We start from the raw sequence: 458,021 nt of genomic DNA, 5'->3' as shown, positions 1-458,021 counted from the left end.
GGAACACGGCCTGACCCTTGGCGCCAAACTGGTGTGGATGCCGACCTTCTCCTCGGCCAACCACATCGCCCATCACCAACAGGATAAGAAGTTCGTCGAGAAATTCCCGCAGACCACCCAGCGCATGCTGCAACCGATCCCGCTGACCGTGCTCGACGACAACGACCAACTCAAAGACGAGGTCAAGGCCATCCTTGACCTGATCGCCGCCCAGGATGTGGTGCTCTCCGCCGGTCACCTGAACATCCGCGAGATCTGGCCACTGTTCGAGGAAGCGCGCCGGCGTGGGGTCAAGCGCCTGCTGGTCAACCATCCGACCTATGTAGTGGACGCGACCCTGGACGACATGCGCCAACTGGCCCGTGACGGCGTATTCATGGAGCACTCGATGTGCATGTGGGTACCGGGTTCCAAGTTCAAGTTCTACGACGACACCTTCCTGCGGGAGGTGATCGAGGCCGGCACGGTCGACCTGACCATCCTCGGCTCCGACCTCGGCCAGCAAGGCAACCCGGGCATCGCCGACGGCTTTCGCAACGTGATCGGCCAGTTGATCGACCTGGAGTTCAGCGACGCGGACATCCGCAAGATGACCTCAGGCAACGCTGCCCGCTTGATGAATTTGTGAGGGCATTGGCATGACGCGACTGACGACCACCATCGGCCGGCTGACCCTGAAAAACCCGGTCATCTGCGGGGCCGGTGAACAGACCATGACCGCCGACGCTACCCGAGCCGCCCTGGCCAGCGGCGCCGGTGCGGTGGTGGCCAAATCCACCAACGAATCCCCTGCCGCCAAGGAGCAACTGGACAAGACCGACTACGTGCTGCTCGATGCCCAGTGGAACCGCCTGCCCTGGAACTTCCAGCCGCCGGCCGAGGCCAGCCTGTTCGGCCGCTCGGGCCTGGTCCAGCGCGACTTCGAGGAGTGGCTGCAAGAACTGGCGATGCTTGACCGCGAAGCCCGCCTGCAGGATGCCTACGTCATTCCCAGCCTGATTCTCAGCGATCTGGAACAATGCGCCGCATTCGCCCAACGGATCGAGCAGGCCGGCCTGCGCGTCTTGGAACTGAACATCGGCGCGCCCCACGGCGAAGAAGCCGCCAAGGGCGCCATCGTTCTCGAACGCGGCGCCGCCCGCATCGAAGCCATCGTGCGCCGCCTGCGCGAAGCCACCACCCTGCCCCTGTGGATCAAGCTCACCGGGCAAAGTGAAGACGTCGTCGGCCTCGCCCAGGCCGCACGCCGTGGCGGCGCCGACAGCGTGGTGATGATGGGCCGCTTCATGGGCTTTATACCCGACCTGGAAACCGGCCTGCCCCTGCTCGGCACCAGCGCCGCTATCGGCGGCGGCTGGGCACTGCCACTGACCGCCCGCTGGGTGATGCAGGCACGCAAGGCCATGGGCGACGACTACCCGTTGATCGCCACCAACGGCGCACGCAGCGGGCTGGACGTGGCCCGCTTCCTGCTGGCCGGGGCCTGCGCCACGGAAATGACCTCGGCGGTGTTCACCGGTGGTTACGGGGTGTTGAGCGAGGCCATCGAGGAGCTGGAGGCGTACGTGGCCAAACGCGAATCGACAGTCAGTGAGTTGCTGGGCAGCGCGGCGGACAAGGTGCAGACCTATCAGCAGCAGCCGAGCCGCGAGGGCTGGTGGGAGCAGTTCGCCCCAAAGTGCCAAGGGTCTCGCGCTTGAAGCGGTTGGGTCGGGAGATCACTGAGAGTTGGCGGTTGTTGGCGCCTTGAAGAGAGGTTGGCTGGATGGGTGATTCCGTCTAGCCGGCCCGTCCACGTTAATGCCGTACACACCCAAAAACAGGAACTCGGTGCGCTCTCAATACCTTCAGAGCATCAAACAATACTTGTTCGATATTAGACACGTTCAGTCTTACAGGGGACCCTGATCACCATTACAACAATACTTAATGGGTATGATCATGCCAGCCACCTGCCGCAGCTCCGCCAGCGTTTTCCCATCCATCTTCGACACCGTGATGGGATAACGAACATGCACACTTCCTCCTCCTGGGTTGTCCTGTCCATCACCGGTATCTACATGCTCAGCCTCGCGCTGATCAGCTTCAGCGTGCGCCGCCATTCGCGCAGTGCCAACAACTACACCACTGGCGGCGGGCACTTTCCTGCCATCCTGATTGGCTTTCTGATGTTATCGGAATTCATTGGCACGGCCGTCAGCATTGGTACCGCGCAGACCGGTTTCAAGACCGGCATTTCGGCAGCCTGGAACCTGTTTGCCCTGGCACTGGGGTTCGTGTTGTTCGCCTGGTTGCTGGCGCGCAAGTACAAAGATCTGGGTGACAACACCATCTCCGGCGTGCTGTCGCGCAACTACGGGCAACGGACCCGCTTCGCCACCTCGATCATCACCATATTCGCCCTGGAAATCGTCGCGGTTTCGATTTACGCCAGCGGCGGCGCGGTCCTGGCGAGTGTGATGCAGGTGGACCGCACGCTGGCGATCATCATTGTCGGGGTAGTGTCGGTTTTGTACGTGAGCATCGGCGGCATGCGCTCGGTGATCTATACCAACTTTGTGCACGCCAGCCTTAAATACCTCGGCGTCGGCCTGGCGCTGTGGTTCGGTTTGAAACAGGTGGGAGGCATCAGCACGCTGCAAGCCCAGTTACCCGCCAGCATGTTCGACTGGACCGCCATTGGCTGGGGCCAAATTATCGCCTGGATGATCGCCGGTATTGGCTCGATTTTCTCCACCCAATACGTGATTCAAGCGGTCAACACCGTCAGCGACGCGGGCAAGGCGCAACGCGCCTGCTTCTATTGCGCGGTGTTCATGGTTCCGTTCGGGATCGGCGCAGCCTTGATCGGCATGTGCAGCGCCGCCTTGTTTCCTCAGGTGGATTCGTTGCAAGCCTTCCCGCGCCTGATTGCCAGCATGGATCAACTGACCGCGGGCCTGGTAGTCGCAGGTTTGGCCGGGTCGCTGTTCGGCACCATTTCTGCGGTGAGCATGGGTTCGGCCACGCTGTTGCTGCGCGACTTTTACGAGCCGTGGTTCAACCCTGAAAAGAACGATGCCAAGTCCCTGCGTTTTGTTCGCATCGCCACCATCGCCGTGGGCCTGTTACCCATCGCGCTGGCACTGACTTCAGACAAGGTGCTGATGATCGCTTTCCTGGGCAAGGCCTTGCGCGCTTCGCTGGCCGTGCTGGTGCTGATGGTGTTCTACGCGCCGAGGTTCGGCACCGCGACGGCCGCGTTCCTGAGCATCATCGCCTCGCTGGTTGCGACCGTTGGCTGGTTCCTGGCCGGCAACCCATGGGGCATCGACAACGCCTACATCGCCCTCTTCACGCCGCTGGTGATCATGACCATCGGCCACGTGACCCGTCGCGGCCCCGGCCAGGAATCGCTGGGACAGGCAGCGACCGAAGGGATGAAATGATAACGCTCAAACCCTCAAAATGGCTGGCCGCCCTGCTACTGGGCCTGGCCGGTAGCGCCCAGGCGCAATCACCCAGCGCCCTCGAAGAGCAGGCTTACAGCCGTGCGGCAGAAGTGGAAGCCAAACTGATCGAATGGCGCCGCGACATTCATCAACATCCAGAACTGGGCAGCCAGGAGACACGCACCGCCAAGCTGGTGGCCGACCACCTGCGCAAACTCGGCCTCGAGGTGCATACCGGCATCGCACACACCGGCGTGGTCGGCATTCTCACTGGCGGCAAGTCCGGGCCAGTGGTCGCACTGCGCGCCGACATGGATGCCCTACCGGTCAAGGAGCCCGAAGGTTTGCCGTTCGCGTCCAGGGCCCGCGGCAACTATCAAGGCAAGGAAGTGGACGTCATGCATGCCTGCGGCCACGATGCGCACACCGCGATGCTGATGGCCACTGCCGAAGTGCTGGCGGGCATGCGCAATACCCTGCCGGGCAAAGTGATGTTCATCTTCCAGCCTGCCGAAGAAGGCTCAAGCCTGCCCTCCTCCGGCCCAAACGAGCTTTGGGGCGCGCAACGGATGCTGCAGGAAGGTTTGTTTGACACACTCAAACCCGATGCAATCTTCGCGGTACACGTGATGCCAGGTCGATCAGGGGAACTCAGTTGGCGCACAGGCGCGACCACCGCCAGCAGCGATGATCTGAAAATCACCGTCACCGGCAAACAGGGCCATGGCGGCATGCCCTGGAACACAGTCGATCCCATCGTGACGGCGGCCCAAGTCATCACAGGCCTGCAAACCGTCGTCAGCCGACGTACCAATCTGACGCAATCGCCAGCGGTGGTCACCGTGGGCACGATCCAGGGCGGCAGCGCGGCCAACATCATTCCGGAAAAGGTGCAGATGACCGGCACCATTCGCACCTATGACGAGAAGGTCCGGGCGCAGATTGGGCGTGATGTAAAGCTGACGGCAGAGAAGATCGCTGAAAGTGCGGATGCCAAGGCTGATGTGTCGGTGATTGCGGGGTATGGCACCACTGTGAACGACGTAAAGCTCGCGGCGCAGATGGCTCCCGTGCTGGCGCGGGCTGCTTCGGGAAAGGTTGCGACCAGCCCATTGGTGGGTGCGGCGGAGGACTTCTCGTTCTTTGCGCGAGAGGCGCCCGGGCTCTTCATCTTTCTTGGAGTAACCCCTGATGGCCAGGACCCGGCCACCACCGCACCGAACCATAACCCGAATTTTATCGTGGATGAAAAGGCCCTGGTGGTTGGGGCTCGGGCGTTGTCAGGGCTGACTGTCGAGTTTTTGCAGACGTCGGCGGCCGAACCAGGCGCCGGTATTATCTCAAACCGGTAAACCCCGGCCCGTGGAGAGGTTCAAGCGTTCGCCTGGTCGAACGCTTGCCCTTTGACGAGCTCTACCCGTTCATCTCCAAGTTCGACGTTGGAGTGCTCCAGAACACACTCGCTCCGGCGGCGCCGCCCGATGGATCGACACGGAACCGTCAATATGGCTTCTGAACAGTCAGAATCGGTTTCGCTCCAACAGCATGCGCGTCAGCGTGTTGTCACGCACCCAAAAGTGATGGAACAGGCCTGCCGCTGCATGCAGACCGATCAGCCAGTAACCAGCGGTGCCCACCAGTTCATGCCAATACTTGAGCCGCTTGGCGAGGTCTGGGTCGACTCCCACCGGCGCTGGCAGGTGAAACCCAAAATACGGAAAAGGCTTGTCGGCAGCGGCCAGCATCAACCAAGCCAGTATCGGGGTGGCGATCATCAATCCGTACAGCGCCAGATGCGCCAGATGGGAAAGGCCGGTCTGCCACGCGGGTGGTTTCGGGATGATCGGTGGACGAGGCGTCAAGCGGCCCAGTAGCCGTACCCACACCAGAAGGAAGATGCTCAAGCCAAACAGGCCGTGAAACCCCATCAACACGCCTCGCGCTTCGCTGCCCTTGGGCATCCAGCCTTTGATTTCGACGCAAGCGTACACGCCAACAAACAGCGCCAGCATCAACCAATGAAGCATGATCGACAGTTTTCCATAACGATGTGCCGCCGTCTCGTGGTGCATAAGGTGCCTCGTCGTCAACAACTGCCGACCGATTCGGCAGTCTCAATACGGTTCCAGGGCGAACCGACGCCGCTACCCTGCCCTGGCAGTCTTAAGACAATCTGAAGATCGACAGTTCGTTAACATTTTTTCACCTTCAGACTTCGTTAAGAAACGGCTTGGATACTCCCCTCAAACCCATTGAGGGAGGCGCTGCGCCATGCCCGATACAGACTGGAACATTCCCCTGCCCTTGCACTTCGGTCGGGCAGAAACTCAGCGGATGAGTCTGTTCAACGCATTGCCCGGTGATTCACGGCGAGCGCCTTTTGAAGCCTTCATTGAGCACCAGTTTCGCAAAACTCATGGTGCCGATATCCGCCACTTCATGCCCGAGCTGTTCGGGATGCTCAACAGCGCGGGCCAGTTGTGCGCAGTCGCTGGCGTACGACGAGCCCATCGTGAGCCGCTGTTCCTGGAGCGTTATCTGGACGAGCGAATCGAGCCACTGATCAGCGCGGCAGCCGCTCGCGGAGTGGAACGCCGCGAAATCGTCGAAGTCGGCAACCTTTGCGCCAGTGACACGGGCAGCGCACGCCTGAGCATCATCGCCCTGACTTACCTGCTGGGTATGGGCGGCCCGGAATGGGTGACGTTCACCGGCAACATCGGGTTGGTGAACAGCTTCCATCGCCTGGGTCTCAAACCGGTGACACTGTGCGCCGCCGACCCCAAACGCCTCGGCGAGGACCGCCACGACTGGGGGAGCTACTACGAAAGCAAACCCTGGGTGCACGTCGGGAACATTCGCGCCGGGTTCCTGCATTTGCGCGATATCGGACTGTTTAACCGGCTCGGATTGCCGACGCCGATCGAAGGAGCCTTCCATGTCGCTTGAACTGCAACGGTTCCATGAAACCCTGCGCGGCCACGCCGGGCGCAACGACAGCAGCGTGGCGCTGTGGGGCGATACGCTCAAGATCGACTACCCGACGCTGTACGCCGAGTTGCTGTACCGCCAGGAGCGCCTGCGCGATGAGAAGGTGCAGGTCGTTGCTTTGGCGCTGGACAACGGCGTCGAAGCCATGCTCTGGGACCTGGCAATACTGTTCGAAGGGCTGACGTGCGTATGCCTGCCGCCTTTTTTCAGCGCGGCGCAACGTGCCCACTGCCTGGAGCAGAGCCAGGCCGAACGCGTCATCGCCGAGCCGCAACTGGACACCGAAATGCTCACAGCCGGCTATGAAAAACGCGGCGAATTCTGGTGCCACGCTTTTGCCGGTCCCAATAGAATGCCAGTGGGCACCGCCAAACTGACCTTCACCTCCGGCACCACGGGCACGCCCAAAGGTGTGTGCCTGAGCGCCGACAGCCTGCTACGGGTCGCGCGGGAGTTGGAGCAAGCCAGTCTTGCCAACGCGCCACGACGCCATGTGGCACTGCTGCCCCTGGCGATTCTGCTGGAAAACCTGGGCTGCTACGCAGCGCTATATGCCGGTGCAACGCTGAGCTTGCCGAGCCAGGAAACCCTCGGCATTCAGGGCGCCAGTGGCGTCAATGTGCCGCGTATGCTCGGCTACCTGGCCAGCCGCCAACCTGAGAGCCTGATCCTGGTGCCGCAACTGCTGTTACTGCTGGTCAGCGCTGCGGAACAACACGCTTTCAATCCGCGCACCCTGCGCTTTGCTGCCGTGGGTGGCGCACGGGTGGCGGAGGAGCTGCTGCACCGCGCTCAACGGGTGGGGCTTGCGGTGTACGAAGGCTACGGGTTGTCCGAATGTGCCTCGGTGGTTTGCCTCAACCGTCCCGGTGCGCAGCGCCCCGGTAGCGTCGGCAAGCCCCTGCCCCATGTAGCGCTGCGATTGGCGCAGGACGGTGAAGTCATGATCAAGGGTTCGAGATTGCTCGGCTATCTCGGCGAACCTGCGATCACTGACCCGTGGTGGCCGAGCGGCGATCTGGGCGAATTCGATACGGACGGTTTCCTCTACCTCAAGGGACGCAAGAAACACCAGTTCGTCACCAGCTACGGGCGCAACGTCAACCCCGAATGGGTCGAGGCCGAACTGACTCAGCGCCGGCACATTGCCCAAGCTTTCGTCTATGGCGAAGCCCTGCCCCACAACCATGCGCTGCTCTGGCCGCACCGCCCGGATTGCACCGATGCCGAGCTGCAAGCCGCCGTCGATGAAGCCAATGACGTTTTGCCCGATTACGCCCATGTGCATCACTGGACGCGTCTGTCTCAACCTTTCAGTGCCGCCAACGGCCTGCTCACCCCCAACGGCCGTCCACGCCGCGACGCCATCGTCACGGTGTATCACCACCTGTTGACTGAATCCGTCGTATCCGAGGAATCCGCATCATGAGTTTTTTCGACACCCTGCAAGAAGCCACGCAAAAGGAACGCCATGAGCTGTTCAACCTGCCGATCATCGTCGATGCCCTTCAAGGCCAGGTCAGCCTGGAGAGCTATCGGGCGTTCCTGGCACAGGCTTATTACCATGTGCGCCACACCGTGCCCCTGATAATGGCGTGCGGCGCAGCCCTGCCGACGCGCCTGGAGTGGTTGCGTAAAGCGGTCTGCGAATACATCGAAGATGAGTACGGCCATGAACAGTGGGTGCTCGACGACATCGCTGCCTGTGGTGGGGATCGTGACGCCGTGCGCGACGGCCAGCCATCGCCAGCGATAGAGCTGATGATCAGCTTCCTCTACGACCTGATCGCCCGCGGTAATCCGGTGGGCTTGTTCGGCATGGTCAACGTGCTGGAGGGCACCAGCGTCGCCCTGGCTACGCACGCCGCCGCCAGCATTCGCGAGCACCTGGCACTGCCCATCTCGGCCTTCAGCTACCTCAGCTCCCACGGTTCGCTCGACATCGAGCACATGCAGACCTACCGCCACCTGATGAACCAACTCGAAGACCCGCAGGATCAAGCGGCGGTGATTCATGCCTCGAAAATGGTTTACCGGCTCTATACCGAGATGTTCCGCGGCCTGCCCCGCCACGCGGAGGCACAAGATGCAGCTGCATGAGGCCCGCGTGGTGTTGACCGGTGCCAGTGGCGGTATTGGTGTGGCGATCACCGGCGCTCTGTGCGCCGCCGGTGCGCGCGTGCTCGCCGTGGCACGGCATCAGCAGGCGTTGTTGCCACTGCTCAAGCGCTACCCGCAGAACCTGAGTTGGATCGCGGCCGATCTCACTTCGTCCGATGATCAGCGCCAAGTGTTGACGGCTGCCGAGGGCATCGGCGGTATCAACCTGCTGATCAACGCCGCCGGCGTCAATCACTTTGCCATGCTCGAACAACTGGACGACAGCGACATCAACGACATGCTGGCGGTGAACATCAGCGCCCCCATCTGCCTGACCCGACTGCTGTTGCCACTGCTCAAGCGGGCTGACAACGCCATGGTGGTCAATGTCGGCTCCACCTATGGCTCCATCGGCTACCCAGGTTATGCCAGTTATTGCGCCACGAAGTTTGCCCTGCGCGGGTTTTCCGAGGCTTTGCGCCGAGAACTGGCCGATACCCGCGTCAACGTGTTGTACGTCGCGCCCCGCGCCACCCGTACGTCGATGAACAGTGCCGCCGCGCAAGCCTTGAACGATGCGCTGAAGGCCAGCGTCGACGATCCGCAAACCGTGGCAGCGGCAGTCACTCATGCGATTGCCGGTGATCGTCGAGACCTGTACCTGGGCTGGCCGGAGCGGTTTTTCGTGCGCCTCAACAGCCTGCTACCCAATCTGGTGGATCGGGGCTTGCGCAAGCAGTTGCCGCTGATCCGTCGCCTGAGTGAAAAAAACGAGAACGAGACGCCAAAATCATGAAGAAAATGTTCGCATGCCTGCTGCTCGGCGCCCTCAGTCAAAGCGCTCTGGCACTGGACGCCGCCGATCAACAACGCCTGAACAGCATTCAGCAGGGTTGGGCGCGCATTCAGTACGAGACCCCGGAAAGCCAACGCGCTGCTGCCTTTGAGCAACTGGCAGCCCAAGCCTCCAACTTTACAACCGAGCGTCCGGCCGTGGCCGAGGCCTGGATCTGGAAAGGCATCGTCACCAGCAGTTGGGCCGGCGCCCAGGGCGGACTCGGCGCCTTGGGCAAAGCCAAGGACGCCAAGGCCGACCTGGAAAAGTCGCTGACCCTGGACCCAAAAGCCTTGCAAGGTTCGGCCTATACGAGCCTCGGCGCGCTGTACGATCGGGTGCCCGGCTGGCCGATCGGCTTCGGCGACAGCGACAAAGCCGAGCAATTGCTCAGGCAAGCCCTGCACTTCAATCCCGACGGCATCGACAGCCTGTACTTCTGGGGCGATCATCTCTACCGTCAGAAACGCTACGCTGAAGCCAGGGCCGCGCTGCTCAAAGCCCTTCAGGCAGCGCCTCGGCCGGGCCGGGAAAGCGCTGACGCCGGGCGCCGCAAAGAAATCGCCGCTTTGCTGGTGGACGTGAACAAGAAACTCGACTGACAGGAGCCCATGTGCGTTTACTACTGATCGAGGACGATGTCGCGCTCGGTGAAGGCATTCACCAGGCGCTGGGGCGCGAGGGTTACACCGTCGACTGGCTCAAGGATGGCGCCAGCGCATTGCATTCGTTGCTCAGCGAAAGCTTTGACCTGGCGGTGCTCGACCTTGGGCTACCGCGCATGGATGGCCTTGAAGTGCTGCGTCGCCTGCGCAACAGCGGCTCCAACCTTCCGGTGCTGATCCTGACCGCCCGCGATGCCACGGAAGACCGAATCGCCGGGCTCGATGCCGGCGCCGACGATTACCTGATCAAGCCCTTCGACCTGGCCGAGCTCAAGGCGCGCTTGCGGGCCTTGTTACGGCGCAGTGCCGGTCGCGCCCAGGCGTTGATCGAGCACGCGGGCATCAGCCTGAACCCTGGCACCCAACAAGTCAGCTACAGGGGCCAGCCCGTGGCACTGACACCCAAGGAATATCAGTTGTTGCATGAGTTGCTGTCGCCGCCCGGCCGGGTGATGACCCGCGACCAACTGATGCAGTTGCTCTATGGCTGGAGCGAAGAAGCCGAAAGCAACACGCTCGAAGTGCACATCCACCACCTTCGCAAGAAATTCTCCACCGACCTGATCCGCACCATTCGGGGCGTGGGTTATTTGGTGGAGGAGCGCCAATGACCTCGATCCGCCGCCGTACACTGACGCTGATCATCGGTCTGTTGCTTGCCGGCTTGACGGTACTCAGCTTCTTTAACGTGCACGACAGCAATCACGAGATCGCCGAGGTCTACGACGCACAACTGGCCCAGAACGCGCGGTTGCTGCAAGGCGTGATGCGCATGCCGCTGGCCGGTCAGCAACACGCCGACCTGTACCGTGCCTTCAACACTGCTCTGGGTGAAGCGGAGCCGCGAGGCGACGGCCACCCTTACGAACGCAAAATTGCCTTTCAGGTGTGGAACTCCGAAGGTGAAGTGTTGGTACACACTGCCAGCGCGCCTTCGTTCAGATCACCACCCACCTTGCCAGGCTTCAGCGACGTAGTGGACCTGAACAACCGTCATTGGCGCGCCTTCATTCTCGAAGATCAAAACAACGGCATGCGCATCTGGGTCGGAGAGCGCGATGACGTTCGGGCGGATCTGGTTGACCGCATCGTCCGCCACACCTTGGGCCCCAACGTGATTGGCAGCCTGCTGTTGGCGGCCATGGTCTGGCTTGCCATCGGCTGGGGGCTCAAGCCGTTGGCGAACATGGCCGCGACCTTACGCGCAAGACACAGTGGCTCGCTTGAACCGTTGCAGTTGACGCCGCTGCCCAGCGAGCTGGAACCGATGCAAGCCGCACTCAATCGCATGCTCGCTCAAATCCAGGAAGTGCTCGGACGCGAGCGTCGCTTCATCGCCGACGCCGCCCATGAGATGCGTACACCGCTTGCGGTGTTGCGAGTCCACGCCCAAAACCTTCAGGAAGCCGGCTCTGAACAGGAGCGCCGTGAATCGCTGGCGTTCCTGATTGCCGGCGTCGACCGCACGACCCGATTGGTCAACCAACTGTTGACCATGGCCCGCCTTGAGCCCGGCGCTGGAGGTTCCCCGCCCCAACGGGTCGACGTAGCCGAGACAGTGCGCAACAGCTTGGCTCAAATGACCCCGTGGTTACTGAGCAAACACCTGGAACTGGCGTTTGAAGAAAGCGGCCGGCCGGCCTACGCGCTGGTCAGCCCCACTGCGCTCGAAATTGCCCTTGGCAACCTGATGACCAACGCCGCCAATTTCTCGCCAGACAATGGCGTGATCACTGTGAGGTTGAGCCGGACTGAGGGCTTCTGCCATTTGATTGTCGAAGACCAGGGTCCCGGGATCGAAGAAGCGGACCGGGCACGATTGTTCGAACGTTTTTACAGCCGTGGCAATGCGCAAGGGGCAGGACTGGGCTTGACCATCGTCAACACCATCGCGACGCAGTTGGGAGGGAGCATCACGTTGGTCAACCGCCAGGAAGGTGGCTTGCGGGCAACGTTGTCCATCCCGGCCAGTTAACCGGCGATCACGATCGACTTGAGTGGTATGCGCAGAAAGGAAAAACCCGAACGACCTGTGTGAAAACACGCTGACAGCCTTCCGAATGGCAACAGGATCAAGTCGTCTTGACGATTTTTTTCTATTCTATCGGATAGATTCATTTTCTCGCCATCGTAACTCCGTGCATTCGAAAAGGAATGTCCTATGGATTAGGACTCGCAGATACGCAGATCCACCAGCAACAAATTTTCGATCTGGAAGGAATATTACAAGGAGTTTTCAATGCGCTTTTTCACTTCAGCCCCCCTGCGCTTCGTTCTAACGGTTACCGGCCTATGGTTGGTGGTTTTTACCCTTACCCGGTTGGTGTTACTGGCCACTCACCTTTCAGAGGCGGGCAATGCCTATGCTTCGATTTTCGGTATAGGCGCACTGTACGATCTGAGCTTTCTGCTGTTCGCCGCGCTGCCGATGAGCCTCTATGTGTTGCTGTGTCCTCCCGCTTTGTGGCGTAGCCGTGGGCACTACTGGTTTTTGCAAGGCCTCTTGATACTCAGCGTTTTCGTGATGTTATTCACCGCTGTGGCTGAATGGCTGTTCTGGGACGAATTCGGCGTACGCTTCAACTTTATTGCCGTGGATTATCTGGTGTACTCCGACGAGGTGTTGAATAACATTCTGGAGTCTTACCCTATCGGTAAGTTGCTTAGCGGGTTGGCGGTGATCGCCGTTGTAATCTGCATTATTTTGTACAGACCATTAAAGCGTGTGATCAGTGCGCCGTTGCCGGCCTGGCGCGTGCGCTTGCTGAGTGTTGCGGCGTTGTTCGCCTTGACTGCAATTGTTGTGTGCTTCGTTGACCAGGACACTCCCCGGGGAGAAGGCGGAAACACCTATCAGCATGAATTGGCCAGCAATGGCCCCTACCAGTTCTTTGCCGCGTTTCGCAATAACGAGTTGGACTACGAACAGTTCTACGCCACGTTGCCGAATGATGTAGTCGGCAGAATGATCCATCAGGAAATGGCGGAAAGCGACGTGCGGTTCATCGGAAAGGATTCCCTTGATGTACGTCGAGTCGTCACGCAGAAAAAAAAGACCAAGCGACATAATATTATTTTGGTGACCATCGAAAGCTTCAGCGCGAAGTACATGGGCAGCAATGGGAACCCTGACAACCTGACGCCCAATCTCGATCAATTACGTAAGGAAAGTCTTTACTTCAACAACTTCTACGCCACTGGCACCAGAACCGACCGTGGCCTGGAAGCGATTACGTTGTCTGTTCCTCCAACGCCGGGACGCTCTATCGTAAAACGGGTAGGCCGTGAAAGTGGCTTCGCCAGCCTGGGCCAACAGCTCAATCATGTCGGTTACGACAGCGTTTTTGTATACGGTGGACGTGGCTACTTCGACAACATGAATGCGTTCTTCGGGGGGAATGGTTACAAGGTGGTCGATCAAAGCAGTGTCGATGAAGCAGATATCCATTTCAAAAATGCCTGGGGCATGGCAGATGAAGATCTTTACCAATTGACGCTGAAGCTGGCAGACGAGAACTTTTCGCTCAACAAACCGTTCCTGTTGCAACTGATGACCACCTCCAATCACCGTCCATACACTTACCCAGATGGCAGGATTGATATTGCATCCGGTGACGGTCGCGACGGTGCTGTGAAATATACTGACTATGCAATCGGAAAATTCCTGGAAGCAGCCCGAAAGAAAGCCTGGTTCGACAATACTATCTTTGTCTTTGTCGCTGACCACACGGCTGGTAGCGCTGGCAAGGAAGATCTTCCAATTCGTAATTATCAAATTCCATTGTTCATCTACGCCCCTAAGCTCATTCCTGCGCGTGAAGAGGGTCAATTGGCGAGTCAGATAGACTTGGCTCCGACACTGCTAGGGTTGTTGAACCTTAATTACGAATCGACATTTTTCGGTCGTAACTTGCTTCAAGCGTCCACATTGCCCCCCCGTGTCTTGGTCGGTAATTACCAGCACCTTGGTCTGTTCGATGGGAAAGATCTGGCTATTCTTAGCCCCCGATCCTTGTTGCGACGCCACGACGACGCATTGGGCGCGAGCCATGAGGTGACGGTTCAAGTCAACGACCCTCTAATCGCACGAGCGATTACCTACTACCAGGCTGCGAGCTATGACTTCACCCATCGCTTGTTGAACTGGGGCGGCAGCAAAGACACTGCCGGCAATGACATCCCTCTGATCGCTCCCGCTCGCGACTGACTCGGACAATGGTGCCAAGCCTGCATTCAGCAGGCTTGGAACTGCTTGGATAATGCGTAAGGCTCACGTCCAGGGTTGATGGCAGAAATTGTCAGGGATCGCAGGTGCCATGCACCTGAAGCAAATCAGCTCCGACGAACGTCCAGCGAGACACAAACACGTAATCCACTCTGTTTGACCTCATCTGCAAAGCTCAATCCGACACGTGCGCCGATACGGTCGGCTATCGCCGCAACGATGGACAACCCCAGTCCGGAGCCGGCTTCACCTGTGCCCAAATTGCGGTAAAACGGTTCGAATACCAGCGCTCGCTCTTCGGCGCTAATGCCGGGGCCGGAGTCCTTGATCTCGATGAGTACGCCAGAATCGGTCGGTTCGACGCTCAAGTCGACCCGCCCGCCCGTCGAGGTATAGCGAATGGCATTGTCCACCAGGTTCTTGACCAGGATGAACAGGTCCAGCTCGTTGATAACAACCCGCCTATCCTCGACGCTTTCCACTCCAATATCGATACCCTTATCCTCGGCCAATGGCAGCAAATCCTCCAGCACACGACGAAACACGGCGTGTACCGAAACCTCCGTCTCGATTCGTTGCGTGACTGATTGCGCGGCGGCCAGCGCCAACAGCTGCTCGATGAGCATGCGGCTGCGCTCGATGCCCTGAGCCAGGGGCACAAACCTCTGTCGCGCCGCCTCTGACATCGGCATGGAGGACAACCGCTCCGCTTGCAATGACAGCGCCGTCATCGGCGAACGCAATTCATGGGCGGCATCGGCGATAAACCGCCGTTGCGTTTCCATGGTCGACGCGACGCGCTTGAGCAATCGATTGATCGCCACGACAAAAGGACGGATTTCGCTCGGCAGGTGCTGCTCATCGACAGAATGAAGCGCCTGATGGTCGCGTTGATCGATTTCTGTTGATAGCGTTGCAATGGGACGGAACAGTTTGCGCACCAGATCCCCCACCACCAACAGCAACACTGGAAACAGAATGAGAAACGGCAGCAGACTGTGCCAGGCGCTTTCCCGCGCTTCCTTATCGCGCACGTCGGCCTCTTGCGCGACCACGATGCGTTCGCCTGTAGAAAGGGTTCTGACCAGCGCACGAAAGTTTTCGCCGGCGATGTTCAGTGTCGACAACCCATCCGCCAGAGTCACGGGAAATGGCAACGGGATGCTGACATCGTCATTGCCGACTGCTTTGGCGCTATCGGCCAGGTACTGCACGATGATCCTTGATTCCTCGTCGTCATCAACGAGCCTTTCAGCACCGGGATAGCGCAGGGTCATGTGCTGGCGATCGAACAGTACTGCCACCTGGCGCAAGCTTTCGTCCTGCATCTCGTGAACTTCGTCGAGCGCCGACATGAACGCGAACACACCGGCCAGCAAGGCGACGAGGAGAATGGCCAGTGACAGCGCGACGGACAGCTGCGATTGCACCGAGTCGCTTAAACGCCTTTTGAAACCATCCATCCCATCCCCCTGACATTCCTGATGACATGGCTCCCAAGTTTTCGTCGCAGCGCATGGATCAAAAATTCCACCGCGTTACTTTCCACTTCGTTGCCCCAGCCGTAAATCCGGTCTTCCAGCTCACTGCGCGAGAGAATGGCGCCCGGGCGGATCAACAGCGCCTGCAAAAGCGCAAACTCGCGACTGGAGAGTTGGACTTCGCTGACGTCGGCAGTGGAGGCTCGCTTGGAGACAAGGTTCAAGGAGACTTCGCCGTTGTCCAGCAATGATTGCGCGTTACCACCGCGACGGCGCAGTACAGCGCGCATGCGTGCCAGCAACTCAGCGATAGCAAAGGGTTTGAGCATGAAGTCATCAGCACCGGCATCAAGGCCACGCAGACGATCATCCAAACCATCCCGGGCGGTGATAATCAACAGCGGCACAGGGTTGTTGCGTGCGCGAATGGCATCCAGCACATCGAGCCCATCCTTGCCCGGCAGGCCAAGGTCGAGGAGGACCAGGTCATAGGTCTGGGTGTCCAGCGCCGCCAACGCGGTGAGGCCGTTTTTCACCCAGTCGGTGGCGTAACTCGCATCGTTGAGCGCATTTTCGATGGCATCCCCAATCATCAGGTCATCTTCGACCAGCAGAATCCGCATGCACCGCTCCGACAAAAAAGGCGCGACGGTGATCCCCGTCGCGCCTGTATTGAAGCACTTGAACCGGCATTTGTCCGCACCCGGCTCCGACCCGACTTACTGCTGCGGGCTTTTCATCGCATCGAAAGCCTTGAGCAAGTCATCCATGGCCGACTTGCAGTCAGCTTGCTTCGGCGTGCCGGCGCGCAAGGCGTCGAGTGCGTGGTCAATGGCTTTGTCCAGCACATGCCAGTCAGACGCAGCCCGGGGTTTGATGCCCGCTTCGGCAGAGTCCCAGGAGGTTTCCAGGTCCTTGATACGTGTCTTGGCAGCGGGGAGATCGTTTTTTTCCACCAGCGTGCTCACGTCAGCGGCAATCCTGCGGAACTCGCTCAGGTCGCCGAGTTTCGAGCCGGACTGCGCTGGCGCACTCATCGAGCTGGTCGGCGTGCCGGCAGCGGGTTTATCGGCGGGCTTCGAACAACCCGACAGACTGCCGAGCAATACCAGTGACGAGATGATGGCGACATGACGAATAGTCGTTTGAAAGAAGCGCATGTGGATTCCTTGATAGATGTTTGAAGGTTATTGAACGGCGGTTTTACGGTTGCCAACGCTGATCTGTGCAACTGCCACCAACAGCACGATGACGGTCAGGAAGATCGCACTGGTCCACGCTGCACCCATGCCCAGACCACCGTAGGTCTTGGCTTGAGTCAGCAAATCTCCGAGGGAGGCGCCGAATGGACGAGTGAGGATGTAGGCGATCCAGAACGTCAGCACCACGTTGGCGCCCAGACGCCAGGCCAGCAGCGTCGCCGCAATCAACGCGCCGAAAATCACCGCACCCAAGGTGAATCCCAGCCCCAGCGCCTCCGTGGCCAGATCACCGGCGGCGGTGCCCAGGGCAAAGGTGCAGAGCACAGTTGACCAGTAGAAAAGTTCGCGTCGCGGCGTGTTGATCTCGCGAATTGAAAGGTTGTTCTCCCACTTGAACCAAATCAGGAAGTTCAATGAGAGCAGGACTGAGAACACTCCGGTACTGACATACAGACTGATATCGAGCATGTCGGTCATGATGTCGGTGATCTGCGTGCCAACTATGCTCACCAGTACCACGGTCAACCAGTAGATCCACGGTGAATAGACCGTTTTGCGCATTTGCAGCAATAGCGCGCCAGCCAGCAGCAGCGCCATGCCAATGCTGGTCCAGCCGGTGCCGAGCCCTGCGTCTACGGCAAGGAAGTCGGCGCCGGTTTCACCTACGGTGGTCGATAGAATCTTGATTACCCAGAAGGCAAGTGTGACTTCAGGTACTTTGTTGAGCCATCCGGCTCTCGCGGGATTCATGCTGGTCGCCTCTTCTGAACTGCGCTGAATGCGCTTGGAAGAAGATACGGATGGAAACTTAGCCAAGACTGAGGGTGGTGACGTGTTTGCAACGTACCTATTGGGAAGGCGCCTGATGGCGGCCACGGTTCAGAAGATGCTCTGGATCGCAAACTCAGTCACACGTGGTCGCTCGCTCGTCATCCAATACGAGTCGTGCGCCGCCCCTGGGACTGAATCGCGGCCCGCGATCTCCAACCCGACGGTGGAAATGATCACTGCGGCTGCAAGAGGCTCACAGCGAGTGATCATGGAAAGCAGAAACGCAAAAAGGACCCGAAGGTCCTTTTTTGCGATCATTGCAGCCGAAACTGCAATGCTATGTTTGGAGCGGGAAACGAGACTCGAACTCGCGACCCCGACCTTGGCAAGGTCGTGCTCTACCAACTGAGCTATTCCCGCGTCTTGGTGTGGCGCATTTTATAGAATCCAGAAGCCCCGTCAACCCCTTGATTCAAAAAAGTTTTATTTCTTTTCCACATCGATCTTCAGGTGTGGCCAGGCGGCGCGCAGATATTGGACCATGGACCACAAGGTCAGACCGGCGGAGATCATCAGTAAAACGTAGCCGAGCAGCACCCAGAAGGTAAAGTGCGACGGGTTGCCCAGCAGGATCACCAACGCGAGCATTTGCGCGGCGGTTTTCCATTTGCCCAGGTTCGACACGGCGACGTGCGCACGGGCACCGATTTCGGCCATCCATTCGCGCAGGGCCGAGACGACGATTTCGCGACCGATGATGACGGCGGCCGGCAGCGTCAGCCACAGGTTGGCGTGCTCCTGCACCAGCAGCACCAGGGCCACGGCGACCATCAGCTTGTCGGCCACCGGGTCGAGGAACGCGCCGAATGGCGTGCTCTGTTCCAGGCGACGCGCCAGATAGCCGTCCAGCCAGTCGGTGGCGGCAGCGAACGCGAAGACCGAGGCGGAGGCCGCGTAGCTCCATTGGTAAGGCAGGTAGAACAGTAAAATGAAGATCGGGATAAGCAGGACGCGTAGAACGGTAATCAGATTAGGGATATTCATCGGCACAACTGGCTACGAGGTGAGGGGGCATTCTACTCGCTGTGCAGATTTGCATAAATCAACTCTGCGAGCTTTTTACTGATCCCGGGGGCTTTGGCGATTTCTTCGATGCTGGCACGAGACAGCTCCTGCAATCCACCAAAATGTTTTAACAGGTCGCGCCGACGTGTCGGCCCTACCCCGGCGACGCCTTCCAGTGTAGACGTGCGGCGGGTTTTGCCACGACGTGCGCGGTGGCCGGTAATGGCGAACCGGTGGGCCTCGTCACGGATCTGCTGGATAAGATGCAGCGCCGGCGAATCGCCACGCAAGGTGAATTCATGGGCGGCGTCGTTGAGGTACAGGGTTTCGAAGCCGGCCTTGCGCGTGGCGCCCTTGGCCACGCCCAGGAGGATCAGGTCCGGCACCGCCAGTTCATTGAGCACATCGCGGGCCATCGACAGCTGGCCCTTGCCGCCGTCGACCAGGAGGATGTCCGGCAGCTTGCCCTCCCCGTCCTTGAGTTTGCTGAAGCGCCGGGTCAGCGCCTGATGCATCGCGGCGTAGTCATCGCCTGCGGTGACGCCTTCGATGTTGTAACGACGATAATCGGCCTTGATCGGGCCTTCCGGGCCGAACACCACACACGAGGCCACAGTGGCTTCGCCGCTGGAATGGCTGATGTCGTAGCACTCCAGGCGCTGCGGCGGTTCATCCAGGTTCAGCACTTCGGCCAGGGCGTCGAAACGCGCCGCGACGTGTTGACGGTTGGCCAGACGTGCACCCAATGCCTGCTCGGCGTTGGTCACCGCCAACTGCTGCCAGCGTGCCCGCGTGCCACGCACTCGGTGGCTGATAGTCAGCTCCCGACCACGCAGCTCATGAATGGCCTCGATCAGTGCAGGGAAGTCGTCGTGAACCACGTTGACGATCAACTCGCTCGGCAAGTCCCGCTCGGGACTGCTGACGAAGTACTGGCCGAGAAACGCCGCCATGACTTCGGATACGTCCTCTTCGATACCCACTTGCGGGAAGAAGTTCTTGCTGCCCAGTACCCGGCCACCGCGCACACTGATGAGGTGCACGCAGGCGCCGCCCGGATTGACGAAGGCGGCGATCACGTCGACATCGCCGGTGCCGCCTTCCATGCTCTGCTGATCCTGGACCCGGCGCAGCAGGCCGATCTGGTCACGCAGTTCGGCGGCGCGCTCGAATTCGAGGTTGATCGCCGCCTCTTCCATGCCCGCTGACAATTCATCTGTCAGCGCATTGCTGCGCCCTTCCAGGAACATCACCGAGTGGCGCACGTCTTCGGCGTACACCTCAGGTTCCACCAACCCTACGCAGGGCGCCTTGCAACGCTTGATCTGGTATTGCAGGCACGGCCGCGTACGGTTCTTGTAATAGCTGTCCTCGCACTGACGCACAAAAAAGGTCTTTTGCAGCAGGCTCAGGCTCTCACGGATCGCCCCGGCGCTGGGATAGGGGCCGAAGTACTTGCCCTTGGCTTTTTTCGCCCCACGATGAATGCTCAGGCGTGGAAACTGGCCATCGGACAAGAACACGTAGGGGTAGGATTTGTCGTCGCGCAGCAGGATGTTGTAGGGCGGGCGCCATTCCTTGATCAGTGTCTGCTCAAGCAACAGGGCTTCAGTTTCGTTGGACGTAATCGTCGTTTCGACCTGGGCGATGCGCGCCACCAGTGCGGCGGTCTTGGGTGCCAGCCCGGACTTGCGGAAGTAGCTCGACAGGCGATTCTTGAGGTTCTTGGCCTTGCCGACGTAGAGCAGACGCGCCTCGCTGTCGAACATGCGATAAACGCCGGGGCGTCCGCTGACCGTTGACAGGAATGCGCTTGGATCAAAGATTTCGGTCATTTTCAGAGGCTGGCATCAACCATGCCGTGACGAACCGCCAGCAGCGTCAACTCGACATCGCTGCTGATCGAAAGCTTTTCGAAAATTCGGTAACGGTAGGTGTTTACGGTTTTTGGCGACAGGCACAGCTTGTCGGAGATGATCTGGACTTTCTGGCAACCAACAATCATCAGCGCGATCTGGATTTCCCGCTCGGACAAGGCGTCGAACGGCGAATCGTTGGTCGGCTGGAAGGATTTGATCGCCAGTTGCTGGGCGATCTGCGGGCTGATGTAGCGCTGCCCGGCAAATACGAGGCGGATGGCCTGGACCATTTCCGGCAGCCCCGCACCCTTGGTCAGGTAACCGGCGGCTCCGGCCTGCAACAGACGGGTGGGGAACGGGTCTTCCTCGCACACGGTGACGGCCACGACCTTGATGTCGGGATGGCTGCGCAGCAGCTTTCTGGTGGCTTCAAGACCGCCGATACCGGGCATCTTCACGTCCATCAGCACCACATCGGGTTTCAACTCACGTGCCTTGAGCAGGGATTCTTCCCCGGACTCCGCCTGGCCGACCACTTGCAGGCCGTCGATGTCCGCCAGCATTCGCGTAATGCCCGTACGAACGAGATCATGGTCATCGACTACTAGCACCCTAATCAAGCAGACACCTCGTGATTGGTCTTGTTGAGTTGCCGACACCTTAGCAAAAAGCGATTGGCAGACCTAGCGGCAAGCGCCATATAAAAAGTATCAATACATCTTGAAAGGCTTGTCTTATATGTGTTTCAGGCATTCAGGGCGCGAACATCACACTGCATTCTGAGGAAACACTCGTCGGCGCCGACTACCCGCAAGCCCTTTCGCTCGTAAAGCATTCTTGCCGGATTATTCTCGAACACCGTCAAGCGCAACGCCGGGCGACGCTCCTGGCCCGCCAGCGCCAAAACCTGATCGATCGCCCAGGAACCAGCCCCCTGACCGCGAAACCCCTCGACGACATGCAACTCACGGATATACAAGGCCCTGGCGTCCCGGCTCAAGCTGAAAAACCCCAGCCGCACGCCATCGCGCACGATCAAGCGATTGTCCCGCCCCGCCCAGGCCACGTCGAAGGCTTCGTCCTGCCAAAGCAGGTCGTACTGAATGTAATAGCGCAGCATGTTCTGGCAGGTCAGGTCGCGAGCGAAGCCCAGGTCGGCGGGCGTTGCCGGGCGCCATTCAAATCCGGCGGCGAGTGTCGATGCGGTCATGGCGGGTCGCGGGGAAAGTTGATAAGTGCGAAGTGTCACACCCCGGCGATAGAAAACACCATCGGCGATTGATAGCAATTTCTGATTGAATCCGCCTACCGGCCTCTAGTAAGCTCAGGCCATTCATCGGAGACACACCATGTTCAACGCCTTCTCACAGCGTACTACCGCCAGCGCCCCGCGCTCGGTTGCGGCTGCCTGGGCGAACAGTGCTTGTGCTCCGGCAAGCTTTTATTTTGGGTATTGGTTTAGCCACTGGCGCGCCTGATACCCAAACGGCGCCCACTTCAACGGGTCGCCACCAGAGATTTCTCAACCCCCGGTCGGCCTCCCGACCGGGGGTTTTGTTTTTTCAGCGCCTGAATTTTTGAAGCAGCACTTTTTTCACTTACCAGACATTTTGAGGATTCACGACATGAACTACGCCACCTATTACCGTTACGACACCTTTACCGCCTGGCGATTTAGCAGCCTCCGCTCGGGACAGCCTGCCGCCTCCGATCGGTCACCCAATGGTGGCAAGCACACACTCGCAGCCAATCCGGCCAATTGTCGAACACCCCTGTAGGGCCGAGCGCGCGGGAACGAACCCGCCGCTTGCCCAGGAAGCCTGAACATGAACTCGTCCGTCTCTGCTTTGCCGCTGTCCACCCTGAGCCCTGCCAACGAAGCGCTGACCCTGCGCCTGCCCAGCTCATTGCAACTCAAACAGCAGTTGCCCCTGAGCAATGACCTCACCCGCCAGGTCGCCACGCACCGCGACGCCGTACGCGCCATTCTCAACGGTGAAGACTCCCGTTTACTGGTCATCGTGGGACCCTGCTCGATTCACGATCCGCAATCGGCTCTGGAATACGCCGGTAACCTCGCCCGCCTCGCCGACGACGTCAGCGATCAAATGCTTCTGGTCATGCGCGCCTACGTTGAAAAACCGCGCACAACGGTCGGCTGGAAAGGCCTGGCCTACGACCCGCATCTGGACGGCAGCGACGACATGGCCGGCGGCCTCACCCTGTCGCGCGAACTGATGCGTGAAATGCTGCGCCTGGGTCTGCCGGTAGCGACCGAACTGCTGCAACCGATGGCCGCCGGCTACTTCGACGACCTGCTGAGCTGGGTCGCCATCGGGGCTCGCACTACCGAATCGCAGATCCATCGCGAAATGGCCAGCGGCCTGAACATGCCGGTCGGCTTCAAGAACAGCACCGATGGCGGCGTCGGCGTGGCCAGCGATGCGATGCGCTCCGCCGCCCACCCGCACCGTCATTTCGGCGTCGACACCCAGGGCCACCCTGCAATCATCCAGACACCCGGCAATCCCGATACGCACCTGGTTCTGCGCGGCGGCCATCGCGGCCCCAACTACGACCGCGCCAACGTCGCCCAGATCAACAGCGACCTGAGCAAGTTGAAGATCCCGGCGCGAATCATGGTCGACTGCAGCCACGCCAACAGCGGCAAGGACCCACTGCGTCAACCGGCCGTGTTTAACGATGTGCTGGAACAGCGCCTGCAAGGTGACCGGTCACTGATCGGGATGATGATCGAGAGCCACCTGTTCGAGGGCTGCCAGCCGTTGTCGGCGTCGCTCAAATACGGCGTGTCGATCACCGATGGCTGCCTCGGCTGGAGCGGCACGGAAGAACTGTTGCGCAACGCGGCGCAGCGGTTGCGCACGGCACGCGGCTGACAGGCTAATGGCATGGCGGGGGTAGGTCATTGCAGGACTCTGCTCTACCTCCGCCGAAAAGACGTCCAGACAATCCGAAACAGGCTTCCCGAGGCCTCGAATATTCGCCTCCCACCTATTCCGTTTTCACCCTTTTACAGCGGCTTTTTCATACATCGCCCCGATGTCCGTGTGCTTTAGAGTGACGCCCTCGCACACCCACGAACTTCCGCGAAAAGGTACGAACATGCAACGGAATGCAAGCACTCTCCACCCCATCCTGCTGGTTCACGGCTTGTTCGGTTTCGACCGGATCGGCCCTTTTGGACTGTTCCACGACATCAGGCAAGCCTTGCGCAGCGCCGGCGCCAGGGTATTCATTCCACACTTGTCTGCCACTCACACCCACGAGGCACGTGGTGACCAGCTCCTGTCACAGGTCGAACGTGTGCTCGAGGGCACCGGAGCCCAAAAGGTCAACCTGATTGGCCACAGCCAAGGCGCACTCGCGGCACGTTATGCCGCTGCGGTGGCACCGCAGGTCGTCGCATCCGTGACATCGGTCAGCGGACCGAACCACGGTTCGGAGCTGGCCGATTTCCTGCGCAAGGCGCTGACCCCAGGGCGCCTGCCGGAACGCGCAGCCGAAGCGGTGGCGACCCTGTTCGCCGACTTCCTCTCGTTGCTGAGCGGTAACCCGCAGATACCGCAGAACGCTATCGCCGCACTCAATGCACTGACGACCGATGGCGTCCGCGACTTCAATCAAAAATATCCCCAGGGGCTGCCAAAAACCTGGGGTGGCAAGGGTCGCGAGGTGGTCAATGGCGTTCGCTACTACTCCTGGAGCGGCACCCTGCAAGGTGGTGTTGCACAGGAAGGGGCTAATGCTGTCGACTCCTTGCACGGATTCTGCCGGGCCTTTTCACGCTACTTCACCACCGAGGCCGAGCAAAACGATGGCCTGGTCGGGCGCTTCAGCTCCCACCTGGGCAACGTGATCCGCTCCGACTATCCGCTGGATCACCTGGATGTCATCAATCAAGCCGTCCGGCAAGTGCGTCAGGGCGTCGATCCGGTCGAGCTCTTCGTGCGACATGCCGAGCGCCTGCGAAAGGTTGGCCTTTAAGCATCGCCCTGGAACTTTGAGAAGAAATGGGCCACTGAATCCGGTAGGCTCGACACTTTACTGAACAGAGGAGTATTTCCCCATGGCTAAAGCCACTGCCCGTCACATCCTGGTTGCCAGCGAAGACAAGTGCAACGAACTCAAGGCGCAAATCGAGGGCGGCGCCGACTTCGCCGAAATCGCCAAGGCCAACTCCACCTGCCCGTCCAGCCGCCAGGGCGGTGACCTGGGCTCATTCGGTCCAGGCCAGATGGTCAAGGAATTCGATACCGTGGTCTTCAGCGCACCGATCAACGTGGTGCAAGGCCCGGTGAAAACCCAGTTCGGTTACCACCTGCTGGAAGTGACCAGTCGTCAGGACTGATCTCGCTACAGCGCTTGACGCACAACGGCCCGCCTCTGGTGGGCCGTTGTGTTTCGCATGAGCGATACGACTGGCGAGGCACGCGCCGCTAGCGTACAACTTGCGGTTACCGATCACCCAGCTCTAAGGCTGACAATGCGACTGGCTTTCCCTACCTTTTTATTCACCGCCGCGACCCTGCTGTTGGGCGCCGCCGGTGTGAGCGCAGCGCCGCAACACGCCCTGACCGTCTACGGCGAACCCGCGAAATACCCCGCCGGCTTCAGCCATTTCGAGTACACCAATGCGCGCGCCCCCAAGGGCGGGACCATGCGTCGCTCGGCCGTCGAAATCGGCCATTTCGACCATGTGTTGCCTTACATAGACAAAGGCATCGGCGTCACCCAGATCGACGGCTTGCTCTACTCCCCGCTCGCCCAGCGCTCACAGGATGAGCCCTACACCGTCTATGGCCTGGTGGCGCAGAAGATGGAGCGCTCGGACGATGGCTTGTCCTTGCGTTTCTATCTGAATCCCAAGGCGCGGTTTGCCGATGGCAAGCCAATCACCGCCGAAGACGTGCGCTACACCTTCGACCTGTTGATGACTCAAGGCAGCCTGCGCTATCGCACGCAATTCGCCGACGTCAGCGGCGTGGTCGTCGAGTCACCGCTCAAGGTCCGCTTTGACTTCAAGAGCAACGAAAACCGCACCCTGCCCCTGGACCTCGCCACCCTGCCGGTGTTTCCCGAGCACTGGTGGAAAACCCGCGACTTCGCCGGTGGCGGCGGTTACGAGCCGCCACTGGGCAGTGGCCCGTACAAGGTGAGCAAGGTCGATTCCGGGCGCAGCATCACCTTCGAGCGCAACCCCGACTGGTGGGGAAAGGACTTGCCGGTCAGCCGTGGCCTGTACAACTTTGACCATTTCAGCATTGAGTACTTCGGCGACACCGACGTTGCACGCCAAGTCCTGCGCGGTGGCGCCTACGATTACAACCGCGAGTTTTCCGCCACCGGCTATTCCATCGGTTACGACAGCCCCGCCCTCAGCGACGGTCGCCTGCAAAAGGCCCACCTGGCGCAAAGTGCCCCACAATCGGCGCAAGGCTTTGTGTTCAACTTGCAAAATTCTCTCTTCCAGGACCGTCGTGTGCGCCAGGCCCTGGTGTTGCTGTGGGATTTCGAGTGGAGCAACCGGCAGATGATGCGAAACGTCTACATCCGCCAGCAGAGTTTCTTCTCCAATACCGATCTCGCCGCCCGGGCACTGCCGGACGCTGCCGAGCTTGCGATCCTCGAACCCCTGCGCGGCCAGATTCCCGACGAAGTGTTCACTCAAGTCTTCGAGGCGCCCAAGACCGATGGCAGTGGCGTGATCCGCGACAAGCAACTGCAAGCCTTGGCCCTCCTGGAGCAGGCCGGCTGGAAACCCGACGGCGATCAATTGGTGAATGCCGAGGGCAAGCCGCTGAGCTTTACATTCCTGGTCAGCCAGAACGGCATGGACCGCCTGTTGTTGCCCTACAAGCGCACGCTGAAGCAGATCGGCATCGACCTGAACATCCGCCGTATCGACTCGTCGCAATACGTCAACCGGCTCATGTCCCGCGATTACGACATGATCGTCACCGGCTACCCGGTCACCACGTCGCCGGGCAACGAATTGAACAACTACTTCGGTTCGGCTTCCGCCAACGACCCGGGCTCCAACAACTACATGGTGCTCAAGAACCCGGCCGTGGACACCCTCGTCGCTGGACTCGTACGTGCCAGCACGCAGGCAGACATGCTGCGCTATGCCCATGCACTGGACCGCGTGCTGCAATGGAACTACTACTGGATTCCCAACTATTACCCGCCGGGCAGTTCCACCGTGTGGTGGAACCGCTTCGGCATTCCCAGCGTGCAAGCGGCGAATGACGAAGCCATCGAGAGCTGGTGGGAAGTGAGCACCACACCGTTGACCAACCAGCAGATGACCGCCGAACTGATCAAGCGCGGCCAACCCGGAGGGCCGCACTGATGTGGGTTTATATTCTGCGGCGCCTGCTGCTGATCATCCCGACGCTGGTGATCATCCTTCTGGTCAACTTCGTCATCGTCCAGGCAGCGCCGGGCGGCCCGGTCGAACAGGCCATCGCGCACTTGCAGGGCATCGGCGGCGCCAGTGTCGGCGGCGGTTCCAGCGACATGGCCAGCGGCAGCTCGCGAGCCAGTCGCGGCCTCGATCCGCAACTGATCAAGGAAATCGAAAAACAGTACGGCTTCGACAAACCCGCCCCGGAACGCCTGTGGCTGATGCTCAAGAGCTACGCACAACTGGATTTCGGCAAGAGCTTCTTCCGTGGCGCGACGGTGACCGACCTGATCCTGCAAAAAATGCCGGTGACCATCTCCCTTGGGCTCTGGGCCACGCTGATTACCTACCTGGTGTCCATTCCGCTGGGCATCCGCAAGGCCGTGCACCATGGCAGTCATTTCGACATCTGGAGCAGTACCGCGATCATCATCGGCTACGCCATGCCGGCGTTTCTGTTCGCGATGTTCCTGATCGTCGTGTTTGCCGGCGGCACCTCGCTGAACTGGTTCCCGGTGCGAGGGCTGGTCTCGGACAACTTCGAATCGCTGTCCACCGTGGGCAAGATTGCCGACTACTTCTGGCATCTGGTGCTGCCAGTGACGGCCCTGGTGATAGGCGGCTTTGCCACCTTGACCATCCTCACTAAAAACTCGTTCCTCAATGAAATCACCCGCCAGTACGTGGTCACTGCCCGCGCCAAGGGCATGAGCGAACGTCGCGTGCTCTACGGCCATGTATTCCGCAACGCCATGCTGTTGGTGGTGTCGGGCATTCCACAGGCGTTCATCAGCGTGTTTTTCGCCGGCTCCCTGCTGATCGAGGTGATCTTCTCCCTCGATGGCCTGGGACGCATGAGTTACGAAGCGGCGGTGTCCAGGGATTACCCGGTGGTCTTCGGATCGCTGTTCATCTTCACCCTGTTCGGCCTGCTGATAAAACTGGTCGGGGACCTCTGCTACACCCTCGTCGACCCACGCATCGACTTCGCCGCGAGGAACGCCTGATGTTCAAGCTTTCGCCGTTGGCCCGTCGGCGCTTCGACCGTTTCAAGAAAAACCGCCGTGGCTGGTGGTCGCTGTGGTTGTTCGTCGGCCTGTTCCTGCTGACCCTGGGGGGCGAGCTGATCGCCAACGACAAACCGCTGGTGGTCAGTTACCACAACTCCTTGTACTTCCCGGTGTTCAAGCGCTACACCGAACAGGAGTTCGGCGGGCAACTGCCGTTCCAGGCCGATTACCGCAGCGATTACGTGCAGCAACTGATTAAAAAGGACGGCGGCTGGCTGCTGTTCCCACCCATCCCATTCAGCGACGACACTCCCAACTACGACCTGAACAAACCCGCACCCAGCCCGCCATCGAGCGTGAATTGGCTGGGCACCGACGACCAGGCCCGTGATGTCATGGCGCGGGTGATCTTCGGTGCGCGAGTGTCTATCCTGTTCGCGCTGATGCTGACCTTTGTCAGCGCCCTCATCGGCATCGCTGCCGGCGCGCTGCAAGGCTACTACGGCGGCTGGATCGACCTGATCGGCCAGCGCTTGCTGGAAGTCTGGTCGGGTTTGCCGGTGCTGTACCTGCTGATCATCCTCTCGGGGTTCGTCGAGCCGAATTTCTGGTGGTTGCTGGGGATCATGGCGTTGTTTTCCTGGCTGGCGCTGGTGGACGTGGTGCGCGCCGAGTTCCTGCGCGGGCGAAACCTGGAATACGTCAAGGCAGCCCGCGCGCTGGGTCTCACCGACCGCAAGGTGATCGTGCGGCACATCCTGCCCAATGCGATGAACGCGACATTGAGTTATCTGCCGTTTATTCTCACCGGGGCTATCTCGACGCTCACCGCCCTGGACTTCCTCGGTTTCGGCATGCCGGCTGGCAGTGCCTCGCTGGGCGAGTTGATCGGCCAGGGCAAGCAGAACCTGCAAGCACCGTGGCTGGGGCTGACGGCGTTTTTCACTTTGGCGCTGATTCTTTCCCTGTTGGTATTCATAGGCGAGGCGCTGCGTGATGCATTTGATCCCCGCTCCTGAGCTACACCCTGAATCACGATCAGATAGTGAGACTTCGACATGAGTAACCTGATCGAAATCCGCAACCTCAGCGTGGCCTTCAGCGGCCAGACCGTGGTGCGCGACCTTTGCCTGGACATCCGCCCCGGTGAATGCCTGGCGCTGGTCGGCGAGTCAGGCTCCGGCAAATCGGTGACCGCGCACTCGATCCTGCAATTGCTGCCCGAAACCGACACCCAGTCCACCGGCAGCATTCGCTATCGCGGCAAGGAACTGCTCGGTGCCTCGTCGAAGGTGTTGCGCGAACTGCGGGGCAACCGCATCGCGATGATCTTCCAGGAGCCGATGACCTCGCTCAACCCGTTGCACAGCATCGAAAAGCAGATCGGCGAAACCCTGATGCTGCACAAGGGCCTGACCGGCAAGGTCGCACAGGCTCGGATCCTCGAATTGCTGCAGCTGGTGGGCATCCAGAAACCCAAGGAGCGGCTCAAGGCCTATCCGCACCAATTGTCCGGTGGCCAGCGCCAGCGGGTCATGATCGCCATGGCCCTGGCCTGCGAGCCCGAACTGCTGATCGCCGACGAGCCGACCACCGCCCTCGACGTCACGGTGCAGCGCAAGATCCTGATCCTGCTCAAATCCCTGCAACAACGGCTCGGCATGTCGCTGCTGCTGATCAGCCACGACCTTAACCTGGTGCGCAGCATTGCCCAGCGCGTGTGCGTGATGAAGGCCGGGGAAATTGTCGAACAGGCGCCTTGCGAGCAATTGTTCACCGAGCCGCAACACCCCTACAGTTGCGTGCTGCTCAATGCGGAGCCGGAAGGCGAAGCCCTGCCCCGGGACGAGCGCGAGAAGGTACTGGAAGTGGACGACCTGCAAGTCAGGTTCGCCCTCGGCGGCGGGCTGTTTCGCCGCAAGACCTACCTGCATGCGGTGGACGGTATCAGCTTGAATGTGCAGCGCGGCAAGACCCTGGGGATTGTGGGCGAGTCCGGTTCCGGCAAGTCGACCCTGGGCCAGGCGATCCTGCGCCTGCTCGACTCCGAAGGCAGTATTCGCTTCCAGGGCCAAGCGTTGGATGGCCTGACGCAGAAACAGCTACGGCCCTGGCGCAAGAAAATGCAGGTGGTGTTCCAGGACCCATTTGGCAGCCTCAGTCCGCGCATGTCGGTGGCACAGATCATCAGCGAAGGCCTGGAAGTGCACAGTCACTCCAGTGCAAAAGACTGCGACGCTCAGGTCATCCAGGCACTGCGCGAGGTGGGCCTCGACCCGGAGAGTCGCCATCGCTACCCCCACGAGTTCTCCGGCGGCCAGCGCCAGCGCATCGCCATTGCCCGGGCGCTGGTGTTGAAACCGGCGTTGATCCTGCTGGATGAACCGACCTCGGCCCTGGACCGCACCGTGCAAAAACAAGTGGTGGCCCTGCTCCGCCAGCTTCAGGAAAAACACGGCCTGACCTACCTGTTCATCAGCCACGACCTGGCGGTGGTCCGCGCCCTGGCCCACGACATGATCGTGATCAAGGACGGCAAAGTGGTCGAGAGCGGCGCCAGCCACGAGGTGTTCGAATCGCCGCAGCACCCGTACACCAAAGAGCTGTTGGCGGCGGCGCATCAGTTGTGACCGCGTCGCCTGCATCGCGGGCAAGCCCGCTCCGACAGGGCTCCGTGTTTTCATTAACACCGCATTCCCCTGTAGGAGCGGGCTCGCCCGCGATGAGGCCCTAACAGGCAACACACAATCAGGATCCACCCCCATGAACCCCACCGACAGCCTGAAGGACTACCAACGCGTCCGCCTCCTGGCAATCCGCTCGCTGTTCGAAATCATCGAGCAATCCAGCGAAGGCACGGTGATCGTCGACCGCGACGCCAACATCGTCTGGATGAACGAGCGCTATGCCCGGCGCTTTGGCCTGGAGTCGGCCGAGTTCGCCATCGGCAAGGCCTGCGAAAGTGTGATCCCCGGCAGCCTGCTGCGCGAGGTGGTGCGCACGGGTCGGCCGATCCTGCTGGACATGCAGGACACGCCCAAGGAACCGCTGGTGGTCATGCGCCTGCCGATCCACGACGATGCCGGCGTGGTGATCGGCGCCATCGGCTTCGCCCTCTTCGACGAACTGCGCACCCTCTCACCCATGCTCAAACGCTACATGAGCATGCAGGAAGAACTCGCCTCCACCCGCTCGCTGTTGCGGGCGCGGCAGACCAAATACAACTTCGCCCACTTCATCGGCACCAGCGCCGCCAGCCTGGAAGTCAAACGACGCGCCCGACGCAGCGCCAGTGCGGATTCCCCGGTGTTGCTGCTGGGGGAAACCGGCAGCGGCAAGGAATTGCTGGCGCAGGCGATCCACGGCGCCTCGCCACGGGCGCACAAACCGTTCGTCAGCATCAACAGCGCGGCGATCCCCGAAGCGCTGCTGGAAGCCGAATTCTTCGGCACCGCCCCCGGCGCCTTCACCGGCGCCGATCGCAAGGCCCGCGCCGGCAAATTGCAGATCGCCCAGGGCGGCACCCTCTTCCTCGACGAAATCGGCGACATGCCCCTCCCGCTGCAAAGCAAACTGCTGCGAGTGCTACAGGAAAAGGAATTCGAACCGGTCGGCTCCAACGAAGTGATCCAGAGCGATGTGCGGGTCATCGCCGCGACCTCTACTGACCTTGAAGCGGCGATCAAGCGCGGCGAGTTCCGTGCTGACTTGTATTACCGGCTCAATGTGCTGCCGATCCAGGTGCCGCCGCTGCGCGATCGCCTCGACGACCTGCCCGCCCTGAGCGAGGCGATCCTCGAAGAGCTGCGCAGCCAGCACGAATTGAACCCCGAGGCCCTGAAACTGCTGGGGCAGCACGCCTGGCCTGGGAATATTCGCGAACTGCGCAATGTGCTCGAACGGGCAGCGTTGCTCAGTGATGACTTGCAGCTCAACGCGCAGGATATTCGTGGGGCCATTGGTACGTTTGCCCCGGTGCAGCGTGCGGCGCCCGTAGTGGTTGAAGCGTTGGGCCATGAGACGTTCAGCCAGGCGCGAGAGCGGTTTGACAGGCAATTGATCGAGTCTGCCCTGGCGCAATGCGGGGGCAAGGTGGTCGAGGCGGCGGCGCGACTGGGGCTGGGGCGGTCGACGCTGTATAAGAAGATGGTGGCGTTGGGGATGGCTGAGTCTCAATAACGAGGCATTGATCTCCGTTGTTAGACAGATCCAATCGCCGGCAAGCCCGCTCCTACAGTTCATGGGTTCAACGCAAACTCTGTAGGAGCGGGCTTGCCCGCGATGAGTCCTTCCCAGCCAACAAATGTCTCAAATCAGAGACAAAAATCTCTCCAGAACCCAAACAAAACAAATATTTCCTTATATTTCAACATCTTACACACCTGGCACAAATCTAGCTAAAGCCCTTCGCCAACGCCTCACCCCACAAAAATAACAATCCCAGGAGACACACCATGAGTGTGATCATTGCCTTGGCAGCCCTTGCGCTGCTGATGCTTGCTGCCTATCGCGGCTACAGCGTTATCCTCTTTGCCCCCATCGCCGCCCTCGGCGCCGTGCTGCTCACCGACCCTTCCGCCGTCGCGCCCGCCTTTACCGGGGTGTTCATGGAGAAAATGGTCGGTTTCATCAAACTGTACTTCCCCGTGTTCCTGCTCGGTGCCGTGTTCGGCAAGCTGATCGAGCTGTCGGGTTTCTCTCGCTCCATCGTGGCCGCCGCCATTCGCCTGCTCGGCACCCGTCAGGCGATGCTGGTGATCGTGCTGGTGTGCGCCCTGCTGACTTACGGCGGCGTTTCGCTGTTCGTGGTGGTGTTTGCGGTCTATCCGTTCGCGGCCGAGATGTTCCGCCAGAGCAACATCCCCAAGCGCCTGATCCCGGCCACCATCGCCTTGGGTGCGTTCTCGTTCACCATGGACGCCCTGCCCGGCACCCCGCAGATCCAGAACATCATCCCCAGCACCTTCTTCAACACCACCGCCTGGGCAGCGCCGTGGCTGGGGTTGATCGGCACGATTTTCGTGTTCTGTGTCGGCATGCTGTTTTTGCAACGCCAGCGCAACAAGGCCCAGCGCGCGGGTGAAGGTTATGGCACCGAACTGCGCAACGAGCCGGAAACCGCCGCCGACATCAAACTGCCCAACCCGTGGATCGCCCTCTCGCCGCTCCTGGCGGTGGGCGTCATGAACCTGCTGTTCACCCAGTGGATCCCGCAGTGGTACGGCAAGACCCACAGCCTGGCACTGCCGGGCATGGCCGCACCGGTGACCACCGAAATCGCCAAGCTCACGGCGATCTGGGCGGTGCAGGCGGCATTGCTGGTCGGCATTCTCATGGTGCTGGCGTTTGGTTTCCAGGCGATTCGCAGCAAGCTGGCCGAAGGCAGCAAGAGCGCGGTCAGCGGTGCGTTGCTGGCGGCCATGAACACCGCCTCGGAATATGGCTTTGGTGCGGTGATCGCGTCCCTGCCTGGCTTTCTGGTGCTGGCCGACTGGCTCAAGAGCATTCCCAACCCGCTGGTCAATGAAGCGATTACCGTGACCCTGCTGGCCGGTATCACCGGCTCTGCCTCCGGCGGCATGAGCATTGCGCTGGCGGCCATGGCCAACGATTTCATTGCCGCGGCGCATGCGGCCAACATTCCGCTGGAAGTGCTGCATCGGGTGGCCGCGATGGCCAGCGGCGGCATGGACACGCTGCCGCACAACGGCGCGGTGATCACCCTGCTGGCAGTGACTGGCCTGACCCACCGCGAAGCTTACAAAGACATTTTCTGTATTACGCTGATCAAGACCCTGGCGGTCTTTGTGGTGATCGGTGTTTTCTACGCCACTGGCATTGTGTGAGGTAATCATGACCACTCTTACCGGCAAAACCGCACTGGTTACCGGCTCCACCAGCGGCATCGGCCTGGGCATTGCGCTCAGTTTGGCCAAGGCCGGCGCCAACCTGATCCTCAACGGCTTCGGCGACGCCTCGCAGGTCATTGCTGAGGTCTCTCAGTACGGCGGCAAGGTGGGCCATCACCCGGCCGACGTCAGCGATCCGGCGCAAATTGCCGACATGATCGCCTACGCCGAGCGCGAGTTCGGCGGCGTCGACATCCTGGTCAACAACGCGGGCATCCAGCACGTGGCGCCGGTTGAGGATTTCCCCGTGGAGCGCTGGGATTCGATCATCGCCATCAACCTGTCCTCGGTGTTCCACAGTACCCGCCTGAGCCTGCCCGGCATGCGGCACAAGAACTGGGGCCGGGTCATCAACATCGCCTCGGTGCACGGCCAGGTCGGTTCGGTGGGCAAGGCCGCGTACGTGGCCGCCAAGCACGGGGTGATCGGCTTGACCAAGGTGGTCGGCCTGGAAACCGCCACCACCAATGTCACCTGCAACGCGATCTGCCCAGGGTGGGTACTGACGCCGCTGGTGCAGAAGCAGATCGACGACCGCATCGCCGCCGGCACCGACCCGCAAAAGGCACAGCATGACCTGCTGGCGGAAAAGCAGCCGTCCCTGGAATTCGTCACCCCGCCGCAACTGGGCGAACTGGTGTTGTTTTTGTGCAGCGAAGCCGGCAGCCAGGTGCGGGGGGCGGCGTGGAATATCGATGGGGGGTGGTTGGCGCAGTAAAAAGACCACCATCTGACCTGTAGGAGCGAGCTTGCTCCGGGCGGCGTTCCGACGATTGCGGTGTGTCAACTACATCAATATTGACTGACACGACTTCATCGCGAGCAAGCTCGCTCCTACAGGTAATGCCGTGCATACCTATAACAAGAGGCAACCCCATGTCCGAAATACTCTGGCAACCCACCCCCGAGCGCGTTGGCAAGAGCCGCATGGAGGCCTTTCGCCGTTTCGTCCAGCAACGCCACACCCTGCACCTTGACGATTACGCCGCCCTGCACCAATGGTCCATCGACCACCGCAGTGACTTCTGGCAGGCCATCGTCGACTTCTTCGACATCCGTTTTAACACCCAGCCAGACGCCGTGCTGATCGAGCGCGAGCAGATGCCCAGCGCCCAATGGTTTCCCGGCGCCACCCTGAATTTTGCCGAGCACCTGCTGCGCCGCCGTGACGACGCCGTGGCGGTGATCGCCATCGGTGAAAACGGCCAGCGCGAACAGTTGACCTGGGCAGAACTGGCCGAACATGTCGCCGGCCTGCAAAAAAGCCTGAAAGCCGCCGGCGTCGGCCTCGGGGACCGCGTGGCCGCGTGCATGCCCAACACCTGGCAAACCCTGGCCGCCATGCTCGCCACCACCAGCCTGGGCGCGATCTGGTCGTGTTCATCTCCGGACTTCGGCACCCAGGGCGTGATTGACCGTTTCGGCCAGATCGAGCCGAAAGTGCTGATCACCTGCGCCGGCTATCGCTACGCCGGCAAGCACATCGACCAGCGCGCAAAGGTCAACGAAATCCTCGACCGCCTGCCGAGCCTGCAACAACTGGTCGTCGTGCCCTATGCGCTGGCCGACACGCACATCAGCGACTACCACACCCATGCGGACGTCGAGCTGTGGGATGACTTTTACGAGGCCGGTGGCGAGCCGGACTTCGTCGCCGTGCCCTTCGACCATCCGCTGTACATTCTCTATTCCAGCGGCACCACCGGCGTGCCCAAATGCATCATTCACAGCACGGGTGGCGTGCTGCTGCAGCACGTCAAGGAACACGGCCTGCATTGCGACCTGGGGGCCGGTGACCGTCTGTTCTACTACACCACCTGCGGCTGGATGATGTGGAATTGGCTGGTCTCGGCCCTGGCCGTGGACAGCGCTATTGTGCTGTACGACGGCTCGCCGTTCGAGCCCGGCCCTGAGCGCTTGCTCGACCTGATCGACGACGAGCGCATCAGCGTTTTCGGCACCAGCCCGAAATTCCTCGCGACCCTGGAAAGCGCAGGCGTAAAACCTCGGCAGAGCCATGACCTGGGCAGCCTGAAAACCCTGCTCTGTACCGGCTCCGCGCTATCGCCGCAAAGTTACGATTACGTTTACCGCGAACTCAAGACCGATCTGTGCCTGGCCTCGATGTCTGGCGGCACCGACATCATTTCCTGCTTCGTCAACGGCAATCCGTGGCTGCCGGTGCGGCGCGGCGAAATACAGGGCAAGAGCCTGGGCATGGCGGTCGAGGTGTGGAACGACGACGGCCAGGCAGTGGTGGGCGAAAAAGGCGAACTGGTCTGCACCCGGCACTTTCCGGCGATGCCGGTCGGCTTGTGGGACGACGCCAGCGGCGACAAGCTGCGTGCGTCCTATTTCAGCCAGTTCCCCGGCGTCTGGGCCCAGGGCGATTACGCCGAAGAGTTGGCCCACGGCGCGATGATGATTCATGGCCGCTCGGACGCGGTGCTCAACCCCGGCGGTGTGCGCATCGGCACAGCCGAGATCTACCGGCAGGTGGAGAAAGTCCCTCAGGTGCTCGACAGCGTCGCCGTCGGCCAGCAATGGCAAGACGACGTGCGGGTGGTGCTGTTCGTGCGATTGCAGGAAGGCATCGAACTGACCGAGGCCCTGCAACAGCAGATTCGCCAGGTGATTCGCGCCAACACCACACCGCGCCATGTGCCAGCGAAGATCCTGGTCGTCACCGACATTCCGCGCACCATCAGCGGTAAAGTGGTCGAGTTGGCGGTGCGCAATGTGGTGCATGGGCGGCCGGTGAAAAACACCGACGCCCTGGCCAATCCCCAGGCGCTGGAGCAATTTCGCGACAGGCCGGAGCTGCGTGATTGAGCGTTACAGCAATATTTCCGGGCCGCCAGGTTTGACTCACGGCCCGGCCTGACCGAAGCTGGCGACCTGTAACAGTTTGTCAGCCCCGGATTCCTGCATGCCCCAGTCCCGTCGCTACCTGATCATCGGCCTCTGCGCACTGCTCGCCATCGGCATTGCCTGGCTGTTTCTGCGCAGCACTACCCCAGTGGTGCCCGAGGCGATCCGGCGTGGCTACAGCGAAGCGCTGACCCAGGCGCGAAATGGCCAACCGGGCGCGGCGCGAGTGCTTTATCAGCAGTTGGGCAGGCCCGACCTCTCTCCCAAACGCCGGGTCTGGCTGCATGCCGAACTGCCCAACTATCCCAGCTCCGTCGCCTTGAAGCTGGCGGACGCCGACCTGCAACACCCCGCGCCCGAAGTGCGCATTGCCGCCATCAACAGCATCAGCGCACTGGTGCCCAACGGCCAGCGCAGTTTGCTGCTGGGCCCGATGCTCGACGACAGCGAGCAAAGTGTTCGCCTGGCCGCCGTGAACGCGTTGCTCGGGCTGTCGCCAGACGAATTGGGTTTGTACTTCGGCCCCTTGGAACAAGCCATCGACGCCTGGGAGCAGGTGCTGATGCAGGCCCCCGACAGTGCCGACAATCAGTATCAGTTGGCGAGGCTGCACCTGCACAACGGCGAATACAAGGCGGCGCAACAGGCGCTGGACAACACCTTGCGCCTGGCCCCGGACAACCTGCCCGCGCTGGTGATGCAAATCGAGGTGCTCGACAAACAAGGCCAGGGCGAAGCCGCCCGGCTGCTGCTGGCCAAACAACTCAAAGCCCAGCCCGATTCCGCTTACCTTCAACACGCCTTGGGCATGTGGCTATTGCATCACGGCCAGAGCGAGTTCGCCCTGCTCGGCCTGTCCAAGGCTGTGGAGCTGGAACCGGACAACAAGCACTACCGCTACGACCTGGCAACGACGCTGCATGACGAGCAGGAACTGGAAGCGGCGCAAAAGCAATTGCAGGAGATCGTCCAGCGTCACCCGGCCGACCGCAAGGCGCGCGTACTGTTGATCAACTACTGGAAGGAAAGCGGGCAACTGCAGAACGTGCAGATCCTCCAGGCACAACTGGAACAGCTCAATCCGGACGACCCGGCACTGCAACAGGGTCTATAAAAAGACAAGAACCGTGGAACGCTCATCGCGACCAATGGTCAAGTGAAAAGGCAGTCCAACCAGGCCGTTGCGGCCTGTTGCCTCACTACCCGAGCCACCAGAGGGCATTCTTTGTCTACATCTAACGAGTTGATCAATGCAAAAGCGGCTACCGGTATCGAGGGTCTCGATGACATCCTCGCCGGTGGCTTGTCCCGTGGTCATGTATTTCTGCTGGAGGGTGAACCCGGTACCGGCAAAACCACTGTCGCATTGCAATTCCTGCTGGCCGGCGCGCAAGCCGGTGAGCGCTCGTTGTACATCACCCTGTCCGAAACCGAGCGCGAACTGCGCCAGGGCGCCGCTTCACACGGCTGGGAGCTGGATGAGAACATCCATGTCTTCGAACTGACCCCGCCGGAAAGCCTGCTCGATACCGAATCCCAGCAGAGCCTGCTGTATTCCTCGGATCTGGAGCTGGGTGAAACCACCCGGCAGATTTTCGACGCGGTCGAACGCTTCAAGCCGACCCGCGTGGTACTCGATAGCCTCTCGGAAATTCGCTTGCTGGCGCAGAGCTCGTTGCGCTACCGCCGGCAGATTCTGGCGATCAAGCATTACTTCGTGCGTTACGACGCCACGTTGCTGTTGCTGGACGATCTGACCACCGAGTCCCTGGACAAAACCGTGCACAGCGTTGCGCACGGAGTGATTCGCCTGGAAGAACTGACCCCGAACTATGGCGCTGAGCGGCGACGAGTGCGTGTGGTCAAGTACCGTGGTCAAAAGTACCGCGGCGGCTTTCACGACTTCACAATCCTGGAGGATGGCATACACGTCTTCCCGCGCCTGGTCGCGGCTGAACATCGCAGCAGATTTGTTCGCACACAACTCAAAAGCGGTATCAACGAAATGGATGCCTTGCTCGGCGGCGGCATCGAGACGGGGTCCAGCACCCTGATCCTCGGGCCCGCAGGCACCGGCAAATCGCTGATCTCGATGGTCTTTGCCGCAGCCGCCGTGGCCCGCGGCGAGAAAGCCGCGCTGTTCATCTTCGATGAAGAGCTGGGCCTGCTGTTCGAGCGTATGAGAAGCCTGAATATCGACCTCGAAGCCCTGCAAGCCACAGGCAACTTGATGATCGAGCAAGTTGACGCCGCCGAACTCTCTCCCGGCGAGTTGTCTCATCGCGTGCGCCGCTGCGTCGACGACCACCAGATCAAAACCGTGGTCATCGACAGCCTCAATGGTTATCAAGCGGCGATGCCGGAAGAGAATGCGCTGGTGCTGCACATGCACGAGTTGCTGCTGTACCTCAATCGCAGGGGCACAGCGACCTTCATGACTGTCGCCCAGCATGGCCTTGTCGGCGACATGATGGCCCCCGTCGATATCACCTATCTGGCGGACACTGTGATCCTGCTGCGCTACTTCGAAGCGGCGGGCAAGGTGCGCCGCGCCATTTCCGTGATCAAAAAGCGCACGGGCAGCCATGAGTCCAAGATCCGTGAATACCGCATCAGCTCACGAGGCATGACCATTGGCGAGCCGCTGGACGCGTTCCAAGGCGTACTGCGTGGCGTACCGACCTACCTGGGTGCCAAGCAGCCACTGCTCACCGACGAGGCGTCGTAATGGTTCAGCCAGCAACGTCCGAGCGGGCGATCATCCTCGCCCCGCTCGGACGTGACAGCCAGATTGCCCTGATGATGCTCAACGAGGCGGGTTACGCGGGTGTCGTGACTCGCGACCTCGTCGGCCTGTGCGCAGAACTGGAGCATGGCGCCGGTCTGCTGTTGATTTCGTCCGAGGCATTGCTCGGCGCTGACATGGCGCCACTGATCGATCTGATCGATCAGCAACCGGCCTGGTCTGACCTGCCCATCGTGCTAATGACTCACCGGGGCGGGCCGGAACAGGGGCCCGCCTCGCGATTGGGCGTGCAACTGGGCAATGTCACATTTCTCGAGCGGCCCTTTCACCCCGCCACCCTGATCAGCCTAGTGACCACCGCCTTGCGCGGGCGCAGGCGACAATACGAAGCCAGGGACCGGTTGATTGACCTGAGCCAAAGCGAAATGCGCCTGCAGAACATCCTCGAAACCCTGGAACTGCAAGTCGAGGAGCGCACCGCAGAACTTCGCCACAACGAAGAAGCACTGCGCCAGTCGCAGAAAATGGAAGCGGTCGGTCAATTGACCGGCGGCATTGCCCACGACTTCAACAACATGCTGACCGGCATCATTGGCAGCCTGGAGCTGCTGCGCCGGCGCCTGTCCCGGGGGCGTCTCGATGACCTCGATGGCCTGATCGACCTGGGCGTGACCTCGGCCAATCGCGCGGCGGCCCTGACCCATCGGTTGCTGGCCTTTTCCCGGCGCCAGTCGCTGGACTCCAAACCGCTGCAAATGAACGCACTCGTCATCTCCATGGGCGAACTGCTGCAACGCAGCATCGATGAGAGCATTCAACTGGAGATGCACCTGGACCCAGCGTTGTGGGTGGCCGAGGCCGACCGCAACCAACTGGAAAGCGCCCTGCTCAACCTGGTGATCAACGCCCGGGACGCCATGCCCGACGGCGGCAAACTGGTGGTGCGCACCGCCAACCGGCAACTGGGGCGCGATTTCACCGATGCCCACAGCAACCTGGAGCCCGGCGACTATGTCGTGCTCAGCGTCACCGACAACGGCTGCGGCATGCCACAGAGCACGATCAATCGCGCCTTCGATCCGTTTTTTACCACCAAGCCGATTGGCCAGGGCACTGGCTTGGGCCTGTCGATGATCTACGGCTTCAGCAAGCAGTCAGGCGGACACGTGGCCATTGACAGTCAAGAAGGCGAAGGCACGACAGTCAGTTTGTACCTGCCGCGCTTTGGCGGCGACCTGCCGCTGGAGCACCCGACAGACATCGCCCACCCCTTGTTTGCACAGAAAGGCGAGACCGTGCTGATCGTCGAAGACGACCCGGCCGTGCGGGTGCTGGTGAGTACGGTATTGAGTGACCTGGGCTATGGGTTCGTGGAGGCGGCTGACGCCGATAGCGCCCTGCCGATCCTCGATTCTGCGCAGCGCATCGACCTGATGATCAGCGACGTCGGCCTGCCCGGCATGAATGGTCGGCAACTGGCGGAGATCGGTCGACAATACCGACCGGACCTCAAGGTGCTGTTTATCACCGGCTACGCCGAACACGCAGCGGTGCGCGGGGGTTTTCTCGACCCTGGCATGCAGATGATCACCAAACCCTTCACCTTCGACCTGCTGACAGCGAAGGTGCGGGAGATGATCCGGGTCTGAAACCAATCCCCCTGCTTGCGATGGTCGACCAGACACCGCAGGCAGTCAGGCTGCCCGCGTCATCGTTAAAGATTATCGCGACGGTTCGACGCCTCGACAAGCCCGCTCCCACAAAAGATCAAAAGCATCCCGCGATCTCCTGTAGGAGCGAGCTTGCTCGCGATGGTAGACCGGCCACCGCGGGCACTCAGGCTACCCGCGTCATCGTTAACGACCATCGCGGGCAAGCCCGCTCCCACAAAAGATCAAAAGCATCCCGCAATCCCCTGTAGGAGCGAGCTTGCTCGCGATGGTAGACCGGCCACCGCGGGCATTCAGGCTACCCGCGAAAGCGATGTGTCAGACACCGCTCATTGGCATGACACACCGCAGTCGCAGGTAAATCCCTACTCCAACATGTCCTGCATCAGTTCCTGCAGCTCATCCAGGTCAAACGGTTTGGCCAGAATGGGCGCCTTGCGCGTGATCGGGCTGTCGGTCTCGCGGATTTCCTGCGGGTAACCGCTGATGAAAATCACCTTCAGTTCCGGCCGCAGCTTGACCGCCGGCTCGGCGATCTGCACACCGGAGATCCCGCCCGGCAGGCGAAAATCGGTGATCATCATGTCCAGGTGCGGTTTGCTCGCCAGGATCGCGAAGGCCTGCTCGCCGTTTTCGGCCTGCAGCACCCGATAACCCTCCCCCGACAGATAAGCCGACAGCACCATCAGAATCGAGGGGTCATCTTCGACGATCAGTACCACGTCTTGTGCATCTTCACTCATGGGAAGCCTTTGTTCGGTCAATAGCTGCTGATACGACCGTGAGGTCGATCAGAGGTTGCGTTCGTCCGGCTGTTTTCCTACAGCGGCAGACAAACGCGAAACAGGGCGCCTTCGCCAATCCGGCTGTCGACGGTTATGGTGCCGCCATGGGCGGTCACGATCTGTTCTGAAATAAACAACCCCAGGCCCAGCCCGGCGACCGCGTGCTTGGCGGTCACCCGTTCGAACTGCTGGAAAATGCGCTTCTGGTTTTCCTCACCAATGCCGATGCCAAAATCGCGCACTTCCACCCGTGCCTGGTCCTGCTCACTGTACACCTTCACGTCGATCGGGCCCTTGGCACCGTAACGCAAGGCGTTGGTCAGCAGGTTGGAAATCACCTGCTCGATACGAAATTCGTCCCAATTACCCACCACTGGCTGCTCAGCGTCCAGGGAAACCGTGCATTCGGCGGCATCGATCTGCGGCATGAAATTCTGTAACAAGTTGCGAACCAGCACCGAAAGGTCGAAGCGTGACGGTCGTATCGACAGCTTGCCAGTACGTATCCGTGACACATCCAGCATGTCTTCGATCAGGCGGATCAGGCTCTTGATTTGCCGTTCGTCGCGATCAACCATCGCATGCATCTTGTCCAGGGTAAACGCCGCAGCGTTATCCCGGGCCAGGTGCATCTTGCGTAGCTGGGTTTCCAGGATCAGGCCGTTGAGTGGCGTGCGCACTTCGTGGGCAACAATCGACATGAAGTCATCGCGCATGCGGACCGCCTGCTGTAATTCCAACTGCGTGCTCTGCAACTCCTTCAGCAGCGCTTCCTGTTCGCGGCGGCTCTGCTCCAAGGCTTCGACCTGTCGCTGCATGGCCTTGCTCTGGCGGTAGAGCTCGACGAAGACATTGACCTTGCTCTTGACCGCGTGGATATCCAACGGCTTGTGAAGGAAGTCCACCGCCCCGCTTTCGTAGCCCTTGAACGCGTAGTTCAGCTCGCGGCCTGCGGCACTGACGAACACAATCGGGATGTGCTTGGTTTTCTCCGTGCCACGCATCAACTCGGCCAGTTCGAAGCCGTTCATGCCGGGCATCTGTACGTCGAGGATGGCCATCGCGAATTCGTGTTGCAGCAATAACGACAGGGCCTCGTCAGCAGACAGCGCCTTGTACACCACGCGATCTTCGCGCTTGATCAGCGCTTCGAGCGCCAACAGGTTTTCCGGCAGATCGTCGACGATCAGCAGCTTGGTTTGGATATTACTTAACATGCGATTCGTTCCAGCTCGGCAAGCAGACGGCCAATGCCGTGGATGGGGAGAATGTGATCAGGCTGGTGAGTGTCCAGCGCGGCCAGGGGCATGGTCGCGACCTGCGCCTCGTTCGGATCTTGAACGATGGTCAGGCCACCCTGTCGCTTGACCTGCGCCAAGCCCTTCGCGCCATCGCGGTTGGCACCGGTCAGCAGCACCGCCGCCAGGGACGGGCCGTAGGCATCCGCCGCCGACTCGAATAAAAAGTCGATGGCCGGGCGCGAGTAATGCACACGGTCTTCCAGGCTCAGGGAGAAGCTGCGGTCCTGTTCTATCGACAAATGATAGCCGGGCGTCGCGAAATACAGGGTGCCCGCCTCGACGGGACTCTTGTCACCCGCCTCTTCGACACGCATCGCCACGCGGCGGGCGAACACCTCGGCCAACTGGCTGCGGCGCTCGTCCGGCAGGTGCAGGACAACGATGATCGGCAGTGTGAAGCCTTGACGCAAAGGGCCGAGAAGCCCCATCAACGCTTCCACACCACCGGCCGACGCGCCGATCACGATGGCCTCTACCCGAGGTAAATCCGCAGCCTGGCTCATGATTTACGGTAGATCCGTTCTTGTTTCACCAACGGCTCGAATTGGTTGCCGAAGCTGGAAAAGTCCGGGGTTTCCTTGCTGCCCAACACCAGGAATCCCCGATGGCACAAGGATTCATGGAACAGCCCGAAGGCCCGATCCTGTAGTTTTTTATTGAAATAAATCAGTACGTTACGGCATGAAATTAACTGGGTTTCCGAGAACACGCTGTCCGTCGCCAGGCTGTGGTCGGCGAAGGTCACGTTCTCACACAGACTCTTGTCGAAAATCGCGTAGCCATAGGCGGCGGTGTAATAGTCAGCAAACGAGCGCTGGCCACCGGCCTTCTGGTAGTTATGCGTGTAGGCGCGGACATTTTCCATGGAGAAAATCCCCTGTTTGGCCTTCTCCAGCGAGCGCGGATTGATGTCGGTGGCATAGATGATAGTGCGCTCCAGCAAACCTTCCTCGCGCAGCAGGATGGCCATCGAATACACCTCTTCGCCGGTGCTGCACCCCGCGATCCAGATCTTGATCGAGGGGTAGGTCCTGAGCAGCGGCACCACTTCCCGGCGAATGGCCAGGAAGTGCGAAGGGTCGCGGAACATCTCGCTGACCGGGATCGTCAGCAGTTGCAGCAACTGCATGAAAGCCGTGGGATCGTGCAGCACCTTCTCTTGCAGCGCCGAAATGGTCGCGCATTCGAACTGGTTCAGCGCATGCAACACCCGACGCTTGATCGACGCCCCGGAATAGTCACGAAAATCGTAGCTGTATTTGAGGTAAATCGCCTCGATCAACAGCCGCAGCTCGATTTCGCTGTTGTGCTCCATTGAATACGTACGTTCCACTAAATGCGTTCCATCTTCGGTAACCACACGCGAATCAGAGAGAAGAGGCGGTCCAGGTCAATGGGCTTGGCCAGGTAATCGTTGGCGCCCGCCTGCAGGCAGCGCTCCTGATCGTCCTTCATGGCCTTGGCGGTCACTGCGATGATCGGCAGCTTGCGCCAGCGCGGATCCTGGCGGATCAGGCTGGTGGCCTCGAACCCGTCCATCTCCGGCATCATCACGTCCATCAACACCAGATCGATGTCCTCGACTTCGTTGAGTTTCTCGATCGCTTCGCGACCGTTGCGGCCAATGACCACCACGGCGCCCTTGTGCTCCAGCGCGCTGGTCAGGGCGAAGATGTTGCGAACATCGTCGTCCACCAGCAGCACCTTGCGACCCTCGAAGACCTTGTCGCGGCTGCGCGCGGTCTTGAGCATCGTCTGGCGCTCATGGGACAACTTGGATTCGACTTTGTGCAGAAAGAGTGTGACCTCGTCGAGCAGGCGCTCCGGGGAGCGCGCGCCCTTGATGATGATCGAGCGTGAATATTTGCGCAGCTCGGCCTCTTCGTCACGGGTCAGGTTGCGCCCGGTGTAGACGATGACCGGCGGGAAGGAACAGATTTCCTCGGTGGACATGCGCTTGAGCAGGTCATTGCCGAGCATGTCCGGTAACTTCAGGTCGATGATCATGCAGTCGTAAATGTGCGTGCGCAACAGATCCAGCGCGTCCTGGGCCAGGCCCACGGCGGTGATCTCGATGTCATCATCGCCGATCAACCGGGCGATGCTGTCGCGTTGCAGGTCGTCGTCCTCCACCAGCAGCACGCGCTTGACCTTCTGGGTCAGCTTGGCTTCGAGGCGGCCAAACACGTCCTTGAGCTCTTCGCGGGTGGTGGGCTTGACCGCATACCCGATGGCGCCCATGTGCATGGCGGCCTCGACGCGGTCCTCGACCGAAATCACGTGCACCGGAATATGCCGCGTCTCGGCGTTTTCCTTCAGGCGCTGCAACACCGTCAAGCCGGAATGGTCCGGCAGGCGCATGTCGAGCAGGATGGCGTCGGGGATGAAATCGCTTGCCAGCTCGTAACCTTCGTCGGCGCCATGGGCGACCAGGCACTGATAGCCCAGTTCGTGCGCCAGGTCATAGAGGATGTGCGCGAAGTTCGGCTCGTCTTCCACCACCAGAATACAGCGGGTCTTGAAGGGCGCCATGGTGCGGTCGTCCTCAAAACGCGGAATCTGCACCTCGGTAACCCGTGCTGCCGGCAGGGCAGCCGGCGCGCTCGGCATGCTCGCCACCGGTGCAACCCGCAATGGCGTCGCTGGAGCATCTCCCGATTCCACATACTCCTGCGGCAGCACCAGGGTGAAGACACTGCCCTGCCCCGGCGCACTGGTGACACTGATGGAACCGCCCAACAGCGCCGCAAGGTCACGGGAAATCGACAGGCCCAGCCCCGTACCGCCATAACGGCGATTGGTGGTGCCATCGGCCTGACGGAACGCCTCGAAAATGCTCTCCTGCTGATCGGCAGCAATGCCGATCCCGGAATCGCGCACGACAAACGCGATGCCGTCGTGGGGCTGACTGGCAACCGTCAGGCTGACCGAGCCCTGCTCGGTGAACTTCACCGCGTTGGACAACAGGTTCTTGATCACTTGCTCCAGGCGCTGGCGGTCGGTGAAGATCGTCGTCGGCGAGCCCGGCTGGACGTCGATCCGGAACTCCAGTCGCTTGTCTGCCGCCATCGGCTCGAACATGCTGCGCAAACCGTCCACCAGGCGCGCGACGCTGGTGGTTTCCGGGCGCACTTCCAACTTGCCGGCCTCGACCTTGGAAATGTCGAGAATGTCATTGATCAAGTTGAGCAGATCATTGCCGGCCGAATAGATCGACTCCGCGAACTTGACCTGTTCGGCGCTGAGGTTTTCCTGGGGGTTTTCCGCCAGCAGCTTGGCCAGGATCAACGAACTGTTGAGCGGCGTGCGCAGTTCGTGGGACATGTTGGCGAGGAATTCGGACTTGTACTTGCTCGAACGCTGTAGTTCTTCGGCACGCTCTTCCAATTGCGCCTGCGCCTGGTTGAGTTCACTGTTCTTCAGGTCCATGGCGTCGCGCTGGTCGGCCAGGGTCTGCGCCTGTTCGGCGAGCTGTTCGTTGGTCTGCTCAAGCTCAACCTGCTGGGTTTCCAGGTGAGCCTGGGATTCCTTGAGCACCCGCGACTGTTCTTCCAGCTCTTCGTTGGCGGTCTTGAGTTCTTCCTGCTGGACTTGCAACTCTTCATTGAGCTGCTGGGTTTCAGCCAGCACTTCCTGCAAGCGCTGGCGATAGCGCGCCGCCTCGATGGACGTGCCGATATTGCCGGCGATCAGTTCAAGCAATTCAACGTCGCGGTCGTCCAGCGGGCGCAGGAAGCCGAGCTCGATCACGCCGTTGACGCGTTTATCATCGCTCGTCGGCACCACCAACACGCTGTGCGGCAAGCCTTCGCCAAGGCCCGAGCTGACTTTGAAATAATCCTGCGGCACCGAGTCCAGACGAATCAAACGCGCCTGTTGCGCCACCTGGCCGACAATGCCTTCGTCGCTGTAAATGTGCTGTTCCAGGGCTTCCTGCTCACGGGAGAAACCGTACGTCGCGATGCGTTTGAGCCCGCCGTGTTCTTCACGCACGTAAAGCGCCGCGACGGCTGTACCCAGGTATTGCGCACAGAACTGCAGAATGTTGCGACCCAGTAGATTGAGCGACAACTGCCCCAGCACCTGTTCGGCCAGTTCGGTCTGGCCATTGCGCAGCCACGCCTGTTTTTCCAGGCGCTGGGCGCTTGCGTGCTGTGCCGCCAGGTTGGCCGCATAATTTTGCGACAGATTGAGCAGATCGCGCCGACCGATGTACGCCAGCAAGGCGCTGATGGCGAAGATGAACACCAGATAGAGGCTGATGCTCCAGATCGTCGTGCGGCGCACATCGGCATTGCGCGAGGCGCGCAATTGCTGCTCGGTGGCCACGACGTCCTCGAACTGTTTGCGCACCTCGTCGGTCAGGCGTTTGCCGCGACCCGCCTTGACCGCACTGCGATAATCCCCGGAGGAGCGTTGCAGGTCGATCAGGTTCTGGGCGTACGCCCCCCACTCCTTCTGCAGCACCTGGATCTGGTGCAGGCGATCGGTCTGTACCGGGTTGTCCGCGGTCAGTTCCAATAGCGTATCAATGGTCACCGTCAGCCTTGGTTTGGCCGTTTCGTAGGGTTCGAGGAATTTCTCGTCGCCACCCAGCAGAAAGCCGCGCATGCCGGTTTCCTGGTCAACGGTAAGTTTCACCGCTTCATTGGCGTTATTGATCACTCGGTCGGTGTGCTCCACCCACTGAATCACTGACAACAGATAGGTGATCAAGACTACGAAAAATATCGCGCTGAGCGCGCCGACGCCCAAGGGCAGGCTGATATTACGGCTCAGCAGTTTACGAAAGCGTTGTTCATCAACCGAAGACGCTGTGGTCATGGGTGGGCCTTGTCGTCTGTTGGAATATTGGAAAACGGGGATTTTGCCCCAAATGCGCCACATCGATCCATTTTTCTGACGTTTTTGTGCGCAAAATCCTACATTGCACTGCGCCCGCCGGGCAGAGCGCGTTATCCTTGTCCGCGCGTGCGCAGCTATTCTTTTTCCAGGTCCATTGGGAACTAGTAGGGCTTCGTGACTTACTCATGCAAGAGTCCGGCACTTCTTATCGACTGGACACAGTACCTTCAACCTCTGAGAGCCCCTTTATGTCCGCCGAACAATCCACCATCCTGGTCGTCGAAGACGACGACATCGTGCGTATGCTGATCGTAGATGTCCTGGAAGAGCTGGAGTTCAAGGTTTTGGAGGCCGACGGCGGCGAGCAGGCCCTGGCGTTTCTCAACGACAGCTCCCAGGACATCCACCTGATGATGACCGACTTCGGCTTGCCCGGCATGGATGGCCGGGAACTGGCCACTCAGGCACGCATGGCGCGTCCCCTGCTGCCGGTCCTTTTCGCCAGCGGCTACGCCGAGAACATCGATGCGCCCGCCGACATGCATGTCATCGGCAAGCCGTTCTCCATCGACCAACTGCGCGACAAGGTCAAAGGCATTCTTAATCAGGGCTGATGGAGGCCTGTGCCCGTCGGGTAACCACCTCAGTCATTATTTAATGTCGCCCCGGCTCTCCCCCCTCCCGCGCTTCTAGGAATTTCCCGCATGAATCAGCCCCGCGCCACCAGAATCCTGGTCATTGGCTATGTCTGGCCCGAACCCAAGTCTTCGGCGGCGGGCGGCTATGTCATGCAACTGCTCGGGACGTTCCTGCAACAAGGCTGGGACGTGACGTTCAGCAGCCCCGCAGGCGCGGGCGAGCATCAGGAAGACCTGACCGTGCTGGGCATCCGCGAAGTGCCGATCGAATTGAACAACAGCAGTTTTGATGCCTTCGTCAGCGACCTGGCGCCGGACATCGTGCTGTTCGAGCAATTCATGATGGAAGAGCAGTTCGGCTGGCGCGTGGAAAAACACTGCCCCGAGGCGCTGCGCGTATTGGCCACCCAGGACCTGCAAAGCCTTCGCCACGCCCGGCATCAACGGCTCAAGGACCGTCTGAAGGCCAGTGATGATGACAACGACTTCAGCGCCTTGTTTGCCCCGGCGTTGCGCGAAGAATTCGAACTGATGGCCGATACGGACCTGGCCAAGCGGGAAATAGCGGCGCTGTACCGTTGCGACTTGAACCTGATGATCTCCGAAGTGGAAATCGAGCTGTTGGTCGAGCAGTTCAAGGTGCCGCGCAGCCTCCTGCACGGGTGCCCGTTGATGGTCGAACCACCGAGCGCCGCGCCAGCCCCATTTGAAGCGCGGGCGAACTTCCTGAGCATCGGCAACTTTCGCCATGCGCCCAACTGGGATGCGGTGCTGTGGCTGAAAAACACCGTTTGGCCGCTGATCCGCCAGCAGTTGCCCACGGCGCAACTGCATATTTATGGCGCCTACACGCCACCCAAGGCCACCGCGCTGCATAACGCGGCCCAGGGTTTCCACGTGATGAACTGGGCCGAAGATGCCTTGCAGGTGATGAGCGCCGCGCGGGTGTTGCTGGCCCCGCTGCGCTTTGGTGCGGGCATCAAGGGCAAGAACCTCGACGCGATGCTCTGCGGCACGCCTAACGTCACCACGCCGATCGGCGCCGAAGGCATGCACGGCGAGGCCGACTGGCCCGGGGCGATTACCCGAACGGCCCGCGAGTTCGCCGATCAGGCCGTGAAGTTGTACACCGACCAGGCCCTTTGGCAGAGGGCCCAGGCACAGGGATTGTCACTGTTGACCGAGCGTTACCGGCAGTCCGTCCACGGTCCGGCCTTGATCCAAAGGCTGTCCGAGTGCCGGCAACACCTGGCAGACATTCGCCGGGACAATTTCACCGGCAGCATGCTGCGTCATCACCAGCACAAGAGCACCCAGTACATGGCGCAGTGGATCGAGGCGAAGAACCGCAACGTTCAGTAGCAAGGTCGGGATTGGTTTTCTGTTTTTCTGTCCTTATACCTGACACTCACAGATAAACCCCATTCAGCCACAAGGAATGTACGCTGATGAACAAACGCACCTGGATGAGCACCATCCTCGAGGTCGATACCCTCAAACTCACCGACATCGTCTGGCCCTGTGCCCACAATGCCGGCATGGACAAGAAGGCCCCCAACTACGATGTGATCGTCGGCACCTGGACCACGTGCCAGAACGATTCGTTCGCCTTCCAACTGGCGAACGGCATCCGCGCATTCGATTTGCGCCTGGGCTACCGGGAGGACGACAGTCAACCGGTCTTTTACTTTCATCACCGCGGTTTTGAATCCCATCGGCGGCTGGACGAACTGATCGATGCCGTTCTGGCATTCATCGATCGCCATGAGCATGAGTTCATCGTCCTGGACTTCCACGAACTGGGCGACGACCAACCGTTCGACTCGCGCAAACTTGGCGAAACACTGATGAGTCGGCTCGGCTCGCGTTGCGTGCTCGCCATGGACGCCTGGAAAACCATTGGGCAGCTCAAGGCCGACAGTTCGCTTCGACGGATCGTCATGTCGGCGCCACCATTACCCGGTGTCAACGGCTCGCATTTCTGGCCGCGAATCCCGCATAAATGGTTGGACAGCTTATTCACCAGTACCGATGAACTCAGGCGCCACATCGGCACGACCCTGCAAAACCTGTCGAATGAAACCTTCCTGTGGTCGCTCTCGGCCACCGGCTATTCACTGCTGCGCGGGCCTCTGCCGCTGAAGGATGAAATCAACGACTGGTTTAGTACCGCTGGCGACTGGGTGACCCGTTGCAGCCTGATCAATGTCGACTTTTTCGACGAATCGAAGATCGTCCAATACTGCTGGAGCGCCAGCAGCATGAAGGCCGTCGCCCGGCAAGACAGCTGAACCAGGCTGGCATTAAGCGGCACGAAAGAGGCATGATCGGTACGCGAAAATAAAAAAAGCGCCTCGACATGACCCGAACCGCCCGAGTGACCGACCCTTCCTACGAACTGATGGATGACCACAACGGTTTGTCCATCATTTATCGCCAGCATGGCTTCCCCTGCCCGCTGGTGCGCTGGCATTTCCACAAGGAGTACGAACTGCACCTGATCGTTGCCAGCTCCGGCAAGGTGTTCATTGGCGACTACATCGGCAACTTCCATCCTCAAACGCTGTTTCTCACCGGCCCCAACCTGCCTCATAACTGGATCAGCCAGGTGGCCGAAGATGAGGTGGTGCCCAAGCGCGACATGCTGGTCAACTTCACCGACGAACTGTTCGAGAGCGGCCACCAGGTGTTTGCCGAACTCAAGACCCTGGCACCGTTGCTGGAGCGCGCGCAGTACGGCATCGAGTTTCGCGCCAAGCACACCATCCGCCAGGCCATGACCTTGATGCAGCGCATTGCCGATACTCAGGGCGTGACCCGCCTGGGGCATTTTTTCATCCTGCTGGAGCTGCTCGCCAGCTGCGACGATTACCAGTTACTGTCCGGAGCGACCACGCCGCAACTGGCGGACGAACACAACGTCGACCGCACCAACCGCGCGGTGGACTACATCTTCGCCCACTACGCCCGCGAGCTCCCGTTGGAGGAAGTCGCCGAGCACCTGGGCATGAAGCCGACCTACTTCAGCCGCGTGTTCAAACAAGCCACCGGCCGCAATTTCATCGAATTCGTCAATCGGCTGCGCATCAGCAAGTCCTGCGAGTTGCTGGCCGATGGTGATAAGCCAGTGACGGATGTGTGCTTTGAGTCGGGGTTCAACAACATTTCCAACTTCAATCGGCGCTTCCAGCAGCTCAAGGGCATGACCCCATCGCACTATCGGCGGTTGGTGGTGCAGCGCCTGACCGAGCAGAATCTGGGCTGACTCAAGGTTCTCTGTGGGAGCGGGCTTGCCCGCGATGGCGGTGTGTCAGCCAGCATGGGGGGTATCTGATATCCCGCCATCGCGGGCAAGCCCGCTCCTACAGTGGCCAGCTATCCAGTGCAAAAAAGTATCAGTCAACGTGCGATGAACGATTTGTCTCATCGCCCGTTGAAGGCTGTAATCAGCGCACCTCTTCCATCGATGGAAGACACAAAAACAATAACTGTCCTTCTGCGACCCGCCGGGTGCAGAAAAGGAGTGCACGATGCAACCTTCTGTAAAAGCTCTGCTCGCCCTCACCTGCATGACCCTCAGCAGCGTCAGCCTCGGCGCCCAGACGCTGACCATCGCCACCGTCAACAACAGCGACATGATCCGCATGCAAAAGCTCTCGAAGACCTTCGAGGCCGAGCACCCGGACATCAAGCTCAATTGGGTGGTGCTGGAAGAAAACGTCCTGCGCCAGCGCCTGACCACCGACATCGCCACCCAGGGCGGTCAGTTCGACGTGTTGACCATCGGCATGTACGAAGCGGCACTGTGGGGCGCCAAGGGTTGGTTGGAACCGATGAAGGATCTGCCCGCTTCCTACGACCTGGACGACGTGTTCCCTTCCGTGCGCGAAGGCCTTTCAGTGAAGGGTTCGCTGTATGCACTGCCTTTCTACGCCGAGAGCTCGATCACCTATTACCGCACCGATCTGTTCAAGGACGCCGGCCTCACCATGCCCGAGCGGCCGACCTGGACCCAGATCGCCGAATTCGCCGGCAAACTCACCCACAAGGACAAGGAACAGTACGGCATCTGCCTGCGCGGCAAGGCCGGCTGGGGCGAGAACATGGCGCTGATCACCACAGTCGCCAATGCTTATGGCGCACGCTGGTTCGATGAAAAATGGCAGCCGGAATTCAACGGTCCCGAGTGGAAGAACGCGCTGAACTTCTACGTCGACACCATGAAAAAATCCGGCCCGCCGGGTGCGTCGAGCAACGGCTTCAACGAAAACCTCGCGTTGTTCAACAGCGGCAAGTGCGCGATCTGGGTCGACGCCAGCGTCGCCGGCTCGTTCGTCACCGACAAGACCCAGAGCAAGGTCAGCGACCACGTCGGTTTCACCTACGCGCCGCACGAAACCACTGATAAAGGCTCGGCGTGGTTGTACTCCTGGGCCCTGGCAATCCCTACCAGCTCCAAGGCCAAGGACGCCGCCAAAACCTTCAGCGCCTGGGCGACCTCCAAAGAGTACGGCGCGCTGGTGGCGAAAACCGACGGCATCGCCAACGTCCCACCGGGCACCCGCGCCTCGACCTACAGCGACGACTACATGAACGCAGCGCCGTTCGCCAAGGTTACGCTGGAATCGCTCAAGGCCGCAGACCCTGCCCAACCCGGTGCACGCCCGGTGCCTTACATCGGCATCCAGTTGGTGACCATCCCCGAGTTCCAGGCAGTGGGCACCCAGGTGGGCAAGCTGTTCTCGGCAGCGTTGATCGGCCAGAGCACGGTCGACCAGGCCTTGGCCGCGGCCCAGCAAACCACCGAGCGCGAGATGAAGCGCGCGGGTTATCCCAAGTAGCCGCCACACCTCTACCCACCCTGTGGGAGCGGGCTTGCCCGCGATGAGGGTGTGTCAGCCAACAAAGATGTCTCTGACACACCGCCATCGCGGGCAAGCCCGCTCCCACAGTTAGATCTCCTCAGGTCTGTATGACTAGGTGCTAACACCATGAACACCTCAACCGCCAAAGCCCAAATGGACATCCCCCAGCCGGTGCGCAAAAACCGGCTGGCCAACCCCGGCTGGTTTCTGGTCAGCCCCTCGGTGGCGTTGTTGCTGCTGTGGATGATCGTGCCGCTGGGCATGACCGTGTATTTCTCGATGATCCGCTACAACCTGCTCTACCCCGGCGAAAACGAGTTCGTGGGCATCGAGAACTTCACCTACTTCCTCACCGACTCGGGGTTCATGCCCGGCGCCACCAACACCCTGTTGCTGGTGGGCAGCGTGCTGCTGATCAGCGTGGTGCTGGGGGTACTGATCAGCGCCCTGCTCGAAGCCACCGATTTCCTCGGGCGAGGCATTGTGCGGGTGATGCTGATCTCGCCGTTTTTCATCATGCCCACCGTCGGCGCCCTGATCTGGAAAAACCTGATTTTCCACCCGGTGTCGGGGATCCTCGCCTACGTCTGGAAGCTGTTCGGCGCCCAGCCGGTGGACTGGCTGGCGCACTACCCGCTGCTGTCGATCATCATCATTGTCTCGTGGCAATGGCTACCGTTCGCGATCCTGATCCTGATGACCGCCATGCAGTCCCTCGACCAGGAACAGAAAGAAGCCGCACGCCTGGACGGTGCCGGGCCCATCGCGATTTTCTGGCACCTGACCCTGCCGCACCTGGCGCGTCCGATTGCGGTGGTGGTGATGATCGAGACCATCTTCCTGCTGTCGGTGTTCGCCGAGATCTTCACCACCACCAACGGCGGTCCCGGCTATGCCTCGACCAACCTCGCCTACCTGATCTACAACCAGGCGCTGGTGCAGTTCGACGTCGGCATGGCGTCGGCTGGCGGCCTGATCGCCGTGGTCATCGCCAACATCGCGGCCATCGTGCTGGTGCGCATGATCGGCAAAAACCTGACAGACAAAGCCTGAGGCCCGCGCCATGACCCTTCAACAATCCCGTCGCCTGCAAAGTCTGCTGCTGGGCACCCTGGCCTGGGCCATCGCGATCCTGATTTTCTTCCCGATCTTCTGGATGGTGCTGACCAGCTTCAAGACCGAAATCGACGCGTTCGCCACGCCGCCGCAATTCATCTTCACGCCGACGCTGGAGAACTACCTGCACATCAACGAACGCAGCGATTACTTCAGCTTCGCCTGGAACTCGGTGGTGATTTCCTTCAGCGCCACCGCCCTGTGCCTGCTGATCGCGGTGCCGGCGGCCTACTCCATGGCGTTCTACGAAACCCAGCGCACCAAAGGCACGCTGCTGTGGATGCTCTCCACCAAGATGCTGCCGCCGGTGGGCGTACTGATGCCCATTTACCTGCTGGCCAAGAGTTTTGGCCTGCTGGATACGCGCATCGCGCTGATCATCATCTACACGCTGATCAACCTGCCGATCGTGGTCTGGATGGTGTACACCTACTTCAAGGACATCCCCAAGGACATCCTCGAAGCCGCTCGCCTGGACGGCGCCACCCTGGCTCAGGAAATGCTGCGGGTGCTGCTGCCGATCGCCAAGGGCGGCCTGGCCTCCACCGTGCTGCTGTCGCTGATCCTGTGCTGGAACGAGGCCTTCTGGTCGCTGAACCTGACTTCGTCGAAAGCCGCCCCCCTGACCGCCCTGATCGCCTCCTACTCAAGCCCGGAGGGTTTGTTCTGGGCCAAGTTGTCCGCCGTCTCGACCCTGGCTTGCGCGCCGATCCTGATTTTTGGCTGGATCAGCCAGAAGCAATTGGTGCGGGGGCTTTCCTTTGGTGCCGTCAAGTGAATCAACCCCATCCCCTGTAGGAGCGAGCACGCTCGCGATGGTCGCCAACAATGACGCTGGCAGCCTGACACCCCACGGTGCCCTGAAGTCCATCGCGAGCATGCTCGCTCCTACAGAAAAGTCATAATGCATGAGGAGGCCCAACCCCATGGCCAACCTGAAAATCAAAAACCTGCAAAAAGGTTTCGAAGGCTTTTCCATCATCAAGGGCATTGACCTTGAGGTGAACGACAAGGAGTTCGTGGTCTTCGTCGGCCCTTCGGGCTGTGGCAAGTCCACCCTGCTGCGCCTGATCGCCGGCCTGGAAGAGGTCAGCGGCGGCACCATCGAACTCGATGGCCGCGACATCACCGAAGTCAGCCCGGCCAAGCGCGACCTGGCCATGGTGTTCCAGACCTACGCCCTGTACCCGCACATGAGCGTGCGCAAAAACATGTCGTTCGCCCTGGACCTGGCCGGCGTGCCCAAGGCCGAAGTCGAGAAGAAAGTCGCCGAAGCAGCGCGCATCCTCGAACTGGGGCCGATGCTGGAGCGCAAGCCCAAGCAACTGTCGGGCGGTCAGCGCCAGCGCGTGGCGATCGGCCGGGCCATCGTGCGCAACCCGAAGATCTTCCTGTTCGACGAACCGCTGTCCAACCTCGACGCCGCCCTGCGCGTGCAGATGCGCCTCCAGCTGCTGCGCCTGCACAAGGACCTGCAAGCCACCATGATCTACGTGACCCATGACCAGGTGGAAGCCATGACCATGGCCGACAAGGTCGTGGTGCTCAACGGTGGCAGGATCGAGCAGGTGGGTTCGCCACTGGACCTCTATCACCACCCGGCCAACCTGTTCGTCGCAGGTTTTCTGGGCACGCCGAAAATGGGGTTCCTCAAGGGCAAGGTCACGCGCATCGACAGCCAGGGTTGCGAAGTTGCACTGGCCGCCGGCACCCACGTCAGCCTGCCGTTGAGCGGCGCCCATCTGAGCATTGGCGACGAGGTGACCCTGGGCATTCGCCCGGAGCACCTGGAACTGGCCAAACCTGGCGATTGCACCCTGCACGTCACCGCCGACGTCAGCGAACGCCTGGGCAGCGACACCTTCTGCCACGTGCGCACCGCGTCCGGTGAAGCGTTGACCCTGCGCGTACGCGGCGACCTGGCCAGCCGCTACGGCGAAACCCTGCGCCTGCACCTGGACGCCGAGCACTGCCATTTATTCGATGCCAACGGCGTGGCGCTGGCCCGTCCACTGCGCGTCGCCGCCTGATTCCCGAGAATTTGCGATGAAACTCAATACCCAAAACCTGCACAACCTCGCACCTGAAGTGGCCCTGCCGGCGTACAGCCTGAGCGACGTTCGCCAAGGCATCGCCCACATCGGCGTCGGCGGTTTCCATCGTGCCCATCAGGCCTATTACACCGACGCCTTGATGAACACAGGCGTTGACCTGGACTGGGCGATCTGCGGCGTCGGCCTGCGTACCGAAGACCGCCGCGCCCGCGATGACCTCAAGGAACAGGATTACCTGTTCACCCTGTTTGAGCTCGGCGACAGCGACGACACCGAAGTTCGGGTGATCGGCGCGATCCGCAACATGCTGCTGGCTGAAGACGGCGCGCAGGCGCTGATCGACAAACTGGCCAGCCCCGAGATCCGCATCGTCTCGCTGACCATCACCGAAGGCGGCTACTGCATCGACGACAGCAACGGCGAATTCATGGCTCACCTGCCGCAGATCCAGCACGACCTGGCGCACCCGAACGCGCCGACCACCGTGTTCGGCTTCCTCTGCGCCGCCCTGGCCAAACGCCGCGCCAACGGCATCCCGGCGTTCACCCTGATGTCCTGCGATAACCTGCCGCACAACGGCGCCGTTACCCGTAAGGCGCTGCTCGCCTTTGCAGCATTGAGCGATGCCGATCTGCGCGACTGGATTGCCGAGCACGTGAGCTTCCCCAACGCCATGGTCGACCGCATCACACCGATGACCAGCACCGCCCACCGCCTGCAACTGGCTGACAAACACGGCGTTGACGATGCCTGGCCGGTGGTCTGCGAACCCTTCGTGCAGTGGGTGCTGGAAGACAAGTTCGTCAACGGACGCCCCGCCTGGGAACAGGTCGGCGTGCAGTTCACCGATGATGTAACGCCCTACGAAGAAATGAAGATCAAGCTGCTCAACGGCAGCCATCTGGCACTGACCTACCTGGGCTTCCTGAAGGGTTACCGCTTCGTTCACGAGACCATGAACGACCCGCTCTTCGTGCGCTACATGCGCGCATACATGGACCTGGACGTCACCCCACAACTGTCGCCAGTGCCGGGCATCGACCTGGAGGATTACAAGAACACGCTGGTCGAGCGCTTTTCCAATCAGGCGATTGCCGATCAGTTGGAGCGGGTATGCTCGGACGGCTCGTCGAAGTTTCCCAAGTTCACCGTGCCGACCATCAATCGATTGATAGCCGATGGCCGGGAGACCCAACGCGCGGCGCTGGTGGTGGCGGCTTGGGCGTTGTATCTGAAAGGGGTCGATGAGCATGGCGCGACCTACACGATCCCGGACCCACGGGCGGCGTTTTGTCAGGCGCTGGTGGCTGATGATACGTTGATGACCCAGCGGTTGCTGGCGGTCGAAGAAATTTTTGGCACCGCGATCCCGCGTTCGGCAGAGTTTGTGGCGGCGTTCGAGTGGTGCTGCAACAGTTTGCGGGAGGTGGGGGTTTCGGCGACGCTGGAGCGGGTATTGGCTTGAATGCGGCGGTGACTGTGCCGCCGTCATCGCTGTAGGAGCGAGCTTGCTCGCGATAGCGCTAGTAGAGACATCCCATAACTTGAACCTTGACAGGACCCACCCATGCCCACCCAACACCTCTACCTCGGCATCGACTGCGGCACCCAGGGCACCAAGGCCATCATCCTCGACGCCGCCAGTGGCCAGGTCCTGGGTGAAGGCGCTGCCCCGCACACCTTGATCACCGCTGCCAACGGCCGCCGCGAGCAGGACACCGCGCAGTGGATCGACGCCTTCAAGTCAGCCACCCGCCAGGCGCTGGCCGCCGCCAATGTCGACGGCAGGACCATCCAGGGCGTTGGCGTGTCCGGCCAGCAACACGGCCTGGTACTGCTCGACGACCAGGGTCAGGTCCTGCGCCCGGCCAAGCTGTGGTGCGACACCGAGACCACCCCGGAGAACGACCGCCTGCTGGCCTACCTGGGCGGCGAGCAAGGCTCGCTGGAGCGATTGGGCGTGGTCATCGCGCCGGGCTACACGGTGTCCAAGTTGCTATGGACCAAGCAGCACCATCCCGACGTGTTCGCGCGCATCGCCCACATCCTGCTGCCCCACGACTACCTCAATTTTTGGCTCACCGGGCGCAGTTGCGCCGAATATGGCGATGCCTCGGGCACCGGTTATTTCAACGTGCGCACCCGCCAATGGGACGTTGAGCTGTTGCGCGACATCGACCCGGACGGACGCCTGGAGGCGGCGCTGCCCGAGCTGATCGAAGCCCACCAACCGGTCGGCCCGCTGCTGCCGGAGATCGCCGAACAGCTCGGCCTCAACCCGTGGGCAGTGGTGTCCAGCGGTGGCGGCGACAATATGATGGGCGCCATCGGCACGGGTAACATCCAACCGGGCATCATCACCATGAGCCTGGGTTCGTCCGGCACCGTTTACGCCTACGCGGATCAGCCGCAGGTCAGCCCGGACGCCGCCGTGGCGACGTTCTGCTCGTCCAGCGGCGGCTGGCTGCCGTTGATCTGCACCATGAACCTGACCAACGCCACTGGGACGATTCGCGAACTGCTCGACCTCGACATCGCCCAGTTCAACGCCCTGGTGGCGCAAGCGCCCATCGGCGCCGAGGGCGTGAGCATGCTGCCGTTCCTCAACGGCGAACGCGTGCCCGCCCTGCCCCACGCCACCGGCAGCCTTCAAGGCTTGACCATGACCAACCTGACCCGGGCCAACCTGTGCCGCGCGGTGGTCGAAGGCACCACCTTCGGTTTGCGTTACGGGTTGGACCTTTTGCGTGACAATGGCTTGCAAAGCCACAGCATCCGCTTGATTGGCGGCGGCTCGAAAAGCCCGGTGTGGCGGCAGATCGTCGCCGACATCATGAACACACCCGTGATCGGCACCGTCCACGGCGAAGCTGCTGCCCTGGGCGCGGCCATCCAGGCCGCGTGGTGCACGTCGCGGGCAAACGGTCGGGAAGACAGCCTGGCGCAACTGTGCGAGCGTTGCGTGACACTCGACCCGGCCAGCGAAACCTTGCCGATTGCCGCCAACGTCGCGGCCAGCCAGCAGGCCTATGAACGCTATCGACAGCATGTCGCAACCCTTTGAAGAGTGAACAACCATGTATCTGGTGTGTGGCGAAGCGCTGTTTGATTTCTTCAGTGAAGAGGACGCCAGTGGCCTGGCGTCCAACGTAAATTTCAAGGCCATTGCTGGCGGTTCGCCCTTCAACGTCGCGGTTGGCTTGCGCCGGCTGGGCGTGGACTCGGCATTGTTCGCCGGGCTGTCCACGGACTACCTCGGCCGACGGCTGTTCAAGGTGTTGCAGACCGAAGGCGTGCGCACCGATTACCTGCTGGAGTTCGCCGCGCCGACCACCCTGGCCATGGTGGCCGTCGGCGCCAATGGCTCGCCACAATACAGCTTCCGTGGCGAAGGCTGTGCGGACCGGCAGTTGCAGGTCGAACACCTGCCGGACCTCGGCCCTGAAGTGCGCGGCTTGCACGTCGGCTCTTACTCGTTGGTCGTACAGCCGATTGCCGACACCCTGTTGGCGCTGGTGCAACGCGAACGCGGCAAACGCCTGATCAGCCTCGACCCGAACGTGCGGCTCAATCCGCAGCCGGATATCGAACTGTGGCGCTCACGGGTGGCGACGCTGGTGCAACTGGCGGATTTGATCAAAGTCAGCGATGAGGATTTGCACCTGCTTTACCCCGAACAGGACCCGACACAGGTGATCGAGGGCTGGTTGCAGCATCGTTGCCAGGTGGTGTTCCTGACACGCGGCGGTCAGGGGGCGACGGTGTTCAGTCGCCAGCACGGCGCATGGTCCGTGCCGGCCACCCCCGTGAAAATCGCTGACACCGTGGGCGCAGGCGACACCTTCCATGCGGCATTGATCACATGGCTGACCGAACAGCGTTTGGATTCGGTGCAAGGTGTACAGCAACTGACGCGTGAGCAGATCGACGCGATGCTCAAGTTTGCCGTGCAGGCCGCAGCGCTGACCTGCAGCAGGACCGGGCCGGACTTGCCGTATCGGCGGCAGTTGGGGCAATGATCGTTCCTACAGGCTCTAGTGTCATGCACACATCCGTGCCCCGCCACCGCCCCACAGGGTTTGGTGCCATGCACCCATCTGCATTCCAACAACGACTACTGTAGGAGCGAGCATGCTCGCGATGGTGGCCCAGACACCGCGGGCATTCAGACAGCCCACGTCATCGTTAACGACCATCGCGAGCATGCTCGCTCCTACAGGGTTTTGGTGCCATGCACACATCTGCATTCCAACAACGACTACTGTAGGAGCGGGCTTGCCCGCGATGGTGGCGTGTCAGGCACCAAAAATGTTGAATGTGCAGGCCTCATCGCGAGCAAGCTCGCTCCTACAGTTTTTTGGTGCCATGCACATATCTGCATTCCAACAACGACTACTGTAGGAGCGAGCATGCTCGCGATGGTGGCCCAGACACCGCGGGCATTCAGACAGCCCACGTCATCGTTAACGACCATCGCGAGCAAGCTCGCTCCTACAGGTTTTTGGTGCCATGCACACATCTGCATTCCAACAACGACTACTGTAGGAGCGAGCATGCTCGCGATGGTGGCCCAGACACCGCGGGCATTCAGACAGCCCACGTCATCGTTAACGACCATCGCGAGCATGCTCGCTCCTACAGGTTTTTGGTGCCATGCACATATCTGCATTCCAACAACGACTACTGTAGGAGCGGGCTTGCCCGCGATGGTGGCCCAGACACCGCGGGCATTCAGACAGCCCACGTCATCGTTAACGACCATCGCGAGCAAGCTCGCTCCTACAGGTTTTTGGTGCCATGCACATATCTGCATTCCAACAACGACTACTGTAGGAGCGAGCATGCTCGCGATGGTGGCCCAGACACCGCGGGCATTCAGACAGCCCACGTCATCGTTAACGACCATCGCGAGCATGCTCGCTCCTACAGGGTTTTGGTGCCATGAACACATCTGCATTCCAACAACGACTACTGTAGGAGCGAGCATGCTCGCGATGGTGGCCCAGACACCGCGGGCATTCAGACAGCCCACGTCATCGTTAACGACCATCGCGAGCATGCTCGCTCCTACAGGGTTTTGGTGCCATGCACACATCTGCATTCCAACAACGACTACTGTAGGAGCGGGCTTGCCCGCGATGGTGGCCCAGACACCGCGGGCATTCAGACAGCCCACGTCATCGTTAACGACCATCGCGAGCAAGCTCGCTCCCACAGGGTTTTGGTGCCATGCACATATCTGCATTCCAACAACGACTACTGTAGGAGCGGGCTTGCCCGCGATGGCGGCGTGTCAGGCACCAAAAATGTTGGATGTGCCGGCCTCATCGCGAGCAAGCTCGCTCCTACAGGTTTTTGGTGCCATGCACACATCTGCATTCCAACACCCCACCACTGTAGGAGCGAGCATGCTCGCGATGGTGGCCCAGACACCGCGGGCATTCAGACAGCCCACGTCATCGTTAACGACCATCGCGACGGTTCGACGTGCTCGCTCCTACAGGGTGCGGCGGCCTTTCAGCCCTACAAAACCGAAAAGTTGTAGCTGATGATCAACCGGGTCTCATCCACATCCCGGGCAAACTTCTCGTAGTTGGTGCGATAGGTCGCATTACGCAACCGCAGGCTCACATCCTTGAATGTGCCACTCTGCACCACGTATTTCAGCTCGCTGTCGCGTTCCCATTCTTTGCCTTCCTGGTCGCTGCCCAGCACCTTGATGTGATCACCGTTTACATATCGGGTCAGGAAGCTCAAGCCATTGAGGCCAATGGCCTTGAAGTCATAGTCATAACGCAGCTGCCACGAACGCTCCTGGGCGGCGGCGAAGTCGTTGACCTGCACATAGTTGACCAGGTATGGGTTGGTGCCATCCAGGTACGGCATCGAATTGTCGCCGTTCATGCGCTGCCAACCGGCGCTGAAGGTGTGCCCACTGATGGCGTAGGCCAGCATGCCGCTCAAGGCTCGGTTGTCGATGGAACCCGCGCGCTCGGCGCCGCTGTCGGCACTCTTGAGCAGGCGCACATCAGCCTTGAGCACGCCCTCACCCAACGGCTGACTGGCCACCACACCCACAAAATGCTGGCGGTAGATGTCTTCCAGTTCCGCGTAGTGATACTGGGCCGTCAGTTGGTCATTGATCTTGTAGTCAAAACCATACATATCGAAATGATCGGCAGTAACGTTGCACGCGTAGCGCTTGTTCTTGCAGTGCACGCGGATGTCCTGGGCATCGGTGGAATCCCGGGCGGTGTACTTGTCCAGGCGCGCCGCCATGAACGTCAGGTCCTTGATCTCCCTGGAGGTCAGTTGCGCACCGTTGAACATCGTCGGCAGCAGGCGGCCGTCGTTGTACTTGAGCAGCGGCACATCCGGCAACAGCGCGCCGTACTTCAACACGCTCTGGGACACCCGCACCTTGGCGGTCAGACCGAGCTTGGCGTACTGGTCTTCGGACCCACGTGGGTTGTGCCCGGTGGACGGCAGCAAGCCACTGTTGCTGCTGTCAGCGCTGGAATCGAGCTTGATGCCCAGCATGCCCAGCGCATCGATACCAACGCCCACCGTGCCTTCGGTGTAACCCGATTGCAGGTTGAAAATGAAACCCTGTGCCGACTCTTCGCGCTTGGACGCGCCCTGCTCCGTGGACGTGTGCCCATCCCGAAAATCACGATTGAAATACACCGTGCGCGATTCGATTTTCGCCGTGGTGTCGTCGATGAAACCGCTGGCGCGCACCTGGCCGGTAAAACTCGCGCACAGGGCCAGGGCGCCGAAGCCAAATGCCTGGCGCGCGGTAATCATTTGAAAAGGGGGACGCATGAAAAAGCTCCAACTGTGCAGCGTTTGCGCAAGGCGCAGGCCAATAAATAGCTTCATCCCGGACAGGAACTGACCAGGAGAAAAAGACACGCGGGGTGAGGTGCAATGATGGCAGTTGGCTGTTACGGGGTGTAGGCGACTTTAGTCGGACCACGGCGCTCGGAGCTTCCTGCGCCGTGGAACTCGGGTGAAGTTCAGGCGGCAGGCTTCCAGCGCAACAAGCGCTGTTGCGCCACCCGCAACAGGTCGCAGCCATCCTGGGTCAGCAGGTACAGGGCATGGGTGAGGTGCGGAATGTCCTGGCCGTCACCGTTTCTGAACGAGTGGATGTGCAGGGTTTCCAGCAGGTCGCTGGACGCACGGATACGTTGCAGGGCGGCTTCTAGGATGTCTTGTGGATCGGCCTGGGTGTCGATCACCAGGGGCGAGGTTTCGGTGACGGCGCTTTTGATGGCGCGGTAGCGGTCGCATAGAGCATTTATTGTTGTCATTAGGGAGTTACTCAAGTTGTCTAGCGTGGACCTCCGGTACCGTGACCAAACGGAGGGAGGCGGACTGTGTGCTGGTTTGGTCAACCGATAACGCCCTCAACTCGGCTCGCCCTAAGGCGTCCGACACACAGCCGCCATAACGACACAGACGAACAATCCGCACGCAATGATGCCACATGTGAGGGAGCTATCAGGTGACCAAACCTGTTCGCTGATTTTGCAGCGAGTCCAAACAGTAGCCGTCCCTGCCCAGCCTGCGGAAGCAGACAAGGCATCCACCTTTGTAGGACCCGGCTTCGGTTTTCCAGGAATCCTGGCGCAGCGAAAAGCCTGACAAAACCCTCTTACACGACAGGCGGCATTCAGCCGGTTTAACCATCGCTTAACGCTGCGGTCCAACACTTCACTGGACCGCACGCCCTCAGGTTCCTCTGACGCCCAGTGCGGCAGCCTCGACGCCCTTGTCGAGTTGACTTGCGACTGCACGGGAGATCCCTCATGAACAGCACCACCCTGCTGGTTACCCTCACCCTCGCCTGCTCGGCGTTCACCGGCCTGGCACAGGCAAATGACAGCACGACTGCGCAAGCGGTGCCCTACGAATACGACATGCCGCTGCATGTGGCGAAAGTGGTGTCGCTCAGCGAGCCGGACACTCTGGAATGCAAGGTCGTCACGGCGGACATGAAGTACATCGATGCGGCGGGCAAACCCGCAGAGATCACGTACCGCAAGCTCTCGCAAGCGTGTACGGAACAAGGCAACTGATCGGCGAGAAAACGACGACGGGTCTGGTCGCATGGCCAGACCCGGGAAGGATTGAACGCAGGTTATACAGATTGGTATTTCGACAGCGGCGGCTGGGTATCCATTGGCTGCAAGATGCCTGAACGCAGGCCGGCAATCAGGTTATTGATTTCCCGGCAACTGTTGAGAGAAGAGGCGTCAATGCCGCTCACATACAGGTCCACCTGATCGGTTTGCCCGTCGGCAAAAACTTTTACCGACATCAGCATGTTGGGGGACAGCGTGCATTGGCAGCGTTTGGGAAGAAAGCTGCTTTCAATGATGTTGCGAAGTTCCAAGGCAGACAGAAACATGGCGACTCTCTCCTGAGTGTGCAAAAGCCAGATAGGGTTAAGACCGGCTCTATAAAGTCTGGCCGGTTTTTCCATACAGCTATTGCATGAAACATGCCCTGGACTCCCCTGTATGGCTCAGCAACAAATCAATGGGTTAGAAGGCCTGAACTTAAAGGCCATCATGCAATTTGCCGGAATGCCGGATTTCACGCGTGCAAATTGCAACCCTGGAGAGCGTCATGTGGGAGCGAGCAGGCTCGTTCCCACAGGTGCTCGGATAGGAGAGGAAGTCAGACCTCCATCGCCGCGCGCTCCGCCACATGTCGCAAGCTGTCGAAGTTGATGTTGGCGCCTGAGTCGATGGCGATCAGGGTCTCTCCCTTGACACCACGGCGGGCCACGTATTTCTTGATCCCGGCCACGGCCAGCGCGCCGGAGGGCTCGGTGATCGAGCGGGTGTCGTCGTAGATGTTCTTGATGGCCGCGCACAGTTCGTCGTTGCTGACGGTCAACACTTCATCGACGCAGAACTGGCAAACCTCAAAGCCATAGGCACCGATCTGTGCCACGGCCACCCCGTCGGCGAAAGTGCCGACATTGGGCAACACCGTCCGCTCACCCGCCTCCATCGCGGCTTGCAGGCACGCCGAATGCTCCGATTCCACGCCGATGATGCGCACCTGCGGCCTCAAGTATTTGACGTACGCCGCGATACCCGCGATCAAGCCGCCACCGCCCACCGGAACGAAGATCGCGTCCAGGTCCCCCTGGTGCTGGCGCAGGATCTCCATGGCCACGGTTCCCTGGCCGGCAATCACGTCCGGGTCATCGAACGGCGAGACGAAGGTTCGTCCCGTGCGCTCCGCCAACTCCAGCGCGTGGGCCAGGGAAAACGGAAAACTCTCCCCGTGCAACACCGCCTCGGCCCCGCGACTGCGTACGCCGAGCACCTTCAGTTCCGGGGTGGCACACGGCATGACGATGGTTGCATCGATCCCCAACTCCCGCGCCGCCAGCGCCACACCCTGGGCATGATTGCCGGCCGATGCGGTGATCACACCTCGGGCCTTTTGCTCATCGCTCAGTTGCACCAGCTTGTTGTAGGCACCACGGATCTTGAAGGAAAACGTCGGTTGCAAGTCTTCGCGCTTGAGCAAAATCCGATTGCCCAGCGCTTGGGACAACGCCGGTGCGTCCTGCAACGGCGTACGCATCGCCAACTCGTACACCGGCGCGGCGAGGATCTTTTTTACATAGTGCTCAAGCAGGGTTTGCTGGGCAGGCGTGGTGTGCATGGTCGTCTCCTGACATGTTCAAAACCCCGGAGACAGAAAATGAAAACCCGCCTCTAGGGCGGGTTGGGTGCTGCAGTCGTGAGCTAGCCCGCCAAATGAGGAATGGCGGTAATAATGCTTGGCTGGCAGCGCAGTACGGTGGAAGTCATGGGGTGAAACTAGCTGGATACATCCGTTGGTGTCAACCCACCCCTGTAGGAGCGAGCTTGCTCGCGATAGCGGATGCCTGACACACCGCCATCGCGAGCAAGCTCGCTCCTACAGGGGGCCTATCATTTCAGGCCCACGCGGTACAACACCCCGTCGCTGTCATCCGTCAGTACATACAGGTAACCATCCGGCCCCTGGCGCACGTCGCGAATGCGCTGGTTCAGTTCGCCCATCAAACGCTCTTCGTGCACCACCCGATCGCCTTCGAACTGCAACCGAATCAGCTCCTGGGTCGCCAGTGCGCCGATGAACACGTTGTGCTGCCAGGGCTTGAAACGGTCGGCGTCGTAGAAGGCCATGCCGCTCAGGCCCGGGGATTTCTCCCAGACGTGGTGTGGCGCGAGGGTGCCTTCGGCCTTCTTGCCCTTGGCTTCGGGGATCGCCAGCCCGGAATAGTTGATGCCATGGGTCGCCAGCGGCCAACCGTAGTTCTTGCCGCGCTCGATGATATTGAGCTCATCACCGCCCTTGGGGCCGTGTTCGTTTTCCCAGAGCACGCCCGTCCAGGGGTTGAGCGCCATGCCTTGCGGGTTGCGCTGGCCATAGGACCAGATTTCCGGGCGCACACCGGACTGCCCGACAAAGGGGTTGTCGTCCGGCACCCTGCCGTCCGGATAGATGCGCACGATCTTGCCCTGCAGCTTGTCGAGGTCCTGGGCGGTAGGCCGGTCGTTGTTTTCACCCAGGGCGATGAACAGATAGCCGTCGCGGTCGAAGACCAGGCGCGAGCCAAAGTGGTTACCGGTGGACAGCTTGGGCTCCTGGCGAAAGATCACCTTGAAGTTGTTCAACGTCTTCAAATCTTCCGACAACTGTCCGCGCCCGACGGCGGTCCCGGCCGTGCCGCCCTCACCCCCGCCTTCGGCGTAGGACAGGTACACCGTGCGGTCCTGCTTGAAGTCGGGCGAGAGCACCACATCGAGCAAACCGCCCTGGCTGCGGGACCAGACGTCCGGCACGCCGCTGATGGGCGCCGAGAGCTTGCCATCGGCGCTCACCACTCGCAGGTTGCCGGGCTTCTCCGTCACCAGCATGCCGTTCTGGTCCGGCAGGAACGCCAGGGCCCAGGGGTGATCCAGGCCCTTGGCGATCGGCGTGACCTCAAGGGTGCCCTGCTCGCTTTTCAGTTCCTGAGACGTCGCTGCAAACGCGGGTAAAGCCGCGCCGAGCAAGGCGCTGGCACAGAAGGTTGCCAGGAAGGTTTTACGCAACATGCACGATTCCTTTTGTGGTTAACGGGTGTTCGCATCGCGAGACGGCGGGTTGGGTATGAACTTGGGCGGGCTGGCGGGCGCGGTGCGATCCTGGGGGTAGCGGTTGCCGATGCCGCCATTGTCCAGCGTCGGTGGTCGCGGCACCGGCACGGTGTTGGGCCCACGAATCGTCGGCGCGCTCGGTTGCGTGCCTTGCATGCTGTTGGGGTTGGCCCGGCGAATCGGGCTGTTGTAAGGATTGCTGGTGGCACCCGTGGGGCTTTGGGCCTGGGCAACGTTGCTCAGCGCACCACTCAATGCCATCGCGAACAGGCCAAGCACTATCCGGTTCATGAGCTGCCTCTCTACGTGATAAAGCCTTCGATAGCACGCTACGCCCAGGGTTCGCATTTGTTAACCAAAACCTCCCGAACAAGATGTAACACGAAGTTGAGACCCCGGCCGCACCGGCCTGCACGTCACTGAAACTTTTGCGCAGCGGTACGGGTCACCTGATCATCAGACGCGAGGAGACGACCATGGCACGGGCAATCTGGAAAGGCGCAATCAGTTTCGGGCTGGTCCACATCCCGGTGGCGCTGGTCTCGGCGACGTCTTCCCAGGGCGTGGATTTCGACTGGCTCGACAGCCGCAGCATGGACCCGGTGGGCTACAAGCGCGTCAACAAGACGACCGGCAAGGAAGTGACCAAGGAGCACATCGTCAAGGGTGTGCAATACGAAAAGGGTCGCTACGTGGTGCTCAGCGAGGAAGAAATCAAATCGGCACACCCGATGTCGACGCAGACCATCGACATCTTTTCCTTCGTCGACAGCGACCAGATTCCATTGCAGAACATTGATACGCCCTACTACCTCGCCCCTGACAAACGCGGCGGCAAAGTCTACGCCCTGCTACGCGAAACCCTGAGCAAAACCAAAAAAGTCGCCCTCGCCCACGTGGTACTGCATACCCGCCAGCACCTGGCGGCGCTGATGCCCATCGAGTCGGCCATGGTGCTGGTGATGCTGCGCTGGCCCGAAGAGGTGCGCAGCCTCGATACGCTCGAATTGGGCAGTGACGTGACCAAGCCCACGCTGGCCAAGGGTGAGTTGGACATGGCCAAGCGTTTGGTACAGGACATGAGCGGTGACTGGAGCCCCGAAGATTACCGCGACAGTTTCCAGGACAAGATCATGGCGCTGGTGGAGAAAAAGGCCCATGAAGGCAAGATCGAGGACGTCGAGACTGCGACCGGCGAGGAAGAGCGCAAGACGGCGGATGTGATCGACTTGACCGAGTTGCTCAAGCGTAGTTTGGGGGGCAAGGCGGCCAAACCGGCGGCGAAAGCGAAGCCGGCCGCCAAGAAGGCCAGTAAGCAGTGAGCTTCAGGACCTCTTCGCGGCAAGCCCGCTCCTGTAGGAGCGGGCTTGCCCGCGAAGGCGTCATCAGCGACACCCTAAAACTCAGATCAGAACAAACACCGCCAACAACCCCGCAAAAATCGCCCACTTCTCCAGGTAATACAGCTTGCGATTACGCTTCTTGAGCGCCTTGCCCCGCAGCCGCACCTTGTAGATCCGCGCAAATAACCGATTGAGCGCACCGGTGCGATCACCCACATCATTGGGCGCACCCGCCGCCGACATCACATTTCGACTGAACCAGGCATTGAACGCTGTCGCCCAGCGGTATTTCATTGGTCGCTCGATGTCGCAGAACAGGATGATACGGTTCTGGTCAGTGGTGTTTTCTGCGTAGTGAATGTAGGTCTCGTCGAACATCACCGCTTCGCCATCACGCCAGTGATAGCTCTCGCCATCGACGCTGATGTAGCAGCCGGCATCGTTCGGTGTCTCCAGGCCCAGGTGATAACGGTAGGAACCGGCGTAGGGGTCGCGGTGGCGCACCAGCTTGGAGCCCGGCGGCAACTCGGCGAACATCGCCGCCTTGATCGAGCCGATTCCCTGAACCAGTTCAGTGGTGCGCGGGCAGAGTTTCATCGCCGACGGATGACTATCGCCGTACCACTTGAGGTAGAAGCGTTTCCAGCCGGTCTTGAAGAACGAGTTGAAGCCCACGTCGTCGTACTGGTCGGACCGCTTGATCTCGCCCGCGCGCAACAGGTTTTGACCTTCAGCGCGAATTTCCTCCCAGTGGGCCTGCAACGGGCTCAGGTCCGGGAACTCGGCTGGATCGAGGAAAGGTTTGTTGGGTTTTTTCGAGAACAGATAAAGGAAGCAATTGATCGGCGCCAGGAAAGACGAGTGATCACTCAATTGGCGTCCGAGCTTGTGGCGCACGCGCCCACGCAGGTGGACGTAGGCAATCGAGACAACATAAACAGCGGCAATGATAAGTTTCACGGAATCGTCACACATCAAAAGTGAACAGACTGCCTCTGCGCCTGAGGGCGCCAGTCGATGCCGCATTTTAGCCACTATTTGTAACCAATAGTTAACCTACAAATGCGAAATTCTCGCTATTAGTACTGCCAGCCCGACTCTTGGCCCGAACGCCCTATCGTTCAGAGCGCCAGACCAGTACAATCGCCGCCAAACTTTGCGCCCTCTTTGGTTGATGACGGGAATTGACCCCGGCTTCAGCGCACTTCGACTCGGGCCAAGCGCGGTATCGCCGCACCCCTGGCCACTGAATGCTTCGCAGGAAAAACCTTGATTTCTACAGCTAATATCACCATGCAGTTCGGCGCCAAGCCGCTTTTCGAAAACGTTTCGGTCAAGTTCGGCGCGGGCAACCGCTATGGCCTGATCGGTGCGAATGGCTGCGGCAAGTCGACCTTCATGAAAATCCTCGGCGGTGACCTCGACCCGTCCGCAGGCCAGGTCATGCTCGAGCCGAATGTGCGCTTGGGTAAATTGCGCCAGGATCAATTCGCCTACGAGCAATTCAGCGTGATCGACACCGTGATCATGGGTCACGAAGAGCTGTGGAAGGTCAAGGCCGAGCGCGACCGCATCTACTCGCTGCCGGAAATGAGCGAAGAAGACGGCATGGCCGTGGCCGAGCTGGAGACCGAGTTCGCTGAAATGGACGGCTACACCGCCGAATCCCGTGCGGGCGAGCTGTTGCTGGGCCTGGGCATTGGCATCGAACAGCACTTCGGTCCGATGAGCGAAGTCTCGCCGGGCTGGAAACTGCGCGTGTTGCTGGCTCAGGCACTGTTTTCCGATCCGGAAGTGCTGTTGCTCGACGAACCGACCAACCACCTGGACATCAACACCATCCGCTGGCTGGAAAACGTGCTGACCCAGCGCTCCAGCCTGATGATCATCATCTCTCACGACCGTCACTTCCTGAACAGCGTCTGCACGCACATGGCCGACCTGGATTACGGCGAGCTGCGTCTGTTCCCGGGCAACTACGACGAGTACATGACCGTGGCGACCCAGTCCCGCGAGCAATTGCTGTCGGACAACGCCAAGAAGAAAGCGCAGATTTCCGAGCTGCAATCGTTCGTCAGTCGCTTCTCGGCCAACGCCTCGAAAGCCAAACAGGCCACTTCTCGCGCCAAGCAGATCGACAAGATCCAGTTGGCCGAGGTCAAGCCTTCCAGCCGCGTCAGCCCGTTCATCCGCTTTGAACAAACCAAGAAACTGCACCGCCAGGCGGTCATCGTCGAGCACATGGCTAAAGGCTTCGACGGCAAGGAACTGTTCAAGAACTTCAGCTTCACCGTTGAAGCAGGCGAGCGCGTAGCGATCATCGGCCCGAACGGTATCGGCAAGACCACCTTGCTGCGCACCCTGATGGGTGAGTTGACGCCAGACGCCGGTTCCGTGAAGTGGACCGAAAGCGCGGAACTTGGTTACTACGCCCAGGACCACGCCCACGATTTTGAAGAGGACATGAGCCTGTTCGACTGGATGGGTCAGTGGACCCAGGGCGAGCAGGTCATTCGCGGCACTTTGGGCCGCATGCTGTTTTCCAACGACGAGATTCTCAAGTCGGTCAAAGTCATTTCCGGTGGTGAGCAAGGCCGCATGCTGTTCGGCAAGCTGATCCTGCAAAAGCCGAACGTGCTGGTCATGGACGAACCGACCAACCACTTGGACATGGAATCCATCGAGGCGCTGAACCTGGCGCTGGAAAACTACCCGGGCACGCTGATCTTCGTCAGCCATGACCGTGAGTTCGTATCGTCCCTGGCCACGCGCATCATCGAGCTGAGCCCGAATGGCGTGACCGACTTCAGCGGCACCTATGATGATTACCTGCGTAGTCAGGGTGTGGTGTTCTAAAAGCAGCGATTAGCTGCAAGCTACGAGCTGCAAGTTGAAAGCCCTGTCCATGTGACGGGGCTTTTTGCATCTCCCTGGGGGATGCTTTTCCCTGTGGGAGCGGGCTTGCTCGCGAAGGCAGTGGGTCAGGCGAAATTTATTTGGCAAATCCACCGCTATCGCGGGCAAGCCCGCTCCCACAGGGGAATCAATTGCAGGAAATATAGTTAGCCTGCTTTCATTTATTTCCCGCCCGCGCCATGATGCAGTTCTCCCACCGCCGCCCGCGAAAGAGCCCTCATGTCTGCGCAGCAACTGCCACCGCAAAGCTCCATGGCGATCACCCTGCAGATCGTCTCTATCGTTTTCTATACCTTTATCGCCTTCCTTTGCATCGGCCTGCCGATTGCGGTGTTGCCCGGTTATGTCCATGAGCAACTGGGCTTCAGCGCGGTGGTTGCCGGGCTGACCATCGGTTCACAATACCTCGCAACCTTGCTCAGCCGCCCCATGGCCGGGCGCATGTCGGACACAGTGGGGACCAAGCGCGCGATTATTTACGGTTTGAGCGGGATTGTATTGAGTGGTGTCCTGACATTGTTGTCGACGCTGTTGCAGAGTTTTCCCCTGACCAGCCTGCTGATCCTGATCGCCGGCCGCCTGCTGCTGGGGATCGCCCAAGGCCTGATTGGGGTCGGCACCATCAGTTGGTGCATGGGTCAGGTCGGCGCCGAGCACACGGCGCGTTCGATCTCGTGGAACGGCATCGCCTCCTATGGCGCCATCGCCATCGGCGCGCCGCTGGGTGTGGTGATGGTGGCGCAATATGGCTTCGCCAGCCTCGGCATCGCGCTGACGCTCTTGGCCGTGCTCGCGCTGCTGCTGATCCGCAACAAACCCTCGGTGCCGGTGGTGCGCGGCGAACGCCTGCCTTTCTGGGCTGTGTTCGGGCGTATTGCGCCATTCGGTGCGAGCCTGAGCCTGGCGTCGATCGGCTACGGCACCCTGACCACCTTCATTACCTTGTATTACGTCAGCCGTGGCTGGACCGGTGCCGCGTACTGCCTGACCGTGTTCGGCATCTGCTTCATCCTGGCGCGCCTGCTGTTTATTTCCAGCATCAGCCGTTTCGGCGGTTTCACCTCGGCCATTGCCTGCATGACCATTGAAACCGTGGGCCTGGTGCTGCTGTGGCTGGCGCCTTCCACGGGTTTTGCCCTGCTCGGCGCAGCCCTGGCCGGGTTTGGCTTATCGCTGGTGTACCCGGCGCTGGGTGTGGAGGCGATCAAACAGGTGCCGAACTCCAGTCGGGGTGCCGGCCTGAGTGCTTATGCGGTGTTCTTCGACCTCGCGCTGGCGATTGCGGGACCGCTGATGGGCGCGGTGGCATTGAACCTGGGCTACTCGTGGATTTTCTTCAGTGCGGCGATGTTGTCCATCACCGGCCTGGCCTTGACCCTGCTGCTCAAGCGCCACGCCGCGTAAGGCTTACTGATCGGCAGTCTGCATGCCGGCGCGGGTCGGCCTGCCCAGGGTACGGGAGAAAAACCGCCCCGCCTCCGAGATCATGTTGCGGTGAATGTCCTCGCGGTCAACGCCATCGGCATCGGTGCACAGCGCCGGCATGGCTTTGATTTGCTCTTCGTTGCACGGCGCCATGAACACGAAGTGCCCTGCCCCGGCCAGCAACTTGAAGTCCGGCGCAGTCGGCAGCTTACGCGCCAGCGCCGCAGCATTTTTGTCGAACGCCACCAGTTTGTCGCCGTCACCGCTGTACAGCAGCACAGGCACATGCACGTCGGCCAGGGTGTGACGGCCGAACTTGAGGCTGAGCGGCGCCATCAACAACAAAGCGTGAACCCGGGGATCGGCAACCGGTTGCAGGTCATCCCGATCAACGATCAACTCGCCCTGGGTATTGCAGGCATCGTGATCGTCCGGGCGCTCCTGGCAGTAGCGGCGCAGGCGATCCAGGTCCGGAGTGGCCCCGGACAGGATCAACGCCGTCTCGCCGCCTGCCGAGTAACCGATCACACCGACCTGTTCGGCGTTGACGAACGGCGCGAGCATGCGATCACCCAGGGTGGCGGTAATGGCTTCGGAAATCTGGATCGGGCGACCATAGAGGTTGCTCATGGTGCCGAGCCGACTGTGGTCCTTGGAGTTGTCGCCGGGATGAATCACCGCCACTACCACAAAGCCCTTGCGGGCCAGCGATGTCGCCAGGTCATGCAGGGCCAGCGGCGTGCCGGTGTTGCCGTGGGAGAGCATCAGCATGGGAAAACGGCCGATGGCCACGCGAGTGTCTTCGCCCGCCTCCACCGTGTAGCCCTCAAGCTTGCTGACGTGCTCGCGATCACTGGACGGATAAAATGCGATGGCCCGCATCGGCTGCAAGTCCAGCGGGTCGAGAAAGCTCATCTCATGAAAGCCGACGCTCCAGTGAGGGTGCGGCGCAGGCGCGGCGTGCACTGAGTTCAGGCTGCTGAGCAGGCAAATCAGTAACATTGCACAAAGACGCACCATGGGATGCCCCACCTTTTCTGAATTTGGCCACACGCGTTCGGGTATTGCATAACCCGGGCCAGCGCGAAGTATCCAGAAACAAAAAACTCCGTACCTGATACTTGCGCAATCAGAATACAGAGTTTCTTGAGGTGTTGCCCGAGCAGAATGACAGCTTTACGCAAGCCTTACGCAGCGGCGAACAATTGCTCGCTGATCTGTGCGTGAGCGTCGCTCATGGCCTTGGTGCGCACTTCGTCACCGTAGGCCAGGCCATGGGCACGAACGAATTCGATGTCGGTGATGCCAAGGAAACCGAACATGACCTTCAAGTACTCTTCATGGGCCACACCGGTGGCTTGGCCGAGGTGCAAACCGCCGGAGGTCGAGACGATCACGACTTTTTTGTTACCGCACAGGCCTTCAGGGCCGGCTTCGGTGTAGCGAAAGGTCTGGCCGGCAACGGCGATGCGGTCGATCCAGGCTTTCAACTGAGTCGGGATGGTGAAGTTGTACATCGGCGCGGCGACCACCACCGCGTCGGCAGCGAGGAATTCGGCCAGGGTCTGCGCGCTCAGGTCGGCTTCGTGCTGTTGCGCGGCGTCACGCAGTTCGGCCGGGGTGCCGGCGGCAACCAGGGTATTGGCCGAGAAGTGGCTGATGGCGTCGCTGGCCAGGTCGCGGTAAGTCACCACGGCGCTCGGCTCGGCGGTTTGCCAGGCCTTGACCACTTCACCGCTCAGCTGACGGGAAGCCGAGTTGTCACCCAGGATGCTCGAATCGATATGCAGCAGTTTCATGTGGAATCTCCAATTGAGGACCGCTACAGGGCGATCTGATGGAGAGAATCCTACAAGCGAAACCAATGGATGATTAGCTGGCAACAATGCGATAGTTTGTCCTACTGATAGAACAATCGAGTGATAGACATGCAAGACCTCAACGACCTCTTCTATTTTGCCAAGGTGGTTGAAGCGGGGGGATTCGCCGCGGCGGGCCGACTGCTGGGCATTCCAAAATCGCGGCTCTCGCGCAGGATTGCCGAATTGGAAGAGCGCCTGGGCGCGCGTCTGCTGCAACGCACCACCCGCCAACTCAAGCTGACGGCCGTGGGCGAACGCTACCTGCGTCACTGCCAGGCGATGCTGCTGGAAGCCGAAATGGCCGATGAAGCCGTGGCGAGTATGTCCAGCGTACCGCGCGGTCGGCTGCGGGTGTCCAGCCCCGTGGGCCTGGCCCATGAAATGCTGCCGTCGGTGATCAGCCAATTCCTCCACAAGTACCCGCAGGTGCAACTGGAAGTGATGCTGGTCAACCGCCGTGTGGATCTGGTGACCGAAGGGGTCGACGTTGCCCTGCGGGTTCGCGAGCCGGGCGATGAAGATCCGTTGCTCGTGACCCGCCGCCTGCGGCAGGCGCAGATGCTGATGGTGGCCAGCGCGGACTTTCTCCAGGGTCGCCAGATCGATCATCTTGAAGACCTGAAGGGATTGCCTGTGCTCGGTGCGCTTGAGGCCGACCGCCTGGTGCACATCCGCATGCTCGATCAACAGGGTAAAAGTTACGAAATCGCGCTGGAGGCGCGCCTGGGCATCGACGATTTCATTGTGCGCAAGGCCTGCACGCTCGCTGGCCAGGGCTTCACGATGCTACCGATGATGTACTGCGAGACAGAACTGCAAAGTGGCGCACTGGTGCAGCTCTTGCCCGACTGGTCGCTGCCTGGCGGTTGGCTGCAAGCCGTGTACCCGCACCGACGTGGGGTGATGCCCGCCGTGCGGGCCTGGCTCGACCATTTGATCGAGTCCTTCGATGCCTGTGGAGACCGCTTGATATGAAGCCTGGACGTATGAACGAAGAAGACGCCGCACGATTCTGCCTCGCCCTGCCGGGCGCACGGGAGGACTACAAGTGGGGCGGCGTGCGGGTGTTCTCCGTTGCCGGCAACAAGATGTTCGCCCTGCAAAACCTGCGCGGCGAATCCCTGGCCTTCAAAGTCGACAAGGACCTGTTTCTCGGCCATTGCGACCGCCCCGGCATTCATCCCGCGCCTTATCTGGCACGAGCGCAATGGATCATCATGCAGACGCCCTACCCGCTCGGCGCCGGGGAGTTGCAAGCGCTGCTGCAACGCTCCCATCAACTGGTGGTGAGCAAGCTGCCCAAGCGCACTCAGGTCGGGTTGTTGATTTAGTACCGCCGAAGGTCAATAAACCCCTGCTTGTGCAGTTTAGCCAGTGCAATGAAAATCAACGTGCAATAGTTGTCGGCATTGTTCATGTCACTGGCTTTGAGATTAGCCATTGAATACACATCGAAGTCCTTGGCTTCTTGGTCAGCGGTAAAGTGATAGGCAAGGTCATCAGCCTCCACCCACAGATGAGACAGTTCATGCAGCACGATATACAAATAAAATTCGTGGGAAAAACCTGAAACTTTAGGTGTATAGGCTGAATTGGCAATCATGCAGGCTTCATTAATAAGCATGCATAAATCGACACCCATGAACCACAGGAAAGCCAGACCGTATAGATCATCCGAGTTCTTGCCCTCCCCATCAGTCAGCGGCACGAACACTCGATTGCAAGTATTAAAGTCCGTATAAATGACCTCGGAAACGAGCTCCGGATTTTTGATCAACGAATACGTGAGTTCAAGCCTTTCGCGCAGGTAGTCGCGGCTCTCGAACAAGGTGTCAATGGCGGTGATCAACTCTGAATCGGGTAAAGGGCTTACGGTATCGACAGGCTCCAATGCCTGCAGGATCGATTCGATACCGGCAACGACCGCAACATTGACGAATTCGTTGATCATCGAAACCACGTAATTCTCGAGGACAAGACCGGGGGTAATCGCAGATTGGACTTGTTCGAAGTGCAGGACAAACTGCCGCATACGATCTTCAACGACGACCAGATTATCAAGGATGGTTTCGTCGGCGATAAGACTTGAATTCGTACCATCGAGCAGTTTTGATCGCCGCCTGACATACGCGACTTTTTCGGCGGGAGAACTGCCGAGAAATCGGGCCAACTTATACATGGCACATTCGGTAGTCACGGTTTCAAGTCTCATCGCCAACCTCCAGACATTTAAGGTTGGCGAAAACTAGCACGGCGAAAACCGGTGTCAAAACACGCAGTTGTAACCCTATTTGCCAGCAATAACCGTTAACAACATGTTTGCAAGCGAGGCTCGAACACTGACTATGCTTGAGCCCGATCAACGCATGAACGGGCCGACCCAATGCGTCTGCAAGAACAACTGATCGATCCAGAACACCTGGTGAAGCAGCACAATCACCCAAAACAGAATTTGAAACGAAACCTTGCGCGTTTTGTGTCGCAATACCTGCTGGGCGAGCAAGGCGCCAGGCCAGCCGCCGGCAAGTTCCACCGCATGCAGTATGTTTTCAGGGGTGCGCCTGCCCTCAGTGCGGGCCTTGTGCTTGTCGCGCCAGTAAAGGAAAAACGCAAGCACGCTGACGAGCCCATAGGCCGCCAGCGGTATGAACGAAACGCCTTGCACCCAGAAAGAGACAGAGCCAATGAGCGGCAGCGCGCACACCACCGCGAGCACCAGCAGTTTCAGCCGCAGATTTTGCACCGGGCCACCCGACGGGCGTTCGGGCGGACGGCGTGCGCGACTGCCATTCATTACTTGGCCGCCGTCCAGTCGACCCAGCCAAACTGCCAGGTGGCCAGGATCAGCAGGCCAAACGCGATGCGGTACCAGGCAAACACGGCGTAACTGTGGCTGGCAATGAACTTGAGCAGGCCACGCACGGCGATCATCGCGAAGATGAACGCGGTGACGAAGCCCAGGGCGAACACCGGCAGGTCCGCCGGTTCGAACAGATGTCGGTACTTGAACCCCGAATACACCGCCGCCGCCACCATGGTGGGCATGGCCAGGAAAAAGGAGAACTCGGTGGCGGTCTTGCGCGACAGGCCGAACAGCAACCCACCGATGATGGTGGCGCCGGATCGCGAGGTTCCTGGAATCATCGCCAGACACTGGGCGAAGCCGACCTTCAGGGCGTCTTTCCAGGTGATTTCGTCGACCGTTTCAGCGTGCACGGCGTGGTCGCGCTTCTCCGCCCACAACATGATGACCCCGCCCACTACCAATGCCGCCGCGACGGTGATCGGGTTGAACAGGTAATGGTGGATCAGGTCGGAAAAGATCACCCCCAGCACCACGGCCGGCATGAAAGCGACCAGCAGGTTCAGCGTAAAGCGCTGGGCGCCGGGTTGGGTCGGCAGTCCCGTTACCACATCCAGAATCTTGCGGCGAAATTCCCACACCACCGCCAGGATCGCACCCAACTGAATGATGATGTTGAAGGCAATAGCCCGCTCGCCTCCGAAGTTCAACAGGTCGGCCACGATGATCTGGTGTCCGGTACTGGAAATCGGCAAAAACTCCGTCAGCCCTTCCACAACCCCAAGTATCAATGCCTGCAAGGCGGTCCAAAGATCCATCAATCCCCCAAGAAGCGATGCACGACGGCATGCCCCGATCGTATTTATTGCAAAACGTTGATTATGATCAGCGCGACGCAAGGTCGGCGCGCACAGAATCACGACGGAGTCGTAAAAAATCCGTGAAAAATCAACTTCAATTCAGGTTTTTGCGTTCAGGGCCGAAATCCTATCAGACAAGCCCCAATAACGCTGCCACGTTATTGGACTTGGGTCGGATATGCCCGTTCGACGAAGTGTGATGGGATTCTGCCGAATAAAAAAACAATAACACCGGAGTGACAGTGCTATGAACAGCTTGCGCAGTATGTCGATCAGCCGTCGTTTGTGGCTCATCTTGGTCGTAGCCGTCATGATGCTCTTGACGTTGGGTGTGTTGATGCTCAAGCAGATCCACGACGATCTCTATCACGCCAAGGCACAGAAAACCCAACACGTGGTGCAGACGGCCAGCGGCATTCTGACCTATTACCACGGCCTGGAGACCGCCGGCACCCTGACCCGCGAAGCGGCACAGAAGCAGGCATTGAGCGCCGTGCGCGGCCTGCGTTATGACGAGAATGAGTACTTCTGGATCAACGACCTGACGCCGGTGATGATCATGCACCCGGTCAACCAGAAGCTTGACGGCCAGAACCTCTCGGCCATTCGTGATCCGGACGGGTTCGCAGTGTTCAATGAAATGGTAGCCCTGGCCAAGGCCAAGGGCGGTGGTGCGATCGACTATCGCTGGCCAAAACCCGGCGCCAGCGATGCCGTGGAAAAAACCTCCTACGTCAAACTGTTTGAACCCTGGGGTTGGGTGATCGGCTCGGGCGTGTACATCGATGACCTGCAGGCAGAGTTCAAGACCCAGGTGTGGAAAGCCTCCGGTATCGGCCTGGTGATCGCCTTGATCATGGCATTGCTGGTGATCCTGATCGCCCGCAGCATTGTGCGTCCCTTGCAGGAAACCGTGAACGCCATGGCCAATATCGCCAGCGGCGAAAGCGATCTGACCCGTAGCCTCGATACCCATGGCCACGATGAAGTCACGCAACTGGCCCACCATTTCAACGCATTCACCGCCAAACTGCGTGGCGTGATCAGCCAGTTGCAGGTCTCGGCTGGCGCGCTCGGCCAATCGTCCAACGAGCTAGGCAACGATGCCGCCCAGGCGCAGCAGCGCAGCCAGCAACAATCCCAGCAGATGGAGCTGGTGGCCACAGCCATCAACGAAGTGACGTACGGCGTGCAGGATGTCGCCAAGAACGCCGAGCATGCGGCGAGCGAAATGCGCGATGCCGAGTCCCAGGCGCAGCAGGGTCAGGTGAACATCGACAGCAGCCTGGAACAGATCGACAAACTGTCCTCCACCATCGACCAGGCCGTGGAGGTCATCCGTACGCTGGCCACCGAAAGCACCCAGATCGGCAGCGTGCTGGAAGTGATCCGTTCGATTGCCGAACAAACCAACCTGCTGGCACTCAACGCCGCCATCGAGGCCGCGCGAGCCGGTGAGCAGGGACGCGGGTTCGCCGTAGTGGCCGATGAAGTGCGCCTGCTGGCGCAGCGCACGCAAAAATCCACCGCCGAGATCCAGTCGATGATCGAGCGCCTGCAAAGCCATTCCGAGGCGGCGGTCAAAGTCATTGGCGACAGCAGCCGCGCGTCCCAGTTGACCATCGAACAGGCAGGCCTGGCGGGCGCCAGCCTCAACGCCATCGGCCAGGCTTTGCGCAACCTCAACGGCTTGAATACCTCCATTGCCAGCGCCACCCTGCAACAGGCGCACGTGGTCGAGGACATCAACCAGAACGTCACCCAGGCTGCAGGCTTGTCCCACAGCACGGCGCTGGCGGCGGAACAGTCGAGCGTGGCCAGTGTTCGCCTCAAGGACTTGAGCGAACAGTTGAACACCCTGCTCAGACAGTTCCGCGTCTAAACAGTCCCGTCGCAGCGGCCCGCTCCGCGCCGCTGCGACGAGACTGCGCGCTGGCCGGTTCTACTCGGGGGCGCCTGCCGGTACAATCCGCCCCCTCCTCTTTCTCCCCAAGGTTGTTCCATGTCCGGGCTTGAACTGTTCGCCGCCGCCCTCGGCGTGATCGCCGTGTGGCTGACGGTCAGGCAGAACCCGTGGTGCTGGCCCATCGGCCTGGTCATGGTGCTGCTCTACAGCTGGGTCTTCTTCGAGGTGAAGCTGTACTCGGACATGCTGCTTCAAGTGATCTACGCCGGGTTGCAGCTGTATGGCTGGTGGCAATGGACACGGGCGGGCCAGGACCATCGAGGCCGTGATGTCACCCGCCTGGGCACACAAGCCCTGGCCGGGGGCCTGGCGCTCGGCGCTATCGGCAGCCTGCTGTTGGGCGCAGCCATGGCACATTGGACAGACGCCGCCCAGCCATGGCTTGACGCCGCCCTCACCGCCTTCAGCCTGGTGGCACAGGTCTGGATGGCGCAAAAGCGCCTGCAATGCTGGCCCCTGTGGATCGTGCTGGATTGTGTTTTCGTGGGCCTGTTCATCTACAAGGGCATGGTCCTGACTGCTGCGCTATATGGCCTCTTTACCCTCCTGGCCGTTCAAGGCTGGCGCACCTGGCGTAGCGATCCGGTGCTGAATCCATGAAGGTATTAGTGCTCACTGGCCCGGAATCGAGCGGAAAGAGTTGGCTTTCGGGTGAGATTCACGCCAACTTTGGCGGCATATTGGTCGAAGAGTACGTTCGAACCTTTATGGAAAGAAATGCCCGGGAAACCTGCTACGATGACATTGCATCAATAGCACATGGCCAGCTTGCCTGGGAGGACGAAGCACGGGGCCAACGGCCGCCCCTGCTGATTCTCGATACGCACTTGTTGAGCAACATTCTGTGGAGTCGCACCTTGTTTGGCGACTGCCCGGAATGGATCGAGCAAGCCTTGCTGGCGCGGCACTATGACCTGCACTTGCTGCTGAGCCCGGAAAACGTGGAGTGGCATGACGACGGGTTACGGTGCCAGCCGCAATTGACAGAGCGCCAGGCATTTTTCCGGTCGTGCCACCAATGGCTGGACCGGCACCGGCAGCCCTTCCAGGTGTTGCAGGGTGATTGGAGCCAGCGGAAAAACGCTGCATTCGACGCTGTCAGGGACTTGCTCAAGACCTGACCGGCCAAGCCCATCCCAAGAAAAATGTCCATTCCTGAAACACTCGGCAGCGCCACAACCCTTGGAATAGAGAGGTTTCGGCGCTTAAGCCCGAATTTGTTGCATCACTGATACAACCTGCCTCCAACCGCTCTAGTCCGCAATACCGCGCGTATTGACGGGACCTGGACGCGTCTTTGTCTCATCGATGTAACAAATTTTTCCAGCCCTCTCGAACAACTAAATACAACCCTCTGTTTTATAAAGAAAAACAAAATACGGCACAGCTTCTGCTCTCCTCCTCGCATCGCTATTCGGGCCAGCGTTCCAACTACAGAAGGAATTGCCACCGTGGAGAAAGTTGCCGGGACTATTTTCAGCGTTCTGCTCGCTGGATGCGCACTGACATCGCTGGTCAGCCTGCCTGTCCAGGCAGACAACGGCATCATCATTATCAAACGTGACGTGCAGCCTCGCATGGCGACCCGAGCGCCCGTGGCACCCGACCCCAATCCCACGACGGCCAACGCCAACCCTTCCCAGTATGTCCTGCACCAGACCAACGAATTAAGTGACGGTGATTTTGCCGGCGTCGCCAGCGGCGCAGGCATCAGCCAAATGATGAACAACATCGGCAACAACAATCTCGGCGGCAACATCAGCACGCAGAACCAACTGGCCAACCAGGCCGGCGGTCGTGGCACCGGCGCGGGCAACGGCATCGCCAACATGGTCAATTCCAGCGTCCAGCAAGGCATGGGCGCGCTGAAAATCATCACGGGAGACCGTTGAGATGAATCGCACGCTGCTGATGATCGCCATGCTCTGCAGTACATCGACTTTCGCCGGGTCACCAGTGGTGGACACCGCCACTATCGACAACTCGGGTGCCAGTTATTCGGGCAACGTCGGGGTCAACCAGGCCGCCGGCGACCAGCAGCAACAAGCCAATGCCCGGGCTTTCGCCATTGGTCATGATGCCAATGCCACCACGCAGATCCGTCAACGGATCAACACGGTCTACAGCCCCGCAGTCGACGCCAGGGCCAGCATCCAGGGCAACTCTTTCAGCAACGGCAACGGTGCACTGGGCGTGAACCAGAGCGCAGGTGCCGGTACTCAACAAGCCAATGCACTGCGCATCAGCATCGGTGCGCAACCACAAAGTCTCGACGACAGCGTCCTCATGCAACAGAACGTGGCGCTGATCAACAACTCCGGTCCAACTGTCCCTGCATCAGGCTATCGCCAGGTCACCACCAGTGATCAGGCTTTCACCGGTAGCCGTGGGGTGATTCAGTTGAACCAGAGCGCAGGGGTGGGAAACCGAATGGCCAACACCTTCAGCGTACGGATCGCGGACTGATCCGAACAGGTAAAAACAACACTTAACCTAAATAAGTACGGAGAATCACCATGAAACCTTCGATGGCACTCAAGCCTCTGGTTTTCGCAATTGCTGCGCTCATGGCTGTTGCTGTACAAGCTGAACAGGGCGATCGTCGTGGCCACGGTAATGGCCACAACCATACTCCTCCTCCTACGAAAATCCTTGTCTCTGCCACGGCGACGGCGAATGACCGGCAAAGCAGTACCAACAACCGCATCCTCAACGAAGGCACCCAAAACAATGCCGAGATGAGCAGTTCGGCAAGTGGTGCCAGCGGTAACGTGGGTGTCAACGTGGCGGCCGGTAACGGCAACCAACAAGACAACGCGGCTGCCATCGCCAACGCATCCTCGGACTCGAGCCTGGACAACAGCTTCGTATTCGGCAATGCAACGGCTACTGCCCGAGTCAACCAGTACAGCAACAACAACCGCGTCGACAACTACTCCACCACCAACTCCGGGGTGATGAGCGGTTCGGGTAACGGCGGCAGCGGCAACATGGGCATCAACATTGCCGGTGGCGACCTCAACCAACAGAAAAACACTATGGCCATCGCCAACTCCAATTCGCCATTGGGTAGTGCATCGGCCACTGCTTCTGCCGAACAGAGCGGACCTGGCCTGGTTGTGAATAACAAAGCCAATGCCGACCTCGCCGTGGCAACGGTTTCGTTGACCACCACCCTCAGCGGCTCCAAGTCCTTCAACAAAGATGTCAGCGGCAGCGTTGAGAAAAACGCGTCGAGCAACTGGGCAGCCAGTGGCTCCAACGCCTTTGACGCCAGCGGCTCGAAAACCCATGACTCCAGCGGCTCGCAAAGCGCTGATTCCGCCTCCACCAGCGCAGCGTCCATCACTGCCAACCTGACTGCAGGGATTGAAGGATCGCGCTCCGTGACCTGGAACAACGGCAACGGTGATCGCACTCGCAGCGCCAGCGGTAACGCGAACGTGTCGGCTAACCTCGATGCATCCGTCAACACCGAAACCAGTAACACCAGCAACTCTTCGTACGATAACTCGCACGAAACCTCGTTCACCAAGTCGTTCACCTCTTCGTACGACAAATCGGGCGAGACTTCGTCCTCTTCGTCGAAAGATTTTGCGAAGAGCTACAGCGAAAGCAGCGCGTTTGAGCTGAGCAACACCGTGTCCTATCAAGTACTCACTCAAGTGGGCTGGCTTAACCCTGTCACCAACACCGCAACCCTGAGCGGTTCGGTGAATGGCGGCAGCGGCAACCTGGGCGTGAACGTGGCGGCTGGCGTGGGCAACCAACAAAGCAACTCGTTGGCCATCTCCAACCAATCGTTCTAACTGCTGTGACTGGAGGCCCCCGTACGGGGGCCTTTCTCAACGCAACCAGAAGGCGCGACACCATGCGCATTATCGCCTTGGCTGTTTTGCTGTGCGTGACGGGTGTGATCGAGGCGGCTCAAATGCCGCTTTCTGTCTTACCGGGCGGTGCGGTGGTCTACAAGCCGATCCAGAGTATCCGCGAGCGCAAGTTTGTTGACCTGGTGCAACAGAAAACCGACTTCAGTTGTGGCGCAGCCGCACTGGCCACCATTTTGCGCCAGGCTTATTGGCTGGACGTGAGTGAAGATCAGATCATCGAAGGCATGCTGGCCCACGCCGACCAGAACCTGGTGCGCACCCAGGGCTTTTCCATGCTCGACATGAAGAAATACGTGGAAAGCCTCGGCATGCGAGCCCGCGGTTATCGCGTGGCACCGGAGACGCTCAACGACATCAAGATACCCGTCGTGGTGTTGATGGATGTTCGTGGCTACAAGCACTTCGTGGTGTTGCAAAGAGTCAACCGGGGCTGGGTCTACGTCGGAGACCCGGTACTGGGCCACAAACGTTACAAAGTGGATGACTTTGTCAAAGGCTGGAACGGCATCATTTTCGCCGTCATCGGCCAGGGTTATGACAAGGACAACGCACTGCTTGACCCGCCTGTGCCTTTGACCGCCAAGAATCGCATCAATGAATTCGCACCGGTCAAGGACGCAGAGCTCATGGATTTCGGCTTCATTCGAAGTGACTTCTTCTAAGAATAAAGGGGCACGACGCTCCGGGAGCATTCAATGAAAACTCCAACCTGGCTAGCTGTGGTTTGCATGGCCGCTAGCCTGCCGATCCACGCAGAAATATTCAAACCCATCGAACTGAAGGATTCAGAATTGGCGAGCCTTCGCGGCCGCTACGTCATGCCGGGACGGATCGTCAGTTTCGGCATTGTCATGACCAGCGTCTGGCAAAACGCCAACGGCTCGACCATCGGTGCCACCACAACGATGCAAGTGCAACAAAACACCATCAAGCCTCAGTTCTACGTGTCGATGATCAACGACACCGGGACTGGCAACTCAAGTGCGCAAGGCACCGGCAGCGTGACAGGCGGTGGTGGACTGAACAGCACCAACGGCGTCACCCAGGTGGTGCGCGCCGCCGGCGACAACAACACCGCCTACAACGATGTGGGCATCAATGTCACACGGGGTAACCAGGCGACGACGACACAACCACAGGGCGAGGTATTGGCTTCTGGCTCGACACTGTATGGCAGCAACGAAGCGGGAGCGATGAGCGTCTCAGCGACCGGTAATGGAGTGCAACTCAACATCGCGGCCAACCACAACCAGGGCAGCACCATGCAGCGCCTGGCCCAGGGTGGGCTGATGCAGAACACGACGTTGCTGGGTGCTGGCAACCAGGTCCGCAACATCACGTCGCTCAACGTCGTGCTACGGGATAACGTGCCATCAGGCGCGGCGCTGACCGGCAATCTGGACCAGCTCAAAGGCCTTCGCACTATCGGTTTTTGATCTACGCTCAGTCTCATCAGATGCAGTCAGAAGGGACGGCTAAACCCATGCACCGATCTTCAACGTTAAAAGTTGTCGTTTGTCTGAGCAGCCTGGCTCCGGCCACCCTGTTATATGCCGCCCCGGACCCCCAGGTGGAAATCCTAAAACAAGAACTCATGGAGCTGAAGCAACGTTACGAAGCACAACAGAACGCGCTGATGGTCCTTGAGCAGCGCGTTCGCCAAGTCGAAGAAACGCCGGCAGCACCCGCGCCCAAACGCCTGACCAAATCCCCCGCCGACCCGGTCAAGGGCCAGACAGTGGCCAGCGGCGCACCGGGCGCTACCGGCAGTTCGTATGGCCAGTCGCTGCAAGATGATTCGCAACCGGCGCAAAGCGTTTCCAACCTGTACGACGAAGCCAGCGGCTTCTTCGGTGGCGGCAAGTTCAGCGTCGAGACCGGCCTGACTTACACCCACTACGATACCCGTGCGTTGACGCTCAACGGTTTCCTGGCACTGGACTCGATTTTCCTGGGCAACATCAACCTGGACCGGATCAAGGCGGACAACTGGACCCTGGACCTGACCGCTCGCTACAACGTGGCACAGCGTTGGCAGTTCGACATCAACGTACCCGTGGTCTATCGCGAATCGACGTACTCCTCAGGCGGCGCAGGTGGCGCCGGCCCGGTCACGTCAGACGCCACCGTCACCCGCGACCCGGCCATTGGCGATGTGAACGTGGGCGTGGCCTACAAGTTTCTCGATGAAACGGCCGACCTGCCTGACGCGGTCTTCACCCTGCGTGTCAAGGCGCCCACCGGCAAGGACCCTTACGGCATCAAACTGGTGGAAGACCCGAACAACGACAACCTCGCGGTGCCCGAATCCCTGCCTACCGGCAACGGTGTCTGGGCGATTACCCCGGGTATCTCGCTGGTCAAGACCTACGACCCTGCCGTGCTGTTTGGCACCCTGGCCTACACCTACAACGTGCAGGATTCGTTCAGCGACATCAGCCCGCAGGTGGGCTCCAAGGTCAAGGGCGACGTGAAGCTGGGTGACTCCTGGCAAGTCGGCGCCGGTATCGCCTTCGCCCTGAACGAGAAGATGAGCATGTCGTTCTCCTTCACCGACCAGTTTGCCCGCAAGAGCAAGATCAAACCGGATGGCGGGGACTGGCAGTCCATCACCAACAGCGACTACAACTCGGCCAACTTCAACATTGGCATGACGTTGGCCGCGACCGACAACCTCACAATCGTGCCGCAACTGGCCATCGGCTTGACCGAAGATGCGCCGGACTTCTCCTTCAGCCTGAAATTCCCCTATTACTTTTAGGGGCAGCTACAAGCTGCAAGCCGCAAGCCGCAAGCTTGTAGCTTGTAGCTTGTAGCTTGTAGCTTGTAGCTTGTAGCTTGTAGCTCGCAGCCGCCTCATCGAATCTGATGTTTGTGCAACAACCGGTAGAAAGTCGGCCGGGAAATGCCCAGCACCTTGGCGGCAATGCTCAGGTTATCGCTGTGGCGGTTGAGGACATCGCACAAGGCCTGGCGCTCTGCCCGCAGCTTGTAGTCTTCCAGCGTGCTCATGGGCGCGGCGACGCCTGGATGACTGATCAGGCCCAGGTCCCGTGCCTCGATCTGCCGGCCTTCGGCCAACACCAGCCCGCGGCGCACCCGGTTGGCCAGTTCGCGAACATTGCCCGGCCAGTCATGATGTCCCATGGCAATCAACGCATCTTCACTGAAACTACGGGGCCGGCGACCGGTTTCATGGCTGTAGAAGTGTGAAAAGTGATTGGCCAGCATCGCGAGGTCACCATTGCGCTCGCGCAGTGGCGCGGTCACCACCTGCAATACGTTGAGGCGGTAGTACAGATCCTCGCGAAAACGTTGCTTGCCGATCGCAACCTCCAGATCGACGTGGGTCGCTGCCAGGACCCGCACATCCACTGGAATAGGTTGACTGCCCCCTACCCGCTCGATTTGTTTTTCCTGAAGAAAACGCAACAGGCTGGCTTGCAGCTCTGGCGGCAAGTCGCCAATTTCGTCAAGGAACAGCGTACCGCCATTGGCCGCCTCGATCCGCCCGATCTTGCGTTGATGGGCGCCGGTAAACGCGCCCTTCTCGTGACCAAACAGTTCGGACTGGATCAAGTGCTCGGGTATGGCGCCGCAATTGATCGCAATAAAGGGTTTGTTGTGGCGCTGGGATTGACGGTGCAGCGTGCGGGCCACCAGCTCTTTGCCGGTTCCGCTTTCGCCGCGAATCAGGACGGGCGATTCGGTGGGCGCCAGCTTGCTCAGCAGCTTGCGCAGCTCGCGAATGGACTTGCTGTCACCGAGCAGCTCGTGTTCGGGCTGCTCGACGTGAACCGCGCCCTGGCCACGCAGGCGCGCCATGCCAAACGCCCGCCCCAGTGTGACCTGAACCCTGGAGACATCGAACGGCAACGTGTGGAAGTCGAAAAACCATTCACAAACAAAATCCCCGACATTCTGTAGCCGCAACATGTCCTGTTTAAGTACGGCTATCCACTCGGCGCCACTGCGGCTGATCAGTTCCTTGACGGCCTCGGGACTTTCCAGATGAAACGGCTGCAAACGCAGCAGGCCGACGTCGCAGGTTCGGTCGGCGGCATTCTCCAGGCTGCAACTGTCGACGTCCCAACCGATGGAGCGCAAACCTGGCAACAGACGATGACAATCGTCGCACGGGTCCACCACTAATAGACGTCTCGACGCGGGCGCTTCACTCATGACTATTCCTTGGCGCCAAATCAGAGGAATTTTATTAAAAACAGCCATTTGGCAAGCCCGACTGTAACGTTAGCAAGAATTTGACGGGGGCCTGGACCGTCTGTCTAAAGGTTTTCAATCTGCGTTTATAAGCGGCGTAGTCCGTTAGTTCATCTGCGAGCCAAACCTTTCGTTGAGCTTTCAAAAACTGTCGTGCTATTGAGCCAGGACAAAAAAAACGTAATTTCTTTTAATAAAATGTGACCCACATGCTGCCAGCAGGCATCAGTACAAGTAACCAGCCGGACGGTACGCCCAACCGACGGCACATCACTTGATTGGGCATATAGAGAGAAGACCCCATGACAGCCCCGCTCCGTATCAACGAAGCTCTTTTGATTGCCGACCGCGCGTTCAAGCCATTCCAATGCGTGGCCTGGGCTCCACAAGACGGCAACGGTGAACTCAGCCTGACCGTCATCGACCGTACCAACAATCGCATCGGCCGCACGCAGATCCCAAGTAGCGCCTACACCGACCCCGCGCAACTTGAGCATGTTCTGGAAGAAGCCCGCAAAGAGCTGAGCCAGGAAGGTTATGCACTTCAATCGTGGTCGATGCCGCACTAAGTGAGCTGCGGATTACTTTCAAGTAATCCGCCCCCTCCCCCATCGTTAGTTTGTTGGCCTTTCGCGCCAACAACACTTTCGATCGTGTTTCATCCGAACTTTCACACGCCCGTTTGTTTACCTGGCTTATGAGTGGTTCGAAAAGTCATTGTTCTGGCACACAGCGACCCTCCGCCTGTTAGTTCTGTCAGTTGTGCATCGGGCCATTCAGGCGTTGAATGTTTCCCCAGTCGCCAACCCCCGTCCTGGATCCCGACGACTCGCAAGGAGATGCGTGCATGTCAATCCAGACCGCCTTTGCCTTACCCCCGCCGCAGACCAAAGCGGGCGAGCTTGATAAGCGCTTCGCCGGCACCGGCGTCACTCAGGTCTACTTCGCCGACAGCCTCAGCAGCATGACCAACGGCATTGCCATCGATTCAATGGGACGTCTGCTGATCGCGGCCAAGGTCGGCACAACGAGGGGCAGCCGCTTTGGTTTGGCCCGACTGCTGGAAGACGGCTCGGCAGACCTGGAATTCGGTGAACAGGGCAGCATCATCAGCCAGTTCGAACCGGGCTTCGAAGCCATGGCCGGCAACGTTCAGGTGCTCGCCGATGGCCACATTCTGTTGGCTGGCCTGCACTATGAAGACGCCAACCACACGCTCCCGGCCCTGGCGCTGTTCGACCCGAGCGGCAAACCGGTGCAATCCTTTGCCAACAATGGCCGCTGTGTCGTCCGCCTGCCGGGTAATCTTGCCCGGGGCGCACGCGACACCTGGTTGCCACCGGGCGTGCCCGGCGCCGAAGCCTGTGATGCGCAGGTCCAGGCAGACGGCAAGATCCTGTTACTGGCCAATCATCATTTTGAACAGGCCGATCATGTCGGCCTGTTGATTCGCCTCAATGCCGATGGCTCAGCGGACGAGACCTTCAATAGGCGCGGCTTCGTCCTGGTCAGGCACCTGCTGATGAACACCTGGCTCGGCACGCTGATGGTGCAACGCGACGGCCGGATTCTGGTGGGCGGTTCGATCAATTTCCCCGAAGAAGGCTTGCTCGCGCGTTATCACAGCGACGGCACCCTTGATGACCACTTTGCCGTGGATGGTTTCATGAGCTTCATGGCCCAGGGGCGCCGCGTCCAGGTCAGCCAGATCGTCCAGCACGAAAACGGCGACTTGCGCTGCTTTGGCACCAGCCGCGACCCGATGCATTGCCTGGCCCTGAAGCTTCACCCCAATGGCCGACCGGACGTGCACGATAACGACGGTCAACCACGGTTGCTGGCGGTGGGTCGCAACGGCTGTCAGTGGACCGCCGCAAAAGCCCTGGCGGACGGCAGCGTATTAACCGCCGGCGCCACCAACGGAGGGATCGAAGGCGATTTCATGTTGGCGCGGCACCTGCCTGACGGGCAACTCGATGAGCGCTTCGGCGACGGCCTCGGCTGGGTCCGTACCCGCCTGAGCAGAGGCCCGGACACCGCGACTTCGCTGGCCGTGCAGGCCGATGGCAACATTGTCGTGGGGGGCTATTCGCTCGACGGCAACTACCGGGCGATGGTCGCGCGATATCAAGGATAACGACTCCGAACTTTCCTACGCTTGATCTTGCCTTCGGCTTGCGGCAACTTGCGCGCTTCTAAATAAAAGGAGCCGCCAATGTCCGGATCAATGGCCCAGGCGTTCGCGCACAATTTCCTCGGCAACTCGCCTCGCTGGTACAAAGTCACCATCATCGGCTTTCTGCTGCTCAATGCCGTGGTGCTGTGGACCGTCGGCCCGGTGGCGGCCGGTTGGCTATTGGTGCTGGAATTCATCTTCACCCTGGCCATGGCGCTCAAGTGCTACCCGCTGATGCCTGGCGGTCTCTTGCTGGTCGAGGCGCTGCTGCTGAAGATGACTACGCCCCAGGCGCTCTACCTGGAATTGCAGCACAACTTCCCGGTGATCCTGCTGCTGATGTTCATGGTGGCGGGCATTTACTTCATGAAAGACCTGCTGCTGTTCCTGTTTTCGCGCCTGCTGCTCGGGGTCCGTTCCAAGCCGATGCTGGCGCTGATGTTCTGTTTTCTGTCGGCCTTTCTTTCGGCCTTTCTCGATGCCCTCACCGTGACGGCCGTGATCATCAGCGCCGCAGTGGGCTTCTACTCGGTGTATCACCGGGTGGCCTCGGGCAAAGATCCGCGCCAGGACACCGAGTTCAGCGACGACCAACATTTGCCCAAGCTCAGCCTCGATGATCTCGAACAGTTCCGCGCCTTCCTGCGCAGCCTGCTGATGCACGGTGCTGTCGGGACGGCACTGGGCGGTGTGTGCACCCTGGTCGGCGAGCCGCAGAACCTGTTGATCGGCCACGAGATGGGCTGGAATTTCACCGAGTTCTTTCTGAAAATCGCCCCGGTTTCCCTGCCCGTGCTGACGGCGGGCCTGGTGACCTGCGTATTGCTGGAGAAACTGCGCCTGTTCGGCTACGGCACGCTGCTGCCAGACAACGTACGCACCGTGCTGGCCAACTACGCAGGCGAAGACGATGCCGGCCGCACGGCACGCCAGCGCGCGGCGCTGATCGTGCAGGGCGCGGCCGCGCTGATCCTGATCGCCAGCCTGGCCTTTCACATTGCCGAGGTCGGCCTGATCGGCCTGATGGTGATCGTGTTGATCACTGCATTCACTGGCATCACGGACGAACATCGCCTGGGCAGCGCTTTCAAGGACGCCATGCCGTTCACTTCGCTGCTGGTGGTGTTCTTTGCCGTGGTGGCGGTGATTCACGATCAGCAGTTGTTCACGCCGCTGATCCAGTGGGTGCTTGCACTGCCGGCCGATCAGCAACCAGGCATGCTGTTCATTGCCAACGGCTTGCTGTCAGCCATCAGCGACAACGTGTTCGTGGCGACCATCTACATCACCGAAGTCAAACAGGCGTTCGTCTCCGGACATATCAGCCGCGAGCATTTCGACACCCTGGCGATTGCCATCAACACCGGCACCAACCTGCCAAGCGTGGCCACACCCAACGGCCAGGCGGCGTTCCTGTTCCTGCTGACCTCGGCGATCGCCCCGCTGATTCGCCTGTCGTATGGGCGCATGGTGTGGATGGCGTTGCCGTATACGGTGGTGATGGGGGTATTGGGGTGGTATGCGGTGAGTTATTGGTTGTAGACATCCATCAAACATTGGATGCAAACCCTGTGGGAGCGAGTGTCGGTACCTATCCTGGAAGGATATACCGCTCGATCGCCTGCGCTGCGCCGTCTTCGGTGTTGGCCCCGGTCACCACATCCGCCTGGCGCTTGACCGCCTCCTCTGCCTGCCCCATGGCAATCGACAGCCCGGCACGATGGAACATCGCCGGGTCATTGCCGCCGTCGCCCATGGCGGCGGTCTGTGCCAGCGGCACGCCGAGAAATTCGGCCAGGGTCGCCAGCGCGTCGCCCTTGTTGGCCTGCATCGCGGTCACATCCAGGTAGACCGGCTGCGAGCGCGACACTTGCGCCTGGCCCTCGACTTTGGGCAGCAATTGCGCCTCCAGTTCGATCAGCCGCTGCGTGTTGTGGCTGGCGGCGACAATTTTGTCGATGTGTTGCAGGTACGGCTCGAAACTGTCCACGACCACAGGCGCATACCCCAGGCCATGCTGCTCCCTCGGCACCATCGGGCCATTCGGGTCTTTCAGCAGCCAGTCACCGCCGCTGAACACCCAGACCTCGATGTCCGGCAGGTCGGCAAACTGAGTCAGCGCGGTCAGCGCCGCCGTGGCCGGCAGGTAATGCGCGACCAGCAGGCTGCCGTCGGGATGAACGATGGTTCCACCATTGAACGCCGCGGTCGGCAAGTCGACGCCCAGGGCTTCGATCTGCTGCAACATGGCTTTGGGTGGACGCCCGGTGGCCAGGCTGAACAACACGCCGGCCTCGCGCAATGAGCGAACGGCTTCAATGGTGCGCTGGCTCAGGCTGTGATCGGGCAGCAACAGCGTGCCGTCCATGTCACTGAGCAGAAAGCGGATGGGTTGCAACGCCGCGTCACTCATCCCAGGCCGTGCCAGACGCGGCCATCGCGGGTCAGCAGGTCCTCGGCGGCAATCGGCCCGTCTTCACCCGCGGCATAGCCCTGCACGCTCGCGTCCTCTTGCCAGGCGTCGAGGAACGGCTGCACGGCACGCCAACCGTTTTCGATGTTGTCGGCACGCTGGAACAGGGTTTGATCGCCCGTCAGGCAATCGTAGATCAGGGTTTCGTAGCCGGTGGACGGCTGCATTTCGAAGAAATCCTTGTAGGCAAACCCCAGTTCGATGTTGGCCATCTTCAACGCCGGCCCCGGACGCTTCGCCAACAGGTCGAACCACATGCCCTCGTTGGGCTGAATCTGAATCCGCAGGTAGGTCGGTTGCAGCTCATCGACCTCGGTATCGCGGAACTGCGCGTAAGGCGCCGGCTTGAAGCAGATGACAATCTCGGTATCGCGCACGCTCATGCGCTTGCCGGTGCGCAGGTAGAACGGCACGCCCACCCAACGCCAGTTGTCGATCATGACCTTGAGCGCCACGTAAGTTTCGGTGGTGCTGTCGGCAGCTACGTTGTTTTCCTGGCGATAGCCGGGCAACGACTTGCCGTCGACTTCGCCTGCGGTGTACTGGCCGCGTACCGAATTGGCCCGCGCCTCCTCCGTGGACCAGGGCCGAATGGCCCCCACCACCTTGGCTTTCTCACCGCGCACCGCATCGGCGCCAAAGGCAGCCGGTGGCTCCATCGCCACCATCGCCAGCAACTGGAACAGGTGATTGGGCACCATGTCCCGCAGAGCGCCGGTGTGCTCGTAAAAACTGCCACGGGTTTCCACACCGACGGTTTCGGCGGCGGTGATCTGCACGTGGTCGATGTAATGATTGTTCCAGAACGCTTCGAACAGACTGTTGGAGAACCGGCTGATCAGGATGTTCTGCACGGTTTCCTTGCCCAGGTAATGATCGATCCGGTAGATCTGGTTTTCCGTCATCACCTTGAGCAGGCAGGCGTTCAGCCCTTGCGCAGTGGGCAGATCGGAACCGAACGGTTTCTCGATCACCACCCGCCTGAAGGCCTCCGGGGTTTCCACCAGCAAACCGGCGGCCCCCAGGCGGCGCACCACTTCGCTGAAGAAACGCGGCGCGGTGGCCAGGTAGAAGACGGCGTTACCGGTGCCGCTGGCGGCGATTTTCGCCGCCAGCGCCTGATACGTGCTGTCGTCCAGGAAATCGCCCTGCACGTAGCTGATACCCTTGGCCAGCTTGGCCCACAGTAGTGGATCAAGGGCCTGATCACCATTACCGACCTTGCTCGCCACTTCGGCCCGGATGAAATCTTCGAGCTTCTGCGCAAAGGCTTCATCGGTAACGGCGTTGTGGTCAACGCCAACGATCCGCAATCCTTCCCCCAGCAAACCGTCACGACTCAGGTTGTACAGCGCCGGCATCAGCAAGCGCTTGACCAGGTCACCGTGGGCACCGAACAGGAACAACGTGGTCGGCGGTGCAGGTTCTGCCTTGGATTTATTGCGGATCAGTCGGGTCATTTTTTCGAAGTCTCCACGTGGCCACCGAAGCCAAAGCGCTGGGCCGAGAGGATCTTGTCACCGAAGGTGCCTTGCCCGCGCGAACGGTAGCGAGCGAACAGCGAGTTGGACAGCACCGGCACCGGCACGGCTTGTTCCATGGCGGCTTCGATGGTCCATTGACCTTCGCCGCTATCGGCCACGGACCCCGAGAAACCGTCGAGTTTCGGATCGGCCGCGAGGGCATCGGCGGTCAGGTCGAGCAGCCACGAGGACACAACGCTGCCACGACGCCAGACTTCGGCGATGTCGGCCACGTTCAGGTCGAAGCGCTGGTCCTCTGGCAGGTGGGTGCTGGACTTGGTCTTGAGGATGTCAAAACCCTCGGCGAAGGCCTGCATCATGCCGTACTCGATGCCGTTGTGGATCATCTTGACGAAGTGCCCGGCACCCGCAGGGCCAGCGTGGATGTAGCCGCGCTCCGCACGGTCGTCATCGGATTGGCGGTCCTTGGTACGAGGGATGTCGCCCATGCCGGGCGCCAGGGCGGCGAACAACGGGTCCAGGCGTCGCACGGTCTCGGCGTCGCCACCGATCATCATGCAATAGCCTCGCTCGAGGCCCCAGACGCCGCCGGAGGTGCCAACGTCGATGTAGTGCAGGCCTTTCTCCGCCAGGGTCTTGCCCCGACGGATGTCGTCCTTATAGAAGGTGTTGCCGCCATCGATGATGGTATCGCCCGGCTCAAGCAAGGTGCTCAAGGTGTCGATGGTGTCTTCGGTCGGTGCGCCGGCTGGCAGCATCACCCAGACAGCGCGAGGTTTGGAAAGTCCCGCCACCAGCGCCGGCAGGTCGGCCGCGCCTTGCGCGCCCTCGGCCACAAGCGTTTCGATGAAGGCAGTATTGCGGTCAAATACAACGGTGGAGTGCCCGTTGAGCATCAGGCGCCGTGCAATATTGCCGCCCATGCGGCCCAGTCCAATAATCCCGAGTTGCATGTGCTGATGCTCCCTACTACAAATAAAAGTGTGTCAATGGTTATAGCCCAACGCGACTAATGGGGGTTAGTCCAGAGCGTCGGCATGAAGTTTCCGGGCATTGTGCCCGATCTCGATGGATAACGTCGGGAAACGTTCCGGAGACACAGCGACAGTGAAAAATAAAAAAGTTCCATTCCCAGGCAAAAGAAATCAAAATCGGCGCCGATAGTAGAACTGCACCCGATGGCGGGGCAGATCTACAGTTGAGACAGCCATTTGCGAGGTGAGCAATGGGCACAGTACAAACAGCACGGCCAGCACAAACCCTTTACGTCACGATCCGCCGCGATGAATTGCGCCAGTTGAAAGACGAACGCGACCAGTTAAAGCAGGAAGTCGAACAATTGCGCCTGCTGACGCAAGGTCTCCAGGCTCACTCGAAGCCGGTTACCCTGCGCGCCCCTCACGCCTGACCCCTCCCCGCCTCGGAAACAGCCCCTGAGCTGTTTCCGAAATGCCATTACGATTCGCTCACGAAACTTTCACAACCGCTTGTTGATACTTCGGCTCTTTACTGGCCGCGGCATCCGCGCGGCTACCGTTCGTCGGAGATTTTCAGTCCCGACGGTGGCATGTGATTCTGCCTGGAGCGCACGATGGTTTTTTTCAAACGCAGCGAGTCGACTGCGACAGGGTTCGATTGGGCCGGATTTCTCTGGCTGTTCGTGTTCTTCTGGTATTTCTCCGGCATTACCCAACTGCTGATTCAACTGACCGGCACCTCCGGCTTCACGGGTTTTCGCCAAGCCTTCGTGATGAGCGCCGTCTGGCTGGCGCCCATGCTGCTGTTCCCGAAACAGACCCGCGTCATGGCGGCCGTGATTGGTCTGGTGCTGTGGGTCTGCTCCATGGCGAGCCTCGGGTATTTCTTCATTTACCAGCAGGAATTCTCCCAAAGCGTCATCTTCATCATGTTCGAGTCGAACGTGTCTGAAGCGGGCGAGTACATGACCCAGTATTTTGCCTGGTGGATGGTGCCAGCGTTTCTTGCCCATACGCTGTTTGCCTACTTCCTGTGGACCCGCTTGCGGCCGGTGTACCTGCCACGTGGCCGTGCACTGATCGCAGCCACCGCCATCGTCGTGGCCGTCGTCGGCTATCCGCTCGTCAAGCAGACTCTGCGCGCCGGCAGCTTCGCTGAAGGTTTCGAGAAATTCGAGACTCGCATCGAACCCGCCGTGCCATGGCAGATGGCCGTGGCTTATCACCGCTATCTCGATACCCTGGCAGGCATGCAGGACATGTTGAGTAGCGCCAACAAGGTCGCACCACTGCGCAACTTCAAGGACGCGATGGCCAATCAGCCGGCGACGCTGGTGCTGGTGATCGGCGAATCCACCAACCGCCAGCGCATGAGCCTTTACGGCTATCCGCGCGAGACCACGCCGGAACTGGACAAACTCAAGGATCAACTGGCGGTATTCGATAACGTCATTACTCCCCGCCCCTACACCATCGAGGCATTGCAGCAGGTGTTGACCTTCGCCGACGAGGAAAACCCCGAGGCGTACCTGTCGACACCGTCGCTGGTCAACATGATGAAACAGGCGGGTTACAAAACCTTCTGGATCACCAACCAGCAGACCATGACCAAGCGCAACACCATGCTCACCACCTTCTCCGAACAGGCCGACGAGCAGGTGTACCTGAACAACAACCGCAACCAGAACGCCGCCCAGTACGATGGCGACGTGATCGAACCGTTCAACAAGGCCCTGGCTGACGCAGCACCACGCAAGTTGATCGTCGTGCATCTGCTGGGTACGCACATGAGTTATCAGTATCGCTACCCGTCGAGCTTCGACAAGTTCCAGGACCGCAACGGCGTACCGTCGGGCGTGCGTGATGACCAACTGCCAACCTACAACAGCTACGACAACGCAGTGCTGTACAACGACTTCGTGGTCTCGAGCTTGATCAAGGACTATGCCAAGACCGACCCGAATGGCTTTTTGCTGTACCTCTCCGACCACGGCGAAGACGTGTTTGACTCGGCAGGTCACAACACCCTGGGCCGTAACGAAAACAAACCGACAGCGCCGATGTACACCATCCCGTTCATGGCCTGGGCCTCGCCGAAATGGCGTGAAACCCATGACTGGAACTTCACGGGTGACCTGGACCGGCCCTACAGCAGTTCGCACCTGATCCATACCTGGGCCGACCTGGCGGGCTTGAGCTTCGATGAGCTGGACCGCAGCAAGAGCCTGGTCAGTGCCCAGTTCAAGGCGCGCCCGCTGTTGATCGGCGATCCCTATGCGCGTGAGCAGAAGGCCCTGATCGACTTCAGCCTGATCAAGCCCAAGAAGCCGGGACCGGCGGATGTGGTGGCCAAGTAATCCTGTCAGGGGCCGATTCCGGCCCCTTTTTCATGGGCGCCGGTCATCGGTGTGCCAAGCCGCGAATCAAACCCAGCCAACCCGCGAAGTCAAAGTGTCGGATGATCAGACGGCGCAGGTGACCGAGCGGTATAAACAGTGATCCCGTAGGAGCGAGCTTGTCTCCTACAGATACAGGTTCAGATCGGATTTAATTCAGTGGCTTGGTCCAAAACAGCATCCGGCCGTGCGCCGGGTCGAACATGCCCGCAGAGAAACCGAACTTGGTGTAGGACGACTGGGCAACCGCATTGCCTTCCAACACTTCCAGAGTGATCTTGCAGCAGCCACGCTGGCGGGCGATGTCCTCGACCTTTTGCAGCATTTTCTGGCTCAGACCCAAGCCGCGGAATTGCTTCATCACCACGACGTCATGCACGTTGACCAACGAGCGACAGGCAAACGTCGAAAACCCCTCGAAGCAATTGACCAGCCCTGCCGGCTCGCCACCGACAGAGGCCAGTACAGTGAATGCATACGGCCGTTTGGCCAGTTCCTCCGGCAGGTGCTCCAGCACTTCGGTGGGCAGCGAGTGCCCGCCACCCATCGGGTCTTCGGCGTAATGATTCAACACGACGCGCAACGCCTCGGCATGCACAGGGTTGGTGTAACTGGCTTGCAGCACAAGAATTTCAGCGGATTCCATTTCCACCCTCAAAGACACGTTTAACAGCGAGCGCTGACCCTATCGCGGGCGCACAGAGTGACGCAATGGAAATAATGACTTCAATTGTGGGAGCGGGCCTGCTCGCGATGAAACACAAAGAGCGCCTCGGGCTGTCACCCCCCCTGATTATCGTTCAAGACCATCGCGAGCAGGCTCGCTCCCACAGACAAGCAGAGGGCATAACCCCCGACCTTCAATGCCCCCAGATCAACGCTTCGGTCCAGCCCAGTTCGGCAAAATCCGCTGCCCGCAGACCCGACTCGCCGGCGCAGAAGAATTCGTCCAGTTGTGGCGGTGCAACCGAGGTGCCGCTGAGCATGGCGTGCACCTGACCGCGATGATGGATCTGGTGCTCGAACAGGTGCGACAACAGGCGCAGGCGGCTGTCGTGTTGCGGGGTGTCGCGGGCGATGGTCACGATCTTGCCCAGGTCGGCGTCGCGCAGTTGCTCGCAGTAGGCTATCAGCCGGCGATCCACCTGGATCTGTTCGCGCTTGAGATCTGCGGCGTCAGTGAAGGGCTCGTCGGCACTGAAAAATACATGACAGTCCGGGTGCGGCTCATCGGCTCGCAACTCTCGCTCCAGTGCGTCCACATAAAACCAGTCGCAGGTCAGGATGTGATTGAGGGTCGCTCGCAGACTGGGGAAGAAACTGACCCGCGGCGCTGCCAGCTCCTCGGCGCTCAACCGCTGCCACGCCTTGGCCAGTCGATGATTGGCCCACGCATTCTGGTAGGCCATGGTGAGCAAATGATGGGACAAGGGCTGATTCACGTTCGCGCTCCCAGGGTTCAAGCCTCGGCAAAACGTTGCAACTGCATTTCCTGGAGGCGGCTAAGCGTACGGCGGAACGCAAACTCCAGATAGCCCTCGGTGTAGAGCATTTCCATGGGCACTTGTGCTTCGAGGTACAACGGTACTTTGCGGTCGTAGCATTCATCCACCAGTGCGATGAAACGACGGACGCCGTCGTCATGCACCGACAACTGCGGCAGCTCGCGGTCGCCCGCCACCACCCGTTCGGCCCCGTCTTCAGTGCCTCGGGCGATGCGCCCTTCGCGTTTTTTTGCGCTGAGGTTGGGCACGTCACTCAACAGAATAGCCCTGAAGGTATCGCACAGGGCCATGAAATCCATGGCCGCCAGGGGTTGCTCGCAAAGGTCGGCGTAGCGCGTCCAGAGCACGCTATCGCTGGCCCTCACGACGTTCAATGAACGGTAGCCGACCTTGATCGGCTCGGGGCGGACCGACTGGCCGGCGGTCAGGGTCTTGAACACCTCGGCCAAAGCACTCGGCTGACCCGGCTGGGCCACCCAATAGCGCTGCAGGCCGGCGCCGGGATGCAGGCGATGATCTTCACCGCCGTCCACCGCGATCACCTGCATGTGCTGCTTGATCGCCTCGATGGCGGGCGTGAAGCGCTCCCGGTTGAAACCATCGGCGTACAACCCATCCGGCGGCTGATTGGAGGTGCAGACCACCACCACGCCGTGGTCGAACATCACCTGGAACAGGCGCCCGAGGATGATCGCGTCGCCAATGTCATTGACGAACAGCTCATCGAAGCACAGTACGCGCACCTCTTCGCTCAACTCTCGGGCCAGGGCCTTCAGCGGGTCGGCGGTGCCGGTCAGTTGAAACGAACGCTGATGCACCCAACCCATGAAGTGATGGAAATGCTGGCGTCGGGCCGGAACCTGCAGGCTCTGATAAAACTGGTCCATCAGCCAGGTCTTGCCTCGCCCGACCGGCCCCCAGAGGTAAACGCCCGACACTGGCCTGTGATCGCCTGCATGCAGCGCTTCGTAGCACTTTTGCAGCGCCCACACGGCATGTTCCTGGGCCTCGTCCTGGACGAAGCCCTTCTGTTCAACCGCCTGTTGCCAGGCACTTAACGGAGAGTTCACATTCATGCGCGGCAGTATGCCATCGCCCGGCCGTGACTACAGGGAAATATCCAGCCGCGTGATCTTGCCCTGCTCGTCCCCGGATAACGCTTGTCAGTAGCCCTCTGGCGCTTTTCACCGCTTATAAAATTCGACTTGACTCGATACATGAGTAGCATCATCTTAAATACATGTCTTAAAACATCTATGTAGCGTCTCGTCTCAGGAGTCTTCCCATGCATTACAAAGTGTTCGGCCGAAAAACCGGCTTGCGGGTCTCGGAACTGGCGCTGGGTGCCGGCAATTTTGGAACCGGTTGGGGGCATGGCGCCGAGCGCGACGAAGCCACCCGCATTTTTGACGGTTACCTGGAAGCCGGCGGCAACTTCATCGACACCGCCAACGGCTATCAGGGAGGCCAGTCGGAAACCATGCTCGGCGAACTCATTGCCTCTGAGCGCGACCGGCTGGTCATCGCCACCAAGTACACCCTGGGGACTACACCGGCAGCGGGCATTTCCCACACAGGCAACAACCGCAAGAACATGGTTCGCGCCGTGGAAGAAAGCCTGAAACGACTGAAGACCGATCACCTTGATCTGTTCTGGGCGCACATGAGCGATGGCGTGACACCGATGGAAGAGATCCTTCGCGGTTTTGACGATCTGGTGCGCGCCGGCAAGATTCACTACGCCGGGCTGTCGAACTTTCCGGCCTGGCGGATCGCCCGTGCCGACGTGCTGGCCGAGGTGCGTGGCTTTGCACCGATTGCCGCGATTCAGGTGGAATACAGCCTGGTAGAGCGCACCGCCGAACGGGAAATGCTGCCGATGGCCGAGGCCCTGGGGCTGGCCGCCACGCTGTGGTCGCCGCTGGGTGGCGGTTTCCTCACGGGCAAGTACCGCAGCAACGATGGCGACAACCGCGCCAGCAAACTCGGCATGCTGGTGCATGCTGAAAAAAGCGCTCGCGAGACGGCCCTTCTCGATGCCTTGCTTGCCGTGGCCGCTGAAGCTGACGCCAGCCCGACCCACGTGGCCATTGCCTGGTTGCTGGAAAAGGCCCGGCGCTCGACGACCGCGCTGATTCCGATTCTGGGGTCGCGCTCCCGTGAGCAACTGGACGGGACGCTGGGGGCATTGAGCCTGAAACTGAGCGCGCAGCAGGTGGCGCGACTGGAGGCGGTCAGTGCAGTGGATGCCGGCGTGCCCCATGGCACCATCATTGGGTCGGCACCACGGTATTCAGGGGTTGAGACACTGGATCTGCCGGTTATTCCGGTGGCTTGATCCGCCAGTTGAATTGATCGTTCCCACGTCGTGGGAACGATCAGGCACAAGAGGGTTACAGGTCCACCTTGTGTCTGGCGGCATACAGGCACAGCATTTCCATCGCCAATGTCGCTGCCGCCAGTGAGGTAATGTCCGCACTGTCGTAGGCTGGCGCCACCTCTACCAAATCCATGCCCACCAGATTGATCCCGCGTAACCCGCCAAGGATCTCCAGCGCCTGCACCGTGCTCAGGCCGCCGCACACCGGCGTGCCGGTGCCAGGGGCGAAAGCGGGGTCGAGGCAGTCGATGTCGAAGGTCAGGTACACCGGGTGATCGCCGACGCGCGCACGAACGGACTCGACAATCGCGTCCACCCCACGGCGATGCACCTGCCGCGCGTCCAGCACCTGGAAACCCCGATGATCGTCATTGGTGGTGCGCAATCCGATCTGCACCGAGCGGGACGGATCCACCAGCCCTTCGCGCGCGGCATGCCAGAACATGGTGCCATGATCGACGCGCTTGCCCTCCTCGTCCGGCCAGGTATCGCTGTGGGCGTCGAAATGGATCAGTGACAGTGGCCCGTGTTTGCGAGCGTGGGCCTTGAGCAGCGGATAGCTGATGAAGTGATCACCGCCAAAGGTCAGCATCGCGCAACCGGCCTGCAAGATGTGCTCGGCGTGGGCTTCGATAGCCTCCGGTGTCGAGTGCGGCGAACCGTAGTCGAAGTCGCAATCGCCGTAGTCGATCACCGCCAGATGGTCGAACGGATCGAATGCCCACGGCCAGTGCCGTTCCCAGGCAATCCCGGTGGACGCCGCGCGAATGCCCCGTGGTCCGAAACGGGCGCCGGGGCGGTTGCTGGTAGCGGTGTCGAACGGCACGCCGCTGACCGCCACGTCAACCCCGCGCAGGTCGCGGCTGTAGCGACGACGCATGAAACTGGTGATGCCGGCGTAGGTGCTTTCCGCGGCCGTGCCGTAAAGACTGTCACGGGTTATGGCCTGGTCGTTGAGTACTGGGACGTCCATCGGGTGCTCCTTCTGATAATTACTGACGGCTACGGAAAGCGGTCCACAGGCGAGTGCGCTGGCGCAGGTCCTTGAGGCTCATGCTTCGGTCGGCGTACAAGCGTTCGCGCACCTCGGCCAGCGGATAGATGTCCGGGTCGTTGCGCACCGCTTCATCCACCAGCGGGGTCGCTGCCCCGTTGGCCGTGGCGAAAAACAGCGTGTTGGTCAGCGCAGCCACCGACTCGGGGCGCAACATGAACTCGATGAAGGCACGGGCCGCTTCGGGGTGTGGCGCGTCCTTGGGGATCGCCAGGTTGTCCTGCCACACCAACGTGCCTTCCCGGGGAATGCGATAAGCCACCTCAAAGGGCTTATGGGCCTTGCGCGCCTGGTCTGCCGCCATACTCGCATCGCCGTTGTAGGTCAGTGCCACGCAGACGCTGCCGTTGGCCAGGTCGCTGATCTGTCGGCCACTGGCGACATACAGCACATTCGGCTGCAACTGACGCAGCAGCACATCGGCGGCTGACAGATCAGCCTTGTCGGTGCTGTAGGGATCTTTACCAAGGTAGTGCAGCGCCAGGCCGATCACTTCCTGGGGCGAATCGATGATCGCCACGCCGCAGTCTTTCAGCTTGCTGGCATATTCGGGCTTGAACAGCAGATCGAGGCTGTTGAGCGGCACGTCGGGCAAACGTTGTTTCACCGCTTCGACATTCATGCCAAGCCCCAGAGTGCCCCAGGTGTACGGCACGGCATAACGGTTGCCGGGATCAACCACCGCGAGTTTTTCCAACAAGTCGGGATCGAGGTTGGCGTAGCCCTTGAGCTCTTCGTGAGCAATCGGCTTCAACGCGCCCGCCGCCAGGCCTCGCGCCAGCACGCTGGACGACGGCACCACCACGTCATAACCGCTGCCGCCAGTGAGTAGCTTGGTTTCCAGCACTTCCGACGAATCGAAGGTGTCGTAGCGCACCTGGATCCCGGTTTCTTTCTCGAACCGCTCCAAGGTTTCGGGGGCGACGTAATCAGCCCAGCTGTAAAGGTTGACCGTTTTACCCTCGGACGGCGCCTGCGCGTGCGCCGACACGGCCACGGCAAGGAACAGCGCGGGGGCACACCGCTTGAATGAAGGAGCCATGACGCACACCTGAGCAGAGGAAGTGGTTGCAGCATGAAGCGCCTGTTACATTGAAAAAATACCAAGTCAGTTACCCTGACATTATTGCGGAGTACTGTTTGATGCTCGGCCAACTTCATGATGTGGATCTGCAACTGCTGCGCCTGTTCGTCAGCGTGGTCGAATGTGGCGGTTTCAGTGCAGCCCAAGGCGAACTGGGCCTGAGCCAATCGAGCATCAGCCAGCAGATGGCGCGCCTGGAAACCCGTCTCGGCTACCGCTTATGCAGTCGCGGCAAGGGCGGATTCCGGATGACGCCCAAGGGCGAGCAATTGCTGTTGGCCACCCGCGAGCTGTTTCAGTCCATCGAAGTGTTCAGGCATCAGTCCAACGGCGTCGCCGGACGCCTGCTCGGTGAAGTGCGCCTGGGCTTGTCCGAAGCTCTGGACCAGGTTGTGCTGCAACAAGTCGCCGACGCGATCCGGCGCTTTCGCGAGCGCGACGAATCGGTGCGCATCGAACTGATCAGCGCCATGCCGGGAGAAATGGAGCGCCTGCTGTTGCAGCAACGGCTGGACTTGGCTATCGGCTATTTCTCTCAGGTGCAGAGCGCGTTCGACTACCGCGAACTCTTCGTCGAAACCCAGCACCTTTATTGCGCTGCGGGCCACCCGCTGTTCACCGGCGATACCCCGGACGACCTGGTCCTGCAGGCCAGCGACCGCGTCGATCACCCCTACCGCTTCCTGCGCAGCCAGGAGCCGTTTCAGGGCCAACGTTGTTCGGCGCGCTCGGAACAGGTCGAAGGCACCCTCGCCTTCATCCTGTCCGGCAAACATGTCGGCTACCTGCCCAGCCACTTTGCCCGCAATTGGGAGGACAAGGGATTGCTGCGGGCGGTGCGCCGCAATGATTTGAGTTTCGACGTGACGTTCCACCTGGCCCGCCACCGCGCGCAGGTGCCGGGGGACGCGCAGAAGGCGTTCGAGGAGGATTTGTTGGAGGCGTTTGCCTGAAGGAGGATCATTCGTTGCCCTTGCTGCCGGCTGCTGGCATCCTGCGCCTCCCTTTTCCGACCCGGCCGCCTTTCGGCACGCAAACCATCATGATCGCCTCTGAAAAAGCTACCGCCCCGCGCCACAGCGACTTGCTCTACGGCCTCGATGACCGTCCGCACCTGACCGCCACAGTCTTCGCCGCCCTGCAACACGTGCTGGCCAGTTTTGTCGGGATCATCACCCCGACCCTGATCATGGGCAGCGCCCTGGGCCTGCAAAGCGAAATTCCCTACCTGATCAGCATGGCGCTGTTCGTGTCCGGGTTGGGCACGTTTGTCCAGGCGCGGCGCATCGGGCCAATCGGTTCGGGTCTGTTGTGCCTGCAAGGCACCAGCTTCTCGTTCATCAGCGTCATCCTCAGCGCCGGCTTCATGGTCAAGGCTCGGGGCGGCGGCACCGATGAGATTCTGTCGACCATTTTCGGCGTGTGCTTTTTCGCTGCGTTCATCGAAGTGGTGTTGAGCCAGTTCATCGGCAAGCTGCGCATGTTGATCACGCCGGTGGTGACCGGGACCATCATCACCCTGATGGGGCTGTCGCTGATCAAGGTCGCCATGACCGACATTGCCGGCGGCTTCGGTGCGACGGACCTGGGCGCCGCCAGTCATCTGGGCCTGGCAGCCCTGGTATTGGGAACCATCGTGGTGCTCAACCGGGTGGATGTGCCATTCCTGCGCCTGGGCGCCATCGTCATCGCCCTTACCCTCGGCTACTTCGTCGCCTGGCTCATGGGCAGCGTGGATTTCGGCAACATGCCGCAAGTGCCCCTGATGAGCGTGCCCGTGCCGTTCAAGTACGGTTTCAATTTCGACTGGGTGGCCTTTGTGCCCGTGGCGGTGATTTTCCTCGTGTCGCCTCTGGAGGCTGCTGGCGACCTGACAGCCAACTCGATGATCTCGCGCCAGCCGGTCAAGGGCCCGGTGTACATCCGCAGAATCAAGTCAGGCTTGTTGGCAGACGGTCTCAACTCGGCCATGGCGGCCGTGTTCAACAGCATGCCGATGGTCACGTTTGCACAGAACAACGGCGTGATCCAGCTGACCGGCGTCGCCAGTCGCTACGTGGCGCTGTTCATCGCCGGTCTGCTGGTCCTGCTGGGTCTATTCCCGATGATCGGCGCAGTGCTGCAACTGATGCCCAAGCCCGTGCTCGGTGGCGCCGAACTGGTGATGTTCGGCACCGTGGCGGTGGCGGGCGTGAAGATCCTGGCCGAAGCCGGCCTGCATCGGCGCAACATGTTGATCGTGGCGATTTCCATCGGCATGGGCCTGGGTGTGGCGGCGGTGCCGGAGGTGCTGCGCGAACTGCCCAAGGCGCTGCATAACATCTTCGAATCGCCGATCACCGTCGGTGCGTTGTGCGCTATCGTGCTCAATATCTTCCTGCCCGAAGAATTCATCGAGCTGGAAGAGGACGATTTCGACCCGGAAGCCTCGATTCTCCAGGTCATGGAAAACCCGGCCGCCAAGGATGAACCCGCGCTCGCTGAGGTTGTCGCACCTTTGAACCGATAGGCAAGCTCAAGGCCGAGCCCCTGCGGTTCGGCTTTTTCCTTTAGAGAGCATGCCATGCGCCGTGTCCACGCCCTTGTCCTTTGCCTCCTGCTGCTCACCCTGAGCGCCTGTGCCCTGTTGCCCAACCGCGACCCGCTGAACATCAACGTGGTGGGCTTCGAACCGTTGACCAGCCAGGACATGGAAGTGCGTTTCGCGGTAAAGATACGCGTGCAGAATCCCAACGACACCGCCATCGACTACAACGGCGTGGCCCTGGATCTGTCGGTCAATGGTCAGCCGCTGGCGTCCGGGGTCAGCGATCAATCCGGCTCGATTGCGCGATTTTCCGAGACGGTGCTGAGCGTGCCAGTCAGCGTCTCGGCGTTCTCGGTCCTGCGCCAGACCCTGGGCCTGAGCCAGACGCAAACCCTGGACAACCTGCCTTACGTCCTGCGCGGCAAGCTGGCGGGCGGCTTGTTTGGCACCATGCGGTTCAGCGACAGTGGCAAGTTGAGTTTGCCGGGGGCGGCTGCAGGCACCTGGTAACCTGTCGTGCAGAGCCGCTCCCACAGGGGGATGTGTGCAACAGCAATCAATGGATAAATTTCACCCCGGGCTTGGCCCGCTCATCCACCGTCAACTCGAACACATCCGGCCGCGCATAGTGACCCACCACATCGTAGTCATAGCGCGCACGGATCAGTTCGTCAGTGTCAATCTCGGCGGACAGTAATCCACGTTCGCCACGCAGTGGCCCGGCAAGGACGTCGCCCATGGGACCGACGATCACGCTGCCACCGGCAATCAACGGGCGGTCTGCCGGCCAGTTGGCGATGTCCATGCCCAGCGCTTGTGGCGAGTCCTGGACCTGGCAGGCACTGACCACAAAACAACGGCCTTCATGGGCGATATGGCGCATGCTCACCTGCCACATCTCGCGCTCATCCACGGTCGGCGCGCACCACACCTCTACGCCTTTGGCGTACATGGCAGTACGCAGCAGCGGCATCATGTTTTCCCAGCACACCACCGCGCCGAGGCGCCCGACCTGGGTGTCGATCACCGGCAAGGTCGAGCCATCGCCTTTGCCCCAGATCAGCCGCTCGGTCCCGGTGGGCATCAATTTGCGATGCTTGGCAACCAGGCCCGCCTGCGGGTCGAAATACAGCGCGGTGCAATACAGGGTGCTGCCATCCCGTTCGATCACGCCGATCACCAGGTTCGCCCCGGTGCGAGCCGCCAGGCCTGCCAGCGCCTCGGTTTCCGCGCCAGGGACGTCGATGGCGTTGGCGAAATAACGGGCGAAGGCTTCACGCCCTTCCGGCAGTCGATAACCCAGTTGCGTGCCGAAGCCCTCGCCTTTGGGGTAGCCCCCCAGCAGCGCTTCGGGCATCACCACCAGCGCCGCGCCGGCCGCCACGATGGCGTTTTCGTACGAAAGAATCTGCTCCAGGGTTTCAGCCTTGCCCCCGGGCAGAGCGCCGATTTGCAGTGCAGCAACGATAGACTTGGGCATCACGCCTCTCCATTCACATCAGGTGTTGCTCATTCTCGGGCCGCGCGTGATCATGAATAAAGACCGTTTCACTGCTGAATGATATGAACCAGATGAATATCGCCAATCTTGATCTCAATCTGCTCAAAGTATTCGAAGCGCTGCATGAAGAGTCCAGCGCCAGCCGCGCGGCGTTGCGCCTGGGGGTGACGCAATCGGCGGTCAGCGCGGCCTTGCGCCGGCTGCGCGAAGTCTACGGTGATCAATTGTTCGTTCGCACCGGTCGCGGCCTGGCGCCCACGCTCAAGGCCAACCAACTCAAGCCCGTGCTGAGCGAAGCGCTGAGCAAATGCCGTCAAAGCCTGGCAATGGTCGATCCAGCGGCGCATCACTACGATGGCCGTTCGGTGACGGTGGGTCTCTCGGACGATTTCGAAATTGCCTACGGCAGGCGCCTGATCGAGGATATAGCCCGCCGCGCACCGAAGCTGCGCTTGATCTTCCGCCAGACTCACAGCCAGATCGTTGCCCAGGCGTTGATGGAGCGCAGCATCGACCTGGCGATCACTGCGGGCGGGTTTGCGGAGCGTCTGCTCAGTCGCCAGGTATTGGGTGAAGGCGACTATCAGTGCCTGGTCGACCCGGTCAGCCTGGTACAAGGACAGCACCGCCTGAGCCTTGAAGAGTTTGTCGCCCGCGAGCACATTCTGGTGTCCTCGGGCGGTTTCATCGGGATCACCGACGAAGGCCTGGCTGCAGTGGGTTTGAGTCGGCGGGTCTGCGCCTCGACCACGCATTTCGCCGCGCTGCCGCACCTGCTCAAGGGCAGCCAGGCAGTGGCCACCATTCCGGCCCACGCCGCACAAAGCATCGCGGCGCTCACCGGCCTGGCGGTGCTGCCCTGCCCCCTGGCATTACCGCGCTACCCGGTCGAACTGGGCTGGCGTACCAGCACGCAACTGGACCCGGTGGTATTGAAAGTGCGCGAGGCAATTGTCGCCTGCTTCGCCTGAGCGTCAGTGCTACTTGTTGGCCGCCATCAAGCGATTGACTTCACTGCGTACCATGTTGGCAAATTCCGGCGGTGACATGCCGTCCAGTTCGGCGCGGACCCACTCGGCCCACTTGCCCTTGCGCTTGGCCCGCTCGCCGAACAGGCGCCCCGCTTCGCCCTTGGCTTTACCGAGATTGCTCTGCCACAGTTCGAACAGTCGGGATTTCTCGTCCTCGATTTCCGCGCGCTCGGCGAGGGTTTTGTTGGCTAGATTGAAGCTCATGGGGAGTTACCTGTTGCGTAAATGGCTTCATATTACACTGTAGGAAGAAATACCCCGTGCTGGATTTTTGCCGAGTTGAGCCTACACGCAAAATCGCTGCAACTTTTCCCCTCGCGGCAGACTCCATTGTTCACTGCCCATTAACCCTCCAGGAGTAACCCAATGGCCCGTAAATCCGTCGCCCAAGCCGCCGAAGACCAAATCAAGGATCAGGCCTTCAGCGAGCTGCAAGCCTTGATCGAAGAATCGGAAAAACTGCTCAAGAGCAGCGCTTCGCTGGTCGGTGAAGAAGCAGACACCCTGCGCGGGCAAATCGCCCAGAAACTGCAGCAGGCACGCGACTCGGTGACCAGCGTGCGGGACCGTACGCTGCCAGCCGTTGAAGCGACAGAAACCTACATTGGCGGGCATCCCTGGCAGACCGTCGCGATCTCGGCGGGGTTTGGCCTGGTAGTGGGTCTACTGTTGGGCCGTAAATAACAACTGCCCACGCCCTTCCGTAGGAGCGAGCATGCTCGCGATGGTGGCCCAGTCACCGCGGGCATTCAGACAGCCCACGTTATCGTTAACGACCATCGCGAGCATGCTCGCTCCTACAGGGGACCGTTGCAGGTTACAGTCCTGCCAACTCCCGCAACCCGGCCAGCGTCTGCGCGTCCAGCGCGATGCCGTTGGCCATCGATTTCGCCCGCTGGTTATGCCGGCGATCCCCCGGCAAACGCTTGAGACCCACGCCGTGCATCTGCCGGACCAGTTCCTGGCTGCGTTCGGCAAAGCCCTGCCCAGCCGCCTTGCTGGGGTCGATGACGATCAACAGTTGCCCGGTCCAGGGCGTCTTCGCTCCCGGATGGTTCGACCAATCGAACTCGAAGGAAAAATTGCCTCCGGTCAAGGCCGCCGCCAACAGCTCCACCATCATCGATAACGCCGACCCCTTATGCCCGCCAAACGGCAACAGCGCGCCGCCTTCGAGGATCGCCTTGGGGTCTTGGGTCGGCTGGCCCAGGCCGTCCACCCCCATGCCCGGTGGCAGGCGTTCACCCTGGCGTGCGGCAATTTGCACATCGCCGTGGGCAATGGCACTGGTCGCCAGGTCAAACACAATCGGGTCGCCACCGGTCCGTGGCGCAGCGAAGGCAATCGGGTTAGTGCCAAACAGCGGCCGGTCGGCGCCATGGGGCACGACGCAGGTCATGCTGTTGACCACGCTCAACGCTACCAGCCCTTCATACGCGAACGGTTCGACATCCGGCCACAACGCCGCGAAATGGTGCGAGTTACGAATCGCCAGCACCGCTATACCCGCACTGCGGGCCTTCTCCACCAGCAAGGGCCGCGCGGCCGCCAGGGCGGGCTGGGCAAAGCCGCCGCCAGCATCGACCCGCACGAACCCGGACGCCACGTCCTCGACCACAGGCTCGGCCTGGCCATTGACCCAGCCGCTCTTGAGCGTCGACACATACCCGGGGATCCGGAACACACCATGACTGTGCGCGCCGTCGCGCTCGGCGCCGGCACAGTTTTCAGCCAGCACCCGGGCGACGTCGGACGAGGTGCCATGGCGCAGGAAAATCTTCTCAAGCAGTCCCGTCAGCTCGTCGAGGGTCAGGTTTTGAGAGACCGCAGTAGACACTTGTTCGTGGGGCGCAGACATCTGAAGCTCCAGACTAATTATTGGAGGGAACAACAGCGTTGATCGAGTTGCAGATTAATCACGGCAGACCGCCAGCCTGTCAACCTCTGCTCGTAACCTGTGCGCATGACAGACCACGGACGATGCGTTAACTATCTACCGCCAGCGCAATGCCGACGGCTTCTAGTCTCGAACCTCACCCCAACGGCGCACACGGGTGCGCCCTGTACGAGACTCGACAATGTCCCCACCTTCCACGCCATTGTTCTTCCCCCAGGCCCTGCAATCTCCCGGCCAATGGGCTGACCTGGGCAAGGCCCACGGTTTGACGCGCAAGGATCTCCAGTGGCTTGCCCATGTGAAAATGGCCAGCCAAACACTGCGCAGCCAACAAACTCCGTCCATGCTCGCCGAGCGCATCCTGATCAGCACCGGTACGCTGTCGGTTCCCTTGGCCGGCTGCTTCGTCCTGAGCCCGACGCCGGATGACAAGGGCGACATTCTCTATACCCCCTACGGTGGCATGCGAAAGTTCGCCGGTCGCGCGCAACTGTCTGCCCACCTAAAGAAACAACTCGACAGTGCCGGCGAGGACGATGAACTGCTGGCGGTCATGTCCCTGGCCGCGCGCAAGGTCCTGGCGGCAGCCAGCGACATTTCGCTGGGCTTCGAGACCATCGACGGCGAGGTGTTCGCCGATCAACGCGCCCTCATCGAAAGCAGCCAGCGCAGCAACGAGCAGGCGATGTTCGATGAGCTGCAACAACTGCCAAGCCTGACCACGATGCTCGCTACGCTGCTCGACGAGCGCGTGAAACAGGTGTTCCCAGGCCTGGACCAGCGCCGCACCGTGGTCAACTTCTACGCCGAGGCCACCCCCAAACATGCGCCCAACCGTCGCTGGATCAGCGCCCAGTCCTTGAGCGAGGCGTTGCTTTCCTACTGCCGCCACCGGGGCTGGCCGATCGGGCAGCGTCCGGAGTTCCATCACCCATCGAGAAAGCCCCTGGATGCTGATCAGCAAAAGTGGGAAACCCTGGTCACCCAGACAGCCGAGACCCTGACCCGTCAACTGTGCGACCAACTGCAACGGTTCTGGAACGGTGTAAGCGTCGACGGCTCTACCCGTCGTGCCTTTTTCAGCCGGGCCATCCGCGAAAAGGCCCGTGCTCAACTGCTGCTCCAACGCGAGGCGCAGGTCATCACTGCGCAACAGAGCCGCGACTTGCAGCCCCTCATCGAGGAAAACCTCGGTACGGCTTCTGCGCTCACCGTTGAAACCGTTCGCCTGTGGGAATACCAGGCCAACTATGTCGAACTCGCCGGCTCCCTGATGATCAGTCAGGACAGCGCCAACGCGTTCCTCTACACCCCGTCCCAAGGGTTGCTGGTGCTCAAGGACTACAAGCATCTGAAACAGACGCTGAAGGAAAAATCCATCACGGCCGGCCACGATGACGAGCTGTATGACTTGATGAGTCTGGAGGAACGTGCGCGCTTCATCGGTTTCGACCAGGCGCAGGTCTCGGGCGCCCTTGTGACCGGTTCGGTATTCGCCTGCCTCTTCGAAGCGATCATCGACAAGCAACTGGAAAACCTGGAATACGCCTTCCAGGTGTTCCGTCACAGCGATGGCGCGGTGAACATCCTGGCCTTTTTCGACAAGGCACTGGACATCCGCGCCATGCTCGGCGAACACCTGCTGACGCTCGACGCCAAGGGACGCTGGAGCACGCGCCCGGTCCTGTCGGGTCAGCAACCGTCCATGGTACTGGCGGACACAGCGGCAGGCCACGCCAAAACCTATCGGGACGTCGAATTGCCAGTGCGTTCGGAGTTCGCCGAGCAGCCGGTGTCAACGCAGGCCCAACAACGGGCGTATCTGCAAGGCATGAAGGAGCGGCTGGCGCACACCCTGTCCGTCGGTTTGCGAGGCGAGGCTGCACTTCGCGAGCTCAGTGCCAGCCTGCGTAATCTTGACTGGTATCTGGTGGAGACGGTGTTCAACCCTGACCGGCCAGACCGTAAAAGCCGACCCGCCATCCTCGGTTTTTATCCGGATGTGTTTTCGCTGGTGCTTCAATGTTCCGGCGAATACACGCTGTTACCCCTGGCTCAGTGTGCATTGTTGACCGAGCGTGGCGGCCTGGATGTCGAGCACTCGGGTCGCGCCATCCTGTGGACGCCCGCCGCAGGCCTGGAAGTGTTCGAGTCGGTGGGCTTCGCCCGCCAACAACTGAATCGGCGACTGCTGGATCCTGATCAGCGCCTTATCCTGCTAGAAAACCTGACGCCCGACCAACGCCTGCTGCATCGACGCTATTCCCTGCATTCGCTGCAACTGATCAAGGGCAATATTCTGCAGCACCTGATGCAATCGGCCATCGACCTTTTTCTGGCGCGCTGCGAGCACCTGCGTTCATTGAAACTGGACACGGCCAAACAGAACAAGGCCTTTTACGCGCTGACCCAAACGCTCATCGAGACCAACCTGCATCGAGCGAAGTGGATCGCCAACGCCATCGGCCACCAGCAGTCCCAGCCGGCGTGGTTGGGCCTGGCCCCAGTCGAAGAGCAACGGTTGCACATCGAGCTGCTGGAGCAATACCGCCACAGCGTGGCCGACGACAAGGATTACCTGCATCAGGTGCAAACGCTTGAGGACTACGTTCGCCAGACCCTCACGGCATTGCTGGCAGCGCGTTTCCCCGGACAAACGCTGAACCCGGACGAGATCGATATCGCACCCAACCTGGCACTGGCCGGGCCGGCGCAAACCCTGACTGAATACGCCCTCAACCATGTCAACATCGCCCAGGGCACAGGGTTCAGGGTTACCTCCCAGGCCGGGCGTACACTGCCCGAGGGTCTGACGACGGCGGCAGTCACACAATTGCTGCTATCGCTGAAGATTCCCGGCGATTATGCGAAAAACATCACTGAAACGCTTTCGGGCGCTCAATCGTCAATCCGTCAGTTGCGCTTCGCTAAACAATTGCCGTGGCAACTGCTGCACCACGCCCACACCCAGATGCTGCAGCAACACCTCAGTTCCAGCGCCTTCGACCTGATCAGCCAGGTACTGGACATGCCTGACGCCATCGCACGGGCGGCAGTGGCGGGCGCCCATGCAATCGTGCGCCCCCTGGAGCTGATTAAAACTGCCGGCGCCGCAGCGGTTCAGAGCCTGGGCCTGTACCTCATCGGTCCGGGCGCGGGCAAAAGCGGGCCACAGGTGCTGTATGCGCCGTATTTTTCCGGCCCGTTGTTCAGCGAGTTTGCCAATGAAGCGGCGGTAGTCGCCGCGATCAACACGCCCGGCGCGCTGCAGGACCTGGTGCTTCGTCGGCTGCCCGATGCGCAACAGGCATCGTTGCGCAACCTGCTGGCAACCAGCGTGAATGAAACGAGCGAAATCACCCTGGGCAGCACTCCGATCGTGGGCAATGTGCTGAAGCATTGGTTCCATGACAACACCCGGCTGCTCGCGCACCTGCTGGCCAGCCAGTCCCAGCCCGCAGGCCAGTCGGACTGGGACGCCGCCAAGGACCTGTTCAGCTCCGGCATCCACCTGATCGCCGGCTTCCTGCCGGGCAAGCTGGCCTACATGCGATTTTTGTGGAGCGCCTACAAAGACTTCAAGGACTCCGCCGAAGCCCTGCAAAATCGACATTGGCGGCGCGCCCTCAGGTCATTTATCGCCGGTGGCGCGCAGATGGTCACCCTGGGAAAACTGTCGCTGGACGCGCCACCGCTTCCTGAGCAGCCGTCCCCCAGCAACGCGCCCGACGCCACCCCCATCGTCGATCCGCAATGGCCACAGGTCCGACCCACCGCGCCAGCGCGCACCTCGCTGCAGCCTTTCGAGGTCACGGATGTGGCTTTGACGGACCTAAAAAAGAACGACGCCGATGGCACCTATCTTCAGTCCACGACGAAGAACCACTACGCCGCCATCGCCGGCAAAGTCTATCGCGTCGTCAAACCCGGGGCGGTCTGGCAAATCCACCATGAGCAGGGGAACGGACCGTTTCTGGCGCGCACGCCGAGCCAGCAACTGGTGATCGACCTGGACGGGCACAGCGTGCACCCCGGCAAGGCCTTGTCGACGCTGCACAATCGCTACGCCAACGACTATCTGACGCGTCGGGTGTTGAACGTCGAAGCGAGGGGAATGGACGAGATCCGCACCCTGCACCCGGAAAGGCCCGGATGATCGTTCAGGCCATCGACATGGCACGCTTTTACGCCTTCAACAGCATGCATAACCTGGTGCAGCTGCGCAAACTGGCCCCGGGCACACGACTGGAGACCTTCCTCAAAGGCTTTTTCGATGTTCCCGAAGTTGATCTCATGCTGGTCGAGAAGATCAAACACGCCATCCTTCCCAGCTGCAATGCCTTGGTGGACCCCGGCGAGGACCTGCTCAATAGCGAGCGTTTCGTGGTCGGCTCCACCCGCCAGGTGAGCAACGACCTGATCGCCTTCGTGCTCGACAATGACACGCGCAAATACGTGCACTTCACCGAACGATTTTTCGATCAGGGCCTCGACTGGTACAAGTCATGCCTAAGCGAGCCGTTCGACGTCAATGCGCATAGCCAGGCGGCCACGCTGATTCACGAGTTTGGCCATATTTACTCCAAGGCATTGGACATCGCGACGCTGGAAGCGCGACGGCCGTTCAGCGACCTCATTGCTCCCATCACCGGTTATGGCGCTGCGATGAAGCGGTCGCAACAGGACTTTCAGCGAACGGCGCTTTCCCTTGCGACCCCGCGAGACGAACTGTTTGCGCTCTGGAACGGCGCCCTGGGTGGCTGGATTAACCTGGACGCAGTACCGGGGCGCAAGCATGTCGGTCAGGAAGTCCTGAAACTGACCAACAGCAAGACCATGGCTGATGCTCGCAGCGTGTTTTTGAATCGAGTGGACGCAACCTCGCGAATCGACGTCATTTTGCGCAATGCCGACTCGCTTGCGTACCTGATCTGTGAAATGGGCCGCCAACTTGATTCGCCCACCTGACAGCCTGATTAAACGACCCGTTCAACAGCCCGTGCAGGGGCTGTCGGCCGGTGCCTGACTTTCTTACACGCAGCTTATGGATACGGTCTGAAAAGACCGAATCCATGGGCCTGCCGTGAAAATAAACAGCCGTTTGATGGGTAAATGCCATGATGGCTGTTCTCGCCGACTTCCTCTCAAGGTTAGAATGCGGGAAATCAGGATGAGTCAATGACCGACAGCCCTATCTCCCAAGCCGAATACGACGCCATCACCGACGCTGCCGCGCACTGGTGCATGCGTTTGCACGCCTCGGACTGCACCGAAGAGGAACGGCAGGCATTCGCGCAATGGCGCGACGCCCATCCGCTGCATGCTTTTGAGTACGAGGCGATGCTGGAGATCTGGGTGGTGGCCGAAGACTTGCCGCGCATGGACACGCCCCTGCCCGCTGCCGCCCCCGTCATTGCTAGGGCCCAACGTCAACCGCCCGCCTCCTGGCGCTCGCTGGCCGTGGCCGCCGCCGTCTGTGCCCTGGCACTGCCCCTGGCCGCGTACACCGGTTGGAACCTGGGTTGGCTGCCCAATTCCTACGAACATTTCGAAGCGGGCAATGCCACCCGCCAGGTCACCCTGGGCGACGGCACCCAAGTCGAGCTGAACCTTGGCACCGAGCTGACCTACAGCAATTACAAGGATCAGCGCCGTGTCACGCTCAAGAAAGGCGAAGCGTTTTTCAGTGTCAGCCATGACGCCACTCACCCGTTCATCGTCAAGGCGGCAGAAGGCAGGATCCGTGTCACCGGGACCCAATTCAACGTGTGGATGTATCAAGACCAGGTACGAGTGAACCTGATCGAAGGCTCGGTACTGGTCAGCAGCAACGCTGACCTGCCAGGTGACGGCCTGCGCCTGGAGCCCTCGATGCAGGCGCGTTATAAACAAGGCGACTTCACGCCGCAGATCAGCCAGACCTACGCCAATGACAACTCACTGGCCTGGCGCCACGGCAAACTGGTGCTCGATGACCTGGCGCTGAGCGAAGCCCTGCCCCTGATCAACCGTTATCTGAGCAAGCCGTTGATGCTGGCCGACAGCAGCACCGGCACGATCCGCCTCGGCGGTATCTACAACATCAGGGAACTCAACGGTCTGGCAGCCACGTTGCCCAAGGTATTACCGGTCTACCTGACCCGCAACAAGGACGGCAACCCGGTCCTCAATTCCATCCCCCAACAACCCCCAAGAAGCTGAAAAGGCCGCCACATTTCAGTGTTGCGGCCTTCCTCGTGTCACGCTTTCCCTTACTGTTTTGCCACGTTGTCATCCTGCTCGCGGATCGTCTGCGCTTGATACTGCGGGTCGGCGGTAATCTGCTGTTCGGTGAATGGCAGTACGCTCAGTTGCTTCTTCGAAAATGCCAGGGTCTGATCGTTGGCGAATGTTGATGTCGGGTCGCTGGACAGCGAGAATGCCAGCAGCCCCTTGGCTTGCGGGCCGGTGTCGTCGAAGGTGACGATCTGCAGGTAGCTGGTGCCACTGACCACCTCACGTTTACCGTCGCTACGTGGCACGCTCTGGATGGCGTTGTACACGCCCAGTGCGCCCGGACCACCGTGAATCGGCGTCTGCTGGCCGCCACTGCTGACCACCTGGATATCGCCCCAGCGGCTGTCAGCATCAAGGCCCGAGGCCTTGACCTGCTGCGCCGACGTCAACATCGCCTCGCGCAGCGCATTCGCCACTTCAGGTCGATCCAAGGCCAATCCACGCGGAGTGTTTTGTGGATCCGTTGCATCGAACGCCACCCGCCAGACGTCGGGCACCTCCTGCAACGCGGCCATCAGGTTCTGGAAATGCACGAAGCCCAGGCCGCTGTCCAGGTTGGCGTGGCGGTCCCACGTCTCGAGGCTGCTGCACAACGCCTCCAACGTCGGTGCATCGCTGCCCAGCTCCCGCTCACAGAACTGCAACAGATCGGGCATGACCTGCCCGGCTTGATACACCTGGTCATCCATCACCATGTGTTGCAGGTCTACAGGCCCTATCGGGCCACCCTTTTGCAGCGCGGCCAGACGGGCCAGCGCGAAGCGTGAACGCAAGCCCAGTGGCTGGCCGTCCTGGCTGATCAACGGCGAGAAACCGGTGAGCGGTTGCGCCGGGTTGGCCATCCACGCCGAATCGTTGGAATGCTGGACGAAATCCTTGCGCAGCAGTTGTGGCATCTGCTCAGCGGCGTAAATGCCCTTTTGCGCGGCGGCGGGGTCGATGTCCCAGGCGCAGGCGCTGTTGGAACCATCGAGCACAATCATCTGCAAGCCGATCCGTGGATCGCTGCACTGCGCCAATTTGGCCGCATTGACGTTCGGCACCACCGACAGGTTCATGTACAACGTCTGCCCCTGGTCGTCCGCCGCCAGGGTGTTGACCCACGGGATGCCCTGTATCTTGTGCACCGAGGCCTGAAATTGCGGGAGGCTGGTCGCCCGATTCATCGCATACCACTGCTGCAACACGCGATCGTTGTCCAGATTGGCGTCACGCAGGCTGTAGGCGAATTGATCGTTCCAATCGAGCTTTCCAGGCCATTGCACGATCGGGCCGAACCGGGAGCTGTAGACCACGCGCGAAACCGCGCGGATCTGCCCGTCCGGCTGCCTGGCCTGCACCGTGACGGTCTGCTGTTGCATTGGCATGGATTGGCCATCGAGCAGGTAACGGGTCGGATCCTTGGGATCCAGTTGCAGGCGATACAGGGTGAAATGCTTGGACGAATCCACGGTGTGGGTCCAGGCCAGGTGCTGATTGAAGCCGATATTGATCATCGGCAGGCCGGGCAGCGCGGCGCCCATCACGTCCAGTTTGCCGGGAATGGTCAGGTGCATCTGATAGAAGCGCATGCCACCGACCCACGGGAAATGCGGGTTGGCCAACAACATGCCGCGCCCGTTGAACGAGCGCTCACTGCCCACGGCCACCGCGTTGCTGCCACGGTCGAGCGCGAAACGCTGGATACGTCGATCGGCGAGGTGGAACGACGCCGACGCGCCCGCATTGCGGGCGACGGTCTTGGGTGGCATGGCGCCGGCCAGCGCTTCGGCAAACTGCCCGATACCGCCTTCGACCAACAGGCGACGGGTCAGTTTGACCAGGTCCTGGGCGCTGATATCCCGCACCCATTCGCCTTGGCATTGTTGCGGCAGCCCTCGCGCGCGACGCTCTTTCAGCGAACGGTTGTAGCCGGCCACATAACCTTGCATCAGGTCACGGACTTCGCCGGGTTGCGACTGCCAAAAAGCATCGACAGCCTGCGATGTGTTCAGCCAGTTGAAAAACACGTCGCTCACCTGGTTTTCGCGTTCCTCGACCGTGAACTGCTGCGCACCGAAATAGCGTGAACGTTCGCCATTCACCGTGACGACTTCATTGGCCAGCAGGCACAGATTGTCCTGGGCGTAGGCATAACCGATGCCGTAGCCGAGACCGCGTTCGTTGTCCGCGCGAATGTGCGGCACACCAAAACTGGTGCGACGGATGTCGGCCGTTGCCGGGTCCGGCTGGGTGCGCGCGTTTGCCTCGAGGCTCAAGACCACCATCACGGCGGCGAGACTCAATCGGGTGAATGGGCTGGTAATGATCACACGCGCTCCTGATCGAAAAACGAAGGTCGAGCCTGGCGTGCCAACACGCAAAAGGCCTGACTACAGGAACGAAATCGACAGGAAAAATTTACAGCGCCGCAGGTCGATTTTGCAGGACTTCACGGGTTTGCGACGCAGCGCCAACAAAATTTCTACATCGGGTTCTTCATGATTCGAGTGGCTCGTTCGTCCTAATTGATAAGAGCACCCAAACATTCATTCCGGTCCAGGCTCTGAATAGGAGTTTTCGCATGTACAACTCGCAACTGCCAACGGACGGTGGTACCGCGCCCCTGCACACAACCCTGGGGCCACGCCTGTTCGACCCGCGCACGGAAAAAAACGGCAATGAGCGTATTCGCGTGGTGCTCAAGAGCTTTGGGCTGCGCACCAGTCTGATACGCCTGAAGGTGATTGACGCCTTGCTCAACGCAGCCGATCACGACCACACCCTGGGCGTCCGAGGTGTGCACAGCACGCTGGTAGACCTGGACATTCCCCTGTCTTTCCTCAGCGTGCGTGAAGTGTTGAAGCGCCTGTGCAGCGAAGGTGTCATTGTGCTCAACGAGGACAAAAGCTACAGCCTTCACCCAACGGCTGCCGCCATCCTGCACGGCGAGTAATCACGGCGAGGACGTCGCTCAGAGTTTGACCTTGCGACGCATCACGCCGTTGATGACGACCACGATCACCGCCACGCCAATGGCGATGTACTGGAACAGCTTTTCGCTGATGATGCCGGCATTCTGCAAGTACGACAGGCCAAACATGATCGCCAGGACCACCAGGGCGATCAGGAGTGAATACTTCAAACGTTGCGACTGGGTCATTACCTTTCCTCAAAACAGGACATGCAGCGGATACGCCGCTGCAAGCGGGCGTTCATGTTACAGCCTATGAGGACAGGGCAGCATCGCAAAATTTCTGCATGCTTCCTGTAGGAGCGTGCTCGCCCCTACAGGTCGGTTTACGCTTTGGCGGACATGTTTTTATCGGTAGGTGTCGAGCCGTTGCCTTTGCCGTAGGAGGCCAGGTTCTGCAGAACGTAGATGGCCTTCTTGTATTCGGGGATCAAGTAGTTGGCGTACTTGTTGCCCTTCATATTGTTGTTCTGGATGCTGTCCAGTTGGGTGGCAAAATATTCAAGGGCGTTAAAGCTGGCTTCCGGGTCTTTCGGAATGCCGAAGCGATCGAACTTGTCACCGGCGTTGCTCAGGGTCACCGCCGTCACATCGGTGATCAGGCCGTTATCTTTCAGGAAGGTCGTCAGGTTGCCCAGCGACTTGGCTGTCACGTTTTCGGGATCAAAACCCTTGATCTGTTTGTGAAGTTTCAACTTGTCCATCTTCGCTGTATCCAGCGCGTTTGGATTGTTGCCCACCAACGCCAGCATCTGCTTGACCTTGACGCTCTGGGACACAGGTTTGGTGGTGGTGCCGGTGTCCTGAACAAGCAGGCCCGCCTTGGAACTCCATGCGCCGGTATAGCCGATAGTCATGACCAGGATCCTTGAGCGACGATCATAAAAAGTCCTTGTTTAAACAAGTTGGGTGCACGGAGTATCCGGGCCCAGGAAGCGCTACACAAATTACATTTCAAGTTTTTACAATTTTCGTACATTTCAGATACAAACCTGCCAAGCCCCTGTTTGATTGGCCTCTAACACCTTCGGATAATTGGACTAAACCAAGGTTTATTCATTTTCCTGTCATATTTGTTTGATTTGTATCAAGTCGAACACCTTCTAACGCAGCATCACTTCGATACAATTTCTCCCGGTGTCTTCTCCCAAAAAGCTCAGAATGTTGGCCCCGCCACCCGAGACGAGATCTTCCATGCGAACCCCATTGCGTCTGCTCGCCCTGAGCGCCCTGTTTATCTCTTCATTGGTCCAGGCGGCCGAACTGATTCCCATCGAGGTTCACCGCGACGCCAATTGTGGTTGCTGTAAAAAATGGATCAGCCACCTGCAAGACAACGGCTTCAAGGTCGAAGACCACGTCGAAAGCGACATGAGCAGTTTCAAGCGACAACACGGCGTCCCCCCTCGCCTGGCGTCCTGCCACACCGGGTTGATCAACGGCAAATTCGTCGAAGGGCATGTCCCCGCCGATCAAGTGCTGGCCTTGAGCAAGCGAGACGACTTGCTGGGTGTCGCCGCTCCCGGCATGCCCATGGGCTCGCCCGGCATGGAAATGGACGGGATGAGCGACGCCTATCAGGTGATCGGACTGAAAAAAGACGGTTCTGACGTGGTTGAGGCGGATTACCCTGCCCGTTGATGTCCGGTGCCTACCTCGGGCTGTTTTTCGCCGCTTTCGGCGCGGCGACTCTATTGCCGTTGCAGTCCGAGGCGGTGCTGGTGGGGTTGTTGCTGAGCGAGCGTTATTGGCTTTGGGCGTTGCTGGCCGTGGCGACCCTGGGAAACGTTCTGGGCTCGCTGCTCAATTGGTGGCTGGGACGCGGCCTCGAACGCTTTCGCGACCGCCGCTGGTTTCCGGTCAGCCCGGCGCATCTGGAAAAAGCCCGCACCCACTATCAGCGTTACGGTCACTGGTCACTGCTGCTGAGCTGGGTGCCGATCATCGGTGATCCGCTGACGCTTGTCGCCGGGGTGATGCGTGAACCGATCAGCCGTTTTCTGTTGATCGTGACCCTCGCCAAAGGCGCGCGCTACGCCGCGCTGGCCCTCGCAACGATGGGCTGGATGAGTTGAACCATCGCTCGCCGCCATTGCCTGTGTTTAATGTCGCCCTAATCAGGCCGAGCCAGCAACGGCCGATTTCTTCTGGAGTGTTCCCATGCCCCTCGCCCTCTCCCGCTGGCTGCCCGGCCTGCTGCTGACTGCCGCCCTGCCCACCTTCGCCGCCGAAGGTCCAGCCTACGGGCCCGAGCTGCAAGGTTTCCAATACCCTTATACAGTCAAGCATTTTGCCTTTGAGTCCCAAGGCAAATCCCTGCAGATGGGCTACATGGATGTCGCCGCCAATGGCAAGGCCAATGGCCAGAGCGTCGTGCTCATGCACGGCAAGAACTTCTGCGGCGCCACGTGGGAGACCTCGATCAAGGCCCTGAGCGACGCCGGTTACCGCGTGATCGCACCGGACCAGATCGGTTTTTGCACCTCCAGCAAACCGGACCACTACCAGTACAGCTTCCAGCAACTGGCGGCCAACACCCAGCAACTGCTCAAGGCCCTGGGCATCCAGAAAGCCAGCCTGCTGGGGCATTCCACCGGCGGTATGCTCGCCACCCGCTATGCCCTGCAATACCCTGATCAGGTGGAACAACTGGCGCTGGTCAACCCCATTGGCCTGGAAGACTGGAAAGCCCTTGGTGTGCCTTACCGGACCGTGGATCAATGGCATGAGCGCGAGCTGAAGCTCACCGCCGAAGGCATTCGCAACTACGAACGCAAGACTTACTACGACGGTCGCTGGAAACCCGAATTCGATCGCTGGGTCGACATGCTCGCCGGCCTGAATAAAGGCCCGGGACACCAGCAAGTGGCCTGGAACTCGGCGCTGATCTACGACATGATCTTCACCCAGCCGGTGTACTACGAGTTCAAGGACCTGAAGATGCCGACGCTGCTGTTGATCGGCACGTCCGACACCACGGCCATCGGCAGCGACATCGCCTCGCCCGAGGTCAAGGGTAAGCTGGGCCACTACGACGTACTTGGCAAGCAAGTGGCGAAGCTGATCCCGCAGTCCACGCTGGTGGAGTTCCCCGGCATGGGCCATGCGCCACAGATGGAAGAGCCCGCTAAATTTCACGAGGCCCTGCTGGCCTGGCTGGACAAAACCCACCCTGTTCGTTGATGAGGTAAAGCTGATGGCTGTGCAGATTGCAGTGCTCGATGACTGGCAGGACGTGGCGAGCGGCGTTGTGGATTGGTCGGTGCTGGAGCCGATTGGCCAGGTCAGTTTCCTCCATGATTACCCCGCCGACACCGACACATTGGCCCAGCGCCTGGCTGACTTTGCAGTGATCTGTGTGATGCGCGAGCGCACCCGATTCGACGAGGCGTTGCTGCGCCGTCTGCCGAAACTCAAGCTGCTGGTGACTGGCGGCATGCGCAATGCCGCCCTCGACCTGCAAGCTGCAGCCGACTTGGGCATCCAAGTCAGCGGCACGGACAGCTACAAACACGCCGCGCCGGAACTGACGTGGGCGCTGATCATGGCCGCCACCCGCAATCTGGTGCAGGAAGCCAACGCCCTGCGCGCCGGGAAATGGCAACAAGGCCTGGGCGGCGACCTGCACGGCAAGACCCTGGCGATTCTCGGCCTGGGCAGCATCGGTCAGCGGGTCGCACAGTTCGGCCAGGTGTTCGGCATGCGGGTGATCGCCTGGAGCGAAAACCTCACCGCCGAACGCGCGGCGCAGGTGGGCGTGACCTACGTCAGCCAGCAGGAATTGTTCGAACAGGCTGACATCCTGTCCGTGCATCTGGTGCTCAGCGACCGCAGCCGTGGGTTGGTCGATGCCCAGGCGCTGGGCTGGATGAAGCCGACGGCGCTGCTGGTCAACACCGCACGCGGACCGATTGTCGACGAAGCAGCACTGATCAAGGCCTTGCAGAAAAAACGCCTGGCCGGGGCGGCGCTGGATGTGTTCGAGCAGGAGCCCTTGCCCGAGCATCACCCGTTTCGCACGCTGGACAATGTGTTGGCCACCCCCCATGTCGGTTATGTCAGCCAGCAGAACTATCAGCAGTTCTTTTCGCAGATGATCGAGGACATCCAGGCGTGGTCGGCGGGGGCGCCTATCCGCCTCCTGGCCTGACACCGCGTCGGCTTCATCCCGAGCAGGCTCGCACACAGCTACTCCGCGCCCCTCTGTAGGAGCGAGCTTGCTCGCGATGGAGGCAAGAACACCGCGCAGGCGGGCCATCGAATAAAATCTCCCTGTGCGGTGTTCATGGTTCAGAACCCTGATCCGCTGCGGAGACTCCCTGCATGAACGTCCGTCTAGCCGTTTTCACCACCCAGTTGCTGCTCGCCGTCGCCTTGTGCAGCACCCTCGCCCTGGCCAACGGCGATGACAATGAGCCGGCAAAGCCCAATTGCCCCAAAGGCCAGGTCTGGGACAGCAAGTCACAGCGGTGCGTGCTGCAAACCAGCCGCCTCGTTCCGGACGCCGACCGTACCGACTACGCTTATCGCCTGGCCAAGGATGGCCGTTATGGGGAAGCCCTGGCACTGCTCGATACACTTGAAAACCCGAACACCGCCAAGGCCCTGAACTATCGCGGCTATGCCACTCGAAAACTGGGACGCACCGACGAAGGCATCAAATATTACCTACAATCGGTAAAGCTCGATCCACAGTACGCGCAAGTGCGTGAATACCTCGGTGAAGCGTATGTGATCAAGGGGCGGTTGGACCTTGCGCAGCAGCAGTTGCAGCTCATCCAGTCGATCTGCGGCAACACCTGCGAAGAATACCGGGACCTGGCCGAAACCATTCAGGGCGCATCAAAGACTTGAAACAACGGAGGTCGCTATCGCCAGCGATCAGGCAATACGAGCAGAGTTGGGCCAGCACCTGGCGCGTTTATGGCGCTACGGCCTGCTGTTGTCTCGCCAGCGGCATGTCGCCGAGGACCTGGTGCAGGCGACCTGCGTGCGGGCGCTCGAACGTGCCGGGCAGTTTGTTCCGGGTACCCGCATGGATCACTGGCTGATGACCATCCTGCATTCGATCTGGCTCAACGAAGTGCGCTCGCGCCGGGTGCGCCAGGGGCTCGGCCAGGTGGACGTCGATCACGTCCCGGCGTTCGATGGCGAGCACGCTGCCCTGACCCACGTGCTCGCCTCGCAGGTGATCCGGCGCGTCGATGCACTGCCCGAAGCCCAGCGCGAAACCGTGTTTCTGGCCTATGTAGAGGGCTTGTCCTACCGCGAAGTGGCGCAGGTGCTGGATGTCCCCATTGGCACAGTCATGAGCCGCCTGGCCGCCGCCCGGGCAAAACTGGCCGAGTACCCGCCCTTGCAGGCGGTACCGAACCCTTCCACCGGAGAACGTCGATGAACGAACGTGCACGACCATCGGACGAGCAACTGGTGGCGTACCTCGATGATGAGCTCGACACCGACCAGCGCAACCGCGTCGAGGCGGCCATCGCTGAAGACTCGACACTCAACCTGCGCCTGCAATGGCTGGACCGCAGCAGCCTGCCGTTCTGCCAGGCCTATGACGAACTGGCGACTCAGGCGCCGGTGGATCGCCTGCAGGCAATGCTCGACACCTTGCCGGCCCCCGCCCGGCCGCCGGTGAGCAGGCGCTGGTTTCTGGCAGCCGCGGCCAGCCTGGTGCTCGGCGGCGTCCTTGCAGACCGCCTGTACCTGGGTTGGCGCGCCACTCAGGTCAAACACAACTGGCGGGGTCTGGTCGCCGATTACATGTCGATGTATGTGCCGCAGACCCTGGAACACCTGCCCGTCGATGACCTCTCCCATGGTGCGCAACTGCGCACGATCGATGCACGCCTTGGCGTGAACCTGTCGCCCGCGCAACTGGCCCTGCCCAGGGCGCAGCTCAGGCGTGCGCAGATCCTGGAATACGACGGCGTGCCCATCGCCCAGATTACCTACCTGGATCCGGCCCACGGAGCCCTGGCGTTATGCGTCACGCTGTCCAACACCGGCAGTCGCCACTTTGCCCACGAGCGCCGGCATGGCATGAACGTGGTGTATTGGGCAGACATGGAGCACGCCTGGATGCTGATCGGGCGTAACCCGGCACCGGAACTCGAAGAGATGGCCAAACTGTTGAAGAGCCGACTCAATGCGTGAGGGCCGGCCTCGGCGGCAACGGGCCTGCGCCGGTTTTCAGCCGGTGTTGCCATCGTCACTGAACTTGCGCAAGTCCAGGGCCCTGGGGAACTCGCCCGCCCCGTCTTCCATCAGGACCGTGTAACTGACCCGGTCGCCGACGAGGAAATAGTCCTCACCCTGCGCGGTAATGTTGTGCCCGATGCGTACAGCCATCCTGGGGTAGCCGTCCCTGGACATGACGATGGCGAACTGCGTCGACAGGTCATCTACCCTGACATGCCGGATCGCACTGATCGTGCCTTCGGCGTGTCGTTTTATTATCAGTGCTCCTATTTCCACCCTCCTGCCGTACGCAGCTGTGCAAGCCCGACGGCGAAGGGTCATGAAACGCCTAAAAGGTCCTTGTGGCTACTGTCAGGTTTGACAGGTCAGGGAACAATCAGACAGGCGCCGGCAACCACAGGCGGAACCGTGCGCCACCTAACGGCGACGCTTCGACCGTCAAGGTGCCACCCTGCACTTCCAGTGCCCGACGGCTGATCGCAAGCCCAAGTCCAAAGCCGCCCGTCGCCCGGTCACGACTGCGGTCCAGGCGATAGAACGGTTCGAAGATGCGCTCGCGATCATCGTCCGGAATGCCGATGCCGTCATCGTCGACCCAGATTTCACAGCCTTTGGGACACACCTGCACGCCGACCTTGATGTGCTTCTCGCAATAACGCATGGCATTGCGCAGCAGGTTCTGAATCGCCCGAGCGGTCAGGCGCGGGTCGAGAAGGAAGCGTTCGAGCTGCCCGTGCAGCATCACGTCGATGACGATTTGTGGCGATTCCAGCTCCTCGTCGATGCTGCCCAGAATACTGTCGATGAACTCGTCCAGCGCCACCTCGACCCGTTCCAGCAGGCGCACAGGGTTTTGCAGCCGGCTGTAGGACAGCAATTCCAGCACCAGCTCATCCAGCTCGCGGATGTGCGCAATCAAGCCTTGCAAGCGCTCGCGACTGGCGGCTGGCAAGTCGTCGGACAGTGCCAGCGCCAGGCCGAAATCCAGGCGCGTCAAAGGCGTGCGTAATTCGTGGGACACCGCGTTCAACAAATCGCGCTGCTGATTGAGCAAGCTCTCGATGTCGCCGGCCATGGTGTCGAAAACGTTCGCCAGACTGCCGATGTTGGACCTGGCGGCGATCTGCGTGCGCTCGCTCAAGTGGCCTTTGCCGAAGCGCTCCGCCGTTGCCTTGAGGCGTTCAAGGTCATGCCAGTGCGCGCGCAACCACACCAGCAGGCACGCGAGCATGGTCGCGCCGATCAGGACGTTGATGCTCCAGTACAACAGGCTGACGTCCATCGGATCCGGCGGCACGACCATTTGCACCACGCGGTGCGCATTGAGCGGCGCCACCGCCAGCGTGCGCCACCCCCAGTCGCCGACCCGCACCACGTTTTCGCCACGCTGCAAACGCTTCTGCTCGGCCTGGGTCAGGCTGTCGTCGTCGATGGAACTGAGGACGATGTGCAGCGGTTCGAACTGCTTGTCCATCTCCGCCGCCAGCGCCGGCCATTCGGACTCGGGCACGCTCTTGAACTGCCTGACCATCAGCGATTGCAGGCCACGGGAGTAATCGAGGTTGTAGGTGAGAAAGCGTTCCTGGAACACCTTGACCACCACGTCCGGCACCAGATAAATCGCGGCGCTATAGGACACGATTGTCACCAGGTACAAGCGGAAGAGGATTCTGAACATCGTGTCAGCATTCCCACTCGGAACGGCTGAACAGGTAACCCTTGCCCCACACCGTCTTGATCTTGCGCGCCTCGCCGGCGTGGTCGTCGAACTTTCGCCGCAGCTTGGAGATCGCCACGTCCACCGAGCGGTCGGTGCCGTTGAATTCGATGCCGCGCAGGCGTTGCAGGATCTGGTCACGGCTGAGCACTTCGCCGGCATGACGCGCCAGCACCACCAGCAGGTTGTATTCGCCGCTGGACAATTCCACCAGATGCCCGCGCCAGCTCACGGTGCGTTCGGACAGGTCGATGCACAGGTTGCCCATGAGGATGCGGTCGTTGGCGGTCTGCGGTTCACTGAGGCTGCTGCGGCGCAGCAAGGTGCGCACGCGGGCCAGCAACACGCGGGGCTCGCAGGGTTTGGTGACGTAGTCATCGGCGCCCATTTCCAGGCCCAGCACCTGGTCGTGACTGTCGTCGCGAGCGGTGAGCATCAGGATCGGCAGCGTCGCCGAATCGGCGCGCAGCAAGCGGCAGACCTGCAAGCCGTCGAGCCCCGGCAGCATCAGGTCGAGGATCACCAGGTCCGGCGGATCGACGCGCGCCCGCTCGCGCACGTGGTCGCCGCGGCTGATGACGCTGACGCAGTAGCCGTTGCGTTCCAGGTAGCTGGCAATCAGTTCGGAGAGCGCGCTGTCGTCTTCGACCAGGAGAATGTTGGGCATGGGGTGTTTCCAAAGGGGTGCGGGGGTGCCGGGTAAATCGCTATCGCAGGCAAGCCCGCTCCCACAGGTTCGGTGGTGTTCATGTGATTTGTGAACAACACAAAACTCTGTAGGAGCGGGCTTGCCCGCGATGGGGCCAGCCCAGGCACAATCAATTCCAAGCCGTAAAGGATATACGCCCTCACTCGTCCCTGACTAAAACCCTTACACAATTTCACACAGCACCTACAAAGCTTCACCGCTACCCTCGCCAGCTCCCCGTAGGATGCGGGGCTCATTATTGGGGTATTTACATGTCCAAGAACCTGCTTGCCAGGCTGAGCCTGCTGGCCCTGGCGTTGACGCTCAGTGCGTGCGACCGGGCCTCGACCGCCGAGGCAGAGGCGCCACTGGCCAGCGTGCGCATCGAAACCCTCGAAGCCCGGCCACTGTCGATCACCAGCGAACTGAGTGGGCGAATTGCCGCGCCACGCATCGCCGAAGTCCGCGCCCGGGTGGCCGGCGTGGTGTTGCAGCGCGTGTTCCGCGAAGGCAGCGATGTGAAGAAGGGCGACGTGCTGTTTCGCATCGACCCGGCGCCGTTCAAGGCCGATCTGGACAGCGCCGAAGCCGAGCTGCGCAAGGCCGAGGCCAACGCCTTCCAGGCGCGCCTGCAAGAGCAACGCTACGCCCAGTTGATCGAAGACAAGGCCATCAGCGGCCAGGAGTACGACAACGCCCGCGCGGCCGCACGACAAACCGCTGCCGAAGTCGCCGCCAACAAGGCAGCGGTTGAGCGGGCCAAACTCAACCTTGGCTACGCCACCGTCACCGCACCGATTTCCGGGCGCATCGGCCGGGCGCTGGTCACCGAAGGCGCACTGGTGGGGCAGAACGAAACCACGCCACTGGCCCTGATCCAGCAACTGAACCCCATCCATGCCGACCTCACTCAATCGACCCGCGAACTCAACGACCTGCGCCGGGCCTTTCGCTCCGGGCAACTGAAGGAAGTCGGCCAGGGCGAGGCCCGGGCCACGCTGATCCAGGATGACGGCAGTGCGTACCCATTGCCCGGCAAGTTGCTGTTCACCGACATCACCGTCGACCCGGGCACCGGCCAGATCATCCTGCGCAGCGAATTCCCCAACCCGGACCTCGACCTGCTGCCGGGCAGTTTCGTTCGCGTGCGCCTGGAGCAAGCCGTCAACCAGCAGGGCATCAGCGTGCCGCAACGCGCCATCCAGCGTGACAGCGCCGGGATCGCCCAGGTGTTGCTGCTCGATGCCGAACAACGGATTGGCCAGCAACCGATCGAACTCGGCGCCGTGCAGAACGATCGCTGGATCGTCACCGCCGGCCTCAAGCCGGGCGACCGTATCGTCGTCGAAGGGCTGCAACACGCCAAGCCTGGCGACAAGGTGCAGATCGACGACTCCCCTCTTCCACTTGCCCAGGTCACTGGCCAGTAAGCAGGACGCTTTTGTATGCCGCAGTTCTTTATCGATCGCCCGGTGTTCGCCTGGGTGGTTGCCCTGTTCATCCTGCTGGCCGGCGCCCTGGCCATTCCGCAATTGCCCGTGGCGCAGTACCCCGATGTCGCACCGCCACAGGTCGAAATCTACGCCGTGTACCCGGGTGCCTCCGCACAGACCGTGGACGAAAGCGTGGTCAGCCTGATCGAGGAAGAGCTCAACGGCGCTGACCACCTGCTGTATTTCGAGTCCCAGAGCAGCCTCGGCAGCGCCACGATCAAGGCGACGTTCCAGCCCGGCACCCACCCGGAACTGGCTCAGGTCGATGTGCAAAATCGCCTGAAAGTGGTCGAGTCGCGCCTGCCCCAAGCGGTCAACCAGCAAGGCTTGCAGGTGGAAAAAGTGTCCGCCGGCTTCCTGCTGCTGATCACCCTCACCTCCACCGACGGCAAGCTCGACGACGTGGCGCTCAGCGACTACCTGGCGCGCAACGTGATGAACGAAATCAAGCGCCTGGACGGTGTGGGTAAAGCGCAGCTCTATGGTTCCGAACGGGCCATGCGCATCTGGATCGACCCGCAGAAACTGATCGGTTTCAACCTGACGCCTTCGGACGTCAACACCGCCATCGTCGCGCAGAACGCCCAGGTCTCGGCCGGCAGCATCGGCGACCTGCCGACCCGCACCACCCAGGAGATCACCGCGACCATCCTGGTCAAGGGCCAACTGTCCACCCCGGAAGAATTCGCTGACATCGTGCTCAAGGCCAATCCCGACGGCTCCACGGTGCGCATCGGCGACGTTGCACGGGTGGAGATCGGCAGCCAGGATTATCAGTTCGGCACCCGCCTGAACGGCAAGCCCTCCACCGCCGTCGGCGTGCAGTTATCACCCGGCGCCAACGCCCTGAGCACCGCGACCCTCGTACGGGCGAAGATGGACGAGCTGTCGCGTTACTTCCCGGCCAACGTCGAATACAAGATTCCGTACGACACCTCGCCTTTCGTCAAGGTTTCGATCACCAAGGTGGTGTACACCCTGCTCGAAGCAATGGTGCTGGTGTTCGCCGTGATGTTCCTGTTCCTGCAGAACATCCGCTACACGCTGATCCCGACACTTGTGGTGCCGGTGGCGTTGATGGGCACCTTTGCCACCATGCTGGCGCTGGGGTACTCGATCAACGTGCTGACCATGTTCGGGATGGTGCTGGCCATCGGCATCCTGGTGGACGACGCCATTGTCGTGGTGGAGAACGTCGAGCGGATCATGGTCAGCGAAGGCCTGTCGCCCAAGGACGCCACGCGCAAGGCGATGCAGCAGATCACCGGCGCAATCATCGGCATCACCCTGGTCTTGGTGGCGGTGTTCATTCCGATGGCGTTCATGCAGGGTTCGGTCGGGGTGATTTACCGCCAGTTCTCGTTGTCCATGGCCACCTCGATCCTGTTCTCGGCGTTCCTGGCCCTGACCCTGACACCGGCGCTGTGCGCAACTTTGCTCAAGCCGATTGCCAAGGGCGAGCATCACGCCAAGGGCGGGTTCTTCGGTTGGTTCAACCGTCGCTTCGAGCAACTGACCGAGCGTTATCAGGGCTGGGTCGGTCATGCGCTGAAACGCAGCGGCCGTTACCTGTTGATCTACGCGGTGCTGCTGGTGGGCCTGGGCCTGTGTTTCAGTCGCCTGCCCTCGTCCTTCCTGCCAACCGAAGACCAGGGCTACACCATCACCGACATCCAACTGCCACCCGGCGCCAGCCAGAACCGCACGGTGCAGGTGGTGGAGCAGATCGAGGCGCACAACGCCGGCGAACCCGGCGTCGGTGACAGCACGGTGATCCTGGGCTTCAGCTTTTCCGGCAGCGGACAGAATGCCGCGCTGGCCTTTACCACGCTCAAGGACTGGTCGGAACGCGGCCGCGACGATGCCGCCAGTTCGATTGCCGACCGCGCCAACATCGCACTGAGCGGGATCAAGGACGCCATGGCGTTCGCCGTCCTGCCGCCTCCGGTGGACGGCCTGGGCACCTCCAGCGGCTTCGAGTTCCGCCTGCAGGACCGTGGCGGCCTCGGCTATGCGACGTTGATGCAGGCGCGCACTGAGTTGCTGGCCGCCGCCGAGAAAAGCCCGGTCCTGATGAATGTGCGCGAAAGCGCCCTGGCCGAAGCGCCGCAGGTGCAGTTGATCGTCGACCGCAAGCAAGCCAATGCCCTGGGCGTGTCCTTTGCCGATGTCGGCAACGTGCTGTCCACGGCCGTCGGCTCGGCCTACATCAACGACTTCCCCAACCTGGGGCGGATGCAGCGGGTGGTGGTCCAGGCCGAGGGCGATCAACGCAGCCAGGTGGATGACCTGCTGAAAATGCATGTGCGCAACACCGAGGGCAAAATGGTCCCGCTGGCGTCCTTTGTCCAGGCCAGATGGACCCAGGGTCCGGCGCAACTGACCCGCTATAACGGCTACCCGGCCATTGCCATTTCCGGTGAACCCAAACCGGGGCACAGCACCGGTGAAGCCATGGCGGAGATCGAGCGGCTGGTCGCACTGGGGCCGACGGGGCTCGGTCAGGAATGGACCGGGCTGTCGTTGCAGGAACGGTTGTCCGGCAGCCAGGCACCGATCCTGCTCGGGTTGTCGCTGCTGATCGTATTTCTCTGCCTGGCGGCCTTGTACGAGAGCTGGTCGATTCCGACCTCGGTGCTACTGGTGGTGCCGCTCGGCGTCCTCGGCGCGGTACTGGCGGTGACCTTGCGCGGCATGCCCAACGATGTGTTCTTCAAGGTCGGGCTGATCACCATCATCGGCCTGTCGGCGAAGAACGCGATCCTGATCATCGAGTTCGCCAAGAGCCTGTACGACGATGGCCATGACCTGATCGACGCGACCCTGCAAGCGGCCCGCCTGCGCCTGCGCCCCATCGTCATGACTTCGCTGGCGTTCATCCTCGGTGTGGTGCCACTGGCCATCGCCACCGGTGCCAGCTCGGCCAGCCAGCAGGCCATCGGGACCGGGGTGATCGGCGGCATGATCACCGCGACCCTGGCGGTGGTGTTCGTGCCGGTGTTTTTTGTGGTGGTGATGAAGCTGGTGCGGGGTCGTAAACAAAGCTAGCCCAGAGCCTCAATGACCTGTGGGAGCGGGCTTGCCCGCGATGAGGCCGGCACATCCAGCATCAATGGCGACCGGTCCGCCGCCATCGCGGGCAAGCCCGCTCCCACAGAGAGCAGAGCACCTCATTCATCTGGGGTGCTAAGGTATCCACACCTCCCCCACCCCCGAGCCTCCATGCCCTTCCTCGCCCGCACCCACCCTCGCCTGTCCGCCGCTGCCACCTTCGCCGTGGCAGTGGGCATTCTGGCGCCGGTCGATTCGATCATCAGCAAAGTCCTCATTGGCTGGAACGCCGGGGTCTGGACCTATCTGGTCTTGATGTTCTGGCTCGCTACTCGCGCCAGGGCACCGGACGTCAAGCGCATCGCCGAGGTCGAAGACGAGAACGCCGGGCTGGTGCTGTTGCTGGTGTGCATCGCCGCCATCGCCAGCCTGGCCACCATCGCCTTCGAACTGGCCGGCAGCAAGGAGCTGGCCACCGCCCCAAGGCTGCTGCATTATGGTTTTACCGCGCTGACGGTCATCGGTTCATGGCTGCTGATCGGCGTGATCTTCAGCGTGCATTACGCCCGCCTGTTTTACACCTGCACCGGCAAAGGCCCCGCCCTGCGTTTCGCCGAGGGCCTGACCACCCCCAACTACTGGGACTTCCTGTACTTCTCGTTCACCATCAGCGTAGCGGTACAGACCTCCGATGTCGGCGTGGCCACGCGCGAGTTGCGCAAGATCGTGCTGGCGCAGTCGCTGATCGGCTTTCTGTTCAATACGGCGATACTGGGGTTTTCGATCAACATCGCTGCCGGACTGTTCAACTGAACCGCTGCACAAACGTTCTAGGTATCGCGCGCGCCGCTACGGTTAAATAACCCGGCCATCCGCCCCACAGGTGCAGCATGACGACTCACAACTGGATCGACCTGGCCCAGGATGCCGACACCGGTATCGAGACGCTGCGCGCGCATTTCGAGGGGCACGCCTACGATCCGCATTGGCACGACAGCTACCTGGTGGGCGTGACCGAGCAAGGGGTGCAGCAGTTCAATTGTCGAAGGGCCAGGCACCAGAGCACGCCTGGCAAGGTGTTCATGCTCGAACCCGGTGACATCCACGACGGCGAGGCGCCAACGGAAGATGGTTTCACCTACCGCATGCTTTACCTCGATCCGCAGTGGCTGACCCGCGAGATCAGTACGCTGTTCGACAAGGCCCCGGACCACGGCGAGCTGGGTTTCGCCCACACGCTGACCACCGATGCGACGCTGGCCCGGGCCACTGCGCTGGCCTTTGAAACCCTGCACCATGGCGAACTCAAGATCGTGCGCCAGACGGCCCTCGATGGCTTGCTCGAACGCCTCACCACGCACCTGCACTGGCGGGCCCGTTATGGCGACGACCCGCGCCTGCCGCAGGTGGCACACAAGGCCCGGGAGTATCTGCACGCCCATGCCCACGAAGACATCGGCCTCGACCAACTGGCCCTCGCCACCGGTGTCGATCGCTTTCGCCTGACCCGCGCGTTCAAGGCCGCCTTTGGCATCGCCCCCCACGCCTACCTGGTGCAACTGCGCCTGGCCAGCGCCCGGCGCATGTTGGCCCGTGGCGAGCAACCGGCGACGGTGGCGATGACGCTGGGCTTTGCCGACCAGAGCCACCTGGGTCGCTGGTTCGTGCGCGCCTATGGCCTGACTCCGGCGCTGTACCGCAAGCGCTGCTCAAATCTTCCAGACAACTGAACCGTGGGCTTGTGAAGATCGGGTTCATGATCTTCACCGGAGTTGCCCGCGATGTTCGCTTCCTTTCCGACGTTCCTGCCTTTCCTGTTGTTCGCCTTCGTGGCCTCGATCACTCCGGGTCCCACCAACATTCTGGTGCTGAGCAACAGCGCGCGTTATGGTCTGGGCGCAGCACTGCCGATCATCCTGGGTGCCTGCGCCAGTGCCGCGACCATCGTGCTGCTGGTCGGCACCGGCGCTGGTTCGACATTGACCGCCCTGCCGGGGGTGCAAACCGCCATGCAATGGGTCGGCGTGGCCTGGTTGAGCTACCTGGCCTGGCAGATCTTCAATGCTCCCGCGCAGGCGCTGGATGCCCAGGACCCCAAGGGCCGGCTGGGGCTGGTCGGCGCGGCGAGCCTGCAACTGATCAATCCGAAAACCTGGATGATGGCGTTGGCGGTGGTCAGCGTGTTTGCCGGTGCGGGGGATGAACGCCTGAGCCATGTGCTGGTGCTGTCGCTGGCGTTTTTCCTCATTTCCCTCCCCTGCCTCGGGGTCTGGGCGCTGCTGGGGGCGGGATCGGTGCGCTGGTTGCGGTCGCCCGGCGCGGTGCAACGCTTCAACCGCTGCATGGCCTTGTTGCTGCTGGGGTCGGCCTGGCTGAGCGTGTTGGCGTGAGCCCCGCTCGTCGATCCTTGTCAGACAATTTTCCTCTCGGGGTTGACGACTCATCCGATTCTGGCGTTTTATGAAACCGGTTTCAGTGCAACCTCACACCGCACTGAAACCCTATAAATCCAATAACAAGGTTTCAGCCCGTGAACGACTTTTCCGCCGCCCAACGCAGCCGCGTCACCATGCTCGACGTCGCCGAACACGCCAAGGTGTCCAAGGCCAGCGTCTCGCGCTTCATCGGTGACGACCGTGCCCTGCTCTCCGAAGCCACGGCCCAGCGCATCGAGCAGGCGATTGCCGAACTCGGCTACCGGCCGAACCAGATGGCGCGCGGCCTGAAACGCGGGCGTACCCGCCTGATCGGCATGCTGGTGGCCGACATCCGCAACCCCTACTCGATTGCCGTGATGCATGGCGTGGAGACCGCTTGCCGCCAACATGGCTACAGCCTGGTGGTGTGCAACACCGACCGCGATGACGAACAGGAACGCCAGCACCTGGCGCTACTGCGCTCGTACAACATCGAAGGGCTGATCGTGAACACCCTCGGCCACCACCGCGACCAGTTGCACGAACTGCACCGGGAAATGCCCATGGTGCTGGTGGACCGCAAGGTCGAGCACCTGGACAGCGACCTGGTCGGGCTGGATAACCCCGCCGCGGTCGAACTCGCCCTCAGTCATCTTGAAGAACGCGGCTACCGCGATGTGCTGCTGGTGACCGAACCCTACGACGGCACCAGCTCGCGGATCGAGCGAGTCAGCAGTTTCAAGAGCGGCATCGCCAGGCGCACGGCGCTGCGTGGCACGTTGGTCGAGACCGGCAGCGACTTGACTGCCCAGCTGAAAAACTTCCTCGACAACCCCGGCCCCGGCCCGAAAGCGCTGTTTTGCGCCAACGGTGTGGCGGCGCTGGCCAGTACCCAGGCGCTGCGGGATTTGCAGTGCGACCTGTTTGCCGATGTTGGCCTGATTGCCCTCGATGACCTGGATTGGTATCCGCTGGTGGGCAGCGGGATTACGGCACTGGCGCAACCGACGGAACAGATTGGCGCGAGTGCGTTTGAGTGTCTGCTCAAGCGCTTGCGCGGGGATGTTGGGCCGGTAAAGACCCTGGATTTTTCGGCGCGGTTGATGGTTAGAGGGTCGACGCTGGGAAATTTGCGGTGAGGCCTGCTCGCGATAGGGCCCTCAAGACTCCACACCCTTTTTTTGAACAAAAATGAAACCGGTTTCAGAGGTACAAAAACAATGCACAAACCACCCGTTGCCATCAGCCTGTCCAGTTACGGCGCCGACCTCGTGCGTCAACGCGGCCAGGGCAGTTTCATCGAGATCCTCGCGGCTGCCGGTGCCAGCCGCATCGAGTGGCGCGAAGAGTTGCTGACCACCGAAGACCCGCAGCAACTGGCGACCGCCACCCAGGCAAACGGCCTGGAAAGCCTCTATTCCTCGCCCATGGAACTGTGGCTGGCCGGCCAGTCCAAACCCAACCCAGAACTGGTGACCGCCCTGCAACGCGCCCAGGCCTTTGGCGCCAAATGGCTGAAAGTGTCGCTGGGCTATTTCAACGACAACAACGACCTGTCCGCCCTCGCCCGCCTCCTGGCCACCTGCCCGGTGCAGTTGCTGGTGGAAAACGACCAGACCCTGCACGGCGGGCGCATCGAACCCTTCCAGCGTTTTTTCGCAGCGGTCGAGCAACACCAGGTGCCCGTGAAAATGACCTTCGACATCGGCAACTGGCACTGGCAGGACCAGTCCGCCAGCAGCGCCGCACGCCTGCTCGGGCGCGATGTCGGCTACGTGCACTGCAAGGCCGTTTCCCGCCGCGCCGACGGCAAGCTGGTGGCCATGCCGCCCGCCGCGAGCGACCTGCATCTGTGGGAACAACTGCTGCGGCACATGGCCCAAGGCGTGATGCGGGCCGTCGAATATCCGTTGCAAGGCGAAGACCTGGTGCAGCTCACCCGTGCTCACGTCACCGCCCTGAGCAGCCTGGGACAAACCCGCCTGGAGCACGCCCATGTCTGAGATCGATATCCTTTCGTTTGGCGAAACCATGGCCATGTTCGTCGCCGATCACAACGGTGACCTGGCCAGCGTCGATCATTTTCACAAACGCATCGCCGGGGCGGACAGCAACGTCGCCATCGGTCTGTCGCGATTGGGTTTCAAGGTGGCGTGGCTGAGCCGGGTTGGCCGGGATTCCCTCGGTCGGTTCGTGGTCGACACGTTGCAGAAGGAAGGCCTGGATTGCCGCCACGTCGCCGTCGACAGCGACCACCCGACCGGCTTCCAGCTCAAGTCGCGCACCGACGACGGCGACGATCCACGGGTCGAGTACTTCCGCCGTGGTTCGGCGGCCAGTTTTCTGGCACCGCAGTCGATCGTTGCCGAGTTGCTCGGCGCACGGCATCTGCACGCCACCGGCATTGTGCCGGCGCTGTCGGACAGTGCGCGGCAGATGTCGTTCGAACTGATGACGCGCATGCGCGAGGCCGGGCGCAGCGTCTCGTTCGACCCCAACCTGCGCCCCAGCCTGTGGGCCAGCGAACAACAGATGATCACCGAAATCAACCGCCTCGCCGCCCTCGCCCACTGGGTCTTGCCGGGGCTGAGCGAGGGTCGCCTGCTGACCGGTTTCGAGGACCCGGCCGACATCGCCGCGTTTTACCTCGACCAGGGCGCTGAAGCGGTGGCGATCAAGCTCGGGCCCCATGGTGCTTATTACCGCACGCAGATGGATCAGGGTTTTGTCGCCGGCGTGCCAGTACCCACCGTGGTCGACACCGTCGGCGCCGGCGATGGTTTTGCCGTCGGCATGATCAGCGCCCTCCTGGAAAACCACAGCTTCGCCGACGCCGTGAAGCGCGCCAACTGGATTGGCAGCCGGGCGGTGCAGAGTCGGGGGGATATGGAGGGGTTGCCCACTCGGCTGGAGATGACTGCTGAATTTGAGGCCGCCATCGCGGGCAAGCCCGCTCCTACAGGGCAACGCATTCCACGGTGGGAGCGGGCTTGCCCGCGATGAGGCCCGCCCGGTCACCGAAGATTTTAAAGCCGTTACCTGCTGCGACAAAAACAACAAGCTCAGGAGCACCACTGATGAAAACCGCTACCCTCGCCACCCGCCGCTGGTGGTACATCATGCCCATCGTGTTCATCACCTACAGCCTGGCGTACCTGGACCGCGCCAACTACGGCTTTGCCGCCGCCTCCGGCATGGCGGCCGACCTGATGATCACGCCTGGCCTGTCGTCGATGCTCGGCGCCCTGTTTTTCCTCGGCTACTTTTTCTTCCAGGTGCCGGGGGCGATCTACGCGCAGAAACACAGCGTGAAGAAACTGATCTTCGTCAGCCTGATCCTCTGGGGCAGCCTGGCCACCCTGACCGGCATCGTCTCCAACGCCTACTGGCTGATCGTCATCCGCTTCATGCTTGGCGTGGTCGAAGCAGCGGTGATGCCGGCGATGCTGATCTACCTGTGCCACTGGTTCACCCGGGCCGAGCGCTCGCGGGCCAACACCTTCCTGATCCTCGGCAACCCGGTGACCATGCTGTGGATGTCGGTGGTCTCGGGCTACCTGGTGCAGCATTACAGCTGGCGCTGGATGTTCATCATCGAAGGCCTGCCAGCGGTGCTCTGGGCATTCATCTGGTGGCGACTGGCCGATGATCGTCCGTCCCAGGCCAAATGGCTCAACGACCAGGAAAAGCACGACCTGGAGAGCGCCCTCGCGGCGGAACAAGTCGGCATCAAGGCCGTGAAGAACTACGCCGAGGCCTTCCGCTCGCCGAAAGTGATCCTCCTGGCCCTGCAATTTTTCTGCTGGAGCATCGGTGTCTACGGCTTCGTGCTGTGGCTGCCGTCGATCCTCAAGGCCGGCGCGCAGATGGACATGGTCGAGGCCGGCTGGCTGTCGGCGCTGCCATACCTGGCGGCGGTGATCGGCATGCTGCTGGTGTCCTGGGGCTCGGACAAACTGCAAAAACGCAAACGTTTCGTCTGGCCGCCGCTGCTGATTGCCTCGATTGCTTTCTACGGTTCCTACGCGCTGGGCGCCGAACATTTCTGGTGGTCCTACACCCTGCTGGTGATTGCCGGCGCGTGCATGTACGCCCCCTATGGGCCGTTCTTCGCGATCATCCCGGAAATCCTCCCGGCCAACGTCGCCGGTGGCGCCATGGCCCTGATCAACAGCATGGGCGCGCTGGGTTCATTTGGCGGCTCGTACCTGGTCGGCTACCTGAACAGCGCCACTGGCTCACCCGGCGCGTCGTACCTGTTGATGAGCGGCGCCTTGATGGTATCGGTGCTGCTGACCCTTGCCCTCAAGCCTGGCGCCAGCGACCGGGAGCGTCCCACGGTGACCTTGAGCCGCCCAGCCCACCCTTGATTTGAAAGAGACACCGACGATGAAAAAGCAGGTTGTGCTGTACAAGAAACTCTCGCCGATGCTGATGGCTCGCCTGCATGCGCAGACCGACGTCACCCTGATCGACAAGCTCGACGCCGACGGCCTGGCGCAACTGCGCGCCGCCCTGCCCCGTGCCCACGGGCTGCTCGGCGCCAGTCTGAAACTCGACGCCCAACTGCTCGACCTGGCGCCCCACCTGCAGGCCATCGCCAGCGTGTCGGTGGGCGTCGACAACTACGACATCGACTACCTGACCGAGCGGCGCATCCTGCTCAGCAATACGCCGGACGTGCTCACCGAAACCACCGCCGACACCGGCTTCGCCTTGATTCTGGCCAGCGCCCGGCGCGTGGTGGAACTGGCGGCCCTGGTGCGCAACGGCGGCTGGCAACGCAACATCGGCCCGGCGCAGTTCGGCAGCGATGTGCACGGCAAGACGCTGGGCATCATCGGCATGGGGCGCATTGGCGAGGCCGTCGCGCAACGCGGGCATTTCGGCTTTGGCATGCCGGTGATCTACCACAGCCACTCCCCCAAACCAGCAGTGGAACAGCGCTTCGATGCGCAATACCGCAGCCTGCCGCAGCTGTTGCAGGAGGCGGATTTTGTCTGCCTGACCCTGCCGTTGACCGCCGAGACCGAGGGGCTGATCGGTGCCGAGCAATTTGCGTTGATGCGCCCCCAGACCATCTTCATCAACATTTCCCGCGGCAAGGTGGTGGACGAAGCGGCGATGATCGAGGCGCTGCGTTCCGGGCAGATTCGTGCGGCAGGGCTGGACGTGTTCGAGCGCGAGCCGCTGGACCCGGACTCGCCGTTGTTGCAGTTGGACAATGTGGTGGCGACGCCGCACATCGGCTCGGCCACCCACGAGACCCGGGAGGCGATGGCGGCGTGTGCGGTGGACAACTTGCTGGCCGCGCTGGCGGAGGAGCGGCCGAGGAACCTGGTGAATGGGGGGGCTTGGCGGGGCTGATTGCTTGTGGTGATTGTGCGGGCCCCATCGCGGGCAAGCCCGCTCCCACAGTGGCCTGCGGCGTTCACAAGACCTGTAGGAGCGGGCTTGCCCGCGATGGGGCCCGCACACACCCTGAAACCTCAGGCCCGCCGCGCCTCCAGCATGTCGGCGGCACACAGCGCAATCCGCCGACAGGCATCGGCCAGTTGCGCCTGTCCCACCACCAGGCCCAGGCGGATATGCCCCGCCGCGCTCGGCCCGAAGGCCTCGCCAGCCAGCACCGACACGCCATAACCCTCCAGCAACCGCTCGGCGAAGTGCTGGGCGGTGAGCCCGGTTTGCCGCACATCCACCATCACGAACATGCCGCCGTCTGGGCGGACGGCCCGCAGCCCCGGGCAGGCATTGAGGTGGGCGCACACCAGGTCACGGCGCTGGCGATACTCTTCCCGCATCAGCGCCACTTCCGGCAAGTCTTCAATCAGCGCCCTTTGCGCCGCGTTCTGGATGAACTCGGGAATGCCGAACAGCATGCACAACGACAAATGCTCCAGATGATCGGCCAGGCGTTTGGGTCCGATCACCCACCCCACCCGCCAGCCGCTCATGGCGTGGGATTTGGACAGGCTGTTGATGGTCGCCGTGCGCTCGGCCATGCCCGGCAGGCTCGCCGGGCTGATGTGTTCGCCTTCATACAGCAAGTCGCTGTAGACCTCGTCACTGATCAGCCACAGGTCATGGCGCACGCACAGCGCGGCCAGCTCCTGCCAGACCAGCAACGGCAAACTGGCGCCGGAGGGGTTGTTGGGGCTGTTAAGCAACAGGGCACGGGTTCTGGGGGTGATCAGCGCCGCGACTTCGGTCGGATCGACCCGAAAGCCATTTTCCGGGCGCACCGCCACCGGCCGCACCGTCGCGCCAATCGCGCCGAACACCCCTTCGTAGGTCACGTACATGGGTTCGGCGACGATCACTTCGTCGCCAGGGTCCAGCAGACATTGCGCCACCGAATACACCGCACACTGGGCGCCGGGCATGACGACAACCTGTTCGGCACTGACCTCCTGGCCGCTGCGCAGGCGGTGACGACGGGCAATGGTGTTGCGCAACCCTTGAGTGCCACGCACCGGCGGGTAATGCGTATCGCCTGCCAGCAGGCTGTCGATGGCGGCGTGAACGATGGGCCCGGGCGTGTCGAAATCCGGGTCGCCAATCGACAGCAACAACACGTCCACGCCCTGCTCGCGCAACGCCAGCGCGCGATCATGGATCCGCCAGGCCGCCGCGCCGTCACCGGCAATACGTTGGGTCAGGGCTGAGTAGCGCATGGGGTCTCCTTGGGCGCGATTGCTCCTTGGCTCAACCCTATCTGAAATCTGTAAACCCGCCAGTGCGCCGCTGGAAATCGGCGAGCTGACGTAAAAAATCACGGGCGGTCATTTTTTTTCAAGGGCAAAAAACCGGGTTTTCAGCGACTTACACTCGAGGTCCAAGCCACCTGTAATTTGTGACAGGTTCCATCCATTTCCATTCGGGATATAAAGAAACCGAACCTGTCTGCACAGGATTCCGAAAAAGCGTCGCGCGTACCTGCCCTGCCGGGCGGGAGGCAGTTGCGTTGCTCGCAATCATGAAGAAAGTTGGGAGCCCTCCGCCATGTACCGTGTCCATTCAGACTCATACCCCTCAACACCTGCCCAGTCCTCCTATCACACCCGTGCGCCTGAAATGGCCACGGCGATCAACCTGACCAAGCGCGAGCGCGAAATGCTGCAATGGAGCGCGGCGGGCAAGTCGTCCTGGGAAATCGGCCGGATCTGCAACTGCAGCGAGGCCGGGGTGAACTATCACTTTTCCAATATCCGCCGCAAATTCGGCGTGAATTCCCGGGGTTGTGCGGTGGTCAAGGCGTTGGAGTTGGGGTTGATCGAGTTGCCTTGAGGTCAGACATCAAAGATCCTGCGATGAAAAAAATGGCAGCACGACAATTCGCGTGTCGTGCTGCTACAGGTTTCATTGTTCCCACTGGAACTTGCCTTCTTCCTCTATTCTCTGCCTGACCGCTTCATTCGCGTCCACCGTAGCCTCTTTTTTCTTTGCTACCGTCCTACGAACAGGTTGAGTTACCTTTTTGGACGGATCAGCAGCGGGTACCTGACTCGACCGAGTTTGCTTGGCCCTATCCGCGCCCTTCGAAACGGCTACTGGACGTACCCTTGAAGTCTTGACCGGTGCCTCAGCCGTTTCATAAGGTATGTCATACGTTGGGCCGAATGAAACGGGGGCTGGCCTTGTAGTATTAAGCCGGGCGGGCACTGTTTTCGCCGGATTGTAGAATTCCAATCCGGATGCCTTTGCCAGGCCGTCAGTACCATGCTCGCCCCAGTGTTTAAAATTTATCGGCCCTCTAGTACCCGGCGAGCCCAAACCAGCGGCATTCGGATTACTTGAAGATGAGATGGGACCAACTCTGCCCCCCTGCGGCCGCGTGCTAAAAACCTGGGAGGTCCTGCCAGCCTTCGCCCCCTTCGAAGTGTACCTGGCGGGACCAAAAACGGACTTCAGCACCCGCCAAGCGCCCCTCAGAATCGAGAACAGCCCGGGCACATTCCCCGTAGGATCGACATAATTCACCGGGTCACCCAGGCAATACGCATACAGGTTGAACCCCGCCTCGCCATAGGGCCCGTAATCGTCCGGGCTATGGAACTTCATCAGCTTGGGGTTATACACCCGATGACCATTACCCAGTAGATACCAACTGGTCCCCTCCTCCCGAACCTCGCCGTTGAACCCGATAAGTCCATGGGTCGCCGATTCCTCCTCGCGATACCCATAAGCCGAATAAACGCTGGCCACCTGCGCCGTTTCGCTCACACCTGCGAGAACGGTCTGCTTCTGGTCGGTGGTCAGCATCATGACTTTGGGTCGGCACCTACCCGCAGCTCAGCGAGCATGCTTTCATCACCGCGCATGAAGGTGCTGCTGTTGGCACCCTCCAGTTGGTTGGCCAGTTTTCCATCGCTGTAGAAACGCTGCGCCTGGGCCGTGCCGTCGTCCATGCTGGCGAGCTTGTCCAAGGGGTCGTAGGCATGGCTTCGCGACGCTCCGCCAGCGGGCTCACTGACTTTGATCAGGCGGCCGAGGGCGTCATAATCGAGCGTGCGCAAGGCTTCATCCTGGGTCAGGTGCCCATCGTTGTTGTAGGCCAGGACAATCTCTTTCGGGTAGTCCACGTGATTGTTGGTGACCTTGGTCAGTTGCGTCTTGTCCGGGTTGTCATAGGCATAGATCGCCCGATTGGTCCCACCGGCAAAATTGGTCAACACCAGGGTCAGGTTGTCCAGCGCGTTGAAGTTGAACGTCTGCCCAGTGATGGATTTGCCATAAGGGTCCACGGGTAACTCGCTGCCCGTGCAGGTGTAGCTGGTCAGGCGTCCACGCAGGTCGTAACCATAGGTTTCGTCACGCAGCACGCTGGCCCCTTCGGCCAGTGTGCGTTGCGCCAGGCCATCGACGTCGTTGTACTGCTGGTGCATCGTCTGGAGTGTGCCATCGAGGTCGAAGGTGCGCAGGGTTTCCCGGTCGAATTCATCGTAGTCCAGGGTCATGCCGACACGCTGGTTGCTGGCGCTGTCGCGGGTCACGATCGTCTCGTCGCGCCCAAAGCTGTCGTAGGTGAACTGCGCGGTCGTGGTGCCCAGCTCCGTGTGCTCCAAGCGCCCGGCATTGTCATAGCGATAGCTCTGCGTCTGCCCCAGTACATCGGTGTACGCCTCCAGGCGCCCGAGTCGGCTGTAGCGGTAATGCATGGTGTACTCGTTGCCGGCCACCGTGCGTTTTTCGCTCTTCGGCTCGCCGGTGCTGAAGTAATCGCGCTCCAGGGCAATGTCCTGCTCCTTGCAGGCCAGCAGACGGGCGTTTTCCGTGTCGTAGTCGTAGCTCGATTCGCTGAACACGCCGATGTTGCCGGGGCTGGGCATCCGGCGAAAGACAGGGTCCTGACCCAGTCGCGTCTCGTAACGGTATTCGATGACCTTGTTGTCGGGCGTGGTGACGGTTTTCGGCTCGGTTTCCCCCGGATCGTACTCGTAGGTCTGCACACGTCCGCCGGTGATCGTCTTGATCCGTCGGTCCAGGCCGTCGAATTCCTGTTCGCCCAGGACGTTCGCGTCAACCGAGATCAGCACCGGCAGGTCCTCGCGGCTGTGGGCGGCAAACTCACGCTTGACCACGGCGTTGTCCGGCAACGTGTTGCTGATCAGGCGATCAAAGGCGTCATAAGCGTAAAGCGTATCGCGAATCATCGAGCCAAATCCGACCGACTCCTTGTGGGTACGCCCCAGGCCGTCGTACAGGGTCTGCGTCAGGCTGACCCGCTGGCCCGCGTTGTCGAAGCGCTCGATACGCACCGGTTTTTCAAACAGGTTGAACCAGGTTTCGGTCACACCGCCCATCACGGGCGTCGTGTCGCTGCTTTCACGCCAGCTACGCTGGATAGGACCTGCCGAAGCCGTGGTGCCAATCGGGTCGTTCTCCTCAACGTTGCGCACGCCATCAGGGCCGATCACTACGCGCTCCTCGCCCCAATCGTCATACTCGTACTGCGTGCTCAGCTTGAGCGATTGCGCGCCCAGCCAGTCGAACTCGCTCTCTTGCTGCAAGCGGTCGAACGGGTCGTATAACGCCTCGTAGATCTGCCTGGGCGGGCTGCCCGGCACGGGGTTGTCGGCATCGTCGCGCTGCTCATAGATCGCACGATTGAGCCCGTCGAAACGGGTGATGGTGTGCACGCCCTTGACGTCGATCATGGTTTGTTCGGCCTGATCGCCGGTGTTGGCACACAGCGCATACTCATAGTTGCGCGAGGCTTCGAACGCGGTGCCCGGCGCCACGGTTTCGCGGGTCACGCGACGCAGCGAATCGTAGGCGTAGCGGATCTCGACGTTGGTGTCATCGCGGTTGAGCAAAGGCTCACCGTTGAGTAGCGAATGTTCAAGGATGGTGACCTTCTGCACGTTCCTGCCGCCCAGGCCATGGTCAAACCCGGTGAGGGTTTCCCGGGTTTGCAGCACGCTTTCGTTGAGCTCCGGGCCGTTGAGTTTCTGGTAGGCGTAGGCAGTGCTGGTCGCCTTGCCGTTCATCGTCACCGTTTGCGTCTTGATCCGGCCGTGCAGGAAGCGATCACCTGGGTCGTCGAACATCTGGTAGTCGGTGCGTTCCAGTTCGGTGGGTGTGGCCCCATTCATCTGTTCCAGCACTTCGCTTTCGACCATCATCCAGTCGGATATCGGCGCGCCCGCCACCGGTTTCAGTGTGGTGTAGGTGTAACGCGTGCGCAGGGTCGGCGCCTGGCCGTTGGGCGAAGCTGCCGGGGTGATGGTCTTGTCGTTGAGGTGGCGAACGAAGCCAAGTGGGTCTTCAGTGGCGGCCAGCCAGGTGCTGGTTTCCTTCACACCGTTGGCCTGCAGTTGGGTCAGCACGTTGCCGTCTTTGTCATAGGTGTAGCTGACGGTTTCGCTGCGGATCCTGCTCGGGTTGCTGAGCAACGACCAGCGGGTGTGGGTGTCCTTGGGCAACTGGCAATAATTGGGCTGCGCCTGGAATGATGCGCCAGGGGTCAGGAAGTAGACCGTCTCCACGGTGTGCATGTTGTCGTTCTGTGTGGTGATTTCCTTGGTCAACAGGTGAAACTGGTTGAACTCGCGCTCGATGCTGCGCACCGGTTGGTTGTTGACGTGCAGGGTTTCAGTGCTGCCGTAGGCGTAGACGCCGACGTGCTTGTAAAGGTTGTCGCGGCCGTCCTCGGTCCAGGGAAACGCCAGGCCATAGCCTAAAAAATTATGCAGGTTCGCCGAGTAGGTGTAGCGCGTATCGATTTCGGGTTGGCCAAAACCGGGATAGCTGCGATGCCGGGTGACCCTGGGCAGTGGCTTGCGCGTGCTGCTGGCCGGAAACTGATGACCCGCGTCTCCATAGATAAACTCCTCGCGGCCGCCCGTGGGGGTTTCCATCGACGTGACCACCAGATAATCATCCTTGAGCAGGTAGACGAAGCGCCAAGAGGCAAGCTCCTCGGTCGGCAATATGATTTGTTCGACACGCCGGTCGGCACCGATCAGCTTCATCAGGAACGTTGCTACCGGCCCGCCGTCAGGGGCAGATACCGGCAGCAACTGGATCTCGACCTGAAAATCGGTGCGTTCGACCGACAGCAACAGGTTGCCGGCATCGTCCTTGATCGCGGTCAGCATCGGGTGCAGTGCATTGAACTGGCGATATTCCAGTGTCACCTTGCGCCCGTCCGGCCCATAGATTTCTACAGGCATGGCCACTCGACGCTGCGCGCTGCCCATGACTTCGAGAATTTCGACCAAGCCCGTGTTGTGCACCAGGCGAAAGTGCGTACTGTCGATTTCGAAGAGGTGAAAACTGTCGAGTTTCTTCTCCTCCATCTTCATTTCCATGGCCGCCCGGTGGGTGACCTTGAAAGTTTCACCACTGCTGAGCGACACCACCTGGTCGGCGAGCGTGTATTGCGACAGCCGCAGGTTCCAGCCCAACCCCCAACCGCTGTCCTCGGTATTGAGCGGGTTGTAGCTCAGGGCCAGCGGCAAGCCGGGGCCGTTCAGGTCGTTGGTCTTGACGTCGGGCAGGGTCAGGGTCTGGGTGAACTGCCCGGTGCGCGGGTCGACACCGCCCTGGATGAAACTCATGAACGCGAAGGCACCGGAGTGTACGGAAGTCTTGATGGTCATTGTGACGGCCTCGGGTAATGGCAGGCCGCGTCGGTTGAACCGCTGCCCGTCATTTAGTAAGTCAAGTTAAAAACCTGTAGACAAGCGGGTCGTTACGGCACGGGTGAACGAATAATTCTGACGCAACTCAACTTACCCTTGAACGGGACAGTTGTATTCGTTCTCTTGGAGTCCAGTGTAATGCCTCTTCTGACAATATCGCCATTCTGAAAGGTGGCAAGATCGCCGATATAAATCCAATCCGTGCTAATAGGATTAATGTATGTATCCAGCCAGAACCACCATGCCTCGCCCCCACTACACTTTTCCGAACTCAGTTGAAATTCACCCGCTGATGGCACGTCATTTAGCCTGAAATAACTGTACTCATCATTGACACACCCATATTTATCGCTCGTAAAATCTACAGCCGGCTGGGTTATGAACGGCACGCTGCAGGTTTTACCACCCTCGCTTCCTTTTTCTGAAAAAGCGATCGAACCTGTTGCTTGCTTTTCAGTGGGCTGCTGCTCTGCTACTGCGAAGGTACAGACACACATAAACCCGCAGAAAACCGCTATTGAAGCTTTCATTTCAAACTCCTTGAAATCAATCGACACTGGCAATTGCAACGGTATTTGTTTATTTCCAGTTATGTTCTACATCACTCTGTCGTGGGCGGCGTATAGAGCGTGCGCACCAGCCTATTGCGGTGCCCCACAATACTGGGCGGCAAAAAATCGATTTGCATGAAGTGTGGATTACCGCGTTTATCCACCAATTTCAGGACCAACGGACGTGACAACTTAATTCGTTCTGGATTGGTGGGCCGCACATAGTTAACCCTCTTGTCACGATGCAACGTGATGAGCAACTTTCCTACTTCGAAGACATTCTTGACATCGATATCAAGACTGAGCCCTTCAATGACATTCTTGGTGACCTCATCAAATTTTATTTTTCTCGTTGACCCCTGACGCGATTCTTCGAAGTACCAGCCAGTCCAACTGCAATATCTCTCGTAAAGTTGTTCCGACTCCCACCGAACCATCGAGGTATTGGTGAGCCCGTTTACCGGCAGGAATTCCAGCGTTTCGAAGGCTGTCCCGGGCATGCCTGGCCGGCCGACGTATTCAAACTTCCAGTAGTCTTCGGTAATGGGATGAAAGTCAAAATCATCGTCCTCATTTTCGCCCGGGCCCGGCCCTCCCGACCCACCATCAACCCGGGTTCGCGAAACTTTGTAATCGTCGTCGATATAAGTGGGTTGCGGGTTTGGCGTGACATAAATCCTGGAGTTGGGTTGAGAAGCCTGGGTCGAGTCAAACCATTCGTGGCTGAACTCGGCCTGGAACTTGGCGAAAAACGTGCCCGTCAAGTTGGCCCGCTGCCGGGTGTGGATGTAGCGAAACATGGTGTCGGCGGCCTGCGGAACATCGTCCGGGAGAGCCGACCCGGCACCGCGCGGCGGAGCCAGTTCGAAACGGTTGGGGATGTTGCGCGTGCGCCACAGTTGAGGGTCATCGTCAGGCATGCCTTCGAGCGAGTCCGGCAGGGGTTCGACGTTCTGTTTCGAGGAATCGTCCACCAGGCGCATGCTCGCCTGCTCATAGGCATTCAACGGGTACTGCACGTTATTGATCGGGGTGGTCTGTACCGTAATCACCGCTCGCAGCTGCTGATGACCGTTGTTGAACACGCTGCCCATCCGGTTGCCCTCGAGCCCGCCCGGCAGCTCGATGATGAACAGGTCGAGGTCTTCCCAGTGGGGTTCGTCATCCATCTGCGAAAGCAGGATGACGCTGTAACCGCTGGAAAACACCACGCCGTTGAGCACGATCTCGCACTGCACCACGACGCTGCCCGTGGCGCCCTGCGCAGGGGCGGCATAGCGCCCGTCGGCGTCGACCGTGCCGCCGCCGGCAATCACCTTCCAGCGTCGGCGCTGCCCGGGCAACAGGGTGATGTCGTCCTTAAGCTGGACCACTTCGGACGCCTTAAGCCTGGGCACGTAGGACGGTTCCATGCGTACCTGTTGCTGGCCATTGACGATCAGGATGGCGGCCTGGCCTGACTCGCTGCCCGTTGCCTGTGCCTGCTGCACGAGCAGGCTTTTGTTCTTGCCACGGGCGTCGACCGTGAACAGCGCCTGGCTGTCGGTCTGTTTCAACGTGCCGTATTCAGGGGTGAGCAGTTTCCAGGTGACGGGGACCGCATCCAGCGTCAAGGCCTGGAGCGCGACCGGTTGCCCGTCGAAGGCCGACACCGTGGACAGTTGCGGCGAGGTCGTCATGCTGTCGAACAACACGTCCACCAGTGCTGAGGCGGTGCGGGTGACGCCGCCATCGACATACTCGGCGGTCACCACCACGTGCAACCGGTCATGCCCGACCAGAGCACGCGCCGGGGCGGTGTAGGTGCCTGCGGTTACTTTGCCATGTCTTTCCGGCGAATGGCTGGCGAGGCTGACGGCCGTCCAGTTGCTGGTCTGGACCACCTGGCCGTCACCTTTGGTCAGGGTGAACTGCTGGGTGCCACCTGCCTTGATCGCACTGTACGCAGGGCTCAGGGCAATCGACTCGGACGTGGCACTGATCTGGCCGAATACGGCCAGGTCCCGAGGCGTGTGCCGCACAACTTCTTGAAAACGATTGCCTTCGGGAAACAACAGGTTCGTGAGCATCTCCATTTCGTTGCCTTCCATACGCCCGATCAACGGTTCGGCCAGGATCAATACCGCGGGGTACAGGAGATCGCCACCGGCGTTCGCATCACTGGGAATGAAAAATGGGAGGTCCGCATCGAGGGGGAACTTGCCGGGCGTGGTTTGCCCCAGGACGCTGGCCAACAATAAAACATTGCCGTCCCCGTAGTTTTTAGCATCGCGTACGGTCGCCCCAGGGGCCGGTTGGGTCACGATGCGAAACGACTTGGGCGTCAGTTGCTTGTAGCCCTTGAAGTCCACCATGCTGATGTGAAAGGCACTGCGATTGGCCGGCAGGTCGTAGAACTGCTGCTTGAACATATCGCCCAACAGCGTGTTGGTCTGCGCATCGACGCCCACCAGATTGCACAGCACGCCGCCTCCTGCGGACAGGTTTACGGTCACCTTGCCCTGCCGGTCGACCGCCCCCTGCAAAGAGGTGAGGTCGACCTCCACTTCAATGGTTGAGCCCTGACTTTGCAGGATGCTGACATCGGAGAGCAACACTGTGCCGCGACCAGGTTCCTGGCGCGTGGTGACACAACGCCCGGACAGGAAATCCATGGTCAGCACCGCCTTGCCGTCCCGTAGCGATGCGTTCGCAAATGACAGCCTGGGTGCACCGAAGGCAACATCCTTCAGCCGCACGACGTCGTTTTGACCGGCTGCCCGCTTGATCTCCCCACTGAACAACGGCAGGAAGTCCATCGAACCGAATCGGTTGGTGTATTGCTGCTCGAGCAACTGATTGATGCGGCCACGATTGAACACCGCAATGGCCGCCCAGCCCTGGGTTTTCGGACCGGTTTTCATGATTTCCAGCAGCTCAGTCAATGAGTTAGCAGCCATGATCGTACCCTCTGCCTTGATTGAATAAACAAAGCACTGCAAAAGCTTTCACAGGTTATTTGGCCAACGCCTCCAGCACTGCAGTGAAGTCACTCAGGGGCAGCGGCAGAACGATATGGCCTTCGAAGTTGCCCAGCTCACCGCCTTCGATGAGCACGGTAATCAGGGCGAACGGCTCCCTGGCCTGCGGGTCATGGGTATACAACCCCGAATCGTCGATCGTGCCCGGCCCGCCCGTGGGCAGCGACCACTGCCCGTCGACCTGGAAGCCGTTGACCCAGGCCTGCAATTGCACCTGGCCAGGCGGCAGGCCCGGGTCGATGACCGGTTTGATCGTCGCCGCCGGCTCGTGCTGGATCACCAGCATCCACGCCGATTCGCTGTCGTTGGTGGCGCTGTTTTTGACCTCGATCTGATCGATCACATAGGCTTTGCCGGTGACCCTCGGGGCGGCGATGTACGCATGATCACCGTCAGGCAGGTCGCTCTTGACCAGCGTGCCGCTCTCCCCCGATACCGGATCCTTGATGGACCACACCAGGGGTTCGGCGCCGGTATGCCCCGCCGTCAGCTCCACGCGCTCACTGTGGTAACAGGCCTGGAAATGTAGCTGCAGGGAAATTGCACTGGTCTGCACGGTCACCAGCGCCACGCTTCGCTCCCGGCTGTCCGGGTCCGTGGCAATGATCAGCACCTGGTTGAACCGACCTTGCATCGTGTGCGCCGGTGGTGCCTGGTACTCGCCGGTCGGGCTGACGGTGCCGGGGTTGCTGCCGTCTTCGGAGAGGTTCTCCACCGCCCACTGCACCGGCCGCGCAGGCTCGACACCCAGTTGCATTTTCCTGCCCGCGATCACCACCGCGTGTGCCGGCACCACGGAGAACGAAGTCCCCAGGGCATGCACCCGGCCGAACGCCGCGCGGTCGAACGGCATCGCCAGGTGAGTGGGCACGAACGCGCTGTCGCCCGCCACGCGCATGCCGTCGAACAATTGATCGGGCGCGGTGACGTTCAAAAGCTGGGAGAAACGCACCAGCAGCGCACGTTTGAGCGTCTGCAGGACAAAATCGAGAATCTGCACCCGCACGTTGGGGTCGATCGATTCCGGCAAGCCTTCAAGATGGGTGATTTCGTCATCGCCCATGTAGGGCAGCGACAGTTCCGCTTCCATCCCGGCCGCCTCTGACACCTCTTCGTAAAAGCGCAAGGCATGTTCCAGGTGAACGGCAAACCTGGCGGTGTAGGTGGCCCAGACGGTGCCGCCAATGGGTCGATAACTGACGGTCACGGTGATCGGGCACTGCCAGCGTTGCAGGGCATGGTCGTCATGCAACTCGACTGTCAGGGGTGCAGCGCCGTCCATGGCCGAAACGCTGTAGCGAGTCGACTCGAACTGGTAATCGGCGCTCTGGTACGCGGTACCCGGCACCTCCAGTTCACCGCTTTTGGCGACGAGCCCGGTCAGCCTGCCGGTGCTGTCATTGACCCGATCGAAATCGCCACCGTCCAGCAACTGGAACACGGCGTTGGCAAAGGTTGTGCGGTGCATGAAGGCCTGGGACAGCAATGTCGTCGCCGTGAAGGCTTCATCGCCTTGCGCCTCAGGAATCAGGTAGCGATAGCCCGAATCGTTGCCGGGGTAGTCGCCGCTGCTGCCCTCCTCGAGTTTGGCGAACAGCAGCAAAGCGCCGTCTTCGTCGACGGCCTGGGGGGCCGCGTGCGTGGCGGGTGAATCCGGGCGTTTGTGCGCTCGTGCATCAAAACTGTGAGCATGCAGGAACGAGTTGTCCCCCTCGTCGAGCGCCAACACGTTGAAGCGCCGTTGATCGTCGCCGAGTACCTTCAGGCTTTCATGCAATTGCTCCCCGCCCTGGCGTTGTTGCTCCGGCGTCTGAAAGATCTGCAGCAACGGTTCGCGGCCCTCTGCCAGGTCCAGCAACGCTTTGCCCTTGTCGCTGCTCACCGGCAGTTCCATGGTCAGGTGCGGGGCATTGAGCGGATCGAACCTGGCAAGGCGCAGGACCTTTTTCTGCTCGGCGATGGTCTCGACCATCATCAGGCTGGCGTTGACGACCGGCAGGTGCAACTGGGTCCTGTTGACCTGCAAATTCGCGTTGGCGAATGACACCTGGGGCGCGCCCAGCCTTACGCCGGACAGATAGTGCACCACCGGCGTGTCACGGATCGGGATTTCCAGGTCGTGGGTACCCAGGCCGTTGCCTTGGCTGAGGCGCACAATGTGATCGCGCAGCAACACCCGGTTCAATTCATGCCCCTGCAGGGCCACCAGCGCATCCCAGCCGAACGTCCGCGAAGTTTCCCTCATCCATGCCTTCAGTTCTTCCAACGAGTTACCGGCCATGACGATGGCTCCTGTTGAGTAATGAATTAACCGCGCGGCAATGCACAACGCTCATCGCGTTATCCGGCTGAGCACCGCCGGGAACTCATGCAGCGGTAGTGACAGAATCATGAAACCTTCAAACCAGCCCATCATTCCGCTGTCGATCGCTGCGAAAATCAGCACGAAATGCTCAGTAGTCGTGGCCGGCGCGGTATACAGGCCATTGGCATCGATCGTTCCCGGCCCGAGCGCCACACTCCACTCGGCGGGATACGCATCGCCATTGGAAATGGCTTCCAGCTGTACCTCACGGGTACCCAGATCAAAATTGACCACTTTCACGGTCAGTGCGGGCTTTTTCTGCAGCGCCAGCACATGCACCGATTGGGCGGGACCGTTGGCGGTGGTCACCTCGATCTCATCCAGCACAAAGGTCTTCTTGGGCACTACCGGGCCATGCTCATAGGTGTGATCACCGCCGGGCACATCGCTGGGTCGCAGTTGGCCACTCTCACCGGATACGGGGTTCTTGATCTTCCACTGCCGTGCGCCTGTTCCCAGGCTGCCTGCTCGCAGTTCCACCGACTTGCCGACATCGCACGTCTGAATGCGCGGGTTCACATTCAGTTCGTTTTGCACCACGGTCAGTAACGCCACGCTGTACTTGCCATCGTCAGCCGTGGCCGTCACCCGCACGTGCAAGTAACGCTCGTCCAGGACGGGCGCCTGATACAAGCCGGTGTTGCTGATCGTGCCCGGATTGGCCGTTTCCCCTGTGACGTTTTCCACTTTCCATTGCGCGCCTTGTGCAACTGGAACCGTGGACAATTGCAGCGTTGTGCCCTGGCGAAGCAGGCTTTGCATCGGGGAGATTTCAAAGGACGTCTGGATGGGGTTGATGTGCGCAACGTGAAGGATGTCATTGGGTGCAAAAAACTCGGTGCCGCTGATCACTCGGCCGAAATTCAGCCTGATTGTCTGCTGAAGATAATCATTGATCGCACCTTCGGGTTTCACCAATTCGGCAAATGCCACTTTGAGATAACCCAGTAGTGAGGCGTATACACCTTGCCCCATGACAAAGCCCAACAGGATGTTTCGGGTTGGCTCATCCATTTCAGCCGGGTTTTCAACTTCGACAACCTTGCCAAACTGCAACCCCACATCCATGGCGACTTGTTCCAACATTATTTCGCCATCAGTTTCGCGTAGTTCGTACTCAATCCGAAGCTCAATCAGAATCTCTGCATCGAGTACCAGCGGGTAGGAGCCAAGTGGCGTTAAAGTTATTCTCGTCACACTTACTGGCGCCCACTCAATGACGACGTTGTTATCATCAAAGCGCACGGTTAGAGCACCTTCGCCGACACCTGACAGGTGCATCTTGCTAAATATCCAGACGAACAGCGACGGATGCCCGGGGAGAAAAGTCGATCCGCCGCTACTGGGCAACTCCAGACTTCCTGATTTGATAACAGCCGATATGAGTTGCCCGTGATCACTGAAGTTGAAATTGTAACCACCACCGTTGACGAGACGAGTCACTTCATTCAGTAAAGTATCCCCTGCCGCCCGCCGGCGATCGAACAGTACACTGGCCGAGTAATTGACGCCCTGCTTGTGCGCAAGCAGATACCGATAGCCGTCCCCGGGATAGTTACCGCCATGACGAGCCATGGTCCGCACCAGGACCACGATGCAACCCTCACCGAACTCCTGCGAAGAGCGATCCCATGCCGCCGGGCTGATTGCCTGGGTTCGCAATTCAAATGACTGCGGATCCATCAGAACGTTGCTCCCGCGCTTTATCTCACCGAGCGGGTATACCCTCTGCTCATCGGGGAGCTGCTTGAAATAGTCATGAAAAAATTCCCCACCTAACCTCTTCGCATGGTCAGTGTTGGCAAAAGTCAGAAAAAACTGATCGCTGTGTTTCAGATCCAGACGCACTCGCCCTTCAACGGATATTTCCCCTGGCACGTCAGCCAGTAATAACATCAGCGTCAACTCCGGGCTTTGCAGGGGGTCGATCACTTCCACCTTGATAGCATTCCAGCCATCGCCATCCTGGGCCAGGGTAATTTGGTCGCCACCCATTACATTCATGGTCAGTTGGGCTTTGGAGTCATTCAGTCCGGTGTTGGCAAAAGACAGTACTGGAACACTTAACATAAAGTTCTGGATTCGCTCCACGTATTTGCCTTCGACCAATTCCACCTCACCTGAAATCGGCTTGATGAAACTCCCGGCGCCGAATCTATTGATGTACTCCTGACGAATCAGTAAGTTTGACTTCTGCCGATCAAGCGCAAATATCAACCCCCAATCCAACATGCGGGAAGTTTCCTTTAGCCACGTCAGCAAGTTTTCAAGCGAATTATCGGACATGACCATGATCCTTGTTCGTTCAGGTAAAAACAGCCGTCAACGGGCGGAATGGCGGCAAACGTGTTTCAGGCAACCAGTTGCGGATTGATGAACGGAAACTGTTTGTAAATGACGCCATCGTCGAAACTTGTAAAAACTTCGACGCTGAAGTGTTCGTTCAGCTTTAACTTCTGCAGAAAAGCCAATGGCAGTTCGGCAAACAACTGACCGGCGAAATACTCCTCTTCGGTCACGACCTCTGCGTCGCCCACCCGCAAATCGAAGGTTTCCTTGTCATCGCTCGAGGACTTGCCGTCCACGGTTATCCTGACCCGCTGCCCCTTGTCCATGAAGGTCCAGGAATCGAGCCGGAACAGCACCCCGGTGGTGACCTTGGCCAGCGAAATCACATTGTTGGGAGATTTCGGTTCCTCGATCTGCAGGGTGGGCCACTTCGCGGTGGGGAAGTCCTTGACCAGCAGTTCGAATACGTCGGAATTCTTACCAGGCGGGGTAACCTTGTAGAACACGTTGACCCACTGCTCCAGGTTGGCCGGCAGGGCAGAGGCCGGAATCTGAAAACGGTCCTTGTCGCCCGCTGTGTGATCGACGATGACGCTGCCGGTACTGCCACGACCTTCCCAGTGCATCTGCACCGTCATCCCCGGGCTGATTTCAGCATCCGCAGGCAGCTTGACATAGACACCGCCGAGCACATCCTCGGCGTACACACGCCCCCTTCCCTCGCCCTCGGCCGTGGCCTTTTCGACATTCGGCCAGGGCAGTTTGATCGGTTTGCTGAGCGTCACTTTAAGCGGCTGCGAAGTGCCTGCCGTACCGACCCGGGCGTGCTGGTAATGCAGGCTGACCTCAAGACCGACGTTGGCCGCCAGCCACACATGGCCCAGGTGCAACTCGACGATGCCGCTGTCGACCGTCGAACTGTCGATGAGCAGCGAGGCGATGGCCGCACTGTCGCCGTCGGCATACAGCACCACGCTGTCGCCGGGCTGCATGCCTGGCCAGGGCTCGACCACCACGAAAATGCCGTCGGGGAATACGTCCGGGTCCAGGTCACTGCCGTTGAAGTTCTTGATGCCCGGCGCCGGCAGCAAGGTGCTCGGGGGCGCAATGATCTGCACGGTCTGGCTTGCCGAGGTGGTGGGCGTGGTGGGATCGGCGTACTCGATCACGTAGCGCAGATGGGCGAAACCATCGGCGATGGATTGCAGCCGGCCCCGGTCGATCAGCCACTTCTGCGGCTGGCCGATGTCAGCCTCCACCAGGGTGTTGGTGGAGCGGAAGGTTTCCCAGTACATGCCGTCGTCAAAATGCAGGTCCGCTTCCAGGATCACCCGGTCGCCCACCGACATGGCCTTGTAGGGCAATGCCACCACCGTTGCCGGGCCCGTGGGAAACCAGTTGAGGTCGACGTGCAGCTCGTGGGACTGGCGAAAATGCGGCACAGGCAACGCCTGCGCGAACGGCCGTTTGCCCACGTAGAAAAACCGCCGCTTGGACTCCTCGCCGCGCTCGTCCGGCTGGCTGGGGTCATGCAACTTGAACGAGTAGAACACGTAGCCCTGGTCCAGGGCCTGGAGCATGTTGTTGCCGATGCTCACCTGCTTGCCTTCCGGCTCCAGCTCGCCGGGGCCGACTTCGATCAGGGTGGTGAACATGTCCCTCGGGTCGCCATTACTCGCGCAGCCGTACCAGGTAGGCCAGAGGAAGTCGCCCTCCTTGAGGGTCGGGTGATTGATGTAGGTGATCAGGTCGTCGGTGCCCAACTGGTCCAGGTCGATCGTATTGTCGGCGCCGAGTGCGGGCACTTCAGGCGGGGGTAGCGTGGCAGCCATCCTGATGACTCCTTGATGCCGACGGGCGTCGATTGCAGGGACCGGATCACCGAGGCGACCCTTGCGGATGTCACCGTTTTACGCCTCGACGGGCGTTCTGCCCACTATCAGAACTGATAGGTTCGCAGCCGATTTCTTGCTGATATGGTTTGCTGCGAAACCTGTCCGCGTGCAGGGGTCGGCCTGCTTCGGCGGTGCTGCCCACCGTGCTTTTACGCGCACTCGGGTGGGCGTTGGCAAACACCCACACCAAGCGTTCCAGGGCGAAAAAGCCCAGCAGTTTCCTGCACATTCCAAGCTGGAGGTCGATACCCATGGCTGCCCAAACGTCCCTGCACTCCAACGCCAACAATTTCCTGAGTGCCATGCAGGCGGGGGTCAACCCGCGCACCGGCCTGTACAGCATCTCGGTCAACCTCGGGGAGATCATCGCCAACGGCCTGCGTGGGCCGGGTTTCCAGTTGGCGCTTGGGTATAGCCCACTTTCGCTGGTGGACAGCGGTTGGGGCCTGGGTTGGGACATGCAGCTGTCGCAGTACACGTTGTCCAACCAGGTGCTCTCGCTCAGCACCGGGGAATCCTTCAAGGTGACCGGCACCGACGGCAACGGGCAATTGCTGATGAAGGAAAAGAAACTCGACACCTTCCATTTCTACGAGGACACCGCCAACCAGTTTCGCGTCGTGCACAAGTCCGGCATGGTGGAAATTCTTGAAGTCAAAGGCAGCCTGCAAAACCGGGTGGCCGTGCCGACCAGGATTTACTCGCCCGTGGGTAACTTCATTACGCTGGAGTACACGACCTTCGCCGGCGTTCACCAGTTGCTCACGGCGATCAGGGATGAAGCCGGCCTGCTGCTGATGTCGGTCAAGCGCACCGACTTCCAACTGGAGGTGCTGCTACTGCCGCTGGCCGGCCCCGGTGGCACCCCGTGGACGCGGTTTGTCATGGAGCTGGCCACCAACGACCGACGCGTCAGCCGGATCGTGCTGCCGGACGACAGCAAGGCTGCCTGGCGCTTCGACTACCTGCTCAAGGGACAGCACTTGTGCATCACCCAGATTGAGACCCCCGGTGGCAGTCGTGAGCAGATGTTCTATAACGATGCCGGCCATCAATACCCCACGGGAAACAACATGGACCCACTGCCGCGGATCACCGAGCATCGCCTGGACCCGGGCGCCGGGCAGCCGATGGTGCGGGTCGGCTACAGCTACCCCGGCGTGGAGAACTTTCTCGGTGGCGGGCGCACCATCGCCTGGGACCCCTCGGGCCTCGATAATCTCTACACCCTGCGCGGGCGCTACCAGTACACCTGCGTGGAAAAACTGATGATCGCCGGCAGTGCGGTGCGCACCATCGAATACACCTACAATCAGTTCCACTTGCTCACGGAAAAAACCACGACCCAGAACAACCATGTGCAAATCGTCAGGACCGAGTACTTCGTGGATGAAGACAAATCCTTCGCTGCACAGCCCAACTATTTCCAGTTACCCAGACAGGTCACCACGTTGTGGACCTACCAGGACAACGTGGCCCTGCAGCGCAGCGAAACGGCGACCAGTACCTACGACATCCACGGCAACCCACTGACACAGACCCTGCCCAACGGTGTGGTCGAGACCAAAACCTGGCTGCCCCCCTCGGCCAGCGACCCCGAGGGCTTTGTGCGTCACCTGAAAGAGCGCACGGTGACCCCGGCGCCCTCGGCCCCAGGCGATGCGCCAACACTGTGCACCCGCTACACCTACAAGGCCCTGACCCCACTGGGCCCCAGCCCGCTGTCGGACTATCACACCGTCGAGAGTGAAACCCTGCTGCAATTGCACAGTGGCGGCGCTGAAACCGAGTTGCAGCGTATGGTCTACAGCCACATCGATGACCCTGACGATGCGTTCCTCCATGGCCGCGTCTCGCGGGCAACCGTCACCTTGAACGGTATGTCGACCTTCAACGATTACCTGTACGAAAAGCTCGACTCCCCGGAGTTCCAGGTGCCGGTGCTGCAGACCACGCAGACCACCGCCAATGACTTTGACAGCACCAGCAGAAGCTCCCTGCAACAACAATCACTGCTCACCGGCCAGACCCTGTTGAGCCGTTTCGAGGACGTCGAAACCCGCAGTGTCTACGACAATCTTGGCCGCCTTGTCGAGCAGGTCGTTGGCCTGGGCACCCCCTATGAAGCCCGCCGTCGCTACGAGTCGAGCCTCAGCACGGTCATCGGCGAACAGCTCGAACAACGGGTGATCAATGCCCGCGATATCACTGCGCGCAGCGTACTCGACGGCTTTGGCCGGGTGGTGTACGAGGAGCGTGACCATGTCGATCCCGACAACCCGACTTCCACCCGTCAAACCAGTGCGTCGAAGTACAACGAATGGGGGGATATCGTCGAAGCCACGGCGATCGACTGGCTGGACGGTGTCCGACTGGAAGTGACTAGCCGGCAGGAGTACGACGACTGGGGCGAGCCGTTCAAGATCACCGGTCCCGACGGCGTGATCGCCTTCGACGTCGATGACCCGATCGGCACCCAGGAGTCCGATGGGCCGATTGTCCGTAGCTGGTTGCAGAGCCGCGACGGCTTGTTGATCACGGGCCTGAATGAAACCTGGCTCAACCGTTTCGGCAAGCCATCGCGCATCCGCGCCCTGAATGCAGCGGGCGATGAACTGTCGAAGAGGACCTACCAATACGACGGGCTGGGCAACTGCATCGAAGAGACCGACGAAAACAACCTGGTGACCCGCTACAGCTACGATGCCTTTTCGCGCCTGACCCGCACCCTGCTGCCCGACAACACCATCGTCAAGCGCGAGTACGCACCGCACAGTGCGGCGGAACTGGCGGTGACCCTGAGCAGCAGCACCGATGGCGTGCGGTTCACCCAGGTGGGTGAGCGCGAATTCGATGGCCTGGATCGCTTGACCCGCATGACCACGGGCACCCGCACCGAGCGTTACACCTACGAAGGCGGCCGCGAACAGCTACAAAGCCTGATCACACCGGCCAACGACACCATCCGCTACGACTACAACCTGCCGCTCAGCACCGCGCCGATTGCCAGCCAGGCGCCGGACGAAAATGCCAGCTTCTCCTACGACAACACCAGTGCACGCCTGACCCGGGCGAGCAACGAACTGGGTACCCGGGAGTACGACTACAACACCAGCAACCAGTTGACCGAAGAGCGCTGGATCGACACGCAGGGCAAGACCTGGCAGTCGCAGTTTTCCCACTCCATGAACGGTGCCCTGCTCAAGCGCACCGATCTGAAACAGGGCAACGACCCGGGGCTCGATACCGTGCATCATTACGACACCATCGGGCGACTCATCCGTACCGTGCAGGGCGGGCTCGAGGCCGGTTTCAGCTACGATGGGCTGGGTCAACTCAGCGAGATCAGCACCCGGGACCTGAACGCCAGCAGCCAACTGACCACCCGGTTCGAGTACGACGACCAGGGCCAGGAATGCCTGCGTACGATGGTCGTGGACCAGCAGGTACCGCAGACCCAGGAACAGACCTGGCGCGCCGACGGACTACTGGACACCCGCCACTTGAAGCAGGGCGCCGTCAGCCTGCTGGAGGAACGATTCGGGTACGACCTGCGAGGTCGCCTGACCGAGCACTACTGTTCCGGCACCACCCTGCCCCACGATGAACTGGGGCGGGAGTACGTCGAGCAGATCTTCAATTTCAACGAGTTCGACAGCCTGACCCTGATCACCACCCGATTCAGCAACGGCCAGAGCGAACGTGCCTTCTACAGCTACTCCCCCAGTGATCCGTGCCTGCTGCAAAAAATCACCTACAACCCGACCCGCCCCACGGGCGACCCGACATTCAGTTACGACCTCAACGGCAACCAGAGCGTTGACGAGCAGGGCCGCCTGCTGACCTACGACAGCCAGAACCGCCTGGTGAAAGTGGAGGACAGCGCCGGGCAACTGGTCAGCGAGTATCGCTATGACGGCCACTCCCACCTGGTCAACACCGGCGACAGCAACGGTGACGACACCTTGCGCTTCTACAAGGACGAGCAACTGAACGCCATCGTCAAGGATGATCGCCAGACGCAATTGCTTTACCTGGGCGATCAACCCCTCGGCCAGCAGGAAGCCGGCGATCCGACGCAGACCCTGCTGTTGATGACCGGTGCGGGCAACAGCGTCATTGGCGAAAGCCAGCAGCAGGTGCTGCGTACGGCAGTGTACGGCGCCTACGGCGATCAACACAGCGATCAGGCCATGCAAAGCCTGACCGCGTTCAATGGCGAAGTACTGGAAAACGCCATGGGCTGGTACCTGCTCGGGCGCGGCTACCGGGCCTACAACCCGGTGCTCAAACGCTTTCACAGCCCGGACTCGCTGGCCCCGTTCGACGGCGGCGGCATCAACCCCTACTGCTATTGCCTGGGCAATCCGATCGCCCTGCGCGACCCCACCGGGCATCAGGCCATCGGTTTCAGCGGCCGCTTGCGTCGCCCCGACGAAGACGCCGTTACGCCCGTATCAGGCGGTAGTGACGTCATGAGCTGGATCTTCGTGGCGGTGGGCGTCGTCGGCACCGTCGCTGCGGGCGTGGCCACGGTGCTGACCGCGGGCAAGCTCGCGCCGCTGTTCGGCAAGGCCTTGTACTTTACCATCGCCAAGACGGCAGCCCTGGCCGCCTCCACCGTCACGGGTGCTGCCGCCACCGCGTTCAGTGCCGATGCTGCCGCCAACGACAACCCGGACTCCAACACCAAAGCCGGAATCTTTGGGCTCGTTTCGCTCGTGACCGGGATAGCCGCCGTCGGGTTCGGCATGGCGGCTTCGTTTTTCAAGACGGCAGGAGTTGCGGCGAGCGTGGCCGACTCGGCCGCCTCAGTGCGCTCGGCGGGTTCGATCAGTTCGGTGGGGTCGGGTAGCTCAATTGGATCGAGTAGCTCGGTTGCATCGAGTAGCTCGGGCAGCTCAATTGTCGCGGCGAGCAATCGGAACTCAGATGGATGGCAATTTTTACGACGCCTGCGTATACGGAAAGTTGGAAACAACCAACCACCAAGATCCAGGGCTGCAGACCTCATCAACAATAGTCCGCAAACGGCTGGCAGAAGCGCTGCGCGGGTACCACCTGTAGTGGATGATGCAGTCGCTTCCACCAGTGGCACTTCACCGGCGTCGAATGTCGGCGTGAGGCCCCCTGTCAGCCAGGGCGCACTGCGCGGGGTAAAGGCAAACCTGAAAAAAACGGTAGTACCCGACAAACCAGCGCCATCACGAGCTGATGACTTGTGGCAAAAACAAATCATCGCGGCGGCGGCGGCCCTGAATGATGGAAATGTGAGTGCTGCTGTAGACGTGGGTAACAACCTCGTGATGATGCCAAAAAGCTTCAAAATTAATCATACGGGCCCTCTCAGGCAAGCAAACATAGTCAAAGGATGATCCTCTTTAACTCGGCGACATACTTCATTATGTCGCCGATTTTTACCTACCCGACTTGCCCCCTCCAACAATTGCGCACAGCAGCCCCCTCCACTTCACCTTCCCACAAATAAATCCTACAAAACTTACACTACCTCCCTCCTCACACCCTACCTTCACTAACGACTTTTCCCACAACATAAGTCCACATTTCAACGGGTTACCTCACTACCCCTCTCCTACAAACCTCTCTACCATCCCCTCCCGTCATGACACCGCTGCAAAAACAACCTCTGAAAAGTTTGTAAGTAAGTGCATCACCAATACATGCCACTACTTGCACACAACACCCTTTTAAGGATTCATCATGAAGAAGCAACTGATCGCACTTTCCCTGGGTCTTTCCGCGGCACTGGCTGGTACTTCGGCATTTGCCAACAGCGGGGTCATCAACTTCGAAGGTCGCATTACCAGCGCCACCTGCCCGATTGAAATCATCAACCCGGAGGATGGTTCCATCGGCAACCAGGTCAAGATGGGCACCATCGAGGCCAGCCGCTTCACCGCCATCGGCCAGGAATTCAAGGGCAAGAGCTTCGGCCTGCGTGTAACCGCCGGTGCCGGTTGCGGTTTCAACCCGGCCGACAACGTGGCCAAGGTGGTGTTCAACGGCAACGCTGACAGCTCGGGCGATTACTTCGCCGTGACGCCGACCAGCGACGGAGCCAAGAACGTGGTGATCTCCCTGCACGACAACGCCGGCCCGTTGAAGCCTGGCGCGGAGTCCGCGGAGTACGCACTCAATGACACTGGCTCCACCGACATGATCTTCAACGCCTACTACCGCTCCACCGCTGCCACCGTGACAGCCGGTACGGCATCCGCAGACATCCAGTTCGTCGTCGCCATCAACTGATAACCCCTGCCCTCTGGACACGACGCCCGGCGCGTCGTGTTCCAGTGTTTTCGATGCGTGCGGCGAGCCTCGCTGGCCGCACGCATGAAGGAGAACACCCATGCCTGGCAACACCCCGTTACCCGCTGTCTCGCGCTACGCTGCCGGTTTGTGCGTGGCGTTCATGTTGCTCGCTCACATCCCCGCCGCCCAGGCGGCACTGAGCATCGGTGCAACCCGAGTGGTTTTTGGCAGCGACAAGCGCAGCACTTCAGTGATCGTCTCCAACCCCAGCAATCGACCGTTCGCCGTGCAGACCTGGGTCAACACCGCCAGTGATGATGACACCACCGCCGTGCCCTTCATGCCCTCGCCGCCGTTGTTCCGGCTCAACCCGGGCAAGGAGCAACAGGTGCAGATCAACGGCTTGCCCAACGCGCTGCCCGAAGATCGCGAGTCGTTGTTCTATTTCAACGTGCAGGAAATTCCACAGGCCGAGGCTTTGGACGGCAACGTGCTGAACATCGCCCTGCGCACGCGTATCAAGCTGTTCTACCGTCCTGCCCAGTTGAAGGACAACCCCATGGCGCGCCTGAAGGACCTGCAATGGTCGCTCAAGCGGGTGGGTAGCCAGGTGCACCTGGTGGTGAACAACCCGACGCCGTTCCACGTGTCTTTCAACCGCGTCGAAATCAGCGGCAACGGTCAGAAACAGACCGTGCAAAACCCCGCCATGGTTGACCCCATGAACCAGCAGCATTTCGTGCTCGACGCCATCAAGCCCAGCCAGGGCTTGCAGGCAACCTTCTCGGCCATCAACGACTTTGGCGGCTTCAGCACGCCCTTGACCCTGCCGATTCAACTCGCCCCTTAGGGCACTCCCCGCACTCAACCGCCAGGAACACTCATCATGATTTCACTACCCGAGCGCGGGGGTGCGGCCGTGCCTGCGCGCCTGCCTTTTGCCCGGCTGCTGGTTATCGGTGGCAGCGGCCTGATGCTGCTGGAATTCCAATCGGCGCATGGCACAGAGCCCGTGCAATTCCAGAGCGGCTTCATGCGTCAGAGCGCCGCCCATGCCGGTGATGCCGGCTCCCTGGCCCTGCGCGCACTGGGTAACACCCAGGACCTGGGGCCCGGCCGCTATTGGGTCGATGTGCAGATCAACCTGCGCTATTTCGGCCAGCGCGAACTGGACTTTGAATTCGACCCCGGCACGCAACGTCTGTTGCCGTGCCTGTCCGCCGGTTTACTCGAAGAACTGGGCGTGCGACTCGCCAGCGTCGCCGACCCGAGCTTGCTCAACGGCCCGTGCGTGAACCTGTTCAGCCTGATCCCCGGAGCCGAAATCGACTTCGATGGCGGCAAGCTGGTACTGGCCATCTCGATTCCGCAGATCGCCATGCGCCGTGACGTAATCGGTCGCGTCGACCCCGACCTGTGGGACTACGGCATCAACGCCGCTTTCGTCAGTTACCAGGTGGCCGCACAACAGGGCTCCAGCCGCTACGGCGGCAAGAACAACAGTGAAGACCTGTACCTCAACAGCGGCATCAACCTGGGCGCCTGGCGCCTGCGCAGCAACCAGTCGCTACGCCAGAACGAAGACGGCAAGCGTCAATGGACACGCGCCTACACCTATGCGCAACGGGATTTGCCCGGTACTCATGCCAACCTGACACTGGGTGAAACGTTCACCGGCGGCGACGTCTTTCGCAGCGTGCCGATCACCGGTGCACTGGTGGGCTCGGACCTGGGCATGTTGCCCGATGCGATGCAGGGTTATGCGCCGATCATCCGTGGTGTGGCGCAGTCGCGCGCCAAGCTCGAAGTGTTGCAGAACGGTTACCCGATCTACTCGACCTATGTCAGCGCCGGACCCTATGAGATCGACGACCTCAGCACCGTCGGCGGCAGCGGTGAGCTGGAAGTGGTGCTCACCGAGGCAGATGGCCAGGTGCGCCGTTTCAGCCAGCCCTACTCCAGCATCAATAACCTGTTGCGTGAAGGGGTGTGGCGCTACACCGGCGCAGTGGGACGCTACAACCCCACCAGCAAGCTCGAAGACCCGTTGCTGTGGCAAGGCACGCTGGCCATGGGCACGATCTGGAACACCACGTTGTATGGCGGCCTGATGGCCAGCGAGTTCTATCGCGCCGGCTCCCTGGGCGTCGCCCGCGATCTGGGGGAGTTCGGCGCAGTGGCGCTGGATGTCACGCGCTCCGACGCCGACATAGATACCCGCAACATCGGTCAGGTGCAGGGAATGAGCTACGCGGTGAAATACGGCAAATCCTTCGCCACTCGCACCAGCCTGCGTTTTGCCGGTTACCGTTATTCCACCGAAGGCTACCGCGATTTCGAGGAGGCCGTGCGCCAGCGCAAACAAAGTACGCACTACTATGGCAACCGCCGCAGTCGCCTGGAAACGTCCATCTACCAGCACATCGGCTCGCGCAGTTCGCTGAGCCTGACCCTGTCCCACCAGGATTATTGGGGCAGCGACTACGAACAGCGCCAGTTCCAGTTCAACTTCAGTACCCAGCTGCAACACCTGAGCGTCAACCTGTATGCCTCGCAGTCGCTGAGCGATGACCGCAACGGCGGCGACAAGGACCGCCAGTTCGGCCTGAGCCTGTCGATGCCGCTGGATTTCGGCCACACCAGCAACGCGACCTTCGACCTGCAGAACAACGGCAGCCGCTACAGCCAGCGCGCCAGTCTGGGCGGCAACCTCGACGAAAACCGCCTCAATTACCGCGCCAGCCTGAGCAACAACGAGGGTCGCCAACAGGCCGCTTCGCTGTCGGTAGGTTATCAGGCGCCCTTCGGCAGTGTCGGGGCCGGTCTGACCCAGGCCAACGACTTCCGCAGCACCTCGATCAACGCCAGCGGCGCCGTGCTCGTGCACGCCGACGGTATTGCCCTGGGCCCGAACCTGGGCGAAACCAGCGCACTGGTGCAGGTGCCGGACATCGAAGGCGTCGGCATCGTCAACGCCACCGGGGTCAAAACCGATGCCAAGGGTTATGCGCTGATGCCGCATTTGCAGCCTTATCGTCTGAACCCGGTGGTGTTGCAAACCGATCACCTGGGCCCCGAAGTGGAAATCGACAACGGTGCGACCCAGGTCGTGCCGCGCCGCGGCGCGGTGGTCAAGGCGGACTTTGCCGCGCGTGCGGTCAACCGCATGGTCATCACCACGCGCACCACCGAAGGCGTGCCGCTGCCCTTCGGCGCCCAGCTCAGTGCTGCCGACGGCACGGTCATGGGCATTGTCGGCCAGGCCGGCCAGGTCCTGCTGTCCAGTGGCGCAGAACCGCAGACACTGAATGTGCACTGGGGCGAACAGGCCGAGCCGCAGTGCCGCCTGAGCATCGACCCCGCCACCATGGAACAGGCCCAGGGCTACCGTTTGCAGGCACTGACATGCCTGTGACCTGCGCCCAACCAGTTGCCACCCTTGACGCGGTTGCGAGGAAAAAACCGATGAAATCTTCAACACATCGCCTGTTGCAGGGCGCGGCACTGGCCGCCAGCTGCATGGCACCCCTGGCGATGGCCAATTGCACCTGGAATACCGGCGGGCCGGCGACCATGAACTACCAGCGCGATGTCGGCTCGTTGTATGTCCCGCGCGATGCCCGCGTGGGCACGGTCATCGGCAGTGTCGACGTCAACCATGCCACTCCCAACAATGCGGGCCTGATCGCCCGGTGCATGAACGACGGCACGCGCAACCTGGAATTCAACGCGCGTGCGACCACCGGCATTTTCCCGGGGCCGATCGACCCGATCGACGGCGAGGACGTCACCGGCAAGATCCTGCAAACCAACATCCCGGGCGTGGGTGTGCGGGTCAAACTCGCCTACCCGCTCAATGGCCAGGCGGACAATACCTTCCACCCCGTCGGCCCGCCCACGGTGCCCTACGACGCGTTCAACGACCGTATGCTGCTGACGTATATTTCGCTCAACAGCCTGCACAACCGCATCACCCTGGTCAAAACCGGGCCCATCGCACCCGGCCCGCAGGTGCTCGATGGCCGGGAGCTATTCAGTGGCCACATGAGTGACCTGGGCAAGGTGTTCGGCTACGGCCTGACCGGCACCATCATTCCCGCGCAGTGCAGCGTCAGCGCCAACCCGGTGAGTGCCGACCCCGTGCTGCTGGGCGACTGGGACACCAGCGATTTCACCGGGCCAGGCTACACCACCACGGCGGTGCCCTTCAGGATTTCCCTGAGTCAATGCGAGACTGACACCGGTAATGGTTTTGTCGCCACCGCCAACATTCGCCTGGAAGGTATCCTCGGATCGGCGCCCATCGGCCCGCCGGCCAATGGCATTTTCAGCCTGACCACCGATTCCAGCGCCAAGGGCATGGGCATCCAGGTGCTCAAGGGCGATGGCACCCCGGTGGAACTGGCCACCGAGGTCCCGCTGATCGCCATCACGCCAGGCAATACGCAGCTCGATTTCCAGGCCCGCTTCTACCAGACCGACCCACCCAACGCCGTCCACCCGGGCCTGGCCAAGGGGGCGTTGAGTTTCACCCTGACCTACAAATGACCTGTAGGAGCGGGCTTGCCCGCGATGGTCGTCAACGGTGACGCGGGCTGCCTGGATGCCTGCGGTGTTTGGTCTACCATCGCGAGCAAGCTCGCTCCTACAGTAGACCGCGATCCCCTGTAGGAGCGAGCTTGCTCGCGATGGTCGTCAACGGTGACGTGGGCTGTCTGGATGCCTGCGGTGTCTGGGCTATTTTTCGCGAGCAAGCTCGCTCCTACAGACAACCGCGATCCCCTGTAGGAGCGAGCTTGCTCGCGATGGTCGTCAACGGTGACGTGGGCTGTCTGGATGCCTGCGGTGTCTGGGCTATTTTTCGCGAGCAAGCTCGCCCCTACAGGCAACCGCGATCCCCTGTAGGAGCGAGCATGCTCGCGATGGTCGTCAACGGTGACGCAGGCTGTCTGGATGCCTGCGGTGTCGGGGCTATTTTTCGCGAGCATGCTCGCTCCTACAGACAACCGCGATCCCCTGTAGGAGCGAGCATGCTCGCGATGGTCGTCAACGGTGACGCAGGCTGTCTGGATGCCTGCGGTGTCGGGGCTATTTTTCGCGAGCATGCTCGCTCCTACAGACAACCGCGATCCCCTGTGGGAGCGGGCTTGCTCGCGATGGTCGTCAACGGTGACGTGGGCTGTCTGGATGCCTGCGGTGTCTGGGCTATTTTTCGCGAGCAAGCTCGCTCCTACAGACAACCGCGATCCCCTGTAGGAGCGAGCTTGCTCGCGATGGTCGTCAACGGTGACGTGGGCTGTCTGGATGCCTGCGGTGTCTGGGCCATTTTTCGCGAGCATGCTCGCTCCTACAGACGACCGCGATCCCTGTAGAAACGAGCATGCTCGCGATGGTCGTCAACGGTGACGTCGGCTGTCTGGATGCCTGCGGTGTCTGGGCTTCCATCGCGAGCAAGCTCGCTGCTACAGGTTTAGGGTGTGGGGAGTCAAGCGATGAGCAACGGTCGCAACGAATCGAAGCGTTTCCAGGTGCGCTTGCCGTCGAAGCTCACCGTGGCCCGCACTTCAAGGCGCTCATTGAGCTTGAAGCGTTGCAGGTCCGCCTTGGAAATGCGCCCCACGGGAATTTTCGGGGCCACCTCCGGTACCGGACCTTCGACGAGCGCAGGGATCACCACGGTCTGCATGTTGGCGTCGATGCCCCGCACTTCCACGCTGACGAACTGTTCGGTGCTCATGAACGACCAGTTTTCCATGGTGAAGTTGGCAAAATCGGTGACGGCCTTCAGACTCAGGTTTCCGCCCGAATCATCCTCCTCGCACTGGACCGTGGGCAGGCCGCTGATGTCATCCACCTGCAAGTTGTAGGTCTGGGATTTGTGCGGGTTGGCCACACCCGGCTCGTGAACCTCATAGGTCACCGTCAGGCTGCCACCGCTGTGCTGGGCGATTCTGGTTTTGGGGATACTGTACTGACGCGACCCTGGTGCCACCGGGGTTTCGGTGGTGTAGTCCCCCGGCGTACCGGGCTGCGCCCAATACACCACCACCCGCTCGTCGTCATTGATGACCGCCGTTGCTGGCAGCTCCACCGTGGCACCGTTGAGTGCCCGGGTCGGCACCAGCACCCCGCTGGATCCGCTGTTGCTGGCCTCCAGCACTTTCGCCGGAGGCAATACCCGGGGCACGACAGCGGTGTCCACGCTCAGCTCGACATGCACGGCGTAAGGCGTCTTGTTGCCCGCACGGTCCTCGACGCTGTACGACACAAACCGCGCACCGTTGCCGCGCAGGCGAATCAGGTCGCCGTTGGCCACCAGATCCAGGGGGCCGGTGTAGTTCTTGTCGTCCAGTTCGATAACGCCCGCCTGCTGGTAACCCCCGGCACTGTCGCTCCAATACCAGGTGATGCGATCCCACGGCTTGGGAGTCGTGTAGAGGGGGATGCCGGCCTTCACCTGATCGTTGTTCTGCGTGAGGTATTGGGCGGTGAGTTTGTTGGGCGGCAGTACCGCCGGCGGGAACACCAGGGCGTTGGCGGTCGCCAAGGTTGGGGCCAGGGTATCGAGGGTCATGATCAGCGGGTTGGAATCTTCCCAATCGCCGTTGTAGATCGTCGCGCGATACCGCAGCGAATGCTCACCGTCATTGGCGCGCAGCCATTGCTGGGGCAGCAGCACATAACGGTCGGTGTCGGTGATCGGCTGATCCCACGTGCGCACGACGAGCGGGTTGGGGTTGTTGTCCACGAACAGCTCGACCTTCTCTTCGCCCTTGGTGGGGTCCGAATACAACGGCACCGTGAACCAGACCTTAAGGTCGGTGCGGGTCAGGGCTTCGGGCAGCAGGTTGGTTTCGCCGCCGGGTTTGTCGGGCAGCAGCCCGACAACCTCAGGCGGGGGCATGAGCACATCAGTGGACTTGGCCATGAACAGACTCTCCTCGAACGCTCAAAGAAGAGAACCGCCCCACGCCCCCTGCAGGAGCGAGCTTGCTCGCGATGGTAGTCCAGACGACGCGGGGATACAGACAGCTAGCGTTATCGTTGACGACCATCGCGAGCAAGCTCGCTCCTACAAGGTGGGCGTATCACGGCCCTCATTTACCAGGTGTAGCGAAACCCCACATTGGCCCCCCACGGCTGCTCGATCTTGCTGCCGTTGCTGTAGTCGAAGTCTGCATGGAGCGACACCTTGTCGGTCACCGTAATGGCAACACCCGCACCCAGTTCGCCGCGCGAACCGCGCAGGTCGGTGTTGAAGCGGTTGTCGTTGACCGATACATCGGAGTTGTCGGCGAACTCATGCACGTAGGCCGCGCGCACATAGGGTTGTACGGTCTTGCCTTCTGCCCAGCTGTAGTTGCGACCGACCGTGGCACCCACCTTGCCGAGCAGCGAGTTCTCGCGATCACCCTTGGCTTTCAGGCCGTTGTCGAACGTGTAGTCGGCGCCTTCGAACGTGACCGCGGCAAACTGCACCGAAGGCTCGACGAAGTAGTCATCCGCCAGCTTGATGTGCCGGCCGAATTCCGCCGAAGCACCCAGGCCGTTGTTGTTGTAGTCGCCCTTGGTCTTGCGGCCATCGCTGAGTTGCACGTCGGCATCGTTTTGCAGGCGGTTGTACTTGATGACACCGTCGAAGTAGTAACCGCTGACGGCATCCAGCCAGGTGGCGTAAGTACCCAGGTAGTAGCTGTCGATGTCGCCACTGGTGCCACGGCTTAGGTCCAGGTCGGACTTGCTGTAACCGGCCAGCACACCCACCAGCCATTGACCGTCACCCACCGGCAACGGTGCATCGGCACCGAACGACACGCCCTGCTGCACTTGCTTGTAGGCAACGCCGGCGCTTTCGCTGACGTTGTACTTGTTGCCATACGCACGCATCCAGCCACCCGATTTACCGTGATCCAGGCGCACTTCACCCATGCGGCTGCGCAAGGTGCTGAGCTCGCCGTACCAGACCGTGCGCGCAGCGCTGAACAGCGCCATCACCGATTGAGTACCCGGGCTGATAGTGCGGGTGGCGGCATTGAGGTACCAGTCGTTGGCGCCGACCCGAACCAGGTCATAGGAATAGGTGCCCAGGTCCACCGGCCCACCTAGCAGGGAGAACTGCGCGTCACCGGCCGCGATATGCACCACTGCCGTCGAGAAGGCAGCCGTAGGTTCCGTGCCGCTGCTGTCCAGTGCCACGGTGTGCTCGCCGGTGGCAGTGCCGGTGACGGTCAGGGTGTCGATCTGTCCGGTGGTGAAATCGTTGTGCATGTAGAACGTGCCGCTGCCCGACAACTCGCCCACCGTCAGGTTGAAGAACTGCCCGGGGTTGCCAAACTGCACGCCGCCGCCATTGAGGGCCAGGTTCTCCACGGAGCCGTCGCCCACCATGATCCAGCGGGCATCATTGTTGATGGCCAGGTTCTCGACGTTTTCCAGGCGCCCGGTGAGCGTCGCGGCATTGTCCAGCGTCACATCGGCGTGGCTGCCCGCCTCGACCACGACGTCCCCTACCAACTGGCTGTTGTTGACGGCAAAGTTCGCCGAAGCACCATTTTGCACCTGCAACAGCACACCATTGCCACCGGTGAGCGTGGAGCCATTGTTGACCTGGATGTTGACCTTTTCGCTGTTGGGGTTCACCCCAACGACACTGATCGCGGCACCGCTCGTCCCTTGAACGGCCGTTTTGTCGAGGACAATCGAGTTGGCAGCTGGTAGTGCGTTGTCGGCAGACACCTCGATGCCGACGTCAGTGCCGATGATGGTGCTGTTGATCACGCTCAGTTTGCCACCAAAGGAGAGGATGCCCACGCTGTTGGCACCGGTGCCGCTGATCTTGCTGCCTTCAATGGTCACCTCACTGTTGCGGCTCATGGTGACGCCGATCTCGCCACCGCTGATTTCACTGTCGACGACCCGTGCCTGGGACGCGCCACCGGGCAGCTCGGTCAGGATCAAGCCGCTGCGGTTGCTGGTGACCTTGCTCTGGCTGATTGTGGCTGTGCTGTTGGCCAGGCTGATGCCATGCTCGTTGCCCAAAGCCGTGACCGTCGTACCGTTGAGCTGCAGGCTCGACTCGCTGGCGGCAATCTGGTTGGTGCTGGCGCCATTGGCCGTCAACTGTCCGCCCGTACGCAGTACATAGTCGTCCACCGGTGTAGTGCCGTCGATGGTTTGCGAGGCACCGTTTTCAATGATGGTCTGGCCCAGCACCAACGGGCTGGCGAACAGCAGTGGCCCCATGGCAAGCCATTTGAGAATGCGCGCAAGAGGGGTGACGGCAAAGGACGGGCTGGCATGCATGTTTATCGCTCCTGAAAGGTACACACAACGACTGTCTACAAACGCTTCGCACCTTTTCGTACAAGGGCCTGGCGTCAAACGGCGGCGATCCTAAGAATTTTCTTACGCGCGGTCTGTAGGACTAATCCGAAGCTGCTCAGAAACAACCTGTGCATGCCCGATGCGTGGAACGAAGGTCCTGCCTGCCAGCGTCGTGATGGGCGCCAACAGGCAGGGCTCGGGCATTTCGCCCTGTCATGGAGCCGGCGGCCTGGGGATTTCGCAGGAGTCATTGGGCCGCGTGAACGCTGTGCGGTTGACCTTTGGCGGGGAAGCGATCACTTCCGTGCCGTCATCGTGGGAGTACACGATCTTGACCCGTCCCCGGCGAAACGTCGCCGGATTTTCGGTCCAAAGCGGAAAGATGTGGAGGAGGTAGGGTTCGACGAAAAAATCGAAACCACCAAGGGGCGAGTCGGGCTGGCCCAATGTAAATTCCTTGCGAAAGATCGCTGTCGTAATGGGGTCGTCAGCGGCCGTCAAATCGTCGCCCTTCATCGGCGTAAACGTGACGTTGATCTTGTCGCCATCCTTGAGTTCACCTGAAAGGTCGGGGATCGTGACCTGCAATGCACCGTCGTCTCGCAACGCCATGCAACCCGGGTAATCAGGGTTGACCGCACCGTCGATTGAAGGAAAGCTCGCGGGTGGCAGCGTCACGGCAATGGCGTTGACCGCGACTTCCGTGGGCACTGAATGCAGTTCGTTGACCAGACCCGGCCCCGTGACACGGTAATGCACCAGGATCGGGTCGCCGTTGCCGGTCTCCTTGATGTAGGCCCAGGGAATATCGACGTTGTAATCCCCACCGGGAACATGGGTAGGGTCCTGGTCGTCAAAAACGACTCGCGCCTCGGCCACCTGCAACTCGCCCCAGTAGAACGTGATGATCTGATCGTTCTTGGCCTCGGTGTACCATTTGAAGTGGAACACCGCATCTTCGTCCTTGTCGGCGCGGGTCAGCTCATTGGTGCGCGTGCCATCGTGGTTTTTCACGTCGCCCTTGAGCAGGGACGGATGGATCGGGTTGGGCCAATCGACGGGAGGCCATGGGTTCCAGGGAAAGGCCACCTCGAGGTTGGTAGCGAAGCTTTCGGACAAGGGTCCGAACAACCGCCCGCTGCGAACGGCGTGGTAACTGACGAGCACCGGCTTGAGCCCGGTCGTGTTCTGTCCATACTCCTCCAGTATCAAAAGCGGTGGATGCACTGGAATCTCGAAGTTGGGCAGTGGCGCGGAGCCGGGGGAAAAGTCCCTCAGGGTTTTCGAGCCCCAGCTCACACGAATGGCGTCACCTTCCTTGTAATTGGTGTACTTGTCGACCCACACGCTCACGCCCTCCTGGACTTTCTCCATGGTCAGGAGGGGATCAGCTTGGGGGACCCGCGGTTCATTGGTCGGGTTGGGCAAAGGCCCGAAGGTCAGGGCGATTTTTTTATAGTTCGAGAGCTGGCTGGGGTTCTGCGCCTGGTCGACCAATACATAAAGCAGCACTGCTTCGGCATCGCCAAATTCACGAATCTTGTCGGCATCGATCTGCATGACCGTGTCAGCCGTGCCGGGACTGGGGACGGGGGCGTAGTAGATCGGGGTGAGCGTGGTCGGATCGGTCGGAATGTCATCGGCCGCGACCAGGTAAACGGCAACGATGTCCGTGGCCTCCCAATCCGTGTAGCCCGGCAGGGTGACGGCCAGCTTGCCACCGGCCGGCAGGTTGGAATCATCGAGGAAGTCGTCGGCGAATTCCGGGGCATCGGGCGGTGTACGGTCGTAGGGCGGCACGCGGTCAACCAGTACGGTCACTTCCAGGGAATGCGACGGAGGGTCTCCCTGGTAGTTGGTGTGCCTGTACCTCAGGATGCACGTGGCAACATTGGGAAAATCATTCGGATCGATGGTCATGACATACGGAAAGGTTTCCGGAAACTCGGTACCTCCCGCCGGGATCTTGAACTCCACTTCCAGCCCGATATCTTCGAACCTCCCGTTGCCCCTATCCACCTGCAACTGAATCTTGTCCCCGATCCTGGAACCCTCTGGAGGCAGTTCTTTCCACAACGGCACGGCGACGTCCAGCCCCTTGTTGACCTCCGGCCCCTTGAGCAAGCCCGTGGTCTTGTCGGCGTACATGTCGTCTTCGATGATCAGTTCTTTAAGGTCATCGACCAGCTTGGAGCGATACTCGGCACGCATCTTCAGGTAAGACTGATTGCTCAGCGTGCTCGGGGTCATTTGACTTGCCATGTTCCCATCCCTCATCAATTGACAATGTTCGAGCCATGGACGAAGCCATGACCAACCGGTTGGTCAACTGCAGGGCACTGGCATACGCATCAGACACCGTCGAACGCGCCGCAGGGCGAAATGACCCTGGACGGATTAAGCGCTCGAACAAAAAAAAGCGAAACTGTCAGAGTTGACAGGTGGGGATTTGTACAGGGGTGGGATTGGACGGTGTTTAGCCCTGTAGGAGCGAGCTTGCTCGCGATGGGTTCAGGAATACCGCTGGGCTAATGACAGCCAGCGTCATCGTTGACGACCATCGCGAGCAAGCTCGCTCCTACAGGTATTGCGTGTGCATTTGTGGGGGCGCGTAGCCGAATCAAATCACGAACCGCGCCACCATCGCATTCAAGTCCACGGCCAGGCGCGACAGTTCGTGGGTGGCGGCGCTGGTCTGGTTGGCGCCGGCGGCGGACTGGGTGGCCAGGTCGCGGATGTTGACCAGGTTGCGGTCCACCTCGCGGGACACCTGGGCCTGTTCTTCCGAGGCGCTGGCGATCACCAGGTTGCGTTCGTTGATCTGGTGGATCGACTGGGTGATCTGCTCCAAGGCAACGCCGGCAGCGCGGGCCAGTTCCAGCGTGCTTTGGGTACGCTGGTTGCTCTGCTGCATCGAGGACACCGCTTCACCGGTGCCGTTCTGGATACCGGCGACCATCTTCTCGATTTCCTGGGTAGATTGCGCCGTGCGATGGGCCAGTGCGCGCACCTCATCCGCCACCACGGCAAATCCACGCCCGGCTTCACCGGCGCGGGCCGCTTCGATGGCCGCGTTCAACGCCAGCAGGTTGGTCTGTTCAGCGATGGCACGGATCACGTCCAGCACCTTGCCGATGTCCCTGCCCTGCTCCGCCAGGCCTTCGATCATCACCGACGTGTTTTGCACATCGTGAGTCATGGTCTGGATCGCGTCGACGGTTTCCACCACACGGTCACGCCCTTCGCGCGCGGCCTGGGTCGACTGGTTCGACGCCTCGGAAGTCGACACGGCATTGCGCGCCACTTCTTCCACCGCAGCGGTCATTTCGTTTACGGCCGTGGCGGCCTGTTCGATCTCGTCGTTCTGCTGCTGCATGCCGCGCGACGCTTCTTCAGTCACCGCGCTGAGTTCTTCAGCGGCGGCGCCCAGTTGCGTGGCGGAACCGGCGATCTGTTCGATGGTTTTGCGCAGGTTGGCTTGCATCGTGGACAGGGCGCTGAGCAGGCGAGCCGGTTCGTCCTTGCCATCGACTTCGACAGTTTTGGTCAGGTCGCCACCGGCGATGGTTTCAGCGGCTCTCACCGCGCGGGTCAATGGCGTGACGATGCTGCGGGTCAGCAGCCAGGCCAGCAGCACGGTCATGACAGCCGCCAGTACGGCCACCGCGATGATGCCGTTGACGGCACCGCTGTAGTTCTCGGCGGCGGTCACTCCGGCGACCTTGGCAGCCTCGGCGTTGAAGGCTACCAGCTTGTTGAGCTGCTCGCCCATCAGGTCGGTGCCGTCCTTGATCCGCGTGTTGATCAGGGTGCGCAACTCATCGACCTTGTTCTGGCGCGACAGGTCGATCATCTCGCGTTGGGCTTGCATGTAGTTGTCCAGCGTCGTGCTGAACTCCTTGTACAGCGTGGCTTCCCGGGTGCCCATCGGCAATGCCGCGTAATCGGCTTGCGCCTTGCGCACCTTGTCGCTGAGCACGACGATGCGCGAGTCGGCTTCCTGCAAACTGGCCGGTTCGCGATTGACCAGGATGCGGAACGACAGGATGCGCATGCGCAACACGTTCTCGGTGACGGTGCTCAGGTAACCCACGCTCGGCAGTTGGTTGCTGCCCATGTCCACCGACGCCTGGCGGATGACCGACATGCGGTTGACGGCAAACACGCCCAGCACAACCACCAGCAGGGCAATGAAGGCGAACCCAAGGAAGGCGCGCGGTGCGATATTCAGATTACGCAAGGACATAGGACGATACTCGGGGGTGAGTGTGGCTTCGAGCATCCGTGCTTTGCGGGTGGGCACGACAGGTGCGCACCTGATTTATATATCGGCGGGGCTTGAGGTTTTTTGCGGGGGTTTGTGAAATATTTTTTTACGGGCTGAGGTGTGTTTCATCCTTGAAACACTCGAGGCGTCTAGCTCGATACTTGTGGGAGCGAGCCTGCTCGCGATGGCGGAGGGTCAGCTACATGAGCGCTGGTTGACCGGGCCTTATCGCGAGCAAGCTCGCTCCTACAGGGGGTGGGGTGTCAGGATTGGCTGGCCATCCGCCAAACCCGGGCGATGTCGCTTGCCCGTTCCTGCAACAGGCGCGGCGCTTCACTGCACGCCTGTTGCAGGGTCATCGGGCCGCTGGTGAGGGCGAACGCGGCGTCGATGCCGTGTTCGTACAGCGCCTGGTAACCCTCGCCCAGGGTGCCAGCGATCACGATGACAGGCACACCCTGTTGCCGGGCGATGCGGGCGACACCGAACGGGGTTTTGCCACGCAGGGTCTGCGCGTCGAAACGGCCTTCGCCGGTGATCACCAGATCAGCGTCCTGCACCGCCTCGGCCAGGCCCACCAGCTCCGCCACCACCTCAACCCCGGCCTGGAACCGCGCCCCGAGAAACGCCTTGGCGGCAAACCCCAGGCCGCCCGCCGCGCCACTGCCCGGCTCATCGCGCACATCCTTACGCAGCACCTGGGCGCAGTGGTCGGCAAAGTGGCCAAGGGCGCTGTCCAATTGCTCGACCTGCCGGGAAGACGCACCTTTCTGCGGACCGAAAATCGCCGAGGCACCGTGGGGGCCGCACAGCGGATTATCGACGTCGGCGGCGATGTCGAAGCGCACCGTCGCCAGGCGCGAATCGAGTTCGTCCAGGTCGATGCGCGCCAGTTGCGCCAGCGCCAGCCCACCCGGCGCCAGGCTTTGACCCTGGGCGTCCAGCAGCTTCACGCCCAGCGCCTGCATGGCGCCGGCACCGCCGTCGTTGGTGGCGCTGCCGCCAATCGCCAGGATCACCCGTTGCGCCCCGGCATCGAGTGCCGCGCGAATCAGCTCGCCAGTGCCGTAGGTGCTGCTGACGCACGCATCTCGCTGCCCTGGCGCGACCAATTGCAGGCCGCTGGCTTCGGCCATTTCAATGATCGCGGTGTGGCTGTGCGGCAGCCAGCCCCAGGCGGCATCGACCGTGTTGCCCAATGGCCCGCGAACCTTCGTGCGGCGCAACTGACCTTCGCAGGCCGCGAGGATCGATTCGACCGTGCCTTCACCACCGTCTGCCATGGGGCACTTGAGCAACTGCGCATCCGGCCACACCTGGGCCAGGCCAATGGCGATGGCATCGGCGACACCCTGGGCGCTGAGGCTGTCCTTGAACGAATCCGGGGCGATGACGATTTTCATGGGGTATCTCCAGTTTCAATGCCTTTATGTTGAACCGTCCTGCCTCAGCGAGAGGGCGATCCACGTTACCGCAACCAATACCGTTTGCCACGCGGGAAAATTCTGGTATTTGATGGAGGCTTTCCCACTGGCAAAAGGAATTCATCATGAGCTACCGCACCTTGGGTCATTCCGGTTTGCAGGTGTCCACCCTGACCCTGGGCACCATGATGTTTGGCGAGCAGACCAGCACCGAAGATTCCCTGCGGATCATTGAAAAGGCCTGGGACCAGGGCATCAATTTCATCGACACCGCCGACGTCTATACCAACGGCCGCTCCGAGGAAATCGTCGGTGAAGCCATTGCCCCCAACCGCCATCAGTGGGTGCTGGCCACCAAGGTCGGGTTCGGTCCGGCGGACGGCGTGCCGAACCGTTCGGGGCTCAGCCGCAAGCATCTGTTCAATGGGATCGAGGCCAGCCTGACGCGCCTGGGCACCGACTACCTCGACATCTATTACCTGCACCGCGAAGACCACAACACGCCGCTGGAGGTGACGGTGTCGGCCATGGGCGACCTGATCCGACAGGGCAAGGTGCGTTACTGGGGTTTGTCGAACTACCGTGGCTGGCGCATCGCCGAGGTCATTCGCCTGGCCGATCAACTGGGGGTCGACCGCCCCGTCATCAGCCAGCCGTTGTACAACATCGTCAACCGCCAGGCCGAGCCCGAGCAGATCACCGCTGCGCAGCACTACGGCCTGGGCGTGGTGCCGTTCAGCCCGTTGGCCCGTGGCGTACTCAGCGGCAAATACGCCCCGGATGCCAAACCCGACGCCAACAGTCGCGCCGGTCGTGCCGACAAGCGCATCCTGGAAGTCGAGTGGCGCATGGAGTCCCTGCGCATTGCCCAGCAGATCCAGCAATACACCCGGGAGCGTGGCGTGGGCATCGTGGAGTTCGCCATCGCCTGGGTGCTCAACAACAGCGCCGTCACCTCCGCCATTGTCGGGCCGCGTACCGAAGAACAATGGGATGCCTACACCAAGGCGCAGGCGGTGAAGATCACTGCCGAGGATGAGGCGTTCATCGATTCGCTGGTGACGCCGGGGCATGCGTCCACACCGGGGTTCAATGATGTGGGGCATTTTGTTTCCGGGCGTAAGCCGCGATGAGGAGCGGGCCTGCCTGCGATGGCGGTATTTGTCAGACACAACTAGGCTGACTGAGACGTCGCCATCGCGAGCAAGCTCGCTCCTACAGGTGTTGTGGATTTTGATCACGCGGCCAATATTCACAACAAAAACCGCGTATCCTCCGCATTCCGTTCAACGCTCGGCTACGCGAGGACAGTTTGTCTAAAGGTATCGCTCTATCGGTTTCAGCCTCGGTGCTGTTTGCCGTCATGTATTACTACACCTCACTGCTCAGTCCCTTGAATGGTGTGGAGATTTTCGGTTGGCGGATGCTGCTGACCGCGCCCTGCATGACCCTGTTCATCCTGATTTCCGGCGAATGGAAACGTGCCCTGGAGATCGTGCGGCGCGTTGCCGCCAACCCCAGGCTGATTGCCTGCCTGATCGTCTCGTCGGCGCTGCTCGGCGTGCAACTGTGGTTGTTCATGTGGGCGCCGCTCAATGGCTACAGCCTCGACGTCTCGCTGGGCTATTTCCTGCTGCCGCTGGCGATGGTGCTGACCGGGCGAATCGCCTATGGCGAGCGCCTGTCGTACCTGCAAAAGGTCGCGGTTTTTTTCGCCAGCCTGGGTGTGGTCAATGAGTTGTATCAGGTGGGCGGTTTCTCCTGGGCGACGCTGGTGGTGGTGGTCGGCTATCCGCTGTACTTCGTACTGCGCAAATGGATGAAGTCCGACAACCTCGGTGGGCTTTGGCTGGACATGGTCATCATGCTGCCCATCGCGTACGGGTTCGTGCACGGCGGTACGAATGGTTTCGGCGTGTTCGATCAGTATCCGGCGCTGATGGGGCTGATCCCGCTGCTGGGACTGATCAGCGCCTCGGCGCTGGTGGTGTACATCATCGCCAGTCGGCTGCTGCCGTTCAGTCTGTTTGGCCTGCTCAGCTACGTAGAGCCGGTGCTGTTGCTCGGCGTGGCGCTGTTGCTGGGGGAAAGCATCAAGCCCGGGGAATGGCTGACCTACATCCCGATCTGGATGGCGGTGCTGGTGCTGGTGTTCGAGGGGTTCAAGCATTTGGTGCGGCAGCGCAGGCCTTGAGGCTGCGCAACACTCACTATGGGAGCGGGCTTGCCCGCGATAGCGGTGTTACAGCCTCATCTGAGTTGACTGACACTCCGCCATCGCGGGCAAGCCCGCTCCTACAGTTTTATTACTCGGCGTTCAACACGCCACGCCGAACCTGATCCCGCTCGATCGATTCGAACAACGCCTTGAAGTTGCCCTCGCCGAAACCATCATCGCCCTTGCGCTGGATGAATTCGAAGAACACCGGGCCCATCAGGGTTTCCGAGAAGATCTGCAACAGCAGGCGCTTGTCCCCCGCCTCGGAGGAACCGTCGAGCAGAATGCCCCGCGCCTGGAGCTCGCCCACCGGCTCGCCGTGGTTCGGCAAACGGCCTTCGAGCATTTCGTAATAGGTGTCCGGTGGCGCGGTCATGAAGCGCATGCCGATCTTCTTCAGGCGGTCCCAGGTGTCGATCAGGTTATCGGTGAGGAACGCCACGTGCTGGATGCCCTCGCCGTTGAACTGCATCAGGAACTCTTCGATCTGCCCGGCACCCTTGGACGATTCCTCGTTCAAGGGAATGCGGATCATGCCGTCCGGCGCGGTCATCGCCTTGGAGGTCAGGCCGGTGTATTCGCCCTTGATGTCGAAATAGCGGATCTCGCGGAAGTTGAACAGCTTCTCGTAGAAATTCGCCCAGTACGCCATGCGCCCGCGATACACGTTGTGGGTCAGGTGATCGATGATTTTAAGGCCCGCCCCCGCAGGGTTGCGCTCGACACCTTCCAGGAAAACGAAGTCGATGTCGTAGATCGAGCTGCCCTCGCCAAAACGGTCGATCAGGTACAGCGGTGCACCGCCAATGCCCTTGATCGCCGGCAGGTGCAGCTCCATCGGGCCGGTTTCGATGTGGATCGGCTGCGCGCCCAGCTCCAGTGCGCGTTTGTAGGCTTTCTGCGAATCCTTGACGCGAAACGCCATGCCGCACACCGACGGACCGTGCTCGGCTGCGAAGTACGAGGCGACGCTGTGGGGTTCGTTGTTGAGGATCAGGTTGATCGCGCCCTGGCGATACAGGTGCACGTCCTTGGAACGGTGGGTCGCGACCTTGGTGAAGCCCATGATCTCGAAGATCGGCTCCAGGGTGTTGGGGGTTGGCGATGCAAATTCGATGAACTCGAAGCCCATCAGGCCCATTGGGTTTTCGTATAAATCTGCCATGGTTGGCGCCTCATCATGCTTTTCAATTAACGAACGTTATGGCTGAAAATGCTGAGACCGCCGGGTGGCGCGCAGGAGATGCCGCGCACGCTGCGGGCGAGGAAGTCACCATAGATCAATTGAAACCCGAAACTGTTCATCGTCGACCCAAGGCTCTGGCGGGAAAGGCTTCTGCTGCCAGAAGGATTATTATTGTATGCGTAAACCGATTCTACACAGCGTAAATCGGTTTGTCCGCCTGCTGTATCAAAAGCCCTTTTTCAACGCACGTGCAAGGGGTTTGTTGCACAGGAAAACGCCCGCCAGGATCAATCCGGTCAACGAAAATGCCCAGCGCCAACTATCATGGCCTTTGACCGGGCTTTTTGCGCAAAGCGTGTCCGGCAAGCAGCCCACGCCAACGAGACAGACTCCACGCATGCCGCTGATCGTCAAACACCGCCGCACACGCCGCACCCGCCGCCTGGTGACATTGCTCAGCGGCCTGCTGCCGATCGGGCTGGGGGTCGCCATCCTGTACTTGCAGGCCGGACGCACGCTGGAACACAGCACCCGACTCACCGCCGAAGAAGCCATCCGCCAGTTCGACCTGATGCTCGACAACACTGCCCAGGCTGCCCGGGAGCTGGTGCCACTGGCCGGCCAACCCTGCGAAACAGTGAAACTGGCCCTGCGTGAACAGGTCACCCGAAGGCCGTTCGTGCGTTCAACGAATCTGGTTTGGGAAGGCAACCTCTATTGCAGCTCGTTGTTTGGCGACTATCAGGAAAAGGTCAATGCCGACGACTACACACACGGCACCCTGTGGCTGATGAACGGCAACCCGGTCACGCCCGATACGGCGCTTCTGGTGTATCGCCTCAGCGAGGGCAAACAAGGGGCATTGACCACCCTCGATGGGTATCACCTGAGCAACGTGCTACGCCTGATCGGTCGCAACACCCTGCTGATACTGCGCGTCGGGCCACACTGGTTATCCGCCGACGGCAGCGTCCATGAAGGCGCCCTGCCGTCGTTGCCGGTGGCTGAAAACCAGCTCACCTCCCAGCGCTACGGCTTCACGGTCGCCGCCGGTTTTCCCGAAGGCGAGACCTGGCGCTACATGCGCAGCGAATACCCGTCGCTGTTCAGCCTGCTGATCTTTTTTGGCGCCGTGTCCGCGCTGATCGGGCACGCACTGCAAAAGCGAGCATCGTCTCCCAGCCACGAATTGCGCCGGGCGCTGGATGCGCAGGAGTTCGTCCCGTATTTCCAGCCGGTGGTGCACGGCACCACCAAAAGGTGGTCGGGCGCCGAAGTGTTGATGCGCTGGAATCATCCCAAAGAAGGCCTGGTGCGCCCGGACCTGTTCATTCCGTTTGCCGAGCATTGCGGCCTGATCGTGCCGATGACGCGCTCATTGATGCAGCAAACCGCGCAGTTGCTCGGCCCGCTGTCCACTTCATTCGCTGACCCCTTGCACATCGGCATCAACATCACAGCCAGCCACTGCCAGGACCTGCAACTGGTCGAAGATTGCCGGGCGTTTCTCGACGCCTTCGCACCGGGCTCGATTCATCTGGTGCTGGAGCTCACCGAGCGCCAGTTGATCGAGCCCACGCCCGTGACCCTGCAACTGTTTGATCAGCTACGGGCGCTGGGCGTGAAGATCGCCATCGACGACTTCGGCACCGGGCATTGCAGCCTGGGTTACTTGCGCCAGTTCAACGTGGACTTCCTGAAAATCGACCAGAGTTTTGTCGCCATGATCGGCGCCGACGCCCTGTCCCGACACATTCTGGACAGCATCATCGAGCTGTCGGCCAAGCTTGACCTGGGCATCGTCGCCGAGGGCGTGGAAACCCACGAGCAAAGTGATTACCTGAGCGCCCACGGCGTTAACTTCCTGCAAGGTTATCTGTTTGGCCGACCGATGCCTCCGGCAGATTTCATTAACGCATTAACTCACCATTAACTAGCGCTTTTATGCGATGAAACAACCTGACGGCCTGTCCTTTTGAAACAACACGGTCGATCTTGTTACATGAAGAAAAAGTCACGATTTACTCTTCGGCCATTAACTACTACAATTTTTCTTGCCTGCGCTAGATTGGCAGGTGAGCCACTTATCACCGAGTCGCTTCAAGGCCCTTGCTTATAGCTTTGTTTGCGGTTGGTCTCAGCCAAACACACTATTGGAGTAAAGATATTGTCCAGACTCGCTGAATTTCGTGCAGCTGAAAAGGCCCTTCAAGAACAGCTCAAACAGCTGGAATCCCTGAAGAACGACGCCGGGCTCAAGAAAGAAATCGAATTCGAAGAAAAGCTCCAGGGGCTGATGAAAACCTACGGCAAGAGCCTGCGTGACATCATCGCCATTCTCGATCCGAATCCAAAGTCCGGCCTTCAGCAGGCTGCTGCACCCAAAACCCGCCGCGCTCGCGTGGTCAAGGTCTATCAGAACCCACACACTGGCGAACTGATCGAAACCAAGGGTGGCAACCATCGCGGGCTGAAAGCCTGGAAGGAAGAATACGGCGCCTCCACCGTTGATTCCTGGCTGCGCGGCTGATCACTCGTGGTAGGAAAAAGCCCTGCTCGATGCAGGGCTTTTTTATGGATGCTCAACAATTGCAACGATTTGAATCGATCAGTGTTCTAGTTACCGTTCAACTTTGTATTTAATCCCTTTGGGCATCTAAAAATGGCGCAATGCACGATGGTGCAATTGCTCCAATTAAAGTTGCAGGCTGTTACGGGCCGACGCTATTTCGTCCTCGCTGGCCTTATAAGCCTCGGCTTGCCCAGCGTAGGAAAAAACATACGCCTTATCCGCACCCAGCGCTGCCACCAATGTTTGTGAGAGCACATGTCGGCCATTCTGGGTAATGGTGCAGGTGGTTTCCAGCGCCGCTAGCCGGCTCAAGGTTGCCGTATGGATTTTAGTGCAGACGCTTTGATAGCCACCCTGGAAAAAGTCCTTCTGCACCGACTTGCGCATCTCCAGCAACACGCCTTGCAAATTGACCTGATGACCACTTTCCACAGGCGTCGTGGTCAACTCCATCACCATGACGGGCGTGCCACCCTCATCATGTTTCACCGCCCGCTGGCGAGACACCTGAGGCCGGGCGTCGTCCTGAGGCACCGTTTCGATCTCCCAGCCCTTCGGCCAGGTCACCGTGGGCGCATCAGCCTGCGCCTCGGCGATACCCATCAGCAGACCCAATAGAACGAACAGCAGTTTAGGGGATCGGATCATTGCAATGAACACTCGCGGATTGAACCGCAAAGTCTGAGCCCAGGCCATCGCTCAGGCAATAGCAGACGCTTTGGGGTTTGGTGATGCCAGCCCCCTTGCGTATCATTGGCACCATTATTTAGCCCAACTTGTTGACGGAGGGCCCATGAGCCTGCACGAATTGAACACCTTCCCCGGCGTCACCGCCCAACCGGACAGCGCCACCCGCCAGTTCGTCTTCAACCACACCATGCTGCGGGTCAAGGACATCACCAAGTCCCTGGATTTCTACACGCGCATCCTCGGGTTCTCGCTGGTGGAAAAACGTGACTTCCCGGAAGCCGAGTTCAGCCTGTACTTCCTGGCGCTGGTGGACAAGGACCAGATCCCGGCCGACGCCGCCGCGCGCACCGAGTGGATGAAGTCGATCCCCGGCATCCTGGAACTGACCCACAACCACGGCACCGAAAACGACCCGGACTTCGCCTACCACAACGGCAACACCGACCCGCGCGGTTTTGGCCACATCTGCATCTCGGTGCCGGACATCGTCGTCGCGTGCGAGCGTTTCGAAGCCCTGGGCTGCGACTTCCAGAAACGCCTCTCGGATGGCCGCATGAAGAGCCTGGCCTTCATCAAGGACCCGGATGCCTACTGGGTTGAAATCATTCAGCCTGCGCCGCTATAAGTCAGTACCAGGCGCGGTGAAACTATGGGAGCGGGCTTGCTCGCTCCCACAGGTTAAACTTTCACAGGTTGATTGGTGCAAGACACAAAAAACCCCATGATCACTCATGGGGTTTTTTGTTTCAGGGCCTGGCGTTACGCCGGGGCCGAGGTGCGGATCAGGTGGTCGAATGCGCTCAGGGAAGCCTTCGCGCCCTCGCCCACTGCAATCACAATCTGCTTGTACGGCACGGTGGTCACGTCACCGGCGGCGAACACCCCCGGCAGCGAGGTCTCGCCACGGGCGTCTACGATGATCTCGCCGCGAGGCGACAACTCGACAGTGCCCTTGAGCCAGTCGGTGTTGGGCAGCAGGCCGATCTGCACGAAGATGCCTTCAAGGTTGACCGTGTTGAACTCGCCCGAATCGCGGTCCTTGTACACCAGGCCCGTGACCTTCTCGCCGTCACCCTTCACTTCGCTGGTCAGCGCACTGGTGATGACATCGACGTTGGGCAGGCTGAACAGTTTGCGTTGCAACACCGCATCGGCGCGCAGCTTGCTGTCGAACTCCAGCAGTGTGACGTGGCTGACAATACCCGCCAGGTCGATGGCCGCTTCGACGCCGGAGTTGCCGCCGCCAATCACCGCCACACGCTTGCCCTTGAACAGCGGACCGTCGCAGTGCGGGCAGAAGCACACGCCCTTGGCTTTATATTCCTGCTCCCCCGGCACGCCCATTTCACGCCAGCGAGCGCCGGTGGCCAGGATCAGCGCCTTGGTTTTCAGGCTGGCACCGCTTTCGAAGCGCACTTCGTGCAACTCGCCAGGGTTCTTCGCCGGGATCAGCGCGCTGGCCCGTTGCAGGTTCATGATGTCGACGTCGTACTGCTTGACGTGTTCTTCCAGGGCACTCGCCAGTTTCGGCCCTTCGGTCTCCTGCACGGAAATGAAGTTTTCGATGGCCATGGTGTCCAGCACCTGGCCGCCGAAACGTTCCGCTGCAACACCCGTGCGAATGCCTTTACGGGCGGCGTAGATCGCCGCCGAAGCACCGGCTGGGCCACCGCCGACCACCAGCACGTCAAAGGCTTCCTTGGCGCTGATCTTCTCGGCTTGGCGCTCAGCGCCGCTCGTGTCGATCTTGGCGAGGATTTCTTCCAGGCCCATGCGGCCCTGGCCGAACACTTCGCCGTTCAGGTAGATGCTCGGCACGGCCATGACCTTGCGATCGTCGACCTCAGCCTGGAACAGCGCGCCGTCGATGGCGACGTGGCGGATGTTCGGGTTCAGCACCGCCATCAGGTTCAGCGCCTGGACCACATCCGGGCAGTTCTGGCAGGACAGCGAGAAGTAAGTTTCGAAGTTGAACTCGCCTTTAAGCGAACGGATCTGTTCGATCACTTCGGCACTGGCTTTCGATGGGTGGCCGCCGACTTGCAGCAGCGCCAGCACCAGGGAAGTGAATTCGTGGCCCATCGGGAGGCCGGCAAAACGCAGGCTGATGTCCTGGCCTGGGCGATTGATCGAGAACGATGGCTTGCGAGCATCGTTACCGCTGTCGATCAAGGTAATGAGTGTGGAAAGGCTGGCAACGTCTTTCAACAGGTCGAGCATTTCCTGGGATTTCGCACCGTCGTCGAGCGAAGCAACGATCTCGATCGGTTGGGTGACCCGTTCCAGGTACGATTTCAACTGGGCTTTAAGATTGGCGTCCAACATACGGGCGATTTCCTTTATCAAATTCTTTGCATAAAAAAACGCCCGAGCGAATCTCGCCCGGGCGTTTTCATAGGGCGGTGCAGCTTACTGAGTAGGTGCGGTGAACCGCCCTGCGGAGCGTGTCACTGACTTAGATCTTGCCGACCAGGTCCAGGGACGGAGCCAGAGTGGCCTCGCCTTCTTTCCACTTGGCTGGGCAAACCTGGCCTGGGTGAGCAGCGACGTATTGAGCGGCCTTGATTTTGCGCAGCAGCTCGGAAGCGTCACGGCCAACGCCGCCATCGTTCAGCTCAACGATTTTGATCTGGCCTTCAGGGTTGATCACGAAGGTGCCACGGTCAGCCAGGCCAGCTTCTTCGATCAGCACGTCGAAGTTGCGGGAGATGGCGTGGGTTGGGTCGCCGATCATGGTGTACTGGATTTTGCCGATGGCTGGCGAAGTGTTGTGCCAGGCAGCGTGAGCAAAGTGGGTGTCAGTGGAAACGCTGTAGATTTCGACGCCCAGTTTCTGGAATTCGTCGTAGTTGTCAGCCAGGTCTTCCAGTTCGGTTGGGCAAACGAAGGTGAAGTCGGCTGGGTAGAAGAACACGACAGACCACTTGCCTTTCAGGTCAGCGTCCGACACTTTTACGAAGTCGCCGTTTTTGAAGGCGTCAGCTTTGAACGGTTTAACTTGGCTGTTGATGATAGGCATCGATGACTCTCCGTCAGGGGTTGTGAAGTTGATGGAGAGGACTTTACCGGCTCAGGCAGCGATTGGCTCATTGGCAAACCTGATGCTGCTGATCGGTTTTGGCTATTAGCGGATGTTATTAATAGAAGAAATTGGTATCTAGCTGTCGCTGAGGTGACCTGTAGGAGAGAGCTTGCTCCTACAGGGGATTCACATCAGACCGGGGTGCGCATCGTCACGAACTCTTCCGCCGCCGTCGGGTGCACGCCGATGGTGTCGTCGAAGTCGCGCTTGGTGGCGCCGGCCTTCAGGGCGATGGCCAGGCCTTGCACGATCTCGCCGGCGTCAGGGCCGACCATGTGGCAGCCCAGCGCCTTGTCGGTCTTGCCGTCCACCACGAGCTTCATCAGGCTGCGCTCCTGGCAATCGGTCAGGGTCAGTTTCATTGGCCGGAAACGGCTCTCGAAAATCACCACCTCATGCCCGGCCGCGCGGGCCTCTTCTTCGGAGAGGCCAACAGTGCCGATGTTCGGCAGGCTGAACACCGCCGTCGGGATCATCTTGTAATCCACCGGACGATACTGCTCAGGCTTGAACAGGCGGCGCGCCACGGCCATGCCTTCGGCCAGCGCCACAGGGGTGAGCTGGACGCGGCCAATGACGTCGCCCAGGGCCAGGATCGACGGTTCGGCCGTCTGGTACTGCTCGTCGACTTCGACAAAGCCCTTGTCATTGAGCTTGACCCCGGTATTTTCCAGCCCCAGGTTGTCCAGCATCGGACGCCGCCCCGTGGCGTAGAAGACGCAGTCGGCCTCCAGTACGCGTCCGTCCTTGAGCGTCGCCTTGAGGCTGCCGTCGGCGAGCTTTTCGATGCGCTCGATGTCGGCATTGAATTGCAGGTCCATGCCGCGCTTGGTCAGCTCTTCCTGCAAGTGCTTGCGGACCGAGCCGTCGAAGCCGCGCAGGAACAGGTCACCGCGATACAGCAAGGTAGTCTGGGCGCCCAGGCCGTGGAAGATCCCGGCGAACTCGACGGCAATGTAGCCGCCGCCCACGACCAGCACGCGTTTGGGCAGGGTCTTGAGGAAGAACGCCTGGTTGGAGCTGATGGCGTGTTCGTGACCCGGGATCTCCGGGATCTGCGGCCAGCCGCCCGTGGCGATCAGGATGTTTTTCGCGGTGTAACGCTCACCGTTGATCTCGACCGTGTGCGGGTCGACGATGCTGGCGTGGCCTTCATGCAACGTCACGCCGCTGTTGACCAGCAGGTTGCGGTAGATGCCGTTCAGGCGGTTGATCTCGCGGTCCTTGTTGGCGATCAAGGTGGCCCAATCGAAATCGGCCTCGCCCAGGGTCCAGCCGAAACCGGCAGACTGCTCGAAGTCTTCGGCGAAGTGGGCGCCGTAGACCAGCAGTTTTTTCGGCACGCAACCAACGTTGACGCAGGTGCCGCCCAGATAGCGGCTCTCGGCCACGGCCACCCTGGCGCCAAACCCCGCCGCGAACCGCGCCGCGCGCACACCGCCGGAACCGGCGCCAATTACATACAGGTCAAAATCAAAGGCCATTGTCTATCTCCTCGGCAGGCCATCAGCATACCCGCCGCCGTTCGTTGGGCAAGCGCAGAAAAACAAAAAGCCACCCGAAGGTGGCTTTTCAGTACAAGCAAGCGTGGCGTTATCAGTAAGCCTTGCCGGTCTTGTAGAAGTTCTCGAAGCAGAAGTTGGTGGCGTCGATGTAGCCTTCGGCGCCGCCGCAGTCGAAACGCTTGCCCTTGAACTTGTAGGCCATGACGCAGCCGTTCTGGGCTTGTTTCATCAGGGCGTCAGTGATCTGGATTTCACCGCCTTTGCCCGGCTCGGTTTGTTCGATCAGGTCGAAGATGTCCGGGGTCAGGATGTAACGACCGATGATCGCCAGGTTCGATGGCGCGTCTTCCGGTTTTGGCTTCTCGACCATGCTGTGTACACGGTAGATGTCGTCGCGGATCATCTCGCCGGCGATCACGCCGTACTTGTTTGTTTCCTGCGGGTCGACTTCCTGGATCGCGACGATCGAGCAGCGGAATTGCTTGTACAGCTTGACCATCTGGGTCAGGACGCCGTCGCCTTCGAGGTTGACGCACAGGTCGTCCGCCAGCACCACGGCAAACGGTTCGTCACCGATCAGTGGGCGGCCGGTCAGGATCGCGTGACCCAGGCCCTTCATTTCGGTCTGGCGGGTGTAGGAGAACGAGCACTCGTCAAGCAGCTTGCGGATGCCGACCAGGTATTTCTCCTTGTCGGTGCCCTTGATCTGGTTTTCCAGCTCGTAGCTGATGTCGAAGTGGTCTTCCAGGGCGCGCTTGCCGCGACCGGTGACAATGGAGATTTCGGTCAAACCGGCATCCAGTGCCTCTTCGACGCCGTACTGGATCAGTGGCTTGTTTACCACCGGCAGCATTTCCTTGGGCATGGCCTTAGTCGCTGGCAGGAAGCGAGTACCGTAACCGGCTGCTGGGAACAAGCATTTCTTGATCATAAAAGTCCTTGAAAGGGCTGTGTGTACGAGTTTCGGCGCAGTCTAATCAGGCGGCGTGCACCTTACAATGCCCCGCACTGGCTAACCGATGCCAACATAGAGAAATATTCCAGCGGATAGTTCCGCGTAATTGCTGGAGTGCCATTAGGCATAGCAGAAAATCGCGTCGACGCCGGGAATTCGCAGGCGGCGGATGCGGCCTTTTGACGCTATCATGCCGCGATTCAACCAGCCAACGAGGCAGATAGATGTCGGCAGCAAAAAGCGTCAACGGGTTCCTGATCAACAAATCCAGCGATGGCCAGTGGTGGGTCGACAGCGCCAACGGCGAGCGCATTGCCGGGCCATTCCCGAGCGAGAAGATGGCCGTTGAAGTGGCCAGCGTGCTGGAACTGGAGCGCCCGGCACCTGCGCGGCGCAGCAAGGACACCTGACACACCCGTCCCCTGTAGGAGCGAGCATGTCGAGGCGTCGAACCGTCGCGATGGGCGTCAACGATGACGCTGGCTGTCTGGATGCCCGCGGTGCCTGAGCCACCATCGCGACGGTGCGACGATTCGACATGCTCGCTCCTACAGGCATCTCGGGAGATTGAGAAAGACATGGCCTTTGGCTATAACCTTTTGCTCACGGCGCTGTCACAGACTTAGCCCCATTATCCTGACGACGACCCAAACATGAACAAACTGCTACCGTTGATTGCGCTCCTGGCCCTGGGTGGCTGTGCCACCACCGAAACCACTTACCTGGGCAATGGCGAGCAAGGCCTCGCCATCGACTGCTCGGGGGAAGCCAATTCCTGGGCGACGTGTTACGAAAAAGCCGATGCCTCCTGCGCCGGCACCGGCTATCGAATCGTTGGCACCGACGGCACACCGTCTCCCAAAGAAGAGGACAAGACGCTGGGGGTCGACATCGGCAACTACAAGAACCGCAGCGTCGTGGTGGTCTGCAAGTAAGGCGCCCTGCCCTACATGTGGATCTCTGCGAACTTGATGCCCAGCCCACGCACCGTCTCGATCAAGTCATCGAGACGTGCGAAGGATTCGACTTCGTCGTTGTCGTCCACCAGAAAATAACTGCGCCCCGCGCTTTTCTTGAAGAACACAATCCATTGCGCCGGCTCCGCCGGGTTTTGAATCACATGGGTGGCAGAGATTTGACCCTCTGCATGGCGCTCCCGTACCTGCTCTCGCTTCATGCTCGACTCCAGAAATGACAATGCCGCCAAGCGTTGCTGTGGCGGCATCGGTGCTGACGGGCGGTATTCTATCAGCCGGAAATGCAGGCGGTGGCGGCGTTGCGTACATCCATCGGACGCAGGGGCACATTGGAAATGCGTTCGTGCAGCTTGATGCTGCTGCCACCGGAGCGTTCCTCGATATCGAACACTGCGGCAGGGCCCGAGGAAAATTTCTGCGGCACAATCACCCGTACCGCATCCTTGCCTTGCGGCTCGATTTGCAGGGGGCTGCGGCTGCTGGCCAGTTTTTCGCTCAGGCATTGCGCGTACTCATGGGGCTTCTTGCCGGAAATCACGTTCATGGTCGGCAGCGATTCATTGATTTCCTTGACGCTCGCACAACCACTCATCGCCAACGCGCACGGCAAGACCCACACAGCCCATTTCATACAAAACCTCCGACAAAGAGCCTCGGACAGCGCAAACGCTGATTTTCTCCATGGCCCCCTGCTTTTTCGTTCATTGAATTTTCGAAATACTTTGTTTAATTGCCAAAGCGATGCCCGGCGGTCGGATAATAACCCGTCCAGGCTGATAAACTGCGCCAATCACCCTGGCTATCGTTTTGATTTTGTAGAAAAAGCCCTTTTGGAGGCGCCCCCATGAAATTTATCCACCAGCGAGAGCACCTCAACGAGGACGACATCGTCGTCATCCAATGCTCGCAGACGTGCAACATCCGTTTGATGAACGACGCCAATTTCCGCAGTTTCAAGAATGGCGGCCGTCACACCTACCATGGTGGCGCGTTCGACACCTTCCCGGCGCGCATTACCGCACCGAGTACCGGATTCTGGAACATCACCATCGACACTGTCAGCCGCCGGGCAATCAGCGTGACCCGCAAACCGACCCTGACTCACTCGATCAAAATCATCCGTCGTTCCAGCACCAAACTGAGCTGAACGGCACTCGACGCACAGGCACGACCATGGCTCTAACCACTAAATACGTCATCAAGTACAAGCTCAACGGTGAGCGCCGCTTCGAGTTTGCCCAACTGGAAAACGGCACCGAAGCAGAAGCCAAGGCAGCCCTGGATGCCTTGCATGGCGCCGGCGACGATGTCATCAGCGAAATCAGCGTCAGCAAGGCGCTGTAATACTGCGCACCATGAACCCGATCACCTTTGATCTGTTTGCCGATGTTGAGCCCGAACAAGCGCCCCGGCGCGAGCAGATTGGCGAACAGTCCTACGTCTTGCGCGGCTTCGCCCTGCCCTGGCTGGAGCAATTACTGCCAGCGCTGGAAACGGTGCTGGCGGTGGCGCCGTTTCGGCAGATGGTCACCCCCGGCGGTTTCACCATGTCCGCCGCGTTGAGCAGTTGCGGCAACTGGGGCTGGACCACCGACCGCAGCGGTTACCGCTATTCGCACCTGGACCCACGTACCCAGGCCCCTTGGCCCGAGATGCCCGCTGTTTTTTTCGCCCTCGCCCAGGCGGCGGCGCTGGAAGCCGGTTTTGCCGACTTCGTGCCAGATTCCTGCCTGATCAACCGCTATATTCCCGGCGCGAAAATGTCATTGCATCAGGACAAGGACGAAGCGTCCTACGCGGCGCCGATCGTTTCGGTGTCACTCGGGCTGCCGGCGATGTTTCTGTTCGGTGGATTCGAGCGCAGTGAAAAAAGCCAGCGGGTGCCGTTGTTTCATGGCGACATCGTGGTCTGGGGCGGTGTCGACCGCTTGCGTTATCACGGGATTTTGCCGATCAAGCCAGGCGTGCACCCGCGCCTGGGCGAGCAGCGCATCAACTTCACTTTTCGCACTGCTCATTGATCATTCGAGTTTGACCGCAAGACCCGGAGTGCAGCGACCTCGTCGACTGGTTAATCTGACTCAAACGGATCAACGGACTTCACGCCATGACCACCATCGAGAACGATCCCCGCTGGGCCGCCGTCGTCGCCCGCGATCCCCGCGCCGACGGACAGTTTGTGTATGCGGTGAAAACCACAGGGGTGTACTGTCGCCCGAGCAGCCTGGCCCGCTTGCCCAAACCGCAGAACGTCGAGTTCTTCGATTCAGCCGAGCAGGCCCAGGCGGCGGGTTATCGTCCGAGCAAACGTGCGGTGAAGGATCACAGCGACGGCGCCACGCAACATGCAGCGACGGTCGCCGCGGCGTGTCGCCAGATCGAGTCCGCCGAGCACTTGCCGACCCTGGGCGAGTTGGCCGATGCGGCCGGCTTGAGCAGTTTTCACTTCCATCGAGTATTCAAAACCATCACTGGCCTAACCCCCAAGGGCTATGCCACGGCGCACCGCTCACGCAAGGTCCGTCAGCACCTGGCGGGGGCAGGTTCGGTGACCGATGCGCTGTATGACGCCGGCTTCAATTCCAACGGGCGTTTTTATGCGGCGGCGGACCAGGTGCTGGGCATGAAGCCCGGTGACTACCGTGCCGAGGGGCAGAACAACGACATCCGTTTTGCCGTCGGCCAGTGTTCGTTAGGCGCAATATTAGTCGCGCAAAGCTCGCGGGGTGTCTGCGCGATTCTATTGGGCGACGATCCGCACCAGTTGGTCTGCGACCTGCAGGACAGGTTTCGCCGCGCCAACCTGATCGGCGCCGACCCCGAGTTCGAGCAACTGATCGCCAGGGTCGTCGGTTTTATCGAAGCCCCGGCCATCGGCCTGGATTTGCCGCTGGACGTGCGCGGCACGGCGTTTCAAGAGCGGGTCTGGCAAGCCCTGCGTGAAATCCCGGTGGGCAGCACCGCCAGCTACGCCGATATCGCCCAGCGCATCGGCGCGCCGAAGGCCGTGCGCGCCGTGGCCCAGGCCTGCGGCGCGAACAGCATCGCGGTGGCCATCCCCTGCCACCGCGTGGTGCGCAGCGATGGCAATCTGTCGGGCTACCGCTGGGGCGTAGAGCGCAAACGCCTGTTACTGGACCGCGAGTCGCACTGAATCAGCGGTTCACATCCACCACCACCCGCCCACGCAACTGGCCGGCGAGCAACCGCGGTGCGGCTTCGATCACTTCGCTGAGGCCAATTTCGTGACTGATCAGTGGCAGCAATGCGCAGTCCAGATCGCTGGCCAGTCGGTTCCATGCCTCGATACGTCTGGCCTTGGGTTGGGTCACGCTGTTGATCCCGGCCAGGGTCACGCCGCGCAGAATGAACGGCGCCACAGACGCCGGAAAATCCATGCCCTGGGCCAGGCCGCACGCGGCAACTGTGCCGTTGGCCTTGGTGCTGGCACAGGCGTTGGCCAAAGTGTGGCTGCCCACCGAGTCGATCACCGCCGCCCAACGCTCCTTGGCCAGTGGCTTGCCCGGCTCTGACAATGTGGCACGGTCGATGATTTCATTGGCGCCCAGGCGCTTGAGGTAATCGTGTTCCGAGGTGCGCCCGGTGGAGGCGACTACCCGGTATCCGAGCTTGCTGAGCAAGGCAATGGCAAAACTGCCGACTCCACCGTTGGCGCCGGTCACCAGGACTTCGCCCTGTTCAGGGGCTACGCCGTTATGTTCCAGCGCCAGGATACTCAGCATCGCCGTGTAACCGGCGGTGCCAATGGCCATGGCCTGGGCGGGAGAAAACGGGTGTGGCAGCGGGATCAGCCAGTCGCCATTGAGTCGCGCCTTCTGCGCCAGCCCGCCCCAGTGCCCTTCGCCGACACCCCAACCATTGAGTAGGACCTGGTCACCGACCTTGTAGTCCGGATGCCCGCTGCTTTCGACTGTCCCTGCCAGATCGATACCCGGCACCATCGGGAATTTGCGCACCACCGGGCTGCTGCCGGTGATGGCCAGACCGTCCTTGAAATTCAGCGTGCTGTACGCCACCCGCACCGTCACATCGCCCTCGGGCAGTTGATCGTCGTTGATCTGTTGCAGCGAGGCGCGGTAACCGCTGTCGTCCTTGTCGATCAAAATACCTTGGAACATGGCTGTCTCCTGCGCATTTGTCGGGTTGTGATGCAATGGAATAACACATTCGCGCCCGATCCCCACACCCGACTTTCGGCCACCCCCACCCCCTGTAGGAGCGAGCTTGCTCGCGATGGGTCCAGCACATCCAGCATCAAGGCGACTGACACGCCGCCATCGCGAGCAAGCTCGCTCCTACAGGGGGTGGCGTGGTAAAACCCTCCCTGCCCTGTTTTGATGTCGGAGAAACCTGCAAATGAGCCAATGGCCAGACACCCGAATCATTGACCTGCTGGGGATCGAACTGCCGATCATCCAGGCGCCCATGGCCGGTGCAACCACTGTCGCCATGGTGGTCGCGACGAACGAGGCCGGTGGCTTGGGCTCCCTGCCCGCCGCCCTGTTGAGCACCGAGCAACTGCGCGAGGACCTGAAAAGCATTCGCGAGCAATCCAGTCGCCCCATCAACGTCAACTTCTTCTGTCACCAGCCGCCCGCCGGCGATGAACAGCGTGCCCGGGACTGGAAAAATCTGCTGGAACCTTACTACCGCGAACTGGGCGTGGATTTCGACGCACCGACACCCGTGTCCAATCGCGCACCGTTCGATGATGCCACCTGCAAAATCGTTGAAGAACTGCGTCCCGAAGTGGTGAGTTTTCACTTCGGCCTGCCGGAAAAATCCTTGCTCGACCGGGTCAAGGCGACCGGGGCCAAGGTTCTGTCCTCGGCCACCACGGTCGAAGAAGCCATCTGGCTGGAACAGCATGGCTGCGATGCGATCATCGCCATGGGCAACGAGGCCGGCGGCCATCGCGGCATGTTCATCGCCGATGACGTCAGCAGACAGGTCGGTCTCTTCGCGTTGTTGCCACAGATCGTCGACGCAGTGAAGGTCCCGGTGATTGCCGCCGGTGGCATTGCCGATGCACGAGGTGTTGCCGCGGCGTTTGTGCTCGGGGCTTCGGCGGTGCAAGTCGGCACGGCCTATCTGTTCACGCCAGAAGCCAAGGTCAGCGCTTCCCACCACCAGGCGTTGCGCACCGCAAAAGAAAGCGACACCGCACTCACCAACCTGTTCACGGGCCGCCCGGCCCGGGGCATTTTCAATCGAGTGATGCATGAACTCGGCCCCATGAGCGACAAGGCACCGGCTTTCCCCTTGGCCGGTGGTGCCTTGATGCCGCTGCGCGCCAAGGGTGAAGCGCAGTTCGCCAATCTCTGGGCCGGACAGGCGTTCCGGTTGTCCGTCGAGATGACAACGGCCGAGCTGACCCGGCAACTCGCCAAAGAAGGCCTGGCCAAACTGACTCGCGCCTGATGATCCCTCGTAGCAGCCGTCGCTGGCTGCTACGAGGCAATTCGACGCATCCGATGGATTCCGTTTACAGGCATTTCGCTATATAGTTTTTTACATAGCGATTTATCTCTCGAAATAACTGCCTATAACGGAGCTGTTTTTCATGACCATTCGTGTCTCTGCCGCCCTGCTCGCCGTTTTCACCACGGCCTTCGCTCACGCCGACGAAGTCCAGGTCGCCGTCGCGGCCAACTTCACAGCGCCCATCCAGGCCCTCGCTGCCGACTTCGAGAAAGACACCGGGCACAAACTGGTCACTTCCTTCGGCGCCACCGGCCAGTTCTACACGCAGATCAAGAACGGCGCGCCGTTCGAGGTGTTCCTGTCGGCCGACGACACCACCCCGGCCAAACTGGAAAGCGAGGGTGACACGGTCAAGGGTTCGCGCTTCACCTATGCGGTCGGCACCCTGGCGCTGTGGTCGGCCAAGGACGGTTACGTCGATGCCAAGGGCAAGGTCCTGGCCGACAACCAATACAAGCACCTGTCGATTGCCAACCCGAAAACTGCACCTTACGGCCTCGCTGCCACGCAAGTCCTGGCCAAACAAGGCCTGACCGACCAGGTCAAGGACAAGCTCGTCGAAGGCCAGAACATTACCCAGGCTTTCCAGTTCGTCTCCACCGGCAATGCCGAACTGGGCTTTGTCGCCTTGTCGCAGATCTATAAAGACGGCAAAGTCACCAGCGGCTCGGCGTGGATCGTTCCCGCCAGCCTGCACGATCCGATCAAACAAGACGCAGTGATCCTCAACAAGGGCAAGGACAACCCGGCCGCCAAGGCGCTGGTTGACTACCTCAAGGGGCCCAAAGCCGCTGCGGTCATCAAGTCCTACGGCTACGAGCTCTAAATGTCCCTGTCGAGTGCCGATTTTTCCGCAATCTGGCTGACCCTCAAGCTGGCCTCCCTGACCACGGTCATCCTGCTGATTGTCGGCACTCCCGTTGCACTGTGGCTGTCGCGCACCCGTTCCTGGCTGCGCGGTCCGGTCGGCGCCATCGTCGCCCTGCCCCTGGTGCTGCCACCGACGGTGATTGGTTTTTATCTGTTGCTGGCGCTGGGGCCGAACGGCTTTGTCGGCCAGTTAACCCAGTCATTGGGGCTGGGCACCCTGAGTTTCAGTTTTGCAGGCCTGGTCATAGGCTCGGTGCTCTATTCGATGCCGTTTGTGGTGCAGCCTCTGCAAAACGCCTTTTCCGCCATTGGCACCCGCCCGCTGGAAGTGGCCGCGACCTTGCGCGCCAACCCTTGGGACGTGTTCTTCAGCGTCATCCTGCCCCTGGCCCGACCGGGCTTCATCACCGCCGCGATCCTGGGATTTGCCCACACCGTCGGCGAGTTCGGCGTGGTGCTGATGATCGGCGGCAACATTCCCGACAAGACCCGAGTGGTTTCGGTGCAGATCTACGATCACGTCGAAGCCATGGAGTATGCCCAGGCGCATTGGCTGGCCGGAGCCATGCTGGTGTTCTCGTTCGCCGTGTTGCTGGCGCTGTATTCCAGCCGCAAAACCAAAGCCGGCTGGAGCTGATCGATGATTCACACGCGCTTGAAGTTGAAGTATTCAGGCTTCGCCCTGGATGTGGATGTGAAATTGCCGGGGCGCGGCGTCACCGCGCTGTTCGGTCATTCCGGCTCGGGCAAGACCACCTGCCTGCGTTGTATCGCCGGTCTGGAGCGCGCCGAACAGGGGTTTGTCCAGGTCAACGATGAAGTCTGGCAGGACAGCGAAAAGAACCTTTTCGTCCCACCGCACAAGCGTGCCATTGGTTATGTATTCCAGGAGGCCAGTCTGTTCCCGCATCTGTCGGTGCGGGCCAACCTGGAGTTCGGCCTCAAGCGCATCCCGAAGCCGCAGCGCCGGGTAGACCTGACGCATGCCACCCAGTTGCTGGGGATCAGCCATCTGCTCGATCGCCATCCGCAACACCTGTCCGGCGGCGAACGCCAGCGTGTCGGCATCGCCCGCGCCCTGCTGACCAGCCCGCAACTGCTGCTGATGGACGAACCGCTGGCGGCGCTGGATGCGCAACGCAAAAACGAAATACTGCCGTATCTGCAGCGTTTGCACGATGATCTCGACATCCCGGTGCTGTACGTCAGCCATTCCCAGGATGAAGTGGCGCGGCTGGCCGACCATATCGTGCTGCTCAGCGAGGGCAAAGCCTTGGCCAGCGGTCCCATCGGCGACACCCTGGCCCGTCTCGACTTGCCGTTGGCCCAGGGCGATGACGCCGGCGTAGTGATCGAAGGCCAGGTCAGTGCCTATGACCGCGATTATCAACTGCTGACCCTGCAACTGCCCAACAGCGAGCTGAACATTCGTGTAGCCCACACACCGATGGCGGTCGGCCAGGCGCTGCGCGGCAAGGTGCAGGCGCGGGATGTCAGCCTGAGCCTGCATGGCAACGAACCCAGCAGCATCCTCAATCGCCTGCCGGTGACGGTGGTCAGTGAGCTGGGCGCGGAGAATGCCGCTCACGTCCTGATCCGTCTGGACGCCGCTGGCACGCCGCTGCTGGCGCGCATCACCCGTTACTCCCGTGATCAGTTGAATGTGCACCCCGGTCAGCAGCTCTGGGCGCAAATCAAGGCGGTGGCCGTGCTGGCGTAAATTCGCTGGCACGACGGCAACAGGCTGCGGTCAATGGCTGTAACGGCCCCTCTGATTCGCGCCCAAGGATTGTTGCCATGCCCGATTCCACCCTTCCCGACATGCTCCCCCCCGACCTGCATTATGTCGACGATGCCCAGCCCGGACTCACCCGCAGGAAGCTGCGCGGCAAGTTCTGCTATTTCGACGCCGCGGGCCAGCGCATCACCGACCCCGACGAAATCAAACGCATCAACGCCCTGGCCGTTCCGCCGGCCTATACCGATGTGTGGATCTGCGCCGACCCTCGTGGCCACCTGCAAGCCACCGGTCGCGATGCCCGGGGACGCAAGCAGTACCGCTATCACCCACGCTGGCGGGAGGTGCGCGATGCCGACAAGTATTCGCGCTTGCGCGACTTCGGCCTCGCCCTGCCCAAGCTGCGTCGACAACTGGAAGCGCTGCTGGACGCACCGGGCTTCAGTCGCGACAAAGTCATGGCCACGGTCATCACCCTGCTCGATGCGACCTTGATTCGTGTGGGCAATACGCAGTATGCGCGCGACAACCGTTCCTATGGGCTGACCACCCTGCGCAACCGTCACGTCGAGGTCAATGGCTCGGCGATCCGTTTCCAGTTTCGCGGCAAGAGCGGCGTAGAACACCAGATCACGGTGAAGGACCGGCGCCTGGCGCGGATCATCAAGCGCTGCCAGGAAATTCCGGGGCAAAACCTGTTTCAGTACCTGGATGAAAACGGCGAGCGGCACAGCGTCACTTCGTCCGATGTCAACGCCTACCTGCAAAGCCTGACCGGCGCCGACTTTACCGCCAAGGATTACCGTACCTGGGCCGGCAGCGCCCTGGCACTGGCGGTGCTGCGTGAACTGCAGTGGGAGCCGGAGTCGGACGCCAAGCGCCATGTCGTAAACATGGTAAAGGAAGTGGCAAGGCAACTGGGCAACACTCCGGCAGTGTGCCGCAAGTGCTACATCCACCCGGCGGTTCTCGAGGGATTTCTGCTGGGGGCCTTGGCCGCATTGCCGCGACCCAGAACACGCAAGGGCCTGCGCGCCGAAGAAGTCGGATTGGCGATGTACCTTGAGCAGATGATCGAGGCCAACCAACCGACGAACTGACCGCGCATTTTTTGCATGATCACGCAGGGCTTCTATAGTAGACCTGATAGAAATTCAGCTTCGGTGGGGCAATGGAAGACTTTTTCGTCGTCAAGCGCTGCAACAAGATCGTCATCCATGGCCGCCGAGCCGGGGAATCCGAACATCAATCCCCTGAGGCCGCTGTGTGGTACCGCATCGCCGATACTCGCACCAACGGCTTCATCGGTGACGGCTATGAATGCGAGGAAGACGCCCAGCGCATTTGCCGGCAACTCAATGCCCAATCACGCGTGACCGCCCGGCAAGGTTGAAGCCCGGGTCTATACTCAAATGGCTGAGGGACCAGCAACGGCAACAGCTCGCCTGAGGCGGGCTTTTTGATGCCATTTTTGCCAGGTTTCTTGAACGGAGGTTTGCCATGTCCGAAAAAGAGTCCATCACCACCCTGCTGACCTTGCTGGATTCACGCCAGGCCCGCTTGGCGGCGGCTTGCAAGGAAATCGCCGACTGGGTCGATCATCAAGGGGGGCACCCGACCGCCCTCAGGATTCGTGATCGCCTGAACGACATCGAGAAGGACACACCGCTGATTCGCAATACGCTGTCGGCGCTCAAGCCCGTCGATCGGCCACTGCCACGGTTCAGATGACGCAAGAACATTCTTTCTCGGGACGTCTGACGGTGACGCGTGGTTCGCCGACTTCCGTCGTGCCTGACCGTTTGTCGCCAAACACCGCCCAGATCGGGTGTCGGGCTTTTTTTGCCTGGCGGTTTCACGCCGTATTCACATTGGCCTTCGTACAGTCAAATCACTCCTTTTTGAACCCTGACCCGCCCGCATGCGGGTCTTTTTTTGCCCGCTAAAAATGCCTTCTCTCTGAACCGCGAGCATCAACGTCCAAGACGCGTTGGGCATCGCGACGGTGCGACAAGTTGACAGGCAAGAGAACGACGTTCGGCTGGGGCGATAACGGGTTTGCTCGGCTAGGATTGATAACGCATCCAGCCAGCGTCGACCTGTTGTGTGAACACCTGATCAAGGAGGAGCGATGACACGTATTCATGAAGCCGAGAAAACCTATCGCATGTGGTCCAGTCCGATCCTGCTGGAGCTCAAGGAACGCGAACATCAACTGGACCCCAGCGCCCGCCAGGCCTTACAGAATATTCTGGTGGAGAGACGCCTGGTGAACACGGGCAACCCTGCGGGCGTCGAGCGGCGTCAGGAATGGGGCAGCCAGCCATAGCGCAGCCGCCTGCGGCGGCAAAACTTAAGTATGGCAATGCGATACACATGGACGATGGTTCCGTGTCCTGCCTGGGCATAGTGTTCTCGTTCATCCGCCGCAAACGCGGCACCCAGACGAGAACGCTCACCATGACCGACGAAATCCAAGGAACCTCCCGCCGTGCCCTGATGAACGCTGGCCTGACGGTGGCCGCATTGGCAGTGGCCGTGCCTGCCCTGGCAGGTCAGCCGGGTAGGCCCACAGCGCCAGCCAGCCGATCAAACCATCAGGGTTCGGGCTACCTCACACTCAAGGACGGCACCCGTCTGTTCTACAAGGACTGGGGCACCGGCCAACCCATCGTTTTCCATCACGGCTGGCCGCTGTCCGGGGACGACTGGGATAACCAGATGCTGTTCTTCCTGAGCAAAGGCTTTCGCGTGATCGCCCATGACCGCCGTGGTCACGGCCGGTCCAGCCAGACCGCCACCGGCAACGACATGGACACCTACGCCGCCGACTTCGCCGAACTGGCAGCCCACCTCGACCTCAAGGGCGCCGTCCACATCGGTCACTCCACCGGTGGCGGCGAAGCAGCCCGCTACGTCGCACGCCATGGCGGCAATGGTCGCGTCGCCAAGGCCGTGCTGATCGGCGCCGTCCCGCCCATCATGCTGCAAACGGCAAAAAATCCCGGTGGCTTGCCCCTGAAAGTATTCGATGGTTTTCGCGAAGCACTCGCCGCCAACCGCGCGAACTTCTACCGAGACGTCGCGGCCGGCCCTTTCTATGGCTTCAACCGGCCAGGCGCCAAAGTCTCGCAACCGGTGATCGACAACTGGTGGCGCCAGGGTATGAACGGCGGTGCCAAGGCGCAATACGACTGCATCAAGGCCTTCTCCGAAACCGACTTCACCGAAGACCTGAAAATGATCCAAGTGCCCACCCTGGTGCTGCACGGAGAAGACGACCAGATCGTGCCCATCGAAGACTCCGCACGCCTGAGCATCAAACTGCTCAAGCATGGCACGCTGAAAACCTACCCTGGCCTGCCACACGGCATGTGCACGACGCACGCAGAGACGATCAATGCAGATTTGTTGGCGTTTATCACGGGGTGATGGGGGGCTCGCGAATGTGCGAGCTGGAAACGAACAAGGGTTTGCGTCGGCTTTCGCCCGCAAACCCTTGGTTTTGAATGGTGCCCGAAGCCGGAATCGAACCGGCACGCCCTTACGAGCGGGGGATTTTAAGTCCCATGCGTCTACCAGTTTCGCCATTCGGGCGGTAGCGCGGTCAAGCGATCTGAACACTGACACGTGTAGGTCTGTCAGTTCTGACGCTTGTAAAACAGAGGACGAAATATATACATCCCGTCCGGGTGAAGCAAGTTCGCGCAGGCCCTTTTCAAGACTAAATCTTGCTGGGTGGCGCAAATAAAAAAGCTCCGTAAATCATTGATCTACGGAGCTATTTTAAGAGTGGAGGCCGAGGTCGGAATCGAACCGGCGTAGGCGGATTTGCAATCCGCTGCATAACCATTTTGCTACTCGGCCCCAATGCCCCTGATGCAATTGAAACAACATCAAAGGCGTACAAACCTGGAGTAGATTCAAGATCCAACTCCTTGAAAACATTGAGCTTTTTCAGCGATCAGTGCTTTCGATGGCGTGAATTATGGACTGATTTGCCGGGGCTGACAACCCCTTGATTTCAAAAAAAATCTGTCGAAGACTGGAACGCCCGCTGAGGTTTGTGCACTCGCCCGCCAATGACAGGCAAAAAAAATCCCGGGCAGCTGATGGACGCCCGGGATCTAAAAATGCATAAACCGTGGTGGTGAACGCGGGCCGAATGTTACGGTCATTTTCACCATGTAACAAGATATTTTAGTTCACTGCATGGTTAAAAACACCTTTAACCCCTTCAATATCCACATGTTTTCCGGGGACGCTGCGCGACAGGTGGTCCATTTACAGGTACCAGCGGTACTCACGGGCACTGATGTCCTGCAGGAAGGCCAGATGGTCCTGGCGCTTGTTTTCGCAGTAGACCATCAAGAACTCCGCGCCCAGCCCCTCGCGCACAGGCTCATGATTTTGCATGGCGCGCACGGCCTCCAGCATTTCCGTCGGGAAGTCCACGCCACTGCCGCGATCTTCGTTGAGCGGCTTGATCGGCTCCTGCTGTGCCTCCAGCCCATGCTCCATGCCCACGAGGATAGCGGCCAGCACCAGGTACGGGTTGGCATCGGCGCCTGACAGGCGATGTTCGATGCGCAGGTTTTTCGGGTCCGACTCGGGCACGCGTACGCAGGCGTCACGATCTTCAAAGCCCCAACTGGCCCGCGTGGCAATGTTGGTGGTGCCGCTCAGGCGCCGCATGGCGTTGTGGTTCGGCGCGAAGATCGGCATGCAGTGCGGGATCAGTTGCAGGCAGCCTGCGATGGCATGGCGCAACGGTTTCTGGTCATTGGCGGCCAGCAAGTTGTTGCCCGCCTGGTCATACAAGCTCACGTGAACATGCATGCCGCTACCCGGATGCTGCAAATAAGGTTTGGACATGAAGCTGGCGCGGTAGTCGTGCTTCATCGCCACACCACGGGTGCTGCGGCAGAACAGTGCGGCCCAGTCGGCGGCGCGGAGACCATCGTCGAGGTGGCCGAAATTGATTTCGAACTGGCCCGGCCCCAGTTCGGCGGTGATCACCGTGGTGTCGATGCCTTGTGCCCTTGCGGTCTCTACCATGTCATCGAGCACTGGCGCGAAACGCGTCAGCCGTTCGATGTGCATGTTGGGCTGGTCATCGGCGTCATCGGTCGCTGCATCCCGGGCAAACTGTGGCAAACCTTCACGCAACTGGCGATCGAAGAGGTAGAACTCCAGCTCGAAAGCCACTACCGGGAAAATGCCTTTGCGTTCCAACCGCGCCAGCACCTGCGCCAGGACTTCCCGTGGTTCGAATACAATGGGTTTTTCCGTGTCGCTGGAGGTGATCAGCATCTGGCCCACGGGCTGCTTTTCCCAGTCGACGATCTTCAGGGTGCCTGGCACGAGGCGGCGCGGCGCATCCGGGTCACCGTCGTTGAAGCAATAGTCGCCAATCTTGAACAGCCCGCCCTGGGTGCCGAGCAATACACAGTTCTGCGGCAGTTTGAGCGCACTGCCAGCGGCGACCTTTTCGAGCAGGTCGATCGGATAGCGCTTGCCGTAGAAATGCCCCGGGATGTCCAGGGAAATCAGGTCGACGTAGCGCACGTCGGGGTAGCGCTCGCGAAACGCGCGCACTTCAGCAACCAGATCAGAGCAGACAGCGTCCATCGTTGTGTTCCCTTGTTTTTATCAGGTGTAGACCCAGAGCACCCGGGTGAGTTGATCGGAGCGATTGCCGTAGCGGCAATGGGCATGGCTGGCGAGCTGGAAACTGTCCCCGGCCTCAAGCGTGACTGGCTCGGCGTCATCGAGCCAAAGCGTGAGTTGCCCTTCGAGCACGTAACCGCCCTGCTCCGAGCTGTCGTTCATGTGCCGCTCGCCGCTGCTGGCGCCGGGCTCGAGCAGGCTTTCGAGCATCGAGAACGATGCGCGCATTTTCGGCGAGACCAGGATGTCGGTGATCCCGTCGGCGTAGTACAACGTGCGGCGCTCGTCGGGGCGGGTCACCCACGGGAGGGCCATGGGCTTGGGCAAACTGTAGAAATAGGTCGTCGGCACGCCGAGGGTTTCGCTGATCGCGGTCAGGTCCGCCACCGTCGGCCGGGAGAGCCCGCGCTCGACCTGCGAGAGAAAACCCACCGAGCGGCCGATTTTGTCCGCCAGGTCCTTGAGCGTGTACTTTTTGTGCTTGCGCAGGTCCTGGATCAGGATCGCCAGCGCCGAGATTTCTTCTTGCCTGTCCATTCGATAACGTTCCGGAAATGTGCGGTTCAAAGGCTGTCGCGCAAGCGATACCAGGCTTTGCCGATGGCTTCCAGCGGGGCCGCCATGTATTTGCCGCCGGGGAAGCTGCCGTTGACCAGGCCCTGGTACAAGCCCAACTCGTCGGGCTGGCCGAGTATCGCGTCAGACACCGCACGAGCCGCCGCCAATGTCGGCAACACGCCGTGGCCCGAGTAGCCCTGGAGCCAGTAAAGATCGCCGCGCCGGCCGATATCGGGTGTGCGCTTGAGGGTCAGATCGATGTGTCCGCCCCAGGCGAATTCCAGCTCCACGCCCTTGAGCTGGGGGAACACACGCTCCAGGAACGGTCGAGTGGCCGCCGCGATGTCCTTGGGCATGCCGCCCAGGTAGGTACAGCCGCCACCAAACAGCAGGCGGTGATCGGGGGTGCGGCGGAAGTAGTCGAGGACAAACTGGTTGTCGGTGACGCAGGCATTGCTCGGCAGCAGCGCGGTGGCCAGTCCTTGGGAAAGCGGCGCGGTAGCGACCTGATAAGTGCCCACGGGCAACACGCAGCTCGCCAGTTGCGGATCGAGCCGATCCAGATAGGCATTGCAGGCCAGTACCAGCACATCGGCCCGAACACGGCCGCGCTCGGTGGTCACCACGTAGCGCCCGCCTTCTTCGCGATAGCTCAGCGCCTTGCTCTGCTCATGAATGTGCCCGCCCGCGTTTTCGATGGCAGCGGCCAAACCGAGGGCGAGACGCAGCGGATTCAGGTGGCCGCCCTCGGGGTCATACAACCCCGCCTGATAACGCTCACTGGCGACCCATTGCGGCAACTGTTCACGGGGAATGAACTGCAAACCGTCGTGGCCCCACTTGTGGCTGGCCTCATGCTGCCACTCGGTGAGCAAATCGACCCGACGTGGCAGCACCGACGTCCACAGGTGTCCGGCGCGGTAGTCACACTCGAAATCATGCCGCGCCGGCAAGGCGCGCAATTCCCGCGCGGCCCAGCGCATGCCATCCCACAAGCGGCGCGCCCACTCGTAACCCAGCGCAGCTTCCAGTGGCGGCATATCGCACGACCAACCGAGAATCGCCTGACCACCATTACGCCCCGACGCCGCCCACGCCACACGGCTGGCTTCCAGCAAGGTGACACGCTTGCCAGCCAGGGCCAGGCGCAACGCCGTGTGCAAACCACTGAAACCGGCGCCGATGATCAACACTTCGGTGTCGCGCTCACCTTCCAGGGGGGCACGCTCGACCAGGTGATCAGCGCAGGCATGGGCGTAGTAGCTGGGGACGTGCCGGGTGGATTGTTGAAACATGCGGGAGGCTCATGAAATTTTGTTATTTAAATTTCATGAAAATTTATATGATTAATTTCACACGCACAAGCCATTCCTGTAGGAGCGAGCTTGCTCGCGATGGAGGCCAACGATAACGCGGGACACCTGATACCCCGCGTTGCTCTTGAGTCCATCGCGAGCAAGCTCGCTCCTACAGTTTGTGTGTGTAAGGGCTACGGCCGGATCACGCGATCGGGATCAGCGGATCAGCCGCCGCCCAGGCAGCTTCGCGGTTGGCGGCTGGCGGGTAGATCCATACGGTGTTGATCTGGGTTTTCAGCGCCTTGGCCTCCTGCCTCACCAGTTTCACCTGGCGATCCCAGCCCTCGGTGTACACCGCGCCCCAAGCCCCCAGGTCCAGGCATGTCACGTACTTGGGCTGGCTGTAGGCAAATCCGTCCACGCCAAGGATCTGCGCCGCAACGTTATTGCCGGCGTAACGCCCCAGCATGATTGCGTGCTGGCAGGTCATCAGCGCGTAGTTTCCGATCTCGTCGGATGCCGCGTAGGCCACGTCGCCAGTGGCGAAGATGTCGTCCTGGCCGATGACTTTCAGATGGCTGTCCACATGCAGGCGGCCCAGATGATCGCGCTCCGCCGGGATCTGTTCGGTCAAGGCGCTGGCGCGCACGCCAGTGGTCCAGACCACGGTCATGGCGTCGATTCGCTCGCCATCGCTGAGGTTTACACCCTTGGCATCGACAGAATCCACCGAGGCCTTGAGGTGCCATTTCACGCCGGTTGCGATGCTGGCTTCTTCGATCGACAGGGCAATTTCTTCGCCCATGGAGCCACCAATCTTGCTCCCCCGATCGACGATGATCACGTCGATGTCCGCGTTCTCGCCAAGGATGGCTCGCAGGCGTGCGGTCATTTCGGTCGCCGTTTCAATCCCGGTAAAACCGCCACCGGCGACGACGACGGTGTTGCGCGCCTTGCTGTCCGGCAGATGGGCCAGGGATTTAAGGTGATTTTCCAGCCGTACGGCCTGCTCGATTTGATCGACGTCGAAGGCATGCTCTGCCACGCCGCTGGTCGGCGGAATGGCCAAGCGGCTACCCGTGGCCAGAACGAGTTTGTCGTAGCTGCACGACTGTTCGACGCCCGCAGCGTCGATGTAGCCGACCCGTTTGTGGGCAACATCGATGGTCTCGGCAGCACCCTTGATGAACTTCACACCGACACAATCGAGCAGCTCGCCAATCGGTGCGGCCAGTTGATGAGCATTGGGTTCATAGAAGCGCGGACGCACGCGCAGCTCGGCCTGCGGGGCCAGGACGGTGACTTCCACGTTGGTGTGGCCGTGCATGTCGAACAGGCGGGTCGCGCTCAATGCTGTCCACAAACCTCCAAAACCTGCGCCGATTACCAGGATGTGCTGTTTCATTTGTAACTCCGCGAGAAAGCCGATCAATGAATGACTGGAAGGTGGCAGGCTGTCAGCACCCACCGAACAACTACGACTATATTGATCCTAGTTAATCGACGCAATCGGTTTTTGTAGATAGCCACTATCGACGTCGTCCATACCCCTTAAAACAAAGATCTTGAAGCACACCAGAGCACCACGGAAAAGCCTTCCAGATTGCCTGTCAAGATTCAGACTGCTAGAATTTGCGACAACATTAGTCGGAGATTGATATGTCTCTTTACAGCGCGGGCGTTGAGTACGGCATCCATTGCCTGGTTTTTCTGGTGGGCAACTGCGGCGACACCCGTGAGGCGAGCGTGCGCGACCTGGCTGAATTGCAAGGCGTGCCCCTGGACTATCTGGCGAAAATATTCACCAAACTGGCCAAGGCAAAATTGGTGGTGGCCACTGAAGGCGTGCGCGGCGGGTTTAAACTGGCGCGGCCTTCGGACGAGATCAGCGTGCTGGATATCGTCAATGCCATCGATGGGCAAAAGCAGATCTTCGAATGCCGTGAAATTCGCGGACGTTGCGCCTTGTTCGATGGCTGCACGCCCGATTGGGCGGTATCGGGACACTGTGCGATCCATGCGGTCATGCTCACCGCGCAAAAACGCATGGAAGAAGCACTGGCCCAGCAGACCATCCTTGATCTGGCCAGAAGAGTGGGACGCAAGGCCCCGGCGGCGTTCAACGGTCAGGTCGATGAATGGCTCAACGACCGGCGAGACAAAAAAAGCACTGCCGCACTGGTTATACCGACGACCGAAGTCGCAGACTGATCCGTCACAAACAGGTGCGAACGGCCTCGCGCAGTGCACCGGACTTGGCCCAGGGCGGCCCCTGGTACAACGAAACCCGGCTGCCGTCCTTGTTTTTGACGATATCCAGCGTCTCATCCGCACTGATCATGCCGGGCGCGGTGATCCGGTAGCCGTTGGAAATCCCGACTTGCGTTGTCTTGGAGACTTCCTTCTGCCAGGCCGGCAATACGCACGCAGCCAGCTCCTTGGGCGGCTTCTCACTGTATTTGCTGAAGTTAGGCTCACCCGGCACCACCGAGGCCGGCAATGAGCACCCCGCCAACATCCCCACTACGATTCCCGCCACCAGAGTCCGCATCGCGCATCCTTATCCCAAAAAAGAAAATGTAGCTCTTGGACAGGAAGATCGAGGCTAAAATTTCGTAGCGAGCATTTTCGGGAGATCATCATGTGGCTCAATGAATCTGAAAACGAACTGCGGCGGGACTTGCAGGGCATTGCCTCGGACTTGAGGTGGTCGGCGGTGGAGCTGTTGCGCCTGGCGGAACAACTGCGACAGTCGGGTAATGACGTGGATGCGCAGGCCGTTCACAGGTTATGCGATCTGTTTCAGGGAGATGAACAACGGCTGGCAGGGTATGCCGAGGAAGTGAAGGCGAAGGTGATCAGTCGCAATAAGCCTGCCTGACAACTGTAGGAGCGAGCTTGCTCGCGATGCGGTGTGTCAACCGACAAGCATGGAACTGGCCCACCGCTTTCGCGAGCAAGCCCGCCCCCACAGCAAAGCCCTTCAGTGGGCATTGGTTTTTTTGGCACGCGGCCTGTACCCCGGCAAAGACGCCGCAAACGCCAGCGCCTCTTCCCGACTGTCAAAGGCGCCCAGCCGGTCGCCCGGGGTGCAGACCCGCCAAGGGCCGTTGTTCACACTGACTACGTCATAGCCGTTCATGTGCATCTTGTTCAGCATCGGAACGCTCATAAGCCACCTCCTTTCGGTCACGTCTTTGAGCACTGACTCGGCTACCTTACACCCCCTTCCTGCACCAATGCGGACCAGACGTCGTGTGAGGATCCAATATTAGATTGCACTTTTGTTTCAAGCACCCTCTCAAACCCCCTATAAGCCGCGAAGTATTGGCGACGGCTCAAATATTGCATTTTTATGACATAATTGTGGCGCTGAGCTATTAGGCACCCCATGAAAGTACGCGCAACCGTCATTTGCGAGCAGGACCGGCACGTCCTCCTGGTTCGCAAGCCCAAATGTCGTTGGACGCTGCCCGGCGGAAAAGTCGAGCGAGGCGAGACCCACGCGAGCGCGGCCGTGCGTGAATTACAGGAAGAAACCGGCCTGGCCGTCGATGACGTGCTGTACCTGATGCAGCTCGAAGCCGGCAATACTCGACACCACGTGTTCGAGGCGTCGGTGTTGAACCTGGACGAGGCGCGCCCGTTGAATGAGATCTTCGACTGCCAGTGGTATCCGCTGAATGCCGTGCAGAACCTGGACGCCAGCGATGCGACGCTCAGGATCGTCAAGGCGTTTCAACGACGCCTGTAACTCAGCCGAGATCGCCACCCCCGACCGGAAGGGTAACGCCGGTGATATACGACGCCTCGTCACTGGCCAGGAACAGAATCGCGCCCGCCTGCTCATCCAGCGTTCCATAACGCTTCATCAAGCTGCTGTCCAGGGTCTGATCGACGATCTGCTGGTACCAGACTTTTTCCTGCGGGCTCTGCTGGGCGTTGTTACGCGGGATCAGCCTTGGCGGTGCTTCGGTGCCCCCCGGTGCCGTGGCATTGACCCGCACCCCGCGCCCGGCGGTCTCGAATGCCAGGCAGGCGGTCAACGCATTGACCCCACCTTTGGCCGCACCGTAGGGCACGCGATTGACGCTGCGAGTGGCAATCGATGACACGTTGACGATCGCCCCGCTGCCCTGCTCCAGCATGTACGGCAGCGCCGCATGGCAACACCACAGGGTCGGAAACAGTGAGCGACGCACTTCGGCCTCGATCTGCGCTGCCTCGTAGTGCTCGAACGGCTTGGCCCAAATGGTGCCGCCCACATTGTTGACCAGCACATCGAGCCGACCGAACCGCTCGACGGCGGTTTGCATGACTCGGCTGCACTCCTCGTATTGCTCAAGGTCAGCGGTCAGGGCCAACACCTGGCAACTGCCAGACAGTTGCTGCTGCACTTCGAACACCAGCTCGGAGCGATCCACCAGGATCAACCGGGCGCCCTCGGCCGCCATGCGCTCGGCGACCCGGCGACCGATGCCTTGGGCGGCGCCGGTGATCAGGGCGACTTTTTCCTGGAAACGGTTCATGTGTACTCCCACAACGTTCAAATTCGACACAGTCAACTGTGGGAGCGGGCTTGCTCGCAAAAGCGGTGGGTCAGGCAACATCAATGTTGGATGTGCCGGCCTCATCGCGAGCAAGCCCGCTCCCACGGGGGGACAATTCAGTTACGCCGCGCTGGCGGCGAATTTCTCGAAGTAGAAATTCGCTGGCGTGATGCCCTGCTCACCTATGTACTTGCTCACCGCTTCCACCATCGGCGGCGGGCCGCACAGGTAGACGTCGACGTCGCCGTCGTTCAAATGCTGCGGCTCGATGTGCTGGGTGACGTAGCCCTTGAGCGGATGCTGGCTGTCGGGGCTGGCCACGCAGGCGCTGTAGGTGAAGTTGGGGATGCGCGCAGCGAAGGCTTCCAGGCGATCGAGTTCCACCAGGTCGAAATCGTGGGTCACGCCGTAAATCAAATGCAGCGGGTACTCACTGCCCTGCTCGGCAATCTTCTCCAGCATCGCGGTGAACGGCGCCAGCCCGGTGCCGCCGGCGAGCAGCAACAACGGCCTGCGAATGTCGCGCAGGTAAAAACTGCCCAAGGGACCTGCCAGGCGCATGCGGTCGCCGGCCTTGGCCATGCCGGTGAGAAAGCTGCTCATCAGGCCACCCGGCACATTGCGAATCAGGAAGCTCACTTCGCCATCGCGCTGCAAGGAGCTGAATGAATAGGCACGCGTCTGCTCGCTACCGGGAATCCCCAGGTTTACATACTGGCCCGGCAGAAACGCCAGCTTGCTCAACGACTCGTCCTTGATCGACAGCGCGATGGTGCTGTCGGACAACTGGCGAACGGCGCTGATGGTCGCCTCAAAACTGGCCTGACGGGTGCGGCAGACTTCGGAGGATGTCGGCACTCGTACCACACAATCGCTCTGCGCGCGCATCTGGCAGGTCAGGACGAAACCCCGCTCGGCCTCTTCGGCGCTGAGGGCGTCTTCGATGTACTTCTCACCCAGGTCGTACTGGCCGGCTTCGGCAAAACACTTGCAGGTGCCACAGGCGCCGTCGCGGCAATCGAGCGGGATGTTGATGCCCTGGCGGTAGGCGGCATCGGCCACGGTCTCGCCCACATTGGCGTCGATGAAACGGGTGACGCCGTCTTCAAAATTGAATGCGATGGAATGAGTCATGACGTCGCCCTCACAAGTGGTAAACATCGATGACCTGACGAACGTAGTCGTTCTTCAGGATCACTTTCTTGGCCAGGATCAGCGGGTTTTCGCCGCGCATGTCCAGGGTGTAGAAACTGCTGCCGAAGTAGCTGTCGACGGTCTTGTAGCGAAAGCTCAGGGTGTGCCAGTTGCAGCGCACCTTGCACACGCCGTCGGTCTGCTCCAGCAGCTCGATGTTGCTGATATTGTGGGAAGTGCGGGTGTCCGGAACGCTGGCACTGGAACGCTCGGTCTTGATACGGAAAACCCGATCTTCGAGGCCTGTGCGGTTGCCGTACCAGATCAGCGAAATTTCCCGCTGCGGGTCTTCGGTCAGCTCGTCGTTGTCGTCCCAGGACGGCATCCAGAAAGTCGCGTCGGCGGCGTACAGTTCCAGCCATTCGTCCCATTGCCGGTCATCGAGGTAGCGCGCTTCGCGGTAGAGAAAATCGCGCACGGTGTCGTGGGAAATGTTCATTGCACATCCTCCACGGCGATCAACTTCGATTGCTCGACCGCCAAGGCCTTGAGCATGGTTTGCTGCCAGTATTTGTGCTGCAGCACGAACAGACCTTCGTCTTCAGTGCGCACGCCACTGAGCAGTGGATGCAAGTCGATTTCCTTTGCGGCGTCGTCGGCACCTTCGATCCAGTGCTCGGCGCCACGGGACATGTCGTTCCAGGTGGTGACGCTGCCTTGATAGCTGGTCTGGCAGGAGCGGAACTCTTCCAGATCGTCGGGAGTGGCCATGCCGCTGACGTTGAAGAAGTCCTCGTACTGACGGATGCGACTGGCGCGTGCGTGGTCGCTTTCACCCTTGGGCGCGACGCAGTAGATGGTGATTTCCGTGCGGTCCACCGAGATCGGCCGGGCAATGCGAATCTGCGAGCTGAACTGGTCCATCAGGTAGACGTTGGGGTACAGGCACAGGTTGCGCGAGTTCTCGATCATCCAGTCGGCGCGCGCCTGGCCAAAATCCTGCGCCAGTTCATCGCGACGCTCGTACAGTGGGCGATCCTCGGGGTTGGCCCAGCGCGTCCAGAGCAGCATATGGCCCTTGTCGAAGGAGTAGAAACCACCTCCCTGCTTCGCCCAGCTACCGGCGCTCATGGTCGGGTTGCTGTCACCGGCCTCGCGCTGCTTGCGCTGGTTCTGGGTGGCGGCATAGTTCCAGTGCACTGAGCTGACGTGGTAGCCATCGGCGCCGTTTTCGGCGGTGAGTTTCCAGTTGCCTTCGTAGATGTAGCTGGACGAACCGCGCAGCACTTCCAGGCCTTCGGGGGATTGATCGACGATCATGTCGATGATTTTCGCCGACTCGCCCAGATGCTCGACCAACGGCAGTACATCGGCCTTGAGGCTGCCGAACAGGAAACCACGATAGGACTCGAAGCGCGCCACCTTGGTCAGGTCGTGGGAACCGTCGCAGTTGAAACTCGATGGATAACCGGCATTGGCCGGGTCTTTGACTTTAAGCAGCTTGCCGGAGTTGTTGAAGGTCCAGCCATGGAACGGGCAGGTATAGGAACTCTTGTTGCCGGACTTGTGCCGGCACAGGGTCGCACCACGGTGACTGCAGGCGTTGATGAAGGCATTGAGCACACCGTCCTTGTTGCGCGCGATGAAGATCGACTGGCGCCCCATGGTGGTGGTGTAGAAATCGTTGACGTTGGGAATCTGGCTTTCGTGCGCCAGGTACAACCAGTTGCCTTCGAAGATGTGCTGCATCTCCAGGTCGAACAGGCGCGGATCGGTGAACATCTCGCGTTTGCAGCGATAGACGCCTTGTTCAGGATCATCTTCGAGCAAGGCGTGAAGGTATTCAGGTCGCAGGGTCATGGCCACCGCCTCCATTGTTATTGTTCAGGCAGGCTCATGCTAGGACGGGGCAATGGGGTGGACTATCCGCGGGGTGCAGACCTTTATCCGTTTTGTGCAGAAGCCGGGATCAACGGCGCTTGAGGGTGTCGGACGGTAATTCGCCAAACTGTTTACGGTAACTGTCGGCGAAACGGCCCAGGTGCAGGAAACCGTAGTCCATCGCCACTTCGGTGACGCTGCGCACGTGGCAGGTCGGGTCGCTCAGGCAGGCATGGATGCGCTCGAGACGTTTGCGGCGGATGTAGTTTTTGGGCGTGGTGGCGGCATTGCGCTCGAACAGCCCATACAGCGAACGCACGCTCATGTGCGCCTGGCGGGCCAGGTCTTCACTGTCGAGGTCATGCTTGAGATGGCTGGCGATGTAGTCTGCGATGGCGTCGAAGGTGGCCGTCTGTGAACCGATGTCCAGGCGACTGACATTGGTCTGCATCAGGGTGAGCATCTTGCTGACAATGATCTGCGCGTAGTGCTCCTGAACTTTGGGCATCGGCGTACTGGCTTCGGCTTCCTGACAGATCATCGCCAGCAGACCGACAAATCCTTCCAGTTCGTCGAGCTGGTAGCGGTTCTCGAGAAACCGCACGCCCCGCCCCGGATAACGCCAGCGCTGCTCGTCGCACACTGATTCGAGCAGCGGGGTCGGGACCTTGAGGATAAATTTTTCGCAGTCGGCGGAGTACGTCAGGTCCACCGGGTCATCGGGGTTGATCAACAGCAGCTCGCCGGGGGCGAAGTAATGCTCCTGACCGTGCCCACGCCACAGGCAATTGCCCCGCAGCAGCACTTGCAGGTGATAGATGCTCTCCAGGGCACCAGAGGTGACTCGCACACTGGCGCCGTAACTGATGCGGCACAGGTCGAGGCTTGCGAACTTGCGGTGATTGAGACTGGCCAACGGCTGCCCGGTACGCGGCATCAGGATGCAATGATTACCGACATGCTGGTTGACGTAGCCGGACACCGCATACGGGTCGGCATGATCGAACACGGCGCTGCGCTGACTGAGTAGTGGCGCTTGCATCATCGGGTACTCGGGTTGTTATGCGTTAAATCATATACCTGTAGGAGCGAGCATGCTCGCGATGGTCGTCAACGATAACGCGGGGCACCTGATGCCCCGCGGAGTCTTTGCGTCCATCGCGAGCATGCTCGCTCCTACAGGGGTGAGGGCCATCAATCTTCGAGGGCACGCACCCGCTCATGCCGCTGCTGCTCTTGCGGCTGCGCCGAACCCTGCAGGGTGAAATCGAAATCGATCTCGGCAAACCGCCCGCTCACACCGTGGGCCGCCGCGCGGGCCTGGTCGTCGCTGAAGGTGATTTTGGCGATCAGCTCGTCGCGGGTGGCATAGGCAAAATCATCGTGCAGGTATTGGTCGCCGTCGAGGTTGATCTGGGTGGTCAGGTGGCGATGATCCGGCGCCGAGATGAAGAAGTGAATATGCGCCGGGCGCTGGCCATGACGGCCCAGTTGATCGAGCAGTTGCTGGGTCGGACCGTCCGGCGGGCAACCGTAGCCCGACGGCACGATGCTGCGAAAACGATAACGGCCTTCAGCATCGGTGACGATGCGGCGACGCAGGTTGAACTCCGATTGCGTGGTATCGAAGTATGAATAAGTGCCGCCAGTGTTGGCGTGCCACACATCCACCACGGCGCCGGCCAGCGGTTCGCCAGCGGTGTTGAACACCCGCCCCTGCATGAACAGGGTCACGCCCGGATCGACGCCATCATCCAGGCGCGCTTCACCCTGGGACAACGGTGCACCGGCCACGTACAGCGGGCCTTCGATGGTGCGAGGGGTGCCGCCGGCTTTACCGGCCTGCTCGTCTTCGGCGTCCATCAGCATGTCAAGGTAGTGTTCCAGGCCGAGCCCGGCTACTACCAGCCCGGCTTCCTGGCGCGCGCCCAGCACGTTGAGGTAGTTGACGACTTTCCAGAATTCTTCCGGGGTCACCGCCAGGTCTTCGATGATGTTCACCGAATCGCGCAGGATGCGGTGGATCAACGCTTTGACCCGTGGATTGCCGGCGTCATTGAGCAGGCCGCTGGCGTCTTCGAGAAATTTCTGGGCGTGGGCAGTCTGGGAAATCTTGACGTTCATTTGGTGGGTTCCTCATCTTGTAATTATGGTCGAAGCAGGCTGAACAGGCTGGGTTCAGCGATCGTCGTCTCGGATCGAAGAAGGATGGCGGCACAACGCATCGATCTCGATGGCCATGTATGGGAACAGCGGCAATTGCATGAGTAGATCATGCAGCTCCTGGACGCTGTCGACATCGAACACGCTGTAATTGGCGTAATGGCCGGCAATGCGCCACAGGTGGCGCCACTTGCCTTGCTCCTGCAGGCGCTGGGCCAGGGCTTTCTCGTCGGCCTTGAGCCTGGCGGCGGCTTCCGGATTCATGTCGACCGGCAAATTCACGGTCATCTTTACGTGGAACAGCATAATGCTCTCCTCAGACGGGATGAATGGCAGTGGATGTTTTGTCGCGACGGAAAAACGCCAGGCGTTCTTCATCCAGGTTCAATCCCAAACCTGGTGTATTCGGCACGTGCAACTCGAAATCTTGATAAATCAGCGGTTCGCTGAGAATGTCTTCGGTCAGCAGCAGCGGACCGAACAACTCGGTGTCCCACGCCAGTTTGTTCAGGGTGACAAAGGCATGTGCCGACGCCATGGTGCCCAGGCCACCTTCAAGCATGGTGCCGCCGTACAACGCGATACCGGCTGCTTCGGCGATGGCGGCGGTGCGTAGCACGGCACGGGGGCCACCGTTCTTGGCGATCTTCAGGGCAAACACCGAGGCCGCACCTTCGCGGGCCAGGTTGAACGCGTCTTCCACGCACTCAATGGACTCGTCAGCCATGATTGGCGCCGGGCTCATGGCATTCAGGCGTGCCATGCCCGCACGGTTGTTGCGCGATATTGGCTGTTCGATCAGATCGATGCCGTTAGTTCCCAGAACTCGGCAAGCGCGAAGCGCCACTGCTTCGTCCCAGGCCTGGTTGACGTCGACCCGCACGCTGGCGCGGTCGCCCAGGGCTTTCTTGATAGCAATGACGTGGGCCAGGTCGCGATTGACTTCACCCGCACCGATTTTCAGCTTGAAGATGCGATGGCGGCGCAGGTCGAGCATTTTCTCGGCTTCGGCGATGTCTTTTGCGGTGTCACCGCTGGCCAGGGTCCAGGCCACCGGCAACGCGTCGCGCACACGACCACCGAGCAGCTCACTGACCGGCAGGCCCAGGCGTTTGCCCTGGGCGTCGAGCAGCGCGGTTTCGATGCCGGACTTGGCGAAGGTATTGCCCCGGATGCTGCGCTCCAGGCGCAACATCGCCGCGTTCACATTGGCGCTGTCCTGACCAAGCAGCAGCGGCGCGAAGTGTGTGTCGATGTTGGTCTTGATGCTGTCCGGGCTTTCGTTGCCATATGCCAGGCCACCGATGGTGGTGGATTCACCGATGCCTTCGATGCCATCGGCACAGCGTACGCGGATGATCACCAGGGTCTGGTTCTGCATGGTGTGCATGGCCAGCTTGTGCGGGCGGATGGTCGGCAGGTCGACAATAATCGTCTCGATCGACTCAATGGCGGTAGCAAGCATTTCAATACCCGTCAGGTTCTTAAAGTTCTGGAACCGATTCTGGTACGGCTTTTTTCCGGAGGCCAATATAGAATTGGTCTTGCTTGATACCTTTAAGGTATCCATAGACACTTTCACGGAGGTCCCATGGAACTGCGTCACCTGCGGTATTTCCAGGTGCTGGCTCAAACACTGAATTTCACCCGCGCCGCTGAGCTGCTGCACATCGCCCAGCCGCCCTTGAGCCGACAGATCCAGCAACTGGAAGACGAGTTGGGGGTATTGCTGCTCGAGCGGGGGCGCCCCCTGAAGCTGACCGACGCCGGGCGGTTTTTCCACGAACACTCGACGGCGCTGCTCGAACAACTGGGCAAGGTCTGCGATAACACGCGGCGGATCGGCCTGGGCGAAAAAACCTGGCTGGGCATCGGGTTCGCCCCCTCAACCCTTTATGGCTTGCTGCCCGAACTGATCCGCCGCCTGCGCAGCGGGGAGCCGTTGGAGCTGGAGCTGGGGCTGTCGGAGATGACCACCTTGCAACAGGTGCAGGCCCTGAAGGCCGGGCGCATCGACATCGGTTTCGGCCGCATCCGCATCGACGACCCCGCGATCATCCAGACGGTGCTGAGGCAAGACCGCCTGGTGGCTGCCCTGCCCGCCGGGCACCGTCTACTGGCCGGCCCCATCAGCCTGCGGGACCTGGCCAAAGAACCTTTCGTGCTCTACCCCGGCAACCCGCGCCCCAGCTACGCCGATCATGTCATTGCCCTCTTCGAATCCCAGGGCGTGAGCATTCACGTCGCGCAATGGACCAACGAACTGCAAACCGCCATCGGCCTGGTGGGCGCGGGCATCGGCGTGACCCTGGTGCCGGCCTCGGTGCAATTGCTGCACCGCGACGACATCGGCTTCACCCCGCTGCTGGAAGACAACGCGACCTCACCGATCATCCTCAGTCGGCGCGTGGGCGATGTGTCGCCGGGGCTGAATCATTGCCTGCGGATGATCGAGCAATTAAAGCCGCACAGCCTCCCTCAATGACTGTCGCCAACCCAGATCCAATTCCAGATCCCCGGCAATTTGACGGCCTGTGAGCTATCACCAACCGTGCGTGCCATGGCCGCACGCAGCAACTGCGCCTGGTCGTCGTAAAACGGTTTACCGTCGACTTTCACACCGCTCGCCTGGGCGCTGTCCAGGAGGATTTGCAGGTATTCGCGGGCATGTCGGGCGCTGTAGCGGTTGAGATCGTGGAAGGTCACCACCACGGGAATCACCCCCTCGACGGTCGGCAGTTCGCCCAGGGCGATGCGCTCACGCAGCTCGGACATCGAACGCAGAAAATGCGCGCGCCGCCGCAGGCTGGCATTGAACCCCCAGACTTTGCCGTCGTTGGCGCTCAAGTCGGTGAGCAACACGTGCATGCCGTGTCGTTGATAGGCGGCGAACACACGTTTGTCGTAGTTCCAGAACGGGGGGCGCACGAGGGTCGGTGCCGTACCGGTGATGGCGGCGATGTCGGCACTGCCCTTGCTCAACGACTGCTCCAGTTCCTCCGGGCTCAGGGAACGGTGGTTGGTGTGCCAGTGAGTTGCGGTGTGGAAACCAAGGATCTGCCCTTCGACGTGCTCACGGCGCATGACCTCACGTCCGATATCGCTATCGCCGGCCCGCGGCGCACCGGTCTGAACAAAAAAAACCGCCTTGAGGTTCGGTTGCACCGGATTGCTGGCCAGGCTGTCGAGCACGGTCATGGTCGGGTTCCAGAAGCTCGAAGCGCTGGGACCATCGTCGAACGTCAGCAGGAAACGAATCGGGGCCTGCTGGCGCAGGCGTTGTTCGGTCTGCGGCGTCAACTCGATGGGCGCGGCGATGCACCCTGCCAGGCCTGCGGCAATGGCGAGCGCGCCGAATAGATTCAACAGTTGTTTCATGAAGAGCGTCCAGACCGTGGGGCCGCACGGGTGTGCGGGCCGCGGGTTGGATCAGGGTACACGGGCTTTGGTTCCGGTGCCGCGGGCATTGGTTACCGGGTGAGTGCCTGCTCGAACGAGGCATCGATGATCGGCGCCGTTGCCAGCGACGCAGGCAGTGCCTTGACGCTGAACAGGAAGTCCGCCGTACTTTGCAGGTCCTTGGCGGCCTGGGCGTCAACCGGGCCGATGGTCATGTGCGCCTGGCGCAACCAGTGACGCGAGACGTTCTGATCGAGATTGGCTTTTTTCGCCCACAGGTCGGCGTATTCGTCGGTGTGACTGTCGACCCACGCCCGGGCCTTTTTCACGCGCACCAGGAAGTCGGCGATGGCTTCACGCTTGCTGTCGATGGACGGCGTCGATGCAGCGATGGCGCTCAGCCCGGGCATGAGGTTTTTTGCGGTGATAATCGGTCGGGCACCGGAGAACAGAATCTGCTGGGAGATGTAGGGCTCCCACACCGGGAAGGCGTCGATACTGCCCTGCGGCAACGCGGCGGCGGCATCGATTGGCATCAATTTGATGAAGTCGACGTAGTCTTCCGGCAGGTTGGCCTGCTGCAATGCTCGCAAGGTCAGTTGCTGGCTCCAGGCGCCGGGCCAGTAGGCGACTTTCTTGCCCTTGAGATCGGCAATGGTCTTGACCGGTGAATCCTTGGGCACCAGCAACGCGATGGTGTCCGGGTTCTGCCGGGATACGCCGATCAGTTTCACCGGTGCCTGCTTGGCGGCGAGAAACAGGAAACCCGAATCACCGAGAAACCCCACGTCCAGCGCGCCCGTGTTCAACGCTTCGGCCAGCGGCGCGGCTGCCTGGAAGTGTTTCCAGTCGACGGTGTAAGGCGCGCCTTCGAGCACCCCCGATGCCTCAACCGAAGCACGCACGTTGTAGTAGTTCTGATCGCCGATGTGCAGGACGACAGAATCGGCGGCGTGGGCCACAGGCGTAGCAAACAATGCGCTGGTCAACAGACCGCGAACAAAGCGAGACAGGTTCATCGAAGCGTTCCTTGGGAGTGAATGGCATAGACCATAACGCTCTCAATAACAGCTTTTTAAATTCTATTTATGCATAAGCTCATGACCGCCCATCGTCACTGTTTACCCAGCAACAGTGGGTCGACAGAGTGTTTTCCCATCAACAGCGCCCAGACCAGGATGCGGGTGCAAGCCCCTTCAAAACCGGCCCATCGCGGATATGGCACAGAGCCTGCAATATTCCATTCTGATAGGAACACTTCATAAAAACATGCTTTCGGAAATAAGAAAGCTCAACGCCTTGCCGGAGCCAACCCGATGAATTCCACCGCCCGTTTTCCGTTTGTCAGATCCTTGCTGGGCGCCTGCGCCCTGCTTCTCGGCCTGCAACCCGTGGCACAGGCGGCGCAGCCACAGCCTGCCGAAGTGCACCTGGATTACGCCTATTACTCGCCGGTCAGCCTGGCGCTCAAACACCAGGGTTTTCTGGAAAAAGCCCTGCCCCAGACCAAGGTCACCTGGGTGTTGAGCCAGGGCAGCAACCGCTCGCTGGAATACCTCAACAGCGGTGGCGTCGACTTCGCTTCCTCCGCCAGCCTGGCCGCCGTGCTCAGCCGCGCCAATGGCAGCCCGATCAAATCGGTGTACGTCTACAGCCGCGCCGAATGGACGGCCCTGGTCGTACGCAAGGACTCACCCTACAAGACCGTCGCCGACCTCAAAGGCAAGAAAATCGCCGCCACCAAAGGCACCGACCCCTACTTGTTCACCCTGCGCAGCCTGCAGCAGGCTGGCCTGAGCAAGAACGATGTGGAACTGGTGCACCTGCAGCATCCGGATGGCCGCACCGCGCTGGAAAAAGGTGACGTCGACGCTTGGGCCGGCCTCGATCCGCATATGGCCGCCAGCGAAGTCCAGGCCGGTTCCCGCCTGCTGTATCGCAACACCGACTTCAATAGCTACGGCGTCATCAGCGTCACTGAGCGTTATGCGAAAGAACACCCGCAAACCATCCAGACCGTCCTCAAGGCGTACGAACAGGCCCGTGAATGGGCGGTGAAAAACCCTGATGAACTGGCGAAGCTGCTCGCCAGCGAATCCGGCCTGCCGCTGGACGTTGCCAAGCTGCAACTGTCGCGCACGGATCTTGGCAGCCCGCAATTGACCGCCAGGGACGTCATCGCTTCAAAGGCTGCCGCCCCGATCCTGGTGTCCGAGGAACTGGTGCGTCGCGGGGTAAATGTCGACCAGGTCATCGACCAACTGATCGACACGGGCTTCAAGGACACCGTGGCTCGTCAGTAAACAACCGCCTACGGGAGAGCCCGAATCCGCGCCCGTCGCGGATTCGTCGTCACTGGAGAACCCCATGACCAGCAAAAGCAAAACCCTGCCCCTCGAACGACCGGCAACCCGGCGTGCGCCGTTGGCCTTGAGCAATGCCTGGCGTTTGCGTCTCAAGGGCTTAGCCGTGCCTGTCCTGATTCTTCTGCTGCTGGAATTCGTCGTACGGATCGGCTGGCTGCCGTCCTACCAGATGCCCGCTCCCAGCGAGATCGCCCTGACCCTCGGCGACCTCGCCGAAGGCCCTTTGTGGAAGCACATCACCGCCAGCCTGCTGCGCGTGTTGCTCGGTTTCGCCATCGGCGCCAGCCTGGCCCTGGTCTTTGCCGCCTGGGTCGGTTTGAGCCGTGAAGCCGAAGCCTGGCTGGAGCCAACCTTCGCCGGCCTGCGCTCGATTCCGAGCCTGGCCTGGGTACCGCTGTTGCTGCTGTGGCTGGGCATCGACGAGACCTCGAAAATCGTCCTGATCGCCATCGGCGCCTTTTTCCCGGTGTACCTCAACGGCGTCGCGGCAATCCGCAACATCGATCGCAAACTGGTGGAAGTCGGGCAAATGTACGGTTTCAGCCACCTGCGCCTGGTGCGGCGCATTCTGTTTCCCGCCGCCCTGCCCGGCCTGTTCACCGGACTGCGCAGCGGCCTGAGCCTGGCGTGGATGTTCCTGGTGGCCGCGGAATTGATCGCCGCGACCCGCGGCCTGGGTTACCTGCTCAGTGACGGTCGCGAAACCTCACGCCCGGACATCGTGCTGGCGGCCATCATCGTCCTGGCGCTGCTGGGCAAACTCAGCGACGGCCTGCTCGCCGGGCTTGAGAAGCGCTTGCTCACCTGGCGCGACACTTTCAACGGCCAACGTGCAGAGGATTGAGCCATGACCGACCACTTGTTGGACATCCGCGTGGAGCGAAAGACCTTCGCCTCCACCATGGTGCTGCAAAACATCCACCTGCAACTGCAACCCCGGGAAACCGTCAGCCTGCTGGGGCCCAGCGGGTGCGGCAAAAGCACCTTGCTGCGAATCGTCGCCGGGCTGGAACAGGACTTCCACGGTGAACTGCGCAGCAACGCAGGCGAAGTCGCGTTCGTGTTCCAGGAACCCCGTTTGATGCCTTGGCTGACCGTGGCGCAAAACATCGGCTTCAGTGCCGATGGCAACTACGACAAGGCCTGGGTCGGCCAACTGATCGACGAGGTGGGTTTGAGCGGTTTCGCCGAGGCGTTGCCCAAGGCGCTTTCGGGCGGCATGGCGCAACGGGTTGCCATCGCCCGCGGCCTGTATTCGCGACCCGACGTGCTGCTGCTCGATGAGCCGTTCAGCGCCGTGGATGCCTTCACCCGGATGAAATTGCAGGATCTGTTACTGCAACTGGCCGAACGTCACGCCATTGCACTGCTGCTGGTGACCCACGACGTCGATGAAGCGCTGTACCTCAGCGACCGGGTATTGGTCATGGACAACCGCCCCAGCCGCATTCGCCAGGAGGTGGAAGTGCCCCTGACACATCCCCGTGATCGTCGTGACCCGTTGCTGGCGCAACTCAAGGCCTTGTCGTTGACTGAGTTGCAGCGGGCGCACGTGATTTAACCCGTCCGGGCGAGCGGTCAACCTGTCAATTTCGCCGCTGAGAAATTCATATCCAACAGCTGCTTTCAGAAGAGTGTTTCATTGAAGAAACACTCGCAGAGCAACACCGCGCAAACGTTTAACCGCTTGTCAGACAATCCTTTGATCGTAGATACATTCCCAGCAACTACCGATAGCATGCGCGACCATTTCCACTGACAGTCGTCAGATGACCGTAGAGTCAACTAATAAGGAAATCCCTTCTCCATCAAGCCTTGCAGAGAACTGAATGAGCGACGATTTTTCAATGGATCAGGTCGTCGGTCTGGAGTGCGTTTATCGTTCCCAGACCGAACACTACCGACTTGACTGTTTTATCGAACAATACATAAACACCCGAAACCTGCACGCCGTTGCAGAAATCGACAAAACCCTGCGTTTAACGCTCAAACGCTACCCGGGTGGGCACCGGGTGAGGGTCAACGAGTTGAATGCCTGGATCGACAGGATGCTGGGGTATCGGGCGGCGCATCCGGAAGTGGTGCAGCTGGACGACGCGTGATATCTGCTCGGGCTCCTGTGGGAGCGGGCTTGCCCGCTCCCACAGGAGAGAGCTACTCATCACGGTTTCAGAGGCCGCTCTTCATCGCGCTCCGACAGCTGACTACGATCTTCATGTTTCCATGTCACGTTCTTTTTGCGCTCACGCGCAAGCTCTTCCTCGGACGGCTCATCCTCGTCTTCCAGGTCCGGATTTTTGCGTTCAGTTGCCATGTTCACCTCCCTCCCCAGTGATCGGTCATCAAACTTAAGCGTAGATCAGTTTCGATTGCCCTGATTCAGAGCAACCAACGCAGCAAAAAGAAAAACCCCATGCTCAACAGCATGCTCAGCAAGGTGTTGCGCGTGTAGAGCACCAGCCCCACCGCCACCACCGAGCTGAGCAGGTAGGGATTGTCCCATTGCAGGTTCAGTTGTTTGTCGGGCATGAACACGATCGGCCCGCAGATCGCCGTGAGCATGCCGGGCACGGCAAAGCCGAGAAACTGGCGGGCATTGCTGCTCAGACGCAGCGGCAGGCGAGGCTCGAGGAATACGTAGCGGTTGAGGAACACCAGGATTCCCATCCCGAAAATCACGGCCCAGACCATCATGTGCGTGCCCCCTGGAGTTTGTTGCAGACAAAACCCGCCGTCATCCCCGCCAGCCCGGACAGCACCAGCGCCGAACCCCATTGCCAATAGCTGAACAGCACCGAGCAGAACAGCGACACCGCCACGCAAACCACCGTCGGCACGTTGCGCACCACCGGGGTAATCAACGCAATGAAGGTGGCGGCGATGGAGAAGTCCAGCCCCAGGTGTTCCAGCCCTGGAATGCTGCTGCCCAGCACAATGCCGGCCAGCGTGAAGAGGTTCCAGGCGATATAGAACGTCAGGCCCACGCCCAGCGCGTACCAGCGGTCGAACTGTTGTTTGTCGTGTTGGCTGGTCAAGGCAAACAACTCGTCGGTGAGCAAAAAACCCAACCCCACGCGCCAGCGCCCCGGCAGCGGGGCAATGACCGAACGCAGGCTCATGCCGTAGAGCAAATGCTGGGAAGTCAGCAACAGCGTGGTCAACAAAATGGAAAACACCCCGGCCCCGCCCTTGAGCATGCCGATGGCCACCAGTTGCGCCGCGCCGGCAAACACGATGCTCGACAAGCCCTGGCCTTGCAGAGGGGTGAGATTGGCTTCGATGGCCATGGAGCCAGCCAGCAGCCCCCAGGGTGCAGTGGCCAGGGACAGCGGCATGATCGCCACGGCGCCGCGAAGGAAGGCAGCGCGCGGCAGGTGTGAATTGGACATAACGCTCTACAACCGGGGAAAGACACCAGACTGTGACAGTTGCCGTCGCCAATGGCTTGAACAATCTTGCGCATCTGTTCCGTTCATCGGCTACTGGCTTGATTCACTCGCATAGTGGCAACATGACGCCGCCCTTTCCGTGGAGTTCGTCATGAGTGCAATCGACAGCGACGTCTACAAAACACTGCTTGAGTCGACCAAAGCCATTCCGTGGCGCATCGACTGGAAGACCATGACCTTCAGCTACATCGGCCCGCAGATCGAAACGCTGCTGGGCTGGCAACAGGATAGCTGGGTGTCGGTGGATGACTGGGTCGAGCGCATGCACCCGGACGATCGCACCTATGTGGTGGAATTCTGCGTCTCGCAATCACGCGCCGGCGTCGACCATGAGGCCGATTACCGCGCGCTGACCAGCACCGGCGATTACGTGTGGATTCGCGACGTGGTGCATGTGGTGCGCAAGGACGGCGAAGTGGAGGCGCTGGTGGGCTTCATGTTCGACATCAGCGAGCGCAAGAAAACCGAAGAGCACCTGATCCGCCTGCAAAAACAACTGGAGGAATACTCCTTCCAGGACGGCCTGACCGGCATCGCCAACCGCCGGATGTTCGACACCGTGCTGGAGCGCGAATGGGCCAACGCCCAGCGCACCGGGCTGCCGTTGTCGCTGATCATCCTGGATATCGACTACTTCAAGCAGTACAACGACCATTACGGGCACATCAAGGGCGACGAATGCCTTCGCCAGGTGGCCAAGACCCTGTCTCAAGCCGCCAACCGACCCCGGGACTTCATCGCGCGCATCGGCGGCGAAGAGTTCATCTGGCTGCTGCCGGAAACCGATGCCGAATCCGCGAAACGGGTGGCCAACAAATGCCTGCACCTGATTCGCCAGCAACAGATTGCCCATGAGCATTCGGCGGTGTCGTCACTGCTGAGCCTGAGCCTGGGTGTGGGCACTACGACAGCGCCGTTGCAGGCCACCGCGCTGTCCTTCGTCGAGCAGGTCGACAAATTGCTGTACAAGGCCAAGCATCAGGGGAGGATGCGCGCCGAGTTCGCTGATTTCGATACGGCGAAAACCAGCGGGTAGCCAACGTGCTAGTTGGCAATCACACTCATGTTGCGTCCGCTCGCCTTGGCCACGTAAAGCGCTTTGTCCGCGGCATCGATCAAGTTGTCCGGCTGGTCCCCGGAGGCGGGATCGAAGGCCGCCACCCCGAGGCTGATCGTCACCACGCCTTCGGGAGCGTCGTTGTGAGGGATGCCGGCCTGCAACACCGCCTGACGAATTTTCTCCCCCAGCAGAAACGCTCCGACATAGTCGGTCCCGGGCAGGATCACCGCGAACTCTTCCCCGCCGTAACGCGCAGCCAAATCCCATGAAACCTGGGTGTGCCGGGTGATGATCGTGCTGATGCTGCGCAGGCACTCGTCCCCGGCGACGTGACCGTACAGCTCGTTGAACGCTTTGAAATGATCGACATCGATCATCAACACTGCAAAGCCGGATTCAGTACGCCGGGCACGGCCCAGTTCCGAGTGGATGAACAAATCGAACTGACGCCGGTTGGACAGCCCCGTCAGTGCATCCTCCATGGCCAGCACCTTGAGGCCACGGTTGACCTCCAGCAGTTTGTCGCGTGCATCCAGCAAGTCACTCTGCACGCGATTCTGGCGCTTCATCAGGCCGATCAGTCGATAGCCCAAAACGCCCAGAAAACCCAGGCACAGGGCGACGATACCCGCACTGAGCAAGGACGCCTCACGCCACGCTGCCAGGACCTCCGCCTTGTCGACGGCGGTAAATACCACCAGTGGATAGCCGGGCACCCGACGAAACCCCACCACCCTCTCAACGCCATCGACCATCGACTGGACCATGGCGGTGCCCGCATCGCCAGTGGGCAGCAACTGCTTGAACAGCGGTCCGTTGGCAATGCTGGTGCCGACGTCAGACTCCTTGAATGGCCGACGCACGACAATATTGGCATCGGCGGCAATCAGGTTGATCACCCCATTGCGCCCCATGTCGATGCTCTCGTACAGCGACAGGAAGTGATTCAGATAAATGGTGGCCAGGGCCACGCCGGCAAAACTGCCATCGGCGTGATTGATGCGCCGCGAGACAGTCATGATCCAGTCGCCGCTGGAGCGGCTTTTGATCGATGGTCCTATGTGCGGCCCGCGGTCGGGGTGATCGCGATGGAAGATGAAGTATTCACGGTCGGCGTTGTTGGCATCCGGCATCACGGCGCCATTGGAGTTGGCGACCCATCCACCGTTTTCGTCATAGACGAAAAGCCCGTGCAACTGCGGCAGTTCGCTGCGCTGGGCGCTGAGCAGGCGCTGCAGGTGTGCCAATTGCGACGGTTCCAGGCGCTCGTATTCCAGGCGTTCCACCAAGGTGAACAGCAACGTGTCGGCCTGTTTGATCGTGGCCTGCGCCTGGGAGGCCAGGGTCTGCGACAGGTTGGACATTGCCACTTCCTTGTCGCGCAGGTGGTACTGGCGCGAGTTCCAGGCCTCCCAGATCGCGATGGCGCTCATGGACAGGCAAACCGCCACCAGCAGGATCACCACGGACCGCACCTTGAGCCTGACCACGGCGGGCGAAGCGGTCGGTGAACTATCGTCGGCGTAGTCTTCAGTTCCTTGTTCGACGGACGGCTGTCCCATGAGGCTCCCTTTCATCTCGATAAATGGCAATTGATCCTGTTATTGCCAAAAACGTTTACGCTGCGTTGTGTTTTACGGCCTCGAGCCACGCTGGGTTCAGTTGTGTCTGCTGAGTTTCGAGGCCCAGTGCTTCCATTCGTTCCTTGTGCCGGTCCATTTCGCGAATCAGTTGGCTGTGATCACTGGAGTTGCCGTCAAGCTGATGCATCTGGTTCAACCCCAGATGATAGAAGCGCAGCAGCTTCATCGCGCTCGGATCGTCCTTGGCCACCGCCGCCGTCACATGATGCATGACGTTGGTGACACTCATCAGGCTGCGCTTGAGCTGCCAGCCATAGACGGCGGGTGCCATCCAGGCCTGGCTCCAGAATGTGCCGCGCATCAGCGCCACCATCAACAGCACCGCGACGAATACCCCGCCGACATTGAAACGAAAATTGTCGCCGCCAGGTGTGCCGAAGATCGTCACCGCCGCCGTCGACAGCACCATCGCCAGGGCAATGAAAATCAGGGCGATGAAAATCGTGCTGCGGCGCGTGTGGCGGCGATAGGTTTCAGGGTCTTGCGGCTGGATCTGGAACATCAGGACGGGTTTCCTCGAGGCCATGGGCAAAAAGTCTGCGGGGCATTATCGCCTCTGCGACGGATTTAGCTATGCTGGGGCTCCTTTTCATCTTTTCATCGTCCAAGGTCAACGTGGCGATACAACGCAGTTCGTGCCATCTTCTTTTGTGAGTACAGACTATTCGGATGTCAGGCGTCGCCGATGCGTGACATCGTTTTAAGGATCTTTGCATGGCCCAACGACAAGTAATCAATGCCTCGGTCAGCCCGAAAGGCAGCCTTGAAACCCTTTCCCAGCGTGAAGTGCATCAACTGAGCGAAGCCGGTTCCGGCAGCACCTACGCCCTCTTCCGCCAATGCGCCCTGGCCATCCTCAATACCGGCGCCCACGTCGATAACGCCAAGACCATCCTCGAAGCCTACAAGGACTTCGAAATCCGCATTCACCAGCAGGATCGCGGCGTGCGTCTGGAGCTGCTGAATGCCCCGGCCGATGCCTTTGTTGATGGCGAAATGATCGCCAGCACCCGGGAAATGCTGTTCAGCGCCCTGCGTGACATCGTCTACACCGAAAACGAGCTGGATGCCCAGCGCATCGACCTCAGCACGTCCCAGGGCATCAGCGACTACGTGTTCCATCTGTTGCGCAACGCCCGCACCCTGCGTCCCGGCGTCGAGCCGAAAATCGTGGTGTGCTGGGGTGGTCACTCGATCAACACCGAAGAGTACAAATACACCAAGAAGGTCGGCCACGAACTGGGCCTGCGCAGCCTCGACATCTGCACCGGCTGCGGCCCGGGCGTGATGAAAGGCCCGATGAAAGGCGCGACCATCGCTCACGCCAAGCAGCGCATCCACGGCGGTCGCTACCTTGGCCTGACCGAACCCGGGATCATCGCCGCCGAGGCACCGAACCCGATCGTCAACGAGCTGGTGATCCTGCCGGACATCGAAAAGCGCCTCGAAGCCTTTGTGCGTGTCGGCCACGGCATCATCATCTTCCCGGGTGGCGCAGGCACCGCCGAAGAGTTCCTGTACCTGCTGGGCATCCTGATGCACCCGGACAACGAAGGCCTGCCCTTCCCGGTCATCCTCACCGGGCCCAAGCATGCCGCCCCGTACCTGGAGCAACTGGACGCATTCGTAGGCGCGACCCTGGGCGAGGAAGCTAAAAAACACTACGAGATCATCATCGACGACCCGGCCGAAGTGGCGCGGCAGATGACGGCTGGGCTCAAGGCGGTGAAGCAGTTCCGTCGCGAGCGCAATGATGCGTTTCACTTCAACTGGTTGTTGAAGATCGACGAGGGCTTCCAGCGCCCGTTCGATCCGACCCATGAAAACATGGCCAACCTCAATCTCAGCCTCAGCCTGCCACCCCATGAACTGGCCGCCAACCTGCGCCGCGCGTTCTCCGGCATCGTCGCCGGCAACGTCAAGGACAACGGCATCCGCCTGATCGAGGAACACGGGCCGTACCAGATCCGTGGCGACGCGGCGATCATGCAACCGCTGGATCAACTGCTCAAGGCATTCGTGGCCCAACACCGGATGAAGTTGCCGGGCGGCGCGGCGTATGTGCCGTGTTATCGGGTGGTGGCTTGATCAACAACAGGCGTACGCACTCCCTGTAGGAGCGAGCATGCTCGCGATGGTCGTCAACGATAACGCTGGAATACTGATACCCAGCGGTGTAAATCAGTCCATCGCGAGCATGCTCGCTCCTACAGGCTTGCGAACAACGAACAACCAGGGATCGCTTGATGGACCACATAAACCACATCCTGATCGTCGACGATGATCGCGAAATCCGCGAGCTGGTCGGTAATTACCTGAAGAAGAACGGCCTGCGCACCACAGTGGTGGCCGATGGACGGCAGATGCGCAGTTTCCTGGAAGCCAACCAGGTCGACCTGATCGTGCTCGACATCATGCTGCCGGGCGACGATGGCCTGGTGCTGTGCCGAGAATTACGCTCGGGCAAGCACAAGGCGACGCCGATCCTGATGCTCACCGCCCGCAACGATGAAACCGACCGGATCCTCGGCCTGGAAATGGGCGCCGACGACTACCTGACCAAACCCTTCGCCGCCCGCGAACTGCTGGCGCGGATCAACGCGGTGCTGCGCCGTACCCGCATGCTGCCGCCCAATCTGCTGATCACCGAAAGCGGCCGACTACTGGGTTTCGGCCGCTGGCGCCTGGACACCACCGCCCGCCACCTGCTGGACGAAGACGACACCATGGTTGCCTTGAGCGGCGCCGAGTATCGCCTGCTGCGCGTATTCCTCGACCACCCGCAACGGGTGCTCAGTCGCGACCAGTTGCTCAACCTCACCCAGGGCCGCGACGCCGACCTGTTCGACCGCTCCATCGACCTGCTGGTCAGCCGCCTGCGCCAGCGCCTGGTGGACGACTCGCGCGAATCGACCTACATCAAGACGGTGCGTAATGAGGGTTATGTGTTTTCGTATCCGGTGGAGATGTTGAACGAGTGATGAACGCGCTATCCATCGAGCCCTGTAGGAGCGAATTTATTCGCGATGGACGTTAACGATGACGCGGGAAAACTGATACCCAGTGGTGTTCTTACGTCCATCGCGAGCAAGCTCGCTCCTACAGGGGGAGTGGCGAGCAGGAAATCTGCATCAATGCCCTCGATAAAGACTATGCCCTGGCATGCTTTTTCATTTTGAAACCTGCGCCATAAAGTGGACCCATCTTCTCCCCACTCTTCTGGAGCAACATCATGAAAAACATCATCGCACTCGGTCTTGCACTTTCGGTTTTCGGCGCCACTTCGGCCATGGCCGCACCCCACAAGAAACAAATGATTGCAGCGGCTGAAGTCAGCCAACCCGCCACGCTGAATGTGAACACCGTGAAGGTCGATTCGAAAGACACCCAGGCCACCAAGCTCTACGTCGCGGAAAACCGCCCTGAGTTCGGTTCGAAGTATCAGCGCTACTGAGTCACCGCTTTGTTTAACCTGAACCCCGGGGAGATCCGTCTCCTGCGGGGTTTGTTTATTTCAGGCTTCCGCATCCCGCCCCTGCCTGGGGCACCAGGCTGACGTCGACGCGCCGATTGGTCGCACGCCCGGCAGCGCTGTCATTGCTGACCAGCGGTTGCTTGTCGGCCAGGCCCTGCACGACGAAGCAACTATCGGGAATGTCGCCCATGCGCTGCAACCAGCCACGTACGGCCCACGCGCGGGCATGGGACAGCAGGAGTTTGTGTTCAGCGCTCCCGCGATTGTCCGAATGCCCGTCGATCACGATCAACCACCCCGACCGCGCCGTGATGTCGTTCAAGGCATTGATCAGGACTTTATTGCCGTCAGGCTTGAGTTCGGCACTGCCGGCCTCGAACAGTGCCAGGCTTTCCAGGCGCACCGCCTGGGGCACCGGCTGGGGCTTGCGCAAAACGCTGGCAAGGCGCTGCCCCGACTCGCTGCTTGCTCCCCACCAGCCGATCCCACCCACGACGAGCACGACCACCGCGACGCCCAGCCACAAGGCTTTGCGCGGTTTTTTGGCCGGGTTGGCCTCGGGCTGCTTGTTGAATGGCAACAACATCACGGGCATCAGCATGGGGGGCATGGGCTCACGGCGCTGAACGGTGGGCCATTGCACATCCGACGAACGCACTCGCTGCCTCAGTTGCTCGATCTGTTGACGCAATCGCTGCAAGGCACCGGAATCCGAGAGACCCTGTTCTTGCAACTGCCATTGCAACCGTAGCAACTGGTCATCCAACTGTCCGAGGGCGGGTAACAGGCGGACGTTCACCGGCTGAGCGCGCAGGCACAACTGCAATTGGCTGAACAGCCAGCCCAGGACCTCCTGCCGCGCCGACGGCTGCGCTGGCCACAGGCCTACCCCGGCACGGCTCACTCCCTCCAGCAGCGCCAAACCTTGCGCAATACCTTCCAGGCCATAACGGTGGCCACGGGCCAGGGTCAATGCCGCCACCGATTGCAGGTCTGCACCGTTCAAGCGAAACAACGTCAGGCACAACTGCTCTACGGCGGCCCAATCCATGTCGGGACAGGCCGCGTGGTTCAACTTCGCCAACTCATCACACAGCGCCGCAAATTCGACGAACCGCCGTGGATCGCCGCCCACTCTGACGTCCATTTCAAACAGTACCGTCATCCGGTTTTCCCTTCGTTGCGTTGAGTCTTCATTTCAGCCACTGCTGCCGTTTCAGGTGCCTGACCACTGCCTTGCCGTCAGCCGTCAGGCTCGCGCCAAAGCTCAGCCACTGCCCGCCAGCCATTTGAGCGGCCAGGGTGAACTCCAGATGCCCCGGCTGGACCTGAGGCGACAGTTCGACGTCGAGCGCCACCAGGCGGGGCTCGAACTTGAGCAGCGTTTGTTTCATCCCCCGCATCAGGCCGTGAGTCGATGCGGGCAACCCCTGGAGAATCACACTCATGTCTGCAAGGCCGTAATCGGGCAAGTGCGCCAGGGAACCGGCGCGGCTATTGAGGATGCGCTGCAGGTTATCGAGTACCGACATCGTGTGCTGATCGGCCTCGTTGATCCGATACAGGTCCAGCTCGCCGCTGAAATTTTGCAAAAGCGTTTCGTACAACGATGGAGACAAATCGTTCATGGACTACTCCCTGGCCAGTGCTCGCAAGGTCAAGCGGTTATCACCCAGTTCGACGACTTGTGCGCGGTCCGGGTCCAGTTCATCGCGGGTGAGCATCAGGCGCCAGGTATTGAGGGCGATGTCCGGTTCGCGCACCAGCGCCACCACTGAAACGAACCGGGCTTGCGGATCCATCGGCACGCTCAGTTGCGCGCCCTCCCCCGGCTTGATCACCAGCGCACGGGTATCGAGCAGATCGCTGCGCAACAGATTGTCGTCATCGCCCAGCAGGCTTTCATAACTGGCCTTTTCCACGGCCTTGCTGTCACGTAACTGGTACACCCGCACCAGCGTCGGCACGGCCAGGTCGTTCATGTCCAGCGTGTCATTGTTCATGGCGGTCCTGGCACTGATGTCCAGGTGCAGGGTTTTCACCTGCTTGTAGAAGATTGACCGCGCCGTGGCGGCGGTGGCGTCGCTGGCCGATTGCGTCAGCCCACAACCCGCCAGCAGTGCTGTGAGCACGGTGAGCATCAGGGTTTCAGTGACGGTACGTGACATGGTGGACGTCCTTGTGGTCGGGGTTGTTGTACAGGCCCTGATAGCGGCCCAGGTTGATGGTCACGCTGCTAGGCAGCGCGGCTGGCTGACGGCCAGTGCTCAATCCGAGCAAGCCGGTCATGCCCAGCAAGACGGGAGGCCCACCGAGTATCGGCAATGGCAGGCTGCTCACGGGTAAGGTCAGTTGCAGGCAGACGGTGCAGCGCCACCCGAGGTAAACACGCAGCAACACACGAAAGTCTTCGTTCAACTGGCCTTGCGGCAGCCAGCCTTGGGCTTCGTGCGGGTCCTCGGTGAAGAGTTGCAGGCGCATCTGGCTGTTGACGTCATAGCCCACAGCGCCCAGGGGCGTGCCGCGCGAAAGGTTCACCGGGTGCCGCGAATCCAGGCTGGCCGGCTGCGCCAGGGTCACTTGCTGCGGCCAGTGCGCCGTGACCTTCACCTGCGTCTTGGGGGCCAGCAGGCTCACCAGTGCACCGATGCCCTCGGCGTTGCGGGTGGGCAGGCGCATGACGCCGAGCAGCGCCAAAAAGCGCGAAACCGGCGTGGCGATCCGTTGCGCGGTACCGGGAATACCCAGCCCGATCAGTCCCAGCAGGCATTGCGAAGTGGCGTCAACGCCCCCCGCTTCAAAGCTGGCGGGGTAGGAATACTTGCGCCAGATCCGGTAGAACTGGGTAAAGATCCGGTGATTGAAGATGTCGAGAAACGCCTCCAGCGCTTCATGGCCCTCGCGACGCAGGGCAATGTCGTCGACAAAGGCCGTGGGCAATGGCGAATCCACGCCGTACAAGCCCAGCAGGCGCGTGCGCACCGTCGCCGGGCGCGGCGATGGCGCGGTGTCGATCTCGATCGCCTTCAACTCGCCGGCAGGGAAACCCATGCCGGGGTCGGGGCGAAAGCGCACCGGGTCGTCCGCCGGGTGCGTGGTGCTGCCCAACGGCGGGTGGCCGGGCAGTGCCTGCTCCAGCAACTGGCAGAAGCGATACACGCTGGCCTCGGCCACCTGCCCCTCCAATGCCTGGAGCAAGCCGCTGGCATTCAGCCGGGAATACGCTGACTGTGGTTCTCGGTCCATCGCAGGCACTTTCCAGTAGGTTGAAGAATCAGCGTGAGCTGGTTGAACAAGTGAATGTCGGCGTACAAGGCGAAGAAGCGATTGAGCATTTCGCCAAACAGGCTGATGTCACCCTCGCCACAAAATCCGTCGGCCTGGAGCGTGACTTCGATGTCGACGCCCCGCAGCAGGAAGCCTCGTTCGAAGCGTTGCACCAGGTGATGCCGGACATCGACGATGGCCGCCAGGCGCCGCCGGTTCAGTTCGCTGTCGGTCCAGTCGTACAGCGCCAGCGTGCCGCGCAGCACTTCGGCGTTGTCGAGCATCGGCAGGAAGTTCGAACCCAGGTGACTGAGCACGCGCCAGTGGAAACGGTCGCGGTTCGGCGGGTAGCACGGCAAGGTCGGCGCGCACAGGTTGCGCACCCGCAAACCGCTGTCCGCTTGCCCCAGCGTATCGAGCAGCGTGCTTTGCAAGGCTTTGCGCGGCAGCTGGCCGTGGGTGCCGGTCAAGCGCAGCGAAAGGCTTTTGCCGGCGTCCAGGCGATCCAGGTCGAAGCCATCGCCACCCAGGATCAGCCACGTGTCGTGCAGGCCATTGGCGCCGCGCTTGAGACGCGTGTGGAAGTAGCGCTCCGGCGCTTCATCGCGCAGCATGCCGCCCTTGTGGCGGAAACTGCTGAACGGCACATAGTCCTGGCGCTCGCCATGGGTCGACGCCGTGACCTCATCCACCGAATAGATTTCGGTATGCCCGTCCTGCAAGCGCATCGGCCGCAGCAGGCAGTCCGTTTGCAAGGCACGCAGCGCCATCGGGTCGGATTCGAGGGTGAACAGGTTGATCACCGGCACCGCGTGCAGACGAATGTGCTCGGCACTCAGGTTGAATGCCTGCGGCCACGACTCGCGCAGTACCACCTGCAATTCGAACCCAGGCGTGCCCGGTGCAATGTCCAGGTGCTCCAGCCCATGGAGGGTGACGAACATGAATTTTTCGCGAAAGGTGAAGTACTCCAGCAACAGTTGGTAGCCGCTGAAGGCGCTGTCGCCCTTGGGCCACAACCGATCCTCGTCGCTGAACCCCTTGGGCGCGAAATGGCCGCGCAGGGGTTGGCGCTCCGTCTCGCCGGAAAACCGCACGTACAAGGCCTGGGTATTGAGCGTCAGCGCCTGGTGCAGCGCGCAGGCCAACGGCGCATCGCCATTGAGGTACAACGGCAGTTGGCCGAGGTCCACCTGGCTCCAGTCGCTCATGGCCCCACAGGCAAAACCCAGGACCAGCAATGAGCGTCCGTCGGGCTCGTGATCCAGTCGCACCGACTCCAGGGCCAGTGGCTGCAACGTCAGGTCCTGGGTGGTGGTGTAAAGGCAGCGCGTGCGTTGCGGGCCAATGGGCTGCGACAACACCTCCAGCCCCCTGGCGATCGTCTCGCTGCGCTTCATCTGCGCAACATCAGGACTCAGCTCGACAATCGACAGCGAGGGGATGGTGCGCAGGTAATGCGGCCACAACAGGCTGACCAACCCCTCGGTGAGCTCCGGCAGATCATCGTCGAGCTTTTCGCGCAGGCGCCCCATGAGGAACGCGAAACCTTCGAACAATCGCTCGACATAGGGATCGCGGGCACCCGGCTTGTCCAGATTGAGATAGGCCGCACGGTCGGGAAATGCTTCGGCGAATTCCTGGCCGGCTTCGCGCAGGTAGCGCATTTCGGCGTCGAAATAACGCAGTGTCAGGTTGTCCATGATTCAAAAATTCCTGTTAAAGGTTCAGCCGCAGAGGACCGCGGCGCGCACCGGGTCGATGGCCACCAGTGCCGCCAACAGCGGCTCCATGCGCCGGCCCAGGGCGAGCTTGTCCGAGTCGTTGCGCTGGGCCTTGAGGCGCAGCAGTTTGAGCAAGCGGGCCTTGACCTCGAAACACAACAGCGGCTCCCAATCGGCCAGTGCCTGGCGCTCGCCGACTGCATCCAGTTCCCCCAGCAGGTGCAGGGCCAGTTCCTGCTTTGCGCACTGCTCGGCGACCCGCGCCATCAGCAGATGCAGCAACCAGCGTTGCCGCCCGGAGTGGATATCGGGGCGCGCCGCCAACCAGGCCAACGCCTGCTCGACGCCTGCGCTGTCGGCCTGGGCCAGGGCTTCGCCCTCCAGCGCCAGGACCTCGCTGTCACCCTCGGCTACAGCGGTGACGGGGACTGGCAGGCATTGCGGTGATTGATTGCCGCTGACGTGCTGGGCGATCCAGGCGCGGGTGGTGTCATCGGCAAAGGCTGAACCGTCGTTCCAGCACAGGCCTTCGACGCCCGGCAGGCGTTCGATGAACATGCCCAGGTCGCGCTTGACGATATCGACCCAGGCGTCGTGGGGCGCCGCCAGCTTGCTCAGCGCCTGGCAGGCGTACCATTGCAGGTCCAGCCAGAAGTGATTGACCCCCTCGGCAAACATCCGCTCGACCTGATCGAGCAGCTCGCTCCAGCTCTGTTGCAGGTACAGGCGCTTGAGTTGCGCGCGGTATTCGCTGCGTGGCGGTGCCAGGCGAGTCATCGCACTGGCGTCGTGGGGCGGCGCCTGATGCACGGTGTCCCAACGCAAGCTTTTCATCAGCCGATGCGCCGCCAGCCAGCCCTCGGGTTGCTCACGCAAGTACGCGGCGAGCACGCGCGCGCTGTCCAGCAGGTCACGCCCGGACTTGATCGCCAGCCCGGCGGCGGGGGCTTGCGCGCTGCCCGAGTGGCTGGCGCTGTTTTGCGGCACCAGCGCATCCACCCCGCCCGACTGCGCCAGCCGGTTGGCCAGCGCGCCGTACAACCCGCCCAGCTCCGGGCGCTGCTCCTCGGGCCACGCCTGCAATGCGCGGGCAAGCCACGTCAGTGCGGCCACTGTACGTTCCGACTCCTGCTTCACCACTTCAGGGAACAATGACAGGCAACCCAGCACTTTACTGCCCGTCAGCCACTCCAGCGCCTGCTTGCGACTGTTGCCCCGCGTCGGCAGCACGTCGGCCCCGAAGCGCTCGACCAAGGCCGCCAGCAGACTCAAGCCTTCGGCCAGGCCCGCCTCGCCCTCTTTGTGCAAGCGTGCCCAGAGGTAATACGTGGCGACGCGCAGGTCCTTGCAGCGCACGGTCAGCAGGGTTTGTGCCAGTTGGATAACCCGGTCGGTATCGGCGCCAGAGAGTTTGTCGACCTCTTCGCGCATCTGCTGGAAATCGTCGTCGTAGCCGGGGTCTTCGCCCACCGGAGAAGCATCGCTGATGGGTTGCAACCAGGCCTGCCAGGGTTCGGCCAGCGCCGGGCTGCCGGGCAGGATATCGCCCTCGCCGAAACAACGGGCGATCAGGGTACTCAGGCTCATTCGATGCTCCCGTTGCGCGCCATGGCCGCCTCGTTTTCCACCAGGAAAATCTGCCTGGGCAACTTGAAGTCGCGCAGCTTGAGCAGGGCCAACGGCCCGGCGCCCAGCTCGGTGCGCAGGTCCCAGGTCAGGTCCAGGCCGTCCGGTGCACGCAGTTGCAGGCGGTAGTGGCTGGCGCTGTCGTTCAGTGGTGTGACCCGGGCCTTTTCCAGCAGGCGGATCAGGCCCCAGGTGCCTTCGTTGTCGGCGAACAATCGCTCGCTCGCCCGCACACTGGTCCACAGCAGGCGCGTGCCCGGGTGGCTGGTGAAGCCCGGCCAGCCGAAACGCTGCCAGCTCTCCTTCTGGTTGAAATAGTGATGTTTCTCGCCGTTGAGGATGAACATCGTCTGCACCACATCGCGCACCGGTTTGCCGCGCAGCTCGAAACTCATGCCCATGCCGCCGTCGGTATAGAGCACGTCCGCGAGGTGGCTGAGCTGGTTGATCGCCGTGAGAAACTGCGGGTTGAAACGCAAGCCCTGGCTGTGCCGGGAGTCGTCCACCCAGCGACTGCCTTCCTTGCGCAGCACGCCACCGAGTTGCTGCTGCAAAAACTGCTCGATGCGCCCGGAATCGGCGCGCACCATTTGCCCAAGCATCGGCAGCGACGCGTCGTTGGCGGTGTTGGCAAAGGGATAACGACCGGCGAATGACTGCTGCCAGTCGTTGACGATCGCCCGTTGCCACTGGCTGTTGAGACCGGCGGCTGCCGCTTGCAGGACCCGTTGCCAGGCCTGTTCCAGCGGCTGCACGAACAGCGTCTGGCCGACGTTGTCCCACTCCGCGCCCAGGCTCGCTGCCACCAGGCTGGCGTAGGCCTGAGTGTCGGTGAGGTCGATCTGCTGCCCCTGAAACACCGTCTGCGCCAGCGCCTGGGTCATCGCCTGCGGGTTGGCGGCGTTGCTGATCTGTTGCAGCTTCAGGCGCACCCGGGTCACCCGGTTGAGCAAGGCTTGCAGGCTCAGGCGCTCGCTGTCGCCGTCCTTGTCCAGCAGCGCGAGCAAGGGTCCGAAACTGTTCTCCAGCGGGCCGGTGGATTCAGGCAAATCAATGGCCGCGTCCTGACCCATCAGCTTCTGCGCGGACTTCACCAAAGTATCGCCCAGCGCCTGTCCCCGACGGCCGGCCTGTCCTTGCCAGCTCAGCGTGTTCATCAGCGCAATCAACGGCGACTGGCGCACATCACTCATCAGCGTCAGCTGATCGATCACCTCGCCCAGGCTGCCCGCCGGTTGCCCGTGCAGGCTGTTGAGAAAGTCCAGCCAGGCGTCGGCGTAGTCTTCAAAGTAGCGGTCAGTGAGTTGCTGGCGCAGTTGTTCCGGGCTCAGCTCGGCGGCGATTTGCCCGGGCTGGTCGCTGAGCACCCAGTCGATTTCCTCGCGGCGCGCTTCGGCGATGGCGTCGATGGCCTGGCGCACCTGCCCCTCCCAGGCCTGGCGGGTAAACACGCCGGGCACCGTGTGGGGCGTGGCAAACAGCGCGTTTGCATCCGTGCCAGCGACCATCTGTTGCAGGCCCAGGGCCGGGTACTGATTGGCGCTGTCGTCGAGGACTTTTTGGTACAGGCTGGCCTGGGCATTGCGTTGGCCCAACTGTCCGAGCAGCACCTGGCGAGCCTGGGCCACCAGCCGCGCATCCTTCTCGATGCGCCACTGCGGGTGCGCTGCCAATTGCTCGGCGTAGAACCGCCAGAGGTTGGGCGCGACGCCTTGCCAGAGGCCCGGCGACATGTCCGCCCGCTGGGGCAACGCCTCGGTCAATGTACGGGCGAGGAACGCACTGTCGGTTTTCGCAGGCTGCGCCAGCATCAGGTAGGCCTTGAGCTGGGCATGGGCGACCGCAGCGCGCTTGACGCGCTCAGGGCTGTCCGCAGGCAGTTTGATCAGCGCTTGCAGCTGACGCGCCAGCTCAGTCGCGACCGGGTCACGCATCAGCCGGTTGTTGGCCTCTACGTACGACGGCCAGGCAGCGGCGAGCAGACGCTCGTTCTGGTTCAGGCCGAAACGCAGGTACCAGGGCGCGCCGTGTTCGTCGCGAGCGAGCAGTTGGCCGAGTTCGCGGGTCAGTTCGTGCAGGGCGAAGACTTGATCATCCACCGAGCCGCCCTGCTGCAACGTCGTCAGCGCCGTGTTGACCTGGCCGACGTGCACGCGGTTGGCCGCGAACGACAGCAACACACCCGCGCCTGCCAGCAACATCAGGCCGAGTGCCAGGGTCCGCGCAGTGCGCATGACGCCCCAGCCGAGGCGACGTTGTTCGGCGTGGCGATCATCGAGCACCCCGCCCCAGGGCGCGGTGGCGTGCCAGAAGTGGCCGTCGGATTTTTCCGGGGCCGGCAACGGCAGGCTGAACCACAAGCCACGCAGCGGCACACCCCGGGCGAACAATCGCAACGGTGGCGCCAGCGCCTGCCGCCAACGGACGATGCCCTCGCTGCGCAAATCGGCGGACAGACGCAGCAGGAAGTCGTGGCCATTGCACTCATTCATCTGGCCAAGACCGTAGGCCCGCAGGGGCTGGACCAGTTGTTCGAGTTGTTGTTCGAGCGCCTGTGGCGTCAGTGAGGGTGGCAGCAAACAGCCGACCGTTTGCGTTGCGCGTTTATCCTGCGGCCAGTCGGTTGCGCAGACTTGCCACAGGTGCAGCGGCAGTTGCCAGCGGAGTTGGCGGGCCAGCACTTGCAGGTGGCGAACGCCCTGGTCCATCGCTTTCGCGTCGGCGGTTTGCTGCTGGTTCAGTGCCCAGATCACCCCGTCCAACGCACGCCAACGGCTCAGGCCTTGCCAATGCTCGGCCCACACGTCATTCAACAGACCGGTCGGGCTACCGCCCCACAGCAGGATGGTGTCGTGTCCGGCCAACCATTTCTCGGTCTCGAGATGGGGAGCAATGGCGTTGATCTGATCGGGCTCGCCGACCACCAGCAGCAGGCGGGTCTTGAAGCGCCAGAGCGGGCCGTGGGTTTCGTGCAGGTGTTCGAGCAGTTGCTTTGCCGGCAGGCTTTTTCCATCCTCGCCTTCATGCTGCTGGGGCGGGACCTTCCACGAACTGCCGACAAGCTGGCGAATCCCGTTCAGCACGGCATGCCACATAAGCATTGCCATGGAAAACAACAGCACCCAGACCAATAAACCCTTGAGTGTCAGATCAAGCAACGACTGACGAGAAATCGGCTGTGCACCCTTCCACAACCACCAGGCCACCCCCACCGTGACAATGAGCACTCCCAGGATCACGGCGAGCAGGAGTGCGGTCATCCAGGATGAAATCCTGCGCGAATCATTAGTTTGCGACATTGGGCTTTACCACTCCAAGGGCCAGCGTGTGATGGGGATCCTTCGCCATCCAGGCGCAGGGCACCTGATGTTGTTCGACGTACCAGGCCGCCAGGGTCTGCGCGACCATGGCCTGCAAGCCCTGCAGGTCACCGAAGTGGGCGTCTTGCATCTTTTTCTGGGGGGACCAGTCGCAGGCGCCAACATCCTGCGCTGGGGAAAACGACACGCAGACTTGCGCAGGCTTGGGCAGTTCACTTTGTTGCAGTGCGCGCTGGGTCACCGCTGTCAGTGACTCGTCGTCGACGTCGAACCATTCACCTCGCGAGAACAGAACCTCACCTTGCGCGCCGAGTAACCAGAGCACCGAGGCCTCGCCGGCAGGTAGATCACTGCCGCCCCGTGGCGAGCTGGATTGGCAACCCGCACAGAGCACCCGAGCGTCAACCGCCGTCCCCTGCAAGTGGTCAATAATGGAGTGAAGGCTGCGAATGCCTGCCCAGGGCTCAGGCCGTTCGGGTAATTGCACCTGCGGAAAACTCAGCGCCATCTGATCGACAAACGCCTGCCAGGCCGCTTGGCTGCCCTGCCAGTAACAGCGCGTCGGCTGGGGTATGGCGTGCGCAGCGCGCTGCTCCTGCCAGTGCAACACCAGTTGGATCGCCAAGTGACGCTCACGCTCGCTAACTTCATCACCCTGCACTTGCAACAGTCGAATGGCCGGCCCTTTGGGGGTGGCCACCGGCACGAGTGGCTGGTAATTGGCGCTGAACAATCGTTGCGCGTGAAGCCGCGTGGTGCAGGCAGGGCTTACCAGTACCGCTTCGGCCAGCGCGACCGTTTGCCGATGATTCGCCCACCAGGCGTGGCTGACCTGCGCTGACGTTTGCGTATAACAGTGGGCGTTGTGCTGTTTGAGGCGCAGGTACAACACCTGGATGAGCATCAACAACAGCAAGACGAACAACCCAAAACCGGTACCGACCACCACCCAGAGCGGTTCAACCCAGGGACGCAACAGCACGCTGACCACGCCCGCGACAACCAGCACACCCGCGCCGCTGGCCAACCAGCGCGAATAAGCAGGCGGTTTGATCGAGGGGTACGGCATAAACTGCGGCGCGCTGTTCACGACGCCGCCTGCGTATCGGACATGGAGCTGACCAGCGTACAGCCGCACTCGCAGCGATGGCCATGCAGCGCGGCCGGGCGCCCGTCGTAGTCCAGCAAATCACTGCCCTCGGCGATTTTGGTGCGGCCATGCAGGTTGCACATGACAGCATCACCCTTACAGGCGATGGGCTTGCCATGGCATTCGTACCGCCCCTCCAGCACTTCGCCGCCGTACTCCTCCAGCGTGTCTCCCTGACGTACCAGTACTCTCATGGTTGCTCCTTTGAATTGATGAGGCGAGTTACTGTGGACATGACAAAGGCTCCGGCAGATTCAGCGGAGTCTTGATCGGGTATTGCGGGCTGCCGAAGGCGTAGCAGGAGGTGGTGACCGCAAGCTCGTCGCACGGCAGGAAGTGCACGGTGAGGCCGCAGACTTTTTGTCCGGTGTAGTCGGGGATGGGGACGGTTTTGCTGTGTTGGCGCTTATACGAACGATTTTTATCTCGCCAAGCTAGATACTTGGGCCGGTCCGCAAAACCGGGAAACCCTTCGGGATAAGCCACACCAGTTTCCCAATCCACCACTACCGTCATCCCAGACTTCCAATGCGCAGGTGCGACATAACAACAACCTCCCCCGCCACCTTGGTACGGGCCGATGATGTCGAGACCCGAGCGCCCGTCCACACTGAAGCGATTAATAGCCCAGTGGGTATGGTTGATCGCTTCGAGAGTGCTGGCATTAACGTTTGCCGGCGCAGCCATCAGGATGCCGATTGCCCATATCACGTAACGACACTGAATACGCTGGAGCCTGCCCCACATGCTTCGCGCACAATGCCCGGCAACGTGCTCAAACCGTCTCATCGCGAACCTCCCTGACTGGCGCGCCGAAGCTCTGCCAACGTGCGCTGAGCCTCTTTTGCATCTCAGCCAAACCCTCGGCATCCAGGATCGAAGGTGGCGTCGGTCGCGGCTGGGAATGGCGATTGTCGGCTACCATCTCGCCGTTGACTTCCTTGAGCAGCACCAACTCCCGTCGATTGACTTCGCCGAAGAACACCATGCGCTCGCTGAAATACGTGCCCCCTCGCTCACGGCCTTTGGCGTAGAGGAACCAGGCGCGCGAGTCGTGGACCTGATCGTCGAATAAGGCACGCAGTAATCCGCTGGCCTCCTGCGCATTGCGGCTTTCATCGACGTTGTGGCGCGTTTTTTCATCGACGTGGTTGCGTTCGAATTTAGGTGGCGGGAACAGTTGGCTGACGCGCTCCCTGCCCATGGCCTTGATTGCCGCGCGCTCGGCCCGTGCGTGGACCGCATGTTGATTGACCAAAACCCCAGGGAGCAACGCCACGCCTACCAACCAGAGCGCTAACGTCTCGATGTTCTCGATGTTGCGGTAGTCCAGGCTGAACTCCTGGGCGGCTTCACGCAGTTGGGTCTGCGCCATGTCCGGGTCGAAGTCCTTGACGCCGGGCTCCATGGGTTTCTTCTCGGCGCCCGGCACGCGCTCGTTGATCAGCTGTTCTTTTCGGATATTTTTGATGGCGTCCTGTTTTCCTTCTCGCGCGGCCTCAGCTTTTTGCTGCACATAAGGATCGACTTGCGTGTCGCTTGCCTGTTGGTAAAACGCTGTTTGTCTGAGGCTGGAAAAACCGTAACGGTCGATGCGCCAAGCGGTGATCCAGCCGAGCTGGTTGCGCATGGTCTCTTCAAGATTGATAGAGGCTGTTAGGGGTTCGTAATAGTCTGTTTGCTCGGGACTTAATGGATAGCGAACTGAAGGCAGATTTAGTGTTACTTCGCGCCAGGCGTTGAAGCGCTGAATTACCCTAGGAGTAACATCGAACTGCTCCACCAACTCAAATTCCATTGCCCGCCAAAGATCTGTACGTAAATCGATTGGTAGAGATTCTTGAGGCACTTTCAACGGTGCACCATTAACAAATGCATCTGCGTACAAATCATTCAAAGCAATTTGCGAAAGTAAAAGGCCGTCACCTTCGAAGTTATCTTTGCTAAATGCCTTCCCCTGATCTCCCGGCGGATACCCCCCACCCACATCCGAATGCACTCCCGGATATATCACCTCCATTGAATTGAGTGGATACCCACCGCCAGCCCGGCGAATCGACTCCGACGGAAAACACAACCGCTGCTCATGACTGGCCACCAGATGCAGGCAGCGCTTGACCAACCGGTCCGGTATTTCCTGGCTGCTATCGGCCCAGCCCATATGCCCGTCCGCCCTTGGGACGATATCGGCGAGACCCACCGACGCCACGGTGTCCAGCAACCCCAGGTACGCGACACTGACGGGAAGGTTCAGGTCCTTGAACTTCAGCGAGGGCGTCGTGGCACTGCTGTCCAGCAATTGGTTGAGCCAGTTGACGAACGCCCTGGCCGCCGCTGCACCGCGGGAAAAACCATACACATAGAGCTTGAGGCCCAACAGTTTCGGGCGTGCCGGCAAATTGTCTGCCAGCGCTGTGCGTAAGGGCTGTTCAAGGGCTGCCAGCTGTTTGTCAAACACATTGGCTCGATTGGCCTCCCCACCGGACTCCATCCCCGGCGAAGTGCCCATGGCTTTTACAGCACCAAGCAACGCCGAGTTATCCAATTGGGGTAGATCCAGGCAGCGCCTGAGCGCATCGATGATCATCAACAACGCCCAGTTGATGCGTTCCTCGCCATACCACCCGGTAGCCATGCCTAATTGGGTGTAATCCGGGTCACCCACTTCGGCAAACGGTGTGCCGACACCGGGCATGTAATATTTGAAGTACTGGTTATTGCCGGCCCCTGGGATATCGGTCAGCCCCCGTGCCTTGCTGCTGGCGTGCCCGGTGCCGCCCGCATGGCCGGTGCCAATGCTGGCGCGGAACATCCTGGCGATATTGGTTGGATTCGGGGGCGTCGACAGGTAGAGGTCGTTATTGAGGTTATTGCCAGTGCCGTCGAAGCACAGACTGACGTGCAGCGTCTTGCAGCAAGGTGGCAAGACCCTGTGCCCCGCAGCTACGCTGAGGGCATCATGGAAGCCGACTTCCCACTCGGTCTGACGCCGCAGGTTTTGACGAACTTGCCCTTCCCTCCAGGGCAGACGGCCCTGCTCGGGAAAGGCAGGCGGATACCAAACGCTGGCATGATTTACTGCGGACATGATTGCGGCTCCGGCAGGTTCAATGGGGTTTTGATTGGATATTCAGGGCTGCCGTAGGCGTAGCAGGAGGTAGTGACTTGAAGCTCGTCGCAAGGCAGGAAGTGCACTGTGAGGCCGCAGACTTTTTGGTTGGTGTAGTCGGGAACTGCCACTAGTTTGCTGAGTCGACGTTTTTGCGCTTCGATCTGTTTTGTCCATTCAAGAACTTTTGACCAATCCGCAAAGTTTGGATAATCGAAGGAGTAACCTACTCCGGTTTCCCACTCAACACGCACCGTCATCCCCGGTACCCACCGCGAAGGCGCGATGTAACAACACCCTCCACCGCCACCCTGATACGGACCAATAATGTCCAACCCCGAGCGACCATTGACCGCGAATTGATTGATCGCCCAGTGAGTGTGGTTGATCGCTTCGAGGGTTCCCGCCGAGGCTTTTGGGGGAGTCAAAATTGACACCAGAGCCCCGAACAGAACGGCACGATAACCGCCGTTTGAAAATGTCGGCATGGGGTTCATTTCCTTATGTCGTTGGAGGGACTAACCCCGACCCCCGACAACCTGTCGAGGAGATACGTTTCACGCTCAGAGGTGAGCAACAGTCCGCTCTGGAGTGCCTCGAACAGGGCCACGCAGCACGCATCAAATCGCTGCTGGGCACTCCAGTCGCTCGGCAGCGCTTCATGAAGATCTTCCGTCGCTTGCAGGGCGTCGCAGATACAAGCAAACGCTTGCAACTGCACGTCACTGAGTTCGATGTGAGTGAAGTTGTGTGGGCTCGGCGGCCTGTCAGGGTTGCCCATCAACCACCGAGGTTCACCATCGATATCCAGCCAGCTCCAGAACAACGCCGGGCGTAACAACACTTGCTGCTGGTCGACTTGCAGCACATGGCTGAACAGCAATGGAAATATCCGCGGATCGTAGTAGCGCAACAGCCCCAATCGCCCCGCATGGCGGGCTTCCAGGCATTGACCCAGATTTTCGGCCAGCACTTCAAACGGCCAGCAGGACGCCAGCACCAACAATTGCGATCGATTGTTCAGGGCCTGGATCACCCCCTTCAACCATTGCCGCTGAAGCGGCTGCGCAAGATCGACCCGCACCAACAAAGGCGCCAGATCCTCGGCGCCCTCCTCCGGCAGCCCACTGAACAACGAATGCCAGGGCAGTGCCGGCTCGACACTCAGGACACTGGGCAGCAACGGGGCGCCGCCCGCCTGGTCGATGATGATGTCCAGGCAGGTGATGGAGACCTCGGCGCAGGACGAGTCCAGTTGTTCGAGCCAGGTATCACTCATGATCGACGTCATCCCTGGGCCTCCCTGGGTGCAAACCCCTGGGCAGCAGCGCGGGCTTTTTTCAGGCACTCCTTGCAGACTGAGGTGGGAAGTTCCGGCAGAGGAAACGCCTGGCTCGTAGGCGGGTTGTACCGGTGTTTACCCTTCATGCAGATCAATCCTGGCCCGTGCAGCTGAATCTCACCTTGCGGGGTAATACGGATGTAACCACCACCGCTACCCAAGGTGATGCCATTGTTCGCCGTGAGCTGAACATGCCCTTGCACCGACTGCACGGTGATGTCCTGCTGGGCGGTCAGGTTGAGCAGGTTGCCGTGGGACTCGATCTCCAGAGGCCCATTACCCGATACCAGACGCATGCCTTCCTGCCGGGCCAGCATGGACATGCCTTGCTCCGAGTAGATGGATAACCGCTCTTCGGCGCCCAGGTTGATCTCGTCCTGGCTTTGCAAGTGCATCGCCTCACCGCTGCCAAGCAGCAGGCTGGCGGGCGTGACGGCGGCGATACCCTTGGGTGCGCTGAGCAGAATGGCTGGGCCGCTGAGATCTTTCGCAGCCGCGTGAAGGCGTTGCAGGCCCTCAATGGCAGGTTGGCGGCTGCGGTGCGCGTGGGCGATACCCTGACAACTGGATGCTTGCTTTACCGCGCCTTCGACGAGCACGGTGGCCGGCGCCATATTCAGTACGTGACCGCTGGCCTTGCCCTGCGCATCAGCACTGATAAACACCCCCTTACCCGCCCGAACACTGCCCCAATCATCCGTGCGCAGCTCAAACCCTTCGCCGCGCTTTTTCTGCTGCGCATCCACCAGATGCCCCAAATTCAGCTGGCTCTTGCCGCCATACTCGGTGCTCAGCTTGACGTGCTCCTGGCCTCGGCTGTCGTCCATGCGCAGCTTGTTGTTGGCCGGGGTGCGCAGCACGTTGCGCTTGTAATTGCGGGCGTTGAGGGTGACGTGGTCGGGGTGTTCGCTGTCGTGCAGGGCGTGGGCGATGTAGGGGCGGTCGGGGTCGCCCTGTTCGAAGGCGATGGCCACTTCGGTGCCGCAGATCAGCGGCAGGTGCAGGCCGTGGGTGTCGCCGGCGTAGGGCCGGGCCAGGCGCAGCCAGGCGCTTTCGCGGCCGAGTGGCCAGGTGTCGCGGTCGAACAGGAAGTTGACCTTGTAGCGGCCTTCCTTGTCGATTTCGGCATAGCGGTCATGGGCCAGGCCGCTGGTGACGCGGGCGGGCACGGTGCCGGCGATCTGCGGTTTGGGCAACAGCGGCGGTCGGAAACACAGCTCTTCGCTGTAGGGCATCGCCTCGAACTGGCAGACAAACGCGCCATCGCGGCTGGCGCGGGTGCTGACGGCGATGACCGCGCAGCTCGGGTTGAAGGCTTGTGGGGCGCCGTCGCTGATGGACAGCACCTGGCCTGGCGCCAGGGTCGGGCTGTTGCTGGTGCCACTGAGGTGTGTCTGCTCGTTGAGGTAACGCTCGTGACGCAGGCGCGCGTAGAAGTAGCCGCTTTCACCGAGCTGTTTTTCGTGGCGCTGGTAAGGGTCGCCCAGCGCTCGGTAGGGTTCGGCGTAGTGGTAGGCCTCGCCGTAAGTGCCCGGCGCGCCACGGGTATGATCGACCTGCGCATCGAGCCGGGCCTTGGCATCACGGTGCTGATAGGTGCGCACGTTGACGTGTTGTTCCACCACCCGGTGCCGGGTTTGCAGGGCCCACACACCGACCTCGTCGCTGCCCAGCCCGGCGGGTGGACGGTGCGACAGATGGACGTCGAACTGGTAACCGCACTGGTTGTCGCAGAACTCCACCACATCGAAGCGCAGGCGCTCGTTGCTGACGAAGCGGTACCAGATGCCGACCTCGGCCAGCAGGCGGTTGATGAACGCCAGGTCGCTCTCGCCGTATTGCATGACCTGTTCGCGCCGGGGGTATTCGCGCTTGAGGCGGAACAGGAATTCATGGCCGCGCATGTCGTGACGGCTGCGCAGGATGCTCTCGACGATTTCCGGCACCGACTTATGTTGGTAGATGCGGTATTGCCGGCCGAGGCCGAGCAGTTGCAGGCGCGGTTGCAGGGTGATTTCGTAGCGCGCTTCGTCTTTGGAGGCGGACAGGCGCTGGAAACCGGTGATCACTCCTTGCAGGGTGCGCAGCGGTTCGATGGTCAGCGTTTCCCAGGGCATCACCGCCACCGGTATGGCGTGCAGGCTGAACCCGGCGTCCTGGCCAAGCAGTTGCTGGGCGGCCAGATCCTGCTCGGCGCTGGTGAATTCGATGTGGTAGCAAAAGGGTTGGCTCAGGCGTTCTTCGCCGTGGAAGGCCAGCACGTCGAGGGTGGGTTCAAGGTCGCGCACCCAGAGTTCATGGCGGCTGTGGTCGAAGAAGGTGGGCATTAAACCTGACATGTTCACACCCCCGCCGTCATGGCGGGCATCGGCTGCTCACCTTCGCTGAACGCCAGGCACAGGCCGTGTGCATCGCTGTGTTCCAGCCGCACGCCGCTGGTCACCCGCCGGGCGGCCTGGCGTTGCAGGAGTTGTTCGCTGAGTACCGGCAATATCTGCTGATTGAGCAGACTGTCGATCGTGCGCGCACCGTTGTCCGGCGACAGGCAGGCCTCGACCAGCAACGTGCTGAGCGAGTCGTCGATGTCACAGCTCAGGCCGTAATGTCGCTGCAAACGTCGGGCGACCTTGGCCAGCTTGAGCGCAACGATGCGCTTGAGTGCCACGGCGTCCAGCGGGCGGTAGACCAGGGTTTCGAAGCGTGCGAGCAAGGCCGGCTGGAAGTGTTCGCGCAGGATCGGTTGCAGCCATTGCGCCAGCGTGGCGTCGGCGGCATCCGGTTGAGCGCGCAGGCCGGCTTGCAGGGCATCGCTGCCCAGGTTGGAGGTCATCAGGATCACGGTGTTGCGAAAGTCGATTTCCCGCCCTTCGCCATCGCGCATGAAGCCGCGATCGAACACCTGGTAAAACAGGTTTAGCACATCGCGATGGGCCTTTTCGACCTCATCGAGCAATACCACGCTGTAGGGCCGCTTGCGCACGGCCTCGGTCAGCACGCCGCCCTGGCCATAACCGACGTAGCCTGGTGGCGCGCCCTTGAGCTGGCTGACCGTGTGGGCTTCCTGATACTCGGACAGGTTGAGGGTGATCAGCGACTTTTCACCACCGAACAGGTTGTCGGCCAGGGCCAGCGCCGTTTCCGTCTTGCCCACGCCACTGGTGCCCACCAGCAGGAACACGCCCAGTGGTGCCTGCTCGGTGGTCAGGCCGGTTTTCGCTGCGCGCAGGCGTCGGGCCAGTGCACCCAGGGCGTGATCCTGACCGATCACCCGCTCGGCCAGTTGCTGTTCCAGCGTCAGCAGGCCAGCTTGTTCGTCCTTGAGCAAAACACCCAATGGCACACCAGTCCAGTCGGCCACTACCTCGGCAACGTTACGCGCGCTGACGTCCAGGGACAGCAGCGGCTGGTCACCCTGGATGTCATCCAAGCGTTGTTGCAGCACCTGGCAATCCTGCACCGGCAGTGGCTGTTCGTCACGAAGGTCGAGCAGTTGCCTGGTCAGCGCCAACTCTTGCCGGTATTGCTCGATCAGCCTGCTTTTGTGCTGTTGCAGTTCGCGCTGCTGCAACTCGATCGACGCCAGGTGTTTGGCACAGCTATCGGTCCCCAGTTGCGCATCCTGCTCGATCGCCCGCAATTCCAACGCCAGCGCCGCCTGCCGGGCGTTGAGTCGCACCAGCGCCTGCGGTTCACAATCGAGGCCCATGCGCACCCGTGCGCTGGCGGTGTCGAGCAGGTCGACGGCCTTGTCGGGCAATTGCCGACCGGTCAGGTAGCGTCGCGACAGGCTCACGGCCGCCTGGACGGCCGCGTCCTGGATGTGCACGCCGTGATGGCTTGCGTAACGCGCCTTGAGGCCACGCAGCATCAGGCAGGCAATGGCATCATCCGGCTCGTCGACCTTGACCTGCTGGAAGCGCCGCTCCAGTGCGGCGTCCCGTTCGAAATACTGTTTGTACTCGCCCCAGGTGGTGGCGGCGACGGTGCGCAACTCGCCCCGGGCCAGTGCCGGTTTGAGCAGGTTCGCCGCGTCCGCGCCGCCGGACTGGTTGCCAGCGCCGATGAGGGTGTGCGCTTCGTCGATGAACAGCAGCACCGGCGTGGCCGACTGCTGCACCGCAGCGATGACGTTTTTCAGGCGTTGTTCAAACTCGCCCTTGACCCCGGCGCCGGCCTGCAACAAGCCCAGGTCCAGGGTGCGCAGGCTCACTGATTTGAGGCTGTCGGGAACCTGGCCGTGGGCAATACGCAACGCCAGGCCTTCAACCAGCGCGGTCTTGCCCACGCCTGGCTCGCCCACCAGCATCGGGTTGTTCTTGCGCCGGCGACTCAAGATATCGATGACCTGGCGAATCTCGTCGTCGCGGCCGAATACCGGGTCGATGCACCCTTCCCGCGCCCTGGCGGTCAGGTCCTGGGTAAATTGGTCCAGCACCGCCTGCAAGGCATCGCCAGTGGCAACGCGGGTCAGTGGATCGCCGGACTCCAATGCCGGCGTCTGCTGCAATGCCGGGCGCTCTTGCGAATGCTGGTCGAGCACCGTGAGCACCTGCTGCAACTGGGCATCGCCCACGCTGAGCAGTGGCCAGGCCGCCTGGCACGCCAGCAGTTCCGGGTTTTCCCGCAATGCGCCGAGCAGGTTGGCCGAGCGCAGGCGGTCCTCGCCGGCAAGGGACACTTGCAGCCAGGCATTCTTGATCAGGGTCTGCAGCTTTGCGCACAACGCAGGCTTGGCGTGAACCGTACGCGGCAGCGTGTCCAGATGCGCCAGCAAGCCGCGCCATAACGCATCCATGTCCCATTCCTGACGACGGGCAATCACCGTCAGGTCGCCCTCGCCCTGCTCCAGCAGTTTGAGCAGCCAGTGTTCGATAGTGATCTGCCCGTGGGCACGGCTCTGGCAAAGGCTGGCCGCTGCGCTCAAGGCCTGGGCGCAATACGGGTTTAGCCGGCGAAGCAGGCGTGTGGAGGCGTGTTCCATGGTTTACGTCCTTGTGCTGGCGGGCCAGCGAAAATTCGGGGAAAACAGTGCCGCCGGCAGGCGCAGCGGCGCCTGCCGGAAGGCCTTGATCAGCCAGTCTGGCGCTCGGTCCAGGCGTCGGAATGGGAAATGTTGCCGTCCTTGTAAGTCCAGGTGATGCGCTCATATCGCAACTCGACCTGTTCCTGGTGGCCGAGTTTTTCCTTGGTCACGTCCTTGATGTCGTGCATTTTCGGGGTGACCTTCACCACCTTGACGTTCTCCAGCAGGGTGCTGAAGTACTCGACTTCCTGGCCGGCGTCGTTGGTGGCGTACCACTTGAACTCAGCGCTCTTGAGGGTCTGGCCAGAGGTGACCGCCTTGAACAGGTACGGACTGCAGGCGTCGATATACTTGGTAAGCACGACAGGCGCGTGGTTCCTCGTGCCGGTCAGCTTGCCCGTGTTGTCATCCGTTGGGATGTACACCATGTGTTCATAGGCGAGCACCTCGATGCTGCCGACCCGGTCCTGCACGTCCACCGAGCCTTTGATCTCGTTACCGCCGTCGTCCTTCAGCCAGAGGTAAATGGGAGTTGCCATGTGAAGCTCCTTTTCGTTTTCAGTGCTTGATTGCCGCGTTATGCGGCGAGGGTTGTCTGCCGGCGCCTGCGGTGGGCAGCAGGCAAGCCCCCACATCAGGCACCAGGCGGATTTCGACGCGGCGGTTGGCCTGGCGTCCGGATTCACTGTCGTTGTTGGCAACGGGCCGGCTGGCGCCGAAGCCCTGGACCGCGAAACAGCTGTCGGGGATGTCACCCATCTGGCCCATCCAGTGGCGTACGGCGGCGGCCCGAGCGCGAGACAACTGGAGGTTGTGCTCGGCACTGCCGGTGCCATCGGTGTGTCCGGCAATCACGATCAACCAACCGGGTTGGGCCTTGATGCCGACCAACGCGTTGATCAGCACTTTTGCCGATTCAGGTTTGAGCTGGGCGCTGCCGCTGGCGAACAGCGACAGGCTGTCCAGGCGCACGGTGCTGCCGGGTTGTTGGGGTTGTCGGTGTCCGGCGATGGCCGCCCACAGCGGCGCACGCAAACTTTCGCCGCGGTACAGGCCGAACCCCAGCGACAACGGCGCGCCGTGCCGGTAGTAGCTGTCCAATCGGGATGCATCGCCGCGCAGTACGTCCAGGGCTTGCTGGCGGTGATCATGGTCGGTTGCCTGGATAGAGAAATAGCGGCGCATGTCGTCGCTGACCTGCCGCGCCAGCAAGGTGTTCTGCCACGCAGAGCTGAGCAATGCGAGCCCTGCGGCAGCCATCAACAGCCACAGTGCGATGAGCCCTGCACGGCGTTTTGGCGAGGCACGGTTGTCGCTCGGCAGTTGGGCCAACAAAGGATCGGGAAATGGCAAGGTCGCACTCGCGCACGCAGCCGGCGAACGTTGATCAGCCACGGCAACCCTGTCGTGTAACCACCGTTGCCACAGGTTCCCCGCCATGACCTGAGGCATGACTGAAACGAAGGTGACTGCGCTGAGCGCAACCGGGCCCGCGAGCTCCGGCAATACCGTTTGTGCCAGCCACGCAGCGGCACTGTTCAATTGCACGCTGGCCTGCAAGCGTGTCGCACGGGTCGCCGTGTCGGCGGCCTGCGCCTGCCATTGCTGCACGCCGACACACGCTGCGCCATCGTGTACGTCGGGCAAGGCCTGACCGGCCTGCCAACTGAACCAGGGCCCGACACCTGGGCCTGCGTGCAGGTAACTGGTCAACATCAGCGGCAAGGCGATGCCACCCTTGCGCGCCCGCATCAATTGATGACGCAGCACCCGCACCCGGCCGGCGAGCCGTTCGCCGTCCACCTGCTGCTGGGCATTGACGACGAACATGACGCTCAGTTGCCGCCCCCAGTCCGGGCGCAGACTGATCAGCGTACCGATCAGCTGCGGCAGTGATTCCAGGCAGGTGACACGCACGTAGCAACCGTGCGCCGTGACGCGCAGGGCCACCTGGTCGGCGGGTATCGCCCCGAACAGGCCGCGCAAACCGTCACCACACACCAACACCACCGGATAGCGCCAGGACGGTGGCGGCAATGACTGCTGATCGGCGATGAGCAACGCTTGACGCTGGCGCCGTGCACGCTTGCCGATCCGCATCCGGGCCAGACCGACGCCACCCAACACGGCCAGCATCAAGCTCGCACGGACCAACCCGGTCATAGGCACGATCACCAACAGCGCCATGGCAAGCGTGCCAGCCCATAGCCACAGCGCACGTTTGAGATTGAACGGCATCGCCCTTCACTCCTGGCCAGGCACGAGTGTGGCGATCAGTTGCCCGAGCACCTGATCCAGGCCCCACCAGGTAGCGACGAGCAACATGCCGGCAACCATCGCCTGGGCCAGCGGATAACGCGACCAGAACCGTGGGGCGCGACGTCCCTGCATGGCGGATTGCGTCACGATCGTCTGGCTGGGCTTGAGCGGTGCCACGCGGGCGTTGAGCACTGCCACCAGCGCCTCGCGCTCGGGGTCGTGCAGCTCGCGATAACGGCCCTTGAAACCCAACATCAGCACACGATGGAAAGCCGTGAGCACCATCGGATCCGCAGCAGGCTCGCGCAACATCCGGCGCATGTCCTCATACAAGGACACGCCCGCCTGATGCCGGTTGAAATACCGCGCCTGCAAGGGTTCGCGGGCCCACTCGGCGTGGTCATCGTCCTTGGCCCGACTGAGCACGGATTCATCGAACAACGCACATTGGGCATGAATGATCGGATCGATGCTGTCCTGGCTGACTCCCGCCTGCTCGAGTTGCCGGCGAACTGACTCGATCTGCTGGCTGCATTTTTCCGCAATCTTTTTACTGTTCTCGGGCGACGCGCCGTGCAGTAACTGGACCACCAGCAGGTAGCTGTCCTGCAGCAACACGTCGATGTCGATCGTCGCTGCCGCATGGTTTTGCGAGGTGTTGGGGTTGATCACTGTATTCATGAACGCAGCACCGCGAAGAGTTCAAGCTTGACCTCGGCCAACGTGCCGGGGACGTACAACGCACAGGTGCCCCCGGCCAGCATGGCGCGCCCTTTTTCATGGCGAAGGTCGAGGGCGAAGCACTGGTTTTCCAGGCGCAACGGAATGGCAGCGGGCACATGGCTGAGCGGTTGCAACGGCACGCCATCGAGCGCGGCGTTGACCAGGTGATCGACATCATCGGGCGTGCCGATCTTGCACAGTCGCGGGAACTGGCCCTGTACTTGTGCCGCGGGCAGGCGGCAGCGCACCGACAGGTAGAAATCGACGTCATCGGGTTCGCGCAACCGCGCATCATTGAGCGTGACCTGCCAGCGATGGGCCGAGACTTCCTCCAGCTCGAGGGCAATGACCCGCGATGGCAGGCTGACCTCCAGCAAGGTCGACACCAGGCCCATCAGCGGTGCAAACACGCTTTGCAGATGGTCATGCCGGTACGGCGGAATCTGCTCGATCTCGTGATCCAGGGAGAAGGTCAGCAGGCTGCCCGCCAGCCTCACCAGTTCGAGATAGACCTGTTCGGGATGGCGCGCGGGCCCGGCCTTGAGATCGGCCAACACGGGCTGATAGGTGTTCAGGGCATTGAGCAGCCAGAACAGCGACACATCGGCCACGGCAAAATCAGCCATGCGTTGCTGGCTCTCGCGACGCATGCCCATCAGGCGCTGGCGCTTGGCAGACAGTTGGGTCAGCAGGTTATCCAGTTGCGTCAGCAGGCCCGGATGCGCGGCGAAACTCAGCAGGGGCGGCACGTAGCCAGAATCGAGGCTCCAGGCGCCCTGCCCGTCGCGCACCAGTTGTGCAATCGGGCAGGTCAGGTAGTCGCCGTTGTCGTCATGGGCAAAACGCAGGCTCAGCATGTGCTCCAGCACGCCGATCGACTGGCTGTCATCGCCGTAGATATCCTGCACATGGCGCCAGTCCTGGCGATAACGTTGCGGGCGCTCGGCCTTGGTCGTATCGAACACGCAGTTGTTGCCGTTGGCTTGCTCCAGCGGCAATGCCAACAGCACGGTGGCGTCCCGCAGGTGATCGGGCAACAGGCCCGTCAGTTGCAGGCCGGCCGGCAGCCGGTCGACCTGATCGGTATCGATCGGGGTGCCGTCAGGCATGCGCAGGCGCAGCTGCGTCGCCTTGAGCTTGCCCAGGCCTAACGCTTGCAGATCAAACGACACGGCCTGGACACCCCAGGGATGAACCAGCGACAGATGCGCCAGGCCCTGGTTGGTCCAGGCTTCCCATCGAGCCTGTTGCTGGAATTGCTGCGGGGACAGCAGCGCCCCCGAGGCCCACAAGGGGCGGTCGATTTTCATGGCATCGTTTCCGTACGAAATGGTTGGCCGCCAAAGCTCAGGCAGCCAGGACTCAGGCTTTGGCCTTGGGCATCTGCGAGACCAGCGACAAGTTGACGTCCATGCCTTCCACCTGGAAATGCGGCACGGCGTACAACTTGACGCGGAAGAAGCCCGGGTTGTCCTCGATGTCTTCCACCAGCACCTTGGCTTCACGCAGCGGGTGCGAGGCCTGCAAGTCGTCACCCGGGTCGGTCATCTCGGTCACCAGGCCGCCCACCCACCTGTTCAGTTCCAGTTCCAGCAAGCGGCGATCCTTGGTCGTGCCGATGTTCTCGCGCTGGATCAGCTTCAAGTAATGAGCGATGCGCGACAGCAGGAAGATGTAGGGCAGGCGTGAGTTGATGCGGCTGTTGGCGGTGGCATCGGGGGTGTCGTAAAGCGCCGGTTTCTGCGCCGAGTTGGCGGAGAAGAAACACGCGTAGTCGCGGTTCTTGTAGTACGACAGCGGGATGAAACCGAGGTTGGCGAACTCGAATTCGCGGGTCTCGGGGATCATCACTTCGGAAGGAATCTTCACCTGGTTGCCGGTGCCCAGGTCGTACAGGTGGATAGGCAGGTCGGTCACCGCTCCACCTGACTGCGGCCCACGAATCTGCACGCACCAGCCATTGGCGATGAAACTCTTGACCATGTTGGCGGCGAAGGCGTACGAGGCGTTGGTCCACAGGTACTTTTCGTGGTCCGGGCCCTTGACGCTTTCCATGTAGTTGAAGCTGCGCACCGGAACGGTGTCCGGGCCGTACGGTAAGCGACCCAGGACCCGGGGCATCAACAGGCCGATATAACGCGCGTCATCGCTGTCGCGAAACGACTTCCACTTGATGTATTCAGCACGATCGAAGTAGTTGGCGATGTCCTTGATGGCCGCCACTTCCTCCATCGACTGCTTGCCGAAGAAGCCCGGGCCTACTGCCCCAATGAATGGCATGTGCGCGGCAGCGGCCACCTTGGAAATGTTGCGCAACAGGGCGATATCCTGCGGGCTGCGATCGAACTCGAAGTTGGAAATGGCCGCCGCAATCGGTTCGCCGCCTGGCGTGTCGTACTCCTGGGTGTAGGTATGCGCGTACAAGCCACTTTGGGCGATTTCCGGCGCATCCTCGAAATCCTGCACCAGGTGATCCTTGCTGATATCGAGCAGCTCGATGCGCACGTTCTGGCGGAAGTCGGTTTGATCGATCAATGACTTCACACCACGCCAGGTCGATTCAATACGCTGGAAATCCGGGTGGTGCATCACCGCATCCAGTTGGCGGCTGATCTGTGTATCGAGTGCGGCGATATGTTCATCCAGCAGGACTTTGTCCAGGCGTTCGACTTTCTGCGCCGATTGTTTGAGCAAGTTCAGGAAGACACTGACAGCCGCTGTGACGCGCTCATCGGCGGTCGCATCTGCCAACGCCTCGGCATCCTGGAATGTATCAAGGGTGCCCAGGGTTGAAACCGGGCATAAATTGATCTTGCCGAATAACGCACTGTAGATACCTTGTCTTTCTTCAGGCAATACTTCAGCGCCGCGCGATTGCACGCTGGAACTTTCTACCGACATGGAAAACTTCCTTTTTAGTTGAACCGGGGTAAATCAAACAACTTCTTGCGGGGCCAATGCAGCCAGCTCCGCTTGTAGTTCCGCACTGAGCGAATCGTCCTTGAGAATCCGCTCCAGTTCATTGCGAAACGTGGCGTTATCCAACAAATTGGATTTGAGGTCGCGCAGTAGATTGCGCATCGCCAATAAGGCGCGAAGTTGTGGAATCTGCCGGGCAACGTGTTCAGGCTCAAAGTCTTTCATGCGCTGAAAGCTCAGCGCCACCGAGGTTTCGTTCCCGTCATCCGCCAATGTGTTGCTTACCGCCAGCTTCAACGCCGGTGAAAAATCTGCCAGCACACTGTCGAAGTTGTTTTTATTGATATTCACTTTGCTGCGTTCGGATAAAGAGCGCTGCTCCTCACCGTTGCTGTAATCCCCCATCACCATCAACTTCAGGGGTAATTCGATTTTCTTCTGCGCACCACCGGTATGCAGATCCAGTTTTATATTCACCCGAGCCTTGGGCACTTCACCCTGAAAACTGTTAGAAGCCATATTTCCTCCATGCGCAAACGCAGCAGCCACTCGTTAACAAGCCTGTCAACAACCAAATAAAGTTGAATCAATTCAAAGTGAAACCAAATTTTTCGAAATAATTGACCTGCGGTATGGGTGTCAATGTTTGTCAGGCAGCCAAGATGGACTATTGACTTGGCCCTGCCAACCCCAGAAAAGCGGATGAAGAAATTTCCCACTTGGCATTCAGATCACACCTACGTTTAACCTGATTTTAACTAAGGGAATGTCAGTAATTTCCTACAGGTAAGCCGGGAAATCATTAAACAACTACAAACAAAAAAAATGCGGCGACATTTCTGTCACCGCAGTCTTTCGGAAGGTTCAAGGAGAAAATTGGCCGCCGTGTTTAACCTCGAGCCGCCTGGCAGACACCTCGCTCGCGGTCTTGTTTATTTCAGGCTCCGGCGGCCAACCGCGCCGCCAGTGCTTTAGCCTGCAACGCCACATCCGTCACCGCCGTACTCTCCCACCACATCCCTCGAAGCGGCGGCCCCATGGCGAACAGTCTGCTGGCCGCCTGTCCATCGGCATCCAGCACCGCGCCATCCACAGCAGCAGCGATGCCCAGCGCCAACGGCCCCGGGCGGATCAACCCGCGTGCCAGCAACTGCCGAGGCAACGGTCGAGCCACTCGGCGCCAGTCGTATTCGATACCGCTGGAATTGATCAGCGCGGCCCCCCGCACCACCTCGGTTTGTGTCTGGCCCCGACGGCGGATGCGAATGCCCACCCCAGCTCCCGCGGCAGGTTCCAGCCCCTGGTAGGAAGCGGCCTGGATACGCAGCCGCCCCTCGTCGTGCAAGCGGGCCACCAACTCGGCGCTCAACGGCGGCGAGCGGTGGTGATGGCTCTCCCACCAGGGCCGAACATGGCGCACGAACTGCCGGCGCTGTACGTCGGTCGCCTGATGCCACAAGCGACCGATATGCGCCCGCACGGTGTCCAGCGGCGCCTGCCAATCGATGCCCCGGGCGATGGCGTCACGACAATGCCGACGCAGTTCGCGCACCAGTTGGCGCGGGGTGCGGAGGGTGTGGTCCTCGGCCAGAAAGTCCACCCAGGCCGGCGGTTGCCTGCGCACGTGGGGCAGCAGCCCGTGACGGGAGAACACCTCGATCGGCCCGCGATGGCCGGCCTGTTCCAGCGACACCACGGCATCGACCATGGTCAGTCCGGAGCCGATGATCAGCACCGTTGATTGCGGTTCCAGTTGACGCATGGCCGCCACGTCCCACGGGTCGAGGGCGGCAGCGTTCAGGCCGCTGGACTCGGTCTGTGGCGTGCGCGCCGCCGGGAACATGCCCGTTGCCAGGACCGCATGGGTGCCCTGCAAACGTTGCCCATCGCTCAGGCTCAAGCGCACCGCGTCATCGAAGGTTTGCAGGTCAACCACTTCGGCTCGCACATGCTCGACGGTCGAACCATAAGTCGCGCCAATCGCCTGCGCCTCCGCCAGGCGCTGCTGCACGTACAGGCCAAAGATCCCTCTGGGTGGAAACAGCTCGCTGATCGGCACATGTTGCTCATCGGATTCGGGCCAACCGCCCGCCGCGATGAAGTCCGTCAACCATTGGGTCAGGTCGTTGGCGTTGTCCGGGTCGACGCTCATGCGCGCCGCGTTGCCGTTCAACGTGTGGCCCAGTTCGACCGCGCTGTAGGCCTCGCCACGCCCCAACTCGGCACGCGGCTCGATCACCAGCAACGAGCGCTTGCCCGGCAGGCGCAGCAACTGCACCGCGAGCATCGCCCCGCTCAGGCCACCGCCGATGATCAGGATGTCTGCGTGGCGGATGGCGTCTGTCGCCTGTCCGCTGTCGATTTCAGTCATGGCGCTCTCTTTGCTCAGTGTTTACCCAGGTAAAAGTCATGCAGATCACCCCTCGCCAATAATGCCTCGCTGCTGCCCGACAGCACCACCCGGCCGGTGTCCAATACATAGGCCTGCGACGCGTACTTGAGCGCGACATTGATGTTCTGCTCGGCGATGAGGAAGCTCACCTGCGCCTCGCGATTGAGTTGGGCAACGATCTCGAAAATCTCCTGGACGATAATAGGCGCCAAACCCATGGAAGGTTCGTCGAGCAGTACCAAAGTAGGACGTGTCATCAGCGCGCGACCGATGGCGACCATCTGCTGCTCGCCTCCGGAGGTCAGCCCGGCCTGAGTCTTGCGCTTGGTTTTCAGGCGCGGGAACCAGGCGTAGATACGTTCGAGGTCGCGGGCCAGGTCCTGGCGGCTGAGGCCCCGGACAAACCCGCCGCTGCGCAGGTTGTCCTCGACAGTGAGCTGTGGGAACACGTGGCGCCCTTCCAGCACGTGCACCATGCCCTGGCGCACCCGGCTGCTGGGGTCGACGCCCGCCGTGTCCTGGCCAAGAAAGCGGATGGTGCCGCGACTGACCTGTGCCCGCTCCGCCCGCACCAGCCCCGATATGGCCTTGAGCGTGGTGCTTTTGCCCGCGCCGTTGGCCCCGAGCAAGGCGACAATGCCGCCTTTGGGCACCGTCAGCGAGACCCCGGCGACGGCCAGGATCGCGCCGTCGTAGATCACTTCAATATCGTCGACATGCAGCAGCTCATCGACGGCCCTGTTACTGGCAGTTTGGCTCATGGGCTATTCGTCCCCGTTGCAGGTGCGTGGCGTGAGGCCTTTTTCCTTGGCGAACGCGGCAGATTTTTCATCGATCAACGGCCGCAACAAGGCACGGTCTGCCGGGATCCAGTCGCTGATCAGCGTCCAGTTGGCGCCGTCCCATTGCTGCACACGCGCCGAGCCGCCACCTTCGTGGTCCTTGCACGACAGCTTGAGGTTTTGCATCAGTCCGAAGTAGCCCATGTCCTTGAGCCGGGCGTCGTCGATGTTCAGGTGCTCCAGGCCCCATCGCCCTTCTTCCCCGTTGAGCGGGCGCTTGCCGAACTTGCCCTGTGCCGTGCGGATGGCCTCCACCGCCACCGCCGCGTTCACCAGCCCGGAGTTGTAGTAGACGCTGCCGAAGTTCTTCAGGTCCTTGAGATCGCTCTTTCCCTTGTCGAGAATGTATTGCTTAAGCCGCTTGTGGATCTCGAAATCGGTGCCGGCCGGGTATGGCGTCAGCGCCAGGTAACCCTTGGCGGCAGCGCCCGCGGGCAATACGTCCTCACTGGAACTGGCCCAGATGTCGCCGACGATATGGTCCACCGGGAAGCCGAAACGCGCAGCGGTCTTGACCGCCACTGGCGTGGATACGCCCCAGGTGCGCAGGAACACCCAGTCCGGGTTGGCCTGGCGAACCTGGCGCCATTGCGCCGACTGTTCGTTGCCCGGATCCGCCACCGGAATCTGGATGTTCTCGAAGCCGTATTTTTCCGCCAGCAGTTTCAGCGGCCCGAGGGTTTCCCGACCGTAGGCCGAGTCGTGGTAGACCGTGGCAATTTTCTTGCCCTTGAGCTTGTCGAAGCCGCCCTCGCGCTGGGCAATGTAATTGATCAGGCTCGATGCCTCGCTGTAAAACGTCAGCATCACCGGGAAGTTGTAGGGGAACACCGTGCCGTCGGTGGCCTCGGTGCGGCCATAGCCGAGGGTGATCAACGGAATCTTGTCGACTTCGGCGCGCTCACTCAGGGCATAGGCTGCCGGGGCGCCGTTGGGTTGGTAGACCGCCACCGGCGCACCATCCAGACCTTTCTTGAAACGCTCGTAGCACTCGATGCCCTTCTCCGCCGTCCACTCGGTCTCGCATTCCTGCCAGACCAGTTTCACGCCGTTGATCCCGCCTTCCACTTCGTTGATGTAGTTCAAATAATCGATCATCCCGGCCCACACCTGCACACCGCTGGAGGCGTAGGCGCCGACGCGGTAGGTGGCGAGTGGAAAGAACTGCTGGTCCGGCGAGGCCTGCACAACGGGCACCGCACTGCTGAAAACCGCCAGGGTCAGGGCGGCGCCGAGCAAGGAACGTTTCAAGGTTGCACGCATGGTATCTCTCTAATAGTCAGTGAAGGATTCAGAAACGCAGGGGCCAGTGGCTCAGCCGTTCGCGGAGGTTGCCGAGCAGGCGAATCAGGCCTTCCGGTTCCTTGATCAGGAACAGGATGATCAGCGCGCCAAAGATGATTTTTTGCAGGTTCTGCAATTGCCCGGCGTCCACCGCGCCACCGAACAGGGCCTGGCCGGCGTGGCTGAGCAGGATCGGCAGCAGGCTGATGAACGCCGCGCCGACGAAGTTGCCGGCGATGCTGCCCATGCCACCGATAATGATGATGAACAGGATCTGGAACGATCGATTGATATCGAAGCTGCTGGCACTGGCCGTGCCCAGGTAGGCGAAGGCCCAGAGTGCACCGGCGATGCCGAGGTAGAACGAGCTGACGGCAAACGCCAGGTGCTTGTAGCGCACCACCGGGATACCGGTCACGGCCGCGGCGGTGTCCATGTCGCGGATCGCCATCCAGTTGCGGCCGATCTGGCTTTTCACCAGGTTCGATGCCACCCAGGTCAACAGCAGCACCGTGGTCAGGGTCAGCAGGTAACGACCCAGCGGCGTGTTCAGGTCATGGCCGAACAGTGCCAGCTTGGGTGCCGAGATGGTCCCGGACGAGCCGTAGTTGTAGAACCAGGGAAACTTGACGAACAGCCACTCCAGGAAGAACTGCGCCGCCAGCGTGGTGACCATCAGGTAGAAGCCCTTGATCCGCGAACTGGGCAGGCCGAAGACAAATCCCACCACGGCGCTGATCAGGCCGCCGCCGAGCAGCGCCACCGGCAAGCCCAGTTCCGGCAAGCGCAGCAGGAAGCCGTAGGTGGCGAATGCGCCGACCGCCATGAACCCGGCGGCGCCGACCGAAGTCTGGCCGGTGTAGCCCGTGAGCAGGTTGAGGCCCAGCCCCGCCAGCGACAGCACCAGGAACGGGATCAGGATCGCATTGAGCCAATAGTCGTTGCCCGTCAGCGGCACAATCACGAAGGCAATCAGCAGGAGGGCTATCAGGGCATACGGAACACGGCGCTGGACCAGCAGCGCCGGTGCGGTTTCTCGGGTAAGGGAAATCGACATGGGTTCAGACTCGCTCGATGGCGCGCTCGCCGAACAGGCCGGCGGGACGGATGTATAGGAAGGCCAGGGCCAGCACATAGGCGAACCACGGCGTGATGCCGCCGCCAATCAAAGGACCGACGTAGACCTCGGCGAGGTTCTCCGCCGCGCCGACGATCAGCCCGCCGACAATCGCTCCGCCGATCGAGGTGAAGCCGCCGATGATCAACACCGGCAAGGCCTTGAGCACCACCAGCGACAGGGAGAACTGCACGCCTTGGCGCGCGCCCCACAGCAAGCCGGCGACCAATCCGACGACGCCGGCCACGGCCCAGACGATCTGCCAGATGCGGTTGAGGTTGATGCCGATCGACAGCGCGGCCGTGGTGTCGTCCGCCACTGCCCGCAACGACACACCGATACGGGTCTTGTTGAACAGCAGCGCCAGCACCGTCACCAGGACGATGGCGGCTGCGGCGGCGATCAGGTCGAACTGGCTGACCATCATGCCGCCCACGAACACCGGCACGTCATCGATGCCCAGGTCCAGAGCCCGCACCTGCGAGCCCATCAGGCCCTGGGCCAGCCCTTCGATGATGAACGACAGACCCAGCGTGGCCATGAACAAGGTGATCTGCGAACGGTTGACCAGCGGCCGCAGCACGAGCCGTTCGATCAGCAGGGCGCCGACGATCATCACCAGCACCGTCAACAGCAGCGCCAGGGCAAAAGGCACGCCCTGGTCGTGCAGGCTGACGAAGGTCAGCGCGGCGAACAGCAGCATCGCGCCCTGGGCAAAGTTGAACACGCCGCTGGCCTTGTAGATCAGCACGAAGCCAATGGCGACCAGCGAGTACATGGTGCCGGCGAGCAAGCCACCGAGCAGGGTTTCGAAGAAAAATGTCATCAGTGCACCACTCCCAGATACGCTGCGATCACCTCGGGGTTGGCCTGAACTTCGGCCGGTGTGCCATCGCCGACCTTGCGTCCGTAATCGAGCACCACCACGTGGTCAGACAGGCCCATCACCACGCTCATGTCGTGCTCGATCAACACCACCGTAGTGCCCAGTTCGCGGTTGATGTCGGCGATGAAACGGGCCATGTCCTGTTTTTCCTCGGCGTTCATCCCAGCCATGGGTTCGTCCAGCAGCAACAGGCGCGGACCTGCGATCAAGGCGCGGCCCAGTTCCACGCGTTTCTGCAGGCCATAGGACAGGTTGCCCACCGGCACATCGCGGTGCGCTTGCAGCTCGAGGAATTCGAGAATGCCCTGGGCCTGCCGGCGAAAATCCGCAGCTTCGCGGCGCGCCCGTGGCAAGCTCAGCGCCTGCTCGAGGAAGCCACTGCGCAGATGGCGCGACAGGCCGGTGAGTAGGTTGTCGATCACGCTCATTTTCTTGAACAGCGCGTTGTTCTGGAACGTGCGGCTAATGCCCTGGCGTGCAGCGTTGAGCGGGTCAATGCGCTTGAAGGGCTGGCGTTCGAAGACGATGGAGCCCGCGTCGAAGCGGTACACGCCATTGAGGATGTTGAGCAGCGAACTCTTGCCCGCGCCATTGGGCCCGATCAATGCGCAGATCTCGCCACGGCGCACATCGAAGGACAGTTGGTTGATGGCTTTGACGCCCTTGAAGGACAGGGAGATGTCGCGCACTTGCAAAATGAAATCGGTCGAGGTCATGCGATGTCCCGTTTGAATTCGTTGAGCCGGGCGAGGTTGGCCGGCGGCGTGCGCGGGGCTTGCCAGATGTCGTGCAGATTGTGGAAACCCAGCAGGCGGCGAACGCGCTGTTTGATCAGGCGTTGCAAGCCTTTTTCCGGCTGGGCGATGGCCCAGTCGCATAGGCGTCGGCGCCAGGTGCCTGGGGCGGCGAGGCGGCTGTCGATTTCCGCGGCCAGCCGTTGCAGGCGCTCGGCTGACAGCAGCAAGCCCGAGGGTGCCACTTCGCGGCGGTCGCGACTGGCGCTACCGGGGCTTTCCGGGAAGGCCAGGGAGTGGCCGCTGCCCAGCCACTGTTCAAGCAGCACGGTCAGCCCGCCTTGCCATTGCGTGCCCTCCTCGCTCCACCATTGCACGTGTGTGCGGCTGGTGCGCAGGCGCTGCGGCGGGTCTCCCGGGCCGAGCAGGTCGGCGAAATCGAGCAAGGCATGGCCGTGGTTGAGCCACAGTTGCCGGGTTTGGCGACGCGGTACGAAGGCGTGGGTGGGTTGGCTTTGCCAGAGGATAGGGTGCAGGGCCTGGGCGTCTAGGTCATCGGTGACGGCCAGCACCTGCCCGCCCGCCTGTTGCGCGGCGAGCGTCAGCAGCAACAGGTTCGGCTCGAAGGCGCCGCTGACGGCCAGGCGAGATTGTTCATCGAAACCTTGCTGGCGCAGGCCATCGGCCAGGCGCTCGACATCGCGCAGCACATCGATCCAGCGCCAGGCGAACCATTGGCCGTGGCGCTTGTGGCGCAACGCTGGTTGCAACGGGCTGACCTGCGCCCAGTGACGCAATTGCTCCAGCGCCTTGGGCGCATCGACCTGCCATTGCGTGGTGTCCGCAATCGGCGGCCGCTTGAGTTCGTGCACGCTCATGGATGACCTCCTGTTCATGGGCAAAAGCGTGCGGTGGTCCGCTGGGCTGGGTTTGTTCGTCTGCCACCAATCCCTGCAGGAGCGAGCTTGCTCGCGATGGCGATGGGTCAGGCGACATCTGTGTTGAAGGTGCTGGCCTCATCGCGAGCAAGCTCGCTCCTACAGGTTTTTGGTGCCATGCACACATCTGCATTCCAACACCCCACCACTGTAGGAGCGGGCTTGCCCGCGATGGCGGCGTGTCAGGCACCAAAAATGTTGAATGTGCCCGCCTCATCGCGGGCAAGCCCGCTCCCACAGGTTTTTGGTGCCATGCACATATCTGCATTCCAACACCCCACCACTGTGGGAGCGGGCTTGCCCGCGATGTCGGCGTGTCAGGCACCAAAAATGTTGGATGTGCCGGCCTCATCGCGAGCAAGCTCGCTCCTACAGGGGATTTGCGGTGTTCGTGGATCCTTTGTTCAACAGTGATCTCTGTGGGAGCGAGCTTGCTCGCGATGGCGGTGGGTCAAGCGACATTGATGTTGAATGTGTTGGCCTCATCGCGAGCAAGCTCGCTCCTGCAGAGGGAGCGGTGGGTCAGGCGACATCGGTGGTGATTGTGTCGACGCCATCGCGCGCATGCTCGCTCCTGCGGAGGTCGCGGTAACTGGCGCCGGGGTGTTCGGGGGACAGGCGCGGGCCTTCGTTGAACAGTTTTTCGCGCAGGGTTCCCGGTGTGTATTCGGTCTTGTACACCCCGCGCTTCTGTAATTCCGGCACGAGCAATTCCACGGCGTCGATGAAGGTTTCGTGGGTCAGCGCATAAGCCAGGTTGAAGCCGTCCACGTCGGTCTCTTCAACCCACTCCTGGAGCAGATCGGCCACGGTTTCCGGGCTGCCAACAAACAGCGGACCGAAGCCACCGATGCCGACCCAGTCGGCCAGTTCGTGAGGGGTCCAGACCTTGTTCGGGTCCGCCGTGGAGAACGCCTCCACTGCCGACTGAATGGCGTTGGTGTGCACGTGCTTGAGCGGCTCGTCGGGCTTGAACCGGCTGAAGTCGATACCGGTCCAACCAGAGATCAACGCCATCGCGCCTTCATAGCTGACCCAGCTTTTGTATTCCTCGAACTTGGCCTTCGCCTTGGCATCGGTCTCGCCGAGAATCACCGTCTGCAGATTGAAAATCAGGATCTTCGACGGATCACGCCCGGCCTCGGCGGCACGACGGCGAATGTCAGCGACGGTCTTTTTCAGCAGCACTTTCGACGGCGCGGCGACGAACACGCATTCGGCGTGTTCGGCCGCGAATTGTTTGCCGCGACTGGACGCACCGGCCTGATACAACACGGGAGTGCGTTGCGGTGAAGGCTCGCAGAGATGAATGCCCGGCACCTGGAAGTGTTTGCCGTGGTGGCGAATCTCATGGATTTTGCTCGGGTCGCTAAAAATCCTGCGCTCACGATCGCGCAGGATCGCGCCCTCTTCCCAACTGCCTTCCCAGAGTTTGTAGCAAACCTCAAGGTATTCCTCGGCAAAGTCGTAACGGGCATCGTGCTCGGTCTGGGCTGTCTGGCCGAGGTTCTTCGCGCCGCTTTCCAGATACGAAGTGACAATGTTCCAGCCGGCACGGCCCTTGGTCAGATGGTCGAGGGTCGACAGCCGTCGGGCGAACGGGTACGGATGCTCGAACGACAACGAGGCAGTCAAGCCAAAACCCAGGTGCTCGGTGACCAGCGCCATCGGCGGGATCAACTGCAGCGGATCGTTGACGGGTACTTGCGCAGCCTGGCGGATCGCCGCGTCACCATTGCCGTTATAGACGTCATAAATGCCCAGCACGTCGGCGATGAACAAGCCGTCGAACTTGCCGCGCTCGAGAATCTTCGCCAGGTCAGTCCAGTACTCCAGGTCCTTGTACTGCCACGAGCGATCCCGGGGATGGGCCCACAAACCGGGGGACTGATGACCGACACAGTTCATGTCGAATGCGTTGAGGCGAATTTCCCGGGCCATTAAACGGCTTCCTGTGCAGAGGGGTGAATGCCGTTGAGACGAAAGTTGCCGATCAGGTGCCGTTTCCAGCGCAGCGGATCATGCAGCGAACCGGACAATGCCGTGCGGCGCCCGGTCAATTCGAATTCGGCGTTGCTCGCGGTGGCCAGGGCTTCAGCGCTGGCCAGGTCGGACTCGGCAATCGCCACCCGAATCTCCGTGGCATCTTGCTCGGCGTCCAGCAAAGCCTCGGCACGCTCGAGCAGCGCGGCGGCGACTTCGATGCGAATGTGCACGTCGCCGAACCGGCTGATGACGTACGGATCCTTCGAGACGCTGGCCTGTTGGCGAACAAAGCCCACAGTGGAATCGAACAGGCTGCGGGCGTGATGCAGGTCATGTTGGCTGCTGGCCAGGGAAAGTCTGGCAACAACCGGTTGAGTCAAGGCGTTCATGGTGGGCTCCTCAGTTCCAGGCGTGGCGCGCGGGGTTCACGCCATTGAGCAGGTGGTTGCCGATCAGGTGGAATTTCCAGCGCGCCGGATCGTGCAGGGTGTGGGTCCGGGCATTGCGCCAGTGGCGGTCAAGGTTGTACTTGCCGAGCACCGAGCGGGTGCCGGCCAATTCGAACAGTTTGCTGCTGGCGAGCAAGGCAATTTCCGCCGACAGGACCTTGGCCTGGGCCACCACCACCGAAGCGTGGGCCACGGTGTCTTCATTGGCGTCGAGCAACGCGGCGTCGATGGCCTGGCCGGCCTTGCGCAGGATTGCTTCGGTGCCGTGGACGCGCCACTCAAGGTCGCCAATCGCGGCGATGCTGAACGGGTCTTGCCATCCATGGTCCTGACCGCTGTCGATCCACGGACGGGATTCGCGGGCATAGCGCTTGGTGTCCTCCAATGCGCCGACGGCGATGCCGGTGTCTACCGCCGCCTGGATGATTTGCGAAATCGGGCCGTCGGCCGTCGGCTCATCAAACGCCTTGTGGGCCGGGATCACGGCACTGAGCGGCACCTTGACCGCGCTCAGGGTCACCCCGCCGCTGGCGGTGGTGCGCTGGCCGAAGCCGTCCCAACTGTCGATCACGCTCAGGCCAGGATTGTCACGCTCGATAAAAGCGATGAAGGCCTGGTTCTGTTCGTTGACCGCCACCGCCGGCACGATGTGCGCAAACAGGGCGCCCGTGCAGTAGAACTTCTCGCCGTCGATTTGCGCGGTGTCAGCGTCGAAGCGAATACGGGTTTCGAAGGCCCCGGCGTTTTTGCTTTTGGACTCCGAGAAGGCATTGCCGAAGCGGTAACCCCGCAGGACTTTGTCGAAGTAGTAGCGCTTCTGCTCTTGCGTGGCGGTTTGCACCAGGATGTCGAGCACGCCGAGGTGGTTCTGGGGGATCTGGCCAAGAGAGGAATCGGCGGCCGAAATGATCTTGATCACTTCGGCAACGGTCACGTAGGAAACGCCGGCACCGCCATAGGCCTTGGGCACGGTGATACCCCACAGGCCGCTGGCGGAAAATTCGTCCAGCTCGGCGACCGGCAGGCGGCGTTCACTATCACGCACGCTGGCCTCGACGGCAAAGCGCGCGGCCAGTTTGTGAGCGACGGCAATCGCCTCGGCATCCGAGCGGATCACATGGGCGGTGCGAGGGGGTTGGGCAGAGGCTGTCATGGGGCCGACTCCAGGTTCCGGTGAGTGCACCAGAACAATTGCAGGAGTCGTGCCTGAATTTATTTTTGATTTATTTCAATAACTTAAAGATAAAACCGGAGAAACGTCGGGCAAAGTTAAACAGCAAAGTGTCCATTCATTGTTGGCTGGCCAACAGTTAGATCACCACGTTGCGGACAAACCGTGCAGCCACGTCGCCATCGTTACGGTAGGTATGGGGCTGGTTACTGGCAAACATGTAGAACTCGCCGGCCGCGATCTGCTGCGGTGTGTCGCCCAGCATCAGGGTCAGGCAGCCTTCGAAGACGTAGATCTGTTCGCTCCAGCCATCGGCGTCCGGCTGAGACGGGTAGACTTCCCCCGGTTGCAGGCACCACTCCCACTGTTCCACCTCCCGGGTCGCGATAGCCTTGGACAGCAACACCGCCTTGCTTCCGGGGATCGCCCCCGCCCAGGCCACTTCATTGATACGGCTGTGGTCGCGCACGTCCGGGGCCTGGATCAGATCGCTGAAGGCCACATCCAGCGCTTCGGCCACGCGGTCGAGAGTGGTCAGGCTGACGTTCTTCTCGCCGGCCTCGATCGCCACCAGCATGCGCCGGCTGACCCCGGATTTTTCCGCGAGCGCTGTCTGGCTCATGTCGGCGGCATGGCGCAAACGTCGGACGTTCAAACTGACGTGCTGCAGGACCGAAGCCCGCTGCGGAGAATCTTTGTGCACTATATTGCTCACTCGGTGGAGTTGGGCAGTATACTGCCCAACATTCGGCGCATTGTGCGTCGCACTTTATATAGCGTGCAAGATTATGACGTCGTTGAATACCTCCCCGCCTTCCTCGCGCTTCTTACGGCTCAGCAAGGCCGAGTGCGTGCTGGTGATGATCACCATGGTCTGGGGCGGCACTTTCCTGCTGGTGCAACACGCGATGACCGTCAGCGGCCCGATGTTTTTCGTCGGACTTCGTTTTGCGGCGGCGGCGTCCATCGTCGCCCTGTTTTCCTGGCGACACCTGCGCGACCTGACCGTGTTCGAACTCAAGGCCGGCGCGTTCATCGGCGTGGCGATCATGCTCGGCTATGGCTTGCAGACTGTCGGCTTGCAGACCATTGCCAGCAGTCAGTCGGCGTTCATTACCGCCTTGTACGTGCCTTTCGTACCCCTGCTGCAATGGCTGGTACTGGGCCGCCGACCGGGGCTGATGCCGAGCATTGGCATCATGCTGGCGTTCACCGGGCTGATGCTGCTGTCGGGACCGGCGGGCGCCTCGTTCCAATTCAGCCCTGGCGAAATCGCCACGCTGATCAGCGCCGTCGCCATTGCGGCGGAAATCATCCTGATCAGCACCTACGCCGGCCAGGTCGATGTGCGCCGGGTGACCGTGGTGCAACTGGCGACCACCTCCGTGCTGGCGTTCCTGATGGTGGTGCCGACCAACGAGGCGATTCCGGACTTCTCCTGGTTCCTGCTGGGCAGTGCACTGGGCCTGGGAGCGGCGAGCGCGGCGATCCAGGTGGCGATGAACTGGGCTCAGAAGAGTGTTTCGCCCACCCGGGCGACGCTGATCTATGCCGGTGAACCGGTGTGGGCCGGGATCGTCGGGCGCATCGCCGGGGAGCGTTTGCCGGCGATTGCACTGCTGGGGGCTGGGTTGATTGTGGCGGCGGTGATTGTTAGTGAGTTGAAGACCAAGGGTAAGGCTGAGGTGGTGGATGTGGTTGAGCGTGAGGGTAATCCTCAAGACCTGTAGTGCCTGATAGTCCGTCATCGCGGGCAAGCCCGCTCCCACACTGGATCTTCAGTGTTCACAAAACCCTGTGGGAGCGGGCTTGCCCGCGATGGCGCCAGACCTGCCCCACACCCCTCCTGAAACAAGGCGAACCCTGACTTTTCCGACTACTTTGTAGGATTCTGCCACAGCTTGCCGTTTGGCGATCCGGGAACTGGCACGTATGATGCTTCACAAATCTCCGCAGATTAGAAGCCTATGTCCCTGATAGTTCTACTGCTTCTGCCCTTTGTCGGCAGTTGTCTGGCAGCCGTGCTGCCGCACAACGCGCGTAATACCGAATCGTTGCTGGCGGGTCTGGTTGCCCTCATCGGCACGATCCAGGTCGCGCTCATGTTCCCGCAGATCGCCGATGGCGGGGTCATTCGTGAAGAATTTTCCTGGTTGCCCAGCCTGGGCCTGAACTTCGTCCTGCGCATGGATGGGTTCGCCTGGCTGTTCTCGATGTTGGTGCTGGGCATCGGCACGCTGGTGTCGTTGTATGCCCGCTACTACATGTCGCCGGACGATCCGGTGCCGCGCTTCTTCGCATTCTTCCTGGCGTTCATGGGCGCCATGCTCGGCCTGGTGATCTCTGGCAACCTCATTCAGATCGTGTTTTTCTGGGAGCTGACCAGCCTCTTCTCTTTCCTGTTGATCGGCTACTGGCACCATCGCTCCGATGCACGCCGTGGCGCCTATATGGCGTTGATGGTCACGGGCGCGGGCGGCTTGTGCCTGCTGGCGGGGGCCATGCTGCTCGGCCATGTGGTCGGCAGCTATGACCTGGACAAGGTCCTGGCCGCCGGTGAACTGATTCGCGCACATGCCCTCTACCCCATCCTGTTACCCCTGATCCTGATTGGTGCGCTGAGCAAAAGCGCACAATTCCCCTTCCACTTCTGGCTGCCCCACGCAATGGCGGCACCGACACCGGTCTCGGCCTATCTGCACTCGGCGACCATGGTCAAGGCCGGGGTGTTCCTGCTGGCGCGGTTGTGGCCGTCGCTGTCGGGCAGTGAAGAATGGTTCTACATCGTCAGTGGTGCCGGCGCCGCCACCCTGTTGCTCGGCGCGTATTGCGCGATGTTCCAGAACGATCTCAAGGGCCTGCTGGCCTACTCGACCATCAGCCACCTCGGCCTGATCACCCTGCTGCTCGGGCTAAACAGCCCACTGGCCGCCGTCGCCGCCGTATTCCACATCCTCAACCACGCCACCTTCAAGGCCTCGCTGTTCATGGCCGCCGGCATCGTCGACCACGAAAGCGGCACCCGCGACATCCGCAAACTCAGCGGCCTGTTCCGACTGATCCCGTTCACGGCGACACTGGCCATGGTCGCCAGCGCCTCGATGGCTGGCGTCCCGTTGCTCAATGGTTTCCTGTCGAAAGAAATGTTCTTCGCCGAAACCGTCTTCATTAACGCCACCGCCTGGGTCGAGCTGTCACTGCCCATTGTCGCGACCATCGCCGGGATGTTCAGCGTGGCCTATTCGCTGCGGTTCACCGTCGACGTGTTCTTCGGTCCCACCGCCACCGACCTGCCGCACACCCCGCACGAACCTCCACGCTGGATGCGCGCACCGGTGGAATTGCTGGTGTTCACCTGCCTGGTCGTCGGGATCTTCCCGGCCCAGGTCGTCGGCTCGCTGCTCGCCGCCGCCGCCCTGCCCGTGGTCGGCGGCACCCTGCCCGAGTACAGCCTGGCGATCTGGCACGGCTTGAACGCGCCGATGATCATGAGCCTGGTCGCCATGTCCGGCGGTATCGTGCTCTACCTGTTGCTGCGCAATCAGTTCAGACACGGTCGCTTCAAATACCCACCGATCATTGGACGATTCAACGGCAAGCGGCTGTTCGAGCGCAGCCTGGTGATCACAATGCGCCTGGCCCGTCGCCTGGAAAGACGGATCAGCACCAAGCGCCTGCAAAGCCAACTGTTCCTGATGGTGCTGGTGGCCGTGCTGGCGGGGTTGCTCCCTATGCTCAACAGCCACTTGAGCTGGGGCGACCGGCCAAAGATTCCCGGCTCTATCGTCTTCGTGACCCTGTGGCTGCTGGCGATTGCCTGCGCCCTCGGAGCAGCGTGGCAGGCCAAGTACCACCGGCTCGCAGCCCTGACGATGGTCAGCGTCTGCGGACTGATGACTTGCATTACGTTCGTGTGGTTCTCCGCACCGGACCTGGCCCTGACACAGCTCGTCGTTGAAGTGGTTACCACGGTGCTGATCCTGCTGGGCCTGCGCTGGTTGCCACGGCGGATAGAAGAAGTTTCGCCGTTGCCGGGCAGCCTGCGCCGGGCGCGCATTCGTCGTCTGCGCGACCTGTTGCTATCGATCTTGGTCGGCGGCGGCATGGCGCTGCTGTCCTACGCCATGCTGACTCGCCAGACGCCTAACGACATTTCCTCGTTCTACTTGAGTCGTGCCCTGCCAGAGGGCGGCGGCAGCAATGTGGTCAATGTCATGCTGGTGGACTTCCGTGGTTTCGATACCCTCGGCGAGATCACCGTGCTGGTGGCCGTGGCGCTGACCGTATTTGCCCTGCTGCGCCGCTTCCGCCCGCCGAAAGAAAGCCTGCAACTGCCCTCCCAGCAACGCTTGCTGGCGCCCGACGTGGTCACCGACCTGGTCAACCCGCGTCAGGCCAGCGATACCGCGCTGGGTTTCATGATGGTGCCGGCGGTGCTGGTGCGCCTGCTGCTGCCGATTGCCTTCGTGGTGTCGATCTACCTGTTCATGCGCGGCCACAACCAGCCGGGCGGCGGTTTTGTGGCCGGGCTTGTGATGTCGGTGGCGTTCATTCTGCAATACATGGTGGCGGGCACGCAGTGGGTCGAAGCACAGATGAGTCTGCGACCACTGCGCTGGATGGGCACCGGCCTGCTGTTCGCCACGGTCACGGGCCTTGGGGCGATGGCGGTCGGTTATCCGTTCCTGACCACCCACACCTGGCATTTCTCGTTGCCGCTGCTGGGGGACATTCACGTTGCCAGCGCGTTGTTCTTTGATATTGGCGTGTACTCGGTGGTGGTCGGTTCAACCTTGTTGATCCTCACCGCCCTCGCCCACCAATCGGTGCGCGGGCACAAAACCGCCGCCCTGCCCAGATCCGTCGCCAGTAAAGGAGCCGTCTGATGGAAGAAGTCATCGCAATCGCCATCGGCGTCCTGGCCGCGTCCGGCGTCTGGTTGATCCTGCGGCCTCGGACGTTCCAGGTGGTGATGGGGTTGTGCCTGCTGTCGTACGGGGTCAACCTGTTCATCTTCAGCATGGGCAGCCTGTTCATCGGCAAGGAACCGATCATCAAGGACGGCGTGCCCCAGGACCTGTTGAACTACACCGACCCGTTGCCCCAGGCACTGGTGCTCACCGCCATCGTCATCAGCTTCGCCATGACCGCGCTGTTCCTCGTGGTGTTGCTGGCGTCGCGCGGCCTGACCGGTACCGACCATGTGGATGGCCGGGAGCCTAAAGAATGAATGTGATGACGCACCTGATCGCCGCACCGATTCTGCTGCCGTTGCTGACGGCCGCGATCATGCTCATGCTGGGGGAAAAACACCGGCCATTGAAGGCCCGTATCAACCTGTTCTCCTCCCTGCTGGGCCTGGGTATTTCCGTGCTGTTGCTGCAATGGACGCAGACCACCGGCGTGCCCGGTTCCATTGGCGTGTACCTGCCGGGCAACTGGCAAGCGCCCTTCGGCATCGTGCTGGTGGTCGATCGCCTGTCGGCCTTGATGCTGGTGCTGACGGGGATCATCGGCGTCAGTGCGCTGATATTCGCCCTGGCCCGCTGGGACCGTGCCGGTTCGAGTTTCCATGCGCTGTTCCAGATTCAATTGATGGGCCTGTATGGCGCATTCCTGACCGCCGACCTGTTCAACCTGTTCGTATTTTTCGAGGTATTGCTGGCGGCCTCCTACGGTCTGCTGTTGCATGGCTCGGGCCGGGCGCGGGTGTCGTCGGGGTTGCATTACATCTCGATCAACCTGTTTGCCTCCTCGCTGTTCCTGATTGGCGCGGCGCTGATCTACGGCGTCACCGGCACCCTGAACATGGCCGATCTGGCGCTGAAAATCCCCCTGGTTCCGGAAGCCGATCGCGGCCTGCTGCACGCCGGGGCTGGGATTCTCGCCGTGGCGTTCCTGGCCAAGGCAGGCATGTGGCCGCTCAACTTCTGGCTGGTGCCGGCCTATTCCGCCGCCAGCGCACCGGTCGCGGCGATGTTCGCGATCATGACCAAGGTCGGTGTCTATACGCTGCTGCGGCTGTGGACCCTGCTGTTCTCCGGCCAGGCGGGCGCTTCAGCCTACTTCGGCGGCGACTGGCTGATCTACGGCGGCATGGCGAGCATCATCTGCGCCGCAGTGGCGATCATCGCCGCGCAACGCCTGGAGCGCATGGCCAGCCTGAGCATCCTGGTGTCGGCGGGGATCCTGTTGTCAGCCATCGGTTTTGGGCAACCGAACCTGATCGCCGCTGCGCTGTTCTACCTGGTCAGCTCGACCCTGGCGTTGAGCGCGTTGTTCCTGCTGGCGGAGTTGATCGAGCGCTCGCGTTCGGCCAACGAGATGCCCCTGGACGACGGCGACGACCTCTTGCCGCGCCCGATGGAGTCACTGCAGCCGCCCAAAGGCATCAACCTGGATGACGAACAGAAAGCCGTGGTCGGCCAGGTGATTCCCTGGACCATGGCCTTCCTCGGCTTGAGCTTCATTGCTTGCGCGCTGTTGATCATCGGCATGCCGCCGCTGTCAGGCTTTATTGGCAAGCTCGGCCTGCTCGATGCCCTGCTCAACCCTCAGGGCCTGGGCGAGGCCACCGATGCGCCAGTATCGAACGCAGCGTGGGGGTTGCTGGCGTTGCTGATTCTCTCGGGAATGGCGTCGCTGATGGCCTTTTCACGCCTGGGTGTGCAGCGTTTCTGGAGCCCGGAAGAGCGGCCCTCACCTCTGCTGCGTCGGTTCGAATGCATCCCTATCATTGCGTTGCTGGGCTTGAGCATCGCACTGACATTCAAGGCTGAACCGCTGATGCGCTACACGCAGGCCGCTGCACAGGCACTGAACAATCCGCAACAATACGTAATGGCGGTGCTCGGTACCCGCGCGGTGCCAAGCCCGGAAGCCCAGGCTGCGGTCGTGGAGGTGCAGCCATGAAGCGCCTGTTCCCCGCGCCCTGGTTGTCGCTGGCCTTGTGGCTGTTGTGGCTGGTGCTGAATCTATCGATCAGCCCCGGCAATTTGCTGCTGGGCGCGGCGCTCGGACTCTGCGCACCGTTGATGATGCGCAAGTTGCGTCCCCTGCCGATCAGGATCCATCGCCCCGGCGTCATTCTGCGTTTGTTCCTGATCGTAGGACGCGACGTGCTGATGTCCAATCTTGCGGTGGCCTGGGGCGTCATGAACACCGGACGCAGACCGCCACGCTCGCGGTTCGTCAAGGTGCCGCTGGATTTGCGCGACGCCAATGGCCTGGCGGCGCTCGCAATGATCTGCACCGTGGTGCCCGGCACCGTCTGGTCCGAACTGGCACTGGATCGCAGCATCCTGCTGCTGCACGTCTTCGACCTGGATGACGAGGCGCTGTTCATCGAGCATTTCAAGACGGCCTACGAGCAGCCCTTGATGGAGATCTTCGAATGAGTGCGTTACTGTCCAACGCTATTCTGCTCTGCCTGTTCCTGTTTTCACTGGCGATGATCCTGACGCTGACCCGCCTCTTCAAGGGGCCATCGGCCCAGGACCGGGTACTGGCGCTCGATTACCTGTACATCACCGCGATGCTGATGATGCTCACCCTGGGCATTCGTTATGCCAGTGACACCTATTTTGAGGCGGCGCTGCTGATTGCGCTGTTCGGCTTCGTCGGCTCGTTTGCCCTGGCGAAATTCCTGCTGCGTGGCGAGGTGATCGAATGAGCGCTGAACTGTCATTATGGGTGGAAATCCCGGTGGCGATCCTGCTGGTACTCAGCGGTGTGTTTGCCCTGATCGGCGCCGTCGGGCTGGTGCGGATGAAGGATTACTTCCAGCGCATGCACCCACCGGCACTGGCCTCGACCCTGGGCGCATGGTTCGTGGCGCTGGCGTCGATCATCTACTTCTCGGCGCTCAAGTCGGGGCCGGTGCTGCATGCCTGGCTGATTCCGATTTTGCTGGCCATTACCGTACCGGTCACCACCCTGCTGCTGGCACGGGTGGCGTTGTTCCGCAAACGCATGGCAGGCGATGATGTGCCGGCCGAGGTCAGCAGTCGCAGGACGGAAACCGGGGGCTGAGTTCCCCCTCCTCTGCAGGAGCGAGCAAGCTCGCTCCTACAGAGATCAACCTCAGACCCAGGCCACTGCCAACAAACCCGAGCCTAATCCCACACACAACGGCGAATACACCCAGGTATCGAGACGGGCGAATTTCGAATCTTTTATTTCCTTGAAAAAGCCCACCAGCTCCGAGTCGCCTATCGCCCGGGCGAACATGAGGATGGCGATGGCGCTGATCACCCATTGCAGGGATTGATGCGGCACCGCCGGCACCCACCAGCCAACCCGCAAACACACCAGCAGCGCAATCACCAGCAAGGCCGCGGCCACCAGCAGGGTGATCCAGCCTCGCGGCTTGAAGGCCGGTCGCAATCGCACGCTGCCCTCTACCGGCACGTGAGGGACAACGGCCAACATCGCCCACTCGCCACCCAGCCCCCAATACACGTGTACCAAACTGATCACTGCAAATATCGTCACCAGCCATTGAGCCAACGCAAGGGTCATGGTTGAAGATCCTTGAAAGAGATTTGGACAGAATCATCCTAGTCGGCATTTTTCGACGTGCACGACCGCTCGGCGCGGGATTGGGATTTTCGGGTTGGCTCCCTAAGTAAAGACAAAAGCATCGCGGGCTAGCCCGCTCCTACAGGGGATTTATGTGTTCATAAGATCCTTTGTGGGAGCGGGCTTGCTCGCGATGGTGACTCAACAGATCATTTGAGCTCAGCCGACACCTTGTCCGCCACATCCTTGGGCACCCAGGCCTGCCAGACTTCGGGATGGGCCTTCATGAATGCTTCGGCCGCCTGCCGTGGCGGGGTGTGTTTTTCGCTCATCTCGGCCAGCGCCTTGTTCAGGGGTTCGATGGGGAAGTCGACCTTGCTGAAGAACTCGGCGATCTGCGGGTGCTGTTTCTGGAAGGGCGTAGACACGCCAATGGACAACTTCGACGCCAGCGAGCGGGTGGGTTTCGGATTGGGATTGTCGGCGTCGGTCAGGGTTTTCCAGGCCTCGGCGTCGAACGGCGGCTCCTCCAGCTGGATCAGTTTGAAACGTCCGAGCAATGGCGTCGGCGACCAGTAATAGAACAGCACCGGCTTGCCGCGTCGGATCGACGAACTGATCTCGGCGTCCAGCGCAGCCCCCGAGCCGCTACGGAAGTTCGTGTAGCTGTCCTCAAGCCCATAGGCTTTGAGCTTCTGCTTGTTCACCACCTCGGACGTCCAGCCAATCGGGCTGTTGAGGAAGCGCCCCTTGCCCGGCGCTTCAGGGTCGCTGAATACGCCTGTGTACTTGGGCAGGTCGCTCACACTCCGCAAGTCAGGCGCCAGTGGCTTGATACCCTTGGCCGGGTCGCCCTTGATCACGTACTCCGGCACCCACCAGCCCTCAGTGGCGCCCTTGACCGTATCGCCGAGACTGACCACCTTGCCTTCGGCCTCGGCCTTGACCCACACCGGGCTGCGACCGGCCCACTCCTCGCCAATGACCTGAATGTCGTTGTTGGCCAGCGCGGTTTCGAGGGTAATGGTAGTGCCCGGCAAAGTATCGGTGGGCAGCCCGTAGCCCTTCTCGACGATGATCCGCAGGATATCGGTGATCAGGCTGCCGCTTTCCCAATTCAGGTCGGCGAAGTGGATCGGCGTTTGTGCAGCGAATACCGGGACAGGCAAAACCAGGCCACACGCAACCGCAAAAGCGGCCAGAAACCGTCGAAATCCGTTCATGCTTTTGCACCTCGTGCTGTTCACAGCAATAGCAGGATGGCCTGACAGAAGACCACACACCTCAAAATACTCAGTCAACTGACTGTAGTAGAGGTTCCTGCTTTCGAGGGCATCGGGCTAGTTTTCAGAAACTTCCTGCAAACATGCCAGTTCTCTTCTGACCATGCTGGCGTACTCCGCCGGACGCAGCGCGTAGATCTGCGACGCCACCCAACCCAACCAGGCGCCCTGCAACACAATTTTTTGCTCGAACAGCCGGCGCGCCTCAGCCTGGGCGCTGGCCAGATGCTGTTCGTGGAACTCGGCGCGGCTTTGGGTCATTACTCGCTGGCCTTGAAGGTCACCAATTCACCCTTGCGCCACTTGGCGGCCTTGGCCGTTACAGCCTTGAGCGTCTTGGTCAGGCCTTCCTGAAGCTGATGGTGCGCGGCGAACACCGTCACCACACTATGCCCTTCCTTGAACACAACGCCCTCACCGTCCGCCGTGGTCACGAAAGCGTAATCACCAATGCCATAGACGGTCAGCTTGATTTCGCGAAACCGGATTTCCAGCTTGCCGCCCTCACGACTGGGCAGCACCGAAGCACTGAAATGATCACCCACCTTGAGTTTAAGGCCAGGCTTGTCATCCACCACCAGCGCCGATTGGGTGTCGAGTTCGGCGATGTAGATGCCTTCGGCGTTCTGCTCGGTGACGTAGACAAATCGTGACTGGAACTGTTTAACCAACTTCGCGCGCAAATCACCCAGCACGAACAAAGCATGCATATCGAGATTACTTACTGCCAAGGAAACATCCCCACATTTGAAAATGATGCCGCACGCAAACCGCGCACAGCAGAAACAGGCGGCAATGCCGAAAGCGGTCAAATCCGGAAACGAGCAGAGGGCTCATTCATCGCAAGACGTGAGAAGACTAATGGAATGACACTGGTGTCGTCTTGCCTGGTATTCGCCAGAAGCTGAAGGAAATCGCCCTTCTGATCGCCAGAAAAACAGGATTACTGACCTTAGGGAAAAAACTCCGCAAAAAAAACAATTTTTCCGACATATCCCCCGGCAAAAATTGCTTTAGATAATCGTCAAGCGCAACCCCTGACCGTGATTCTAGAGCAGCGATGCTCACCGAGACTACCCAAAACGACGGACATACGTCGGCAAAACCATGAAAAGGACTTCATATGTGCACTCTTACACACTTTGCTTACGCCACAAGACAGCCATCGACGCTGTACTCGACCCTGTTCTCGCCCACTTCGTTCCCCACCGAAGGGCCTGCCTTGCCGCGTTTTCAGGTGGTGCTGGCGGGTAATTCCTTTTTTCACATCAAGGAAATCTCCACTGGCCATGTGAGAGGTTTCCGCAGCAATCACAATGAGGCTTGCGCACTGGCCCGCGAACTCGAGTCCCACGATTGAAAAACCCTGCCGTCGCAGATCGGTTCGAACTCCTGAAGCGCGGCTGCCTCAGATGTTAGGCAGTCGCCCTTCAGTTTTTGCAATCGCGCGATCAATCAGGAGATGAAAATGGACACACCGACTCACGACCTGCAAGGCCTGTTCGACCAGCTCGGCCTGGATTCCGGCGAACGCGCCATCGATGATTTCATCGCCAGCCATTCCCCGCTGCCCGAGGATAAAAAACTCATCGATGCCGAGTTCTGGACGCCGCAGCAAGCCGCCTTTCTCAAGGAACAACTGCGTGTGGACGCCGACTGGGCGCGAGTGGTCGACGAATTGAACCTGCGGATGCATCAGGCTCAATAACAAAGGCGGGGGCTACCTGGCCCGGTCCTTGTAGGACCGAGCTTGCTCCGGGCAGCGAGCGCCGTATGGGCGCGGCAGCCCCCCGGCGTTACCGTTGAAGACCATCGCGAGCGTGCTCGCTCCTACAGGGGCAAATCAACGTGGTCCTTCGGGTTTGTAGCCCAACCGCAACCCGCCCCAATGCCTTCCCTTGACCATGATCGGTACCGACAGATCGTGCATCAACTCGCCGGTATCGCGGGTATAGGTCTGCAACAGGACTGCCTGTTGATGGCTGCCACAGCGAATGCCGGTGCGGTCGGCAAACTTGCGTTTGGTGCGGTTCTGCAAGGTATCGATCTGGACGTCGCCCGTCAGCGGCTGACTGAATACCTTGTTGTGCGTCGGCACATAGCCTTGCTGCGTGCAAGCGATGGCAAATACCAGCCCCTCATGACGGGGCAACAAGGGTTCCTGTATCGCCGGCAGCACTTTGTCGGTGTAACGGTCGAAGCGGGTCTGGTATTTGGCAGGGCTGGTGTTGGCAATGGCCTGGTAATTGCGGTCGAACAAATCATCCAGGCTGACCGCGCCAGCGTCGATATCGGCTTCAAAGCGTGCGGTGATCTGACTCGCACCTTCGCGAGCCAGATCATAGATCCGCTGGTGATAGTCATCCAGTCCGACTTCGGACAGGCGCTCGCTGATGGTTTCGGCCTGCCCCTCCATTTGCACGGCCGCTTGCGCCAGGCGCTGGGTCTGTTGATCGCTGACCGCAAGGTCGCTGCGCATCTGTTCGATGGCGTGGAAAAGGCTGTCGAGTTGCTCGCGGTTGGTCTCGGCCCCCCTGGCGATTTCGCCAACCTGGCTTTCAACGCCAGCCGCCAGGCGGGCGATGTTCTCCAGGTGTTGCCCGGTGTGCTCGACTTGCTCGACACCCGTATCGAGGTCGCTGGACAACTGTCGGATCTGCTCCACCACTTGCGCCGTGCGTTGCTGGATGTCAGCAACCATCTCGCCGACTTCACCCGTCGCCGTCGCCGTACGTGCTGCCAGGCCGCGCACCTCATCGGCCACCACCGCAAATCCCCGCCCATGCTCGCCGGCACGTGCCGCTTCAATCGCTGCGTTCAGGGCCAGCAGGTTGGTCTGGCTGGCGATGGACTGAATCACCAGCGTGACCCGCTGGATATCGTCGCTGCGCAGGCTCAACGCTTCGATCAACTGACGACTGCTGTTGGCGCGCTGGCTGAGTTGATGCATGCGACTGATCGATTCGATCAACTCGGTACGCCCGGCGGCGCTGCTTTGATGCGCCTCGCTGGCGGCACTGAGCGCTGCGCGGCTGAGAGTCGAAGTGGCTTGCTCGGTGGCGATCATCACCTCGGCGTTGCTGACAATCTGTGCTGCGGACCCAAGCTGCGATTGCAGCTTGTCCGCCAACTGCCGGACCGAGTAGGCCACACCGGCCGCCGACAACGCGTTGTGGCTGGTGGTGTAGGAAAGATCCCGAGTCAGCTCGGCCATCGCGCTGGCCTGGTCGACCGGCACGCCGTCGGGAACGGCGCGGGAACGCAGACGCGGCAGCCAGATTACCAACACCGCCAACGGCAGGCCCAGGTAAAGCGACCAACCGCCCAAGGCCATGCCACACATCAACACCATCAGGGCGATGCTTTGCAGGGTTGGCGCCAGCCAGCGGTTTTTCGGTAACAAGGCGGGCGACTGCCCTGCCCCGACCACAGATCCTTCGCGAGTCATCTTCGTCACCCACACTTCTAATTGTTGTTCCTGCATTAAACGCCACTACAAGGCCATTATCCATGGTCCCTTAGTCGTGGTCATGAAGCGGATCACTAGAAGCGGGACGAACAGTTTATCGCGGACGAAAAAAAGCATCGCGGGCCATCCTTGCTCCTTGTGGAGTCGGGTTGGCCCGCGATGCGTGGCGCTACGAAATCAGGCCTGACGCTGGTGCTTGTCGATCTGTTCGTGACGCTCTTGAGCTTCGATGCAGTACTTGGTGGTCGGGCTGATCAGCAGGCGCTTGAGGCCAATGGCCTCGCCGCTGTCGTCGCACCAGCCGAAGCTGTCTTCCTTGATGCGTTCCAGGGCCTGTTCCAACTGAGGCAGCATGCGCTGGTCGCGATCGATCGCGTTCACCAGCCAAGTGCGCTCTTCTTCGACGGAAGCCGCGTCAGCCGGGTCGGCCGGGGAATCCAGGCTCTCGATGGCGATACGGTTCTGCTCGATGCGCTCATGGGTTTCGACTTTCATGTTCTGCAACAGCTCAGAGAAAAAAGCATGTTGCTCGGCATTCATGTAGTCATCCGCCGGCATGGCCAGCAACTTGTCCTTTGTCATTGATATCTCTATAAAAAAACGTGCATTAAGGCGAATCAGGGGCGTTGCGGCGGGCCAGTTTGGCCAACGCAACGGCGCCATTTATTCCAAGCGCCACCCGGCACTCAATTTACGAGGGGCGGCAGTCTAAGGCCGACTTGCGGCCTCAGCAACAGAAAAGACCACGAATTTGTCCGAAAAAGCCTTGAAAATACGCTGCGTCAGTCTATACGCCGGCTATCGGAGTGCGTTTATAGCAAGAAATTCAACGCAGCGGCGGTATATAGAAGACAAACGGCCTCGGCGCTAGGGTGTTATCGGCCATAACGGGCCATTAATGAGGCTATACAACACGAAAACGCCGCTCCCGCCAAGGCGGGAGCGGCGCTGATACGGCTTGCGCCGTCAGTGCATGAACAGCGCGATCAGGATGATGATCGGGATCGGTACACCAAGAAAGAACAGCAGTAATGAACGCATGAGGATTCTCCCGGGTTAGCGAACAGAGGCAGTGGCGACGTAAGTGTCGGTTTCCAGGTACACCACGGCATCCCGGCGGCGACCGCCGAAGGTGGCAGCGAGACTGGCGAAAAACGCTCCGATCAGCAGTGCGATGAACATCCACAGCGATGTCCAGGCAGCGACTTTCGCGGCGGTATCCGCAGCTTCTTTTGCAGCCTGCTTGGCATCGGCCACGGCTTTCTGCGTGCGGGCATAGACTTCATCGACACGGCGCTCGGCGTCGGCCTGGGTCAAGTTGGTACGCTGGGCGACCAGTTGTGCCAGGTAGGTACGGTCTTCGGCAGACAGTTGGCCGTCGCTGAGGGAGCGCACGAAGATGCGGGTTACAGTGCCGCGCGCGGCGTCGTCACTGACAGCGGCGGGACGGTCATCGCGGAACAGGCTGTCGACGAAGTAGCCATACTGATCGCTATCGGTATTGGCGGCGGCTGTCCCGGCGGTTTGGCTCGCAACGCTGGCGGCGCCACCGACCACGCTGGCCCCGGCCTGAACACCGCCACTGACGATGCTGCTGACCGAGCCGACCACGAGCGTTGCCGTCACCAACGTCGCCACGCACCAAGCCAGAAAACCGTGGGCAGTGTCACGGAAATAGACCTCGTCACCGTGCATGTTCGCCCATTTCACCCGAAGGCGGCCGGCAATGTAGCCTCCCATGCCCGAAGCGAGAATTTGGGTCACGGCCAGCCAGATAATGGTGGAAATGCCCAGGCCCTTGGCACTTACGCCTTCGTGAGCCCAGGGGGATACAGCGGAAAAACCCAGCCCGAAACCGAGCAATACCAGGATTAGCGACAACGCCGCCGCAGCAGCGGCCCCGGCGAATATCGCGCCCCAGGAAACGCCCGACAGCGCGCTTGACTCTTCGGCGGCAGGATATAAACCAGCAGAGGATCTATTCATTCTTATGTCGCTCCTGACAAGAAAGATGTTGTTACAACTCGTCATCAGGACAATTGCAGTCGTCGTGCCAGTCGTCGGCTTTTAAAAAATCTAATATTTTCAATATTTTATAAAGTTTGAACTTCTAATTTCCATGCAAATTGCAAGGACCCGTGTCCAACAGCGGGTTTTATGCATTGCCGGTTGCCCCATCAACCACATGAAAGTTAATTTAAAAAGTCGTCGGCATTTCTTGGCAAAATGCCCCCACACTTGCCTTGAATTGACTACCAGGTCCGCCCTATGCCCCGCATCTTGACCATCGAAGACGACGCCGTGACCGCCCGGGAAATTGTTGCCGAGCTGAGCAGCCATGGCCTGGAAGTGGACTGGGTCGACAATGGCCGTGAAGGACTGGAGCGCGCGGTCAGTGGCGATTACGATCTGATCACCCTTGATCGCATGCTGCCTGAACTCGACGGCCTGGCGATCGTCACGACCCTGCGGACCATGGGCGTGGCGACGCCGATCCTGATGATCAGCGCCCTCTCCGATGTCGATGAACGGGTGCGCGGCCTGCGTGCCGGCGGCGACGACTACCTGACCAAGCCGTTTGCCACCGACGAAATGGCCGCCCGGGTCGAGGTGTTGCTGCGGCGCCAGAACACCGTGACCGCCCAGGCCACCACGTTGCGCGTCGCAGACCTGGAGCTGAACCTGATCAGCCACGAAGCCAGCCGCGCCGGGCAACTGCTGACCCTGCTGCCCACCGAATACAAGCTGCTGGAATTCCTGATGCGCAACACCGGACAGATCCTGTCGCGGATGATGATTTTCGAAGAGGTATGGGGCTATCACTTCGACCCCGGCACCAACCTTATCGACGTTCATATCGGCCGCCTGCGCAAGAAAATCGATCCGCCCGGCAATGTCCCATTGATTCGAACCGTGCGAGGCTCGGGTTATGTCATTGCCGAACCCGTCTAAGGGCTGGCGCTCTTCCAGTAGTCGCCTGCTCGCGCTCTACAGTTCGTTGTTCGTGCTCTGGAGCGGGATTCTGATGGGGGTCATGTACTTCGAGGTTTCGGCGTACCTGGACAACCTGGCCAAGCATTCGCTGATGCAGCGCCAGCATCTGTTTGCGCGTTTTTCCGGCGAGCAGCTGGTGGACGCCCTCGCCGTCAGCATGACCTTCGACATTCGGGGTATCGATGCCTATGGCCTCTTCGATGCCCATCATCGCTACCTCAGCGGCGGCTTGCGCCACATTCCCGAAGGCCTGCCACTGGATGGCAAAATCCACATGCTCAGCGACTGCGCCGAGTCCGACGACCCGACCCTGCCCGTCGACAGTTGCGACGCTGTTGCCACCCAGACACGTGATGGCTGGTGGCTGATCCTGGTGCGCGACAACGGTTCGCTGTTCGCCGTGACCCGAATCATCCTGCATGCGCTGTTCTGGGGGGTGACCTTGACGATCGTGCCTGGCATCGCCGGCTGGCATGTGTTGCGCCGACGCCCGCTGCGGCGGATTCGCGCTATCCAGGCCAGCGCCGAGGCCATTGTCGCCGGCGACCTGACACGACGCCTGCCGCTGTCAGATCGCCGCGACGAATTGGACATGCTCGCGGCCATCGTCAACGTCATGCTCGAACGCATCGAACACCTGATGAACGAGGTCAAGGGCGTGTGCGACAACATTGCCCATGACCTGCGCACGCCACTGACTCGCTTGCGGGCGCAGTTGTATCGCATGCAGCAACAGGCCGGCGAAGGTTCGCCCCAAGCCATGCAACTGGACTCGGTATTGGCAGAAGCCGATACCCTGATGGCGCGCTTTCGCGGGTTGCTGCGTATTTCCGAGCTGGAAGACCGTCAGCGCCGGTCCGGATTCGTGCAGCTCGATCCGGTGCCGTTGTTGCAGGAACTGCATGACTTTTACCTGCCCCTGGCCGAAGAAGGTGAACTGAATTTCAGCCTGCAACTGCCCGACAGCTTGCCCATGCTCAACGGTGATCGGGCATTGCTGTTCGAGGCCGTGGCGAACCTGCTCAGCAACTCGATCAAGTTCACGCCACCCGGTGGCAACGTGATTTTGCGTGGAGTCAATGAACAAGGGCACACACGCATCGAAGTGCTCGACTCCGGCCCCGGTATTCCCACGGCCGAACGCGAGGCGGTGTTCCAGCGTTTCTACCGCGCCGAAGGGGGCAACCCGCAAAGCGGTTTCGGCCTGGGGCTGTCGATCGTCGCGGCGATTGTCAGCCTGCATGGCTTTGCCCTGGAAGTCGGTGACAGCGAACTGGGTGGCGCACGCCTGGTGCTGGATTGCCGGCAGGCCCTGATCCCGCACACCTGACCAATCCCCCCCGTAGGAGCGAGCTTGCTCGCGATGGCGGTGTGTCAGTCAACAAGGATGTGACTGATGCATCGCCATCGCGAGCAAGCTCGCTCCTACAGGGGGTTGTGTGCGGTCAGGCGGGATAATGTCGAAGCGGGTAATGTAATGCTTTTCCGGCCAGTAAAATTCAGATCGCCAGGCTGTCGACCACCCCACCGTCCACGCGCAATGCCGCGCCGGTCGTGGCCGACGATAACGGCGAGGCCAGGTACGCCACCAGGTTGGCGACTTCCTCGACATCCGCCACCCGCTGGATGATCGAGGTGGGGCGGGCCCTGCGCACGAACGCGTCGGCTTCTTCACGGACACTGCGCCCCGACTGGGCGGTGGCATCCTTGAGCATCTCCTCCACGCCGTCGGTCAGCGTTGGGCCCGGCAGGACCGCGTTGACGGTCACCCCCGTCCCTGCCAGTCGCTTCGCCAGGCCATGGGAAACGGCGAGGTTGGCGCTTTTGGTCACGCCGTAGTTGAGCATGTCGGGCGGAATCGCGATACCGGATTCCGAAGACAGGAAAATCACCCGCCCCCAACCTTTGCTGACCATGCCCGGCACATAGTGACGGGACAGGCGCACTCCGGAAATCACATTGATTTCGTAGAAGCGCGTCCATTCGCTGTCCGGGGTATCGAAAAAATCCTCTTCTTTGAAAATACCCAGGTTGTTCACCAGAATGTCTGCCTGTGGCTCGGCGGCGAACAATTGTTCGCCGCCTTCGGCCGTGCCCAGGTCCGCCGTCAGGCCACGCAATTGCGCGCCTGGCACGCTCTGGCGAATGCTCGCCAGCGCCTGGTCGACCTTGGTCGTGTCGCGACCAATCACCACCACGGTAGCGCCGCAACTGGCCAGTGCCTTGCTGATGCCCAAGCCAATGCCGGCCGTGCTACCGCTGACAATGGCGAGTTTTCCCGTCAGATCGATCTTCATGCTGAAACTCCTGCGATGGGTAGGAAAAACCACGCCTTCAGGTCGCTTGCACAGGGTGCGTCGCAACCTGAGCCGGGGGTGAAGAACTTGAAGGTCTGAGTCAGCGTAGCTTCGATATCGAAACGCGCAGGGAACCGCGCGACGGGCTGGTGGCTTTTTGAAGATACCCCGACGCGAATCGCGGGGGGCCTGCCGACAGTTCGGCGCGGGGTCAGCGATAACGATCCGGCAGCACGTTGGTCGCGCTCGAAAACTGTGCAACACAGGGCGGTTCGGATTCAGGGGCGTTGACCACACCGAAGCCCGGATCGGTTTCGCGCAGAAACACCGGCAGGTCCGTCATCGGTGGCCTGGCCGGGATATCGAAATAGATCTGGATCACCCAGCCGCGGTGATAGCTGGCGTGATTGACCACGTGCAACAGCATCGCCCCCGCGCTCATCTTGCCGCTGTCGCCGGAGACGAAGGTGAAGTCGATGGTTTTATCGAGCATGGCGTCGGTCTGGCGGTCACTCCATTGGCAGTACCAGCGATCGATATCCTGTTGCGCCCTGCGCAAATCCTCAAGCTCGGGGTGCAGCAAGTCATGAGAAGTCTTGAAATCGTGCCCGCCACCTTCGAGGTGCGCCTTCCAGATGCAGTCCACGACGTAGATGTGGTTGAGGATGCCGATGATGTTGGGAAACACCGACACCCGCTCCTTGCTGACCTCGCCTGGCGGCAATGCGGCCAGACTGTCAAAGAGCAACCGGTTGGCCCAACGCTTGTAGTCGACGAGCATTCGGGCGGTGCGTACGTTGATCATTTGAGGTCTCCCATTGTGATGGGGTGCACTGCACAGTTTAGTTGGTGTGGCGTGGGGTGGTGTTGGGGGCGATTATCGGTAGTTGAACGAAATCACCAAAGCTCGAAAACTAATCTGATCATCAAACACCTTTGTGAAATTTTTGCTGATGTTTTTTCAAGTTATCGGATCTGCCAAACCTCTTATCGCAATGCTCGCAGCCGAAGGCTTTGGCTGCTGTATGAACACGACGATGTCTGTTCAGATTACCTTTATCGCCAAACTCAGCGGGACAAAGCGCGCACTTATAGGGCTTTTCACCCGTGTGGATGTTGATGTGATCGTTCAACTGGTTAGGGGTCAAAAACAGCTTTTCGCAAAATGAACAACTATTTTGACTATCTTTAGTATGAACCTGTTTTACATGTGAAACTCGTAGATCTCTTCGAGAAAAAACTTTGGGACAATATTCACAAGGAAAGTTTACACCTGAGTGTTTTAACGCGTGGCGGTTCAAATTACTCCGCGTAGAAAAAAAGATATTGCACAATTTGCACTCGATTTTTTTTGGGGAACCTGCTTTCCTTGGGCGTGCTTGAGATTCTGTTGTGGTTTTTCTTCGGTTAACGCGAGTACGAGCCTGACTTGAAAATAACCGTTGAGCTTCACGTGATGTTGAAGGTCGCGGATCGGCAATTGCCGGTGTTGATAACTTCCCAGGCTGAACGCTCGAAAAGTCCCGCTGCTCGGCCTGCATCTCCGGTGCTGGAGGAATCGCATTTCCATCAACTATCGGCACAGCGATGAGCTGCCCATCCTCGCCGGGTTGCCCCTCTGGATAAAAAGCCTCCACTACTTCAAGCGCATCCGGGTCACCTTCCTGGATGCGTTGTGCGATATCCTCGAAAAACGCTTTCGCTTCAGAGAATTGAAGTTCTATTCTGACTAGCCCATCCCAATCGAAATAACGCACCGGCGAGTTGCGCACGAAGCAGTACAGATTCAATCCATCCACCTCCCCTGCCGGGTCGGGGTTGATCCAGCGCAGTAGCCAGGGCGCGTAATAGCGGAAACCGTAATAAATCAAACCCGTGGCATCGCGCTGTTTGCCAGAGTAGCCGCGTGTTTTATATGACGCTTTGGCGCCTTGATGGGCGATCCACCAGGCGCGCTCGCCATACGGCCGATAACCTTCGTCACTGATCACAGCGGCCTGTTCGTCCAGTTCCAGCAGGCTGGAGCGCAGGTGATCGCTCACGCCGTAGACCAGATAATCGTTGTCGATGCCTACCGGCGGATTGCCGACCCAGTGCTCAAGTCGCACGCTGTTGCGCCCGGCCTGGACTTCGACCACGTGACGTTCTTCGCCGTTGGCCGTGAGATGGATTTCCAGCCCTGGCAGGTAACGTACCTCGGCGATCAGGTTACGACAGTAGGCCACCGCCCGCACCTCTAACCCTCGCGGATCAATGACCGCGAGACCGGGCGTATGGGCATCCACGCTGACTCTGTTCATGCAGATGTGAATACCACATACAGCGCAATGCGCCTACTGACACAAATGACAGTGCTGGCCTATCTATACAAGCCTCTTGCAGTGCCGATGACAAACCTGCGAATTCAATGTGTGCCTCTCGCTGCAACGCTGTCCAGACTGTCAAGGAGTCGCTGATTAGCTCAGCGTTTGCAGTCGGCGTGCATGCGGGCCGTAAGCAAATTGATCATTTGAGGCCTCCCACTGCAATGGGCATAGTGAAAAGCATGGTTTTTGTGGCGCGGGGGCTGGTATTTGGCGTGATTGTCGGTCGGATTTTAAAGCTAGGGTACGCTTAAGACAAAACTTTGCTGATCAACGTCTCCGATGCTAACTCGTATGTCCACTATACTTGTGATGCGCATATAAAAGGCGACTTGATTTGAACAATTTGCCGCAGGTTGGGCAAGGCCATTGCAAAGATTCAGAATGGACCTCAGCAATATGTCGACGCAAAGTATGACCCCGGGTAAAGGACTTATTGCAAGTTTCACAAACTTTGGAATCAGCCCCGGTGTGGTCTCTAATATGGTGCCAAAGGCTAGCACTATGTTTATATGATTTCCCACAAGTCAAACAATGGTATTTTTTTGTTCGGCATGAGATTCAAGGTGAACCCTCAAGTGCGCGGTCGTCAGGAAAACCTTCTCGCATTTTCCGCAGACAAAGTCCATTTTAGGTGGAACTTGCTCTACAAACTTCCCATGAACCACGGTATACGCTGATGGACTTGAGTGGCTTACCCGAGCGATCGCAGCCGGCGGCTCAAATCCTGCCTGCCGAACTGTCGGGGAATTATTCGTTGCCGCTTGTCTCGGGTCGAAGGGGCCGGCTGTGGACGGAATCCGCCCTGACGATGGAACCGGAATAGCCGCTACAGCTTGTTGCACCATCAGACTGAGATAGTTTGCGTCGAAAGGGTCAACCGGTGACTGTATGAGTGCCGAATTCGGTTCGGGAGAAGGGGCTGTAGGCGTCTGAGTTTGCAGAGACTGGTCAGACGTCGAGGGCGCAGGGGCCATAGTCTCCAGTGAGCGGGCAATGGCTTGCACTTGAGATGGATCGACCGGATTGGTCAATGACCATTCGACGAAGTCCTTGATCGCTTGTTGTTTCTGTTGCTCTGTCAGCCGGCCGTCTCCGTCGAAATAACGCACCGGAGAGTTGCGCACGAAGCAGTACAGATTCAATCCATCCACCTCCCCTGCCGGGTCGGGGTTGATCCAGCGCAGTAGCCAGGGCGCGTAATAGCGGAAACCGTAATAAATCAAACCCGTGGCATCGCGCTGTTTGCCAGAGTAGCCGCGTGTTTTATATGACGCTTTGGCGCCTTGATGGGCGATCCACCAGGCGCGCTCGCCATACGGCCGATAACCTTCGTCACTGATCACAGCGGCCTGTTCGTCCAGTTCCAGCAGGCTGGAGCGCAGGTGATCGCTCACGCCGTAGACCAGATAATCGTTGTCGATGCCTACCGGCGGATTGCCGACCCAGTGCCCAAGTCGCACGCTGTTGCGCCCGGCCTGGACTTCGACCACGTGACGTTCTTCGCCGTTGGCCGTGAGATGGATTTCCAGCCCTGGCAGGTAACGTACCTCGGCGATCAGGTTACGACCGGAGGCCAGCGACCGGCGTACCTTGCGCAGGCGTTTTCCGCCACCGCCGTAGCGGTAGAGTTCTGAGTCGTCTTCGCCGTCGTCACGGGTGACCGGGGAAACTTCGCTTAGCTGGTTGCGGGTGTCCCAGCTTAGCGTCTGCCCGCGTAGCAAATACCGCTGGTTACCGTTGCCATCGAAGGCTTGGACAAAGTCCGGTGGGGGATCACCTTCGTTTGGAACAAGGCTGCGATTGCTGCTTTCGTCCACTGCCCAATGCCGGGTGAAGGATTGAACACCAAGATGGCGCAATTCCAGAGTGTTGCCGCCCGCGTCGTAGGCGTACTCCTCACGGTAATTGACCAGGGCGTTGGGATCGTTGGCAGCGTGGAAGACCTCACGGCCGGTGGCGGCGATAAGCCTGTAGAGGCTGTCATAGGTGTACGTGCTGACCGGATCGACTTGTTGGTTCTTGAAGTATGTGACGGTTTTCGACTGATCTTCGATGCGCACCGGATTACCGACCGCGTCGTATTCGTAAAGCAAATCCTGCAATAACGGTTGGCCGGGGAGCCCCGCGCTCAGGCGTTCGAGGCGGGTATCCTCGGGACCAAACATCGCACGGGTAATCACGTCGTTACCCGCCCGCTCCTGTTCGACCTGGCCTCCGGCGTTGTAATGGATGTCACTGACGAGGGTGACTTCGGCAGCGCCCGTTGGCTGCAAATGCACAGCACTGAGCTGCCCCGCGCAGGTCAGGCTGACGCGTCGGCGGTTGTGGTTGGCATCGGTCTGCGTTGCCACTTCGCCCAGGGCGTCATAGGTCCATTGGCTGTCGAGACCCGGCCCGTTCTCCAGCAAGTCATCCCGTCCAGCGAGCTCTTCGGGCCAGTTGACCGGATCAAGCGATTTCAGAAAATGACTGGTCTCAAGCAACGGCAAGCCATGCAGATCGAAATCAGGCATGTGCCGCGTGGTGGCAGGATCATCGTGGCGGATCAACTGGCCACACTGGTTGCGCGCTCCGCCATCGGGTTTGCCGTACTCGAAACGCTCGACAACCCGTCCCGATTCATCGTGAATCTGCTCGGTGATCGCGATGGGACGCAGCAACCCATCGTAACTGCGCTGCTGACTGCTGCGACTGTCCCAGCGTTGCAATAGTTGCCCCGCTTCGCCTGACAGCACCACGCTCCACCCTGCATCGGCACGGCTGGTCAGCCGCTCGACCGCCGATAACCCATGGATGGACGTGAGATTGGGGACCTGCCCGTCGAGCGAAAAACGCGGATCAAAATGCGCTACATCGCGCCCCTGCGCATCGAACACCTGCCGGGTGATGTGCGCTTGAGGCGCCTCATCCCCGTCCGCCCGACAGTAGGCCACCGCCCGCACCCCTAACCCTCGCGGATCAATGACCGCGAGACCGGGCGTATGGGCATCCACGCTGACTCTGTTCATGCAGATGTGAATACCACGTACAGCGCAATGCGCCTACTGACACAAATGACAGTGCTGGCCTATCTATACAAACCTCTTGCAGTGCCGATGACAATTGCGACTTTATTTTTTCCTCTCGCAGCGACGCTTTCTTACACAATATGTAGCGAAGACTAACGAGTTCTACCTATCACTATTGACGAGCGAAGCCGATCAGCTCGGTATTTCGGGAATGCGTCCTTCGCACATGTCTGTTCAACTCACTATGCCCCGTGTAGGATTTTGGGCATACCGCGCATTGAACCCTGAATTTTTTCTTGTGTAAGCGTGCAATATGCTGATTTAAGGTTTGCTTTAGCTTGAAAGCGGCTGAGCACGTCGGACAGACAAAATTTCTCACTTCAGAATGGGAAATCTTGTGGTTCTCTAGATGACCTTTCCTACCAAAACTCTGAGTGCAAGTTCCAATATCACACTTAAAGGGCTTCAGCCCCTGATGCACCGAGTAATGCTGTGTGAGCAAATTGCGCCGCAGAAAGGTTTTAGGACAAAGGTTACATTCCTGCGGTTCGCCCCTGGAATGAGTTATTGAGTGCCTCTTCCTTAGAAACGCGCTCTTCAAGCCCTTCCCGCAAAACTCGCACACAAAAGGCTTATCAGGGTCCTGTTCCATGGACGTCCCTTGAACCGGTGTTACAGGATTCTGTGACGTCGAAGGTCGAGATGGATCGACTGGTATGAAGCCATTGAGTGCGAAAGACACCATCCGTGTTAGATATCCCTCATCAAGACTGTCATTCGCTGGCACAGACAATGCGGAGGGAACAACCGCTTGCGCGGTCTGAAAGGGCTGACTCCAGGAGCCAGACGTCGAGGGCGCGGGGGCCATAGTCTCCAGTGAGCGGGCAATGGCTTGCACTTGAGATGGATCGACCGGATTGGTCAATGACCATTCGACGAAGTCCGTGACCGCTTGTTGTTCCTGTGCCTTTGTCAGCCTGCCGTCTCCGTCGAAATATCGTACCGGCGAGTTGCGCACGAAACGGAACAGATTCAATCCATCCACCTCCCCTGCCGGGTCGGGGTTGATCCAGCGCAGTAGCCAGGCCGCGTAATAGCGGAAACCGTAGTAGATCAATCCGGTGGCATCGCGCTGTTTGCCTGAGTAGCCGCGTGTTTTATATGAGGCTTTGGCACCTTGATGGGCGATCCACCAGGCGCGCTCGCCATACGGCCGATAACCTTCTTCGCTGATCAGAGCGCCCTGCTCGTCCAGTTCCAGCAGGCTGGAGCGCAGGTGATCATTGAGGCTGTAAACGAGGTAATCGTTGTCGATGCCCGTGGGCGGATGGGTAACCCAATGTTCCAGCCGCACGCTGTTGCGCCCGGCTTCGACTTCGACCACGTGACGTTCTTCGCCGTTGGCTGTGAGATGGATTTCCAGCCCCGGCAGGTAACGCACCTCGGCGATCAGGTTGCGACCGGCGGCCAGCGACCGGCGCACCTTGCGCAGGCGTTTTCCGCCACCGCCGTAGCGGTAGAGTTCGGTGTCGTCTCCACCGTCTTCGCGGGTGACGGGAGATACTTCGCTTAGCTGGTTGCGGGTGTCCCAGCTCAACGTCTGCCCGCGTAGCAATTGTTTCTGGTTGCCGTTGCCGTCGAAGGCTTGGGTGAAATCCGGCGGAGGATCACCGTCGTTGAGGACCATGCTGCGGTTGCTGAACTCGTCTACGGCCCAGCGCCGGGTGAATGGCTGGACACCGAGATGACGCAGTTCAAGGGAGTTGCCGCCCGGGTCGTAGTCGTATTCTTCGCGGAAATTGACCAACGCATGGGGATCGTTGGCGGCGTGGAAGACCTCACGGCCGGTGGCGGCGATAAGCCGGTAGAGGCTGTCATAGGTGTACGTGCTGACCGGATCGACTTGTTGGTTCTTGAAGTATGTGACGGTTTTCGATTGATCTTCGATGCGCACCGGATTACCGACCGCGTCGTATTCGTAAAGCAAATCCTGCAATAACGGTTGGCCGGGGAGCCCGGCGCTCAGGCGTTCGAGGCGGGTATCCTCGGGGCGAAACATCGCACGGGTAATCACGTCGTTACCCGCCCGCTCCTGTTCGACCTGGCCTCCGGCGTTGTAGTGGATGTCACTGACAAGCGTGACTTCGGCAGCGCCCAGCTGCTGCAAGTGCACAGCACTGAGTTGCCCCGCGCAGGTCAGGCTGACGCGTCGGCGGTTGTGGTTGGCATCGGTCTGCGTTGCCACTTCGCCCAGGGCGTCATAGGTCCATTGGCTGTCGAGACCTGGCCCGTTCTCCAGCAAGTCATCCCGTCCGGCGACATCTTCCGGCCAGTTGACCGGATCAAGCGATTTCAGAAAATGACTGGTCTCAAGCAACGGCAAGCCATGCAGATCGAAATCAGGCATGTGCCGCGTGGTGGCAGGATCATCGTGGCGGATCAACTGGCCGCACTGGTTACGCACATCACCGGCGGGTTTGCCGTACTCGAAACGCTCGACGACCCGTGCCGATTCATCGTGAATCTGCTCGGTGATCGCGATGGGACGCAGCTGATCATCGAACCTGGTTCGCTGACCGCTACGATTGTCCCAACGTTGCACCCGTTGCCCCGCCTCGCCCACCAGCGCCACAACCCATCCAGCATCGGCACGGCTGGTCAGCCGCTCGACCGCCGATAACCCATGGATGGACGTGAGATTGGGAACCTGCCCGTCGAGCGAAAAACGCGGATCAAAATGCGCCACATCGCGCCCCTGCGCATCGAACACCTGCTGGGTGATGTGCGCTTGAGGCGCCTCATCCTCGGCCCCCCGACAATATGCAACTTCGCGCACTACCAACCCGCGCGGGTCGATCGCCGCGAGGCCGGGAGTATGGGTGTGCACGCCGAAGCTGTTCATCTGGACTTCAATACCACGCGCATTCCCGAGCGCCTACTGACACAAATGACAGTTCCGGGCGCCTGGCACCCTCCAACCGACGAGCGGAATGGTTTGAATGCGGTGAATCGGTTTAAAGGAACTCTCTGCGATCACTGGGCATCCTAAGTTATGTGGTACTTCTCTCATGCAGCACGTTTAATGCTTTCGGAGGACACTGTCATGCGCCGTCTGATCATTCTCTCGTCACTTGTGTTGTGCTTACCTTTTGGCTCGGCTTTCGCGAAAGTGGATGCGGGCGATGTCGCCACATCGGCCGGTGTCTCCGCGTCGCTGTATTCAACCTTCAAGGACCATAAACTCATGATCCCTGCCCGGGACGACGCCTCCAGCTTCGTGGCCAGCGGCGGCGCAATTCGTGGCGTTTACCTGGAGTCGGTCATGCAGCAGATTCGCCAGGACAATCCTGGGTTGAATGCCAGCGACGAAGACCTGGCCAAGGCAATCCTGATCCAGGACGGCGCCGCCGCCGGCCAATAGCGATAGAACAATCGCGGTGGGGCTTGTGACACTTGGATAGCGTTTCCAGCCCTGCTTCGCGTTGTCTTCGTGGATCCGATCAACGCGCCCAGCCGGCAACCAGTTGCGCACTGATGCTGACGCCGCCGCACACCACGACCACCACGTCATGGGCACCGGCAATGGCCGGATGGTCCAGATACGCAATGGCCAGCGAGACGCCACACGCCGGCTCCACCAACTGACGCAAATCGCTGGCGTAACGCACCACGCCCATGATCGCCTCGTCATCGCCGAGCACCACGCAGCGATGAGGAAAGTCGAGGATATGTTGCACTGGCCACGCCGCCACCTGCGCCGCGCCCAGCGAGGTGGCGACAGTATCGATCCGAGATAACCTGACGGGATGCCCGGCCTTCATCGCCGCTGAAAAAGACGCCGCGCCCAGGGTTTCGCAGGCGATGATGTGGCAATCCAGACGGCCGTGACGAATCAGCCCGGTGAGCAATCCGGCCAGCAATCCGCCGCCGCCGACTGATGTCACCAGCGTATCAACCTGCGGACAGTCTTCGAGGATTTCATCGATCATTGTGCTGTGGCCCTCCCACAACACCGGGTGATCAAATGCCGGAACGTACTCGGTTTCTGCCCCAAGGCAGAGCTCCTTCGCGCGCTGATTGGCGTCGTCCCAGACCTTGCCGTGGACGATCACTTCGGCACCCGTGGCGCGAATTTTGGTTCGAGTGGTTTCCGGCGTGGTATGCGGCACCACGATACAGGCCTGCAAATCCAGACGGGCCGCCGCCACCGCCGTGGCAAAACCGGCATTGCCACCCGAGGGGCACACCACTTTGCGCTTGCCTGCCGCCTTGGCCTGGCTGCACAACAGCCCCATACCCCGCAGCTTGAATGAGCCGCTGGGTTGCAGGTTTTCCAGTTTGAGCCAGATCCGCCGGGTGGTTGTAGACAGGGTCGGGTGCAGGATCAGGGGTGTTCGGATGTGCAACATGACAAGGCTCCAAAAGCACCTTAATCAAGTCTAGTCCACCCTGACACAGAGCTGACCCCGCACGGCATTTCAACGATACCGGGGCGCCGCCGTGGAACTGCCGAACAGTCCCGAAAGCGTTCGTCGCTGCGCCTCGTAAAGGTCCCACTGCTGGCCATCATGCAAACCGGGAATCGTCACCACCTCGCCATTGGCGAACCCTGCCAGTGCAGCGTCGACCATGTCTTCGGCGGACATGACGATCTCCTGTGGCAGGTTTTCCACCGGATTGCCCGCCTCGCTCCAGAAGTCGGTGGCGGTGGCGCCGGGCAGCACCGCTTGAACACGAATGCCCTTGTCGGCCAGTTCATGATGCATGGATTGACTCAGGCTCAGCACGAATGCCTTGGTGCCGCCGTACACGCCATTGAGAATTTCCGGGGCAATGGCCACGATCGAGGAGATATTGATCACCGCGCCGGTGCCACGGGCGACGAACCCCGGCACGACTGCGTAGGCCAGGCGCATCAACGCTGTGACGTTAAGGGTGATCATGTCTTGCATGTCATCCACCGGACTGCCCAGCAAGGGCATGACGCCACCCACCCCGGCGTTGTTGACCAGCAAGGTGATGCTGGCGTCAGTGCGCAGCAGGTCCTCGACCCTCAGCAGGTCGGAGGGGTCTTTGAGATCGGCGGCGACCACCTCGACCGTCCGGCCGGTTTCATTGCTCAAATGGGTGGCCAGCGCATTAAGTCTGGTTCGGCTGCGGGCGACCAGGATGAGGTCGTAGCCCTGACGAGCGAGACGGTCGGCGTAGACCGCGCCAATCCCGGAAGAAGCGCCAGTGATGAGCGCGGTGCCTTTGGTTGAAAGCGTCATGGTCAATTTCCTTCACGATTAGGCGATCATTCGCCGGATGTGAACGTTATAAATCGACTGACACTTGGCTCAAATGACGTTTAAAGTACGTTTTCCGGACATGCGACGTGAGGATATCGAGATGACAGGCGTGGCGTTCGTGGTATTTGAGGGGTTCCAGTCCATGGCGCTGGCGGCGATGCCGGTGTTCGAATACGCCAATTTCAGCGCGGGTGAAACGTTGTATGACGTGAGCGTGGTGTCCGAGAAAGGGCAAGTGCTGCGGGCTTCCGGGGGATTGAGTGTCGGAACCCAGGCGTTCGATGAGCGCGTATTCGATACGGTCATCGTGGTCGGTGGCGACGCCATTCTCGAGCAGGCTCCCGAGGGTGTTTTGAACTACCTGCGTGCCAGCGTGAAAACCGCCCGGCGTACGGCGTCGATCTGCTCCGGAGCCTTCGTGCTGGCCCAGGCCGGCTTGCTCGACGGTCGCCGGGCGACCACCCACTGGGCTTACGCGCGGGAGCTTCAAGCGAGGTTTCCGAAGATCAAGATCGAGGAAGATCGCATCTACGTGATCGACGGTTCGATCTGGACCTCTGCGGGCATGACCGCCGGCATTGACCTGGCACTGGCGATGGTCGAAAAGGACCACGGCGCCGAACTGGCCCGTTCCGTCGCGCAGAAACTGGTGATGTACCACCGCCGCGCGGGCGGTCAGTCCCAGCATTCGGCGATGCTGGAACTGGAGCCCAAATCCGACCGCATCCAGACCGTACTCGGCTATGCCCGGGAGCACCTCGCCCAGGCGCTGTCAGTGGAACAACTGGCGGACGTGGCGCGCCTGAGCCCGCGCCAGTTCAGCCGCGCGTTCCGCGCCGAAACCGGCCAGTCGCCGGCCAAGGCCATCGAAAACATGCGCCTGGAAACGGCGCGGCAGATGCTGGAGCGCGGGCGTTTGACGCTCGATCAGATTGCCGCCGAAACGGGGTTCAAAGATCGACGGCGGATGCGCGAGGCATTTCTCCGGGCCTTCGGCCAACCGCCACAGGTGATCCGCCGCAGCGCCCGCCTCGCCCTGTAGGAGCGAGCTTGCTCGCGATGACGGCGAGCCAGCCACCACCCATGTGCCAGATCTATCGCCATCGCGAGCAGGCTCGCTCCCACAGACTGCAATGAGATTCAGCTGGCAATTGCGTTAAGCATCAGCCGCCCCGTGTCATCTCGCTGCACACCCACCCCCTCATAACTCGCCATAGTCGCATGCGCCGTTTCCAGTGGATGTTCATGGGTCGATGTCATGATCAACAAATCAGCCCCCGCCGCCTCCGCTGCCAATATCCCCACCGTGGCATCTTCGAAAATCAGGCATTCGGTGATGTCGACGTTCAGACGCCTGGCCGCCAGGCGATAGCCCATCGGATCGGGTTTGCCGGCGCTGACATCCTCTGCCGTGACCATGACCGCAGGCTCGGGTATCCCCGCCGCCGCCATGCGTCGCAGCGCCAATGCCCTGGGTGCTGAAGTGACGATGGCCCACTGCCGGGCTGGTAACGACTGGAGGAACTTCGCCGCGCTGGTCACCTCGACAATGCCTTCGACATCCTCGATTTCTGCCTGGGTGATCCAGGCGGCCTCAGCTTCGGCATCGATGCCGGGAAGGCCTTGGCGGTTGATGGTATCGATGGCGCGGGCGCCGTGAATGGTCGGCAGGAACGACGCAACATCCACGCCATGGCGCTGGGCCCAGACGGTCCAGATGCGCTCGGCGGCGGCGATGGAATTGAGGACGGTGCCGTCCATATCAAACAGAAAGGCGCGATAGGGTTTGTTAAAGACTGACAAGGGTGCACTTCCTCTGGCGGTAGCCGGACGGTTGATGCCCGGCAATGTAGCATTTGCCAGCGGCGAAACTCACCTTCTGACCGGTCCGGACTTCAAGGCACCCTCGACGCAATCGAGCATCTGCCCCAGCGCCCAGGGTTTCTTGATGAACGACACGTCGTGTTGGACACCGGAACTTTCCGGCGTTTCGAAGCCCGACATGATCATGATCGGCTTCTCGGGCCAGCGGTCGCCGAACTGGTTGGCCAGGTCGGCGCCATTGAGTGCGCCGGGCATGGTGATGTCCGTCAACAGCAAGGCCACCCTGTTTGCATGCTGCTCCAGATAGTTGGCTGCATCGTCGGCGCTGACCTGTGGTTCCACTGCAAAACCTTCCTCCTGAAGAATCTCGCAGAGAAACTCCAGGATCAACGGGTCGTCCTCGACGACCAGAATCAACCCGTCCGGAAGGTTCTCGTTCACCTTCGATACTGGACTCATGATTTTGCCACTCCCTGAATACCTGATGATTTCGCGGTCTCAACCCGCTGCTTACAGGTATGAGCAGCGGGTTGCGCGGAAATTCACTTTTGATACAGGCAGGGGTGAAAATCAAGTTTTAGTCAGGTCAGTGGGTTCACTGCGACATCGCATCCTTCTTCATGGCGTCCTTGGACATGGCATCTTTTTTCATCCCGTCCTTGGACATGCTGTCCTTTTTCATCGAGTCCTTGGACATTGCATCCTTGGACATGCCGTCTTTTTTCATGGCGTCCCTGGACATTGCATCCTTGGACATGGAGTCCTTGCTCATGCTGTCCTTGCTCATGGTATCCGCGGCAAAAACACTGGCGGCGCCCATGGCCAGGCACATGGACAGAACGACGGTGGTCAATTTTTTCATGATCAAACTCCTTGAAGCACAGGTTGCGAATGAGCGCAGCACACGCTGCGCGGTGAATGCGTCGGGCGCCGTCAGCTGCCACCGAACCAGTTGTAGCCCTGGTCTTCCCAGTAGCCGCCGCTGTAGGTGTTGCTGACGAAAATCGCCTGGATGTGTTTGGGATTCTTGTAGCCCAGCTTGGTAGGCATGCGCAGCTTCATCGGGAAACCGTATTCACGCGGCAGCACGGCGCCGTCGTAGGTCAGCGCCAGAATGGTTTGCGCGTGGAGCGCAGTGGCCATGTCGATGCTGGTGTAGTAATCGTCGGCGCACTTGAAACCAACATATTTGGCGTCGGTGTCAGCGCCTACGCGCTTGAGGAAATCGCTGAAACGCACGCCGCCCCAACGCCCGATGGCGCTCCAGCCTTCGACGCAGATGTGTCGGGTGATCTGGTCTTGCTGCGCCATGGCGCGCAACTCTTCCAGACGCCAGCTGCGCTTGTCGGCGACCCGCCCGGTGACCTCCAGGCGAAAGCTCTCTTCCTCCACGGTCGGTGCCTCGTCGATACCGTAGAACGCGTTGAAGGGAAACGGCCGAGTGATCATCGACGCCGGATAGGTGGGTGCCATCGCATTGGGATTGAACAGCCAGCCCTGTACCCGATCGTTTAGCCGGGACATCGATGACAATGCGGTTTCGACGCTTTCGTTGTCAGTGATGTTGCAGCCGGACAACAGCGCCACACCGCCGAGGGTCAGGCCACGCATGAGGAACGAACGGCGCGAGCGATCCTCGATCTGCGGGGCGATGATCTTGCGTGCATCCTTGAGGATGGAGTCTTCATCCAGGCCTTCAATGCGCTTTTTCATACAGGCTCCTTGCGACCGACGATCATGGCCAGCAGCGTTTTCGGGACCAGCGCGACCATCAACAGGTGCACCGCGACGAAGGCGACCAGCAGCGCCATGGCAATGAAATGCACATGCCGCGCCGCTTCGTAGCCACCCAGCAATTCGCGCAGCAGCGCAAACTGCACGGACTTCCACAACACCAGGCCGGACATCACCAGCAGCGCAATGTCGAGTACCACGAACAGGTAGGCGAATCGCTGCACCTGGTTGTAATGGCTCAGGTCCGCGTGCCCCAGTTTCCCGCGCAAGGCGGCCCACAGGTCATGCAGCACTCCTTTGGGGGAAACCGGGAAAAAGCGGCGTTTGAAGCGACCGCTGAACAGGTTGATGATCAGGTAGATCAGGCCGTTGATCGCCAGAAACCACATCGCTGCGAAGTGCCACTGCAAAGCACCGCCGAGCCAGCCACCCAGGGTGATCGACTTCGGGAAACTGAATTCGTAGAGCGGCGAGGCGTTGTAGATCCGCCAGCCGCTGGTGACCATCACCAGCACCGCCAGCGCATTCAGCCAGTGGGTCAACCGCAGCCAGCGCGGGTGGCTGGCCCTGGGTGCAACAGTTGACGGCGACATGTCCGGCTCCAGTGATTGTTGTTCGTTGGGGGCGAGTATGGAGGGGGATTTGTCGCCAAATCCTCACCGAAAGTTAACTTAATTGTGATGAATGGATACCTGTACCAAGCTCGCTCCTACGGGGATTGGTGGTTAAACTTGCGTCCCCCCGCCATCTGCCGACCCCGAATCAATGAACACTCAAGCCCTCACCACCCTCCACGATCACCTGCTGACCGCACTGGCAACCGCCCCAGCGGAAACCCGCCGACTGTTTCACGGTCGTGGCCGCTGCTGGCCGGGGCTGGAACAGTTGACCGTCGACTGGATGCAGGGCGTAGTGCTGGTGTCGCTGTTCAAGGAACCCGAGCCTGCGCATCTCGAGGAGTTGAAACAGCGGCTGCTGGAGCTGACCCGATCAGTGCAGTGGACGCAGTCGGGCGCGCATACCCTGGCGCTGCAACATCGCTACCTGCTGCAAAGCACCACCGAGTGGCTGGTCGGGGACGTGATCGAGGACATGACGATCACCGAGGGTCGCCTGCAATATCGGGTCGATCTGGGCCGTAAACAGAACACCGGGTTGTTCCTCGACATGCGTTACGGCCGTGATTGGGTGCGCGCCAACGCCCAGGGCAAACGCGTGTTGAACCTGTTTGCCTACACCTGCGGATTTTCGGTGGCGGCCATTGAGGGTGGCGCCGAACACGTGGTCAACCTCGACATGTCCAGCCCGGCGCTGAACCGTGGCCGCGACAACCATCGGCTCAATGGCCACGACATGAGCAAGGTCAGTTTCCTCGGCCACGACCTGTTCAAATCCTGGGGCAAGGTCATCGGCAAGGGGCCATACGATCTGGTCATCATCGACCCACCGTCTTTCCAGAAAGGCAGCTTTTTGCTGACCAAGGATTACCAGCGGGTGTTGCGCCGCCTGCCGGAACTGCTCACACCCGACGGCAGCGTTCTGGCCTGCATGAACGACCCGGCGTTCGGCGCCGATTTCCTCATCGACGGTGTCACCCGTGAAGCGCCGGGTTTGCAGTTCGAGCAGCGCCTGGATAACCCGCCGGAGTTTCCCGATGCGGATGCCGAGTGCGGGTTGAAGGCGCTGGTGTTTCGTCGCTGATCAGCCCAGCCGTTCACGCACGTATTCACTGACTTTGTGGGTCAACTGGTCCAGATGCCGATCGCGCTGTTTTTCGGCATCGATCATGGCGCGCTTGCCGTGGCGTTGCAGCAGGTAGGTGTGAATCTGCCGCACTTCCAGCGAGCTGTAGATCGACGTGGTGTCGAGCAGCCCTACCCGCCCCGCCGAGCGATAGTCGCGGGTACTCATCAGCACCTGGGTGCCACGGGCACCCAGCAGCGCAAAGCCCATCGACTCGAACCACGGCACCTTGGCCACGGCGCAGGCCAGCTCGGCGTGGGGATAACGAGCTACCATCTCGCGTAGCATCCTGCGCGCCACGCCCTGGCGCCGATGGCCTGCCTGCACGGCCATGTAGGCCACGCTGCACGCCTCGGGATCATCCTGGGTCGGCAGATAGAGCAGAAAGCCCGCTACCGTATCCGGGTCGTCCACGTCCGTGGCCACGATCAACTCCACCGCGATCCCCTTCGCTCCGCTCAGCGCTTCCAGATACAGGTGCACCTCATAGCCGATCGTGTACTGGTACACGTTGTACAACAGGTTGCTCGGCGGGATGGCGACCATGCTGATGTCGGTCAGATTATCGACCACCATCTGCAGGATCTGGCTGGACAGGTGCTCGGGGCACGGGGTTTTGAAGTGGGTGATCTGGAACATGAAAGGCACTGCTCTGAGGCTGACGCGAAGGTGCCTATCATAACGTGCTTGAGGCTGATCGTTCCCACGCTCTGCGCGGGGACGATCACTTCACGCCTGTCTCACCACTGGTAAGTCGCACTCGCCTGCACGGTGCGTTGCGCGCCGTACCAGCACCACGAGTACGAATAGCAGGTGGACACGTACTCTTTGTTTGCCAGGTTGCTGGCATTCACGGCCAAGCGCAGGTTGTCCTTGAGGCTCATGACATTGGGGATGTCGTAGTGCACCGCCGCGTCCACCAGCGTGTAGCCCGGCACCTTCAACGTGTTGGCGGCATCGCCCCAGGACGAACCGACGTAACGTGCGCCAGCCCCGACGCCGAAGCCTTTGGCGGCGCCGTCGTGGAAGGTGTAGTCCGCCCAGACCGACGCTGTGTGGCGCGGAATGCCGTAAGTGGTGGTGCCTTTGGCCGACACGGGCGCGCCCACGGCAACGTCGGTCAGCGGCGCGTAGTTGACGGTGCTGTTTGACTTGGTAATGCGGTTGTCGAGGTAAGCATAGGCCGCCGTGATGTCGAGGTTGTCGTTGAGGCTGGCCTTGCCTTCCAGCTCAAAACCTCGGGAGCGCACTTCACCACTTTGTTCCTGGCAACGGCCGTTGCCACAGAGGTGCGTCGGGTCCGGATCGAGCGTCGGCACGTTGGTCTGCGTCAGGTCGAAGACCGACGCGGTAATGAAGCTGTTGCTGCCCGGTGGCTGATACTTGATACCCATTTCATATTGCTTGCCCTCGGTCGGCTTGAACACCGAGCCGCCGTAGCCGGTCCCCGACTGCGGTTCGAAGGACTCGGTGTAGCTGATGTAGGGTGCCAGGCCGTTGTCGAACAGGTAGACCAGGCCCACGCGACCGGTGAACGCTTCGCTGTCCAGCGAGGTTTTGGTCTTCACATTTCTCTGCAGATTCAGTGAGCTGTTGTGGTTGGTCGCCCAGTCATACCGCCCTCCCAGCAGCAAAACCCATCGGTCCCACTTCAGTTGGTCCTGAAGGTACAGGCCTTTCTGCTGGTTACGCTGGGTGGCGTCGGTGGTGTAGGCCGGCGTGGTGACTGGAGCACCGTACACCGGATCGAAAATATCCAGGGTCGGGCCGGTACCGAAACCGGATTTGGTATCAGTGCTGGTGTTCTGATAATCGCCCCCAAACAGCACGGTGTGCTGCACCGGGCCGGTGTCGAACTTGGCCTGGGCCTGGTTATCCACGGTATAGGAGTCCAGGTTGACATCGGTGGCGATGGTCGACCGGTTGGACGTGCGGTAATCGGCGCGCAGGTTGCTGTGGTAAAGGCTGCGATACTCGCCCTCGCTGCGCAGGTAGCGGGCGTTCTGGCGCAGGGTCCAGACATCGTTGAGGTGGTGCTCGAACAGGTAACCGACAGAGAAATACTGGCGGTCGCTCTTCTCGAAATCCTCATCGCCGTCATAGAAGTCAACATCGATGTCCCGGCCTATCGGGCTGTCGAGTACCGAACCCCATGCGGGCATCGAACCGTAGGACGCGGCTTTCGGGTCTTTCTGGAAATGCCCGAGCAGGGTCAGCGAGGTGTCGTCGCTCGGCCGCCAGGTGAAGGACGAGGAAATCGCCTGACGCTGGGTTTCGGTGTGTTCGAGCTGGCCGTCGGCCTCGTCGTACAGGCCGGCCACCCGATAGGAATAGACCCCTTGATCATCCAGCGGGCCGCTCAGGTCGAAGGTCGTGCGTTTCTTGTTGAAGGTGCCGTACTCAACGCCGATTTCATGGAACGGCGTGTCCAGCGGCCGCTTGCTGACCATGTTGACCACGCCGCTCGGGCTGGCCTGGCCGTAGAGCACCGACGATGGGCCGCGCAGCACGTCCACGCGCTCAAGGTCGAACGAATCCTTTTGCGGCGACGCGTCCCGGCTGCCGGGCATGCGCAGGCCGTCCAGGTACACCGCAGGAGAGAACCCGCGAATGGTCATCTGGTCCAGGCGCGAGGCCGTGGAGCCACGACTTTCAGTGACCACGGCGGCGGTGTAGCGCAGGATCTGGTTGAGGCTTTCGGCGCCTTGGGCGCGCATCTGGTCCTTGGTCACCACCGAGATCGACTGCGGGGTTTCGATCAGCGCCGCATCCGTCTTGGTCGCCGACAGCGAGCGGGTTGCCACATAACCTCTCACCGGGCCGGTCGGACTTTCGCTGGCGTAGGCGCCGTTGATGTTGGTCGCTTGTAACTCCAGGGAGCCTTCCACCGGTTCGGGTGCAGGCTCGATGCGATAACGGGTGTCCGAGAGCGCTATGGCATTGAGACCAGTGCCCTGGAGCAATCGGGCAAGTGCCTGGCGGGTGCTGAAGGAACCGTTCAGGCCGTTGCTGCTTTTGCTGCGGGTCAGTGCCGGGTCGAAGGCCAATGCCAGGCCCGCTTGCTCGGCCAGGCTGTTGAGTGCCTGGCTCAGATCACCGGCAGCAATTGAAAAACTGCGTATTGCGCTGGCGTGGGCACCAGGGACCGAAGGTTCAACCGCCAGCAGCGGTGTTGCGACAAAGGCCATCGCCACTGAAAGCGCCAGTGGGTGCAAGGGACGAACAAAGCGTGACATGGGAAATCCTGCGAAAGGTTAGGCATTACTAACCATGACGGCCATGTCGAAAAAAGAGACAAGGAATGCGATCGATTTGCATTAAATTCTTTCTGCTACCACCTATTACCCTGTAGGAGCGAGCTTGCTCGCGATGGCGGTGTGTCAGTTGCATTTACGCTGGCTGACACACTGCCATCGCGAGCAAGCTCGCTCCTACAGAAAGGTGTGATGCAAGCGCTAGCGCCGCTTCACCACCACCAGCCAATCCGTAAACCGCTCCACCTCAATGGGCAGATTGTCCGCCAGGGTGGCCAGTGCTGCGTCGGTGTCGTCCAGGCGGAACACGCCGGAAACCCGCAGGCCTTGCAGCGCCTGTTCGTCGAACCGCACCAGGCCGTGCCGATAGCTGGCCAATTCGTGCAGTACTTCGCTCAAGGGTCGGTCGTCGACCTTGAGCAGGCCACGGGTCCAGGCATCCGGGCTGGCGTCGCCGATGGCTTGCGGTTTAGCCACGTCGCCGTCGCGAAGAACGGTCTGCTCACCCGCCTTGACGTTCACTACCTCCCCCGCCCTGGGTTTGGCGGCAACCACCGATTCGAGCACGCTGACCACCGTCGAGCCATCGGCATCACGCTTGACCAAATACCGAGTCCCCAGCGCGGTGGCCGTGCCTTGGTCGGTGCGCACCACGAACGGACGTTGGGCATCCTTGGCCACCTCGACCCACAACTCCCCGGCGAGCAATTCGATCACGCGCTGCTGGCCATCGAATTTCACGTCCAGCGCCGAGTCGCTGTTGAGCTGAACATGGCTGCCGTCCGATAGCACCAGTTCGCGCCGCTCACCGACGCCCGTACGTTGGTCGGCGAGCCAGACCGGCAGGTTTTCCAGGCCGATCCAGCCACACATCAACACCCCCAGCAACGCCACAGCCTGCGCACCGCGAGCCGCCATCGTCGGCCGCGGCCGGAAAAAGGCCTGCTTGAGGGCGACACGCGCCGGCGCCACCGGCAGTTCATCGAGACTGCCCAGCAACTCGCGCATACGCTCAACAGCCAACGCGTGAAGCGGATCAGCCTCGCGCCAGAGTTCGAACGCCTCGCGGTCGGCATCCGTCGACAGGTCATCGTGCAGCAAGGTCAACCAATGGGCCGCTGCGTTGATCATGCGATCGGAGGGTTGCTCGAAGGCGTTCAAGGTTGGTCCGCGCTGTACAGGGTGTTGTAGCAATGCACGAGCGCACTGGCGACGTAGTTCTTGACCGTGCTGGCCGAGACGTTCAGCTCGATTGCGATCTCGCTGTAGGTCAGGCCATCGAGACGGCTGAGCAGGAATGCCTCGCGGGACTTGGTCGGCAACCCGGCGAGCATTACAGCGATTTTTTCCAGTGCCTCCAACGCCACATGGACCGCCTCGGGGTCCGGCATGCCGGCCTCCTGCGCCTGGATCGCCAAGGCTTCAAGGTAGGCTTGCTCAATGCGACGACGTCGAGCGCCATCGATCAACAGGCGCCCCGCCGTCGTCGCCAGGAACGCCCGTGGCTCCTTGATGGTGTGCGGTTCGGCAAGGCTGAGCACACGGATGAAGGCGTCATGGGCCAGATCGGCCGCGCGTTGCGAGCAGCCGAGTTTTTTTCGTAGCCAGCCGTGCAACCAGCAATGGTGTGCGCTGTAAAGGTCGGTGAAGGTGCGCTGACGGCGGGAAAAATCATCCTCGGCCACGGAAACATCGGGCATACGAAAAAATTTCTCAAATAAGAAAGATTACCAGTCGCGCAAACGATGACAGCAAAATCATGGCAGGGCAAGCGATCAGATCAATGACAACGCCACTATTGCTGTGGCGCGACCATGCGAAAGCGGATGTTGATGTCATTGGAGACCACGGTGTCGGCAAACTCGCCCTCTCCGATCTTGAAATCGCTGCGCCTGAGGGTCAGTTGGCCGTCGAAGATGCCGATGGATCTATCCGCCTTGAGCAGCACCGGCACGTCTACTACCTGGGTGATGCCCCTGATGGTCAGCGTGCCGGTAATCAGATAGCGGCTGTCGCCGAGGGCTTTCACCGCCGTTGAGGCGAACGTCGCCACGGGTGAATTGGCCGTGTCGAACCAGGCCGGTTTTTTCAGCTCTTCGTTCGCGTCACTGCTGCCGGCGTCAATGCTGTCGAGCTCGATGATCAGCCCGGCATGAGCCGCCGAAGGGTTGGCGGTATCGAAATCCAGTGTGCCCTCGAAACGGCTGAAGGTGCCGTAAACCCGTGAGCTGAATTGGTTATAGGTGAAGGACAGTGTGCTGGCTGTGGTATTGACCTGCGTGTATTCGACGGCATTGGCGCAGGAGAACGCGCCGAAGGCCAGCGCAGCAACCCAGAGGGCGGAGCAGGAAAATCGAGGCTTCATGGAATTCTCCAACCTTGCGCTGCTTGCCTGCGTCGGTGTGGCTCAGTTCGTCGAACGCATTGATTTGATCAGGTTGCTGCGCAGTTTTACAACCGACTGTTGCAGTTGCACGAACTCTGCTGCAGTCAGCCCGGTGGCCTCGGCCAGCCCGCTTTCCGGCTGGTTCTCGCGCAGCGCCCTTCCTTGTTGGGTCAGTTTGATCCGCACCTGCCGCTCGTCCTCGGGGTCACGCTGGCGTTGCAGGTACCCCATCGCCTCCAGTTTTTTCAGGATCGGTGTGAGGGTGTTGGATTCCAGGAACAACTTTTCACCCAGGCTGCCGACGGTCTGATCGTCGGTTTCCCAGAGCGCCACCAAGGTGATGTACTGCGTGTAGGTCAGCCCGAGTTGTTCGAGCAATGGCTTGTAGGCCTTGCCGAATGCCAGGTTGGTGGAATAGACCGCAAAGCACAGGAACTCGGAGAGCTTCAGGTCGGAGGGATCTGGCTTTGCATTGGCGTTCATGGGCTTCCTCGATAACAGGATATTCGCGTTCGGCCGACTATACGTCGTACGCGACAGTATCGGAAGTGTGATAACGACATACGCCGGCTCAATCTGAAGGATCGAACCGGCGGATGCTTTCGACTTTATTCACATACGCTTTTGTCGTATGCGATTTTTACACTCGAAAAATCAGACCGTCAGCACGTTCAATTCCACGTCGATGTTGCCACGGGTGGCTTTGGAATACGGGCAGATCTGGTCCGCCGTATGCGCCAGCCGAGTCGCAACCTCGTGCGACAGGCCCGGTACGCGCAAGGTCAATCGCGCTTGAAGGAAGTACTCCGAGCCACCCTGCCCCAGGTCGACTTCGATGTCCACCGACAGATCCCCCGGCAACACAACGTTCAAGTCATTGGCCACCAGTCCGACCGCTGCGGTGTAGCACGCCGACCACGCACCCGCGAACAGTTGCTCGGCAGTCGGGTGTGGCTGGGTGGCGGCGAACACATGAGCAGGTTTGGCGCTGCCCGGCGTCGACAAGGTAATGTCGAGAGTGCCGTTGTGGCCGCGTGAGGTGTTGCCGGCGGCGCTGGCGGTGGTGTGGGTTTTGCCGGTGGCCAGGACTTTTTCGATCTTGCTCATGGGGTGAATCCTCTGTGATGCAATGGATTTGAATTGTTATCGTATTCGACTTGATCGCATGCGATGTATTAATACTCATGGAAACCGTCGGCAGTGTCAATAGCCGGTAAGCCGATCAGACGACCAACGGTATGGCCTGGTTTTCTGTCAGGCAAAAAAATGGGCCACCCCTTCCAGGGCAGCCCATTGTCGTTTCGGCGGTTTTCGTGGTGTCTACACCAATCGCTCGATCTTCTGATGCTTCCACACCCGTTTGTAATACGCCGTCTGCAACAGCAGCATCCCCAGGTAAGCCACCGGGAACGCCATCCACACGCCCGGCAATCCGAAGTGTCCGTCCAGCACGTAGGCCGCCGGTAACTGCACGCCCAGCACGCAGATAATCGAGATCCCCATGGGTACCAGCACCGTGCCGCTGGCGCGCATGATGCCGCCGATGATTGCCTGGAAGCCAAACACCAACAGGCTCCAGAGCATGATGTGCAGCAAGTGTTCTGCCATGGTGCGGGTGGCGTCTTCGGTGAGGAACAGGCCGAGCAGCCAGTGCGACAACAGGTAACCCAGCAGCACCAGGCCACCGGTCAGGCAGACGTTGATCCACAATCCCGTGCGCAGTATCGGCCCGATGCGCTCCACCCGTCCCGCGCCAATCGCCTGTGCACCGAGGATCGAGGCAGTGATAGCAATCGACAGCGCTGGAAACTGCACATAATTGACGATCTGCGTTACCGCGCCATAGGCCGCCGTCGCCTGGGAGCCGTGCTGGTTGACCAGTGCCAGGATCACCAACTCCGACAGCGATAACACCACCATCTGAAGTCCCGTGGGCAAACCGATGCGCAGCACCTTGCCGAGGATTTCCCGATCAAGGCGCATCGCCGCGAACATCTCACGATCCGGCGCCAAGGGATGGTCGCGTCGGATCAACCGCCACGCCAACCATCCCATCGCCGCCAGGTTACCGACCAACCCGGCATACGCCGCGCTTTGAATCCCCAGCATCGGCAAGCCGAACCAGCCGCGAATCAGGGCCGGGGTCAGCGCCAGGCCGATCAGCGTAGACACCAGCAACGCCATCAGCGGCGACAGCGTGTCGCTGACCCCGCGCAGCAATTGGGTGAACAGCACGTAGACCAGCAGCGACGGCATGATCCACAACATCACATGGGCATACGCGACCGCGTCGTCCAGCACATCCGCCGGCGTGCCCAAACCCTGCAATGCGCGTCGGGCGAACACGGTGCCCAGCACTGCGGCGAACAACCCGATGATCGCGCCGAGCAGCAAGGTGGTGGCCGCGATGGTTTTCACCAGATGGGTTTCGCGAGCCCCCCACGCCTGACCGATCAACACCCCTGCCCCGGCGCCGAGGCCGATGACCAGGGCGATGAAAAAGAATACGATGGGAAACATCCCCGACACCGCCGCCAGCGCCTGGGTACCGAGCATCTGGCCAATGTAAATGCTGTTGACCGAACCTGTCATTGACTGGAGAAAATTGGACAGGACCATAGGGCCCAGAAACAACAGATAGGTTTTCCAGAGGGGTTGTTGGGTGATTGCGGTTTGCATGAAGTGCAAGTCCAGCTCAGACGGCGAGGATCGAATTCTAGAGGATAGCGGTGGTGGGGATGAATATTTTGAAATAACCCGATGGGGCCCTTTGTACGCCTTCCACGGTGAATGGAGGTCAAACGCAAATCTCTAGGAACGAGCATGCTCGCAATGGAGGCCCAGACACCGCGGGCCTCCAGACAGCCCAGCGTCATCGTTAACGACCCTCGCGGGCAAGCCCGTTTCTACAGAGTCAGGACACCAACATGAGCGAAAAGAAATCGCCCGTCACGCTCAACGAAGACATCTGCGTTCATGTCTTCACCGCCTCGGCGGCCATGGTGGGCGTGTGTATTACCGTGATCGGGATTTTCCAGGTGGTCGGCACCCTGAAAAGTGCCGATTCCATTGGCGATGACCTGCTGGCGATCAACGCCATCCTGTATCTGATCACCACGCTCATGTCCTATTGGTCGCTGCGCACCCGCCAGTTCCAGCGCAATCACTTCATGGAAAAACTGATCGACATCCTGTTCCTGGTCGCCCTGACCTGCACCACGGGGATTGCCGGGTTCATTACGTGGGCGATCACCTTTACCTGAGGCCCTTGCCCCCTACACCACCATCGCGATCAACTGCCCCGGCGTCATCTTCGTCACCATGATCAGCACAATCATGAACATCCCTCCAAACCCCGCGATGCCCATCCAGAACCATTGGCGGTACACGCTTCGGTAGCCGTCATCCAGCGCTTTGCCCATTGCCACAGCGCTCGACGCCATCCGGCCCAAGCGCTTTTGCAGCACCAGCACCGGCAGCCACAGCGAACCCACGCAGAGGAAGATGACCAGCGCGGTCAGCACCCAATCGGTGCTCAGGGGCAGACCGGCGATTTTTATCAACGCGTAGCCGGTGATGATCTGGATGAAGCCGGCGGGTGTGGTAATCCAGGTGTCGAATCGCACCACCATCCTGGCCACGTGCGCAATCACCTGCGGGTTGGCCGTGCGGCTGGCGGCTATCAGGTACAGGTAGGAGCCCATGCCGAAACCGAACAGGAAAATGGCGGCGATGATGTGCAGGTATTTAAGGCAGAGGTAGAGCATGATCAGTGCTGCTCGTCAGAAAAATGCACGGACAGGCTCAGGTTCTGCGGGTCATTGATGGCGGCCATGTACTCGTCGACGCTGATTTCACCCACGCACGGCCGGGCTCCGGTTGCAGGCGTGAAGCCTTGGGCGATCTTCGCCGCCAGTGCGACCGCCGCACAACTGGGGATCTGTGGCCCCTTGTCATTGCGTGCCGTAAGTTGCGCGGTCATGGACAGCGGTTGGTGTTGTGCACCGATGCCGTGAACGTCGATGTACATCGCACTTTTGCCATCCCCCAGCCGCTCGAACCACAACCCCCAACGATGCAGCCTGGCGGCCCACACAGCATGATCGCGCACGATCCCCATCTTCAGGGCCTGGGCCAGCAGACAGTTGGCGACACCGCCGAGCTTGAGGCCGGAGCCGGCCTTGAAGCTCAGGGTGTGGGCGCCATAACGACCCGCAAATATATCCATGTCGGGCACGTCGACATTGGCCAGCAGCCGATGTCCCAGGTGGGGCATCTTGCGCAACGTCAGGTCTTGCCAGCCGATCACTTCGTGCACTTGGCCGTTCTTGAGCTGGCGGATCGGTTTGCCCGCGTAGGCGAACACACCTTCGACGGTCGACAGCCCCGGCATCTTGGCGGAGGAAGAAATGCCGTGCTCAATGCTGTCGATGCGTTTGAAGCGATGGCGCTGTTCATCGATGATCGCCGACGACAGCGTAGGCACCGAGCTGCAGCCACTGAGAATGGCCACGCCCGCCCGTTTCGCCCGGTCATCGAGCACAGCGATGCCGTTGACGAAGGTTCGGCAATCGGACAGGTCGCAGTAATTCACGCCTGCGTCGATACAGTGCTCGGCGACGGCATAGGATTGGCCCTGGAAAGGGCCACCGGTGTGGACCACCAGTTGAATGTTCAGCGAACGCAGCACAGCGGTGAATGCCGTACCCATCGCATCACCGCACCAGCTCTCGCAGGTACTGCCCGACAGGGCGTTGAGCTCATCGACCTTGCGCTGCAATTTGCGGGGATCACGGCCCGAGATCACCAGGTCGATGCCCGGCATCACCACCAGATGCTGGCAGACGATACTGCCAAAATTCCCGTACCCGCCAATCACCAATACCCTTAACGCCATTCATCTCTTCCCTGAAAAACGGTCGGACAGTTGCCTTCCACGGCGGGGAGCTTTACTGATAATGGCGGGACGGGCAAGTCCAGGGGATTAACCAATCACCTTCGCATACACCGTTCGATCCACATTGCCCCCCGACAAAATCACCCCCACCTTCTTCCCGGCCATCGCTCCGCGCTCCTGCATGAGCGCCGCCAATGCCGCTGCGCCGGCGCCTTCGGCAAGGTTGTGGGTGTCGGTGTAATAAACGCGCATGGCCTCGGCGATCTCCGCATCGTCGACTGAAACGATGCGCGCCGCTCCGGCCAGGTAACGTTCGAAGGCTTCGGGGATGGGTTTGCGCACGGCCAGGCCGTCGGCGAAGGTATTGGCCGAGGCGGTTTCGCACAGGCTGCCGGATTCGAACGATAACTTCGCTGCGGCGGCTTCGGTGGACACCACGCCCACCACTTGAGTGTCCAGGCCCAGCGCATCGCGGGCGGCAATGACCGCGCAGATCCCCGAGCCGCAGCCAATCGGTACGTAGACGGTGTGAAGATCCGGCGCCGCGGTGAACAGCTCCAGCGCATAGGTGGCCACGCCCTTGACCAGTTCAAAGTGGAACGGGGGCACCAGGTACAAGCCTTGCGTCTGTGCCAGGCGTGCGGCCTCTTCCCGGGCTTCATCGAAATCACGACCGAACTCGACCACTTCGCCACCGAAGCCGCGCATGGCGTTGTTCTTTTCCACCGAGTTGCCCAGAGGCACCACGATCAATGCGCGCAGCCCGGCTGCCGCTGCGGCCAGCGCAACGCTCTGGCCATGGTTACCCCGCGTCGCAGAGACAATGCCCTTCACGTTCGGATGCGCCTGTTTGAGCCAGCGCATGAAGGTGATGCCGCCGCGCACCTTGAAGGCGCCGGTCGGCGTATGGTTTTCGTGCTTGACCCACACCGTGCAGCCCAGCCGTTCGGCCAGCAACGGCCAGGCGTACTGGGCGGTGGCGGGCATGACCTGGTAGACGCAGCGAGCCGCCTGTTCGATGTCGTCGCGTGTCAGCGTGTGCATGTGCAACCTCCTGAGAATTTCGCTCAGTCTAGGCAGGAGCACCCTGCGTCGGCTTTCAAAAAACTGACCTGATGCCGTCTCTTCACTACTATGCGGTAATGAGCCAGCCCAAACCTCCACCGCCAACCCTCGCCGTCGAACCGGTCCGCCGTGTCGAAGCCGGCCCCTGGGCGATAGAACTGCTGCCCGGCTCGGCCTATTCGGCGCGCTATGTCGCCAGTCATTCGGCGATTGGCTTTGCCTTCGACAGCCAGCGAGGCGTGCATGCCATCGGCAGCGACCGCGTGCAGCCCTTTGTTGCCACACCCAACAGCCTGGCGTTCGTGCCGGCCGGGTGTGACGTGCTTTCCGAATCCCCCGGCGGCGGCGAGTACCTGCGGGTGATGCACGCCCAGGGCCTGGAGGTGATCGGTGACCACGCCTTCAACAATCGCATTGATTCACAGGCCATCGCGCTGGCGCTGCGCATGCGCATCGCGTTGCTGCGGTCTTCGGTGGATGACGATTGGGAAGCCTGGGCGCTGGCCCTGATGGAGCGGGCGCAGGGGCAGGATGCGCTGGCTGCACCGCTGCGAAGCTCCATCACCGCTAGCCGGCTGCGTCTGCTCGATGAGTTCATCGACGCAGGCCTGGGTGGCCCGCTGAGTGTGCAGGCGATGGCGCGATTGCTGGAGTTGTCAGAAGGCTTCTTCATCCGCGCGTTCAAGCAGGCCACGGGAAAAAGTCCCCACAGCTACCTGATCGACCGGCGCCTGGCCACCGCCCGGGCGCGACTGATCGATTCAAGCGCAAGCCTCGCCGACATCGCCCTCACCTGCGGCTTCAATTCCCAGGCGCATATGACGACAGTGTTCAAGCAGCGGCTGGGCGTCAGCCCGGCGCAATTACGCCCGACCCGCTGGATCAGATAGCGGCAAAGCCCTCGACGCTGTCAGGCCACGCGGACAACACCTCAAAACCGTGGTCCGTAACCGCCACCATATGTTCCCACTGGGCTGACAGCGAATTGTCCCGGGTCACCACGGTCCAGCCGTCCGCCAGTGTGCGCACATGGCGCTTGCCGGCGTTGAGCATCGGTTCGATGGTGAAAATCATCCCGCTTTTCAACGTCAGACCCTGCCCCGGATAGCCGTAATGCAGCACCTGCGGCTCGTCGTGGTAGACCTTGTTGATGCCGTGCCCGCAGTACTCGCGCACGACGCTAAAGCCCTCGTTTTCGGCATGCGCCTGAATGGCGTGGCCGATGTCGCCAAGGGTGGCGCCGGGACGGACCCTGCGAATGCCGGCGCACAGGGCGTCATAGGTGGTCTTGACCAGGTGCCGCGCCTCGGGGGCGGGCTCACCCACGAAATACATGCGACTGGTGTCGCCATACCAGCCCTCTTTTTTCACCGCGATGTCGATGTTGACGATGTCGCCGTCCTTCAGCACGGTTGCCGACGGCAGGCCATGGCAGACCACTTCGTTAATCGAGGTCAGCACCGTTTTCGGATAGCCGAGATAACCGACGTTGCCAGGAATCGCCTTTTGCACATTGACGATGTACTCGTTACAAAGGCGGTCGAGCTCCTCGGTGGTGACGCCGGCCTGCACATGGGGTGCAATCATCGCCAGCACTTCGGCGGCGAACATGGCCGCGGTGCGGGACCTGGCAATGTCCGCCGGGGTGTTGATGCGCACGTTCGCCCTCATTTGCGTGCGCCGCCTGCGGACTCAAGCACGGGGGCACTGTCGGCAAGACCGCAGAGGCGTTTCAGCTCAAGCCCGCCCTCGAGCTCCGCGCGTACCAGCATTCGGCAGATCTCGGTGTGGTCGAGATTGGGGTGCAGCTCGGCGAGCATGCCGATGCGCATCCAATGTTCGGCCTGAGCGTTGATCGAGCGACTCAGCGCGTTACTCGCCACGCGCAGGTGCTCATGCAGGTCTTCAGAGATTTTGACAATGCCCATGGGTTTCACTATATGAAATGTATATGTTTCATATCTTACGTGAATGCCCTGTAAAAGGACAATGGCAGGTCACACTGATGATTCGCGCTGCTCATGCTCAATTAATGAACAATACGTGACAGCCCACGTGCGCTCTGGTTTTCAGAATATTATCCACAGGAATACCCACTCATTTTGTGGATAGTTCTCGCTCGAAACCGGGCACACCTTAGGATGATGGCAATCTTTCGCAAAGGATGATTAAGTGAGAGGCTGTGCACATGCCCCCTGTTTACGCTGCGAGTTTCTCGCCAAGGATGAACAATGATCATCGGTTCAACGTCATCGCAAGCGATGGCTACCTACACCGCTTCCGCCGGCGCCGCGTCCGCGACGGCATCGCAAGGACGTGTTCCGCAGAGCAGGACGCAGGCGGACAAGGCGCAAAACACTGATTCGATCTCGCTTTCGGACAAGTCCAGCGACTACAGCAAATCGATTGCTGACAACAAACCCTACTTTCCTGCCCGCGAAGGCATGAGTGCCGACGCACTGGTCCTGGGCGTTGCCAATCCCGGCGCGGTCTCCAGTTCCAAGGACAAGACCTTCGCCGAAGTGGCGACTGATGCACGCAAGCGCATGGATGAAAAATATGCGCTGATGAAAGCCAGCGACAAGCCTTACACCGGCAGCGATGAAGACCGCAACAGCTTGATGGGCGACCTCGACCGGCGTTCGCTGAATGCAGTGGCCAGCAATGAAGGTGGGCTGTTCACGGCCCAGGAACAGGCGTCGGCGCAAGCCTTGATGCGCCAGCAAGGCCGACTTGCCACCGGCTACTACAGCGGCCCGGCGGACCAGGAGAAAAACTGGAAAGATCCGTTTGCCAACGATCCCTATGGCCGGGCAAAAGCAGCACTGGATTTCATGAACAACATGAGCCCGGAAGAAAAGGCCAAGCCCGAATGGCTGTCGCAACGCTTGTCCCTGGAAGCCGCACTGAACCAGAGCCAGGGTTCGGAGCTTGACCCCGACAAGAAAAAAACCGGCCACTTCCCCAACCTCGCGGAAATTCTTTCAGGCGCCGTGACGCAGTCTGACGACGAGAAGTCCAGCCAATCACGCTACGGTGATCCTTCGGCGCAGATACTGAAGGGCCTCGAATCGCGCAATGCCTGACGCCTCGGTCCCGCCGTACGGGACGCAGACCCGGTAATCGGCTGCGTTCCATCCCAATGCAGTGTGTCATGATGCCCCCTCAACGTTGTCCATTGTGGCTCGCTAACGATGAGGACTGTTCATGAGCAAAGCACCCTACGTTCCGCCCCAGGTCTGGAAACACGAAGCGCCGTCTGGCGGCCAGTTCGCCAGCATCAATCGGCCGACTGCCGGTCCCACCCATGACAAGGACTTGCCCGTCGGCAATCATCCATTGCAGCTCTACTCACTGGCCACGCCCAATGGTGTGAAGGTCACCATCCTGCTCGAAGAGTTACTGGCCCTGGGGCATGGCGGCGCGCAATACGATGCGTGGCTGATCCGTATTGGCGAGGGCGATCAGTTCTCCAGCGGCTTCGTCGAAATCAATCCAAACTCGAAAATCCCGGCGCTGCTGGACCGCAGCGTGGAGCCTGCTGTACGGGTATTCGAATCCGGCTCGATCCTGTTGTACCTCGCGGAAAAATTCGGCGCGTTCCTGCCAAGCGACCTCGCGGGGCGGACCGAGACCCTGAACTGGCTGTTCTGGCAGATGGGCTCGGCCCCCTACCTGGGTGGCGGTTTCGGGCATTTCTATGCCTACGCACCGGAGAAGTTCGAGTACCCGATCAACCGCTTCACCATGGAAGCCAAGCGCCAACTGGACGTGCTCGACCAGCGCCTGGCGCAAAACCGATACCTGGCCGGCGACCGCTACACCATCGCGGACATCGCCGTCTGGCCCTGGTACGGCCAACTGGTGCGCAACAATGTGTACTCGGCGGCCGAGTTTCTTTCCGCCCACGAATACACGCACGTGCAGCGTTGGGCTGAAGAGATCGCCCAGCGGCCGGCGGTGATTCGTGGACAGCGGGTCAACCGTACCTGGGGTGATGAAGCAAGCCAGGTGCCGGAGCGTCATGACGCAGCGGATCTGGATTGAGGGTAGGTCTTTAGCTGTGGAGGTCACTTGAAACCATCGCGAGCAGGCTCGCTCCCACAGTGGATCCTCCCAACTCACCGCAGCCCCCTGTAGGAGCGAGTTCACTCGCGATGGTCGTCAACGATGACACGGGGCATCTGGCAGCCCGCCCCTACAGAGGCTGAGTGCCGCCCAGCCACGCAGTTGCCATCAGCGCCTGGAGCCCCATCGGCCTGGAGAAGTAATAACCCTGGGCCTGCCCTGCCCCCATCTCGCGCAACAGGACCAGCGTTTCTTCATCCTCGACCCCTTCGGCCACCACGCTCAGGTCCAGCGACTCAGCCATGCGCACGATCGCACGGACGATGGCGCGACTGCGTGCGCTGGTGGTCAGTTCGAGGATGAACGACTTGTCGATTTTCAAACCACTGAAACGGTATTGATGCACATAGCTCAGGGATGAGAACCCGGCGCCGAAGTCATCGAGCACCACCGACATCCCATTATCGGCCAACTGCTGCATGGTCAACCGGGCCATGGCCGGCTCGGCCACCAGTGCGCCTTCGGTCAACTCCAGGCAGATACGCGACGGCTCGACCCCGTGTTGGCCCAACAGGACCAGTACATCCCTGGCGAAATCCGGGCGGGTCATGCTGTAGCTGGAGCAATTGACATGCACTGGCGGCCAATGGGCGTGCTCGGGCTGGGAGAGGATCACGGCGACGCTGGTGAGCATGTACAGGTCCAGGCGGCCGATCAGGCGCAGGCCCTCGACCTCCGGCAGAAACTCACCCGGTGCGATCACGCGACCATTCGGTTGGCGCCAGCGGATCAACGCCTCGAGAGCCAACAGTTCGCCAGTTTCGACGCTGACAATGGGCTGGAAGTACGGCAGCAGCTCGTCGGTGCGCTTGAGCGCATTGCGCAAGGCCCCTTCTCGCTCCATCTGATCGGAGACCTCACGGCGCACCTCCTGGTTGAACACCGCGTAACTGTCACGCCCGGCACTCTTGACCCGGTACATCGCCGCGTCGGCATCGCGCAACAGGTCAGCCGGCTCGAGATGAAACTGACTGTCGGCGCTGACAATGCCGATGCTGCAGGAGGAAAACACTTCATGGCCATTGATGAAGAACGGCCGGTCGAACGCCAGCAGGATACGTTCGGCGATCTCGGTGACGACCTCCATCGGCGCTTCGGGTGCAAGCACTGCAAATTCGTCACCGCCCAGGCGGGCCAGCATGTCGGCCTCGCGCAGGCAGCCGCGCAAGCGGTGGGCGGCCTGCATCAGCAGCAGATCGCCAAAATGGTGGCCGAGGCTGTCGTTGACCATCTTGAAACGGTCGAGGTCGATGAACATCACCGCCAGATGTCCGCCCTCGCGGTCGAACCGCATCCAGGCGAGGTTCAGGCGTTGTTGCAGGTAAGTGCGATTAGGCAGCCCCGTGAGCGCATCGTGGGAGTTTTCGTGAAGCAGCTTGGCATTGGCGTGGTCGAGTTCGCGGGTGCGGTTCAGTACCCGGGCCTCGAGCTTGAGATTGGCGGCATGGATCGCTTCGGCGGCGGTGCGCCGCGACAACGCGGTGTCGATGTGTCGCGACACGAACGTCAGTAATTCCTGATCACGTTGGGTATAGCGCACAGCCGAGGTATAGCTCTGCACCGCCAGCACGCCACGCACCCCATCACCATCAAACAACGGAATGCCCAGCCACGAACAGGACCGAACCGATTCATCAATTTCGATCTCACCGCGCGATGCCAATCGATCGGCATCGTCGAAGTCGATCAGGCACGGGCGACGCTGGCGAATCACGTACTCGGTCAAGCCCCGGTTCCCGCGTCTTGGCAACGGGCAGGTCTTCTGGCGCTCATCGACGTAGTACGGAAAGGTCACCTCCGAGGTCGCGTCATCGAACAGTGCGATGTAGAAGTTCTCGGCGAACAGCAGATCGCCGACGATGCCGTGCAGGGTCTGGAAAAATTCGGTCATGTCACCGGGCTGGCTCGACAGCTCGGCAATCTGGAACAACGCACTCTGCAAATGCTCGGCGCGTTCGCGGTCCGACACTTCCTGGCGCAAGGCATCGTTGACCGCTGAAAGCTCCAGGGTACGACGCATGACCGTCTGCTCCAGATCCTCGCGGTGCAGCAGCCGGTCCAGCGCCATCGCCACATGGCGGGCCACGACCAGGAACAAGGCGCGATCCTCGGCGCTGTAGGTCCGGGAAACGTCGTAGACCTGCATGGCGAGCATGCCGAATACCTCGTCAGAGGCATTCTTCAACGGCGCCCCCATCCAGTATTCGGGACGATCACCCACGCAGTAGAAACGCCCTTCTGCCTGGGCCGCGAGAATGCCCGCGGCGTCGATCAGCAGCGGTTGGCCGGAGGTCAACACCTGGCCGGTCAAGGACAGATGCGAAGGGTCGAGGTATTCGTAGTTCTCGGACTCCAGGGCATCGACGTCGATGATGTCGACGTAATAGGGGTAGTCGATCTTGTGAGTGTGCGAGTCATACAGCGCGAGATAGAAGTTCTCGGCATCGATCAGCCCGGCCAGCAGTTGATGCACGCCTACCAGGAACACCGAGCGGTCGCGGGTCGAACTGGCCAGGTAAGTGATTTCGTAGAGCACCCGTTGGGTATTCTGCGCACGGGCCAGCGTATCGGTCTGCAACCGGATGCCCAGGCGCTGGGCAAAATCGGTGAGCGCCGGTCCTGCGCCATCGTCCAGGGGGGCGAGTAGCCAACCCAGTTCGCTTTCACCTCTACCGGTCGGCCAGCGCTGCAGACGCCAGTCCCGGCAAAAGCTGTCGAAGTCTTCATTGGCGACGCTGGATGGCCACTGAACCTGGGGATCGCCCTGACCGATCAGGTGCAGTTGTTCACCGGCACGGTAAACGACCCACGCTTTGGTATGGCCCCACTGGCGAGCAGATTCCAGCAAACGCTCGATCGTTTCCTCGTCACCGGTGCTGGCCCTGCCGACAGTATCCGAATTCCCTTCCAATGCGGAGGCGGCCACGCCTCTGTCATCGGGTTGCAGAGGGAAGTCGGTCAATGGACGAAAACTCATCTGCCCTCCCTGAGCCAAAACTGGCAATAGCCCCTTACCGGACGCAAGCAAAATTGCCGGTGAGCTTCTCGTTTAAAGGTTCCCAGCGTTTTTTTCAATGGTTTTGTTCGCTTTGCAACCCGCCAAAGGATAGCCAACTCGATATTTGTGAATGCCCCCCTATCGGCAGCCTTCCAGTCCAATACGCAAATCACCCCTTGACGGCCGCTTCGATCCCCGCAATGTCGATCTTGATCATCTTCATCATGGCTTCAAACGCACGCTTGGCCACAGCGGGGTCCGGATCGATGATCGCGGCCGACAGCACCCGCGGTGTGATCTGCCACGACAGGCCCCACTTGTCCCGACACCAGCCGCAGGCGATGGCTTCACCGCCATTGTCGATAATGGCATTCCACAAACGGTCCGTCTCAGTCTGGTCGTCGGTGGCCACCTGGAACGAAAATGCGCCGTTGTGCGGCGTTCCGGAACCACCGTTCAAACCGAGACACGGCAGGCCCATCACCGTGAGTTCAACGGTCAGCACATCACCCTGCTTGCCCGCCGGATAGTCGCCAGGCGCGTGATGGACGGCCTCCACCGAGCTGTCTGCAAAGGTTTTGGCGTAGAACGTCGCCGCCTCCAGCGCATCCCTTTCGTACCAGAGGCAAATCGTGTTTTTGCTGAGCATAGCGGTAGTCTCCAATTGTGTTGGGCTGACACTTGAGTCTAGCTATGCTTGGTCGAACGGGATGCGGTTCATTCGACAACACGACGACCAACGCTGCGAAAAATAGCGGCAAACGCTTACAATCGCCGCGCTTTTCAACCCACTCAGGTAAACCAGTCAGGTTATGGCGCTCGATCCTGTAACGATGTTGACCATCTCGATTGCCCTCGCAGCGGCGGCAGCCTTGTACCTGGCAATCGAATGGCGCAGCGTGCGTGAACCTTCTCTGCTGTTCTGGAGCGCAGGATTTGCAACCATTTCTCTGGGCTCGACCCTCGCCCTGCTGCGAGTCAGCGGGTTGCTCCTGATCGGCATCTGGTTCGCCAATGGCCTGCTGGTGACCGCTCACTTTTTGTTCCTGCTGGGCGTCGCGCGGTTTACCGAAGTGCGCCTGTCCCGTGGCTGGTACCTGATTTTCGTCGCCTGGCTGGCCATGTTGCTGCTGCCCGACGAGCCGGCGTGGTCGAAGATCATGCTGGTGGCCAACTCACTGTTGGTGGCCCTGCCGACACTTCGTGCCAGTTTCCTGCTACGGCCCCATGGCCGGTCGTTGAGCGTCGGCGCGGTGCAGTTGCGTTTTGTACTGCTGACCCATGGGCTCTTCTACACGGCGAAGGCAATCTCGGTGATTATTCCCGGCACCCTGATCGATCTGGCGGCCTTTCGTGGAGAGATCATCCAGATTTCGCTGGTCGAAGGCGCGATGGCGATCATGCTGATCGCCCTGTCGATGACCGGAACCGAGCGCTATCGCCGGGAAAAACGTATTGCGCGACTGGCCGCGCGCGATCCGCTGACTGCCCTGTACAACCGTCGCGCCCTGGAAGTACGGGCACCACGGCTGTTGGCCGACGTTTCCAACAGGCGCCCGGGTGCGTTGCTGCTGATTGATATCGACAACTTCAAACTGGTCAACGACCTCTACGGCCATACCGCCGGCGACCGATTGCTGATCTCGCTGAGCGAGATGATCCGTTCGGTGCTGCCTGAAGGCGCACTCGCGGCCCGCCTGGGGGGTGACGAGTTCGTCATCCTGCTCAAGGATGCCTCCAGCGAGCGCATCATGGGGTTGGGCAGCCAACTGCGTTCTCGTTTTCAGCAGGCAGCCTGTGAGGCCTTCGTCACCCCTGTGCCGGTCACGCTGAGCATAGGCGCCAACCTATTCAACCAACCGCCGGCCAGTTTGGCCGGGCTGATCGAACAAGGCGACGCCGCGCTGTACGAGTCCAAGCGCGGCGGCCGCGACAGCATCCGCCTGGTGGATCGCACCCTGGCGAGTACCGAACTGCAACGCGGCTGATCGGCTATTCCTCGCGCCCCGTCCCCTCGCGATCGTGCTCGTAGCGGTGAGCGAGAGGAAACGCCGGCAGCCATGACTCGCGGCGACAGGTCCAGAGTTCGTAGGTGGGCGTCAATTGGTCGGGAACGTCCAGGGATCCGAGATTCACTTCGACTTCATCGTCGCTGCGACCAAATACCGAAGATCCGCAACGCGGGCAGAAAAACCGTCCGGCGTAATCAGCGGTTTCGCCCCGTATGGTGACCGCCTGCTCCGGGAATATGGCGGACGCGTGAAACAGCGCGCCGTGGTGCTTGCGGCAATCGAGGCAGTGACACACGCCCACGCGATAGGGTCGTCCAGAAGCTTCGATCCTGACGCTGCCGCACAGGCAACCGCCGGTGAATCGTGCCATGTCTACAACTCCTTTTTCACTTTGTGGTTAAACCATAGCAGCCGCCATTGGTCGCAGCGGCCTTGATCTGTAGACGCTATTTGTCCTATTTTGAATCCATGGATTGCAATTGAGGTTTCGAACATGGCCGTTGCGCTTCAGCCATCAGCCTTCACCAAGAACCAATGCGTCACGGGCTTGCGGGCCGCCGTGGGCATCCTCGAAAAATGGCGTGCTTCCAGCGAGCAGGCCTGCCGCATCCTGCGCATTTCCCGCAGCACCTATACCCGCGCCCGCCAGCATGACCCCGACTGGTCGGTGGCGCTGGACGCGGACCAGATGCAGCGCATCAGTATCGTGCTCAATATTCACGCGGCGCTGCGCCTGGTGTTCGACAACCCGGAAAACGTCTACGGCTTCCCGTCGATGAGCAATGACAACGAGTTCTTCAATGGACGCTCACCGCTCGAGATCATGGCTCAGGGCGACATGATCTCCCTGTATGAAACCTTCCGCCGCATCGATGTGCTGCGAGGCGCGCAATGGTGAGGCTGGACCAACTCGCGGTCCTTGCCGACGAGCCGTTACAGGCCTATCGGTTGGTCAACTCGAAGTTCCCGCCAGTGGCGTTGTTCGATGACGTGGCGGATGCCGATGCGTTCGAGGTGCTGTACCAGATCCAGGCGCTCACCAATCCCCGGCTTAAAAACGAAGTCGGTCACCTGGAGCTGATTCGCCGCAGCGAAATTCCCTTTGGCATCCCCGGCTGTTCCTATGCAACAGCGCCCTTTACCCACGTGAATCCCTCAGGCTCGCGCTTCAGCGACGGCAGCTTTGGCGTGCTGTACCTGGCCGATACCCTGGAAACCGCGCTGGCCGAAGTGAAACATCACCAGAGCCTGTACTGGTCAAACGTGCCCCGCCTGAACTACGAGCGGTTTGTGTTTCGGGGGCTGTCATGCGCGTTCAGGCAAACCTCGATGAAGGATGCGACCACCCTTGCGCTGACCGATCCGATTTACGATCCCGACGATTACAGCGTTGCGCGGCGCCTGGGGAAAATGGTCAGGAAGGCGGGCTGCCCCGGGCTTCGCTACCACTCGGTGCGCAATGCCGGCAGCCAATGCTGGGCGTTGATGACGCCCAGGCCGGTGCTTTCAGTGATCCAGGCCGCGCATTACGAGATGGTCTGGAATGGCCAGATGACGAGTGTGAGCCAGATCAGCGAGGCGTAAAAACAACACCGCCCTCTCCTGTAGGAGCGAGCACGCTCGCGATGGTAGCCCAGGCACCGTGGGCCGTCAGGTAGCCCGCGTCATCATTGACGACCATCGCGACGCCTCGACATGCTCGCTCCTACAGGGATAGTTCCCGCAGGGTGACCTCTACAGATGGATATCCCGATCCTTGGTTTCCGGCATGAAGAATATGCCAAGTACCGCCGTCATCACCGCAATGACAATCGGATACCACAGCCCATAGTAGATATCCCCCGTGGCCGCGACCATCGCGAAGGCCACGGTCGGCAGAAAGCCGCCAAACCAGCCGTTACCGATGTGGTACGGCAGCGACATCGAGGTGTAGCGGATGCGCGCCGGGAACAGTTCCACCAGCCAGGCTGCAATCGGTCCGTAGACCATGGTCACGTAGATCACCAGGATGGTCAGCAGCAACAGCACCATCGGATAGTTGGTTTTCGCCGGGTCCGCCTTCTCGGGGTAACCGGCGTCCTTCAGCGCCGTTCCAAGGGTGGCGGTAAAGGCATCATTGCGAGTCTTGAAGTCCGCCGCCGGCATGCCGGTGCCTTCGAAACTCTCGACCACCTGGTTGCCAATGCGGATTTGCGCGACGCTGCCGGGAGCGGCGTTTTCATTGGTATAGGGAATGGCTCTCTTGGCCAGTACGGTTTTAGCGAGATCGCACGAACTGGTGAATTTGGCCTTGCCCACCGGGTCGAACTGGAAAGAGCACTGGTGTGGATCGGCGACGACCGTCACCGGATTTTTCTCCTGGGCGGCAAACACGTCGGGATTACCGTACTGGGTCAACGCGTGGAAGATCGGGAAGTAGGTCAGCGCCGCCAGGATGCACCCAGCCATGATGATGCCCTTGCGCCCGATGCGGTCTGACAGGCTGCCGAAAATCACGAAAAACGGCGTGCCGATCAAGAGCGAACCGGCAATCAGCAAATTGGCGGTCTGCGGGTCGATCTTGAGTGTTTGCAGAAGGAAAAACAGCGCATAGAACTGCCCCGTGTACCAGACCACGGCTTGGCCAGCCGTCCCCCCCAGTAGCGCCATGATCACGATTTTCAGGTTATCCCAGCGTGCAAAGGATTCGGTCAGCGGCGCCTTCGACGCCTTGCCCTCAGCCTTCATTTTCATGAACACCGGCGACTCGCTCAATTGAAGGCGGATGTATACCGAGACGATCAGCAGCAGGATCGACAGCAGGAACGGAATCCGCCAGCCCCAGGCTTCGAATGCTTCAGTGCCGAGAATCGTGCGGCAGGCGAGAATCACCAGCAACGACAGGAACAGGCCAAGGGTCGCAGTGGTTTGAATCCATGAAGTGAAAAAACCGCGTTTACCCTTCGGCGCGTGCTCGGCGACATACGTTGCCGCCCCGCCGTACTCGCCACCCAGTGCCAGGCCTTGCAACAGCCGCAGGGTGATGAGGATGACCGGCGCCGCCACGCCAATGGTCGCGTAGCCGGGCAGGAACCCTACCACGGCGGTGGAGACACCCATGATGACGATGGTGATTAGGAAGGTGTGCTTGCGTCCGATCATGTCACCCAGACGACCGAACACGATAGCGCCGAAGGGCCGTACAGCAAATCCCGCAGCGAATGCGAGCAAAGCGAAGATAAAGGCGGTGGTTTCGTTCACCCCAGCGAAAAAATGCTTGGCGATGATCGCGGCGAGGGATCCATAAAGGTAGAAGTCGTACCATTCGAATACAGTGCCCAGGGACGAGGCGAAGATCACCTTGCGCTCTTCCCTGCTGATCCCTCGGGTGGGCGAATCGCCCGTATTGTCGATTGCGGCCATGAGTCTTCTCCGTTCTGTTTTTGTTTTAGCTGACACGGATTGCGCCGCCTCACATCGCTGCAAGGTTTCCTGAAGCATAATCAGCTTCGCGAAGATATCCACTCGCCATCATGTATGACCTTTTCCTCTCGGACAGTGCGGGCGGACGGGGCGGGACGCCGTTGGTTCATTTGTGATACACAACACTCGCCAACCCGTCCCACGCTCAATGAGGCTTGACCATGAGTTTGAACGCTCGCCTACCAAAATTGATGATCTGCGCCCTGTCCGCCTTGATCGCTTGTGGCGCACAGGCCGATGTGACCCCACCGGCACCCGCCAGCCTGCAACCGCTCCTGGCGACCATGAACGAGCGGCTCAACATCGCGGATCGGGTAGCGCTGAGCAAATGGGACAGCCGTACACCGATCCAGGACAGTGCTCGGGAAGCGCAGGTCATCGCTGCCGCCCGAAAGCAGGCGATCATCCACAAGCTCAACCCGGAAGAAGTGGCCGAGTTGATCGCCGCGCAGATCGAAGCGAGCAAGCTGGTGCAATATGGATTGATTGCCCAATGGCAAGCGGCGGGCAAGGCGCCTGATACACCGCGATCGAACCTCGTCAAGGAAGTCCGACCACAACTCGATGAAGTGCAAAAACGCCTGCTACAGGCCTACGCCGGGTTCGCGCCCTATCGCACCCACCCCAATTGCGCTCGATGGCTGGCCAAGGCGCGATCAGCGTTGATCAAGGACGCCCTGCATGGACAGGGACTGATCCGGGCCACCGGTGATCTGTGCATCGTCAACTGAGCCTTACTGCGCCTGAAAGGTCTGCAAGTACGCCAGCACATCCTCGACCTTCTGCGGATCGCTCAAGCCCCAGAAAATCATCCGGGTGCCCGGCACGACTTTCTTCGGTGCTTCGAGGTAAGCCGTCAGGGTTTCACGGTTCCAGACCAGGCCGGCCGCTTTCATCGCGTCGGAATACTGGTAGTCCGTGGTCCCGCCCGAGGGACGGCCAAAAAGGTTGTTGAGCTGCGGCCCAAATGATGCCCGTGCCGACTCGCCGACCTGATGACATCCACCGCATAGACGTGGAAACAGTTTGGCCCCGGCGTCGGCATCACCCGCAGCAAACGCGTGCGAAACCCATCCCCCGCTCAGGGCGAATGCGAGTAAAGCGGCTTTCATTGTTTTGCTTCCAGAACAGAAAATGAAGGTCAGTTTGCGCTCGCCTGGAATTTCTTCCGGTAAGCCGCGGGCAGCAAGCCTACTCGCTCGCGGAACAAACGGCGAAAGGAATTCCCGTCTTCATAGCCAACTGTGTAGGTGATGCTGTCCAGGGTCATGCGTGTCGATTCGAGCAGCAGCTTGGCTTTTTCCAGTCGCAGGGTTTGCAGGTATGTCAGCGGCGTGTAGCCCGTCGCGTCCTTGAAACGCCGCTTGAAATTGCGCACGCCGAAACCGAACCGTCGGGCAACGTCATCGATCAGCACCGGCTGCCCAAAATGCGCTTCCAGCCAGTTCTGCACCTGCAGAATGTCGCCGTCGCCATGGTTCTTGGGCAGCGACCACATGACGTAGACCGATTGCTCGCTGCGCACGGTGTCGACCAGCAGGTACTTGCCGCAAGTCTGCGCCAACTCCAGCGAGGCGAAACGGCGCACCAGATGCAGCAGCAGGTCCATGGCCGCACTGGCGCCACCACTGGTGACGACGCCCCTGTCTTCGCAGACGATCTGCGTCGGGTCCAGGTCGACCTGGGCATACCGGCGGCGAAACAGGTCGGCGAAGGCCCAGTGCGTGGTGGCACGTACGCCTTCAAGCAAACCGGTTTCAGCCAGCATGAACGCCGCCGTGCACATCGAGGACACCACGGCCCCCTGCCCGTGCTGTTGACGCAGCCACGGTCCGTAAACAGCGAAGGCAGGCAGGGCCTCCTTGAGGGTGAAGAGAAAACCCGGGATCACCACCAGGTCGGTTCGCGGGATATCGGCGATGGCCCGGTCAACACGCAGCACCTGCCCACCCCATGCGTTGACATCCCGACCATCCAGCGACGCGCTGACCAGTTCGAATGGCGGTGTTTGCGCAAACAGGTTGGCGGCACTGAGTACCTCCAGCGCCAGGGTAGCGCTGGCGGCGGAACAGTGCTCGGCCAGCAACAAGGTCACATGCATGAATACCTCAATTGCGCTTTTCGCATGAAAAAAGTCATTTGCGCACCTACCTTAGCCCATTTCCCCCACTTACAGTGCAGCCATCCATCACTCTGTGGCGCTCCTATGAATCTCTGGTTTCGATTGTTCCTCATGCTGTTCCGTCGTCCGTGGCGCAAGCCGGTCGACGCCCTCGCCACCACGGTCATTCGCCTGCGCGTATGGCCAACCGACCTGGACCTCAACCGCCATGTCACCAATGGACGGTACTTCACCCTGGCCGATATTGGCCGCATGGATTACGTGTTGCGCAGTGGCGCTTTTCGCGTGGCACTTCGGCACAAAGCGGTGCCGATCGTGGGCGATACCTGGGGCAAGTTCCGCCGTGAACTGAAACTGTTCGAAGCCTTCGAAATCCACACGCGAATGCTCGGCTGGGACCATAAGTGGAGCTTCATGGAACACCGCTTCGTCAGCGGCGGGCGCGTGGTCGGTGTGGTGGTGATGCGCGGCCTGTTCCGCGCCGGCAAGCGCACCGTCGACCCGGGCGAGTTTGCCCTTGAACTGGGGTTGTCCGAGCAATCGTTGCACATGCCCGAGTGGCTCACGGACTGGTCGCGCAGCTGCGATGACATGAGCCTGCAACTGCGCGAAGAAGAAGGTCAGCCCACCCGACGCCCGCCCATCGCGGCGTGATGCCCCCTTGGGGTTGCCCCGCTCAGCCCCGCGTCTTTTTGCGCGTCACAACTTGCGTCATGCAAAAGCAGGCTAAGCTGTGAGCAGCTTATTGCTCACGATGCTCGCTTCTGCAGGGTTGTGGTTTTTCTGGAGAGCGTCTGCAACAGCTACCTCAGACAGGCCCAACTTGTTCACGCAGGAATGACGTGATGACCGAGCCCCATCTCAGTTTTGACGCGCTCAAGCGCGCTGCCGCCGCAGGTGATATCGATACCGTCCTGGTTTGCATGGTCGACATGCAGGGACGGCTCGTTGGCAAGCGATTCCAGGTCGAGTTTTTCATCGACAGCGGCTATCAGGAAACCCACTGCTGCAACTACCTGCTGGCCGACGACATCGACATGGAGCCGGTGCCCGGCTATGCCGCCGCCAGTTGGAGCAAGGGTTATGGCGACTTCGTGCTCAAGCCCGACATGGCCACCCTGCGCCGCGTGCCGTGGCTGGAAGGTACGGCGCTGGTGCTGTGCGATGTACTCGATCATCACCATCGCCAGGATTTGCCCCACAGCCCCCGGGCGATCCTCAAGCGCCAGGTCGAGCGCCTGCGCGAGCGCGGCTACACCGGCATGTTCGCCTCGGAGCTGGAGTTCTACCTGTTCGACGAAAGCTACGACGCGATCCACCAACGCAATTACCGTCATCCGAAAACCGCTGGCCATTACATCGAGGATTACAACATCCTCCAGACCACCCGCGAGGAGCCCGTGCTGCGCGCCATTCGCAAGCACCTGCAAGCCTCGGGCATCCCGGTGGAAAACTCCAAGGGTGAATGGGGCCCGGGACAGGAAGAGATCAACATCCGTTACGCCGACGCGATGACCATGGCTGACCACCACGTGCTCATCAAGCACGCCTGCAAGGAGATCGCCGATGCCCAGGGCAAGGCGATCACCTTCATGGCCAAGTGGCGTTATGACGCCGCCGGGTCCAGCAGCCACATCCATAATTCGCTGTGGGACAAGAACGGCAAGAAGCCGCTGTTCTTCGAGGCCAAGGCCGAATTCGGCATGTCAAAACTGATGCGGTCCTGGGTGGCCGGCCAGCTCAAGTATGCCAACGACATCACCTGTTTCCTCGCGCCCTACATCAACTCGTACAAACGCTTCCAGGCCGGCACGTTCGCGCCCACCCGCGCGGTGTGGAGCCGGGACAACCGCACTGCCGGCTTTCGCCTGTGCGCCGAAGAGAGCAAATCCATCCGCATCGAGTGCCGCATCGGCGGTGCTGACCTCAACCCCTATCTGGCCTTCGCCGCACTCATCGCGGCGGGCCTGGCCGGTATCGACGAAAAGCTCGAACTCGCAGCCCCCTTCGAAGGCGATGCCTACGCCGACGAACACTCGCCGGAAGTCTCGAAAACCCTGCGCGAGGCCTGCGCCGCGCTCAAGGGCTCGAACATGTTGCGCCAGGCCTTCGGAGATGAAGTGGTCGAGCACTACGTGCACACCGCCGAATGGGAGCAGAAAGAGTACGACCGCCGTGTCACCGACTGGGAACTGCAGCGCGGCTTCGAGCGCTATTGAGATCACCATGACTGCGAAGATTGAGCTCATTTCCCCGGTGGATGGCCGGGTCTATGTCGAGCGCGAGAGTGCCGACGCGTCACAGGTCGAGCAGGCATTGGCGGCCGCGCAAATCGCCCAGCTCGACTGGCAGCGCCGGCCCTTGGGCGAACGCGCCGCGCTGTGCAGCGCCGCAGTCGAGGCAATGCTGAAAATGCAAGCCGACATCGTGCCGGAGCTGGCGTGGCAGATGGGGCGTCCAGTGCGTTATGGTGCTGGCGAGCTGCGCGGTTTTGCCGAACGGGCACGGCACATGATCGCGATTGCCCCACAGGCGCTGGCGACAGTGGAACCTGCGCCCATCGCCGGGTTCGGCCGTTACATCAAACGCGAACCACTGGGCACGGTGCTGGTGGTCGCGCCTTGGAACTATCCGTACCTGACGGCAGTGAACACGATCATCCCGGCACTGATGGCCGGCAACAGCGTGATCCTCAAGCACGCCTCGCAAACCCTGTTGGTGGGCGAACGCTTTGCCGAGGCTTTTCGCCGGGCGAACCTGCCGCAAGGCTTGTTTCACAACCTGTTGCTCAGCCACGCGATGACCGCACAGATCATTGGCTCGGGCCGTGTGCACCAAGTCAATTTCACCGGTTCCGTGCCAGCCGGCAAGGCCATTGAAGCCGCCGCTGTCGGCCGCTTCATCGGTGTGGGCCTGGAGTTGGGCGGCAAGGACCCCGCGTATGTGCGCGCCGACGCCAACCTTGAACACGCGGTGGAGAATCTGGTGGATGGCAGCTTTTTCAACTCCGGACAAAGCTGCTGCGCCATCGAGCGCATCTACGTCGACCAGGCCATTTACCCGGCGTTCATCGCACGCTTCGCCGAGCTGACGCGCCAGTACGTGCTGGGCAATCCGCTGGAGGAAGCGACGACGCTGGGGCCGCTGGTTTCTCCGGCTGCCGCCGATTTCGTCCGCGGCCAGATCAAGGCTGCGCAGGCCCAGGGCGCCAGGGCCTTGATTAACGCCAGCGATTTCCCCCCTGATGTGCCGGGCAGCGCCTACCTCGCACCCCAGGTGCTGGTGGACGTGAACCACGAGATGTCAGTGATGCGCGAAGAAAGCTTCGGACCGGTGGTCGGCATCATGTCGGTCACCGGTGACGACGAAGCGGTTCGGTTGATGAACGACAGCGAATTCGGGCTCAGCGCCTCGATCTGGACCCAGGATCCTGCCGCCGCCGAACACGTGGGCAACCAGATCGCCACCGGCACTGTGTTCATGAACCGTTGCGACTACCTTGACCCGGCACTGGCCTGGACCGGGGTCAAGCACAGCGGGCGCGGCGCCACCTTATCGAACCTCGGCTACGAGCACCTGACCCGACCCAAATCCTTCCATCTGCGCCACGAGGTGTAGAGCATGAGCCTGACTGGAAACTGGAACTACCCCACCAGCATTCGCTTCGGTGTCGGTCGTATCGCGGAGCTGCCCGCCATCTGCCGCAGCCAGGGCATCGAGCGTCCGCTGCTGGTGACCGACCGGGGCCTGGGCCAGGCACCGATCACCCTCGCCGCACTGGATGCCATGCGCGCCGCTGGCCTGGGCGCCGCGCTGTTTTGTGACCTCAAAGCCAATCCGGTCTCGGCCGATCTGGCCGGCGGACTCAAGGCCTGGGCCAGCGGCAATCATGATGGCGTGGTCGCCTTCGGCGGCGGCAGCGGCCTGGACATGGGCAAGCTCATCGCCTTCATGAGTGGCCAGAGCCGACCGGTTTGGGATTTCGAAGACATCGGCGACTACTGGACCCGCGCCGACGCCAGTCGCATCGCTCCGATCATCGCGGTGCCCACCACGGCGGGGACCGGCTCCGAGGTCGGTCGCGCGGCGGTGATCATCGAAGAAAGCACCCACACCAAACGCATCATCTTTCACCCGAAAATGATGCCCCAGGTGGTCATCAGCGACCCGGCGCTGACGGTTGGCATGCCGACCAGAATCACCGCTGGCACCGGGATGGACGCGCTCTCCCATTGCCTGGAAGCCTACTGCGCCCCTGGTTTTCATCCGCTGGCGGACGGCATTGCCGTCGAAGGCATGCGCCTGGTGGCCACCGCCCTGCAACGTGCGGTGCAGACACCTGATGATCTAGAGGCGCGTGCGCAAATGCTCGCCGCCGCCGCGATGGGCGCCACCGCGTTTCAGAAAGGCCTGGGTGGCATGCACGCTCTGTCGCATCCGGTGGGCGCGTTGTACGACACGCACCACGGCATGACCAATGCCGTGTTCATGCCCTATGTGCTGCAATTCAATCGCTCGGCCATCGAGGAGCGCATCGCCCGCCTCGCCGCTTACCTGGGCCTGCCTTCCCCCGGCTTCGACAGCTTCCTGGATTTTGTCCTCAAGTTACGCGCAGACATCGGCGTGCCACACACGTTGCACGCGCTGGGCGTCGATGACCGGCAGGTGGAACTGATCGCAGACATGGCTATCGTCGACCCCTCGGCCGGCGGCAATCCGCTGCCCCTGAACAAGGATGGCGCCACCCGTATTTTTACCGCGGCTTATCAGGGCCGCGTGTAGATCCAGGGCAATAACGGTTGTAACGGAGCAGTACGACAAGGTGTTGAAGGCCAGCCCATTGCGCACACGCCAATGGCTTGATCAAACCTCAAGGGGTACACCGCATGAACCCAGCAAGCCAGCCCAGCGCCGACACTCACGACGAGGATGTCAAAGCGCTGCACAGCATGGGCTACGCCCAGCAACTTTCGCGAAGGATGGGCGTGTTTTCCAATTTCGCGATTTCCTTTTCGATCATCTGCATCCTCTCCGGTGGCATCAACTCGCTGGCCCAGGGCACGTCGGGTGCCGGGGGCGCATCGATCGGTATTGGCTGGCCCATCGGTTGCCTGATCTCCGGGGTGTTCGCCCTGGCCATGGCGCAAATTTCCTCAGCCTACCCGACTGCTGGCGGGCTCTATCACTGGGGCTCGATTCTTGGGAACCGCTTCACCGGCTGGCTGACGGCCTGGTTCAATCTGCTGGGGCTGGTCACCGTTCTCGGCGCGATCAACGTCGGCACCTACTACTTCTTTTTCGGCGCGTTCGGACCGGCGCTCGGCATGGAAGACACCACCACGGTCAGGGTCATTTTCCTGGCGATCCTCACCGGCATCCAGGCGTTGTGCAACCACCTGGGGATCGGCCTGACCGCCAAGCTCACCGACTTTTCCGGCTACCTGATTTTTGCCACGGCGCTGGCGCTGACCATCGTCTGCCTGATCTCGGCACCCAGTTATGAATTCGTGCGGTTGTGGACGTTCGGCAACTATTCAGGTGCGGCGGGTGGCGGCGTATGGCCAGAAGTCTCCAACAGCTGGGTTTTCATGCTCGGCCTGCTGCTGCCGATCTACACCATCACCGGTTACGACGCGTCTGCGCATACCTCCGAAGAAACCCGCAACGCTGCCATGTCGGTGCCCAAGGGCATGGTCATGTCGGTGATCTGGTCGCTGCTGTTCGGTTGGGTAATGCTCAGCTCGTTCGTGCTGATGCTGCCGAACATGGACGATGCGGCCAAACAAGGCTGGAACGTGTTCTTCTGGGCCATGGACACCCAGGTCAATCCCAACGTCAAGTTCGCGCTGTACGTGGCAATTTTCGTCTCGCAGTTCCTGTGCGGGCTGGCGACCGTGACCTCGGTGTCGCGCATGATCTTCGCGTTCTCCCGTGACGGCGGCCTGCCCTGCTCCAAAGCCCTGTCGTCGGTGTCCCCGACCTTCCGCAGCCCGGTGGCAGCGATCTGGACCGGTGCCACACTGGCAGTGCTGTTCGACTGGGGATCGTCGGTGATCTCCATTGGCGAGACGCCGGTCTACACCATCGTCGTCTCGTGCACGGTGATCTTCCTGTTCTTCTCGTTCATCATCCCTATTGTCCTGGGCCTGTTTGCCTACGGCACCGCGAAGTGGCCGACCATGGGGCCGTGGAACATGGGGCGCGGGTTGTACACGCTGTTTTCCCTGCTCTCGATCATCTCGATGGTGGTGATTTTCGTCATCGGCATCCAGCCTCCCAACGACTGGGCACTGTACATCACCATCGGCTTCCTGGTGCTGACCGCCATCGTCTGGTTCGGCTTCGAAGCCCGGCGCTTCCAGGGCCCGCCAACAGGCGACCTGATCGTCAAGCGCCAAACGGAAATCGCTGCGGCAGAGGCGGCGTTGAACAAGCAGGCGGGGGTTTGATGGGCGGGTGAACTGTAGGAGCGAATTTATTCGCGATAGTCGTCAACGATGACGCAGGCTGCCTGACGGCCCGCGTTGTCCGGGCATTCGTTCGCGAGAAAGCTCGTTCAGGTTCAGCGGTGCAATGAAAAAGCCCCGCAAGCATGAGCCTGCGGGGCTTTTTCGTGAATCAACGCTCAAGCGTGCTCGCCGCGCGGCGAGCCAATGCGCTTACTGAACGTTTTTCAGCTTGATCACATCACCGGACACCTTGGTGGTGTAGCCGTTCAGGACCCAGGCCCAGAACCACTTTTCTTCAACCTGGGTGTTGATCAGTGCGTCGCCGCCCTTGGCCTGGATCGCCGCCTGTTGTGCACGGACGAAACGGCTGTTCTGGCGAATCGGGATGAGACCGAACAGCATCAGGCCGGTGGCGCTGGCTTCGCTGTGGCCAACGACAGTGTATTGGCTGGCGTCGTAATGCTGGGTCTTCATCGGTGCGCCGGTGCAGCCGGCGAGAACCACGCCGAACAAGGAAACGGCAAGCACTTTACTCAGATAATTCACAATGTCACTCCATAGGTAAACGCCCGGGATCCATCTCTCGGGCGGCGCATACCTTAACGCAGGAAACGGCTGATGGGTATCAGGTCAAACCCTGCCCCGCCATCTGGCAGCGCCTGCCTATTCGGCTTACCATGCCGCGCATCCCCCATTCATTATCGATAAACGGCGGTACCAACATGTTCGAGGTCACCGAGGTTTCCATTGCCGAACTGCGCGCGGCGCTCGAGTCCGGGCAGACCACGGCGGTAGAGTTGGTCGAGGCCTATCTTGCCCGCGTGGACGCCTATGACGGCGCCGACACCCCGACGGCCCTTAACGCGGTGGTGGTGCGCAACCCCGACGCCATAAAGGAAGCGAAAGCCTCGGATGCCCGTCGCGCGCAAGGTCAAACGTTGGGTCCGCTCGACGGCATTCCCTACACAGCCAAGGACAGTTACCTGGTCAAAGGGTTGACCGCCGCGTCCGGCAGCCCGGCCTTCGCCAACCTGATCGCCTACCGCGATGCGTTCACCATCGAACGGCTGCGCGCTGGCGGGGCAATCTGCCTGGGCAAGACCAACATGCCGCCCATGGCCAACGGTGGCATGCAACGCGGGGTCTATGGCCGTGCGGAGAGCCCGTATAACGCAGGCTACCTCACCGCCCCGTTCGCTTCCGGTTCTTCGAACGGCGCTGGCACCGCCACCGCTGCCAGCTTCGCGGCGTTCGGCCTGGCGGAAGAAACCTGGTCGAGCGGTCGCGGCCCGGCATCCAACAACGGACTTTGCGCCTACACACCTTCGCGCGGGGTCATCTCGGTGCGCGGCAATTGGCCGCTGACGCCGACCATGGACGTGGTCGTGCCGTTCGCCCGGACCATGGCTGACTTGCTCGAAGTACTGGACATCGTCGTCGCTGAAGACTCCGACACCCGCGGCGATCTGTGGCGTCTGCAACCCTGGGTGCCGATCCCAAGCGTTGCCTCGGTGCGCCCTGCCTCCTACGCCGAACTGGCGGTGAAGGCCGATGCACTGGCCGGCAGACGCCTCGGCGTGCCGCGCATGTTCATCAACGCCGACCCTGAAGCCGGCACCAGCGAAGCACCGGGCATCGGTGGGCCGACCGGCCAGCGCATCAACACCCGCCCCTCGGTGATTGCACTTTGGGAAGCGGCGCGCAAGGCGCTTGAAGCGGCCGGCGCTGAAGTCATCGAAGTGGATTTCCCGCTGGTGTCCAACTGCGAGGGCGACCGCCCCGGCGCACCGACGGTGTTCACCCGCGGCCTGGTGTCCAAGGAATTCCTGCACCACGAATTGTGGGACCTGACGGCCTGGGCATTCGACGACTTCCTGAAGGCCAACGGCGATCCAAAACTCAACCGATTGGTGGACGTCGACGGTTCGCTGATTTTCCCCCACGACCCCGGCACCCTGCCCAACCGTGAAGGCGACCTGGCGGCGGGCATGGACGAATATGTGCGTATGGCCGAACGCGGCATCACGCCGTGGGACCAGATCAGCACAGTTCCGGACGGCCTGCGAGGCCTAGAGCAGACCCGTCGCATTGACCTGGAAGACTGGATGGACCGGCTGGGCCTCGACGCGGTGCTGTTCCCGACCGTAGCCGACGTAGCACCGGCCAACGCCGACATCGACGAGGCCGCCGCCGACATCGCGTGGAGCAACGGCGTCTGGGTCGCCAACGGCAACCTCGCCATCCGTCACCTGGGTGTTCCAACGGTCACCGTACCAATGGGCGTCATGGCGGACATCGGTATGCCGGTCGGGCTGACGTTCGCCGGGCGTGCCTACGATGACTCGGCGCTGCTGCGTTTTGCGTCGGCGTTCGAATCGACCGGCAGCAAGCGGATGATCCCGCCGCGGACGCCGGCGCTGCAAACCGGCAAAAAAACTCGAACTCACCGTTGGCCCCCGCATCCAATGTGTAGGCCAACGGAGGAACGAGACATGAACGACAACACACGACAGCCCCCATCACCCGACAATGCGCCGCCGACCGACACTTCAGGCAAGCCGGTCAACGTGGTTGAACGAGACTTGCGCGACCCGGACGATGCCACTGAAGGCGTCGATAAAACCATCACGCCGACGTCGACCCGCACCAAGGAACAGGACGCCGAGGAACTCAAACGCAAGACGGATGAAATTGAACGCAAGGTTGCCGATGGAAATTAGTCGGAGTCTTGCTTCGGCGCACTGGGTTCAACGCTAGCCAGCGTGGGAGTGAGCCTGTCGAACCGTGGCGATGACCCAGCGAGCGCCGCGGCTTCGCGCAATCGCGTGTTATCGTTGACGATCATCGCGACGGTGCGACGACTCGGCAGTTTTGCTCCCGCCGTCATCGTGTGCCTGCCCATGGAAGAACGTGAAAACATGATCACCTGCTACCTGAAATACGTCCTGGACCCTTACCAGATCGAAGCCTTCGAACACTATGGCAAGCTGTGGATTCCCCTGGTCGAGAAATTTGGCGGCCAGCATCACGGTTACTTCCTGCCCGCCGAAGGCGCCAACAATATCGCCCTGGCGATGTTCAGCTTCCCCAGCCTTGCGGCCTACGAGCAATACCGCCAGGATTCCATGAAGGACCCCGAGTGCATCGCGGCCTTCCAATACGCGCAAGACACCAAGTGCATCCTCAGCTACGAGCGCAGTTTCTTCAGGCCGGTGTTCGGTGAACAGGCGCCACAACCGACCTGATCGATCGAACACAGCCAGGAGACGTCCGCATGCGCCTTTTGCCCACCCTCACCCGCCCCTGGCTGCAATCACTGCCGCTGCTGTGCCTGGTCGCCACGGCCCATGCCGAGCAGCGACCGGACCACATGGTCTATCTGCGCGCGATCGATCCGACCATCGAACAGGACATGCGCTACGCCGGCGCTCACAATTTCACCGGTCATCCCCTTGATGGGTACAACGCAGCCGAATGCCTGCTGACGCTGGACACGGCCAACGCCCTCGCCCGCGTGCAGGCGTCGCTGCGCGCACAGGGTTACAGTTTGAAGGTGTTCGACTGCTATCGACCGACGCGCGCAGTCGCTGACATGGGCCGCTTCGCCACGGAACCGGGCGATCCGCTGAAGGCCGAGTTCTACCCCCGCGTGGATAAACAGGACTTCTGGCGCCTGGGCTATGTAGCGCGGGTGTCGAACCATTCCCGTGGTTCGACCGTGGACTTGACCCTGGTCGGACCCAAGGCATTGCCCGCGGCAACCTGGACACCCGCTGCAACGCAAGTTGATTGCACCGCGCCTTACGGGCAGCGTTGGCAGGACGGCGCGCTCGACATGGGCACCGGGTTCGACTGTTTCGACGAGCGCACCCACACCGCCAACCCGGTGATCAATGCCACGGCCAGGGACAATCGCCAGCGCCTGGGCACGGCCATGGAAAAAGAAGGTTTCGCCGGTTACTCAAAGGAGTGGTGGCACTTCTCCTATACCCGCAACGGTGCGCCCGGCGAGGTCATGGACTTCCCGATCACGCCGCTCGACGCCCGCACAGCACTCGACACGAGCGGGCAACTCATCGTGGTCACGAGCAAAACCTGGAACGATATCCAGGGCATCGCCCAACGCTATGAGCGCGATGGCACAGGCTTTCGCAAATACGGTGAGGCCTTCGCGGTGGTGCTTGGGAAAAACGGATTGGCCTGGGGCAAAGGCCTGATCAGCGCCGATCCGGGCGACGCCCCGGTCAAGAAAGAGGGCGATGGAAAAGCGCCAGCCGGGATGTTCAAACTCGGGACGGCCTTTGGCTTCGACGCCACCGCCGCCACCCGACTGCCCTACCTCGCCCTGACGCCCACCACCGAATGCGTCGACGACAGCCAATCCCGAAGCTACAACCAAGTGCTCGACGGCGCGAAAGCCACACGGGACTGGGCCAGCTCGGAACAGATGCGCAGCGAGGCCGGCTATCGCCAGGGCATCGTCATCGAGCACAACACCCCTGCCACTCCCGCTTCGGGTTCGTGCATCTTTTTCCACATCTGGCGTAGCCCGACCTCACCGACGGCGGGCTGCACGGCCATGGATCAGGCGGACATCGCGCGCCTGTTCGAATGGCTGGACCCGCGCCAATCACCGCTGCTGGTGCAAATGCCCGAGGCGCAATACGCGCAGTGGCGCGATCGCTGGAATTTGCCGGAGCAGTGATCAACCCTGCTTCAGATCCAGGCAATAGGTGTAGTAGCCCGTGTCGCGCACGTAGCCCAGGGACTCGTAGAGCTTTTGCGCCGTGTGGTTATCGGTGGCGGTTTCCAGCGTCATGCCCTTGGCCCCCGTCAGCGACGCAAAGTCGCGGGCCGTGTTCATCAATTGCCTGGCCACGCCCCGACCCCGAGCCTCGGGTGCGGTGAACAGATCGCCCAATAGCCAGGTGCGATGCGCCTCGATCGATGAAAAAGTCGGGAACAACTGCACGAAGCCTAGCCCCAATCCCTGCCCGTCCTGGGCAACAAAGATCACTGATTCATCCCGCGCCATGCGTTCGGCGATGAAGTGCCGCGACTGTCCGAGGTTCGAGGGCTGGCCATAGAAACCTCGATAGGCGTCGAACAGTTGGGCAACATCGTCGAGGTGGGTGGCGTCGGCGCGATGAATCTGGATATCCATGAATGCGGTCTCCACCAAGTGTTGAGCGTAGATGAGGCTGATGTTCGGCTGTGGATTGTCATTGCCTGCTCGCGATGCAGCCAACTCGGACACCGCGGCTAGAAAACAATACGGCTCGTCGGCACCACATCAATCCGCGCCACCGACCCGGTCAGATGCGCCAGGTCCTTGTTGTGCTCGGCAATGATGTCTTCGGCCGTCAGGTTGCCGTTGTCGACGGTTGAGTGGGCGTCCGACGCCAGCACCACGTCATATCCCAGTTTCAATGCCTGACGTACGGTCGCGTTGACGCAGTAGTCGGTCTGCAAGCCACAAATTACCAGCCGATCGAAATCCTGGACCGGCAGCAACTTCTGCAGGCTGGTCTGGTAGAACGAATCCCCGGTGGTCTTGCGCACGCGGGCGTCCTGTGGCGAGACGTCCAACCCCGTAGCCAGTTGCCAACCGTCGGCCGCATGGACGAGTGGCCCGTCCGGTTCCTCGTGCTGAATCACGACCACGGGAACCCCCGCCGTGCGGGCGCGTGCACTGAGGTCGTTGATGGAGTCGATGACACGCGCGATCTCGAAACACTCGTACTCGCCCGAGCAGAGTGCCTGCTGGACGTCGATGATTAACAATGCGCTGGTCATGGTGCCTTCCTTGTGATGTCGGTGTGCAGGAGGACAGAAAATAGATCTGTCCTCCTGTTCTGACAAGCCCCTAGTAGCCGAGCGACAACCCGGTGTTGCGTCGAGGATCGTTGGCCCCGTAGAAACGGTTTTTGCCCACCGGTTTGCCCTCCAGCGAAGGCGCGCCCACCAGAATTGCCGCCACGTGGTTGGCATCCTGGGGACCGGCGAACTTGTGTCCCCAGCTTTCGAGGAGCTTCACCGTATCCGGGCTGGTGGTGAACGTCTCGAGGTTGGTCTCTTCCGGCAACCACTGCTGGTGAAAGCGCGGCGCGTCGACCGCTTCCTGGATGTTCATGCCGTAGTCGATGACGTTGAGCATGGTCAGCAAGGTCGCGGTGATAATGCGGCTGCCACCCGGTGTACCGACGACCATGACCACTTTGCCGTCCTTGGTGACAATGGTCGGGCTCATGGACGACAGCGGTGCCTTGCCGGGCGCGATAGCGTTGGCCTCGCCCTGCACCAGGCCGTACATGTTCGGCACACCGATCTTCGAAGTGAAGTCGTCCATTTCGTCGTTGAGAATCACCCCGGTCTTGCTCGCCATCACTCCGGCGCCAAACCAGTCATTGAGGGTGTAGGTGACCGAGACCGCATTGCCCCATTTGTCGACGATCGAGTAATGGGTGGTGTTGCTGCCCTCATGCGGCGCGACGCCTGGCTTGAGTTCGCTGGACACCGCTGCCTTCTGCGGATTGATGGCTGCGCGGATTTTGGTCGCGTAGTTTTTGTCCAGCAGATGGCTGATCGGGTTCTTCACGAAATCCGGGTCGCCGAGGTAGCTGTTGCGATCCACGTACGCATGCCGCATCGCTTCGATTTGATAGTGCATGCCCTGCGCCGAGTGGTACCCCAGATCCTTCATCGGGTAGCCGTCGAGGATGTTGAGGATCTCGCAGATCACCACTCCGCCGGAGCTGGGCGGTGGCGCAGAGACCACGTGGTAACCACGATAGTCGCACTCCACCGGGGCCAGCTCGCGGGTCTTGTACTTATCGAGGTCAGCCTGGGTGATGATGCCCTTGCCGGCCTGGCTCGACGTGACGAGGGCATCGGCCACCCACCCCTTGTAGAAACCGTCGGCGCCCTTCTCGGAAATTTCCCGCAGGGTCTTGCCCAGATCCTTCTGCACCAGCTTTTGCCCGACCTGCATCGGCTCTCCGTCGCTCAGGAAAATCGCGCCGGAATCCTTCATGTCTTTCTTGAACACGTCGGTGGCGGTTTCGAGCAGATCGACATCGCCCTGCTCCAGTACAAAACCGTCTTCGGCCAGCTTGATCGCCGGGGCGATCACTTCCTTGCGCGGCTTGGTCCCGTACTTGCTCAGCGCCAGCTCCATGCCAGAGACCGTGCCCGGAACACCGACGGCCAGGTGGCCGCGGGTGCTGAGCTCGGGAACCACGTTACCGGCCTTGTCCAGGTACATGTCGGCGGTCGCGGCCAGAGGCGCCTTTTCGCGGAAGTCGAGGAAGGTCTTGCGGCCATCCGCCAGTTGTATGGTCATGAAACCGCCGCCGCCCAGGTTACCGGCTGCGGGATAGACCACCGCCAGCGCATAACCGACCGCGACGGCGGCATCGACGGCGTTGCCACCGTTCTTGAGTACGTCTACGCCGACATGGCTCGCCAGGTGCTGGGCAGTCACCACCATGCCGTTTTCGGCCGCGACCGGGGCAACGGAGGCTGCGTAGCTAGTCAGGCAGGAGAGCGCCAGGGAGGTCGCAATGAGCGATTTGGCAAAAGGTTCGAACTTCATGGGTCGGTCTCTTCTTGTTTTCAGGCTCTGCATCCAGCAGAGGACAGCGCTTCAAGAGCAGAGGCAAGTATGGTCGGGATTGCGTATTGCGCCTCCCCGATCAGGCAGTATGCTTGCACCTTGTTCAGCTCTTGGGCGCAGACCCCGGCATGACTTTCACCTGCACCACCATGACCTCGCCAGTGGGCGAACTGACCCTGGTCGCGAACGGTTCGAGACTGGCGGCCATCCTCTGGGAAAACGACAAACCCAACCGGGTTCGCCTCGGAACGATGTGCCAAGCGCCCGACCTGCCGATCCTGGTGAGCACACGGCAACAATTGACTGAGTATTTTGCCGGCAGTCGCCAGCGCTTCGACTTGGAACTGGAGTTCTGCGGAACCGATTTCCAGAAAAAGGTGTGGCAGGCGTTGCTAACGATTCCGTTCGGTGAAACCCGCAGCTACAGCCAGATAGCCGAACAGATCGGCCACCCGAGTGCGGTGCGTGCAGTGGGTGCGGCCAATGGCCGGAACCCCATATCGATCATCGCGCCGTGCCATCGGGTGATCGGGGCGTCGGGGAAATTGACCGGGTTTGCAGGGGGGCTTGCGGCCAAGGAGTTGTTGCTGAAACTCGAAGGTTTCTGGCTACTGTAGGAGCGAGCCTGTCGAGGCGTCGCTCCTACAGGGGATCGGGGTATCGCTACTTAGGCGAAGATGTTTTTCATCGCCGCATACTGCAACAGCATGATGGTCTTCGCGTCGCAGATCTCGCCGCGTTCGAATGCCTGCAGCGCCTCATCGAATGACCATTCGAGCACTTCCAGTTCTTCGGTTTCTTCTTCCAGCCCGCCACCTTCGCTGACCTTGGACGCGGCATCGTATTCGGCAATGAAAAAGTGCAGTTTCTCCGTGACCGAACCGGGGCTCATGTAAGACTCGAACACTTTTTGCACATGGTGCACGCGATAACCGGTCTCTTCCTCGGCCTCCTCGCGAATACGCGTTTCGGGCGAGGCGCCATCGAGCAAACCGGCCGCCACTTCGATCAGCAAGCCATCGTGGCCGTTGACAAACACCGGCAAGCGGAACTGCCGCGTCAGCACCACGGTGCGCTTTTCCCGGTTGAACAGCAGGATCGCGGCGCCATTGCCGCGATCGTAGACCTCACGCGTCTGGCGTTGCCACTCGCCGTTGTTGCGCTGGTAATCGAAGGTAATTTTCTTCAGCAGATACCAATCGTGAGACAACACCTGAGACTCGATGATGTTGACCCGTTCGGCGGTGTCGGGCATGACAGAACGTCCTTTTTGCGTCGGGAAAACGCTCATCCTAATCGGCCCGAACGCATCATGAAAGCTGTGCCTCATATTCCCTCTGATACTGCCCGGCGAGCGTTTCCTTCTGTTTGTCATCAAGCAGCTTGCCCGCCATCTGAAAAAACTTCTGCTCTTCTTCCTTGAGGTGGTGATGGACCTTGTCGCTGAGTTTTTTCGCCGTTGCCAGCCAGGCCGGGCTGGACATTTCGGTCTCGTCGAGTTCTTCCATCATCTCGTCCATTTCGTGATGTTCGGCGATAGCGTGGCGGCTCAGGTCCACGCCGTTGTCGAACTGCATCAACGGGATATAAAAGTGCCGTTCCTCGGCGGTTTCATGGGCCTGCAGTTCGGCCTTCAATTGCTTATAGGCTTCGACGCGCTCCGGCGTGTCACCGCTGGTCTCGATCAGCGCCTTGGCATAGGTGCGCTGGCGCTCGTGACTTTCGCGCAAGGCTTCAAAAATATTCATGGCAATCCTCATCGGCCGCGTTCTGAAATGACGCTCAGGGAGCTAGACAGCGACGCGATGACGACGGTTCCTCAAGGGATGGACCAATTTCCACAACCCCGATACGCTCGCGGCTCTGCCATAAGGACATAGCTGATGACCTTGATCATTGAACACAAGCAAGACCCCACTCCGGAAGATCGCGAGGCGATCCTCGCCCCGCTGCGGGCCTACAACGTCGCACAGGCCGGAGACGGCAAATCGGAACTGCTGGCGCTGCTGGTACGCGATGAGCAGGGCGAAATCCTCGGCGGTTTGTATGGCCGGTTTTTCTATCGCTGGTTGTTTATCGAATTGCTCTCGGTGCCGGAACAGGCCCGAGGCGACGGCATGGGTTCGAAGCTGATGCGCATGGCCGAAGACCTGGCGCACGAGAAGGAATGCGTGGGGATTTGGCTGGACACCTTCAGCTTCCAGGCACCGGCGTTTTACCAGAAGCTGGGATACAGCGAGCTGGGTGAGATCGTGGACTACCCGCCGGGACATAGGCGGCATTTTTTCCAGAAGCGTTTGACTCAAGCCTGAGGCAAACCATTGTCCGCCGTGTGGGAGCGGGCTTGCTCGCGAATGCGGTGGTTCAGCAAACAGCGTATCGACTGACAAACCGCTTTCGCGAGCAAGCCCGCTCCCACAAAAGGTGAACCGGGGTGGTCAGGACATCACAGGCACGTCGCCAATGCCGCCAACCGGCGCTTGGCGACAAAGTCATCCTTTTGCGTGTAGTAGTTCAACGCCGTCCCGGACGCATCTTCGCGAATGTCGACAAAGGACTCCGCCGAGCGCGTGTAAACGGTCGAACCTCCCCGCATGCCCGGCTCCAGGTAGGCGCCAGCATCGACACCGAAGACGGCTTCGTCCTGCCAGGAGAACTGCACGCACTGGGCGACGACTTTTTCCGGCTTGTCAGAGCTCAGGATTTTATTCGGCGCACCGTTACGGGCATTTTCCATTACCGAACCGGCACATCCGGCCAGCAATGTTGCGGCCAGGGCCACCATCAGTATTCGCATTGCATGTGCTCATCAGGAAAAAGCCGACTGTATCACCGTGGGTGGGTGTATCGTTCTGCTTTAGTGCATGCCCCCCATATTCAAGGAGCGACCATGGCGACACCGGAACAGCAACACGAGCAGGCGCTGGAACGGTTTCTCGATGAGCGCCCCGAGTTGCGCATCGAACTGGACAACCTCAACCCATTGCTGGCCCAGGCCAAGGGCGAAACCCAGGCGCAGTTTCGTGAGGAGCGTTTGCATGAAGCCTTCGAGGCCGAAGCCGAACGCCTGGGCCTTTTTGCCTGGGAGCTGACCCTGCAACTGACGGCGGCAACAGCCCAGGACTACGAAGCCCAGCGCCTGAATGTGCATCGTGAAGTCGCTGAAATGGCCGGGATGGACTGGCTGGAGTATTGCGAGTTGTATGGACTGAAACCTTAACCCTCGCCGTCCAAGGAGTCTGCCGACGATGCTGCCTTCGTCCACCACCGCCCATGCCAGCCCTGGGCACCTGCACACGCAAAAATGGCGCGGACGCGTCGGCCTGACCCTGGTGGCCGCCCTCTCGGTCCTGGCCGGCATGACCGACGCAATCGGTTTCATGGCGAGCGGCGATTTTGTCTCCTTCATGAGCGGCAACACGACCCGCCTTGCCGTGGCCATCAGCGACGGCGACCTTGGTCTGACCCTTCGCCTGTTGGTCGTGGTAGCCACCTTTGTCATCGGTAATGCCTTGGGCATTCTGGTCAGCCGTATCGGCGGACGACGCGCACTGCCGTTGCTGTTGTGCATCGCCCTGTTGCTGTGCACGGCGGCAGGCTGGCCCTATGACGAGCAACTGCCGGCGCTGCTGGCAGCGATTATCGCCATGGGCATGCTCAACGCCGCCGTCGAGCAAGTGAACGGCCTGCCGGTGGGCCTGACCTACGTCACCGGCGCCCTGTCGCGCTTCGGTCGCGGTCTGGGACGCTGGTTGCTGGGTGAACGCCGTAACGGCTGGCGCGTGCAACTGGTGCCCTGGACCGGGATGTTCGCCGGCGCGGTGCTGGGCGCCCTGCTGGAACATCAATTCGGGCTCCAGGCGTTGTTTGCCAGCGGCGTGCTGGCGGGAGTGCTGGGGGTGGTGTCACTGCAGATTCCCCGGCGGTGGCAGTTGGGGTATATGCCTCGGTAATCATGGCGATCACAAATCCCCTGTGGGAGCGGGCTTGCCCGCGATGAATCCAACAAGGTCCCCAGCGAACACTTGGCCCCTCCCCCCGATAAAGCTTTATCATGGCCGCAGTTCCGCAGATCGAGTTCACCATGAAGTTCGCCATCGCCGTATTCTCCGCCGCCCACGCGCCCTCCTCGCGCCGTGCCTTGCTGTTCGCCCAGGCTGCGCTGGCGGGGGGGCATGAGATTGTCCGGCTGTTTTTCTATCAGGACGGCGTCTACAACGCCTCCGGCAGCGTGGTCACACCCCAGGACGAACAGGACTTGCCCAAACAATGGCGTAACTTCGTCACCGAGCGTCAGTTAGACGGTGTGGTGTGCATCGCCGCCGCCCTGCGTCGTGGGGTGCTCAATGCCGAAGAAGCGACACGATATCAACGCGAAGCCGCCGCCGTGGACGCCCCCTGGGAACTGTCCGGCCTCGGTCAGTTGCATGATGCAGTGCAGGACGCCGACCGCCTGATCTGTTTTGGAGGCGCGTGACATGCCCAAATCCTTGCTGATTGTCAGTCGCCAGGCCCCCTGGTCCGGACCGAGCGCCCGCGAAGCGCTGGATATCGTATTGGCCGGCGGCGCATTCGACCTGCCGATCGGCCTGCTGTTTCTGGATGATGGCGTGTTTCAACTGGCGTCTAAACAGGACGCCAAGGCCCTGCAACAGAAAGACTTGAGCGCCAATTTGCAGGCCTTGCCGATGTTCGGCGTCGATGAGCTGTTCGTCTGTAGCGACAGCGCCACCGAACGAGGCCTGGCCCCGTCAAGTCTGGCGTTTGAGGAAGTCCAAGCCTTGAACGCCGCTGAAATCACCGCTCTTATTGACCGTTACGACCAGGTGATCACCCTCTGATGTCGACTTTGCATGTGTTGTCTCACTCTCCGTTCGGCGACGATCGCCTGAACGGTTGCCTGCGCCTTATCGGTGCCAACGATGCGTTGCTGCTGACGGGCGACGCGGTGTATGCGTTGCAACCTGCCACCGCTCCCTTCAACGCACTGAGCGCCCGCGCACCGACGCTGTACGTACTCGCCGAGGACGCCCAGGCCCGCGCCCTGGACATTCCCGCCGACGCCCGGGCCATCGATTACCCGGCCTTCGTCGAGTTGTCGCTGCACTACGACAAGGTCAACAGTTGGCTATGAATTCCCTGACCGTCGGCGCCCGCGCCATCGAACTGGACAAGGACGGCTTCCTCGTCGAGCTTGGCGACTGGTCCGCTGAAGTCGCCAGTGCCCTCGCAGCCGCCGAAGACATCGAGTTGAGCCCCGAGCACTGGGAAGTCCTCGAGCTGTTGCGCGCCTTCTACGCCGAATTCCAGTTGTCTCCGGCCACGCGTCCGCTGATCAAATACACCGCCTTGAAACTCGGCCCGGACAAAGGCAACAGCCTGCACCTGAACCGCCTGTTCAAAGGCACCCCTGCCAAACTCGCCGCGAAACTGGCGGGCCTGCCCAAACCGACGAATTGCCTATGACCGACTACCCAGCGTTGACCCTCGAAACGCCCGCCGAGCACCCGTTCGCCCAGTTCGTGCGGATACTGGGCAAAGGCAAGCGCGGCGCCCGCGACCTGACTCGCGAAGAAGCCCGCCAAGCCATGGGCATGGTGCTCGACGAACAGGTCGAGCCAACACAGCTCGGCGCCTTCCTGATGCTCTTGCGGCACAAGGAAGAAAGCGCGGAAGAAATGGCCGGATTCACCGAAGCCTTGCGCGAGCGCTTGCAGGCGCCATCACTTGCGGTCGACCTGGACTGGCCGACCTACGCCGGCAAAAAACGTCATCTGCCATGGTACCTGCTGGCGGCCAAATGTCTGGCACACAATGGCCTGCGGGTATTCATGCATGGCGGCGGCGCCCACACGGCCGGGCGGCTGTACAGCGAGCAACTGCTGGCGGCGCTGAACATCCCGTTGTGCCGCAACTGGCAGCAAGTGGGTGCCGCGCTGGATCACGGCGGCCTGGCGTTCATGCCGTTGATGGACTGGGCACCGCAGCTGCAGCACATGATCGACCTTCGCAATACCCTGGGTTTGCGCTCGCCGATCCATTCCCTGGCGCGCCTCCTGAACCCGTTGGCCGCCCGATGTGGCCTGCAAAGCATTTTCCACCCCGGCTACCAGGCCGTGCACCGCGAGGCCAGCCGTTTGCTCGGCGACACCGCCATTGTGATCAAGGGCGACGGTGGCGAGATCGAAATCAATCCGGATGCCGACAGCCACCTGTACGGCACGACCGCTGGCGAAAACTGGGACGAGGAGTGGCCGCAGTTGTCGACCCAGCGCCACGTCAAGCCGGCCGCGCTGGACCCTGAGCACCTCAAGGCCGTGTGGCGCGGCGATGTGGTCGACAGTTACCCGCAAATGGCGCTGATTTCGACCATGGCCCTGGCCTTGCGTGGCCTCGGTCAAACTCGCGAACACGCTTTCGAAACCGCCAACCGCTACTGGGATGCGCGAGACAAATCGATTTAATCGATAATAACTGTCTACGATTTGCGCTTTTTTATCGAACCTATAGGAATAGAATCCTCTCCAATGAATATTGGTTTGAGGAGTCGTGGACATGGGTTTGCTCGTAGAAGGTCAATGGCAGGACAAGTGGTACGAAAGCAGCAAGGACGGCACCTTCCAGCGTGAACAGGCTCAGCGACGCAACTGGGTGACCGCTGACGGCCAACCTGGCCCGAGCGGTGTGGGTGGCTTTGCCGCCGAGGCCGGTCGTTACCACCTTTACGTTTCGCTGGCCTGTCCCTGGGCCCATCGCACGCTGATCCTCCGCAAACTCAAAGGCTTGGAAGACCTGATCGATGTCTCCGTGGTCAGTTGGCTGATGCTCGAAAACGGTTGGACCTTCGACCAGACACTCGGCTCCACCGGCGACAAGCTCGATCACTTTGACTTCATGCACCAGCGCTACACCGCCGACACCGCCGACTACACCGGCCGCGTGACCGTACCGGTATTGTGGGACAAGCAACAAAACCGCATCGTCAGCAATGAATCGGCGGAGATCATCCGCATGTTCAACACCGCCTTCGACGATCTGACGGGCAATGACCTGGACTTCTACCCCGCCCCGCTACGCGGCGAGATCGCTGCACTGAACGAGCGGATTTATCCTGCGGTGAACAACGGGGTGTACCGCGCAGGCTTCGCCACCTCGCAACAGGCCTACGAAGACGCCTTCGATGGATTGTTCGCAGAACTGGATTACCTGGAAGGACTGCTCGGCGCCAATCGCTACCTGGCCGGCCAATACCTGACCGAAGCCGACATCCGCTTGTTCACCACGCTGATCCGTTTTGACGCGGTGTACCACGGACACTTCAAATGCAACCTGCGGCGCATTGCCGATTACCCGAACCTGTCGAACTGGCTGCGGGAAATCTACCAGTGGCCAGACGTTGCCGAGACCGTGGATTTCACCCACATCAAGAATCACTACTACGGCAGCCACAAAACCATCAACCCGACGGGTGTAGTACCCAAAGGTCCGGAGCAGGACTTCACCGGGGCTCATGACCGGGCGCGATTGAGTGGCAAAGGGGTTTGGCGCAGGGCATGAGATTGTTAAAAGCATCGCGGGCAAGCCCGCTCCCACAGGTGCAGCGGCGCATCTGTAGGAGCGGGCTTGCCCGCGACGGGCTCGACGCGGTCAGACCTGCGCCTGCGCCCCTTCAAACCACGCCAGCTTCTCGCGCAACTGCACGACTTCCCCAACAATCACCAGCGTCGGCGCATGCACTTCATGCTCTGCCACCATTTCCGACAGGTTGGCCAGGGTGCCGGTAAACACCCGCTGGTTGGTGGTGGTGCCCTGCTGGATCAACGCCGCCGGGGTATCGGCCGCGCGACCGTGCTGGATCAACTGCTCGCAAATGACCGGCAAGCCCACCAGCCCCATGTAAAACACCAGGGTCTGCGAAGGCGAGACCAGGTCGGCCCACGGCAGGTCGGTGGTGCCATCCTTGAGGTGCCCAGTGACGAACCGCACCGACTGCGCGTAATCACGATGCGTCAGCGGTATCCCCGCATACGCCGCACAACCGCTGGCCGCCGTAATGCCCGGCACAACCTGGAACGGGATGCCCTGAGCCGCCAGCTCTTCGATCTCTTCACCGCCACGGCCGAAGATGAACGGATCACCGCCCTTCAACCGCACCACGCGCTTGCCCTGTTTGGCCAGGTCCACCAGATGCTGGTTGATCTGATCCTGAGGCACCGCGTGATCGGCGCGGCGTTTGCCGACGTAGACGCGCTCGGCGTCTCGACGGCACAGCTCAAGGATTGCCGGCGCCACCAGGCGGTCGTACAACACCACATCGGCCTGCTGCATAAGACGTAGCGCACGGAAAGTCAGCAGGTCGGGATCACCCGGCCCCGCCCCCACCAGATAGACCTCACCCGTGGCCACTGGCGCTTCACCGGCGATCTTCGCCTGTAACAGGCGTTCGGCTTCGGCACCCTGCCCGGCCAGTTGGCGGTCGGCAATCGGCCCCTGGAACACGTCCTCCCAGAACGCCCGGCGTTGCTGCACATCCGGGAACAAGCCCTTGACCTGATTGCGAAAACGCGCTGCCAGGCCGGCCAGTTGACCGTAGGTCGAAGGAATCCAGGTTTCCAGCTTGGCGCGGATCAGTCGCGCCAGCACCGGCGCATCGCCACCGCTGGACACGGCAATGATCAACGGCGAACGATCGACGATCGCCGGGAAAATTACGCTGCACAACGCAGGCGCATCCACCACGTTGACCGGCACGCAACGCCGGTGGGCGTCGGCGGAAACCCGTGCGTTCAACGGTTCGTCGTCGGTGGCGGCGATGATCAGCGCACAACCGTCCATATCCGTTTCGCTATAACCACGCAACAGGCACTCGCCACCGCTGCCGGCGACCAGTTCGCGCAACTGTGATTCGATTTCAGGTGCAACCACCCGCAACTGCGCACCGGCATCGGCCAGCAGGCGGGACTTGCGCAAGGCAATCTCCCCCCCGCCGACGACCAACACACGACTGCCGCGCAGGTTATGAAACAGCGGCAGATAGTCCATTTAACCGATGACCTCGAGGCCACCCATGTACGGTTTCAGTACGTCCGGCACGCGGATCGAACCGTCGGCCTGCTGGTAGTTTTCCAGCACCGCCACCAGGGTACGACCGACCGCGAGGCCGGAACCGTTGAGGGTATGTACCAACTCAGGCTTGCCGGTTTCCGGATTGCGGAAGCGCGCTTGCATGCGACGGGCCTGGAAGTCACCGCAGTTGGAGCACGACGAGATTTCGCGGTATTTGTCCTGGCTCGGAATCCACACTTCCAGATCGTAGGTCTTGACCGCGCTGAAACCCATGTCGCCGGTGCACAGCGCCAGGGTGCGGTAAGGCAGTTCCAGCAGTTGCAGGACTTTCTCGGCGTTGGCGGTCAGCCCTTCCAGCGCTTCCATGGATTTGCCCGGCTCGACGATCTGTACCATTTCGACCTTGTCGAATTGGTGCTGGCGGATCATGCCGCGGGTATCGCGACCCGAGGCGCCCGCTTCACTGCGGAAGCACGGCGTGTGAGCAACGAACTTGATCGGCAGCAGTTTCGCATCGACGATTTCGCCGGCCACGATGTTGGTCAGCGACACTTCGGCGGTCGGGATCAGGTACAGGTCGGCTTCGCCTTCGCGACCGATCTTGAACAGGTCTTCTTCGAATTTCGGCAACTGGCCGGTGCCTTGCAACGCCGGAGCCTGGACCAGATACGGCGTATAGGCCTCTTCGTAGCCATGCTCGGTGACGTGCAGGTTGATCATGAACTGCGCCAGGGCGCGGTGCAGGCGGGCAATCGGGCCGCGCAACAGGGCGAAGCGTGCGCCGGACAGCTTGGCAGCGGTCTCGAAGTCGAGCCAGCCGAACTTTTCGCCCAGTGCGACGTGGTCTTGCACCGGGAAATCAAACGCCGTTGGTGTCCCCCAGCGACGCACTTCAACGTTGCCCTCTTCGTCAGCACCGACCGGCACGGATTCATGCGGCAGGTTCGGGATGCCCAGCAGGATCGAGTCCAGTTCGGTCTGGATCGCGTCCAGCTCGACCTTGCCGGCACTCAATTCATTGGCCATGCGCTCGACGTCCGCCATCAACGGCGCAATGTCTTCGCCGCGCTGCTTGGCCTGACCGATGGATTTGGAGCGCGCATTACGTTCAGCCTGCAGTGCTTCGGTGCGGGTCTGGACGGTCTTGCGCTGTTCTTCCAGCGCTTCGATGCGCGCAACGTCCAGCGTGTAGCCACGGGAGGTCAGGCGGTCCGCTACGTTCTGAAGATCGCTACGTAACAGTTTGGAATCGAGCATGTCGGTCTCTCGTTATCAAAGTTTGGTCAAGGACAGGCCAGCCCACGTGGCGAGCAGCCCGCCGAATACGCTGATGGCAGCATAGCCCAGGGCCAGCGGCACCTGCCCGCTTTCCAGCAGGCGCACCGTATCCAGTGAAAAGGACGAAAAAGTCGTCAGCCCCCCGAGGAAGCCGACCATCAACCCGGCGCGTACCTCGATCGGTACTTCCGGGCGTATCAAAAACAGGCCGTATAAAACGCCGATCAGCAAACAGCCGACGATATTAACGGCGAGCGTCGCGGTATAGAAGTGCCGCGGCCAATTGGCATTGATCCAATTGCCGGTGGCGAAGCGCAATAAAGTACCGGCCATCCCGCCGACGGACACCGCAACGATCAATGGGACCACTATTTTCTCCGCTGCCTTGGGCTCATTCGATCCAGTTGTGCGAGGTGATTGAGCTTCTCGCCGATCTTCAATTCCAGGCCGCGTGGCACGGGTTGATAGAAGGGTTGCGGCTCAAGCTCCTCGGGAAAGTAGTCTTCGCCGGCCGCGTAGGCATCCGGTTCGTCATGGGCGTAGCGGTACTCGTCGCCGTAACCCAGTTGCTTCATCAGTTTGGTCGGCGCGTTGCGCAAATGCAGAGGCACTTCAAGCGAGCCGTGTTCGGCAGCACTGCGCATCGCGGCCTTGAAACCCATGTACACCGCGTTGCTCTTTGGTGCACAAGCCAAATAGGTGATGGCCTGAGCCACCGCCAGCTCGCCTTCCGGGCTGCCGAGGCGCTCCTGCACGTCCCAGGCCGCCAGGCACAGGCTCAGTGCACGCGGGTCGGCGTTGCCGATGTCTTCACTGGCCATGCGCACTACACGCCGGGCAAGGTACAACGGATCGCAACCGCCATCGATCATCCGCGCAAACCAGTACAGTGCGCCATCGGGGTTGGAGCCACGCACCGATTTGTGCAGTGCAGAAATCTGGTCATAGAACGCCTCGCCGCCCTTGTCGAAACGTCGACGGGTGTCGCCAAGCAGGCTCTGCAACAAGTCGACGCCGATCTCGCTGTCGTCCTCGGCAAGGTCCGAAGCGTTTTCCAGCAGGTTGAGCAGACGCCGACCATCACCATCAGCCGCGGACAACAGCATCTGGAAACCTTCGTCGCTGATCGTCAGGTGACGCTTGCCCAGCCCGCGCTCCTCTGTCAGCGCACGTTGCACCAGTTTGCGCAACGCGGTTTCGTCGAGGCTTTTGAGCACATAGACCCTCGCCCGAGACAGCAACGCGTTGTTGAGTTCGAACGAGGGGTTTTCAGTGGTGGCGCCGATGAAGATCAGCGTGCCGTCTTCGACATAGGGCAGGAATGCGTCCTGCTGCGACTTGTTGAAGCGGTGCACCTCATCGACGAACAGAATGGTGCGCTTGCCGTACTGGCCAGCCTGCTGCTTGGCGATTTCCACCGCCTGGCGGATTTCCTTCACCCCGGCCAGGACTGCCGAGACGGTTTCGAAGTGCGCGTCCGAGACTTCCGCCAGCAACCGCGCCAGGGTGGTCTTGCCCACGCCGGGCGGCCCCCAGAAGATCATCGAGTGCAGCGCACCCTGTTCCAGCGCCTCGCGCAAGGGCTTGCCGCGAGCGAGCACGTGCTCCTGACCGACGTACTCGTCCAGGTTAGCCGCACGCAGGCGGGCGGCCAGGGGCTGAGCAATCGGGGCGCTGCGAAACAGGTCCATCACGTGCCTTTAAAACCTCGTTTATCTGGGTATCACCTTCACCTGTAGGAGCGAATTTATTCGCGATGGTCGTCAACGATGACGCTGGGAACCTGACACCCAGCGGCGTTCTTGAGTCCATCGCGAGCAAGCTCGCTCCTACAGGAGACCGCGTTATTCCTGGATCACGTCGGCACCCTTGGGTACATCGAACTTGAATTTGGACGCCGGGATCGGCTCGTTGGCCTTCACGCCAGTGAACAGGATATTGGTGCGCTGACCGACGCTGTCGATCAGTTGCATGTCATTGACCAGGCCATTGCGAAACGACAGGCGCAGACTGTCAAACAGGGTGTCCTTGGTTTTCGGCTTCAAGGTGAAGTCGATCACGCCGCCGGCTTCCTTGGCGCTGATGTCGAAACTCTGGCTGATCTTGGACACATCGCCCGACAGCAGCAGCGCCGGCGTCTGGCTCAGGCGCAGGTCGAGGGTTTTGATGGTCGCCTGCTCAAGGTCCGGGTCCCACAGCGTCACTTTCTTGCCGTCGGACACCACGACCTGCTCGGCCGGCGCATCGGTGTGCCAGTAGAAAAGACCCGGCCGCTGGACGGACATCTCGCCCGCCGTTTCCTGCAATTGCGTACCGCTGCCATCAAGGGTCAGCTGCGAGAAACGTGCAGTCAGGGTCTGGGATTTTTCCAGAAGTTGAGTCAGGCGCGCCACATCCTTGTCATCGGCGTGGGCCGAAAGCGTGGTCAAAGCCAGTACCGGCAACAACAGCATGCGGATCAGACGCATGGGAGTCCTCAATTACGATGGTGGGAGTGCGGGTGGCACCGGGGGTGCCACCCTTTCAATATCCGGTCAGTCGCGCACCGGACCAGGGGCCAGGACTTCACGCGAGCCGTTGGTATTCATGGCCGTCACGACCCCGGCCATTTCCATGGCCTCGATCATGCGCGCGGCGCGGTTGTAGCCGATTTTCAACTTGCGCTGAACCGCGGAAATGGACGCCCGGCGGCTTTCCAGCACGAACTGCACCGCCTCGTCGTACAAAGCGTCGGCTTCCGGGTCATCACCGTCGCCACCGCCGCTGCTGCTTTCGAAGCCACTGCCGGCCTCTTCGACACCGTTGAGGATGTCGTCGTTGTACTCCGGCGCGCCACGCAGTTTCCAGGCCTCGACGACCCGATGAACCTCATCGTCGGACACGAAGGCGCCGTGGACACGGATCGGCAGGCTGGTGCCCGGCGGCATATAGAGCATGTCACCGTGGCCCAGCAGTTGCTCGGCACCACCCTGGTCGATGATGGTGCGCGAGTCGATCTTGCTCGACACCTGGAACGCCATACGGGTCGGGATGTTGGCCTTGATCAGACCGGTAATCACGTCCACCGACGGCCGCTGGGTCGCGAGGATCAGGTGGATACCCGCCGCCCGCGCCTTCTGCGCGATACGGGCGATCAGTTCTTCAACCTTCTTGCCAACGATCATCATCATGTCGGCGAATTCGTCGACCACCACGACGATGGTCGGCAGTTTCTGCAACAGCGGCGCTTCGTCGTGGATGCTTTCGCGCTTGTACAGCGGATCGCTCAACGGCTCGCCAGCGTCGATGGCTTCCTTGACCTTGGCGTTGAAGCCCGACAGGTTGCGCACGCCCATCTTCGCCATCAGCTTGTAGCGACGCTCCATCTCGGCCACGCTCCAGCGCAGGGCGTTGGCCGCGTCTTTCATGTCGGTGACCACCGGGCACAGCAGGTGCGGAATGCCTTCGTAGATCGACAGCTCGAGCATTTTCGGGTCGATCATGATCAGCTTGGCGTCATCCGGGCCGGACTTGAACAGGATCGAGAGGATCATCGCGTTCACACCCACCGACTTACCGGAACCGGTGGTACCGGCCACCAGCAGGTGCGGCATCTTCGCCAAGTCAGTGATGACCGGTTTACCGCCGATGTCATGACCCAGGGCCAGGGTGACGGGAGATTTGAAATTGTCGTACTCAGGCGTCGAGAGCACTTCGGAGAAGCGCACGATCTGCCGGTCTTCGTTGGGAATCTCGATACCGACGGTGGTCTTGCCCGGAATCACTTCCACCACCCGCACGCTGGTCACAGCCAGGGATCGCGCCAGGTCCTTGGCCAGGTTGGCGATGCGACTGACTTTCACACCCGCGGCCGGCTGGATTTCGTAACGGGTAATCACCGGGCCCGGGTGGATCGAATCCACCGTGACCTCGACACCAAACTCCTTGAGTTTGATCTCCAGCAAATGACCGACGGCCGCCAGGGATTCAGGGGAATAGTTGAGCTGTTTCTTTTCGGCAGGGTCGAGAATCGAGATCGGTGGCAAGGTGCCTTCGACGGCGCTGTCGACGAACAGCGGAACCTGTTTTTCCTTTTCCACTCGTTTGCTTGGCGCGGCAGGCTTGATCGGCGCAGGGGCGATGACCGGAGGCACCTGCTTCTCGCGTTCGGACATGTGCTTGCTCAGGGCCTGTTCGCGCTCGATCAGGCGCTCCTTGACCTTGGCCTGCTCGCGTTTGTCCGTCACGGTAGGAGCGACCACGTCATGGACGCGATCGTCGACTTCACGCAATTGTGCGACCAGTTGCTTGCGCTCGACGCGCGACGACCACCACCGATTCGCTGCGCTCTGCACCAACTCGAACAGGTCGAGAGTGATCTTGCCGGTAATGTCCATCACCTTGAACCACGACAGGTCGGTGAAGACGGTCAGGCCAAACAGGAACAGGGCGATGAACAGCAAGGTGCTGCCCTGGATGTTGAACGCGTTGCGGGCGAGGTCGCCAAGGCTCTCGCCCAATGCACCACCCGCGCCGGCCGGCAGCCCCGTCGGGGTATGGAAATGGATGTGCGCCAGCGCGGCGCCCGACAGCACCAGAAACACCAGGCCAATCAGGCGCCAGGAGAACAGCCAGCCGCTCCATTGCCAGGGTTCATGACGCTGGCGGAAGATCTGATAAACCTTGATCGCCAACAGCAGCGGGAAGATGTAAGCGAAATAACCCAGCACCATGAACAGGATGTCGGCGCTGTAGGAGCCGGCCGGACCGCCGAAGTTCTGCACGTCGTCGATCTTGCTGTTGTGGCTCCAGCCCGGATCGTCCTTGCCATAGGTCAGCAAGGCCATCATCAGGAACAGGCACAGGGCGCCGATGGCGATCAATGCACCTTCCTTGAGTCGGTAGTGCAAATTCTGGCGCCAGATCGGAACGACGGCTGGTTTCGGTGCTGCAGTGGATTTCTTCAAAACGCTACTTTTCCTGCGCCGCCAACGGCGCGTCCATCTGTTGAATGACTATAAAAAACTGCCCATTCCAGGCAGGTAAAAAATTAACGAGCGCGACCGAGACTACTTTTAACATTGCGCTCCCGTTTTTATAAACACGGTGCACACTGCTTATTTTGTTACAAGCCGCATTGTACGGGTTTGTCTCGCTGAAGCCACGGCTCAGACGCCCGCATCAAGAATAGCCAACAATGCGCTCGAAGCGACGTAATTTGAGCACGCATTACCTTTTGTGACAAAGGCTTATGGATGCTTTTCGATATTGACTGCAAGTTGTGCGCGGCGCCATAGCGCTCGCTTACGACCACATCGCTCGCGCCAAGTTGCAACCTTGCGCGTGTAACCAGGATGTACGTATCAATGCCTCGCGCCCGGGCGAGACGGCCCCGACGCAAGGCAAATGGTGAAAATTGCTCGACGACATTCCCGCCATTTGGTTGCAAACTTCAGGCAGGCACCCCGCCCTCCCCTTCTGTAAGTCCGGACGCCATGCTGACCTGGTTACAACGCAACTCCCTGACCTTCCCGCCACTGGAAAAAGCCATGCGCGACCCCAATGGGTTGCTGGCGGCCGGCGGCGACCTGTCCGCCGATCGCCTGGTCCAGGCTTATCGCCATGGCTGCTTTCCCTGGTTTTCCGAAGGGCAGCCGATTTTGTGGTGGTCACCTGACCCACGCACGGTGCTGTTTCCCGACGAACTGCACGTCTCGCGCAGCCTGAGCAAATTATTGCGCCAACAGCGCTATCAGGTGACGTTCGACCAGGACTTCGCCGCGGTCATCCACGCCTGCGCCGCGCCCCGGGCCTACGCCGACGGTACCTGGATTACCGAAGCAATGTGCAATGCCTACCTCGAACTGCACCGCCGTGGATATGCCCATAGCGTTGAAGTCTGGGACGATGGCCAACTGGTCGGCGGCCTGTACGGCCTGGCGATGGGCCAACTGTTTTTCGGCGAGTCGATGTTCAGTCGTGCCGACAACGCTTCCAAGTTTGGTTTTGCCAAGCTGGTCAAACATCTGAAAGACTCGGGTTTCGTGCTGATCGATTGCCAGATGCCCACCGATCACCTGCACAGCCTCGGCGCCCGCGCCATCCCACGCCAGGACTTCGCCGGCTACCTGGCGCGACACCTGGACCAACCCAACCGCGCCACCTGGGTTTGCTGAGCGACTTTGGCGCGCTTGGCTTACACTTATTCAAAAGCTTATCCCGAGGGTTGATCATGACCGAGTTGGCGCGTTTGAAGTTCTATGCCACTCAACCCCACTCTTGCAGTTACCTGCCCGAGGAGCAGGCCACCACGCTGTTTCTCGACCCCAGCCAGCCCATGGATGTGCATGTTTATGCAGACCTGTCGGAAATGGGTTTTCGTCGCAGCGGCGATCATCTTTACCGGCCACACTGCCAGAACTGCAATGCGTGCGTGCCGGCGCGCATTCCCGTCGCGCAGTTTGTACCCAACCGTCAGCAGAAACGCATCTTCAAGCGCAATGCCGACCTGCAAGTACGCCCCGCCAAACCCAAGTTCAGCGAAGAATACTTCGAGCTGTACCAGCGCTACATCGAACAGCGCCACGCCGATGGCGACATGTATCCGCCCAGTCGCGATCAATTTTCTACCTTTCTGGTACGCGACCTGCCGTTTTCGCGTTTTTATGAGTTTCGGCTCAATGGCCAGCTTCTGGCCGTGGCCGTGACCGACTTGCTGCCCAATGGCCTGTCGGCGGTCTACACCTTCTATGAACCCAACGAAGAACGACGCAGCCTGGGGCGCTATGCGATCCTCTGGCAGATCGCCGAGACCCAACGCCTGCAACTGGAAGCGGTGTACCTGGGCTACTGGATCAAGAACTGCAAAAAGATGAGTTACAAGACCCAATATCGCCCCATTGAACTGCTGATTAACCAGCGATGGGTCATCCTGAACTAGAACCCCTTGGCGTAAACCCCATTTTTCGGGCACAATGCACGCCGCTTTTGCCTGGCGCAGTTGCACCGGGCCATTCATTGGACACCGAGGGCTTTACTGCATGTCGAAAGAAGACAGCTTCGAAATGGAAGGCACTGTCGTCGACACCCTGCCCAACACCATGTTTCGCGTGGAGTTGGAAAATGGGCACGTCGTAACCGCGCACATCTCCGGCAAGATGCGCAAGAACTACATTCGTATTCTTACCGGCGACAAAGTGCGCGTCGAGCTGACTCCCTATGACTTGAGCAAAGGGCGCATCACTTACCGCGCTCGTTAATCAAGTCAATACAAGACGCCCGGCTTTGGCCGGGCGTTTTTGTTTGTGCGGGAGTGCACTCCCCCCTGTAGGAGCGAGCATGCTCGCGATGCGCGCAGAGACACCGCTTGGTGTCAGACGCCCAGCGTTATCGTTGGCGCCCATCGCGAGCATGCTCGCTCCTACAGTCGCGCGGCGATATGAAAAAAGGCGCCTTTCGGCGCCTTTTTCCTTGCAGCAGTCAAACATCAGGCCATTTCGGCAGTGGTTTCGAAATCGAAGGTCAGCTCGCCATCCTTGATGTCGATATGCACCACGCCACCATGGTCCGCCAGTTCGCCAAACAGGATCTCTTCCGCCAGCGGACGCTTGATCTTGTCCTGGATCAAACGCGCCATCGGCCGAGCCCCCATTGCCGAGTCGTAGCCACCCTGCGCCAGCCAACTGCGCGCTGCATCGGTCACTTCCAGCTGCACGCGCTTGTCTTCCAGTTGCGCCTGAAGCTCGGTAAGGAACTTGTCCACCACGCTTTTGATGACCTCATGGCTGAGGCGACCAAATTGGATAATGGTGTCCAGGCGGTTGCGGAACTCAGGCGTGAAGCTCTTCTTGATCACTTCCATCGCATCGGACGAGTGGTCCTGATGAGTGAAACCGATAGAAGCCCGCGCTGCGGTTTCGGCACCGGCGTTGGTCGTCATGATGACGATGACGTTACGGAAATCCGCCTTGCGTCCGTTGTTATCGGTCAGCGTACCGTGGTCCATGACCTGCAACAGCAGGTTGAAGACTTCCGGATGCGCCTTCTCGATTTCATCGAGCAACAATACACAGTGAGGCTGCTTGGTAATGGCTTCGGTCAGCAAACCGCCCTGATCGAACCCGACGTAGCCTGGAGGCGCACCGATGAGACGCGAGACCGTGTGGCGCTCCATGTACTCGGACATGTCGAATCGCACAAGCTCGACACCCAGAGCCTTGGCCAATTGCCGCGCTGCCTCGGTCTTACCTACCCCGGTAGGCCCTGCGAACAGGAACGAACCGACGGGTTTGTCCGGCGACTTGAGGCCGGCACGGGACAGCTTGATGGCGGTGGCCAGCGAATCGATGGCCGCGTCCTGGCCGAACACCGTCAGCTTCAGGTCACGCTCGAGGTTACGCAGCAGCTCCTTGTCGGAACTGGTGACGTGTTTTGGCGGTATCCGCGCAATTTTCGCGACGATGTCCTCGACCTGAGGCACTTCGATGCGTTTCACGCGTTTTTCCGCCGGCTGCAGACGCTGGTAGGCGCCCGCCTCGTCGATGACGTCGATCGCCTTGTCCGGCATGTGCCGATCATTGATGTAGCGCGAAGCGAGTTCAGCGGCGGCGCGCAAGGCTTCATCACTGTATTCGATGTTGTGATGCAGCTCGAAGCGCCCTTTCAGGCCGCGCAGGATACCCACGGTATCTTCCACCGAAGGTTCCGACACATCGACCTTCTGGAAGCGTCGCGCCAGGGCGCGGTCTTTTTCGAAGATCCCGCGAAACTCCTGGAAGGTAGTCGAACCGATGCAGCGGATATCACCGGACGACAGCAGCGGCTTGAGCAGGTTCGAGGCATCCATGACGCCACCGGACGCAGCCCCTGCACCGATGATGGTGTGGATTTCGTCGATGAACAGGATCGCCTGCGGGCGTTTTTTCAGCTCGCCGAGCAGCGCCTTGAAGCGCTTCTCGAAATCGCCACGGTATTTGGTCCCGGCCAGCAAGGCGCCCAGATCGAGGGAGTACACCACGCTGTTGGCCAGAAGGTCCGGCACCTGGTTGTCGACAATGCGCTTGGCCAGGCCCTCGGCGATCGCGGTTTTACCCACGCCCGCCTCGCCGACCAGCAGCGGGTTGTTTTTGCGGCGCCGCGCAAGAATCTGAGCAACGCGCTCGACTTCGAGCTCACGACCCACCAGCGGATCGATCCGCCCCTGGCGCGCGAGTTCGTTGAGGTTGCTGGCATAAGCATCCAGGGGATTGCCTGAAGAAGAAGACTCACCGCCCTCGTCGTCCTGCATATCTTGCTCACCTTCAGAGTGATCGCCGTGCCCCGGCACCTTGGAAATGCCATGGGCGATGTAGTTGACGACATCGATGCGCGCAACGCTCTGCTGTTTCAGCAGGAACACTGCCTGACTTTCCTGTTCACTGAAGATTGCAACCAGCACGTTGGCGCCAGTCACTTCGCGTTTGCCCGAGCTCTGTACATGGAAGACAGCACGTTGCAGAACACGCTGGAAGCCCAGGGTTGGCTGGGTTTCGCGGTCCTCGTCATGAACGGGGATCAATGGCGTGGTGGAGTCGATGAACTCCTGCAGGTCATGCTTGAGTTTGTCGAGGTTTGCGCCGCAGGCACGCAAAACGGTGGCGGCAGCCTCATTATCCAATAGGGCCAGCAGGAGATGCTCGACGGTCATGAACTCATGACGCTTCGAACGGGCCTCCTTAAAGGCTAGATTGAGGGTGACTTCGAGCTCGCGGTTTAACATAGCTTCACCTCATACCCAAGTGGTCGGCGATTAACCGTCCTTCTCGATTTCACAGAGTAGCGGATGCTGGCTTTCCCTGGCGTACTGGTTGACCTGCATGGCCTTGGTCTCGGCAATGTCGCGGGTAAACACTCCACATACTGCCCGTCCTTCGGTATGGACGGCCAGCATGACCTTGGTCGCCAGCTCGCGATTCAGATTAAAAAACACCTCGAGCACTTCGACGACGAAATCCATCGGTGTGTAGTCATCATTGAACAAAACCACCTTGTACATCGGCGGCGCCTGTAAAGCAGGCTTGGCCTCCTGAACAGCAATGCCTGCGGAATCGTCGTCGTGTTCCTCCGGGCGATCATTCTGGAGAGTCGGGCGATCCTGATTGAATGTTAGTCGAATCTGGCTGATTGCATGCATGGAAAGAAAGGTTCGTCAGTTGTGCAAATACAGTATTGGGGGCGGTTTTCAACGATTTCAACACCGGCTGCCGGGTCGCCTTGACTATCGGCAAAACGGTGTTACAACCAATAGAGCCCACAGTGGGTAAAAAAGGTCCGTGGAGTCAATCATATTTAAAGATTTGGCTGCGGATGTCTGGATGATACTCCAGTGATGGAGTCCGTTGCAGAGGGATATGTGTATGGCAGTCGGCAAGGTGAAGTGGTTCAACAATGCAAAGGGGTATGGCTTCATCAACGAGGAAGGCAAGTCGGAAGACCTGTTTGCCCATTACTCGGCCATCAAGATGGACGGCTACAAGACCCTGAAGGCTGGCCAGGCTGTATCCTTCAAAATCATCCAGGGCCCCAAGGGGCTGCATGCGGTGGATATTAATGACGCAGCGGTCAAGAATCCCGAGACACCGGCAGTTGCAGCGCTCAACAGCGCGCATGACACCGTCCCGAACTGACCTGCCCGCCGATACCCAGCCATAAAAAAACCGCCCCGCTCAAGTGATTGAGCCGAGCGGTTTTTTGGCTGCTTGCGGGTTTACATGTGCTTGATCAGCGCCTCGCCGAACCCGGAAGACGATACCAGGGTGGCGCCCTCCATCAGGCGCTCGAAGTCATAGGTCACCGTCTTGGCCTTGATCGCTCCGTTGGTGCCCTTGATGATCAGGTCCGCCGCCTCGGTCCAGCCCAGGTGACGCAGCATCATCTCGGCCGACAGGATGACTGACCCCGGGTTGACCTGATCCTTGCCAGCGTACTTCGGCGCGGTGCCATGGGTCGCTTCGAACATGGCCACGGTGTCGGACAGGTTGGCGCCCGGCGCGATGCCGATGCCGCCCACCTCTGCCGCCAATGCGTCGGAGAGATAATCGCCGTTGAGGTTCAGGGTTGCGATCACGTCATATTCGGCAGGACGCAGCAGGATCTGCTGGAGCATGGCGTCGGCGATGGCATCCTTGACGATGACTTCGCGACCGGTTTTCGGGTTCTTGAACTTCATCCATGGGCCGCCATCGAGCAGCTCGGCGCCGAATTCGTTCTTCGCCACCTCATAGCCCCAGTCCTTGAAGGCACCTTCGGTGAATTTCATGATGTTGCCCTTGTGTACGATGGTCAGCGACTTGCGGTCGTTGTCCACCACGTACTGCAGAGCCTTGCGCACCAGACGCTGGGTGCCCTCTTTCGAGACCGGCTTGATGCCGATGCCGCAGTCCTGGTCGAAACGGATCTTGGTGACGCCCATTTCTTCCTTCAGGAACTTGATAACCTTGTTGGCCTCAGGCGAACCGGCCTTCCACTCGATACCGGCGTAGATGTCTTCGGAGTTCTCGCGGAAAATCACCATGTCGACGTCGCCAGGTTTTTTCACCGGGCTTGGCACGCCTTCAAACCACACCACCGGGCGCAGGCAGACGTACAGGTCCAGTTGCTGGCGCAGGGCTACGTTAAGCGATCGGATACCGCCACCGACTGGCGTGGTCAGCGGTCCCTTGATGGAAACCACATAGTCTTTCACGGCATCCAGGGTTTCCTGGGGCAGCCAGGTGTCCTGGTCATAAACCTGGGTGGCTTTCTCGCCGGCATAGACTTCCATCCAGGAAATCTTGCGCTTGCCCCCATAGGCCTTTTCCACGGCAGCATCAACCACTTTGATCATTACGGGACTGACATCGACGCCAATACCGTCCCCTTCGATGAACGGGATGATCGGATTGTCAGGAACATTGAGAGAATGGTCTGCATTGACGGTGATTTTGCCACCGACGGCTGGAACCTGAATCTTCTTGTAACCCATGCTGAACTCCATTATTTGGATTGAACATCTGGCTTGGTTCGAACATACCCCAGTTGAATCGGCGCGCAAACCCTATGTTCCACCCATCTGCCGCAAAGCCACGCAGTTAGTGCCCTACAAGCCTGAAAACCAAGGGAAAAGCGCCAAACTCAAGCACGTGCCACGACTCTACGCTCCAGGCCTGCCTGCGACCTTTAGACCAATGGACGACAATCGTTGCATATGAACCATCGGCAGATTGCCAGCTACCTATGTATAATGCCGCCCGCTGACCACAGAGTCACGACGGCCGACCTCTCCTGCAACTGTATTAGTAGCCGAGATCTCGGGCCTGAAAAGCAGGGCTGTTATCACCGCCCATACGCTTGCCGCTCGACTGATGCACCCAACATCACCGCGCACAAATCTCGACATTCGGCTCATGGATGACTTTGAACGAACGCGCTTATCCGGCGCACCTCGAGTTTCTGCGCACGCTTTAGCATAGAAGAGAGAGTTAATCCGAATATGCCCACCCGCTCGAAGATCATCTATACCTTCACCGACGAAGCCCCAGCCCTCGCCACCTATTCTCTGTTGCCTATCGTAGAGGCGTTCACCGCCTCGGCTGATATCGCCGTGGAAACCCGCGATATCTCTCTTGCAGGGCGCATCCTGGCCAGCTTCCCCGAGCAACTGGGTGACAAAGCCGTAGCCGACCACCTCGCCGAACTGGGCGACCTGGCCGTTACGCCTGAAGCCAACATCATCAAGCTGCCTAACATCAGCGCCTCGGTTCCACAGCTGCAAGCCGCGATCAAGGAACTGCAAGCCCAGGGCTACGCGCTGCCGGACTATCCGGAAACCGTGACCAACGACGCCGACAAAGACGCCAAGGCGCGTTATGACAAGATCAAGGGCAGCGCCGTGAACCCGGTCCTGCGCGAAGGCAACTCTGACCGTCGCGCGCCGCTGTCGGTCAAGAACTACGCACGCAAGCACCCGCACAAAATGGGCGCCTGGGCCAAGGACTCCAAGTCCCACGTCGCGCACATGAGCACCGGCGATTTCTACGGCAGCGAAAAGGCCGCCCTGATCGACGCCGCTGGCGCCGTTAAAATCGAGCTGATCGCTCAGGACGGCACCGCCACCGTTCTGAAGGAAAAGACCACCGTACAAGCGGGTGAGATCCTCGATTGCGCCGTGATGAGCAAAAACGCCCTGCGCGCGTTCATCGCTGCCGAAATCGACAGCGCCAAGCAACAAGGCGTACTGCTGTCGGTTCACCTCAAAGCCACCATGATGAAGGTTTCCGACCCCATCATGTTCGGCCAGATCGTTGCCGAGTTCTACAAGGACGCACTGGCCAAGCACGCTGACGTGCTGGCACAGATCGGCTTCAACCTGAACAACGGCATTGGCGACCTGTACGCGCGCATCAAATCCCTGCCAGCCGAACAGCAAGCCGCCATCGAAGCCGACATCCAGGCGGTCTACGCCGTTCGTCCGGCGCTGGCCATGGTCAACTCCGACAAGGGCATCACCAACCTGCACGTGCCGAGCGACGTCATCGTCGACGCCTCGATGCCGGCCATGATCCGTGACTCGGGCAAGATGTGGGGCACCGACGGTCAACTGCACGACACCAAGGCTGTGATCCCGGACCGCTGCTACGCCACCATCTACCAGGCCGTGATCGAAGATTGCAAAGCCAACGGTGCGTTCGATCCGACCACCATGGGCAGCGTGCCAAACGTTGGCCTGATGGCCAAAAAAGCCGAAGAGTATGGCTCGCACGACAAGACTTTCCAGATCAAGAGCAACGGCGTTGTCCGCGTAACGGACAGCAACGGTACCCTGCTGCTGGAACAGTCGGTTGAAGCCGGCGACATCTTCCGCATGTGCCAGACCAAAGACGCGCCGATCCAGGACTGGGTCAAACTGGCCGTCAACCGTGCTCGCGCCAGCAGCACTCCGGCCATTTTCTGGCTGGACCCAATGCGCGCCCACGACGGCGTGGTGATCGAGAAGGTTCAGGCTTACCTGAAGGATCACGACACCGCTGGCCTGGACATCCAGATCATGGCTCCAGTCGACGCAATGAAGTACACCCTGCAGCGCACCCGCGAAGGGAAGGACACCATTTCGGTGACCGGTAACGTACTGCGCGACTACCTGACCGACCTGTTCCCGATCATGGAACTGGGCACCAGCGCCAAGATGCTGTCGATCGTGCCGCTGATGAATGGTGGTGGCCTGTTCGAAACCGGCGCCGGCGGTTCGGCACCCAAGCACGTTCAACAACTGCTGGAAGAGAACTTCCTGCGCTGGGACTCCCTGGGTGAGTTCCTGGCTCTGGCCGCTTCCCTGGAGCACCTGGGCGTGAACTACAACAACCCCAAGGCGCTGGTTCTGGCCAAGACCCTGGACCAGGCCACTGGCCAGTTCCTGGACAACAACAAGTCGCCATCGCGCAAAGTCGGCAACATCGACAACCGCGGCAGCCACTTCTACCTGGCACTGTACTGGGCCCAGGCCCTGGCCGCCCAGACCGAAGACACTGCACTGCAAGCGCAGTTCGCGACCCTGGCCAAGACACTGGCCGAGAACGAGGCAACCATCGTTGCCGAGCTCAACGCCGTGCAGGGCAAGCCAGTTGATATCGGTGGTTACTACCACGCCGATGCCGAGCTGATCAGCAAGGCCATGCGTCCGAGCGCTACGCTGAACGCGGCGATTGCTGCACTGGTGTAAAGTTGTAAAGCTGCAAGCGAACCCCGGCCCAGTGCCGGGGTTTGTGTTTCTGGCCCCCCTGTAGGAGCTGGCTTGCCGGCGATGGCGATTCATCTCTCACCATTGATGCAGGCTGACCCACCGCTATCGCTGGCAAACCAGCTCCTACAGGGGTTAGTGTGATGACATTTATACATCGAGGACACCCATGGACTGGCAACCCCACATCACCGTCGCCACCATCGTCGAAGACAACGGCCGCTTCCTGATGGTCGAAGAGACCAAACACGGGCGCAACGTGCTCAACCAGCCCGCCGGCCACCTCGACCCCAATGAGACCCTGATCGAAGCCGCCGTGCGCGAAACTCTCGAGGAAACCGGCTGGGACGTCGAGCCGACCGGCGTACTGGGTATCTACCTGTACACCGCCCCCAGCAACGGCGTGACCTACCAAAGGGTCTGCTTCATTGCCAAGGCTCTTAAACACCACCCCGACTATCAACTGGACGACGGCATCGTCGGCGCCCGGTGGCTGACCCGTGATGAATTGATCGAGCAGCGAGAACACTGGCGCAGCGAGTTGATCATGCGTTGCATCGATGATTATCTGGACGGTAAACGCTTCGCCCTCGAACTGATCCGCCCTTCTCTTTAGCCTTGTGGACCGCAGCCTGATAGAATCGCGTCCTTTTTCAAGACACTCATTAAATCCCTATGCGTGATCCAGCCCCTTCTGACACACAAAAGAAGCGCGTCATTGTCGGCATGTCCGGCGGCGTGGACTCTTCCGTTTCCGCCCTCCTGCTGATCGAGCAGGGTTACGAGGTGGAAGGCCTGTTCATGAAGAACTGGGAAGAAGACGACGGAACGGAATATTGCACGGCCATGGACGACCTGGCGGACGCTCAGGCCGTGTGCGACAAGATTGGCATCAAGCTGCACACCGCCAACTTCGCCGCCGAGTACTGGGACAACGTGTTCGAGCATTTCCTGGCCGAATACAAGGCCGGTCGCACGCCGAACCCGGACATCCTGTGCAACCGCGAGATCAAGTTCAAGGCGTTCCTCGACTACGCCATGATGCTGGGCGCTGACCTGATCGCCACCGGCCACTACGTACGCCGGCGTGACATCGATGGCCGCACCGAGCTGCTCAAGGGCCTGGACCCGAACAAGGACCAGAGCTACTTCCTGCACGCCGTCGGCGGTGAACAGATCGCCAAGACCCTGTTCCCGGTCGGCGAACTGGAAAAACCGCAGGTCCGGGCGATTGCCGAGAAATACGAACTGGCCACCGCGAAGAAGAAAGACTCCACCGGGATCTGCTTCATCGGCGAGCGCCGCTTCAGCGACTTCCTCAAGCAGTACCTGCCGGCACAACCGGGCGAGATCAAGACCACCGAAGGCGAAGTCATCGGCCGCCACCATGGCCTGATGTACCACACCATCGGCCAGCGTCAGGGCCTGGGCATCGGCGGCCTCAAAGACGCCAGCGATGAGCCGTGGTACGTGCTGATCAAGGACCTGGAGCACAACGAGCTGATCGTCGGCCAGGGTAATGATCACCCGTACCTGTTCTCCCGCGCCCTGCTCGCCTCGGACATCTATTGGGTCAACCCGATCGAACTGAGCCAGCCGCGCAAGCTGACCGCCAAGGTCCGCTATCGCCAGGGCGACCAGCCGTGCACGCTCGAAAAAACGGCCACCGGCTATCGTGCGACCTTCGATGACCCGCAACGCGCAGTCACCCCGGGCCAATCGGTCGTGTTCTACGACGGCGAAATCTGCCTGGGCGGCGGCGTCATTGAAGTGGCTGAACCGTGGACCAGCAAAGGCAACGCCTCATGAGCCCGATCCAGGAGCAATTGACGGCACTGGGCGGCGTGTTTCTCGCCGCCGTGCTGGTAGACCGAATCGCCAAGACCGGCCAGACCAGCGAAGCAGGCCTGACCTGCATGCTCGGCAGCCTGCTGATCCGCGACCCCAAGGACACCCTGGAAGTCTACGGCGGCGATGACCTCAATCTGCGTGAAGGTTATCGTGCGCTGATCGGCGCCCTTGAACGCGACCCGAGCACGCTCCAGCGCGAGCCGTTGCGCTATGCCCTGGCAATGCTGGGCCTTGAGCGTCAACTGGCCAAGCGCGATGACATGCTGGAAGTGATTGGCAAACGCCTGCCACAGATCCAGTCCCAGGTCGAACACTTCGGCCCCGCTCACGAAAACGTGATCGCGGCATGCGGCGCCTTGTACCAGGACACCCTGAGCACCCTGCGCCAGCGGATTCAGGTGCATGGCGACATGCGCAACCTGCAACAACCGAGCAACGCCTCGAAGATCCGCGCGCTGCTGTTGGCGGGTATCCGCTCCGCGCGCCTGTGGCGGCAACTGGGCGGCCATCGCTGGCAGTTGGTGATCAGCCGCAAAAAACTGCTCAAAGAGCTTTACCCGCTGATGCGCAGCAGTTGATTTGGCACCCGCAGCACCCTGTTTGATGTGAAACGCGTACAACGCTGGTCAGTTGGCAACGGACCGGCGGTTTTTTTCATGTATGATACGCGCCCCATTTCGTTGCCCGACTGTCCGAGAACACCCCATGCAGCTCTCTTCGCTCACTGCGGTTTCCCCTGTTGACGGCCGCTACGCCGGCAAAACCCAGGCCCTGCGCCCAATTTTCAGCGAGTACGGCCTGATCCGTGCCCGCGTCCTGGTTGAAGTGCGCTGGCTCCAGCGCCTGGCCGCCCACCCGGGTATCGGTGAAGTGCCGGCGTTCTCCGCCGAGGCCAACGCCGTCCTGAATGCCCTGGCGGAAAACTTCTCCGTCGAGCACGCCGAGCGCGTCAAAGAGATCGAGCGCACCACCAACCACGACGTCAAAGCCATCGAATACCTGCTCAAAGAGCAAGCGGCCAAACTGCCGGAACTGGCGGCTGTCAGCGAATTCATCCACTTTGCCTGCACCAGCGAGGACATCAACAACCTGTCCCACGCCCTGATGCTGCGCGAAGGCCGTGATGATGTAATGCTGCCACTGATGCGCCAGACGGCCGAAGCCATCCGTGAACTGGCGATCCGCTTCGCCGATGTGCCCATGCTGTCGCGCACCCACGGCCAGGCCGCATCGCCGACCACCCTGGGCAAGGAACTGGCAAACGTGGTGTACCGCCTGGAGCGCCAGATCGCCCAGGTGGCGGCCGTTCCGCTGCTGGGCAAGATCAACGGTGCTGTCGGCAACTACAACGCTCACCTGTCGGCCTACCCGGAAATCGACTGGGAAGCCAACGCCCGCGCGTTCATCGAGGACGAACTGGGCCTGGGTTTCAACCCTTACACCACCCAGATCGAGCCGCACGACTACATCGCCGAACTGTTCGACGCGATCGCGCGTTTCAACACCATCCTGATCGACTTCGACCGCGACATCTGGGGCTACATCTCCCTGGGCTACTTCAAGCAGCGCACCATTGCTGGCGAAATCGGTTCCTCGACCATGCCGCACAAGGTCAACCCGATCGACTTCGAAAACTCCGAAGGCAACCTGGGCATCGCCAACGCCCTGTTCCAGCACCTGGCGAGCAAATTGCCGATTTCCCGCTGGCAGCGCGACCTGACCGACTCCACCGTACTGCGCAATCTCGGTGTCGGCTTCGCCCACAGCGTGATCGCGTACGAAGCCAGCCTCAAGGGCATCAGCAAACTCGAACTCAACGCGCAGAAAATTGCCGCTGACCTGGACGCTTGCTGGGAAGTCCTGGCCGAGCCGATTCAAACGGTCATGCGTCGCTACAACATCGAAAACCCGTACGAGAAGCTCAAAGAGTTGACCCGTGGCAAAGGCATCAGCCCTGAAGCATTGCAGACTTTCATCGACGGACTGGATATGCCTGCCCCTGCCAAGGCCGAACTGAAACTGCTCACCCCGGCCAACTACATCGGCAACGCCGTGGCACAAGCCAAGCGCATCTGATCGACCGCTGACCCCGTTTGAGACGCCCGGCAGCGCCGGGCGTTTTTATTCCCGTCTGAAAAGTGCTTTTTTTCAATAGGTTACACATGAACTCTGATACTCCTCTTCAACTTCTGGGCGGCATCACGGCGCGCGAGTTTCTGCGCGACTACTGGCAGAAGAAACCACTGTTGATCCGTCAGGCGATCCCTGACTTCGAAAGCCCGATCGAGCCGGACGAACTGGCCGGCCTGGCGCTGGAAGAAGAAGTCGAATCGCGCCTGGTGATCGAGCACGGCGAGACCCCCTGGGAAATGCGCCGCGGCCCGTTTGCCGAAGACGAATTCAGCAAGCTGCCGGAACGCGACTGGACCCTGCTGGTTCAAGCCGTCGATCAGTTCGTACCGGAGGTCGCCGAACTGCTCGAGCAATTCCGCTTTCTGCCGAGCTGGCGCATCGACGACGTGATGATGAGCTTCGCCGCTCCGGGTGGCAGCGTCGGACCGCACTTCGACAACTACGACGTGTTCCTGCTGCAGGGTCATGGCCAGCGCAACTGGAAAATCGGCCAGATGTGCAACACCGAAAGCCCGCTGATGGAGCACGCCGACCTGCGCATCCTCGCCGACTTCAACGCCACCGATGAGTGGGTTCTGGAGCCGGGCGACATGCTTTACCTGCCACCGCGCCTCGCCCATTGGGGCGTGGCCGTGGATGACTGCCTGACCTACTCGGTAGGCTTCCGCGCACCGAGCGCCGCTGAAGTGCTGACCCACTTCACCGACTTCCTCAGCCAGTTTCTCTCGGACGAAGAACGCTACACCGACGCCGACGCCCTCCCGGCCGCCGACCCGCACCAGATTCAGCACGACGCCCTGGATCGCCTCAAAAGCCTCCTGGCCGAGCACATGGGCGACGAACGCCTGCTGCTGACCTGGTTCGGCCAGTTCATGACCGAGCCGCGCTACCCGGAATTGGTCACCGGTCTTGAAGACCTCGCCGAAGAGGACATGCTCGCCAGCCTGCAGGACGGCGCCGTGCTGATCCGCAACCCGAGCGCACGCCTGGCCTGGTCCGAAGTCGATGACAACCTGATGCTGTTCGCCAGCGGCCAGAGTCGCTACCTGCCGGGCAAACTGCGTGAGCTGCTGAAAATGATTTGCGCTGCTGACGCACTGCACGCCGACAACCTCGGCAAGTGGCTGAGCGACGAAGACGGTCGCGGCCTGCTGTGCGAACTGATCAAGCAAGGAAGCCTGGGATTTGCCGATGAATAAAATTCACGTACGTGTCGCAGACTGGCAAAAGGATAACGCCGAGATCCGGCGCATTCGTGAAACGGTGTTCATCGCCGAGCAAGCCGTTCCACCTGAACTGGAATGGGATGCCGACGATGCGACTGCGGTGCATTTCCTCGCATTTGAGGGTGACTTCCCGATTGGCACCGCCCGCCTGCTGCCCGATGGGCACGTTGGCCGGGTCTCGGTGCTCAAGGATTGGCGTGGCCTGAAAGTCGGTGATGCGCTGATGCACGCGGTGATTGGCGAAGCCGAGAAACGCGGCCTGAAACAGCAGATGCTCAGCGCACAAGTTCAGGCCACGGCATTCTACGAACGCCTGGGCTTCTGCATGGTCAGTGAAGAGTTCCTGGAAGCAGGGATTCCGCATGTCGATATGGTTCGGCATTCGAGCTGACGCTTCAAACTGCAAACAAAAACGCCCCGCCATTTTCCAGATGCCGGGGCGTTTTGCTGTCTACGATTCAACTTGCCCCACAGGACGCCGACAAACTGGCAATATCGAAGCATTACTCTTTCCCCTGTAGGAGCGAGCTCGCTCGCGATGGACGTCAACGATAACGATGGCTGTCTGATTCCCCGCGGTGCCTGGTCTACCATCGCGAGCAAGCTCGCTCCTACAGGGACCGTTCACAGAAGTCGGAGATTACGGACATGTCCCTACGCACCCTGCTCACCTCGCTGTTGCTGACCTGTAGTTTTGCGGTCAGCGCCGCGACGGAGATCGTGCCGCTCAATTACCACACCAGCGCCGACATGCTGCCCCTGGCCCAGGACTTCATTGGCCAGGACGGCAAGGTCAGCGCCTACGGCAATCAACTGGTGGTCAATGCCGATCAGCGCAAGATCGACGAACTTAAAGCACTCATCGCCCAACTCGACACCCAACCCAAACGCCTGCTGATCACTGTCGACACCAACGAAAACAACTTCCAGGGAGACCAGGGCTATTCGGTGAACGGCGCCAAGCCGAGCCAGACCCGGATCATCAACCGCAGCACCGACAGCCGCGACGGCGGCATCCAGCAAGTCCAGGCCAGCGAAGGTGCCCCGGCGTTGATCCAGGTCGGCCAGAGCGTGCCGTTGACCAGTACGCAGAGCGACTCCTATGGAGACCTGCGCAGCCGGACCGAATACCGCAACGTCACCCAGGGTTTCTACGTCACCGCCAGCGTCACCGGCGACATCGTCCACCTGTCGATCAGTACCAATCGTGACCGCATGAGCCAGGAACGCCCGGATGTAGTGAACGTGCAAAGCACCGACACAACCGTCACCGGACGCCTCGGCGAGTGGATCACCCTGGCCGGCGTCAATCGCCAGACCCAGGCCGACAAACAGGGCCTGACCCGCAGCTACTCGACTCAAGGCCGGGATGACATGACCCTGCGGGTGAAAGTCGATACTTTGGACTAAAGCACCGAAAACTGACTGATTAGTCGTATTAGACCAAAGATGTAGTGCCTGAAAAAAAGCACTACAAAACGTTTGACGAGCCAAAAAAGCGAAGGCATGATGGCCTCGCTCCCGCTAATCAGGGGCCCTGGCAAGGGCCTTCGAAGCGCAGTTTGCATCTACCCCGCGAACCGCTTCGTGTCTGTACCGCCCACAAGGTGTGTTTGACGAGATTGCCGACTGGAACGAAGTTGTCCCGAGGGACGGAAGCGTAATTAGGTAACCCGGCATCACACTGAAGTTCGCATCAAGGCCCACGACGCCCCGATGTGCCCGACAGTCGCCCTTACCTGCTCCCCTCGAGCCCATCGTTCATCCCGTCGCCAGTCCCGCCGAATCCGACTTGACCATCAAAGCTTCTGGTCAGCGAGCGCATGAATATTCCACCGCAGAACAACTTTTCATAAAGACGCGACGAGGTTTATCTCCATGGCACTGACACGCGAACAGCAAATTGCAGCCCTTGAAAAAGACTGGGCTGAAAACCCGCGCTGGAAAGGCGTGACTCGCACCTACTCCGCTGCTGACGTCGTCCGCCTGCGTGGCTCGGTTCAACCAGAGCACACCTTTGCAAAAATGGGCGCCGAGAAGCTGTGGAACCTGGTCACCCAGGGTGCCAAGCCAGCCTTCCGTCCTGAGAAAGATTTCGTCAACTGCATGGGCGCCCTGACCGGCGGCCAGGCTGTGCAACAAGTCAAGGCTGGGATCCAGGCGATCTACCTGTCCGGCTGGCAGGTTGCCGCCGACAACAACTCCGCCGAATCGATGTACCCGGACCAGTCGCTGTACCCGGTGGACTCGGTTCCAACCGTGGTCAAGCGCATCAACAACTCGTTCCGTCGTGCCGACCAGATCCAATGGAAAGCTGGCAAGAACCCAGGCGATGAAGGCTACATCGACTACTTCGCGCCAATCGTGGCTGACGCCGAAGCCGGTTTCGGCGGCGTACTGAACGCCTACGAGCTCATGAAGAGCATGATCGAAGCAGGCGCCGCCGGTGTTCACTTCGAAGACCAACTGGCGTCCGTGAAAAAATGCGGGCACATGGGTGGCAAGGTGCTGGTGCCCACCCAGGAAGCCGTACAGAAGCTGACCGCTGCTCGCCTGGCCGCTGACGTTGCCGGTACGCCGACCATCATCCTGGCCCGCACCGACGCCAACGCGGCTGACCTGCTGACTTCGGACTGCGACCCGTACGACCAGCCGTTCGTGACTGGCGAACGTACCCAGGAAGGCTTCTACAAAGTACGCGCCGGCCTGGATCAAGCCATTGCTCGCGGCCTGGCCTACGCGCCGTATGCCGACCTGATCTGGTGCGAAACCGCCAAGCCGGACCTGGAAGAAGCACGCCGTTTCGCCGAAGCGATCAAGAAGGAATACCCGGACCAACTGCTGTCGTACAACTGCTCGCCTTCCTTCAACTGGAAGAAAAACCTGGACGACGCGACCATCGCCAAGTTCCAGCGCGAACTGTCCGCCATGGGCTACAAGCACCAGTTCATCACCCTGGCCGGCATTCACAACATGTGGCACAGCATGTTCAACCTGGCGCACGATTACGCCCGCAACGACATGACCGCCTACGTGAAGCTGCAAGAGCAGGAATTCGCCGACGCTGCCAAAGGCTACACCTTCGTGGCTCACCAGCAGGAAGTGGGCACCGGCTACTTCGACGACATGACCACCGTGATCCAGGGCGGCTCGTCTTCGGTCACCGCGCTGACCGGCTCGACCGAAGAAGAGCAGTTCCACTGATACACCGCTCGCATGAGCAATGGCCCTTGCGGACCGATTGAAAGCTAACCGCAAGGCCTGTGATCTGAAGCCCCGACTCGTTCGGGGCTTTTTTTCGTCTGTCGGCTGCAGCGACGACGGCGACCTTCCCCAACAGCGGTGGCAAAAAAATCACCACATCGCACACCCGCCCACATTGATCGGGATCACTGTCATCTCAGGAAAAACAGGGTAAAACGTCGCAGCACAATACTTGCTGTAATGTACATATAAGAAGGCGCGTGAAACTCAATCCAGATAAGCAATTTACAAAACCACCGCAAACAATATTGATTATCATTTAGCGGCAACTATGCTTGTTACATCTCTCACAAAACATAATTGATGAAAAGCTGGCTAATGCCCGCAACGCCTGGGCTGAAGGGGCTTCGGAGGTGGGCTTTGTCCTTATTCCTATAAATAATTTCGCTATAGTAATTTTACTTGCACGGTGTTTAGCCATAAAATCAGCAGGATTGATTGCTGCGACATATCGTCACTGCTTTGTTCTTTCAAGCTCAGAGACCTTTGCTCTCTGTTAAGGATTACCAGCATGCCCGAAGCGACAGGACTCATGGCCCACAACTGGGGCTTTGCCATTTTCCTTCTAGGCGTCATCGGCCTCTGTGCCTTCATGCTGGGTGTGTCCAGCCTCCTCGGGTCAAAAGCCTGGGGCCGCAGCAAAAACGAACCGTTCGAGTCAGGCATGCTACCTACAGGTGGCGCCCGCTTGCGGCTCTCTGCCAAATTCTATCTGGTCGCGATGCTCTTCGTGATCTTCGATATCGAAGCCCTCTTTCTCTTTGCATGGTCTGTGTCCGTCCGCGAAAGCGGCTGGACCGGATTCGTCGAAGCTCTCGTTTTCATAGCAATTCTGTTGGCAGGTCTTGTCTACCTGTTCCGAGTGGGCGCCCTTGACTGGGCTCCGGAAGCTCGTCGCAAGCGGCAGGCGAAGCTGAAACAATGAGGCTTTGGCAATGCAATACAATCTCACCAGGATCGACCCCGATGCTCCTAACGAGCAGTACCCGATCGGCCAACGGGAAACCGTTGCCGATCCGTTAGAGGATCAAGTCCACAAAAACATTTTCATGGGCAAGCTGGAAGACGTGCTTAACGGCACGATCAACTGGGGGCGCAAGAATTCCCTGTGGCCGTATAACTTCGGCCTCTCCTGCTGCTACGTGGAAATGACCACCGCCTTCACGGCGCCCCACGACATCGCGCGCTTTGGCGCCGAAGTTATCCGGGCATCACCGCGCCAGGCCGATTTCATGGTTATCGCCGGCACCTGCTTCATCAAGATGGCGCCGATCATCCAGCGTCTCTACGAGCAGATGCTCGAACCTAAATGGGTTATCTCCATGGGTTCGTGTGCCAACTCGGGTGGCATGTACGACATCTACTCCGTGGTTCAAGGGGTGGACAAGTTCCTGCCCGTGGATGTCTACGTGCCTGGCTGCCCGCCCCGCCCTGAAGCTTTTCTGCAAGGCTTGATGCTGTTGCAGGAGTCGATTGGCCAGGAGCGTCGCCCACTTTCCTGGGTCGTTGGTGATCAAGGCGTTTATCGCGCCGAGATGCCATCGGAAAAGGAAAAGCGCCGCGAACAGCGTATTCAGGTAACCAACCTGCGCAGCCCCGACGAAGTCTGATCCAGTTCTGCTGTTTCAAAGAAACGAAAAACTGGCTTCATTCTTTACGTTGACCGAAAGCGATAAATAACCATGACTACAGGCAGTGCTCTGTACATCCCGCCTTACAAGGCAGACGACCAGGATGTGGTCGTCGAACTGAACAACCGTTTTGGCCCGGAGGCGTTCACCGCCCAGTCCACCCGCACCGGCATGCCGGTGCTTTGGGTTGCCCGCGCCAAACTCGTCGAAGTCCTGACCTTCCTGCGCAACCTGCCCAAGCCGTACGTCATGCTCTATGACCTGCATGGCGTGGACGAGCGTCTGCGTACCAAGCGTCAAGGGCTGCCAAGCGGTGCCGACTTCACGGTGTTCTACCACCTGATGTCGATCGAACGTAACAGCGACGTGATGATCAAGGTCGCGTTGTCCGAAGGCGATCTCAGCCTGCCGAGCGTTACCAGCATCTGGCCGAACGCCAACTGGTACGAGCGTGAAGTCTGGGACATGTACGGCATCGACTTCAAAGGCCACCCTCACCTGTCGCGCATCATGATGCCGCCAACCTGGGAAGGTCACCCGCTGCGCAAGGACTTCCCGGCGCGCGCCACCGAGTTCGATCCGTTCACCCTGAACCTGGCCAAGCAGCAGCTCGAAGAAGAGTCCGCGCGCTTCAAGCCTGAAGACTGGGGCATGAAACGCTCCGGCCCGAACGAGGACTACATGTTCCTCAACCTGGGTCCGAACCACCCTTCGGCCCACGGCGCGTTCCGCATCATCCTGCAGCTGGACGGTGAAGAAATCGTCGACTGCGTGCCCGACATCGGCTACCACCACCGTGGTGCCGAAAAGATGGCCGAGCGCCAATCCTGGCACAGCTTCATTCCGTACACCGACCGCATCGACTACCTCGGCGGCGTGATGAACAACCTGCCGTACGTGCTCTCGGTCGAGAAGCTGGCCGGCATCAAGGTGCCAGAGAAGGTCGATGTCATCCGCATCATGATGGCCGAGTTCTTCCGGATCACCAGCCACCTGCTGTTCCTGGGCACCTACATCCAGGACGTGGGAGCGATGACTCCGGTGTTCTTCACCTTCACCGACCGCCAGCGCGCCTACACCGTGATCGAGGCCATCACCGGCTTCCGTCTGCACCCGGCCTGGTACCGCATCGGCGGCGTCGCGCACGACCTGCCACGCGGTTGGGAAAAACTGGTGAAAGACTTCGTCGAGTGGATGCCAAAGCGCCTGGACGAGTACCAGAAAGCTGCCCTGGACAACAGCATCCTGCGTGGCCGGACCATTGGCGTCGCCGATTACAACACCAAGCAAGCCCTCGAGTGGGGTGTCACTGGTGCCGGCCTGCGCTCGACCGGTTGCGACTTCGACCTGCGTAAGGCACGTCCGTACTCGGGCTACGAAAACTTCGAATTCGAAGTACCGCTGGCTGCCAACGGCGATGCCTATGACCGATGCATCGTGCGCGTGGAAGAAATGCGCCAGAGCATCCGGATCATCGATCAGTGCCTGCGCAACATGCCGGAAGGCCCGTACAAGGCGGATCACCCGCTGACCACGCCGCCGCCAAAAGAGCGCACGCTGCAGCACATCGAAACCTTGATCACGCACTTCCTGCAAGTTTCGTGGGGCCCGGTCATGCCGGCCAACGAATCCTTCCAGATGATCGAAGCGACCAAGGGCATCAACAGTTATTACCTGACGAGCGATGGCGGCACCATGAGCTACCGCACCCGGATTCGTACCCCAAGCTTCCCGCACCTGCAGCAGATCCCTTCGGTGATCAAAGGCAGCATGGTCGCGGACTTGATCGCGTACCTGGGTAGTATCGATTTCGTTATGGCCGACGTGGACCGCTAAGCATGAACAGCACGCTTATCCAGACAGACCGTTTCACCCTCAGTGAAACCGAGCGCTCGGCCATCGAGCACGAGCTGCATCACTACGAAGACCCGCGCGCGGCGTCGATCGAAGCCCTGAAGATCGTCCAGAAGGAACGTGGCTGGGTGCCGGACGGCGCCTTGTACGCCATCGGCGAAATCCTCGGCATCCCGGCCAGCGACGTTGAGGGCGTGGCGACGTTCTATAGTCAGATCTTCCGTCAACCGGTGGGCCGCCACATCATTCGCGTCTGCGACAGCATGGTCTGCTACATCGGTGGCCACGAGTCCGTCGTCAGCCAGATCCAGAGCGAACTGGGCATTGGCCTCGGCCAGACCACCAGCGACGGTCGCTTCACCCTGCTGCCGGTCTGCTGCCTCGGCAACTGTGACAAGGCACCGGCGCTGATGATCGACGATGACACGTTCGGCGACGTGCAACCCACCGGCGTTGCCAAATTGCTCGAGGGCTACGTATGACCCTGACATCCTTCGGTCCCGCCAACCGCATCAAGCGTTCGGCCGAGACCCATCCGCTCACCTGGCGTCTGCGTGACGACGGCGAAGCTGTCTGGCTCGACGAATACCAGGCCAAGAACGGTTACGCCGCTGCGCGCAAGGCCTTCGCCGACATGGGCCAGGACGACATCGTCCAGACCGTGAAAGACGCAGGGCTCAAAGGTCGCGGCGGTGCAGGGTTCCCCACTGGCGTGAAGTGGGGCCTGATGCCCAAAGACGAATCCATCAACATCCGTTACCTGTTGTGCAACGCGGATGAGATGGAACCCAACACCTGGAAAGACCGCATGCTGATGGAGCAACTGCCCCATCTGCTGATCGAGGGCATGCTGATCAGTGCCCGCGCACTGAAAACCTACCGTGGCTACATCTTCCTGCGTGGCGAGTACACCACCGCCGCCAAGCACCTCAACCGTGCCGTGGAAGAAGCCAAGGCCGCGGGCCTGCTGGGCAAGAACATATTGGGCAGCGGCTTCGATTTCGAGCTGTTCGTCCATACCGGCGCCGGGCGTTACATCTGCGGTGAAGAAACCGCGCTGATCAACTCCCTCGAAGGCCGCCGCGCCAACCCGCGCTCCAAGCCGCCCTTCCCTGCCGCCGTTGGCGTGTGGGGCAAGCCGACCTGCGTGAACAACGTCGAGACCCTGTGCAACGTGCCGGCGATCATCGCCGACGGCGTGGACTGGTACAAATCGTTGGCCCGCGAGGGCAGCGAAGACATGGGCACCAAGCTCATGGGCTTCTCCGGCAAGGTGAAGAACCCGGGCCTGTGGGAACTGCCGTTCGGCGTCACCGGTCGCGAGCTGTTCGAAGACTACGCCGGCGGCATGCGCGACGGTTACCAGCTCAAGGCCTGGCAGCCAGGCGGTGCCGGTACCGGCTTCCTGCTGCCGGAGCACCTGGACGCACAAATGTATGCCGGCGGCATTGCGAAGGTGGGCACCCGCATGGGTACCGGCCTGGCCATGGCGGTCGACGACAGCGTCAACATGGTGTCCCTGCTGCGCAACATGGAGCAGTTCTTCGCTCGCGAATCGTGCGGTTTCTGCACCCCGTGCCGTGATGGCTTGCCATGGAGCGTCAAGCTGCTGATGGCCATCGAGAACGGTCAAGGCCAAGCCGGCGACATCGAGACCCTGTTGGGTCTGGTGAACTTCCTCGGCCCAGGCAAGACCTTCTGTGCTCACGCACCGGGCGCCGTGGAACCGTTGGGCAGCGCGATCAAATACTTCCGCCACGAGTTCGAAGCCGGCATCGCGCCTACCAGCGCCGCCGTCCCGCCTCTGGCAAAGCCGATTGTAGTCGGCGCGTAAACGCTTAAAAAGCGAAGGGTCCGTGCCCTTCGCTTTTCGTGCGATGACGCCTTTAGAGGCTGTGTTGATTCGCGCGAATAACAAGATTCCATTAGCCACGCCCGCTGACAACGGGCCAACGAAGAACTTTGAACAATGGCCACTATCCACGTAGACGGCAAAGCGCTCGAAGTCGACGGGGCAGACAACCTGTTACAGGCATGTCTGTCACTAGGCCTCGATATTCCGTATTTCTGCTGGCACCCTGCCCTGGGCAGCGTTGGCGCTTGCCGCCAATGCGCGGTCAAGCAGTACACCGACGAGAACGACACCCGTGGTCGTATCGTCATGTCCTGCATGACCCCTGCCACCGACAACACCTGGATCTCCATCGACGATGAAGAGTCCAAGGCCTTCCGCGCCAGTGTCGTCGAATGGCTGATGACCAACCATCCTCACGACTGCCCGGTCTGTGAGGAAGGCGGTCACTGCCACCTGCAAGACATGACCGTGATGACCGGCCACAACGAGCGCCGTTATCGCTTCAAGAAACGCACCCACCAGAACCAGCAACTGGGCCCGTTCATTTCCCACGAGATGAACCGCTGCATCGCGTGCTACCGCTGCGTGCGTTTCTACAAGGACTACGCCGGCGGCACCGACCTGGGTGTATACGGCGCCCACGACAACGTGTACTTCGGTCGCGTTGAAGACGGCACCCTGGAAAGCGAGTTCTCCGGCAACCTCACCGAGGTCTGCCCGACCGGTGTGTTCACCGACAAGACTCACTCCGAGCGCTACAACCGTAAATGGGACATGCAGTTCGCGCCGAGCATCTGCCATGGCTGCTCCAGCGGTTGCAACATCTCTCCGGGCGAGCGCTACGGTGAACTGCGTCGTATCGAAAACCGCTTCAACGGGTCGGTCAACCAGTACTTCCTGTGCGACCGTGGCCGCTTTGGTTATGGCTACGTGAATCGCACCGACCGTCCACGCCAGCCGCTGCTGGCCAACGGCACCAAGCTGGGCCTGGACGAAGCACTGGATAAAGCCGCCGACTTGCTGCGCGGTCGCAACATCGTCGGTATCGGTTCGCCACGTGCCAGCCTCGAAAGCAACTACGCGTTGCGCGAACTGGTCGGCGCCGAACACTTCTACTCCGGTATCGAAGCCGCCGAGCTGGAGCGCATCCGCCTGGTCCTGCAGGTACTGAAAGACAGCCCGCTGCCTGTGCCGAACATGCGCGACATCGAAGACCACGACGCCGTGTTCGTCCTCGGTGAAGACTTGACCCAGACCGCCGCGCGCATGGCCCTGGCCCTGCGCCAATCGGTCAAGGGCAAGGCCGAGGACATGGCCGACGCCATGCGCGTCCAGCCTTGGCTCGACGCTGCGGTGAAGAACATCGGCCAGCATGAGCTGAACCCGCTGTTCATCGCCAGCCTGGCTGAAACCAAGCTGGACGACATCGCCGAGGAGTGCGTTCACGCCGCTCCCGACGACCTGGCGCGGATCGGTTTCGCCGTGGCTCACGCCCTCGACGCCAGCGCTCCAGCCGTTGAAGGCCTGGACAGCGAAGCGCAGGAACTGGTCAAACGCATTGCCGACGCCCTGCTCGCGGCCAAGCGCCCGCTGATCATCGCCGGCACCTCGCTGGGTTCCAAGGCACTGATCGAGGCGGCAGCCAACATCGCCAAGGCCCTGAAGCTGCGCGAGAAAAACGGTTCCATCAGCCTGGTCGTGCCAGAGGCCAACAGCCTTGGCCTCGCCATGCTGGGTGGTGAATCGGTCGACGCCGCGCTGCAAGCCGTCATCGACGGTCAGGCTGACGCCATCGTCGTGCTGGAAAACGATCTGTACACCCGTACCGACAAGGCCCGTGTCGATGCCGCCCTGACCGCCGCGAAAGTGGTGATCGTGGCCGACCACCAGAAAACCGCCACCGCTGATCGCGCGCACCTGATCCTGCCAGCGGCGAGTTTCGCCGAAGGCGACGGTACGCTGGTCAGCCAGGAAGGTCGCGCCCAGCGCTTCTTCCAGGTTTTCGATCCGCAATACATGGACGCGAGCATCCTGGTACACGAAGGCTGGCGCTGGCTGCATGCCCTGCGCGCCACCCTGCTGAACCAACCGATCGACTGGACCCAACTGGACCACGTCACCGCCGCCGTTGCTTCGAGCACGCCGCAACTGGCGCGCATCGTCGATGCCGCACCGTCCGCCGCGTTCCGCATCAAGGGCCTGAAACTGGCGCGCGAACCGCTGCGCTACTCCGGTCGTACCGCCATGCGCGCCGACATCAGCGTGCACGAGCCACGTACCCCGCAGGACAAGGACACCGCGTTCGCCTTCTCCATGGAAGGTTACTCGGGCTCGGCCGAACCCCGTCAGCAAGTGCCATTCGCCTGGTCGCCGGGGTGGAACTCGCCGCAAGCCTGGAACAAGTTCCAGGACGAAGTCGGCGGTCACATCCGCGCTGGCGACCCGGGCACCCGCCTGATCGACAGCAGCGGTGATTCGCTGAACTGGTTTACCAGTGTACCGCGCGCCTTCAACCCGGCCCAGGGCACCTGGCAGGTTGTGCCGTTCTTCCACCTGTTCGGCAGCGAAGAGAACTCTTCCAAAGCCGCTCCGGTCCAGGAACGCATCCCGGCTGCCTATGTGGCCCTGGCCAAGTCCGAAGCCGATCGCCTGGGTGTCAACGAAGGCGCCCTGCTGAGTTTGAACGTGGCCGGCCAGACCCTGCGTCTGCCGCTGCGCATCAACGAAGAGCTGGGCGCTGGCCTCGTGGCATTGCCGGCCGGTATCGCAGGCATTCCGCCAGCGATTTTCGGCCACTCCGTTGACGGTCTGCAGGAGGCAGCTCAATGACCTGGTTCACGCCTGAAGTGATTGACGTGATCATCGCGGTCCTCAAGGCCATCGTGATTCTGCTCGCCGTGGTGGTGTGCGGTGCGTTGCTCAGCTGGGTCGAGCGTCGCCTGCTCGCCCTCTGGCAGGACCGTTACGGTCCGAACCGCGTCGGCCCGTTCGGCGCGTTCCAGATCGCGGCCGACATGATCAAGATGTTCTTCAAGGAAGACTGGACCCCGCCGTTCGCCGACAAGATGATCTTCACCCTGGCACCGGTCGTGGCCATGAGCGCCCTGCTGATTGCCTTCGCGATCATCCCGGTCACGCCGACCTGGGGCGTGGCGGATCTGAACATCGGCATCCTGTTCTTCTTCGCCATGGCGGGTCTTTCGGTGTACGCGGTGTTGTTCGCCGGCTGGTCGAGCAACAACAAGTTCGCCCTGCTGGGCAGCTTGCGGGCCTCGGCACAGACCGTGTCGTACGAAGTGTTCATGGGCCTGTCGCTGATGGGCATCGTGATCCAGGTCGGCTCGTTCAACATGCGCGACATCGTTGACTATCAGGCCCAGAACCTGTGGTTCATCATCCCGCAGATCTTCGGTTTCCTGACGTTCTTCATCGCAGGCGTCGCCGTGACTCACCGTCACCCGTTCGACCAGCCAGAAGCGGAACAGGAACTGGCCGACGGTTACCACATTGAGTATGCCGGCATGAAATGGGGCATGTTCTTCGTCGGCGAGTACATCGGCATCGTGCTGATCTCGGCGCTGCTGGTCACCCTGTTCTTCGGTGGCTGGCATGGTCCGTTCAACATCCTGCCGCAGATCCCGTTCATCTGGTTCGCACTGAAAACCGCGTTCTTCATCATGATCTTCATCCTGCTGCGCGCCTCGATTCCGCGCCCACGGTATGACCAAGTGATGGATTTCAGCTGGAAGTTCTGCCTGCCGCTGACCCTCGTCAACATGCTGGTGACCGCTGCGATCGTGTTGCTCAACACGCCCGCCGTCGCGGCTCAGTGAGGATAGAGAATCATGAAGTACATTTTTGACATCGTGCATGGCCTCTACACCCAGCTTCGCAGCCTGGTGATGATTTTCGGCCACGCCTTCCGCAAGCGCGACACGTTGCAGTATCCGGAAGAACCGGTCTACCTGCCGCCTCGCTACCGTGGCCGTATCGTCCTGACCCGTGACCCCGATGGCGAAGAGCGTTGCGTTGCCTGCAACCTGTGCGCCGTCGCGTGCCCGGTCGGGTGCATCTCGCTGCAGAAAGCTGAAACCGAAGACGGTCGCTGGTACCCGGACTTCTTCCGCATCAACTTCTCGCGCTGCATTTTCTGCGGTCTCTGCGAGGAAGCCTGCCCGACCACCGCGATCCAGCTGACCCCGGATTTCGAGATGGCCGAGTTCAAACGTCAGGACCTGGTGTACGAGAAAGAAGATCTGCTGATCTCCGGCCCCGGCAAAAACCCTGATTACAACTTCTATCGTGTTGCAGGTATGGCGATTGCCGGTAAGCCAAAAGGCGCCGCGCAAAACGAAGCCGAGCCGATCAACGTGAAGAGCTTGCTGCCTTAAGGAAGAACGATGGAATTCGCTTTCTATTTCGCATCAGGTATCGCTGTGGTGTCCACGCTTCGCGTGATCACCCACACCAACCCTGTGCACGCCCTGCTCTACCTGATCATTTCGCTGATCGCCGTGGCCATGACGTTCTTCGCCCTCGGCGCACCGTTTGCCGGTGTCCTTGAAGTGATCGCCTACGCTGGCGCCATCATGGTGCTGTTCGTGTTCGTGGTGATGATGCTGAACCTGGGCCCGGCCTCGGTCCAGCAAGAGCGCGTCTGGCTCAAGCCCGGTATCTGGGGCGGGCCGGTCGTGCTCGCCACGCTGCTGCTGGTTGAACTGCTGTACGTGCTGTTCGCCCAGCAGAGCGGCCAGGCCATCGGCCACACCACCGTAGACGCCAAGGCCGTGGGCATCAGCCTGTTCGGTCCGTACCTGCTGGTGGTCGAACTCGCCTCGATGTTGCTGCTTGCGGCAGCCGTCACGGCGTTCCACCTGGGCCGCAACGAAGCCAAGGAGCAATGACAATGGGTGCTATCCCTTTGGAGCATGGTCTGGCGGTCGCCGGCATCCTGTTCTGCCTCGGCCTGGTCGGCCTGATGGTGCGCCGCAACATTCTTTTCGTGCTGATGAGCCTGGAGATCATGATGAATGCCTCCGCCCTGGCCTTCATCGTGGCCGGTAGCCGTTGGGGTCAGCCGGATGGACAGATCATGTTCATCCTGGTGATCAGCCTGGCAGCCGCCGAGGCCAGTATTGGCCTGGCGATCCTGTTGCAGCTGTATCGCCGCTTCCACACGCTCGATATCGACGCTGCCAGTGAGATGCGCGGATGAACCTACTCTTTCTGACTTTCGTATTCCCTCTCATTGGTTTCCTGTTGCTGTCGTTCTCCCGTGGACGCCTCTCGGAAAACCTGGCTGCCCTGATCGGCGTCGGCTCTGTCGGCCTGTCGGCGATCGTCACCGCCTACGTGATCTGGCAATTCAACGTCGCCCCGCCTGAAGGCGGTCACTACACCCAGGTGTTGTGGCAGTGGATGGCGGTGGAAGGCTTCACGCCGAACTTCGCGCTGTACCTGGATGGTCTCTCCGTGACCATGCTCGGCGTGGTGGTGGGCGTGGGCTTCCTGATCCACCTGTTCGCGTCCTGGTACATGCGCGGTGAAGCCGGTTACTCGCGCTTCTTCGCCTACACCAACCTGTTCATCGCCAGCATGCTGTTCCTGATCCTGGGCGATAACCTGTTGTTCCTGTACTTCGGCTGGGAAGGCGTGGGCCTGTGCTCGTACCTGTTGATCGGTTTCTACTACAGCAACCGCAACAACGGTAACGCAGCGCTCAAGGCGTTCATCGTCACCCGCATCGGCGACGTGTTCATGGCCATCGGCCTGTTCATCCTGTTCGTGCAACTGGGTACCCTCAACGTCCAGGAGCTGCTGGTGCTGGCACCGCAGAAATTCCAGGCCGGCGACTTCTGGATGGTCCTGGCCACCCTGATGCTGCTGGGTGGCGCGGTCGGTAAATCGGCACAACTGCCGCTGCAGACCTGGCTGGCGGATGCGATGGCCGGTCCTACTCCGGTTTCGGCACTGATCCACGCCGCGACCATGGTGACCGCAGGCGTCTACCTGATCGCCCGTACCCACGGTCTGTTCAGCCTCGCGCCGGACATCCTGCACCTGGTGGGCATCGTCGGTGGCGTCACGCTGGTACTGGCCGGTTTTGCCGCGCTGGTGCAGACCGACATCAAGCGTATCCTCGCCTACTCGACCATGAGCCAGATCGGCTACATGTTCCTGGCGCTGGGTGTGGGTGCATGGGATGGCGCAATTTTCCACCTGATGACCCACGCCTTCTTCAAGGCCCTGCTGTTCCTTGCGTCCGGTGCGGTGATCGTTGCCTGCCACCACGAGCAGAACATCTTCAAGATGGGCGGCCTGTGGAAGAAACTGCCACTGGCCTACGCCAGCTTCATCGTCGGCGGCGCGGCCCTGGCGGCCCTGCCACTGGTGACCGCGGGCTTCTACTCCAAGGACGAAATCCTCTGGGAAGCGTTCGCCAGCGGCAACCAGGGTCTGCTCTACGCAGGTCTGGTCGGTGCGTTCATGACCTCGCTGTACACCTTCCGCCTGATCTTCATCGCGTTCCACGGTGAAGCCAAGACCGAAGCCCACGCTGGCCACGGCATCGCCCACTGGCTGCCACTGTCGGTGCTGATCGTGCTGTCGACCTTCGTCGGCGCCATGATCGTTCCACCGCTGCACGGCGTGCTGCCAGAAAGCGTCGGCCATGCCGGCGGCGAAGCCAAGCACAGCCTGGAAATCGCCTCGGGCGCCATTGCCCTGGCGGGTATCCTGCTGGCCGCGCTGCTGTTCCTCGGCAAGCGTCGTTTCGTGACCGCCATCGCCAACAGCGGCATCGGCCGTTTCCTGTCGGCCTGGTGGTTCGCTGCCTGGGGCTTCGACTGGATCTACGACAAACTGTTCGTCAAGCCATACCTGGCGATCAGCCACATCCTGCGCAAAGACCCGCTGGACCAGACCATTGGCCTGATCCCGCGTATGGCCAAAGGCGGCCACACCGCCCTGAGCCGTACCGAAACCGGTCAACTGCGTTGGTACGCGGCCTCGATGGCAGCCGGCTCCGTGCTGGTCATCGGCGCCATTGTGCTGGTAGCGGTCTGAATATGAACCTTGCGAACTTGCGAAAGGAATTGAGCCCGTCATGATTCTGCCTTGGCTAATCCTGATCCCCTTCATCGGCGGCCTGCTGTGCTGGATGGGTGAGCGCTTCGGCGCCACCCTCCCCCGCTGGATTGCGCTGTTGACCATGACCCTGGAACTCGCACTCGGCCTCTGGCTGTGGGCCCACGGTGATTATTCATTTGCGCCGGCACCGGGTGCCGATCCGACCTGGGTGATTGAGTTCAAACACGTCTGGATCCAGCGCTTTGGCATCAACGTGCACCTGGCCCTCGACGGCCTGTCGCTGTTGATGATCCTGCTGACCGGCCTGCTGGGTATCCTCTCGGTACTTTGCTCGTGGAAAGAGATCCAGCGTCACGTTGGCTTCTTCCACCTGAACCTGATGTGGATCCTGGGCGGTGTCGTCGGCGTGTTCCTCGCCCTCGACCTGTTCATGTTCTTCTTCTTCTGGGAAATGATGCTGGTGCCGATGTACTTCCTCATCGCGCTCTGGGGTCACAGTTCTTCGGACGGCAAGAAAACCCGGATCTACGCAGCGACCAAGTTCTTCATCTTCACCCAGGCTTCCGGTCTGATCATGCTGGTGGCGATCCTTGGTCTGGTGCTGGTCAACTTCAACAACACCGGCGTGATCACCTTCAACTACGCCGACCTGTTGAAGGTCAAGATGTCGACTACCACCGAGTACATCCTGATGCTCGGCTTCTTCATCGCCTTCGCGGTGAAACTGCCGGTGGTGCCGTTCCACTCCTGGTTGCCTGACGCTCACGCCCAGGCGCCGACCGCTGGTTCCGTCGACCTTGCCGGTATCCTGCTGAAAACCGCCGCCTATGGTCTGCTGCGTTTTGCCCTGCCGCTGTTCCCGAATGCCTCGGCCGAGTTCGCGCCGATCGCCATGACTTTGGGTCTGATCGGGATCTTCTACGGCGCGTTCCTGGCCTTCGCACAAACCGACATCAAGCGCCTGATCGCTTTCTCGTCCGTTTCCCACATGGGCTTCGTACTGATCGGCATCTACTCCGGCAGCCAACTGGCGCTGCAGGGCGCAGTGATCCAGATGCTGGCGCACGGTGTTTCGGCGGCGGCACTGTTTATCCTCAGTGGCCAGTTGTACGAGCGCACCCACACCCGCGACATGCGTGAAATGGGTGGCCTGTGGTCGAAGATCGCTTACCTGCCGGCCATCAGCCTGTTCTTCGCTGCCGCATCCCTGGGCTTGCCGGGCACTGGTAACTTCGTCGGTGAGTTCCTGATCCTGATCGGCACCTTCGCTTCTTCGCCGTGGATCACCGCGATCGCGACGTCCGGCCTGGTGTTCGGTTCGGTCTACTCGCTGATCATGATTCACCGTGCCTACTTCGGCCCGTCCAAGTCGGACGCGGTCATGCATGGCATGGATGCTCGCGAACTGATCATGGTGGTCGGTCTGGCGGTGCTGCTGATCTACATCGGCGTCTACCCGCAACCGTTCCTCGACACCTCTGCTGCGACGATGCATGGCGTGCAGCAATGGCTCGGCACCGCCTTCACTCAACTCGCTTCGGCCCGGTAAGAGCGCTATGGAATTCACGATTCAACACTTTATTGCGCTTGCGCCACTGTTGATCACCAGCCTCACCATTATCGTGGTGATGCTGGCGATCGCCTGGCGTCGCAACCACTCGCAGACCTTCCTGATTTCAGTGGCGGGCCTGAACCTGGCGCTGCTGTCGATTCTGCCTGCGCTCAAAGTCGCGCCTCTGGCCGTGACCCCATTGCTGCAGATCGACACCTTTGCCTGCCTGTATATGGCGCTGATCCTGGTCGCCACCCTCGCCTGCGTCACCCTCGCCCACGCCTACCTCGGTGATGGCGGTTCGGGTTACCCGGGCAACCGCGAAGAACTGTACCTGCTGATCCTGATGGCCGCCGCCGGTGGCCTGGTCCTGGTCAGCGCCCAGCACCTGGCCGGATTGTTCATTGGCCTGGAACTGCTGTCGGTGCCGGTCTACGGTCTGGTGGCCTACGCCTTTTTCAACAAGCGTTCGCTGGAAGCCGGCATCAAGTACATGGTGCTGTCGGCTGCCGGGTCCGCGTTCCTGTTGTTCGGTATGGCCCTGCTCTACGCTGACGCCGGCTCCCTGAGCTTCGTCGGCATCGGCCAGGCCCTGGCGGCCACCGGTCTGCCAAGTGCACTGGCGCAACTGGGCCTGGGCATGATGCTGATCGGCCTGGCGTTCAAGCTGTCGCTGGTACCGTTCCACCTGTGGACGCCGGACGTGTACGAAGGGGCTCCGGCGCCAGTCGCCGCATTCCTCGCTACTGCCTCGAAGGTCGCCGTGTTCGCGGTGATGGTGCGTCTGTTCCAGATCTCGCCGGCTGCCAGCAGCGGTGTCCTGAGCGACGTGCTGACCATCATCGCCATCGTCTCGATCCTGTTCGGTAACCTGTTGGCGCTGACCCAGAGCAACCTCAAGCGTCTGCTGGGTTACTCGTCCATCGCCCACTTCGGTTACTTGCTGATCGCCTTGGTGGCGAGCAAGGGCCTGGCGGTGGAAGCCATCGGCGTCTACCTGGTCACCTACGTGATCACCAGCCTGGGCGCCTTCGGCGTGATCACCCTGATGTCCTCGCCATACAACGGTCGTGACGCGGATGCCCTGTACGAATACCGCGGCCTGTTCTGGCGTCGTCCGTACCTGACCGCGGTGCTGACCGTGATGATGCTGTCCCTGGCCGGCATCCCGCTGACCGCCGGCTTCATCGGCAAGTTCTACATCATCGCCACCGGTGTCGAGTCGCACCAATGGTGGCTGGTCGGTTCCCTGGTATTGGGCAGCGCCATCGGCGTCTTCTACTACCTGCGCGTGATGGTCACCCTGTACCTGATCGAACCGAACCTGCGCCGCCACGACGCCCAACTGCACTGGGAACAGAAGGCAGGCGGCGTCATGCTGCTGGCTATCGCCGTCCTGGCGTTCTTCCTCGGCCTGTACCCACAGCCATTGCTGACCCTGGTTCAGCAGGCGGTACTGGCGGGGTGATCGCTTAGCGAAACCTGCTACAAACCAAAACGGCACCTTCGGGTGCCGTTTTGGTTTTTGTGGGATTTGTTACCGATTCTCCCCTGCCCTCTCGATCTCAGAAAGCTCACGCGGGATTAGCCGCCTGGTCCTACAGGTACATTTTGGGGAATGGGGGTACCTTGAATGCTCAAAGGACGGAAACATCGAGGCAACCCCATGAAACGCGACATCTTCAATGAAATGATGGACAGCCCCAGCGCATTGACCGCCGAGTATCAGAACCCCTACTCCTACAAAATCAACGGCGACAGTTTTTCCATCAAGTGCGCGGAAAACAAAGCCGGGCACTTGCTCGTCATGGAGCCCTCCCGAGAGCGTCGCATCGGCGCGATGAAGGGCAAGTTCATCCTTGACGACAACTTCGATGCGCCCCTGCCGGACGAATTGCTGGACGCCTTCGAGGGGCTGCATGTGTGAGGATTCTGCTCGACACCCACATTCTTCTGTGGGCCCTCACCGATGACCAGAAGTTATCCTGCACAGCCCGAACGTTCATCAGCCACGCCGCAGAGGTCCATGTCAGCGCCGCGACATTTTGGGAAATGGCGATCAAGGTCGGCTTGGGAAAACTCAACGTCGACCTGGAGGAAATACGCCAGTTCTGCATCGATAGCGGGTTCATGGAATTGCCGATCGGCGCAGAGCATGCAATGGCGGTGAAAGACCTGGAGCCTCATCACCGCGATCCATTCGACCGCCTCATCGTCGCGACCACCGTCATGGAACCGATGAAGCTGCTGACGGCTGATCCGATCATGACTCGGTACACACCATTGGCCATTCTGGTTTAGCGCCTCCTGCTGCACGCACTGTACATCGAGCCAAAGCGGCACCTTCGGGTGCCGCTTTCTTTGCACTCGCGTGAGTTGCGGGCCCTCTGGGTAGTGGTCTTATCCTGCGAATTTGTATGACTGCCCTTCGAACAATATAGGAAAAATCTCAACTCTCATCCGGACAACACTCGCCAATCCTAAAACTTTAACAACCATCTCATAACAACATCCGAAATTTCTCACGCTAAATTATCAACAATCGGCGAACCCCACGGAACTCCCGTTCCTCGCAGGCCCAGATTTACTCAGCACAATCGTCAATCACCTATTGATTTGTACGTTTTTCCGTACAGCGAAAACACGCACTTCGTAACTTCCTGTCATTTTTGACCGACCCATTTCCCCTTTATACAGTTGGCCCGTGCCTCATTGAGCACACCCAATGCCAACAACCGAAGAGAGTTCAACTCATGGGATACATGACCAGCTGGAACGCCAACAAAATTGCAGATCTCGAACAATTGGATGCCCCCACGGAAGAACAACTTGAGGAACTGCACCTGACTGAAACGGAACAGGCTGAACTGGAAGCCGAGTAACTCCCGAACCGCTGCAGGAGCGACGATTCGACAAGCTCGCTCCTGCAGCACACGGGCCAGGTCATTTCGCGTTTTTTTTCAAGGGAGTGAACAATGGACAGTTATACCGGTGTGGAGCGCGAACTCACTCTGGAGCAGGCGGAGCGGCGTATCCTGGCAGACTTGGCGAACCTCGGCCTTGAGCCGCAGGCGCGCCAGTTGGGGCAGCGGGTGGTGGCGGTTCAAGTTTGCGCCAGCTCCGATGACGCCCAGGTCGTCGCCCGCGGATCGGGGAAGGGCTACCCGAGCCATGCTCGTGTCGGGGCGTTGTTTGAAACACTGGAACATCATTTGAGCGAGCAGCTCAGCAGCGAAGATATCCGCTGTATTCCCTCACGGTACTTTTCCAACAACCCACTCTTTATCGATGACACCGTGCTGGCCACTGTCACTGAACAAACTGATGCACTTGTCGCTTGCCGAACCTACACAGACCTGTGTGACCATACTTCCTTTTATTACCCCGTTGCCTTGTCCACGCCGCGTTATTGCAATTCGCCATTGGAACAAGACTCCACTGATTACAAGGCATTAAGGCGTTACGCCTCCAACAGCGGAACAGCAATTGGCGCCAACTACAATGAAGCCGTGCTTCATGCGGTAAATGAATGCATCGAGCGTGATGCCCTTGCGCTGTTTCTACTGGATCATTTCTACTACCAGAACCACTGCGCGCTGCGCCGAGTCGTTCGGCCGGAGCCAGGCGATGAACTGAGCCAACTATGGTTGGACGCCGAAGCGGAGATTGGCGCTCCTGTTGTGCTGCTCGACATCAGCAGTGAGTTCCTGGCTCGTACCTTCCTCGCATTCTCGACCGAACCTGGCACCCACCCCCGCACATTCGGCAGCGGTTGCTCGCTCATCCCCCGCCATGGTGCCTGGCGAGCCTTGACCGAACTGGTGCAGATGCATCACGCCATGGCACAACCCGAACAGCAATGCGACCTGAGCAACGCACAGCGCCACTTGAGCCCGTTTCCACGCCTATTGCGATGCCTGCAACTGGACCTCTATCCATTGCTGAGCCAATGCACACAAATGCCCGTGGTCCTTGCCCCCGTGAGCACCGAGTCCCCGCTGGACGAGCAGCTCGATGACCTGGCAGCCGACCTGAAGCGTTTCGGGCGCACCCTCGGGGTGAGCCTGCTGCACCGCACCCCCTTGGGCACCACTGTGGTCAACGTGGTGATTCCCGGGCTGGAACGGTTTTACGTGGTGTGCAGTGGCAACGTTGTGGTGCCGCAGGCACGCGGGCGGCGGTTGCAAAAATCCCGGGGAGTGCCCGCATGACCGCTGCCCTGAACCGCGAACGTCACCTCGCTCGATCCTTCACCCTTCGCCAGACCGCACCCGGTGAACAGGATCGCTACATCGAACCCTTCGGGCCAGGCCTGCATCAGCTGTTCGTGTTACGCGTGAACGGCATCGACTGGGTCGGCCGCAAAATCCTCCAGTTTTGCGAAACCACCGGTTGGCGCATCAGCAGCCTGCTCAAGCCCTGGATGCTGCTGGGGCCGCTGATGCAATGGCAGTGGGGCAATCAGGGCGCCGTGATCCATTTCCGCGCGGCCGCCATGCCGGAGAAGGAAGCGTTGTTTCACAGTGCCATGAGCGATCCGGACAGCGAGGTGAATTTTCCGTTTCCGGCCATGGGCGATGACGGCCGGGAGTGTATTTGCCCACCCGATCACTGGCGGTGCAGCGCAACGCTCGCCGCCCAATTGAATGCCGACGAGCAGCATTTTCGCGAACATTGCGCCGCGCTGCTCAAGACCGTGGCCCGCCCCGGTTCGGTGATCCTCGACCCGGCATGTTCGACCGGTGAGCTCATCACCTACCTGTCCAGCGAGCTGGTGGGTCGCCAATGCTTGGGATCTGATCGCTCAGCCTCGATGATCGAACATGCGCTACAGCGCCATGGTGCGTCGACGGTGAGATTTTTCCTCGCCGACGCACGCCACGTTGCCATGTCCGGTGTCCGCTGCGACGTGTTGATCCTTCGGTTCCTCAATGCCGAAGTGATGACGCGCAAAGACGCACACCAGCTATTCCAGGAAATGATGACGTGCGTGAAACCGGGCGGCACGATTCTGCTGTTCGGCCATACGCCAGTGCTGCTCGGCGTGCCGTACATGGCGCAGGTATTGAAGCTTGAGTTGATTTCCAGTGTCGCAGCCCGGCCTGGCCACAGGGAACTGTTCCAGTTCTACCGGCTGAGGATGCCCGTGCAATGGTGACTCATGGCTATTACCCGACCGACGACGGCCACCAACTTTATTGGGAGCGATGCGGTACACCGGGCGGTGAACCAATCTTTTTCCTGCATGGCGGACCGGGAAGCTACTGCAATCGCCATCATCTGGAGTTCTTTGATTTGCAGCGGTTCGACATTGTCCTGTTCGACCAGCGAGGTTGCGGGCGCTCCATTCCCCACGGAGAACTGCAACGAAACGACACCGGACATTGCGTCGAAGACATCGATGGCCTGCGTCAGCACCTGGGCTTCGAGAAAATCAGCCTGCTGGGGGTGTCCTGGGGTAGCTGGCTGGCCATTCAATACCAGCAACGCTATCCGCAGGCCTTGCTGAAGACAACGCTGGCCTCAATATTCGTACCCTTTGCCGAAAACGTCAGTGCCTACGATGAACATGTGAGCATCGGCCTGGGTGCCATCCACCAGCGCACGTGCGCCGACAATGCCCGGGCGATCTACCAGATCCTGACCAAGGGTTGCGCCCTGCAGCAGCACCATGCCGCCTTGCACTGGATACAAGCCTCGATGTATCTGGAAGGACAATCCATGCCCCCCAGTCAGTTGGCGAGTTTCGCTGACCAGGACGCCGTTCGCTCCATCCGCCTGGAACTGCACTATCACCTCAATCACTACTTCTTCAGGCGTGAGGATGAATCGCTTTCACTGGATGCCAACACCGAAGTTATCCAAGGCACCCGGGACACCCTCGGCATGGCGAGCGTGCGCTGGCTCAGGCGGCGCCAGCCGTTGCAGTTCCGTCTGTTTGACGCCGGGCACAACGCCTTTGAGCCGGCCATTGTGAAGGCCGTGCGCCAGTCGTTGAAAAGAGACATCGCACGCTGACAAAAACGGCACCCGAAGGTGCCGTTGACTTGTTTGGCCTGGCGCTTACTTACGCGCGTCCGCCCACGATTTCAGCAGTTCGCTGTAGCTCACGGTTTCGCCCTGGGGCTTTTCGTTCGCCAGTTTCGGTTTCGGTGCGCCCGGCTGATCGAACCAGTACTGCGCGTCACGCTCGGGGTTCATCTTCGGTGCGCAGGTGGCTTGCGCCTTCGAACGTTCCAGGCGTGTCATGATCGCGTCCTGATCCTTGGCCAGGCCATCCAGCGCCTGTTGCGGGGTTTTCTCGCCGCTGGCCGCTTCGGCGATGTGGCTCCACCACAATTGCGCCAGACGCGGATAATCCGGCACGTTGGTCCCGGTCGGCGACCATTGCACACGGGCCGGGCTGCGGTAGAACTCCACCAACCCACCGAGTTTCGGCGCCAGGTCGGTCATCGCCTGGGAGTTGATGTCCGACTCCCGGATTGGCGTCAGGCCAACGATGGTTTTCTTCAGCGACACGGTTTTCGAGGTCACGAACTGGGCATACAGCCACGCGGCCAGTTTCTGTTTCTCAGGCGTGGACTTCATGAAGGTCCAGGAACCCACATCCTGATAACCGAGCTTCATCCCTTCTTCCCAGTACGGTCCCTTGGGGGAAGGCGCCATGCGCCATTTCGGCGAACCATCGGCATTCACAACCGGCAGGCCTGGTTTGGTCATATCGGCGGTGAACGCGGTGTACCAGAATATCTGCTGGGCGATGTTGCCCTGGGACGGCACCGGGCCGGACTCGGAGAAGGTCATGCCTGCCGCTTCCGGTGGTGCGTATTTTTTCAGCCAGTCCACGTACTTGGTGGTGGCGAACACGGCCGCCGGGCCATTGGTGTCGCCACCGCGAGTCACGCTGGAGCCCACCGGATGGCAGTCCTCGACGCGGATACCCCATTCGTCCACCGGCAAACCGTTGGGCAGCCCCTTGTCGCCGCCACCGGCCATGGAGAACCAGGCATCAGTAAAGCGCCAGCCCAGCGACGGATCCTTCTTGCCGTAGTCCATGTGCCCGTAGACGCGCTTGCCGTCGATTTCCTTGACGTCTTCGCTGAAGAATTTGGCAATGTCTTCATAGGCCGACCAGTTCACCGGTACGCCCAGTTCATAACCGTACTTTTCCTTGAACTTGGCCTTGAGGTCGGCACGTTCGAACCAGTCGGCCCGGAACCAGTACAGGTTGGCGAACTGCTGGTCAGGCAATTGGTAGATCTTGCCGTCTGGTGCAGTGGTGAACGAGAGGCCGATGAAGTCCTTGAGGTCAAGGGTCGGCGAGGTGTAGTTCTTGCCCTCGTTGGCCATCAGGTCGGTGATCGATTCGGTCTTGCCGTAGCGAAAGTGCGTACCGATCAGGTCCGAGTCGTTGACCCAGCCGTCATAGATGCTCTTGTCCGACTGCATCACCGTTTGCAGCTTTTCCACCACGTCGCCTTCCTGAAGCAGGTCGTGGGTCAGCTTGATCCCGGTGATTTCGCTGAACGCCTTGGCCAGTACCTTGGACTCGTACTCGTGGGTAGTCAGGGTTTCCGAGACGACCTTGATGTCCATCCCGCGAAACGGTTCGGCGGCCTTGATGAACCACTTCAGTTCTTCCAGTTGCTGTTCGGCCGTCAGGGTGGACGGCTTGAACTCGCTGCCGATCCATTTCTTCGCGGCCTCCTCATAGGCATCAGCCCAGGCCGAAGCGCTCAAACCGCTGAGGGCCAGCATGGCTGCCAATGAAATGCTATGTCGCAGCTTATTGTTTTTGTCGAACATAGAAACCTCCTTATTGAGTTTCGGAGCGCCGAGCGATTCGACTAGCCCCAACGCATCACAGACAACAGCCACACCAGGGATAACGCGAACGCCACCCAGATGCTCCAGTCGGTTACGCCGATCACCAGCAAATGCAGGTAGGCGCTGCCGAGAAGACCGATAAACAAACGATCGCCACGGGTGGTGGCCATCGGTAAAAAGCCACGACGCAGGACGCTCGGAGAGCGTAACTCCCAGGTCGTCATGCCAATCAGGATCAGGGCGATCACGCCAAAGAATGCCCCCGTCGGGACGGTCCAGCTCATCCATTCCATCATCAGTTCCTCATACCCGACCCAGGGCGAAGCCCTTGGCCACGTGGTTGCGTACGAACCAGATCACCAGCATGCCGGGCAGGATGGTCAGCACCCCCGCCGCCGCCAACACGCCCCAGTCGATGCCGGAGGCCGAGACTGTACGGGTCATCACCGCCGCGATCGGCTTGGCGTTGACCGACGTCAGCGTGCGCGCCAGCAGCAACTCGACCCATGAAAACATGAAGCAGAAAAACGCCGTGACGCCGATCCCCGAGCCAATCAGCGGGACGAAAATCTTTACAAAAAACTTGGGAAAGCTGTAGCCGTCGATGTAGGCCGTTTCGTCGATCTCCTTGGGCACACCGGACATGAAACCTTCGAGAATCCACACCGCCAATGGCACGTTGAACAGGCAATGCGCCAATGCCACGGCAATGTGGGTATCGAACAGGCCGATCGAGGAATACAGCTGGAAGAACGGCAACAGAAACACCGCCGGCGGCGCCATGCGGTTGGTCAGCAGCCAGAAGAACAGGTGCTTGTCACCCAGGAAGCGATACCGAGAAAACGCGTACGCCGCCGGCAATGCCACGCTCAGGGAGATCACCGTATTCAGGCTGACGTAATACAAGGAGTTGAGGTAACCGGTGTACCAGGCAGGATCGGTAAAGATCACCTTGTAGTTGTGCAGGGTGAAGTCCTGGGGAAACAGTGTCAGGCCGCCGAGGATTTCGGTATTGCTCTTGAACGACATGTTCAGCAGCCAGTAGATCGGTACCAGCAGGAACAGGATGTACAGCAGCAATGGAATCAGCTTTCTCTTGCTCATTTCGCAGGCCTCAACGGTTGGCGTCAGCGTGCGTCATGGCCGTGTAGAACAGCCAGGACACCAAGAGGATGATCAGGAAATACACCAGCGAGAACGCCGCCGCAGGCCCCAGGTCAAATTGACCGATGGCCATTTGTGTCAGGGTCTGGCTGAGAAAGGTCGTGGCATTGCCCGGCCCGCCCCCCGTGAGCACGAACGGTTCGGTGTAGATCATGAAGCTGTCCATGAAGCGAAGCATCACCGCGATCAGCAGCACGCTTTTGAGCTTGGGTAATTGGATGTGCCTGAACACCGCCCAGGCCGACGCCCGGTCGATCCGTGCCGCCTGGTAGTACACGTCCGGAATGGCGCGCAGCCCGGAGAAACACAACAGCGCCACCAGCGAGGTCCAGTGCCACACATCCATCACCAGCACCGTCACCCACGCGTCCATGGTGTTTGCCGCATAGTTATAGCTGATGCCCATGGCGTTGAGCGTCCAACCCAGCAGGCCGATGTCGGCACGGCCGAAAATCTGCCAGATGGTGCCGACCACGTTCCACGGAATCAGCAGCGGGATTGCCAGGACAATCAGCACCACCGACGACCAGCGCCCCTTGGTCGGCATGGTCAGAGCGATGGCGATTCCCAGCGGAATCTCGATCAGCAGCACGCAGGCCGAATAGATGAACTGACGCAACAGCGAGTCGTGCAGGCGTGTATCGAGCAGCACCTGCTTGTACCAGTCGGCGCCGACAAAAAAGCGGCTGGACTGGTCGAAAATGTCCTGCACCGAGTAGTTGACCACGGTCATCATCGGGATCACCGCACTGAACGCCACCAGCAGAAACACCGGCAACACCAGCCACCAGGCCTTGTTGTTCTGCACTTTGTTCATGGCTGCACCTCCCCGATCGCGTGTGGCTCCAGCAGGAATTCGTCGGCGTAGACCATCAGCCATTGCGCCGGGAAACTGATGTACGCCATACCCTCCGGCACCGGTTTGTCTTCGGCCAGGCGCACCTTCAGCGGCTGGCCATCGAGCTCCAGGGTCATGATCTTGTAGGTACCAAGGTCTTCGACGTGAACGACCCTTGCCCTCAGCGCATCGTCAAAGGGCTCGTCCCACACATGGACGAACTCCGGCCGAATGCCGACCTTCAGGGTTTGCCAGGTTGACTCGGCAATGCGCTTGCACATGGCCTCGGACAACGGCAGATGGGTCGAAGCGAACCCGACGCCGCCTGCTTGTGGCTGCACGTCGATCAAATTCATGCCGGGGCTGCCAATGAAATAGCCGACAAACGTGTGGCTGGGGCGCTCGAACAACTCGCGAGGCGTGCCGAACTGCACGATCTGGCCGCCGTACATCACCGCGATCTTGTCGGCGAAGGTCGAGGCCTCCAGTTGATCGTGGGTGACGTAGACCATGGTGATATTGAACTGCTCGTGGATCTGCTTGAGCTTGCGCCGCAGTTTCCATTTCAGGTGCGGGTCGATCACCGTGAGCGGTTCGTCGAACAGGATCGCCGACACGTCGTCGCGCACCAGGCCGCGGCCCATGGAGACTTTCTGTTTTTCGTCGGCGGTGAGGTTGCGCGCCTTTTTGTTCAGCAGGTTCTGCAGGTCGAGGACCTCGGCGATTTCCTGCACCTTGCTGTGGATTTTCGCTTCGGCCATGCCCTGGTTACGCAACGGGAACGCCAGGTTGTCGAACACCGTCATGGTGTCGTAGACCACGGGGAACTGGAACACCTGGGCGATGTTGCGCTTCTCCGGGGTCAGGTCATTGACCGCCTTGCCGTCAAACAACACATGCCCCTGGGACGGGCTGAGCAACCCGGAAATGATATTGAGCAACGTCGACTTGCCACACCCCGAAGGCCCGAGCAAGGCAAACGCACCGCCCTGCTCCCAGATGTGGTCCATCTGGCGTATGGCGTAATCCTCCGGGCCACTGGGAGTGGCGGTGTAGCTGTGGGCGAGGTTCTGCAAACGGATTTCGGCCATCAGGCAACCCTCGCGATGCGGCGACTGGGCGCCTGGACCAATCGCCCCTGCGCATCGAACACAAACAGTTTATGGGTGGGAATGTAGATGCGAATCGGCGCATCGACGTCGTACTCGTGAACACCCGGCAGGTGCAGCACCAGCAGGAAATGCTCGTTGCGTACGTGCAAAAAGGTTTCCGAGCCGCTGATCTCGGCGACTTCGACGGTCACTGCCAGCTCGAGGTCGTCATCGTTGCTGGGTACCAGCGAGATGTGGCTGGGGCGCACACCGAACCGGAACTCGCCCTCGCCTACCGGACGCAGATCCACATTCAGGGGGAAGTGCACAAAGTTGGCGAAGCTGACCTCGTTGCCGGCGATCCGGCCCGGCATCAGGTTGATCGGCGGCTCGGAAAACAGTTCGGCGGCCAGTACAGTCTGTGGCTGGTGGTAGACCTCGGCCGCCTTTCCACTCTGGATGACCCGGCCTTCATGGAGAATGGTCGTGGTGCCGCCCAACGCCAACGCTTCGTTGGGCTCGGTGGTGGCGTAGATCGCAATGGTGTGCCGTGCCTTGAACAGTTCGCGCATTTCCTGGCGCAGCTCTTCGCGCAGCTTGTAGTCGAGGTTGACCAGCGGTTCATCGAACAGAATCAGTTCGGCATCCTTGACCAGCGCCCGGGCCATTGCCGTGCGCTGTTGCTGACCGCCGGAGAGTTCCAGCGGATAACGCTTCAGGAACTTGTCGATGCGTAGCATCTTTGCGGTTTCCAGAACCTTGTCCTGTATCAGCTCGTTGGACACACCCGCCTGGCGCAGGGGCGAGGCAATGTTCTCGAACACGGTCATCGTTGGGTAGTTGATGAACTGCTGATAGACCATCGAAACATTGCGCAGCCGCACCGGGCGCTGGGTGACGTCGACGCCGTTCATCAGGACGCGCCCGCTGTCGGGCTTGTCGAGGCCCGCCATCAGGCGCATTAGACTGGTTTTGCCCGACAGCGTACGGCCAAGCAAAACGTTGAAAGATCCGGGTTCAAAACAGAGGCACGCATCGTCGATCCAGGTCTGGCCCTCAACGGTGCGGCTGACGTGTTCCAGGGTGAGTGACATGGCTCGGCCTTTTTATTATTGGAGTCAAGCGACCGGAGCAGTAGAGCGACTTTCGTGCCAGAAAATGCAAGTGGTTGATCTCAATTGGGAATTTTCGAAAAGCACGAATGTTGGTTTTCGTTGCTGAACAGAAATGAACAACTCTGGCTGAACAATTGAACAGTTCAGCGATTGACAATGAACAATACTGAACAACACTCTACGCCCAATGGAACAATGACTATCCCTGTAGGAGCGAGCTTGTCGAGGCGTCGAACCGTCGCGATGGTCGTCAACGATAACGCTGGCTTGCTGGTGCCCCGCGGTGACTGGGCTACCATCGCGACGGTTCGACGCCTCGACAAGCTCGCTCCTACAGGGGATTCGGGATTTACCTAATAAAAACAATAAAAACACCCCAGAGATCGACTGCCATGGCCGCACCCGCCTCGCCGCTCTCCCACGACGCCATCATTGCAGACTCATGGTCGCGCTGCCGGGCGTTCGGCCTCAACCACCAGAGTTCGCCGGCGTTCGATCAACTGCCCGCGGACCGCATCGCCCAGTTGCTGGAAAGTCAGCATTCACTGGTGCAGACGACTCACCAGGAAGTCCTGCCCTACTACGAAAACATCCTCAGCAATTCCAACTGCCTGATCATGCTCGCCGACAACCAGGGTCAGGTGCTGACGTCATGGGGCACCCAGCGCTTTGTCGACCCGGGCCTGGCGCGCGGGTTCAGTGCCGGCGCCAGCTGGATGGAACGTTGCAGCGGCACCAATGCCATCGGCACCGCGCTGGCGTGTGAGCAGGCGGTGCACATCGAACACGATGAGCATTTCCTCAAGGCCAACCGCTTCATGACCGGTTCCGCCGCGCCGATTTTCGATGCCGAGCGCAAGGTGATCGCGGTGCTCGACGTGTCCAGCGACAGTTATCTACCGCCGTCGCACACCCTGGGCATGGTCAAGATGATGAGCCAGACCGTGGAGAACCGGCTGATCCTCAACCTGTTCCATGGCCAGCACTTTCAACTGACGTTCAACACCGGGCTGAACAACCTCGACAGCCAATGGGCCGGATTACTGATTTTCGATGAAAGCGGCCAGGTGCTTTCAGCCAATCGCCGCGCAGACAACCTGTTGGGTGTCAGCCTGTCGCGGGTCAGTGTCGAGAGCCTGTTCAAGGTGTCGTTGATGGAGCTGCTGAACCAGCCCGAAGGCCTGCCCTTTGCCCTGCAAGCCGCAGGGCGCAACCGCTTCCAATGTGTGTTGCGCCGACCGAAACAGGCACCAATCCAGCCACGACTGTTTGCCGAACCCAAGCGCGCCGAGCCCTCTGTCGCCACCATCAGCCTCAATACCCTGCACTTCGGCGACAGCCGTGTGGAAAAAGCCGTGCGCCAAGCCGAGCGCCTGTTGGAAAAAGACATTCCGTTGTTGATCCATGGCGAAACCGGGGTCGGCAAGGAGGTGTTCGTCAAGGCCCTGCATCAGGCCAGCTCACGTAGCAAACAGCCGTTCATTGCCGTCAACTGTGCGGCAATCCCCGCCGAGCTGGTGGAGTCCGAGCTGTTTGGCTATGAGAAAGGGGCGTTCACCGGCGCCAATCAAAAAGGCAGCATCGGGCTGATTCGCAAGGCGGACAAGGGCACGCTGTTCCTGGATGAGATTGGCGACATGCCGCTTCCCACCCAGGCTCGCCTGTTGCGTGTGCTACAGGAGCGTTGCGTACAACCGGTGGGCAGCAGCGAACTGTTCCCGGTGGACATCCGCATCATCTCGGCCACCAACCGCTCGCTGCGTGAACAAGTGCAACTGGGCCGTTTTCGCGAAGACCTTTATTACCGCATCGGCGGCCTGACCCTTGAGCTGCCGCCCCTGCGCGAGCGTAGCGACAAGCAGGCTCTGTTCAAACGCTTGTGGGAGCAGCATCGCGAACCGTCGCAATGGGCGGGCTTGAGTCGGGAGGTGATGGAGCTGTTCAGCCGTCATCCGTGGCCGGGTAACTTGCGCCAGGTCAGCAGCGTGATTCAGGTGGCATTGGCCATGGCCGAGGAACAACCGGTGCGGCCGGAGCATTTGCCGGATGACTTTTTTGTCGACCTGGAGATGGAGCCAATGGAGACGCCCGAGCCGCTGGCGGTGGACCTGGATGATGCCGAAGACTTGAATCGGCAGTTGCAGGCGGTGGGGGGGAATATTTCCCACCTGGCGCGGCGGTTGGGGGTTAGTCGCAATACCTTGTACAAAAGGTTGCGGCAGACTGAGTGACCGCGGTGGATTTGAAATCGAATCGCGGGCAAGCCCACTCCCACAGGGCCTTGAGCCGAACTCAGAATCTGATTTCACTCCGAAACACTGTGGGAGCGGGCTTGCTCCGGGCGGCGTTCCGACGATGAGGCCGGCCAGACCACCGCAATATCCAAACCCTGCACCCAAACAAAAACCCGCACAAGGCGGGTTTCTGTTTTCAGCGGTTCAGCCAATCAATCAGCCAAACGCCAGGTCGTGCCGCCCTTGCCATCTTCCAGCACTACGCCCATGGCGGTGAGCTGGTCACGGATGCGGTCAGATTCGGCCCAGTCCTTGGCCGCACGCGCCGCCAGACGCGCCGCAATCAGGGCATCAACCTGCGCCGCGTCCACCCGCCCTTCGGCGCCGGCTTGCAGGAAGTCTTCGGCCTCGAGCTGCAACACACCCAGCACATCGGCCAGTTGCTTCAAACGCGCCGCCAGACCGGCCGCCGCGTCAAGATCGCTCTCGCGCAGACGGTTGATCTCACGCACCATCTCAAACAGCACCGCGCAGGCTTCCGGCGTGCCGAAGTCGTCGTTCATCACCTGGGTGAAGCGCTCGACAAACGCCTCGCCACCGGCTGGAGCGACTTTCGGCAGGCCTTTCAACGCATGATAGAAACGCTCGAGTGCGCCCTTGGCGTCCTTGAGGTTGTCTTCCGAATAGTTGATCGCGCTGCGGTAGTGGCTCGACACCAGCAGGTAACGCACGACTTCCGGGTGGTACTTTTCCAGCACGTCGCGAATGGTGAAGAAGTTGTTCAAGGACTTGGACATCTTCTCGCCATTGATGCGGATCATGCCGCAATGCATCCACGCGTTGGCGTAGGTCTTGCCGGTAGCCGCTTCGCTCTGGGCGATTTCGTTCTCGTGGTGCGGGAACTCCAGGTCGCTGCCGCCGCCATGAATGTCGAAGGTCTCGCCCAGGCAGCAGGTCGACATCACCGAGCACTCGATGTGCCAGCCCGGACGCCCGTCACCCCACGGCGATGGCCAGCTTGGCTCACCCGGCTTGGCGCCTTTCCACAGCACGAAGTCCAGCGGGTCCTGCTTGGACTCGTCGACTTCGATCCGCGCGCCGATGCGCAGGTCTTCGATCTTCTTGCGCGAGAGCTTGCCGTAGCCCATGAACTTGGCGACGCGGTAGTACACGTCACCATTGCCAGGTGCGTAGGCATAACCCTTGTCGATCAGGGTCTGGATCATCGCGTGCATGCCGGGGATATGCCCGGTGGCGCGTGGCTCCATGTCCGGCTTGCGGATGTTCAGGCGCGCTTCGTCTTCGTGCATCGCCGCGATCATTCGCTCGGTCAACGCTTCGAACGACTCGCCGTTCTCGTTGGCTCGATTGATGATCTTGTCGTCAATGTCGGTGATGTTGCGCACATAAGTCAGGTCGTAGCCGCTGAACCGCAACCAGCGGGTCACCAGGTCGAACGCGACCATGCTGCGGCCGTGGCCCAGGTGGCAGTAGTCGTACACGGTCATCCCGCACACGTACATGCGCACCTTGTTGCCATCCAGCGGTTTAAAGACTTCTTTGCTCTTGGTGAGCGTGTTGTAGATCGTCAGCACGTCCAGGTTTCCTTGAATCACTGGCCCCACGAATCACGCAAGGTCACGGTACGGTTGAACACCGGAGCGCCCGGTTTCGAGTCCTTGATATCCGCGCAGAAGTAACCTTCGCGCTCGAACTGGAAACGGTCTTCCGGTTGTGCGTCGCCCAGCGAGGGTTCGGCACGACAACCGGTCAGCACCTGGAGGGAGTCAGGGTTGATGTTGTCCAGGAAACTGGCGCTGTCCTCGGCCTTCTCAGGGTTCGGGGAGCGGAACAGTCGATCGTACAGACGCACTTCGCACTCGATGCTGGCCGCCGCCGGCACCCAGTGGATCACGCCCTTGACCTTGCGGCCTTCAGGGTTCTTGCCCAGGGTGTCCGGATCATAGGAGCAACGCAGTTCGACGATGTTGCCATCGGCGTCCTTGATCGCTTCGTCGGCACGGATCACGTAGCTGCCACGCAAACGCACTTCGCCGTTCGGTTCCAGGCGCTTGTAGCCCTTCGGCGGCTCTTCCATGAAGTCATCGCGGTCGATGTAGATTTCACGGGCGAACGGCAGCTTGCGCACGCCGAGTTCTTCTTTCTGCGGATGACGCGGCAGTTCGAGGTTGTCGACCTTGTCTTGCGGATAATTGGTGATCACGACTTTCAACGGGCGCAGCACGCACATCGCGCGAGGTGCGTTCGCGTCCAGGTCCTGGCGGATACTGAATTCGAGCATGCCGAAGTCGACCACGCCGTCGGAACGGTTGGTGCCGACCATGTCGCAGAAGTTGCGGATCGAAGCCGGCGTGTAGCCACGACGACGGAAACCCGACAAGGTGGACATGCGCGGATCGTCCCAGCCGTTGACGTGTTTCTCATCGACCAGTTGCTTGAGCTTGCGCTTGCTGGTGATGGTGTAGTTCAGGTTCAGGCGGCTGAATTCGTACTGGCGCGGGTTGGCCGGCACCGGCAGGTTGTCCAGGAACCATTCGTACAGCGGGCGATGGCTTTCGAACTCCAGGGTGCAGATCGAGTGGGTGATGCCTTCAATGGCATCCGACTGACCGTGGGTGAAGTCATAGTTGGGGTAGATGCACCACTTGTCGCCGGTCTGGTGGTGATGGGCATGACGGATGCGGTACATGATCGGGTCGCGCAGGTTCATGTTCGGCGAGGCCATGTCGATCTTGGCGCGCAGCACGCGAGCGCCGTCCGGGAACTCGCCGGCGCGCATGCGGGCGAACCAGTCGAGGTTCTCTTCCACGGAACGGTCACGGAACGGGCTGTTGCGGCCCGGCTCGGTCAGGGTGCCACGGTATTCCTTGGCTTGCTCGGGGCTCAGGTCGTCCACATAGGCCTTGCCGGCCTTGATCAGCTCCACGGCCCAGTCGTGCAATTGGTCGAAATACTGCGAGGCGTAGCGCACTTCGCCGGACCATTCGAAGCCCAGCCATTTGACGTCGCTTTCGATCGCGTCGATGTATTCCTGGTCTTCCTTGGCCGGGTTGGTGTCGTCGAAACGCAAGTGAGTGACGCCGCCGAATTCCTGGGCCAGGCCGAAGTTCACACAGATCGACTTGGCGTGACCGATGTGCAGGTAGCCGTTGGGCTCGGGCGGGAAACGGGTGACGATCTGCGTGTGCTTACCCGAGTCCAGGTCCGCCTGGATGATCGGGCGCAGGAAATTGACCGGCACGGCAGGGCCGGTCTTGGAATTCGAGGTAGGGTCGACAGTGGGCTTGCTCATAGGATCCTTGAACATACAAGTGCGCGGCCGGAAGACAGCCAGACAAAACAAAGCCGCTATCATAGCCGATGCCGTCAAGTACCTGACAGAGCGCACTCGGCAAACCGTCGTATTTAATCGGGCATAAAAGAAAAAACTGCCTCGAAATTCGCGCCTGTCACGCTAAACTGCGCACCTTGGCCGACAAGGCTGAACCGGTAGCGGAGCAAAATGTTCCAATGCCCACGAATTCCCTAGAAAGAGTACCGATCATGACCCAAGTCAAACTGACGACCAACTTTGGCGACATCGTTCTGGAATTGAACGCCGAGAAAGCCCCGATCACCGTGGCCAACTTCGTTGAATACGTCAAAGCCGGTCACTACGAAAACACCGTTTTCCACCGTGTCATCGGTAACTTCATGATCCAGGGCGGCGGTTTCGAACCAGGCATGAAAGAAAAGAAAGACAAGCGCCCAAGCATCCAGAACGAAGCCGACAACGGCCTTTCCAACGACAAGTACACCGTCGCCATGGCCCGTACCATGGAGCCGCATTCGGCGTCGGCGCAGTTCTTCATCAACGTTGCCGACAACAGCTTCCTGAACCACAGCGGCAAGAACGTGCAGGGCTGGGGCTACGCCGTGTTCGGTAAAGTGACCGCAGGCACCGACGTTGTCGACAAGATCAAAGGCGTTTCCACCACCATGAAGGCCGGCCACCAGGACGTGCCTGCAGACGATGTGATCATCGAGAAAGCCGAGATCATTGAGTGATATTGCTGATTTCAGACTTGCATCTGGAAGAGGAGCGCCCGGACATCACCCGGGCGTTTCTGGATTTGCTCGCCGGACGCGCCCGTTCGGCGAGTGCGTTGTACATCCTCGGTGACTTTTTCGAGGCCTGGATTGGCGATGACGCCATGACGCCCTTCCAACGCTCCATCTGCCAGGCTCTGCGCGATCTCAGCGACAGCGGCACGGCCATTTTCCTCATGCATGGCAATCGCGACTTCATGCTCGGCCAGGCCTTCTGCAAACAGGCTGGCTGCACCTTGCTGAAAGATCCGAGTGTCGTGCAGTTCCTTGATGAACCGGTGCTGTTGATGCACGGCGACAGCCTGTGCACCCGCGACGAAGCCTACATGAAGCTGCGTCGGTACCTGCGTAACCCCATCACCCTCTTCATCCTGCGCCACCTGCCCCTGCGCACCCGACACAAACTGGCGCGCAAGCTGCGCAGCGAAAGCCGGGCGCAGACGCGGATGAAGGGCAACGACATCGTCGATGTCACTCCGGGAGAAATTCCGCGGATCATGCAGCAATACGGGGTGAAAACCCTGGTCCACGGCCACACCCACCGCCCCGCCATCCACAAGCTGCAATTGGGCGACCAAGCCGCCCGGCGCATCGTGCTGGGCGATTGGGATCGCCAGGGCTGGGCGTTGCAGGTGGACGAAGGCGGCTACGCCCTGGCGCCGTTCGACTTCGCCCCACCGCCGGCGTTGGCTGCGCCTACGGCCTAATGCCCCCCTGTAGGAGCGAGCTTGCTCGCGATAGCGGTGTGTCAGCCAATATGATGTTGGCTGACACACCGCTATCGCGAGCAAGCTCGCTCCTACAGGGACGCGTGTGTGTGTTGGCTTAATGGCCGGACGCCGCAGGCCCCGCCTTCGCCGCGAACGGCGGTTTCGCCAGCCAGACAATCACGATCAACGCCATGAACGCCCAACCCAGCAGCGTGAAGTAATCCACCGTGGACAGCATGTACGCCTGGCTGCCCAGCACATGATCGAGCTGCGCGTACGCCGGGCTGCCCGCTCCGCCAAGATTCTGCAACGCATCTCGGGTGGCCGGGTCGTAAGTGGTGATGCTTTCGCTCAGGTACGCATGGTGCTGGTCGGCGCGGCGAATCCAGATCCAGGTGGTCAGCGACGCAGCGAAACTGCCGCCCAACGTACGCAAGAACGTCGCCAGGCCCGCGCCATCGGCGATCTGGCTCGGTGGCAGATCGGACATCAGGATGCTCAGGGTCGGCATGAAGAACAGCGCCACGCCAATGCCCATGAACAACTGCACCAGGGCGATGTGCTGGAAGTCCACTTCGTTCGTGAAGCCGGCACGCATGAAGCAGCTCAGGCCAATCGCCAGGAACGCCAGCCCGGCCAGCAATCGCAGGTCGAATTTGTGTGCGTACTTGCCGACAAACGGTGACATCAGCACCGGCAGAATGCCGATGGGCGCCACTGCAAGCCCGGCCCAGGTCGCCGTGTAGCCCATCTGCGTCTGCAACCATTGCGGCAGGATCAGGTTGATGCCGAAGAACCCGGCATACCCAAGCACCAGTACCAGGGTGCCGATGCGGAAGTTGCGGTAGGCGAACAGACGCAGATTGACCACCGGGTGCTCGTCGGTCATTTCCCAGATCACGAAGACTGCCAGGGCGATCACCGAAATGGCGGCGCCGATCAGGATGAAGTTCGATTCGAACCAGTCCAGGTCGTTGCCCTTGTCGAGTATCACCTGCAACGCGCCTACGCCGATGATCAGCGAGATCAAGCCGACGTAATCCATCGGCTGGCGGCTGGTTTCCACCGGACGAGCCTTGAGCTGCTGACGCACCACCATCACCGCGAACATCCCGATGGGCACGTTGATGAAGAAAATCCACGGCCAACTGTAGCTGTCGGTGATCCAGCCCCCGAGGATCGGCCCGGCAATCGGTGCAACCACCGTGACCATCGCCAGCAACGCCAGGGCCATGCCGCGCCTGGCCGGCGGATAGACCGCGATCAGCAGCGTCTGGGTCATCGGGTACAAGGGCCCGGCCACCAGGCCTTGCAACACCCGAAAGCCGATCAGTTCGGGCATCGAGGTGGAAATACCGCACAGGAACGACGCCAGCACAAACAGAATGGTCGCCCACAGAAACAGCTTAACCTCGCCAAAGCGCCGGCTCAGCCACCCGGTCAGCGGCAAGGCAATCGCGTTGCTCACGGCAAACGAGGTGATCACCCAGGTGCCCTGCTCCGAACTCACGCCAAGGTTGCCGGAAATGGTTGGCAACGCCACGTTGGCGATGGTGGTGTCGAGCACTTGCATGAAGGTCGCCAGCGACAGGCCAATGGTGCTGAGCAGCAGACTGGGCGGCGTGAAAGACGCGTTATTGCTCATCGCGAGTCCTATGCAAACATGAGGAGGGGCGCAGCCGCGCCTCCCTGTGGGGTCAGCGCTGCGCGGTTTTGCTCGCGGCAGCGCTGTTGTCGTGGATCAACTGGGTAATCATCGCGTCCGCCTCGGCCAACTGGCGGTCGTAGACCGTGGTGCTGAACGACGCCTTTTGTGGCGGCTGTTGCGCCAGGACCGGGCCGCTCTGGTCTCGCAGGTTGACATCGACCTGGGTCGACAGGCCCACGCGCAACGGGTGCTTGGCCAGCTCTTGCGCATTGATGTGAATCCGCACCGGCACCCGCTGGACGATCTTGATCCAGTTACCGGTGGCGTTCTGCGCCGGCAGCAGGGCAAACGCGCTACCGGTGCCAGCGCCAAGGCTGTCGATGGTGCCGCTGTACTTCACGTCACTGCCATACAGGTCAGCCTCGATGTCCACGGGCTGCCCGATGCGCATGTCACGCAGCTGGGTTTCCTTGAAGTTGGCGTCGATCCACAGCTGATCCAGCGGGATCACCGCCATCAGCGCGGTGCCCGGCTGTACGCGCTGCCCCAGTTGTACCGATCGCTTGGCTACGTAACCGGTGACCGGCGCGATCAAGGTGCTGCGCGCATTGGTGAGATAGGCCTGACGCAGTTGTGCGGCGGCTTCCATCACATCCGGGTGCGACGACACGACGGTGTCATCGACCAGAGCACTGGTGGTTTTCAATTGCTGTTTGGCATTGGCCAGGGCGTTTTGCGCCGAGGTCAGGTCGTCGCGGGCATGGGACAGCTCTTCCTGGGAAATTGCCCCACCCGCCGCGAGATTCTTGCGTCGGGTGTAGTTGTCCTGGGCCTTCTGCACTTCCGCCTGCTGGGCGTTGACCTGGGCCTTCATGCCGTCGACATTGCTGTACAGGCCGCGTACCTGACGCACGGTGCGAGCCAGTTTGGCCTGGGCGCTTTGCAGGCCGACTTGCGCGTCGTTAGGGTCGAAATTGACCAGCACCTGGCCTTCGTGGACCAGATCGCCATCATCCGCGCCGATGCTGACCACGGTGCCGGTGACCAACGGTGTGATTTCCACCACGTTGCCGTTCACATAGGCGTCGTCGGTGCTTTCGGTCCAGCGGCCATAAAATTCGTGATAACCCCAGACGCCGACACCGGCGAGGATCACCACCACGGCCAGCACCAACAGCATGACCTTGCGTTTGCGCGGGTTGCCGTTGTCCGGGGCGTCGGGGGTTTGAGTATTGGCAGTGGCCATGACAATTACCTTGAATTAGTGGGTCTGCGTGGCTGTTTGTGTGTCGGCTGCGTCGGCGGGTTTCACCGCCGCCAGGTTCTCGCCCTGAAAACCGCCGCCCAGCGCCTGCATCAATTGGATCGACAGGTCGATCTGTTCGGCATTCAGGTTGGCCAGCTGACGCTGGGCCTGGAGCAATTGCTGCTCGATGCTGAGCACGTCCAGGTAGTTGCCGATGCCGGAACCGTAACGCTGGACGACGGTGTCGTAGGAATCCTGGGCAATGTCTGTGGCATGTTGCTGGGCTCCGATCTGCCGGCCGATATCACGCAACTGATTGATGGTGTCGCTGATATCACCCAGCGCATTCACCAGGCTTTTGTTGTACTGCGCCACCGCGAGGTCGTAATCGGCATCCCGCGAATCAAGGTCAGCCCGAAGGCGACCGCCATCAAAAATCGGCACCGAGATCGTCGGGGCGATGTTGAAGAAGCGACTGGCGGAACCGAACATTGCATCACCCAACAAGGATTCGGCACCGGCGGCGGCGCTGAGGTTCAAATTGGGATAAAAGCGCGTCTTGCTCGCATCGATGTTCTTGCTCGCCGCCTCGACCCGCCAGCGCGCCGCCACCAGGTCCGGCCGACGCCCGAGCAACTCGGCCGGCAACACCGACGGCAAGGCAACCGCACCCGGCTTGAGAATCTGTGGCCGCACGATGTTGTTGGCGCGATCCGGGCCTTTGCCCAGCAACACCGCCAGCGCAATTTTTGCGCTTTGCAGGCGTTTCTCCGCATCGATCAGACTCGCCTGGGAAGAGGCTTCAAGGCTTTCGGTCTGCTGGAACTGGTATTGGCTGTCGATGCCGGCACTCAAGCGGCGCTGGCTCAGGTCGAGCATTTGCCGGGTGCGCTTGAGGTCTTCGCTCGCCAGGTCATGCACGATGTGCGCTTGGCCCAGATCGCTGTAGGCCCGGGCGACATCGGCTGCCAGGGTCAGTTGCGCGGCCTGCTGATCAACTTCGGCTGCGCGGGCCTGACCCAGCGCAGCTTCCCAGGCAGCACGCTGCCCTCCCCAGAGATCGAAGTTGTAATTGAAACTGACACCCACATTACGCACGGTCGAATAGGCGCCGCCCTGCCCCGCTGGGTCCTGATCACGGGCCAGGCGCGACCGGCTGACACCGGCGATGGCATCGAGGGTCGGCATGCGCGCGGCGTCGGCGGCATACGCAGCAGCGCTGGCCTGATGAGCCCGGGCGTCGGCGATCTGCATGTCGGGGCTGTCCTGCAATGCCTCGCGGATCAGGCCGTCGAGTTGCGGGTCGCCGAGGCTTTTCCACCAATCACTTTTCGGCCAGGCTGCGGGCGAAAGGGTCACGCCGCTGAGTGACTGACCGGCCTGCAGTTTTTTTGCATCCAGGCTTGTGCCTTCGGTCGTCAGGCCGCTGTAGCTGGCACACCCGGCCAGCACCATGGCCGCCAGCACCAGGCTCAGGCCGGTCCGCATGGTTTGGCCGTTCATTTATCAGCTACCCGCAGCAACGTGATCGAGTCACCGGCTGCCACCAGGATTTTCTTCAGAATCTGTTCCAGGGTAACCAGCTCTTGCGGCGTGATCGCCCCCGCCAGCTCATTCATTGCCTGGGCGCCAATCTGCGGCAGGCGGCCAGCGAGTGACTGACCGTCTTCGGTCAACACAAGCTGGACCTGACGGCGATCGGCTTCGCTGCGTTGGCGGGCGAGGAAACCTTTCTGCTCCAGGCGATCGAGCATGCGCGTCATCGAACCACTGTCGAGCGACAGGTGGCGGCACAACTCGGCCGGAGTGTCGACACCGAACTGAGCCATGATGATCAACACCTTGAACTGCGCGGCGGTGATGCCGTGGGGTTCCATGTGTGTGTCGATGATCCGGTCCTTGAGCAACGCGGCGCGTCCGAGCAAGAGACCGAGGTGGCAGTTATGAAAATTGTCCGGGGTGAAATGAGTCATCTGATCACCAATTAGCTGCCTAGGCAGTGAATGTGTGACGAGATATTACTGCTTAGGCAGCAAATGTCCAAGCATTAGTTAGCTAGCTTTTTATTTAATTGACGGGAGGTGATGCAAACCCCCTGTAGGAGCGAGCATGCTCGCGATGCTCGCCCAGACACCGCGGGTATCCAGGGCAACCCACGTCCTCCCTGGCGATCCTTCGCGAGGGTTGCCGCGCCTACAGAAAGCAGACGCTAGAAATCCCGTTTGTAGAAGATGTCCAGAGAACTGGCTACGCCACCCGCCGCTTCCAGATAGACCTTCTTGCTCAGCTTGTAGCGCAGGGCAATGGTGTTGGCCGGTTCGAACACGCCCACGCCATAACGCAGGCTGAGTTTTTCCGAGAGGTTGCCGCTGGCGACCACGCTGGTGGTATTGCCGCTGCCTTCGGTGTCGAGCTGGAAATCGTCGATACCCAGGTCGCTGGCCAACTTGCCGGTGACCCCGGAGCTGCCCATCAATCCCAGGCCCAGGGCGGCTTGCGCAAGCATGTTGTTGTCTTCGCCGGTGGTGCTCAGCGGACGCCCCAGCACGAGGTAAGACAAGGCCTGTTCCTGGCTCATCGCCGGTTCGGAGAAAATCTGCGTGGTCGGCTGTTCGGCGCTGCCGCTCAAGCGAATGCCGGCGATCACGTCGTCAGTCTGGCGAATCGCTTCGATATCCAGGTAAGGCTGATCAATCGGCCCCGCAAACAACAGGCGTGCCCGACGCACGCTCAGGCGCTGGCCATAGGCGCGGTAACGCCCGTCGTTGAGCCACAGCTCGCCACGGGTGTCGAGGTTGTCGCCGATGTGCACGTGGCCTTGCACATTGGCGGTCAGGCCAAATCCGGCAAAGCTCAGCTTGTCGTCGCCGACCTGCACATCGATGTCCATCTTCATGGCAACCGGTGGTTTGCCCTCTTCAGTCTGCTGGCCGATGATCACTGCGTCGTCCGAGAGCTTGACCGTCGATGGCGGCAACTCGCGCACGGTGATTGCGCCTCGGGGCACTCGCACCTTGCCAGCGACTGCCAACTCATCGCCCTTCATGGAGATTTTCAGGTCCGGTTCGACTTCAACCTTGGCGTAGGGCTCGACCGTCACCGGCAACTGCGTGCCCTTGAGCGCCAGGTCCACCACCAGCGCCTGGCCCCAGGCGATGTCGCCCGTCAAGGTGCCCTGCCCGCTCTTGCCGCTCTTCCATCCGCCATTCACTTGCAGGGCTTCACCGGCAATAACGGCTTGCACCCGCAAGCCTTGCAGTTCCATCGGCAATTCGGGACCGGAGACCTCACCGTCACTGAGCAGCAGATTGCCGTTGACCAGCGGCGCCATCAGCGTGCCGGCGATGTTGCCGCTGCCATTGAGGCGCCCGCTGAGTTTCTCGACCATCGGCACGAAAGGCCGCGCCACCGACAAGTCGAGACCATTGAGACGGAAGGAGCCGTTGAGCGGTTTGTTCTTCGCCAGCGGATTGATCTGGGCCTGGACGTTCAACTCGCCAAGCTTGTCGCCGACGAACACCAACTCGCTGTCGATGCGTTTGGGCGTGAGTTTGCTGGTGAGCTTCAGGGTCTGATAGGGGAAGTCCAGCCACTGGTCCTTTTCCTTGATGCGCAGGGTGCCGCCTCCGGCATCGAGGCTGATCACGCCGTTCGGGCCGCTGGCCGGCAGGTCCAGTTGCACGTCGGCATTGAGAACCCCTTTCCAGGCAAAATCCCTGGGTAACCACTGCGCCAGGCTGTCGATGGGGAATTGCTTGAGGTGGTAACGCAGCTTGGGTTCTGGCATCAGGCGCTGGTCTTCGCCGCAAAGGCTGGCCGCACCGGACATCCAGCAGTGGGCGCCGAAGTTGATTTTGCCGTCAGCCAGGCGTTCGAGCTTGGCCGGCCCTTGCAGCCGCCAGTCCTGGCCACCGGTCTGGATATCACCGCTGGCCAGCCGTCCGCGCCAGTTGCCCTTGTCCAGCGCGCCGTCGAAGCCCAGCGCCAGTTTCAATTGCGGGCCTTGCAGTTCGAGGGTTAATTGCTGCTTTTTGATATCGCCCTGGCCGCTGGCTGTCAGCGTGCCCAGCGCGGTGTCACCGACCTGGATGCCGCTTCCCTTGAGGTCGATTTTCGCGCGCTGCGCGTGGTCGAGGGTGGCGTCCAGGTTCAGGCTTTGCAGGCGATTGTCCTGGAACGCCAGTTGCGTACCTTGCAGCCCGAGTTTGCCCTGTGGCGCGTTGAAGGTGCCGGCGACATCCACTCGACCGTTGATTTGCCCGCGCAGCTGTGGCCAGAGTTGGGCCAGACGGGGCAATTTGAGATCGATCTGGCCAGCCAGTTGCTGGTGCAGGCTACCCTTGCCAGTGATGCTGTTGTCGCCGAGGCGGATTTGCAGTGCGCTGAGGTTCCATTGCTCGCCGCCGCCATCGGCCTTGGCCTGGATGATCGCCGGTTGGCCGCGCAGTTTTCCCTTGAGGTCGAGGTCGGCGTTGAGGCTGAGCTTATCGTTTTTCAGTTCGCCTTTGCTGCGCAAGGGTCCGGCCAGGACACCTGGCAACTCGGCGACCCAATACGCGGGGTTGATGGCCGACAAGTCGAGCGCCGTGTCCCAGGCGATGCCATCGGCAAATTGCAGGTTCAGGTGGCCGTCGGCCTTACCCTGACCCGCCTGGAGCTGGATCTGTTGCAGATGGATTTGGCTCAGGTCGCCGGCGAATGGGCTGCTCACGTTGAACGCCCCCGCCGGGCCATCCAGCGCCGCCTTGAAGTTGCCCAGGTACTGGCCGTCGGTGTAGGAGACTTCGCCGTTGAATTGTCGCAGCGCCACCTCCGGTTCGTCGATCAACGGATAGAGGCGGTGCCAGGGAAAATCCTGCCAGTCGATGTTTGCCGTGGCGTCGAGGCCTTTGCTCCAATCGACGACGCCCGTGAGCTTGAGGCTTTGCTTGTCGTTGGCCGTCAGGTCCAGCCCGGCGATTTGCGCACCGTTCGCGTCAACCTTGCCTTGCAGCGATAGCGCGACGGGCCCCTGCTCGGCGGGCAGCGTGGCGTTGCCGCGCAACTGATAGCCGTTTTTCAGGTCGCCCTCGCCGGTCAGTACCAACTGATTGAGTTGCAGGGTATCCGGCAGGTCGGCGGCGGGCTTAAAGCCGTCGGCGGTAATGCGCACGCTGGCCGGCAGGTTTTCCACCAGCGGCTGCAATTCGCCGCTCAACTGCCCATCGAGGTAACCGCTGCTGTCGGCATTGAGCTTGAGGGTTTTCAGCAGGTCGCCGTTGACGCTCAGGTCCAGCGTCCAGGGGGCCGGGGTCGACAGGCGCAATTGACCTGAGGCCCGGAGCGGCCAGTTACCGGTGGGTTGCAGCAGGCCGGACAGGTTCAGGCTGATGTCGTCCCGTTGCAACTGCACCGCATCGATCTGAATCCCCTGCGCGGTCCAGTGCGCCGCCAGTTGCAGGCCCTTGAGTTCTTCACTGCCGTTAAACAGCAGGCGGCCGACTTGCACCTCGCCCAGTTCCAGGGCCAGCGGCAGTTTCAGGTCCGGCAAGCTGATCGGCCCATTACCGCTGTCTTCCTCGCCAGGAGGAAATTGCAGGCTGACCTGATCGGCCTTCAACTGTTCGATGCACAGCGTCATGCGTGTGAGGCACGAGGGTGACCACGCGAAAATCACCTGGTCCAACTCAACCCGGCTGGTGTCCTGCTGCCACACCAGGTGATCGGCGCTCCACTGCCCGCCCAAACGGCCCTGGAAATTCTCCACTGACAAACCCGGCACCAACCCAAGCACCCAGCGGCTGCCCGGCGCCGTGCCCAGCACCGTGGTGAACGCCAGCAGGACCAGCATCAACAGCGCCAGAATCGCCAGCAACGTTATTTTCAAACCACGCTTCACAGCTCGGGCCCCATGGAAAAGTGCAATCGAATGCCACCGTCATCATCCATCGCATGAGCCAGGTCGAGGCGAATCGGCCCCACGGGGGAAACCCAGCGAACACCGATGCCGACCCCGGTCTTGAGGTTGGGCAGTTCAAATTTATTAAAGGAGTTGCCCTGATCGATGAAGGTCGCGACCCGCCATTTTTCGGCAATGGAATACTGATACTCGACGCTGGCCGCCACCATATAACGGCCACCGATGCGATCGCCTTCGGAGTTTTCCGGGGACAGGCTTTGATAGTCGTAACCACGCACGCTCTGATCGCCACCGGCGAAGAAGCGCAGCGACGGCGGTATCGACTTGTAGCCGTTGGTGGCACTGCCGCCGACCTGCATGCGGCCAAGGAAACGGTGCTTGTCGAAGACCGTGGTCAGCCCCTTGACCAGGGCAGTGCCATACAGCAGGTTGTTGTCGGACCCCAGCCCTTCTTTGGCGACCTTGGTGTCGAACGCCAGGCGATAGCCGTTGTGCGGATCGATGCGGTTGTCGCTTTTCAGATACGAGTAGCTGACACCGGGCATCAACAAGGTACTGAGGCCGGAATCGTCCCCCAGGCGATATTCTTCGCGTTGCCACTTCAGCGACACCACCCGTTGCCAGCCGCTGGGCAATTTGCTGTGCCACTCCGGGCCTACCGTCAGCAATTTGCTGAGGCTGTCATTGTCGGCAATTTCCTCATTCTGATAACCACCGGCGAAGCGCAGTTTGTCGGTCAGCGGCGGATCCAGTGGAATGTCGTAGAACACCCCGACGTTCTGCCGGGGCGCGGAAACTTCGGTTTCCCAGCCATAGCTGTGGCCCTGGGGATTGACCCAGTGCCGGGTCCAGTTGGCCTTGACCCGGGGGCCGACGTCGGTCGAGTAGCCGAGACCGAGCCCCATCGTGCGCGGCTTGCGGGTCTCGAGTTTGACGTCGACCGGTATCACGTCTTCCTTGGAGGCAGTCGGCGCAGCGTCGACCCGAACGCCTTCAAAATAGCCACTCGATTGCAGATTGCGGTTCAGTTCGGCGATCAGCTCGGAGTCGTAGGGCGCGCCCGCCTTGAACGGCACCATGCGTTGCAACAGGTCTTCGTCGAACGGCGTGTCGCCTTCGAAACTGACTTTGCCCAAGGCATATCGCGGGCCGCTGTCGTATACGAGTTCGATATCGGCGACGCCCGCACGCGGGTCGATGGCGAGTGTTTGCCGGGTAAAACGGCCACTGAAAAAGCCGTAACGCGACGCCTGATTCTGGATCAACCGCTTGGCGTCTTCGTAATGCCCATGGTTGAGGACCGCGCCGGTTTTCAGCGCCGCGCTCTTGGGGACTTTAAAGGACTTGAGTGCGGCTGCCGGGCCATCGATACGGACCGTGACGGTGCGTAAATGAATCGGCTCGCCGGGTTCGATATTGAGGATCAGGCGCGGGTTCTTGCCACCCTTAACGTCGCTCTCGATCTGCGGCTGGTAATAACCCAGTGCCTGGGCGGCCTTGCGCGCCTGCTCTTCGGCGCCCCGACTGAAGCGCAGCAACGCCTCCTCGTCACGATCGCCGAGGCTGCCGATATAGCCCTCTATATTGGCTTTCAGCTCGTCGTTGGACGGTTTGACCCGCACATCCAATTCACTTTGCGCCAGAGCCGCGCAACTGGTGAACAGCATCAGCACGGCGCTGGTGATTCTTCCTGGAAACTTCATAGGCGCGGATGCTAACACGAGCTTGGGAGCGTGATAGAACCTCGCTTGGCGCGAAAGTTCTACCGTTTATGCCGAGGCGGTTTGCAACACCTGCGGATTGGCGTGGAAAAACACATGTTCGCGGATGGGGCCTACCGCCACTTCGCCAATTTCCTCGTACCCCTGACGCTTGTAGAACTCCAGGTAGCGAGGGTTGCCGGTATCGAGTACCACCCCCTGGGAATGTTCATCCACCGCACACCAGTTGTGCACCGCCTGCAGCAACTGCTCCCCGAAATGCTTGCCCTGGAACTGCGGATGAATACCCAGCAAAGGCAGCAGGTGCACCGAGTCGGTTGGTACGCAGGCCATCACCGCGTCGTGGTATTCGAGGTAACGGCGTGTGCAGCGGAACCCGGTACTGAGCACCATGCGCAGGCGCCAGGCCCAGCTTTCGGTAATGCCTAGCCTGCGTTGCGGAGGCGCGATCAGGGCGATGCCGATCAAGCGGTCGTTGACCAGCAGGCCTATCGCCGGCAGATCCTGGAGAAAATGCTGTTTGACCAGTTCGCGCACGGTGGCGCGCACGCGTTGCTCGTAACCCGGGCGTTCGGCTTCGAACAGGTAGCCGAAGGTCGGCTCGTGTCGGTAGGCCTGGTACAGCAGCGAGCGGGCTTCGCGCGAATAGCCGCTGTCGAGCATGTGGATATCGGCGGTTGAGGTTTCAGGCATGCGGTAGATCTCCCCGGCACAGTTTGGGTGGCTGTGTTCTTATTGGTACGAGCGTTTGGGTGGTGATGCAGTTCCGTGTTAATCCGTAATCTGCATCGCTGCTTATGCCGCCATCGCGAGCAAGTCGAAACGTCGCACCGCCGCTCCCACAAAGGTATAGACCAACTTGTAGGAGCGGGCTTGCCCGCGATGAGGCCCGTGCTGCTGGCCAAGTCTGACAGAACACACCGAATCCCCTCACCCCGCACTGGCCCCAATCCCACAGGTCAGCTAGCATCGCCCTTTTGCCAGGACTGCCGACCATGAAGATCGTCTCCTTCAACATCAACGGGCTCCGCGCCCGCCCCCATCAGCTGGCGGCGCTGATCGAGAAACATCAACCCGATGTGATCGGCCTGCAGGAAACCAAGGTCCATGACGACCAGTTCCCGCTGGAGGAAGTCCAGGCGTTGGGCTATCACGTGCACTTCCACGGGCAAAAAGGTCACTACGGCGTTGCCTTGCTGTCGCGCCAGCCCCCCTGGCCCTGCACAAGGGGTTTGCCACCGATGAAGAAGACGCCCAACGCCGCTTCATCTGGGGCACCTTCGCCGACGCCAATGGCGTGCCGGTGACCATCATGAACGGTTACTTCCCCCAGGGAGAAAGCCGCGACCACCCGACCAAGTTCCCGGCCAAGCAACGTTTCTACAACGATCTGCAGCAGTTGCTGGAAAGCCAGTTCAACAACGACCAGCCGTTGGTGGTGATGGGCGACGTGAACATTTCGCCGGAAGACTGCGACATCGGCATCGGCCCGGACAACATGAAGCGCTGGCTGAAAACCGGTAAATGCAGCTTCCTGCCGGAAGAACGCGAGTGGATGGCACGCCTGAAAAACTGGGGCCTGACCGACAGCTTCCGCCACCTGAACCCGGACGTGGCCGATCGCTTCAGTTGGTTCGACTACCGCAGCCGAGGTTTCGAGGACGAGCCCAAGCGTGGCCTGCGCATCGACCTGATCATGGCCTCCCACGGTTTGTTGCCTCGGGTGAAGGATGCCGGCGTGGATTACGAACTGCGCGGCATGGAAAAGCCCTCCGATCATGCGCCGATCTGGCTGGAATTGGCCTGAACCCGACAGCATCCCCTGTAGGAGCGAGTTCACTCGCGATGGTCGTCAACGATAACGCAGGCTACCTGATTCCCAGCGGTGTCCTGCAGTCCATCGCGAGTCAACTCGCTCCTACAGAAAGCGGTGCCGTGTAAATCCACCTGTCATCTGCGCGAAACATTACTGACTTAATCTCCCGGCTCTTTCCTTTTCTTCAAGGTGCCGGCATGTCGCTGCGCGTTTTTTGCCTGTGGATGCTCTGCGCCATGACCGCGCAGGCGGCGGACTTGCCGATACCCCAACAAGGCCCAGTGCTGCGTATCCAGGGTTCCAACACCATCGGCGCGGCGCTGGGCCCGGCGTTGGTCGAGGGCCTTATGCACGAGCAGGGTCTGCTCAAGGTGCACAGCGAAACACCGGACACCGCCAATGAATTACGGGTGGTGGGTGAAACCGTCCAAGGGCAGCGGGTCGTGGTGGACATCGCCGCGCACGGTTCCAGCACCGGCTTCAGCGCACTGAAAAACGCCACCGCCGACCTTGCCGCTTCATCTCGCCCGATCAAGGACAGCGAAGTGCTGGCCCTCGCCTCCCGCGGGGATCTGAAGAGCCCCGGTGCCGAGCAGGTGATTGCCATCGATGGCCTGGCGATCATCCTTCATCCGCAAAACTCGCTGACTCAACTCAACACCGAGCAACTGGCCCGGATCTTCAGCGGTGAAGCGAAAACCTGGGAGGAGCTCGGCGGCCACGGGGGGCCTATTCATCTGTATGCGCGCGATGATCAGTCGGGCACCTATGACACCTTCAAGGAATTGGTTCTGAGCGGGCGTGGCAAAACTCTGGGCAACGCGGCCAAACGTTTCGAGTCCAGCGAGCAATTGTCCGACGCGGTCAGCGCCGATCCACAGGGCATCGGTTTCATCGGCCTGCCTTACGTGCGCCAGGCCAAAGCCGTTGCGATTGTCGACGGCGCGTCCCAGGCGATGCTGCCGCTCGACAACCTGATTGCCACCGAAGATTATCCGCTGTCCCGTCGGCTGTTCCTGTACCTGCCACCCAACGGCAAGAATCCGTGGGCCGAAGCCCTGGTGTCCTTCGCCCAAAGCGCCAAAGGCCAGGCCATCGTCGCCGCCAACGGTTTCATTGCCCAAACGGTGCAAGCCATGGCCGTGGCGCCGAATGCGCTGATGCCCGAGGGTTATCAGGCAATCAGCCGCCACGCCCAGCGCTTGAGCGTGAATTTTCGCTTTGAGGAAGGCAGTGCAAGCCTGGACAACAAGGCCCGCCAGGACCTGAGCCGGGTACTGGACTACCTGCGTCAGAATGCCAAAACCGATCGGCTGGTCACGCTGGTGGGGTTTGGCGATGCCAAGAGCGATCCGGCCCGCGCCGACCTGCTGTCAAAACTGCGGGCCATGGCGGTGCGTCGGGAACTGGTGAAAAACGGCGTGGTGTTTCGCGAGATACGCGGCTTCGGCGCCGAGATGCCGGTGGCGGCGAACAGCGCCGATGAGGGAAGGATCAAGAATCGGCGGGTTGAGGTCTGGGTTTACTGACCTGTCCGAATGTAGGCGAAATTAATTGTGGGAGCGGGCTTGCCCGCTCCCACAGGGTTCGCACATCGACTCAGATTCACATCAGCCCAAGAGTTTCTGCAATTGCGCCGTAGTATCGGTCGCCCCCATGGTTTTCGCCGCGTCCAGTGCCGACACGCCATTGGCGTCCTTGGCCTTCGGGTCGGCACCCTTGCTGATGAGGTAATCGACGATTTCCACACGGTTGAACATCGCTGCCATCATCAACGCCGTACGACCGTCGAACGAGGAACCTTCCACCTGTGCACCACCGTCTACCAGCGCCTTGACCACCGCCAGGTCACCCTTGAAGGCGGCGCCGGCAATCGGGCTCTGGCCGTTGTCGTTGCGGATTTCCGGATCGGCCTTGTGTTCGAGCAGCACTTTCACCGTTTCTACATGGCCATGGTACGCGGCCAACATCAGCAAGGTGTCACCCTTGTGGTTGCGCAGGTTGGCCGGCAGGCCCTTGCTCAACAGCGCAGCCATCATTGCGGCATCACCCTCACGCGCCTTGTTGAAGACCTGCTCGGCAAATTCGGCAGCTTCTTCGGGTGTCATCTGGCGGCCTTGATCGGACATTGGGAACTCCACTCACAGTTAATCGCAAAGCCGACAGTTTCCCGAGCGGCCTGGAACCTGTCACTTGTTTTTTCTCAAGCCGCGCCATAGCGACATTCAATAGCGATACTGGCCAGCGTCGATCTGCGCCAGTAACTCTGGCGTCACCTGCACATAAGTGTCTGTGCCCGGCAGCCATGCGTAGATCGGGTCATCACCGCTGCGCCCTGGATCGAAGGCTTCATCCTTGAGCCGAGTCTTCTGATATTTGAAGGTGCCGGTGGTTTCCATTTTCACTTTCACCCGCAGGAACAACGGCACCGCATACGCTGGCATGCGCTCGCGGGTGAAGGCCAGCAGCTCGCTGAAATCCAGGGTCGCCAGCGATTCGGCGGGAGTGATCGCCGCCATCCCGGCGCGCCCGTTGGTATTGCGCACTTCCACACCGTAGGCCACCGCTTCGCAAATGTTCGGGTGCTGCAACAGGATGTTCTCGACCTCGGTCGTCGACACGTTCTCACCCTTCCAGCGATAGGTGTCACCCAGCCGATCGACGAATTGGGCGTGGCCAAAACCGATGTTGCGCAACAGGTCACCGGTGTTGAAATAGCGGTCGCCCTGCTCAAACACATCGTGGAGCACGACTTTCTCGGTCTTCTGCGGGTCGGTGTAGCCGTCCAGCGGCGCCTTGTCATCAATCCTCGCCAGGAGCAGCCCGCGCTCGCCCTTGGCCACTTTGCGCATGAACCCCTTGGCGTCACGCAACGGCGCGCCGGTGTCGTGATCGTAGGCGGCCAGCTCCCAGACCATCAGGGAAAACCCCACGGTGTTGTCGAAATTGAGCACGTTGGTGAAACCGATGTTGCCATCGCTGGCGGCGTACAGCTCGCAGATGTGCTTGATCGCAAAGCGCGTCTTGAACGCTTCCCACGCGCCGGGGCGCAGGCCGTTGCCGATCATCTTCGTTACGTGATGTCGGCCGTCATCGGCACTCGGTGGCTGGTCGACGAGGTAGCGGCATAATTCGCCCACGTAGCCAATCGTTGTCGCGCGGTAGGCACGGACATCGCTCCAGAACTGGCTGGCGCTGAACTTGCGGCGAATGGCGAAACCGGATGCGCCTCTGACGGCCGAGCCCCAGCACACGCACAACCCGGTGGCGTGATACAGCGGCAAGGTGCAATAAACGATGTCATCGGGACGCATGTCCAGTGCGATCAGGCCGAAACTCGCGGAACTGCGCATCCAGCGGCCATGCTTGAACACGCCAGCCTTGGGCAGCCCTGTCGTGCCCGAGGTATAGAGATAGAAACAGGGATCGTCGGAAAAAACCTTCTGGCTGCTTATGGGGTTGTCATCAGGCTCGTCAAGCGTGGCCGTCATCAGGTTGATGTAGCCCTCAGGCGCGATGCCCGGTTGGCTCCAGGTGTCCTGATCGGCGACAAACCAGGTGCGTTGTGCAGCAATGGTCACCCGCTCGCGAACCGCTTCAAACGCTGGCACCAACTCTTCGCCGACAATGATTGCCACGGGCGCCACCAGATTGAGGCTGTGAACCAGGGCGTCACGGGTTTGCGAGGTGTTGAGCAATGCACTGATCGCACCGACCTTGGCCACCGCCAGAATGGTCACCAGCAATTCAGGCCGGTTCTCGATGAACACCGCCACCCCATCGCCCTTGCCGATGCCCTGGGCGATCAGGTGATGAGCGATGCGATTGGCCCACTGGTTGACCTGCCGATAGCTGAGCACGAGCTCCCCTTGCAGCAAGGCCGGACCATCGGGGTTGCGCAGGGTGGCCTGCTCGAACGTCCAGGCCAGCCCACACGCCTGGGTCGGGTCCGTGACGTTCGCCGCTTTCATGCCCTTCACCACCCGGGGGATGGCTTTGGCGATCGAAGGCAATTTGCGGAGCATCATGCCCCAGGTGATCGTGTCGCTCGTCGTGCGGCGCATGCAGGCTCCCGTTCGATCTTTTTATTGTCGGGCAACGGTGATTGAGCCTGAAAATACGTCAGCGGTTCTTGAGCTGTACACGCTGTTTTTGCAATGTTTTGTATCCGCCAACCGCACCGCCGTTTACGCGAACATCGACAATGGATTTGGTTCCGTACAAAAGACGCGCATCACGCAAAATGCAGGATGCACGATGGCCGTTCATGCAGATTGCACGAAGTCAAAAAATCGGTAGAAATTTAAATCATTGATTTATAAAGGAATTATAAAAACACGGTGCTGGCACAATCACTGCAACTCCTTGGACATGCTTGCCATTCAAAGCCAACGGAGCTGATAGACATGAGCCTGATCCAAGAAAAATTTTCGTCCCTGTTCTCCAACTTTGAAGTCACCACCCAGCCTCGCCCGGACGGCGGCATCCTGCTCACCCTGCGCAGCAGCGAGGGTCGCGTGTTCAAGCGTTCGATCTCGTACCAGCAGTTGCATGCCGGTGACCAACTGTCCTGGGTAATCAGCGCCATCCGCCGTGACCTGGCCGAACAGGCCAGCGAACTGCCACAGATTTCCATGCTGCAAAGCCAGCAGCGGTTTGCGTTGCCTACGTATCATTCGGCCTGATCGCAACGGCGCATAAACCTGTAGGAGCGAGCTTGCTCGCGATGGACGACCAGACGACGCGGGCATTCAGCCAGCCAGGCGTTTTCGTTGGAGTCCATCGCGAGCATGCTCGCTCCTACAGGGGGTCGGGGCCGAGGGTTAAAACGCCTCAGGCTCGATATGCGCGAAACTTTCCACCGTCACATGCCCCTCCAGCTCACCGCCCTCTCGCGCCAGGCCGCAGGTTTTCATCCCGGCCTCTTGTGCCGCGTCCAGCTCTTGCACGATGTCCGAAAGAAACAGAATTTCATGTGCGGGCAGGCCAATCGCGTCAGCGATGCGCTGATAAGACTGCGCTTCGCGCTTGGGCCCCGATGTGGTGTCGAAATAGCCGTTGAACAGCGCGGACAGGTCTCCCGCCTCTGAACAACCGAAGATCAGCTTCTGCGCCTGGATCGACCCCGATGAATACACGTACAACTGCAAGTGCTGGCGGTGCCAATCCTGCAACGCCTGAACGGCGTCCGGGTACACGTGTCCTTTCAATTGCCCGGCCTGGTAACCCTGCTCCCAGACCATGCCCTGCAACGCCTTGAGTGGCGTGGCCTTGCGATCTTCGGCAATCCAGCCCAGCAGGATGTCGATGACACGCTCGACATCAGCGTCCGGCTCGGCGCTGTCGCGGCGCACGGCATCCAGTTGTTCGGCGACATCGGCACGTGTAGCGTGCTGGCGGACGAAATCCGGCAGATGACGGGTGGCGTAGGGAAACAGCACGTCGAAGACAAAACTCACCGCGCTGGTGGTGCCTTCGATGTCGGTAAGAATCGCCTTGATCGTCATGGGCTCAGTCCTCAAGGCGCGGGAAGCGGCTGGCGATGTCATCGCCAGTAAAATTGGCCACCCAGCCTTCAGGGTTATTGAACAGACGGATCGCAACGAAGTGCGGGTACTCGCCCATGTCGAACCAATGCGGCGTGCCGGCCGGCACCGAAATCAGGTCGTTCTTCTCACACAGCACGGCGTATACGTATTCGCCCAAGTGCAGGGTGAACAGGCCACGCCCGGCAACGAAAAATCGCACTTCATCTTCGCCATGACGGTGTTCGTCGAGGAACTTGGCACGCAGCTCGGCTTTTTGCGGGTGATCGCTGTTGAGGCTGATCACGTCGACGGTGATATAATTGCGCTCGGTCATCAGCTTGTCGATTTGTTCCTTATAGGCGGCGATCACTTCTTCCTGGCTCGCGCCCGGCTGGATCTTTGCCGCCGCTTGCCAGCGGTCGAAACGCACGCCCTGCTCGGCAAGGGTCGCGGCGATGTCTTCGAAATGGGTCAGCACCTTGTTCGGAATGTCAGGGCTTGAGACGTGGTAAACGGACAGGCTGCTCATCAGGCAACTCCTTAACGGTTCAGGCTTGGCGGTTTAAAACCGCTCGGGTTTTCAACTCGCACTCGAACAAAAATTCAAAGGCCTCGATCTGCCGCAGGGCATCGCTCATGCGCGCGCCCCAGGTGTAGAGACCGTGACCCCGGATGAGGTAACCGACACAATCAGGGTGGGCTTCAAGCCAAGGCTGCACCTTGGCGGCCAAGCGTGCAATGTCCTGATCGTTGTCGAAAATCGGCACGCGCACTCGGGATTCGTGGGTTGAGACGCCGCTGAAGGCCTTTTGCAGTTCGTAGTCTTCGAACTCGATGAAGTCCTCGGGCGTGAGACGCGACAGCACCGTGGCGTTCACCGAATGGGTGTGCAGCACCGCGCCGATTTCCATGCGCCAATTATAGAGCTGGGTATGCAGCAAGGTTTCGGCGGACGGTTTCTTGCCCGCTTCCAGACTGTTGCCGGCCAGATCGGTGGCCAGTACATCGTCCGGCCCCAACTGGCCCTTGTGCTTGCCGGAGACGGTCAACAGTGCTTGAGTGGGCGACAGACGCGTCGAATAATTGCTGCTGGTGGCTGGCGACCAGCCACGGCCATACAGGAAACGCCCAGCGTCAATGATTTCCTGGGCGAGGTGTTCACGGGTAAGGCTCATGGCCTGTCCTCTTGCATACGTGTGGCAATGATAACGGCCGCAGCAAAGGCTGCGAGACTGGCAATACTAAAGGTCCATGCAGCGCCGAGGGCATTCCAGCTGTAGCCGGAATACAACGCACCCAATGCGCCGCCAGTGCCGGCCAGGGCGGCATACAAGGCCTGCCCCTGCCCCTGCTGGCGCGCGCCGAAACTACGTTGCACAAAGTGGATGGCAGCCGCATGAAAGCTGCCGAAGGTCGCCGCGTGCAGCACCTGGGCAAACAGCAGCACTGTGACAAATTCGGCGAACGAGCCCAGCAATAGCCAGCGCAACGCCGCCAGCAGGAAACTGGCCAGTAGCACCCGGCGCACGGAAAACCGCGCAAGGATCTTGCTCATGGCCAAAAACATCAGCACTTCAGCGACCACACCGAGCGCCCAGAGCATACCGATCAAGCCCCGACTGTAACCGAGGTGCTCCAGGTGCAGGGTCAGGAAGGTGTAATACGGGCCGTGGCTCATCTGCATCAGCGCCACGCACGCGTAGAAAGCCAATACGCCGGGGCTGAGCAATTGCTTGAGAAAACCGTCGCCAGGCAGGCGCTCGCCCTGGACCGGCTGGGCGTTCGGCACCCACAAGCTGCTCAACACGATGCCGGCCATGATCAGCACCAGCGCCGCCGGGTAGATGTCCAGGCTCAACCATTCGAACAGTCGGCCCAATGCCACCACGGTGATAATGAAGCCGATGGAGCCCCACAGGCGAATCTGACTGTAGCGCTGGGTCTGGCCTCTCAAATGCGCCAGGGTGATGACTTCGAACTGCGGCAGCACCGCGTGCCAGAAGAACGCGTGCAAGGCCATGACCATCGCCAGCCAGGCGTAGCTCTTGCTGACGAAGATCAGCGAGAACGTCAGCAAGGTGCAGATCGCACCGAAACGGACGATGGCCAGTCGCCGCCCGGTGTAGTCACCCAGCCAGCCCCAGATATTCGGCGCGACGCAACGCATCAGCATCGGGATCGCGACCAGCTCGCCGATGCGCGCAGCGCTGAATCCCAGGTGATCGAAGTACAACGCCAGAAACGGCGCCGTCGAACCGAGCAACGCGAAATAGAACAGGTAGAAACTGGAGAGCCGCCAGTACGGGAGCGCCGCGGCCATCAGACCGCGGCGACTTTCAGAACATGGATCAAAGCTGACCCAGCACCGGCGTGCTCACGCGCACGTCGGCGTTCTGCCCACGGTGGCGCAGCAGATGGTCCATCAGCACGATGGCCATCATCGCTTCGGCAATGGGTGTTGCGCGGATACCGACACACGGATCGTGGCGACCCTTGGTAATCACGTCCACCGGGTTGCCGTGGATGTCGATTGAACGGCCCGGCGTGGTAATGCTCGACGTCGGTTTCAACGCAATGTGCGCCACGATCGGCTGACCGGAGGAGATGCCACCAAGGATCCCGCCCGCGTTGTTGCTGAGGAAACCTTCAGGCGTCAGCTCATCGCGATGCTCGGTGCCGCGCTGGGCGACACTGGCGAAACCGGCGCCGATTTCCACGCCCTTCACCGCGTTGATGCTCATCAGGGCGTGGGCCAGTTCCGCGTCGAGGCGATCGAAAATTGGCTCGCCCAGGCCCGGCATCACGCCTTGCGCGACAACGGTAATCCTGGCGCCCACCGAATCCTGGTCGCGACGCAACTGGTCCATGTAAGCCTCCAGCTCCGGCACCTTGTCCGGGTCGGGGCTGAAAAACGCGTTCTGCTCGACGCAGTCCCAGGTCTTGAAAGGGATTTCAATGGGGCCGAGCTGGCTCATGTAGCCGCGAATGACGATGCCCTGGGACGCGAGGAATTTTTTCGCGATCGCACCGGCGGCCACGCGCATCGCGGTTTCGCGCGCCGAGCTGCGACCGCCACCACGGTAATCGCGCTCGCCGTATTTGTGGTGGTAGGTGTAGTCAGCATGGGCCGGGCGGAACAAATCCTTGATCGCCGAGTAGTCCTTGGACTTCTGGTCGGTGTTGCGGATCAACAGGCCAATGGCACAACCGGTGGTGCGGCCTTCGAATACGCCGGACAGGATCTCGACTTCGTCGGCTTCCTGGCGCTGGGTGGTGTGTCGGCTGGTGCCGGGTTTACGCCGATCCAGATCGCGCTGAAGATCTTCCAGGGAAATCTCAAGCCCCGGCGGGCAGCCGTCGACAATGGCGACCAACGCCGGACCATGGCTCTCGCCTGCGGTGGTGACAGTGAACAGCTTGCCGTAGGTATTGCCGGACATCAGGACGCTCCGTGAAATCGAACCCAAATACGTAATGCGCGCCAGTATACGCAGGCTACCCAACTAGTTCATCCTCGAACCTTATGCAGGCCCGCAAGTCCAACCGGGATCCTTGTGAATGATGGCGTCATGATGCTGCGAGTTTTAGTCTTGAGTCTTACTTTGTTTAGCGGTTTTGTGCAGGCCGCTGTCCTGCAACGACCGATCACGCTGGATACCGGCACCGGAGAACTGTTCGGCTCCCTGTTGCTGCCAAAATCCGACGAACCGGTGCCGGTAGTCCTGATCATCTCGGGGTCAGGTCCTACGGACCGCGACGGCAATAACCCCGATGGCGGGCGCAACGACAGCCTCAAGCGCCTGGCCTGGGTGCTGGCCAAACACAATATCGCGAGCGTGCGCTACGACAAGCGCGGCGTCGCGGCGAGCCTCGCGGCAACCCCGGATGAGCGCAATCTGTCGGTGGAAGCCTATGTGGCCGACGCCCAGGCCTGGGGGCGCAAGCTCAAGAGCGACCCGCGTTTCGGTCCGTTGATTCTACTGGGTCACAGTGAAGGCGCCTTGATCGCCAGCCTGGCCGCGCCAAGCGTCGACGCCGCCGCCGTCATTTCCATGTCCGGCACCGCACGCCCCGTCGACCAGGTATTGCGCCAGCAACTGGCGCGCAACCTGCCGCCGGCCTTGATGCAGCGTAGCAATGAATTGATCGACAGCCTCAAGGCCGGGAAAACCGACGACAACGTGCCCGACCCTCTCCAGGTGATTTTCCGCCCGAGCGTGCAGCCCTACCTGATTTCGCTGTTCCGCCAGGATCCGTCGGCAGCGTTTGCCGCGCTGAAGATGCCGGCACTGATCATCCAGGGCAGCCACGACATCCAGGTCGGTGTCGACGATGCAAGGCAACTGAAGGCGGCCAAACCGGACGCCGAACTGGCACTGATCGAGGGCATGAACCACGTCATGCGCATTGTGCCCAACGACGTGAAACGGCAACTGGCCTCCTACAAGGATCCGCAATTGCCGCTGGCCGCCGAACTTGGCGCGCGAATCCTCGGATTTATTGACGGACTTCGCACCCGTTAAGCGCATTTTACCCTCCAGTCCTCGGGAAATCGGCCGATAAGCCTTTGTCGCCAGCGCACGTGCGGGCGACAAGCTGAGCTTGGACAGGATCTCGCCGTTATGACCGATACCCAGACTTCACCTGACACCACCGCTGAAAAAGAAGCGCCGCCAGCGGTCGAGCTGCCCTGGGCGGACGTCCACGTCGAGCACCACAAGATGCTCCGCCTGGCGCCCTTGCAGACTGACCGCAACACCGGCGGGCGGCCGCTGCGTTTTGTCGAGTTCGGCTACGCCGAGCGCAACGACAAGAAACACAGCCTCCTGCGCATGACCATCTCCCTGCCCGCCCAGCGCGTGCGCAAGGAACAGAATCACCTCGACGTGTGGGTCGATCACGCCGAGAAACGTGTGCGTTTTGAACCGGAAAACTTGCAGATCGAGCCGATGAACCGTGGCATCGGCCGCTATCTGGCAGCCCAGGGCATCAGTTGGGCAAAAAAACGCTGGCCGACTTACACCTTCGACGGCACCGACCTGAACAACAAGGATGCGCTGAACGAAGACACGCGCCTGCGCCGCGACCACTTTTTGCGCGTTCATGGTTTTGACGTGGCCTACGCCGACGCCCAGCATTTGAAAGGCAGCGTCAAGGCCGTGCAGGTCGGCGACCTGCTGACCGACTGGAACACGGAAAAGCTGCAGCAGGTGGAAATTCTGGAAGCGGCGCAGATGCTTCAGCAGGCCGAACAGAATCTGGCCGAGCAGGAAGTCAAGCTCAAGAAACACGAGGAAAAGGTCAGCAAGTACAAACGCGAAGACGCTGGCCTGCGTTTCACCATCACCTGCCTGGTGGCGTTTGCAGTGTTTCAGGCCGGTCTGTTGATCTGGATTGCGACGCACCGCTGAGGCTCTGTAGGAGCGGGCTTGCCCGCGATGGGGCTTGACGGTGTACATATCCATTTCTGCGGTAACGGCCGCTTATGGTTCCGCCCTTACGGCGGGTCACTTTGGAAAAGCGCCAAAGTAACCAAAACGCTCGGCCCCTGACGTCCGGTGCCTCGCCTAGGCTCGACATACCCTCGCTCCGGCCCTGCTCCGTGGGCCCGCCGCCATCGGCCATCCATGGCCGGGGGCGGCTAACCCGGCATCCATGCCGGGTTGCCCACTGCGCAGAACCTCCACTCGGCCTTCCGACGGGGCAATCTGCGTCGTCCTTTAGAGCGCGGCTCTGCTTTCTGCAGAAGCGAGCCTGGGTCAAACGCGCGAAGCGAACAACGCCTGATGATCCCGGCACTGCTGCGCCGTCAACATGAACACGCCATGCCCGCCGCGCTGGAAATCGAGCCAGGCGAAGTCGACTTCCGGGTACAACGCCTCGACGTGAACCTGACTGTTGCCCACTTCGACAATCAGCAAGCCCTTCTCGGTCAGATGCTCACCCGCCTGGGCGAGCATGCGTCGTACCAGGTTCAAACCGTCATCGCCGCAGGCCAGGCCCAGCTCGGGTTCGTGCTGGTATTCCTGAGGCATGTCGGCGAAATCTTCCGCATCGACGTAGGGAGGATTCGACACGATCAGGTCGAAACGTTGCCCCGGCAAGCCATCGAAGCCATCGCCTTGAACCGTGTACACCCGCTCGTCGACGCCGTGGCGCTCAATGTTGCGGTTGGCCACCTCCAGTGCCTCGAACGACAGGTCGGCGAGAACGACTTCCGCGTTCTGGAACTCGTAGGCGCAGGCGATGCCGATACAGCCGGAACCGGTGCACAGGTCGAGGATGCGCGCCGGTTCGGCACCGAGCCAGGGGCTGAATTGCTTTTCGATCAGCTCGCCGATCGGTGAACGCGGGATGAGCACACGCTCGTCGACAATGAAACGAAGGCCGCAGAACCAGGCCTCGCCCAACAGATAGGCAGTGGGAATTCGTTCTTCGATACGACGCTTGAGCATGCGCTGCAGACGTACCAACTCATCGTCCTCGAGATTGCAATCGAGGTAGGCATCAGAAATCTCCCACGGCAAGTGCAAGGCGCCCAACACCAGTTGACGGGCTTCGTCCCAGGCGTTGTCGGTGCCATGGCCGAAAAACAGATCCTCCCCTTGGAAGCGGCTGACGGCCCAACGGATATGGTCACGCAGGGTACGAAGTCGGGAAGTGATCACAGCGGTAAACTCCAGAAAATACGACCCGTGATTCTAACAGCCAAAACGCACGACGACGACGCAGGAAAAACATGAGTACCTGTGTAGGACTCATCCATTTTTCGTGCTGCCCCTTGAACAAAACGAGGATCTTGACAACGCTGTAAGCCAGCAACGACGTACCTTGCGATGGTAGCGATTCACAGAAGCGCTCAGCCAGAGGACAATGTCGCAAAAGCCCCACCCGAAGGAGCCCCAGAATGTCCGTTCCAAAAACGATGTTTCAACTCAGTGGTCGCGGTTATGCAGCCGCCAATCTGAGTCATGCGACGCTTGTGATCATCGATGCCCAGAAAGAATACCTTAGCGGCCCCCTGGCCCTGAGCGGCATGGATGCTGCCGTCGCGAACATCAAGCAACTGGTCACCGCTGCCCGTGCCGCTGGCCGCCCCATCGTGCATGTGCGCCACCTTGGCACCGTCGGTGGCCTGTTCGACCCGCAAGGCGAGCGCGGCGAATTCATCCCGGGCCTGGAGCCGCTGGCCGACGAAACCATCATCGGCAAACTGTTGCCGAGCGCGTTCCACGGTACCGAACTGCTCGAACGCTTGCAGAATCTCGGTTCGCTGGACCTGATCGTGTGTGGGTTCATGAGCCACTCCAGCGTCAGCACCACCGTGCGTGCCGCGAAGAACCTGGGCTTTCGTTGCACCCTCGTGGAAGACGCCTGCGCCACCCGCGATTTGCCCTACAAGGGCGGCGTGTTGAGCGCTGACCACGTTCAACAAACCGAAATGGCAATCATGGCGGACAACTTCGCCACCCTGGCCATCACTCACGATCTGATCTGATCGACGCCCAATGAGCGGTTTATGCCGCCGCTCATCCGCAAATGCGGCCCGTTAGCCGTAATTGTCATAGCCTCAGGAACATCCCGGTCAACTTCCGGTCGAAGGGCCGATACCCATTGAGGAAGGTCGGAATGAAGTTATCCGATGGTTTTGACGCACGCCGCCTGCGGCCCAAAGGCCAAAGCAACTGGCGTTTTCGAATAGGCGCAGCGTTCGCTGCCCTGCTGGCCACCTGCGGGGTGTTGCTGGCGATGGCCGGCTCCGCCAGTTTGCTGGGCCGCCCGCCGGCACTCGGCGAACTGAACGCCAGCCCGCTGGGCTCGGCGATTATCCTGGCGATTGGTTTGTTCGTGCTCTACCTGGGCGTGTGGTTGTGGCGTCGTTGCCGTCGCCGCGCGCGCCAATCCCGCGAGCTGAACATGTCCCCGCACCTGATGAAAAAACACGACTGAATTGACGGCCTGGGCTGATAGGCAGGCCGCAATTGTTATCGATCCCCCCTGGACTTGGGTAAACTGGCCGCCCTTCGCGGAGGCTGACATGCAAGACGACGATTTTTCCCTGTTCAAAAGTGCGATCCAAGGCGTCAAGCCGATCAAGCACGACCGCGCCGAAACCGGCAAACCCAAGGCTGACCGCGCACAGATTGCCAAGCTGCGCCAGGCCGCCACCGTGCGTACCAATGACACTACCGTTGATGGCCTGTCCGATCAGTTCGTGATCGACGTCGGCCCCGAAGACGAGTTGCTGTGGGCCCGCGACGGTGTGCAGGAAAGCCAGATGCGCAAGCTCAAGGTCGGGCAGATTGCGTTTGAAGGCAGCCTCGACCTGCATGGCATGAGCGTGGAAAAGGCCCGGGAAACCTTGTGGGCATTCCTGGCCGAAGCGACGAAACTGGAAGTGCGTTGCGTGCGCGTCACCCATGGCAAGGCCGTGCGCCTGGATGGCAAGCGTCCGATGATCAAGAGTCACGTCAACACCTGGCTGCGCCAGCACCCACAGGTACTGGGTTTCACCTCGTGCCAGGCCAGGCATGGCGGCGCTGGAGCCGTTTATGTAATGCTCAAACGCACCATGATGGAAGGCCGCGACGAATAAAGCCGTTGCGACAAGCTTGCAGCGCCGTGTTTGCCACCGTACCCTTGCCCTTTGCGTAAAATCCCACAGGTAGTTTCATGTCCCTGGAACAGAATTACACCGAGATCCTCGGCCAACTCGGCGAGGACGTCTCCCGCGAAGGCCTGCTCGACACGCCAAAACGTGCCGCCAAAGCCATGAAGTACCTCTGCCGCGGGTATGAGCAGACGCTCGAAGAAGTCACCAATGGTGCCTTGTTCAGCTCCGACAACAGTGAAATGGTGCTGGTCAAGGACATCGAGTTGTACTCGTTGTGCGAACACCATCTGTTGCCATTCATCGGCAAGGCCCACGTTGCCTACATCCCGAGCGGCAAGGTGCTGGGCCTGTCGAAGGTCGCCCGGATCGTCGACATGTACGCCCGCCGCCTGCAGATCCAGGAAAACCTTAGCCGCCAGATCGCCGATGCGGTCCAGCAGGTCACCGGCGCCCTGGGCGTTGCAGTGGTGATCGAGGCCAAGCACATGTGCATGATGATGCGCGGTGTCGAGAAGCAGAACTCGTCGATGATCACCTCGGTGATGCTCGGTGAGTTCCGCGAAAATGCGGCCACTCGCAGCGAATTCCTCAGCCTGATCAAGTAATTCGATTGCACGAAAAAAACCGGCGCTCATCGCCGGTTTTTTTTCGTCAGCGAAAATCAGGTAAGCTGCGCGCCTTCTTTCGCCCCCGTGAGGCTTGTCTCGTGTTCGTCAAAGCACTTCGTGTCGGCCTCGGCCAACTGATCATCTTCATCGACTTCATCACCCGCCCAGGCAAGAAGCAGCGCCCCGCCGCCGCCCAGGCCCAGGTCGAAGCGGCGGCCAGGGACCTGACCCTCTATCAGTTCCACGCCTGCCCGTTCTGCGTGAAAACCCGTCGCACCCTGCGCCGCCTGAACGTACCGGTGGCCTTGCGCGATGCGAAGAACAACGAACAGGATCGCCAGACGCTGCTGGAACAGGGCGGCAAGATCAAGGTCCCGTGCCTGCGCATCGAAGAAAATGGGCAGACGACCTGGATGTATGAGTCCAAGGTGATCATTGATTACCTGGACAAGCGGTTTGCTGCAGTCTGATTTTTTTGCTGAATGGACTGACGCCATCGCGAGCAAGCTCGCGCCTACAGACACCGATCCCCTGTAGGAGCGAGCTTGCTCGCGATGAGGCCGGCAAAGACATCGCCAATAAAAAAACCGGCCCAACTGGCCGGTTTTTTACTCCTCCATCAAGCCGCCTCAGCCGCCTGCGCCTGCCGCACCACCTCTGCCAACCGCCTGAGCCCCTCCCCCAACCGCGCCGGTTCGATATGACTGAAGTTCAGCCGCAGGTGCCCATGATGCCTATCAGGCTCAGGGAAAAACGGCTCCCCCGGCATGAACGCCACATCCGCCGCCAATGCAGCCTGTAGCAAGGTTCGCGTGTCCAGCGGCTGCTTGAGCGTCAGCCAGAAAAACAGCCCACCTTGAGGCACATTCCAGTCAGCCAGGTCAGCGAAGTGCGTTTGCAGCGCGACTTCAAAAGCATCCCGACGTACCCGATAGAAGTCCCGCAACTCGCTCAGGTGCTGCTGGTATTTCTCTGAACCGATCCACTGCAGGGCCTGCCACTGGCCAATACGGTTGGTGTGCAAGTCCGCCGATTGCTTGAGCTTGAGCAGGTGTGGAAACAGGTCCGGGCTGGCGATCAGGTAGCCCACGCGCAGCCCTGGCAGCAAGGTTTTGGAGACGGTGCCGGTGTAGATCCAGCTGGTTGTTTTCAATCGACTGACAATCGGCGTGGCGCGGCCGCCATCGAATGTCAGCTCGCGGTAGGGCTCGTCTTCGATCAGGGTAACGTTGAACTCATCCAGCAACGCGGCGACCGCATCACGCTTGGCCTCGCTGTAACGCACCGCCGAAGGGTTCTGGAAAGTCGGGATCAGGTAGATGAACGCAGGTCGGTGCTTTTCCAGGCGACTGCGCAACGCCACCAGGTCCGGCCCGTCCGCCTCTTGCGGCACGGTGATGCAGTCGGCGCCAAACAGCTGGAAGATCTGCAACGCGGCCAGGTAGGTCGGCGCTTCCAGGAGTATTTCGGTGCCTTTGTCGATGTAGAGCTTGGCCGCCAGGTCTAGGGTCTGCTGCGAACCACTGACCACCAGCACCTGGCTCGCCTCGCACGGCACACCCAAGGCCCGGGCCTGCGCCGCCAGCGCCTCGCGCAAGGCCGGCTCCCCTTCGCTCATGCCGTATTGGCCAATGTTCACAGGCATGTCATCCCACTCCACCTTCGGCAACATCGCCTCGGCTGGCAAGCCACCGGCGAACGACATCACTTGCGGACGTTGTGCCGCCGCGAGGATTTCGCGGATGAGAGAACTTTTGAGACGCGAGACACGTTCGGAAAATGGCATGGGAGTCACCGGTAGCGAGGCCAGAGGTAAATGAGTCAAACTTGTTGACCGAAATTACGACAACCCGAACGGATACGTCAACATGATTGACCTTAAAAATCCTGCGTCTCAACAACAGGCCATGGAGGCGTTCTTCTTCGGCTATCAGGCGTTCACCGCCAAAGCCGACGAAATGCTCGAGCGTCGTGGCTTGAGTCGGGTGCATCAGCGCATCGTGTTTTTCATCGCCCGTTACCCGAACCTCAGCGTCAAGGAATTGCTGGCATTGCTGGGCGTCACCAAGCAGGCGTTGAACATTCCGCTGCGCCAATTGGTGGAGATGAACCTGGTCAACAGCGTGGCCAGCGAGACCGACAAGCGCAAACGCCTGCTGGAGCTGACCGTGGACGGAGCGAAATTCGAACAGGCACTGCGGCGTGAACAGGTGAAGTTGCTGGAGCGGGTATTTGCCGAGGCTGGGGAGGCGGCGGTGAATGGCTGGCTGGCGGTGAATCTGGGGTTGGGGAGGAGTCAGGGGGTGGCGGAATAAGCGATCGACTTTGTTTTTTTGCAGGCTTAGAGGGCCTCATCGTGGGCAAGCCCGCTCCTACAGGGATTGTGGCGCGACACCGTCCAGTGTAGGAGCGGGCTTGCCCGCGATGGCGTCCTCAAGAGCGATATATCCCTATCGCCACAAATTTCGTCGACAAAATCAAAAACATTATTTGCTTTATTTGTATACAAAAGCATAATCCACTGCGTGCGAGTTCCTGACCAAGCAGTCAACAAATTCGCGAATGCCTCAAAGGGCGCCGCCACCCTCATGGGTCCGGTCCCGGAAATAAAAATAAAACTCTTGAGGAGTACTCGCTGTGGAAAGCCGCAAATCCGAAGCTTCGACGCTGGAACTCTCGCCGCCATTACGCAATGGCTGGCTGGAGCGCATCTTCAAACTCTCCTTGCATGGCACCACGGTGAAGACCGAGTTGATTGCCGGTCTGACCACCTTCATCACCATGGCCTACATCATTTTCGTCAACCCCAACATCATGGCCGACGCCGGGATCGATCATGGCGCGGCTTTCGTCGCCACCTGCATCGCGGCCGCGCTCGGTTGCCTGCTGATGGGCCTGTACGCCAACTGGCCAGTCGGCCTGGCACCGGGCATGGGCCTCAACGCCTTCTTCACCTACACCGTGGTCGGCACCATGGGCTACAACTGGGAAACCGCCCTTGGCGCGGTATTCGTCTCGGGTGTGCTGTTCATGATCCTGACGTTCTCCCGGATCCGCGAATGGTTGCTCAACAGCATTCCTGTCAGCCTGCGCTATGCCATGGGCGCCGGTGTGGGACTGTTCCTGGGGCTGATTGGCCTGAAAACTGCGGGCATCGTCGTCGATAGCCCGGCCACCCTGATCAAGCTCGGCTCCCTGCGCGAACCCGGCCCGCTGCTGGCAGCCATCTGCTTTTTGATGATTGCCGTGCTCAGCTACCACAAAGTGTTCGGCGCCATCCTCATCAGCATCATCACCGTGACGCTGGCCGGCTGGGGCCTGGGCATTGTGCATTACGAAGGGATCATGTCGGCGCCGCCAAGCCTGGCACCGACCTGGATGGCCATGGATGTCGCCGGCGTGTTCAACGTCAGCATGATCAGCGTGGTGCTGGCTTTCCTGTTCGTGCACATGTTCGACACCGCAGGCACCCTGATGGGCGTTGCCCAGCGCGCCAACCTGGTGAACCCTGATGGACGCATCGAGAACCTGTCCCGGGCGATGAAAGCTGACAGCGCCTCCAGCGTGTTCGGTGCCGTGGTCGGTGTGCCACCCGTGACCAGTTACGTGGAAAGTGCGGCAGGCGTAGCGGCCGGTGGTCGCACAGGCCTGACGGCTGTCACCGTGGGCCTGCTGTTCATCGCGGCGATGTTCTTCGCCCCGCTGGCTGGCATGATTCCCGCCTATGCCACCGCCGGCGCGTTGATTTACGTGGCAATGCTGATGATGGGCGGCATGGCGCACATCGAATGGGACGAAGCGACCGATAGCATTCCAGCGATTGTCACGGCGATCATGATGCCGCTGACATTCTCGGTGGCTGACGGTATCGCCCTGGGTTTCATCACCTACGTGGCGCTGAAGGCGGGCACTGGCAAATACAAGGAAATTTCCGTCAGCCTGTGGGTGCTCTGCGCGATCTTCATCGCCAAGTTCATCTTCCTGTAAGCGAAAAAGGATTTCAAAAACAGCCTCACCCCGTCGGGTGAGGCTTTTGTGCAAGAGGAGCAAAGTAATGAGTCTGGAAACCTGGCTGCTGTTCACGGGCGCTGCATGGGTGGTGATCCTGATCCCGGGACCGCTGTCCTTGCTGATGATCAGCAACAGTCTGAATTTTGGCCTGCGCCGCTCGTACCCGGCCTTCCTCGGCGGCGTGAGCGCTTCGATCTGCCTGCTCAGCGCCTCGGCGTTGGGGCTGGGTGCCTTGCTGCTGGCCTCGGAACAACTGTTCAGCGCGCTGAAAATCGTCGGCGCGCTGTACCTGTTCTATCTCGCCTGGCAAAGCTGGCAGCAATCCCGCCAGCCGTCCCATGGCGCCGAGGTGCCCCAGGTCGCTGCCGTGCCGCGCTTTCGAGCGCTGTTTGGGCGCGCCTTCATGCTGGGGGCCAGTAACCCCAAGGACATCCTGTTTTTTGCCGCGTTCCTGCCGCAGTTCCTCAGCGCCGAGCAACCGTTGCTGCCCCAACTGCTGGTGATGATCGCCACCTGGACGGTGCTGGACCTGCTGTGCAAGCTCGCCTACGGCCTCGGCGCCCACGGCGCAGCCCAGTACTTGCGCTCGGGCAAGGGCCAGAGCTGGTTCAACCGCATCAGTGCCGGCCTGTTCGGCGGTGCCGGTGGCGCCTCGCTGCTCAGCGGACACTGACTGCCACGCCCCACCCTGGCGACACGCGCGCCGGGGTGGGCGCGCACCCGTATATACCGCAATTCGCCGAAACAGATGCACTACATAGTTATCGCTTTACTCTCCTCTCGCTTCCCTAGAGTTCGGGCCTCCTATCCACGCCCAACAAGGAAGCCCCAATGGCTCAAGCTATTCCAACCGTCGATGAATTTGGCTACGACGCAGTAAAAATCGTGGACGCCGAACCGCCGGCCGAAGCGACCACCGACAAGGAAGTCCACGACTTCATTCGCAGCGACGGCGCCTCTGCCGCGCAAGACCCTCCGCCCCGCTCCGCGCGCAAACGCGAACGGGTGCTGCGCGCCCTGGACCACTACTACGGCCCCATCACCCTGGGCCATTTCACGGTCACTCGCGAGGAGCTGCACCTGCTCAATGCCACCGTGGACGGCGCTGCACTGGACATTGGCAACAGCAATTTCCGTCACACCCCTCAAGCGTTCATCGATGGCCTGCAACTGAACGCTACCGATGTTGAAAGTCGCATGTGGGCGACCGGCAATGCCGGTCACTACACCATCCCCACCCTGCTGTTCGAGATTGCCACCCACCGCTCGGTCAACGCCGCGCCCCTGCTGACAGAGTCGCAAGGCCCCCATGGACCAAAGATCGACCGACTGGTGCGAGCCGCCCAGAAGCTGGAGATCCGCGACACTCGCCTGCCCGAGAATGTCCCCGGCTGGGTCGACCGGCAAAAGAGCAAAGTGGTGAACAGCATGGGCGTTGGCCTCCAGGCCTACGGCATCTACAGCGGCTTGATGGGCATCAACGATGCCCTCAAGCGCGGCGACTCCACCGAAGCGGCCATCAATGCCGGCGCGGTGGTGACCGAAGTGGGTTCGCTGATCATCGAACGGGGCCTGGTCAAGACCGCACAGTCGCTGATTGAACACAGCGCACAGATCTACCAGGGCTTTGCCAGAACCCAGTTCGGCCTGTATCTATCGCGTTCGGCGGGCTTGATCGCTGGCGCGCTGACGCTTCCCTTCGACGTCTACTTTGCGGTCAAGGCGTTGAATGACGCGTCCCGGACCACCGGCAAGCAGGCCCTGGATCATTACGTTGCCGCCGGCATGAGCTTGACCAGCGCGGCGTTGACCCTGATCCTCGGCACGGCCGCCCTTGCAGGTTTCGCCCACGCCGGGCCGGTGGGCATTGCCGCGGCGGCTATCCTGATCGTGGGCTCGCAGATCTATAACGCCGTTCGCCAGGTGGACGACATCGACGACTACATCGACCTGAGCATCGATGAACGCCTGATCACCGGATTTCTGGTATTCATCGGCCAGAAGCCGCCGCAGGACGTTCAGGATCGCTACAGCATTGCGGTCACCACCGACCACTATTCGAAGAGTCTCACCAGCCGGGCCCGCCGATGGCTGGATGGCGACATGAAGGACAGCATCGAAGCCATCGTCAACGGCAGGTTCACTGTCGATCTCAAGGCCGAGCAGGTGTTCTGGTTCGAGCAGGATGCCCAGGGCCGCGAATCAGTATCGTCCAGGGAAATCAAGCTGCCGTCGGTCGTGGATGCCAACGATACGATTGACGCCCGCTGGGGCGTCCCGCCCGAGCTTGGCGGGGTGGTGAAAGGCACGGTGGGTGATTCGAAGGCCACGCTGTGGCTGCTGGGAGGTGGAAAGGACACCGTGATGGGTGTGGAAAAAAAGGCCAACCATTTCAGTTTCGGCAGCGGCATCAAACACCTGACCGGGGGCGAAAAAGACGACCGATTCCTGTTCGAGGGTGCCGCCCAGGCGCTCAAGGACGCTGCGCCCGCAGGCGCGCGGGTCGTTCTCGCCGGCGGAAAAGGCAACGACACGCTGGTCCTTCAGGGCCAACTGGACAGCCGCGATACAACACTTCACGAAGGCTGGGGCTTCGACCTGGATGCCGGGCGGGTCGAACTGCTGGGCCAGGCAGGTGCTAGCGCCATTCACACCCTTCTGGAAAGTTTCGAAAACGTAGAAACGCTGGCCGGCGCCAAAAGCGTTGTCAAAGGCTCGAGCCTGGCCAATCGCATCATTGCCAGAGGCCATGACCAGATAGAAGCCGGCGCAGGCGATGACACGGTGTACCTGATGGGCGGCTATGGCCAGGCCACAGGCGGCGTCGGCAAGGACCAATACTATGTGGCCCACAAAAGCGGCACGATCATCATCACCGAAGATCCGCAGGAAGACAGCGTGATCATCATGGACTGGCCATTTGAGAACATTCAGAAATGGTCGATCAACGACAACTCCCTGGTGGTCTCATCGCTGTGTGGCAAGAACGGCGAGTGGCCGGAGCAAACGCTGATCATCAAGGACCTCTACAAGAAGGAGGCAGGCCGACGCGTATTCCAGGAGCAAAAGCTGCGGTTCATTACCGTAGACGGATTTCAACTGACCCCGGACTTCCCCCCCGAATTGACGGGCGATGGCGAACAGAGCATCAACGTGTTGATTTTGGCGAAAGGCAAGCTTGCCGCCCCGTTGATCATCACCGCCGCTGAACACGACCTGGCACCCGATAAACACTCGCACTATTTCATTGATCGCGACCTTGGCAACAGCCTCTTCAAGATTACAAAAAAAGATGAAAAGAGACTGGGCACTATTCATATCGATTGCAGCAGCGGGGAACTTACCATCGCCGAAGCGACTTACTTCGTTGAAGTCAACGCGCGTAACGGCAATCACTACTTGAACTACGGCGACTTTAATCTGACGTTAAAATTTGGCGATAAGTCAGTCGAATTCAAAGACTTGATCTCCACGGCGTCCACTGCCTATACAAATGTGCGCGACACCCCTTACAGGGTACAAGGTCTGGCATTGAATCATCCGATCAACTTGATACTGAGCGATGGCGTCTCCTATCAAATAAAATTGCCGGCGCCCAACTACGCGGATGACGTGAAAAACCCCGGCTTCAAGCAAATGGACGGCCAATTGATGCTCGAGAGACGCGCAGGCCAGTATCTGCTGATAAAGCCCGAAGAGAGCCGGGCCATTGTGCTGAAAACGCGTAAACAACGCGTGCACCTCCCCGCCCAAGCCCAGCGTACCGTGACCTCGCTGGAAGGCCAGGGCTCAGTCTATTTGGTATATCCTCAGGCAGATTCGGTGCTGCGGATTTCCACGCCAGACGCCATGAAAAAGATGTCCAATGCGTCCACCTGGTTATTTCACATGAACTCGGTCGTTCCGGCGAACATCAAATTCATCGGGAATAAACTGCTGATAGGACGCACGATCGTTTACCTTCCGGATTATCCCAGCGAAGACATACCTGTTGAGCAAATTTACGTCATCAGTCGGGCCGGCGTCCGTTATGTGGTCGACTTGATATTTGAACAAGTTTACCTATACACAGAACCATCTTCGTAATATTTTCTCGTCATCGAACAGCCCACGCGATACATAGTTATCGCTCGTCACTTCAAGAACCAAGCGATATTAAGTGCGTGCCATTCAGGCGCATGACTTGAATTCGCCACCCTATTGACGTGTTCTTTATTTATGAATGGAATCATTAAATGAAACCCCCAAGAAAAGTCCCAAGACCCCATACACCGGACGACGGCACAACACCGCGCCGCGAACTGCCGGACGCCTATTTGCCTGGGCGCTTGCCCGATGCCCCGACCGGCACATCAGGAAACAGGCTCCCCGACGCTGAGCCTGGCAACACCCCGCGTCAGCCGCACGTCGAGGTTGCGGATGTGCAGGCTGTCGACGACGTTGTCTCCAGTTCTACCCATTCGACGGCCGACATCACCTTTGTGCCTTCCTTCCTGGTCAACGGCTTGTCTGCGCCCCTGGCCGACGGATTACGCTACGGCAACAGGCGCAGGGTATACGCCGAAATCGAAAATGAAGGGGTTACCCTCGTACGACGTGGCGCCGACGGCGAATACCGGGCGGCCGTGATCAACGAACTGGACGCCTCGGGACCTCTGCTAGAACGGGTTGCAGACACTGCCTTCTGGCGCCGAAAAACCACGGACGAACAACCTGGACCGAGCAGCCGCAAGCGACCTCGCCTGGACAGCGATTCATCCGACGCCGAAGCCTTGGCCGCCGACTTGCGGGTGGGCACCGCCTCTGCCCTGGATCTTTCTCCAACCCTTTGGCGAAACTGGGGGAGCGAGACAAAACCGTTGGCCGCAGAGTCAGTGGAAATCAATGGGCTTCACTACCCGGTGGTGCCCAACGGCTCGCCGGAGCTCACCCACATCGCTTATCTGCAAAACCCGCGGTTTGCACCTTCGCGCTTTGATGAATTCGAGCACATGCTGCGTACGGACCCGACATTGCAACCACGCTGGGCGTTGAAACGAGATGGCGTCTGGGAAGTACTGGAAAGCAGCCTGCCTTTCGAGAAAAGCCTGAAGGCATCTGTCGTCGAAACGTTCAAGGACTTGTCGGACGCCTCCGTGACCACCGTCGCCAGAACGGTATTCAACCTGGCCAACCATTCCCCGGTGATTAACGCACTGGGCCTGTCGACGATGAAGCAGACTTATCGCAACTGGGCCAGCCCCACTCGCGTGCGCCTGCCTCGAACGGATCTGGCCGACCCGCTGCTGATGCTGCCCACCATTGCGAGAAAACCGGGCAATGGTTGGGTCACACAGCTGCCCGAAGCGTCCAGCGCAACCCTGCGCCGACTGGACTTCGACCCCAATCGGTTCCCCGAGCAGTGGAATACCTTCGTCAACGACCCGTCCAATTTGAACCTCAAGCGGCTGGTCAGCGACGTGCTCGTGCGCAATGGCTACGAGGTATTTCCATTGTCCAACGAACACCAGGGACCGACGCTGGTGTTCACCCGCCCCAACCATGACTGGGTGTTCTTCCTCAAACTGGGGCGCGTCAATGGAGACTCCATCAAACAAATCACGCCATCCGGCGCCGAGCTTTCCGATCCACACCTGACATTGCGTATCGGCGAGGCCGCGCGGGACAGACTGCGCACAGCCTATGACCAGAACAAGGTGATGTGGCTGCTGGGCGGTTCCCAAGTGACGGCAACAGGATTTGAATCGGTATTCCTGATCAGGGAAGGCTGATCAGCGCCTTGACGCTCGCCGACGCATCGGCGAGATCAGCCTGGGTGACCAACCGCCCAGGCCCTGCAGTCGACCCCCTCGACGTTCATCCCCATTCACGAGAACACGGCCTCCATGAGACCCAAGAACCCCCTTCGCCCTAAAACGCCTGCTCCTTCGGTCGAAGGCGTACCGATCCCCCGCGACCGGGCACCGGATTACTTGCCCACGCGTCCCGGTCGCTGGCCGGATCAAGGCCTCGACCCACTCGCGGGTCACCCATCGACCGGACACCCGCAAACACCCGACAGCCAGGCAGCAGTCGTGACCATCAGCGATCTTCCGCCCGAGACCCAGGTGACCCGCGTCTCTGTGGACCACCCCATCAGCAACTATTTCCTGCCCCCCGGGCTGGTGCAGCGGCTGCCCGCCCCGGATCCGAAAACCGGGCTGCGATCCATCGTTTCCGGGCGCCATTACATCGACCTTGCAGGGGGCGGCACGGTGCTGCTGGGGACCGATTCCCTGGGCCACCCCCGAGCCCGACAACCGTCGGAGCTGGTGCCCTCCGGCCCCAGGCTCGAGCGCGTGCCGGGTACGCATCAATGGCGCCAGGTGCTGGCGGCTTCCACGCCATGGGAAAGATGGGGGATTTCCCCGCAACAGGCGTCACCCCAGGACATCTACATCGACAACATTTGCTACAGGACACTGCCACGCGGTAACCCGCCAGACCATCCCATCGCCTACATCAAGAACCCTGGGCATGCGGTCTACGACTTCGACCTGCTACAGGCCGTCCTGCGGCACTCTCCCGACCAGCAACCCCGAGGTGCCATCCAGGTTCCGCCGAGCCAGCACTGGCAGCTGGACCCGACGCCCCCCTTCGAGCGGACACTGAGTGACTCCGTCGGCCTGCAGTTTCCAGGGCTGAACGAGGCCTCTATCCAGAATATCGCCAGGCGGCAGTTCATTCTCGCCAACGGTGCGGACACCGCCACCGAGGCCGGGATGACCGCGCTGCGGCAAGTGTTCAACGACTGGAAAAACTCGACCCCTACGCCCCGGCCGGAACTGTCCGACCCGCTGCTCATGTTGCCGATCAAGCCCATGACACCGGGCAACGGCACGGCGCGCATCCTCGACCTGCCCAACCCCGCTGACCTGGGGCCGTTGTCGCGACTGTCTTTCGATCCGGAAAAATTCCCCCGGGAATGGGACTACCTGACCACCACTCAATATGCCGGCGACCTCAAGCGCTTCATGAGGAGCCTGTTGATCAGCCACGGCTATTCGGTGTTCGAGCCCACCTCCGCGCAGACTTTCGCCGCACTGGTGTTCGAGCGCGCGGGGCATGATTTTCTGTTCCATATGACCTTGCATCGTGTGCATGGCAAGCGCGTGCACATCGCCGAAAACGCCAACGACGGGCTGCTGCCTGCCCGGTTGCCGGAACTGATCGGACGACCGGCCATGCAAGCCCTCCAGGAGGCGGATGCATCGGGCAAAGTAATCTGGCTCAAGGGCGGCAGCCACGTTTTGCAGAATCGCGACAGCTCCGTGTTCATCATGCGCACCGATGACCCCAGGAAATAGTCGCCACGCCGATCATCCGGCGATATCTGCAGGCCAAAAAAAGCCCGCAGTGTGGGCGGGCTAAAAACCAAAGAAGCTCTATGCGCAGTCGCTTCAAGGTAGAGGAAGCTGCTTGGGGGATCAGCTTCCTCGATACGTGGAATAGCTGTATGGAGAAATCAGCAAAGGCACATGGTAGTGGTCCTGTTCGGCAGAAATACCGAAGCGCAGCACTACCACGTCCAGGAAAGCCGGCTCCGGCAGTTGCACGCCACGGGCGCGGTAGTAATCACCGGCGTGGAACTGCACCTGATAAACGCCGGTGCGATAGTCATCACCTTGCAGCAACGGTGCATCGACGCGGCCATCGCTGTTGGTGACCGCGCTGGCAACCAGCTCCAGCTGCGCGCCTTCCACGCGGTACAACTCGATCTTGATTGCACTGCCCGGGCAACCGTGTGCAGCGTCCAAAACGTGTGTCGTCAAACGTCCCATTGATTCTGCGCGCCTGCTACCTGAAGCAGTCAGGTCACGCGCCTCCCGAAGTCAGTTGAAAGGAGCCCGCACCATTCCGGAGCGCGGAAAGCTGCGGCGAGTGATTAATTAAGACACTTCAGGATGAAATTGTACACAATAAAAACATCCTTTTTTTGCACGAGAAAACGTACCTCGCCTTTAAGCTGCCATGTGCCTTGAACCTTAACCCTAGCGGACCTTTCATCAAGAAGCTGACCAAGTGGGCAGCTTTTTTGCTAGGGTGTTTCATCGGCATCAGACGGGTGTCGACGAAAAAAATGCAAAAAAGTGGGCTTACAAATTGAATAATAAGTTGTATACAATCACTCCATCGCAGTGACGCCGGCCTGATCCACTCATTGAACGGCACGCCACGCAACCCACGAACAAGAAGGAACACTGCAGTGAGCGCTGACTATCCTCGCGACCTGATCGGTTACGGCAGTAACCCTCCGCACCCACACTGGCCGGGCAACGCCCGTATCGCCTTGTCGTTCGTGCTCAATTACGAGGAAGGCGGCGAACGCAACATCCTGCACGGTGACAAGGAATCCGAAGCCTTCCTCTCGGAAATGGTGGCGGCGCAGCCCCTACAGGGCGCACGCAACATGAGCATGGAATCGCTTTACGAGTATGGCAGCCGTACCGGCGTCTGGCGGATTCTTAAACTGTTCAGGGAGTACGACATCCCCCTGACCGTCTTCGCCGTGGCCATGGCCGCCCAACGCCACCCGGATGTGATCCGCGCGATGGTTGAGGCCGGTCACGAAATCTGCAGCCATGGCTACCGCTGGATCGACTACCAGTACATGGATGAAGCCCAGGAGCGCGAGCACATGCTCGAGGCGATCCGCATCCTCACCGAGATCACCGGCGAGCGCCCACTGGGCTGGTACACCGGCCGCACCGGCCCGAACACCCGTCGCCTGGTCATGGAAGAAGGCGGTTTCCTCTATGACAGCGACACCTACGACGACGACCTGCCCTACTGGGAACCGAACACCCCGACCGGCAAGCCGCACCTGGTGATCCCGTACACCCTGGACACCAACGACATGCGTTTCACCCAGGTTCAGGGTTTCAACAAGGGCGACGATTTCTTCGAATACCTCAAGGACGCCTTCGACGTGCTGTACGCCGAAGGGGCAGACGCCCCGAAGATGCTGTCGATCGGCCTGCACTGCCGACTGATCGGCCGTCCGGCGCGCCTGGCATCGCTCAAGCGCTTTATCGAATACGCTAAAAGTCATGAACAGGTGTGGTTCAGCCGCCGCGTCGACATCGCCCGCCACTGGCATCAAACCCACCCGTACAAAGGGTCTGCCCAATGAGCACCTTTCAAACTGTCAAACCGTCGACTTTGAGCCGCGACGCCTTTGTCGCCGCTTTTGCCGACATCTACGAACACTCGCCATGGGTCGCCGAAAAGGCCTTCGACCTGGGCCAGGACGCGTCGATCGACCAGATCGAAACCCTGCACCAGCGCATGAGCGACATCCTGTTGAGCGCCGATCATGCCAGCCAACTGGCCCTGATCAACGCTCACCCGGACCTGGCCGGCAAAGCGGCCGTCCAGGGCCAGCTTACCGAAGCCAGCACCAACGAACAGGCTGGCGCCGGTATTCACCAATGCACGGCCGAAGAGTTCCAACGCTTCACCGAGCTGAACGACGCCTACAAGGCCAAGTTCAAGTTTCCCTTCATCATGGCGGTAAAAGGCAGCAACCGGCATCAGATCCTGGCGGCGTTCGAAACGCGCATCCACAACCCGGTCGACACCGAGTTCAAGTGCGCGCTGGCAGAGATCAACAAGATTGCCCTGTTCCGATTACTGACCCTATAGCAAGCCTTGCCCGAGTATCCAGAACGCGAAGATACCCAGGGCACCGCGAGCATCCCAAGCCAACTTATTAAAGGCAGACAAGAAGAATGAAAGCTTACGCCGTACCTTTCGAGAAGTTCGTCAACCTGGCCGACGCCCGCCTGGGCACCAAAATCATCTCGGTCACCGATGACTGGTTCGCCGACGCCAACCGCCTGTTTCAACCGACCCCGGCCGTGTGGAAGGAAGGCGTGTTCGATGACAACGGCAAGTGGATGGACGGATGGGAGTCGCGCCGCAAGCGCTTCGAAGGTTACGACAGCGCGGTAATCCGCCTCGGCGTGCCGGGCTCGATCAAGGGCGTGGACATCGACACCTCATTCTTCACCGGCAATTTCCCTCCGTCGGCCTCCCTGGAAGCCTGCTTCCTGGCCGAAGGCGAGCCAGACGAAAACACCCAGTGGACTGAAGTGCTGTCGGCCGTCGAACTGCAGGGCAACAGCCACCACTACCACGAAATCAACAACGAACAGGCCTTCAGTCACCTGCGCTTCAACATCTACCCGGATGGCGGTGTGGCCCGCCTGCGCGTGTACGGCGTGCCATTCCGCGACTGGTCGGCGATTGGCGACAACGAACAGGTCGACCTGGCCGCAGCCCTCAACGGTGGCCGCGCCCTCGCCTGCTCCGACGAACACTTCGGCCGCATGAGCAACATCCTGAACCCGGGCCGTGGCATCAACATGGGCGATGGCTGGGAAACCGCGCGTCGTCGCACGCCTGGCAATGACTGGGTGATCGTCGCCCTGGGCCATGCCGGTGAAGTCGAGAAAGTCATCGTCGACACCCTGCACTTCAAGGGCAACTACCCGGACAGTTGCTCGATCCAGGGCGCGTTCGTGAAAGGCGGAACCGACAGCCAGATCGAAACCCAGTCGTTGTTCTGGCGCGAACTGCTGCCAAGCCAGAAGCTGGAAATGCACGCCGAACACACGTTCGCCGAGCAGATCAAGGCCCTGGGCCCGATCACCCACATCCGCCTGAATGTGTTCCCGGATGGTGGGGTCAGTCGTTTGCGTGTTTTGGGCAAGGTCGCGAAGTAAGCGTTGAACCCAATCGAGGGCAAACCCGCTCCTACAGACGACCTGAACGCCACACCCCCTGTAGGAGCGGGCTTGCCCGCGATAGCAATAGAACAGTCAAAATAGAATTCGGAAAAAAACAGCATGCGCACACTGATGATTGAACCGCTGACCAAAGAAGCCTTCGCCCCTTTCGGTGACGTGATCGAAACCGACGGCAGCGACCACTTCATGATCAACAACGGTTCGACCATGCGCTTTCACAAACTGGCGACGGTCGAGACCGCCACGCCAGAGGACACCGCGATCATCAGCATCTTCCGCGCCGACGCGCAGGACATGCCGCTGACCGTGAGCATGCTGGAGCGCCATCCGCTGGGCAGCCAGGCTTTCATTCCGCTGCTCGGCAATCCCTTTCTGATCGTGGTCGCGCCCCTTGGCGATGCACCTGTATCAGGTTTGGTCCGCGCCTTCGTCACCAACGGCAGGCAGGGCATCAATTACCATCGCGGCGTTTGGCACCACCCGGTGCTGACGATCGAAAAGCGGGATGACTTCCTGGTGGTTGATCGCAGTGGCACAGGCAATAACTGCGATGAGCATTTCTTCAAAGAGGATGAGCGTTTGATCCTCGCCCCCCACCAATAAGAGAAGGTCTGATCACTCGACAACAAGAGTGACAGGCGAGAGGTAAAGACTGTGGAAGCACATCTGTTGGAATGGCTGAACCTGAGCATTCGCTGGGTTCATATGATTACCGGTGTGGCCTGGATCGGCGCGTCGTTCTATTTCGTCTGGTTGGAAAACAACCTCAACCGGGTCAACCCGAAGAGCGGTCTGGCTGGCGACTTGTGGGCGATTCACGGCGGCGGCATCTATCACCTGGAAAAATACAAACTGGCCCCTCCCTCAATGCCGGATAACCTGCACTGGTTCAAATGGGAAGCCTATTTCACCTGGATGTCGGGGATCGCGCTGCTGTGCGTGGTGTTCTACGCCAATCCGACGCTTTACCTGTTGGCTCCGGGCAGCACCCTGAGCGGCCCTGAAGGCGTGGCCATCGGTCTTGGCTCGCTGTTCATCGGCTGGTTCGTCTACTCATTCCTTTGCGACTCGGCCCTGGGCAAACGCCCTGCCCTGCTCGGCTTCATCCTGTTCGTGCTGATCATCGGCGCCGCCTACGGCTTCAGCAAGGTGTTCAGTGGCCGTGGTGCGTACCTGCACGTTGGCGCGCTCATCGGCACCATCATGGTCGGCAACGTATTCCGCATCATCATGCCGGCGCAACGTGCATTGGTCGCGGCGATCGCCGAGAATCGCACGCCAGACCCTGCGCTGCCAGCCAAGGGCCTGCTGCGTTCGCGTCACAACAACTACTTCACCCTGCCAGTGCTGTTCATCATGATCAGCAACCACTTCCCGAGCACCTACGGCAGCCAGTACAACTGGTTGATCCTGGCCGGGATCGCGATTTTTGCGGTGCTGGTGCGTCATTACTTCAACACCCGCCATGACAGCCACAAGTTCGCCTGGACCCTGCCGGTGGCAGCGGTGGGCATGATCTGCCTGGCCTACGTGACCGGTCCGAAGCCGATGTCCAGCGCCCCGGAAGTGGCCAAGGCACCCGCAGCCATCGAGTACCAGCCTTTGCCGGAAACTGCAGTGGGCGGAGGGTTGAAACCGGCCGAAGCCAAACCTGCACAAGCACCTGCCGCGGCTCCGGCACAGGCATCCAATGCCGGCCCTGGCTTCGACAAGGTACACAGTGTGATTCAGGAACGTTGCGCGGTATGCCACTCGGCCAAACCGACCAGCCCGCTGTTCAGCGCGGCGCCGGCCGGCGTGATGTTCGACACCCCCGAGCAGATCCGCCAGAACGCGGCGCGGATCCAGGCCCAGGCGGTTGCCACCCAGATCATGCCGCTGGGCAACATCACCCAAATGACCCAACAAGAGCGTGATTTGATTGGGGCGTGGATTGTCCAGGGTGCGCAGACCAATTAAGCCGTAAAAGCTCGCTCCCCCAGGAAACGCAATCCCCCTGTAGGAGCGAGCTTGAACTGGCCTAATGATTTTGGACACTTCAATCGGGCGCTATGATAGCGCCCAAATCTGAGGTGTTTGGATATGCGTAAATCCTATTCGAGTGAGTTCAAGCTCAAGGCTGCCAGCATGGTGTTGGATGAAGGTCAGCCGGTTACCGAAGTCTGTGCCAGCCTGGATATCGGCCCCACAGCCCTGCGCCGTTGGGTTGATCAAGTGCAAAAAGAGCGCTTGGGCTCGACTCCGG

General features: G+C 60.7%; 415 protein-coding genes, 3 tRNA genes and 5 pseudogenes (2 of these 423 only partly in view). 220 read left to right on the top strand and 203 right to left on the bottom strand.

Annotated features, from left to right (window positions below; genetic code table 11):
* The 4 genes from AB4O36_RS08905 to AB4O36_RS08890 form a co-directional block, all read left to right on the top strand.
* Positions 1–628 carry the 3' portion of a DUF6282 family protein gene (locus AB4O36_RS08905; RefSeq protein ID WP_460141513.1) on the top strand. It extends 305 nt beyond the left edge of the window, so only the last 628 of its 933 coding nucleotides appear in the window; its start codon lies beyond the left edge, outside the window; the stop codon is at positions 626–628.
* A gap of 10 nt (positions 629–638) precedes the next feature.
* Positions 639–1,700 (top strand): beta/alpha barrel domain-containing protein, encoded by a 1,062-nt coding sequence (locus AB4O36_RS08900; protein ID WP_460141512.1) that lies wholly within the window; start codon positions 639–641, stop codon positions 1,698–1,700.
* A gap of 312 nt (positions 1,701–2,012) precedes the next feature.
* Positions 2,013–3,428: a sodium:solute symporter family protein gene (locus tag AB4O36_RS08895; protein WP_460123751.1), complete on the top strand. Its 1,416-nt coding sequence runs from the start codon at positions 2,013–2,015 to the stop codon at positions 3,426–3,428.
* Entirely contained in the window at positions 3,425–4,783 is a 1,359-nt protein-coding gene (locus tag AB4O36_RS08890; RefSeq protein WP_460141511.1) for an amidohydrolase, read from the top strand. Before AB4O36_RS08895 ends, AB4O36_RS08890 begins: the two co-directional genes overlap by 4 nt.
* Before the next feature lie 168 nt (positions 4,784–4,951).
* Here AB4O36_RS08890 and AB4O36_RS08885 read toward each other — a convergent pair whose 3' ends face one another.
* On the bottom strand, positions 4,952–5,503 hold the full coding sequence (locus AB4O36_RS08885; RefSeq protein ID WP_460141510.1) for a cytochrome b: 552 nt from the start codon (positions 5,501–5,503) through the stop codon (positions 4,952–4,954).
* 199 nt (positions 5,504–5,702) lie between these two features.
* Here AB4O36_RS08885 and AB4O36_RS08880 point away from each other — a divergent pair, with 199 nt between their 5' ends.
* The 8 genes from AB4O36_RS08880 (at position 5,703) to AB4O36_RS08845 (ending at position 14,229) form a co-directional block, all read left to right on the top strand.
* A complete protein-coding gene (locus tag AB4O36_RS08880; RefSeq protein WP_460141509.1) occupies positions 5,703–6,380 on the top strand; it encodes a thermostable hemolysin in 678 nt (225 codons plus the stop codon).
* The gene (locus tag AB4O36_RS08875) at positions 6,370–7,851 is read left to right on the top strand and encodes an AMP-binding protein (RefSeq protein WP_460141508.1); all 1,482 of its coding nucleotides are present in this window, start codon (positions 6,370–6,372) and stop codon (positions 7,849–7,851) included. Before AB4O36_RS08880 ends, AB4O36_RS08875 begins: the two co-directional genes overlap by 11 nt.
* Positions 7,848–8,522, top strand: a complete 675-nt coding sequence (locus AB4O36_RS08870) for a TenA family transcriptional regulator (RefSeq protein ID WP_460141507.1) — start codon at positions 7,848–7,850, stop codon at positions 8,520–8,522. Before AB4O36_RS08875 ends, AB4O36_RS08870 begins: the two co-directional genes overlap by 4 nt.
* A complete protein-coding gene (locus AB4O36_RS08865) occupies positions 8,509–9,318 on the top strand; it encodes an SDR family oxidoreductase (protein WP_460123733.1) in 810 nt (269 codons plus the stop codon). The genes AB4O36_RS08870 and AB4O36_RS08865 overlap by 14 nt, the downstream gene beginning before the upstream one ends.
* The gene (locus AB4O36_RS08860) at positions 9,315–9,959 is read left to right on the top strand and encodes a tetratricopeptide repeat protein (protein WP_460141506.1); all 645 of its coding nucleotides are present in this window, start codon (positions 9,315–9,317) and stop codon (positions 9,957–9,959) included. The genes AB4O36_RS08865 and AB4O36_RS08860 overlap by 4 nt, the downstream gene beginning before the upstream one ends.
* An 11-nt stretch (positions 9,960–9,970) precedes the next feature.
* A complete protein-coding gene (locus AB4O36_RS08855; protein ID WP_460123727.1) occupies positions 9,971–10,633 on the top strand; it encodes a response regulator in 663 nt (220 codons plus the stop codon).
* Positions 10,630–11,997, top strand: coding sequence for an ATP-binding protein (locus AB4O36_RS08850; protein WP_460123724.1), 1,368 nt, complete (start codon positions 10,630–10,632; stop codon positions 11,995–11,997). The genes AB4O36_RS08855 and AB4O36_RS08850 overlap by 4 nt, the downstream gene beginning before the upstream one ends.
* A gap of 264 nt (positions 11,998–12,261) precedes the next feature.
* Positions 12,262–14,229, top strand: coding sequence for an LTA synthase family protein (locus AB4O36_RS08845; protein WP_460141505.1), 1,968 nt, complete (start codon positions 12,262–12,264; stop codon positions 14,227–14,229).
* Between the two features lie 125 nt (positions 14,230–14,354).
* Here the strand turns inward: AB4O36_RS08845 and AB4O36_RS08840 are convergent, their stop codons facing one another.
* From AB4O36_RS08840 to AB4O36_RS08800, 9 genes are all read right to left on the bottom strand, one after another.
* A complete protein-coding gene (locus tag AB4O36_RS08840) occupies positions 14,355–15,710 on the bottom strand; it encodes an ATP-binding protein (RefSeq protein WP_460141504.1) in 1,356 nt (451 codons plus the stop codon).
* Complete coding sequence (locus AB4O36_RS08835) at positions 15,686–16,351, bottom strand: response regulator (protein ID WP_460123716.1); 666 nt, start codon at positions 16,349–16,351, stop codon at positions 15,686–15,688. Before AB4O36_RS08835 ends, AB4O36_RS08840 begins: the two co-directional genes overlap by 25 nt.
* Positions 16,352–16,447: 96 nt before the next feature.
* A complete protein-coding gene (locus AB4O36_RS08830) occupies positions 16,448–16,888 on the bottom strand; it encodes a hypothetical protein (RefSeq protein ID WP_460141503.1) in 441 nt (146 codons plus the stop codon).
* 27 nt (positions 16,889–16,915) lie between these two features.
* The gene (locus tag AB4O36_RS08825) at positions 16,916–17,680 is read right to left on the bottom strand and encodes a COG4705 family protein (RefSeq protein WP_460141502.1); all 765 of its coding nucleotides are present in this window, start codon (positions 17,678–17,680) and stop codon (positions 16,916–16,918) included.
* 365 nt (positions 17,681–18,045) lie between these two features.
* A tRNA-Gly gene (locus AB4O36_RS08820) sits at positions 18,046–18,121 on the bottom strand.
* 63 nt (positions 18,122–18,184) lie between these two features.
* Positions 18,185–18,745 carry a CDP-diacylglycerol--glycerol-3-phosphate 3-phosphatidyltransferase gene (gene pgsA / locus AB4O36_RS08815; protein ID WP_460123708.1) on the bottom strand — a complete coding sequence of 187 codons (561 nt, stop codon included), beginning with the start codon at positions 18,743–18,745 and terminating at the stop codon, positions 18,185–18,187.
* A 32-nt stretch (positions 18,746–18,777) separates the two neighbouring features.
* Positions 18,778–20,601 carry an excinuclease ABC subunit UvrC gene (gene uvrC / locus AB4O36_RS08810; protein WP_460141501.1) on the bottom strand — a complete coding sequence of 608 codons (1,824 nt, stop codon included), beginning with the start codon at positions 20,599–20,601 and terminating at the stop codon, positions 18,778–18,780.
* 2 nt (positions 20,602–20,603) lie between these two features.
* On the bottom strand, positions 20,604–21,245 hold the full coding sequence (gene gacA / locus AB4O36_RS08805) for a response regulator transcription factor GacA (RefSeq protein ID WP_008015884.1): 642 nt from the start codon (positions 21,243–21,245) through the stop codon (positions 20,604–20,606).
* 125 nt (positions 21,246–21,370) lie between these two features.
* Complete coding sequence (locus AB4O36_RS08800; RefSeq protein WP_460123701.1) at positions 21,371–21,835, bottom strand: GNAT family N-acetyltransferase; 465 nt, start codon at positions 21,833–21,835, stop codon at positions 21,371–21,373.
* Positions 21,836–22,451: 616 nt separating this feature from the next.
* Here AB4O36_RS08800 and AB4O36_RS08795 point away from each other — a divergent pair.
* The 14 genes from AB4O36_RS08795 to AB4O36_RS08730 all read left to right on the top strand — a co-directional run bounded on the left by AB4O36_RS08795 (position 22,452) and on the right by AB4O36_RS08730 (position 41,240).
* Complete coding sequence (locus tag AB4O36_RS08795; protein WP_460141500.1) at positions 22,452–23,525, top strand: 3-deoxy-7-phosphoheptulonate synthase; 1,074 nt, start codon at positions 22,452–22,454, stop codon at positions 23,523–23,525.
* A gap of 226 nt (positions 23,526–23,751) precedes the next feature.
* On the top strand, positions 23,752–24,633 hold the full coding sequence (locus AB4O36_RS08790; protein WP_460141499.1) for a lipase family alpha/beta hydrolase: 882 nt from the start codon (positions 23,752–23,754) through the stop codon (positions 24,631–24,633).
* A gap of 82 nt (positions 24,634–24,715) precedes the next feature.
* Positions 24,716–24,997: a peptidylprolyl isomerase gene (locus AB4O36_RS08785; protein WP_019410039.1), complete on the top strand. Its 282-nt coding sequence runs from the start codon at positions 24,716–24,718 to the stop codon at positions 24,995–24,997.
* A gap of 135 nt (positions 24,998–25,132) precedes the next feature.
* A complete protein-coding gene (locus AB4O36_RS08780) occupies positions 25,133–27,001 on the top strand; it encodes an extracellular solute-binding protein (RefSeq protein ID WP_460141498.1) in 1,869 nt (622 codons plus the stop codon).
* Positions 27,001–28,062 carry a microcin C ABC transporter permease YejB gene (locus AB4O36_RS08775; protein WP_460141497.1) on the top strand — a complete coding sequence of 354 codons (1,062 nt, stop codon included), beginning with the start codon at positions 27,001–27,003 and terminating at the stop codon, positions 28,060–28,062. The genes AB4O36_RS08780 and AB4O36_RS08775 overlap by 1 nt, the downstream gene beginning before the upstream one ends.
* The gene (locus AB4O36_RS08770) at positions 28,062–29,084 is read left to right on the top strand and encodes an ABC transporter permease (RefSeq protein ID WP_460141496.1); all 1,023 of its coding nucleotides are present in this window, start codon (positions 28,062–28,064) and stop codon (positions 29,082–29,084) included. Before AB4O36_RS08775 ends, AB4O36_RS08770 begins: the two co-directional genes overlap by 1 nt.
* Before the next feature lie 39 nt (positions 29,085–29,123).
* A complete protein-coding gene (locus AB4O36_RS08765) occupies positions 29,124–30,695 on the top strand; it encodes an ABC transporter ATP-binding protein (protein ID WP_460141495.1) in 1,572 nt (523 codons plus the stop codon).
* Positions 30,696–30,828: 133 nt separating this feature from the next.
* Complete coding sequence (locus AB4O36_RS08760) at positions 30,829–32,244, top strand: sigma-54 interaction domain-containing protein (RefSeq protein WP_460141494.1); 1,416 nt, start codon at positions 30,829–30,831, stop codon at positions 32,242–32,244.
* Positions 32,245–32,519: 275 nt separating this feature from the next.
* On the top strand, positions 32,520–33,911 hold the full coding sequence (locus AB4O36_RS08755; RefSeq protein ID WP_460123676.1) for a GntP family permease: 1,392 nt from the start codon (positions 32,520–32,522) through the stop codon (positions 33,909–33,911).
* Between the two features lie 7 nt (positions 33,912–33,918).
* Positions 33,919–34,692 (top strand): 3-hydroxybutyrate dehydrogenase, encoded by a 774-nt coding sequence (gene hbdH, locus AB4O36_RS08750; protein ID WP_460141493.1) that lies wholly within the window; start codon positions 33,919–33,921, stop codon positions 34,690–34,692.
* A 158-nt stretch (positions 34,693–34,850) separates the two neighbouring features.
* Positions 34,851–36,806 (top strand): acetoacetate--CoA ligase, encoded by a 1,956-nt coding sequence (locus AB4O36_RS08745; protein WP_460141492.1) that lies wholly within the window; start codon positions 34,851–34,853, stop codon positions 36,804–36,806.
* Positions 36,807–36,903: 97 nt separating this feature from the next.
* Positions 36,904–37,959: a tetratricopeptide repeat protein gene (locus tag AB4O36_RS08740; protein WP_460123669.1), complete on the top strand. Its 1,056-nt coding sequence runs from the start codon at positions 36,904–36,906 to the stop codon at positions 37,957–37,959.
* Between the two features lie 111 nt (positions 37,960–38,070).
* Positions 38,071–39,573: an ATPase domain-containing protein gene (locus AB4O36_RS08735; RefSeq protein WP_460141491.1), complete on the top strand. Its 1,503-nt coding sequence runs from the start codon at positions 38,071–38,073 to the stop codon at positions 39,571–39,573.
* Positions 39,573–41,240 carry an ATP-binding protein gene (locus tag AB4O36_RS08730; RefSeq protein ID WP_460141490.1) on the top strand — a complete coding sequence of 556 codons (1,668 nt, stop codon included), beginning with the start codon at positions 39,573–39,575 and terminating at the stop codon, positions 41,238–41,240. Before AB4O36_RS08735 ends, AB4O36_RS08730 begins: the two co-directional genes overlap by 1 nt.
* Positions 41,241–41,626: 386 nt before the next feature.
* Here the strand turns inward: AB4O36_RS08730 and AB4O36_RS08725 are convergent, their stop codons facing one another.
* The 5 genes from AB4O36_RS08725 to AB4O36_RS08705 all read right to left on the bottom strand — a co-directional run bounded on the left by AB4O36_RS08725 (position 41,627) and on the right by AB4O36_RS08705 (position 48,171).
* The gene (locus AB4O36_RS08725; protein WP_460141489.1) at positions 41,627–42,004 is read right to left on the bottom strand and encodes a response regulator; all 378 of its coding nucleotides are present in this window, start codon (positions 42,002–42,004) and stop codon (positions 41,627–41,629) included.
* Positions 42,005–42,081: 77 nt separating this feature from the next.
* The gene (locus tag AB4O36_RS08720; protein WP_460123658.1) at positions 42,082–43,263 is read right to left on the bottom strand and encodes a hybrid sensor histidine kinase/response regulator; all 1,182 of its coding nucleotides are present in this window, start codon (positions 43,261–43,263) and stop codon (positions 42,082–42,084) included.
* On the bottom strand, positions 43,257–43,850 hold the full coding sequence (locus AB4O36_RS08715) for a chemotaxis protein CheB (RefSeq protein WP_460141488.1): 594 nt from the start codon (positions 43,848–43,850) through the stop codon (positions 43,257–43,259). The genes AB4O36_RS08720 and AB4O36_RS08715 overlap by 7 nt, the downstream gene beginning before the upstream one ends.
* The gene (locus tag AB4O36_RS08710) at positions 43,847–44,662 is read right to left on the bottom strand and encodes a CheR family methyltransferase (RefSeq protein ID WP_460126657.1); all 816 of its coding nucleotides are present in this window, start codon (positions 44,660–44,662) and stop codon (positions 43,847–43,849) included. The genes AB4O36_RS08715 and AB4O36_RS08710 overlap by 4 nt, the downstream gene beginning before the upstream one ends.
* A 17-nt stretch (positions 44,663–44,679) precedes the next feature.
* Positions 44,680–48,171: a response regulator gene (locus AB4O36_RS08705; protein ID WP_460141487.1), complete on the bottom strand. Its 3,492-nt coding sequence runs from the start codon at positions 48,169–48,171 to the stop codon at positions 44,680–44,682.
* A 269-nt stretch (positions 48,172–48,440) separates the two neighbouring features.
* Between AB4O36_RS08705 and AB4O36_RS08700 the strand changes: the two genes are divergently transcribed.
* The 11 genes from AB4O36_RS08700 to AB4O36_RS08650 all read left to right on the top strand — a co-directional run bounded on the left by AB4O36_RS08700 (position 48,441) and on the right by AB4O36_RS08650 (position 60,884).
* Entirely contained in the window at positions 48,441–48,806 is a 366-nt protein-coding gene (locus AB4O36_RS08700; protein ID WP_460123650.1) for a response regulator, read from the top strand.
* A 90-nt stretch (positions 48,807–48,896) separates the two neighbouring features.
* Positions 48,897–50,192, top strand: coding sequence for a glycosyltransferase (locus tag AB4O36_RS08695; protein ID WP_460123647.1), 1,296 nt, complete (start codon positions 48,897–48,899; stop codon positions 50,190–50,192).
* Between the two features lie 86 nt (positions 50,193–50,278).
* Positions 50,279–51,121: a phospholipase gene (locus AB4O36_RS08690; RefSeq protein ID WP_460141486.1), complete on the top strand. Its 843-nt coding sequence runs from the start codon at positions 50,279–50,281 to the stop codon at positions 51,119–51,121.
* A gap of 68 nt (positions 51,122–51,189) precedes the next feature.
* Complete coding sequence (locus tag AB4O36_RS08685; RefSeq protein WP_460123641.1) at positions 51,190–52,095, top strand: helix-turn-helix domain-containing protein; 906 nt, start codon at positions 51,190–51,192, stop codon at positions 52,093–52,095.
* A 265-nt stretch (positions 52,096–52,360) separates the two neighbouring features.
* The gene (locus tag AB4O36_RS08680; RefSeq protein WP_460123638.1) at positions 52,361–53,671 is read left to right on the top strand and encodes an ABC transporter substrate-binding protein; all 1,311 of its coding nucleotides are present in this window, start codon (positions 52,361–52,363) and stop codon (positions 53,669–53,671) included.
* Positions 53,672–53,821: 150 nt separating this feature from the next.
* A complete protein-coding gene (locus AB4O36_RS08675; RefSeq protein WP_460123635.1) occupies positions 53,822–54,748 on the top strand; it encodes a carbohydrate ABC transporter permease in 927 nt (308 codons plus the stop codon).
* Positions 54,749–54,758: 10 nt separating this feature from the next.
* Positions 54,759–55,589 carry a carbohydrate ABC transporter permease gene (locus AB4O36_RS08670; RefSeq protein WP_460123632.1) on the top strand — a complete coding sequence of 277 codons (831 nt, stop codon included), beginning with the start codon at positions 54,759–54,761 and terminating at the stop codon, positions 55,587–55,589.
* A 148-nt stretch (positions 55,590–55,737) separates the two neighbouring features.
* Entirely contained in the window at positions 55,738–56,841 is a 1,104-nt protein-coding gene (locus AB4O36_RS08665) for an ABC transporter ATP-binding protein (protein ID WP_460141485.1), read from the top strand.
* Between the two features lie 16 nt (positions 56,842–56,857).
* Positions 56,858–58,330, top strand: a complete 1,473-nt coding sequence (locus AB4O36_RS08660; protein ID WP_460141484.1) for a mannitol dehydrogenase family protein — start codon at positions 56,858–56,860, stop codon at positions 58,328–58,330.
* A gap of 102 nt (positions 58,331–58,432) precedes the next feature.
* A complete protein-coding gene (xylB, locus tag AB4O36_RS08655) occupies positions 58,433–59,929 on the top strand; it encodes a xylulokinase (RefSeq protein WP_460141483.1) in 1,497 nt (498 codons plus the stop codon).
* A 13-nt stretch (positions 59,930–59,942) separates the two neighbouring features.
* Complete coding sequence (locus tag AB4O36_RS08650; protein ID WP_460141482.1) at positions 59,943–60,884, top strand: carbohydrate kinase family protein; 942 nt, start codon at positions 59,943–59,945, stop codon at positions 60,882–60,884.
* A 239-nt stretch (positions 60,885–61,123) separates the two neighbouring features.
* Here AB4O36_RS08650 and AB4O36_RS08645 read toward each other — a convergent pair whose 3' ends face one another.
* The 3 genes from AB4O36_RS08645 to AB4O36_RS08635 all read right to left on the bottom strand — a co-directional run bounded on the left by AB4O36_RS08645 (position 61,124) and on the right by AB4O36_RS08635 (position 64,181).
* The gene (locus tag AB4O36_RS08645; RefSeq protein WP_460141481.1) at positions 61,124–61,924 is read right to left on the bottom strand and encodes a hypothetical protein; all 801 of its coding nucleotides are present in this window, start codon (positions 61,922–61,924) and stop codon (positions 61,124–61,126) included.
* A 464-nt stretch (positions 61,925–62,388) separates the two neighbouring features.
* On the bottom strand, positions 62,389–63,690 hold the full coding sequence (locus AB4O36_RS08640) for an OprD family porin (RefSeq protein ID WP_460141480.1): 1,302 nt from the start codon (positions 63,688–63,690) through the stop codon (positions 62,389–62,391).
* 194 nt (positions 63,691–63,884) lie between these two features.
* Entirely contained in the window at positions 63,885–64,181 is a 297-nt protein-coding gene (locus AB4O36_RS08635; protein ID WP_460141479.1) for a hypothetical protein, read from the bottom strand.
* Between the two features lie 498 nt (positions 64,182–64,679).
* On the opposite strand from AB4O36_RS08635, the gene AB4O36_RS08630 reads away from it, so the two are divergent.
* On the top strand, positions 64,680–64,949 hold the full coding sequence (locus AB4O36_RS08630; RefSeq protein ID WP_460141478.1) for a DUF2790 domain-containing protein: 270 nt from the start codon (positions 64,680–64,682) through the stop codon (positions 64,947–64,949).
* 62 nt (positions 64,950–65,011) lie between these two features.
* Here the strand turns inward: AB4O36_RS08630 and AB4O36_RS08625 are convergent, their stop codons facing one another.
* From AB4O36_RS08625 to AB4O36_RS08610, 4 genes and pseudogenes are all read right to left on the bottom strand, one after another.
* Positions 65,012–65,281 (bottom strand): DUF1652 domain-containing protein, encoded by a 270-nt coding sequence (locus AB4O36_RS08625; RefSeq protein WP_460123606.1) that lies wholly within the window; start codon positions 65,279–65,281, stop codon positions 65,012–65,014.
* Between the two features lie 281 nt (positions 65,282–65,562).
* Positions 65,563–66,558, bottom strand: a pseudogene (gene ilvA, locus AB4O36_RS08620) (threonine ammonia-lyase, biosynthetic); the annotation flags it as partial.
* 272 nt (positions 66,559–66,830) lie between these two features.
* On the bottom strand, positions 66,831–67,982 hold the full coding sequence (locus AB4O36_RS08615; RefSeq protein ID WP_460141477.1) for a PQQ-dependent sugar dehydrogenase: 1,152 nt from the start codon (positions 67,980–67,982) through the stop codon (positions 66,831–66,833).
* Positions 67,983–68,000: 18 nt separating this feature from the next.
* A complete protein-coding gene (locus tag AB4O36_RS08610; protein ID WP_460123600.1) occupies positions 68,001–68,315 on the bottom strand; it encodes a hypothetical protein in 315 nt (104 codons plus the stop codon).
* A 185-nt stretch (positions 68,316–68,500) separates the two neighbouring features.
* On the opposite strand from AB4O36_RS08610, the gene ku reads away from it, so the two are divergent.
* Positions 68,501–69,346 carry a non-homologous end joining protein Ku gene (gene ku, locus AB4O36_RS08605; RefSeq protein WP_460141476.1) on the top strand — a complete coding sequence of 282 codons (846 nt, stop codon included), beginning with the start codon at positions 68,501–68,503 and terminating at the stop codon, positions 69,344–69,346.
* 81 nt (positions 69,347–69,427) lie between these two features.
* On the opposite strand, the gene lpxO is transcribed toward ku, so the two are convergent.
* Positions 69,428–70,327 carry a lipid A hydroxylase LpxO gene (lpxO, locus tag AB4O36_RS08600; RefSeq protein WP_460141475.1) on the bottom strand — a complete coding sequence of 300 codons (900 nt, stop codon included), beginning with the start codon at positions 70,325–70,327 and terminating at the stop codon, positions 69,428–69,430.
* A 309-nt stretch (positions 70,328–70,636) separates the two neighbouring features.
* Between lpxO and AB4O36_RS08595 the strand changes: the two genes are divergently transcribed.
* Positions 70,637–72,223 carry an ABC-F family ATPase gene (locus tag AB4O36_RS08595; RefSeq protein ID WP_460123591.1) on the top strand — a complete coding sequence of 529 codons (1,587 nt, stop codon included), beginning with the start codon at positions 70,637–70,639 and terminating at the stop codon, positions 72,221–72,223.
* Positions 72,224–72,502: 279 nt separating this feature from the next.
* Positions 72,503–73,687, top strand: coding sequence for an MFS transporter (locus AB4O36_RS08590; protein ID WP_460141474.1), 1,185 nt, complete (start codon positions 72,503–72,505; stop codon positions 73,685–73,687).
* A gap of 3 nt (positions 73,688–73,690) precedes the next feature.
* On the opposite strand, the gene AB4O36_RS08585 is transcribed toward AB4O36_RS08590, so the two are convergent.
* Together AB4O36_RS08585 and AB4O36_RS08580 are read right to left on the bottom strand one after the other, a co-directional pair.
* Entirely contained in the window at positions 73,691–74,728 is a 1,038-nt protein-coding gene (locus AB4O36_RS08585) for an alpha/beta hydrolase family protein (RefSeq protein ID WP_460123586.1), read from the bottom strand.
* Between the two features lie 167 nt (positions 74,729–74,895).
* Positions 74,896–75,507 (bottom strand): FMN-dependent NADH-azoreductase, encoded by a 612-nt coding sequence (locus tag AB4O36_RS08580; protein WP_460123583.1) that lies wholly within the window; start codon positions 75,505–75,507, stop codon positions 74,896–74,898.
* Positions 75,508–75,636: 129 nt separating this feature from the next.
* Here AB4O36_RS08580 and AB4O36_RS08575 point away from each other — a divergent pair, with 129 nt between their 5' ends.
* On the top strand, positions 75,637–76,545 hold the full coding sequence (locus AB4O36_RS08575) for a LysR substrate-binding domain-containing protein (RefSeq protein WP_460141473.1): 909 nt from the start codon (positions 75,637–75,639) through the stop codon (positions 76,543–76,545).
* A complete protein-coding gene (locus AB4O36_RS08570; RefSeq protein ID WP_460123577.1) occupies positions 76,542–76,901 on the top strand; it encodes an MmcQ/YjbR family DNA-binding protein in 360 nt (119 codons plus the stop codon). Before AB4O36_RS08575 ends, AB4O36_RS08570 begins: the two co-directional genes overlap by 4 nt.
* Here AB4O36_RS08570 and AB4O36_RS08565 read toward each other — a convergent pair.
* From AB4O36_RS08565 to AB4O36_RS08555, 3 genes are all read right to left on the bottom strand, one after another.
* Positions 76,898–77,782, bottom strand: a complete 885-nt coding sequence (locus AB4O36_RS08565) for a hypothetical protein (RefSeq protein ID WP_460141472.1) — start codon at positions 77,780–77,782, stop codon at positions 76,898–76,900. The genes AB4O36_RS08570 and AB4O36_RS08565 overlap by 4 nt on opposite strands.
* A 147-nt stretch (positions 77,783–77,929) precedes the next feature.
* Complete coding sequence (locus tag AB4O36_RS08560; protein ID WP_460141471.1) at positions 77,930–78,364, bottom strand: DUF1294 domain-containing protein; 435 nt, start codon at positions 78,362–78,364, stop codon at positions 77,930–77,932.
* A complete protein-coding gene (locus AB4O36_RS08555) occupies positions 78,364–79,191 on the bottom strand; it encodes an undecaprenyl-diphosphate phosphatase (protein ID WP_460123568.1) in 828 nt (275 codons plus the stop codon). Before AB4O36_RS08555 ends, AB4O36_RS08560 begins: the two co-directional genes overlap by 1 nt.
* 289 nt (positions 79,192–79,480) lie before the next feature.
* On the opposite strand from AB4O36_RS08555, the gene AB4O36_RS08550 reads away from it, so the two are divergent.
* The 9 genes from AB4O36_RS08550 to AB4O36_RS08510 all read left to right on the top strand — a co-directional run bounded on the left by AB4O36_RS08550 (position 79,481) and on the right by AB4O36_RS08510 (position 87,850).
* On the top strand, positions 79,481–81,115 hold the full coding sequence (locus AB4O36_RS08550) for a methyl-accepting chemotaxis protein (protein ID WP_460141470.1): 1,635 nt from the start codon (positions 79,481–79,483) through the stop codon (positions 81,113–81,115).
* A gap of 120 nt (positions 81,116–81,235) precedes the next feature.
* On the top strand, positions 81,236–81,799 hold the full coding sequence (gene pnuC, locus AB4O36_RS08545; protein WP_460141469.1) for a nicotinamide riboside transporter PnuC: 564 nt from the start codon (positions 81,236–81,238) through the stop codon (positions 81,797–81,799).
* Complete coding sequence (locus tag AB4O36_RS08540) at positions 81,796–82,320, top strand: AAA family ATPase (RefSeq protein WP_460141468.1); 525 nt, start codon at positions 81,796–81,798, stop codon at positions 82,318–82,320. Before pnuC ends, AB4O36_RS08540 begins: the two co-directional genes overlap by 4 nt.
* Before the next feature lie 330 nt (positions 82,321–82,650).
* Positions 82,651–83,091 (top strand): hypothetical protein, encoded by a 441-nt coding sequence (locus AB4O36_RS08535; protein WP_460123556.1) that lies wholly within the window; start codon positions 82,651–82,653, stop codon positions 83,089–83,091.
* A gap of 1 nt (position 83,092) precedes the next feature.
* Positions 83,093–83,665 carry an adhesin gene (locus AB4O36_RS08530; protein WP_460123553.1) on the top strand — a complete coding sequence of 191 codons (573 nt, stop codon included), beginning with the start codon at positions 83,093–83,095 and terminating at the stop codon, positions 83,663–83,665.
* A gap of 50 nt (positions 83,666–83,715) precedes the next feature.
* Positions 83,716–85,008, top strand: coding sequence for a heme utilization protein (locus AB4O36_RS08525; RefSeq protein WP_460141467.1), 1,293 nt, complete (start codon positions 83,716–83,718; stop codon positions 85,006–85,008).
* 62 nt (positions 85,009–85,070) lie between these two features.
* Positions 85,071–85,751 carry a C39 family peptidase gene (locus AB4O36_RS08520; protein WP_460123547.1) on the top strand — a complete coding sequence of 227 codons (681 nt, stop codon included), beginning with the start codon at positions 85,071–85,073 and terminating at the stop codon, positions 85,749–85,751.
* A gap of 33 nt (positions 85,752–85,784) precedes the next feature.
* The gene (locus AB4O36_RS08515) at positions 85,785–86,525 is read left to right on the top strand and encodes a hypothetical protein (RefSeq protein ID WP_460123544.1); all 741 of its coding nucleotides are present in this window, start codon (positions 85,785–85,787) and stop codon (positions 86,523–86,525) included.
* A gap of 47 nt (positions 86,526–86,572) precedes the next feature.
* Positions 86,573–87,850: a coiled-coil domain-containing protein gene (locus tag AB4O36_RS08510; protein ID WP_460141466.1), complete on the top strand. Its 1,278-nt coding sequence runs from the start codon at positions 86,573–86,575 to the stop codon at positions 87,848–87,850.
* Between the two features lie 95 nt (positions 87,851–87,945).
* On the opposite strand, the gene AB4O36_RS08505 is transcribed toward AB4O36_RS08510, so the two are convergent.
* Positions 87,946–89,271, bottom strand: a complete 1,326-nt coding sequence (locus AB4O36_RS08505) for a sigma-54 dependent transcriptional regulator (RefSeq protein ID WP_460123538.1) — start codon at positions 89,269–89,271, stop codon at positions 87,946–87,948.
* Between the two features lie 341 nt (positions 89,272–89,612).
* On the opposite strand from AB4O36_RS08505, the gene AB4O36_RS08500 reads away from it, so the two are divergent.
* The 3 genes from AB4O36_RS08500 to nhaB all read left to right on the top strand — a co-directional run bounded on the left by AB4O36_RS08500 (position 89,613) and on the right by nhaB (position 93,028).
* Positions 89,613–89,879 (top strand): hypothetical protein, encoded by a 267-nt coding sequence (locus AB4O36_RS08500; protein WP_460123535.1) that lies wholly within the window; start codon positions 89,613–89,615, stop codon positions 89,877–89,879.
* Between the two features lie 278 nt (positions 89,880–90,157).
* Positions 90,158–91,447 carry a hypothetical protein gene (locus AB4O36_RS08495; protein WP_460141465.1) on the top strand — a complete coding sequence of 430 codons (1,290 nt, stop codon included), beginning with the start codon at positions 90,158–90,160 and terminating at the stop codon, positions 91,445–91,447.
* Between the two features lie 78 nt (positions 91,448–91,525).
* Positions 91,526–93,028 (top strand): sodium/proton antiporter NhaB, encoded by a 1,503-nt coding sequence (nhaB, locus tag AB4O36_RS08490; protein ID WP_460141464.1) that lies wholly within the window; start codon positions 91,526–91,528, stop codon positions 93,026–93,028.
* Positions 93,029–93,077: 49 nt separating this feature from the next.
* Here the strand turns inward: nhaB and AB4O36_RS08485 are convergent, their stop codons facing one another.
* Genes AB4O36_RS08485 through gnd form a run of 3 tightly spaced genes read right to left on the bottom strand, consistent with a single transcriptional unit; the run spans position 93,078 to position 96,396 of the window.
* Positions 93,078–93,899: an HAD family hydrolase gene (locus AB4O36_RS08485; protein WP_460141463.1), complete on the bottom strand. Its 822-nt coding sequence runs from the start codon at positions 93,897–93,899 to the stop codon at positions 93,078–93,080.
* Positions 93,896–95,419 (bottom strand): glucose-6-phosphate dehydrogenase, encoded by a 1,524-nt coding sequence (gene zwf / locus AB4O36_RS08480; RefSeq protein WP_460123523.1) that lies wholly within the window; start codon positions 95,417–95,419, stop codon positions 93,896–93,898. The genes AB4O36_RS08485 and zwf overlap by 4 nt, the downstream gene beginning before the upstream one ends.
* On the bottom strand, positions 95,416–96,396 hold the full coding sequence (gnd, locus tag AB4O36_RS08475; protein ID WP_460123520.1) for a phosphogluconate dehydrogenase (NAD(+)-dependent, decarboxylating): 981 nt from the start codon (positions 96,394–96,396) through the stop codon (positions 95,416–95,418). Before gnd ends, zwf begins: the two co-directional genes overlap by 4 nt.
* Before the next feature lie 272 nt (positions 96,397–96,668).
* On the opposite strand from gnd, the gene AB4O36_RS08470 reads away from it, so the two are divergent.
* Positions 96,669–96,851 carry a DUF6026 family protein gene (locus AB4O36_RS08470; RefSeq protein ID WP_460123517.1) on the top strand — a complete coding sequence of 61 codons (183 nt, stop codon included), beginning with the start codon at positions 96,669–96,671 and terminating at the stop codon, positions 96,849–96,851.
* A gap of 183 nt (positions 96,852–97,034) precedes the next feature.
* Positions 97,035–98,777, top strand: coding sequence for a phosphoethanolamine transferase CptA (locus AB4O36_RS08465; RefSeq protein ID WP_460123514.1), 1,743 nt, complete (start codon positions 97,035–97,037; stop codon positions 98,775–98,777).
* Positions 98,778–98,967: 190 nt separating this feature from the next.
* Here the strand turns inward: AB4O36_RS08465 and AB4O36_RS08460 are convergent, their stop codons facing one another.
* The 3 genes from AB4O36_RS08460 to zapE all read right to left on the bottom strand — a co-directional run bounded on the left by AB4O36_RS08460 (position 98,968) and on the right by zapE (position 101,397).
* Positions 98,968–99,462: a GNAT family N-acetyltransferase gene (locus AB4O36_RS08460; protein WP_460141462.1), complete on the bottom strand. Its 495-nt coding sequence runs from the start codon at positions 99,460–99,462 to the stop codon at positions 98,968–98,970.
* 214 nt (positions 99,463–99,676) lie between these two features.
* Positions 99,677–100,258 (bottom strand): DinB family protein, encoded by a 582-nt coding sequence (locus AB4O36_RS08455; RefSeq protein WP_460123508.1) that lies wholly within the window; start codon positions 100,256–100,258, stop codon positions 99,677–99,679.
* Positions 100,259–100,275: 17 nt separating this feature from the next.
* On the bottom strand, positions 100,276–101,397 hold the full coding sequence (zapE, locus tag AB4O36_RS08450) for a cell division protein ZapE (protein WP_460123506.1): 1,122 nt from the start codon (positions 101,395–101,397) through the stop codon (positions 100,276–100,278).
* Positions 101,398–101,606: 209 nt separating this feature from the next.
* On the opposite strand from zapE, the gene AB4O36_RS08445 reads away from it, so the two are divergent.
* A complete protein-coding gene (locus tag AB4O36_RS08445; RefSeq protein WP_460141461.1) occupies positions 101,607–102,659 on the top strand; it encodes an aldo/keto reductase in 1,053 nt (350 codons plus the stop codon).
* 55 nt (positions 102,660–102,714) lie between these two features.
* On the opposite strand, the gene speB is transcribed toward AB4O36_RS08445, so the two are convergent.
* Both speB and AB4O36_RS08435 read right to left on the bottom strand, forming a co-directional pair.
* Positions 102,715–103,674, bottom strand: a complete 960-nt coding sequence (gene speB, locus AB4O36_RS08440; protein ID WP_460141460.1) for an agmatinase — start codon at positions 103,672–103,674, stop codon at positions 102,715–102,717.
* A gap of 19 nt (positions 103,675–103,693) precedes the next feature.
* Positions 103,694–104,797: a polyamine ABC transporter substrate-binding protein gene (locus AB4O36_RS08435; protein WP_460141459.1), complete on the bottom strand. Its 1,104-nt coding sequence runs from the start codon at positions 104,795–104,797 to the stop codon at positions 103,694–103,696.
* Between the two features lie 101 nt (positions 104,798–104,898).
* On the opposite strand from AB4O36_RS08435, the gene AB4O36_RS08430 reads away from it, so the two are divergent.
* From AB4O36_RS08430 to AB4O36_RS08420, 3 genes are all read left to right on the top strand, one after another.
* Positions 104,899–105,792: a LysR family transcriptional regulator gene (locus AB4O36_RS08430; RefSeq protein WP_460141458.1), complete on the top strand. Its 894-nt coding sequence runs from the start codon at positions 104,899–104,901 to the stop codon at positions 105,790–105,792.
* 89 nt (positions 105,793–105,881) lie between these two features.
* On the top strand, positions 105,882–107,348 hold the full coding sequence (locus AB4O36_RS08425) for a nucleobase:cation symporter-2 family protein (RefSeq protein ID WP_460126654.1): 1,467 nt from the start codon (positions 105,882–105,884) through the stop codon (positions 107,346–107,348).
* Positions 107,349–107,402: 54 nt separating this feature from the next.
* A complete protein-coding gene (locus AB4O36_RS08420) occupies positions 107,403–107,876 on the top strand; it encodes an LEA/WHy family protein (protein ID WP_460123494.1) in 474 nt (157 codons plus the stop codon).
* A gap of 46 nt (positions 107,877–107,922) precedes the next feature.
* On the opposite strand, the gene AB4O36_RS08415 is transcribed toward AB4O36_RS08420, so the two are convergent.
* Positions 107,923–108,846: a carbon-nitrogen hydrolase family protein gene (locus AB4O36_RS08415; protein WP_460141457.1), complete on the bottom strand. Its 924-nt coding sequence runs from the start codon at positions 108,844–108,846 to the stop codon at positions 107,923–107,925.
* Positions 108,847–108,929: 83 nt separating this feature from the next.
* Between AB4O36_RS08415 and AB4O36_RS08410 the strand changes: the two genes are divergently transcribed.
* Entirely contained in the window at positions 108,930–109,838 is a 909-nt protein-coding gene (locus AB4O36_RS08410) for a LysR family transcriptional regulator (RefSeq protein ID WP_460123489.1), read from the top strand.
* Between the two features lie 9 nt (positions 109,839–109,847).
* Here AB4O36_RS08410 and AB4O36_RS08405 read toward each other — a convergent pair whose 3' ends face one another.
* Positions 109,848–110,102 carry a hypothetical protein gene (locus AB4O36_RS08405; RefSeq protein ID WP_368557814.1) on the bottom strand — a complete coding sequence of 85 codons (255 nt, stop codon included), beginning with the start codon at positions 110,100–110,102 and terminating at the stop codon, positions 109,848–109,850.
* 162 nt (positions 110,103–110,264) lie between these two features.
* Here AB4O36_RS08405 and AB4O36_RS08400 point away from each other — a divergent pair, with 162 nt between their 5' ends.
* Positions 110,265–110,582, top strand: coding sequence for an ElaB/YgaM/YqjD family protein (locus tag AB4O36_RS08400; RefSeq protein ID WP_460123486.1), 318 nt, complete (start codon positions 110,265–110,267; stop codon positions 110,580–110,582).
* A 133-nt stretch (positions 110,583–110,715) separates the two neighbouring features.
* On the opposite strand, the gene AB4O36_RS08395 is transcribed toward AB4O36_RS08400, so the two are convergent.
* Complete coding sequence (locus AB4O36_RS08395; RefSeq protein ID WP_460123483.1) at positions 110,716–111,756, bottom strand: Ldh family oxidoreductase; 1,041 nt, start codon at positions 111,754–111,756, stop codon at positions 110,716–110,718.
* Between the two features lie 220 nt (positions 111,757–111,976).
* Between AB4O36_RS08395 and AB4O36_RS08390 the strand changes: the two genes are divergently transcribed.
* From AB4O36_RS08390 to AB4O36_RS08380, 3 genes are all read left to right on the top strand, one after another.
* Positions 111,977–115,951, top strand: coding sequence for a dermonecrotic toxin domain-containing protein (locus AB4O36_RS08390; RefSeq protein ID WP_460141456.1), 3,975 nt, complete (start codon positions 111,977–111,979; stop codon positions 115,949–115,951).
* Entirely contained in the window at positions 115,948–116,763 is an 816-nt protein-coding gene (locus AB4O36_RS08385) for a hypothetical protein (protein ID WP_460141455.1), read from the top strand. Before AB4O36_RS08390 ends, AB4O36_RS08385 begins: the two co-directional genes overlap by 4 nt.
* 210 nt (positions 116,764–116,973) lie before the next feature.
* Positions 116,974–117,996, top strand: coding sequence for a FecR family protein (locus AB4O36_RS08380; RefSeq protein WP_460141454.1), 1,023 nt, complete (start codon positions 116,974–116,976; stop codon positions 117,994–117,996).
* A gap of 50 nt (positions 117,997–118,046) precedes the next feature.
* On the opposite strand, the gene pvdQ is transcribed toward AB4O36_RS08380, so the two are convergent.
* Positions 118,047–120,383, bottom strand: coding sequence for a bifunctional acylase PvdQ (gene pvdQ, locus AB4O36_RS08375; protein ID WP_460141453.1), 2,337 nt, complete (start codon positions 120,381–120,383; stop codon positions 118,047–118,049).
* A gap of 251 nt (positions 120,384–120,634) precedes the next feature.
* Between pvdQ and AB4O36_RS08370 the strand changes: the two genes are divergently transcribed.
* Positions 120,635–121,006 (top strand): fe2+ zn2+ uptake regulation protein, encoded by a 372-nt coding sequence (locus tag AB4O36_RS08370; RefSeq protein ID WP_460123471.1) that lies wholly within the window; start codon positions 120,635–120,637, stop codon positions 121,004–121,006.
* A gap of 18 nt (positions 121,007–121,024) precedes the next feature.
* Here the strand turns inward: AB4O36_RS08370 and AB4O36_RS08365 are convergent, their stop codons facing one another.
* Together AB4O36_RS08365 and AB4O36_RS08360 are read right to left on the bottom strand one after the other, a co-directional pair.
* Positions 121,025–121,213 (bottom strand): hypothetical protein, encoded by a 189-nt coding sequence (locus AB4O36_RS08365; protein WP_460123468.1) that lies wholly within the window; start codon positions 121,211–121,213, stop codon positions 121,025–121,027.
* A 137-nt stretch (positions 121,214–121,350) separates the two neighbouring features.
* A complete protein-coding gene (locus AB4O36_RS08360; protein WP_460123465.1) occupies positions 121,351–121,881 on the bottom strand; it encodes a hypothetical protein in 531 nt (176 codons plus the stop codon).
* Positions 121,882–122,218: 337 nt separating this feature from the next.
* Between AB4O36_RS08360 and AB4O36_RS08355 the strand changes: the two genes are divergently transcribed.
* The 7 genes from AB4O36_RS08355 (at position 122,219) to AB4O36_RS08325 (ending at position 127,186) form a co-directional block, all read left to right on the top strand.
* Positions 122,219–122,665: a DUF411 domain-containing protein gene (locus AB4O36_RS08355; RefSeq protein WP_460141452.1), complete on the top strand. Its 447-nt coding sequence runs from the start codon at positions 122,219–122,221 to the stop codon at positions 122,663–122,665.
* The gene (locus AB4O36_RS08350; RefSeq protein ID WP_460141451.1) at positions 122,665–123,099 is read left to right on the top strand and encodes a YqaA family protein; all 435 of its coding nucleotides are present in this window, start codon (positions 122,665–122,667) and stop codon (positions 123,097–123,099) included. Before AB4O36_RS08355 ends, AB4O36_RS08350 begins: the two co-directional genes overlap by 1 nt.
* Positions 123,100–123,184: 85 nt before the next feature.
* On the top strand, positions 123,185–124,207 hold the full coding sequence (locus AB4O36_RS08345) for an alpha/beta fold hydrolase (protein ID WP_460123458.1): 1,023 nt from the start codon (positions 123,185–123,187) through the stop codon (positions 124,205–124,207).
* 13 nt (positions 124,208–124,220) lie between these two features.
* Positions 124,221–125,174, top strand: coding sequence for a D-2-hydroxyacid dehydrogenase family protein (locus AB4O36_RS08340; RefSeq protein ID WP_460123455.1), 954 nt, complete (start codon positions 124,221–124,223; stop codon positions 125,172–125,174).
* Positions 125,175–125,347: 173 nt separating this feature from the next.
* The gene (locus AB4O36_RS08335) at positions 125,348–125,878 is read left to right on the top strand and encodes a tetratricopeptide repeat protein (RefSeq protein ID WP_460123453.1); all 531 of its coding nucleotides are present in this window, start codon (positions 125,348–125,350) and stop codon (positions 125,876–125,878) included.
* A gap of 46 nt (positions 125,879–125,924) precedes the next feature.
* A complete protein-coding gene (locus tag AB4O36_RS08330) occupies positions 125,925–126,422 on the top strand; it encodes an RNA polymerase sigma factor (protein ID WP_460123450.1) in 498 nt (165 codons plus the stop codon).
* Entirely contained in the window at positions 126,419–127,186 is a 768-nt protein-coding gene (locus AB4O36_RS08325) for an anti-sigma factor family protein (RefSeq protein WP_460123447.1), read from the top strand. Before AB4O36_RS08330 ends, AB4O36_RS08325 begins: the two co-directional genes overlap by 4 nt.
* A 36-nt stretch (positions 127,187–127,222) precedes the next feature.
* Here the strand turns inward: AB4O36_RS08325 and AB4O36_RS08320 are convergent, their stop codons facing one another.
* The 3 genes from AB4O36_RS08320 to AB4O36_RS08310 form a co-directional block, all read right to left on the bottom strand.
* Positions 127,223–127,381 (bottom strand): hypothetical protein, encoded by a 159-nt coding sequence (locus tag AB4O36_RS08320; protein WP_460141450.1) that lies wholly within the window; start codon positions 127,379–127,381, stop codon positions 127,223–127,225.
* Between the two features lie 226 nt (positions 127,382–127,607).
* Positions 127,608–128,909, bottom strand: coding sequence for an ATP-binding protein (locus tag AB4O36_RS08315; protein WP_460123440.1), 1,302 nt, complete (start codon positions 128,907–128,909; stop codon positions 127,608–127,610).
* Between the two features lie 4 nt (positions 128,910–128,913).
* On the bottom strand, positions 128,914–129,615 hold the full coding sequence (locus AB4O36_RS08310; RefSeq protein ID WP_460123438.1) for a response regulator: 702 nt from the start codon (positions 129,613–129,615) through the stop codon (positions 128,914–128,916).
* Positions 129,616–129,908: 293 nt separating this feature from the next.
* On the opposite strand from AB4O36_RS08310, the gene AB4O36_RS08305 reads away from it, so the two are divergent.
* From AB4O36_RS08305 to AB4O36_RS08260, 10 genes are all read left to right on the top strand, one after another.
* Positions 129,909–131,066 carry an efflux RND transporter periplasmic adaptor subunit gene (locus tag AB4O36_RS08305; protein WP_460141449.1) on the top strand — a complete coding sequence of 386 codons (1,158 nt, stop codon included), beginning with the start codon at positions 129,909–129,911 and terminating at the stop codon, positions 131,064–131,066.
* Between the two features lie 15 nt (positions 131,067–131,081).
* The gene (locus tag AB4O36_RS08300) at positions 131,082–134,177 is read left to right on the top strand and encodes a multidrug efflux RND transporter permease subunit (RefSeq protein ID WP_460123435.1); all 3,096 of its coding nucleotides are present in this window, start codon (positions 131,082–131,084) and stop codon (positions 134,175–134,177) included.
* A gap of 174 nt (positions 134,178–134,351) precedes the next feature.
* A complete protein-coding gene (locus AB4O36_RS08295) occupies positions 134,352–134,993 on the top strand; it encodes a DUF1345 domain-containing protein (protein ID WP_460123433.1) in 642 nt (213 codons plus the stop codon).
* Positions 134,994–135,070: 77 nt separating this feature from the next.
* Positions 135,071–135,910, top strand: coding sequence for an AraC family ligand binding domain-containing protein (locus AB4O36_RS08290; protein ID WP_460123430.1), 840 nt, complete (start codon positions 135,071–135,073; stop codon positions 135,908–135,910).
* A gap of 51 nt (positions 135,911–135,961) precedes the next feature.
* On the top strand, positions 135,962–136,570 hold the full coding sequence (locus AB4O36_RS08285) for a LysE family translocator (RefSeq protein ID WP_460123427.1): 609 nt from the start codon (positions 135,962–135,964) through the stop codon (positions 136,568–136,570).
* 140 nt (positions 136,571–136,710) lie between these two features.
* A complete protein-coding gene (locus AB4O36_RS08280; protein WP_460123425.1) occupies positions 136,711–137,736 on the top strand; it encodes a LacI family DNA-binding transcriptional regulator in 1,026 nt (341 codons plus the stop codon).
* Between the two features lie 81 nt (positions 137,737–137,817).
* Positions 137,818–138,600, top strand: a complete 783-nt coding sequence (locus tag AB4O36_RS08275; RefSeq protein ID WP_460123422.1) for a sugar phosphate isomerase/epimerase family protein — start codon at positions 137,818–137,820, stop codon at positions 138,598–138,600.
* Positions 138,593–139,600: a sugar kinase gene (locus tag AB4O36_RS08270; RefSeq protein WP_460123419.1), complete on the top strand. Its 1,008-nt coding sequence runs from the start codon at positions 138,593–138,595 to the stop codon at positions 139,598–139,600. Before AB4O36_RS08275 ends, AB4O36_RS08270 begins: the two co-directional genes overlap by 8 nt.
* Before the next feature lie 74 nt (positions 139,601–139,674).
* The gene (locus AB4O36_RS08265; protein WP_460141448.1) at positions 139,675–140,967 is read left to right on the top strand and encodes an MFS transporter; all 1,293 of its coding nucleotides are present in this window, start codon (positions 139,675–139,677) and stop codon (positions 140,965–140,967) included.
* A gap of 19 nt (positions 140,968–140,986) precedes the next feature.
* Positions 140,987–141,964 (top strand): 2-hydroxyacid dehydrogenase, encoded by a 978-nt coding sequence (locus tag AB4O36_RS08260; RefSeq protein ID WP_460123413.1) that lies wholly within the window; start codon positions 140,987–140,989, stop codon positions 141,962–141,964.
* Between the two features lie 122 nt (positions 141,965–142,086).
* Here the strand turns inward: AB4O36_RS08260 and AB4O36_RS08255 are convergent, their stop codons facing one another.
* A complete protein-coding gene (locus AB4O36_RS08255; RefSeq protein WP_460141447.1) occupies positions 142,087–143,274 on the bottom strand; it encodes a pyridoxal phosphate-dependent aminotransferase in 1,188 nt (395 codons plus the stop codon).
* A 328-nt stretch (positions 143,275–143,602) separates the two neighbouring features.
* Between AB4O36_RS08255 and AB4O36_RS08250 the strand changes: the two genes are divergently transcribed.
* Positions 143,603–143,887 carry a helix-turn-helix transcriptional regulator gene (locus AB4O36_RS08250; protein WP_460123408.1) on the top strand — a complete coding sequence of 95 codons (285 nt, stop codon included), beginning with the start codon at positions 143,603–143,605 and terminating at the stop codon, positions 143,885–143,887.
* Positions 143,888–143,959: 72 nt separating this feature from the next.
* Here the strand turns inward: AB4O36_RS08250 and AB4O36_RS08245 are convergent, their stop codons facing one another.
* The 7 genes from AB4O36_RS08245 to AB4O36_RS08215 all read right to left on the bottom strand — a co-directional run bounded on the left by AB4O36_RS08245 (position 143,960) and on the right by AB4O36_RS08215 (position 158,803).
* Complete coding sequence (locus AB4O36_RS08245) at positions 143,960–144,865, bottom strand: RHS repeat-associated core domain-containing protein (RefSeq protein ID WP_460141446.1); 906 nt, start codon at positions 144,863–144,865, stop codon at positions 143,960–143,962.
* Positions 144,862–148,704 carry an RHS repeat domain-containing protein gene (locus tag AB4O36_RS08240; protein ID WP_460141445.1) on the bottom strand — a complete coding sequence of 1,281 codons (3,843 nt, stop codon included), beginning with the start codon at positions 148,702–148,704 and terminating at the stop codon, positions 144,862–144,864. The genes AB4O36_RS08245 and AB4O36_RS08240 overlap by 4 nt, the downstream gene beginning before the upstream one ends.
* A gap of 92 nt (positions 148,705–148,796) precedes the next feature.
* Complete coding sequence (locus tag AB4O36_RS08235; RefSeq protein WP_460141444.1) at positions 148,797–149,276, bottom strand: hypothetical protein; 480 nt, start codon at positions 149,274–149,276, stop codon at positions 148,797–148,799.
* A gap of 71 nt (positions 149,277–149,347) precedes the next feature.
* Positions 149,348–152,236: a hypothetical protein gene (locus AB4O36_RS08230; protein ID WP_460141443.1), complete on the bottom strand. Its 2,889-nt coding sequence runs from the start codon at positions 152,234–152,236 to the stop codon at positions 149,348–149,350.
* Positions 152,237–152,291: 55 nt separating this feature from the next.
* Positions 152,292–154,598 carry a hypothetical protein gene (locus tag AB4O36_RS08225; protein WP_460141442.1) on the bottom strand — a complete coding sequence of 769 codons (2,307 nt, stop codon included), beginning with the start codon at positions 154,596–154,598 and terminating at the stop codon, positions 152,292–152,294.
* Between the two features lie 51 nt (positions 154,599–154,649).
* Entirely contained in the window at positions 154,650–156,968 is a 2,319-nt protein-coding gene (locus tag AB4O36_RS08220) for a hypothetical protein (RefSeq protein WP_460141441.1), read from the bottom strand.
* A gap of 65 nt (positions 156,969–157,033) precedes the next feature.
* Entirely contained in the window at positions 157,034–158,803 is a 1,770-nt protein-coding gene (locus AB4O36_RS08215) for a hypothetical protein (protein ID WP_460141440.1), read from the bottom strand.
* Between the two features lie 314 nt (positions 158,804–159,117).
* On the opposite strand from AB4O36_RS08215, the gene AB4O36_RS08210 reads away from it, so the two are divergent.
* From AB4O36_RS08210 to AB4O36_RS08190, 5 genes are all read left to right on the top strand, one after another.
* The gene (locus AB4O36_RS08210; protein WP_460141439.1) at positions 159,118–164,241 is read left to right on the top strand and encodes an RHS repeat domain-containing protein; all 5,124 of its coding nucleotides are present in this window, start codon (positions 159,118–159,120) and stop codon (positions 164,239–164,241) included.
* Positions 164,242–164,587: 346 nt separating this feature from the next.
* Complete coding sequence (locus tag AB4O36_RS08205; protein ID WP_460141438.1) at positions 164,588–165,136, top strand: fimbrial protein; 549 nt, start codon at positions 164,588–164,590, stop codon at positions 165,134–165,136.
* A 100-nt stretch (positions 165,137–165,236) separates the two neighbouring features.
* Complete coding sequence (locus tag AB4O36_RS08200) at positions 165,237–165,989, top strand: fimbrial biogenesis chaperone (RefSeq protein WP_460141437.1); 753 nt, start codon at positions 165,237–165,239, stop codon at positions 165,987–165,989.
* A gap of 36 nt (positions 165,990–166,025) precedes the next feature.
* Positions 166,026–168,554: a fimbria/pilus outer membrane usher protein gene (locus AB4O36_RS08195; protein ID WP_460141436.1), complete on the top strand. Its 2,529-nt coding sequence runs from the start codon at positions 166,026–166,028 to the stop codon at positions 168,552–168,554.
* 104 nt (positions 168,555–168,658) lie between these two features.
* Positions 168,659–169,687: a fimbrial protein gene (locus tag AB4O36_RS08190; RefSeq protein ID WP_460142126.1), complete on the top strand. Its 1,029-nt coding sequence runs from the start codon at positions 168,659–168,661 to the stop codon at positions 169,685–169,687.
* A gap of 937 nt (positions 169,688–170,624) precedes the next feature.
* On the opposite strand, the gene AB4O36_RS08185 is transcribed toward AB4O36_RS08190, so the two are convergent.
* The 6 genes and pseudogenes from AB4O36_RS08185 to AB4O36_RS08160 all read right to left on the bottom strand — a co-directional run bounded on the left by AB4O36_RS08185 (position 170,625) and on the right by AB4O36_RS08160 (position 180,133).
* Positions 170,625–172,067: a hypothetical protein gene (locus AB4O36_RS08185; RefSeq protein ID WP_460141435.1), complete on the bottom strand. Its 1,443-nt coding sequence runs from the start codon at positions 172,065–172,067 to the stop codon at positions 170,625–170,627.
* 173 nt (positions 172,068–172,240) lie between these two features.
* Positions 172,241–174,442, bottom strand: coding sequence for an autotransporter outer membrane beta-barrel domain-containing protein (locus AB4O36_RS08180; protein WP_460141434.1), 2,202 nt, complete (start codon positions 174,440–174,442; stop codon positions 172,241–172,243).
* A 234-nt stretch (positions 174,443–174,676) separates the two neighbouring features.
* Positions 174,677–176,725, bottom strand: coding sequence for a hypothetical protein (locus tag AB4O36_RS08175; RefSeq protein ID WP_460141433.1), 2,049 nt, complete (start codon positions 176,723–176,725; stop codon positions 174,677–174,679).
* Between the two features lie 358 nt (positions 176,726–177,083).
* The gene (locus AB4O36_RS08170; RefSeq protein ID WP_460126648.1) at positions 177,084–177,839 is read right to left on the bottom strand and encodes a methyl-accepting chemotaxis protein; all 756 of its coding nucleotides are present in this window, start codon (positions 177,837–177,839) and stop codon (positions 177,084–177,086) included.
* A gap of 102 nt (positions 177,840–177,941) precedes the next feature.
* Positions 177,942–178,709 (bottom strand): annotated as a pseudogene (locus AB4O36_RS08165) (MCP four helix bundle domain-containing protein); the annotation flags it as partial.
* Between the two features lie 284 nt (positions 178,710–178,993).
* Positions 178,994–180,133 carry a glycerate kinase gene (locus AB4O36_RS08160; protein ID WP_460141432.1) on the bottom strand — a complete coding sequence of 380 codons (1,140 nt, stop codon included), beginning with the start codon at positions 180,131–180,133 and terminating at the stop codon, positions 178,994–178,996.
* Positions 180,134–180,279: 146 nt separating this feature from the next.
* Between AB4O36_RS08160 and AB4O36_RS08155 the strand changes: the two genes are divergently transcribed.
* Complete coding sequence (locus tag AB4O36_RS08155) at positions 180,280–181,287, top strand: aldo/keto reductase (RefSeq protein WP_460141431.1); 1,008 nt, start codon at positions 180,280–180,282, stop codon at positions 181,285–181,287.
* 179 nt (positions 181,288–181,466) lie between these two features.
* Complete coding sequence (gene rarD, locus AB4O36_RS08150; protein ID WP_460123360.1) at positions 181,467–182,348, top strand: EamA family transporter RarD; 882 nt, start codon at positions 181,467–181,469, stop codon at positions 182,346–182,348.
* A gap of 112 nt (positions 182,349–182,460) precedes the next feature.
* Here the strand turns inward: rarD and hppD are convergent, their stop codons facing one another.
* Positions 182,461–183,537 (bottom strand): 4-hydroxyphenylpyruvate dioxygenase, encoded by a 1,077-nt coding sequence (gene hppD / locus AB4O36_RS08145; protein WP_460123357.1) that lies wholly within the window; start codon positions 183,535–183,537, stop codon positions 182,461–182,463.
* 418 nt (positions 183,538–183,955) lie between these two features.
* Between hppD and AB4O36_RS08140 the strand changes: the two genes are divergently transcribed.
* Together AB4O36_RS08140 and AB4O36_RS08135 are read left to right on the top strand one after the other, a co-directional pair.
* A complete protein-coding gene (locus AB4O36_RS08140; RefSeq protein ID WP_460141430.1) occupies positions 183,956–185,491 on the top strand; it encodes an EAL domain-containing protein in 1,536 nt (511 codons plus the stop codon).
* 234 nt (positions 185,492–185,725) lie between these two features.
* Positions 185,726–186,088 carry a histone-like nucleoid-structuring protein, MvaT/MvaU family gene (locus AB4O36_RS08135; protein WP_460123352.1) on the top strand — a complete coding sequence of 121 codons (363 nt, stop codon included), beginning with the start codon at positions 185,726–185,728 and terminating at the stop codon, positions 186,086–186,088.
* A 165-nt stretch (positions 186,089–186,253) separates the two neighbouring features.
* Here the strand turns inward: AB4O36_RS08135 and AB4O36_RS08130 are convergent, their stop codons facing one another.
* Complete coding sequence (locus tag AB4O36_RS08130; protein WP_460123349.1) at positions 186,254–186,778, bottom strand: DUF4946 domain-containing protein; 525 nt, start codon at positions 186,776–186,778, stop codon at positions 186,254–186,256.
* A 145-nt stretch (positions 186,779–186,923) separates the two neighbouring features.
* Here AB4O36_RS08130 and gloA point away from each other — a divergent pair, with 145 nt between their 5' ends.
* Complete coding sequence (gene gloA, locus AB4O36_RS08125) at positions 186,924–187,445, top strand: lactoylglutathione lyase (RefSeq protein WP_460123346.1); 522 nt, start codon at positions 186,924–186,926, stop codon at positions 187,443–187,445.
* A 134-nt stretch (positions 187,446–187,579) separates the two neighbouring features.
* Here the strand turns inward: gloA and ahpF are convergent, their stop codons facing one another.
* The 4 genes from ahpF to galU all read right to left on the bottom strand — a co-directional run bounded on the left by ahpF (position 187,580) and on the right by galU (position 192,338).
* Positions 187,580–189,145: an alkyl hydroperoxide reductase subunit F gene (gene ahpF / locus AB4O36_RS08120; protein ID WP_460123343.1), complete on the bottom strand. Its 1,566-nt coding sequence runs from the start codon at positions 189,143–189,145 to the stop codon at positions 187,580–187,582.
* A 130-nt stretch (positions 189,146–189,275) separates the two neighbouring features.
* A complete protein-coding gene (gene ahpC / locus AB4O36_RS08115; protein ID WP_017338614.1) occupies positions 189,276–189,839 on the bottom strand; it encodes an alkyl hydroperoxide reductase subunit C in 564 nt (187 codons plus the stop codon).
* Positions 189,840–190,033: 194 nt separating this feature from the next.
* Positions 190,034–191,386: a glutathione-disulfide reductase gene (gorA, locus tag AB4O36_RS08110; protein ID WP_460141429.1), complete on the bottom strand. Its 1,353-nt coding sequence runs from the start codon at positions 191,384–191,386 to the stop codon at positions 190,034–190,036.
* Positions 191,387–191,498: 112 nt separating this feature from the next.
* The gene (gene galU / locus AB4O36_RS08105; protein WP_003182953.1) at positions 191,499–192,338 is read right to left on the bottom strand and encodes a UTP--glucose-1-phosphate uridylyltransferase GalU; all 840 of its coding nucleotides are present in this window, start codon (positions 192,336–192,338) and stop codon (positions 191,499–191,501) included.
* 248 nt (positions 192,339–192,586) lie between these two features.
* Here galU and AB4O36_RS08100 point away from each other — a divergent pair, with 248 nt between their 5' ends.
* Together AB4O36_RS08100 and AB4O36_RS08095 are read left to right on the top strand one after the other, a co-directional pair.
* On the top strand, positions 192,587–192,772 hold the full coding sequence (locus tag AB4O36_RS08100) for a hypothetical protein (RefSeq protein ID WP_460123337.1): 186 nt from the start codon (positions 192,587–192,589) through the stop codon (positions 192,770–192,772).
* A gap of 243 nt (positions 192,773–193,015) precedes the next feature.
* Positions 193,016–193,297, top strand: a complete 282-nt coding sequence (locus AB4O36_RS08095; RefSeq protein WP_460123334.1) for a hypothetical protein — start codon at positions 193,016–193,018, stop codon at positions 193,295–193,297.
* An 11-nt stretch (positions 193,298–193,308) separates the two neighbouring features.
* On the opposite strand, the gene AB4O36_RS08090 is transcribed toward AB4O36_RS08095, so the two are convergent.
* Both AB4O36_RS08090 and AB4O36_RS08085 read right to left on the bottom strand, forming a co-directional pair.
* Positions 193,309–193,539 (bottom strand): hypothetical protein, encoded by a 231-nt coding sequence (locus tag AB4O36_RS08090; RefSeq protein ID WP_460123331.1) that lies wholly within the window; start codon positions 193,537–193,539, stop codon positions 193,309–193,311.
* A 71-nt stretch (positions 193,540–193,610) separates the two neighbouring features.
* Positions 193,611–193,970: a hypothetical protein gene (locus AB4O36_RS08085; RefSeq protein ID WP_460123328.1), complete on the bottom strand. Its 360-nt coding sequence runs from the start codon at positions 193,968–193,970 to the stop codon at positions 193,611–193,613.
* A 213-nt stretch (positions 193,971–194,183) separates the two neighbouring features.
* Between AB4O36_RS08085 and AB4O36_RS08080 the strand changes: the two genes are divergently transcribed.
* The 4 genes from AB4O36_RS08080 to ada all read left to right on the top strand — a co-directional run bounded on the left by AB4O36_RS08080 (position 194,184) and on the right by ada (position 196,493).
* The gene (locus tag AB4O36_RS08080; RefSeq protein ID WP_460123325.1) at positions 194,184–194,486 is read left to right on the top strand and encodes a DUF1883 domain-containing protein; all 303 of its coding nucleotides are present in this window, start codon (positions 194,184–194,186) and stop codon (positions 194,484–194,486) included.
* A 26-nt stretch (positions 194,487–194,512) separates the two neighbouring features.
* Positions 194,513–194,683 (top strand): hypothetical protein, encoded by a 171-nt coding sequence (locus AB4O36_RS08075; RefSeq protein WP_460123323.1) that lies wholly within the window; start codon positions 194,513–194,515, stop codon positions 194,681–194,683.
* Between the two features lie 11 nt (positions 194,684–194,694).
* The gene (gene alkB, locus AB4O36_RS08070; protein WP_460123320.1) at positions 194,695–195,360 is read left to right on the top strand and encodes a DNA oxidative demethylase AlkB; all 666 of its coding nucleotides are present in this window, start codon (positions 194,695–194,697) and stop codon (positions 195,358–195,360) included.
* Positions 195,361–195,446: 86 nt separating this feature from the next.
* Positions 195,447–196,493 carry a bifunctional DNA-binding transcriptional regulator/O6-methylguanine-DNA methyltransferase Ada gene (ada, locus tag AB4O36_RS08065; RefSeq protein ID WP_460123317.1) on the top strand — a complete coding sequence of 349 codons (1,047 nt, stop codon included), beginning with the start codon at positions 195,447–195,449 and terminating at the stop codon, positions 196,491–196,493.
* A 1-nt stretch (position 196,494) separates the two neighbouring features.
* On the opposite strand, the gene acuI is transcribed toward ada, so the two are convergent.
* Positions 196,495–197,478, bottom strand: a complete 984-nt coding sequence (gene acuI, locus AB4O36_RS08060) for an acrylyl-CoA reductase (NADPH) (RefSeq protein ID WP_460141428.1) — start codon at positions 197,476–197,478, stop codon at positions 196,495–196,497.
* Positions 197,479–197,716: 238 nt separating this feature from the next.
* On the opposite strand from acuI, the gene AB4O36_RS08055 reads away from it, so the two are divergent.
* From AB4O36_RS08055 to AB4O36_RS08015, 9 genes are all read left to right on the top strand, one after another.
* Positions 197,717–198,781 carry an NAD(P)H-dependent flavin oxidoreductase gene (locus tag AB4O36_RS08055; RefSeq protein WP_460141427.1) on the top strand — a complete coding sequence of 355 codons (1,065 nt, stop codon included), beginning with the start codon at positions 197,717–197,719 and terminating at the stop codon, positions 198,779–198,781.
* Positions 198,782–198,923: 142 nt separating this feature from the next.
* The gene (modA, locus tag AB4O36_RS08050; protein ID WP_460141426.1) at positions 198,924–199,670 is read left to right on the top strand and encodes a molybdate ABC transporter substrate-binding protein; all 747 of its coding nucleotides are present in this window, start codon (positions 198,924–198,926) and stop codon (positions 199,668–199,670) included.
* Complete coding sequence (modB, locus tag AB4O36_RS08045; RefSeq protein ID WP_460141425.1) at positions 199,671–200,351, top strand: molybdate ABC transporter permease subunit; 681 nt, start codon at positions 199,671–199,673, stop codon at positions 200,349–200,351.
* 3 nt (positions 200,352–200,354) lie between these two features.
* Positions 200,355–201,434: a molybdenum ABC transporter ATP-binding protein gene (modC, locus tag AB4O36_RS08040; protein WP_460123302.1), complete on the top strand. Its 1,080-nt coding sequence runs from the start codon at positions 200,355–200,357 to the stop codon at positions 201,432–201,434.
* 77 nt (positions 201,435–201,511) lie between these two features.
* A complete protein-coding gene (locus AB4O36_RS08035; RefSeq protein ID WP_460141424.1) occupies positions 201,512–202,552 on the top strand; it encodes a DNA topoisomerase IB in 1,041 nt (346 codons plus the stop codon).
* Between the two features lie 71 nt (positions 202,553–202,623).
* Entirely contained in the window at positions 202,624–202,845 is a 222-nt protein-coding gene (locus tag AB4O36_RS08030) for a hypothetical protein (RefSeq protein ID WP_460141423.1), read from the top strand.
* A 107-nt stretch (positions 202,846–202,952) separates the two neighbouring features.
* A complete protein-coding gene (locus tag AB4O36_RS08025; RefSeq protein WP_460123294.1) occupies positions 202,953–203,183 on the top strand; it encodes a hypothetical protein in 231 nt (76 codons plus the stop codon).
* A 400-nt stretch (positions 203,184–203,583) separates the two neighbouring features.
* A complete protein-coding gene (locus AB4O36_RS08020; RefSeq protein WP_460123292.1) occupies positions 203,584–203,781 on the top strand; it encodes a hypothetical protein in 198 nt (65 codons plus the stop codon).
* Between the two features lie 131 nt (positions 203,782–203,912).
* Positions 203,913–204,884, top strand: a complete 972-nt coding sequence (locus AB4O36_RS08015; RefSeq protein ID WP_460142125.1) for an alpha/beta fold hydrolase — start codon at positions 203,913–203,915, stop codon at positions 204,882–204,884.
* A gap of 78 nt (positions 204,885–204,962) precedes the next feature.
* Here the strand turns inward: AB4O36_RS08015 and AB4O36_RS08010 are convergent.
* The 6 genes from AB4O36_RS08010 to AB4O36_RS07985 form a co-directional block, all read right to left on the bottom strand.
* Positions 204,963–205,049, bottom strand: a tRNA-Leu gene (locus AB4O36_RS08010).
* Positions 205,050–205,245: 196 nt separating this feature from the next.
* Positions 205,246–205,319 (bottom strand) — tRNA-Cys (locus AB4O36_RS08005).
* A gap of 417 nt (positions 205,320–205,736) precedes the next feature.
* A complete protein-coding gene (locus AB4O36_RS08000) occupies positions 205,737–207,083 on the bottom strand; it encodes a glutamine synthetase family protein (RefSeq protein WP_460141422.1) in 1,347 nt (448 codons plus the stop codon).
* A gap of 21 nt (positions 207,084–207,104) precedes the next feature.
* The gene (locus AB4O36_RS07995; RefSeq protein WP_460123286.1) at positions 207,105–207,659 is read right to left on the bottom strand and encodes a helix-turn-helix domain-containing protein; all 555 of its coding nucleotides are present in this window, start codon (positions 207,657–207,659) and stop codon (positions 207,105–207,107) included.
* A gap of 26 nt (positions 207,660–207,685) precedes the next feature.
* On the bottom strand, positions 207,686–208,975 hold the full coding sequence (locus tag AB4O36_RS07990; RefSeq protein ID WP_460141421.1) for an NAD(P)/FAD-dependent oxidoreductase: 1,290 nt from the start codon (positions 208,973–208,975) through the stop codon (positions 207,686–207,688).
* 205 nt (positions 208,976–209,180) lie between these two features.
* Positions 209,181–210,383 (bottom strand): NAD(P)/FAD-dependent oxidoreductase, encoded by a 1,203-nt coding sequence (locus tag AB4O36_RS07985; protein ID WP_460123280.1) that lies wholly within the window; start codon positions 210,381–210,383, stop codon positions 209,181–209,183.
* Positions 210,384–210,637: 254 nt separating this feature from the next.
* Between AB4O36_RS07985 and AB4O36_RS07980 the strand changes: the two genes are divergently transcribed.
* A complete protein-coding gene (locus AB4O36_RS07980; RefSeq protein ID WP_460123277.1) occupies positions 210,638–211,189 on the top strand; it encodes an RrF2 family transcriptional regulator in 552 nt (183 codons plus the stop codon).
* A 4-nt stretch (positions 211,190–211,193) separates the two neighbouring features.
* On the opposite strand, the gene AB4O36_RS07975 is transcribed toward AB4O36_RS07980, so the two are convergent.
* The gene (locus tag AB4O36_RS07975) at positions 211,194–211,529 is read right to left on the bottom strand and encodes a hypothetical protein (protein WP_460123274.1); all 336 of its coding nucleotides are present in this window, start codon (positions 211,527–211,529) and stop codon (positions 211,194–211,196) included.
* A gap of 90 nt (positions 211,530–211,619) precedes the next feature.
* Here AB4O36_RS07975 and AB4O36_RS07970 point away from each other — a divergent pair, with 90 nt between their 5' ends.
* On the top strand, positions 211,620–211,859 hold the full coding sequence (locus AB4O36_RS07970) for a hypothetical protein (protein ID WP_460123271.1): 240 nt from the start codon (positions 211,620–211,622) through the stop codon (positions 211,857–211,859).
* A gap of 102 nt (positions 211,860–211,961) precedes the next feature.
* On the opposite strand, the gene AB4O36_RS07965 is transcribed toward AB4O36_RS07970, so the two are convergent.
* Positions 211,962–212,150 (bottom strand): SPOR domain-containing protein, encoded by a 189-nt coding sequence (locus tag AB4O36_RS07965; protein WP_460123268.1) that lies wholly within the window; start codon positions 212,148–212,150, stop codon positions 211,962–211,964.
* A gap of 219 nt (positions 212,151–212,369) precedes the next feature.
* On the opposite strand from AB4O36_RS07965, the gene AB4O36_RS07960 reads away from it, so the two are divergent.
* Entirely contained in the window at positions 212,370–212,732 is a 363-nt protein-coding gene (locus AB4O36_RS07960; protein ID WP_460123265.1) for an NUDIX hydrolase, read from the top strand.
* Between the two features lies 1 nt (position 212,733).
* Here the strand turns inward: AB4O36_RS07960 and AB4O36_RS07955 are convergent, their stop codons facing one another.
* The 8 genes from AB4O36_RS07955 to AB4O36_RS07920 form a co-directional block, all read right to left on the bottom strand.
* Complete coding sequence (locus tag AB4O36_RS07955; protein ID WP_460141420.1) at positions 212,734–213,507, bottom strand: 1,6-dihydroxycyclohexa-2,4-diene-1-carboxylate dehydrogenase; 774 nt, start codon at positions 213,505–213,507, stop codon at positions 212,734–212,736.
* Between the two features lie 141 nt (positions 213,508–213,648).
* Positions 213,649–214,662, bottom strand: a complete 1,014-nt coding sequence (gene benC, locus AB4O36_RS07950) for a benzoate 1,2-dioxygenase electron transfer component BenC (RefSeq protein ID WP_460141419.1) — start codon at positions 214,660–214,662, stop codon at positions 213,649–213,651.
* A gap of 10 nt (positions 214,663–214,672) precedes the next feature.
* Positions 214,673–215,161, bottom strand: coding sequence for a benzoate 1,2-dioxygenase small subunit (gene benB / locus AB4O36_RS07945; RefSeq protein WP_460123257.1), 489 nt, complete (start codon positions 215,159–215,161; stop codon positions 214,673–214,675).
* Complete coding sequence (gene benA / locus AB4O36_RS07940; RefSeq protein WP_460123254.1) at positions 215,158–216,522, bottom strand: benzoate 1,2-dioxygenase large subunit; 1,365 nt, start codon at positions 216,520–216,522, stop codon at positions 215,158–215,160. The genes benB and benA overlap by 4 nt, the downstream gene beginning before the upstream one ends.
* A 109-nt stretch (positions 216,523–216,631) precedes the next feature.
* On the bottom strand, positions 216,632–217,588 hold the full coding sequence (locus tag AB4O36_RS07935; RefSeq protein ID WP_460141418.1) for an AraC family transcriptional regulator: 957 nt from the start codon (positions 217,586–217,588) through the stop codon (positions 216,632–216,634).
* 149 nt (positions 217,589–217,737) lie between these two features.
* On the bottom strand, positions 217,738–218,667 hold the full coding sequence (gene catA / locus AB4O36_RS07930) for a catechol 1,2-dioxygenase (protein ID WP_460141417.1): 930 nt from the start codon (positions 218,665–218,667) through the stop codon (positions 217,738–217,740).
* A gap of 54 nt (positions 218,668–218,721) precedes the next feature.
* A complete protein-coding gene (gene catC, locus AB4O36_RS07925; protein ID WP_460123246.1) occupies positions 218,722–219,012 on the bottom strand; it encodes a muconolactone Delta-isomerase in 291 nt (96 codons plus the stop codon).
* Positions 219,013–219,022: 10 nt separating this feature from the next.
* The gene (locus tag AB4O36_RS07920; protein ID WP_460141416.1) at positions 219,023–220,171 is read right to left on the bottom strand and encodes a muconate cycloisomerase family protein; all 1,149 of its coding nucleotides are present in this window, start codon (positions 220,169–220,171) and stop codon (positions 219,023–219,025) included.
* A gap of 126 nt (positions 220,172–220,297) precedes the next feature.
* On the opposite strand from AB4O36_RS07920, the gene AB4O36_RS07915 reads away from it, so the two are divergent.
* Positions 220,298–221,191 carry a LysR family transcriptional regulator gene (locus AB4O36_RS07915; protein ID WP_460141415.1) on the top strand — a complete coding sequence of 298 codons (894 nt, stop codon included), beginning with the start codon at positions 220,298–220,300 and terminating at the stop codon, positions 221,189–221,191.
* Here the strand turns inward: AB4O36_RS07915 and AB4O36_RS07910 are convergent.
* Positions 221,185–222,084, bottom strand: coding sequence for a polysaccharide deacetylase family protein (locus AB4O36_RS07910; RefSeq protein ID WP_460141414.1), 900 nt, complete (start codon positions 222,082–222,084; stop codon positions 221,185–221,187). The two genes, AB4O36_RS07915 and AB4O36_RS07910, sit on opposite strands and share 7 nt — an antisense overlap.
* 92 nt (positions 222,085–222,176) lie before the next feature.
* A complete protein-coding gene (locus AB4O36_RS07905) occupies positions 222,177–223,124 on the bottom strand; it encodes an ABC transporter substrate-binding protein (protein WP_460141413.1) in 948 nt (315 codons plus the stop codon).
* 297 nt (positions 223,125–223,421) lie between these two features.
* Between AB4O36_RS07905 and AB4O36_RS07900 the strand changes: the two genes are divergently transcribed.
* The 4 genes from AB4O36_RS07900 to AB4O36_RS07885 all read left to right on the top strand — a co-directional run bounded on the left by AB4O36_RS07900 (position 223,422) and on the right by AB4O36_RS07885 (position 226,573).
* Positions 223,422–224,408, top strand: coding sequence for an aliphatic sulfonate ABC transporter substrate-binding protein (locus AB4O36_RS07900; RefSeq protein ID WP_460141412.1), 987 nt, complete (start codon positions 223,422–223,424; stop codon positions 224,406–224,408).
* 64 nt (positions 224,409–224,472) lie between these two features.
* Positions 224,473–225,315, top strand: coding sequence for an ABC transporter permease (locus AB4O36_RS07895; protein WP_460141411.1), 843 nt, complete (start codon positions 224,473–224,475; stop codon positions 225,313–225,315).
* A 3-nt stretch (positions 225,316–225,318) separates the two neighbouring features.
* Positions 225,319–226,032, top strand: coding sequence for an ABC transporter ATP-binding protein (locus AB4O36_RS07890; RefSeq protein WP_460141410.1), 714 nt, complete (start codon positions 225,319–225,321; stop codon positions 226,030–226,032).
* A gap of 268 nt (positions 226,033–226,300) precedes the next feature.
* Positions 226,301–226,573 (top strand): hypothetical protein, encoded by a 273-nt coding sequence (locus AB4O36_RS07885; protein WP_460123228.1) that lies wholly within the window; start codon positions 226,301–226,303, stop codon positions 226,571–226,573.
* A gap of 59 nt (positions 226,574–226,632) precedes the next feature.
* Here the strand turns inward: AB4O36_RS07885 and AB4O36_RS07880 are convergent, their stop codons facing one another.
* From AB4O36_RS07880 to AB4O36_RS07870, 3 genes are all read right to left on the bottom strand, one after another.
* Complete coding sequence (locus AB4O36_RS07880; protein WP_460123225.1) at positions 226,633–226,785, bottom strand: hypothetical protein; 153 nt, start codon at positions 226,783–226,785, stop codon at positions 226,633–226,635.
* 65 nt (positions 226,786–226,850) lie between these two features.
* Positions 226,851–227,162: an AzlD domain-containing protein gene (locus AB4O36_RS07875; protein WP_460126643.1), complete on the bottom strand. Its 312-nt coding sequence runs from the start codon at positions 227,160–227,162 to the stop codon at positions 226,851–226,853.
* On the bottom strand, positions 227,162–227,860 hold the full coding sequence (locus tag AB4O36_RS07870) for an AzlC family ABC transporter permease (RefSeq protein ID WP_460123222.1): 699 nt from the start codon (positions 227,858–227,860) through the stop codon (positions 227,162–227,164). Before AB4O36_RS07870 ends, AB4O36_RS07875 begins: the two co-directional genes overlap by 1 nt.
* Positions 227,861–228,011: 151 nt before the next feature.
* Here AB4O36_RS07870 and AB4O36_RS07865 point away from each other — a divergent pair, with 151 nt between their 5' ends.
* Positions 228,012–228,956, top strand: a complete 945-nt coding sequence (locus AB4O36_RS07865; protein WP_460141409.1) for a diguanylate cyclase — start codon at positions 228,012–228,014, stop codon at positions 228,954–228,956.
* 8 nt (positions 228,957–228,964) lie between these two features.
* Here AB4O36_RS07865 and AB4O36_RS07860 read toward each other — a convergent pair whose 3' ends face one another.
* The gene (locus AB4O36_RS07860) at positions 228,965–230,542 is read right to left on the bottom strand and encodes a sensor domain-containing diguanylate cyclase (RefSeq protein WP_460141408.1); all 1,578 of its coding nucleotides are present in this window, start codon (positions 230,540–230,542) and stop codon (positions 228,965–228,967) included.
* Between the two features lie 55 nt (positions 230,543–230,597).
* Positions 230,598–231,125, bottom strand: a complete 528-nt coding sequence (locus AB4O36_RS07855; protein WP_460141407.1) for a DUF3087 domain-containing protein — start codon at positions 231,123–231,125, stop codon at positions 230,598–230,600.
* 212 nt (positions 231,126–231,337) lie between these two features.
* Here AB4O36_RS07855 and ppnN point away from each other — a divergent pair, with 212 nt between their 5' ends.
* The 3 genes from ppnN to AB4O36_RS07840 all read left to right on the top strand — a co-directional run bounded on the left by ppnN (position 231,338) and on the right by AB4O36_RS07840 (position 234,077).
* On the top strand, positions 231,338–232,711 hold the full coding sequence (gene ppnN / locus AB4O36_RS07850) for a nucleotide 5'-monophosphate nucleosidase PpnN (RefSeq protein WP_460123210.1): 1,374 nt from the start codon (positions 231,338–231,340) through the stop codon (positions 232,709–232,711).
* Positions 232,712–232,869: 158 nt separating this feature from the next.
* Positions 232,870–233,604, top strand: coding sequence for a response regulator (locus AB4O36_RS07845; RefSeq protein WP_460123207.1), 735 nt, complete (start codon positions 232,870–232,872; stop codon positions 233,602–233,604).
* 251 nt (positions 233,605–233,855) lie between these two features.
* Positions 233,856–234,077 carry a hypothetical protein gene (locus AB4O36_RS07840; protein WP_460123205.1) on the top strand — a complete coding sequence of 74 codons (222 nt, stop codon included), beginning with the start codon at positions 233,856–233,858 and terminating at the stop codon, positions 234,075–234,077.
* A 55-nt stretch (positions 234,078–234,132) separates the two neighbouring features.
* On the opposite strand, the gene AB4O36_RS07835 is transcribed toward AB4O36_RS07840, so the two are convergent.
* From AB4O36_RS07835 to AB4O36_RS07680, 32 genes are all read right to left on the bottom strand, one after another.
* A complete protein-coding gene (locus AB4O36_RS07835) occupies positions 234,133–235,263 on the bottom strand; it encodes an OmpA family protein (RefSeq protein ID WP_460141406.1) in 1,131 nt (376 codons plus the stop codon).
* Between the two features lie 28 nt (positions 235,264–235,291).
* Positions 235,292–235,726 carry a type VI secretion system baseplate subunit TssE gene (gene tssE, locus AB4O36_RS07830; RefSeq protein ID WP_460123200.1) on the bottom strand — a complete coding sequence of 145 codons (435 nt, stop codon included), beginning with the start codon at positions 235,724–235,726 and terminating at the stop codon, positions 235,292–235,294.
* Positions 235,727–235,729: 3 nt separating this feature from the next.
* On the bottom strand, positions 235,730–236,266 hold the full coding sequence (gene tssJ, locus AB4O36_RS07825; protein WP_460123197.1) for a type VI secretion system lipoprotein TssJ: 537 nt from the start codon (positions 236,264–236,266) through the stop codon (positions 235,730–235,732).
* Entirely contained in the window at positions 236,247–237,344 is a 1,098-nt protein-coding gene (gene tssG / locus AB4O36_RS07820) for a type VI secretion system baseplate subunit TssG (protein ID WP_460141405.1), read from the bottom strand. The genes tssJ and tssG overlap by 20 nt, the downstream gene beginning before the upstream one ends.
* Positions 237,308–239,068, bottom strand: a complete 1,761-nt coding sequence (tssF, locus tag AB4O36_RS07815) for a type VI secretion system baseplate subunit TssF (RefSeq protein WP_460141404.1) — start codon at positions 239,066–239,068, stop codon at positions 237,308–237,310. Before tssF ends, tssG begins: the two co-directional genes overlap by 37 nt.
* Before the next feature lie 24 nt (positions 239,069–239,092).
* On the bottom strand, positions 239,093–240,676 hold the full coding sequence (gene tssA, locus AB4O36_RS07810; RefSeq protein ID WP_460141403.1) for a type VI secretion system protein TssA: 1,584 nt from the start codon (positions 240,674–240,676) through the stop codon (positions 239,093–239,095).
* Positions 240,673–243,975, bottom strand: a complete 3,303-nt coding sequence (locus AB4O36_RS07805) for an ImcF-related family protein (RefSeq protein WP_460141402.1) — start codon at positions 243,973–243,975, stop codon at positions 240,673–240,675. The genes tssA and AB4O36_RS07805 overlap by 4 nt, the downstream gene beginning before the upstream one ends.
* Before the next feature lie 25 nt (positions 243,976–244,000).
* The gene (locus AB4O36_RS07800) at positions 244,001–245,125 is read right to left on the bottom strand and encodes a hypothetical protein (RefSeq protein WP_460123182.1); all 1,125 of its coding nucleotides are present in this window, start codon (positions 245,123–245,125) and stop codon (positions 244,001–244,003) included.
* Positions 245,122–245,379 (bottom strand): PAAR domain-containing protein, encoded by a 258-nt coding sequence (locus tag AB4O36_RS07795; RefSeq protein WP_460123179.1) that lies wholly within the window; start codon positions 245,377–245,379, stop codon positions 245,122–245,124. Before AB4O36_RS07795 ends, AB4O36_RS07800 begins: the two co-directional genes overlap by 4 nt.
* 28 nt (positions 245,380–245,407) lie before the next feature.
* Positions 245,408–245,872 carry a DUF3304 domain-containing protein gene (locus tag AB4O36_RS07790; RefSeq protein ID WP_460126640.1) on the bottom strand — a complete coding sequence of 155 codons (465 nt, stop codon included), beginning with the start codon at positions 245,870–245,872 and terminating at the stop codon, positions 245,408–245,410.
* An 88-nt stretch (positions 245,873–245,960) separates the two neighbouring features.
* Positions 245,961–248,273 (bottom strand): T6SS phospholipase effector Tle1-like catalytic domain-containing protein, encoded by a 2,313-nt coding sequence (locus AB4O36_RS07785; RefSeq protein ID WP_460123176.1) that lies wholly within the window; start codon positions 248,271–248,273, stop codon positions 245,961–245,963.
* Positions 248,261–248,791 carry a DUF3304 domain-containing protein gene (locus tag AB4O36_RS07780; RefSeq protein ID WP_460123173.1) on the bottom strand — a complete coding sequence of 177 codons (531 nt, stop codon included), beginning with the start codon at positions 248,789–248,791 and terminating at the stop codon, positions 248,261–248,263. Before AB4O36_RS07780 ends, AB4O36_RS07785 begins: the two co-directional genes overlap by 13 nt.
* Positions 248,788–249,573, bottom strand: a complete 786-nt coding sequence (locus AB4O36_RS07775; protein WP_460141401.1) for a DUF4123 domain-containing protein — start codon at positions 249,571–249,573, stop codon at positions 248,788–248,790. The genes AB4O36_RS07780 and AB4O36_RS07775 overlap by 4 nt, the downstream gene beginning before the upstream one ends.
* An 8-nt stretch (positions 249,574–249,581) precedes the next feature.
* On the bottom strand, positions 249,582–251,975 hold the full coding sequence (locus tag AB4O36_RS07770) for a type VI secretion system Vgr family protein (RefSeq protein WP_460141400.1): 2,394 nt from the start codon (positions 251,973–251,975) through the stop codon (positions 249,582–249,584).
* Between the two features lie 2 nt (positions 251,976–251,977).
* On the bottom strand, positions 251,978–254,617 hold the full coding sequence (gene tssH, locus AB4O36_RS07765) for a type VI secretion system ATPase TssH (protein ID WP_460123165.1): 2,640 nt from the start codon (positions 254,615–254,617) through the stop codon (positions 251,978–251,980).
* A gap of 89 nt (positions 254,618–254,706) precedes the next feature.
* Positions 254,707–255,198 carry an Hcp family type VI secretion system effector gene (locus AB4O36_RS07760; protein WP_460141399.1) on the bottom strand — a complete coding sequence of 164 codons (492 nt, stop codon included), beginning with the start codon at positions 255,196–255,198 and terminating at the stop codon, positions 254,707–254,709.
* Positions 255,199–255,217: 19 nt separating this feature from the next.
* On the bottom strand, positions 255,218–256,897 hold the full coding sequence (locus AB4O36_RS07755) for an OmpA family protein (protein WP_460123160.1): 1,680 nt from the start codon (positions 256,895–256,897) through the stop codon (positions 255,218–255,220).
* A 6-nt stretch (positions 256,898–256,903) separates the two neighbouring features.
* On the bottom strand, positions 256,904–257,587 hold the full coding sequence (gene tssL, locus AB4O36_RS07750; RefSeq protein ID WP_460126637.1) for a type VI secretion system protein TssL, short form: 684 nt from the start codon (positions 257,585–257,587) through the stop codon (positions 256,904–256,906).
* Positions 257,588–257,595: 8 nt separating this feature from the next.
* The gene (gene tssK / locus AB4O36_RS07745; protein WP_460123157.1) at positions 257,596–258,951 is read right to left on the bottom strand and encodes a type VI secretion system baseplate subunit TssK; all 1,356 of its coding nucleotides are present in this window, start codon (positions 258,949–258,951) and stop codon (positions 257,596–257,598) included.
* 52 nt (positions 258,952–259,003) lie between these two features.
* A complete protein-coding gene (tssC, locus tag AB4O36_RS07740; RefSeq protein WP_460141398.1) occupies positions 259,004–260,542 on the bottom strand; it encodes a type VI secretion system contractile sheath large subunit in 1,539 nt (512 codons plus the stop codon).
* A gap of 33 nt (positions 260,543–260,575) precedes the next feature.
* A complete protein-coding gene (tssB, locus tag AB4O36_RS07735) occupies positions 260,576–261,079 on the bottom strand; it encodes a type VI secretion system contractile sheath small subunit (protein WP_460123150.1) in 504 nt (167 codons plus the stop codon).
* Positions 261,080–261,497: 418 nt separating this feature from the next.
* Positions 261,498–262,931, bottom strand: coding sequence for an FAD/NAD(P)-binding protein (locus AB4O36_RS07730; RefSeq protein WP_460141397.1), 1,434 nt, complete (start codon positions 262,929–262,931; stop codon positions 261,498–261,500).
* Between the two features lie 14 nt (positions 262,932–262,945).
* Entirely contained in the window at positions 262,946–263,713 is a 768-nt protein-coding gene (locus tag AB4O36_RS07725) for an ABC transporter ATP-binding protein (protein ID WP_460123145.1), read from the bottom strand.
* A gap of 3 nt (positions 263,714–263,716) precedes the next feature.
* Positions 263,717–265,057 carry an ABC transporter substrate-binding protein gene (locus tag AB4O36_RS07720; protein WP_460141396.1) on the bottom strand — a complete coding sequence of 447 codons (1,341 nt, stop codon included), beginning with the start codon at positions 265,055–265,057 and terminating at the stop codon, positions 263,717–263,719.
* 28 nt (positions 265,058–265,085) lie between these two features.
* Positions 265,086–266,135 carry a branched-chain amino acid ABC transporter permease gene (locus tag AB4O36_RS07715; protein WP_460141395.1) on the bottom strand — a complete coding sequence of 350 codons (1,050 nt, stop codon included), beginning with the start codon at positions 266,133–266,135 and terminating at the stop codon, positions 265,086–265,088.
* Positions 266,136–266,139: 4 nt separating this feature from the next.
* Complete coding sequence (locus tag AB4O36_RS07710) at positions 266,140–267,021, bottom strand: branched-chain amino acid ABC transporter permease (protein WP_460141394.1); 882 nt, start codon at positions 267,019–267,021, stop codon at positions 266,140–266,142.
* Positions 267,021–267,797, bottom strand: coding sequence for an ABC transporter ATP-binding protein (locus tag AB4O36_RS07705; protein WP_460141393.1), 777 nt, complete (start codon positions 267,795–267,797; stop codon positions 267,021–267,023). The genes AB4O36_RS07710 and AB4O36_RS07705 overlap by 1 nt, the downstream gene beginning before the upstream one ends.
* Entirely contained in the window at positions 267,794–268,693 is a 900-nt protein-coding gene (locus AB4O36_RS07700) for an AMP-binding protein (protein ID WP_460141392.1), read from the bottom strand. The genes AB4O36_RS07705 and AB4O36_RS07700 overlap by 4 nt, the downstream gene beginning before the upstream one ends.
* 582 nt (positions 268,694–269,275) lie before the next feature.
* Positions 269,276–270,694: an LLM class flavin-dependent oxidoreductase gene (locus AB4O36_RS07695; protein WP_460141391.1), complete on the bottom strand. Its 1,419-nt coding sequence runs from the start codon at positions 270,692–270,694 to the stop codon at positions 269,276–269,278.
* On the bottom strand, positions 270,694–271,128 hold the full coding sequence (locus AB4O36_RS07690; RefSeq protein WP_460123124.1) for an acyl-CoA dehydrogenase: 435 nt from the start codon (positions 271,126–271,128) through the stop codon (positions 270,694–270,696). The genes AB4O36_RS07695 and AB4O36_RS07690 overlap by 1 nt, the downstream gene beginning before the upstream one ends.
* Positions 271,129–271,138: 10 nt before the next feature.
* Positions 271,139–272,341: an SfnB family sulfur acquisition oxidoreductase gene (locus AB4O36_RS07685; RefSeq protein ID WP_460123121.1), complete on the bottom strand. Its 1,203-nt coding sequence runs from the start codon at positions 272,339–272,341 to the stop codon at positions 271,139–271,141.
* Between the two features lie 157 nt (positions 272,342–272,498).
* Positions 272,499–273,062, bottom strand: coding sequence for a helix-turn-helix domain-containing protein (locus tag AB4O36_RS07680; protein ID WP_460123118.1), 564 nt, complete (start codon positions 273,060–273,062; stop codon positions 272,499–272,501).
* Here AB4O36_RS07680 and AB4O36_RS07675 point away from each other — a divergent pair.
* The 7 genes and pseudogenes from AB4O36_RS07675 (at position 273,057) to AB4O36_RS07645 (ending at position 280,390) form a co-directional block, all read left to right on the top strand.
* A pseudogene (locus AB4O36_RS07675) lies at positions 273,057–274,089 on the top strand (DMT family transporter). The gene AB4O36_RS07680 and the pseudogene AB4O36_RS07675 overlap by 6 nt on opposite strands.
* Positions 274,090–274,326: 237 nt before the next feature.
* Positions 274,327–277,245 (top strand): monovalent cation/H+ antiporter subunit A, encoded by a 2,919-nt coding sequence (locus tag AB4O36_RS07670; RefSeq protein WP_460141390.1) that lies wholly within the window; start codon positions 274,327–274,329, stop codon positions 277,243–277,245.
* Positions 277,245–277,589, top strand: coding sequence for a Na+/H+ antiporter subunit C (locus AB4O36_RS07665; protein WP_003192163.1), 345 nt, complete (start codon positions 277,245–277,247; stop codon positions 277,587–277,589). The genes AB4O36_RS07670 and AB4O36_RS07665 overlap by 1 nt, the downstream gene beginning before the upstream one ends.
* Entirely contained in the window at positions 277,586–279,271 is a 1,686-nt protein-coding gene (locus AB4O36_RS07660; RefSeq protein ID WP_460123112.1) for a monovalent cation/H+ antiporter subunit D, read from the top strand. The genes AB4O36_RS07665 and AB4O36_RS07660 overlap by 4 nt, the downstream gene beginning before the upstream one ends.
* Positions 279,268–279,756 carry a Na+/H+ antiporter subunit E gene (locus AB4O36_RS07655; RefSeq protein ID WP_460123109.1) on the top strand — a complete coding sequence of 163 codons (489 nt, stop codon included), beginning with the start codon at positions 279,268–279,270 and terminating at the stop codon, positions 279,754–279,756. The genes AB4O36_RS07660 and AB4O36_RS07655 overlap by 4 nt, the downstream gene beginning before the upstream one ends.
* Positions 279,753–280,031 carry a K+/H+ antiporter subunit F gene (locus AB4O36_RS07650; RefSeq protein WP_460123106.1) on the top strand — a complete coding sequence of 93 codons (279 nt, stop codon included), beginning with the start codon at positions 279,753–279,755 and terminating at the stop codon, positions 280,029–280,031. The genes AB4O36_RS07655 and AB4O36_RS07650 overlap by 4 nt, the downstream gene beginning before the upstream one ends.
* The gene (locus tag AB4O36_RS07645) at positions 280,028–280,390 is read left to right on the top strand and encodes a Na+/H+ antiporter subunit G (RefSeq protein ID WP_460141389.1); all 363 of its coding nucleotides are present in this window, start codon (positions 280,028–280,030) and stop codon (positions 280,388–280,390) included. Before AB4O36_RS07650 ends, AB4O36_RS07645 begins: the two co-directional genes overlap by 4 nt.
* A gap of 51 nt (positions 280,391–280,441) precedes the next feature.
* Here the strand turns inward: AB4O36_RS07645 and AB4O36_RS07640 are convergent, their stop codons facing one another.
* The 4 genes from AB4O36_RS07640 to AB4O36_RS07625 all read right to left on the bottom strand — a co-directional run bounded on the left by AB4O36_RS07640 (position 280,442) and on the right by AB4O36_RS07625 (position 282,872).
* The gene (locus AB4O36_RS07640) at positions 280,442–280,879 is read right to left on the bottom strand and encodes a DUF3995 domain-containing protein (protein WP_460141388.1); all 438 of its coding nucleotides are present in this window, start codon (positions 280,877–280,879) and stop codon (positions 280,442–280,444) included.
* A gap of 209 nt (positions 280,880–281,088) precedes the next feature.
* Entirely contained in the window at positions 281,089–282,102 is a 1,014-nt protein-coding gene (locus tag AB4O36_RS07635) for an ABC transporter substrate-binding protein (RefSeq protein ID WP_460141387.1), read from the bottom strand.
* Positions 282,103–282,219: 117 nt separating this feature from the next.
* Positions 282,220–282,423: a hypothetical protein gene (locus tag AB4O36_RS07630; RefSeq protein WP_460123095.1), complete on the bottom strand. Its 204-nt coding sequence runs from the start codon at positions 282,421–282,423 to the stop codon at positions 282,220–282,222.
* Positions 282,423–282,872 carry a hypothetical protein gene (locus tag AB4O36_RS07625; RefSeq protein WP_460123092.1) on the bottom strand — a complete coding sequence of 150 codons (450 nt, stop codon included), beginning with the start codon at positions 282,870–282,872 and terminating at the stop codon, positions 282,423–282,425. Before AB4O36_RS07625 ends, AB4O36_RS07630 begins: the two co-directional genes overlap by 1 nt.
* Here AB4O36_RS07625 and AB4O36_RS07620 point away from each other — a divergent pair.
* From AB4O36_RS07620 to AB4O36_RS07610, 3 genes are all read left to right on the top strand, one after another.
* The gene (locus tag AB4O36_RS07620; RefSeq protein ID WP_460123089.1) at positions 282,867–283,070 is read left to right on the top strand and encodes a hypothetical protein; all 204 of its coding nucleotides are present in this window, start codon (positions 282,867–282,869) and stop codon (positions 283,068–283,070) included. The genes AB4O36_RS07625 and AB4O36_RS07620 overlap by 6 nt on opposite strands.
* A 215-nt stretch (positions 283,071–283,285) precedes the next feature.
* Positions 283,286–283,522, top strand: a complete 237-nt coding sequence (locus tag AB4O36_RS07615) for a hypothetical protein (RefSeq protein WP_460123086.1) — start codon at positions 283,286–283,288, stop codon at positions 283,520–283,522.
* A gap of 108 nt (positions 283,523–283,630) precedes the next feature.
* Positions 283,631–283,870, top strand: a complete 240-nt coding sequence (locus AB4O36_RS07610; RefSeq protein ID WP_460123083.1) for a DUF2789 domain-containing protein — start codon at positions 283,631–283,633, stop codon at positions 283,868–283,870.
* Between the two features lie 135 nt (positions 283,871–284,005).
* Here the strand turns inward: AB4O36_RS07610 and AB4O36_RS07605 are convergent, their stop codons facing one another.
* The 3 genes from AB4O36_RS07605 to AB4O36_RS07595 form a co-directional block, all read right to left on the bottom strand.
* Positions 284,006–285,229 carry a methyl-accepting chemotaxis protein gene (locus AB4O36_RS07605; RefSeq protein WP_460126634.1) on the bottom strand — a complete coding sequence of 408 codons (1,224 nt, stop codon included), beginning with the start codon at positions 285,227–285,229 and terminating at the stop codon, positions 284,006–284,008.
* 579 nt (positions 285,230–285,808) lie between these two features.
* Complete coding sequence (locus tag AB4O36_RS07600) at positions 285,809–286,213, bottom strand: TraR/DksA family transcriptional regulator (RefSeq protein WP_224536388.1); 405 nt, start codon at positions 286,211–286,213, stop codon at positions 285,809–285,811.
* A 474-nt stretch (positions 286,214–286,687) separates the two neighbouring features.
* Complete coding sequence (locus tag AB4O36_RS07595) at positions 286,688–287,617, bottom strand: hypothetical protein (RefSeq protein WP_460141386.1); 930 nt, start codon at positions 287,615–287,617, stop codon at positions 286,688–286,690.
* 282 nt (positions 287,618–287,899) lie between these two features.
* Between AB4O36_RS07595 and AB4O36_RS07590 the strand changes: the two genes are divergently transcribed.
* Together AB4O36_RS07590 and AB4O36_RS07585 are read left to right on the top strand one after the other, a co-directional pair.
* Positions 287,900–288,583 (top strand): response regulator transcription factor, encoded by a 684-nt coding sequence (locus AB4O36_RS07590; RefSeq protein ID WP_460123077.1) that lies wholly within the window; start codon positions 287,900–287,902, stop codon positions 288,581–288,583.
* Positions 288,561–289,955: a sensor histidine kinase gene (locus AB4O36_RS07585; protein WP_460141385.1), complete on the top strand. Its 1,395-nt coding sequence runs from the start codon at positions 288,561–288,563 to the stop codon at positions 289,953–289,955. The genes AB4O36_RS07590 and AB4O36_RS07585 overlap by 23 nt, the downstream gene beginning before the upstream one ends.
* Positions 289,956–290,124: 169 nt before the next feature.
* Here the strand turns inward: AB4O36_RS07585 and AB4O36_RS07580 are convergent, their stop codons facing one another.
* The 5 genes from AB4O36_RS07580 to AB4O36_RS07560 all read right to left on the bottom strand — a co-directional run bounded on the left by AB4O36_RS07580 (position 290,125) and on the right by AB4O36_RS07560 (position 299,198).
* Positions 290,125–290,922, bottom strand: coding sequence for an SDR family NAD(P)-dependent oxidoreductase (locus AB4O36_RS07580; RefSeq protein ID WP_460141384.1), 798 nt, complete (start codon positions 290,920–290,922; stop codon positions 290,125–290,127).
* 211 nt (positions 290,923–291,133) lie between these two features.
* On the bottom strand, positions 291,134–291,727 hold the full coding sequence (locus tag AB4O36_RS07575) for a DinB family protein (protein ID WP_460141383.1): 594 nt from the start codon (positions 291,725–291,727) through the stop codon (positions 291,134–291,136).
* Between the two features lie 121 nt (positions 291,728–291,848).
* Positions 291,849–293,222, bottom strand: a complete 1,374-nt coding sequence (locus tag AB4O36_RS07570; protein WP_460141382.1) for an RHS repeat-associated core domain-containing protein — start codon at positions 293,220–293,222, stop codon at positions 291,849–291,851.
* 590 nt (positions 293,223–293,812) lie between these two features.
* Positions 293,813–296,296, bottom strand: a complete 2,484-nt coding sequence (locus tag AB4O36_RS07565) for an RHS repeat-associated core domain-containing protein (protein WP_460141381.1) — start codon at positions 296,294–296,296, stop codon at positions 293,813–293,815.
* 172 nt (positions 296,297–296,468) lie between these two features.
* The gene (locus tag AB4O36_RS07560; protein WP_460141380.1) at positions 296,469–299,198 is read right to left on the bottom strand and encodes an RHS repeat-associated core domain-containing protein; all 2,730 of its coding nucleotides are present in this window, start codon (positions 299,196–299,198) and stop codon (positions 296,469–296,471) included.
* 201 nt (positions 299,199–299,399) lie between these two features.
* Here AB4O36_RS07560 and AB4O36_RS07555 point away from each other — a divergent pair, with 201 nt between their 5' ends.
* Entirely contained in the window at positions 299,400–299,717 is a 318-nt protein-coding gene (locus AB4O36_RS07555) for a DUF2388 domain-containing protein (protein ID WP_460141379.1), read from the top strand.
* A 79-nt stretch (positions 299,718–299,796) separates the two neighbouring features.
* Here AB4O36_RS07555 and AB4O36_RS07550 read toward each other — a convergent pair whose 3' ends face one another.
* Both AB4O36_RS07550 and AB4O36_RS07545 read right to left on the bottom strand, forming a co-directional pair.
* A complete protein-coding gene (locus tag AB4O36_RS07550; protein ID WP_460141378.1) occupies positions 299,797–300,705 on the bottom strand; it encodes a pyridoxal-phosphate dependent enzyme in 909 nt (302 codons plus the stop codon).
* A gap of 69 nt (positions 300,706–300,774) precedes the next feature.
* Complete coding sequence (locus tag AB4O36_RS07545; protein WP_460141377.1) at positions 300,775–301,566, bottom strand: SDR family NAD(P)-dependent oxidoreductase; 792 nt, start codon at positions 301,564–301,566, stop codon at positions 300,775–300,777.
* A 121-nt stretch (positions 301,567–301,687) separates the two neighbouring features.
* Between AB4O36_RS07545 and AB4O36_RS07540 the strand changes: the two genes are divergently transcribed.
* The gene (locus AB4O36_RS07540; RefSeq protein WP_460142124.1) at positions 301,688–302,629 is read left to right on the top strand and encodes a GlxA family transcriptional regulator; all 942 of its coding nucleotides are present in this window, start codon (positions 301,688–301,690) and stop codon (positions 302,627–302,629) included.
* A gap of 98 nt (positions 302,630–302,727) precedes the next feature.
* Here the strand turns inward: AB4O36_RS07540 and AB4O36_RS07535 are convergent, their stop codons facing one another.
* The 5 genes from AB4O36_RS07535 to AB4O36_RS07515 form a co-directional block, all read right to left on the bottom strand.
* A complete protein-coding gene (locus AB4O36_RS07535) occupies positions 302,728–303,390 on the bottom strand; it encodes an HAD-IA family hydrolase (protein ID WP_460141376.1) in 663 nt (220 codons plus the stop codon).
* Between the two features lie 69 nt (positions 303,391–303,459).
* Positions 303,460–303,870, bottom strand: a complete 411-nt coding sequence (locus AB4O36_RS07530; protein WP_460141375.1) for a response regulator — start codon at positions 303,868–303,870, stop codon at positions 303,460–303,462.
* Between the two features lie 136 nt (positions 303,871–304,006).
* A complete protein-coding gene (locus AB4O36_RS07525) occupies positions 304,007–304,273 on the bottom strand; it encodes a pentapeptide MXKDX repeat protein (protein ID WP_460123049.1) in 267 nt (88 codons plus the stop codon).
* A 71-nt stretch (positions 304,274–304,344) separates the two neighbouring features.
* The gene (locus AB4O36_RS07520; RefSeq protein WP_460123047.1) at positions 304,345–305,124 is read right to left on the bottom strand and encodes a molybdopterin-dependent oxidoreductase; all 780 of its coding nucleotides are present in this window, start codon (positions 305,122–305,124) and stop codon (positions 304,345–304,347) included.
* On the bottom strand, positions 305,121–305,738 hold the full coding sequence (locus AB4O36_RS07515) for a cytochrome b/b6 domain-containing protein (protein ID WP_460141374.1): 618 nt from the start codon (positions 305,736–305,738) through the stop codon (positions 305,121–305,123). Before AB4O36_RS07515 ends, AB4O36_RS07520 begins: the two co-directional genes overlap by 4 nt.
* Before the next feature lie 172 nt (positions 305,739–305,910).
* Here AB4O36_RS07515 and AB4O36_RS07510 point away from each other — a divergent pair, with 172 nt between their 5' ends.
* Positions 305,911–306,846, top strand: coding sequence for a class I SAM-dependent methyltransferase (locus AB4O36_RS07510; RefSeq protein ID WP_460123045.1), 936 nt, complete (start codon positions 305,911–305,913; stop codon positions 306,844–306,846).
* On the opposite strand, the gene AB4O36_RS07505 is transcribed toward AB4O36_RS07510, so the two are convergent.
* The 8 genes from AB4O36_RS07505 to AB4O36_RS07470 all read right to left on the bottom strand — a co-directional run bounded on the left by AB4O36_RS07505 (position 306,847) and on the right by AB4O36_RS07470 (position 315,207).
* The gene (locus AB4O36_RS07505) at positions 306,847–307,527 is read right to left on the bottom strand and encodes a GNAT family N-acetyltransferase (RefSeq protein ID WP_460123043.1); all 681 of its coding nucleotides are present in this window, start codon (positions 307,525–307,527) and stop codon (positions 306,847–306,849) included.
* Between the two features lie 101 nt (positions 307,528–307,628).
* Positions 307,629–310,124, bottom strand: coding sequence for a TonB-dependent siderophore receptor (locus AB4O36_RS07500; RefSeq protein WP_460141373.1), 2,496 nt, complete (start codon positions 310,122–310,124; stop codon positions 307,629–307,631).
* A gap of 219 nt (positions 310,125–310,343) precedes the next feature.
* Complete coding sequence (locus tag AB4O36_RS07495) at positions 310,344–311,273, bottom strand: FecR family protein (protein WP_460142123.1); 930 nt, start codon at positions 311,271–311,273, stop codon at positions 310,344–310,346.
* A 26-nt stretch (positions 311,274–311,299) separates the two neighbouring features.
* Positions 311,300–311,842 (bottom strand): sigma-70 family RNA polymerase sigma factor, encoded by a 543-nt coding sequence (locus AB4O36_RS07490; RefSeq protein ID WP_460141372.1) that lies wholly within the window; start codon positions 311,840–311,842, stop codon positions 311,300–311,302.
* Positions 311,843–311,937: 95 nt separating this feature from the next.
* Positions 311,938–312,507, bottom strand: coding sequence for a YceI family protein (locus tag AB4O36_RS07485; RefSeq protein ID WP_460141371.1), 570 nt, complete (start codon positions 312,505–312,507; stop codon positions 311,938–311,940).
* A gap of 42 nt (positions 312,508–312,549) precedes the next feature.
* Positions 312,550–313,011 (bottom strand): MarR family winged helix-turn-helix transcriptional regulator, encoded by a 462-nt coding sequence (locus tag AB4O36_RS07480; RefSeq protein WP_460141370.1) that lies wholly within the window; start codon positions 313,009–313,011, stop codon positions 312,550–312,552.
* 171 nt (positions 313,012–313,182) lie between these two features.
* Entirely contained in the window at positions 313,183–313,635 is a 453-nt protein-coding gene (locus AB4O36_RS07475) for an Ohr family peroxiredoxin (RefSeq protein ID WP_460141369.1), read from the bottom strand.
* A gap of 213 nt (positions 313,636–313,848) precedes the next feature.
* Positions 313,849–315,207: an MATE family efflux transporter gene (locus AB4O36_RS07470; RefSeq protein WP_460141368.1), complete on the bottom strand. Its 1,359-nt coding sequence runs from the start codon at positions 315,205–315,207 to the stop codon at positions 313,849–313,851.
* 248 nt (positions 315,208–315,455) lie between these two features.
* Here AB4O36_RS07470 and AB4O36_RS07465 point away from each other — a divergent pair, with 248 nt between their 5' ends.
* Positions 315,456–315,791, top strand: coding sequence for a hypothetical protein (locus AB4O36_RS07465; protein ID WP_460123025.1), 336 nt, complete (start codon positions 315,456–315,458; stop codon positions 315,789–315,791).
* Positions 315,792–315,803: 12 nt separating this feature from the next.
* Here the strand turns inward: AB4O36_RS07465 and AB4O36_RS07460 are convergent, their stop codons facing one another.
* The 3 genes from AB4O36_RS07460 to AB4O36_RS07450 form a co-directional block, all read right to left on the bottom strand.
* Positions 315,804–316,295, bottom strand: a complete 492-nt coding sequence (locus AB4O36_RS07460; protein WP_460141367.1) for a DUF2269 family protein — start codon at positions 316,293–316,295, stop codon at positions 315,804–315,806.
* 2 nt (positions 316,296–316,297) lie between these two features.
* Entirely contained in the window at positions 316,298–317,425 is a 1,128-nt protein-coding gene (locus tag AB4O36_RS07455) for a saccharopine dehydrogenase family protein (RefSeq protein ID WP_460141366.1), read from the bottom strand.
* Between the two features lie 87 nt (positions 317,426–317,512).
* Positions 317,513–318,469, bottom strand: a complete 957-nt coding sequence (locus tag AB4O36_RS07450; protein ID WP_460141365.1) for a threonine dehydratase — start codon at positions 318,467–318,469, stop codon at positions 317,513–317,515.
* Positions 318,470–318,567: 98 nt separating this feature from the next.
* On the opposite strand from AB4O36_RS07450, the gene AB4O36_RS07445 reads away from it, so the two are divergent.
* Positions 318,568–319,380, top strand: a complete 813-nt coding sequence (locus AB4O36_RS07445) for a helix-turn-helix transcriptional regulator (protein WP_460142122.1) — start codon at positions 318,568–318,570, stop codon at positions 319,378–319,380.
* Here the strand turns inward: AB4O36_RS07445 and map are convergent.
* Together map and AB4O36_RS07435 are read right to left on the bottom strand one after the other, a co-directional pair.
* On the bottom strand, positions 319,373–320,161 hold the full coding sequence (gene map, locus AB4O36_RS07440) for a type I methionyl aminopeptidase (protein WP_460141364.1): 789 nt from the start codon (positions 320,159–320,161) through the stop codon (positions 319,373–319,375). The genes AB4O36_RS07445 and map overlap by 8 nt on opposite strands.
* A complete protein-coding gene (locus AB4O36_RS07435) occupies positions 320,158–320,418 on the bottom strand; it encodes a ParD-like family protein (RefSeq protein WP_460123007.1) in 261 nt (86 codons plus the stop codon). The genes map and AB4O36_RS07435 overlap by 4 nt, the downstream gene beginning before the upstream one ends.
* A 303-nt stretch (positions 320,419–320,721) precedes the next feature.
* On the opposite strand from AB4O36_RS07435, the gene AB4O36_RS07430 reads away from it, so the two are divergent.
* Together AB4O36_RS07430 and yghU are read left to right on the top strand one after the other, a co-directional pair.
* Entirely contained in the window at positions 320,722–321,576 is an 855-nt protein-coding gene (locus AB4O36_RS07430; protein WP_460123004.1) for a hypothetical protein, read from the top strand.
* Between the two features lie 121 nt (positions 321,577–321,697).
* On the top strand, positions 321,698–322,537 hold the full coding sequence (yghU, locus tag AB4O36_RS07425; RefSeq protein ID WP_460141363.1) for a glutathione-dependent disulfide-bond oxidoreductase: 840 nt from the start codon (positions 321,698–321,700) through the stop codon (positions 322,535–322,537).
* A gap of 151 nt (positions 322,538–322,688) precedes the next feature.
* Here the strand turns inward: yghU and AB4O36_RS07420 are convergent, their stop codons facing one another.
* Both AB4O36_RS07420 and AB4O36_RS07415 read right to left on the bottom strand, forming a co-directional pair.
* Positions 322,689–325,595 (bottom strand): sensor domain-containing phosphodiesterase, encoded by a 2,907-nt coding sequence (locus tag AB4O36_RS07420; RefSeq protein WP_460122999.1) that lies wholly within the window; start codon positions 325,593–325,595, stop codon positions 322,689–322,691.
* A gap of 190 nt (positions 325,596–325,785) precedes the next feature.
* Entirely contained in the window at positions 325,786–326,265 is a 480-nt protein-coding gene (locus AB4O36_RS07415; protein WP_460141362.1) for a VOC family protein, read from the bottom strand.
* A gap of 163 nt (positions 326,266–326,428) precedes the next feature.
* On the opposite strand from AB4O36_RS07415, the gene AB4O36_RS07410 reads away from it, so the two are divergent.
* Positions 326,429–327,604: a GGDEF domain-containing protein gene (locus AB4O36_RS07410; RefSeq protein WP_460141361.1), complete on the top strand. Its 1,176-nt coding sequence runs from the start codon at positions 326,429–326,431 to the stop codon at positions 327,602–327,604.
* A gap of 4 nt (positions 327,605–327,608) precedes the next feature.
* Here the strand turns inward: AB4O36_RS07410 and AB4O36_RS07405 are convergent, their stop codons facing one another.
* On the bottom strand, positions 327,609–327,998 hold the full coding sequence (locus AB4O36_RS07405) for a GFA family protein (protein WP_460141360.1): 390 nt from the start codon (positions 327,996–327,998) through the stop codon (positions 327,609–327,611).
* 123 nt (positions 327,999–328,121) lie between these two features.
* Here AB4O36_RS07405 and AB4O36_RS07400 point away from each other — a divergent pair, with 123 nt between their 5' ends.
* The gene (locus AB4O36_RS07400) at positions 328,122–328,526 is read left to right on the top strand and encodes an antitoxin Xre-like helix-turn-helix domain-containing protein (RefSeq protein ID WP_460141359.1); all 405 of its coding nucleotides are present in this window, start codon (positions 328,122–328,124) and stop codon (positions 328,524–328,526) included.
* Positions 328,520–329,212 (top strand): RES family NAD+ phosphorylase, encoded by a 693-nt coding sequence (locus AB4O36_RS07395; protein WP_460141358.1) that lies wholly within the window; start codon positions 328,520–328,522, stop codon positions 329,210–329,212. The genes AB4O36_RS07400 and AB4O36_RS07395 overlap by 7 nt, the downstream gene beginning before the upstream one ends.
* A 150-nt stretch (positions 329,213–329,362) precedes the next feature.
* Here AB4O36_RS07395 and AB4O36_RS07390 read toward each other — a convergent pair whose 3' ends face one another.
* Positions 329,363–331,030, bottom strand: coding sequence for an MFS transporter (locus AB4O36_RS07390; RefSeq protein ID WP_460141357.1), 1,668 nt, complete (start codon positions 331,028–331,030; stop codon positions 329,363–329,365).
* 221 nt (positions 331,031–331,251) lie between these two features.
* Between AB4O36_RS07390 and AB4O36_RS07385 the strand changes: the two genes are divergently transcribed.
* The gene (locus AB4O36_RS07385; RefSeq protein ID WP_460141356.1) at positions 331,252–331,821 is read left to right on the top strand and encodes a chorismate mutase; all 570 of its coding nucleotides are present in this window, start codon (positions 331,252–331,254) and stop codon (positions 331,819–331,821) included.
* A 3-nt stretch (positions 331,822–331,824) separates the two neighbouring features.
* On the opposite strand, the gene AB4O36_RS07380 is transcribed toward AB4O36_RS07385, so the two are convergent.
* Both AB4O36_RS07380 and AB4O36_RS07375 read right to left on the bottom strand, forming a co-directional pair.
* A complete protein-coding gene (locus AB4O36_RS07380; RefSeq protein WP_460122979.1) occupies positions 331,825–332,202 on the bottom strand; it encodes a c-type cytochrome in 378 nt (125 codons plus the stop codon).
* Positions 332,203–332,231: 29 nt separating this feature from the next.
* Complete coding sequence (locus AB4O36_RS07375) at positions 332,232–333,191, bottom strand: GlxA family transcriptional regulator (RefSeq protein ID WP_460141355.1); 960 nt, start codon at positions 333,189–333,191, stop codon at positions 332,232–332,234.
* 105 nt (positions 333,192–333,296) lie between these two features.
* Here AB4O36_RS07375 and AB4O36_RS07370 point away from each other — a divergent pair, with 105 nt between their 5' ends.
* The 5 genes from AB4O36_RS07370 (at position 333,297) to AB4O36_RS07350 (ending at position 339,661) form a co-directional block, all read left to right on the top strand.
* Positions 333,297–333,866, top strand: coding sequence for an acyl-CoA thioesterase (locus AB4O36_RS07370; protein WP_460122973.1), 570 nt, complete (start codon positions 333,297–333,299; stop codon positions 333,864–333,866).
* Positions 333,867–334,057: 191 nt separating this feature from the next.
* The gene (locus tag AB4O36_RS07365; RefSeq protein ID WP_460141354.1) at positions 334,058–335,431 is read left to right on the top strand and encodes a glutamine synthetase family protein; all 1,374 of its coding nucleotides are present in this window, start codon (positions 334,058–334,060) and stop codon (positions 335,429–335,431) included.
* Between the two features lie 7 nt (positions 335,432–335,438).
* Entirely contained in the window at positions 335,439–336,830 is a 1,392-nt protein-coding gene (locus AB4O36_RS07360; RefSeq protein WP_460122967.1) for an aldehyde dehydrogenase family protein, read from the top strand.
* 3 nt (positions 336,831–336,833) lie between these two features.
* Complete coding sequence (locus AB4O36_RS07355) at positions 336,834–337,994, top strand: iron-containing alcohol dehydrogenase (RefSeq protein WP_460141353.1); 1,161 nt, start codon at positions 336,834–336,836, stop codon at positions 337,992–337,994.
* A gap of 104 nt (positions 337,995–338,098) precedes the next feature.
* On the top strand, positions 338,099–339,661 hold the full coding sequence (locus tag AB4O36_RS07350) for an amino acid permease (RefSeq protein ID WP_460122961.1): 1,563 nt from the start codon (positions 338,099–338,101) through the stop codon (positions 339,659–339,661).
* 210 nt (positions 339,662–339,871) lie between these two features.
* Here AB4O36_RS07350 and AB4O36_RS07345 read toward each other — a convergent pair whose 3' ends face one another.
* Positions 339,872–340,207: a hypothetical protein gene (locus AB4O36_RS07345; RefSeq protein ID WP_460122958.1), complete on the bottom strand. Its 336-nt coding sequence runs from the start codon at positions 340,205–340,207 to the stop codon at positions 339,872–339,874.
* Between the two features lie 176 nt (positions 340,208–340,383).
* Here AB4O36_RS07345 and AB4O36_RS07340 point away from each other — a divergent pair.
* The 3 genes and pseudogenes from AB4O36_RS07340 to AB4O36_RS07330 all read left to right on the top strand — a co-directional run.
* A pseudogene (locus AB4O36_RS07340) lies at positions 340,384–342,081 on the top strand (amidase); the annotation flags it as partial.
* A 498-nt stretch (positions 342,082–342,579) separates the two neighbouring features.
* Positions 342,580–342,906, top strand: a complete 327-nt coding sequence (locus tag AB4O36_RS07335) for an NIPSNAP family protein (RefSeq protein WP_460126630.1) — start codon at positions 342,580–342,582, stop codon at positions 342,904–342,906.
* 29 nt (positions 342,907–342,935) lie between these two features.
* Entirely contained in the window at positions 342,936–344,366 is a 1,431-nt protein-coding gene (locus AB4O36_RS07330; protein WP_460141352.1) for a M15 family metallopeptidase, read from the top strand.
* Here AB4O36_RS07330 and AB4O36_RS07325 read toward each other — a convergent pair whose 3' ends face one another.
* The 3 genes from AB4O36_RS07325 to ggt form a co-directional block, all read right to left on the bottom strand.
* Positions 344,367–344,825, bottom strand: coding sequence for a GNAT family N-acetyltransferase (locus tag AB4O36_RS07325; RefSeq protein WP_460122946.1), 459 nt, complete (start codon positions 344,823–344,825; stop codon positions 344,367–344,369).
* 98 nt (positions 344,826–344,923) lie between these two features.
* Positions 344,924–345,457, bottom strand: a complete 534-nt coding sequence (locus tag AB4O36_RS07320; protein ID WP_460141351.1) for a cysteine hydrolase family protein — start codon at positions 345,455–345,457, stop codon at positions 344,924–344,926.
* Between the two features lie 70 nt (positions 345,458–345,527).
* Complete coding sequence (gene ggt / locus AB4O36_RS07315; protein ID WP_460141350.1) at positions 345,528–347,255, bottom strand: gamma-glutamyltransferase; 1,728 nt, start codon at positions 347,253–347,255, stop codon at positions 345,528–345,530.
* Positions 347,256–347,404: 149 nt separating this feature from the next.
* Here ggt and AB4O36_RS07310 point away from each other — a divergent pair, with 149 nt between their 5' ends.
* A complete protein-coding gene (locus AB4O36_RS07310) occupies positions 347,405–347,893 on the top strand; it encodes a methylated-DNA--[protein]-cysteine S-methyltransferase (RefSeq protein ID WP_460141349.1) in 489 nt (162 codons plus the stop codon).
* Positions 347,894–347,943: 50 nt separating this feature from the next.
* Here the strand turns inward: AB4O36_RS07310 and AB4O36_RS07305 are convergent, their stop codons facing one another.
* Together AB4O36_RS07305 and AB4O36_RS07300 are read right to left on the bottom strand one after the other, a co-directional pair.
* A complete protein-coding gene (locus tag AB4O36_RS07305; RefSeq protein WP_460122935.1) occupies positions 347,944–348,531 on the bottom strand; it encodes an NUDIX domain-containing protein in 588 nt (195 codons plus the stop codon).
* A gap of 55 nt (positions 348,532–348,586) precedes the next feature.
* Complete coding sequence (locus AB4O36_RS07300) at positions 348,587–349,024, bottom strand: hemerythrin domain-containing protein (protein ID WP_460141348.1); 438 nt, start codon at positions 349,022–349,024, stop codon at positions 348,587–348,589.
* Between the two features lie 135 nt (positions 349,025–349,159).
* Here AB4O36_RS07300 and AB4O36_RS07295 point away from each other — a divergent pair, with 135 nt between their 5' ends.
* Positions 349,160–349,588 carry a GNAT family N-acetyltransferase gene (locus AB4O36_RS07295; protein WP_460122930.1) on the top strand — a complete coding sequence of 143 codons (429 nt, stop codon included), beginning with the start codon at positions 349,160–349,162 and terminating at the stop codon, positions 349,586–349,588.
* Positions 349,589–349,722: 134 nt separating this feature from the next.
* On the opposite strand, the gene AB4O36_RS07290 is transcribed toward AB4O36_RS07295, so the two are convergent.
* Entirely contained in the window at positions 349,723–350,073 is a 351-nt protein-coding gene (locus AB4O36_RS07290) for a hypothetical protein (RefSeq protein WP_460122927.1), read from the bottom strand.
* 93 nt (positions 350,074–350,166) lie between these two features.
* On the opposite strand from AB4O36_RS07290, the gene AB4O36_RS07285 reads away from it, so the two are divergent.
* The 8 genes from AB4O36_RS07285 (at position 350,167) to AB4O36_RS07250 (ending at position 354,833) form a co-directional block, all read left to right on the top strand.
* Positions 350,167–350,496, top strand: a complete 330-nt coding sequence (locus AB4O36_RS07285) for a DUF6388 family protein (RefSeq protein ID WP_460122925.1) — start codon at positions 350,167–350,169, stop codon at positions 350,494–350,496.
* Between the two features lie 28 nt (positions 350,497–350,524).
* A complete protein-coding gene (locus AB4O36_RS07280) occupies positions 350,525–351,229 on the top strand; it encodes a YoaK family protein (RefSeq protein ID WP_460122922.1) in 705 nt (234 codons plus the stop codon).
* 131 nt (positions 351,230–351,360) lie between these two features.
* Positions 351,361–351,753, top strand: coding sequence for a sulfurtransferase complex subunit TusD (gene tusD, locus AB4O36_RS07275; protein ID WP_460126628.1), 393 nt, complete (start codon positions 351,361–351,363; stop codon positions 351,751–351,753).
* A gap of 1 nt (position 351,754) precedes the next feature.
* Positions 351,755–352,117 carry a sulfurtransferase complex subunit TusC gene (gene tusC / locus AB4O36_RS07270; RefSeq protein WP_460122920.1) on the top strand — a complete coding sequence of 121 codons (363 nt, stop codon included), beginning with the start codon at positions 351,755–351,757 and terminating at the stop codon, positions 352,115–352,117.
* The gene (gene tusB, locus AB4O36_RS07265; protein ID WP_460141347.1) at positions 352,117–352,410 is read left to right on the top strand and encodes a sulfurtransferase complex subunit TusB; all 294 of its coding nucleotides are present in this window, start codon (positions 352,117–352,119) and stop codon (positions 352,408–352,410) included. The genes tusC and tusB overlap by 1 nt, the downstream gene beginning before the upstream one ends.
* The gene (locus AB4O36_RS07260) at positions 352,407–352,742 is read left to right on the top strand and encodes a TusE/DsrC/DsvC family sulfur relay protein (RefSeq protein ID WP_460122914.1); all 336 of its coding nucleotides are present in this window, start codon (positions 352,407–352,409) and stop codon (positions 352,740–352,742) included. The genes tusB and AB4O36_RS07260 overlap by 4 nt, the downstream gene beginning before the upstream one ends.
* Before the next feature lie 14 nt (positions 352,743–352,756).
* Entirely contained in the window at positions 352,757–353,740 is a 984-nt protein-coding gene (locus tag AB4O36_RS07255) for a glycosyl transferase family protein (RefSeq protein ID WP_460126625.1), read from the top strand.
* A gap of 91 nt (positions 353,741–353,831) precedes the next feature.
* Positions 353,832–354,833, top strand: a complete 1,002-nt coding sequence (locus AB4O36_RS07250) for a glutathione S-transferase family protein (RefSeq protein ID WP_460141346.1) — start codon at positions 353,832–353,834, stop codon at positions 354,831–354,833.
* A 90-nt stretch (positions 354,834–354,923) separates the two neighbouring features.
* Here AB4O36_RS07250 and cysG read toward each other — a convergent pair whose 3' ends face one another.
* From cysG to AB4O36_RS07220, 6 genes are all read right to left on the bottom strand, one after another.
* Complete coding sequence (gene cysG / locus AB4O36_RS07245; protein ID WP_460122908.1) at positions 354,924–356,318, bottom strand: siroheme synthase CysG; 1,395 nt, start codon at positions 356,316–356,318, stop codon at positions 354,924–354,926.
* On the bottom strand, positions 356,319–357,599 hold the full coding sequence (serS, locus tag AB4O36_RS07240; RefSeq protein WP_460122905.1) for a serine--tRNA ligase: 1,281 nt from the start codon (positions 357,597–357,599) through the stop codon (positions 356,319–356,321).
* Positions 357,600–357,614: 15 nt separating this feature from the next.
* Positions 357,615–357,989: a fluoride efflux transporter CrcB gene (crcB, locus tag AB4O36_RS07235; RefSeq protein WP_460122902.1), complete on the bottom strand. Its 375-nt coding sequence runs from the start codon at positions 357,987–357,989 to the stop codon at positions 357,615–357,617.
* Positions 357,989–359,311 (bottom strand): replication-associated recombination protein A, encoded by a 1,323-nt coding sequence (locus AB4O36_RS07230; RefSeq protein ID WP_460141345.1) that lies wholly within the window; start codon positions 359,309–359,311, stop codon positions 357,989–357,991. The genes crcB and AB4O36_RS07230 overlap by 1 nt, the downstream gene beginning before the upstream one ends.
* 153 nt (positions 359,312–359,464) lie before the next feature.
* On the bottom strand, positions 359,465–360,088 hold the full coding sequence (gene lolA / locus AB4O36_RS07225) for an outer membrane lipoprotein chaperone LolA (protein WP_460122897.1): 624 nt from the start codon (positions 360,086–360,088) through the stop codon (positions 359,465–359,467).
* Between the two features lie 66 nt (positions 360,089–360,154).
* Complete coding sequence (locus AB4O36_RS07220) at positions 360,155–362,566, bottom strand: DNA translocase FtsK (protein WP_460122894.1); 2,412 nt, start codon at positions 362,564–362,566, stop codon at positions 360,155–360,157.
* Positions 362,567–363,094: 528 nt separating this feature from the next.
* Between AB4O36_RS07220 and aat the strand changes: the two genes are divergently transcribed.
* From aat to infA, 3 genes are all read left to right on the top strand, one after another.
* Positions 363,095–363,775, top strand: coding sequence for a leucyl/phenylalanyl-tRNA--protein transferase (gene aat / locus AB4O36_RS07215; RefSeq protein ID WP_460141344.1), 681 nt, complete (start codon positions 363,095–363,097; stop codon positions 363,773–363,775).
* 56 nt (positions 363,776–363,831) lie between these two features.
* Positions 363,832–364,539: an arginyltransferase gene (locus tag AB4O36_RS07210; RefSeq protein ID WP_460122888.1), complete on the top strand. Its 708-nt coding sequence runs from the start codon at positions 363,832–363,834 to the stop codon at positions 364,537–364,539.
* A gap of 100 nt (positions 364,540–364,639) precedes the next feature.
* Positions 364,640–364,858 (top strand): translation initiation factor IF-1, encoded by a 219-nt coding sequence (gene infA, locus AB4O36_RS07205; protein WP_002553999.1) that lies wholly within the window; start codon positions 364,640–364,642, stop codon positions 364,856–364,858.
* Positions 364,859–365,085: 227 nt separating this feature from the next.
* Here infA and clpA read toward each other — a convergent pair whose 3' ends face one another.
* Both clpA and clpS read right to left on the bottom strand, forming a co-directional pair.
* A complete protein-coding gene (gene clpA, locus AB4O36_RS07200) occupies positions 365,086–367,356 on the bottom strand; it encodes an ATP-dependent Clp protease ATP-binding subunit ClpA (protein ID WP_460141343.1) in 2,271 nt (756 codons plus the stop codon).
* Between the two features lie 30 nt (positions 367,357–367,386).
* Positions 367,387–367,770 (bottom strand): ATP-dependent Clp protease adapter ClpS, encoded by a 384-nt coding sequence (gene clpS / locus AB4O36_RS07195; protein WP_192304177.1) that lies wholly within the window; start codon positions 367,768–367,770, stop codon positions 367,387–367,389.
* 223 nt (positions 367,771–367,993) lie between these two features.
* Between clpS and cspD the strand changes: the two genes are divergently transcribed.
* The gene (gene cspD / locus AB4O36_RS07190) at positions 367,994–368,263 is read left to right on the top strand and encodes a cold shock domain-containing protein CspD (protein WP_460122882.1); all 270 of its coding nucleotides are present in this window, start codon (positions 367,994–367,996) and stop codon (positions 368,261–368,263) included.
* Between the two features lie 80 nt (positions 368,264–368,343).
* Here the strand turns inward: cspD and icd are convergent, their stop codons facing one another.
* Positions 368,344–369,600 carry an NADP-dependent isocitrate dehydrogenase gene (gene icd / locus AB4O36_RS07185; protein WP_460122879.1) on the bottom strand — a complete coding sequence of 419 codons (1,257 nt, stop codon included), beginning with the start codon at positions 369,598–369,600 and terminating at the stop codon, positions 368,344–368,346.
* A gap of 507 nt (positions 369,601–370,107) precedes the next feature.
* On the opposite strand from icd, the gene AB4O36_RS07180 reads away from it, so the two are divergent.
* From AB4O36_RS07180 to AB4O36_RS07050, 27 genes are all read left to right on the top strand, one after another.
* Positions 370,108–372,333 (top strand): NADP-dependent isocitrate dehydrogenase, encoded by a 2,226-nt coding sequence (locus AB4O36_RS07180; RefSeq protein WP_460141342.1) that lies wholly within the window; start codon positions 370,108–370,110, stop codon positions 372,331–372,333.
* 187 nt (positions 372,334–372,520) lie between these two features.
* Entirely contained in the window at positions 372,521–372,967 is a 447-nt protein-coding gene (locus tag AB4O36_RS07175; protein ID WP_460141341.1) for an NUDIX hydrolase, read from the top strand.
* Between the two features lie 59 nt (positions 372,968–373,026).
* Positions 373,027–374,160 (top strand): tRNA 2-thiouridine(34) synthase MnmA, encoded by a 1,134-nt coding sequence (gene mnmA, locus AB4O36_RS07170; RefSeq protein WP_460122870.1) that lies wholly within the window; start codon positions 373,027–373,029, stop codon positions 374,158–374,160.
* The gene (gene hflD / locus AB4O36_RS07165; RefSeq protein ID WP_460122867.1) at positions 374,157–374,780 is read left to right on the top strand and encodes a high frequency lysogenization protein HflD; all 624 of its coding nucleotides are present in this window, start codon (positions 374,157–374,159) and stop codon (positions 374,778–374,780) included. Before mnmA ends, hflD begins: the two co-directional genes overlap by 4 nt.
* Positions 374,781–374,907: 127 nt before the next feature.
* Positions 374,908–376,278, top strand: coding sequence for an adenylosuccinate lyase (gene purB, locus AB4O36_RS07160; RefSeq protein WP_460122862.1), 1,371 nt, complete (start codon positions 374,908–374,910; stop codon positions 376,276–376,278).
* Positions 376,279–376,364: 86 nt separating this feature from the next.
* The gene (locus tag AB4O36_RS07155; RefSeq protein WP_460141340.1) at positions 376,365–377,534 is read left to right on the top strand and encodes a ribosomal protein uL16 3-hydroxylase; all 1,170 of its coding nucleotides are present in this window, start codon (positions 376,365–376,367) and stop codon (positions 377,532–377,534) included.
* Positions 377,527–377,952 (top strand): GNAT family N-acetyltransferase, encoded by a 426-nt coding sequence (locus AB4O36_RS07150; RefSeq protein ID WP_460141339.1) that lies wholly within the window; start codon positions 377,527–377,529, stop codon positions 377,950–377,952. The genes AB4O36_RS07155 and AB4O36_RS07150 overlap by 8 nt, the downstream gene beginning before the upstream one ends.
* 257 nt (positions 377,953–378,209) lie before the next feature.
* Positions 378,210–378,971 (top strand): secretin N-terminal domain-containing protein, encoded by a 762-nt coding sequence (locus AB4O36_RS07145; protein ID WP_460141338.1) that lies wholly within the window; start codon positions 378,210–378,212, stop codon positions 378,969–378,971.
* A gap of 468 nt (positions 378,972–379,439) precedes the next feature.
* Entirely contained in the window at positions 379,440–380,765 is a 1,326-nt protein-coding gene (gene aceA, locus AB4O36_RS07140; protein WP_020799541.1) for an isocitrate lyase, read from the top strand.
* A gap of 571 nt (positions 380,766–381,336) precedes the next feature.
* Positions 381,337–381,750 carry an NADH-quinone oxidoreductase subunit A gene (locus tag AB4O36_RS07135; protein ID WP_077045930.1) on the top strand — a complete coding sequence of 138 codons (414 nt, stop codon included), beginning with the start codon at positions 381,337–381,339 and terminating at the stop codon, positions 381,748–381,750.
* A 10-nt stretch (positions 381,751–381,760) separates the two neighbouring features.
* Complete coding sequence (locus AB4O36_RS07130; RefSeq protein ID WP_460122849.1) at positions 381,761–382,435, top strand: NuoB/complex I 20 kDa subunit family protein; 675 nt, start codon at positions 381,761–381,763, stop codon at positions 382,433–382,435.
* 72 nt (positions 382,436–382,507) lie between these two features.
* Positions 382,508–384,292 (top strand): NADH-quinone oxidoreductase subunit C/D, encoded by a 1,785-nt coding sequence (gene nuoC / locus AB4O36_RS07125; protein WP_460122846.1) that lies wholly within the window; start codon positions 382,508–382,510, stop codon positions 384,290–384,292.
* Between the two features lie 2 nt (positions 384,293–384,294).
* Complete coding sequence (gene nuoE / locus AB4O36_RS07120) at positions 384,295–384,792, top strand: NADH-quinone oxidoreductase subunit NuoE (RefSeq protein WP_460122843.1); 498 nt, start codon at positions 384,295–384,297, stop codon at positions 384,790–384,792.
* Complete coding sequence (gene nuoF, locus AB4O36_RS07115) at positions 384,789–386,144, top strand: NADH-quinone oxidoreductase subunit NuoF (protein WP_460122840.1); 1,356 nt, start codon at positions 384,789–384,791, stop codon at positions 386,142–386,144. Before nuoE ends, nuoF begins: the two co-directional genes overlap by 4 nt.
* Before the next feature lie 135 nt (positions 386,145–386,279).
* Positions 386,280–388,994, top strand: coding sequence for an NADH-quinone oxidoreductase subunit NuoG (nuoG, locus tag AB4O36_RS07110; RefSeq protein ID WP_460141337.1), 2,715 nt, complete (start codon positions 386,280–386,282; stop codon positions 388,992–388,994).
* On the top strand, positions 388,991–389,998 hold the full coding sequence (gene nuoH, locus AB4O36_RS07105; RefSeq protein WP_368559151.1) for an NADH-quinone oxidoreductase subunit NuoH: 1,008 nt from the start codon (positions 388,991–388,993) through the stop codon (positions 389,996–389,998). The genes nuoG and nuoH overlap by 4 nt, the downstream gene beginning before the upstream one ends.
* A 12-nt stretch (positions 389,999–390,010) precedes the next feature.
* Positions 390,011–390,556 (top strand): NADH-quinone oxidoreductase subunit NuoI, encoded by a 546-nt coding sequence (nuoI, locus tag AB4O36_RS07100; protein ID WP_201190678.1) that lies wholly within the window; start codon positions 390,011–390,013, stop codon positions 390,554–390,556.
* Between the two features lie 9 nt (positions 390,557–390,565).
* A complete protein-coding gene (gene nuoJ, locus AB4O36_RS07095; protein ID WP_460122834.1) occupies positions 390,566–391,069 on the top strand; it encodes an NADH-quinone oxidoreductase subunit J in 504 nt (167 codons plus the stop codon).
* Between the two features lie 2 nt (positions 391,070–391,071).
* Complete coding sequence (nuoK, locus tag AB4O36_RS07090) at positions 391,072–391,380, top strand: NADH-quinone oxidoreductase subunit NuoK (protein ID WP_460122831.1); 309 nt, start codon at positions 391,072–391,074, stop codon at positions 391,378–391,380.
* Positions 391,377–393,230, top strand: a complete 1,854-nt coding sequence (gene nuoL, locus AB4O36_RS07085; RefSeq protein ID WP_460122828.1) for an NADH-quinone oxidoreductase subunit L — start codon at positions 391,377–391,379, stop codon at positions 393,228–393,230. The genes nuoK and nuoL overlap by 4 nt, the downstream gene beginning before the upstream one ends.
* 40 nt (positions 393,231–393,270) lie before the next feature.
* Positions 393,271–394,803, top strand: coding sequence for an NADH-quinone oxidoreductase subunit M (nuoM, locus tag AB4O36_RS07080; RefSeq protein WP_368559147.1), 1,533 nt, complete (start codon positions 393,271–393,273; stop codon positions 394,801–394,803).
* A gap of 7 nt (positions 394,804–394,810) precedes the next feature.
* A complete protein-coding gene (gene nuoN / locus AB4O36_RS07075; protein ID WP_460122825.1) occupies positions 394,811–396,274 on the top strand; it encodes an NADH-quinone oxidoreductase subunit NuoN in 1,464 nt (487 codons plus the stop codon).
* A 198-nt stretch (positions 396,275–396,472) separates the two neighbouring features.
* The gene (locus AB4O36_RS07070; RefSeq protein ID WP_460122822.1) at positions 396,473–396,733 is read left to right on the top strand and encodes a hypothetical protein; all 261 of its coding nucleotides are present in this window, start codon (positions 396,473–396,475) and stop codon (positions 396,731–396,733) included.
* Positions 396,730–397,107: a type II toxin-antitoxin system VapC family toxin gene (locus tag AB4O36_RS07065; protein WP_460122819.1), complete on the top strand. Its 378-nt coding sequence runs from the start codon at positions 396,730–396,732 to the stop codon at positions 397,105–397,107. The genes AB4O36_RS07070 and AB4O36_RS07065 overlap by 4 nt, the downstream gene beginning before the upstream one ends.
* Positions 397,108–397,781: 674 nt before the next feature.
* Positions 397,782–399,017 (top strand): YcaO-like family protein, encoded by a 1,236-nt coding sequence (locus AB4O36_RS07060; RefSeq protein WP_460122816.1) that lies wholly within the window; start codon positions 397,782–397,784, stop codon positions 399,015–399,017.
* The gene (locus AB4O36_RS07055) at positions 399,014–399,964 is read left to right on the top strand and encodes a class I SAM-dependent methyltransferase (RefSeq protein WP_460122814.1); all 951 of its coding nucleotides are present in this window, start codon (positions 399,014–399,016) and stop codon (positions 399,962–399,964) included. The genes AB4O36_RS07060 and AB4O36_RS07055 overlap by 4 nt, the downstream gene beginning before the upstream one ends.
* Positions 399,958–400,824, top strand: a complete 867-nt coding sequence (locus AB4O36_RS07050; protein WP_460141336.1) for an alpha/beta fold hydrolase — start codon at positions 399,958–399,960, stop codon at positions 400,822–400,824. The genes AB4O36_RS07055 and AB4O36_RS07050 overlap by 7 nt, the downstream gene beginning before the upstream one ends.
* A gap of 45 nt (positions 400,825–400,869) precedes the next feature.
* Here AB4O36_RS07050 and AB4O36_RS07045 read toward each other — a convergent pair whose 3' ends face one another.
* Genes AB4O36_RS07045 through AB4O36_RS07020 form a run of 6 tightly spaced genes read right to left on the bottom strand, consistent with a single transcriptional unit; the run spans position 400,870 to position 406,820 of the window.
* Positions 400,870–402,612, bottom strand: coding sequence for an ABC transporter substrate-binding protein (locus AB4O36_RS07045; protein WP_460122809.1), 1,743 nt, complete (start codon positions 402,610–402,612; stop codon positions 400,870–400,872).
* 41 nt (positions 402,613–402,653) lie between these two features.
* Positions 402,654–402,926 (bottom strand): DUF2160 domain-containing protein, encoded by a 273-nt coding sequence (locus AB4O36_RS07040; RefSeq protein WP_460122806.1) that lies wholly within the window; start codon positions 402,924–402,926, stop codon positions 402,654–402,656.
* 10 nt (positions 402,927–402,936) lie between these two features.
* Positions 402,937–403,737, bottom strand: coding sequence for a carbohydrate ABC transporter permease (locus AB4O36_RS07035; RefSeq protein ID WP_460122803.1), 801 nt, complete (start codon positions 403,735–403,737; stop codon positions 402,937–402,939).
* Between the two features lie 10 nt (positions 403,738–403,747).
* The gene (locus tag AB4O36_RS07030) at positions 403,748–404,614 is read right to left on the bottom strand and encodes a carbohydrate ABC transporter permease (RefSeq protein ID WP_460122800.1); all 867 of its coding nucleotides are present in this window, start codon (positions 404,612–404,614) and stop codon (positions 403,748–403,750) included.
* Complete coding sequence (locus tag AB4O36_RS07025; RefSeq protein WP_460141335.1) at positions 404,611–405,726, bottom strand: ABC transporter ATP-binding protein; 1,116 nt, start codon at positions 405,724–405,726, stop codon at positions 404,611–404,613. Before AB4O36_RS07025 ends, AB4O36_RS07030 begins: the two co-directional genes overlap by 4 nt.
* Complete coding sequence (locus AB4O36_RS07020) at positions 405,726–406,820, bottom strand: ABC transporter ATP-binding protein (protein WP_460122794.1); 1,095 nt, start codon at positions 406,818–406,820, stop codon at positions 405,726–405,728. Before AB4O36_RS07020 ends, AB4O36_RS07025 begins: the two co-directional genes overlap by 1 nt.
* A gap of 413 nt (positions 406,821–407,233) precedes the next feature.
* Here AB4O36_RS07020 and AB4O36_RS07015 point away from each other — a divergent pair, with 413 nt between their 5' ends.
* Positions 407,234–409,072 (top strand): sigma-54-dependent Fis family transcriptional regulator, encoded by a 1,839-nt coding sequence (locus tag AB4O36_RS07015; RefSeq protein WP_460141334.1) that lies wholly within the window; start codon positions 407,234–407,236, stop codon positions 409,070–409,072.
* Positions 409,073–409,287: 215 nt separating this feature from the next.
* On the opposite strand, the gene cysS is transcribed toward AB4O36_RS07015, so the two are convergent.
* Both cysS and AB4O36_RS07005 read right to left on the bottom strand, forming a co-directional pair.
* The gene (gene cysS / locus AB4O36_RS07010) at positions 409,288–410,670 is read right to left on the bottom strand and encodes a cysteine--tRNA ligase (protein WP_460141333.1); all 1,383 of its coding nucleotides are present in this window, start codon (positions 410,668–410,670) and stop codon (positions 409,288–409,290) included.
* 17 nt (positions 410,671–410,687) lie between these two features.
* Complete coding sequence (locus AB4O36_RS07005; protein ID WP_460122785.1) at positions 410,688–412,388, bottom strand: glutamine--tRNA ligase/YqeY domain fusion protein; 1,701 nt, start codon at positions 412,386–412,388, stop codon at positions 410,688–410,690.
* A gap of 251 nt (positions 412,389–412,639) precedes the next feature.
* Between AB4O36_RS07005 and AB4O36_RS07000 the strand changes: the two genes are divergently transcribed.
* Entirely contained in the window at positions 412,640–413,143 is a 504-nt protein-coding gene (locus AB4O36_RS07000; RefSeq protein ID WP_460122782.1) for a peptidylprolyl isomerase, read from the top strand.
* Positions 413,140–413,892, top strand: coding sequence for a UDP-2,3-diacylglucosamine diphosphatase (lpxH, locus tag AB4O36_RS06995; protein WP_460141332.1), 753 nt, complete (start codon positions 413,140–413,142; stop codon positions 413,890–413,892). Before AB4O36_RS07000 ends, lpxH begins: the two co-directional genes overlap by 4 nt.
* Before the next feature lie 118 nt (positions 413,893–414,010).
* On the opposite strand, the gene AB4O36_RS06990 is transcribed toward lpxH, so the two are convergent.
* The 7 genes from AB4O36_RS06990 to AB4O36_RS06960 all read right to left on the bottom strand — a co-directional run bounded on the left by AB4O36_RS06990 (position 414,011) and on the right by AB4O36_RS06960 (position 425,102).
* Positions 414,011–415,540 carry a DHA2 family efflux MFS transporter permease subunit gene (locus tag AB4O36_RS06990; RefSeq protein WP_460122775.1) on the bottom strand — a complete coding sequence of 510 codons (1,530 nt, stop codon included), beginning with the start codon at positions 415,538–415,540 and terminating at the stop codon, positions 414,011–414,013.
* 52 nt (positions 415,541–415,592) lie between these two features.
* Positions 415,593–416,789 (bottom strand): HlyD family secretion protein, encoded by a 1,197-nt coding sequence (locus tag AB4O36_RS06985; RefSeq protein WP_460122772.1) that lies wholly within the window; start codon positions 416,787–416,789, stop codon positions 415,593–415,595.
* A 15-nt stretch (positions 416,790–416,804) separates the two neighbouring features.
* The gene (locus AB4O36_RS06980) at positions 416,805–418,292 is read right to left on the bottom strand and encodes an efflux transporter outer membrane subunit (RefSeq protein ID WP_460141331.1); all 1,488 of its coding nucleotides are present in this window, start codon (positions 418,290–418,292) and stop codon (positions 416,805–416,807) included.
* Positions 418,289–418,762, bottom strand: coding sequence for a MarR family winged helix-turn-helix transcriptional regulator (locus AB4O36_RS06975; RefSeq protein WP_460141330.1), 474 nt, complete (start codon positions 418,760–418,762; stop codon positions 418,289–418,291). The genes AB4O36_RS06980 and AB4O36_RS06975 overlap by 4 nt, the downstream gene beginning before the upstream one ends.
* A 236-nt stretch (positions 418,763–418,998) precedes the next feature.
* A complete protein-coding gene (locus AB4O36_RS06970; protein WP_460141329.1) occupies positions 418,999–422,667 on the bottom strand; it encodes a translocation/assembly module TamB domain-containing protein in 3,669 nt (1,222 codons plus the stop codon).
* Positions 422,664–424,391, bottom strand: coding sequence for an autotransporter assembly complex protein TamA (locus tag AB4O36_RS06965; protein WP_460141328.1), 1,728 nt, complete (start codon positions 424,389–424,391; stop codon positions 422,664–422,666). The genes AB4O36_RS06970 and AB4O36_RS06965 overlap by 4 nt, the downstream gene beginning before the upstream one ends.
* A gap of 66 nt (positions 424,392–424,457) precedes the next feature.
* Positions 424,458–425,102, bottom strand: coding sequence for a GNAT family N-acetyltransferase (locus tag AB4O36_RS06960; RefSeq protein WP_460122758.1), 645 nt, complete (start codon positions 425,100–425,102; stop codon positions 424,458–424,460).
* Between the two features lie 302 nt (positions 425,103–425,404).
* Between AB4O36_RS06960 and xthA the strand changes: the two are divergent.
* A pseudogene (gene xthA, locus AB4O36_RS06955) lies at positions 425,405–426,216 on the top strand (exodeoxyribonuclease III).
* Positions 426,217–426,422: 206 nt separating this feature from the next.
* Positions 426,423–427,754 carry a substrate-binding domain-containing protein gene (locus AB4O36_RS06950; protein ID WP_460141327.1) on the top strand — a complete coding sequence of 444 codons (1,332 nt, stop codon included), beginning with the start codon at positions 426,423–426,425 and terminating at the stop codon, positions 427,752–427,754.
* Between the two features lie 81 nt (positions 427,755–427,835).
* On the opposite strand, the gene AB4O36_RS06945 is transcribed toward AB4O36_RS06950, so the two are convergent.
* Both AB4O36_RS06945 and AB4O36_RS06940 read right to left on the bottom strand, forming a co-directional pair.
* Complete coding sequence (locus tag AB4O36_RS06945) at positions 427,836–428,354, bottom strand: ankyrin repeat domain-containing protein (RefSeq protein WP_460122750.1); 519 nt, start codon at positions 428,352–428,354, stop codon at positions 427,836–427,838.
* A 96-nt stretch (positions 428,355–428,450) separates the two neighbouring features.
* Complete coding sequence (locus AB4O36_RS06940) at positions 428,451–430,289, bottom strand: long-chain-acyl-CoA synthetase (RefSeq protein WP_460141326.1); 1,839 nt, start codon at positions 430,287–430,289, stop codon at positions 428,451–428,453.
* Between AB4O36_RS06940 and AB4O36_RS06935 the strand changes: the two genes are divergently transcribed.
* Together AB4O36_RS06935 and AB4O36_RS06930 are read left to right on the top strand one after the other, a co-directional pair.
* Positions 430,252–430,524, top strand: coding sequence for a hypothetical protein (locus tag AB4O36_RS06935; protein WP_460141325.1), 273 nt, complete (start codon positions 430,252–430,254; stop codon positions 430,522–430,524). The two genes, AB4O36_RS06940 and AB4O36_RS06935, sit on opposite strands and share 38 nt — an antisense overlap.
* A 107-nt stretch (positions 430,525–430,631) precedes the next feature.
* On the top strand, positions 430,632–430,910 hold the full coding sequence (locus AB4O36_RS06930; RefSeq protein ID WP_192304269.1) for a DUF3509 domain-containing protein: 279 nt from the start codon (positions 430,632–430,634) through the stop codon (positions 430,908–430,910).
* Positions 430,911–431,048: 138 nt separating this feature from the next.
* On the opposite strand, the gene mtnC is transcribed toward AB4O36_RS06930, so the two are convergent.
* The 5 genes from mtnC to aroC are packed head-to-tail and all read right to left on the bottom strand — an operon-like array spanning position 431,049 to position 435,193.
* Positions 431,049–431,732 carry an acireductone synthase gene (gene mtnC / locus AB4O36_RS06925; RefSeq protein WP_460141324.1) on the bottom strand — a complete coding sequence of 228 codons (684 nt, stop codon included), beginning with the start codon at positions 431,730–431,732 and terminating at the stop codon, positions 431,049–431,051.
* Between the two features lie 4 nt (positions 431,733–431,736).
* A complete protein-coding gene (locus AB4O36_RS06920) occupies positions 431,737–432,282 on the bottom strand; it encodes a 1,2-dihydroxy-3-keto-5-methylthiopentene dioxygenase (RefSeq protein ID WP_460141323.1) in 546 nt (181 codons plus the stop codon).
* A 19-nt stretch (positions 432,283–432,301) separates the two neighbouring features.
* Positions 432,302–432,928: a methylthioribulose 1-phosphate dehydratase gene (locus AB4O36_RS06915; RefSeq protein ID WP_460141322.1), complete on the bottom strand. Its 627-nt coding sequence runs from the start codon at positions 432,926–432,928 to the stop codon at positions 432,302–432,304.
* Entirely contained in the window at positions 432,925–434,073 is a 1,149-nt protein-coding gene (locus AB4O36_RS06910) for an MFS transporter (RefSeq protein ID WP_460122740.1), read from the bottom strand. The genes AB4O36_RS06915 and AB4O36_RS06910 overlap by 4 nt, the downstream gene beginning before the upstream one ends.
* 28 nt (positions 434,074–434,101) lie before the next feature.
* Positions 434,102–435,193: a chorismate synthase gene (gene aroC / locus AB4O36_RS06905; RefSeq protein WP_460122738.1), complete on the bottom strand. Its 1,092-nt coding sequence runs from the start codon at positions 435,191–435,193 to the stop codon at positions 434,102–434,104.
* A 129-nt stretch (positions 435,194–435,322) separates the two neighbouring features.
* Between aroC and AB4O36_RS06900 the strand changes: the two genes are divergently transcribed.
* Entirely contained in the window at positions 435,323–436,276 is a 954-nt protein-coding gene (locus AB4O36_RS06900; RefSeq protein WP_460141321.1) for an alpha/beta hydrolase, read from the top strand.
* A 99-nt stretch (positions 436,277–436,375) separates the two neighbouring features.
* A complete protein-coding gene (locus tag AB4O36_RS06895) occupies positions 436,376–437,164 on the top strand; it encodes a hypothetical protein (protein WP_460122734.1) in 789 nt (262 codons plus the stop codon).
* Positions 437,165–437,512: 348 nt separating this feature from the next.
* On the opposite strand, the gene prmB is transcribed toward AB4O36_RS06895, so the two are convergent.
* Positions 437,513–438,421, bottom strand: a complete 909-nt coding sequence (prmB, locus tag AB4O36_RS06890) for a 50S ribosomal protein L3 N(5)-glutamine methyltransferase (RefSeq protein ID WP_460141320.1) — start codon at positions 438,419–438,421, stop codon at positions 437,513–437,515.
* 239 nt (positions 438,422–438,660) lie between these two features.
* Here prmB and AB4O36_RS06885 point away from each other — a divergent pair, with 239 nt between their 5' ends.
* From AB4O36_RS06885 to AB4O36_RS06865, 5 genes are all read left to right on the top strand, one after another.
* Positions 438,661–439,251 (top strand): cysteine hydrolase family protein, encoded by a 591-nt coding sequence (locus AB4O36_RS06885; RefSeq protein ID WP_460122730.1) that lies wholly within the window; start codon positions 438,661–438,663, stop codon positions 439,249–439,251.
* Positions 439,252–439,382: 131 nt separating this feature from the next.
* Entirely contained in the window at positions 439,383–439,703 is a 321-nt protein-coding gene (locus AB4O36_RS06880; protein WP_460122728.1) for a hypothetical protein, read from the top strand.
* Positions 439,704–439,791: 88 nt separating this feature from the next.
* A complete protein-coding gene (locus AB4O36_RS06875; protein ID WP_460122726.1) occupies positions 439,792–440,349 on the top strand; it encodes a Smr/MutS family protein in 558 nt (185 codons plus the stop codon).
* Between the two features lie 77 nt (positions 440,350–440,426).
* Positions 440,427–440,972: a GTP cyclohydrolase I FolE gene (gene folE, locus AB4O36_RS06870; protein WP_192304294.1), complete on the top strand. Its 546-nt coding sequence runs from the start codon at positions 440,427–440,429 to the stop codon at positions 440,970–440,972.
* Between the two features lie 101 nt (positions 440,973–441,073).
* Positions 441,074–441,445 (top strand): glutathione S-transferase N-terminal domain-containing protein, encoded by a 372-nt coding sequence (locus AB4O36_RS06865; protein ID WP_192304296.1) that lies wholly within the window; start codon positions 441,074–441,076, stop codon positions 441,443–441,445.
* Positions 441,446–441,594: 149 nt separating this feature from the next.
* Here AB4O36_RS06865 and AB4O36_RS06860 read toward each other — a convergent pair whose 3' ends face one another.
* Positions 441,595–442,761, bottom strand: a complete 1,167-nt coding sequence (locus AB4O36_RS06860) for an aminotransferase-like domain-containing protein (RefSeq protein WP_460141319.1) — start codon at positions 442,759–442,761, stop codon at positions 441,595–441,597.
* A gap of 82 nt (positions 442,762–442,843) precedes the next feature.
* Here AB4O36_RS06860 and AB4O36_RS06855 point away from each other — a divergent pair, with 82 nt between their 5' ends.
* The 6 genes from AB4O36_RS06855 (at position 442,844) to AB4O36_RS06830 (ending at position 452,332) form a co-directional block, all read left to right on the top strand.
* The gene (locus tag AB4O36_RS06855) at positions 442,844–443,290 is read left to right on the top strand and encodes a MarR family winged helix-turn-helix transcriptional regulator (RefSeq protein WP_460122722.1); all 447 of its coding nucleotides are present in this window, start codon (positions 442,844–442,846) and stop codon (positions 443,288–443,290) included.
* 322 nt (positions 443,291–443,612) lie between these two features.
* The gene (locus tag AB4O36_RS06850; protein WP_460122720.1) at positions 443,613–444,962 is read left to right on the top strand and encodes an NCS2 family permease; all 1,350 of its coding nucleotides are present in this window, start codon (positions 443,613–443,615) and stop codon (positions 444,960–444,962) included.
* Positions 444,963–445,029: 67 nt separating this feature from the next.
* The gene (locus AB4O36_RS06845) at positions 445,030–445,659 is read left to right on the top strand and encodes a LysE family translocator (protein ID WP_460122718.1); all 630 of its coding nucleotides are present in this window, start codon (positions 445,030–445,032) and stop codon (positions 445,657–445,659) included.
* A gap of 158 nt (positions 445,660–445,817) precedes the next feature.
* On the top strand, positions 445,818–449,072 hold the full coding sequence (locus AB4O36_RS06840; protein ID WP_460122716.1) for a calcium-binding protein: 3,255 nt from the start codon (positions 445,818–445,820) through the stop codon (positions 449,070–449,072).
* Positions 449,073–449,221: 149 nt separating this feature from the next.
* A complete protein-coding gene (locus AB4O36_RS06835) occupies positions 449,222–450,757 on the top strand; it encodes a hypothetical protein (RefSeq protein ID WP_460122714.1) in 1,536 nt (511 codons plus the stop codon).
* Between the two features lie 114 nt (positions 450,758–450,871).
* A complete protein-coding gene (locus tag AB4O36_RS06830; RefSeq protein WP_460122712.1) occupies positions 450,872–452,332 on the top strand; it encodes a hypothetical protein in 1,461 nt (486 codons plus the stop codon).
* Positions 452,333–452,452: 120 nt separating this feature from the next.
* Here the strand turns inward: AB4O36_RS06830 and uraH are convergent, their stop codons facing one another.
* On the bottom strand, positions 452,453–452,806 hold the full coding sequence (gene uraH, locus AB4O36_RS06825) for a hydroxyisourate hydrolase (RefSeq protein ID WP_460122710.1): 354 nt from the start codon (positions 452,804–452,806) through the stop codon (positions 452,453–452,455).
* A gap of 425 nt (positions 452,807–453,231) precedes the next feature.
* Between uraH and puuE the strand changes: the two genes are divergently transcribed.
* From puuE to AB4O36_RS06795, 6 genes are all read left to right on the top strand, one after another.
* Positions 453,232–454,158 (top strand): allantoinase PuuE, encoded by a 927-nt coding sequence (gene puuE, locus AB4O36_RS06820; protein WP_460122708.1) that lies wholly within the window; start codon positions 453,232–453,234, stop codon positions 454,156–454,158.
* Entirely contained in the window at positions 454,155–454,670 is a 516-nt protein-coding gene (gene uraD / locus AB4O36_RS06815; protein WP_460122706.1) for a 2-oxo-4-hydroxy-4-carboxy-5-ureidoimidazoline decarboxylase, read from the top strand. Before puuE ends, uraD begins: the two co-directional genes overlap by 4 nt.
* Positions 454,671–454,756: 86 nt before the next feature.
* Positions 454,757–455,752, top strand: a complete 996-nt coding sequence (gene alc, locus AB4O36_RS06810; protein WP_460122704.1) for an allantoicase — start codon at positions 454,757–454,759, stop codon at positions 455,750–455,752.
* Between the two features lie 123 nt (positions 455,753–455,875).
* Positions 455,876–456,379 (top strand): ureidoglycolate lyase, encoded by a 504-nt coding sequence (locus AB4O36_RS06805; protein WP_460122703.1) that lies wholly within the window; start codon positions 455,876–455,878, stop codon positions 456,377–456,379.
* Between the two features lie 51 nt (positions 456,380–456,430).
* Entirely contained in the window at positions 456,431–457,735 is a 1,305-nt protein-coding gene (locus tag AB4O36_RS06800; protein ID WP_460122701.1) for a urate hydroxylase PuuD, read from the top strand.
* Between the two features lie 123 nt (positions 457,736–457,858).
* On the top strand, positions 457,859–458,021 hold the 5' portion of the coding sequence (locus tag AB4O36_RS06795) for a transposase (protein ID WP_014717988.1). It continues 140 nt past the right edge of the window; 163 of the gene's 303 nt are visible here — the first part of the coding sequence; its start codon is at positions 457,859–457,861; its stop codon lies beyond the right edge, outside the window.

The sequence above is a fragment of the Pseudomonas sp. S2_E01 genome (genome assembly GCF_054668365.1).
The sequence above is the reverse complement of the archived record's forward strand: the minus strand, read 5'-3'. Positions and strand labels throughout refer to the sequence as shown.

What these genes read in the sequence shown, in the direction of transcription:
- AB4O36_RS08900 (WP_460141512.1), top strand. Translation starts at nt 639, where the DNA reads ATGACGCGACTGACGACCACCATCGGCCGGCTGACCCTGAAAAACCCG.
- AB4O36_RS08895 (WP_460123751.1), top strand. Translation starts at nt 2,013, where the DNA reads ATGCACACTTCCTCCTCCTGGGTTGTCCTGTCCATCACCGGTATCTAC.
- AB4O36_RS08890 (WP_460141511.1), top strand. Translation starts at nt 3,425, where the DNA reads ATGATAACGCTCAAACCCTCAAAATGGCTGGCCGCCCTGCTACTGGGC.
- AB4O36_RS08885 (WP_460141510.1), bottom strand. Translation starts at nt 5,503, where the DNA reads ATGCACCACGAGACGGCGGCACATCGTTATGGAAAACTGTCGATCATG.
- AB4O36_RS08880 (WP_460141509.1), top strand. Translation starts at nt 5,703, where the DNA reads ATGCCCGATACAGACTGGAACATTCCCCTGCCCTTGCACTTCGGTCGG.
- AB4O36_RS08875 (WP_460141508.1), top strand. Translation starts at nt 6,370, where the DNA reads ATGTCGCTTGAACTGCAACGGTTCCATGAAACCCTGCGCGGCCACGCC.
- AB4O36_RS08870 (WP_460141507.1), top strand. Translation starts at nt 7,848, where the DNA reads ATGAGTTTTTTCGACACCCTGCAAGAAGCCACGCAAAAGGAACGCCAT.
- AB4O36_RS08865 (WP_460123733.1), top strand. Translation starts at nt 8,509, where the DNA reads ATGCAGCTGCATGAGGCCCGCGTGGTGTTGACCGGTGCCAGTGGCGGT.
- AB4O36_RS08860 (WP_460141506.1), top strand. Translation starts at nt 9,315, where the DNA reads ATGAAGAAAATGTTCGCATGCCTGCTGCTCGGCGCCCTCAGTCAAAGC.
- AB4O36_RS08850 (WP_460123724.1), top strand. Translation starts at nt 10,630, where the DNA reads ATGACCTCGATCCGCCGCCGTACACTGACGCTGATCATCGGTCTGTTG.
- AB4O36_RS08845 (WP_460141505.1), top strand. Translation starts at nt 12,262, where the DNA reads ATGCGCTTTTTCACTTCAGCCCCCCTGCGCTTCGTTCTAACGGTTACC.
- AB4O36_RS08840 (WP_460141504.1), bottom strand. Translation starts at nt 15,710, where the DNA reads ATGGATGGTTTCAAAAGGCGTTTAAGCGACTCGGTGCAATCGCAGCTG.
- AB4O36_RS08835 (WP_460123716.1), bottom strand. Translation starts at nt 16,351, where the DNA reads ATGCGGATTCTGCTGGTCGAAGATGACCTGATGATTGGGGATGCCATC.
- AB4O36_RS08830 (WP_460141503.1), bottom strand. Translation starts at nt 16,888, where the DNA reads ATGCGCTTCTTTCAAACGACTATTCGTCATGTCGCCATCATCTCGTCA.
- AB4O36_RS08825 (WP_460141502.1), bottom strand. Translation starts at nt 17,680, where the DNA reads ATGAATCCCGCGAGAGCCGGATGGCTCAACAAAGTACCTGAAGTCACA.
- pgsA (WP_460123708.1), bottom strand. Translation starts at nt 18,745, where the DNA reads ATGAATATCCCTAATCTGATTACCGTTCTACGCGTCCTGCTTATCCCG.
- uvrC (WP_460141501.1), bottom strand. Translation starts at nt 20,601, where the DNA reads ATGACCGAAATCTTTGATCCAAGCGCATTCCTGTCAACGGTCAGCGGA.
- AB4O36_RS08800 (WP_460123701.1), bottom strand. Translation starts at nt 21,835, where the DNA reads ATGACCGCATCGACACTCGCCGCCGGATTTGAATGGCGCCCGGCAACG.
- AB4O36_RS08795 (WP_460141500.1), top strand. Translation starts at nt 22,452, where the DNA reads ATGAACTCGTCCGTCTCTGCTTTGCCGCTGTCCACCCTGAGCCCTGCC.
- AB4O36_RS08790 (WP_460141499.1), top strand. Translation starts at nt 23,752, where the DNA reads ATGCAACGGAATGCAAGCACTCTCCACCCCATCCTGCTGGTTCACGGC.
- AB4O36_RS08785 (WP_019410039.1), top strand. Translation starts at nt 24,716, where the DNA reads ATGGCTAAAGCCACTGCCCGTCACATCCTGGTTGCCAGCGAAGACAAG.
- AB4O36_RS08780 (WP_460141498.1), top strand. Translation starts at nt 25,133, where the DNA reads ATGCGACTGGCTTTCCCTACCTTTTTATTCACCGCCGCGACCCTGCTG.
- AB4O36_RS08775 (WP_460141497.1), top strand. Translation starts at nt 27,001, where the DNA reads ATGTGGGTTTATATTCTGCGGCGCCTGCTGCTGATCATCCCGACGCTG.
- AB4O36_RS08770 (WP_460141496.1), top strand. Translation starts at nt 28,062, where the DNA reads ATGTTCAAGCTTTCGCCGTTGGCCCGTCGGCGCTTCGACCGTTTCAAG.
- AB4O36_RS08765 (WP_460141495.1), top strand. Translation starts at nt 29,124, where the DNA reads ATGAGTAACCTGATCGAAATCCGCAACCTCAGCGTGGCCTTCAGCGGC.
- AB4O36_RS08760 (WP_460141494.1), top strand. Translation starts at nt 30,829, where the DNA reads ATGAACCCCACCGACAGCCTGAAGGACTACCAACGCGTCCGCCTCCTG.
- AB4O36_RS08755 (WP_460123676.1), top strand. Translation starts at nt 32,520, where the DNA reads ATGAGTGTGATCATTGCCTTGGCAGCCCTTGCGCTGCTGATGCTTGCT.
- hbdH (WP_460141493.1), top strand. Translation starts at nt 33,919, where the DNA reads ATGACCACTCTTACCGGCAAAACCGCACTGGTTACCGGCTCCACCAGC.
- AB4O36_RS08745 (WP_460141492.1), top strand. Translation starts at nt 34,851, where the DNA reads ATGTCCGAAATACTCTGGCAACCCACCCCCGAGCGCGTTGGCAAGAGC.
- AB4O36_RS08740 (WP_460123669.1), top strand. Translation starts at nt 36,904, where the DNA reads ATGCCCCAGTCCCGTCGCTACCTGATCATCGGCCTCTGCGCACTGCTC.
- AB4O36_RS08730 (WP_460141490.1), top strand. Translation starts at nt 39,573, where the DNA reads ATGGTTCAGCCAGCAACGTCCGAGCGGGCGATCATCCTCGCCCCGCTC.
- AB4O36_RS08725 (WP_460141489.1), bottom strand. Translation starts at nt 42,004, where the DNA reads ATGAGTGAAGATGCACAAGACGTGGTACTGATCGTCGAAGATGACCCC.
- AB4O36_RS08720 (WP_460123658.1), bottom strand. Translation starts at nt 43,263, where the DNA reads ATGTTAAGTAATATCCAAACCAAGCTGCTGATCGTCGACGATCTGCCG.
- AB4O36_RS08715 (WP_460141488.1), bottom strand. Translation starts at nt 43,850, where the DNA reads ATGAGCCAGGCTGCGGATTTACCTCGGGTAGAGGCCATCGTGATCGGC.
- AB4O36_RS08710 (WP_460126657.1), bottom strand. Translation starts at nt 44,662, where the DNA reads ATGGAGCACAACAGCGAAATCGAGCTGCGGCTGTTGATCGAGGCGATT.
- AB4O36_RS08705 (WP_460141487.1), bottom strand. Translation starts at nt 48,171, where the DNA reads ATGACCACAGCGTCTTCGGTTGATGAACAACGCTTTCGTAAACTGCTG.
- AB4O36_RS08700 (WP_460123650.1), top strand. Translation starts at nt 48,441, where the DNA reads ATGTCCGCCGAACAATCCACCATCCTGGTCGTCGAAGACGACGACATC.
- AB4O36_RS08695 (WP_460123647.1), top strand. Translation starts at nt 48,897, where the DNA reads ATGAATCAGCCCCGCGCCACCAGAATCCTGGTCATTGGCTATGTCTGG.
- AB4O36_RS08690 (WP_460141486.1), top strand. Translation starts at nt 50,279, where the DNA reads ATGAACAAACGCACCTGGATGAGCACCATCCTCGAGGTCGATACCCTC.
- AB4O36_RS08685 (WP_460123641.1), top strand. Translation starts at nt 51,190, where the DNA reads ATGACCCGAACCGCCCGAGTGACCGACCCTTCCTACGAACTGATGGAT.
- AB4O36_RS08680 (WP_460123638.1), top strand. Translation starts at nt 52,361, where the DNA reads ATGCAACCTTCTGTAAAAGCTCTGCTCGCCCTCACCTGCATGACCCTC.
- AB4O36_RS08675 (WP_460123635.1), top strand. Translation starts at nt 53,822, where the DNA reads ATGAACACCTCAACCGCCAAAGCCCAAATGGACATCCCCCAGCCGGTG.
- AB4O36_RS08670 (WP_460123632.1), top strand. Translation starts at nt 54,759, where the DNA reads ATGACCCTTCAACAATCCCGTCGCCTGCAAAGTCTGCTGCTGGGCACC.
- AB4O36_RS08665 (WP_460141485.1), top strand. Translation starts at nt 55,738, where the DNA reads ATGGCCAACCTGAAAATCAAAAACCTGCAAAAAGGTTTCGAAGGCTTT.
- AB4O36_RS08660 (WP_460141484.1), top strand. Translation starts at nt 56,858, where the DNA reads ATGAAACTCAATACCCAAAACCTGCACAACCTCGCACCTGAAGTGGCC.
- xylB (WP_460141483.1), top strand. Translation starts at nt 58,433, where the DNA reads ATGCCCACCCAACACCTCTACCTCGGCATCGACTGCGGCACCCAGGGC.
- AB4O36_RS08650 (WP_460141482.1), top strand. Translation starts at nt 59,943, where the DNA reads ATGTATCTGGTGTGTGGCGAAGCGCTGTTTGATTTCTTCAGTGAAGAG.
- AB4O36_RS08645 (WP_460141481.1), bottom strand. Translation starts at nt 61,924, where the DNA reads ATGCTCGCGATGGTCGTTAACGATGACGTGGGCTGTCTGAATGCCCGC.
- AB4O36_RS08640 (WP_460141480.1), bottom strand. Translation starts at nt 63,690, where the DNA reads ATGCGTCCCCCTTTTCAAATGATTACCGCGCGCCAGGCATTTGGCTTC.
- AB4O36_RS08635 (WP_460141479.1), bottom strand. Translation starts at nt 64,181, where the DNA reads ATGACAACAATAAATGCTCTATGCGACCGCTACCGCGCCATCAAAAGC.
- AB4O36_RS08630 (WP_460141478.1), top strand. Translation starts at nt 64,680, where the DNA reads ATGAACAGCACCACCCTGCTGGTTACCCTCACCCTCGCCTGCTCGGCG.
- AB4O36_RS08625 (WP_460123606.1), bottom strand. Translation starts at nt 65,281, where the DNA reads ATGTTTCTGTCTGCCTTGGAACTTCGCAACATCATTGAAAGCAGCTTT.
- AB4O36_RS08615 (WP_460141477.1), bottom strand. Translation starts at nt 67,982, where the DNA reads ATGTTGCGTAAAACCTTCCTGGCAACCTTCTGTGCCAGCGCCTTGCTC.
- AB4O36_RS08610 (WP_460123600.1), bottom strand. Translation starts at nt 68,315, where the DNA reads ATGAACCGGATAGTGCTTGGCCTGTTCGCGATGGCATTGAGTGGTGCG.
- ku (WP_460141476.1), top strand. Translation starts at nt 68,501, where the DNA reads ATGGCACGGGCAATCTGGAAAGGCGCAATCAGTTTCGGGCTGGTCCAC.
- AB4O36_RS08590 (WP_460141474.1), top strand. Translation starts at nt 72,503, where the DNA reads ATGTCTGCGCAGCAACTGCCACCGCAAAGCTCCATGGCGATCACCCTG.
- AB4O36_RS08585 (WP_460123586.1), bottom strand. Translation starts at nt 74,728, where the DNA reads ATGGTGCGTCTTTGTGCAATGTTACTGATTTGCCTGCTCAGCAGCCTG.
- AB4O36_RS08580 (WP_460123583.1), bottom strand. Translation starts at nt 75,507, where the DNA reads ATGAAACTGCTGCATATCGATTCGAGCATCCTGGGTGACAACTCGGCT.
- AB4O36_RS08575 (WP_460141473.1), top strand. Translation starts at nt 75,637, where the DNA reads ATGCAAGACCTCAACGACCTCTTCTATTTTGCCAAGGTGGTTGAAGCG.
- AB4O36_RS08570 (WP_460123577.1), top strand. Translation starts at nt 76,542, where the DNA reads ATGAAGCCTGGACGTATGAACGAAGAAGACGCCGCACGATTCTGCCTC.
- AB4O36_RS08565 (WP_460141472.1), bottom strand. Translation starts at nt 77,782, where the DNA reads ATGAGACTTGAAACCGTGACTACCGAATGTGCCATGTATAAGTTGGCC.
- AB4O36_RS08560 (WP_460141471.1), bottom strand. Translation starts at nt 78,364, where the DNA reads ATGAATGGCAGTCGCGCACGCCGTCCGCCCGAACGCCCGTCGGGTGGC.
- AB4O36_RS08555 (WP_460123568.1), bottom strand. Translation starts at nt 79,191, where the DNA reads ATGGATCTTTGGACCGCCTTGCAGGCATTGATACTTGGGGTTGTGGAA.
- AB4O36_RS08550 (WP_460141470.1), top strand. Translation starts at nt 79,481, where the DNA reads ATGAACAGCTTGCGCAGTATGTCGATCAGCCGTCGTTTGTGGCTCATC.
- pnuC (WP_460141469.1), top strand. Translation starts at nt 81,236, where the DNA reads ATGTCCGGGCTTGAACTGTTCGCCGCCGCCCTCGGCGTGATCGCCGTG.
- AB4O36_RS08540 (WP_460141468.1), top strand. Translation starts at nt 81,796, where the DNA reads ATGAAGGTATTAGTGCTCACTGGCCCGGAATCGAGCGGAAAGAGTTGG.
- AB4O36_RS08530 (WP_460123553.1), top strand. Translation starts at nt 83,093, where the DNA reads ATGAATCGCACGCTGCTGATGATCGCCATGCTCTGCAGTACATCGACT.
- AB4O36_RS08525 (WP_460141467.1), top strand. Translation starts at nt 83,716, where the DNA reads ATGAAACCTTCGATGGCACTCAAGCCTCTGGTTTTCGCAATTGCTGCG.
- AB4O36_RS08520 (WP_460123547.1), top strand. Translation starts at nt 85,071, where the DNA reads ATGCGCATTATCGCCTTGGCTGTTTTGCTGTGCGTGACGGGTGTGATC.
- AB4O36_RS08515 (WP_460123544.1), top strand. Translation starts at nt 85,785, where the DNA reads ATGAAAACTCCAACCTGGCTAGCTGTGGTTTGCATGGCCGCTAGCCTG.
- AB4O36_RS08510 (WP_460141466.1), top strand. Translation starts at nt 86,573, where the DNA reads ATGCACCGATCTTCAACGTTAAAAGTTGTCGTTTGTCTGAGCAGCCTG.
- AB4O36_RS08505 (WP_460123538.1), bottom strand. Translation starts at nt 89,271, where the DNA reads ATGAGTGAAGCGCCCGCGTCGAGACGTCTATTAGTGGTGGACCCGTGC.
- AB4O36_RS08500 (WP_460123535.1), top strand. Translation starts at nt 89,613, where the DNA reads ATGACAGCCCCGCTCCGTATCAACGAAGCTCTTTTGATTGCCGACCGC.
- AB4O36_RS08495 (WP_460141465.1), top strand. Translation starts at nt 90,158, where the DNA reads ATGTCAATCCAGACCGCCTTTGCCTTACCCCCGCCGCAGACCAAAGCG.
- nhaB (WP_460141464.1), top strand. Translation starts at nt 91,526, where the DNA reads ATGTCCGGATCAATGGCCCAGGCGTTCGCGCACAATTTCCTCGGCAAC.
- AB4O36_RS08485 (WP_460141463.1), bottom strand. Translation starts at nt 93,899, where the DNA reads ATGAGTGACGCGGCGTTGCAACCCATCCGCTTTCTGCTCAGTGACATG.
- zwf (WP_460123523.1), bottom strand. Translation starts at nt 95,419, where the DNA reads ATGACCCGACTGATCCGCAATAAATCCAAGGCAGAACCTGCACCGCCG.
- gnd (WP_460123520.1), bottom strand. Translation starts at nt 96,396, where the DNA reads ATGCAACTCGGGATTATTGGACTGGGCCGCATGGGCGGCAATATTGCA.
- AB4O36_RS08470 (WP_460123517.1), top strand. Translation starts at nt 96,669, where the DNA reads ATGGGCACAGTACAAACAGCACGGCCAGCACAAACCCTTTACGTCACG.
- AB4O36_RS08465 (WP_460123514.1), top strand. Translation starts at nt 97,035, where the DNA reads ATGGTTTTTTTCAAACGCAGCGAGTCGACTGCGACAGGGTTCGATTGG.
- AB4O36_RS08460 (WP_460141462.1), bottom strand. Translation starts at nt 99,462, where the DNA reads ATGGAATCCGCTGAAATTCTTGTGCTGCAAGCCAGTTACACCAACCCT.
- zapE (WP_460123506.1), bottom strand. Translation starts at nt 101,397, where the DNA reads ATGAATGTGAACTCTCCGTTAAGTGCCTGGCAACAGGCGGTTGAACAG.
- AB4O36_RS08445 (WP_460141461.1), top strand. Translation starts at nt 101,607, where the DNA reads ATGCATTACAAAGTGTTCGGCCGAAAAACCGGCTTGCGGGTCTCGGAA.
- speB (WP_460141460.1), bottom strand. Translation starts at nt 103,674, where the DNA reads ATGGACGTCCCAGTACTCAACGACCAGGCCATAACCCGTGACAGTCTT.
- AB4O36_RS08435 (WP_460141459.1), bottom strand. Translation starts at nt 104,797, where the DNA reads ATGGCTCCTTCATTCAAGCGGTGTGCCCCCGCGCTGTTCCTTGCCGTG.
- AB4O36_RS08430 (WP_460141458.1), top strand. Translation starts at nt 104,899, where the DNA reads ATGCTCGGCCAACTTCATGATGTGGATCTGCAACTGCTGCGCCTGTTC.
- AB4O36_RS08425 (WP_460126654.1), top strand. Translation starts at nt 105,882, where the DNA reads ATGATCGCCTCTGAAAAAGCTACCGCCCCGCGCCACAGCGACTTGCTC.
- AB4O36_RS08420 (WP_460123494.1), top strand. Translation starts at nt 107,403, where the DNA reads ATGCGCCGTGTCCACGCCCTTGTCCTTTGCCTCCTGCTGCTCACCCTG.
- AB4O36_RS08415 (WP_460141457.1), bottom strand. Translation starts at nt 108,846, where the DNA reads ATGCCCAAGTCTATCGTTGCTGCACTGCAAATCGGCGCTCTGCCCGGG.
- AB4O36_RS08410 (WP_460123489.1), top strand. Translation starts at nt 108,930, where the DNA reads ATGAACCAGATGAATATCGCCAATCTTGATCTCAATCTGCTCAAAGTA.
- AB4O36_RS08405 (WP_368557814.1), bottom strand. Translation starts at nt 110,102, where the DNA reads ATGAGCTTCAATCTAGCCAACAAAACCCTCGCCGAGCGCGCGGAAATC.
- AB4O36_RS08400 (WP_460123486.1), top strand. Translation starts at nt 110,265, where the DNA reads ATGGCCCGTAAATCCGTCGCCCAAGCCGCCGAAGACCAAATCAAGGAT.
- AB4O36_RS08395 (WP_460123483.1), bottom strand. Translation starts at nt 111,756, where the DNA reads ATGTCTGCGCCCCACGAACAAGTGTCTACTGCGGTCTCTCAAAACCTG.
- AB4O36_RS08390 (WP_460141456.1), top strand. Translation starts at nt 111,977, where the DNA reads ATGTCCCCACCTTCCACGCCATTGTTCTTCCCCCAGGCCCTGCAATCT.
- AB4O36_RS08385 (WP_460141455.1), top strand. Translation starts at nt 115,948, where the DNA reads ATGATCGTTCAGGCCATCGACATGGCACGCTTTTACGCCTTCAACAGC.
- AB4O36_RS08380 (WP_460141454.1), top strand. Translation starts at nt 116,974, where the DNA reads ATGACCGACAGCCCTATCTCCCAAGCCGAATACGACGCCATCACCGAC.
- AB4O36_RS08370 (WP_460123471.1), top strand. Translation starts at nt 120,635, where the DNA reads ATGTACAACTCGCAACTGCCAACGGACGGTGGTACCGCGCCCCTGCAC.
- AB4O36_RS08365 (WP_460123468.1), bottom strand. Translation starts at nt 121,213, where the DNA reads ATGACCCAGTCGCAACGTTTGAAGTATTCACTCCTGATCGCCCTGGTG.
- AB4O36_RS08360 (WP_460123465.1), bottom strand. Translation starts at nt 121,881, where the DNA reads ATGACTATCGGCTATACCGGCGCATGGAGTTCCAAGGCGGGCCTGCTT.
- AB4O36_RS08355 (WP_460141452.1), top strand. Translation starts at nt 122,219, where the DNA reads ATGCGAACCCCATTGCGTCTGCTCGCCCTGAGCGCCCTGTTTATCTCT.
- AB4O36_RS08350 (WP_460141451.1), top strand. Translation starts at nt 122,665, where the DNA reads ATGTCCGGTGCCTACCTCGGGCTGTTTTTCGCCGCTTTCGGCGCGGCG.
- AB4O36_RS08345 (WP_460123458.1), top strand. Translation starts at nt 123,185, where the DNA reads ATGCCCCTCGCCCTCTCCCGCTGGCTGCCCGGCCTGCTGCTGACTGCC.
- AB4O36_RS08340 (WP_460123455.1), top strand. Translation starts at nt 124,221, where the DNA reads ATGGCTGTGCAGATTGCAGTGCTCGATGACTGGCAGGACGTGGCGAGC.
- AB4O36_RS08335 (WP_460123453.1), top strand. Translation starts at nt 125,348, where the DNA reads ATGAACGTCCGTCTAGCCGTTTTCACCACCCAGTTGCTGCTCGCCGTC.
- AB4O36_RS08325 (WP_460123447.1), top strand. Translation starts at nt 126,419, where the DNA reads ATGAACGAACGTGCACGACCATCGGACGAGCAACTGGTGGCGTACCTC.
- AB4O36_RS08320 (WP_460141450.1), bottom strand. Translation starts at nt 127,381, where the DNA reads ATGGCTGTACGCATCGGGCACAACATTACCGCGCAGGGTGAGGACTAT.
- AB4O36_RS08315 (WP_460123440.1), bottom strand. Translation starts at nt 128,909, where the DNA reads ATGTTCAGAATCCTCTTCCGCTTGTACCTGGTGACAATCGTGTCCTAT.
- AB4O36_RS08310 (WP_460123438.1), bottom strand. Translation starts at nt 129,615, where the DNA reads ATGCCCAACATTCTCCTGGTCGAAGACGACAGCGCGCTCTCCGAACTG.
- AB4O36_RS08305 (WP_460141449.1), top strand. Translation starts at nt 129,909, where the DNA reads ATGTCCAAGAACCTGCTTGCCAGGCTGAGCCTGCTGGCCCTGGCGTTG.
- AB4O36_RS08300 (WP_460123435.1), top strand. Translation starts at nt 131,082, where the DNA reads ATGCCGCAGTTCTTTATCGATCGCCCGGTGTTCGCCTGGGTGGTTGCC.
- AB4O36_RS08295 (WP_460123433.1), top strand. Translation starts at nt 134,352, where the DNA reads ATGCCCTTCCTCGCCCGCACCCACCCTCGCCTGTCCGCCGCTGCCACC.
- AB4O36_RS08290 (WP_460123430.1), top strand. Translation starts at nt 135,071, where the DNA reads ATGACGACTCACAACTGGATCGACCTGGCCCAGGATGCCGACACCGGT.
- AB4O36_RS08285 (WP_460123427.1), top strand. Translation starts at nt 135,962, where the DNA reads ATGTTCGCTTCCTTTCCGACGTTCCTGCCTTTCCTGTTGTTCGCCTTC.
- AB4O36_RS08275 (WP_460123422.1), top strand. Translation starts at nt 137,818, where the DNA reads ATGCACAAACCACCCGTTGCCATCAGCCTGTCCAGTTACGGCGCCGAC.
- AB4O36_RS08270 (WP_460123419.1), top strand. Translation starts at nt 138,593, where the DNA reads ATGTCTGAGATCGATATCCTTTCGTTTGGCGAAACCATGGCCATGTTC.
- AB4O36_RS08265 (WP_460141448.1), top strand. Translation starts at nt 139,675, where the DNA reads ATGAAAACCGCTACCCTCGCCACCCGCCGCTGGTGGTACATCATGCCC.
- AB4O36_RS08260 (WP_460123413.1), top strand. Translation starts at nt 140,987, where the DNA reads ATGAAAAAGCAGGTTGTGCTGTACAAGAAACTCTCGCCGATGCTGATG.
- AB4O36_RS08255 (WP_460141447.1), bottom strand. Translation starts at nt 143,274, where the DNA reads ATGCGCTACTCAGCCCTGACCCAACGTATTGCCGGTGACGGCGCGGCG.
- AB4O36_RS08250 (WP_460123408.1), top strand. Translation starts at nt 143,603, where the DNA reads ATGTACCGTGTCCATTCAGACTCATACCCCTCAACACCTGCCCAGTCC.
- AB4O36_RS08245 (WP_460141446.1), bottom strand. Translation starts at nt 144,865, where the DNA reads ATGATGCTGACCACCGACCAGAAGCAGACCGTTCTCGCAGGTGTGAGC.
- AB4O36_RS08240 (WP_460141445.1), bottom strand. Translation starts at nt 148,704, where the DNA reads ATGACCATCAAGACTTCCGTACACTCCGGTGCCTTCGCGTTCATGAGT.
- AB4O36_RS08235 (WP_460141444.1), bottom strand. Translation starts at nt 149,276, where the DNA reads ATGAAAGCTTCAATAGCGGTTTTCTGCGGGTTTATGTGTGTCTGTACC.
- AB4O36_RS08230 (WP_460141443.1), bottom strand. Translation starts at nt 152,236, where the DNA reads ATGGCTGCTAACTCATTGACTGAGCTGCTGGAAATCATGAAAACCGGT.
- AB4O36_RS08225 (WP_460141442.1), bottom strand. Translation starts at nt 154,598, where the DNA reads ATGGCCGGTAACTCGTTGGAAGAACTGAAGGCATGGATGAGGGAAACT.
- AB4O36_RS08220 (WP_460141441.1), bottom strand. Translation starts at nt 156,968, where the DNA reads ATGTCCGATAATTCGCTTGAAAACTTGCTGACGTGGCTAAAGGAAACT.
- AB4O36_RS08215 (WP_460141440.1), bottom strand. Translation starts at nt 158,803, where the DNA reads ATGGCTGCCACGCTACCCCCGCCTGAAGTGCCCGCACTCGGCGCCGAC.
- AB4O36_RS08210 (WP_460141439.1), top strand. Translation starts at nt 159,118, where the DNA reads ATGGCTGCCCAAACGTCCCTGCACTCCAACGCCAACAATTTCCTGAGT.
- AB4O36_RS08205 (WP_460141438.1), top strand. Translation starts at nt 164,588, where the DNA reads ATGAAGAAGCAACTGATCGCACTTTCCCTGGGTCTTTCCGCGGCACTG.
- AB4O36_RS08200 (WP_460141437.1), top strand. Translation starts at nt 165,237, where the DNA reads ATGCCTGGCAACACCCCGTTACCCGCTGTCTCGCGCTACGCTGCCGGT.
- AB4O36_RS08195 (WP_460141436.1), top strand. Translation starts at nt 166,026, where the DNA reads ATGATTTCACTACCCGAGCGCGGGGGTGCGGCCGTGCCTGCGCGCCTG.
- AB4O36_RS08190 (WP_460142126.1), top strand. Translation starts at nt 168,659, where the DNA reads ATGGCACCCCTGGCGATGGCCAATTGCACCTGGAATACCGGCGGGCCG.
- AB4O36_RS08185 (WP_460141435.1), bottom strand. Translation starts at nt 172,067, where the DNA reads ATGGCCAAGTCCACTGATGTGCTCATGCCCCCGCCTGAGGTTGTCGGG.
- AB4O36_RS08180 (WP_460141434.1), bottom strand. Translation starts at nt 174,442, where the DNA reads ATGCATGCCAGCCCGTCCTTTGCCGTCACCCCTCTTGCGCGCATTCTC.
- AB4O36_RS08175 (WP_460141433.1), bottom strand. Translation starts at nt 176,725, where the DNA reads ATGGCAAGTCAAATGACCCCGAGCACGCTGAGCAATCAGTCTTACCTG.
- AB4O36_RS08170 (WP_460126648.1), bottom strand. Translation starts at nt 177,839, where the DNA reads ATGCAGCAGCAGAACGACGAGATCGAACAGGCCGCCACGGCCGTAAAC.
- AB4O36_RS08160 (WP_460141432.1), bottom strand. Translation starts at nt 180,133, where the DNA reads ATGAAAATCGTCATCGCCCCGGATTCGTTCAAGGACAGCCTCAGCGCC.
- AB4O36_RS08155 (WP_460141431.1), top strand. Translation starts at nt 180,280, where the DNA reads ATGAGCTACCGCACCTTGGGTCATTCCGGTTTGCAGGTGTCCACCCTG.
- hppD (WP_460123357.1), bottom strand. Translation starts at nt 183,537, where the DNA reads ATGGCAGATTTATACGAAAACCCAATGGGCCTGATGGGCTTCGAGTTC.
- AB4O36_RS08140 (WP_460141430.1), top strand. Translation starts at nt 183,956, where the DNA reads ATGCCGCTGATCGTCAAACACCGCCGCACACGCCGCACCCGCCGCCTG.
- AB4O36_RS08130 (WP_460123349.1), bottom strand. Translation starts at nt 186,778, where the DNA reads ATGATCCGATCCCCTAAACTGCTGTTCGTTCTATTGGGTCTGCTGATG.
- gloA (WP_460123346.1), top strand. Translation starts at nt 186,924, where the DNA reads ATGAGCCTGCACGAATTGAACACCTTCCCCGGCGTCACCGCCCAACCG.
- ahpF (WP_460123343.1), bottom strand. Translation starts at nt 189,145, where the DNA reads ATGTTGGACGCCAATCTTAAAGCCCAGTTGAAATCGTACCTGGAACGG.
- ahpC (WP_017338614.1), bottom strand. Translation starts at nt 189,839, where the DNA reads ATGCCTATCATCAACAGCCAAGTTAAACCGTTCAAAGCTGACGCCTTC.
- gorA (WP_460141429.1), bottom strand. Translation starts at nt 191,386, where the DNA reads ATGGCCTTTGATTTTGACCTGTATGTAATTGGCGCCGGTTCCGGCGGT.
- galU (WP_003182953.1), bottom strand. Translation starts at nt 192,338, where the DNA reads ATGATCAAGAAATGCTTGTTCCCAGCAGCCGGTTACGGTACTCGCTTC.
- AB4O36_RS08100 (WP_460123337.1), top strand. Translation starts at nt 192,587, where the DNA reads ATGTCGGCAGCAAAAAGCGTCAACGGGTTCCTGATCAACAAATCCAGC.
- AB4O36_RS08095 (WP_460123334.1), top strand. Translation starts at nt 193,016, where the DNA reads ATGAACAAACTGCTACCGTTGATTGCGCTCCTGGCCCTGGGTGGCTGT.
- AB4O36_RS08090 (WP_460123331.1), bottom strand. Translation starts at nt 193,539, where the DNA reads ATGAAGCGAGAGCAGGTACGGGAGCGCCATGCAGAGGGTCAAATCTCT.
- AB4O36_RS08085 (WP_460123328.1), bottom strand. Translation starts at nt 193,970, where the DNA reads ATGAAATGGGCTGTGTGGGTCTTGCCGTGCGCGTTGGCGATGAGTGGT.
- AB4O36_RS08080 (WP_460123325.1), top strand. Translation starts at nt 194,184, where the DNA reads ATGAAATTTATCCACCAGCGAGAGCACCTCAACGAGGACGACATCGTC.
- AB4O36_RS08075 (WP_460123323.1), top strand. Translation starts at nt 194,513, where the DNA reads ATGGCTCTAACCACTAAATACGTCATCAAGTACAAGCTCAACGGTGAG.
- alkB (WP_460123320.1), top strand. Translation starts at nt 194,695, where the DNA reads ATGAACCCGATCACCTTTGATCTGTTTGCCGATGTTGAGCCCGAACAA.
- ada (WP_460123317.1), top strand. Translation starts at nt 195,447, where the DNA reads ATGACCACCATCGAGAACGATCCCCGCTGGGCCGCCGTCGTCGCCCGC.
- acuI (WP_460141428.1), bottom strand. Translation starts at nt 197,478, where the DNA reads ATGTTCCAAGGTATTTTGATCGACAAGGACGACAGCGGTTACCGCGCC.
- AB4O36_RS08055 (WP_460141427.1), top strand. Translation starts at nt 197,717, where the DNA reads ATGAGCCAATGGCCAGACACCCGAATCATTGACCTGCTGGGGATCGAA.
- modA (WP_460141426.1), top strand. Translation starts at nt 198,924, where the DNA reads ATGACCATTCGTGTCTCTGCCGCCCTGCTCGCCGTTTTCACCACGGCC.
- modB (WP_460141425.1), top strand. Translation starts at nt 199,671, where the DNA reads ATGTCCCTGTCGAGTGCCGATTTTTCCGCAATCTGGCTGACCCTCAAG.
- modC (WP_460123302.1), top strand. Translation starts at nt 200,355, where the DNA reads ATGATTCACACGCGCTTGAAGTTGAAGTATTCAGGCTTCGCCCTGGAT.
- AB4O36_RS08035 (WP_460141424.1), top strand. Translation starts at nt 201,512, where the DNA reads ATGCCCGATTCCACCCTTCCCGACATGCTCCCCCCCGACCTGCATTAT.
- AB4O36_RS08030 (WP_460141423.1), top strand. Translation starts at nt 202,624, where the DNA reads ATGGAAGACTTTTTCGTCGTCAAGCGCTGCAACAAGATCGTCATCCAT.
- AB4O36_RS08025 (WP_460123294.1), top strand. Translation starts at nt 202,953, where the DNA reads ATGTCCGAAAAAGAGTCCATCACCACCCTGCTGACCTTGCTGGATTCA.
- AB4O36_RS08020 (WP_460123292.1), top strand. Translation starts at nt 203,584, where the DNA reads ATGACACGTATTCATGAAGCCGAGAAAACCTATCGCATGTGGTCCAGT.
- AB4O36_RS08015 (WP_460142125.1), top strand. Translation starts at nt 203,913, where the DNA reads ATGACCGACGAAATCCAAGGAACCTCCCGCCGTGCCCTGATGAACGCT.
- AB4O36_RS08000 (WP_460141422.1), bottom strand. Translation starts at nt 207,083, where the DNA reads ATGGACGCTGTCTGCTCTGATCTGGTTGCTGAAGTGCGCGCGTTTCGC.
- AB4O36_RS07995 (WP_460123286.1), bottom strand. Translation starts at nt 207,659, where the DNA reads ATGGACAGGCAAGAAGAAATCTCGGCGCTGGCGATCCTGATCCAGGAC.
- AB4O36_RS07990 (WP_460141421.1), bottom strand. Translation starts at nt 208,975, where the DNA reads ATGTTTCAACAATCCACCCGGCACGTCCCCAGCTACTACGCCCATGCC.
- AB4O36_RS07985 (WP_460123280.1), bottom strand. Translation starts at nt 210,383, where the DNA reads ATGAAACAGCACATCCTGGTAATCGGCGCAGGTTTTGGAGGTTTGTGG.
- AB4O36_RS07980 (WP_460123277.1), top strand. Translation starts at nt 210,638, where the DNA reads ATGTCTCTTTACAGCGCGGGCGTTGAGTACGGCATCCATTGCCTGGTT.
- AB4O36_RS07975 (WP_460123274.1), bottom strand. Translation starts at nt 211,529, where the DNA reads ATGCGGACTCTGGTGGCGGGAATCGTAGTGGGGATGTTGGCGGGGTGC.
- AB4O36_RS07970 (WP_460123271.1), top strand. Translation starts at nt 211,620, where the DNA reads ATGTGGCTCAATGAATCTGAAAACGAACTGCGGCGGGACTTGCAGGGC.
- AB4O36_RS07965 (WP_460123268.1), bottom strand. Translation starts at nt 212,150, where the DNA reads ATGAGCGTTCCGATGCTGAACAAGATGCACATGAACGGCTATGACGTA.
- AB4O36_RS07960 (WP_460123265.1), top strand. Translation starts at nt 212,370, where the DNA reads ATGAAAGTACGCGCAACCGTCATTTGCGAGCAGGACCGGCACGTCCTC.
- AB4O36_RS07955 (WP_460141420.1), bottom strand. Translation starts at nt 213,507, where the DNA reads ATGAACCGTTTCCAGGAAAAAGTCGCCCTGATCACCGGCGCCGCCCAA.
- benC (WP_460141419.1), bottom strand. Translation starts at nt 214,662, where the DNA reads ATGACTCATTCCATCGCATTCAATTTTGAAGACGGCGTCACCCGTTTC.
- benB (WP_460123257.1), bottom strand. Translation starts at nt 215,161, where the DNA reads ATGAACATTTCCCACGACACCGTGCGCGATTTTCTCTACCGCGAAGCG.
- benA (WP_460123254.1), bottom strand. Translation starts at nt 216,522, where the DNA reads ATGACCCTGCGACCTGAATACCTTCACGCCTTGCTCGAAGATGATCCT.
- AB4O36_RS07935 (WP_460141418.1), bottom strand. Translation starts at nt 217,588, where the DNA reads ATGATGCAAGCGCCACTACTCAGTCAGCGCAGCGCCGTGTTCGATCAT.
- catA (WP_460141417.1), bottom strand. Translation starts at nt 218,667, where the DNA reads ATGAACGTCAAGATTTCCCAGACTGCCCACGCCCAGAAATTTCTCGAA.
- catC (WP_460123246.1), bottom strand. Translation starts at nt 219,012, where the DNA reads ATGCTGTTCCACGTAAAGATGACCGTGAATTTGCCGGTCGACATGAAT.
- AB4O36_RS07920 (WP_460141416.1), bottom strand. Translation starts at nt 220,171, where the DNA reads ATGCTTGCTACCGCCATTGAGTCGATCGAGACGATTATTGTCGACCTG.
- AB4O36_RS07915 (WP_460141415.1), top strand. Translation starts at nt 220,298, where the DNA reads ATGGAACTGCGTCACCTGCGGTATTTCCAGGTGCTGGCTCAAACACTG.
- AB4O36_RS07910 (WP_460141414.1), bottom strand. Translation starts at nt 222,084, where the DNA reads ATGAAACAACTGTTGAATCTATTCGGCGCGCTCGCCATTGCCGCAGGC.
- AB4O36_RS07905 (WP_460141413.1), bottom strand. Translation starts at nt 223,124, where the DNA reads ATGAACCTGTCTCGCTTTGTTCGCGGTCTGTTGACCAGCGCATTGTTT.
- AB4O36_RS07900 (WP_460141412.1), top strand. Translation starts at nt 223,422, where the DNA reads ATGAATTCCACCGCCCGTTTTCCGTTTGTCAGATCCTTGCTGGGCGCC.
- AB4O36_RS07895 (WP_460141411.1), top strand. Translation starts at nt 224,473, where the DNA reads ATGACCAGCAAAAGCAAAACCCTGCCCCTCGAACGACCGGCAACCCGG.
- AB4O36_RS07890 (WP_460141410.1), top strand. Translation starts at nt 225,319, where the DNA reads ATGACCGACCACTTGTTGGACATCCGCGTGGAGCGAAAGACCTTCGCC.
- AB4O36_RS07885 (WP_460123228.1), top strand. Translation starts at nt 226,301, where the DNA reads ATGAGCGACGATTTTTCAATGGATCAGGTCGTCGGTCTGGAGTGCGTT.
- AB4O36_RS07880 (WP_460123225.1), bottom strand. Translation starts at nt 226,785, where the DNA reads ATGGCAACTGAACGCAAAAATCCGGACCTGGAAGACGAGGATGAGCCG.
- AB4O36_RS07875 (WP_460126643.1), bottom strand. Translation starts at nt 227,162, where the DNA reads ATGGTCTGGGCCGTGATTTTCGGGATGGGAATCCTGGTGTTCCTCAAC.
- AB4O36_RS07870 (WP_460123222.1), bottom strand. Translation starts at nt 227,860, where the DNA reads ATGTCCAATTCACACCTGCCGCGCGCTGCCTTCCTTCGCGGCGCCGTG.
- AB4O36_RS07865 (WP_460141409.1), top strand. Translation starts at nt 228,012, where the DNA reads ATGAGTGCAATCGACAGCGACGTCTACAAAACACTGCTTGAGTCGACC.
- AB4O36_RS07860 (WP_460141408.1), bottom strand. Translation starts at nt 230,542, where the DNA reads ATGGGACAGCCGTCCGTCGAACAAGGAACTGAAGACTACGCCGACGAT.
- AB4O36_RS07855 (WP_460141407.1), bottom strand. Translation starts at nt 231,125, where the DNA reads ATGTTCCAGATCCAGCCGCAAGACCCTGAAACCTATCGCCGCCACACG.
- ppnN (WP_460123210.1), top strand. Translation starts at nt 231,338, where the DNA reads ATGGCCCAACGACAAGTAATCAATGCCTCGGTCAGCCCGAAAGGCAGC.
- AB4O36_RS07845 (WP_460123207.1), top strand. Translation starts at nt 232,870, where the DNA reads ATGGACCACATAAACCACATCCTGATCGTCGACGATGATCGCGAAATC.
- AB4O36_RS07840 (WP_460123205.1), top strand. Translation starts at nt 233,856, where the DNA reads ATGAAAAACATCATCGCACTCGGTCTTGCACTTTCGGTTTTCGGCGCC.
- AB4O36_RS07835 (WP_460141406.1), bottom strand. Translation starts at nt 235,263, where the DNA reads ATGACGGTACTGTTTGAAATGGACGTCAGAGTGGGCGGCGATCCACGG.
- tssE (WP_460123200.1), bottom strand. Translation starts at nt 235,726, where the DNA reads ATGAACGATTTGTCTCCATCGTTGTACGAAACGCTTTTGCAAAATTTC.
- tssJ (WP_460123197.1), bottom strand. Translation starts at nt 236,266, where the DNA reads ATGTCACGTACCGTCACTGAAACCCTGATGCTCACCGTGCTCACAGCA.
- tssG (WP_460141405.1), bottom strand. Translation starts at nt 237,344, where the DNA reads ATGGACCGAGAACCACAGTCAGCGTATTCCCGGCTGAATGCCAGCGGC.
- tssF (WP_460141404.1), bottom strand. Translation starts at nt 239,068, where the DNA reads ATGGACAACCTGACACTGCGTTATTTCGACGCCGAAATGCGCTACCTG.
- tssA (WP_460141403.1), bottom strand. Translation starts at nt 240,676, where the DNA reads ATGAGCCTGAGTACCCTGATCGCCCGTTGTTTCGGCGAGGGCGATATC.
- AB4O36_RS07805 (WP_460141402.1), bottom strand. Translation starts at nt 243,975, where the DNA reads ATGACCGCACTCCTGCTCGCCGTGATCCTGGGAGTGCTCATTGTCACG.
- AB4O36_RS07795 (WP_460123179.1), bottom strand. Translation starts at nt 245,379, where the DNA reads ATGAGAGTACTGGTACGTCAGGGAGACACGCTGGAGGAGTACGGCGGC.
- AB4O36_RS07790 (WP_460126640.1), bottom strand. Translation starts at nt 245,872, where the DNA reads ATGGCTGCGCCGGCAAACGTTAATGCCAGCACTCTCGAAGCGATCAAC.
- AB4O36_RS07785 (WP_460123176.1), bottom strand. Translation starts at nt 248,273, where the DNA reads ATGTCCGCAGTAAATCATGCCAGCGTTTGGTATCCGCCTGCCTTTCCC.
- AB4O36_RS07780 (WP_460123173.1), bottom strand. Translation starts at nt 248,791, where the DNA reads ATGAACCCCATGCCGACATTTTCAAACGGCGGTTATCGTGCCGTTCTG.
- AB4O36_RS07775 (WP_460141401.1), bottom strand. Translation starts at nt 249,573, where the DNA reads ATGAGTGATACCTGGCTCGAACAACTGGACTCGTCCTGCGCCGAGGTC.
- AB4O36_RS07770 (WP_460141400.1), bottom strand. Translation starts at nt 251,975, where the DNA reads ATGTCAGGTTTAATGCCCACCTTCTTCGACCACAGCCGCCATGAACTC.
- tssH (WP_460123165.1), bottom strand. Translation starts at nt 254,617, where the DNA reads ATGGAACACGCCTCCACACGCCTGCTTCGCCGGCTAAACCCGTATTGC.
- AB4O36_RS07760 (WP_460141399.1), bottom strand. Translation starts at nt 255,198, where the DNA reads ATGGCAACTCCCATTTACCTCTGGCTGAAGGACGACGGCGGTAACGAG.
- AB4O36_RS07755 (WP_460123160.1), bottom strand. Translation starts at nt 256,897, where the DNA reads ATGCCGTTCAATCTCAAACGTGCGCTGTGGCTATGGGCTGGCACGCTT.
- tssK (WP_460123157.1), bottom strand. Translation starts at nt 258,951, where the DNA reads ATGAAAATCGACCGCCCCTTGTGGGCCTCGGGGGCGCTGCTGTCCCCG.
- tssC (WP_460141398.1), bottom strand. Translation starts at nt 260,542, where the DNA reads ATGTCGGTAGAAAGTTCCAGCGTGCAATCGCGCGGCGCTGAAGTATTG.
- tssB (WP_460123150.1), bottom strand. Translation starts at nt 261,079, where the DNA reads ATGGCTTCTAACAGTTTTCAGGGTGAAGTGCCCAAGGCTCGGGTGAAT.
- AB4O36_RS07730 (WP_460141397.1), bottom strand. Translation starts at nt 262,931, where the DNA reads ATGACTGAAATCGACAGCGGACAGGCGACAGACGCCATCCGCCACGCA.
- AB4O36_RS07725 (WP_460123145.1), bottom strand. Translation starts at nt 263,713, where the DNA reads ATGAGCCAAACTGCCAGTAACAGGGCCGTCGATGAGCTGCTGCATGTC.
- AB4O36_RS07720 (WP_460141396.1), bottom strand. Translation starts at nt 265,057, where the DNA reads ATGCGTGCAACCTTGAAACGTTCCTTGCTCGGCGCCGCCCTGACCCTG.
- AB4O36_RS07715 (WP_460141395.1), bottom strand. Translation starts at nt 266,135, where the DNA reads ATGTCGATTTCCCTTACCCGAGAAACCGCACCGGCGCTGCTGGTCCAG.
- AB4O36_RS07710 (WP_460141394.1), bottom strand. Translation starts at nt 267,021, where the DNA reads ATGACATTTTTCTTCGAAACCCTGCTCGGTGGCTTGCTCGCCGGCACC.
- AB4O36_RS07705 (WP_460141393.1), bottom strand. Translation starts at nt 267,797, where the DNA reads ATGACCTCGACCGATTTCATTTTGCAAGTGCGCGACATCTCCCTGTCC.
- AB4O36_RS07700 (WP_460141392.1), bottom strand. Translation starts at nt 268,693, where the DNA reads ATGAGCGTGCACGAACTCAAGCGGCCGCCGATTGCGGACACCACGCAA.
- AB4O36_RS07695 (WP_460141391.1), bottom strand. Translation starts at nt 270,694, where the DNA reads ATGGCCCGGGAAATTCGCCTCAACGCATTCGACATGAACTGTGTCGGT.
- AB4O36_RS07690 (WP_460123124.1), bottom strand. Translation starts at nt 271,128, where the DNA reads ATGAACGCCTTGACTCAACCGGTTGTTGCCAGACTTTCCCTGGCCAGC.
- AB4O36_RS07685 (WP_460123121.1), bottom strand. Translation starts at nt 272,341, where the DNA reads ATGACAGCCTCTGCCCAACCCCCTCGCACCGCCCATGTGATCCGCTCG.
- AB4O36_RS07670 (WP_460141390.1), top strand. Translation starts at nt 274,327, where the DNA reads ATGTCCCTGATAGTTCTACTGCTTCTGCCCTTTGTCGGCAGTTGTCTG.
- AB4O36_RS07665 (WP_003192163.1), top strand. Translation starts at nt 277,245, where the DNA reads ATGGAAGAAGTCATCGCAATCGCCATCGGCGTCCTGGCCGCGTCCGGC.
- AB4O36_RS07660 (WP_460123112.1), top strand. Translation starts at nt 277,586, where the DNA reads ATGAATGTGATGACGCACCTGATCGCCGCACCGATTCTGCTGCCGTTG.
- AB4O36_RS07655 (WP_460123109.1), top strand. Translation starts at nt 279,268, where the DNA reads ATGAAGCGCCTGTTCCCCGCGCCCTGGTTGTCGCTGGCCTTGTGGCTG.
- AB4O36_RS07650 (WP_460123106.1), top strand. Translation starts at nt 279,753, where the DNA reads ATGAGTGCGTTACTGTCCAACGCTATTCTGCTCTGCCTGTTCCTGTTT.
- AB4O36_RS07645 (WP_460141389.1), top strand. Translation starts at nt 280,028, where the DNA reads ATGAGCGCTGAACTGTCATTATGGGTGGAAATCCCGGTGGCGATCCTG.
- AB4O36_RS07640 (WP_460141388.1), bottom strand. Translation starts at nt 280,879, where the DNA reads ATGACCCTTGCGTTGGCTCAATGGCTGGTGACGATATTTGCAGTGATC.
- AB4O36_RS07635 (WP_460141387.1), bottom strand. Translation starts at nt 282,102, where the DNA reads ATGAACGGATTTCGACGGTTTCTGGCCGCTTTTGCGGTTGCGTGTGGC.
- AB4O36_RS07630 (WP_460123095.1), bottom strand. Translation starts at nt 282,423, where the DNA reads ATGACCCAAAGCCGCGCCGAGTTCCACGAACAGCATCTGGCCAGCGCC.
- AB4O36_RS07620 (WP_460123089.1), top strand. Translation starts at nt 282,867, where the DNA reads ATGCATATCGAGATTACTTACTGCCAAGGAAACATCCCCACATTTGAA.
- AB4O36_RS07625 (WP_460123092.1), bottom strand. Translation starts at nt 282,872, where the DNA reads ATGCATGCTTTGTTCGTGCTGGGTGATTTGCGCGCGAAGTTGGTTAAA.
- AB4O36_RS07615 (WP_460123086.1), top strand. Translation starts at nt 283,286, where the DNA reads ATGTGCACTCTTACACACTTTGCTTACGCCACAAGACAGCCATCGACG.
- AB4O36_RS07610 (WP_460123083.1), top strand. Translation starts at nt 283,631, where the DNA reads ATGGACACACCGACTCACGACCTGCAAGGCCTGTTCGACCAGCTCGGC.
- AB4O36_RS07605 (WP_460126634.1), bottom strand. Translation starts at nt 285,229, where the DNA reads ATGATCGCCACCGAGCAAGCCACTTCGACTCTCAGCCGCGCAGCGCTC.
- AB4O36_RS07600 (WP_224536388.1), bottom strand. Translation starts at nt 286,213, where the DNA reads ATGACAAAGGACAAGTTGCTGGCCATGCCGGCGGATGACTACATGAAT.
- AB4O36_RS07595 (WP_460141386.1), bottom strand. Translation starts at nt 287,617, where the DNA reads ATGAATAGATCCTCTGCTGGTTTATATCCTGCCGCCGAAGAGTCAAGC.
- AB4O36_RS07590 (WP_460123077.1), top strand. Translation starts at nt 287,900, where the DNA reads ATGCCCCGCATCTTGACCATCGAAGACGACGCCGTGACCGCCCGGGAA.
- AB4O36_RS07585 (WP_460141385.1), top strand. Translation starts at nt 288,561, where the DNA reads ATGTCATTGCCGAACCCGTCTAAGGGCTGGCGCTCTTCCAGTAGTCGC.
- AB4O36_RS07580 (WP_460141384.1), bottom strand. Translation starts at nt 290,922, where the DNA reads ATGAAGATCGATCTGACGGGAAAACTCGCCATTGTCAGCGGTAGCACG.
- AB4O36_RS07575 (WP_460141383.1), bottom strand. Translation starts at nt 291,727, where the DNA reads ATGATCAACGTACGCACCGCCCGAATGCTCGTCGACTACAAGCGTTGG.
- AB4O36_RS07570 (WP_460141382.1), bottom strand. Translation starts at nt 293,222, where the DNA reads ATGAACAGAGTCAGCGTGGATGCCCATACGCCCGGTCTCGCGGTCATT.
- AB4O36_RS07565 (WP_460141381.1), bottom strand. Translation starts at nt 296,296, where the DNA reads ATGAACAGAGTCAGCGTGGATGCCCATACGCCCGGTCTCGCGGTCATT.
- AB4O36_RS07560 (WP_460141380.1), bottom strand. Translation starts at nt 299,198, where the DNA reads ATGAACAGCTTCGGCGTGCACACCCATACTCCCGGCCTCGCGGCGATC.
- AB4O36_RS07555 (WP_460141379.1), top strand. Translation starts at nt 299,400, where the DNA reads ATGCGCCGTCTGATCATTCTCTCGTCACTTGTGTTGTGCTTACCTTTT.
- AB4O36_RS07550 (WP_460141378.1), bottom strand. Translation starts at nt 300,705, where the DNA reads ATGTTGCACATCCGAACACCCCTGATCCTGCACCCGACCCTGTCTACA.
- AB4O36_RS07545 (WP_460141377.1), bottom strand. Translation starts at nt 301,566, where the DNA reads ATGACGCTTTCAACCAAAGGCACCGCGCTCATCACTGGCGCTTCTTCC.
- AB4O36_RS07540 (WP_460142124.1), top strand. Translation starts at nt 301,688, where the DNA reads ATGACAGGCGTGGCGTTCGTGGTATTTGAGGGGTTCCAGTCCATGGCG.
- AB4O36_RS07530 (WP_460141375.1), bottom strand. Translation starts at nt 303,870, where the DNA reads ATGAGTCCAGTATCGAAGGTGAACGAGAACCTTCCGGACGGGTTGATT.
- AB4O36_RS07525 (WP_460123049.1), bottom strand. Translation starts at nt 304,273, where the DNA reads ATGAAAAAATTGACCACCGTCGTTCTGTCCATGTGCCTGGCCATGGGC.
- AB4O36_RS07520 (WP_460123047.1), bottom strand. Translation starts at nt 305,124, where the DNA reads ATGAAAAAGCGCATTGAAGGCCTGGATGAAGACTCCATCCTCAAGGAT.
- AB4O36_RS07515 (WP_460141374.1), bottom strand. Translation starts at nt 305,738, where the DNA reads ATGTCGCCGTCAACTGTTGCACCCAGGGCCAGCCACCCGCGCTGGCTG.
- AB4O36_RS07510 (WP_460123045.1), top strand. Translation starts at nt 305,911, where the DNA reads ATGAACACTCAAGCCCTCACCACCCTCCACGATCACCTGCTGACCGCA.
- AB4O36_RS07505 (WP_460123043.1), bottom strand. Translation starts at nt 307,527, where the DNA reads ATGTTCCAGATCACCCACTTCAAAACCCCGTGCCCCGAGCACCTGTCC.
- AB4O36_RS07500 (WP_460141373.1), bottom strand. Translation starts at nt 310,124, where the DNA reads ATGTCACGCTTTGTTCGTCCCTTGCACCCACTGGCGCTTTCAGTGGCG.
- AB4O36_RS07495 (WP_460142123.1), bottom strand. Translation starts at nt 311,273, where the DNA reads ATGATCAACGCAGCGGCCCATTGGTTGACCTTGCTGCACGATGACCTG.
- AB4O36_RS07490 (WP_460141372.1), bottom strand. Translation starts at nt 311,842, where the DNA reads ATGCCCGATGTTTCCGTGGCCGAGGATGATTTTTCCCGCCGTCAGCGC.
- AB4O36_RS07485 (WP_460141371.1), bottom strand. Translation starts at nt 312,507, where the DNA reads ATGAAGCCTCGATTTTCCTGCTCCGCCCTCTGGGTTGCTGCGCTGGCC.
- AB4O36_RS07480 (WP_460141370.1), bottom strand. Translation starts at nt 313,011, where the DNA reads ATGAACGCCAATGCAAAGCCAGATCCCTCCGACCTGAAGCTCTCCGAG.
- AB4O36_RS07475 (WP_460141369.1), bottom strand. Translation starts at nt 313,635, where the DNA reads ATGAGCAAGATCGAAAAAGTCCTGGCCACCGGCAAAACCCACACCACC.
- AB4O36_RS07470 (WP_460141368.1), bottom strand. Translation starts at nt 315,207, where the DNA reads ATGCAAACCGCAATCACCCAACAACCCCTCTGGAAAACCTATCTGTTG.
- AB4O36_RS07465 (WP_460123025.1), top strand. Translation starts at nt 315,456, where the DNA reads ATGAGCGAAAAGAAATCGCCCGTCACGCTCAACGAAGACATCTGCGTT.
- AB4O36_RS07460 (WP_460141367.1), bottom strand. Translation starts at nt 316,295, where the DNA reads ATGCTCTACCTCTGCCTTAAATACCTGCACATCATCGCCGCCATTTTC.
- AB4O36_RS07455 (WP_460141366.1), bottom strand. Translation starts at nt 317,425, where the DNA reads ATGGCGTTAAGGGTATTGGTGATTGGCGGGTACGGGAATTTTGGCAGT.
- AB4O36_RS07450 (WP_460141365.1), bottom strand. Translation starts at nt 318,469, where the DNA reads ATGCACACGCTGACACGCGACGACATCGAACAGGCGGCTCGCTGCGTC.
- AB4O36_RS07445 (WP_460142122.1), top strand. Translation starts at nt 318,568, where the DNA reads ATGAGCCAGCCCAAACCTCCACCGCCAACCCTCGCCGTCGAACCGGTC.
- map (WP_460141364.1), bottom strand. Translation starts at nt 320,161, where the DNA reads ATGAGGGCGAACGTGCGCATCAACACCCCGGCGGACATTGCCAGGTCC.
- AB4O36_RS07435 (WP_460123007.1), bottom strand. Translation starts at nt 320,418, where the DNA reads ATGGGCATTGTCAAAATCTCTGAAGACCTGCATGAGCACCTGCGCGTG.
- AB4O36_RS07430 (WP_460123004.1), top strand. Translation starts at nt 320,722, where the DNA reads ATGATCATCGGTTCAACGTCATCGCAAGCGATGGCTACCTACACCGCT.
- yghU (WP_460141363.1), top strand. Translation starts at nt 321,698, where the DNA reads ATGAGCAAAGCACCCTACGTTCCGCCCCAGGTCTGGAAACACGAAGCG.
- AB4O36_RS07420 (WP_460122999.1), bottom strand. Translation starts at nt 325,595, where the DNA reads ATGAGTTTTCGTCCATTGACCGACTTCCCTCTGCAACCCGATGACAGA.
- AB4O36_RS07415 (WP_460141362.1), bottom strand. Translation starts at nt 326,265, where the DNA reads ATGCTCAGCAAAAACACGATTTGCCTCTGGTACGAAAGGGATGCGCTG.
- AB4O36_RS07410 (WP_460141361.1), top strand. Translation starts at nt 326,429, where the DNA reads ATGGCGCTCGATCCTGTAACGATGTTGACCATCTCGATTGCCCTCGCA.
- AB4O36_RS07405 (WP_460141360.1), bottom strand. Translation starts at nt 327,998, where the DNA reads ATGGCACGATTCACCGGCGGTTGCCTGTGCGGCAGCGTCAGGATCGAA.
- AB4O36_RS07400 (WP_460141359.1), top strand. Translation starts at nt 328,122, where the DNA reads ATGGCCGTTGCGCTTCAGCCATCAGCCTTCACCAAGAACCAATGCGTC.
- AB4O36_RS07395 (WP_460141358.1), top strand. Translation starts at nt 328,520, where the DNA reads ATGGTGAGGCTGGACCAACTCGCGGTCCTTGCCGACGAGCCGTTACAG.
- AB4O36_RS07390 (WP_460141357.1), bottom strand. Translation starts at nt 331,030, where the DNA reads ATGGCCGCAATCGACAATACGGGCGATTCGCCCACCCGAGGGATCAGC.
- AB4O36_RS07385 (WP_460141356.1), top strand. Translation starts at nt 331,252, where the DNA reads ATGAGTTTGAACGCTCGCCTACCAAAATTGATGATCTGCGCCCTGTCC.
- AB4O36_RS07380 (WP_460122979.1), bottom strand. Translation starts at nt 332,202, where the DNA reads ATGAAAGCCGCTTTACTCGCATTCGCCCTGAGCGGGGGATGGGTTTCG.
- AB4O36_RS07375 (WP_460141355.1), bottom strand. Translation starts at nt 333,191, where the DNA reads ATGCATGTGACCTTGTTGCTGGCCGAGCACTGTTCCGCCGCCAGCGCT.
- AB4O36_RS07370 (WP_460122973.1), top strand. Translation starts at nt 333,297, where the DNA reads ATGAATCTCTGGTTTCGATTGTTCCTCATGCTGTTCCGTCGTCCGTGG.
- AB4O36_RS07365 (WP_460141354.1), top strand. Translation starts at nt 334,058, where the DNA reads ATGACCGAGCCCCATCTCAGTTTTGACGCGCTCAAGCGCGCTGCCGCC.
- AB4O36_RS07360 (WP_460122967.1), top strand. Translation starts at nt 335,439, where the DNA reads ATGACTGCGAAGATTGAGCTCATTTCCCCGGTGGATGGCCGGGTCTAT.
- AB4O36_RS07355 (WP_460141353.1), top strand. Translation starts at nt 336,834, where the DNA reads ATGAGCCTGACTGGAAACTGGAACTACCCCACCAGCATTCGCTTCGGT.
- AB4O36_RS07350 (WP_460122961.1), top strand. Translation starts at nt 338,099, where the DNA reads ATGAACCCAGCAAGCCAGCCCAGCGCCGACACTCACGACGAGGATGTC.
- AB4O36_RS07335 (WP_460126630.1), top strand. Translation starts at nt 342,580, where the DNA reads ATGATCACCTGCTACCTGAAATACGTCCTGGACCCTTACCAGATCGAA.
- AB4O36_RS07330 (WP_460141352.1), top strand. Translation starts at nt 342,936, where the DNA reads ATGCGCCTTTTGCCCACCCTCACCCGCCCCTGGCTGCAATCACTGCCG.
- AB4O36_RS07325 (WP_460122946.1), bottom strand. Translation starts at nt 344,825, where the DNA reads ATGGATATCCAGATTCATCGCGCCGACGCCACCCACCTCGACGATGTT.
- AB4O36_RS07320 (WP_460141351.1), bottom strand. Translation starts at nt 345,457, where the DNA reads ATGACCAGCGCATTGTTAATCATCGACGTCCAGCAGGCACTCTGCTCG.
- ggt (WP_460141350.1), bottom strand. Translation starts at nt 347,255, where the DNA reads ATGAAGTTCGAACCTTTTGCCAAATCGCTCATTGCGACCTCCCTGGCG.
- AB4O36_RS07310 (WP_460141349.1), top strand. Translation starts at nt 347,405, where the DNA reads ATGACTTTCACCTGCACCACCATGACCTCGCCAGTGGGCGAACTGACC.
- AB4O36_RS07305 (WP_460122935.1), bottom strand. Translation starts at nt 348,531, where the DNA reads ATGCCCGACACCGCCGAACGGGTCAACATCATCGAGTCTCAGGTGTTG.
- AB4O36_RS07300 (WP_460141348.1), bottom strand. Translation starts at nt 349,024, where the DNA reads ATGAATATTTTTGAAGCCTTGCGCGAAAGTCACGAGCGCCAGCGCACC.
- AB4O36_RS07295 (WP_460122930.1), top strand. Translation starts at nt 349,160, where the DNA reads ATGACCTTGATCATTGAACACAAGCAAGACCCCACTCCGGAAGATCGC.
- AB4O36_RS07290 (WP_460122927.1), bottom strand. Translation starts at nt 350,073, where the DNA reads ATGCGAATACTGATGGTGGCCCTGGCCGCAACATTGCTGGCCGGATGT.
- AB4O36_RS07285 (WP_460122925.1), top strand. Translation starts at nt 350,167, where the DNA reads ATGGCGACACCGGAACAGCAACACGAGCAGGCGCTGGAACGGTTTCTC.
- AB4O36_RS07280 (WP_460122922.1), top strand. Translation starts at nt 350,525, where the DNA reads ATGCTGCCTTCGTCCACCACCGCCCATGCCAGCCCTGGGCACCTGCAC.
- tusD (WP_460126628.1), top strand. Translation starts at nt 351,361, where the DNA reads ATGAAGTTCGCCATCGCCGTATTCTCCGCCGCCCACGCGCCCTCCTCG.
- tusC (WP_460122920.1), top strand. Translation starts at nt 351,755, where the DNA reads ATGCCCAAATCCTTGCTGATTGTCAGTCGCCAGGCCCCCTGGTCCGGA.
- tusB (WP_460141347.1), top strand. Translation starts at nt 352,117, where the DNA reads ATGTCGACTTTGCATGTGTTGTCTCACTCTCCGTTCGGCGACGATCGC.
- AB4O36_RS07260 (WP_460122914.1), top strand. Translation starts at nt 352,407, where the DNA reads ATGAATTCCCTGACCGTCGGCGCCCGCGCCATCGAACTGGACAAGGAC.
- AB4O36_RS07250 (WP_460141346.1), top strand. Translation starts at nt 353,832, where the DNA reads ATGGGTTTGCTCGTAGAAGGTCAATGGCAGGACAAGTGGTACGAAAGC.
- cysG (WP_460122908.1), bottom strand. Translation starts at nt 356,318, where the DNA reads ATGGACTATCTGCCGCTGTTTCATAACCTGCGCGGCAGTCGTGTGTTG.
- serS (WP_460122905.1), bottom strand. Translation starts at nt 357,599, where the DNA reads ATGCTCGATTCCAAACTGTTACGTAGCGATCTTCAGAACGTAGCGGAC.
- AB4O36_RS07230 (WP_460141345.1), bottom strand. Translation starts at nt 359,311, where the DNA reads ATGGACCTGTTTCGCAGCGCCCCGATTGCTCAGCCCCTGGCCGCCCGC.
- lolA (WP_460122897.1), bottom strand. Translation starts at nt 360,088, where the DNA reads ATGCGTCTGATCCGCATGCTGTTGTTGCCGGTACTGGCTTTGACCACG.
- aat (WP_460141344.1), top strand. Translation starts at nt 363,095, where the DNA reads ATGCTGACCTGGTTACAACGCAACTCCCTGACCTTCCCGCCACTGGAA.
- AB4O36_RS07210 (WP_460122888.1), top strand. Translation starts at nt 363,832, where the DNA reads ATGACCGAGTTGGCGCGTTTGAAGTTCTATGCCACTCAACCCCACTCT.
- infA (WP_002553999.1), top strand. Translation starts at nt 364,640, where the DNA reads ATGTCGAAAGAAGACAGCTTCGAAATGGAAGGCACTGTCGTCGACACC.
- clpA (WP_460141343.1), bottom strand. Translation starts at nt 367,356, where the DNA reads ATGTTAAACCGCGAGCTCGAAGTCACCCTCAATCTAGCCTTTAAGGAG.
- clpS (WP_192304177.1), bottom strand. Translation starts at nt 367,770, where the DNA reads ATGCATGCAATCAGCCAGATTCGACTAACATTCAATCAGGATCGCCCG.
- cspD (WP_460122882.1), top strand. Translation starts at nt 367,994, where the DNA reads ATGGCAGTCGGCAAGGTGAAGTGGTTCAACAATGCAAAGGGGTATGGC.
- icd (WP_460122879.1), bottom strand. Translation starts at nt 369,600, where the DNA reads ATGGGTTACAAGAAGATTCAGGTTCCAGCCGTCGGTGGCAAAATCACC.
- AB4O36_RS07180 (WP_460141342.1), top strand. Translation starts at nt 370,108, where the DNA reads ATGCCCACCCGCTCGAAGATCATCTATACCTTCACCGACGAAGCCCCA.
- AB4O36_RS07175 (WP_460141341.1), top strand. Translation starts at nt 372,521, where the DNA reads ATGGACTGGCAACCCCACATCACCGTCGCCACCATCGTCGAAGACAAC.
- mnmA (WP_460122870.1), top strand. Translation starts at nt 373,027, where the DNA reads ATGCGTGATCCAGCCCCTTCTGACACACAAAAGAAGCGCGTCATTGTC.
- hflD (WP_460122867.1), top strand. Translation starts at nt 374,157, where the DNA reads ATGAGCCCGATCCAGGAGCAATTGACGGCACTGGGCGGCGTGTTTCTC.
- purB (WP_460122862.1), top strand. Translation starts at nt 374,908, where the DNA reads ATGCAGCTCTCTTCGCTCACTGCGGTTTCCCCTGTTGACGGCCGCTAC.
- AB4O36_RS07155 (WP_460141340.1), top strand. Translation starts at nt 376,365, where the DNA reads ATGAACTCTGATACTCCTCTTCAACTTCTGGGCGGCATCACGGCGCGC.
- AB4O36_RS07150 (WP_460141339.1), top strand. Translation starts at nt 377,527, where the DNA reads ATGAATAAAATTCACGTACGTGTCGCAGACTGGCAAAAGGATAACGCC.
- AB4O36_RS07145 (WP_460141338.1), top strand. Translation starts at nt 378,210, where the DNA reads ATGTCCCTACGCACCCTGCTCACCTCGCTGTTGCTGACCTGTAGTTTT.
- aceA (WP_020799541.1), top strand. Translation starts at nt 379,440, where the DNA reads ATGGCACTGACACGCGAACAGCAAATTGCAGCCCTTGAAAAAGACTGG.
- AB4O36_RS07135 (WP_077045930.1), top strand. Translation starts at nt 381,337, where the DNA reads ATGCCCGAAGCGACAGGACTCATGGCCCACAACTGGGGCTTTGCCATT.
- AB4O36_RS07130 (WP_460122849.1), top strand. Translation starts at nt 381,761, where the DNA reads ATGCAATACAATCTCACCAGGATCGACCCCGATGCTCCTAACGAGCAG.
- nuoC (WP_460122846.1), top strand. Translation starts at nt 382,508, where the DNA reads ATGACTACAGGCAGTGCTCTGTACATCCCGCCTTACAAGGCAGACGAC.
- nuoE (WP_460122843.1), top strand. Translation starts at nt 384,295, where the DNA reads ATGAACAGCACGCTTATCCAGACAGACCGTTTCACCCTCAGTGAAACC.
- nuoF (WP_460122840.1), top strand. Translation starts at nt 384,789, where the DNA reads ATGACCCTGACATCCTTCGGTCCCGCCAACCGCATCAAGCGTTCGGCC.
- nuoG (WP_460141337.1), top strand. Translation starts at nt 386,280, where the DNA reads ATGGCCACTATCCACGTAGACGGCAAAGCGCTCGAAGTCGACGGGGCA.
- nuoH (WP_368559151.1), top strand. Translation starts at nt 388,991, where the DNA reads ATGACCTGGTTCACGCCTGAAGTGATTGACGTGATCATCGCGGTCCTC.
- nuoI (WP_201190678.1), top strand. Translation starts at nt 390,011, where the DNA reads ATGAAGTACATTTTTGACATCGTGCATGGCCTCTACACCCAGCTTCGC.
- nuoJ (WP_460122834.1), top strand. Translation starts at nt 390,566, where the DNA reads ATGGAATTCGCTTTCTATTTCGCATCAGGTATCGCTGTGGTGTCCACG.
- nuoK (WP_460122831.1), top strand. Translation starts at nt 391,072, where the DNA reads ATGGGTGCTATCCCTTTGGAGCATGGTCTGGCGGTCGCCGGCATCCTG.
- nuoL (WP_460122828.1), top strand. Translation starts at nt 391,377, where the DNA reads ATGAACCTACTCTTTCTGACTTTCGTATTCCCTCTCATTGGTTTCCTG.
- nuoM (WP_368559147.1), top strand. Translation starts at nt 393,271, where the DNA reads ATGATTCTGCCTTGGCTAATCCTGATCCCCTTCATCGGCGGCCTGCTG.
- nuoN (WP_460122825.1), top strand. Translation starts at nt 394,811, where the DNA reads ATGGAATTCACGATTCAACACTTTATTGCGCTTGCGCCACTGTTGATC.
- AB4O36_RS07070 (WP_460122822.1), top strand. Translation starts at nt 396,473, where the DNA reads ATGAAACGCGACATCTTCAATGAAATGATGGACAGCCCCAGCGCATTG.
- AB4O36_RS07060 (WP_460122816.1), top strand. Translation starts at nt 397,782, where the DNA reads ATGGACAGTTATACCGGTGTGGAGCGCGAACTCACTCTGGAGCAGGCG.
- AB4O36_RS07055 (WP_460122814.1), top strand. Translation starts at nt 399,014, where the DNA reads ATGACCGCTGCCCTGAACCGCGAACGTCACCTCGCTCGATCCTTCACC.
- AB4O36_RS07050 (WP_460141336.1), top strand. Translation starts at nt 399,958, where the DNA reads ATGGTGACTCATGGCTATTACCCGACCGACGACGGCCACCAACTTTAT.
- AB4O36_RS07045 (WP_460122809.1), bottom strand. Translation starts at nt 402,612, where the DNA reads ATGTTCGACAAAAACAATAAGCTGCGACATAGCATTTCATTGGCAGCC.
- AB4O36_RS07040 (WP_460122806.1), bottom strand. Translation starts at nt 402,926, where the DNA reads ATGGAATGGATGAGCTGGACCGTCCCGACGGGGGCATTCTTTGGCGTG.
- AB4O36_RS07035 (WP_460122803.1), bottom strand. Translation starts at nt 403,737, where the DNA reads ATGAGCAAGAGAAAGCTGATTCCATTGCTGCTGTACATCCTGTTCCTG.
- AB4O36_RS07030 (WP_460122800.1), bottom strand. Translation starts at nt 404,614, where the DNA reads ATGAACAAAGTGCAGAACAACAAGGCCTGGTGGCTGGTGTTGCCGGTG.
- AB4O36_RS07025 (WP_460141335.1), bottom strand. Translation starts at nt 405,726, where the DNA reads ATGGCCGAAATCCGTTTGCAGAACCTCGCCCACAGCTACACCGCCACT.
- AB4O36_RS07020 (WP_460122794.1), bottom strand. Translation starts at nt 406,820, where the DNA reads ATGTCACTCACCCTGGAACACGTCAGCCGCACCGTTGAGGGCCAGACC.
- AB4O36_RS07015 (WP_460141334.1), top strand. Translation starts at nt 407,234, where the DNA reads ATGGCCGCACCCGCCTCGCCGCTCTCCCACGACGCCATCATTGCAGAC.
- AB4O36_RS07005 (WP_460122785.1), bottom strand. Translation starts at nt 412,388, where the DNA reads ATGAGCAAGCCCACTGTCGACCCTACCTCGAATTCCAAGACCGGCCCT.
- AB4O36_RS07000 (WP_460122782.1), top strand. Translation starts at nt 412,640, where the DNA reads ATGACCCAAGTCAAACTGACGACCAACTTTGGCGACATCGTTCTGGAA.
- AB4O36_RS06990 (WP_460122775.1), bottom strand. Translation starts at nt 415,540, where the DNA reads ATGAGCAATAACGCGTCTTTCACGCCGCCCAGTCTGCTGCTCAGCACC.
- AB4O36_RS06985 (WP_460122772.1), bottom strand. Translation starts at nt 416,789, where the DNA reads ATGGCCACTGCCAATACTCAAACCCCCGACGCCCCGGACAACGGCAAC.
- AB4O36_RS06980 (WP_460141331.1), bottom strand. Translation starts at nt 418,292, where the DNA reads ATGAACGGCCAAACCATGCGGACCGGCCTGAGCCTGGTGCTGGCGGCC.
- AB4O36_RS06975 (WP_460141330.1), bottom strand. Translation starts at nt 418,762, where the DNA reads ATGACTCATTTCACCCCGGACAATTTTCATAACTGCCACCTCGGTCTC.
- AB4O36_RS06965 (WP_460141328.1), bottom strand. Translation starts at nt 424,391, where the DNA reads ATGAAGTTTCCAGGAAGAATCACCAGCGCCGTGCTGATGCTGTTCACC.
- AB4O36_RS06960 (WP_460122758.1), bottom strand. Translation starts at nt 425,102, where the DNA reads ATGCCTGAAACCTCAACCGCCGATATCCACATGCTCGACAGCGGCTAT.
- AB4O36_RS06950 (WP_460141327.1), top strand. Translation starts at nt 426,423, where the DNA reads ATGTCGCTGCGCGTTTTTTGCCTGTGGATGCTCTGCGCCATGACCGCG.
- AB4O36_RS06945 (WP_460122750.1), bottom strand. Translation starts at nt 428,354, where the DNA reads ATGTCCGATCAAGGCCGCCAGATGACACCCGAAGAAGCTGCCGAATTT.
- AB4O36_RS06935 (WP_460141325.1), top strand. Translation starts at nt 430,252, where the DNA reads ATGCCCCAGGTGATCGTGTCGCTCGTCGTGCGGCGCATGCAGGCTCCC.
- AB4O36_RS06940 (WP_460141326.1), bottom strand. Translation starts at nt 430,289, where the DNA reads ATGCGCCGCACGACGAGCGACACGATCACCTGGGGCATGATGCTCCGC.
- AB4O36_RS06930 (WP_192304269.1), top strand. Translation starts at nt 430,632, where the DNA reads ATGAGCCTGATCCAAGAAAAATTTTCGTCCCTGTTCTCCAACTTTGAA.
- mtnC (WP_460141324.1), bottom strand. Translation starts at nt 431,732, where the DNA reads ATGACGATCAAGGCGATTCTTACCGACATCGAAGGCACCACCAGCGCG.
- AB4O36_RS06920 (WP_460141323.1), bottom strand. Translation starts at nt 432,282, where the DNA reads ATGAGCAGCCTGTCCGTTTACCACGTCTCAAGCCCTGACATTCCGAAC.
- AB4O36_RS06915 (WP_460141322.1), bottom strand. Translation starts at nt 432,928, where the DNA reads ATGAGCCTTACCCGTGAACACCTCGCCCAGGAAATCATTGACGCTGGG.
- AB4O36_RS06910 (WP_460122740.1), bottom strand. Translation starts at nt 434,073, where the DNA reads ATGGCCGCGGCGCTCCCGTACTGGCGGCTCTCCAGTTTCTACCTGTTC.
- aroC (WP_460122738.1), bottom strand. Translation starts at nt 435,193, where the DNA reads ATGTCCGGCAATACCTACGGCAAGCTGTTCACTGTCACCACCGCAGGC.
- AB4O36_RS06900 (WP_460141321.1), top strand. Translation starts at nt 435,323, where the DNA reads ATGATGCTGCGAGTTTTAGTCTTGAGTCTTACTTTGTTTAGCGGTTTT.
- AB4O36_RS06895 (WP_460122734.1), top strand. Translation starts at nt 436,376, where the DNA reads ATGACCGATACCCAGACTTCACCTGACACCACCGCTGAAAAAGAAGCG.
- AB4O36_RS06885 (WP_460122730.1), top strand. Translation starts at nt 438,661, where the DNA reads ATGTCCGTTCCAAAAACGATGTTTCAACTCAGTGGTCGCGGTTATGCA.
- AB4O36_RS06880 (WP_460122728.1), top strand. Translation starts at nt 439,383, where the DNA reads ATGAAGTTATCCGATGGTTTTGACGCACGCCGCCTGCGGCCCAAAGGC.
- AB4O36_RS06875 (WP_460122726.1), top strand. Translation starts at nt 439,792, where the DNA reads ATGCAAGACGACGATTTTTCCCTGTTCAAAAGTGCGATCCAAGGCGTC.
- folE (WP_192304294.1), top strand. Translation starts at nt 440,427, where the DNA reads ATGTCCCTGGAACAGAATTACACCGAGATCCTCGGCCAACTCGGCGAG.
- AB4O36_RS06860 (WP_460141319.1), bottom strand. Translation starts at nt 442,761, where the DNA reads ATGCCATTTTCCGAACGTGTCTCGCGTCTCAAAAGTTCTCTCATCCGC.
- AB4O36_RS06855 (WP_460122722.1), top strand. Translation starts at nt 442,844, where the DNA reads ATGATTGACCTTAAAAATCCTGCGTCTCAACAACAGGCCATGGAGGCG.
- AB4O36_RS06845 (WP_460122718.1), top strand. Translation starts at nt 445,030, where the DNA reads ATGAGTCTGGAAACCTGGCTGCTGTTCACGGGCGCTGCATGGGTGGTG.
- AB4O36_RS06840 (WP_460122716.1), top strand. Translation starts at nt 445,818, where the DNA reads ATGGCTCAAGCTATTCCAACCGTCGATGAATTTGGCTACGACGCAGTA.
- AB4O36_RS06835 (WP_460122714.1), top strand. Translation starts at nt 449,222, where the DNA reads ATGAAACCCCCAAGAAAAGTCCCAAGACCCCATACACCGGACGACGGC.
- AB4O36_RS06830 (WP_460122712.1), top strand. Translation starts at nt 450,872, where the DNA reads ATGAGACCCAAGAACCCCCTTCGCCCTAAAACGCCTGCTCCTTCGGTC.
- uraH (WP_460122710.1), bottom strand. Translation starts at nt 452,806, where the DNA reads ATGGGACGTTTGACGACACACGTTTTGGACGCTGCACACGGTTGCCCG.
- uraD (WP_460122706.1), top strand. Translation starts at nt 454,155, where the DNA reads ATGAGCACCTTTCAAACTGTCAAACCGTCGACTTTGAGCCGCGACGCC.
- alc (WP_460122704.1), top strand. Translation starts at nt 454,757, where the DNA reads ATGAAAGCTTACGCCGTACCTTTCGAGAAGTTCGTCAACCTGGCCGAC.
- AB4O36_RS06805 (WP_460122703.1), top strand. Translation starts at nt 455,876, where the DNA reads ATGCGCACACTGATGATTGAACCGCTGACCAAAGAAGCCTTCGCCCCT.